We start from the raw sequence: 457,552 nt of genomic DNA, 5'->3' as shown, positions 1-457,552 counted from the left end.
TTCTGGCGATACATACCCACCAGCCGCAAGGATCATGATTTCGCCAAGATCGGTGTAATCCGACCCTTTCGCCTGATCCCCGAGCACGCCCATCAGCTGCTGTTGCGCGGCCCGTGCGGCGGCCAGATTGCCAAGCCGTGCTTCATTGTCCACCAGCAATCGCAGCCCTGTGGCATCGTCGGGATTTTGCGCCAGCGCTTCGCGCAATTTTTCCACCAGTTCGGCGTGGGCCGGATCGACTTCGACAGGAAGGGGAGGCGATGTGGCCTCGGCGCTCAACTGGTCGGGACGGTTTTCCCGTGCCTGTTGTGCTGCTTCGATCCGCGCCTGAAGCGGCATGTCAGGCATTCCGGGACGCCCGATTTCAAGGTACAGCCAGACCGATCCCGCCAAGGCCAGCCCGATCAGGCCGAGCGGCAGCGCCGCCGGCCCCCGTTCGGAATTGCCGTCCGGCGTTCCGGATTGCACCCGACGGTCGGCAGCCAGCAACCGGCGTGCGACTTCCGTGCGCGCGGCCTCGGCTTCGGCAGGGGCGAGCACCCCGCGGGCAAGATCCCGCTCGACCTCTGCCAGTTGATCCTTGTAAACCCCGATATCCCGCGCGCCTGCGGTTGCCACAGTTCCGCGCCGTGTCAGGATCACGCGCCCCATTGGCACAGCCACCAAGACAATAACCCCAGCAGTTACAAGCCAGAACATGAGCGTGCATCCTTTCACAAATTACCTGCCCCGAATACCTTGCAGACCGCCCAAGCACAAATCATTAAGCTGCGAGATCATGGCGCAGGGCAGCGAAAATGCCGGATTGTCGGAAAATCGGTGTCACATGTCGCAGGTAAAATCCTGCAAATGTGCTAAAACAGCAAAACCGGAGGAAAGGGCCTCTCTCGTCAGGCCCCAAGCCCCCGCCACCTGACCGGAGTTCACCCTATGAGACGCTATTCAGCCTTTGCTATCGCCCGTGAAGCCGCCCGATACCATTCGGGCTGGGAGCGGGCATGGGCCTCACCAGAGCCCAAGAGCGAATATGACGTGATCATTGTCGGCGCGGGCGGGCATGGTCTGGCTACAGCTTATTATCTGGGCAAGAACTTCGGCATCACCAATGTGGCAATCATCGAAAAGGGCTGGCTTGGCGGAGGCAACACGGGGCGGAACACTACGATTATCCGCTCGAACTATTTGCAGGACCCTTCGGCGGCGATCTATGAAAAGGCCCGCTCGCTTTATGAAACCATGTCGCAGGACCTGAACTATAACGTGATGTTCAGCCCGCGCGGTGTGATGATGCTGGCGCAGACCGAACATGAAATCCGCGGATACCAGCGCACCGCTCACGCCAATGCACTGCAAGGCGTCGCAACTGAATTTATCGGTCCTGAAAAGGTTAAAGAACTTTGTCCGATCATCGAACTCAAAGGGCCGCGTTATCCGGTGCTCGGCGCACTCTGGCAGCCGCGCGGCGGTACAGCACGGCACGATGCTGTGGCTTGGGGCTATGCACGCGCCTGTTCGGATATGGGAATGCACATCATCCAGAAATGTGAAGTCACGGGCGTGCATCGGGAAAACGGCAAGGTCACGGGCGTTGAAACCACCAAGGGCCGGATCGGTTGTAAGAAACTCGGCATGGTGGTTGCGGGCAACGCCAGTGCGCTGGCCGATATGGCCGGTTTCCGCATTCCGCTGGAATCCGTCGCGCTGCAAGCCTTGGTGTCCGAGCCCATTAAACCCTGTATGGATGTGGTGATCATGGCGAATACCGTGCACGGTTACATGTCCCAGTCCGACAAAGGCGAAATGGTTATCGGCGGCGGCACAGACGGGTTCAACAACTACACACAGCGCGGCAGCTTCCATCACATCGAGGAAACCGTCCGCGCGCTGGTGGAAACCTTCCCGATGATTTCACGCCTTAAAATGCTGCGCCAGTGGGGCGGGATTGTAGATGTGACGGGGGACCGCTCTCCGATCATCGGTAAAACGCCCCTTGGCAACACGTTCATAAACTGCGGCTGGGGCACCGGCGGGTTCAAGGCTATTCCCGGTTCCGGCTGGGCTTTCGCAGAAACCATCGCCAAGGGCGAGCCGGGGGAACTGGCCGCGCCCTTTGGCATGGACCGCTTCATTGAGGGCCGCTTCATCGACGAAAGCGTCGCAGCAGGGGTGGCGCACTAATGGATAAGCAACCCAACGCAGCCGCTGCCCGCGCACAATCCACGTCCATTCGTAAAGGAGTGACTCCATGCTGATCCTGACCTGCCCGAATTGCGGCATTGCTGCGGACGAGACCGAACTGTCTGCGGGGGGCGAAGCGCATCTGACCCGTTTTGGCGCCGGATCCTCTGACGCGGATTTTGAGAACTACCTGTTTATGCGCAAGAACGCGCGGGGCGTGCATTTTGAACGCTGGCGTCACAGTTACGGCTGCGGCAAGTGGTTCCATGCCGCCCGTTGCACGACCACTCTGGAAGTTTTCGGTACCTATCCGGCCCAAACCACAGAGCCACCGGCTGAACTGATCGAAAAGATCAAACAGAAATGCCCTGACTTTGAAGGATTCAGCAAATGAGCCTTCTTCTGGCCCTCAATATCCCCGCCGGAGGCTTCTGCCCCCGCAACACTCGCGAGGTTCGAACATGAGCACACGTTTGCAAAACCACGGCCGTCTGATTGATCGCAGCATGCGACTGGAGTTCAACTGGAACGGCAAGCGGCTGAACGGCTTCAAGGGGGACACTCTTGCCTCGGCACTCCTTGCCAATGGTGAAATGCTGGTCGGGCGGTCGTTCAAATACCACCGGCCACGGGGCATTGTGGCTTCCGGCCCCGAAGAACCAAACGCATTGGTCGGCTTGGGGCAGGGCGGCAAATACGAACCCAACCAGCGGGCCACCACCACCGAACTGTTCAACGGTCTGACAGCGAAATCCCAGAACCACTGGCCGAGCCTTGAATTTGATGTGGGCGGCGTGAACCGCGTGATGACCCGCTTTTTCCCCGCCGGTTTTTATTACAAGACCTTCATGGCGCCGTCTTTCGCATGGAAACATGTGTTTGAGCCTGTGATCCGTAAAGCCGCCGGTCTTGGCGCGGCCCCCGATCCCGAGGAGCGGGATGCGGACCGTTATGAATACTTCTACGCCCATTGCGATGTGCTGGTGATTGGCGGCGGGATTGCAGGGCTGGCCGCCGCCCTTCAAGCGGGGAAATCCGGTGCCAAAGTTCTGCTGCTGGAGCAGGAAAACCACTTTGGCGGCCGTGCCCCTGTGGACGGTGTGACGATTGAAGGCAAGCCGGCACAGGACTGGATCGACGCGACGGTTGCAGCACTGGACAGCATGGAAAACGTAACCATCCGCACCCGCACGATGGGGGCAGGGGTCTATGACCACGGCTATGCGCTCGGCTACGAGCGTCTGACCGATCACGCGCCCGAAATTGCAGGGCCGCGCCATCGTCTGTGGCGGATCCGTGCCAAGCGCATTCTGACCGCAACCGGCGCGATCGAGCGTCCGCTGTCCTTTGCGGGCAACGATGTGCCCGGCGTGATGCTGGCAGGTGCCGTGCGCGATTACATGATCAACCACGGCGTATCTGTCGGGGATGGTGTGGTGGTTGCCACCAACAACGACGACGCCTATCGCACCGCCATCGCGCTGAAAGAGGCGGGACTTGACGTGCCTGCGGTGATCGACGCCCGCAGCACGGCGACCGGCCCGCTGGTTGAAAAAGCCCGCGCAATGGGTATCCGCGTTGAAACCGGAACCGCGATTTCCTCGGTCTATGGCAATAAGAAAGTCACCTCGGTTGGACTGTGCAAGCAGTCGGGCGAGGGCACTAAAACAGACGAGCTGGACTGTGATGCGGTTGCCATGTCCGGCGGCTGGTCTCCGGTGGTGCATCTGTGGTCCCATTGCGGCGGCAAGCTGAACTGGGACAGCGAAATGGCCATGTTCCGGCCCGATCCTTCCCGCCCGCCATTGGGTGCAGACGGGGAAGGGTTTGTTCTGGTCGCTGGTACCGCCAACGGCCATCTCGACGCCGCTGCTGCCATTGCTGACGGTCACGCCGTTGGGGCGCAGGCCGCATCAGAGGCCGGTTTTGACGCCAAAGACGATGCCGCACCCCTGGCCGAGTCCGAGGCCGAAGGCCCGATCCTTGCGGTCTGGTCCATGCCTCAGGGTCAGAACAAGAAACTGCAAATGAAAACCTTCCTTGACTATCAGAACGACGTGAAAGTGTCGGATGTGCGCCTGGCGGCACAGGAAGGCTATGAAAGCGTTGAACACACGAAGCGTTACACCACGCTTGGCATGGCGACCGATCAGGGGAAACTTTCTAACATCAACGGTCTGGCGGTTCTGGCGGACAGTCTGAACGCGGAAATTCCGCAGGTGGGTACCACAACCTTCCGTCCGCCCTATCACCCGATTTCGATGGGCGCTATCGCAGGCGAGGCCCGCGGTGGTCTGTTCAAAGTGTTGCGGCGCACGCCGATGCACGACTGGACTGACAGCAACGGCGGTGTCTGGGAACCTGTGGCGGACTGGCGCCGGCCCTATTGCTACCAGCAAGCAGGCGAGAGCGTGAAAGAAGCGGTAAACCGCGAAATCCTGCAAACCCGCAACAGCGTGTCGATCCTAGATGCCTCGACCCTTGGCAAGATCATCGTCAAAGGGCCGGACGCGGGCAAGTTCCTCGACATGCTTTACACCAACATGATGAGCACGCTCAAAGTTGGCCGCTGCCGCTATGGTCTGATGTGTTCGGAAAACGGGTTCCTGTCTGATGACGGTGTTGTCGCGCGGTTGGATGAGGATACTTTCCTGTGTCACACCACATCCGGCGGGTCGGATCGCATCCACGCATGGATGGAAGAATGGCTGCAAACGGAATGGTGGGACTGGAAGGTCTACACCGCCAATGTGACCGAGCAATATGCGCAGATCGGTATCGTCGGCCCCAACGCCCGCAAGGTGTTGGAGAAGATGGGCACCGATATGGACCTGAGCGCCGAAGCGCTGCCGTTCATGGCCTTTGCTGACGGGGAAATCGCGGGCATCAAGGCACGGCCCTACCGGATTTCCTTCTCGGGAGAGTTGTCCTACGAGGTCGCCGTTCCCGCTGCACAAGGACAGGCGTTCTGGGATGCTGCCCTTGCCGCTGGCAAGGAATTCGGCATCACCCCATATGGCACCGAAGCCCTACACGTGATGCGGGCAGAGAAAGGCTTCATCATGATCGGGGATGAAACTGACGGTACTGTTATTCCGCAGGATCTGGGGCTGAACTGGGCGATTTCCAAAAAGAAGGAAGACTTCCTTGGCAAACGCGCCCAACAGCGTCCCCATATGGTGGACCCGAAACGCTGGCGACTGGTGGGGCTTGAAACCGAAGATCCCTCGGTAGTGATCCCGGACGGCGCTTATGCGGTGGATGGCACCACGCGGGCCAACGGGGTGAAGAACATGATCGGGCGGATTACATCGACCTATTATTCCCCGACACTGAAGCGGTCCATCGCGATGGGGCTGGTCGAGGACGGGCCTGAACGCATGGGCGACACGATCATGTTTGCCCGCACCGACGGCACCACCATAAACGCCAAAATCGTCGATCCGGTATTTCTGGACAAAGAAGGAGCACGGCAGAATGTCTGATGCAGTCAGTGTTGTAAACGGCGCCTCTTTTGATGGCGCGGTGCAGGTCAAGGACGCAGGTCTGGTCGGGATGGTCACGCTGCGTGGTGATTTCACATCCGATAGCCTTGCAAAAGCAGTGAAATCAGCCGTCGGGTTGGCACTACCTGAGGCCAGACAGGTGAAGCAGGGGGCAAAAGGCGGTGTCGCGTGGATGTCACCGGACGAACTGTTGCTGTTCTGCGAATATGACACCGCAGATGCTCTGGTCGCGAAACTGAACAAGGCGCTGGCCGGAGAGCATTTTCTGGCGGTGAACGTCTCGGACGCGCGGGCCAGCTTTACCCTGAAAGGGGCGGGCGTGCGCGAGGTCATAGCCAAGGGCAGCCCTGCCGATCTGTCGCCGGAGGCTTTCAGGCAAGGTGAAATCCGCCGTTCGCGTCTGGGTCAGGTGGCGGTTGCTTTCTGGCTGTCCGGTCCGGACACGATGGAACTGGTCTGCTTCCGCAGTGTTGGCAGTTTTGTTTATGACTGGCTTTGCGTTGCGGCAGAGAAAGGCACTTTGCCAGAGTATTTCAACGCCGGTTAGACGAACTTACTTTTTCCGGTCGGGGGCGGCTGCTGCGGAAATTAAGGTCCGCACAGCCGCCCCGTCCGATTTTGGGCCGAAAATAAGGCAAACTGCCTTAATGTTCTAAGTGTCCATTATTCAACAATAAATCATAAAATTTACGCGCGTTAAGTTTGTGAAAGTTGATGCGTCAACCTTATTAATACCTTCAAATTGGTTCAATTGCTCCCTAGTTCAGCCCGATTCCCAAGCGACAACAGGTTTCAGAAAACGAAACCAAAGCTCTAGCCGGTCGCAGTCCGGTAAAAGGAGAGAAACCATGTTGAAACTTTGTAAGATCGTTGGCCTTTTCGCTCTGGCAGCCACAACGTCCGCCTGTGTTTCCAATCCCTCTTCGCGTAATGCGACGATAGAGGCACCACGTCCGGTCTCCGCTGTTGCGGCCTCGCAAACTCAACTCGGCTTTTTCCCCGAACCTCTGGCAACAACGGTTGCCGCTGCTCCGGCGGTGGTTCCCGCACTGACTTCGCCCTACAAGATTGTGGACGTGCAGGTTCAGGTTCCCGATTATCTGGTTGTCTCCGAAGCTGATGTATATTTGCCCAAGGCGGATATCGTCTGGCGTGAAGACCCGCTGGGCAACCGTTACGAACAGGTAGAGGCCATTATAGAGGATGCGCTGCGCAAAGGCACGGCCCCGCTGAATGGCGAGAAAGAGGTTATTCTGGCTGCACGGGTTGGTATGTTCCATGCTTTGACGGAAAAAACCCGCAATTCCATCGGCGGCAAACACAACGTCCAGTTCGAATATGTATTGCTGGATGCGAAGACCCGCCAGCCGGTGACGATGGTTCAAAAGGTCGATGCCTCGCTTAAAGCCTACGGTGGCAGCCGCGCCTACCGCGCCATGCGTGAGGGCCAGACCCAGAAAGTGCGGATCACCAATCACGTGGCGGGTATTGTGCAAACAGCACTGACCAAGGGCTCTGACGCCTGATAAAAAGAACGATTTCATTTAAAGCGGCCCCTTGGGGGCCGTTTTTCATTTCCTCTTGGCCGTAAAGGGCGCTAGGAGGCAGGTATGACAGATAACCGACCAGAACTCCGCTTTCGCCCCAATAAATCCCCGCAACGCATTCGCCACGGCTTTCCCTGGGCCTATGACAATGAGGTCGTCACCGACCGCCGCACCAAAAAGATTGCCCCCGGCACGATTGTTGATCTGCTGGACAACGAGCGGAACTTTGTTGCGCAGGCGGCGTTTCATCCCGATTCCAAGATCGCTGCACGGGTGCTTGAACGGGACCGCGCTGTTCAGATTGATGCCAAATGGCTGGAGGCCAAGCTGCGCTTTGCGCGCGATCACCGTGACCGGATGTTCGACACGCCGTTTTACCGGCTCATCCATGCCGAGGCAGATGGGCTGCCCGGTCTGATCATTGACCGGTTTGGCGATGTGTTTGCGGTGCAACCGAATGCGGCGTGGATCGAAAACCTGCTGCCCGCGCTGCAAAATGCGCTGAAGGCAGTGTTCGATGCGCCGGTTATCATCAAGAACGCCAGCGGTCGTGCGCGGGGGCTGGAAGGGCTTTCCGAAGAGACTGTTGTGATGGAGGGATCGGTTGACGGACCGATCCCTGTGCAAATGAACGGGGCCACCTATATGGCGGACGTTTTGGGCGGGCAGAAAACCGGATTGTTCTATGATCAGCGCCCGAACCATGCCTTCGCTGCAAAGCTGGCCAAGGGCGGTGATGTTCTAGATGTGTTTTCCCATGTGGGCGGATTTTCCCTTGCGGCACTTGCAGGAGGGGCGACCCGCGCCACCGCAGTAGACGGCTCGGCGGCGGCGCTGGAACTGGCAACAAAAGGGGCGGCGGCCTCGGGGTATGAAGCGGCGTTCGACACGATCAAAGGTGATGCCTTTGAGGTAATGACCAAACTGGCTGACGAGGGGCGCAGCTTTGATGTGGTGGTTTGTGACCCACCGGCCTTTGCTCCGGCGAAACCGGCGCTTCAGGCCGGGTTGCGGGCCTATGAAAAAGTCGCGCGTATGGGGGCGGCACTGGTGCGGCCGGGCAGCTATCTGGTGCTGTGTTCCTGTTCCCATGCGGCAGACCTTTCGTCTTTCCGTCAGGCCAGCCTGCGCGGTGTCGGTAAGGGCGGCCGCACAGGACAGATCGTTTACACCGGATTTGCCGGAGAGGATCACCCTGTTCACCCGCAACTGGCTGAAACGGCCTATCTGAAGTCGATATTCCTGCGACTGGAATGACACAACGTGTTCTGATCGACGCCTGCGTGCTTTATCCCTCTGTTCTGCGGGCACTGGTTCTGGGCTGCGCTAAACAGGGGGCGTTTGTGCCGCTGTGGTCGGAACGTATTCTCGAAGAATGGCGACGCGCGGCCCATAAGAATGAAATCGGGCCGATGGCAGACACCGAGATCGCGCTGCTGCGGGCGGATTGGCGCGGGGCAGAGGTGGATGTCTCTGGCGTGCCGCTGGAAGACCTGCACCTGCCCGATGAAAACGACCGCCATGTGCTGGCGGCGGCGATTGCGGGGCAGGCGGATGAATTGCTGACCGCCAACACGGGCGATTTTCCCACGCGGGTGCTGGCGCGTCATGCTATCTTGCGCCGCCATCCGGACGAATTCCTGTTGGAACTGGCGCTTGGGGATGCTGCGATGATGTGCAAGGTGATCGACCGCGTCCACGCCGATGCCGAAGCGATGAAAGGCGAACGGGTCAACCGGCGCAAAATGTTGCAACGCTGCGGTTTGCCCCGTCTTGCAAAATGGGACGGGGCAGGGACGGCCGGTTAATCTGCAGCCGGCGGTGTTTCTGCGTCAACTTCTGTTTCAGTATCTTCGGCGGCTGGTGCTGCTGGCACACCGCCTGCTGCCTCGGCCTCTTCCTGTGTGGCCTGTTTGCCGTTGGCCCAGAAACCGTCATATTCCTCGCCGGTGGCATAGACCATCTTGCCGCTGCCCTGCCGCTGGCCGTTCTTGAACGTGCCGGTGTAGACATCGCCGTTGGCATAAGTCGCAACACCGGCGCCGTTAATCTCGCCGTTGTCCCAGTTGCCGACATAGCTGAACCCGTCTGGCAGGGTGATCTTGCCACGGCCCTGACGTTTGCCGTCTACATAGGCGCCTTCATAGATGGATCCATCCTTGAACACGGCGCGGCCTTCTCCCTGCCGGACACCTTCAACCCACTCCCCTTCATAGGAATGGCCGTCTGCATAGGTGATTTTTCCGGTGCCGTGGTTCTTGGCGTTTTTCAACTCTCCCACATAAACGGTACCGTTCACATCGCGCACGGTGCCGGTGCCCTCAATACGGCCTTCAACCCACTGGCCTTCGTACGACGAGCCGTTGGCATAGACGATCTTGCCTTCGCCGTGGGGCAGGCCCTTGGCGAATTCGCCTGTGTAAACCGCACCGTCGCTATAGGTCAGTGATCCCTGACCTGACATCTGGCCTGCTTCCCAGTTGCCGCTGTATTCATAGCCGTCCTGTCCGGTGAACTTACCGTCACCCTGACGCTGGTCGTTAACGAAATTGCCAACAAAGATATCGCCGTTGGCGTAGGTGATCTTGCCTGCGCCGTTGCGCTTGCCCTGTTCCATCTGGCCTTCATACACATCGCCGTTGGCCTGTTTGAGAACGCCCGTGCCTTCGATCTGTCCGTTCTTCCATTCCCCGTCATAGGTCAGGCCGTCCGGCATGGTCAGAAGGCCGTTGCCTTCGCGCATACCTTCAACCACATCCCCCTGATATGTCGCGCCGTCATGATAGGTGATCAGAGCCTTGCCGGTTTTCTTGCCGTCCTGCCAGTCCCCTTCATAGCGATAGCCGTTCGGGCTTGTCATCGTGCCCTTGCCATCGTGCTGGGCCTGAGAAAATTCGCCCTCATAAACCACGCCATTGGCGTATTTCGCTACGCCGGTGCCTTCGATTTTACCGTTGACCCAGTCGCCTTCATAGGTGCCACCGTCAGCAAAAGTGATCTTGCCTTCGCCTTCGGGCTTGCCTGCCACAAACGTCCCCTCGTAAACCGAACCGTTGGGGAATTTCGCCGTGCCTTGCCCCTGAATCTCTCCTTCGACCCATTCACCGGAATATTCGTAACCATTGGGCAGGCGATAGGTGCCGGTGCCGTGTTGCTTGCCGTCCTTAAAGGTGCCTTCATAGACCCCGCCGGTATCATATTGTTTGGTCACAACCTGCGCTGTGGCCTGTGCAAAACCCGCTGTCGGGGCGGTGGCCAGCAGGGCTGCAACAAGAAGGGTGCGGGGAAGCGGCATGGGTTTGGTCAAATTCTCTTCGCCGGCGCGGGGCCGGGCTCCCTAATGATTGGTCAATCGGTTTGCGCCCAACGTTAAGGCTTTGGAAAATTCATGACAAGGGTTCTTGCGTCTTGTGCTTTGTGGTTCAAATAGGTCTAACAAGGCAAAAGATAATCAGAAATGGTGGGCACCATGACAGAGAAACTGCGTCTGACGCTTGCACAGCTTAACCCCACGGTCGGGGATCTGACCGGAAACATGGCCAAAGCGCAAGAGGCCCATGCTGCCGCTGCCAAAGCAGGGGCGGACATGCTTGTGCTGCCCGAGATGTTCATCACCGGTTATCAGACGCAGGATCTGGTGATGCGTCCGGCCTTTGCGCTGGATGCGATGGAGCATGTGGCGATGCTCGCAAAAGCCTGTGATACTGGGCCTGCGATCGGTGTGGGCGCGCCATTGCTGGAAGACGACTTGCTGTTCAATGCCTATTACATTTTGCGCGGCGGAGAGATCATCGCCACCCTGCGCAAGCATGAACTGCCCAACACCCACGTCTTTGACGAAGTGCGCCAGTTCAGTTCCGGCCCGATTGCCGGCCCCTACAGTCTGGGTAATGTGCGTATCGGCACCCCGATCTGTGAAGACGCGTGGCATCCGGATGTGCCCGAGGCGCTGGCGGAATCCGGTGCGGAAATTCTGGTGGTGCCCAACGGTTCGCCCTATTACCGCAACAAATACGACCGGCGGTTTTCTGCCATGGTGTCCCGTGTAATCGAGAACGACCTGCCGCTGGTCTATCTGAACATGGTGGGCGGTCAGGACGATCAGGTGTTTGACGGTGGTTCTTTTGTGCTTAACCGTGGGGGCAAACTGGCGCTGCAAATGCCCCTGTTCGACGAGGCGATCGCCCATGTGGACTTTGAAAAAGGTCCGGAGGGCTGGGAGGCTCTTGACGGTGAGAAAATCGTGCCTGTGGACGAATGGGAGCAGGACTACCGCGTGATGACGCAAGGCCTGCGTGATTACATGGGCAAGACCGGTTTCAAAAAGGTGCTGCTGGGGCTGTCCGGCGGGATCGATTCCGCCATTGTTGCAACGATTGCGGTGGATGCGCTGGGGGCAGAGAACGTGCGCTGCGTGATGCTGCCGTCCGAATACACAGCACAGGACAGTCTTGACGATGCCGCCGAACTGGCCGCCAATCTGGGGGTGAAGCTGGACACCATTCCGATCAAGGCCGCCCGTGGTGCTGTGACCGAAACACTGGCACCGTTCTTTGAGGGGTTGGAGCCGGATGTGACCGAAGAAAACATCCAGTCCCGCCTGCGGGGCCTGCTGTTGATGTCCCTGTCCAACAAGTTCGGTGAAATGTTGCTGACCACCGGCAATAAATCCGAAGTGGCAGTGGGCTATGCCACCATCTACGGCGATATGGCGGGGGGCTATAACCCGATTAAAGACCTCTATAAAATGCGGGTGTTTGAAAGCTGCCGCTGGCGCAATGCCAACCACCGCGACTGGATGATGGGGCCGGAAGGTGCGGTCATTCCGGTGAACATCATCGAAAAGCCACCGAGCGCCGAACTGCGCGAGGATCAGAAGGATTCCGACAGCCTGCCGGAATACGAAGAACTTGACGCAATTCTGGAGTTGCTGGTGGATCAGGATCTGTCGGTGGCAGAGATTGTCTCGCTCGGGTTCGACCGCGCTGTGGTCAAGCGGATCGAGCATCTGGTGTATATCTCTGAATACAAGCGCTTTCAGTCTGCCCCCGGTCCACGCCTTACCCACCGCGCCTTCTGGATGGACCGGCGCTATCCGATTGTGAACCGTTGGCGTGATAACAGCGGGGCGGAGACCTAGCGCTCCGCGCGGGGATATTTATCGAAAATGGTTTGTGTCGCGGCTGGTTATTTCCAGTAGGGCGCGCGCCAGCCTGCGGCAACAGCTTCGGCTTCGTCACAGAACCAGCGTTCACCTTTAGAGAGGCTGATCTTGGTGCGGTTGTACCAAGGCGACCACGGCGCGTGGTAAATTTTCCCCTTGGCTGAAATGTTGCCTTTAATGGCGCAGCCGTCCGGGGCTTTTTGGGCTGCCACCTCCCAGCGGGCCGCGCGATAGTCCCACGGTGTTTGGGACTCTGCCTGCCAGATGCCGAGCCTGCGGGCCTTTGCACGATCCTGCACAGCTTCATATTCGTCCGAAAATTTCAGAAAGGCCCAAGCCATGCCTTGTGCCACCATTTCGCGGGCGAGATCGGTTGAACCGGCATAACAGCGTGCAACGATGCGGCCATAACCGTCGGTGGCAAGTTCCTGACAGGTCACGGTTTTTCCACGGGTCAGCGCAAAGAGACGTTCCGTTGCAGCAGTGCCGCAGGCCCAGTCCTTCCCGCTGCCGGCCTTGCATTTCTGCCCGGCTTCGGGGGCGTCGATACCGTTGATCCGGTAACGGATGCCCCCCAGATCCAGCGTATCACCGTCTACAATGCGCAATGTATCCGCAGCCACCGGCGCACTCAGGCAGGCCAGTGCGATCAGCACTCTTATCATGGTCAACTCCTCGGTCCTCTCCCGTGGTCTAGCTGAACAGAAGGGGAACTTTAACCTTTTCTTTACACATTCGTTAACGGCCTTCGCCCTTGGCCTTTGGGGATTGGCGCTGTATGAGGGGCGCAGAATTCTTCCGAAGGTAAAAGCCAGATGACTGTCACCCGTTTTGCCCCGTCCCCGACCGGTTTCCTGCACGTTGGAAACCTGCGTACCGCGCTGTTCAATTATCTGATCGCCCGCAAGCAGGGGGGGCAGTTTATCCTGCGCCTTGATGATACGGATCCCGAACGTTCCACGCAGGAATATGCGGATGGTATTCAGGAGGATCTGGAATGGCTCGGCCTGACATGGGACCGGATGGAACGCCAGTCCGACCGTCTGGATCGCTATAACGCGGCTGCGGACGAGTTGCGTGCTGCGGGCCGGTTTTACGAGTGTTTCGAGACGCCTGTTGAACTGGATCTGAAGCGCAAGAAACAGTTGAACATGGGCAAGCCGCCTGTGTATGACCGTGCGGCCCTGTCGCTCAGCGAAGCAGAAAAAGACGCATTGCGGGCAGAGCGTAGCGGCCACTGGCGGTTCAAACTGGATCAGGAACGGATTGAATGGACGGACGGCATTCTGGGCGACTTGTCCATTGATGCGGCCTCTGTGTCCGATCCGGTGCTGATCCGTGGCGACGGGCAGTTCTTGTACACGCTGGCGTCTGTCTGTGACGATGTGGATTTCGGCATCACCCACGTGGTGCGCGGCTCTGATCACGTGACCAACACGGCAACGCAAATCCAGATTATCGAGGCGCTGGGCGGAACTGTTCCGGCCTTTGCCCACCACTCGCTGTTAACAGGTCCGCAAGGCGAGGCGCTGTCCAAACGGCTTGGCACACTGGCGCTGCGGGATCTGCGCGCACAGGGGATTGAACCGATGGCGCTGCTTTCACTTATGGCGCGGCTTGGTGCGAATGAACCAGTGGAGCTGCGCAGTTCCATGGAAGAGCTGATCGAAGGCTTTGACCTTTCGCAATTCGGTTCTGCGCCGACGAAATTCGATGTGGCGGATTTGGGACCGATGACGGCCAAAGCGGTGGCAGCACTCCCTTATGGTGAAATGGAACAGACTCTCGCCGATCTGGGTGTGCCAGCGGATATCGCGCCCGCTTTCTGGGAGGTTGCCCGTGAAAACGTGGCCACCCGTGCCGGTATCGCAGACTGGTGGGCGCTGTGCCGTGACGGAGCAGAGCCGCTGGTTGATGCAGAGGATGCGGATTTTGTCGCCACGGCGAAAGACCTGCTGCCTGCGCAGCCCTGGGACGGGGACAGCTGGAAAAGTTGGACGACAGCTGTGAAAGAAGCCACGGGTCGCAAGGGGCGGGGGTTGTTTATGCCACTGCGCAAGGCGCTGACTGGGATGGAACACGGGCCGGACATGTCCAAACTGATGCCGCTGCTGCAAAAGCACCGGCTCTGATCTTTTGTGCCCGACCGGCCTGTTCAGGGGTCAGGTCGGGGCGACAATCCTTGCACCCACCATATTGATATGATCATCGACCAGCGCGGTTTCCGTGTCTGACAGAAGTCCTGCGCGGGGGTAAAGCGGCGTTGCGCGGTCGTTCAGGATCGGAGTGTCCCAGCCGCTGGTAGAGCGGAAGAAATCCCGTACGCCATCCGTGCCGAACACCTGATGAAAACCCTGCACAACGCAATCAAGATAGCTGAGCAGGATGGGTTGATTCAGGTTTTCAAGGGACACAGCGGCTGCGCTGGCCTTGTACATCGCCACACCGCTAAGCGGTTCCACATCTAGCACCAGACGGTCATAGGCCGCTTCTCGCAGGTCGAGCGCCTCCCAGCCGATATCGCCAACATCTGCCACCAGTCCGGAAATGGACGACAGCGGATCAGGTGTCACGCTTAGAAAGGCCACGTCCCGCTGGGATGATTGCACCCAATGCCGCCGCCAGCCTTTCAGCGTGGTCGGGCGCAGGTTCTGATAATTATGGGTGCCCGCATTGACGAGCGATCCGTATCCGAAAAAACTGCCGGTCATTAAATCACCACGCCACCGGCGCGCGGCCGCCTTGGGATTTGGCCGTGTTGATGGTCTGGATGGTTCGCGCAACTTGCGACATTCTCTGGGTGGAAGGCGGGTGCGTTGCCAGCAAAGCCGAAGAGCCACGGGTGCGTTCGAAGGTACGCGCGCCTATGGCCGCATTATAGCCGGCGCGATCCGCGATATGGGCCGCAATGGTATCCGCTTCCAGTTCGAATTTCTTGGAATAGCTGCGCCCGCCAATCGCGCCGCCGATGTCCACGCCAACCCGCGCATCGCCACCCCCAACGGCAACCAGAATACCGCCAAGCACGGCACCGGCAAGCTGGTTGGCCTGTGTCTGTTCGATGTGGCGCGCAATCTGGTGGCCCGCTTCATGGCCAAACACAAAAGCGATCTCGTGGTCGTTTCGGAAACTGCGCAACATGTTGACATTGAATGTGATGATCGGGCGTCCGTCCGCGCCAATTGTCTGATAGGCATTGGCCGGTTGGCTGGGATCAGTGTTTACCTTGACCTGAAAATCGCAAAAGCCCCGCGGCTTGTTGGCATGGAAGGACCGGCAGACGGATTCTGCTACGGGTTCGACGCGCGCTGCGACGCGGTAGTAATCGCTGACGCTCGATTGTGTGTCGCGCATGGCAACTGGCGCTGCGCTTTGTTGGGGGACAGGATCTGTCGTCGAGGTACAGGCAGCCAGTAGGGCTGTAGTGGCGGCGGCGATCAGTTTGCGCATGAATTCCTCTGTCAGATTCGCCAAAGGCGTTGGCTGGCTTGCGGGCCTTTGGTTTTAATACGTAATCCCCTGCTGCGGGGCAACTGTTGTGTCGGACACTCTGCCGGGTCGGGGCGTCCGGAAACGGGGTAAGTGCCTATAATTTAGTCATCTATCTCGGCCTTTAAACAATTCAAGCGCAAGTTCCGCTCGATCCGGATTTTTAGGCGTTTGCGGGAAATTCGCCATAGGGAATCGCGCGAAGTTTCGCTAATCTGCACGCACAATCCCCACCAACGGGGAGCAATTAGGGAGGAAACCATGAAAAATGGTCTTAAAACACTCGCGCTGAGCGCGCTGGCAGCAAGCATCGCATCCGAAGGATTTGCGGAAGAGTGGAATGTTTCTGTCTGGGGCAAACGCCGCGCCTTTACCGAGCATGTTGAAAAGCTGGCTGAACTGGTTGCAGAGAAAACCAATGGCGAGTTCACCATGAACGTATCCTATGGTGGCCTGTCCAAGAACCGTGAAAACCTTGACGGTATTTCTATTGGCGCGTTCGAGATGGCGCAATTCTGTGCCGGTTATCACCGCGACAAGAACCGCACCATTACCGTTCTGGAACTGCCGTTCATCGGTGTGTCCAATCTGGACGAAGAAGTTGCTGTAAGCCATGCGGTTTATGCCCATCCGGCAGTGCAGGAAGAAATGGCACAGTGGAACGCCAAGCTGCTTATGACTTCGCCAATGCCGCAATATAACATCGTGGGCACAGGCGAGCCTCGTACCACTCTGGCCGATTTCGAAGGTATGCGGGTCCGCGCAACCGGCGGGCTGGGTAAAGCGTTCGAAGCGGTGGGCGCTGTGCCGACCTCGGTAACATCTGCCGAAGCCTATCAGGCAATGGAATCCGGTGTCGTTGATACTGTGGCTTTCGCCCAGCATGCGCATCTCTCCTTTGGTACGATCAATCAGGCGACTTGGTGGACAGCCAACCTGAACCCGGGCACAGTGAACTGCCCGATCGTGGTGAACATCGACGCTTATGAGGGGCTGTCTGACGAACACCGTGAGGCGCTCGACAGTTCGGTGGATGAATCCATTGCCCATTACCTTGAAAACTATGGCAAACTTCTTGCCAAATGGGATGAGGTTTTGGCCGAAAAGAACGTCGAGAAGGTCATGATCCCTGAAGAGGAACTGGCAGCATTCCGCGCCAAGGCGGCTGATCCGATCCGTGCAGAATGGATTGCCGACATGGAAGCCCAAAACCTGCCGGGCCAGGAGCTTTATGACCTCGTTGTCGAAACACTGGAAAAAAAGCGCGCCGGTAACTAAGCACGCTTTCTAGCTAATTTCACGGCCGTCCCCTGTTAAGGGGGCGGCCATTTTCAACTCTGGAGGAGGTCTCATATGGCGTCTTCGGCATCCGTTCTCAAGGACGATAGCCTTTTAAGCCGGTTGGACAGTATTCTGCTGCCAATCGAACGGTTTTGTGCATTGATCAGCGGGATTGCGGTGTTCTCACTGATGTTTCTTGCTGCCTATTCCGTAGTCGGGCGGAAGTTTTTCAACAGCCCGCTCTCCGGATACGTGGATTATATCGAGGCTGCCATGCCGCTGATCGCGATCATGGGCGTGTCCTATGTGCAGCGAGACGGCACCCACATCCGCATGGATATTGTGGTGGCTGCACTGAAGGGGCGGGCGCTCTGGCTGGTGGAGTTCCTGACCGTTGTCATCATGCTGGTGCTGATGGTGGCTCTGGTCTGGGGGGCGTGGGCCCATTTCGACCGCAGTTTCGATTTGACCAAGCCTCTGTGGAGCCGTGACAGTTCGATTGATATCGGCCTTCCGATCTGGCCGAGCAAGCTGATCGTGCCGGTGGCCTTTGCGGTACTATGCGTTCGGTTGGTTTTACAGGCGGTCGGGTATGGCCGCGCCTTTATACTGGGGTTGGAACACCCTGTGGCAGTGCCTCTGGTAATGTCAGTTGAAGAACAGGCCCGCGCGGAAGCGGCCCAATTGGAAGGGCATGACTGATGGATAATATTACCATAGGCCTCTGGACCACAGGGGGGATGCTGGTTCTCGTTGTGCTCGGGATGCGGGTGGCTTTTGCCGCTGCACTTGCAGGCTTTGTGGGGCTGGTCTGGTTGCGCTGGAACGGATACGACTATGATCCGGCCCGCTTTGGAAAGGCCTTGCAGGTTAGCGTGAAGATCGCAGGGCAGGTGCCCCATTCCAAGGTCAGTTCCCAGGTCCTGAGCCTGATCCCTGTCTTTATTCTGATCGGTTATCTGGCCTATTACGCCAAACTCACCACAGCCCTGTTCGAAGCGGCAAAGCGCTGGATTGCATGGGTGCCGGGTGGTCTGGCTGTGGCCACGGTCTTTGCGACCGCCGGGTTTGCGGCAGTGTCCGGTGCTTCTGTGGCGACGGCTGCGGTGTTTGCGCGGATCGCCATCCCCGAGATGCTGAAGATCGGCTATAACAAGCAGTTCGCCGCCGGAGTGGTTGCGGCGGGGGGGACACTGGCCTCTTTGATTCCGCCTTCTGCCATTCTGGTGATCTATGCGATTATTGTTGAACAGGATGTGGGCAAACTGTTGCTGGCAGGTTTCGTGCCGGGGGTGTTTTCAGCCGTTGTCTACGCTGTGCTGATCATCGGTATCGCGGTCGGTTTCAAATCCGTAGGACCGCCGGTGCGCGGCTTTACATGGGGCCAGCGTTTTGCTTCCTTGCCAGCCGCCATGCCGATCGTGCTGGTGGTCGTGATCATCATTTTCTTCGTCTATAACCCCTTTGGCGAGGCTTGGGGCACGCCGACCGAGGGTGGTGCCGTGGGTGCCTTCATCGTCTTCCTGATGGCGCTGTTCCGTGGGATGCGCCTGTCGGAACTGAAAGACGCGCTGCTGGAAACGGCCAAGCTGACGGTGATGATCTTTACCATCATCTGGGGCGTGCTGATCTATGTTCGCTTTCTTGGTTTTGCCAAGCTGCCGGATGCGTTCTCGGACTGGATCACCTCTCTGGACCAATCGCCGATGCTGACGCTGGTGCTGATCCTGCTGGCCTATGCCGTTCTGGGTATGTTCATGGACGCAATCGGGATGCTGCTGCTGACCCTGCCGATCACCTATCCGGCGGTTATGGCGCTGAACGGGGGAGAGATGGTCTCGGCGGCGGATAGTGCCTTTGGTATGTCCGGCACTATGTGTGGCATCTGGTTCGGGATACTGGTGGTGAAAATGGCGGAGTTCTGCCTGATAACGCCGCCCATCGGCCTGAACTGTTTCGTCGTTGCCGGTGTGCGGGACGACCTGACAGTGCAGGACGTGTTTAAAGGCGTGACACCCTTTTTCATCGCCGACGGCGTGACCATCGCGCTGCTGGTGGCCTTCCCGGCTATCGTGCTGTGGCTACCGTCACTGGCATAAAATGAAAAGGGCGGGGATTTCCCCGCCCTTTTCAGTGTAACGCTTCAGACGAAATCAAAGTTATCCTGCGTGATCTCGTCCGGATCAATACGGTGCAGAGTAATTTCCGTTCCGCTTGAAAGGCTGATTTTGGTGTCTTTGCCGGCCTTCTCGATCAGCAGATCGTCAAAAGTTGTATCGGACATTTGCAGTATGTCTGTGTCTGCAGAGAAGTAAACGATAACGTCCGACCCTTCGTCCAGATCGCCGTTGTAAACAAACGTGGAGCGTTCGGCCGTGCTGAGAATTTCATCGTCGCCTGTGCCGCCTTCTACAGTCGCTTCTGTGCCGTAAACATTGAAATAGTCATTTCCGGCGCCGCCAAAGGCGTGGTTCTGGCCACTGCTATAAAAGCTGTAGATGTCGTCATTGCCTTCGCCGCCGAACAATGTATCGCTTCCCCTGCCGCCATAAAGATCGTCATTACCACTGCCACCAAAAAGCGTGTTGTCGCCCCAGTCTGCGGACAGGAAATCTTTTCCGTCACCACCCGATATGCGATCGTCGCCACCGCCTCCGTAGATCCTGTCCCGTCCGCTGCTGCCTTCAATCGTATCATCCTCTACGGTGCCATAGGTCGTTAACCGTTCGAAATCTGCTGCGCTGATGTCATCCGGATTAATCCCCACCAGCCGGATCTGTCCGCCTTTAGGGAGGGTGATAAGCGTATCTTCTCCATCCGCTTCGATGACCATTTCGGACATGGCCAGCTTGTATCGTGCAGCGACAGAAAGCAGATCTTCACCCGAGGTGAAATCCGTAATGGTCACGTCGTCGGTCTTTTTGCGGATCAAAAAGCTGTCAGCGCCCGCACCACCCGTTATCGTGGTTGGGGCGTCGTCCATCGAGAAGGTATCGTCGCCACGGCCACCGAAAAGCGTGTTGGAACCGCCCAGACTGTAGATGAAATCCTTGCCTGCTCCGCCGTAGACTTCGACCTCATCGCCCCGTGCGGCGATTGTATCGTGGCCTTTTCCGCCGTGGATCTGGACCAGACCCTTGCTCCAGAGATGCATGTAGAAATGGTCGTTTCCCGCGCCGCCGTACAGATAACTCTCATCCGTGGCTTCATACGGGGTGGCCGTGATGTAATCGTTGCCCTGTCCGCCGTAGACTTCACTACTGCCTTTGCCTGCGTAAATTTCATCGTCCCCCTTGCGTCCGAAAATCGTGTCGTCGCCGGCTTTTGCCTTGATCACGTTCTTGCGGTAGTTTCCAGACAGCGTGTCGGAGTCCTCCGTGCCGGTGATCCGTTTCGCAGGGCGTTCAGTGGTTTCGGCTGCAGGTTCCAATAAGGGGTTTGTCAAAAGGGGTGGGATAGCCATTTCTTCCTCCGGCATCTCAAAATTACTAAATGCAAATACGACCCGAATCAGAATAATGACCGGTCGTTAAGGGAAGTTTAGCCCGCGCAGCGCTATCTTACGACACGTTGTAAAACCAGATGCCCGACTTCCTTGCTGATCGACTGGTGGCTTTGCCAGACGGTTCCTGCGCTATCTACCCAATAGCTGTTCTGGAAGGCCCGCTTTTTATTGCCGCAAAGTTCAGTGTACTCGCGTGTGCGGTGGTTCTGCCCGAATATGGTAATCGTTTCGTCTGCCTCTTTCGGAGCGAGGGCGCAATTGTAGTTGTAATCAGCAAGAACGCCTTCGCCGGTCAGGCTACGTTGGGTGCGGGTGTACGTCTTGGGAAATGTGCCCCGGAACATGGCGGCCGGCGTGATCGAAAGCTGCTGTCCGATGAGATCCACCTGCAACCCGCGCGTGGCGGTCACGATGCCGGATTGAAGGGTCACTGTGGACTGATCGCTGCCCATATAAGTGCGATAGCGCCCGTTCACGGCTAGTTCTACGGCGGGTTGTGTCACGCCGAAACGGGGCACAGTCATGTATACAACGGGCCGTCCGAGCGCAGCCATTTGCGCACGGGTGACTTGCGGGGCTTTCTGATCGCCGTCAGCGGTTTCCACTGCGCCTTTCTGCAGACGGGCCTTTGCCATACCTATGGCGATGCCACCAATGCCGGGCTGTGTGTTATGCTCGGAACTGCAGGCCGTGATTAAGAAGGACAGTCCTGCAACGGCCATCCATATGCGCTTGGGTTTGAACTTTGTCATCAACGCCAGAACCGCGCCCAACCTGCTTCCAGTCCCGGACGCTGGTATTCGCTGACTGTTTCAAACAGGCGGTTGTTGACGTTCAAACGAGCACCGCCATCGCGGGCCTGCGTGTTCATGTCAATCGCGTAGGTTTTCCGGTTGGGTGTGCCGATCCCCCAGCTAAGCGGAATGCTCATGCGCAGCCCTTTGGTAAAGCTGCCCTCTCCGTAATCCGCCGGAGAGGCATCCGTGACAGTGGCATAGGCGCCGATGGTCCAGCCATTGGCAAAGACACGGTCCACGGACAGGGTCGCGCCCCAGTCACCGGCCAGGTAACGGCCAACGTCAAGCTGTGCATCCAGTCCGGGAGTCACGCTCCAGTATGCAGACAGATGTCCCGTCACCACATCATAGTCCTGAAAGCCGAATAGCTGGTCGAAATCCCGCTGCTTGGCATAGTTCACTTCCGCCCCGAGGCCCCAGTTCTGGTTTGCCGGTTTCCACAAGAGCTCTGTCGAAACACCGCCGAACATCGGTTCAAGATACCCGACTGAAACCCGCCCGAAGAAATCGGGTGCGGGCTTGAACATCAGGTCTGCTGTCAGGGATTCCAGCGCGGTCTTGCCTTCGCGCTTGTAAAGTGCGCGATCCGTGCGCACCCGTGGCAGGCCTGACGGGGGCGGGGTTTCATCCTGCTGGTTGCCAAACACCCGCTGTGTTACCGACCCCGAGAAGGAGAAACCCGGTGCAATGTAGTAATCCGCGCTGGCCCGCAGTCCGGCGCTGGCCCGCAATGGTCCGGAGCCGTCAAACAGGGACAGAGACACAAAAGGCGCGATAGTCCAGCGGAAATCGGGGTAAAGGTCCGGAGCGAAAACGCTGCCGGCGGGCAAAGACTCCGCACTGCGGATCACGGCCCGATCGAGCATCTTTTCCGTACCCATCACATCATTTTCAAGCCGTTCGAGATCCGACCGGCGGATGACGACGCTGGATGCAGGCACGCCGTTGACCACGGGGGTTATGACAAATTCTTCCACCGAATGGGGGAGAACAAATGCCATGGCACGGGCCGCCCGACCAATGGCCTGCGCGCTGGAATTAAACGTGTCGTTGCGCAAGCGTAACTCGGCAGAACGGCCGTTCACCGCCACAGCCTCTACCGCGAGTCCCTGTTCTTTCAGGACAGTGGCAAATTTCTGCTGCGCGGTGACATTATAATCCGGAACGTTCGCCCAATCTGTGCCGGTAGAATAATTTACCGGACGGGCAATAACGGGTAGGGGGGCGCGTTCGCGTGTTCCCACTGCCGGTGGACGTTTGGGGTTGATTGCTGTGGAGAAGCGCAAGGCGACTTCGGAGCCGTGCAGATAATACAGGCCAAAGCTCAGATTATCGCGCCGTTTGAACTCCATCCCGAAGTTGAACGGGCTTTTGCGCTCGATTGCGCCGGATGCAACTTCGCGGGTGTATTCATCCGAAGAATATTCCGCTTTAAGGGTCAGCCCCTTGACGGGTGTGGTCCATGCAAGCCCGCCAAATACGCCAACATCACCGTCAAACCATTGTTTGGTAATGGGAACGCCGCCTTGCGGATTGGCGCCGACCCGAACGGTGGAACTGTTGCTCAGCCGGCCCCATCCCAGCCCCGCGGTCAGGCGGAGCTTCGGATGTACCGCTTTGGTCGCCACAAGGTATTCTGCGCCATAAGCGCCTTGTCCCATGAAATCGCGCAGGCCGATGGCCACACCGGGCAGCGTATCGGATTCTTCAAGCAACTGGAATTGCAAGTCGAAGGAGCGGTCGTTGTCCTCTCCGGCGATGGTCCAGTCATTCAGTTCGGAATAGCGGAAAGAGGCAGACAACCGTTTGGTAAGCTGAAAGGACAGAGTTACCTTGCGGTCCGACGCGGACCCGGAAATTGTACCCGTAACCTGTCCGTCCGGCTGGGGCTCGGCACTTGGCATGTCGATCAGACCGGAATTGCCATAAAGGTTGAGGGAAGGCGCTTGCTGTGCGCCCGCCATGCCAGCCGTCATTGCGAGCACGGATATCCCGCCAAACGCCGCCTTTACCAGTTTCGCCATCTCCAGCCCCCGACTAACACTTTTTAAAGTCTTTTATGTCTTTTGGCATATACCCTGTGAAACCGAAAGTCTTTCGCAGCGGTTTGACATGAATAATACCTCTGAATCCTGTTGTTTGACGGGTTTTGCGCCGGATTGCGGATCCTGTGTTCAGACCGCGTGAAAATAACAGCCCTTTTGAAACGGTTGCGTTCAGGCTAGGGCATCGCGCATCCGGTCGTGCTCTTTGTTTTTCCGCCGGCCCAAAGCTGTGCGGATCACGTTCCGACAGTACAAAAAAGCTTAAGAGAATTCTTCCCATGCGAGAGTTGACTCTTTTCTTCGAGCTTCCTAAATAGTGCTCTGTTAGCACTCACGGGAGGCGAGTGCTAATACCTTGTTGGCCTCCCGAGAAATGAAAACCAAGAGTTAAGGAGCACTCTCCATGGCACTCAAACCTTTGCACGACCGTGTACTGGTTCGTCGGCTTGAAGGCGACGAAAAAACCGCAGGCGGTCTGATCATTCCGGATTCTGCAAAAGAGAAACCGGCTGAGGGCGAAATCATCGCTCTGGGCGAAGGCGCGCGCAAAGATAGCGGCGAACTGATCCCAATGGCTGTAAGCGTTGGCGATAAAGTGTTGTTCGGTAAATGGTCCGGCACAGAAGTATCCGTCGACGGCGAAGAGCTGTTGATGATGAAAGAATCCGACATCCTCGGCATTCTTTCCTAAACCGAACCGAAGTACGAATAGGAGCAAGCTACAATGGCTGCAAAAGACGTAAAATTCGGCACCGACGCACGGAACCGCATGCTGGAAGGCGTGAATGTTCTGGCCGATGCCGTTAAGGTAACGCTGGGCCCCAAAGGCCGTAACGTTGTTCTCGACAAATCCTTTGGCGCACCGCGCATCACCAAAGACGGTGTATCCGTTGCCAAAGAAATCGAACTTGAAGGCAAGTTTGAAAACATGGGCGCGCAAATGGTCAAGGAAGTTGCTTCCCGGACCAACGACACAGCAGGCGACGGTACAACAACCGCGACTGTTCTGGCCCAAGCCATCGTAAAAGAAGGCATGAAATCGGTTGCCGCTGGCATGAACCCGATGGACCTGAAACGCGGCATCGACACAGCTGTTGAAAACGTGGTTTCTGCGATCAAAGCCATGGCGCGTCCGGTTAACGACAGTGCAGAAGTTGCACAGGTCGGCACCATTTCCGCAAACGGCGAAAAAGCAATCGGCGAGCAAATCGCTGATGCGATGCAGCGCGTTGGCAACGAAGGTGTTATCACCGTTGAAGAAAACAAAGGTCTGGAAACAGAAACCGATGTTGTTGAAGGCATGCAGTTCGACCGCGGTTACCTGTCCCCTTACTTTGTGACCAACCCTGAAAAGATGACAACAGAGCTGGATGACGCACTGATCCTGTTGCACGAGAAGAAACTGTCTTCCCTGCAGCCAATGGTGCCTCTGCTGGAAACTGTTATCCAGTCCGGCAAACCGCTTGTTATCATTGCTGAAGACGTTGAAGGCGAAGCCCTGGCGACCCTGGTTGTGAACAAACTGCGCGGCGGTCTGAAAATCGCAGCGGTTAAAGCACCTGGCTTCGGCGACCGTCGTAAAGCCATGCTGCAAGACATCGCTGTTCTGACCGGTGGTCAGGTGATCTCCGAAGATCTGGGCATGAAGCTGGAAAACGTTGGTATGGAAATGCTTGGTACTGCCAAGAAAATCCAGATCACCAAAGATGAAACAACAATCATCGACGGTTCCGGCGAAAAAGCAGAGATCGAAGCACGTGTTGCACAGATCCGCGGCCAGATCGAAGAAACAACTTCCGACTACGATCGTGAAAAACTGCAAGAGCGTCTGGCCAAACTGGCTGGTGGTGTTGCTGTTATCCGCGTTGGCGGTTCCACAGAAGTTGAAGTTAAAGAACGCAAAGACCGCGTTGACGATGCACTGAACGCGACCCGCGCTGCGGTTCAAGAAGGTGTTGTTGTCGGTGGTGGTGTTGCTCTGGTTCAGGCTGTTAAAGGTCTGGTTGGCATGGAAGGCGCAAACGCTGACCAAACAGCCGGTATCTCCATCGTTCGCCGCGCACTGGAAGCACCTCTGCGTCAAATCGCTGAAAACGCTGGTGTTGACGGTGCAGTCGTTGCCGGCAAGGTTCGCGAAAGCGACGACAAGAACTTCGGCTTCAACGCGCAAACCGAAGAATATGGCGACATGTTCAAATTCGGCGTGATTGACCCAGCCAAAGTTGTACGGACCGCTCTGGAAGACGCTGCTTCCATCGCTGGCCTGCTGATCACAACAGAAGCTATGGTTGCTGACAAACCATCCAAAGACGGTGGTGCCGGTGGCGGCATGCCAGACATGGGCGGAATGGGCGGCATGGGCGGCATGATGTAAGAACCGGCTTTGGCCCTAGGGCCAAAACGGTTCCTCCTGACACGGGTTGGCGGCAACGCCAAGACCTGACAGGGCCACCCAAACCGACGTTTAGTCAATAGAACGGCCCCGCAGGACACTGCGGGGCCGTTTTGCATTTATGCGACATTTTCCGGTAATTTGCTTGTGTTTAAAACTATTGGTTGAGTTGTTTCGATCTCGGAAATAGCACAAAGTTGCGGCGGGAGAATTGCCATGATTGACGCAAAAGACCTTTTCATAAGACCGGACAGTGATCCGAATACCTTGCTTCAGCTTGGGCTGATTTTTGCTTTCGTGCTCGTTGTCAGCCTAGGGGGGTCGTACCTGAAGGGGCTGGCCAAACGCAAAAAGCGTGCCAATTACAGCAATTCTCACAGGAAACTCTACGTTCCCAAACCCGTGGCTGACGACGCTCGGGAAACGGATATTGCCGATCCGGCAAACCAGATGAGATTTGTTGCTAAGGTCGGTTTCATCCGCCAGCCTTTGCTGAACCGAGAGGAACAGCCGCTGTTGTCCCTTTTGGAGAAGACCGTCCGGGAACTCGATCAGGGGTATCGCGTGATGGCACAAACCAGTTTGGGTGAGGTGCTAAAGCCGAAGCCGGGGACCGGTTCGGCGCGCGATAGGCACATGGCCTTTAAGTCGATAAATAGCAAACGGCTCGATTTCGCGATTTTTGATACAGCTGGCAGACTGATGGCAGCAGTCGAGTATCAAGGGTCGGGGCATTATCACGAAACCAGTTTCATGCGTGACGCGGTAAAGCGGGAGGCCTTGCGTAAAGCGGGTGTTACCATGATTGAGGTGCCCAATGCCTATTCCCCAGCTGTAGTGGAGCAACAAATTGTTGCGGTCCTGCAAGGAACAAGGTCTGAGCCTTAGGCCGGTGCGCTGACGTTTTCGTCATTGCTACAGTTAGCGATTGCGCCGGGGGCTGACGACTGGTTCAAACCACCCATGCACTTGTTCCTCCTTACCGTCCTCACCATGATTGCATTTGCCGCCAATTCGGTTCTGAACCGGATGGGGCTGGCGGGCGGCCTGATTGATCCGGCCGGTTTCGCGCTGGTGCGTGTTGGCAGCGGGGCAGCGGTTCTGACTTTGTTAGTGGCTTTGCGGCAGGGACGGCTCGGGGGATTTCTTGCGCCTGCGAAGCCTTGGGCCGTGATCGGGCTGGCGGCCTATATGCTCGGGTTTTCTTTTGCTTATGTTGCTCTTGATGCAGGGACGGGGGCGCTGATCCTGTTTGGCGGTGTGCAGATTACAATGTTTGCTGGCGCGGTCCTGTCGGGCAGGGCGCCTGTGCCATTTCAATGGCTTGGGGCCGGCATTGCCTTTGGCGGGCTGGCCTATTTGCTGGCGCCTTCTGCCGGCGCGCCTGATATGGTCAGCGCGGGCCTGATGGGGATCGCTGCTGTAGGTTGGGGAATCTATTCTCTGATCGGACAGAAAACGTCTGATCCTCTGGGCGCGACTGCGGCGAATTTTGTTCTGGCCTTGCCCTTCGCCTTTGCGGCGCTTTTGCTGGTGCCCGCGCTACACTTTACCTATTCCGGTGTTTTGCTCGCCGTTCTGTCGGGGGCTGTAACTTCGGCACTTGGCTATGCTCTCTGGTATCGGGTGCTGCCTCTACTGGCCACGGCAACAGCAGCGGTGGCGCAACTGAGTGTCCCGGTGATTGCGGCTCTGGGCGGTGCGGTGCTGCTAGGGGAGCCATTCACTCTGGAATTCGTCATTTCCTCCGCGCTGGTGCTTGGAGGTATTGGTGTCTCTGTTCTTGCAGTAAACCGCCGGTAAATACGCCGGATTCTTGACAAATCCGCTATCGCTCCGTTTATGCTAACCCATGAGAGCGCTCTTGTTCACTGTCTGGATTATCGGAATGGCCACATTCATTGCCCCTGCCGCGCGTGCTGGCGAATGTGTGATCCTGTTGCACGGGCTGGCGCGAAGTGCGACGTCTATGTTGCTGATGGAATGGCGGTTAAAGCGGGCTGGGTATGAAGTTGTTAACCTCGATTATCCCAGCAAGGATGCCACGATAGAGGAATTGGCCAGCAGCGCCATTCCCGAAGCGTTGCACAAATGTCGCGCTGCGCAGAAAGTGCATTTTGTAACCCATTCCATGGGCGGAATTCTCTTGCGGTATTACATGGGGCATGTGTCCCAACCTCCGGCCCGTCTGGGCCGCACGGTTATGCTGGCACCGCCCAACAAGGGCACCGAGGTCGTGGACCAGATGAATGACGTGCCGGGGTTTGAATTCTGGAACGGTGTCGCGGGACTACAGCTTGGCACGGGGCCGGACAGCCTTCCGGTAAAGCTCGGTCCTGTCCGTTTTCCGGTGGGAATTATTGCCGGCGACCAAACGATGAATCCGCTGCTTTCGTCCCTGATTGACGGGCCGAATGACGGCAAGGTCAGCGTGGAAAGCACCAAAGTAGAGGGAATGGCGGATCACATTGTCCTGCACGTGACCCACACATTCATGATGAACAACCCGAAGGTTTATGAACAGGTTGAGTATTTCCTGAAGTACGGCGCGTTCAAGCGGGACCAGTAATTTTATTCACATGCCCCATTTTGCGGCCCGGCTTGGCTTCGGCCTTACCGTAAAGATGCAGACCGACGCTGGAATCCTGTGACAGGGTCGTCACGTCGTTCACCTCGTCGCCGATCAGGTTTGTCATCACCACATTGGAGTGCCGCTTGCCATCACCCAAAGGCCAGCCTGCAACAGCGCGGATATGTTGCTCGAACTGGTCGATGACACAACCGTTCTGGGTCCAGTGGCCGGAGTTGTGCACCCGCGGGGCGATCTCGTTCACGATCAATCCTGCAGGTGTCACAAACAGTTCCACGCCCATAACCCCCACATAGTCCAGCGCGTTGAGGATTTGTCCCGTCAGGATAATCGCATCCGTGTGCTGGCTACGGTTCAGTTTGGCGGGCAGGGTGGTTGTGTGCAGTATGCCGTCGCGGTGGACGTTTTCGCCGGGATCGAAACAGGTCACCGCGCCATCTTGGGCCCGTGCCCCAATGACCGACACTTCATGGCTGAAATCAACAAAACCTTCAAGAACTGAGGGTGTTTCACCCAGTTCCTGCCATGCAGATGTTGGATTTGTGCTTTCTTTTAACCGCACCTGTCCCTTTCCGTCATATCCGAAGCGGCGGGTTTTCAGGATTGATGGCACACCGATTTTTTCCACCGCGGCTTTCAGGTCTTCGGCAGTCTCCACATTTGCATAAGGCGCGCATTTCAGGCCCAGAGAGGTTAGAAAGTCCTTTTCCACAATCCGGTCTTGGGAGGTGGCTAGTGCGCGTCGGTTCGGCAGGACGGGGCGAATTGTTTCCAGAATATCCAGTGCCTCGGCAGGGATGTTCTCGAACTCGTAAGTTATGACATCGACCGATTGCGCAAAGCTGCGCAGGGACTCTGCATCTTCGTAGGGGGCGGTGGTCACGCGATCTGCAACCTGTCCGGCGGGAGGATTGGCACCCGGTTCAAAGATGTGGGTTTTGAAGCCCAGACGGGAGGCCGCAACCGAGAGCATACGCCCCAATTGTCCGCCGCCCAGAATGCCGATTGTCGCGCCGGTTTGCAGGGGATTAGTCATCTACGGGTTCTTCCGGAATAGAGGCGCTGAGTGCTGCACGCCAGTCGTCAAGTTTCTGTGCCAGATCAGCGTCGGAATTGGCCAGTATTGCCGCCGCCATAAGACCGGCATTCGCAGCCCCCGCAGGGCCGATTGCCATTGTCCCAACCGGAAAGCCTTTGGGCATCTGAACGATGGAATACAGGCTGTCTACACCTGACAGCGCTTTGGTTTGAACGGGTACACCCAGCACTGGAACGCGGGTTTTGGAAGAAACCATTCCCGGCAAATGGGCGGCACCACCAGCGCCGGCAATAATGACTTGCAGACCCCGATCTGCCGCGGTTTTTCCATAGGTCCACAGACGGTCGGGGGTTCGATGGGCCGAAACGATTTTACTTTCGTAAGAAACGCCTAATTCATCCAGTATATCGGCTGCATGTTTCATTGTGGGCCAGTCCGACTGGCTGCCCATGATGATCCCGACTTTAACCTGTGTCATCCGGTAATTCCGCCTGTTTGGTAATGAAGGCCGCACTATAGGTAAAATGTTGGTTTAGGCAATAATGTCAGGGGTAATTTCATCTTCCAGACGCCGGATTTCGTCCTTGAGCGCCAGTTTCTGGCGCTTCAGCCGCTGTAGTGTAAGGGCGTCCGCGTGGCCATTGTCGTGCAATGCGTGGATGGCTTCGTCCAGATCCCTGTGTTCCTGCCGTCGGGTTTCCAGTTTGACGCGAAGCACCTCTGTGCGATCCATCTGCGGTGAAGCTGTCATAGAAGTCCTGAAATTTATGTCCCGAGCATTCATCTTAACGTGATCTGAAAGGGCTTAACAACCAATCGTTTCAATAAGTTCTTGAGAATCCGGCGGGGCCACCCCATATTCCTTTAAGGGTCGCCGCTTTTGGGGCTCTGAAAAAGTCGCTTAACCGTAAAGGGCTTACTGTATGACAAAGATCTCTTTTGCCTCGCATCCGTTTTTGCTCGGGTTCGAACAACTCGACCGCTTGGTCGAGCGCACCGCGAAATCGGGCAACGAAGGCTATCCCCCTTATAATATTGAACAAAGTGCGGATGATTCCTATCGCATCACTTTGGCCGTTGCCGGTTTTCGTGAAGAGGATCTGGCGATCACTCTGGAAAACGCGCAATTGGTTATTCGCGGGCGTCAGGTGGATGACAGTGAGGGACGCGTGTTCCTGCACCGCGGAATCGCGGCGCGCCAGTTCCAGCGCTCCTTTGTGCTGGCAGAAGGCGTAGAAGTCGCTGGCGCGTCGATGGAGAACGGGCTGTTGCATGTGGATTTGCGCCGTTCGGTTCCCGAAACGGTGGTTCAAACCATCGAAATCAATAACAAGTAGGAGGCACGATCATGGACGTTAAATTTAATTTCCCATTCAAATTCGATGCCCGCACGGTTTATGTGCGGCCGGTAGAGTTTTCGGATCTGCCCGAAGATCTGCGGCGGCAGTTGAACGGGGATGAGCATATCTATGCCATTCACTCTGAAAACGGGGAACGTTTGGCGCTGGCCAAAGATCGTGACATCGCCTTCGCACTGGCCCGTACCAACGAGTTTGAACCCGTAAGTGTTCACTAAGGTGAAGTGTTTTCGAAACCGTTAAGCAGAAAGATCAAAGCGGGTGCCGGCCCGCTTTGGTCATTTTGTTCTGTTTGATGCACGCGCCTCTACCGGTCTGGCCTGAAACCGGTTGGCTGGCTTTCCGAAATACTGGCTTTCGGACCGGCCTTCACTTGCTTTGGCGCTGTTAGGGTGGAGGGGGGCCGGTTTTGGAATGCCTGTTAAAAGCTGGTGGAAACCAGCCTTGAAACGGATAAGGCGCTCTCTCCATCCGATGTTTGATTTGTTTTTTTGCTTTGGTGCTGGAAATTCCTTGCGCACCGGGGGGAATGCAGGACGGCTTTTGGCTTGACCGGCCGCAGGGGCTTTGGTCAGGCCGGATGGAACTGGCATACTCTTAACTCCGATATTCATAACAAAGGGCGCTACATGCCCCTGACTTTAGGTAAAGTTACGGGTGGATTGTGTCGAAACTTTGAATAAATCGGTCAGGCTTTAAGGAATTTTCAGGCAATTTGCAGAGACAAAAAACCCGGCTCAGTGGCCGGGTTTTTCGAATTTTTGATCTTTGGATCAGGCGGCGATCAGCCCCATGCTTTCCAGCTTCAGCAGAACCTGATGGGCGCAGTTGTCCACATCTGTGTTCTCTGTTTCGATCCGCAGCTCAGGGTTTTCCGGAACGTCATAAGGATCTGAAATCCCTGTGAATTCCTTGATTTTGCCTTCGCGCGCTAGTTTGTACAGGCCCTTGCGGTCACGGCGTTCGCATTCCTCGATAGAGGTTGCAACATGGACTTCAATAAAGGCACCGAACTGTTCGATTTCCTCGCGAACCGCACGGCGGGTGGTCGCATAAGGCGCGATGGGCGCACAGATCGCGATACCACCGTTTTTGGTGATCTCGGAGGCCACGTAGCCGATGCGACGGATGTTCAGATCGCGGTGCTCTTTAGAAAAGCCGAGTTCCGAAGACAGGTTTTTACGAACCAGATCACCATCCAGCAGGGTTGTCGGACGACCGCCCATTTCCATCAGTTTCACCATCAGAGCGTTGGCGATTGTGGATTTGCCGGAACCGGAGAAACCGGTGAAGAACACGGTAAAGCCCTGTTTCGCCCGTGGTGGACGGGTGCGGCGCAGTTCTGTCACAACAGCAGGGAAGGAGAACCATTCAGGGATTTCCAGACCTTCGGACAGACGGCGGCGCAATTCTGTGCCGGAGATGTTCAGGATGGTCACGTCATCCTTATCTTCGATTTCATCCGCAGGTTCGTATTGTGCGCGGTCCTGCACGTAAACCATGTGTTTGAAATCGACCATTTTGATGCCCATTTCTTCTTCATGGGTGCGGAAGAGTTCCTGCGCATCGTAAGGACCGTAGAAATCCTCGCCCTGGCTGTTGTTGCCCGGGCCTGCGTGGTCGCGGCCAACGATGAAGTGGGTGCAGCCGTGGTTTTTGCGGATCAGACCGTGCCAGACAGCCTCACGCGGGCCGGCCATGCGCATGGCAAGGTTCAGCAGCGACATGGAGGTTGTCGATGCGGGGTATTGATCCAGAACAGCCTCGTAGCAGCGCACGCGGGTGAAGTGATCGATGTCGCCCGGCTTTGTCAGGCCGACAACAGGATGGATCAGCAGGTTGGCCTGTGCCTCTTTTGCGGCGCGGAAGGTCAGTTCCTGATGGGCGCGGTGCAGCGGGTTACGTGTCTGGAACGCAACCACTTTGCGCCAGCCCATTTTGCGGAAATAGGCGCGCAATTCGTTCGGGGTGTTGCGACGGGCGCGGAAGTCGTAGTGCATCGGTTGCTGGATGCCGATGATCGGGCCGCCAAGGTAGAATTCACCGGCAGTGTTGTGCAGGTAGTTTACGGCAGGGTGGGCCAGATCGTCCGCACCGAAGACTTTTTCAGCTTCGCGCGCTTTGTCTGGTGCCCAGTTGTCTGTCACAGACATCACCGCGAGAATAACGCCTTCAGGGTCGCGCAGCGCAATATCCTGACCGATTTCAACGGATTCAGCAAAGGATTTTGGAACGTCGAGCGTGATTGGCATTGGCCAGAGAGATCCGTCTGCCAGACGCATGTTTTCAACAACGCCCTCGTAATCTTCTTGCGACAGGAAGCCCTTAAGCGGGTTGAAGCCGCCGTTCATCAGCAGTTCCAGATCGCAAACCTGACGGGCTGTCAGATCCCAAGACGGCAGTTGCGCCGCTTCGAATTTCATCTTTTCGGCACTGTCGTGAGAGACGTAAAGCTCCGAAATAGGGGCGAGATTGTTTTCCATCATTATAGTCCTGTGTTTAAGTGGAACCAGATTAGAGGTGGTTCCGGTCAATTCGGCATGCAGCGCGTCATATTCCGCGAATTTACGTGCCAGAAATCTGTCAGTGAGCCGGATTTTCTCCGCCTCACCCCTTGAGGTAAGCGTGTAGGTGAACCGCTGGCGCTTGTCCGGTCCGTTGCGGTCGCTGATCCTGACCAGCTGGGCTTCGGTTGCGGATTTCAACAGTGCATTCAGGCGCCCCAAAGACACCCCGATCCCAGCGGCAAGTGCGCGCTGCGAGGCGTCGGAAGAACGATCAATCTGGCGTAAAAGCCGGAAGAGCTGATCTTCTTCATCGTGATTGGGTTTTGCGCTTTGCAATTTCCGTTCCTGCGAATCAAAGTATGTTCACGCGTGAACGCATCGCATAAATGGCGTTATAGACAAAGTGTTTTTTGCGAGTTCGGGTGGATAAAGCGAAATGTGACTCAGGTGCCACAGGGAAAACGGATGAAATAAAAAAGCCCTGACGGTGTGCGTCAGGGCTTATCGTTCTCAGGTTTAAAGCGGCTTTACTCGTTTTCTGCCAGAAAACGTTCCGCCTCAAGTGCTGCCATACAGCCCATTCCTGCGCTGGTCACAGCCTGACGGTACTGGTGGTCGGTCAGATCGCCTGCCGCGAACACGCCGGGAATGGATGTCGCAGTGCTGTCCGGCTTGGTTTTCACATAGCCGCCCATATGGGTTTCCAACTGATCTACAACCAGCTCGCTGGCTGGGGCGTGACCGATGGCGACAAAGACACCTTTACAAGGGATCTCGGTAATCTCACCGGTTTTTGTGTGTTTGACCTTCACGCCTTCTACGCCAAGGGGATCTTCGGTGCCGATAACTTCTTCCAACTCGTGGAACCAGAGGGGTTCGATCTTGGGGTTCTTTTCCAGACGGTCGATCAGGATTTTCTCTGCCCGCAGTTCATCGCGGCGGTGGATCAGGGTAACCTTGCTGGCAAAGTTTGTCAGGAACAGGGCTTCTTCAACAGCCGTGTTGCCGCCACCGATCACCACGATTTCCTGTCCGCGGTAAAAGAAGCCGTCACAGGTGGCACAGGCCGAGACGCCAAAGCCCTTGAATTTTTCCTCTGTTGGCAGGCCGAGCCATTTTGCACGTGCGCCAGTGGCGAGAATAACTGCATCTGCTGTATAGGTTGTACCGCTGTCACCTTTCGCTGTGAAAGGGCGGTTGGACAGGTCAAGATCGGTGATGATGTCGCCTACGATTTCACAGCCCATGGCTTTGGCGTGGGCTTCCATACGGATCATCAGATCGGGGCCCTGAACTTCGGTATCGCCGGGCCAGTTTTCCACTTCGGTGGTGGTGGTGAGCTGTCCGCCCGGCTCAATACCTTGTACCAACAGGGGCTCGACCATAGCGCGGGCACCATATACGCCGGCGGTATAGCCGGCAGGGCCGGAGCCGATGATCAACAGGCGGGTGTGGCGGGTCTCTGACATGGGGGAATCTCCGGTCGGTCTTTTGGGTTTTGCCTTATATAAGGACGCAGGGGGCGAAGGGAAAGCAGGGGATTGTCACGCTGTTGCGATTACCTGAAGACTGGGGTAGGTGGCGGCCACGGAAATAATATTGCGCAGCTGCGAAATATTATTGCGCAGCAGATGCGTTCTGCGTAATTTGCCGCGACGGCTGTGGAGATATTATGCCTACAATCAAACTTGATCCCATTGATCGCAAAATTCTGGCCGAGTTGCAGAATGACGGACGCATGACAAATGTGGAACTGGCCAAACGGGTCGGTATTTCCGCGCCACCCTGTCTGCGCCGTGTTCGCACACTGGAAGAAAGCGGCTTCATACGCGGCTATCACGCCGAGGTGGACGAGCGGGTATTAGGGTTCGAAGTCAAGGTCTTCGCTATGGTTGGGCTGCATTCCCAAGCGGAAGTGGACCTGAGCGCATTTGAAGCCCAGTGCCGCGAATGGCCACTGGTGCGAGAGTGTCACATGCTGAACGGGGAAACCGATTTCATCCTGAAATGCGTGGCACCGGACCTGACGACGTTCCAGACCTTTCTGACGAACCATCTGACCGCCGCTGAAAACGTGGCGAGTGTAAAAACCTCGCTGGTGATCCGTGGTGCAAAAGACGAACCGGGGGTGCCGTTCAGCATTCTGGAAGCCCGCTCGGTTGACGATTGAAGCACCGGTTTTCAGAAATCCGACATTTCAAATAAAAAAGCCCCCGCCACTAGGGCAGGGGTTACTTTCAGGGGGGACGTGCACCGTCGTCCTGAGGGAATTCTCCGGCGGTTTACCCGCGTTTAGCTGGCTGCTTTCAGCTTTTCTTTTTTGGACATTTCAGCTGATTCTTTAAGAACCCATTTCATCCAGCGATTGTTCTTTTTCATCTGTCTTACTCCAAGAGAGTTATTGTTTCGTTAAGACAGTTCTACCGCCGGATTGCGCCGTAAACTGTTCCGGATAAAGGTTGTTTTGTGAAACCTGCCGGAATGCGCGGGTAGAATGTGGCAGCGGTCCGGTTTCCGCCAACACATTGACTCTTAACGGATTTGAGTGGTTCAAACGGAAGACGCAGAATTCAAATGTGGCCGAATGCGACGCGTATTCGTCACATTGTTTCGCAAATGGCTACAATATGATGGCCGAGATCAACCGCCCGTAATCCGCTTCCTTGCGATGGGTGGTGCGCCGGTAGGAAAAGAACCTGTTTTCGTCCAGATAGGTGCAATGTCCGATCCAATGCGCCTCTGCCAGTCCTGTTTCACGCAACTGGTGCAGGCAGAAACCGGGCAGATCAAAGAGATAGCGGTCCTCTGTTCCGTTTGTGAAAAAACGGGTGAAGTCGGGGTCTTCATCCATGAACTGTTCAAAAAATTCAGGGCCGACCTCGTAATTGCGCTGGCTGATACAGGGGCCGATGCTGGCCTTGATGTCTTCCCGCTTTGCACCCAGCTTCACCATCGCGTCCACTGTTTCGGAAATGACGCCGCCCACCGCGCCTTTCCAGCCGGAATGGGCAGCACCGATGACACCGGCGTTCGCGTCGGCAAAAAGGATCGGTGCGCAATCAGCAGCAAGAACCGACAGGCCCACACCCTTTTCCGCAGTAACAAGTGCATCTGCTTCAGGGCGTTCGGTGGCGTTTTGCGCGGTCACCACATGGACTTTATCGGAATGGATCTGGTGAACCCCTGCCAGCATGTCATTCGTGGTGCCCATCGCTTTGGCAGCCATCTTTCGGTTCAGGCTCACAACCTCGCGCTGGTCGCTGGAGCCCAGACCGCAGTTCAAGCCGCTGAAGATGCCCGAAGAGGCGCCGCCGCGACGGGTGAAAAAACCGTGGCGGACCGGAGCCAGCGTGTCAGAAGTCAGAATTTCCAGTGTCATGCCTAAAACCCCGCCGGTGTTGTCCCGCCTTCCGGCAGGATTGCCATTACCTTGAATAACTCGCCCATTTCATCGGGATGCGTCAAGCGGTGATGGGCTGCGATATGGGTTTCCAGTTTTTCTCCGGTCAGCCGTCCGGCCAAGGCCTGTGCACGGGCAGTTATGCCCAACCGTTCCAGAAAGGCGCCCTGTGGAACAGGGCCGCAGACCTGCGCGTCGCGGACGGCGTCTTTCAGTGCGGAAAAGTTTACATGGGCAGTCAGATCTGCCTGACCGGGCATGCTGAGAGGATCTACCTTTTGATGGGCGCGCAATGCCTGCAATGTATCGCCTCCGCCCGATCCGCCATAGTCGCAGATCAGGGCGCAGCCGGATTGTTGCGCGATCACAGCAGCGATATCCTGTACTACGGCGTTCGCAGCAGGGCAAAGCTCGACAATAGTGCCGGCGGCGGCGTCTTTTGGCAGTTCTGTTGCAACCGCACCGGCGGGGCGGCGACCAAAGACAAGCTGCCCGTCCTGCGCGGCAATAACCTGTTCGTCCCAGCCGCCTTCCGTGGCGATAAACTGGTTAATCGGCAGACAGTCGAGAAATTCGTTTGCCATCAGAAACAGGGGCAGGGCGGGCAGGTCCGTGGTTGATGCGATCCACTTCGGATCAAATTCACCCAGACGCGCCTGTTGTTGGGCTTTCAGATGCGGGTTCACCTCGCACAGGTGTAATCTTGCGGCCTGATGAAACCCCGGAACGGATTTCGTCGCCCGCAGAATATCTTCCATCAACTGGCCTGATCCTGGGCCCAGTTCCGCTAGACAGAACGGATCGGGTGCGCCCTGATCCAGCCAGTTCTGTGCAAGGCACAGACCGATCATTTCGCCAAACATCTGGCTGATTTCCGGAGCGGTGATGAAATCCCCGCCACGTCCCAGCGGTTTGGCCTGCGTGTAATAGCCGTGATCGGGGTGGTAGAGACACTGGGTCATATATTCCGAAATGCTTAGCGTGCCGAGCCGCGCGATCTGGCGCAGCAGTATATCCTTCAGAGCAGTCATTTTCGGCGCACATAGATCAGCATGGCAATCCCGAAGGCGATCATCGGCAGGGAGAGAAGCTGCCCCATTGTCAGGCCGAAACTGTCAGGGTTCTGCCCGAAGCGCAGCACATGGCCCCAAGGATTGGAAAAATCGGTGAATTGGGAATCGCCCTGACGGAAAAATTCCACAACAAAACGCGACAGTCCGTAGCCCGCAAAGAACAGCGCGGTCAGGGCACCGGGCGTTTTCAGCCAGCCGCGCCGGTATGCGAGGTACCCGAGCAGGGCAAAAAGGACCACGCCTTCCAGCAGGGCTTCATACAGTTGTGAAGGATGGCGTGCGCAAACGCTTTCGGTCCAGCCGATCGGACAGTCCGGTGTGTTTGGAAAAACCACGCCCCAAGGCGCAGTAGTGGGGCGGCCCCAAAGTTCGCCGTTGATAAAGTTGGCAACCCGACCAAGCCCCAGACCGATAGGCACCCCGATCGCCAGAATATCGCCCAGCGAGAATAGGGGAATAAAGTGTTTTCGGGCATATATTAGGGCTGCGACGACGACACCGGCAAAACCGCCGTGGAAGGACATGCCGCCCTCCCAGACCCGCAGGATCATCGCCGGATCGTCCAGATAGGCGCCCTTGGAATAGAACAGCACATAGCCCAGACGCCCGCCCAAAATCACACCAATGATGGCCCATGTCAGGAAATCCTCGGTATGTTTGGGGGTCATGGGCGGGGTATTCCCCATCCAGAGATAATCCCGCCGCAGTGCACGATTTGCCCAGCCCCACGCCAGAAGGAATCCGGCAATATAGGCCAGCGCATACCAGCGGATCGCCAGCGTAAAGCCCATGATGTCGAAAGAAATAAGAACCGGATCAATGTCGGGAAAGGGGAGAGCTGCTATCATCGGAATGCCTTTTTTCCGGCCGCATCACGGGGCGAAGGGTCGCGTTCCGCTTTTGGGGCTTTGCTTTTGCCTGTTTCGACCCCATATAACGATGAAACACAGCAATGATAAGGGGGCCGCTATGCAGACCCGTAACAAACTGTTTGAAGATCTCAGTCAGGTGATGACAAACGCAATGGGCGTTGCACAAGGTGCGCGCACAGAGGCGGAAACGGCGATGAAAAGCTGGATGGACCGTTGGCTGGCCGACCGTGATTTTGTGAGCCGTGAGGAATTTGACGCCGTGCGTCTGATGGCACAAAAAGCCCGCGAAGAAAACGCGGCCCTTTCCGCACGTCTTGATGCGCTGGAAGGCAAGTCAAACAAAAAGCCTGCCGCCAAGAAGTAAGTGAGCTTCGGGCTGATTGCATTATCGGGTGCCTTCTCAGGCTCTCTTTTTTGACGATTGGCTCTCGACCTATGGATGGGGGCGTGGTTTTAAGGGTCAAGCGAAAGGCTTGATCCATGGATCTCTGGATTCTTATCAGTATTGGCGCAGCGTTCAGTCAGAACCTGCGCTTTATGTTGCAAAAACACCTGAAAGCCACGGGGCTGAGCACAGCAGGCGCGACATTTGCGCGGTTTCTCTTTGCTGCACCGCTTGCGGCAGTTTTGCTTTGGGGGCTCGCCACCGCCAATGGCTGGCAGCTTCCCTCTCTGTCCCCTCGATTCTTCTGGTTTGCAGGGATCGGTGGTGTGGCGCAAATCCTTGCCACAATGTGCGTCGTTGCGCTTTTTTCCCGTCGCAACTTTGCCGTTGGCATCACCTTCAAGAAAACCGAGACGATCCAGACTGCCTTGATTGGCATGATTGTTCTGGGGGAGGGTGTTTCCGGCGCTGGGCTTCTTGCAATCGTGATCGGGCTGGTTGGTGTGATCCTGCTGTCCGACCCGCCAGAGCAGCAGGGCAGAGGCGGGTGGCGCCGTTATTTCAACGGGGCCGCGGGTCTGGGGCTGGCGTCTGGTGCGCTGTTCGGGGTGTCTGCCATCGGCTATCGGGGGGCGTCCCTGTCTTTGGGCGACTCACATTTTCTGCTGCGCTCGGTCTTTACCCTTATGTGCGTGACGACCTTCCAGACCGTTATTATGTCCGCATGGCTGTCTCTGCGGGAAAAGGGTGAAATCGCCAAAGTATTGCATCACTGGCGGGTTACAGCGCTGGTTGGTCTGTCCGGTATGATCGGATCGCTTGGCTGGTTCACGGCTTTTACCCTGCAAAACGCGGCATATGTGAAGGCGGTCGGTCAGGTAGAACTGATCTTTTCCTTTCTTGCTTCAACCCTGTTCTTCAAAGAAACCACAACCCTGCGGGAATTGGCAGGTATCGTATTCGTGGTGCTGTCGATTCTGGTGCTCGTGCTGTTCCTGTAAAGGACTTGCCGCTAAATCATGCCCGCCGCCCTGAGTTCGGGGCGATAGCTGCGGGACACCGGTACATCTGTGCCATCGGACATGCGCAGCCATACCTTGCGGTCCCTTTTGATGACATCGGTGACTTCGTTGAAGTTTACCCAGTGGGAGCGGTGCACCTGAGAGCCGTCAAAACTTTCCAGCATCTGTGTCGCATCGGACAGCCGCATCAACAACAGTTTCGGTCCTTTTTCGGTGTGCACCTCGACATAGTGGTCGGCGCTCTGCATCCGGACCAATTTGCTGCCGGCGTCCGGCCCGAGCTTGCGCAGGATCAGCCGTGCAGCCTGTGTGCTGCCGCCGTGGGTGAACTGCTCTCGCACGATGTTACTGCCGCGGATTATGAAGAAGAAAACAGGCATCAGGAAGATACCGACCATCATGTTCAGGAGATACCAGCGCAGATCTGCACGGGAGAGAACACTGCCCGAAATATCCACCGCGATCAGTGCCAACCCGAGGCTTAACGCCCCGACGACAACACAGATTAGCGACAGTGCTGCGATTCGTTTGACAACAGGACTGTCGGGATACATCCGCGTCAGCGTCAGAAAACCCAGCCGGTACAAGGGGTAAACGATCAGAATACACATCAGGATGACGGCAATATTCTTGAGCGATACCGGAGATTGCGACGAAAGCATCGGCGGTAAAGCGTTCAATACGATCAGAACGGTGTAGAGGCAGCTGGCCAGCCACATAACAGCAGGCAGCGCATGCAGCACATTTCTGTCCCGACCGGAAAAAACGATGTGAATATTCATGGGTTTTCCCGTTTTATTGGGGGTTTTAGCGTCTTTCTTAGGATGGGAAAGGAATCTGGCGGAAATGTGTCGGTCGCAGGGCGGTGCTGTGTTCAGTCCGTGGCGGCCATTAGACGCTTCGCGAACGGTGCAGGTCAAAAAGCGGGTGTACATTTCACGAACCGCCAAATTGAAATTCGGAAAGAGGTGTGCATTTGGCGAAGAATATGTGTCATTTCGCGAATGGAGGCTAGAAAACAAAGGGTTTTAAGGCGATAACCATTCTCGACTTCAGGGCGCAAGCCGCCCACCTCCAGGTCAGTCAGGTGCACAGCACCGGTTGTGGTAAAAAGGCCCCGTTTCACTGACAGCGGCCACCTTACAACAACGCGCTTCGCTAAGGCAGCACGCTCGTCCCGTGCATCCGGTGCGAAACTGACGAAAAAAGACGCTCCCGGACATTGCCTCCTGGGAGCGTTTTTTTATGTCCGGTGGCGACTGGTTAAAACCCTCCGTCCAGCTTCGCTCCAAGTGGACGTTTTAGCCGCCTGCAGGCCAAAGAAAAGGCCCACGCGGCTCTGATACCGTGCGGGCCTGTATTATCGGCTGTGAGGGCGGTTCAAGCGGCTCTGTGACGGTCGTAGTAAAGTGCCTGCACATGCTCGGCCTCTGCGAAGAACAACCAGCGTGCGGCAAAGACGCCGGCCACATGCAGGACGATTGCCACAAGCGCGCTCAGATGGCCAGGTGCTGTCAGAACCAGCAGGGCGCAGGGCAGGAACCCCAGAAGCAGCAGGGCAATCACTCGCAGCTTCACAGCGTGCTTGCGACCCACCTCATATGCCATTTCGCGCAAAAGATAGTTGGTCCCGCTATGGGGGCTTTCCAGCAGCCGCACCTTCCCCAGATGCCCGAGACCCGTGGCCGCCTCGATCGTGCCTCCCGCCGCCGCCAGACGGGTGTCTCCGATGGTCCAATGGGCGTATTGCAAGATCATAAGCAGCACCATCAGACCAGCCGCCAGATAGACCTGACCGGACAACAGCGCACCGCCGGTCTGCGCATAGGCCAGAAACAGGAACGGCGTCAGCGGCTGGTTCCAGCGGGGCACTGTCTTTAACTGTCCGTAAATCATTGAGGTGCAATAAACAGAGATCAGGCTGAGAATCGAACCGATGATCCCCACAACCGGCAGACGGAGGTCGAGAAAAATCAGACAGGCGGCATAAATGCCCATGACGCATAACGACAGGACGGCAAACACGCCTTCACGGGACAGCCAGCTGCTGCGCCATTGAGTGAATGCCTTTAATGCGCGTTGCGGATTGCCAAGGTGGAAGGTGGATGCGACCAGCCCCCCCACCGCCAGCGCATAGGCGATGAAGAAGAAAATGAAGGCTGTCATGCCGGTCACATCGGGGACGTTTACCCCCAAAAAGGCCAGCAGACCAAAGCCGAGCCCTGACAGGGCCGTAAAGACAATAACAGAAGGTGCGGGATGCATCAGATGGCCTCCAGTGCTTTGTCGAGCCAGCCCAAAAGGCCCTTGGCAGATGTAGATGATGTGCCGGACGCGGTATTGCCGTTGCCCGAGGTGTCCAGAAACGGTGCGAGGATGTCGATGTCACCGTCTGTCTGTATATCCGCCTTCGGACGGGGGGGCAGGTAACGGTTCACCGGACTGGTGCCCTGTTCAGGGAACAATGGCACCGCACCTCGTTCTGCTGCCATGCGGGACACGTTGCTGTCGGGGTCTGCGTAATCCCCGAAATGGCGGGCATTTGCGGGGCAGGTACGTACGCAGGCCGGCTCTCGGTCGATCTCGGGCAGGTTCTCGTTGTAGATGCGGTCTACACAAAGGGTGCATTTCTTCATCACACCTTCAGCCGCATCCAGTTCCCGTGCGCCGTACGGACAGGCCCAAGCGCAGAGACCGCAGCCGATGCAATCGGATTCGTTTACCAGAACGATCCCGTCATCTGCGCGCTTGTAGCTCGCGCCAGTCGGACAGACTGTAACACAGGGCGCATCATCGCAGTGCAGACAGGATTTGGGGAAGTGGACGGTCTGGGCCGGTTTGTCAGCGGCTTTCACCTCAAACGTGTGAATGCGGTTCAGGAATGTGCCAACAGGTTCCGCGCCATATGCGTCCTGATCTGACAGAGGGGCGCCATAGTTTGACGTGTTCCATTCCTTGCAGTTGATCACGCAGGCATGACACCCGACGCAGATGTCCAGATCAATGGCTAGGCCCAGTTTCTTGTGGGTGGATTGGGGTAAGGTGGTCATTGTGAAACTCCAAGGGCGTTTGCAGCAAAGGCGGCAATCTCGTCGTTGAAACGGGCCGGATGCTCGGCAAAGGGCGCATGTCCGGTTTCGGAATAAAGAGACAGGGTGCAATCGGGCAGTGCTTCTGCCGCGGTTTTGCCGACGGAAGGCAAAACAATGTTGTCCTCTGCACCGTGGATCACCAATGCGGGTTTGGAAAACGCCTGCCAGATTGGCCGGCAATCCCAATCGCCTGCAAACAGGGCGCGGCGCACCAGCGCGGGTACCAGCATATTGGCCGCAACCAGCGTTGCGTAGCTGGCCCTGTCGAGCGGCTTGTAGGTACATTGTTCGACAAATTTCACAGTCGCAGGGATCAGCCGGTTCTGATCGGATGTGTACAGATCGCGGTTCAGCGCAGGGCTGCCTTCCCCCATCATCCACGGCTCGCGGTGTTTGCCGATGGCAATGATACCGCCCACAAGGACAATCGCGCTGATGGCATCCTGCCCGTGGGTGGCAAGATAGGAAGAAATCACCCGTGCGCCATAGGACCAGCCGATCAGGACCGGATTTTTCAGCCCAAGTTCGGTGATCACAGCATAGATGTCGTTGGCCCAGAGTGTTGCGTCGGTGTAGTCTTCCACCTCTGAAGGCGTATCCGACCCGCCATGCCCGCGCAGGTCGAGCGCGACGACGCGGAATTTTTCAGCCAGTGGCGCTTGGGCCTGCCAGCAGATGTTATGCTGCGCCCAGCCGTGGATAAACAACAGGGCAGGTGCGTCTTCGGGGCCCTGATCCGTGACATGGATCTTGCAGCCGCCCCCGCCGGAAACGTGGTGGGTGCGCATCAGAAGTCTTCTCCGTAACGGATGTTCTTTGGCCCTTGTCCCACGGGGGATTTTTGCGGCGCAATAGCGGGTTCGGATTGCAGATTGTCCGGGGTTGGCGCTTTGCGGATGTTCACCCGCAAATCGTACCACGCGGCCTGACCAGTGACCGGATCAGAGTTGGACCAGCGCAATCCGTCCCCTTTTGGTGGTAGAAGTTCGTGGATCAAGTGATTCAGAAGAAAGCCTTTTTTCGTTTCCGGCGCATCCTGATCCAGCGCCCAGGCGCCCTTGCGTTTGCCAATGGCGTTCCACGTCCAGACGGTTTTCGGGTTCAGCGCGTCCATGCGGACCACGGGGACCTGAATTTCCCCGTGATGGGATTTCAGATAGGCCCAGTCGCCTTCTTCAAACCCGTGCTGTTCCCAGATTTCGCCAGAGACATAGAGCGGATTGTGCCCGTGGATCTGGCGCAGCCATGCGTTTTGAGAGCCCCAGGAATGGTACATGGCCGCAGGACGCTGGGTCAGCGCGTGGATGGGATATTCCTCCCCGTCCACAAGGGCTTCTTCAAAGGGTTGCCACCATGTGGGCAGCGGGTCCATCGCCATTTTCAGCTGTTCACGCAGGTGGTCGGGCGGCTGCAATTCGCCTTTGCCCTCGGCTGCCAGCCGGAATTTCTGCATCTGCTCTACATAGATGTTGAACGTATAGGGTGAGGGCGCATCAAAGATGCCACGCTCTACCGCCCAGTCCTGATAGGCTTTGTTCCACGGTTTGTAGAACAACGCCTCTTCTGGGATGTGGTCCATGTAAAAGCCGCCGTTTTCAATGTAGCGGTCGATCTGATTGGGGTTTGGCGCACCCCGACCGGAGCCTGTTTCATCCTCACCCCGCCATCCGGCCAGAGGTCCGACACCGGGGCGGCGTTCGTGGTTGACGATGTAATCGGCGTAATCCTGATATTTGGCGGCGCCATCCTCGTTCACGAAACCGGGCAGTTTCATCTTTGCGCCAAGCTGGATGAGGGCAGACTGGAAGCCGCGCACATCGCGGTCCGGTTCCACCACGGGCCAGCGGATGCTGTCGCACATGGCCTCGGCTTCGGAAATCGGGCGATCCAGCAGGGAAATACAATCGTGCCGTTCAAGATAGGTGGTATCAGGCAGGATCAGGTCCGCAAAAGCCACCATTTCAGATGAATAGCTGTCGGAATAGATGATGCGCGGGATGACATATTCGCCGTCCTCGGTTTTGTCCGTCAACATATCCATCACGCCGCGGGAGTTCATCGAGGAGTTCCACGACATATTCGCCATATACATGAACAGCGTGTCGATTTTATAGGGATCGCCGGCATGGGCGTTGGAAATCACCATATGCATCATGCCGTGGGCGGACATGGGGTTTTCCCACGTAAACGCCTTGTCAATCCGCGCAGGAGTGCCATTCGCCTTGATCGCAAGGTCTTCGGGGCCTTGCGGAAAGCCCAGATGCGGGCCGTTCAGCGGGCTGTTGGCAACGGGTTTGGCGTGAGGGCGCGGATGGCCTGTGACGGGTTTGGGGTAGGGCGGCTTGAAGCGGAAACCGCCCGGAACCTCGACACTGCCCAGCAGGATCTGCAGCAGGTGCAGCGCGCGGCAGGTCTGGAAGCCGTTGGAATGGGCCGAAATGCCACGCATGGCGTGGAAGGCAACAGGGCGGCCGATCATTTCGTCGTGTTTTTCGCCACGGAAATCGGTCCACGGCTGGTTGATGACGATTTCTTCCTCAAAGGCGGTGCGGGCCAGTTCAGCGGCCAGACGCCGGATGGTGTCGGGTTTGACGCCTGTGCGCTCTGCCACGTTTTCCGGCGCGTAATCATCCACAAGATATTTCTCCGCCATCAACTGGAAGGCGGGGCGGTAAAGCGTACCTTTATGGGTGTAATTCGTCGCCAGTTCCGGCTTGACACCTTGCTGGTCAAAGGGCAGTGGTTCGCCGGTTGCGCGGTCCAACACTTGTGGTTTGCCGTCGTTATCGTAAAGGAACAGCCCGTGGTCGTCTGACTCCGGATCACAATTCACCAGATAGGGCGCGTTGGTGTAGCGGATCAGATACTCCAGATCCACCTTGCCCGCGGCCAGCAATTCGCGGATGAGAGACAGTATGAACAGCCCGTCCGTGCCCGGTGTGATGCCAACCCATTCATCCGCAATTGCATTATAGCCGGAACGCACGGGGTTCACGCCGACAATTTTGGCGCCCCGTTCCTTGAGGCGGGACAGGCCCAGTTTGATCGGGTTGGAATCGTGATCCTCTGCCACGCCAAAGATCATGAACATCTTGGCCCGTTCCCAATCGGGTTGGCCGAATTCCCAAAACGCGCCGCCCATCGTGTAGATTCCGGCAGCCGCCATATTGACGGAACAGAACCCGCCGTGGGCTGCGTAATTCGGAGTGCCAAACTGTTGCGCCCAATAGGATGTAAGGGACTGCGACTGGTCACGTCCTGTGAAGAACGCCAGTTTTTCGGGGTGTTTTTCCCGAAGCGGAGTCATCCAGTCCGATGCGATCTGGAAGGCTTCATCCCAGCTGATTTCCTCAAACTCGCCCGACCCGCGCGGGCCGACCCGTTTCATCGGCGCCTTCAGACGCGCGGGGGAGTAATGCTGCATGATCCCCGCGGAGCCTTTAGCACAGAGCACACCACGGTTGATCGGATGATCGCGGTTGCCCTCGATGTATTTCACCTTACCGTCCTGCATATGCACATTGATGCCGCAACGACAGGCGCACATGTAACAGGTGGTCTTGCGGATTTCGTCAGAAACCTTGGGGGAGGTATCCAGATCAGGTTGGATGTGTTTGTTCATTTTGTTCTCCGTTCCAAGTGTTATCCGGACTATTGTCCCGAAATTCCACCGGTTATTTGGAATAATATTTTGTCACATGCGGGTCAGAATGGCAGCCAGCGCAGCAGAGGCTAGTCTTGCGGCAGGCGGATCGGCGCGGGAGGTGAGCAGAACAGGAACCTTCGCCCCCATCACCACACCCGCAGCGCAGCCACCAGACAGGTAGACCAGAGATTTGAAAATGGCATTGCCCGAGACGATGTCCGGCACAACAAGGCAATCCGCCTGACCTGCCACGGGATCGTCGTGCAATCCTTTAATCTCGGCAGCTTCCGGTGACAGCACCAGATCGAGCGCCAGCGGGCCGGAAAAATCCGCATCCGCGATTTCGCCCTTGGCCCAGTCGCACAGCTCTGCTGCTTCCATAGACGACGGGACAGAAGGAATGGCGCTTTCGGTGGCGGAGAGGAAGGCCACTTTGGGCCGTTCTATCCCCCGAGCCTGCGCCAGCTTTACCACCGCCTGCACAGCAGACTGGCGGGTTTTGATGTCCGGTGTCACGTTCACTGCGGCATCCGAGATCAGCAATGGTGTGTCGTGGCCGGGCGGAGTGATGTGAAACACATGCACCAGCCGCTCTGTGGTGCGCAGTCCGCTATCCCGAGCCAGAACGCCCTTCATGAATTGGTCGGTATGCAGGTGCCCCTTCATCAGAACGTCTGCCTGATCCGCACCGCAGAGCGATGCAGCAACAGACGCGGCTTCGGCTTCTCCGGTGGTGTTGTGCAGATCATAGGCAGAAATATCCCAGGCGAGCGTGTCTGCCTCTGCGTGGATGGTGTCTGCTTCCCCAATGAAAACCGGCGTCATGATGCCAGCTTCTGTCGCCTCTTTCGCGGCCTGCATGGGCAGGGGCGCACCGGCGCGGGCGATAGCGACACGGGGCGGCGTGCCTTCGGCGGCTTGAGCGATCAGGGTCGGGGGACAATCGGGCGCTGTGCTGGACAGAAATGCTGAACGTTTGCGGGTCATCGGTTTCCTCGGAGCTTGGCATAACTATATCAGTTATAACCGGAATATCGCTTAGGGCCAGTTGTCTGCGCGGATATAGCCAAAATGCGAAAGGCCCCGTTTTTCGGGGCCTTTGCAAAAGTTTCGTAGCGGAGCAGGCGGGTTAACCGCGCCCTTTCCACGGGACCAGTTTGTTCTCTGCCATGCGCATCAAAACGTCGATGCCGTAGCCGATGACGCCGATGATGATAATCCCGATGATTACGATATCCGTCAGCGAGAATTTCGATGCGGCGATAATCATCTTGCCGGCACCTTTTTCGGCGGCAACCAGTTCGGCGGCCACAACCGTGCCCCAACAAACCCCCATCGCAACCCGTGCGCCGGTAAAGATTTCCGGCAAGGAGTTGGGCAGGATTACCTTGGTCAGCAACTGCCTGCGGGTCGCCCCGAGCGAGTAAGCTGCATGGACCTTGGAGATGTTCACACCAGACACACCCGCACGGGCTGCAATGGTCATAATCCAGAGCGCGGCAAGGAACAGCAGCGAGATTTTACCCTGCTCGCCGATGCCGAACCAGATGATAACGAGCGGGATCAGCGCCAGCGGCGGAACCGGACGCATGAATTCCACGATCGGATCGAACCAGCCTCGCAGCCAAGAGTTCAGCCCCATGGCAAAGCCAAGCGGGATACCGAACAGACAGCCAAGCGAGAAGCCGATCACAACGCGGATCAGGGACCAGAACACGTTCTCCCACAGACCTACACCCTGATAACCGTCTTTGTTCAGTGTGATGAAAGAAGACCAGACTTTTTCAGGTGGTGGCAGATAAAGTGCCTCCATAGTCAGACCGGTCGACGGGCGAACAGAGAGCGAGCCCTGTTTGGTGACAAAGATTTCACCCTTGCCGAAAGGCACAGTGGTTTCGCGGGTCACGGGGGTGCCGTTGATCTCGATCACTTCATAGCCGTCTTCGGAACCGCCTTCGTCATTGTTTTGCGCTTTGAGCACTTTAGTGCGGCGCTCTACAATCTGGACGAAGTCGTTCTTGGCAAAACCCTCGCCAAGGGGCAGGGCTTCCGGCTTGTCAGGGCGTTCTGCATCGGATCCGTAGACCTGTACAAAGACAGTCGCCGTGTCGGTGTCTCCTTGTGCGTTGCGGGCCGTGTATTCAAACTCGGTCTCACCAACAAAAGGGGGCGGCAGGACGGTTGGGATCAAAGACGATCCGGTGGCGATACACCACAGCAGGAAGATTGTCACAACAGCTGCGACAGATGCAAACCTGTTGGCTGTGACGGCACTCTCGTCGCCGAAGGTGACGGTTTTCAGGCTGGTATAACCCTTCGCCATACCGCGACCCTTGGAGTAAAGGCCGTACAAAAAGGACAGCGCCAGACTGACCAGCAAGAACACGGCCATGATCAGGGTGATACCCACCACCATGCGCAGGGTCGTTACGATAACGTCAAATACTTCCTGTATCATTATGCAGACTCCGTCCGGCCCATGATTTCTTCTTCCATATCCCAGATCATGGACAGGATCTCATCCCGCTTCGGTCCGAAATCGGGATGGCGTTTGACCTCTCGCAGGTCCGCACCAACGCCCATTTCGGCGAAAGGCAGGCGGTATTCCTTGTGCACGCGACCGGGGCGCGGGGCCATCACCAGCAGGCGTTCACCCAGCAGCAGGGCTTCTTCCACAGAGTGGGTGATCAGGATGATGGTCTTGCCGGTCTTTTTCCAGATATCCAGAACAAGGCTCTGCATCTTTTCCCGCGTCAGCGCATCAAGCGCGCCGAGGGGTTCATCCATAAGGATAATGTCAGGATCATTGGCAAGACAGCGGGCAAGGGCCACACGCTGCTGCATACCACCGGACATTTCGTAGATCATTTTTTCCGCGAAATCCTGCAATCCGACAATCCCGAGCAATTCTTTCACTTTGGCGTCGATTTCTGCTTGTGGTGTGCCTTTCATCTTCGGCCCGAAGCCGATGTTTTTGGCAACATTCATCCATTCAAACAAGGCTCCTTGCTGGAAAACCATGCCCCGCTCGCTGTGGGGGCCGGTGATGGCATGGCCATTCATCGACATTGCACCTGATGTTGGCGCGAGAAAGCCTGCGAGAATGTTGAGGAGGGTGGTTTTGCCACAGCCCGAAGGCCCGAGCACTGAGAGAAGTTCGCCTTCGTTTATCTGTAAATTGATGTTCTTGAGCGCTTCGACATTGCCACCGTTTGGCAATTCGAAGGTCATAGAAACGTCGTCGATGACCAGACCTGTCATTTAAATTCCATTCGTGAACAGAGGTGTGGGTAGCTGAAAACAACCGCGGCCGGCCGGGCCGGCCGCGGTTCACTTTACCATCTATTTGACGGAATTCTGAATTATTTCATCATCATTTTGTTGGCAGCTTCAAGATAGCTGGTGTTCACAACTGCGGAATAGTCGCTCAAGGCTTTGATTTTCCCGCCTTCTTCCAGCTTGGCAGCAGAGTCTGTCAGATACTCTGTTACAAACCCGCCCATCCATGCTTCGGACAGTTGTTCCTCGATGGTCGGGAAAGCGAACACGTCAATAACGGCTGTTGTGCCTTCCATATCCATGCCAGCTTCTTTCTGGATGGCTTCCATCATCGGTGCGCGGTCAGCGGCGTACATCGCGTTCATTTCGGCCGTGATCGCAAGGAACTGTGCCAGAATGTCAGGGTTTTCCTCACCAAAGGATGTCGGGATTGTGGTCAGATCGAAAACCTTGCCGACAACCTCTTCTTTTTCAGCACCGGAAAGAATGGTGTTGCCGTATTCTTTCATTGTGCGCAAGGAACCGCCCCAGCCGCAAGCCATGGCCAGATCGGTGTTCGGCTGGCTGAAGGCTGCTGCGGAATCAGAGGGTGCCATATCAACGATTGTCAGGTCGGATTCAGGAATGCCGAGATAGGCCATCTGCGCCAGAAAACCGGAGTGGGCGGCGGTACCCAGAGGCACAGCAACTTTCTTGCCTTTCAGCTCTTCCGCGGCGTTCTCTTTAGTGATTTCCAGTTCGGAGCGCACAACGCAGTTGTCGTTCTCGGAGTAAGACACAGCGATATCAACAGCTTGCAGGTCTTGACCGGCGGCTGTTGCAACCAGAAACGGTGTTACGCCTTGTGAAAAGGAAATGTGTACATCGCCGGATGCCATAGCTGCAGACATCGCTGTACCTGCGTCAAACGCGACCCATTTGACCGGAATTCCCATCTTTTCCGAATAAATCTTGTTGTGCTGTGCATATTGGTTCGGCGTCGGCCATTCCAGAAAGTAGGCAACAACCAGTTCGTCCAGCGCATAGGCGGCAGAACCCGTAGTAGCAGCCAGAGCAACAGCCATCGCTGTCAGTGTTTTTGTGAATTTCATAGATAGTCTCCCTGAGTGGCAGGGCCTTCATTGAGACCCCGCTCCGTTAGTGTAAGGCTCAACCGCGTATTAAAGCAGACAGAACTGCTGAAAAGTGGTCGCAATTTCCCAACTTAGGATAGCGCCAGTTCGCCTATTGGATGATTCCAATAAGAATATTGTCTCAAAACTGGACTGGTGTGCCTAGAGGTTTCTTATTGTTTTCGAAATGATGGAAATCCCTTTTGGGATCATGCGGCTGTCGATAGAGGAATAGGCCAGACGAAAGTGGTTTTTAGGTGCGTTCGCACCATCGAAAAAGGGCGCGCCGGGTTCGATCAGTACCCCTTCAGCCTTCAGCAGCTTTGCAAGATCAACCGTATCCACATGATCGGGTGCGCGCATCCAGAAGGATGACCCGCCGAAAGAAGCGCTGCCGGCAACGGTCAGTTCATGTTTCTCCAGCGCTTTGGCCATGACCTGACGCCGCTCGAAATACGCGTCTTTCATGCGGCGGATCAGGGCATCGTAATGGCCAAGAGCAAGGAAATTGGCCGTCGTGCGCTGCATATGGCCAGGGGGATGCCGCAACACGGTGGTGCGCAGGGCGCGCGCCTGCCGGATCAGCGGTTCAGAGCCGACGAGATAGCCCAGACGCAATCCTGGAAACAGGGATTTCGAAAAGCTGCCGATGTAGATTACACGTCCTTCGGTATCGAGCGATTTGAGCGCGGGGGAGGGTGCGTTCAGAAAGGACATCTCGAATTCATAGTCGTCTTCTACAACGATCATATCCTGCGCACTTGCCATTTTTAGCAAGGCATGGCGCCGGGCCATCGGCATCGTCGCGGCAGTTGGGGCGTGATGGCTTGGAGTTGTGAAAACAACGTCCGTATCGGTGGGAACCTGATCGGGTATCATCCCGTTTTCGTCAATATCTACGGGGGCCAGCGCACAATCGGTATGGCGCAGGATTTCACGTACACCCGGATAGCCCGGATTCTCAAAGGCTGCCTTGCGCCCTTTTCCCAGCAAAAGCTGTCCGACCATCCAGAGCGCATTCTGCGCGCCGACTGTCAGTAATATCTGGTCTCGGTTCGCCTGTATGCCCCGTCTTGTGAGCGTGTGTCTGGCGATGAAATCAATGAGTTGGGCATCATCTTCCTCGGCGTAATCCGAAGTCAGGCTGTCGAACTCTTTCTTGCCAAGTGCCTGATGGGCACACAGCCGCCAGTTGGAATGGCTGAACAGTCGCGGGTCGGCTTGACCGTAGATGAACGGATAGGGATAGGACTGCCAGTTGAAACACTTGGCCACCATAGGGGCGCCGGTGTAACAGCGCTGAAGGGCTGCGGACCAGTCCACTTTATCGGTGTGATCCGCGGTGGTGCCGTCAAAGGCCGAAGTGGGCGCGTCATCCGCCACAAAGTAGCCCGAACGGGACCGTGTCGCGAGATATCCATCCGCCACCAGTTCCTGATAGGACAGGGTCACAGTGATCCGCGAAATACCCAGATGTTTGGCCAGTTTGCGCGAAGACGGCAGCCTTTCGCCGGGAAGGAACCGGCGCGACAGAATGGCCGAGGCCACGATCTGGCGGATCTGGCTTTGAAGGCTGCCTTCAAAGGCGGGATCAAGAAAAAAGAGGTCTTCGGATAGGGCCATGGCGCAGCTTAGCTGGACCTAGCTGCGTGGTAAAGTGGACTTATCGCTTCGGATTAAAGTTTCAGGAATTGCGAGCGTTCGCCGTCATGGCTGAAGAACGGCACCGGATGGTCAGCGTCGGGCTGGTTCAGACGGTTTTGTACCTCTGCCAGAACCACTTCTGTGATGAAGGGCAGATCGAATTCGCGGGATTTGGCGAGCGGAATCCATTGCAGGTGGGACAGTTCGTCCTGCGCGCGGCCAAAATCATCCGGATCGTCCTGAATAAGTTCCGCACGTCCAAGAAAGAACCTTGCATCAAACCGGCGCGGGCGGCCCGGAGGCGTTATGGCGCGGAAAATAAATTCCAGCCCTGTAGGATCGGGCAGACAACCGGACTGAAAAAAGCTTTGCCAGTTGTCCGGTTGCGTGTGGGCCATTTCCGGTGCCAGATCGGAACACTGGCCGATGCGCTGTCCGGTTTCTTCCCACATCTCGCGAATGGCCGCTGCCAGCAGGGACGGGCCGAGTGTGGGGTCGGATTGCACTTTAAGCCGCTCCATACAGGCATTTTCAGCCGTATTGGACAGAGTGACTTCTGCGTCGGTGGGGTCAACCGCCCCACCGGGAAACACGAATTTATTGGGCATGAAGACGGCGGATTTGCCCCGCTGCCCCATCAGGACCTGTGGGCCTTCGTCACCGTCACGCACCAGAATAACGGTTGCTGCGTTCTTGATGGGGATGTCATTCATAGTCTGCGCCTGTCTTTATTGTTTGCGCATATATAACGCCCCCGCCCGCGGCCTTGTCCAGCTATTCCGCAGCGACTGGCGTAACGTCGCGACCAAAGCCATGCATCCGTTTTGCCCATTGCAAGCCAACGAAAACCCCTTTGATCCGTGGCAGCATGTAAAGGGCAAGCGCAACAAAAGCGACCATGAAGCCAACCGTAAGAACAAGCACGTTCGGGCGGAAGGTTTCAAAGACGTACATCATCAGCGGGGCCAGCAAATGGCCGCAGACCAGAATGGTGACATAGGCCGGCCCGTCGTCGGCACGGTGATGATGGAGCTCTTCGGAGCAGACCTCACAGGTATCACGCACAGTAAGATAGCCCTTCAGCAGCGGGCCGGTGCCACAGTTCGGGCATTTACGCCGCCACCCTCGTAACATGGCGGGCTTGGCCTCGCGCTCTGTTACTTGCGGATCAATGATATGGTCGTTGTTTTCCATCGGATACCTTTAGATCAATAGGATGATCATTATTTTCCATACGGTCAATTTAGGCCCATCGTTTCCAAAAAGAACTGGGACAAGCTGTCTTGCGGCGGGATGTCGCAAATTTCGGGCTTTGTAATTTTTTTCAGAATGTTGCGACGGAACCGGCGGCGCTCTTGCGTATCAGACCCGACACAACACGGTCACACTGAAAACTTAACGAAGGAAAACACGATGAGAAATCCTGTAAAATTTGGCCTCATGGGCGCTACAGCCTTGATGATCGCGCTTTCGGCAACAACTCCGACAATGGCGAAACCCCGTGGCGGGATGCAGTTCGATCAACTGGACACAAACAGCGACGGATTCGTTGACAAGGCGGAATTGATCGCAGCCCGCGATGCCCGCTTTGATGCAATGGACGCCGACAAGGACGGCGCTGTTACCAAAGAGGAAGCCGAAGCACACCGCAAGGCAATGCGCGAGGAAATGAAAGCTCAACACGCCAAGGACGGTAAAGAGAAGAAGGAAGCCGGCAAAGAGCGTAAGGAACGCGGTGAGAAACGCGCAGATCGCGGCCAGATGTTCGAAAAGATGGATACGGACAACAATGGTTCCTTGTCCAAGGAAGAGTTCGAGGCAGCGCAAAAGCATCACGGTAAGAGAGACGGCCGCAAAGCCCATCGCGGTGATCGCATGATGGCTAAGATGGATGCCAACAAGGATGGCAAGATCACCCGTGACGAGCTTGGAACCGATATGGCTGATCGCATGATCAAGCATCTGGATACAGATGGCGATGGCAAGATCTCCAAAGCCGAAGCAGAAGCCGGTCGCGGTAAAAAGCACGGTCGCGGCGAATAAGCCCTACCAAAGGAATGTCCGGACCAGTCGGTCCGGGCATTGCCCCACTACAGTGATAAAGGGTATGCCGGTGCACGATGATGCCACTTGATACCAATGACGATATCAGCGACGACGCGCTTATGGTTCTGTTTGCGAATGGCGATGGGCAGGCGGCTTCCGTGCTGGCCTACCGCCATACGGGTCGGGTGCTTGCGCTTGCCTTGCGCATGCTGGGTGATCAGGCAGAGGCGGAAGATGTTGCGCAGGAGGCCTTGATGCGCCTGTGGAAAATCGCGCCGGACTGGCGGCAGGGGGAGGCGAAAGTTTCTACTTGGCTTTATCGCGTGGCCAGCAACCTTTGCACGGACCGTCTGCGCAAGCATTCGGGCAAACGGGCGACAGAGGACATCGACAATGTTGCTGAACCCCAGGATGACTCTCCCTCGATCGAGGCGGATCTGATCGCGCGGGAACGGGCAGATGCCCTTCAGGCTGCACTTCAAACCTTGCCGACGCGCCAGCGCAAGGCGGTAAGTCTGCGGTTCCTTCAGGAACTGGCGAACCCCGAAGTGGCAGAAATTATGGAAATCTCTGTGGAAGCGGTTGAAAGCCTGCTGTCACGGGGCAAACGCGGGCTGGCACAGGCGCTTGAGGCGCAACGAATGGAACTGGGATTGGATACATAGATGGCACATTCAGATAAAGGCCCGAACGAAGAGATGTTGGATATGTTCTTTGATGCGTCAAAGGCGCAGGAGCCCGTGCCCGGTTCGGATTTAATGGCACGGATTCTGGCGGATGCCTCCCAGGTTCAGGCTGGTTTTAAACACGCAACCGTTGCTACAGCCGCTACGGCACCTGCCCGGGTGACAGAGAATATCCTGACACGGATATTTGCAGTAATGGGCGGCTGGGCTGGTGCCTCTGCACTGACAGCTTCGATTTGTATCGGGGTGCTTTACGGGGCCACCGCGCCTGACACGGTCCGCAGCTATTTGCCAACCATGAGTGAACAAACGGCGGAACTGGATTACAGCTACTTGGGACTTCTGGACGAAACCGTCGCAGATCTGGAAGGGTAAAGAGAATGACACAAAAGACTGAGATCAAGAAAACCCGAAATTGGGGAAAGATTGCCTTGATCGGTTCACTTGCCTTGAATCTTCTGGTTGTCGGGCTGGTCGTGGGTGCCTTTGGCCGTTTTGAAGCGCCGCCAAGCGGTCGGGCAAGCATGGGTCTTGGCAGTTTCATAAAAGCCCTGCCAGAGGCAGAGCAGGATATGGTGCGCGCTGCATCTGGTCTGCGGCGTGAAGATCGCAAAAAGACCATGGATGCCTTTCGCGCCTCCAAAGATGCTCTGGAAGAGGCACTGCTAGCGCAACCTTTTTCCGAGGAAGCGGCGCGTGCGGCTGTCAGCGCCCATCATAATATTGCACTGGAGCACGGAGCCCGACTTCAAAACGCGCTTGTAAAAGCCGTGGCAGACATGACGCCGCAAGAACATGAAGCCTATGTGGAACGGGTGCGCCAGGAACAGGAAAAGCGCGCTCAACGTAAGCAGAAACGCTAACTTTAAGGCCGATCGGGGACGGTCAGGCGGCCTGATCCCCGAAAATCACACGGTTCCGTCCCGAATGTTTGGCCTGATAGAGCGCGCGATCCGCGAATTCGAGTACTTCCATTGGCTCACGGCATCCGCTTGCCGTTGAAGTGCTCACCCCGATGCTGGCGGAGACAGAGATCCGGTTTTCCCTATCATCAGAAAAAGGCGTGCGGCAGATCGCGCGCCGCAGTCGGTCGGCAATCTCTTGAAGGGTTTCCAGCGGCGTGTCCTTAAGGATAATCAGAAACTCTTCCCCCCCGTATCGGCAAAGAAGATCGGCGCTTCGAATGTTGCGCGACAGGCGTTTGGCCGCTTCCTGTAACACATGGTCTCCGGCCAGATGGCCGTAAGAGTCATTGACGTGCTTGAAACGGTCAAGATCCAGAATCATCGCCGTGACAGATGTCTGTGAACGGACGAGTTGCTGACTGAGGTATTGCAGCCCGTAACGCCGGTTATAAAGCCCTGTCAGCGGATCGGTTAAGGCGGATTTCAGATGGTTCGCAACTGCCCTTTCCGTTCGGTAGGACATTTGTTTTTGCCAGATCATCCGGCGCAGGGTTGTTGCAAAACAGGACGGGCCGGCGTTGGCCGAGATGAATTCCTGCGCGCCCAGTTCCAGCGATCGAGCAGCATTCGGGCTGTTGGTGTCACAGGAATAAAGGATGGAGGTGCCCCTGTCAGGATTGCGCTTGCGCAGATCACAGATGGTTTGAAACGCCTTTGTGCGTCCGAGGCTGGCCTCGTCCACAATCGTAACATCGGCAGGGGAAGGGTTGATGCCCTCAATTGGCGCCCCGATAATATTCAACATGGGGAAGTGGCGGTTCAGGAGGGCTGAAACCTTTTGCTCAAATGGGGTATCAAAGAGTTTCAGGGCGCAAGAAACATCAAGGCTAACAGCGCGAACGAACAGCGGTGGATAAATGGCCGAGGGTTCTGCAAAGCCCATCTGCGTGATGGTCGTCTGACGGGCGATCAGCGAATCGAGTTTTTCCTTCCCGCGGATCAGCATGTTGATCCGCGCAGCCATTAGCCATCGGGGCGTCGAATAGGCCATAACATCATCCGCCAGACAGTCATGCGCCGCGTCCCAAACCGACGTATCTGCGCTGTCATGCAGAAACATAACCGGTATATGGGCCGTTTTCTGCGATTGCGTCAGACGTGTGATGTTTTCAAAGCCAGCGGTCCTTTCCGAGGCATAGGAAAGCAGCACCAGATCAGGCGGTGCAAAGCGCAGGCTCTGAGTCAGCTCGGCCCCGTCAGATGCCAGCGCCACTTCAAAAAAATCCCGGGTTAGCTGGGATTTCAGCATCATCCGGTTGGTGACCTGCGGGTCGAGAAGAAGTATCCGTCCGGGCATGTGCGCAGTCCTGCGGGAAGTGTACAATGGGATGTAACAGACAAAGTTAGCAAATACGGTGCCAAGCGCGGGGCGCGCAGCTGTATTGCTGACAGTTAACCCGAATAGTGTTAACGAAACCTTTCTGAAGTTTGAAAAAATTGAATCGGATTTAAACGAAATGAAGCAGGAGCAGGCGGAAATCATTGCATTACAGGCGCTTGCCTGGATCGTTTCAGAGGATGACCTGCGGGACGTCTTCCTCGGGGCAAGCGGCGCGAGTGTCGATGATCTGCGTAGCAGAGCAGCGGACCCCGATTTTCAGGGGGCCGTTCTGGGCTTTCTGTTAATGGACGACGCCTGGATCACCGGATTTTGTGATGCCCACGGCCTGTCCTATGAAACCCCCTATGCCGCGCAGCAATCACTTCCCGGACAGGCGGAGGTTCACTGGACCTGAAAACTTCCTACAGGTCGATTTCCAGCACGCCCCCCGGTTTTGCCGCACGAGACTGGCACAGGATCAGGGCGTTTTCGCGCTGGGCGTTGGACAGGACAAAATCGCGGTGTTCGACTTCGCCTGAAACGATGCCGCATTTGCACACGCCACAGATCCCGTCAGAGCATTTCACGTCAATGTTTACACCTGCTTCCAGCAACACATCTGTCGGGCTGCGGTCCGCCGGAATTTCAAAACTGCGCCCCGATTTTGCAAGCTTCAGAGTAAAGGGGTGATTTTCGTATTCGGGCAGTTCTGGTACCGAGAAATATTCCAGATGGCGGTTTTCTTCGGGGAAGCCATTAGCCTCGGCGGTGTCCATGACAGATTGCATGTAGACATCCGGCCCGCAAGTATAGACGTGGGCATCGGGTGCATAGGTCAGGATTGCTGAAAGGTCAGCACGGCTGCCTTTGTTGGAATAGTGACAGAAAACCCTGTCAGACCACGGTTGTTCAGCCAGAATTTGTGCGAATGCTGCATCTTCCTCGCGCGAGCAGGAATAGTGTAGCTGAAAATTTCGCCCCAGCGCATGCAGCCTGTGGGCCATAGCTACCATCGGGGTGATGCCGATTCCGCCACCCATCAGATAGGTCATGCTGGCATCTTCCACCAGGGGAAAATGGTTGATGGGTTTGGAGATAAACACCATGCGGCCTTCTTCAAATATCCGCGACATCAGTTTGGAGCCGCCACGGCCTGCATCCTCTCGCAGGACCGCGATCTGGTATTTCGAGCGGTCTGCCGGATCGTGGGACATGGAATATTGCCGGAAGAACTCCGGCGCGACGACGACGTCAATATGGGCACCGGCGGTGGATTCGGGCATTGGACTGCCGTCAGGGTTGGAAAACTCGTAAAGCGTGACACTGTCGGTCAGATGTTCGACTTTGGAGAGTTTCACCCGCATGACAGGGGCATCATCAGGATTCTGGTTCACATAGGTGTGCTCGGTCGGGATGCCAGCGGCGCGGCGGCGTTTATGCTCCGCTGCCGGTATCATGTCCTGATAGGCCTTGATCGCGGCTTCGCGGTCCATCGGGAAAGGCCAGGGATAGGGCGGGGGCAGCAGGTTCGCGGGGTAAACCGCGAGTGTTTGATCCTCGTATTTCAGGTCCAGATCGGTTGAAAGCCCGCGTAGGTTGGTTTCCTTGACGGGGGTCGTGTAGGGGCCTTCATCCACCATTTCCAAATCCCACCACCAGCGTTTGGTCGGGTTGATCCGGCCATTTCCGGCCATGTCATCCAGCTTGGCCAAAGCCTTAGCCGCTTTGGGCAGTTTCATCGCGGCCCAGCGGAACGGGGCTTCGGCAAACAGTCCTTCCAGATTCCACGGACAGGTTTTCATGCAGCGGCCACACATTGCGCCGCCTGCTGTGGTGATCCGGTAGGTGGTGCATTTCTGGCTATCCGACTTCCAGATTTCATAGCCGTTGAACATCAGTTTCGGTCCGGCGGTAATCGCGCCTGACGGGCATTCGCGGGCGCATTTATTGCAGCTTTCGCAGAAGTTTTGCAGGCCGAAGTCAATCGGCTTGTCATGGGTCATCGGCATGTTGGTCGTCACCGTGCCGGATTTCAGACGCGGGCCGAGGAACGGGTTCAGGATCACCTCGCCGATGCGGGAAACCTCGCCAAGACCGGACAGTAACATCAACGGCGGTTGCACAACTTCAGAGCCCATTACGGTGTGGACGTTGGCGGTGTAGCCGAGGTTACGGATCTGCTGGCCCAAAACACCGCCAAGAAGGGAAAACCGCAGATAGGCGCGCATGGATTGGGCGCAAGCGATCCAGTCATCGCCTGAAGCGCCCTCCATCGTTTCATGGCCCTGATCGATCACGATTGAAATGGCGTTGGAGTGATAGGGTGTCAGCTCTGCTCCGGTGGCGTCATGGGAATAGTAGCACCAGTCCGGACAGGCAGAGAGCCCGACAGCATCACAGCCAAGGAAATACGCTGTCGCCTTTAGGTTAGCAGCGTTTCGGTCCGGATCGGATACGCTCGGGTGGATTTGGTCGGCCTTGCCGCCATCCTGCAACAGAACGAATGCGCCAAGGGCAGGGCGAAAAGCAAAGGCTGACGCGGATTTGCGCACGTAATTGCCGTTTTTTGCGGCCTCTTGGGTGTTGGGCCCGAGGTCTCCGAAAAGGCTGCGGGCAAACATATCGGCCCGCTTTGGTACCCGCGCCACATTCGGCGCGTCGATATAGGTGGTCGGATCGTCTACGCGTTTAAGCTTTTCATAAGGATGGGGGCCGTCCGCGAAATTGCGTTTGGCAAAGGGATCGCGGGTGCGTTCGGATTTGGCGTGTTTTCCGGTACCGAACTTATAAGAATAGAGCGGTGGTTGCGCATCCGACAGTGCCTGATCTGGCGCCAGTTCCAACGTGGTTGTCACTACGGCCAGCCCGAAGCGGGTGCCAAGGATCGGGTTGCAGGCCACTCCGTCCTGAATGGTGGCCAGTCCGCCTGCAACAGCGGCACGGGACAGGTCCAGATCAGAGGCGGAACCGGAATGGGCACGGGCGTCATACCCGAGCGTGCGGATGTAAGAGGCCAGCACTGATGCGGTTTCTGCGGCGCGCAGGGCAGCACGGTGGACCTGCGCGTTTTGTATCCAGTCGGTGCCCGTCTCGCCCGCTTCCGGATCGCGGGGATATTCAAACAGGAAGGTAATGGCATGGGTGTGATGGGTGCAGGTGGTGGGCGGCGCCTTCATGGATTCGCGCAGGCCCGCGAGGATCATGTCGATACCGGAGGCGAGCGTTTTGACCTGTTTGGTACGCAGGGTTTCGGCCAGACGGTCCACATCGGGGTTGGAAAAAGGGGTGCCCAGCCACATTTCGGGCGTGATCAGACTGGTACCCACCATCGAGGCATCACAGTAATAACCGAAGGCTTTCAGGTGGTTGGCCCGCTCTTGCAGATCGTCGGGAATCGTGGCGATTTCTTTTTTGACCATCCCGTCGCGAATGGCGTCCAGCATCGCCTGATACTCCCCCATCGCATTGATAACAGAGGTCGGATCGGGATCGCGGAACAGCACCTGTGCTGTCGGTTCGAGCCGGTCCAGTTCAGGCAGGTCGGGGCGGCGGCGCAGACGCTCCAGCGGGTAGGGGCCAAGGTGAACAGGGCGGTCTTTGTAGGAGAAAAGTTTGGTCATGGATTAAACCCCTGAAGCGGTGGAAGCTGCGGAAGCGGTCAGTTTTTGGAGCAATTCGGTAAGCGTGGCCTGTTCTTCGACGGAAAGGCATTCTTCAACGTGGTCCCGCTGTTTTTGGGCGAACGGTAAGGAAAGGGCGAGGCTGTGCTTTCCTTTAGCCGTCAGTTCAACAGTGGTGGTACGTTTGTCTGTGGTGCCGGAGACGCGGCGCAACAGCCCGTTTTTTTCCATCTGTTTCAACGTGCGAGAGGTCGCTGGTCGAATGATCCCGATATAATCGGCAATTCCGGAAGGTGTTGTGATGCCCTGTTCTCCGACTGCGATCAGTACGCACCACATCTGGCGGGTGAGCCCGATTTGGGAGAGGTCGGCATCAAAAGACGCGTTGTTGCTGCGGGCGGCGATGGTCAGGCGATACCCGAGACCATCGTGAAGATCGAAAGGCTTTGACATGGTTAACGTTGTTAATCAAATTTCAACGTGAGTCAATCCGAAACATTTCGTGGCTGGAATGCAGGGCAAAGAGCCTTTAGGGCTGGCGGGGAAGAATGGACAACACGGACAACAGGTTATGACGATCAAGGGATTGGTTTTTGACAAGGACGGCACGCTGTTTCACTACGGCGCGACCTGGACGATTTGGTGTGACAACGTTCTGGAAGACCTGTCTGCCGGTGATCCGGTCAAGAAGAAAGAACTGGCCGATGCGGTCGGGTTTGACCTGCGCGACAACAGCTTCCTGCCTGGCAGCCTGATCGTTAACGCTTCGGCGGGAGAGATCATCGGCGTCTGGGCCAGCCTGCTGCCGGATTTCAGCCCGCAAGATGTGGATGCGGTGGCGGTCAAACATCTGGGCAGTTTGCCCTCTGTGCCCGTCTGCGACCTCAAGGCTTTGTTCACCGGTCTGCGGGCTCAGGGTATCAAGCTCGGGCTGGTGACCAACGATTACGAAGAGGGTGCCTATATGCAATTGCAGCAGGAAGGGATTGCGGAACTGTTTGATTTTGTCGCCGGATTTGACAGCGGCCACGGGGTGAAACCTGCCGCCGGTCCCTTGCTGGCCTTTGGTGTCGCGACGGGCCTGTCGATGCAGCAAGTTGCGATGGTCGGGGATTCCACCCATGATCTGGGGGCGGGACGCGCGGCCAACGTTGCCATGACCATTGGTGTGTTGACCGGTCCGGCAGAGAGCGATGATATTGCACATCTGGCGGATGTGGTTCTGCAGGACATTTCGGGCATCGCAGCAGTCTTGCGGTAAGGCTCAACCGGGCTGGTGTGTTTCAACAACCATCCGGCCTTTGCGATCCGCTGAAGGTTTCAGGCCGAATTCGGCCTGATACAGCCGCGACAGGTGGGAAGGGCTGGGAAATCCCGTCATCAATGCGATTTCAAGGATCGACAGGTTCGTATGCCAGAGCAACTGGCGCACTTTTTCCAGACGCAGCTTGCGATAGTACCGCGCAGGAGAGGTGTCGAGGTAGCGGGCAAACAACCGTTCCAGAGAGCGCACGGTCTTGCCTGCGGTTTTGGCAATGACGGGGATGGGGAGGGGTGTTTCCATATTGGCTATCATCGCTGCAATAGCCTGCTGCATCGGTTTTGGCAGGGTGTCGTACTGATGAAGGGAATAAGGGCGCTGCCCGACGGAGGCTCCTCTGATCCGGTCTATCTGGTACTGGTTACCTACGGCATTTGCCACACCGGTTCCGCTGTGGCTGGCAATGATATGCAGCGCAATATCCATGGAAGACAACCCGCCAGAACCTGTCCAGCGGTCCCGATCCATAACGTAGAGGTTTGGCGAGACGACGAGCTCGGGAAACTCCTCGTTAAAGGCTGGCTGGTTCTCCCAGTGGAGGGTGAACTGGTAGCCGTCCAGAAATCCGGCACGGGCCAGCATGAAGCTGCCGATACACAGGGCGCCGAAAACGTCGGACTGGCGGGAAAACCGTTGTAATGCTGTGTTGAGTGTTGCCCGCTGGGGAGGATCTGCTTCCATTCCGGCGCAGACAAAGAAATAATCGAAGCGTATTGTATTCCTGATGGACTGGGTCGGCGTCACGGATAAACCGTCAGAGGCCGCCACCGGAGCATCGTCGAGCGATACGAAATCCCATATATAGGTTTCCTGCCCCAATTCCCTGTTGGCCGAGCGGAAAGGCCCCGTCATTGCTGTTATGCACAATGAGGAAAACTGGTCGATTAGCAGAAGTCCTATGCGGATTTGATCGTTTCGGGCGTGTAAGGTATGGGGCATGTGCAGGCTCTATGGGATGCTTTTCCTCCAGCTAATGCCGGATTCCGGCAGAAGTCTCGCCGGATTCGACAGCAAATGTCGTAAACCTGACGCAGAAAACGACAACCCGCTGCCAGTGTGAAGCTGAACACCCCTCGATCGGGCTTATCAGCACTGGAGACCGTCATGGCTGCAAGGATCAGAAGCGGAGGACGCGCGGGGAACACGCGCAGGACGTCCACGCGTGCCATAGAACAGATGCCATGGCGGATCGTGCGCAACCGCGACCGCCCCACAGAACCCCTGGATGCGGCGGGCGTGGACGCAATCCACAACGGGGCCATGCATATTCTGTCTCGTATCGGGATAAAGATGCTGAATCCCGAAGCGCTTGACATTCTGGCGCGGGCAGGGTGCAGGGTGGAAGGGCAAACCGTCTTTATGGAAGAGGATTTTGTGATGGCACGGGTGGCACAGGCACCGGCGTCCTTTACAATCACCCCGCGCAACCCGGACCGAAAAGTCGAAATCGGCGGCGACTGTCTGACCTTTGTCAATGTCTCGTCTCCGCCCAATTATTGGGATCTGGAAACCGGCAAGAAGACCGGCGATTTTCAAAGCTTTCGCAACCTGATGAAGCTCACCGGCTATTTCAATTGCATTCATGTCGCCGGCGGCTATCCGGTAGAGCCGGTGGATATTCACGCCTCTGTGCGGCATCTTGATTGCCTTCAGGAAAAGCTGCTGCTGACGGATAAAGTGGTGCATGCCTATTCCCTTGGAAGGGAGCGGGTAGAAGATGTGATGGAGATGGTCCGTATCGCAGGCGGGTTGAGCCATGCGGAATTTGATGCTGCACCGCGAATGTATACGAACATCAATTCGGTTTCTCCGCTGGTGCATGATTTTCCGATGCTTGACGGGGCGATGCGCATGGCGCGGCGCGGCCAGCCGGTGGTGGTAACACCTTTTACACTGGCAGGCGCAATGGCCCCTGTAACCATGTCTGGTGCCGTTGCGCTCAGCATTGCCGAAGGACTGGCGGCGATCGTTTTGTTGCAGATTATCAATCCGGGTACGCCGGTGGCCATAGGGACGTTTACTTCCAATGTAGATATGAAATCCGGCGCGCCTGCCTTTGGTACACCTGAATACATGCGGGCTACACAGATGACGGGGCAGATGGGGCGGTTTTACGGCTTGCCGATCCGCTCCAGCGGGGTTTGTACGGCGAATGTACCGGACGGGCAGGCAATGTGGGAGACGTCCAATAGTCTCTGGGCGGCGGTGCAATCCGGTTCCAATTTTGTCTATCACGCCGCTGGCTGGCTGGAAGGGGGGCTGATCGCCAGCCCCGAGAAGTTCATTATGGATTGCGAAGTGCTTCAGATGATCCAGCGGTATATGGAGCCGGTCATTACAGATACCGGCCCCGCGGAGATCGCGCTTGATGCAATCGCAGAAGTCGGGCCGCAAGGCCATTACTTCGGGGTGCAGCACACGCAGGAACGTTATGAAACCGCGTTTTACAGCCCGATTGCCAGCGACTGGCGTAATTACGAGGCTTGGTCGCTCGCAGGGCAGGAGTGGACGGTCGCGCGCGCACACCGGATCTATAAAGACATTTTGAAAGAGTACACACCGCCGCCATTGGATGATGCAATCAAGGTTGAACTGGCTGCTTTTGTTGCCCGCAGAAAAGAAGAAGGCGGGGCGCCGACTGATTTCTAGGTGGATACCTAAAATGCAACTTATAATACCCGCCACGTCCGGTAGGATCGAAAGGAAACGTTAAGAGTCTCCCTTGCATTATCGTAGCTCAAGAAAGCGGGTGTACTAATGCATGGCACAATTAACTGCGGCTTGCAGGTCTATATTTGCGAAATTTTCGGACCGGATATCTGGGAAGAAACCTGTTCTTTGGCGGGCCTGTCGGGGTTTGGTTTCGAAACGATGCTCAACTATGACGATGCACTCACGGAAAGACTTGTTAATGCTCTGACCCGTGTGTTGGGGCGCGAACGTGCGGATCTGCTTGAAGATTTTGGCACATTCGTTGTGTCCGAGGAACGGCTGGAACCGGTGCGCAAACTGTTGCGATTAGGCGGGGAAAGTTATGTCGAATTCCTACAGTCCCTTGAAGATGTACACGACCGCGCGAAAATTGCCCTGCCGGATCTGGATGTGCCGCGGTTCGAACTGGAAAGCCATAGCGCGGGCCGGTTCACAGTTCATTATCGATTTGAAAAACTGGGGTTCGGGGCTGTCTTTTTGGGGCTGCTTCGGGGGATGGCAGACGATTACGGTGCGTTGATTCTGATCGATCACGTACCGGAAACCTTGAACGAATGGGATCGTGACCGGTTCGAAATATCGGTGATGCAACTGCCGGTGCCGGATGCCGTCCACGACCCGACTGCGATAAGCATATGAGTTTGGCGCCCTTAATGCAGCCTTTGAAAGAAACGGCAACTAGCGGCCTGCAGAGTTATTCAGGTCTTCAGTCCGTGTTTGATACGGTCCTGCCGTTTCATATGGTTTCAGATCCGAACGGAACGGTTCAGCACGCGGGACCAAGCCTTCTGAAACTTTTTTCGAACAGGCAGGTGATCGGCGCTGACGTTTTCGACTTGTTCAAAGTCCGTCGTCCGGCTGGAATTTGCGATGTGTCCGGTCTTCTGGATGCAGAAGGAGAACGGCTGACGCTTTCAGTTCCCGATCTTGGTCGCGCAAAATTGAAAGCGGTTGCTGTCGGTCTTGGGCAGGGTGCGCTGCTGATCGATCTCTCGCTCGGGGCTGGCGTGCTTGATATCGTCAGTCGCTGCAACCTTACGAACAAGGATTTCTCACCAGCAGACCCAACCCTGGATATGATTTACATGATGGAAGTTCAGTCGTTCGTCTACCAGCAGCATAAAGCCCAAAGTCAGAAATTGCAGGGCGCACGTGTGCTTGCAGAAGAAGAAGCTTCTACAGATGCCCTGACAGGTCTTGCGAACCGCCGTGCACTGGAAAGTCATATGACGCGCCTGCTCCGTCGCAAGAAGGGCAAGGGGTTTGTACTGATGCAAATCGATTTGGACCATTTTAAAGCTGTGAATGACACGTACGGCCACGCGGCAGGGGATATGGTGCTTCAGGCTACGGCGGACAAGTTGCGAAAGCGTATGCGGGCAACCGATCTTGTCGCGCGACTGGGGGGGGATGAATTTGTGATCATCATGACCGAGTGTGAAACTGTGGAAACAGTCCGATCCATTGCTGGGAGGGTGATAGACGACCTGAAACAACCTGTCCGCTTCGAAGGCGTGACCTGCCGCGTCGGTGCGAGTGTTGGCGCAACTGTTGTTCCTGCCGGTTCGCGCCGGACAGCCGGAGATATTCTGGCGACCGCTGATCAGGCTCTCTACACCTCCAAGGGTCGCGGTCGCGGTATGGTACACGTTCAGTAAAGCGATGCCTCATTACCGTCACATTCCTAGCCAAACGGGGAAAGAATCGGGGGGCGACGTTGGGGAAACTGCTTCAAATATCCACCGGAAACGGGTGCTTCCAGCCCGAAATGAGGCCCAAATGGGGCGTATCGGGCAAGTGAAACGCAGTGTTTCCAAGGGGTGTATAATCGGAGAGAACCTTCACTTTCGTCAAAGCTCAGCGAGTGTAAACGGGATTTTTCGAGGTAGGAAACCAAGGGGAAGGTCCAGGTTTCAGTGTCTTCTATCCATTTGATTTCAATATATACTTCTGATTTCCGTTATGATCTTTCGTATAGGAAATTACAGTATTTATCGGAAGGTTATGCTGCCGCTGCGCCGTTTCCTTTTGCAGCGTTCTGGCCCCTCAATTTCCCAGATTTTGTCCAAAATTGCCGTAATTCGGGGGCAAGCCAATGAAATGTGGAAGAATTTTGTTCACTGGAAACCGAATTTTTGGTAATTTCAATTCACCGCTTCTTTGGCGGGATTGTACAGACAGACGGTTCTCTGGTTCCTTTCGGACCGTCGCTTAAAAGAGTGTGAGAGTAAAAAGATGAAACCTATCAAACCAAGCGCCATACCCTCTAATCGCCGTTTTGTGCTGGCAGACAAGCTACGCCCGCAAATCTGGCACGAACGTCAGAAAACCGAATCCGATTTCGGAGCGCCAACCCCTGCAACTCGCCGGTTTGACGGCCGCGACGAGGGAATGACCCCCGATCCCGAATTGCAAAGCGCCATTAAAGATGTGCTGGCAGGTTTCAACGCCTGAAATGACAATGGCGCAGATTTCAGGTTAGCCCTGACGCCATAGATGATTATGTTTCGCCCGGAACGCGCGCAGTCACACTCGTGCAGCAGTTCCGGGCTTTTTATTTTTGCAATATATGCTTTGGCAGGCCGTTAACCGCGTTAAGCGTTCTGACTTGCCGCTTTGAAGATTTCGCTCAACTGCGTGGCCAGCGTCATGGGGTTGAACGGCTTTGAGATGATTTCCAAAGCATCGGTCGTTTCCAGCAACCGGCTAGAGGCCTCGGAGGATTGTGCTGTCATGAATACGGCAGGGGTATTCGCGAACTCCGGTATCTTGCGGATGTGCGCCAGAACTTCATCGCCCGTCATATTCGGCATCATCTGATCCAAAAGGATCAGATCCGGTTTGAATTTGCGGATATTCTCAAGGGCTTCGCTGCCTTCGAGGTACTGATCAAGCTCCATCCCACCGACGACCTCTAGGGCCATCTTGGTGATTTCCTGAATATCTTCGTCATCTTCGACGTGTAAAACACGTTTCAATTCAGTCATTGCTGCGATCCGTCTAAAAGATTTTGATGCAGCGATTCAGTTGGAAATGCAAGCAGAAGTTGTGCGTGTAGCAAAATTGCAACCAATTATGTTAATTTCAGGTGGATTGAGGTGTCTCGGGAAAATAACCTTAGCGTGCAAAATGAATGTGCGTAAAACTTAAAGAAAAAAAATAGGCGCATGTTTTCATGATGGGTATGAAAAATAGTGTCCGTGCAGTTAAGAAAACAAGTTTTCTGCAGGCGGCATTTCTTTTGATCGGTTTCGGTGGCATCATATATGCCAACGAAGTTAATAATCTGCAAACTGAAAAAGCAGAATTGCGTTCTGAAATGAACGACGTGGCAGATGATATGCGCCGCGAGATCGAATCCCAGTTTGGCAAGGCTGTTCTTTTGGCACAGGCGATTGGCGTTGCGATTGAAATAGAACCCGAAACTTTCGGTCAGGCGCGTCTATCTATGATTGCTGAAAAGCTTACGGACCACGATACAAGTGTCATCAATATCGCTGTGGCGCCCGATCTGGTTGTTGAATATGTCCATCCGGTGGAGAAGAACGCCTCTGTTATCGGGTTGAATTACCGCGAAAATGGTGCCCAGTTCGCTGCGGCCCTACAGGCGTTTATGTCCGATGAACCTGTTCTTGCCGGACCATTGGAGCTTATCCAGGGTGGGACAGGTTTCATCCTGAGAAACTCGATTGAGATGACCCAAGCTGCCGATGCAAGTCAGAGTAATTGGGGTATTATTTCAATCGTTCTCGACAAAGACAAATTTGTTCAAACGTTACACTTAGGCAGGGTCGATGCTTCCGTTCCCCATATTATGGCCATTCGCCGTGTGAACGATGATGGCAGTAACCGCGTGACTTACGATCCGATTGACGGAGATCAGGCGATTTTCGACAAAGGCGCCGTTGTCGTTGATGTTCCTGTACCGTCAGGGATGTGGCAGATTGCGGCACAGCCACCGGCAGGCTGGCCACTGGTGTCCCAGAAGTTTTTTCGGAACGTTCTCTATTTCGGTATAGCCTTTGGCAGTATCGTTGCTGTCTTCTACCTGATTGCCAAATTGCGCAGCGGACGCAAGGTTGTCGAAGTCAGGATGCGTAACGCCTTAGAAGCCTGCGATCAGGGGTTTGCCCTTTACGATCCGCAGGATCGACTGATCCTCTGCAATTCTCGTTACATGAGCGACAATAGTCTGAGCGCTGCACTGCTGGCAAAGAAACCCACTTTTGAAGAGTTGATTCGAATCGCGATTTCAGAAAATCGCTTTACGGACGACGCGGTTAAGGACGAAGCATGGATTCAGGAACGGGTCCGGATGCGCCAACAGCCGACTGCCGTGCAACATGCACGCTATCCCGGAGGACGTTGGCTGAAAGTGAATACCAAACGGCTCGATGACGGCTGTTTAATCGTATTCACCATGGACGTTACAGAAATTATCAAGGCCAAAGAAGCGGCCGAGGTTTCTGAAATTGCCAAAACCCGCTTTATGGATGCAGTGAGCCACGAACTGAAAACGCCTCTGAGTATCCTTTTGGGATATAACGCATTTTTAGAAAATCCGACGCATCTTAAATCTGTTGTTGCGTTGCGAGAGCAGGCGCTGGCAGACGAATTGCAGCATGTCAGTGCTGTCACCGAAGAAGTGCAATCTCATGCCCAACGTATTTCCGCCGCTGGAGAGCATCTGCATACCCTGATTAACAAACTTCTGGAGTTCACCCAGAAGAGCAAAGACGTATGTACCGGTCAGGGCAAGGACTTCAGAGCCGGACAGTTGGTTGGCCCGATTGCAGAACGGTTCCGGAATGAAGCCTCCGGCAAAGGTCTGGAATTCTCCGTTGTCATTGAAGAGACCAATATTCACGCTGATCCGGTCTATGTGGATCGCTCTCTCAGCCGGATGATCGAAAATGCGATCCGGACCACAGAGAGAGGGTCTGTAAAGATTTCTGTCCATCCCGAGGGAGACGAGGTGATCATCAAAGTGCGTGATACCGGTGCCCAGGTCCTGACTTTGATGGATGGAGCCCAGTCAAACGCTGAAAGTTTCCAGTCGGATCTGGTGAACTTTATCAAAGGGGATGACCCGGATTCCGATTTGCCGAACCCCGAAAGCATGGGTGCGCGCATCACAGTCGAAATTGACAGGGATATTGGCAAGCTGGTCACATTGGTTTTGTCCCGTACTGAAGTGCAAAACCCTGCACCTATAGAAGAACGAAAGGTCGCTTGAAGGTTTAGTGTGTAACAGGAGCAACAATCTTAAATGTTTTGCACGAGATTCCGATTGTTTCCCTATTTATGACAATATCACGACGTAGCTTCTTTTGTTAACAGGACACGCGCTCTCTTCTGGGGGGAGGGGAGCACGCAGGAGGATGGAGCCGAATGAGCGTTTCAGATTACAACAAAAAGGCGAAAGCCGGAAATTTTGTAGTTGCCGTGGCGGTACTCGTCTGCGGTATAGCTTTCGTTCTTTACCGCGTCGGGTTGCTGTCCAAAATGGTCTCGCTCAACGATATGGCCACCGCGCTTGGCGTGGTTGTTGTTGTATTGCTCTTTGGTCTGGTGGTTGCCTATCAGTGGCACATCAACGCGCAGCGTCGCGAGATTATGGACCGCGACCGTGAAATCTCTTTTGTGCAGTCCGCTATGGATATGCACAGCGTCGTTACCGTTACGGACGAGAATGCGACCATTCTGTCCGTGAACGACAAGTTCCTGAAAGAATTCGGCTACACCAAATACGAGGCCATCGGGAAAAAGATGGATTTGATTCATGCCAATCTTGGCGATGAATCGGTGTTTGAAGACATTCTGAAGGCCACGAAAGAAGGGCGCAGTTGGGAAGGGCGCCATCCTGCCCGGACGAAATCCGGCGAGATCCGTTATTACCGCGCAACCATCGTGCCGCAATTTGATGATAAGGGCGTGCATGTGGGAAATGTTTCCATCCGGCACGACATCACTGATTTGCGCAAGGCGGAAGAAACAAAACGTACCAACGCAATCCTAAGTAAACTGCATGACGAAGTTTACATCTTCGATTCCGAAACGCTGGACATCGTATATATGAACGAACGGGCTTTGGAGCGGTGTGAATGGACGGCTGAAGAAAGCCTGACAAAGCGGGTGCTGGATACAGAGGCAGGGTTTAACGAAATGGCCTTCCGCGCCCATACCCAACCTTTGATGGACGGTAGCAAGAGCTCGGTGGTGATCGCGGTGAAGCAGGCCAAGGGGTATGTAGAGGTTCACACCAGCCTTTTGGAACAGCTTGACGGGACAACCGTGTTTGTTTCCGTCGCGCGGGACATCACGGATCGGATGGCGATTGATAAGGCCAAGATGTCTTCGGTTTCTGTGGTCAGCCACGAATTGCGCACGCCGATTACTTCTATCAAAGGATCACTGCAACTGCTTGAAGCACAGGCTTCAACGACCTTGAACGACAGTTCGAAATCGCTAGTCTCGATAGCCCTGCGCAATTGTGACCGGCTGATGTTTATTGTGAACGACATTCTCGATATGGAAAAAATCCATTCCGGGAAAATGGAATACAACCGTCAGGCAAATAGCCTGAACGGGTTGTTGGAAGAATCCATTGAGGTCAACAAAGGGTATGGCGACCAGCACGGCGTCAAATTCAACTACGTGCCAAGCACGGACGAGGCCCTAGCCAATTGCGACCATGACCGGATGATTCAGGTGATGTCGAACCTGATGTCGAACGCGGTGAAATTCTCGCCCGAAGGCAGTACTGTGGAGATTGCCCTGCACGATAACGTAAAGAACTGGTGTATCTCTGTGGCCGACGAAGGGCCGGGAATCAAACCCGAAGACCAGACCCGCCTGTTCGAGAGTTTCTCGCAGGCAAAACCGGCTGATGGTAAAAAACGGGTGGGTACGGGGCTCGGGCTCGCTATTACGAAGAAGATTGTGCAGCATCACGGCGGGACACTGGGGCTGAAAAGCGAGGTGGGGAAAGGGACGACATTTTATGTCTACCTTCCCAAGCTGGAGCAGATGGCAGCCTGATAAAACAGGCTGTGCCTGCAAGGCACGTAATCCCGCCGGATAAACCGGACTACATAAATTATGTGAGATCGCGATGGTGTGCGGCCGATCTATCCCCGCCCATGCGGGGCTGGCGGCCCTGTCCCGTATATCGGTGCGATGTGAAAAGGGGGAGGGTGGTACCAGCGCCCCGGCTCGAACGGGGGGCCTCTTGATCCACAATCAAGCGCTCTAACCTACTGAGCTACGCCGGCACTGGGGCTGCGTTTAAACTTAGCTTGAAGGAATTGCAAGACTGATCTGGCTTGAAAATGCATTGAATTTCAGATAGCGCCAGATCAATCATCAGGAGTGTGACATGGGTATCAATACAGAACGCGATATAGAGGCCAATTTGCAGATCGGACCAACCACAGACGGGATGGTGCGTCTGTTTATCGAGGGCGACGGGGTGGAGATTCCGCTCGATTTCGATCCCGAAGAGGCACTGGAAATCGCCGAAGAAATCAAGGCAGCGGCGGCTCAGGCGGCTGCGGTTTCGAAATAACAGAATCGGGGCGGGCGCGGGTCCGCCCCGTTCTTTTCAATCCACAGATTGACACTGCGCGGGCGAGGGGATCAAACTCCGGCGCATGAAGTATCCGCCACAACACCCCGCCCCCGATGACGCTGCTGCAAGGCGTGCGATTCCCCCTACTGTTTGCTATCCGGTCGACAGCCTGCCGCGCCCTGATATGGCGCTTTATGCTGCGGCAAGGACCGGCATGAAGAAGGTGGACGAGCTGTTGGTCCCTGCAAGGGATGCCCGCTGCTGGAGCCTGCCGGCGGGCCATTTCTGCCGCATTGTCAGCGTTGAGGGGCCGCAGGTCGGAGATCTGAACCTCTGGCACCGCGACGACCTGTCAGAGCGGTTTTTCTCTGGTAAAACCCGTGCCTTACACGGGACCCATGTCTCAACCGGGGACCGGCTCTGGTCTACAATCCCGACAGTGCGTCCGCTGGCAACGGTGACGGATGATACGCTCGACTGGTATGGATGGGACGAATATGGCGGATCGGTGCATGATGTGATCGGAACCCGTTGTGACCCTTACACCAACCATACCCTGAACGGGGTGGATTACCACTACTGCTGCCATTCCAATCTCAGCCGCGCCCTGTCAGATTATGCGCAACTGCCGGTGCAAGAGGCAGAACTGCTGGTCCACGATGTGTGCAACGTTTTCATGGCCACAGGGTTCATGCCCGACACCAAGCAATACTACATGAAGGCCAGCCCCGTCCGTCCCGGCGACTATTTCGAGTTTTTTGCAGAAACCGATCTGATCGGCGGTCTGTCGGCCTGCCCGGGCGGAGATTGTTCGGCCCAGCATTCAAGCGACACGGCGGCCTGTTATCCCCTGAAAGTAGAGGTGTACAAACCCGCAGAAGGGGCGCTGGAGGGCTGGGCACCTGCACCGCGCAACGGCTATTCACGCAGTCACGGGCGTTAGAAACGACAAAGGCTCCTTTGGAAAAGGGAGCCTCCGGCGGGAGTATTATTGGAACATTGAAGAGGGGCGGAGTTATTCTGCGGCCACTGCTTTGCTGTCCAGAAGGGCGACGATGTCCATCATGATTGTGTTCAGTTCAAAGTCTTTCGGGGTGTAGACTTTGGCCACGCCGAGCGCGCGCAGGTGGTTGGCGTCGTCTTCGGGGATGATGCCGCCCACGATGAGCGGTACGTCAGAGAGTCCCGCCAGTTTCATGCGTTTGAGCACATCCTCGATCAGCGGCACATGGGAACCGGAGAGGATCGACAGGCCGATCACATGGGCTTGTTCTTCCAGCGCGGCATTGACGATTTGTTCCGGTGTCAAGCGGATGCCTTCATAGGTGATGTCCATGCCGCAGTCCCGTGCACGCACGGCAATCTGTTCGGCGCCATTGGAGTGGCCGTCCAGTCCGGGTTTGCCGACAACAAACTTCAGGCGACGGCCGAGTTTGTCCGATACAGCGTCAACCGCCTCGCGGATTTGGTCCAGCCCTTCGGTCTGGTTAGAGACGGATTTGCCAACGCCGGTAGGGGCGCGGTATTCGCCAAAGACCGCGCGGATGGCGCTGCCCCATTCACCGGTTGTAACGCCTGCTTTGGCGGCAGCGATAGAGGCGGGCATAATGTTGCTGCCGTCTTGTGCGGCGCGGCGCAGATCGTCCAGCGCGGCTTTGACCGCGCCTTCGTCCCGATCCGCCCGCCATTGTTCCAGACGGGAAATCTGGTCGGCTTCGGCGGCTTTGTCCACCACCATGATCGCGCCGTCACCCGCTGTCAGCGGGCTGTCTGCCCCTTCGGTGTATTTGTTCACGCCGATAACAGTTGTATCGCCGGTTTCGATGCGCCCCAGTCGGGCGGAATTGGAGTCCACCAGACGGCCTTTCATATATTCGATCGCTGCGACCGCGCCGCCCATGCCGTCGATCTGGGCCAGCTCGTCCCGTGCGCCCTGTTTCAGGGCTTCAACCTTGCGATCCACCGCGGGGTTGCCGTCAAACAGGTCGTCATATTCCAGCAGGTCGGTTTCAAAGGCGAGGATTTGTTGCATCCGCAGGGACCATTGCTGGTCCCAGGGGCGGGGCAGGCCGAGCGCTTCGTTCCATGCGGGCAGTTGCACCGCACGAGCGCGGGCGTTTTTCGACAGGGTCACGGCCAGCATTTCGATCAGGATGCGGTAGACGTTGTTTTCGGGTTGTTGTTCTGTCAGGCCAAGCGAGTTGACCTGCACGCCATAGCGGAAGCGGCGCATTTTCGGGTCGGTGACGCCGTAGCGCTTTTCGCAGATTTCATCCCAGAGATCGACGAAAGCGCGCATTTTACACATCTCGGTGACAAAACGGATGCCGGCATTCACAAAGAAGGAAATACGCCCCACAACTGTAGCAAAATCCTCGGCAGGGACTTTGCCGCGTACATCATCCAGTACGGCCGTGGCAGTGGCCAGCGCGAAGGCGAGTTCCTGTTCCGGCGTCGCGCCTGCTTCTTGCAGGTGGTAGGAACAGACGTTCATCGGGTTCCATTTGGGGACATTGGTATAGCAGTAGGCTGCCACATCGGTGATCATCCGCAGGGAAGGTTTGGGCGGGCAGACATAGGTGCCCCGCGAAAGGTATTCCTTGATGATGTCGTTCTGAACCGTGCCCTGCAGCTTTTTGACATCCGCACCCTGTTCCTCGGCCACGGCGATATAAAGCGCCAGCAGCCAGGGTGCTGTGGCGTTGATCGTCATGGACGTGTTCATCTTTTCCAGCGGAATATCGTCGAAAAGAGCACGCATGTCGCCAAGGTGGGCCACCGGCACACCGACCTTGCCCACTTCGCCACGGGCCAGTTCGTGATCACTGTCATAGCCTGTCTGTGTTGGCAGATCGAAGGCCACAGAAAGGCCGGTTTGGCCTTTTGCAAGGTTGCCACGATACAGTGCGTTGCTGTCTTTGGCGGTGGAGTGGCCCGCATAGGTGCGGAAGAGCCATGGGCGGTCAGGTGTGTGTGTCATTTGATGCGACTCCGATCTGTGCTGCGCCGCAGCATAAGTTATAAAATTACCCGATTGCAAGCATCTGTATAATATTCGTGCGCAGAAAATTTCAAGTCGCGACGTGGCGATAGGGGCGGACTGTGCGCAACAGTCCGTTGCATCAGCTGTTACAGCGTAGAAGTAACAATTGGCGGAACGGGCAATTCGGTTTACATCTGTGCGGAATGTTTGAAACAGTTGAAATACAGGTCTGGGTCGTCTGGGTCGCGGGGTTGCTGGCACTGGCGGGGTTGCTGGACCGTATCCTTATGCCATCGGTGCGCTGGTACCTGCGCCGCCGTTTCAATCGTGCAATCGAACAGCTGAACACCAGACTGCAATTGCAAATCCAGCCTTTCAAGCTGACACAGCGGCAGGTGATGGTGGATCGTCTGGCCCATGACCCGCAAGTGATGGAGGCGGTGTTGGAGCATTCCAATGATGAAGGCATTCCCTATCATGTGGCCGCTGACATGGCGATGCGCTACGCCCGCGAGATCGTGCCGTCCTTTTCGGCCTTTGCCTATTTCGGCTTTGGCATCCGCTTTGCCCGTTGGTTGAGCCGCGCGCTCTATCGGGTGCGGCTCGGCTATGTGGATGAAACCGCGCTGCAAAACATGGACCCGAATGCGACGGTGGTGTTTGTGATGAACCACCGCTCTAACATGGATTATGTGATTGTCACCTTTCTGGCGGCGTCCCGTTCCGCGCTGTCTTATGCCGTGGGCGAATGGGCGCGGGTCTGGCCATTAAAGCAGTTGATTCGCTCCACAGGGGCCTATTTCATCCGGCGCAAATCGCGCAATCTGCTCTACCGGCGGGTTTTGTCCCGTTATGTGCAGATGGCCACAGCCGCAGGGGTCACACAGGCCGTTTTTCCAGAGGGCAGCCTGTCGCGGGACGGCAGCTTGCGTCCGGCCAAGCTCGGCTTGTTGAATTATATCGTGTCTGATTTTGACCCTGATCAGGAGCGGGACGTGGTGTTTGTTCCGGTGGGTGTCAATTATGACCGCGTGTTGGAAGATCGCGTGCTGCTGGCGGCGAACCGTGGGGAAAAGACAGGCGTTTTTTTCAAGCTCTGGACGTTTGTGCATTTCGTTGTGCGTCATTTGTGGCTGCGCCTGACAGGGCGGTTTTATAAATTCGGGTATGCCAGCGTCAGTTTTGGCGTGCCGTTGTCGCTTAAGGCGTTTCTGGCGGGAAAGGAAACGGTCAGTCACGAAAGGATGACCGCTGATCTGGGCAAAGCCCTGATGCATCAGGTCGGGCAGGTGATTCCGGTGCTGCCGGTGTCTCTGGTATCGACCGTGTTGCTGGAGCAGGGAGAAACCTCGCTGGATGCGGCAGAGGTGCAAAGGCTTGCAGAGGCTGAACTCGACCGGTTGATTGCCAATGGCGCTCATATGCATATCCCGCGCAAGCGTCTGGACTATGCGGTGGAGGTCGGGCTACGAATGCTGGTGCTGCGCCGTGCTCTTGTAGAGAAAGACGGGCGGTTTGTGCTTCAGCCCGAGCAACTGGACGTTGTGCGCTATTACGCCAATGCCATTGCCCATTTGCGCTGAGCGCAGGGGTGCAATGCACCCGTTGCTAGTGACAGGTGCCAATCGCACCGCTATAAGCGCCGCGAACACCCCAATTTTGCATGGAAATGATGAAAATGATCCAAGTTTTTGGCCATACGGCCCCCGATACAGACGCAACCGGTTCCGCAATCGTATGGGCCTGGTACCTGAACGAGATCAAAGGCCAGAGCGCCGCTGCCAAATTGCTGGGCACGCCAAACACCGAAGCTGCGTTTGTTCTGAAGCGCTGGGGTTTCGAGCAACCGGAAATTATTTCTGATGTGGCTGAAGGCGACGATGTGGTGATTGTTGACACCAACAACCCGGCCGAACTGCCAGCTTCTATCAATGATGCAAACATTCTTGAGATCATCGACCACCACCTGCTGGTAGGCGGGATCAAGACCAAAGGTCCGATCAACATCACCGTGCGCCCGCTGGCCTGTACAGCAACCATCATGGCAGACCTGATGGGCGAGGATCTGGCCAAGGCGCCGGATGCGATCAAAGGCGTTATGCTGTCCTGCATCATCTCTGACACGCTGGAATTCCGCTCCCCGACCACAACGGAAACAGATGTGGCGCGAGCGAAATCTCTTGCTGCGGAACTGGGCGTCGACATCTCGGAATATGCTGCCGAAATGTTTGCGGCGAAATCCGATGTTTCTGCGTTTTCTGACGCGGAACTGCTGCGTATGGACTCCAAAAAATACGAAGTCGGCGGCAAGGAGTTCCGTGTGTCCGTTCTGGAAACCACCACGCCTGCAATCGTTCTGGACCGCAAGGCAAGCCTGATGGACAGCATGACCGCTGTAGCGACCGAAGATGGTGTCGATCAGGTTCTGCTGTTCGTCGTGGACATTCTGAACGAAGAATCCACGCTGCTGGTGTCCAACGATCTGGTAAAAACTGTTGCTGAGAAATCCTTCGGGGTGACTGTTTCTGGCGACACAGTGATCCTGCCGGGCGTGGTCAGCCGCAAGAAACAAATCATTCCGCAACTGGCTGTCTGAAGCCGGTTACAGCGTTGACGTTACGGGAAGGGGGGCTTGGCCCCCCTTTTTTCATGCGCGTATGACTGCGGAAAAGAGGTAAAATCGGTGAAAAATCGGCCGCGCAATTAAATTTCGCAAAAATAATCATTTTTTTATGATTATTGCTCTTGCGATTTTTGCTGCATCGCGGCATTGATCGTGTCAACGTAACAGTGAACTGACTCGTTACAGGAATTGCCTAACGCAGGAGAGTAAATCATGGCACCACTCGACGCCGGATATGAAGCCCCCGAAAAAGACCTCTATGAAGTCGGGGAAATTCCTCCCTTGGGTCACGTGCCCAAAGAAATGTATGCTTGGACGATCCGCCGCGAACGTCACGGCGAGCCGGACAAGTCCTTTAAGGTTGAGGTGGTTGAAACACCCAAGCTGGACAGTAACGAGGTTCTGGTCTTCGTTATGGCAGCGGGTGTGAACTACAACGGTGTCTGGGCCGGTCTGGGTATTCCGATCAGCCCGTTTGATGTACACGGCGAAGATTACCACATCGCAGGTTCGGACGCTTCCGGCATCATCTGGGCTGTTGGTGAGAAGGTAAAACGCTGGAAAGTGGGCGACGAAGTTGTCATCCATTGTAATCAGGATGACGGTGACGATGAGGAATGTAACGGCGGCGATCCGATGTATTCCGATAGCCAGCGCATCTGGGGTTACGAAACTCCGGACGGGTCTTTCGGACAGTTCACACGGGTTCAGGCTCAACAGCTTATGCCCCGTCCACAGCACCTGACTTGGGAAGAAAGTGCGTGTTACACGCTGACGCTGGCCACAGCCTACCGCATGTTGTTCGGTCACCGTCCCCATACGCTGAAACCCGGTCAGAACGTTCTGGTTTGGGGCGCTTCGGGTGGTCTGGGCAGCTTTGCGATCCAGTTGATCAACACGGCAGGGGCCAACGCCATCGGTGTGATCTCGGACGAAGACAAACGCGAGTTTGTGATGTCCCTTGGCGCCAAAGGCGTGATCAACCGCAAGGATTTCAATTGCTGGGGACAATTGCCAGAGGTGAATTCCGAAGAGTACAAGACCTGGTTCTCCGAAGTGCGCAAGTTCGGTAAGGCGATCTGGGATATCACCGGCAAGGGCAACAACGTCGATATGGTGTTCGAACATCCCGGCGAATCCACATTCCCCGTTTCGACCTTCGTTTGTAAGAAGGGCGGCATGGTTGTGATCTGTGCGGGGACGACCGGCTACAACCTGACGATGGATGCGCGTTATGTCTGGATGCACCAGAAACGTGTTCAGGGGTCCCACTTTGCCCATCTGAAACAGGCGGCTGCAGCGAACAAGCTGATGATGGAGCGTCGTCTTGATCCGTGCATGTCCGAGGTGTTCCCGTGGGATGAAATCCCTGAGGCCCATATCAAGATGCGTAAGAACGAGCATAAACCGGGCAACATGGCCGTATTGGTAAGCGCCACACAAACCGGTCTGCGCACTTTCGAAGACACGCTGGAGGCCAGCAAGTCCAAGTTCTGAGCCTTCCAATAACAAGATCTAAGCCCGCGATCCGCCACCGGATTGCGGGCTTTTTGCGTTCGGAGAGCATGAGCCGGATGGCTGAAAAATGTTTAATTCCGGTGGTGTAGTTGCAACCCACTCGCTATTTCCGGTGAGTTTACCTTTGCGCTTTGCTCACGCAGAATGATTCTTGGAATAGTTGCATTAATTCACTGTTAACCTTTGTAAACGAGACTTGTTATGTCACAGGAATGGATCATTTCAGTCCTCAAAGACCTGAAGACTTTTGCGAGCCAGAACGGTTTGGGCCGGTTGGCCGAACAGTTGGACGATACCATCTATGTTGCTGTGGCGGAGACAACAACAAAGGCCCGCAATATCGCGGCGGCGGAGGGTGATGCAAAATCAGATCGAAACATTTCTCGAACGCGTGGAACATTGTAAATCGCTTGTGGAACTTAATGCAGTAGTCGCAGGTCTGAGGGACATTTTTCAGGTAAATCACGTAGTCTATCATTCGGTTAACAGTACGGGGGAGCCTTACGCTTTGGCGACCTATGACCAGCAATGGGCCGAATATTATGAAAGCGAAGCGCTTTATCGGGTCGATCCTGTGGTTCTCGGAGCGTTCCAAAGGTTTCATCCCTACAATTGGAAATCGCTGGACTGGGAGAAGAAAACGGCCCGCCAGTTTTTTCAGGAAGCGCAGGACGGCGGGGTCGGCAATCAAGGCGTGTCGGTTCCGGTGCGCGGTCCCAATGGCGAGTTCGCGCTGTTTTCCATCAGCCATACCTGTTCGGATGAGGCTTGGGCCCGTTTCCTAAGTGCTCATATGCCGAATTTTTTGCTCATCGGTCATTATATCCACGCCAGTATTCGTGCATTGGAGTTCCCTGAAACCGTGGGCAGCTACGTGGTTCTGTCACCGCGCGAAACCGATGCGCTGCGCTTGCTCGGGGCGGGATTGAACCGCGGACGCGCAGCGGAGCAGCTGAAAATTTCCGAACACACATTGCGGGTTTATATTGAATCTGCGCGGTCCAAGCTGAATGCCTCAAACACGACCCATGCAGTGGCAAAGGCATTGGCGCAAGGGTTGATTAATATTTAGTATCATGGGGTTACGGCGTGATCCTCTCGTTGACAAAACCTTACCGTCCAGCACGGTGATCAGTTGTTAACCAAAATTACCGAAGTCTGGGCACAGTTCATCTTGAAATCAGGATCGTCTGTACCTTGCCCTTCGCACAGGAAAACCGGCGGTCATTTGTCCGGAGTTTTTCCATGCTGCGCTATCTCTACGCCGATGAAATTTCTGATTACCCGTTGTTGCAGGACACCATGTTCCGTGATCGGAAAACCCAGTTTGTGGATCGCCTTGGCTGGGATCTGACGATTGACCGGCGGGGCTGGGAGCAGGACGCCTACGATCAGATGAATCCGCTTTATGCGATCTGGCAATTGCCCGATGGCAGCCATGGCGGGTCCATGCGGGTGCTGCCAACGACGGGGCCTTGTATGATTAACGATCATTTTTGCGATGTGACCGGCGGGGCTATTACCAGTCCTTTAATCTGGGAGAGCACCCGGTTTTGTCTTTCGCCCCGGTCTTTGGAGAAGGCGGGGCGGGTTTCAGCCGCGATTATGCTTGCCGGTTGTGAGATTGGCCTTGGCTTCCATTTGGGCCACGCCGTTGGTGTGTTTGATGCGCGGATAGCGCGGATTTATCGCCGTTTGGGCTGGTCTCCGGAGATTTTGGGATCACAGGGGCAGGGGCGCAAACGGGTGTCCGTTGGACTGTGGGAGTTTTCCCCGCAGGTTCGGGATCGGCTGTGTTCTGCCGCCGGTATTACAGCGGTGCAGTCTAGGGATTGGTTCGCCGCAGCCTTTCATCACGAAAGTTGCGGCCAGCCGAGTAGTATACCGGGCCAAGTTTCAGCACAGTTGCCCTAAAAAGCCGTTCAGTCCCGCTGGGCGTTGCGCTATGTTAGCGCGAAACAAGACCGGACCCGAGGCCATGCAGTTTTCCGAAGATCAAGCCAGTGCCTATGATGCTGTAGCCGAAGTATTGAAAGCCTCCGGCGTAGATCTGGAAAACGGGATGCTTATCCCTGAAACCACCGGAAAACAGCAGACGCTTGCGTTGCTGGGTAAAGCCGGGTCCGGCAAGACCATGCTTCTCGCGAAACTTGCCGACGCGCTGACAGATGCCGGTGTGGATACGATCAGTGGCGATTACGAAGGCCGCGCCCGCAAGGAACGGCGTACTCTTGCCATTCTGGCCCCGACCAACAAGGCTGCGAGCGTGCTGCGCAACCGCGGTGTTGCAGCGACGACTATCCACCGGATCCTCTACACTCCGATGTATGATCCGGAATATGAAAAAATTGCCGAATGGCTCGCCGGTAATGCGGAAAAGCCCGAGATCGAAGGTCTGAGCGATCTGGCACTGGAGCGTGCGGCGCAATTTTATGAGAGCAACAAATCCATTCCCGGTGCCTTGGCAGTAGCAGGGCTGCGCGGGTCCGATTTTATCGTCGGCTGGAAGCGCCGCGAAGACCCGCTGGATGTGGGGTTTGTGGACGAAGCCTCGATGCTCGACGACAAACAGCTTGGGGATTTGCAGGAAATCTTTTCCACACTCATTCTTTTCGGCGATCCCGCCCAGCTTGCCCCTGTGGGGCAATCGGGCAGTATGGCATTCGACGATCTGCCGGAGCCCCGCAAACTGTATTTGAACCGTGTGCACCGTCAGGCGGATGACAATCCTATTCTTGATCTGGCCCATGCCCTTAGTGATCCGGCACTGGAATTTTCCCAGTTCGAGCGGATGATCGAAGAGGCCGCACGCAAGGACGACAGGGTGATCGTCTCCCCCCGTGTGGACGCCTCCGCTATGGCGCGGGCACCGGTTCTGGTTTGGCGGAATGCCACCCGCATCCGGCTGATCCATGCCTTCCGGAATGCATTCGGGGCACCGGCAGAAATGCTTTTGCCCGGAGAGCCGTTGATTTGTGACGGGCTGGAACTGCCGATGAAACACCGCAAGAAGCGGATTGATCTGGAGGCCCGTGGCCTGATCAAGGGTGCGCAGGCGGTGTATCTGGGGGAGGGGCGCAAGCCCGGCTTTTCACGGCTGCATGTGATCGGCGCAGAGGACCCGCAGGTTTCGGCGGCGACGATCATCAAGATTGAATTGCCCGATCAGGAAGAACCCTTCATCCCCTCTGCCGCGCGGATGGGGGCCGCCTTTGTTCACGGAGCCGCCTGTACCATCCATAAGGCGCAAGGCTCTCAATGGGGAGATGTGCAGGTGTTTGCGCCGGACATTTACGCTGCAAGCCGTGCAGGGCGCACAGAGGCAGGGATCGCCTTGTGGAAACGACTGGCCTATGTGGCGATCACGCGGGCGGAGCACCGGTTGCACTGGGTGACACGGTATATGCTGGCCAAGCCGACCGCGCCTTTGGGCGTTGACGATCTGCGTCGCATCGCGGCCCCTGTTCTGGAACTGGAAGAACAGCCCGCTGCGCCAGAATAGAGACGCTTCAGGGGCGCTGCCCCTGAGACCCCGGGATATTTACAGCCAGAAGAAGCCGGATAGCCGTTTAAAAGACGATGTTCATCATCACGAGCGATACGATCAGGAACAGTACGGTCATGATCCCGCCCGTGCGCATGAAATCCACCACGCGATAGCCTGCCGGACCCATAATCAGGGCGTTGACCTGATGGGTCGGGATCAGGAAAGAGTTCGAAGTGGAAATTGCAACGGTCATGGCAAATATGGCGGGATCGCCGCCCGAAGCCATCGCAATTGAAACTGCAAGAGGCACCAGTAGGACCGTTGCGCCGACGTTGGACATGATCAGCGTGAAGATGGTCGCGAGAATGGCAACGCCGGCCTGCAACGACCAGACCGGCCAGCCGTCCAGCACCGAGAGCACGCCTTGCGCGATCCATTCCGCTGTTCCTGTCATTTGCACGGCCTGCCCGAGCGGTATCAGGGAGGCGAGCAGAAAGACGGTGTTCCAGCCGACCGCGTTATACGCCTCGTCCATGTTGATCACGCGGGTGACAATCATACCCACGGCACCTGTCAGAAGGCAGAGGGACAGGCGCATATCGGTAAACAGGATCAGACTGAGCGATATAATAAAGAAGAGGATCGCCCAGCCAACCTTTTGCGGGCGCAGTTCTTCTTGCGGGAAGTCGGTTGTAACAACAACAAAGTCCCGCCCTTTCTTGATCCGCACCAGATTTTCCCAGAGTACGTGTACCACCAGCGTGTCTCCGGCGCGCAGCGGGACCATGCCGATACGGGTGGCTTCGTGGTCTTCATGTTCCACATGGCTCATGGTGTCGCCACCGCGGTGAATCGCCAGCATGGACATGCCATAAGTCTTGCGCAGCGCCAGTTCCTGTGCGGTTTTTCCGATTACCTGACTGTCCGGCGGCACAACGATTTCGGCGACACCGCTTTTCGTCGGGGCAAATTCTTCGGCGAAAATATCGAGGTTGGGCTTGATTTCCAGCCCGTAGATATCGGCCATTTCCTCTATCACCTTGCGGCGGCCAAGGATGGCCAGACGACAGGGTGTTGTAATTTCGGTAGTGACGAGTGGCGCGACCCAGCGGTGGCCCTGAAAATAGCTTCCGATGATGTAACAGTGGTGGACTTCCATCAGATCGGCAAAGGTTTCCCCAAGCAGAATGTTACCTTCGGGAACTTCGACTTCGACAATATCTGCCTTCAGACCGTAAAGCCGTTTCAGATAGGCATTCATTGTCTGGCCGGAGGTACCATCCCCTTTTGATGTGGTGCCCGGCAGGACCCAGCGGCCAAACAACACGAAATAGAAAATCCCCGTCAGGACCAGCGCCAGACCAATCGGTGTGACGGAAAATAATGTGAAGTGCTCCATGCGGGCATCCGCGGGCAGATCGAGGTTTGCTGTGTCAATCAGATCGTTCAACAGGATCAGCGGCGAGGAGCCGACCAAAGTCATTGTGCCGCCCAGAATTGCGCAAAATCCCATGGGCATCAGCAGGCGGGACATTGAAATATTCGTGCGCGAGGAAATCCGCGAAACCACTGGCAGGAAAAGCGCAGCGGCGCCAACGTTCTGCATGAAACTGGAAATAAAGCCGACAGTGGCTGACACAATCGGAATGATGCGGCGTTCGCTGGTGCCGCCATACTTCAGAATGGTAGAGGCGACCGTGGACATCAGTCCGGTTTTGTCCAGCCCTGCGCCAAGGATCATCACGGCAATAATCGAAATAACCGCATTGGAGGCAAAGCCGTCGAACAGGTGGTTTATTTCTATCAGACCGCCCAGTCCGGGGAGGTAGCTGAGCGCACCGAGCAACACCATCACGATGACCGCCGCCACGTCCACCCGAACAATTTCGGTTACAAACAGCATGACAGTAAAGCCGAGCAGGGCCAGCACAACTATAATCTCGGAGGTCAGGGTGATCGCGTCCACGGGCGTGTAACCTTTTATCGTTCAGGTCCTTAACGGTATACGCGCGCAGAGCGCTTCGGGCAACCGGCCAGTTGGCAGGTTTCTAAGGCTTTTATTGGACTTATGCGGAGTTATTCATCCGTGTAGCGGAAGTGCGCGGCCCCTGGATCGCCTAGACAAAATCGCCGGCCTGCGCCAGAACTGAGGCACTTCAGACAGACATAGGGCAAATTTCATATGACCAAGACGATTGTAATAACAGGTGCAGGTAGCGGTATTGGCAAAGCGACTGCGCAGACGTTTCTGGCGGCCGGTTGGAACGTCGGTTTGATCGGCAGGCGGGTGGAGCCGCTGAAACAAGTGGCAGAGGGGCAGGATGCAGCGCTCGCGGTTCCATGTGATGTAACGGATGAATCTCAGGTGGAAGCGGCGTTTGACCGGATTGCGGAACGGTTCGGCCGGATAGATACGTTGTTCAACAACGCGGGAACCGGTGTTCCGGCTGCGCATATTGACGAGATGGACGTTTCTGCATGGCGCAATTGTGTCGATATCAACCTGACAGGCAGCTTCCTGTGCGCCCGCGCGGCCTGGCGGATCATGCGGGCACAATCCCCGCAAGGCGGGCGGATCATCAACAACGGCTCTATTTCCGCAACCACGCCCCGTCCGGGATCGGCGGCCTACACGGCGACAAAACATGCCATCAGCGGATTGACGAAAACGCTGGCGCTGGACGGGCGCTCGGTAAATATCACCTGCGGGCAGATCGACATTGGCAATGCCTTCACCGAACTGGTGACGCGAATGATTGACGGGACGGTACAGGCGGACGGTTCGATGCGCCCCGAACCCACAATGGATGTGCAACATGTGGCGGACGCCGTGTTGCACATGGCCGGACTGCCGCCGGAAGCCAACGTCCTGTCGATGACCGTCATGGCAAGCAATATGCCCTTTGTCGGACGTGGCTAAAGGATTTTGCGCATAACCAGAGCGGCGGATTTGCTACCGTTCACACCGTTGTAGTAATCTTTCCGGTAGGACAGTTCGGTAAAGCCTGCGGCTTTGTAGAGGACAATTGCGGGATGGTTGTCTGCGACGACCTCCAGGAAAACTTCCTCGCATCCGTCAGATTGCAACGTGGCTAGAAGCTCTGAGAGGAGAGCGCGGGCCTTGCCCTGACGACGGGCGTCGGGATGGACAGCAATGGTCAGCAATTCGGCCTCGGGTCCGGCGCGGCGGGTGATCGCAAATCCGAGATCGAGAGTCTTCACAAGACAAAGAGGAGAAGCGCAGAGTTCTCTGAACTCTGTCGCGGACCACGGGCGGGGCTGCGTGAAGCAGGCCGCATGGATTTCTGCCATTTGCTCTGGCGTCACGGCAGAATGCGCGGCGGCTGTTCAGAGGGCAGCGCCGCATCCGGTGCACGCACATAGAGCGGCGCAGGGCGGGGCTGCTCTGTGGTGCGGCGTAACTGCACGAGCGCGCCTGTATTGCGGATCATATCTTCGGCACTGATCTGTGTGAGGTGTTCAAGGTCCAGCGGGCTGTCAGATAGAAAAGGCTTTTCACGCGACAAACCCGTCATTTCGACAAGTTCCACATCCGAAAGGGCGACGCCGTTGTCAAAATGCTGGCGATACACACGGTTCTGGCGGGCATCGACAACAGCCGTAGTTGGCCCTGCGCTCCCATAGGCGATTGCGTCTAGGCGCGGAATTCCAATGGCGGGCACTTGCAGGGACAGTGACAACCCGCGGGCTGCTGCAACGGAGATACGGATTCCGGTAAAATTGCCCGGTCCCACGCCAACGCCAATCGTGTGAATATCCGGCCAGTTGTAGCCCGCAGATTTCAGCAGATCCTCAAGCATGGGCAGTAAGTGCTCTGCCTGTCCTTTGGACATCGGATCGACGCGGCTGCAAAGCATGTTCGGCCCTTGAAACAGGACAGCCGCGCAATGCGCGGCTGCTGTATCAAAGGCCAGAGTGAGCGGTTCAGGCGGCAACGGGGCGTACCTCGGTCACTTCGGGGATATAGTGGCGCAGCAGGTTTTCGATGCCCATTTTCAGGGTGATGGTCGAAGACGGGCAGCCTGCGCAGGCGCCTTGCATATGCAGGTAGACGATACCGCGGTCAAAACCGTGGAACGTAATGTCGCCACCATCCTGTGCCACAGCAGGACGTACACGTGTGTCCAGCAGATCCTTGATCTGTTGCACGATCTCACCGTCTTCGCCGGTGTGTTCCTTGTGGCCAGTGTTTTCCGCATCCGCGCCCATGACAGGCTGGCCGGATTGATAGTGTTCCATAATAACGCCAAGAATGGCGGGCTTTACATGGTTCCACTCGGTTTTATCGTCTTTGGTTACAGTGACAAAATCAGGGCCGAAGAAAACCCCGGTGACGCCCTGCACACCAAAAATGCGCTGCGCCAGAGGCGAGGCCTGTGCCGCGTCTTCTGTCGGGAAATCGGCTGTGCCGGTGGAGAGTACCGCCTGACCCGGCAGGAATTTCAACGTGGCCGGATTCGGGGTGCTTTCGGTCTGGATAAACATGTCTTTTACATCCTTTTGGAAGGTTGCCCTAGATATGCGCTTCCATCGGCGCACTGTCAAGATTTAGAATTATTCTAAAGAGGCAGCGATCTGGCGAAAAACCGCTAAATTGCTTTGTGTGACAGCGCCGTCGCCGTCACGGAAATTGGTGTCTCCGGCATTTACGGCGATCACCACCTGACGCGCCGTATCGACAAAGATATACTGGCCATAGATGCCGATGGCATAAAATTCCCCGTCTGCTGCCTGCGCGGGGCGCCACCACTGATAGCCGTAACCTTGCGCACCTTGGGGGGTGATGGCGGTTTCGGGCGTTGGGGGCGGGGCGGATTGTGCGGTGGAGGCTTTAACCCATTCGGGGGACACGATTTGTTTGCCGTTGAGCTGGCCGGCTTGTGCGAACATCTGGCCGAACCGCGCGTAATCCCGTGTTGTCATATTCAGTCCGCCGAGCACGAAGGGCTCTCCCAGACTGTCCGTCAGAAAGTACGGCGTTTGTTCCAGACCCATCGGTTGGAACAGCAGTTCGGACACTAGCGCGTTTGTGCCTTTGCCGGATACGGCCCGCATCACCATTCCGATCACATGGGTGTCGATGGACACGTAATTGTTGTAGGTGCCGGGCGCATATTGCTGTTGTGTCAGACCGGCGGCAAAAGCGTCCATAGACCCGCCGACTGCCAACAGACGCCCCATGCGGTTAATGTCCGAATGATAGTCGAGGTAATCCTCGTTAAAGGCGACACCGCTGGCCATGTTCAACACGTTGCGAATGCTGGCCTGCGCATAGGCGGAGTTTTGAAGGTCCGGGACCAGCGATCCGATTTTAGTGTCGAGATCCGGCATCATGCCGCGATCAACCATCACACCGAAGGTTGCGGAGAGTATGCTTTTGCACATGGACCATGAAATCCGCCGGTCCTGCGCGGTGGTGCCGTTTAAATATTCCTCATGAACAACAGCTCCGTTTTTCAGGACAACCATCGCCGTGATGTTCCGTTCCTGATGCCATGTGTTCAGATCGATACGGCGCCCTTTGTGGGTGAAGCTTTGTGCAATCGGGCGCGGGGCTTCGGGCAGGGGGCTTGGCGCTTGCGGTGTGACTTTTGCGTCCTGATGGAAGAATAGCGCCTGCATGTTGCCAAAGTTTGCAACAATGTTCTGAGGGGCGAACAGACTGCCGGTGCGGGCCACACGCCGGATACCGTGAACATCGCCCCTAAGCAGCAGGCGGCCAAGGATTCTGGCGGTATCGGCATAACGGGCGTAATCTGGCATGGGATGCTTTCAGGAAAATTTGTCTTTCAGCTTTTGCAACGGGCTGCGGGTGTCCTCGGCCGGTGCTACTTCCGGTTCTTTTGGTTTGGCTGTGGCTTTGTCAGGCTTCGGGGCTGTGGTTGATGATCGCGGCGGGGCCACGCGCAGGGCTACAGCGTTCATGAACCGGCCAGAGTCTCCGGTCGCAAGATCTGGCGCGCCGTCAGACATTCCGCGCAGCAGATCGTCGATCCAGTTTTCGTCGGATTTGGGAAAGTCGTGCAGAACATACCCTGCCACTGCTTCCTTTCGGCCCGGATGGCCGATGCCGATGCGCACCCGCGCATAAGCTTCGCCGACGTGTTGATGGATTGAGCGCAACCCGTTGTGGCCCGCATGACCGCCACCCTGTTTCACACGGCATTTGCCGGGTGCAAGGTCCAGTTCATCGTGAAAAACGGTCAGGTCTTCAACGGTGGCTTTGTAAAAGCGCAACGCCTCGCCCACGGATTGGCCCGACAGGTTCATGAAGGTTTCGGGCTTTAACAGGATCACCTTTTCGCTGCCCAAACGCCCTTCGGACACTTTGCCCTGAAACTTGCTGCGCCACGGGGCGAAACCGTGATCCGAAGCAATACGGTCCAGCGCCATGAAACCGATGTTGTGCCGGTTGTTCGCGTATTTCGATCCGGGATTTCCAAGGCCGACAAAGATTTGCATGTGGGGTGTCCTTTGGCACTGCGTCGATTCGCAGGCTTTATAGCGGCTATCCTTCCCAGATGCCAAAAGCGCAAAGAAAAACCCCGCGCGTTCGTCTGAACACGCGGGGTTTAAGAAAAATTGCCGGAAGGGCTTATTCTTCTGCGGCGTCTTCTGCTGGTGCGTCTTCTGCGTCGTCGCCGGAATCTTCATCGGAAGCTTTCAGGCTGGAAGGTGCAGAGATGTTCGCGATCACGAAGTCACGGTCTGTGATCATCGGGCGCGAGCCTTCTGGCAGTGTGACGTCGGAAATGTGAACGATGTCGCCAACGTCCAGATCCGCCAGATCGATTTCGATCGCGTCAGGGATGTTGCCCGCTGTCACTTTCAGTTCGATCTCGTTACGTACAACGGTCAGAACGCCGCCACGCTTCAGGCCAACAGAAGTTTCTTCGTTGATGAAGGTTACAGGTACGAACAGGTTCACACGGGATGTGCGACGCAGGCGCATCAGGTCGAGGTGAACAGGCAGGTCTTTTACAACATCGCGCTGTACGTTACGGCAGATCACACGAACGTCTTCCTGACCTTCAACCTTGAGGTTGAAAAGTGTGGAAAGGAAACGGCCGGCTTTCAGCTGCTTCAGAAGCTCGTTGAATTTTACGTTGATTGCGATCGGCTCTTCGCCGCCGCCGTAGACAACACCTGGGACAAGTCCGTCGCGACGGGCTTGACGGGCGGCCCCCTTGCCGGTCCCCGTACGTGGTGTGGCGATGATGTTTGGCATCTCGGCCATGATAATTCTCCAATATGTAAAGGCGGCAATCCTCCAAGGGTGTAAGTGCCGCGTGAAGCCGCTCCATTAGGGGGGAAATGGCAAAAAGGCAAGACTGAATCTGGAACCTGGTGCGGAGGAGGATGCCGCATGGTGTTTGCAACTGTGGCCCTGCGGGGTGGTTTATGTATGGGTCTCAAGGGACGTGCAACATAAAGGCAGCGGTGGGCTTGGCGTTTGCCTGTGGGTTTGCGTTATTTAACTTGCTGAAACATTGGGGCGATTTGGATCAACATACTGCCTATATGAAGCTTCTTAAATGAAGCTTCATACATGACGCTTCATATTTGCAGGGTCATAAGGAAAAAGGCGCAGTCATGCAGGGCAGCGGATTGAAAACCACCCGTTTACTTTTGTGTCCGGCTACTTCTTTCATCACAGACAGAAAAACCACCCGCTGCTGTGCAAGCGGGTGGTTCAGCGGGTTGCCGGTTGGTCTTTGCCTATTCCCACTCGCCGCGGAAATCTTTTGGAATCAGAAGGTTGTCCCGCCCCATATTGTTCAGGTCCCGTTCCCCGCAGAGCGCCATTGTCGTGTCGAGCTCTTTGTGGATCACCTCCAGCGCGGTTTTCACACCTTCGCGCCCCATCGCGCCAAGTCCGTGCACGAAGGACCGGCCGATCATCGTACCCTTGGCCCCCAGCGAAATTGCCTTCAGTACGTCCTGACCGGAGCGGATGCCCCCGTCCATATGCACCTCGATCTGATCTCCTACAGCGTCAACAATATCCGGCAACATCCGTATAGAGGACATCGCCCCGTCAAGCTGTCGCCCGCCGTGGTTTGACACGATTAACGCGTCGGCACCGACTTCGACCGCTTTTTTGGCGTCTTCCACGTCAAGGATACCCTTCAGGATCAGGGGTCCGCCCCAGCGTTCCTTGATCCATGCCACATCGTTCCAGTCCAGCGTCGGGTCAAACTGTTCTGCTGTCCATGCCGACAGGTTTGACATGTCGTCCACGCCTTGCACATGGCCGATGATATTGCGGAAGCTGCGCCGCTTGGTGTTGAGCATGTTATAAGCCCAACGCGGTTTGGTCGCGATGTTCAGGATGTTGGGCAGTGTCAGACGGGGCGGGGCGGAGAGGCCGTTCTTGATGTCCTTGTGGCGCTGCCCGAGAATTTGCAGATCATAGGTCAGGACCAGCGCCGAGCAGTTTGCCGCCTTGGCGCGGTCGATCAGGCGGTTGATGAAATCACGGTCCCGCATCACGTAAAGCTGGAACCAGAAAGGTTTTGTTGTTTTCTCGGCCACATCTTCGATGGAACAGATCGACATGGTGGACAGGGTAAAGGGAACGCCGAACTCTTCTGCTGCCTGCGCGGCATGGATTTCCCCGTCAGGGTGTTGCATGCCAAGCATTCCAATCGGGGCCAGTGCGACCGGCATGGCATATTCCTGCCCGAGCATGGACATCCGCGTGTTGCGGTTTGTCATGTCCACGGCCACTTTCTGACGCAGGCGCAGGCGCGAGAAGTCGTCAACATTGTCCCGAAAGGTCTGCTCGCTCCAACTGCCGCTTTCCGCATAGTCATAGAACATGCGCGGTGTGCGTTGCTTGTGCAGGGCTTTCAAATCGTAAATGTTGGTAATGGGTGCCATGGCTGACCTCTCTTCGGGAATTTCCGGTAGAATAGGATCAAGGCGACGAAAGGCTCAAGTGGGGATGTGGCCGGATTGGTCAAACGGATTGACCAGAATGTGCGAATCCTGCCCTACGTTACGTCGGTAGGTGCGGATTATCGTTTCCTGCGTAACAGACGCCCGACGATATAGGATGTGCGCGGCACATATTTGTAACGTGTTCTGGTGTCGCTGGTTGGGCGGGCGTACATCCGCGCCAGACCGAAGACGACCAGAAAGACATGGGCACCGGAAATGAACAGGAACAGGGCCGACGGGCCGAATCCTGTAATCAGCGCGGTTGCGACCACAGGGCTGAGGATGGCGCCGACGGCATAGATGAACATCAGGGAGGCGTTCACCTCTACGATGTTCTCGGGCTTGGCAAAGTCATTTGCGTGGGCGGCAGACACGGAAAAGATCGGAAAGGTCATGATACCGAACAGGGCGGCCATAACATAGACAGAGCCGATGGTTTCGGGCCTAACGAAAGAGAAGCCCACGCAGACTACGACAGAGGCCACCGAAAGGCCGATCAGAACATGTCGCCGGTCAAACTTGTCCGCCAGATAGCCCGCCGGAAACTGTGCCACCGCACCGCCGATCAGAACTGTAGCCAGAAACGAACCGATCTGCTGGGCGGTCAGGCCAATTTCCTGCCCGTAAATCGGGGATACCATCCGGAATGCGGCGGATGTGGTGCCCGCTACCATGACGCCTGCCGCGCCAAGCGGGGAGAGAATCGCGGTGCGGATTGGGTGCAATCTGGGGGCGACAGGAACTTTGGGCTGTTCGATACGGGACAGCGTCAACGGGAACAAACAGGCGCAGCACAGGATCGCCAGCAGATTGTAGGATACATAGGAGCCCGGTTCCAGAACCCCGATCATCAATTGCGCCAGCGAAGACGCGCCGATGTCCACCACGCGGTAGGTCGCCATAACACGGCCCCGCGTCTGGTTGGTCAGCTTGGCCTGCATCCAGGCCTCGATCACGGTGTAGCAGCCTGCAACACACAGTCCGGTCATGATCCGCATGATGGCCCAGGCCGTAGGATCCGGCATCAGGGGATGGGCGATGGCACCAATGGCTCCGAAGGCGGCGAAAGCTGCAAAGGCGCGGGTATGGCCAACCGATCCCATCAAACGGGGAGACCACCAGCAACCGACGAAGAATCCCAGAAAATGCGCCGAGCCCAGTATACCGATTTCGTTGTTGGAAAACCCGAGCTTGTGTCCTGACAGGGCATCAAGCGGGCCAATCGCGCCGGAGGATAACTGGAGGAAGGTAATCGACAGGAACAGGGCCGCAAAGGAAATCAGCAAACGCATAAGAAGTTTTTAACCTCGTTTCCCTGCAGCTTGGCCCGTCCCTGTCGCAAAACCTGTTGTGTTCCCGACAGGGAACTGCCGTTTTTGCCGGATTTGGACCCGCGTCAGAATTTGTCGGGCTGAAAGGCGCGGGCCATGTGGTCCAGCACCGCATTCACGAATTTGGATTCGCGTCCCTCTGGGAAGAAGGCTTTGGTCACGTCTACATATTCCGAAATCACCACTTTAGGAGGGGTCGCTTCGCTGACGAGTTCGGCACCCGCAGCGCGGAACAGCGCCCGTAAGGTCGGGTCAATCCGTTTCAGTGGCCATTTCTCTACCAGAGCCTGATCGGTGTGCTGATCGATCTTGGCCTGATTGCTGACAGCAGCCAGCAACAGCCGTTCAAAAAAGCTGGCGTTGCCCTCCAACCATTCGTGTTCTTCTTCTTGCGCACCAAAGCGATGGTTCAGAAATTCTTCACGTACGGTTTCCGCGTCCGTATCAGAAGCTTCCATCTGGAACAGGGCCTGCACCAGATACATCCGAGTGGCGGATTTTATTTGTCGTTTGTCAGCGGGTTTCATGCTGTTTTTGTGTCCTTGTTTTCGCCCGCCATCAAGATGTTCTCGGACGCGGGTTTGAACCCGATACCTTTGGTTTTTTTCAAAAAGCGCTGTGACAGGGCAATCAGATGAAGCGCGGCCTCGGCTGCGCCGCCGCCCTTGTTCTGGCCTGTGCTGTCGGCGCGGACTTCTGCTTGTGTGCGGTTCTCAACTGTCAGGATGCCGTTGCCGATGCAATAGCCGTCCAGTCCCAGCAGGCTGATTGCACGGCTGGAATCGTTGCAAACTGTGTCATAATGGGTGGTTTCACCGCGGATGACGCAGCCAAGCGCCACAAAGCCGTCGAATTCGTTGGACCGGCCAGCAAGCCGGATGGCCGTCGGAATTTCCAGTGCGCCCGGAACTTCGGCCAGTTCATATGTTGCCCCTGCTGCACTTATCGCGGCCTTGGCGCCGTCCACCAGATTGTCGGCGATGTCCTTATAGTAAGGCGACACCACGATCAGCAGATGAGGCGCGTCCCCGTCGAATTTCGGGCTGGGCAGGACGTAATGGGTTTCGGAACCGGCCATGGATCAAGCTTTCTTAATGGGGCGTGTGCCCACAATGTTCAGGTCATAGGCTTCCAGACCTATCACTTTGGGCATGGGAGAATTGGTCAGCAGGATGAAATCCCGCAATCCCAGAGAGGAGAGGATCTGCGAGCCAAGCCCAGTATAGCGCAATTGGCGCGGTGTCGAGTCCTCGTCCAGTTGCAATTTGGCCTCAAGGTCGCGGAACAGCATGACAACGCCGCGCCCTTCCTCTGCAATGGTTTCCATCGCGCGGGCCAGTTCACCGGCAGGGGCGGGGCCAAGGCCCAGAAGGTCCTCTAGCGGGTTCATCGCGTGGGTGCGCACCAACACCGGTTCGGGGGTGGTGATGTCGCCTTTCACAAGGACAACATGTTCCGTGTCATTGGTCTTGTCTGTGAAAATCCGCAGGTTCCAGTCGCCACCGTAGCTGGAGGTGACGTTCCGGTTGGCGGTTTCGCTGACCAGATTGTCATAGCGCAGGCGATAGGCGATCAGGTCGGAAATCGTACCGATCTTAAGCCCGTGCAACTGCGCATAGGCCACCAGATCGGGCAGGCGGGCCATGGTGCCGTCGTCATTCATAATCTCGCAGATCACGCCCGACGGGTTCAATCCTGCCAGACGGGAGACATCCACGGCCGCTTCGGTGTGACCGGCGCGAACCAGAACGCCGCCTTCTCGGGCGCGCAACGGGAACACATGGCCGGGGGTGGCGATGTCCTGCGGGCCGCTGTTTTCGTCTATTGCCACAGCAATAGTCCTGGCGCGGTCATGGGCCGAGATTCCGGTCGTAACGCCTTCGCGCGCTTCGATAGACACAGTAAAAGCGGTTTCATGACGGGATGAATTGGCCGTCGCCATCATCGGCAGGCCCAAGGCGTTCAGCCGCTTGGATTCAAGGGACAGGCAGATCAGCCCGCGCCCGTGGGTCGCCATGAAGTTCACCGCTTCGGGCGTGGCCATTTGCGCAGGGATTACCAGATCGCCTTCGTTCTCGCGGTCCTCGTGGTCTACGAGGATAAACATCTTGCCCGCCTTGGCATCGGCAATGATGTCCTCGATCGGGGAAATCATGTCGCTGTAGGACTCTTCGGTCATTCTGTCACCTCAGGTCTGTGTCATTTCAGCCAGCCGCGCCACATAGCGGGCCAGTGTGTCGATTTCCAGATTGATCCGGGCCCCGAGCGCAACATCCCCCCAAGTGGTGTGTTGCTTGGTGTGGGGGATAAAGTTGATGTCGAAATCCGTATTGTTCACGCCGTTCACTGTCAGAGAGGTTCCGTTCAGAGCGACGGAGCCTTTGGGGGCAATAAAGCGTGCAAGATCACGGGGCGCGCGCAGGGTAACACGTGTGCTGTCGCCTTCGTCGTGGATCTCGATCACCTCGGCCAGACCGTCCACATGGCCCGATACGATGTGTCCGCCCAGTTCGTCACCCACTTTTAGCGCGCGCTCCAGATTGATCCGACGTCCTTCGGCCCAGCCACCAAGGTTTGTCTTGGAGACGGTTTCGGCGGAGATCTCTACGTCAAACCAGTTGCCTTGTGCGGATTTTCCCATCTCGATCACGGTCAGGCAGACGCCTTCACAGGCGATGGAGGCCCCCAGATCAATCGTGGCAGGATCGTAATTTGTTGTGATGCGGGCGCGCAGATCGCCCCGCTGTTCGAGTTCGGCAACCGTGCCGATATCCGTGATGATACCTGTGAACATGTTTTTCACCTGTTTTATGCTCCTTTGCACCTAGCTCTTGTGTACAAATTGAGCAAGTCCAAGTATGATTTTAGCAGGGTCGAACGGGAGGCCCGCAACAAATGGAAAATGGGGCTTTTTCCTAACGTGCTGTGCCGGACACATGTCCGGATTGTCCGTATTTTTCTTCGTGACATTTAGGGAAAATGCACAATATTAAGCTGACCAAGGGGCATCAGACCTAGTGTCTGCGGTAAGATAACGTTGCAGGAAAAGAAGAAATCCTTTTTGTTTTTACAGGGTCCGCACGGCCCGTTTTTCTATGACCTGAGCAAGGCAATTTCCCAATCCGGCGCAGATGTGACCAAGATCGGCTTTAATGAAGGTGATCGTTTCTTCTGGCGCAACCGCAAGACATTTGTGGCGTTTACCAAGCCCTACGAACAATGGCCCCAATTTGTCGAAAATTTTCTGAAGCAGGGGATCACCGATCTGGTGATCTACGGGGACACACGACCCTTGCACAAAGCCGCAGTGGAAGCGGCCAAGAAGCTCGGCATACAGGTCCACTGTTTTGAGGAAGGTTATCTGCGCCCCTATTGGGTCACCTATGAAAGGGGCGGCGTGAACGGGTTTTCCCGTTTGATGGATATGAGCGTGGACACCATGCGCGAAGCGCTCAGCCATGTGGATAATGACCAGCCTGAAGCGCCTGCACGCTGGGGCGACATGCGCCAGCATATCCTTCTAGGAGCAGTGTATCATTGGCACATCCTGTTCCGGAACCGCCGCTTCCGGAACTATAAAACCCATCGGGACAGTCCGGTGAGCCACGAGTTCTGGTTGCACTTCAAGCGCCTTGTCACCCGACCAGCCCATGCTTTCCGGCGCTGGCGTGCAACACAGGCGATCAAGCGCAACGGGTTTGTCTACCATCTGAGCCTGCTACAACTGAGCCATGACTCTTCTATCCGCAGTCACTCGGAATTCACCGGAATGGCTGAATTTATGCGCATCTGCGTTGAAGCTTTTGCCAAAAAGGCACCAAAGCACCACCATCTGGTGTTCAAGTCCCACCCGCTTGAAGATGACAGGCAGCCGCTGTCCAAAGTGGCGGACCAACTTGCGACGGAATTCGGTCTGACGGGGCGCATTCATTTTGTGCGCGGCGGCAAACTGGCAGAGCTGCTGGATTATGCCCGTTCTGTGGTGACGATCAATTCAACCGCCGCGCAACAGGCGCTCTGGCGCGGATTGCCGGTAAAGGCGCTCGGAGCAGGGGTTTTCTGCAAGCCCGAGTTCACTTCCGATCAGTCGCTGGAAGATTTTTTTGCAGCGCCGAAGAAACCGGACCTGACCGCATACCGAGATTACAGACAGTTTTTGCTAATGACTTCGCAGATTACAGGGGGGTATTATTCCCGTCGCGGACGTGTCCGGCTGGTGCGGCAGGTGGTTGACATGGTGCTGTCAGAACAGGACCCGTACGATGCGCTTGAAACTGACAGCGCGTCCCCTGTGCAACAGTTTCAGGTTGTCAAATAAGGCACATCCGGAAAGGGCTTTGATTTCCTTGGTATTTGTGCCACGCTAAAAGAAAAAAATGAGGCAGTTTTGACAAAAGGGGCAGAAACTTTGTCAAAAGTTAACAAACCTAAAGCCGGGTTAATGGCTCTCTTCGTTGTGGCGTTTGCCGTGTCCGCATGCGGTTTGCCGCGTCCCGGACCGAACAAACGTGAAATTTTTGCAGGCAGCGTCCAGCAAAAAGGCAACGCCTATATCGTTTCCGTAAATGACCGCGTGGTGCAGGCCACTGCAGATGCGCCGAACGCGGGATTTGATGCCGCTTTCCTGAACGCAGGCCGGATCGGCGCGGATACAATCCGGCGCGGTGACAAGCTTTTGCTGACGGTTTATGAAAATGTGGAAGAAGGGCTGTTTGGCACTGCTGGCGCGCCTTCTACACTGACAGAACTGCAAGTGGACCAAACCGGCCACATCTTTATCCCATATGCGGGCCGTATTCGTGCAGCTGGCAACACGCCCGAAGCGCTGCGCCAGATCATCACACGCAAGCTTGACGCGCAGACACCGGATCCGCAGTTCATCGTGACCCGCGCTGCCGGTGATGGCTCGACTGTTTCCATTGTAGGCGCTGGCGGGCAGGGGGTTTACCCGATTGAAGCCTCGACCAGCACGCTTTCTACGATGATTGCCGCCGCCGGCGGTGTTACGACCGATCCGGAGAATACCCGCGTTACGGTGATCCGCGGAGAGCACAAGGGTACAGTCTGGCTGGAAGACCTGTTCGCCAGCAACAAGCAGGACATTGCCCTGCGTCCCGGCGATCGAATTCTCATTCAGGAAGACACCCGCCGCTTTACCGCGCTTGGCGCTACCGGTTCACAGTCGCTGGTGGAATTCCCGCAGCCGACGATGAACGCGATTGAAGCCATTGCCTATATGGGCGGACTGAACAGCAATCTCGCTGACCCGACTGGTATCTTCATCTTCCGCGACGAGACACCGGAATATGCAAACCGTGTGCTGGGTCGGGACGATTTCACAACGCCGAAACGCTTTGCCTATGTTCTGGACCTGACGGAACCGACAGGTGTGTTTCTGGGACGGGACTTTGAAATTCGCGACGGAGATACGATCTACGTCACCGAGGCACCCTACGTGCAGTGGACCAAAACCCTGTCTGTCCTGACATCCAGCGCAGGTGCGGCAAACTCGCTGACTGCGGCGGCTGGTGGCTAACGCCACGCCGACACCGGTATGAAACAGAAAAGGCCCGCGATTATGCCTGAAAAGAGCACGCGGGCCTTTGGCTATTCTACAAGCTTTTTCCTGAACCGACCTCTGCGACGGGCGCTATTGGCAGCGGGTATTACGCCGCGGCTTGGCTTTCCACGCAAAACGGATGCGGTGCTCGTCTGGGGGCGTAAACCCGTGTCCCGCCGCGGGCTGGGGATAGCACAGTCCAGCGGCGCGCAGGTGGTCACAGTCGAAGACGGCTTTCTGCGGTCCCTGCGCACGGGGCGACAGGGGGAGCCACCCCGTTCACTGGTTGTGGACCACAAGGGAATTTATTTTGAAACCGCGGCCCAGAATGATCTGCGGGATATTTTTCGTGCCGGCCCTGTATTGTCAGATGAACAGAGGCGGGCGGCGCTGGCGGGGATTGCCTGTCTGCGGGACAATCACCTGTCCAAATACAACGACTTTCCCTTGGACCCGCCCGAATTGCCTGATCCTTTTGTGCTGGTCGTGGATCAGACCTTTGGGGATGCGTCCATCGCGGGGGCAGGGGCGGATCGGGACACGTTTGCGCACATGTTGCAAGCTGCACTTGATGAACATCCTGATGCTACAATTGTAATTAAGACCCACCCTGAGACCCGTGCCGGCCAACGTGGCGGGTATTTTGGAACAAAAGACCAGTCTGACAGGGTTGTTCTGATGGATGCGCCTGTTTCGCCATGGCACCTGATGGAGCAGGCGCGGGCGGTCTATTGCGTGTCATCCCAACTTGGGATGGAGGCGATTTTCGCAGGCCATCGCCCCGTCGTGTTCGGGAATGCCTTTTACTGCGGGATGGACCTGACCGAGGATCGGCATCCGCAAGTCAAATCTCTGGGACATCGCAGCGCAGCGCAGTTGTTTCACGGCGTTTATCAACTCTATTGCCGTTGGGTTGATCCGGTCTCGGGCAAGCCCACCGATTTTGCTACAACTGCCCGCCATCTATCCGCAGCGGCGGATTTCCGGCGTAAAAACAGCGGGTTTAAAGTGTTCGTGGGAATGCGTTTGTGGAAACGGAGTTTCTTGCGGCGCTATTTCCAACAGGACGGTCCGGCACCGGTATTCGAAGAGGATCCGGTCAAGGCGGCCCGACTGGCAGGGGATAAATCGGGCGCAGTTTATGTCTGGTCGGGCAAGGAAGCTGCTGTGCTTGCCAAGGCCTGCAAAGCGGCCGGTGTGCCGCTTGTCAGAGTGGAAGACGGCTTCCTGCGATCCAGCGGGCTTGGCGCGGCATTGGTTGAACCGGTATCGCTGGCCTTGGACGATCTTGGCATTTACTACGATCCGACCCGAGAAAGCCGCCTTGAAAAACTGATCGCGCAAAATGCTGATATATCTGCGGAAAATTCAGGTCGGGCGCGACAGCTGATGGATCGTGTTAACGCGCTTGGCTTGTCCAAATACAACCTTTCGGGGGATTCCGTGCCGCAGCTGCCCAAAGGGCGCCATTTGGTTCTGGTGCCCGGTCAGGTAGAGGACGACCAATCGATCCTGAAGGGGTGCACGGGGATTAAAACCAATCTTGGCCTTTTAACAGCGGCACGCAAAAGGTTTCCCGACAGCTTTATCATTTATAAACCCCATCCTGATGTAATGGCGGGGCTTCGTGACGGGGGCGCCGCGCTTAACCGCTTTACCGATTTGGCTGACCTGTTGGTAGAAAGGGCTGATATCGCCGCTTTGTTGGGGCAGGTGGACAGTGTGGCGACCATGACCTCTCTCACGGGGTTTGAGGCGCTGTTGCGGGGGAAGGATGTCGTGTGTTTCGGCGCGCCGTTCTATGCTGGCTGGGGGTTGACGGAAGATCTCGGGCAGGTTCCGGCGCGCCGCAAGGCTTCGGTTTCGCTTGAAGGGCTGGTTCATGCGGCCCTGATTGATTACCCGACCTACTGGGATCCGGCCGGCAGGGGGGCGCGGGGCAGGCATGTCTGCGCCGTGGAAACCATCCTGACCCGTTTTGCGGAGGGTGAGGCCAATACGCGGGGTGCGGGCGGAATCAGGCTGCTGGCAAAGCTTCAGGGGCTGTTTGCAAGCTATGCTTATCTGTGGCGATAGCCGGTTCGCAGCGATCAGGTCTTTTCCGGTGACCAGATCGACAGAATATCCGGCCCGAGCGTGGTGACGGATTTGCGGGTGAACCGTGGTGCATCCTTCAACGCATCCACTCCGAATGCGCCAAGATTGGGGCGCCCGTCTGCACCAATCGCTACCCCTGCGGAAAACAAGGCCAGTTCATCAACGACACCGGCTTGTAGAAACGACGCCGCAACCTGACCGCCGCCCTCGACGAAAAGGCGGGTGATACCCTGATTGGCAAGAGCTTCCAAAACGCCGGAAATGTCCAATTGGCCACCGGCCGTTGCGGCGCACGTCAGCGGGAACGCCCCGATGTCGCTCCATTTTTGGGCGGAATCAGCGGCGTTTGTGTGGCAAATCCAGAGCGGTATATCCCGCGCTGTACGGGCAAGGCGGCCGGTTGCCGGCAAAGAGAGCCTACTGTCAAGCACCACCCGAACCGGAGAGCGATGGGCCAACCCGAGATCGCGCACGGAAAGATCCGGATCGTCTTGTGCCACCGTGTTCCGCCCGACGAGAATGGCATCATGGCGCGCCCGCATCAGATGCACGGCCCGTCGCGCCATCGGACCTGTGATCCAGCGGCTGTCACCTGTTCGCGTCGCGATCCGCCCGTCCAGACTGCTGGCGAGTTTCAATGTCACACTTGGGCGGCTCTTTGTGATCCGGCTGAAAAAGCCGATATGGTCCGCATCAGCCTGTGCCTTGAGCACATTACGCGTTACTTCGATACCGGCCTTTTCAAGGATTTCGAAACCTTTCCCGCATACACGGGCATCAGGATCCTGCGTCGCGCAAACCACGCGGCGTATTCCAGCCTTTACCAGCGCGTCCGAACAAGGGCCGGTTTTACCGTGATGGGCACAAGGTTCGAGCGTGACATAGGCTGTTGCATTCCGTGCCTGCTCGCCCGCCTGCATGAGGGCGTGGACCTCTGCATGAGGGCGGCCTCCGGGTTGGGTCCAACCCCGCGCAATGACGCGGTTGTCCTTGACCAGCACGCAGCCGACAGCGGGGTTCGGCCAGACATTACCCAACCCCCGCTGGCCCAATGTAAGGGCCATCTGCATAAACCGTTCGTCCATGTGGTCTGCTGTCACTTTACCTCGTCCGGCGCGGTGGGAGGACGTAACTGCTGGACAAAATCTTCAAAGTCGTCGGCGGCTTGGAAGTTCTTGTAAACACTTGCGAAACGGACATATGCCACGGTGTCGATCCGCGCAAGCGTGTCCATTACAATCTCGCCAATCCGGTCCGAAGCAACATCGCTTTCGCCCATGCTCTCAAGGCGGCGCACAATGCCGGAAATCATTTGGTCGACCCTTTCCGGATCGACCGGGCGTTTTTGCATTGCCATGCGGATCGAACGTTCCAGCTTGTCCCGATCAAAATCCTCACGCTTGCCGTTTTTCTTTACGACGACGAGATCGCGCAGCTGCACCCGTTCGTAGGTGGTGAACCGGCCCCCGCAAGAAGGGCAAAACCGGCGGCGGCGGATAGCGACATGGTCTTCGGCAGGACGGCTGTCCTTTACCTGGGTGTCGGTATTCCCGCAAAAGGGACATCTCATAAACCTGTACCTCAATCTTGTTTTCTCTGACTATACCAATCTTCAACCGTTTGGGTAGAAAAAATCCGCACCCCCAAGATACAGTGCCACATTCGTTATCTTGTGTAGGCTTGGTTGACCGTGCTGATCGAATGGGGCTAATTTCGCGCGAATGAACGTTTGGGGCCTGATATGCTGGACAAATCGATTGAGTGGATTGGAAGACGGTCTTTCGGGCTGGTCCTGATACTGGCGCTTGTGGTCGCCGGAAATGTGCTGTGGCAGATATACCTCCATAAAACGACCCCGCTGCTGGCGTGGAAAGGGGGCGGTTTTGGCATGTATACGGAACCCCATGCCGAAGATCGGGGCGTCTGGTTGCGTCTGAAAGGGGCCGATGATGGTGAAGCGCTGGTCCAGCTCTGGCCGGAGACAGCCGAATACGCAAGCTGGCGTGACATGGCCGGTGTGCGCGGTGGGGCCTATCTCGACGGCTTGACCCGGAGCGCCGAACGGTTGCTGTTTTATCCCCGCGACAGTGTGAGCGATCCATTCATCACACGCCTTGCCCGTGTACGCTGGCCAGACACCCTAATTGACGGCGTTACGCCGAGTGACGGAAACGTTTTTGCGCCTTCCACAATTTCTGTGGAAGTTTACGAAAACCGCTACAACCAAGCAGAAACAATGGTGACGCGCAGTCTTGTCTATCGCCGTACTGGTGTGGAGGCAGGCCAATGACCCCGTTCCGCGAGCGCCCGATCCTGCAGCCTTTGTCCAGATTTGTGAGTGAAGAACACATCCGCACACTGCTGATCCTGTTCTCTGCTATCGTTTTCGTTTTCTTTACCACCAAGGAATACATTCCTTTTGCGGCGCGGCTGGTGGTGCCCTTCTTGCTGATCCTGTTGATGACAGCCGGAGAGGTGAAGCAGCGCGTGGTCCTTTTGTTTTGCGTTGTGCTCGGTCTGGGGCTTAATGTTTGGGCCAACTACTACGTGATTGCCAATCACGGCTTCATGATTACCTACATCGGCATTGCGTTGATGATTGCCTGTGCGTCCGGAGCGCAGGCTTCTGCAGTGATTGCGCGGGCAGCTGTCCTGTTGATCAGCATCCTGATGGGATTGGCGCTGATCCAGAAACTTGTCTCACCCCATTATATGAGCGGGGCGCTGGTTGGTGGCTATCTGGCAAACGGATATATGTTCAAAACCCTGATTTCCCTGTTCTATTCCAACTGGCCGGAAGTGGTTCAGCAAAACCTGCTGGCCCAGAAAGCCCTGTTGTCGATGCCGCCGGGGCAGGGGAATTCGGTGCCGCTAACCGTGCCGCCGTATCTGCAACTTCTGGCGATTATACTCACCTATGCGGCTCTGTTTTCTCAAATAGCGATCGAGGCCTGCGTGCTGTTGCGGGCGCGGCTGGGTATGTGGACCCATTACGCGGTGATGCTTTTCGTGTTGATTATCTATTCGACACGCAACGAAAATGTGTTTCTGTCGATGAACCTGATCTTGGGCTATGCGATGACGGATGAGCATACCAAGAAGGCGCGTTTGTGGTACGTGATGGGAATTGCCTATTTGTTAGTAATGGAAATGATGGGGTTACGCCCTGGTATCTTCGGATAGCTGAAAAGCCGTTGCTTTAGCAGGATAAATTCCCCATGCTTGCCCCATGCGCACTCTTCTGATCCTTTTGTTTCTGGCCGCTTGCGGCCGCCCGATGACGGACAGTGAAAAGGCGTTTGCAGCGCAGTTTCACGGGCCCGATCTGAATGTGTCCAGAGTGCGTCTGGTTGATAACGCGCCGGTGCGGTCCTACACGCTGCGCGCGCCCAAGCGACCGCGACTGACCTGCACAGAGCGGGTCTATCCGCCGCCAAAAACCGAGATTGTGACCGGCGCGCCATCGGCGGTGACCCTCTTTAACCGGATATTTGTGAACCCGGATTATTATCTGGAAAGCTACACGCCGGATTATCCGGACCGGCTCCACCTGTATCAGGCGATGTTTCTAGCGCACGAACTGACCCATGTCTGGCAGTGGCAAAACAGAAGGAAGACAGGCTATCACCCGCTCAAGGCGGCACAAGAGCATCAGACAAAAGCGGACCCGTATCTGATTGATCCGGACAGCGGCGGGGATTTCCTGTCTTACGGCTATGAACAGCAAGGGCGTATTGTAGAGGAGTATCTTTGCTGCTCGGTGCTGGACCCTACGGCGCCGCGCACGAGCCGCTTGCGCAAAATGCTAGCCCCGCATTTCCCGCTGCAAAAGCTGCCTGTCAGAGAAATCATCGTGGGATGGAAAGATGTGCAGGTGGAGGGGATTTGCCGGTAGGTAGCGTTTACAACATCTAATGCCGAAGACACATTCGCGCGAAGATAAATAGGACTTCAAAACAGGAACATAAAAAGTCTCTTTTTCAGACTGTATCAGATTAGGGGTGGCCGTTTTCCGACCACCCCAAATAACTGATTACTGATCCAGGAAACTCCGCAATTTGCGGCTGCGGCTTGGGTGCTTCAGTTTGCGCAGGGCTTTGGCTTCGATCTGGCGAATCCGTTCCCGTGTTACGCTGAACTGCTGGCCCACTTCTTCGAGTGTATGGTCGGTGTTCATCCCGATACCAAACCGCATACGCAGGACCCTTTCCTCACGCGGGGTGAGAGAGGCGAGAACCCGTGTCGTGGTTTCCTTCAGGTTGCCCTGAATAGCAGAATCCAGTGGCAGGATCGCGTTCTTATCCTCAATGAAATCACCAAGCTGGCTGTCTTCCTCATCCCCGATCGGGGTTTCCAGAGAGATTGGCTCTTTGGCGATTTTCATCACCTTGCGCACTTTCTCAAGCGGCATTTGCAGCTTTTCTGCCAGTTCTTCCGGTGTCGGTTCGCGCCCGATCTCGTGCAGCATCTGACGTCCGGTCCGAACCAGTTTGTTGATCGTTTCGATCATATGAACCGGAATACGGATGGTGCGGGCCTGATCCGCGATGGAACGGGTGATGGCCTGACGGATCCACCAAGTTGCATAGGTGGAGAATTTATAGCCGCGACGGTATTCGAATTTGTCCACCGCCTTCATCAGGCCGATGTTACCTTCCTGAATAAGATCAAGGAATTGCAAGCCACGGTTGGTATATTTCTTGGCGATGGAAATCACCAGACGCAGGTTTGCCTCGACCATTTCTTTCTTGGCGAGACGGGCTTCTTTTTCACCCTTTTGCACCTGATTCACGATCCGGCGGAATTCGGTGATGTCCACACCCACATATTGGCCCACTTGTGCCATTTCGTTGCGGATGTCTTCGGCCTTGTCGCGGAAGCGTTCGATGAACTGGCTCCAGCCGCGTCCGTCCCGTTCCGCGATATTGTCGAGCCACATCGGGTCCAGTTCCTGACCGCGATAGGCATCGATGAATTCACGACGGTTGATGCGGGATTGGTCGGCCAGTTTCACCATACCGGAGTCCAGCGACATAATCTTACGGTTGATGCCGTAAAGCTGGTCAATCAGGGCTTCGATACGGTTGTTATGCAGGTGCATCGCGTTAACTTGTTCCACCAGAGACGCGCGCAATTTTTGATACGCATTTTCTTCGGTCGCGGAATAGTTTTCGTCTTCGTTGAGCGTAGCCGAAATACGCACGTCCTGCATCGCTGCCAGGGCTTCGTAATCGTGGGCGATCTTTTCCAGCGTTTCCAGAACCTGCGGTTTCAGTGCGGCTTCCATCGCAGCCAGAGACATGTTTGCGGCTTCGTCTTCATCGTCGTCTTCGTCATCGGACTGGATCGGGTTGCCGTCAGCATCCACTTCCTGAGCCTTTTCCGAAGCGGAAGGGGAGGTCGGGGCACCCGGAGCAGCCGGTTTGAGGCCGGCAACAACGCTTTCCTCTCCGTCTTCTTCCATCGTGTTTCCGAAGGTCGTCTCAAGATCGATCACGTCGCGCAGCAGAATGTCTTCTTCAAGAAGTTCCTCGCGCCAGATGGTGATCGCCTGAAACGTCAGAGGGCTTTCGCACAGACCGGCAATCATGGTGTTGCGACCGGCTTCGATCCGTTTGGCGATAGCGATCTCGCCTTCGCGGCTCAGCAGTTCGACAGATCCCATTTCCCGCAGATACATGCGGACAGGGTCGTCGGTGCGATCCAGAGTTTCCTTGCCGGTTTCCGCCAGCGCGACTTCTTTGGCAGAGGTGTCAACGACGGCGACTTCCTTGGAGCTGTCGTCTTCGAGTTCTTCCTCTTCGATGATGTTGATGCCCATTTCGGACAGCATGGACATCACGTCTTCGATCTGTTCGGAGGAGACCTGATCCGGCGGCAGCACCTGGTTCAACTCGTCATAGGTGATGTAGCCGCGTGCACGGGCACCCGAGATCATCTTTTTGACCGCGGCTTGGCTCATGTCATTCATCGGGCCTGCGTTTTCAGGATCGTCGGTCTTTGCCGCGTCGTTGTCTTTCGCTGCCATGTTAGCCTCCAAAATATCATGTGCCGTTGGCCTTTGGCCTATTTCGGCTGGGTGTTCAACCGAATACGGCGAATCACTATGCTGGTTTCGAATCAATAGAACGAATCAATGATTCGCAATGGTTCTACTGCTTTTTCTTTACCCAAACCTGATCATCGATTAGTTTTTGTAACTGTTGTGACAAATTTTCCCGGTCTTCGGACTGTCCTGCACCCGGATTTATGCTGGCCTTGATTGCCTCGGCTCGGGCTTTGGAGGCTTGCTGGATGCGCCAGGTCAGTCCTTCATCGGCCAATCCTTCGAGATCTCGTTCGGCTTCCAGAAGCTCGGCTTCTGCGCCTTTGTTGGCAGCATGTTTGGCGAGCTCTTCGCTCAGGGTCAAAGCAATCAATTCGGGGTCCGTGTCAGGTTTCAGGTGCGGATGTATGCGCACGGGGGGCAGGGCGAGCAGATGGGTCATCGGATCAAAACCGAGCCGCTCTGTCATCGCCGAAATCAGATTCCCCGACGCATCCTCCCCAGATAGGTCCAAATGCAGGGATGCCAAGAGGGCCGATTGAATTTTAATCAGATCGGGGGTGGTGATCGGGCATTTTTCCAATGCAGTTTCCCGTTCAAGGGCAGCATCCGGATTGCGGATGGCCGCAGCGAGTATCATGGACTCGCGCAGGCGGGATGGCTCGAACGGTGAGTCCTGTTGCGCCAGTAACGATGTTTTGGTGCCGGCAGTGGCTGCTTGGGGCGGGCGGTAACCGAATTTCCCTTTGCCTTTACCACCTTTACCGAAGGCTGGCTGCCATGGCGTATCGGGGCGGTTTTTCGGAGCGAAGAGATCAGCCCGCAATTCTTTTATGGCGGCTGTGTAATGGCTACGTAAGGACTGGTCTTTAATGGTAGAGAGGGCCGCGCGAAGGCTCGCGTCAAGTGCTGCGCGGCGTTCGGGGCTGTCAAAGACCTTGCCCTCGATTTCCCGTTCCCACAGAAGCGTGACCATCGGTTGCGCCTTGTCGAGAAGGGCCTGCATGGCCCCGGGGCCGGAGGATTTGAGCAGATCGTCGGGATCCTGTCCTTCGGGCAGCACCACAAAGCGCAGGGACTTGCCTGCCTCCAGAAGCGGCAGGGCCAGATCAATCAGGCGGCGGGCAGCGCGAATGCCTGCCGTATCCCCGTCGAGCGCGATGACAGGCTCGGGGCACATGCGCCACATCAGTTGCAACTGTGGTTCGGTAATGGCAGTGCCAAGGGGGGCCACGGCGTGGTCGAACCCTGCCTGTGCCAGCGCGATCACGTCCATATAGCCTTCGGCCACGATCAGGCTTTGGGTTTTGCCTGCGGCTTCGCGGGCGGGACCGTGGTTGTAGAGGCTGCGTCCCTTGTCAAACAGCGGGGTTTCAGGGCTGTTAAGGTATTTCGCCCGCGCGTTTGGGTCCATCGCACGGCCACCAAAGGCGATGCAGCGGCCCCGTGCATCACGGATCGGGAAGATGATGCGGCCGCGAAAGCGATCAAAAGGGGTGCCGCCGTCATCCGGTTTGACGCAGAGCCCGGCCTCATCCAGATCAGCGGGGCTTATTCCCTTGCCGGTCAGATGCTGGAACAGGGAAGCGCGGGTATCGCTGGCAAAGCCGATCTCGAACCGTTCCTGAATCGCCAGTGGCATGCCGCGATTCTCCAGATACTCCCGCGCGGCGGTGGCCTGTCCGGTGTTAAGCTGCATCCGGTAGAATTGCAGCGCCTGTTCCATGATATCGGCCAGAACCGTGCGGCGGTCCGCCTTTTTCTGGGCCACCGGATCGCGCTTTGGCACCGGCATACCGGCTTCGCGGGCAAGGATTTCGACCGCCTCCATAAAGCCGACGTTTTCGGTTTCGCGCACAAAAGTCAGTGCATCCCCCTTGGCGTGACAGCCAAAGCAATAGTAAAAGCCCTTCCGGTCATCCACATGAAAGGATGCGGTTTTTTCCTGATGGAACGGGCAGGGGGACCAGTAATCCCCTTTGCCGATATTGGATTTCCGAGTGTCCCATGTAACTTTGCGGCCCACCACTTGTGCGATGGACAGTCGGGTGCGCAATTCGTCGAGAAAACCGTCGGGCAGGCTCATGGAGTTAATATGCTGTCGTTAAGAGGGCGCGGCAAGACGCGGGATTTGGATATTTGCACCAAAAAGAGGTTCATGGCCGGGAATCGATCTGAACGGTCTGGCGCAATTCTCCGGTTGTGCGATCATAGATCAGAATTGTGTCCTCCGCTGTAACAATCGCATACCAGTCACCGCCTTGAGTGAAGGCGGTTGCCTCGCTGCCGTCGGGCAGGGTGATGCTGTCTGGCAGGGCAGGGCCGCTGTTTGTCGAGAAACGCATGACAAGCACGGCGAAGATGGCTAGAAGCCCGAGGATCATGGTTGCGGTCAGGATCGTAACCAGCCTTCTCAGGAACCGCAAATTCGCGGGTTCCTCTATTTGGAAATCGTTTTGATCCATGTCTGACACGTTGCAAACCCTTGTTCTGATCCTTGGCGACACGCCGCCTGCCCGCCTTGATAAGGCACTGGCTGCGGTTGTTCCAGAGGAAGAGAGCCTCAGCCGGTCGAGGATCGGTAAATTGATTGAAGCGGGGGCAGTGTCCCGCGTGGCGGACGGTGTGCCGGTGACGGTGCTCAAGACGCAGGGTTTGCCCGGCGAAGAATGGCAAGTCGTGGTGCCGGCAGCGGAAACGCTGGAAACCGTGGCGCAGGATATACCGATTGATGTGGTTTATGAGGATGACCATCTGATCGTTGTGAACAAACCTGCGGGTATGGTGGTGCATCCGGCGCCGGGGTCCGAAGACGGAACGCTGGTAAATGCGCTGTTGCACCATTGTGCGGAGAGCCTGTCAGGGATCGGCGGGGCCAAACGGCCCGGAATCGTGCACCGGATCGACAAGGATACCAGCGGCATTCTGGTTGTCGCGAAAAGCGACGTGGCGCATCAGGGGTTGGCAGCGCAATTTGCCGATCACTCCATCAACCGGCGCTACACGGCGTTTTGCATCGGGGTGCCATCGGCGGCAGACCCGCGTTTGCGGGGGTTGCCGGGTGTTGCCTTTGAACAAGGTGGCGTCTTGCGTGTGGCAACAAATATTGAGCGGCACAAGACTGACAGAAAACGAATGGCGGTTGCCGCCAATTCGGGGCGCCATGCAATTACCCGTGCCTCCGTGATCGAGAGTTTTGCGGATCGTGCGGCGCGGGTGGAGTGCTGGCTGGAAACCGGCCGGACTCACCAGATCCGCGTGCATCTGTCCCACATCGGTCACGGGCTGATCGGTGATCCGGTTTATGGCACCCGCCGCAAAGTCAAAACGGCCGGGCTCGGGGCGGAGGATGTTGCTTTGATCAGCGGGTTTCCGCGACAGGCGCTCCATGCGGCGAAACTGGGGTTTGTTCATCCGGTAACAGAGAGCTACGTTGAATTTGAAGCAGAGCTGCCTGCGGACCTTCAAGCCCTTGATCGCGCATTGCGGGCATTGGACGAGACGACATCCGGGTAACGTATTCTTCACATTTACTTGAGGAATATTCTATATCCAACGAATGTGGTCGGGTTTGACGGCGCTCTGTCTTGAAAACTGCCTTGCGGGTGCCTAACTGTCCTGTGGTCCCGCCTGTTGCGGGCTGTCAAAGGAGCCGAATTCATGAGCTATTCCAATCTTCCAGCGCCAAGCCCTGAACAGGGATTGAGCCGTTATATGCAGGAAATCCGTAAGTTTCCGATGCTGGAGCCGGATGAGGAATACATGCTGGGCAAAGCCTGGATCGATCATGAAGATACCGAGGCGGCCCACAAGCTTGTCACCAGTCACTTACGGCTCGCCGCGAAGATCGCGATGGGCTACCGCGGTTACGGGTTGCCTACGGCCGAGGTGATTTCCGAGGCAAACGTGGGTTTGATGCAAGCTGTGAAACGGTTTGAGCCGGACAAGGGTTTTCGCTTGGCGACCTACGCCATGTGGTGGATCCGTGCCAGCATTCAGGAATACATCCTGCGCAGCTGGTCTCTGGTGAAAATGGGCACAACAAGTGCGCAAAAGAAGTTGTTCTTCAATCTGCGTAAGGCAAAGAACCGGATCGGTGCCTTGGAAGAGGGCGATTTGCGGCCCGAGAACGTCAAACGGATCGCGAACGACCTGAACGTGACCGAGGACGAAGTGATCTCTATGAACCGGCGCATGTCGGGGGGGGATGCCTCTCTTAATGCGCGGGTCGGCGGGGAAGAAGGCGACAGTGCTGCGGAATGGCAGGACTGGCTGGAAGACGAAACTGCGGATCAGGCAGACCGGTATGCCGAAAGCGACGAACTGAAGGCGCGACGGGCGTTGATGGTTGAAGCGATGGATGTGCTGAACGACCGCGAGAAAGATATCCTGATGCAACGCAAGTTGCAGGACAATCCGACCACGCTGGAAGATCTGAGTGTGGAGTACGGGGTCAGCCGCGAGCGTATCCGGCAGATCGAGGTCCGTGCTTTTGAAAAGCTTCAGGAAAAGATGCGCGACCTTGCCGTGGAAAAGGGCATGATGGTCGAAGCGGATTAAACCGTTCTGCCGTGCTGGCATAAAAAAACCTGCACAGGGCAGGGCGGCTTGTTCGGTTCTCTGGCAACGGTTCGGGAAAGCCTGTCGGGCAGTTTGCACCGCCCGACAGAGATTCGGCCTTAGCCGAAGAATTTGAAGTCTTTTGCGCCGAAATCGTCGATTGTCGTGTTCTCGATCAACACCAGAGCAGCGTCCAGTTCGATCTGAACATCGTCGCCGATTTGCGTCATCGCATCCTGAGCGGCTGAGAAGTCATCAAACATCTTGTAGAACTTCAGCTTGTCGGTGCGGTGCTCGAAATCGGTGATGGTGATATCAAACGTATCGGTGTGGAAATTGAACTTATCCTTACCGTTACCACCTGTAACAGAGTGCGTACCAGCGAGGATGTCGAATTTATCCTTGGCGCCACCACCGTCTGCTACGTTGGAACCGCGATAGAGCTGGATCGTGTCGCGACCTGTGCCGCCGTAGTAGAAATCGTCACCCCAGTCGTCCTGGATATTGTCGTTTCCGCTACCGCCGTAAACCACGTCATTGCCCTGGTTGCCGGACAGGTTGTCATTTCCGTCGCCGCCGTAGATTTCGTCGTCGCCGTCGATTCCTGCAATCCGGTCGCGGCCTTCGTCGCCGTAGATGGTGTCATTGCCTCTGGAGCCGACAACATCGTCGTTAAAGGTTGTGAGGTGAACCGCTTCAATACCGTTAAACGTGTCACCTGCGCCAACGCCGGAGGCAGAACCGGACGATGTGAACATGCTGAGCACAACGCGGGCTTCGGCGCTTTGATAGCTTACAGTATCGTAGCCTTCGCCGCCGATGTAGGTATCAGCGCCAGAACCAAAGATGAAGAGATCGTTGCCATCGCCGCCTTCGTAGTAGTCATCACCGGCGCTGCCGAGGAATGTATCGTCGTCCAGACCGCCATAGAGGCTGTCGTCCCCTCCGCCACCGTCAAGCAGATCGTTTCCGTCGTCGCCGTAGATGATGTCGATGTTGGCGCCACCGTAGATCTCGTCATTGCCGAGACCACCTTCGATGAAGTCGTCCCCGCCATCGCCGAGAATTACGTCCGCAGCGTTGCCGCCGGAAATCTCGTCAGCCTTCGCACCGCCTTCGATGTAATCGGCGCCAATGCCGCCTTCGATGATGTCTTCGCCGTCACCGCCGTAGATGGAATCGTTTCCGTCACCACCATCAAGATTGTCAGCACCGCCCAGACCTTCAATAATGTCGTCGCCGTTTGTACCTACAAGGGTATCCGCGCCGCTTGTTCCTGCAATAGTCATTTGTGTGTTCCTCGTCCTAGTTTCCACAAAAAGTGTTTGCTTCGGCCCTGATCACTGACTCACATCGACCGAATTGCGACGAGATTAACAAAGTATTTGTGGTGAAAATGAGATGCCCCGAAATCACCTTATTTGACGCGAGAGGCGCGGCATTTGAGGCTCATTTCAGCGTTTGACGCGTCAAAAAACAGAGATTTTGGCAATGATGCAACGGAATTTCGGTCCGTTTGAGGCAAATCTGGCGGGAATATGGCGCGGTTTTTCCGCTTTGCAAGTGCGCTTAAGTATATGTGGATACTATTGCGAGTAGATCCTCCGAATCTTTCGAGTAGATTTGCGCCACTTGGCGTTGGGCGGTGGCCATACGGAGAGGGGCCAGAGGCTTAAACGACAAACCGGCGCCACTTTGCAAGGGCGCCGGTTGTGTAATGGTAACGGATTATCAGTCTTCCATCGCTTCCAGTTCGTCGATCATCGAACTGATCAGTGAAAGGCCTTTGTCCCAGAATTTCGGGTCGCTGGCATCCAGTCCGAAGGGGGCCAGAAGCTCTTTGTGATGCTTCGATCCGCCGGCCCGCAGCATTTCGAAGTACTTCTCCTGAAAGCCGGGCTCTCCTTCCTCGTAAACCGCATAAAGTGCGTTCACCAGACCGTCGCCAAAAGCATAGGCATAGACGTAGAAAGGCGAGTGGATGAAATGGGGGATATAGGACCAGAAGGTCTCATAACCCTCCATGAAGTTGAACACAGGGCCGAGGCTTTCGCCCTGAACAGACATCCAGATATCGTTGATCTGGTCCGGCGTCAGTTCGCCTTCTGCGCGGGCGGCGTGTAGCTTACATTCAAAATCGTAGAACGCGATCTGGCGCACCACGGTGTTGATCATGTCTTCCACCTTGCCTGCAAGCAGACGTTTGCGTGCGGCCTGATCCGGTGCGGCGTCCAGCAGTTTGCGGAAGGTGAGCATTTCGCCGAAAACAGAAGCGGTTTCGGCCAGGGTCAGCGGGGTAGAGGACAGCATCTCTCCTTGTTCCGCTGCGAGAACCTGATGCACCCCGTGGCCGAGCTCATGGGCCAGCGTCATCACATCGCGCTGTTTGCCAAGGTAGTTCAGCATCACATAGGGATGGGCATCGGTCACTGTGGGGTGGGCAAAGGCGCCCGGTGCCTTGCCGGGTTTCACAGCGGCGTCGATCCAGCCCTGTGTAAAGAACGGTTCGGCCAGTTCCGCCATTTTCGGGGAAAAGGCGCTGTAGGCTTCGGTAACGGTTTTGCGCGCTTCGTCCCAGTGGATCGTGGCCTCATCCGAGCCGGGCAGGGGGGCGTTGCGGTCCCACATTTCCAGCTTTTCCAGCCCCATCCATTTCGCCTTGAGCGCATAGTAACGGTGCGAGAGTTTCGGATAGGCGGCTACGACCGCATCGCGCAGGGCCTGAACCACTTCGGGTTCCACATCATTGGCCAGATGGCGCGAGGCTTGCGGGGTTGGCAGCTTGCGCCAGCGGTCCTCTACCTCTTTTTCCTTGGCGAGCGTGTTGGTGATCCGCGCAAACAGGGTGATATTCTCGCCCAGCGTTTTTGCAAAAGCCTCTGCCGCTTTTTGACGGGTGGCGCGGTCATTGTCCGACAGCAGATTTGCGGTGGCTTCAAGGTTCAGCTTCTCACCGTCTACATCAAATTCCAGCGCGGCGCAGGTCTCGTCAAACAGGCGGTTCCAAGCCGTCGCGCCAACAACAGACTGGTCGTGGAGGAATTTTTCAAGCTCGTCGGACAGCTGATAGGGTTTCATCGCCCGCATCCGGTCCAGAACCGGTTTGTAACGGGCCAGATCGGCGTTTTCAGCCAGTAGACCGTTTAAAAAATCATCGGGGATGCGGTTCATTTCCAGCGAGAAGAACACCAGCGGTGTGGACAGATCGGTGATCTTGCCCTGCATGTCCGAAATAAACTTGGCGCGGTCCGGATCGGTTGTGACCTGATAATAACGCAGACCTGCAAAGGACATGATCCGGCCTGAAACGGACTGGATTTTTTCGTATCGCTGGATGCACTCCAGCATTTCAGCCGCAGTCAAACCAGCGAGTTTGCCTTCGTAATCTGCTGCAAAGGCGGTACATTCCTTGGTCAGAAAGTCCAGATCTTTGGCCAGCTCGGGGCTGTCCTCGCCGGGGTAAAGATGGGTCAGATCCCATTCCGGCAAATCCCCCAGCGTTGCGCCGCCGGTCGCGTCGCGGTGGTCTTTGGGCAGGTCGGGGGCAGTGGGTCTGAACATATAAGAGGCTCCGATAAAGATTTCGTTGCAAAAGACTTAGGGTGTCGGGCAGAGAAGTGAAAGGGGCGATGATAAAGCCGTGACCGCCTACATGGAAATTGCGGTGTCTTTGCCGTGTGTGAAGGGACGTGTGGCGTCCTGCATTTCCTTGATTGCGGCGATGGTTTGCGCGTTATCCGCCTGAAACGCTGCCAGATCGGGATAGGTGCGATACCCTGCAGCAAACTGCTGTTCTGCCTGCGGTACACTGTTGGCGGCCAATGGCAGATGAACGGCAAGGGCGGCGCGGGCTTTGCGCAAACGTGCCACGGCTTGCAGGGCGTCTGCGTAAGGGGTCGCGCCGTCCTTTACCGCTGCCAGCAGGTCACAGCCGTAGGTCCGGCAGATTTTCGGGCGGATGTCATAGACTGTGCAGGTGTCGCAAAAATAGGGGCAGGGCAGGCTGAACCCCCGTTCGTTTCGGGCAAAGCCTTCTTCCATGTCTGGCAGGATTTCTTCCCCTTCGGCCAGTCGCGCCTGAACAAAAAGGCTGCCGTCACAACAGGCGCCGCAAGCTTTGCAGAGGTCTTCGTCCCAGATTTCCGCCTCGGCCATGCCACCCCTCCTAATTGAACCGCGCTTACAGTTCTATGGTGTTTTGCGGGTTGGTCAAAGGCGTTTCGCGGGGTTCTTCCGGCTCTTCCTTCGGGGGAAGCGGGGTTTTGCGACGGATCAGAATATCGCCGTTTTCCAGCACCTCGGGGGCGTGATAGGTGCTCATCTCGCCCAAGCGCTCTGCAAGGTCTTCCATTGCAGGGCCGAGTTCGTCCAGTTTGGGCCCAAGCTCGTCCACCCAGCCCTTAAGCATGGATTGCGCATCATCGGAAAGCTGCTCGAACCGTTTGAACAGTTCAGAGGAGTCCTGCTCTTCCTGCGCGGCAACAGGGGTGGCCAAAGCGAGAACGAGTATCAAAGGGGCAAAGTGTTTCATGGACCTAATATAGGATCTTTTTGCAAAAAGTTCATCCCTTTGCGGTTAAATCCAGATCAATCGTTACCGGGAAATGGTCCGAGGCTGTCAAAAGGCCAGCGCAAAAGTCGCTGTCGCGGAAACATTCGGGCGTGTCGAACGGGTGCCAGATTTTCCAGCGGGGGGCTGCCCTGCGGCGCAGATCGGGAGAGATCATAATGTAATCGAGCAGGGCATTCAGATAGGTTTTGGTGGTGTGGTTGAAAAATCGAGCCGTGGTCGGGGCAGGGCTGCGCGGTGACAGTTTGGCCAGCGCATGGGGATCGTAAAGCATCCGGTCATCGGAGTTATTTGCGCCAAGAACGACCTCTACGCCGGATTGGCCAAACAGGCGTTCGTATTCGTCCAGTCCCGGACCGTCGTTGAAATCTCCCATCACCAAAAGGTCTTCTCCGGCTGAGAGGTGGTCCTCAACCCGTTGGCGCAACCAGATGCACTGGGCCAGTTGCTTGCGCCTGTTGGCAATGGAAATCCGCACCTCCTGTTGACGATTGCGCGCGCCGTGAGGGGCTTTGGATTTGGCGTGGACCCCGATAAACCGCAGCGGCGGCGCCCCTTCCGGAGAGACCAGCAGCTCCAAGGGTGGTTTGGAGAACGTCACCGTGTCGGGCTGGTTGTCCACATCAAGATCAATCTTGAACACGCCGTCAAAGCGGGGGGCTGTGCGCGATCCGTCGGGGCTGCTTTCGGCCCCTTGGGGATCGTGGATCACCTGCATTTTCGTAGGGTCGTACAGAAAGGCAATTTCCTGCTGGGTGTCGTTCTCAAAGCCGACGATCGCTGCGTTTTGGCGCAATCCGAAATGCTTTGCAAAATTTTCCAGCGCGGTTTTGGCGGATTGGGTGTTACCGGAATTGGGCGCTTCGATCACCATAATGCCGTCTGCGTCGAGCCTTTTGAAAACTGTGCCAAGGGCCGTGATCTGCTGGTTCTTGGTCACGTCATAGCGGCCTGACCAGCTGTCATCCTGTATCAGGTTGTTTTGCTGGTCGAACAGGCTGGCGAACCATTCGACGTTATAGGTGGCGATGCGCATCAGTGGATCCGCTGTTTCATGGGGCGTGCCGTTCTGACAGGGTTTCCCAAGCTTCATTCACCGCAATCATGTGTTTGGTGGCAAGGGTGATGGCCTCTTCGGGCAAGCCACGGGCCATCAGGCGGTCCGGATGGGTATCGCGTATTTTTGCACGCCATGCCTTGCGGATATCCGCCAGGGGTGTGTCCGGTGTCACACCGAGTACATCATAGGCGTCAGGGGCGGCATCGGGGACAAAGCGTTTGTGCAGGCTGTCAAAGCAACGGTCGCTCAGCCCGAAGATACGGGCGACCTCGCGGATGAATTCGCTTTCGGCGGGGTGGTACTGACCGTCCGCCATTGCGATGTAAAACAGGCCTTCCACAAGGTTTTCCAGCACGTCTTTTTCATCGCGGAACATGTTCGCGATGGTACGGGCATAGGATTCGTATCCGGCCACATCCTGACGGGCGAGATTGAACACGCGGGCGGCTTGGGGTTCGTCCTCTTTGGAGATTTGAAATACCTGCCGGAAGGCCGCGACCTCGTCCCGTGTAACCAGCCCGTCAGCCTTGGCCATCTTCGCCCCGAGCGCGATTACCGCAATGGTAAATGCGACAGAGCGTTCGGGGGGCGTGCGCAGCTTTTCCAGCACCTGTGTAAGGCTTTCGCCGTTGGCGAGCGCGGAAAGGGCCTCTGCGATGCGGGTCCAGATTGACATGGGCCGTCCTTATTCCAGCGTGTGCCTGTGTTGGTCACAGCAGCTTTTGCAGCAGGACCAGATCAAGCCATTTGCCGAACTTATACCCTGCCTCGGGCAGGGTTGCGACCGCTACAAAGCCGCAGGCGCTGTGAAAGCGGATTGCAGCAGGGTTGGCAGCACTGACACCGGCAAAGAGCGAGTGGATTTGCGCCGCGCGGGCGTGATCCTCAAGCGCTGTCATCAGCTTGCGTCCTGTACCTTTACCACGGGCGGCAGGGGCAAGGTTGATGGAATGTTCCATGGTATAGGCATATCCCGGCCCGCTTCGAAACGGGCCGTAACTGGCAAAGCCAAGCAGTTCTGCCCCGTCTACTGCCACCAGAAACGGCCAGTTGTTACTGGCAGATGTTTCCAGCAGTTCGGCGATACCCTCTGGCGTCTTTTCCTGCGTGGTAAAGGTGATCAGCGTGTCGCGGATGATCGGGTTCCAGATGGCGCAAATGGCGTCGGCGTCGGTCGGGGTGGCGGGGCGAATATTCATACAACGACGTTGCGCGCCTGTCAGGGTCTGTCAAGCGGGATGTCGCAAAAGGCGGGTCATTCAGCGGCAATATCGGGCGCAATATCCGGTGCGGTTTCGGAATAGATCTTCGCCTGTTTCCTTTCCCAGCCAAGCGTCCATGCCGCAGGGGGCGCCATGCGGGCGCGGCGGCGTTGCAGCAGCCAGCGGCTTTGGCCCTTGGTGTGACGGGGGGCCATATGCCAGCGGGTTTCAATACCTTGCGCGCCGCCGTCGCCGGGTGTCAGCAATAGCGGCAGGATTTTGATCTTGCCCAGTTCCGCCCCGCTTTGGGTGGCAAGATGCAGACGGCGGATCGGGGTCAGGGCAGGGGGTTTATCACATTCCGCGACCACCAGCGGGACGCAACCTGCCCGCAGGGTTTCTTCCATGCACCACAGGATGTCTTCGGCCCGCTTGGGGCGCACAAAGGTAATGCGTCCGGGATCGAGAAACCGCACGACCCCTTGGGGGTTCAGATCATCGGGATGCCAGTCGGGTTTGATCCACAGAATAGGGGCATCACTGCGGCTGGCGATCATCAAGGCAAGGCTGCGCCGTGACGGCCCGCAGAGTTCGTGGGCGCGGTCGTAAGGCAGGCTAATACCCTGTGCGATCTGGAGGGCGCTGGCGGGTTTCAAAGGTTTGCGAGTCAGAGTGTTCATAGAGTGCAGATTAACGTGTTCCTGATTTGTTCTCAATCCTTTTCCGCGTTGACAAGTCGGGAAATCCCTCCATGTTTCTGCGCAACTGATTAAAGGACAGCCCGAAATGCGTTACCGCCAACTTAGCACGACCGACCTGAAACTCAGCGAACTGGCTCTCGGGTCAATGACATGGGGCACCCAGAACACCGAAGCAGAAGGCCACGCCCAGATTGAACGTGCGCTGGAGCGGGGGGTGAACATCATCGACACCGCTGAAATGTATCCCACCAACCCGCTGTCAAAAGAGACCCAAGGCGACACAGAGCGCGTTATCGGAAGCTGGATTGCCGCGAACAAGGCGCGGCGCGGGGATTTTGTGCTAGCGACCAAAGTATCGGGAAGCGGCTATAAAAACGTGCGGGACGGGGCGCCGATCAGCCGCGAGACGATCCACACCGCGCTGGAAAACTCGCTGCGCAGCCTGCAAACGGATTATGTGGACATCTACCAGTTGCACTGGCCCAATCGCGGGTCGTACATGTTCCGCCAGAACTGGAACTATGACCCGACCGGGCAGGACCGCGCTGAAACCCTGCGCCACATGCAGGAGGTATTGGAGACCATCGGAGAGCTGGTAGAGCAAGGCAAAATCCGGCATTTCGGCCTGTCCAACGAAAGTGCATGGGGCTGTGCGCGTTGGGTGCGCATGGCCGAGGATATGGGCCTGCCGCGGGTGGTGTCTGTGCAGAACGAGTATTCCCTGATGTGCCGTCTGTTTGATACGGATATGGCCGAAATGGCCCATCAGGAACAGGTAGACCTGCTGTCCTTCTCGCCGCTGGCCGCCGGACTGCTGACAGGGAAATATCAGGGCGATGTTGTGCCGGAAAAATCCCGCCGCAGTTACGTAAACGATCTGGGCGGGCGGATCACGCCGCGCACATTGCCCACGGTGGCAGAATATCTGGCAGTGGCGCAGAAACACGGGTTGAACCCCGTGCAAATGGCGCTGGCATGGTGCCGCACGCGGCCCTTTATGGGATCGGCCATTTTCGGGGCGACCAGCATGGAGCAGCTTGATATTGCCCTTGGATCTGCTGACGTGGAATTGTCGGACGAGGTTCTGCAAGACCTTGATGCGGTGCATAAGGCCCATCCGATGCCTTACTGATATAACGCGTGGCAGCGGCTGGTGCTTCAACCCGCCTGCCGCGCCCGCCAGACGATGAACAGGCCGGAACAGACGATCAGGCCGGAGCCGAGCAGGATTGTCGGGCTGAGGCTTTCCCCGAACAGGATTACGCCAAGGGCCACGCCGAACAGAAGGCGGGTATAGCGGAACGGGGTCACGGCGGAAATCTCTCCGGTGCGCATGGCTTTCATCAGGAAGCTGTAGGCAAAGACGCCGGAAAATACGGCAGCGCCCAGCACCAGCCAGCCGGAGCGGTCGAGCCACACGAAGGGCTCCCCGCTCCAGAGGGCGAACAGGCTCCCGGCGACCACAACTGACAGGAACCCGTAGAGGCCAAGCAGGGCGGTGCTGATGCTGGCAGGTGCCGCGCGGCTGGCCAGATCGCGGCCCGCAAATCCCAGCATTCCGATCACCGCCAGCAGAGAGAGAGCCGAAAAGCTGTCACTGCCGGGCCGGATGATGACGATAACGCCGATCAGCCCGATCACAATGGCCGCCCAGCGCTTCCATCCGACGGTTTCCCCGAACACCAGCGCGGCGCAGGCTACAACCACCAGCGGCGTGGCTTGCAGGATCACGGTCGCCGCAGACAAAGGGGTGAGGGTAATCGCAAGGAAATAGAACAGCCGACCGGTGATCTCAAATCCGACGCGGATGCGCATGGGACGGGAGACCACGTCAGGGGTAAACAGCGGCGCGCCTCGCAGCAGAGTGAGGCTGGCGAACACCAGTGCGCCGCCCAGTCCGAAGAAAATCATCACCTGTCCGAGCGGCATGATCGCTCCGGCGGCCTTTATCAGGGCGTCTTCTATCGCAAACACGCCCATCGCTGCGATCATGAACAGCGTCCCGATCAGATTGGCGGACATTGAAACGGGGCGTGAAGTCATTGGATTTCCTGAACGAACCGGCAGAACCGCAACATGCCCCTGCGCTGGCGACAGTGGTGTCGTGTCGGGGCGATCTTGTCAATCGGGCGTTACGGAGGCTATCGTCTGCGCAAACGGCTTGGCGCGGTGCCAAAGGACTCTTTAAAAGCGCGAGAGAAAGCGGGGAGAGAGTTAAACCCGCAGCGCACGGCGATTTGTTGCAAAGGGTCGGGTGTATCGACGACCAGACGGCGGGCTTCGGCCAGCCGGAGCGCGCGAAAGGTCTGCCCCGGTCCACTGCCGGTTTCGGCGCGAAACAGCATTTCCAGCCGACGCACCGAAAGTCCGCAACGCCGCGCAATCTGGCTGACGGGGATCGGGTCTTCGAGATGTTCTTCCATGAGTTGCAAGGCGCGGGCTACCGGAGGAGAGCGGCGTTGCAGCCGCGAAACAGAGACCAGAGACTGCGGGTCGGAGCCGGCGTGGACGGGATCATAAAGAAAGGTGCGCATCACGCTTTCGGCAAGACTTCTGCCATGGTGGCTCTGGATCAGATGCAGCATCATGTCGATGCAGGGGCTGGCCCCGCCAGTGGTGATGAACTTTCCGGACTGGACGAACCGGTCGCGCACCACAGTAATTTCGGGAAAGGCGAGTTCTAGCTTTTCCAAATCTTCCCAATGGGTTGTGGCGCGGTGCCCACGTAAAACGCCACAGCGGGCAAGTATTTCGCCGCCCCCGTCAATGCCGCAGGTCAGCGGGGCGTTATGGATTGCAGGCAAAATGCGGCGTAAAACATCCGGCGTGCTTTGAGCCTTGATGTCAAATCCCGCAATAAGAGCCAGCATGTCCGGCGGGGGCAGGCGGTCTGCGGGATTGGCGGGAACAGTCAACCCCGTGGTCAGCTCTACCGGCGCATCAGTGACAGTGGCAATGTCCCATGTGTAAACCTGCCGCCCTGCCGCGCGGTTGGCAGCGCGCAGCGGATCCAGAACTGCGGCAAGGCAGAGCATATTGCTCTGGGGCATCACCAATGCGCGGCAATGGAAACTGCGCGGCGTGGGCTTCGGAATTTTTGCGGTTTTCATTAAGTTTGTTTCGTAAATTGTAAAGCGCAGCAACGCAAGGGGTGGGAGACTGCACAAAATACCGGAATTGGAGAGCGCCATGCCTTTGGAAATGAACACCGATGTCTTTATCACCTGTGCTGTTACAGGCGGTGGCGGCACACAGGACCGCAGCCCCCATGTGCCCCGTTCCCCCGAGCAGATCGCCGACAGCGCGATCGCCGCAGCCAGAGCCGGTGCGGCAGTGGTGCACTGCCATGTCCGTGATCCCGAAACCGGTGCGCCGCGCCGTGACGGGCATCTCTACCGCGAGGTGACAGAGCGCATCCGCGCTGCGGATGTGGATGTGGTGCTGAACCTGACCGCAGGCATGGGCGGGGATATCGTCTTTGGCGATGTGGAAAACCCGATGCAGATCAAGGAAGCGGGGACGGATATGGTCGGCGCGACAGAGCGTATGGCCCATATTCTGGACTGCCGCCCCGAAATCTGCACGCTGGATTGCGGTACGATGAACTTTGCCGAAGCCGATTACGTGATGACCAACACGCCGGGCATGTTGCGGGCCATGGGCCAGATGATGACGGATTGCGGCGTGAAGCCGGAAATCGAGGCTTTTGATACCGGCCATCTGTGGTTTGCCAAGCAACTGGTGAAAGAGGGTGTGTTGGACAGCCCGGCCCTTGTGCAACTGTGTATGGGGGTGCCTTGGGGCGCGCCGGACGATCTGAACACCTTCATGGCGATGGTGAATAACGTGCCGGATGACTGGAACTGGTCGGCTTTTGCGCTGGGCCGTCACCAGCAGCCTTTTGTCGCCGCCGCAGTTCTGGCTGGCGGTAATGTGCGGGTTGGACTGGAAGACAACCTGATGCTGGGCCGCGGCAATCTTGCTACCAATGAAATGTTGGTGGAAAACGCCGTTGGCATAATCGAGCGTATGGGCGCCAAAGTCATGGGGACGGAGGCCGTGCGCGAGAAGCTCGGCCTGACCAAACGGGATCCGGCGTAATCTTGCGGGTGCGGCAGCTTGCGCTTTGTGGGGCACTGCTCGGGGTGCTGGCCTCCTGTGATCGGGGGACCGCACCAGAGGGCGGGGCGATCCGTGACGATCGTGTGATGATGTCCGCGACCTCCCGCTATGACGCGGGGCGGTTTGCAGGGGACTGGGTTACGCGGGCCGATTTCGGCGGGGACTGGCGCATATCCGGTTTCTCGTTTGATGCAGGCCGCTGGGTAGAGGTGGGGGCCATTGACAGTTCTCGCCGCGCGGCGCGGGTGACACCCGATCAACCTGCTGTATTCACGCTGGCGTATGGTGGCCTGAACGGGGCAGAGCGTCAGATGGTGGTGCTTTGGGTGGACGAAGGGTTCCGCACGGCTGCGCTGTCCACGCGGGACGGGAGTGCAGCGTTCATCGTGGATCGAAAGGCTACAGGTGGTGCCGACCGGATCGCGGCGGCTGTGTCCGCTCTGGAGCATAACGGCTTTGACGTGGCGCGGTTGCGGGTGGAATGACCTATGGATCGGCGTATAATGCGGGGAAAGAGAAACCTTTCAAAATCCGAGGATTACCCATGAAAACGCCGCTTCTTATCGCCCTGGCGGGATTGACCGCTGCCTGTAACGGTCCCGTGTCGGACCAGAGCAACCATCAGTCGCTCGACTTTGAATATTGCCGCGAGATCGCACAGGAAACCATGCGGGCTGGCAATCTGAATTATAATCTTTGCCCGGGCTATATGCCAAACGGCGAAACGATCGAGCTTCCGTAGGTGCGCATTTAGCTAAACGCGCCGCTGCTGGAAGTTTGCCATAAAAAACACCGTCTTGCGGGACCAACCTGTAAGGCGCGTGACCCAGAAAAAAGTAACGATGTAGGTAAAACATGACAAAAGTAGCGGCGATTATCGGTGGTGGTGTGATTGGCGGGGCCTGGGCTGCGCGGTTTCTGCTGAACGGTTGGGATGTGCGGGTGTTTGACCCCGATCCCGAAGCCGAACGCAAGATTGGCGAGGTGTTGAACAATGCCCGCCGCGCCTTGCCGAGCCTGTCGGATCACACGATGCCACCTGAGGGTGCGATCAGCTTTCACGACACAATCGCGGAAGCGGTTGCAGGGGCGTGCTATATTCAGGAAAGCGTGCCGGAGCGGATGGACATCAAGCATCAGACGTTCACTGCAATCACTGCGGCCTGTGATAAGGAGGCCGTTATCGGGTCTTCCACGTCGAGTTTTACGCCGACAGAACTTTCGGGCGAGCAGCAGGACAAAAGCCGGATCATGGTCTGCCATCCGTTCAATCCTGTTTATCTGCTGCCATTGGTCGAAGTGGTTGGCGGCACTACGGCTGCACCGGAAGCGGTTGAAACCTGTATGGAAATCCTGACGTCAATCGGGATGAAGCCGCTGAAGATTGAAAAGGAAATCCTTGGCCATATTGCGGACCGCCTGCTGGAATCTGTCTGGCGCGAAGGGCTCTGGCTGGTCAATGACGGGGTGTGCACCACCGAAGTGCTGGATGATGCGATCCGTTACGGTTTTGGCCTGCGCTGGGCGCAGATGGGGTTGTTCGAAACCTACCGCATTGCCGGTGGTGAAGCAGGAATGCTGCATTTCATCAGCCAGTTTGGACCGACGATGGAATGGCCTCTGTCCCATTTGATGGATGTACCCGATCTGGACGATGCGCTGGTGAAAAAGATTGCGGATCAGTCAGATGCGCAATCGGGGATGTACTCCATCCGCGAATTGGAACGTATCCGCGACACCAACCTTGTGTCGATGATGCGGGCGCTTAAGGCGCAGAACTGGGGCGCGGGCGCTGTGCTGGCGAATTACGATGCAGAAAAGAAAGCCGCGCTGGGCGAGCCGGACCTGTCGGGGCTGGTGCGGACCGTATCGCGGACGGTGCCGTTAGACTGGCTGGATTACAACGGCCACATGAACGAAGCGCGGTATTTGCAGGCGTTCGGGGATGCCACCGACCGGATGATGGAAATTGTCGGTTGTGACGCGGAATATATCGCCTCGGGTGGGAGTTATTTCACCGCTGAAACCCACATCCGCCACATAGACGAGGTGAGCGCGGGGGCAGAGATCACCGTGGATACGCAAGTGGTGTTGGGTGCGGGCAAAAAAATGCACCTGTTCCACTTCATGCGGGCCAGCGACGGGCGTTTGCTGGCAACTGGGGAGCATATGCTGATCCATGTGTCCTTAGAGACGCGCAAGGCCGCACCGCCCGCGCCTCATATCGAGGAAAAGCTGGTAGCGATTGCCAAAGCGCATGAAGCCCTGCCGGTTCCTGAAGGCTTGGGACGGTTTGTCGGGCAGGGCCGCTAAAGGCGTTGTAGCCCGTTTGTAAGGACGAAACAGGGGGATTTCGCATCCCCCTGACCCCCGGCGGGATATTTGGTGAAAATGGAAGCAGGAGCGTTTGTGTCTAGCGAGACGATCTACAGAGTTGAGGAAGAAGCGGATGTGCGTATTCCGCTTTCGGATGGAATTACCCTGTCTGCACGCGTGTGGCGGCCAGTGGGCTGCGGGCCGGTTCCGGCCATTCTGGAGTATCTGCCCTATCGCAAACGGGACGGCACCGCGGCGCGGGATGCGCTGACGCACCCTTATATGGCGGCGCGGGGCTATATCTGTGTGCGGGTAGACATGCGGGGCTGCGGCGAAAGTGACGGATTGTTTGACGACGAATATTCCGAGCAGGAATTGTCTGACGGTGTGGAGGTTGTGAACTGGCTGGCGGCGCAGGACTGGTGTTCCGGTGCGGTCGGAATGATGGGCATTTCCTGGGGTGGTTTCAACGGGTTGCAGATCGCAGCGCTGGCGCCCGAGCCTTTGAAGGCTGTGGTAACGATCTGTTCGACTACGGACCGTTTTGCTGATGACATCCACTATAAGGGCGGTGTCATGTTGGGCGAAAATCCGGGGTGGGCCTCGACGGTGCTGTCGTGGTTTTCCACACCGCCTGATCCGGCGCTGGTAGGACAGAACTGGCGGGATATCTGGTTGGACCGGCTGGAGAACACGCCATTTCTGGCAGAGCGGTGGGTGGCCGAACAGGTTCGCTCGGCCTATTGGGCGCATGGTTCGGTTTGCGAAGATTACAGTGCGATCAAGGCTGCGGTCCTGACTGTAGGCGGCTGGCATGACGGGTATCGCAACACGATGGGGCATCTTGTGGATAACCTCTCTGCGCCGGTGAAGGGGATCGCGGGGCCATGGATTCATAAATACCCCCATTTCGCCGTGCCCGGTCCGCAGATTGATTTTCTTGGAGAGATGCTGCGGTGGTGGGATCACTGGCTGAAGGGGATAGACTGCGGCGTTGAAGCTGATCCGGCGTATCGTTGTTACGTGATGGACAGTGTTGCGCCGGAAACGTCGTTTACCCATCGGGCAGGCCGTTGGGTCGGGCTGGAACAGCCGCGCGGCGCGGGGCTGCGACGGTTTTACTTGAACGGAGCGGGGCTCGCCGATGAAGCAGGGTCGGTGTCCCGTGAGGTGGGTACCGATCTGGCCTGCGGGCGCGGCACGGGAGAGTATTTTCCCTTCGGGTTCGGCCCGGGTGAATTGCCCGACGACCAGAGTGCAGATGATGCGCTTTCCATGTGCTTTGACAGTGATCCGCTGGATCGTGGAATGGATATTGTCGGACGTGCGAGGGTCAAACTGGCGCTGTCAAGTGACGGTCCCCGTGCGCAGATTGCGGTGCGGTTGAACGATTTGCGCCCCGACGGCAGCTCTGCACTGATTGCCCACGGATTTCTGAACTTGCGGCAGCGGCAGGGTGCTGACAGGATGGTCGATATGCCTGTGGGCGAAACGGTTGAGGTTGAGGTTCTGCTGGATCAGATCGCCTATCACCTGCCTGAAGGGCACCGCCTGCGGATTGCGCTCTCGCCGTCCTATTTCCCGTTCATATGGCCCGAAGCCGAGCCGGTGACGTTTTCTGTCTCCGGCGGCTGTATTGAACTGCCGCATCTGGAGGGGGAGGGGGCTCCGGTTGCCTTCAAAGGACCAAAGACTGCTGCACCGTTGGAGTTGGAGCAACTGACGCCGCGCAATGAAAGCAAGGATATCCGGCTCGAAGGCACGCGGATCGTCCATGAAATTATCGGGGAAGACGGGGTCGTCCGCAATCCGGAAACGGGTCTGGAGACCCGCGAGAAAGTCCATGAAGTTTTCTCCGCCGAACGGTTTGATCCTGCCACGGCCTCTGCCTGCTTTACGTGGGAACGCAGTTACGGGCGCGGTGACTGGCGTGTTTTGATCAATTCGTTCTTACGGATGGAAAGCACCGGCGAGGACCTTGTTCTAACGGCGGATCTGCGCGCTTCGGAGGTTTTGCGGGATGGTGAGGTGGAGGTGTTTCAGCGGGACTGGCGCGTTTCGGTGCCGCGTTTGTAAAGAAAATTGACTGGACTGATGCGGGTGTTTTCGGGGAAGGTAATCTCCTCCTTTATCACTGGGCATTCTGTCTACCCGCGTGAAAGACGAAATTGTCGCGAAACGCACCCAAATGGTCGGGTGCGGTGTGCGATGCAGCGCCAATGGTGCAAAAGTGAACGGAGACAAGGGGTTAAAGTAAAGAAAAGCTTGCGTTCGGGGGGTGAACCACCGCACGCTCTGTGTCATAAGTTATAAAAAGAAGAATCTGCTAATCTAGGGAGAAGACATGATGAACAACGAACTTAAGCATCTGGCAGCACGGGTTGCGCGCAAAACAGTGTCCCGCCGGGATTTCCTGGGACGCGCGGGCGCCCTTGGTGTTTCCGCGGTTGCTGCGAACTCTTTGCTGGCTGATGCGGTCAGGGCGGCGGGTCCGAACAAGGGCGGCCATCTGGTGCAGGGGCTTGGCGGTGGTGAAAGCACCAACACGCTTGATCCCGCGCTGACAGCGTCCCAGGTGCCTTTCGCAAATTTGCGTCACTTTGGCGAAACACTGGTCGGTGTTTCCGAAACCGGTGAACTGACACCGCGACTGGCCGAAAACATTGAAGCCAGCGACGACGCCAAGGTCTGGAACTTCAAGATCCGCAAGGATGTTGAATTCCACAACGGCAAGACAATGGATGCCAACGACGTGATGCGGACTATGGAGCGTCACTCCAACGAGGATTCAAAATCCGGCGCGCTTGGCATTATGCAGGGCATCGAATCCATGAGTGTGGATGGTGATACTTTTGCTGTGACACTGAAAAGCCCGAACGCGGATCTGCCCTACCTGCTGGCGGACTATCACCTTGTGATCCAGCCTGATGGCGGCTTTGACAATCCGGGGGCTGGCATCGGGACCGGCCCTTACACTGTGGACGTGGACGAGCCGGGTGTGCGTCACGTATTCAAAAAGAACCCGAACTACTGGGGTGGGGATGTCGTGAATTACGACAGCGCCGAAGTTCTTGTGATCAACGATGCAACTGCACGGACAGCCGCGTTGCAATCCGGTCAGGTCCATATGATCAACCGTGTAGAACCCAAGGTTGCCAAGCTGATCGACCGTGCGCCTGGTGTTTCTATCAAGAACGTTGCGGGCCGTGGCCACTATGTGTTCATCATGCATTGTGACACAGCGCCGTTTGACAACAACGAACTGCGCATGGCGCTGAAATACGCGATCAACCGCGAGGAAATGGTGGATAAGATCCTGCGCGGCTATGGCACAATCGGGAACGATCTGCCGATCAATGCAGCCTATCCGCTGTTCGACGATACGATCCCGCAGCGCAAGCACGACATTGAAAAGGCCAAGGAGCATTACGCGAAATCCGGCCATGACGGATCGCCGATCATCCTGCGTGTTGCCGATGGTGCCTTCCCGGGTGCGGTCGACGCGGGTGCATTGTTTCAGGAAAGTGCACGTGCTGCCGGTATCCCGCTGGAAATCAAGCGCGAGCCGAACGACGGTTACTGGTCCGAAGTCTGGAACAAGCAGCCGTTCTGTGCGTCCTACTGGGGTGGACGCCCTGTACAGGACCAGATGTATTCCACAGCCTATCTGTCGACTGCTGACTGGAACGACACGCGCTTCAAGAACCCCGAGTTTGATGCCCTGCTGAATAAAGCCAAAGCAGAGCTGGACGAAGGCAAGCGCAAGGCGATCTACAGCGAAATGGCCCATATCCTGCGCGACAATGGCGGTTTGATCTGTCCGATGTTCAACGATTTTGTTGATGCGGTCAGCGATAAGGTTGCAGGCTACGTGCTTGATCCGAACGCAGAGCTGTCCAACGGCTTCGCACCTGTTCGTACCTGGTTTGCATAAGCAGGTTTGAACAGCTCATGCACCCCATTTTGAAACTTCTGGTTCAGCGCATCGCGCTGAGCCTTCTTTTGCTGCTCGCTGCTTCGGCAATGATCTTCATCGGTACCCAGATATTGCCCGGCGACGTGGCGCAATCCATTCTGGGACAATCCGCAACACCGGAATCCCTTGCAAACCTGCGCGCCGAGCTGGGTTTGAACGAACCGGCTCTGACCCGTTATTTCGACTGGTTGTTCGGAGCGCTTCAGGGGGATCTTGGGACGGCTTTGACCAATGGCAGGGATATTGCCGAAAGTCTTGGGACGCGTCTGAAGAACACCATGTTTCTGGCGTTTTGGGCGGCTGTGATTTCTGTGCCTCTGGCGATCTTTTTGGGGCTGCTGGCCGTGCGGTATCAGAACCGCTGGCCCGACAAGTTGATTTCAGCGGTAACGCTGACGTCTATTTCCATACCGGAATTTCTGATCGGTTACGTGTTGATGTATTTCATCTCGGTCAAACTCGGCTGGTTTACCTCTGTGTCCACCATTTATGATAGTATGTCCCTTGGTGAGAAACTGAGCGCGATTGCTTTGCCGGTGACAGTTCTGACCCTTGTGGTACTGGCCCATATGATGCGGATGACACGGGCAGCCATCCTGAACGTGATGCAATCCGCGTACATCGAAACAGCCGAACTGAAAGGTCTGTCGATGTTCAATATCATTCGCAAACACGCGTTCCCGAACGCTATTGCGCCGATTGTGAACGTCGTCATGCTGAACCTTGCCTACCTCGTTGTAGGGGTTGTGGTTGTAGAAGTGGTCTTTGTCTATCCGGGCATGGGGCAATATCTGGTGGATCACGTGTCCAAGCGGGACGTGCCAGTGGTGCAGGCCTGCGGTCTGATCTTTGCTGCGGTTTACATCGGCCTGAACATGGTCGCTGATATCGTGTCCATTTTGGCTAACCCAAGACTGAGGCATCCGAAATGAGAATTCCTATCAGTGCTATGATCGGTCTGTTTTTCACCGGTCTCTATTTCTTCATCGCTATTTTTGCCCCTTGGCTTGCGCCCTATGGCATGACCGAGGCTGTTGGCGATGTGTGGGAACCTGCAAGTTCGACCCACTGGCTCGGGACGGATAGTATTGGCCGTGATCTGCTGACACGCATGATCTACGGCGGGCGGACCACGATCTGGATCGCAACTGCGGCGACGATCCTGTCGTTTACGACCGGTTCCGTTCTTGGCCTGTTGGCCGCAACGATCGGGGGATGGGTGGATCAGCTTCTGTCCCGTCTGGTGGACCTGCTGATGTCAATCCCATCCCTGATTTTCGCGCTGGTTGTTCTTTCGGTGATGCCGGTCACGATTACCGTTCTGATCCTTGTGATGGGGCTTCTGGACAGCACACGGGTCTATCGTCTGGCCCGTGCAGTCGCTGTGGATATCAATGTGATGGACTATGTAGAGGCTGCAAAGCTGCGTGGTGAAGGACGTTCGTGGATCATCTTCCGTGAAATCCTGCCCAACGCCCTGTCGCCACTGGTGGCGGAAATGGGGCTGCGGTTTATCTTTATGGTGCTGTTTGTTTCGACGCTGTCGTTCCTCGGGCTCGGGGTGCAACCTCCGGCGGCTGATTGGGGCGGGATCGTGAAAGAAAACAAGGAGGGTATCGTCTACGGTATCCCTGCGGCACTGGTACCTGCGGTGGCAATTGCGACACTGGCTATTTCCGTGAACCTTGTGGCGGACTGGATTCTAAACCGAACCACCAGCCTGAAAGGAGGTCGCGGATGAGCGATGCTTTGCTAAAGGTACGTGACCTGAAAATTGGTGCGACGGTTTATCCGCCAAGCGGGAAACCCCATGATATCGAAATCGTGCATGGGGTCTCTTTCGAGCTGGAGAAGGGCAAAGTCCTTGGCCTGATCGGGGAATCCGGTGCGGGTAAGTCAACCATCGGCCTGTCGGCCATGGCCTATGGCCGCGGGGGGGTGAAGATCACCGGCGGTGAGGTCTGGGTGAACGGGCAGGATATTCTGAAGCAGGGTATCCGCGACCTGCGCCGTTTGCGCGGCGCGAATGTAACCTATGTCAGCCAATCCGCGGCAGCCTCTTTCAACCCTGCCAAGAAGATCATGGAGCAGGTAACAGAAGCGGCAATCCTTCAGGGCAAGTTTTCCCGAAAGGAAGCCGAAGAACGCGCTGTACATCTGTTTGACAAACTGGGCCTGCCCAATCCTGAAAAGATCGGCAACCGGTATCCCCATCAGGTTTCGGGCGGGCAGCTGCAACGCTGTATGACTGCTCTGGCCCTGTGCCCCGAGCCGGATCTGGTGGTGTTTGACGAACCGACAACTGCGCTTGATGTGACCACCCAGATTGACGTTTTGATGGCGATCAAGGCGGCGATCCGAGATACCGGCGTTGCGGCGCTGTATATCACCCATGATCTGGCGGTGGTTGCGCAGGTGTCTGACGACATCATGGTGCTGCGCATGGGGGAAACCGTGGAATACGGTCCTGTGGACCAGATCATCAACAACCCGCAGGAAGAATATACGCAGGCACTCGTCTCTGTGCGTTCCATTGATCACGAGGAAAAGCTGCCGACACCCGATCCGGTGCTGACGGTGAACCACGTGACTGCCCGGTACAGGGGCACGAATTTCGATGTGCTGCGTAATATCAGCGTAGATTTGCACGAAGGTCAGACGCTGGCTGTTGTCGGGGAAAGTGGCTCTGGCAAGTCCACGCTTGCGCGGGTGATTACCGGCCTTCTGCCGCCTGCAGAGGGCGAGATCAACTTCGCAGGTCGCGCACTCAGCCCGGCACTGGAACAGCGCAGCAAGGAAGATCTGCGAGAATTGCAGATGATCTACCAGATGGCCGATACAGCGATGAATCCGCGCCAGACGGTAGGAACGATCATCGGACGTCCGCTGGAGTTTTACTTCGGAATGCGAGGTGCCGAGAAGCGCAAGCGCATCAAGGAGTTGCTGGAAGAGATCGAGATGGGCGACGGCTTTATCGACCGTTATCCGGCAGAGCTTTCCGGCGGTCAAAAACAACGTGTCTGTATTGCGCGCGCATTGGCGGCCAAGCCCAAGCTGATCATTTGTGACGAAGTGACTTCCGCTCTCGACCCGCTGGTGGCGGACGGCATCCTGAAGCTGCTCTTGAACCTGCAAAAGATTGAGAACGTGGCTTATCTGTTCATCACCCACGATCTGGCCACAGTGCGGGCCATCGCGGACAGTATTGCGGTGATGTATCAGGGGAAGGTGGTGCGCTACGGGACAAAATCCGAAGTGCTTTCGCCGCCGTTTGACGATTACACTGATCTGTTACTGTCTTCCGTACCAGAGATGAAGCTTGGCTGGTTGGAAGAAGTCATTGCCCATCGCAAGATGGAAAGTGCGGGCAACTAGGCCTTGTCGGCTGCGATTTCCCGTTCGATAACGGCCTGCGTCTGCATAAAGCGGACGCAGGCCGGTTTTTTTTAATTATGCAGAAATCACAGTGAAAAGCTGGCCTTTGTGCTTTGGTGTTTCCACTTCATCCATAAGGGCAACTGCGTAGTCTTCTGCCGAGATTGCGCTGTTGCCTTGGCTGTCTGTCAGCAGGACACGCCCACCACTTCGGTATGCGCCGGTACGCTCCCCGGGCGCAATCAGCGATGGTGGGGCTATGACTGTAAAATCCAGCGCCGAAGCCGCCAGTTTTTCAGTCGCAGCGCGCATGGCTTTGGCCTCTTGGGTGTAAGGTTCTGGCACAACATCTGCGACGGGGTTTCCGTCTGGCAGGTCAAGGGAGCCGGCCCCGCCGACAAGCACCAGACGTTTGGTTCCGACAGCGCCTATCAGGGCGTCGATATAGGCGAGCGCTTCAACCATCGTGTCATCGCTGGATCGGGGGCTGACGGCGCTCACGACCACATCGGTTTTCGCCACTGCATCACGCAGTGCTTCGCTGTTGGCCAGATCAAGAGATAGTGGCGTAACCCGCGGGTCGTCATCTGCCGGCGCCGAACGGGAGGCGGCCAGTATTTCATGGTTACGAGAGCTGGCTTCAACTTTAATGCGTGTACCGATCATGCCGGTTGCACCCAGTAGCAGTATTTTCATTTTATTTCCTTCACAAGCTAGGTTACTGTTGGTAACTACTTACTTTTGGTAAGCGCCGGGTGGAATACGCACTCTTGCGTCTTATAGTTATCTGGAGGGAAGCGTATGTGTGCGAAGCGGGCACAGAACTATGATTGTCCGGTACGGGATGTGCTGGACCGCGTCGGTGATGCCTGGTCGGTTCTGGTCATTCTGGAACTGTCGAAGGGAAATGCGCGATTTAATGCGCTCTGCCGTGTAATCGGAGGAATTTCACCCCGTATGCTTTCGGTTACGTTGCGCCATCTGGAGCGGGACGGGCTGGTGGTACGCCGCGTAATGGACGTCAAGCCTCCGCAAGTAGATTACGGGCTGACAGATTTGGGCCATTCGTTGCACGGTGCAATTTCTGCGCTGTCCCGCTGGGCAGAGGAAAACCAACCTTCCATTCGAGACAGCCGTAGCGCCTTTGACGAGCGCGAAACCGCCGCGGCTTGACGGAAAACAGGCTTGCTTTCCCGCCCTGATCTGCGTTGGTGTAACGGACGAACAATGCGGGGAGACAGCGATGAACAACAAACTGCTACTGATTATTCTGGACGGCGTTCCTTGGCGCAACTGGGGCCGGTTGTTTGGCAATCTGGAAGGCCATGTTGACGCGGGCAATGCGCAAAAATGGAAGATGCGCTCTGTTCTGCCTTCGATTTCAGCAAGTTGTTATGCCTCGATCCATACTGGCGTTGTGCCCGCCGAGCATGGCTGTACCGGAAACGGGAATGTTTTCCGCCTGAAACATCCTGACGTGTTTTCGCAGGTGCGTCAGGCTGGCGGGGTAACGGGGGCCGTTGCCCATTCCTTCTGGTCCGAATTCTTCAACCGTTCGCCTTTTGATAATGTTCGGGACGTGGAATACGACGAGCCGGAAAGCGAAACGATCAACCACGGGCGCTTTCACACAATGACAGGCTATGGTCGTGCCAACCAGATGACGCCCTGTGATCTGGACCTGTTTGGCACGCTGACCAATCTGTGTATGCGGTTCGGGCTGGACTATGGAATGCTGCACACCTGTACGCTGGACAGTATGGGGCATCGCTACTTTCACGAAAGTGAAGAAATGGACGGTGCTTGTTTCATAATGGACGAGATGCTTGCGCCCTTCCTGCCAAGATGGCGGGCGGCGGGTTATGAGATCATTGTGACGGCAGATCACGGGCAGGACGAAAGGGGCCATCACGGGGGCCGATCCGCGCTGCAACAGGAATTTGCGCTGTATTACTTCGGGCAGGGGCAGGGGCCGTCTGCAGATACAGTACTGGAGCAGGTTCAACTCGCGCCTACGATCCTGACGCGGTTAGGGGCAGAAGTGCCTGAAACCATGAAAGCGAAGCCGTTTCTGACCTGACGGATAGGTAGCGTAAATCGCTGGTGACTGTGACGGCCGCCTTGAAAGGGTAGGGGCTGTTTTTAATGGGGAAAATTTATGGCACAATAATTGTGAAACTTCATTTAAGACGCTTCATACATGAAGCTTCATATATGACGCGTCTTGAATGAAGCTTCATATTTGCAGGGTGATCGGGCGGCGCGGCACCCCTATATATTGATTTTTACAGCAGCTTCGGGCAGGGCGCGATACCAGTCAAAAGCCTCCGGAAAGGCGGCTTCGTAGCCTGCACGATGAACGGAATAATCGGTTTCAGCAACGGCAGCGGATACATTCAGATGCGGCAGGGCGAAGTCTTCGCCGTAGATGTTGCGCAGCAGGGTTTCAAACGCGCCGAGGTTTTCGTATTTGTGAATGATGTCGACGGACTCTCCGCTGCGGTTGTCGATGCAGAACAGGTTGTCCAGAAATTCCATCGCCCAGCCGCTTTTGCCGGAAATGAAGTTGTTCAGAAATGTTTCGAAATCCAGATGCCCGACGTAGCGGGGATCACCTTTCAACTCCGGTCGGGCGCGGAATTTATACCAGCTGACGGCCTTGTTGAACGGCTCTCGTACCACGGTGATTGTGGTAAACCCTTTGGTGCGTAAGGGCTGCTCCATCCGCTTGTAACGGGTAAAATCCACATGTTTAAGTACCGGATTGCCATTCATCCGCGCCATGCCTTTGATCTGACCAAGAGCGCGTTCCATGGAGGTAGACGCAACCTTGCGATTGGAAAGAAACACCAGTTTGCGTTCGTAGTCGATCATCATGGTCGGGGGCCTGTTACTGACTGATCAATATGGCCAGTCCCGCTGCCGTAGCGCGTTCAGAGCGGCGATGACCCTGTCAAAGCTGTCCCGTGCCCGTTTGACGGTATGACGCCCGCGCAGGTAGCCGTGAATCAGACCTGTTTCATTGAACCAGACCACCTTGCAACCGGCGGCTGTCAGAGCATCGCGGTAGTCACGACAACCGTCTGTGATCGGGTCGCATTCCGCAGATATCAGAACTGTAGGGGGCAGATTCGAGAAATCGGTGTCCTGAAGCGGCACGGCTGTAGGATCATTTGTGGGTTTTGGCCCGTCATAGCGCACACCTTCATAGAACAGGATTTCATCCCGTGTCAGCATGGGCGCATTGGCGTGGGTCAGAAAGGACCCGGCATCAATGTCCCCGCCAAGACCCGGATAGATCAGAACCTGACCAATCAAACGCGGTTCGTTGCGCAGCCGGTGGCTGACCGTCGCACCGAGATTGCCACCGGCACTGTCACCAGCAAGGATGACCGTTCCTTCGCGGGTCGCCAGAATGTGTTTTGTCGCTGCAAGACAGTCGTCAAACATGGCAGGGTGTTTATGCTCCGGCGCCATCCTGTAATCCACCGAAACCACATCCATTCCGGTGCGCTCACAAATTTCGGCGCAGACATCGTCATGAGAGTCGAGCCCCCCGACCACAAAACCGCCGCCGTGGAAATACATCACGGTCGTTTCAGAACCGCCGCAAGTGTACTGGCGCGTTGGTATATGGCCGATCTTCTCGTCCGTTGCACTGACGCCATCCGGATAGCCGGTGAAGAAGGCACGGCACATGGTATCGTAGATTTCACGTTGCTGTTCGATGGAGCTTTCCACCGTATCCGGCGGATAATACTCGGCTGTTTTATTGATGAAATCCCAAGTTTCGGCGTCGATGTGCTTTGAATAATCCATGCCTCAACTTAGGACCGGTTGCAGAGCGCCGCAAGACTTTCCTAATGAATGGTTAACCTTGAAGCTTCATTTAAGAAGCTTCTTATATGAAGCTTCATATGTGCAGTATGTTAACCGTGTTTAGGTATTAATATCAGTATCTTGGAGTGTGGTAAAATCCGGCGTTCCCGAACATTTTAAGTCCCAATACAGGCCCCCCGCACCGGTCTCGGGTAAGGCAGCCTGCTGTGCACACCCCCAAGGTGACGTTAGGACGATCCTGTGCATTCTTTCTTAAAATTCGGGATGACCTTCGGAACTGCAAAATGTATGGTCGCGCCAAAATGAAAGACAGGTGCGAATATGGCGATTTCTCTGGCCGAAGGGCAAATGTTTAAAGGTTTGTTCGGGGATAGCGAACTTTCGGTGTTGTTTTCTGACAGCGCCGAGGTCCGCGCAATGTTGCTGGTTGAAGGGGCGCTCGCTTCGGCACAGGGCAAGCTTGGCACGATCCCGCAGGAAAGCGGAGAGATCATCAATCGCATGGCGCGTGAAGTGCTGATCGATCCCGGACATCTGGCCGCCGGTATTGCGCGGGACGGAGTGGTAGTGCCTGCGCTGGTTTCGACTTTTGCAACGGAAATGCAAGCCCCCGAGCACAGCGCCTATCTGCACAAGGGGGCGACCTCGCAAGATATTATAGATACAGCACTGGTCCTGCGTCTGCGTCGCGTGCTCGATATTCTGGACGCACGGCTTGTATCATTGCTGGATACGCTGGCGGCGCAGGCCGAAGCCTTTAAATCCATCCCTATGGGCGCGCGGACGCGCCATCAGATCGCCACGCCGACAGCACTCGGAGCGCGAATTGCAGGCTGGGGGGCGCCGTTTTTGCGCCACCGCCAGCGGCTTGCGGAACTGCGCCCTCGCGTGCTGGTGGTCTCGCTCGCCGGTGCATCGGGCAATCTCTCTGCATTTGAAGGGCGGGGGATGAAAACGGCGGATGCGCTTGCGGACGAGCTTGGTCTTGGTCGTGCGGACTTACCGTGGCATTCGGCGCGGGACGGAATTTGCGAACTGGCAAACTTGTGCGGATTGATCTGTGGATCGCTTGGCAAGATGGCGCAGGACCTTTTGCTGTCAGCACAGATCGGGGACGGCCTGCGAGCCGGTGCCGGTGGCGGATCCAGCACGATGCCACACAAAGCCAATCCGACCGGAGCAGAGGCGATGCTGGCACTGGCCCGGCAGGGGCAGGGGCTTGCCGCGCAGGTCGCAGGCGCGGCGTTTCACGCGCAGGAGCGGGACGGTGCCGCATGGTCGCAGGAATGGCTGTCCCTGCCGTCCCTGATTGTGGCCACGGGGGCAGCCCTGCGTCACGGAATCGCGCTGTCGGCATCCCTAAGCGTGGATCCGGACAGGCTGGCACGTGTATTTGAAGAGACAAACGGTCTGATGATGGCCGAAGCGGCGAGTTTTGCACTGGCGGAACACATGCCCCTTGCGGATGCCCGTGCGCTGACCAAATCGGCCTGTGCCAAAGCCGCTGAAACCGGCGAGCCCCTCCGCGCTGTCATGGCGCGCGAAACAGTTCTTCCGATTGACTGGGACCGTGTGTTTGACGCGCAAACCGCCCTTGGCGAATCCGCAGAGATTGTGGGACGGTTTTGTGCTTTGGTGGCGAAGCAGAAACCGGAAAACGCCTAAAACTCTGACAGTTTTTTCAACTTGTTCAACAGGTTGATCATCTGCGGTTTCCCGAAATGCTCTTCCAGATCTTCATAGATTTTCTGGGCTTCCGGCGCAATTTTGGCAATAACATCCTGGCCCGGACCGGCCAGATGAATGATCTGTTTGCGCCGGTCCGTGGGGTGCTGTTCACGGCGGATCATCTGGCGCTTTTCCAAAAGAGAGAGAATACGGGTCAGGCTCGGCGTGAGCACCATGCAGCGTTCCCCGAGTTCGGTGGGTTCTAACGGGCCGACTTCGTCCAGGATGCGCAGGACCCGCCATTGTTGCTCTGACAGGTCGTGTTTTATCAGGAAGGGCCGTATCCGGCACATCACGGCCTCTCGCGCGCGGAGCAGCATAATGGGGAGGGATTCATCTGTCTTGACGAAGAATTTGCTCATGTAGAGATGTGCCTGTCTGAAACTATCTAACAGGTTCACTATAGCTCCTGACCCCGCAATGGAAAGATTTGTTTCTCACACGGGGTCAGGTAAAAAGTTTACGCGGGCAAATGTATCCGGAAAGCCTCGCGGATCGCCGCATCGGTTTTCGGATCAAACCGCGCTTTGGACGGCTCGGCCAGAATTTCATTCTTGCGTTTGATGGCTTTCTGGATCAGGTCAGGCTTGCCCAGTTCCGCCCATTCCTTCGGAGAACTGCGGTCCCCGAGTGCAGGGTAGATGTATTCCGTCTGCATCAGCGACAAGGTCTGAGCCGACCCCAGATAATGCCCCGGACCTTCCAGACAGACCGAGCGGATGACATCGAGAGAGACGGTATCTTCGTTGACCTCGATCCCGCGGACGCAGCGCAGGGACTGGCCCAGAAGATCGTCCCCGATGATCAGGCTTTCAAGACAGAACCCAAGCAGGGAGGCGTGCATCCCGACGGATTCATAAACCATATTCAGACCGGCCAGCCCCGCCATGACGTTGGAATGGGCCTGTTCGTATCCGGCCTGCATATCGGGCATCTTTGCATCTGCTATCCCGGCCGCCGCACCGCCGGGCAAGCCGAGGAAGTGGTGCATCTGCGCGCAGGCCGCGGTCAGCAGGGCTTGCTCGCCGGAGCCGCCCGACATGGCGCCGGTGCGCAGGTCTGACACGAACGGCCATGTGCCAAAGACCGTGGGATGTCCCGGTGCCATAGCGTTGACATAGACCATACCGGCCAGACATTCCGCCACCGCCTGCACAATGGCGCCCGCGATCGGGGCGGGGGCGGTGGCCCCTGCCTGACCTGCTGAAAGCAACAGCACCGGCATTCCGCCGCGCACACAGTGTTCCATCACCTCACAGGATTCCGTTGCGAATTTCATCGGTGGAACGACGAAACAGTTGGAGTTTGAGATGAAGGGTCGGGCACGAAAGGCGTCCTCGCCTCCGGCTATTTCATAAATCAGCTCGAAGGCGCCCTTCATGAAGGAAGGCTCGGTGAATGAGGTGCCAACGTGTTTCGTCGTGCCCGAACAGCAGGCATAGATCGTGTTCAGGTCCATTTCATAATTGTCGGGAATGTCGCGACATACCATCGGGCGTTGCAGAAAGTGGACGTTGTCGAGCCGGTCGACAATCCGCGCCGCATCATAAAGATCCTGCACGGTGCATTCGCGGTAGTCGTTGTTTTCTACATCCACCAGATGCACTGCAGCGCCTGCGGTGCCGTAATGAACGCGGTTGCCCGACAGGATCATATCGTGTTTCGGATCGCGCCCGTGCAATGTGACAGTGCGGTTGGCTTTGGCGAGCATGTCTTCCACCAGCGCAGGGGGGAAGCGGATGCGCCCGTCATCGCCCAAAATGGCGCCAGCTTTGGTCAGGATTTCCACGCCCGAAGGCGGTGCGTCGGCAAAGCCGATCTGTTCCATCGCGTCGAGTGCGGCCTGATAAATGCGCTTTTCAGCGGCTTCGGAAAGGGGTTTGTATCTGCCACCTTCCATACCGGCGCGGACCGGACGGATGGCATCAGTAAGAGGGGCCGCGCGCAGGGCCTGACGTGCGGCGCGGCCTCCTGAACGACGGGATTGTGTATCTGACATAGGGTATTTGCCTTGAAAGCTTCGGATCGGGTTCTAGCGGCTGTATTCCCGTGGCGATCCTCGCGCCGCGCGACCGCGATCCGCACCTATGGTGCGTGAAATCAATGCTGTCATCCAATCAAGGTCGATCATGGCGGCAACTCTCCCGAACTGGTTCAAGCCTGCGCCGCAAAAAGCGGGCAGGCTTGTCTGTTCGCGTCAAAAACGTCGTTTTCGGGAGTTGGACGGGCTCGGGGAGAGCCCGCCTTGTGCCTTTAGGTCGAAGCTGCCAGTTCGGTAATCACGTCGTAGGCTGTCATCACGTCGTCGCGGGTACAATCGAACTGCCCGGCGGTGAACCGGATGACGTAGCGCCCGTCATGCAGGGTTTGGGTCAGATAGATGCGGCCGTCATCATTGATCCGCTGCAACAGATCTGCCGAAGCCGCGTCTGCGTCCTTGCCCTCGGGCGTGAACTGGAAGGTAAAGAGGGCGAGTCTGCTGTCTGTGGTGATTGTGAAGTCTGGATGCGCGCGCAGTTTGGATTCCAGCTCTTTCGTCCAGGCCACATGGTTGCGGATGCGGCTACGCAAGCCTTCCAGCCCGTAAGCGCGGATCAGGAACCAGAGCTTTAACGCACGGAAGCGACGGCCAAGCGGCACAGTCCATTCGTTGAAATTCGTGATCTCCTGCGCTTGGGGCGTTTCCAGATAGGAGGGGCGCAGGCCCATAGTGCGGCGCTGGATGTCCGCGTCCCGCAGGAACTGGATGGAACAGTCGAAGTTCGCGCCCAGCCATTTGTGAGGATTGAAAACGATGCTGTCGCAGTCTTCGGCGCCGGCCCAGAGCGGGCGGAATTCGGGACAGATCATGGCAGAACCGGCCCATGCAGCATCCAGATGGGTATAAAGATCTTCGGCCTTAGCGATTTTGATCAGCGGAGGCAGGTCATCACAGGCACCGATGGAAGTGCCGCCGGTGCACAGGACCAGCCCAGCAGGTACATGGCCGGCTGCACGGTCGGCCGAGATTGCAGCTTGCAACGCTTCCGGGTCCATTTGATAGTCCGCGTTGGTGGGGATCTTGACCAGATTTTCCTGACCGATACCTGCGACCCAGCAGGCTTTGTCTACAGAACTGTGTACCTGTGCAGAGCAGTAGATCCGAAGGCGGCCCTGACCGGACAGGCCCTGATCGTTACCGGTGAACCCGGTGGCCCGTTCCCGCATCGTCAGAACAGCAGAGAGTGTGGCGCTGCTGGCGCTGTCCTGAATGACGCCTTTGAACGGCTCTGGCAGCCCCATGGCCTGACGCAGCCAGTCGATCATGACTTCTTCGATTTCGGTGGCCGCCGGAGAAGTCTGCCAGAGCATGCATTGGGAGGCTATGGCATTGGTCAATTGCTCTGCAATCATGGAGGCAGGTGCGGCGTTCGACGGGAAATACGCGAAAAAGCGCGGATGTTGCCAATGGGTAATTCCATCCGGCACAATCCGTTCAAAATCCGCGATAATGGCTTCCATATCTGTCGCCTGTTCGGGCGGTGTGGCGGGAAGGCGTGCTGCGATTTCACCCGGCGCGGTTTGCGCGCGGACGGGTTTGTCCCGCAGCGTGGCGAAATGGTCTTCGATCCAGCGGGTCGCGCGGTTGGTCCATTTGGCGTAGTCGGAATATTTCATCGTGTCATCTCGCTAACGTGTTAAGTACATGCTAGCGGTTGGAAGGGAGGCTGGCAAGGGGGTGATTGTCCTGCCTGCGAATGTACGAACGCGGGGGCACGCGGTGTGTATCCCGATTAAGACCCTGCAAATATGAAGCGTCATAAATGAAGCTTCTTAAATGAAGCTTCAGCGTTAACCGGATTTTAGGTAAATCGCGGTTTTCTGTCCCTTGTGGCGTCCGGAGGCACTTTCGGATGCCCGCTGCATATGCACCTGCAAGATCCTTTCCTGATAAGGAGCCTCGAAGATGCTCGAATACCGGCGCGATAAGTTCGCCAAAACCTACGCTGCCTGCAACGGCGCCAACGTGCGGATTCGCCGCGGGAACAATCCGTTCCACTTCGGCTCGGCCTATACACGTTCAGCGGCCTGAAATGCGCTAACTACCGAGCATCCCGTCGATCTCGGAACCGTTTGCCGCATGGGACAGTGCACTGAAATCCCCGTCCTGCAGGAACGGTTTTGCGGCATCCAGAATCGCCTGATGGGTCACACGGGCCAGTGCGGAGCCGAGTGAAATCCGCGCGACGCCCATCTTGGCATAATCCGCACGGGTCAGCGCGGTATATTTCGGCCCTGAGGCCAATGCGTTGATCGGGGCAGGGATTTCGCGGCAGATCCGTGCAAGATCGGCAGTCTCCCGCGGGATCGGTGCATAAAGACAATCTGCTCCCGCTTCCACAAAAGCGTGCAGGCGGCGCAAGGCTTCTTCGATATCATACTGCCTGTTCAGGATGCCATCCGCGCGGGCTACCAGAACAAAATCATGGGGGAGAGCGCGGGCCGCGGCGGCAGCCGCCTTGATGCGTTCAACCGCCAGTTCAAAACCGTACGGGGTGGCATCGGGCAGGGCGGTATCTTCGATCGAACAGCCTGCCAGACCGGCTTCAGCCGCCATGCGTACCGTTTCGGCCACTGTTTCCGGCGCGCTGCCATAGCCGTTCTCCAGATCACCCGAAACCGGCAGGTTCGTAGCGGCCACAATATCCTGTGCATGGGACAGGGCCTCATCCCGCGTAACGCGCCCCATATCGGGCCGCCCGAGGGTAAAGGCATGACCGGCAGAGGTGGTTGCCAGCGCCTGCGCGCCGAGCGCTGCCAGCATTTTAGCGCTTCCCGCGTCCCATGCATTGGCCAGAATAAAAGGGTTTCCCGGCTGGTGGAGTGCGCGGAACGCGGCGCCGATGTCCTTTGTCATGTGAAACCCTCCCTGTTTTTTTAGTGGATCTGCGCGGCATCAACACCGCATTGTTCTGCGTAATCTGCCGGATCGAACCAGCGTCGGGATTGCGCGATCTTCAAATCCTCTGTCAGTGTCCATTCCTCCCAGCCGCTGATTTTGGCGAATTTCGCGTTGTCGGCGTGATGGCCGTAGAATGTCCATGTCACCACGGCATTATGCCCAGAAATACGGATGTCGTCGCACATCATATGCAGGTCCGCAAAGGTTTCGAACAGCTTGCGGGTTGCTCCTGAGATTGCCTCTGTCCCCTTTGCAACTGCACCGCCGTTTATCGATATCCCGCCCTCGGGTGTGAAATGGCCGGCAACAGCCGCGCCGTCGTGAGAGGTCCAAGCCTTGGCATAGCTGTTGGCGAGATCGACGATTTTGTCTTTATTCAGGGGCCGCATTTTTTTTCCTTTTTGAAGCTGGCCCAACCTAACAGGCCGCACGAGCAGCGTCTATGCGGCGGCAGCGCGTAATAGGGCATCGAATCTGTTCTTGCCTTCCGCGCGGGGCGCAGTATGGTCGCCCTATGAGAGACCAGAGCATTATCTGCTGCATTTGTATTATCCGCTGACAGTGTCAGGCGGGCGGCTTCTCTATTCCTAAAAGTGATTTGAAATGCTAGGTCCGCCGCAAGACTGCTCTGCGCGCGCAAGGACGACCTATGACGACGATCAAACTCTATAACACTAAAACCCGCAAAAAAGAGGTGTTCACGCCTCTCAAAGCCGATGACGTGCGGATGTATGTCTGCGGACCGACGGTCTATGACCGCGCCCATATCGGCAATGCGCGGCCGGTTATTGCGTTTGATGTGCTCTACCGCCTGCTGCAGCATGTATATGGCAAGGATCATGTGACCTATGCGCGGAACTTCACGGATGTGGATGACAAGATCAACGCCCGTGCAGCCGAAACAGGGCGCTCTATCCGCGAGATCACGGATGAGACCATCGGCTGGTATCTGGAGGATATGGGGGCGCTTGGCAATCTGGAACCGGATCACGCGCCACGGGCGACGGAATATATTCCTGAAATGATCACGATGATCGAAGGTCTGATCGACGCGGGGCATGCCTATGCGGCAGAAGGCCATGTGCTGTTCGCGGTGGAGTCTTACAAGAATTACGGCTCTTTGTCGGGACGTTCGGTGGATGACATGATCGCAGGGGCGCGGGTCGAAGTTGCGCCTTACAAGCGCAATCCGATGGATTTTGTGCTGTGGAAACCGTCCGATGCGGCAACGCCGGGATGGGAGAGTCCTTGGGGCTATGGCCGTCCGGGGTGGCATATTGAATGTTCGGCCATGTCGGACGCGCTGTTTGGCAAGCGGTTTGATATTCACGGCGGCGGGCTGGATCTGGCCTTTCCTCACCACGAGAACGAAAAGGCGCAAAGCTGTGCCTGCGGGTCGGAGGATGATTTTGCGCAGGTCTGGATGCACAATGAAATGTTGCAGGTGGAGGGCAAGAAAATGTCCAAATCCCTGGGCAATTTCTTTAGCGTGCGGGAACTGATTGATCAGGGCTATCCGGGCGAGGTAATCCGCTTTGTCTATCTGAGCACGCACTACCGCAAGCCGATGGACTGGACGGATAAAAAGGCGAAAGAGGCTGAAGCGACCTTGCGGAAGTGGTATGCGCAGGCAGCACAAGCTGTGGACAATGCAAAGCCGAACCAAACGGTTCTGGATGCTTTGGCGGATGATCTTAACACTGCGGGGGCGTTAGCCGAGATGCACCAGCTGTCCCATGCGGATGATGTAGCCTCTTTGAGGTGGGGCCTGTCGGTGCTTGGTCTTCTAAATGGCGAAATTCCGGACTGGGCCAGTGACCGCGATCCTTTGCTTGGCACGCTGGAGGCGAAAATGACCGTGTTGCGGTCGAAGGCGATGGAAACCAAGGATTTTGCAGAGGTGGACGCCCTGAAATCCGCATTGACCGAAGCAGGGGTCAGCGTGCGCATGTCAAAAGAGGGTGTCTCACTGGAACCGGCTGTGGGCTTTGACGCCTCTAAACTGGAAGGGCTGGTGTGATGAAGGTTTTTGCAACACAGGCCAGCGCAGACCTCGGGCGGCGCGAATGCGCCTCCCATGGGGGAGGTCGGCGCAGGCCGTGCGGTGCACGGCCAAGATTCAAGTATGAGGTGGCACTATGACTAAAGAGCGCCTTTACCTTTACGACACGACTTTGCGGGACGGGCAACAGACGCAAGGGGTGGATTTCACGGCTGAAGACAAAACCCGCATTGCCACGGCTCTCGACAGGCTCGGGATTGACTATGTCGAAGGCGGCTGGCCCGGTGCCAATCCCACGGACAGCGATTTCTTTGATGCGGCCCCCAAGCTTTCCACTTCGGTGTTTACTGCTTTCGGGATGACAAAACGCTCCGGCCGTTCTGCCGCGAATGACGAGGTTCTGGCAGCGGTGATGAACGCCAATACGCCTGCGGTGTGTCTGGTGGGAAAGACCCATGATTTCCATGTGACCAAGGCTTTGGGCATCTCGCTTGACGAAAACCTCGGCAATATTCGGGAAAGCATCAGCCATATTGTGGCGCTGGGGCGGGAAGCGCTGTTTGACTGCGAGCATTTCTTTGACGGGTATAAGGCAAACCCCGACTATACCATAGCGGCGGCGAAAGCGGCTTATGATGCAGGCGCGCGCTGGATTGTTCTGTGTGACACCAATGGTGGCGCCCTGCCGGATGAAGTGCGCAACGCTACCAAAGCTGTGATCGCAGCCGGTATTCCGGGGGATCATCTGGGAATTCACACCCATAACGACACGGAAATGGCTGTGGCCAATACGCTGGCGGCAGTGGATGCGGGGGCGCGCCAGATTCAGGGCACGCTGAACGGGTTGGGCGAACGCTGCGGCAATGCCAACCTGACAGCCCTGATCCCGACGTTGCTGTTGAAGGAGCCTTACGCCAGCCGGTTCGAAACCGGCGTTTCCGCTGCGGGGTTGAAGACTCTGACCCAGTTGAGCCGCATGCTGGACGATATTCTCAACCGTGTCTCCCATAAATGGGCTGCTTATGTGGGGGCGAGTGCTTTTGCCCACAAGGCGGGGCTTCACGCCAGTGCGATCCTGAAAGATCCGACAACCTATGAGCATGTGAATCCTGCGCTGGTGGGCAACCAGCGGATTATTCCCATGTCCAACCAAGCGGGCCAAAGCAACCTGCGCAAACGGCTGAAGGATGCGGGGATTGCCGCGCCGGAAGGGGCGCAGATGCTGGAAATCCTTGACGAGATCAAACGCCGCGAGGATCAGGGCTATGCCTATGACAGTGCGCAAGCCTCATTTGAAATCCTTGCCCGTCGGGTGCTTGGTATCCTGCCACGGTTTTTTGAAATCATGCGCTACCGTGTGACGGTAGAGCGGGCCAAGGCACCGGGGCAGGAGCGTAAGACACTCTCTGAAGCTGTGGTCGCAGTGAATATCGGCGGGCAGAAACACCTATCGGCCAGTGAGTCTATGGATGAAACAGGCAACGACCAAGGTCCGGTGAACGCCCTGTGGAGGGCGCTGGAGCGGGATCTCGGCCCCTATCAGGCGATCATTGACGATATGCATCTGGTGGATTTCAAGGTGCGGATCACCAATGGTGGCACCGAGGCTGTGACCCGTGTGGTGATCGATTCCGAGGATGGCGAAGGCCGCCGCTGGTCTACGGTCGGGGTGTCGGCCAATATTGTAGATGCAAGTTTCGAGGCGCTGGTGGATGCGATCAATTGGAAACTGCTGCGGGACGGTGCGGTGCCTGTTTAGGCTGCTGCTGCAAGGCGTGGGACAGAGGAGAAGTCTGGAATGGACGTGCTTTTGACGTTGGTGCGCTTAGCGCTGGTCTCGGCTGCGATTTACCTGCTGATTGCGGGTGGATTGATCCTGTCACAGCGGCCTTCGCCCGCGACGGGGGCGGGGCTCGATTTTGACAAATTGCAGGTTGGCGGCGATGCGGTAGAGCCTGTGCGATACACGGCGCGGGACGGGGCAGAACTGGCGGTGCGGGTGCATGGCCGGTCGGACGCAGAGGGCGGGCTTAACCCCTTGGTGGTGCTGGTACACGGCTCGGGCGCACATGGTGCCGCATACGACGGGCTGGCGGCAGAAGTGTCTGCGCTGACGGGCGCACAGGTGCTGGTGCCGGACCTTCGCGGACATGGCGTCAACCCGCCGCCCAATGGCGATGTGGCCTACATCGGGCAGTTGGAAGATGATCTGGCGGATCTGGTGGAAACCTATCGTCAGGACGGACAGAAACTGGTGTTGATCGGGCATTCCTCCGGCGGAGGACTGGTGGTGCGTTATGCCGGTGGACCGCATGGAGACACACTCGACGGGGCGGTTTTGTTCGCGCCTTATCTCAAATATAACGCGCCAACCATGCGGGAAAATTCCGGTGGTTGGGCGCAGGTGTTGACCCGCCGTGTGATTGGTCTGAGCATGTTGAACGCTGTGGGGATTACGGGGTTAAACGGGATGACAGCGATCACCTTCAACCTGCCGGAAGGGCCGCTGTCGGAAACCATGACAGGGGCGTACTCCTACCGTCTGAACACGTCTTATGCGCCCCGTTCCGATTACCTTGCGGATGTGGCGGCCCTGCCGGAGTTTCTGTTGATTGCAGGGGCACAGGATGAAGCCTTCAGAGCAGATCAATACGAAGCGGTGCTGTCGGGGGCCAATCCCAAGGGGCACTACCAGATATTGCAGGGGGTCGGGCATCTGGATGTGATCCGCCAGCCGGACGCCATTGCGAAAACCGCCGAATTTATCAGGAATATTAAATGAGCCTGCAAGACGACATTGCCAGTTGCGCACAGACCGTTCACTCGGGCGATCCGATGCGGTTTCTCTCTGCCATGACAGCCAGCGGTGCGGATCGGGATGCGCTTATGGTGCTTTACGCCTTCAACGTCGAAGTGTCCCGTGCGCCTTGGGTGACAGAAGAGCCGATGATTGCGGAAATGCGCCTGCAATGGTGGATTGATGCGGTGGAAGAGATTTTTACCGGCGCGACAGTGCGCAGACATCAGGTTGTGACGCCACTGGCAGAACTTGCGGCGCGAAAGCAACTGCCCCGCGCGCGATTTGATGCATTGATCGCCGCGCGGCGCTGGGACATTTATAAAGAGCCGCACGCAGATGATGCGGCGCTTTGGGCCTATTTGGCGGACACAGCGGGCGGTTTGATGGCGCTCGGCGTTCAGGCGGTCGACGGCGGGTCATTAGATGAAGAAACGCTGGAAGCGGCGCATCGTTATGGTACGGGCTGCGGCGCTGCGGCCCTGTTGGAAGCTGTGCCAGCGCTGGAGGCGTCAAACCGCTATCCTCTGGTGGACGGAACCGCGCAGGGCGTAACCGCGTTTGCTGCCACAGCGTTAGAGCAGTTAGAGGCGGCGCGGCGCGAGCTTAAGACCGTGGCGCGGCCGAAACGTGCGGCGCTTCGTTCCGGTTGGCTGGCGCACGGGGTCTTGCGTCAGGCGGTCCGTGAGCCGGTTTTGGTGGGGGCAGGAATGCTTGGCCGCTCGGATGCGGGGAAACGGCTGCGACTGATGGGACTGGCCGCAACCGGCGGGTTCTGAGTATTTAGGGAACATTGAAGCCTGTTTTAAGCTTCCTTGCGCTTAAACATGGCGAGCCAGACGAGCGCCCCGAACGCCAGCATCAGGAAGGGGATCATCGCAAGGTTCACGGCGTTCCAGCCCTGAATGACACTGCCGCCCGAGCAGTTCATCAAACCGCCAGATGCCAGCGACGCCACTGTGACCATACCAAAGACCAGAAAGTCGTTCATGCCCTGCGCTTTGCCCCGTTCTTCGGGGGTGTGAGAGGTGGCGAGCATGGCGGTGGCGCCAATAAAGCCGAAGTTCCAGCCGATGCCAAGCAGTGCGAGGGCGATGAAGAAGTTGCTGAGCTGGACGCCTGCCAGTGCCACAAGGCCGGCGCACATCAGGATAAACAGGCCGGTGCCCATGATCTTTTCGACGCCGAAACGGGCGATCAGGTGGCCGGTAAAGAAGCTTGGAGCGAACATGGCGAAGACGTGTGCAGTGACGATGTTGCCCGCATCCCCTTCTGTAAAGCCGCAGCCGACCACCGCGAGGGGGGTGGAGGTCATCACCAGATTCATCAGTGCATAGGAGACCATCGCACAGATGATTGCGGTCGCGATCCGCGGGTTTTTCAACAGTTCCATCCGGCTCCGGCCGCCGTAGGGTTGGTCTTTGTCCACCGTCACTGGCGAGGATTTGAGGAAGGGAAAGATCAGAAAACCGACGCAGTTGAGCGCGAAAGCTGCGGCATAAACACCAAGGAAAGGAATGGCCATCGCCTCAAAGCTGGCGGCACCCAGTTGCGGGCCGATCACGGCAGATAGCAAGCCTGCGGCCATGACGTATGAGATCGCTTTGGGCCGGTAATCATCCGAGGCCAGATCGGTTGCTGCGAAGCGGTAAAACCCGTGGGCGGACATGTAGATGCCGGTGAGATAGGAGCCTGCCAGCAGCCAAGCAAAGGAGCTGACGTAAATCGCATAGGCGCAGATCAGAGCGCCCGCGGCGCCGCCAGTGGCACCGAGCAGGAACCCTGCCGTCCGCCCGAAGCGTTGCATGAATTGGGACAGCCATGGTGCCGTAGTCATCGAGCCGAATACGATCATTGAAATCGGCAGGGTGGCAAAGCAGATATTGGAGGCAAGTTTCTGCCCTGCCAGCCCGGAAAACGTAAACAGGAGGGGCATTTGTGCGCCAAGAACCGCTTGTGCAATAATCAGGATGAGTACGTTGCGTTTGGCGAATGAGGTCATGGAATCTGTCATGGGCAAAGCGGTAGCTTGCTTTCAATAGGAAGCCAAGCAGATAGTTAACCTGTGGTGCAGTTTGCCTTAAGACGCAGCGCGATCAATGACATGGGCAAAGGAGCCCGAGATGGTTCCTGCGCGCAGGCCCATGGGGGGCAGGGCTGTGCCTTCCGCATCGGTTGCGCTGAACAGCGGGTCTCCTGTCGCTTTCAGGGTTGTGGCGTAGTGAAACTCATGGGCTTTGAGCGGGGAGTCCCACAGGCCGCCACAAGGCGACAGATTGCGATAGCCAAGGTGCAGTTTGCGGCTGGCAAAGCTGGTTTCCAGCCCGAGCAAGCCGGCCATGCGGTGACGGGTGCCCGAGGCATCAACCAACCCGTCACCAAGCACCATATAGCCGCCACACTCGCCATAGATCGCAGGGGATTTGCGCAAGCCGGTCATGAATCTGGTGTTGGCAGCCAGTTTTCCTGCATGGAGTTCCGGATAGCCGCCGGGCAGAAAGACCAGATCGCATTCTGGCGGGGCTTCATCGGCGAGGGGGGAGAAGAAAGAGAGTTCGGCACCCTGATTGCGCCAGTCCTGCAACAGATGGGGATAGGCAAAGGCAAAGGCGGTATCGGCGGCGACGGCGATCCGCTGGGCCGGTGGCGGCAGGCCGGTGGCGGTGGATTGCGGCATTTGCAGGGGGGCGGTCAGGTCCAGCAAGCTCTCCAGATCGATGGACCCTGCCACGACTGCTGCAGCCTGATCCAGAAAAACTTCGAGATCGGGGTGTTCCTCGGCCTGCACCAGCCCGAGGTGACGCGAAGGGGTTTGCAGGCTTCCCATCCGGTGGACCGCGCCGAGCACCGGTATGCCCAAAGGCGCGAGAGCAAGTCGCAACATCCGTTCATGGCGGGGGGAGCCGACTTTGTTCAGGATGATACCTGCAATGCCGACGTCGGGGTCCAGCGTGGCGAACCCTTTGGCTACGGCAGCGACAGATTGGGCCTGATGGGAGACATCGAGGATTAGCACAACCGGCAGGTTCAGGATGCGGGCAAGATCGGCCACGGCTCCTTTTCCGTCCGGCGGCGCACCGTCAAACAGGCCCATTGCCCCTTCAATCAGGAGCGTGTCAGGACCGGCGGCGAGGTTGCGTATGCGATCTGCTGTCATCGCCCATGCATCGAGATTGAGACAATCTGCACCGCTGGCGGCGGCGTGAAAGCGCGGGTCGATGTAATCGGGGCCGGATTTGGCCGAGCGGACAGCAACGCCCCGCTGTTTCAGCGCCCGCAGGATGCCCAAGGTGAGCGTGGTCTTGCCGCTGGCCGATCCGGGCGCGGACAGGATGAGACCGCCCATCAGGAAGCCTCGGCGGGGCGGCCTCTGCCTAGGGGATCGGTGTTGCGGGGCGCTTCGCCTTTGGCCATCGCCATCCAGTCGAGCGTCTGGCGCATCAGTACAGAGCGTCCGACGCAGATGATTGCAGGAGGCGTCAGGCCGGAGGCGGCGAGATCGTCAGTCAGTGTGCCAAGGGTGGATTCGAGCACCTGTTGTTCGGGCGTGGTGGCGTTTGTGACCACGGCGCAAGGCTCTGACGCGGGGCGACCAGCGGCGAGCAGTTCTGCGGCGATGGGGGCGATGTGTTTCATCCCCATGTAGATCACCAGCACCTGCGAGCCTTGGGAAATCGCCTGCCAGTTCAGTGACGAAGGCGTTTCACCGGACTGGTCATGTCCGGTCACAAACGTCACAGACTGGTTTACATCGCGGTGGGTGACAGGGATGCCGGCATAGGCGAGACCGCCGATACCGGCAGAAATACCCGGGATGATGCGGATCGGGACGCCGTTCTGGACAAGGGTCTGGCCTTCTTCGCCGCCACGTCCGAAGACAAAGGGATCGCCGCCTTTCAGACGCAACACGCGTTTGCCCGATTGGGCGAGTTCTACCAGACGCAGGGAAATGTCCCGCTGTTTGGCGGAGGGTTTGCCGCCCCGTTTGCCCGCATATTCCAACGTGGCGTCCGGTTTGGCCCAGTCGAGAATCCGTTGATCCACCAGTGCATCATAGACGATGACATCGGCCTGTTGCAGCGCGTTGAGCGCATGGAGTGTCAGCAGGCCCGGATCGCCCGGACCCGCGCCGCAGAGCCAGACCCAACCGGGGTCCAATGCGGGCCAGTCGCCCGTGGGAAGAGGAATCGATGTCATGTTCGGGTTATGGACCCGAAGGGCGTTGTCTCGCAAGGCGGGTTGCGACTGAAATAGCGGAAAATGCGAAATAGCGGGGTGGGACGAGTATTTGTGGAACATTGAAGCCGCGCGTTTAATCAATTGCAAAAGCTGGGGGCGGGTTTTACCTGTATCAGATGGCTCGTAAACCTGTATCCGAATTGCGCCGTGGCTGGACCACAGGTGCCTGTGCAACAGCCGCTGTAAAAGCGGCATTGTTGGCGCTGTGGGGGGACGGGTTTCCCAAGGAGATCGGTATTACCTTGCCGCGCGGCGAAACGCCGGTGTTTCCGCTGGCCCATCAGGAACAGGGGGACGGCTGGGCCGAGGTGGGCATTACGAAGGATGCGGGGGATGATCCGGATGTGACCCACGGTGCGCTCGTTATTGCACGGGTGTCTGCTTCGGATGGCGGCGTTGTTTTCAAAGCGGGTGAGGGGGTTGGCACTGTGACCAAGCCCGGATTGCCGATCGGGGTCGGAGAGCCTGCAATCAATCCGGTGCCGCGCCAGATGATGTGTGCAGAAGTGGAGGCGCTGGCGCGTAAATTCGGGCGGCGTGGTGATGTGGTGATCGAGGTTTCTATTCCGGGCGGGGCGGAAATTGCGCTGAAGACTTGGAACCCGAGGTTGGGCATCAAGGGTGGTTTGTCGATATTGGGGACGACCGGCGTGGTGCGGCCGTTTTCCTGTTCGGCTTGGATTGCGTCTATTCATCGCGGCGTCGATGTGGCCCGTGCGGGCGGGCAGAGCCATGTGGCGGGTTGTACCGGGGCAACGTCCGAGAGGGTGGTGCAGGCGCTTTACGGTTTACCGGATCATGCCATGCTCGACATGGGGGATTTCAGCGGCGGTTTGTTGAAATACCTGGCAAAGAATCCGGTGCCACGAATGACGATTGGCGGCGGTATCGGCAAGATTACCAAGCTGGCGCAGGGGGCGGTGGATTTGCATTCCTCCCGTTCGCAGGTGGATTTCGAGGCGCTGAATGTAGTGGCACAGCGGTTGGGGCTTCGGGATGTTTCAGGTGCGAATACGGCTTTGGAGGCGGTAACGATTGCGGGGCCAAAGCTTGCCGAGGAAATTGCACGACTGGCGCAACAGCAGGCGGTGGCGCAACTGCGCGGGGCGGATGTTATGATTGACGTTGTGGTGATTGATCGGGCCGGTGCCATATTGGGGCGGGCTGCATGAAGCGGGTGCTTGTGCTGGCAGGAACCTCTCAGGCGCGGGAGTTGATCGGGGTGATGCCTGTGGGCATCGAGGTGACGGCCTCTCTGGCGGGGGTGACACGAGAACCGGTTGATCTGGGTTGTGCGACTAGAGTTGGCGGCTTTGGCGGTGTTGACGGGCTGGTTGCGTATTTGCGGGCCGCGCGGATAGACGTTTTAATTGATGCCACCCATCCATTTGCCGCCCAGATGACGCGACAAGCGGCGGAGGCTGCGACAGTGGCCGGCGTGGCCCATGTCATCCTGCAACGGGAGGGTTGGACACCGGAAGCCGGAGATGACTGGCGGTTTGTGGATGAATTTGACGCGGTGGCGGGGATTATTCCGGAAGGCTGCACCGTGTTTCTGGGGACAGGGCGTCAGACGCTGGAACAATTTGCGAATATGACCGGACGACGGCTGCTGTGCCGTGTAATTGATCCGCCGCAGCGGGATTTTCCCTTCGCGGGCGGGCAGTTTGTAGTCGGGCGTCCCCCGTTTTCAATCGAAGAGGAAGTGGCGTTTTTCAAGGGGGAAGCGGTGGATTGGCTGGTGGTCAAGAATGCAGGGGGCGCGCGGTCGCGCAGCAAGCTGGATGCGGCGCGGCAGTTGGGTCTGCCAGTGGTGATGCAGCGCCGTCCCGCATTGCCCGATGCGCCAGTAGTGCGAAACGTTGGGGATTGTCTGACGTGGCTGGCGGATCAAGGGTGAGCATCGGGCGGATTATCGAGACGGACGCCGATGTGGCTGAAGGGGCTGCGTGGCTTGCCGCGAGGAATGAACGTTTCCGCGCGGCGCTGGAGCAGACCGGGCCGTTGCCGCTGCGCCGCAATGGTGACGGGTTCGAAGCCTTGTTAAGTGCTATAATCGGGCAGCAGGTGTCTACCGCTTCGGCCAGTGCGATCTGGACACGGCTGGAGGCGGCCGGATTGCACCAGAGGGACAGGGTTCTGGCAGCGAGTGATGCAGATATCCTTGGCTGTGGATTGTCACGTCCCAAGCTGAGATACACTCGTGCATTGGCGGAAAGTGAACTAGATTACAGTGCGTTGCGCGGTGTTGTTGATGCGGATGTGATTGCTGCATTGTGCCGGATCACGGGGATCGGGCGCTGGACGGCAGAGGTTTATGCGCTGACATCTCTGGGGCGCGCGGATGTTTTTCCGAGCGGTGATCTGGCCTTGCAGGAGGCGGCAAAACTGCTGTTTGATCTTGAAACGCGGCCGTCCGAAAAGGCAATGGCAGCGATGGCAACAGAGTGGTCGCCGTGGCGGGCGGTTGCGGCGCGGCTGTTGTGGGCGTATTACCGCGTGGCGAAGAAGAGAGAAGGAATACGATAATGGCGCTGTTGGAAAGCCACAGACGGGCTGCGAAATCCGGTGACACGAAATCACTGGTGATTTTTGTGCACGGCTACGGAGCGGATGGGAATGACCTGATTTCACTGGCCGATCCTTTGGCGGAACATATGCCGGATACGGTCTTTTATGCGCCGGATGCACCGAACCGCTGCAAGATGAACCCGATGGGGTTTGAATGGTTCCCGATCCCGCGCATGGATGGTTCTACAGAAGAAGCCGCGCGGGCCGGTATGGAAGAAGCGGTGGCGCTGCTGGGGGACTGGCTGGTTGAAACGATGAAAGCCGAAGGCGTGACTGCGGCGCAAACGGTTCTGGTGGGCTTTTCCCAAGGTACGATGATGAGCCTGCATGTGGGGCCGCGTTTGTCGGATAAACTGGCAGGGATTGTCGGATTTTCAGGACGGTTGCTGGCACCCGAAGCGATTGGCGAAGTGGTAAACAAACCGCCTGTACTGCTGGTTCACGGGGATATGGATGATGTGGTGCCGCCAAGTTCCATGCCCGAAGCGGCTGAGGCGCTGAGCGGGGCAGGGTTTGAGGTTTACACCCATGTGTCCAAAGGCACTGCGCATGGTATCGCGCCGGACGGTTTGGGGCTGGCCTTGCAGTTCATGATGGAAAAACTGAAGTCCTGAAGCAGGCCATACTAGGGCTAAAGCAAAGCCAACCGGCTGAAAATCCGGTTGGCTTTTGTGTCTTTAGCGTTTGAACAGGTTGTTCTGAGCTTCCTTACCGCGGTTGTCAGAGCGCAGTTCTGCGTAATGGGCGCGACCTTTTTGTACGCCTTCGCGATCGGCGCAGCGTGCCAGCCACGCGGCGAGGTTGGGTTTGTCTTCCAGAGTTTGTTCCTGACCTTCCCAAAGGCTTGCCCAGGGCCAGATTGCCATATCGGCAATCGAGAAACTGTCGCAGACGAAATCACGCCCTTCCAGGCGGCGGTCGAGCACTCCGTAAAGACGGGCAGTTTCTGCGCGGTAACGGTCTTTGGCGTAAGGAATGTCCTGTGGCGGGTCCATGTGGGGCGCGTATTTTATGAAGTGGTGGCATTGTCCGGCCATAGGGCCAACGCCGCCCATCTGCCACATCAGCCACTGGTCTACCTCGATGCGCTGGCGTTCGGTTTCGCCGCAGAACCTGCCGGTTTTGCGGGCCAGATATTGCAGGATCGCGCCGCTTTCAAAGATGGATATTGGCGAACCGTCCGGCCCGTCCGGATCGGTAATGGCCGGCATACGGTTGTTGGGGGCGATTTTCAGGAAATCCGGCGCGAACTGGTCGCCTTTGCCAATATTGATAAGGTGGGTGTTATAGGGCAGGCCGAATTCTTCCAAGGCGATGGAGATTTTCCATCCGTTCGGGGTGGGCCAGTAGTAAAGGTCTATCGGGTCTTGCATTAGGGTTCTCCTTTGGGGGCAGAGTGATATGCAGGACATTATCGTGCAAGAGAACATTCGTGCGAATTTCGGGAAAGCGGGCAGTTCGTCGGTTCACAATCCCGTGGTGCGGCGATTTTTTGCATTCTCCTAGTGTTGTTCAGCCATTGACCGGCTTTTGTCGCTGGCGTATGGAAAATCCGTGGCGATTTGTAACCGGATTGTGGGCCACGTTAATCTTTCCACTAAAAGGTCGAGGTCTAAGAAGTTGCACCCCGATCGTCGTTACGGTTGGGGTTTTTTCTTGGGCTGACCCCTTATGCAGCCCGCAAGAAGGATGATGTTGATGGACAACTGGAAGCCAAGCACCAAGGCAGTACATGCCGGAACGAAACGGTCCCAATTCGGGGAGCTTTCTGAAGCGATCTTTATGACGCAGGGGTTTTTGTACGACAGTGCAGAACAGGCAGAAGCGCGGTTTATCGAGGCGGGTGAAGAGGAATTCATCTACGCCCGTTATGGCAACCCGACTGTGGCCATGTTCGAAGAGCGGATGGCGGCGATTGAAGGGGCGGAAGACGCTTTCGCAACGGCGTCGGGCATGGCGGCGGTGAACGGGGCGCTGATGTCGCTGGTCAAGGCGGGCGATCATGTTGTGGCGGCCCGTGCGCTGTTCGGCTCCTGTCTGTTCATTGTCGAAGAAATCCTGCCGAAATTCGGTGTAGAAGTCACACTGGTGGATGGCACAGATCTGGACGCATGGCGCGAGGCGGTGCGGCCTGATACCAAAGTTTGTTTCCTTGAGGCGATTTCCAATCCGACGCTGGAAGTCATTGACATTGCAGGAGTAAGCGAGATTGCCCATGCTGCGGGTGCAGTTGTGGTGGTGGATAATGTATTCGCGACACCAGTGTTCCAGCGGTCATTGGAATTGGGTGCGGATGTGGTTGTCTATTCCGCGACAAAGCACATTGACGGGCAGGGGCGGTGTCTCGGGGGGATCGTTCTGGGCACGAAGGAGTTCGTACGCGGGCCTTTGCAGACCTATCTAAAACACACCGGCGCGGCGCTGAGTCCGTTTAACGCTTGGGTGATGCTGAAAGGGTTGGAAACCCTGGCGCTGCGCTGTGAGGCTCAGGCAGCAAATGCGACCTATCTGGCTGAAAAACTGGGCGGGCATGAAGCCCTTTCCAAGGTGATCTATCCTTTTGCAAAGGATCACCCGCAGCGGGAACTGGCACAAAAGCAGATGACGCGGGGCGGTACTGTGCTTTCGCTGGAACTGGCGGGAGGCAAGGAAGCTGCGTTCAAATTCCTGAATGCGCTGCAAATCGTGCGGATTTCCAACAATCTTGGCGATGCCAAAAGCATCATCACCCATCCGGCCACTACAACCCATCAGCGCCTCAGCGATGAGCAGCGGGCCGGGCTGGGTATTTCGGACGGATTGGTGCGGATATCCATCGGACTGGAAGACCGCGACGATCTTCTGGCAGACATGCTGGCGGCTTTGGCGGGGTAAATGTCGGTTTTCCGGAGACTTTGTCTGGAATTTCTGGCAAGGATGCGCATATAGACAGCATCTGCGGTTAAACCAAGGGGTGATCCATGAACGTTCATGACCCAGCTATTGAGACCGAAACCCTTTCCGAGGACAAGCGCAAGGCCCCGACGGAACAAGACGCACGCGAAGCTCTGGCAGTTTTGCGGCGCTGGGCGTCCGGCAACGAAGTAACAGCCTTCGCCAATCTGGCACCGGCGGAAGCTGCCGGTGCGCTGGCCCGCGGTGTCGGGGATGCTTATCCCGCGCTGTCAACGGTTTATCCTGAAAATCTGGTTGCCGACAAAGCCTATATTGCGGGTTTGCCGGATTTGCAGAACGGTCCGGCAAGCCTTATAAAAGGGGCAAAAACCGCGATCCAGCATGTGGGAATTTCCAATTTCCGTCTGCCGCTACGCTATTTGACCCGCGATAAAGGGGAGATGGTTCTTGAAACCTCTGTCACCGGGACGGTGTCTTTGGAGGAGAACAAGAAGGGCATAAACATGAGCCGTATCATGCGGTCTTTTTATGCCCATGCAGAGAGCGTGTTCAGCTTTGATGTGATTGACGCGGCCCTTGGGGACTACGTGAGCGATCTGGACAGTCTGGATGCACGCATCCAGATGCGCCTGTCTTTTCCGATGAAAAAGCAATCGCTGCGCTCTGGTCTGGAAGGGTATCAATATTACGATATCGCGCTGGAATCGACCTATCGCAATGGCACCAAGACGCGGATTTTGCATCTGGATTACGTGTATTCCTCTACTTGTCCCTGTTCGCTGGAATTGTCCGAACATGCACGTCGCACCCGCGGGCAACTGGCCACCCCCCATTCCCAACGTTCGGTCGCGCGGATTTCGGCAGAGGTTCTGCCCGGTGATGTGCTGTGGTTCGAGGATGTGGTTGCCTTGTGCAACAGTGCGGTCCCGACCGAGACACAAGTGATGGTCAAGCGCGAGGACGAGCAGGCTTTTGCAGAGATGAACGCTGCAAATCCGATCTTTGTGGAAGATGCCGTGCGCCTGTTTTACCGCGCTTTGGCAGAAGATGCCCGTATCGGGGATTTCCGCGTGGTGGCAAGCCATCAGGAGAGCCTGCACAGTCATGATGCGATTTCGGTATTGTGTCGGGGGGAAATGTTTGAATCCTCCACCCTTGATCCGCGCATGTTTGAAACCCTGATCCATCGCGGGTGACAGGGAAGCTCCGGGCGGGGGACAGGGGCATGCTGCCCCCGAGGCTGCGCCTCTCCCCCTGCGGATATTTAACGAAAATGGATAGACGTTCTTTGACCGCGAAACAGGTGGCGTTTTTGAAATGCGACAGATCGCTTGACAGTTTCCCTGCAGAGCGCCAAGCCTGCGTTTATGTTTGATTTTCGCCCTGCCGCTTATGTGATCGGCCTTTTATCTCTGGCCCTTGGATGCACCATGGTGTTTCCGATGCTGATCGACATTTTCGATGGCAGTCCGGAATGGTGGGTGTTCGGGTTGTCAGGCGTGCTGACAGCGCTTGCGGGGGGATCGCTGGCATTGGCCTGTGCGAACAGTTCCACCGGCGGGCTTTCGATCCAGCAGACATTTATTCTGACGACTGGTGTTTGGGTTGTGCTGCCTGTGTTCGGGGCGTTGCCGTTCTGGTTCGGCGCCACCGATGCCCGTCTGGTTGACGGTTTTTTTGAGGCGATGTCCGCGCTGACGACCACCGGTTCAACGGTGTTTGAAGGGCTTGGCGATTTACCACGCGGGATATTGTTGTGGCGCGGGATGATGCAGTGGTTCGGTGGCATCGGGATCATTGTTGTGGCGATGGTGTTCCTGCCCATGCTGCGGGTCGGGGGGATGCAGATATTCCGGTCCGAAGGGTTTGAAACCATGGGGAAAATCCTGCCCAAAGCGGCAGAGATTGCCCGTCAGATCGGTGTGATTTACGTGGTGCTGACGGTGGTTTGCTTTGCCTGCTACCTTGCGGTGGGCATGTCGGGGTTTGATGCGCTGGTGCATGCGTTTACGACCCTGTCTACGGGTGGATTTTCCACTGAAGACGCCTCTTTCGGGGCGTTTCAGGGGCCGGCGGAATATGTGGCGACGGTGTTTATGATGCTGGCGAGCCTGCCTTTTGTTCGCTACGTGCAACTGGTGGCAGGAACAGCCGTGCCGCTTTACCGTGACTCGCAAATACGGGCGTTTTTGATCCTGTTTGCGCTTTTGGTTGTGGTGCTGACGATTTACCAGCTGGTTCATAACCATGATGACCTCGAACGTTCTGTCCGTGAGGCATTGTTCAATGTGGCGTCGATCATTTCGGGCACGGGATACGCCAGCGTGAATTACCAGTCATGGGGACACTTTCCGATGATGCTGTTTTTCATGATGGGTCTGGTGGGGGGCTGCGCGGGGTCCACCTGTTGTTCAATCAAGGTGTTCCGCTACGAACTTCTGGTGAAAGCCATCATCGTGCAGATCAAGCGGCTGCATAATCCGCATGGCGTATTTGTATTGAAGTATAACCGCCGCTCTGTGCCGGATGAGGTTATTTCTTCTGTCATGGCATTCTTCATGTTGTTCCTTACCTCACTGGCAGTGTTGTCAGTGGCGTTGGGGATGACAGGTCTGGACAAGGTTACAGCCATTTCCGGCGCGGCAACGGCGTTGGCAAATGTCGGGCCCGGACTGGGGGATTATATCGGGCCGTCGGGCAACTTCAGCGAACTTAACGACATTGCAAAATGGCTTCTTGCCATTGGGATGCTGGTCGGGCGCTTGGAATTGATGGCGGTTTTTGTACTGTTTACGGCTAATTTCTGGAGAAACTGAATGAAACGACCTTTGGGCGCACAAATCTCGCATATGTTGAAAGATCGTGGGGTGGACACGATTTTCGGGATTCCGGGCGTGCATAATGTGGAAATGTACCGTGGCATCGAAGAGGCCGGTATCACCCATGTGCTGGCACGTCACGAGCAGGGCGCAGGGTTTATGGCGGACGGCTATGCGCGGGCTACAGGCAAGCCCGGTGTGGCTTATGTGATTACGGGGCCGGGGTTGTGCAATATCATGACACCCATGGGGCAGGCCTATAGCGATAGTGTGCCGATGCTGGTGATGTCCTCCTGTCTGGATGAGGTTGCCGCCAAGAAGGGGCAGTTGCACCAGATGAAAGACCAGAGGGCTGCGGCAGAGACTGTGTGCGACTGGTCTGAGGAGGCCAAGACAGCCGAGGCAGCTTATCAGCTTGTGGATCGTGCCTTTGGCGAGTTTGTAACCGCGCGGCCGCGGCCAAAGCATATTCAAGTTCCGATTGCGGTGCTGGGTGCGGAGGCAGAATATAGCGCGCCCAAGACAGTGACGCCTGCGCTGCCCACGGCTGGCGCGCCGCAGCTTGAAGCCATAGCCAAGGGGCTGGCGGCTGCGAAGCGGCCAGTGTTTGTATTTGGCGGCGGTGCGGCTCATGCGGCGGCAGAGGCCCGCGAAGTGCTGGCCAAGACGAAAGCTGCGTCTTTCACCAGCTTTGCGGGACGGGGTATTGCAGCGATTGATGATCCGTTGTGTTTCGGGGCAGGGCTGATCCAGCCGGAAAGCGCGCGTATTTTAGGGACTGCGGATTACGTGGTTGCTGTGGGCACAGAACTGGCAGAGGTGGATCTGTGGCGCGATGAACTGGGGCACAAGGGGACTTTTGTACGGGTGGATATTGATCCGCCGATGCTGGCGGATTTGATGGCAGCGCCGGATATGACGGTCCTGTCCGATGCCAAAGCGTTTCTGGCGGGGCTGGCGGAGCTGGTGCAGGGGGGCGAAACGGATTGGAACGCGGCAGAGGTGGCTGAAACGCGCAAGCGCTGGAAGGCAGAAATCAGTGCGGACCGGCCCGGCATTGTCGAGATTGCCGATGTTGTTGTGGACGCGCTGCCCGCTGGTACGCAGATCTTTTCCGATATGACGCAATTTGCCTATGTGTCCAAAGAGACCACCAGCATGGACGCGCCGGGGCGTTGGCATCACCCTTACGGTTTTGGAACGCTCGGTTATGCGCTGCCGGCAGCTATCGGGGGGAAGATTGGTGTGGGCGCCGCACCTGTGATCGCCATGGCCGGAGATTACGGCTTCCAGTACACCGTACAGGAACTGGGTGTGGCCGTGGAACTGGGGCTGAGCCTGCCGATTATCCTTTGGGACAACGGCAAGCTGAAGGAGATCGAGGATTGTATGGTGAACAGTCAGATCGCGCCCAATGCGGTTCAGGCGCTCAACCCAGATTTCTGCAAGCTGGCCGAGGCCTGGGGAGCATATTCTGCGGCACCTGAAAACCTTGATGCACTGCGCGCGGCAATTGTTAAGGCTTTTGAGGCGGGCGGGCCGACACTGATCTATGTGACGCCTGACATTTTGTAAGCCTTTCGCAATTCCCGAAGGCCGGTTTCCAATTCCGCTCCAGTTGGGGAAACGGGATTGTGCTGTGTCGGGAATTGCGGAACAAGCAGGGCGAGTGAAGAGAGGACATGCCACAATGGATGTGAACGACAAGATTGTCGCCGATATGGTGAAAAACAAGATCGAGTTCGTGACAACCGTGCCCTGCAAACAGCTGGCCGGAGTGATCGACGCGGTAGAGGAAAGCCCGGATATTTTCCATATCCCGTCCAACAAGGAAGATGAGGGCATGGGGCTTTGCGCAGGTGCGTTCATGGGCGGTAAGCGCCCTGCGATCATCATGCAAAACACCGCGATCGGGGTGACGATCAACACACTGGCCACCTTGATCCAGTATTACCGGATGCCTTTGCCGATGCTGATTTCCTATCGCGGGGAACTGCGCGAGCCTGTGGCTTGTCAGGTGGAAATGGCCGTGCATACCAAGGCGCTGTTGGCGCAGTTGAATATCCCGACCTACCACTTTCACAAGCAATCGGATGTGGAGGAACTGGATAACATCCTGCAATACACATTCATGTGCAACAAGCCGGTCGCGATCCTGACCGATGCGTCTTTCTGGGGAGGCTACGGGGACCAATGATCCGTTCTGAAGTATTGAAAACTCTGGTGCCGATGATTTCCGACGAGCTTGTCGTTTGCAATATCGGTATTCCCAGTCAGGAACTGCACGCACTTGATGATCAACCGAGCAATTTTTACATGCTGGGCACGATGGGGCTGGCGTCCTCAATCGGGCTGGGACTGGCACTTGCGCAGCCCAAGAAGGTGATTGCCATTGACGGGGACGGGTCGGTTCTGACCAATTTTGGTACCCTGCCAACGATTGCGAATAATGTGGCGGATAACTTTATCCTGCTGATCATTGATAACGGCAGCTACGGGTCCACCGGAGACCAGCCGACCTATGCAGGAAAGAAGACTTCGCTGGCGGCGGTCGCTACGGCCTGCGGGTGTGAGAACGTGGTAGAGTGCCGCGCCGAAGACACAGCCGCAGAAGTGCGCAAGGCGCTGGACGGGGATCAGATGACGATCATCGTGTCCAAATGTGAAAGCGGCAATGCCAAGAACCCGGTTATTACAATGGATCCTGTTGTGATCCGCGACCGTTTTATGAAGGCGGTTGCATCCTGAACCGCAAGGATCGGGGCGGTTTTACTGCCCCGACAGTATGGAAACTGGAAAGGCTCTGCTAATGGCAGGGCCTTTTTTTTGTTAAATTATTCTTATATTTTTCAATGGATTTCCGGTTTGAACGGGTTTTGACGTGTAAAAAAACACGATTGTCGGGAACTAAATCCGATCTCGCGGTGTTGTGACTGTATCGACAGGCTGTTACGGCATCGCGGTTGAAGAACGATACACAAGGTATTGTTCTGAAACAATAAGACGCGCTCCGGAATAGCGAGAAACGAATAACTATGGAGACGTATAATGCTTACGGCTAAAAATTTTCTGACCGGTTTGACTGCAGCAGCACTGTTGGGCGGCGCGTCCGCAGCGAGTGCTGAAACTGTATCGATCACAGCACAAGATCAGACCATTATTGATGACACTGTTGTTGCAGAGCGTGTGGTCGCTGAAGAAGACGGGTATCTGGTGCTTTACACTGTTAAAAACGACGGCAACGGTTTTGCAACAGTGGATCAGCCAGTGGGTTACACGCCTATCAGTGCTGGTGTGAACGAAAACGTTCTGGTTACACCGTCTCCTTCGATCCCGTCTGGTGATCGCATGGTTCTGATGCTGCATACTGATGCAACAGGCGACAAACCGGGCGAGTTCGAATTTATGGGCGACTCTTCCAAAGATGGCCCGTACCTGATTGACGGTTACGTCACAATGCTGGTGATCAAAGCCAAGTAAACGTCCGGCGCCCGACACCGCGAGCCGGATGACATAGCCCCCGCAGCCATAAGCTGCGGGGGCTTTTTGTTTGTTGATCAGACGAAAAATACCTCTTCGATTATCACAGGTTCGAAGATGTGGATCGGGACGGGCGTGTAGGTGATTGGTTCTGGCGTGCCATAGTCCGGTAACACAGATCCAATCGTGCCTTCGGTTTCAAGGAGCGTATCAACAAGGGTGATCGTCGCACCGTCCGACATAGTAAGTACAGTGTCGGCCCCGATTTCCGTCACATCTACCGGTGTCGACGAGAGGGAGAGGCTGTCTTCGGATGCGTCGAAGTCGTGGATAACATCATCGCCCGAATTGCTTGAGAATACAAAAGTATCGGCGCCAGCACCACCGTAGAGATTATCGTTCTCGTCTCCGCCAGTGATCACGTCCGCACCGTCGCCGCCATAAAGGAAGTCGTTGCCGGTGCCTCCGTCCAACGCATCATCACCTGCGTCGCCCCAGAGCTTGTCAGCGCTGTTGCCACCATCAAGATAGTCATCGCCTTCACCACCGTAGAGGCTGTCGGTGCCGCCTTCGTTGCCACCGTAAAGGGCGTCGCTGCCTGCGCCGCCGTAGAGGATATCCTTACCCTCGTCGCCGTTCAGGAGGTCGTCGCCGTCTTCGCCGTATAGCGTGTCATTGTCGAGGCCTCCGTGAAGTGCGTCATTGTCGAGGCCGCCGTAAATTTCATCTTCATCGCTGCCGCCGCTCAGGTCGTCTTCGCCAGCGCCGCCGTACAGACGGTCAGACAACTTGCCCCCATCCATCGTGTCGTTGCCTTCGTCACCGTACATCTTGTCGCGGCCGTTTTCACCGTAGGCCACGTCATCACCTGTACCGCCGTACATTACGTCCTGACCGGTTCCGCCATACATGATGTCCTGACCAGCATCGCCCCAGAGCTTGTCGCTGCTGTTCATGCCATGCAGGATGTCTTCGCCGTCACCGCCGTAAAGGCTGTCTGTACCGCCACGATTGCCGCCGAAGAGTTCGTCATTGTCGAGGCCGCCGTAGAGCTTGTCCTTGCCGTCATTGCCGTACAATGTGTCTTCGCCTTCGCCGCCGAAGATCGTATCGTCGCCATCTCCGAGGTCAAAGACATCGTCGCCGCCCATCAGGTAGGCTGTATCATCACCGGTCGGTGCATAGCTGTATTTGTCGGCGGATTTATCGCTTTGCAGAAGGGTGTTGGCATCGTCGCTGCCGTGAAAGATCCAGTCTTTCGTCAGTAAAAGCGACTCTAAGGCAGTGGTGTCCGCGCGAGAGAAATCGTCAGAAAATGCTGTGAAGTAATCAGCGGCGGGCATGTTGAGACCGGAGAGACCGGCAAGCTGGCTGCCACTGCCTGTGGAAATGGAGATGTCTGTCAGCGTGCCGCCTGTCAGTACGGTTTGGCCGTTTACTTCCCCGTAGGTAAAGCCGCTTCCGGAAAAAGCATAGGACAGACCGTCGTAGGTAAACTGGTAGAGGCTGGCGTCTTTCAGCGCCAATGGATCGTCATAGATGCCTGATGCAAGCAAGTTTAGTGTGTCAGGGAAACCGAAACTGGGGTCCGGACCATAATCAAATGTAAAAGTCATGTCTCATCTCTTCAAATAGCTGTGCCCTGACCGAAATTTCGGACAGGAACTGTTCGATTTTACCCCGACAATTTTATGAGAATCGTTCGGAATGTGTGGTGAGAAAGATTAAAACGGGGGATTCCGGCCAGAACGGGGCGGGACTATGGAACGAAAAAGAGCGAGTGTGGCGAAGGTTTGTTCGGCGGAATACCCTTGATGCAATTGACCCCAATGGCACGTTTCCATAAGGAAGGCGCAGGAATGAACAGCCCTGTGGGATAGGAATATGTCAGTGGTCGAGAAAAGCAAGCCGCGGTCTTTTCAAGAGATTATTTTGAGATTGCAAGCCTATTGGGCGGAGAAGGGCTGTGCCGTTGTTCAGCCATATGACATGGAAGTTGGCGCGGGAACATTCCATCCGGCCACCACTTTGCGCTCCCTTGGGAGCAACCCCTGGGCGGCGGCCTATGTGCAGCCTTCCCGCCGGCCAACTGACGGGCGTTACGGGGAAAACCCGAACCGTTTGCAGCATTACTACCAGTATCAGGTGTTGATCAAACCCAGCCCGCCGGATTTGCAGGAACTGTATCTCGGGTCATTGCAGGCGATTGGTGTGGATATGGATCTGCACGATATCCGCTTTGTGGAAGATGACTGGGAATCCCCGACGCTGGGGGCTTGGGGTCTGGGTTGGGAAGTCTGGTGTGACGGGATGGAAGTGTCCCAGTTCACCTATTTCCAACAGGTTGGCGGCCATGACTGCAAGCCGGTCTCGGGCGAGTTGACCTACGGGCTGGAACGGTTGGCGATGTATATTCTGGGTGTCGATCACGTGATGGACATGCCTTATAACGATCCTGACGCGCTGATCCCGCTGTCCTATGGCGATGTGTTCAAACAGACCGAACAGGAATACAGCCGCTGGAATTTCGATATTGCGGATACAGACGTGTTGCTGAAACATTTTGAGGATGCCGAAGCGGAGTGTCAGCGTATTCTGGATGCACCGGCGGATGATCCCAAGACCGGACGCAAGATCATTATGGCCCATCCTGCCTATGACCAGTGCATCAAGGCAAGCCATCTGTTCAACCTGTTGGACGCGCGCGGCGTAATTTCTGTCACCGAGCGGCAAGCCTACATCGGGCGGGTGCGGGCACTCGCCAAGGCCTGTGCTGACGCTTTCGTGCAAACAGAGGCAGGGGGCGCTGCGGCGTGAACGGCAAGCTGATGGTCGCAGGGATTGTAGGCGTCGCTTTGGCGATGGGGGCAGGGCTGTGGTACAGCCAGACCTATGCCTATTACGAACGGGTTGACGGTCTGGAGGAAGTTACCGCCTATGGCGATGCTTTTCCGGTGTCTGACTATCGCGGGATTACGGCGGACACGTCGCCGCTGAAACTGCGGGCCTGCTTCACTGTGGATTGGGATTATGTGCCCACTGATACTTATAAGGATGTCGCAACTCCATTGCAGGCGCCGGGCTGGTTTGACTGCTTTGATGCGCAATCCCTGACCGAAGACATTGCATCCGGCGCAGCTGTTGTGTTGCAGGCGGAGCGGAACCAGCCATTTGGTTTTTCCCGCTTCATTGCGCAATATCCTGATGGCCGGGCGTTTATGTGGCGCCAGATGAACGAATGCGGATTGGCCCAGTTCGAGGGCGAAGACCTGCCCGAAAGCTGCACTGAGGAAGAAGCTGCTGCAACAGCGCCTGTTGGAGAAAGTCGCAGTCTGGCAGCTGCACAGCCCGACGCGCCAGCGTCAGAAGCAGTTGTAGAACCGGTTGATCTGGTGATTGCGCTGACACCCGTTGGCGGCGGTGCGCCAGAAGATATTCTCCACGAGGCGGTAACGGCTTTGGGGGGTGGTGCGCAAAGCCTTTGGGCCTGTTTCCGCACGCCCATGTCAACGGCACTGCTGACCGAAACCTATGAAGTTCTGGACGCCATAGCTCCGGAGCAGCCGGACGCAGCCTTGCCGTGTTTTGATGCAGAGGCGGTAACTTCGGATGTGAATCGCGGGGATGCGGTTGCATTCCTTGGTGAAAAAGATGTCGTGCCCGGCGTGGATCGGGTTGTTGCAGTATATGAAGATGGTCGCGCCTTGGCGTGGAACCAGAAACGGACGAATTGATATGGCTGACCTGCTGTTAGAACTGTTTTCCGAAGAAATTCCGGCGCGGATGCAAAAGCGCGCCTCCGAGGATTTGAAAAAACTGGTGACGGATGGTCTGGTTGAGGCCGGTCTGACCTATGAGAGCGCGGGAGCTTTTGTTACGCCGCGCCGGTTGGCGCTGTCTGTGGTTGGGCTAACCGATCGATCTCCTGACCTGCGCGAAGAACGCAAGGGACCGCGGGTAGATGCACCGGAAAAGGCGATTGAAGGTTTTTGCCGCGGGACAGGGGTACCGCGTGACCAGCTTGAGGTTCGGGACGAGAAAAAAGGGCAGGTCTATTTTGCCCTGATCGAAAAGCCCGGACGGGGGGCAGCCGAGATTATTGCAGAAGTTGTGCCGGATGTGGTGCGCAACTTCCCGTGGCCGAAGTCCATGCGCTGGGGCAGTGGCCCTTTGCGTTGGGTGCGTCCGCTGCATTCGATCCTGTGTATCCTGCATGATGCGGAAGGGGCCGAAGTGGTGCCTTTTGACGTGGATGGGATTGCGGCTGGTAATACGACACGGGGCCATCGTTTCCACGCGCCCGAAGTGATCAAGGTCAACAGCTTTGACGATTACGCCGCCAAACTTGCGGCAGCAAATGTGGTGCTCGACAGTGCATCCCGTGCCGATACGATCTGGAATGATGCGACCAACGAGGCGTTTGCCCAAGGGTTGGAAGTGGTTGAAGATAAGGGTCTGCTGGCCGAGGTCGCAGGGCTGGTGGAATGGCCGGTTGTTCTGATGGGCGATATTGCCGAGGATTTCCTTGGCCTGCCGCCGGAGGTGTTGCAGACCTCTATGAAGGAGCATCAGAAGTTCTTTAGCGTTCGCAATCCGAAAACCGACCGGATCGAAAAATTCGTCACCGTGGCCAATCGTGAAACCGCTGACAATGGTGTGACGATCCTTGCGGGGAACCAGAAAGTGCTGTTTGCGCGGCTGTCGGATGCGAAATTCTTCTGGGAAAACGATCTGCGCATTGCCGAGACCGGCGGAGCGCAATGGGTTGAGAAGCTGCAAAATGTGACCTTCCACAACAAACTAGGATCACAGGCGGAGCGGATTGAGCGGATCGCTGCACTAGCGCGGGAGATTGCGCCCGTTGTGGGGGCGGATGCGGATGCGGCGGAAGAGGCTGCGCGGTTTGCCAAGGCGGATCTGTCTTCGGAGATGGTCTATGAATTCCCCGAATTGCAGGGCCTGATGGGGCGCTATTATGCGGCAGCGGCAGGCGAATCCGACGCGGTGGCTGCGGCAGCGCAAGAGCATTACTCTCCGCTGGGGCCAAGCGACGATGTGCCAAGTGCACCTGTGTCCGTGGCCGTGGCGCTGGCGGACAAGATCGACACGTTGACAGGGTTCTGGGCGATTGACGAGAAGCCGACAGGCAGCAAAGACCCGTTCGCACTGCGGCGCGCGGCACTGGGGGTGATCCGCTTGGTTCTGGAGAACGGGGTTCGGGTGAATGCCTTGGATTGGTTCTCTAAAGGGTATGAGGGTGTGGACGCAGCTGACCTGCTCTCCTTCTTCCACGACCGCCTTAAGGTCTATCTGCGGGACAAGGGCATCTCTCATGATGTGATTGATGCGTGTCTGGCGATGCCGAGTAATGACGACTTTACCTTGCTGGTGAAGCGGGCAGAGGCGTTGCAGGGGTTTGTGAAGTCTGACGATGGCACCAACCTGTTGCAAGGGTACAAGCGGGCGAATAATATTCTCAGCCAGGCCGAAGCCAAAGACGGGGTGGAATACTCCTACGGTGCAGACGTGAAATACGCTGACAGCGATGAGGAACGGGCCCTGTTTGCGGCGCTCGACACCGCAGAGGGCGCGATCACACCAGCAATGGAAGCCGAGGATTTCGGCGCTGCGATGACGGCTATGGCCGGCCTGCGCGGCCCGATCGACGGCTTTTTCGAGGCGGTTCAGGTTAACGCAGACAGCGAAGTTGTCCGGCGTAACCGTTTGAATTTGTTGAGCCGTATTCGAACCGTCATGGGGCAGGTCGCGGATTTCAGCAAGATTGAAGGCTAACGCCGGCAAGGCCCCGCATCCGGTGCGGGGCCTGTGCTTGTGGGCGTGTAAAGCCGCCTAAACGAGACCTTAAACCATTTGTTAAATCTTTGAAGGTAAAGGTATTTCCTGAAAGGGGGTACTTGCCTCGCTTTCGGTGTGGGCCTAGTGTTTGGGAAACCACTTCGGGAGCCTTTGATACATGGCGAATTTCGCTGATATTGCCGAGATTACCGGTACAGCCACATTACCGGCGGAACATTACGGGATTCGGGCGGAAATTCTTGGCAAGTTGATGGCGAAAGGCCTGCCTGTGCCGCGCGGGTTCGCGGTGTCCAAGGCTGCGGTGCATCGTCTTGCGCTTGGCAACGTGCCGGATCTGGGGCCGTTGAAGGAAATCCTGAAGCAGGGTGCGCTTTATTCGGTGCGGCGTAGTCCCGAACAGCGCAATTGGGGTGGCCCGCGTGCTATGCTGAATATCGGTATGTGTGATCGGACCCGCGATATTCTGGCGCGCGACATGGGAATTGAGCGGGCAAACGATCTCTATAGCCGGTTCATCCGCAGTTATTCCCAAAAAGTGGCGCGGCTGGACGAAGACGATCTTGAAGAGTTGGTGGAAGCGGAATTTACCAACAGCGGACGGGATTATGCCCGTCTGATCAAAGCGCTGCTGGAATTTTACGAAGACGAGTTGGACGAACCTTTTCCGCAGGATCCGGTGATCCAGATGCAACAGGTGCTGCGGGCGGTCGCACGGATGTGGGAAGGTACGACGGCACGGATTTTGCGGCAGGCGCGGGGCGCGCCAATGGATGCAGGGCTTGGCCTGATCGTTCAGGATATGGTGCCCGGGTCCGGAACGGGCGAATGCGGTGTGGGCAGTGCCCAGTTCACTGCACTGGCAACCGGCATGGAAGGCACCCATGGTCGCTATCTGAGCGAAAGTCAGGGGCATGATTCTGTCACTGGGCGGGGAGGCGAACTGTTTTTGGGGCGGGATGCCCGTGGCCCTTCTATGGAAGATGTTGTGCCGGAGGTTTTTGCGCAATTGAAAGACCTGACTGCGCAGGCACGGGATATCTTGCGGGACGAAGTGCTGATCCAGTTCTCGGTTCAGGATGGTAAGGTTTGGGTGCTTGACGCGCGTCCGGCGGAACGCTCGGGGCGGGCAGAGGTGGAAATTGCCGTGCAACTGGCCAACGACGGTCTGCAGAGCAAGGAAGCTGCGCTTCTGTCGGTCACGCCCGGATCGCTGACAGAGATGCTGCACCGGCACATTGATCCCAAGGCGCGCTACGAGGTGCTGACGCAGGGGATCGCGGCCAGTCCCGGTGCGAACTGCGGAAAGGTTGTCTTTAGTGCAGAGGCTGCACAGGCCAGTGCGGCACGGGATGAAAACTGTATTCTGGTGCGCACTGAAACCCTGCCGGAAGATATTCGGGGAATGCATTCGGCGCAGGGGATTTTGACGGCACGGGGCGGGATTACCAGCCATGCGGCTGTCATTGCGCGCGGGCTGGGGCTGCCCTGTATTGTCGGGGCGAGCGACATAGACATTGATCTGCGTCGCAAACGGTTTGCTTTGCCGGACGGACGGAAGTTTGCGGAAGGCGATATGATCACGCTGGACGGCGCAACAGGCGAAGTTATTGCCGGTGCGCCGGATCTGATCGAACCGGACCTGAGTGGTGCGTTCAACACCTTGCTGGATTGGACGGACGAGTTTCGCAAGCTCGGGGTTCGGGCGAACGCGGACACGCCTTCGGATGCACGGCTGGCGCAGACTTTTCGGGTGGACGGAATCGGATTGTGTCGCACGGAGCATATGTTCTTTGAACCGGGCCGTTTAACAGCCATGCGCGAAATGATTTTTGCCGATCAGGATCGAGACCGTCAGGCAGCGCTCGACCGGTTGCTTCCGATGCAGCGGGCCGATTTTGTGGAACTGTTCGAAACAATGGTGGGGCTGCCGGTGTGTATTCGCCTGCTTGATCCGCCCCTGCACGAGTTTTTGCCCCAGAGCCCGCAGGAGATCCGGAGCCTTGCCGAGGCGATGGACCTGCCACTGGCCAAGGTTCTCGGGCGGGCGGAAGATTTGAAGCAGTATAACCCGATGCTGGGCCTGCGCGGTGTGCGATTGGGCCTTACAGTGCCGGGTATCTATGACATGCAGTCCCGCGCGATTTTTGAGGCGGCGGCACAGGTACAGCAGAAATTCGGCACCCAGATCAAGCCGGAGATCATGATACCGCTGGTTTCTGCCAATAAAGAGGTTGAGATCGTAAAAGGCCGCGTGGATATCGTTGCTTCAGAAGTGCAGATGGCTACCGGTCAGAGACTGGAATATTCGGTGGGCGTGATGGTGGAAACCCCCCGCGCTGCGCTGAAAGCGGGCCAGATTGCGCAATATGCAGAGTTTTTGAGTTTCGGGACCAACGATCTGACGCAGATGACCTATGGGTTGAGCCGCGATGACGCCGGACGATTTATGCGGGCCTATGTCAATCGCGGTGTGTTTGCCGAAGATCCGTTCCATTCCATCGATGAAGACGGTGTGGGGGAGTTGCTGAAGATCGCTGTAACCCGTGCGAAGGAGGCAAGAGGGGATATCGGACTGGGGCTTTGCGGCGAGCATGGAGGTGATCCGGCATCGGTTGCATTCTGTCACAGGCTCGGGCTCGAGTATGTTTCCTGTTCTCCCTACCGTGCGCCTGTGGCTCGTCTGTCCGCAGCGCAGACGGCTATTCTTGAGCGGGAATAGCCCTTAGCACAGAGTACGGGACCGGCTGGAATCGGCTGGGTTTCTAAAAGTCTGTGCAAATGTGGAATTTTCGACTATACGACGCCTTAAGTTTTATGTGGAAAATAAGGAACCGCACGGTTTGGGATCTGCCTCCGGACGGGTGCGGCGTATGTGTGCGCTATGAAAATGCTGTCAAAATTCAAGAACGGACTTTGTCCGGCCATCGCGATTTTTGCATTGGCTATAGGGACTTCGGGGCAGATTGCCTCTGCTGATGTCGGAATTAAACCGGTGAATGATATCCTGGCCCAGGAGCGGCGCCAGTTGGAAGCACTGGGAACGAATCGGGCGAAGAAAATTGCCGGTGTCGGCGGTAATTCCCTTATCCGTATCGCGAGTTTGTCCCGCCCGAAAGAGAAAACTGAAGCGGCTGACACTTCGGTTGTCACAAATTTCAAACAGCTTCAGCAGATGCCTAAAGCCACCGGCGGTGCGGAGTGGGCCTGCCTGACGGAAGCACTGTATTTCGAAGCTCGCGGTGAAAGTTTTAAGGGGATTGCGGCGGTTGCTGAAGTGATCGTGAACCGCAAAAACTCCAAGCGGTTTCCAAATACAGTTTGCGGTGTGATCAATCAGGGTGTCGGTGGTAAACCGGGTTGCCAGTTTTCCTACAAGTGTGACGGCCACGCGGAAGTTTACCGCGAAAAAGGCGCATACGCGCGCGTAGCGAAGATTGCCAAGTTGATGCTGGAAGGGCGCCTTGCGAAAGTGACTGGCGGTGCATTGTTCTATCACACCAAAGCGGTGAAGCCGCGCTGGTCTCGCAAGTTCCGGCGCACGGCATCCGTTGGTGCGCATTTCTTCTATCATCCGAGCTGATCTGCTAACCAGCCGGTTCGTTTATGTCAGTTTGAGAATGCCCCGAAAGGGGCATTTTTCGTTTCATGCGTCTCTGCCTTTGTGAGGGTAGAACGCGGGACACTCTGATCCGGTTCCATTTAATTAACCTGTTTAGAAACACTATTGGTTGTCTTGCTGCCGCCCCACAGGTAAATGCCTAGGGTATCTTGGGTGAGGGTTCTGCATGACAAACGAAACATCACTGGCGTTTGACACGGTTGAGGCGCGTTCGCGTGCGACGGCGCATGACGCACCGCTGGACCGGATTTCGGTGCGGGATTTTACAACTTCGGTCGAAATCGGCGCGTTTCAGTCGGAACGGGACGTGGAACAGCGCATCCGTTTTAATGTCGTTCTCGAGGTTGCACGTCACGGTGCAGCCGACACGGATGATGTGGATCAGGTCCTGTCTTATGACACGATCACCGAAGCTATTGCAGCAGAACTGGCGGCAGAGCGTTTGAACCTGCTGGAGACACTGGCGGAGCGCATTGCGGAGCGCATCTTGTCCCATGCTAAGGCAGAGCGCGTGTTTGTGCGTATCGAAAAGCTTGACCGGATACCGGGATCTCTGGGGGTTGAGATCGTGCGGCGAAAATCCGGACATCCTTCCGGTCCGGGAACTGATCTTGAAAATCTGAAGCCGTTGGTCGTTTTGTTGCCAAATGAAATTCTGGCGCCGGCGCGGGGCGCTGAATGGATTGATGCGGTTGCAGATCATGAACGTCCGGCGATCCTCTGTCTTGAACCTGTGCAGACTGGCTTTGCGGCCACGGGGCGAAAGTCGGTCGATCAGAGGTTGCGTCTTCTGGCAATAGAACAGAATGCGTGGATGCTGGCTGGGCGCGATCCGCGATGTGTGGTCGTGTCGAGCCGGACAGAGCTGGATTGGGCTATTAAAAACGGCCAGCTTTCGGTCTGGGCTCCATCAAAAATGGTTTTGGACGCCGTTGATTGCGGATTGACCGCAGACAGTGATGCCGAAGATCTGGCCCGCTGGATTGCCGGTGAACTTGGGGCTGACGGGCTGAGTGTTGCGGGCAGCGGCGCGCTGACAACACCGGACGCACTGTAGATCTTACGGGAAGGGAAACTCGCGATGCGGTTCGATCCAATAGCTCATGAGCGCAGTTTGCTGGCACTTTTGATTGCGGTGGTCATGTTGGGGCCGTTCGCGGTGGATGCCTATCTGCCGGCTTTCGGGTTGATCGCGCGGGATCTGGCGACCTCGGAAGCGATGGTGCAATATTCAATCGGCTCTTATCTTCTTGGCACAGCACTCGGTCCGGTGATTTCCGGTCCAGTATCCGATACAATCGGGCGACGTCCGGTTCTGGTTTGGGGGCTGGCAGGGTTTGGCGTGTTTTCCGTAGGCTGCGCCGTCGTTAACAGCGCGGAAATGCTGGTCGTCTTCCGGTTCTTACAAGCCATAACGGGCAGTGCGTCGCTTCTGGCGGGGCGGGCTTTGCTGGCGGATTTGTATTCCGGTGACCGGCTGTCACAGCGCCAGTCCGCTATCATGATGGTCATGGTGATCGCACCAATGCTGGCACCTGTACTTGGCGGATGGGTTGCAGAATGGTGGGGCTGGCGCTGGATATTCTGGGGACTGGCCGCCGGATCGGTCGCCGCATTCATCGCAAGTTTTCTGAAACTGCCCGAAACGCTGGCAGCATCGGACCGTCAGTCTCTGCATCCTGGAAAGGTTTTGACAGGCTACTTGGGAATTATGAAGAACCCTGTGGCGATGATGTATGTTGCAGCATTGTCGTCCATATCGGGGCTGTTTTTCGTTTACGTTTCAGCAACACCTTTTCTTTACGTTGAAACCTACGGAATGTCGGTTTCGGGTTATGCGTGGCTTTTTGCGGCAGGGGCTGCTTTGGCCGGTGGGGCGAATTTCGTAAACATCTATCTTGTCGGGCGGATCGGCTATCGGGAGGCGCTGCTTTGGCAGGGGCTGATTGCAATGGCCTGCGGCGTGTTGATGTTTTGCGGTACCTTCGGGGTGTTTGACCGCTGGGCGGTTTATGCTGCAGGGCTGATTATCATGCCATTGCTTCACGTGATCGGTTCAAACGCGCTGACAGGTGTGATGGATCAGTTTGATGCGCGAAAAGGAATTGCATCCGCCTTTGCTATGTCATCCCGTTTCGGGGTCGGTATGATCGGTGTGGCTGTTGTTGGAGTTTTCCACGGTGCGGTCGAATTGCGCTACGGCTTGATTTTCTTTGTATTTGCTGCTTTTGCAGGGATAAGCGCACAAATGGCCGTGCGTTGGGACAAAAGCAGGTAGTGCGAGTGGATTTGGATGTAACGATCAGAGAAATGCGCGGGCTGGATCAGAATGTCTGGCTTGGCATGTATCGAAAGCTCTGGCCCAAGTTTTCAGATGAGGCCCTGTTGGCGGAAATCGGCCGTATCAACAAATCCTCGAAACGCTCTGCCTTTCTGGCAGAGGCGGACGGGCAGGCTGTCGGGTTTGCAGAGTACGGGCTGCGGGACTACGCAAATGGCTGCAACTCCCAGCCGGTTCCTTTTTTAGAGGGCGTTTGGGTTGAAGATGCCTATCGCGGTCAGGGGATCGCGCGGGCATTGATCGAATTCCTGTTGATGCGTGCCAAGCGTGCAGGATTTGTCGAATTCGGGTCTGATGTTGAATTGTCGAATTATTCTTCCCAGTTGATGCACGAACGGTTGGGTTTCGAGCAGACGGAGAAGGTGATCTATTACCGGAAGGTACTGGAGCCATGAGCACTTCTGTATATTATCGGCCAATCGTTCAGACAGACCGGCATCGGCCAAGCGGTGCGCTCACACTGGCCGGGGGCTGGAGTTGGTTCACTCATGTGGAACGTCTGTCCCGTGATGCAGAACCAGAGGTCGTTCCTGCTGCGATGGTCCCCGAACCTGAACTGCGCAACTTTGTATCCCCGCGCAGGCTGAAATGCGGCCTGTCAATGGATGTCCCCCGGATCATGGGTATTCTGAACACAACGCCGGACAGTTTTTCTGATGGTGGTGTGCACAACCGGTTCGAGGATGCGGTGTCGCGCGGGTTCGAGATGGCCGAAAGCGGGGCGGATATTTTTGACATCGGCGGCGAAAGTACCCGCCCCGGCGCGGCTTTCGTGCCGGTGGAAGAAGAGATCGAGCGGACCGTTCCTGTCATCAAAGCCCTGAGGGCGGGCGGGTTTGATCTGCCTGTATCTATTGATACCCGCAAATCCGAAGTCGCTGATGCGGCGCTGACAGCTGGCGCGTCCATGTTCAATGATGTTACGGCATTTTGCTATGATCCTGACAGCGCGGCTGTGGCGGCGCGTCATGGCGTTTCGGTCTGTCTGATGCATGCGCAGGGCGATCCCAAGACCATGCAGGATGACCCGCAATATAGTGACGTTCTGCTGGACGTGTACGACCATCTGGCAGAGCGGGTGGCCTATGCCGAGCGCCATGGCATTCCGCGGGGGCAAATTGTGGTGGACGTCGGTATCGGCTTTGGCAAGACCATTGAGCACAATCTGGCGCTGATCCGTGGCATGTCCCTGTTTCACGGGCTTGGTTGTGCGCTTTTACTGGGTGTTTCGCGCAAACGTTTCATTGGCGTGATCGGAAATGCGCCGGAAGCCGCCGATCGGGGGCCGGGATCGGTTGCGCTGGGGCTTGAGGCCCTGCGTCAAGGTGTGCAGATATTACGTGTACATGACATTAAGGCGACAAAGCAGGCGATCTCTTTGTGGCAGGCAACGCTGTAAAGGCGTGAGGGAGGGCAAATGACACGGAAACTTTTCGGCACAGACGGGGTGCGCGGACGCGCCAACAGTTACCCGATGACTGCGGATATGGCGTTGAAGCTCGGTGCGGCTGCGGGGCGCTATTTCCGCAGGGACCAGAAAGAACACCGTGTTGTGATTGGCAAGGATACACGACGCTCCAGCTACATGTTTGAATATGCGATGACAGGTGGATTTACCTCGACCGGCATGAATGTTTTCCTGCTTGGTCCGGTTCCGACACCTGCTGTGGGCATGTTGACGCGGTCCATGCGGGCAGATGTTGGCGTGATGATTTCGGCATCCCACAATCCCCATCATGACAACGGAATCAAGTTTTTCGGGCCGGACGGGTACAAACTTTCGGACGCAGCAGAGGCGGAAATCGAAGAGATGGTCATGGGCGAGGTCGATCTGGCGCGCCCCGAAAACATCGGTAATGCCAAGCGGATCGACGATGCATTGGGCCGCTATATGGAGTTTGCCAAGACTGCATTTCCCCGCCAGCGTTTGCTGGAAGGTTTGAAAGTGGTGGTGGATTGCGCCAATGGTGCGGCCTATAAAGCGGCTCCTATGGTGTTGTGGGAGCTGGGCGCCGAGGTTATCCCGGTTGGCGTTTCTCCCAACGGATTCAATATCAACGAAGGATGCGGATCAACCCATCCCGACACAGCGGCACAGGCGGTGGTGGCCAATGGCGCTGATGTGGGGATTTGTCTTGATGGGGATGCAGATCGTGTCATGCTAATTGACGAAAAAGGCAGGGTGGCTGACGGTGATCAGATTATGGGGCTGATTGCACAGCAGTGGTCGGCGTCAGGTCGTTTGGCCCATGACACGCTGGTTGCGACTGTGATGTCGAATATGGGATTGGAAAAGCACCTTGAAGGGCGCGGAATGACTATGCTGCGGACCAATGTGGGCGATCGTTACGTAGTTGAGGCAATGCGCAAAGGTGGCTTCAACCTTGGCGGAGAGCAATCGGGCCATATCGTGATGCGGGATTATGTAACCACCGGCGATGGTTTGATTGCTGCGCTTCAGTTCCTTGGAGCATTGGTGCAGAGCGGGAAAACCGCGAGCATGCTGTCCCGTGTGTTTGAGCCTTATCCGCAACTGCTGGAAAATGTGCGCTACGGAGACGGGCCAGACCCCTTGGAAAATGCGGCCGTGCAGCAGGCGATTTCAGAGGGAGAGGCGGCGTTGGCCTCTTCCGGTCGGCTGTTGATCCGCAAATCCGGCACCGAGCCTTTGGTGCGGGTGATGGGCGAATGTGAGGATGCGGGTCTGTTGAAGCAGGTTGTGGGGGACATTTCAGCGGCGGTGCGTGCTGCGGCCTGAAGAAGGTTTATGCGGGCTTGCAAGTTGAAACGGCGCCTCGCGGGGCGCCGTTTGTTTTTGGATATTTGAACCAAAAAGAGGCTTCCGGTTGCCCTTATTTGAGGGCACGCCAGCCGATGTCCTTGCGGTGGAAGCCTTCGGGCCAATCAATCTGGTCAATCATGGCATAAGCACGGTCGCGGGCCTCTTGTAAGGTGTCGCCTCTTGCAGTGACGTTCAACACACGGCCGCCGGTGGCGAGGGTGTTGTCGCCATCCTGTTTGGTGCCTGCGTGGAAGACTTGTGCTTTGGAACTGGGTTCGATTGTGTTCAGGCCGTTGATTTGCGTGTTCTTCTCGTAAGCCCCCGGGTACCCTTTTGCGGCGAGCACCACTGTAAGCGCATGGTCATCGGCCCAATTCAGGCTGACTTGTTCGAGGCGCTGCTCGGCGCAGGCGATGAGGACGTCGAGGGCTTGAGCGCCAAGGCGCATCATAATGACCTGACATTCCGGATCGCCAAAGCGGGCGTTGTATTCCACTAGGCGGGGTTGGTCGTCCTTGATCATGAACCCTGCGTAGAGCACGCCCTCATAGGGTGTGCCGCGGATCGCCATTTCATCAATGGTTGGCTGGATGATTTCCTCAATCGCCTTTTTCTGGAGCGCTTCGGTTAGGACCGGTGCCGGGGAATAGGCGCCCATGCCGCCTGTGTTCGGGCCTTCGTCGTTGTCGTAGGCGCGTTTGTGGTCTTGCGCAGTGCCGATGGGCAGGATCGAGGTGCCATCAGAGAGGACAAAAAAGGAGGCTTCTTCGCCTTCCATAAATTCTTCTACCACGACTTCTGCACCCGCTTCGCCAAAGGAGCCGTCGAACATATCGTCTACGGCGGCAAGGGCGTCTTCCAGTGTCATGGCGACAACTACGCCTTTACCGGCGGCGAGCCCGTCGGCTTTTACGACAATCGGGGCGCCCTGTTCCTTGATGTATGCCTTCGCGGCTTCTGCGTCGGTGAAGTGGCCGTAAGCAGCGGTTGGTGCGCCGGAAGCATCGCATATGGATTTGGTGAAGGCTTTGGAGGATTCAAGTTGTGCTGCGGCAGCCGAAGGACCGAAGGTGAGGATGTCCGCCGCGCGCAGCGCGTCAGCGACACCTGCTGCAAGGGGCGCTTCGGGGCCGATGATGCAAAAGTCGATATCGTGGGTTTTGCAAAAGGATACTACGGTTGGCCCGTCCAGAATGTCGAGGTCCATGCAGGTGGCGACAGAGGCCATACCAGCATTTCCGGGTGCGCAGATCAGGTGGTCGCACTTCGGGTTCTGTTTCACAGCCCATGCTATGGAATGTTCCCGTCCGCCGCTGCCCAAAATAAGAATGTTCATGGCTGCTCTCCGCTCTTGCCCCCAAGGTTGGGGTTCTTTTATGTTCGGGCGATGCGAACCGCAAGAGAAGCAATCCATGTCTGACCTTATTGATGATCCTGAACCGGGACAAAATGCACCGGAATTCAGTGTGTCCGAGATTTCTGGGGCGGTGAAGCGTACGATTGAGGGGCGTTTTTCCCATGTGCGGGTGCGCGGAGAAATCGGACGGGTGAATCGCTATGGGTCGGGGCATATTTATTATGACCTCAAGGACGATGGTGCTGTGCTGAACGCGGTGACGTGGAAAGGGCAGGCGGGGCGGCTTTCGGTGCAACCCGAAGAAGGCATGGAAGTCGTCGCGGTGGGCAAGCTGACCAGCTTTCCCAAACAGTCAAAATACCAGATGAACGTGATGGAATTGCGCGTCGCAGGTGTGGGCGCGTTGATGGCCATGCTGGAGAAACGCAAGAAGGTGCTGGCGGCGGAAGGCCTGTTTGACAGTGCCCGAAAGCAGCCGATTCCCTATTTGCCCGGTGTAATCGGTGTGGTGACATCGCCTTCCGGCGCAGTGATCCGCGATATTCTGCACCGGCTTCGCGACAGGTTTCCGCGCAAGGTTCTGATCTGGCCGGTGGCAGTGCAGGGGGATCGCTGCGCGCCCGAGGTAGCTGCCGCGATTGAGGGGTTTAACCGGATGGCGCCCGGCGGGGCGATGCCGCGCCCTGATTTGCTGATTGTTGCGCGGGGTGGTGGATCTATTGAGGATCTCTGGGGTTTTAACGAGGAAATCGTCGTTCGCGCGGCGGCGGCCTCTGACATTCCGCTGATCTCGGCTGTGGGGCATGAAACCGATACGACACTGATCGACTTCGCCTCGGACCAGCGGGCACCAACGCCAACGGCCGCGGCAGAACTGGCAGTCCCTGTTCGCGCAGAGTTGATGGCGTGGCTGGCCTCTATGGAGGAACGGCGGGTGCGGGCGCTGAGCGACGGGCTGGCGCGGCGGCAGCAGCGGTTGCGGGATCTGTCACGGGCCTTGCCCAATCCGGCGGATCTGGTGGCAATGCAGGCACAGCGTCTTGACCTGATGGGAAGCCGGTTGCCGCGGGCACTTCAGGCCGTGACCGAGCGGGGGCGGGCACGTTTGGTGGAGCAAGGTGCCGGATTGCGTCCGCAGGTGCTGCAACGGGCAGTCGAGACCAAGCGGGAACGGCTGGAAAATATTGAGAGGCGGTTTGTGCGGGCCGTGCAAACGCAGGGTCGTGACTGGCGTAGTCGGTTGGACGGGTTGGAACGGTTGCGCGAGACACTCGGCTATCAAGCCACGCTGGAACGTGGCTATGCGGTAGTGCGCGACGGGACTGGCGGGCTGGTGTCCGATGCTGCGATGGCGGCTGGTCACGGGCGGCTGGAGATCCAGTTCCGGGACGGAGTTGTTCCTGTTGCGCCTGACGGGGGCGTACCTGCACAGGCATCTGCGAAACCGGCCAAGCGTAAGGCCGCGCCGAAGAAAGACAGTTCTGATAGCGGTGGACAACAGGGCAGTTTGTTCTGATTTCTCAGGCGCCGACGGCGGGGCCTTTGCAGTCCAGCGGCGTTTTGTCGATGTTATATAGATGTATGTCGAACTCTGCGCTTTCGCCTTCAGCGCGGGCGGAATATTGGCCGGACCGTTCGATGAAGTGCCAGCATTGCGGATCACGTTCGGTGCCGTAGTCAAAACAGATCAAGTCGTTCTTGGCAAACCACTCTCCGTCAAGACATTCCTTTGCGCCATTCATCCAGAGCGAGCGGCGGCGGGTGTAGAATTGCTCCGCCCCGAAAAAGCGGCCATTGCGTTCGAAATAAAGGGTATTGCCTGTAGTGAGGGCTTCAAATTCCTGTGGCGTGACAATTGTTTCGCTACTGGCCTGAGCCGATACGGAGCCTGTCAGTGCGGCAACGATCGGGGCGGTGAAGATGAGTGTTCTAAGCATGACGTCCACGGCTGATGAGATGTTGGCCGAGCCTATGCGCAATTTGCAGAGCTTTGCAATCAGGTCGGAGTGTCAGGTGTTTTTTCGGTGGCGCATCGCCCACTCGGCGACTTTCGGATTCATGATACGGCGCCAACGGATCGGGTTGAGTGCGATAATCGACATGATTCCGGGACTGTAGGGGAGTTGTGGGGCCGTTTCTTCGGAGTGATTGGCAAGTTCGGTATAGGGGCGGGCCGGTTTGGCATGGTGGTCCGAGTGCAAGGGCGCATTGAGTGTTAGATTACGAGTAAACCAGTGGGGCGCGTTCCAGCTGTGATGGGGGGCGATTGGCATGAGCCGACCGTCTTCGCCCTCGCTGCGGGTCAGGCCATAGTGCTGTACATAGTCGGTTAACAGCAGGCCACCTTGTGCCATGAGTGCGAGACCGAGATAGGTGAGCAATCCGGTCCAGCCCCCTGCAAGCGTAGCGAGTAAAAGGAAAAGGATGCCGCCAGCAATATAGGTGAAATAGGGGTTGGAAGTGTCAATGCGCCGGCTTTCGGCGGGTAGGCCGCGACGGGTGTTTTCCGCACTGAGGCCGGCGCGGAAGGAACCGCGCCAAGCGCGACGGTAAAATGAATAGAAGCTTTCGTTGTAACGGGCGGTGTTCGGGTCAAACCGCGTTGCGACATACGGGTGATGAACCAGACGGTGCGCCGAGGTGTGGTGACCAAACAGATGCGAGATGAAGATCCACTTCCCAAACTGGAAAGGCAGGCGCTGACGGCGATGGATCAACTCGTGTCCGGTGGCGTTCGAAACGGTCGCGAAATAGAGCCCGAAAGCAAAAAACAGGGGGAGTTTGGTTGTCAGCGGATCGGACTTGATTGCCAGAGCATAGATTGCGAGTGCCAGCAGAACGAAATGGCAGCAGGCGAGTATCACAGGGAGAATATCAGCCAAAGCGCGCTCAACAGGGCTGTCGGGACGGTTTTCAAACAGGCTGTCGATCAGGTGGTTCACTCCGGCAAGCAGAAACAGCGGGAGGAGGGGCCAAAGACCGCCGCGCTGGGCAGCAATCCCCAACAGGACGGTCGGCAGGAGGGTCACTAGAGCGAATGCGCTGAGGTGTCTGGTCATGAGTATATTTCGTTAGGATGTATCTGGGATCATAAAACGCTTCTGGCCAGACACAAGTTTCAGGCGGACCAGAGCGTTATTCCCTTGAAACCTGTCGCTTTTCGGTTTCGCATCAGATGGAATATCGGCTTAGAGTGGCGGCAGAGCGAAGGAGACACGATAATGGCTTTAGACGAGCGTAAGGGCGTTTGGAAATCCGGCAAGGGCAAAGGCCGTCATACGCCGAAAGGCCGTCAGGTTCAGGATGAAGCGCTGGATGAGGTGCGGGCCCTGTTGGGGGACCGTCCCCGTCGCCGTGATCTACTGATCGAGCACATGCATCTGGTGCAGGATACTTATGGGTGTCTTTCTGCTGCGCATCTGGCTGCTCTGGCCGAAGAAATGAAACTTTCGCAGTCGGAAGTTTACGAAGTTGCAACCTTTTACGCTCATTTTGATGTGGTCAAGGAAGGGGAGCAGGCACCACCGGATCTGACGATACGCGTGTGCGATTCCCTGTCTTGCGAGTTGGCCGGATCGCAGGAATTGCTGACAGCACTTGCGCGTAAGTATGCCAGCGGAATGGATGTACGTGTCTTGCGTGCGCCTTGCATGGGGCGGTGTGATACTGCTCCCGTACTGGAGCTTGGGCATAATCATATCGACAACGCCAGCGTGGAAAAGGTGGAAGCCGCGATCAAGAACGGGGAGACCCACGCACGGGTGCCGGAGTACGAGCAATATGAAGCCTATTGTGCGGACGGAGGCTATCAGACGCTTGCAGCGCTGCGCGATGGAAGCAAGACGCCGGATGAGTTGCAAGAAGAGGTTCTGCAAAGCGGTTTGCGGGGGATGGGGGGCGCAGGTTTCCCGTCTGGTAAGAAATGGTCGTTTGTGCGGATGAACGACGGACCGCGTTATCTGGCTGTTAACGGGGATGAGGGCGAACCGGGCACATTCAAGGACCGCTACTTTCTGGAACGCGAACCCCATGTGTTTCTGGAAGGTATGCTGATCGCGGCCTGGGCTGTTGATGCGGATACATGCTTTATCTACATGCGGGACGAGTATCCGGCGGTTCTGGAGATCCTGCGCCGTGAGATTGCTGTACTGGAAGCGGCCGGTCTGGTTCCGGCGGGCTATATTGATCTGCGTCGCGGGGCAGGTGCCTATATCTGCGGTGAGGAAAGTGCGATGATCGAGAGCATCGAGGGCAAGCGCGGGATGCCGCGCCATCGCCCGCCTTTTGTTGCCTCGGTAGGTGTGTTTAACCGTCCGACATTGGTACATAACGTCGAAACACTGTACTGGATCGCAAAGGTAGCCCGTTCCGGTCCGGGAATTTTCGGGGATCACGGTGTGAACGGGCGCAAAGGGATGCGCAGTTATTCGGTGTCAGGCCGGGTGCGCAATCCGGGCGTTAAGATTGCACCGGCGGGAACGACAATCCGCAGCCTGATAGAAGACTACTGCGGTGGGATGCAGGAAGGGCACGCATTTAAGGCCTATCAACCGGGGGGACCGTCTTCGGGGCTTTTACCGGCCAGTCTTGACGATATTCCGCTGGATTTTGACACATTGCAGGAACATGGGACCTTTATCGGTTCTGCCGCCGTAGTGGTGCTGAGCGATCAGGACAGTGCGCGGGGAGCGGCCCTTAACATGCTGAAATTCTTCGAGGATGAAAGCTGCGGGCAGTGTACACCGTGCCGGGTGGGTTGTGAAAAGGCGGTGAAGCTGATGCAAAACGATCAATGGGATCAGGGACTTTTGGAGGAATTGTCTGTGGCAATGGTAGATGCGTCTATCTGTGGACTCGGTCAGGCTGCGCCGAATCCGATCCGCTCGGTCATGAAACATTTCCCAGACGAGGTGTGACGGAAGTCTTGCCTTTTGACTTGCTGAATACCGGAGCGAGCCGCGAAGCTGTGGGCGTTGCTTTGGCTTTCTTCGCGCTTGGCAGCATTTGCGCTGTGATTTACTGGGTTGGCTATTGTTTCCGCGCGTCGGGCGCGGCGCGCTCTTTCATCAAGACAGTCAGTGTTGCGAGCCTAGCATTCGCAGCATGGATTGCGGGTGGGGAATGGAGCCTGATTGCTGCACTTTCTTTCTGTGCGCTGGGCGATTATGCGCTGTCGCGTAACAGTGACCGGCTTTTCCTGGCCGGGGTTGGGGCTTTTGCTGTCGGTCATCTGTTCTATATTGGCACGTTTCTATCTCACCCTGCGGCAGACTCTGCACGGCTTGCATCTGCCCCTCGTGTGGCGGTTTTGATTGGTTTGGCTGTTTTAGGGGGTAGTATGTCGGTGCTGCTATACCGGAAAGCCTACGAACTGCGGTCGGCGGTGGTTGCATATGTGCCGGTTATCATCGCGATGGGCGGTGCGGCACTGGTGCTGCCGTTCAACGGTGTTCTGGCACTGGCCCTGTGCGGCGCGTTTGTATTTATGTTGTCCGACCTAATCCTTTCACTGGAATTATTTGTGATTCCCGAAGGAAGCGTTGGGCTTCGTCTGACTCCTTTTGCGGTTTGGGGGACCTATTGGTGCGCGCAAGCAATGCTTTTTGCAGGATTGCTTGCCGGGTCGGCAGGCTGAATGCTTGCGCTGATTCCCCGAACGGCTCTGAAACCTTACGAAAAAACTGTTACAACGAGGGGGATCGGATGGATGGCAGCCAAGAAATCCGAACTTATTGTCTCTTTAATGGATTGCGAATTCGGGAAAAATCGGGTTTTCTGCGCTATCTGACGTGTGCCTGTGCGTATATTGGAAAACATTTGCCAACAGGGTAACTTATGGTATAGCGCGGCACGAGTTAACCGGTGAACGGGGGCCTTTGGGCTTCGTGATCATCTTTTGAGGTGCCTGCTTGCGGGCCAAAGGCGAAGGCAGAGCTTTCGCGCAATATGAGGATAGAAAACATGAGCGACATCGCAGATCGCGTGAGAAAAATCGTTGTCGAGCACCTGAGCGTTGACGAAGACAAAGTTGTTGAGGGTGCATCCTTCATCGACGATCTGGGCGCAGACAGCCTTGATACGGTTGAACTGGTTATGGCCTTCGAAGAGGAATTCGGCATCGAAATCCCTGACGACGCGGCTGAAACCATCCAGTCTTTCGGCGATGCAGTGAAGTTCATCAAAGAAGCTTCCTAAGACTTCCGGTCTTACACCACAGAGTTTTGAAACGCGGTCCCCTTCGGGCCGCGTTTTGCGTTTTGGACTTAAAACGTCGGTGGCGTGTTAGGGGAAATGGCAACTGTCAGCTATTGTGATTCTAGTAGATCACGAAGCGGGGAGGCTGTGCCATGATCATATATCCAACAATCGAGTTAAAAGACGGGAAATGTGTCAGCCTGACACGGGGCCGTCTGGAAGAAGCTGCTGTCTGGCATGTGGATCCATTAAGTGTGGCAAAAAGTTTTGCCGAGGCTGGTGCGTCGTGGATGCAAGTTACGGATTTCAATGCGATTGAGGGCGGTTCGGAGAATGTCGAACTGGTCGAGGAGATCATTCGCACAGTCGGTATTCCGGTGCAGGTTGCAGGCGGGATGCGCAGTGTGGAATCTGCGGTGCGGTGGATTGACAAAGGTGCGGGGCGCATTGTGATCGGTACGGCGGCAGTAAAGCAACCGGCTTTGGTGCAGCAACTGGCACGGGCCTTTCCCGACCAGATTATTGTGGCGGTGGACTGCTGGCGCGGGCGCGTTCTGACAGACGGCTGGCGGGAAGAAAGCATGTTTGCGCCGATTCCGTTCCTGCGCAGTTATTCCGATGCACCACTGGCCGGTTTTCTTGTGACCGATGTTGATGCCGATGTCGAAGATATTGAGGTTGGGGCTTCTGAAATTTCGGTTTTGGCTGCAAGCACGCGTCACCCTGTGATTGCCAGCGGGCTGGTGCGCACGCTTGATGATGTCTCTATGTTGAAATACGCGGGCCATTGTGACGGCGTGATCATCGGGCGGGCGCTGTTCAACAAAACCGTCGATTTGCGCAAGGCTCTGGAAATTGCCGTTCCCGAGGTGGAAGAGATCGCCAGCTTTGTCTGACGGTATAGTGCCAAACGTATGATTGAGATTTGAAGCCGCCAATTACTTGCCCAGAGTGGCGCAAGGCTGTAGAGAGGCTTGGAAGTAAATAACCAAGATACGAGGGCTAGTATGCGTCGGGTTGTTGTCACAGGTTTGGGTATGGTTTCGCCGCTGGCATGCGGTGTTGAAGAAACATGGAAGCGTTTGCTGGCGGGTGACAGCGCTGCGGGTACAATTACGCGGTTTGATGCGGATCATCTGGCGACGAATTACGCCTGTGAAATCCCGCGCGGGGATGGCTCTGACGGGACATTCAATCCGGATGACTGGATGGAGCCGAAAGAGCAGCGTAAAGTAGACGACTTTATCCTCTATGGCATCGCGGCGGCGACACAGGCTGTTGAGGATAGCGGCTGGACCCCGAAAGAGGAAGAAGACTTCCACCGGACCGGTGTTCTGATCGGCTCGGGGATTGGTGGTCTGGATTCCATTGCAAAGACTGCGATCACTCTGAAAGAAAAGGGACCGCGCCGCGTGTCACCTTTCTTTATTCCGGGGGCTCTTATCAATCTGGTTTCCGGTCAGGTTTCCATCAAATACGGCTTTAAAGGCCCGAACCATTCGGTTGTGACAGCCTGTTCCACAGGGGCTCATGCGATTGGCGATGCGGCGAGGATCATTGCGCTTGATGATGCGGACGTTATGATTGCCGGTGGTGCGGAAGGCGCGATCTGTGAAATTGGCATGGCGGGCTTTAACGCCTGTAAGGCGCTGAGCACGAAACGCCGTGACGACCCGAAATCTGCGAGCAGACCTTATGATGCAGACCGTGACGGTTTCGTCATGGGCGAAGGTGCCGGTATCGTGGTTCTGGAAGAATACGAGCACGCCAAGGCCCGTGGTGCAAAGATTTATGCCGAAGTTCTCGGTTACGGGATGTCAGGTGATGCCTATCACATCACCGCGCCGTCCGAAGACGGTGACGGCGGCTTCCGTGCCATGAAAGCGGCGCTGAAGCGGGCTGGCCTGGAGCCGGATGACGTGGACTACATCAACGCACACGGCACATCCACGATGGCTGACACGATCGAGTTGGGCGCGGTGGAGCGTTTGCTTGGTGATCATGCCAAGGATGCAACAATGTCGTCGACCAAATCGTCGATCGGGCATCTTTTGGGTGCAGCCGGTGCGGTTGAGGCAATCTTCTGTATCCTCGCACTGCGGGACCAGATTGCACCACCTACGATCAATCTGGACAATCCTGCTGTGGACAGCAAAATCGACCTTGCGCCGAATTCCGCGCGTAAACGGGAGATTGAAGTCGCGTTGTCGAACTCTTTCGGGTTTGGTGGTACGAACGCTTGCCTGATTATGGGGCGCGCTTCCTGAGCGCCCCTGAACGGGTTTCGGTAAGATATTTGCCGCACCGGTGACAGCATCGGCGGCACAGCGGAAAGCGCAAAGATGGCACGGCATATTGCGGCGAACTTCGTCAACCTTTTGATTGTGCTGCTGGTGGTTGCCGGCGGTTTGTTCTTCTGGGCCAAGGCGGAGTTTACCCGCCCCGGACCGTTGCAGAACTCAATTTACATCGAGGTGCCGCGCGGTGGTACGGTCAGCCGGCTGTCCAAGAATTTGGAAGAGCAGGGCGCTGTTACATACGGGCTGATTATGCGGGTTGCATCGGATTACAACGGGCAGGCCAGCCAGTTGAAGTTCGGGAACTACGAAATTCCGGCACGTGCTTCGATGGCGGATATTCTGGACATTGTCACCAAGGGCGGGGCGGGTTCTTTCCGCTTCCTTGCCAATTATCGTATTGGTATCCGTGGTGCGAAAATGACCCTGTCCGAACGGGAACCCGGCACTGGGAAGACCGAGGAACTGGCTGAATTCGATGAAGGTGCAGAACTGCCGGAACCTTATGCCAAGCTGGTCGAGGAAAAAACGCCGATTGTTTACCGGATTACTGTGGCGGAAGGTACTACCAGCTGGCAGATTGTTGAAAGCCTGAAACAGGCGGATTTCCTTGGTGGCACGTTCGAGAATGTACCCCCGGAAGGAATGCTCTCTCCGAACACTTATGAGGTGCGGCGCGGTACGCTTGTAGAAGATGTGATCGAGCAGATGTATCAGGCTCAGGAACGTATTCTCGCGGAAGAGTGGGAGAACCGTGCAGAGGGTCTGCCGTTTGATACGCCCGAAGCCGCTTTGACGCTTGCTTCTATCATCGAGAAGGAAACCGGCGTTGCAGAGGAACGGGCCGAGGTTGCGGCGGTGTTTGTAAACCGTTTGAACAAGGGTATGAAACTGCAAATGGATTCCACCGTCGAGTATGGCATCACCAATGGTGAGGGTTTTCTGGAGCGGGGCCTGCGGCGGAGTGAGCTGTCAAAGAAGACGCCTTATAACACCTATATCATTGAGGGGCTGCCGCCTGGCCCGATCGGAAATCCCGGACGGGATGCGATTCACGCGACCCTGCATCCAAACGAAAGCAACAATTTGTTCTTCGTGGCTGACGGCACGGGTGGACATGCCTTTGCCGAAACTCTGGTCGAGCATAACGCAAATGTTGCCAAATGGCGTAAGATTGAAGCTGAGAAGCGGCGGCAAAGCAACGGCGGGTGACGACCTGCGTTCTGTGCGAAAAGGTTTGTTTTCAGTTGGTTAGGCGATGCGTTGCGCCTTTGGTGTTGCGTGGGACGAGCGGGTTTGATTGACTTTGCGACCGCGCACCGGTATACCTTTGGACAAGATGGAAGAAGTGGGTAACGACCCGGGCAGAATATGCCTAGGGTCGTTTTTCGTTTCTGTCGTCGCGGTGACGGCACCGGTAGGAACCCTTATACATGACAAATATTGAAGACGTGGACGTGCAAGCGTTGCCGCTGCTTTTGCGTGACGCGCGGGCAGCTGTGGCTGATCTGCGCAAGCGTATTATTCGCGATTTGTCCGAGAGGTCTCCTCATGCCGAACCTATCTCAACTGCGCAGTTATTGACCCTAGTACGGGAATACAGTGCCGCAGTTTTGCATGTAACGTCGCTTGAGGCCCACATTGAAAAACACAGCAGCGCCATCCGCGGTGTCGTCCAAGGAGACGCCGTCAACCTTAACGATGCAAGACGGGAAGTCCTTGACCGACTTGCTCGGTTCCGCGACCGAAGCGGAGATTGAAGATTTTCTCTCAGGTCTTAGCGATCAAACGTTGATGGCCTTGCCTTATCTGTTCGATTTCTGGGCCTTGCCCCACCAGCGGGAGCCAAAAGGCGATTGGGCCAGTTGGGTGATCATGGGGGGGCGTGGTGCGGGGAAGACCCGTGCTGGCGCGGAATGGGTGCGCCAGCAGGTTGAGGGTGCAGAGCCGTTTGATACAGGACGATACCGCCGCGTTGCGCTGGTGGGGGAGACAATGGATCAGGTCCGTGAAGTGATGGTGTTTGGCGAAAGCGGCATCATGGCTTGTAGCCCGCCAGATCGCAAACCGGAGTGGCAGGGATCCCGCCGCGTGTTGGTCTGGCCGAACGGGGCCGAGGCCTGGGCAATGTCTGCGAGCAGTCCGGAGAGTTTGCGGGGTCCGCAATTTGACTGCGCTTGGGCAGATGAGTTGGGCAAATGGCGGCGGGGGAGGGATTGCTGGGACATGCTGCAATTTGCGCTCCGGTTGGGGGATAAACCCCGTACGCTTGTGACAACGACACCGCGCAACATCGGAGTGTTAAAGGAGATACTGAAGGCAAAGGACACGGTGGTGACCCATGCTCCTACAGAGGCAAATAAAGCCAACCTCGCCCCCGGGTTTTTAAGGAAGGTTTACACGGATTACAGCGGTACGCGTTTGGGACGGCAGGAACTGGATGGCAGGATGCTGGAAGATGCGGAAGGCGCATTGTGGCCGATGGAGCGACTGGAGGAGTTGCGGCGGGCCGAAGTGCCGGAGCTGGACCGGATTGTGGTTGCGGTTGATCCGCCGGCGTCTGGCAAGTCCACATCTGATGCCTGCGGGATTGTAGTTGCTGGAATGCAGATGATAGGCGCGGGCCCGCAGGACTGGCGGGCGTGGGTGCTGGAGGATGCGAGCATTCGGGGCGCGAGCCCTGCAAAGTGGGCTGCACAGGTAATAGAGGCTGTGCGCAGTTGGCAGGCTGACCGTGTTGTCGCCGAGGTTAATCAGGGCGGCGATATGGTCGAGAGCGTTTTGCGCCAGCAAGATCCGCTGCTTGCCTACCGCGGTGTCCATGCTTCCCGCGGTAAAGCGGTCAGGGCGGAACCTGTGGCGGCGCTTTACGAGCAGGGCCGCGTGTTTCACGCGCCCGGATTGCAGGCGTTAGAGGCACAGATGGGGGATATGACGCTGCTGGGATACGAGGGCAAAGGATCGCCGGATCGGGTGGATGCGCTGGTCTGGGCTTTGACAGATTTGATGATAGATCCGGCTGCGAAATTCAAGAGACCACAGATACGCCGCCTGTAATACGTCTCGTAACGCGCTGTTTTGTATGAAATTTAGGAGTGATAACAGATGGTACTGCAATTTTTGCGCAGTGCGTCCCAAAGGGATGTGCCGGAAGAAAAAAGCTCGGCCGCGGGACCGGTGATCGCGTTTCATGGATCGGGGCGGCCCGCCTGGTCTGCGCGGGACGTGGGGAGTTTGACGCGCAGCGGGTTTCTGGCAAATCCTGTCGGATTCCGTTGCGTGAAGATGATTGCCGAGGCAGCGGCAGCGGTACCATTGATCGTGGGCGGGTCGGAAACCCGGTTTGAGGTGCATCCGTTAATCGACCTGCTAGCGCGGCCCAACGGGCTTCAGGGGGGCGCGGATCTGCTGGAAAGTTTTTACGGGCAGTTCCTGTTGTCCGGCGACGGATATCTTGAGGCGGCGGGGAGCGGCACAGATGGTGGTCCGGCCGAGATTTATGTGCTCCGCTCCGACCGGATGAAGGTGGTTCCCGGCGCTGACGGGTGGCCGGAAGCTTATGAATATTCGGTCGGTTCCCGCAAGGTTCGCTTTGACATGGGGGCGGAGCTTCCGCCGGTTTGTCATGTGCGGGCGTTCCATCCTCTGGATGATCATTATGGCTTGTCCCCGATACAGGCGGCAGCGACGGCACTGGATGTTCACAATGCGGCCTGCCGGTGGTCCAAGGCGCTGCTGGACAATGCGGCGCGGCCCAGTGGTGCGATTGTGTACCGCGGGGTGGATGGACAGGGAAGTTTGCAGGCGGACCAGTATGACCGGCTGGTTGAGGAAATCGAGGCAAATCATCAGGGTGCGCGCAATGCGGGGCGTCCGATGTTGCTGGAAGGCGGGTTGGACTGGAAACCGATGGGGTTTTCGCCTTCGGATATGGAGTTCCAAAAAACGAAGGAAAGTGCGGCGCGTGAGGTGGCTTTGGCCTTTGGCGTGCCGCCTATGCTGCTGGGGCTGCCCGGAGATGCGACTTATGCGAATTATGCAGAAGCGAACCGCGCGTTTTACCGTCTGACGGTTTTGCCGCTGGTGCAGAAGCTGGCGGCGGCTTTGTCGGCGTGGCTGCCTGCATTTTACGGTGAAGCGATACGGCTGTCGGCGGATCTGGATGGTATCCCCGCGCTCGCGATAGAGCGGGAGGCGCAGTGGCGCCGCGTGGCCGAGGCAGGTTTTCTGACCGATCGGGAAAAGCGGAGGCTGTTGGGCTTGCCGGCAGAACCGGATGAGTAGGGGCGTCGGGTCGCGTTATCTGTACGAACCTTTCGAGGCGGCTGCGAAGCTGGAAACACATCGTCAGGTAACGGATGAACGATGGATCGCACTGGAGCGGCGGCTTGAGATGATCGAGAGCGCCCTGGATCGGCTGGAGCGGCGAATCTGGTTAGCGGTTTACGGCGTGGTCGGGTTCGTTCTGACACGTGGGATTCTGGTGCTTCTGGATGTGACGCAGCAGGTTTGATGCCCTCTGGCATCGCAATTTAGAGGAAACGGAATGGGATATGCGGAAAGCGCCTTGGCGCTGGAGAGGAAGTTTTGCCGGTTTAAGGACGGGATCGATGTTTCGGGAGACTGTGAGATATCGGGCTATGCGTCGGTTTTCGGGGCTTCGGACCAGAGCGGCGACGTGGTGCAAAAAGGGGCTTACGGGCGCAGCCTGAAAACGATGGCGCAGGACGGGCGGCGGGTGAAAATGCTTTGGCAGCACGATCCGGCCAAGCCGATCGGCGTCTGGCAGGAGGTGCGGGAGGATACCAAGGGCCTGTTTGTGAAGGGGCGCATTCTGGCGGATGTGCAGGCGGGTTCCGAAGCTTTGTCGTTAATCAAGGCTGGAGCAATTGAAGGGCTTTCCATCGGGTATCGAACTGTTCGGTCGGAAAAATCAAGCAAGGGCAACAGGTTATTGTGTGAACTTGATCTGTGGGAGGTGTCGCTGGTGACTTTCCCGATGTTGCCCGAAGCGCGGATTGGCGCTGGTGCAAAAGAGGATGAAACCCTGGCTGAAGAACTGGTTGCCACGCTTGCCGCTGCAAAGGCACGGCTGTCCGGGTGACGGGTTTCTGCGTCTCCGGAGATAACCCAAAATTTTAACCACAGCACAGGATTGATCATGAGCATATCGACTACCGCGGCGCCGCGAGGCGTGAAAGAGGCCAAGTCCATGCCTTCGCTTCAGGTGAAGGCTGCGATGGAAGATTTTCTACAGGACGTAACCAAAGTGAATAGCGATTTGAAAGACCGACTTCAGGAACAGGAAAAGAGATTGAACATGCTGGAACGCAAGAACACTGGCGCGCGGCGCCCTGTATTGTCCGCTGTGAGCGAGGTTGAGGTGCCACACAAGAAGGCATTTGCAGCCTATCTGCGCAGCGGTGACGACGATGCAATGAGGGCATTGAATATGGAAGAAAAGGCGTTGTCGACAGCGGTTTCCGGCGATGGGGGCTATCTGGTTGATCCCCAGACTGCGGATCAGATTGCCGGTGTGCTACATGCGACCGCCTCTATCCGCTCGATTGCTAATGTAGTGGCGGTGGAATCCACGGCCTATGACGTGCTGGTGGATCACACCGAGCTTGGGGCGGGATGGGCTACCGAGGCCGGGGCCGCATCCGAGACTGCAACGCCGCAGGTTGAGCGGATTTCGATCCCGCTGCATGAACTTTCAGCTTTGCCCAAAGCTTCCCAGCGGTTGCTGGATGACAGTGCCTTTGACGTGGAAGGTTGGCTGGCGTCGCGGATTGCCGACAAATTCTCCCGCGCGGAAGGGGTGGCTTTTGTGTCCGGTGACGGTGTGGACAAGCCGACGGGTTTTCTGACCTATACCACAGTGGCAAACGACAGTTGGAGTTGGGGTGATCTTGGCTATGTGGCAACAGGAGCTGACGGAGACTTTGCAGCGGTCGACCCTGCGGATGCGATTGTGGATCTGGTTTATTCGCTGGGCGCGCGCTATCGCGCGAATGCGACCTTTGTGATGAATTCCAAGACAGCGGGTGCCGTGCGCAAGATGAAGGACGCGGACGGGCGGTTCTTGTGGTCCGACGGATTGGCTGCGGGGGAGCCTGCACGCCTTATGGGATATGCGGTGCTGGTGGCCGAGGATATGCCGGACATTTCCAGCGGCGCAAATGCCATTGCATTTGGCGACTTTGCGGCTGGCTATACTGTGGCAGAGCGGCCGGATCTGCGGATTCTGCGCGATCCGTTTAGCGCCAAACCTCATGTATTGTTCTACGCCACGAAACGTGTTGGCGGGGATGTCAGCGATTTCGCGGCAATCAAACTGCTGAAATTCGCCGTTTCTTAATCAAAAGCAGGAGTCCCTTTCAGGGATGGGGCAACGGGGTTCGCTGCGTTGCTTCTGGTGTGCTGCGGGTCGGTTCTGCTGTCCTCCGTCCAGCCGGCCCGCACGCACCGCATTTATCAATTTGATCCGTATTGGGAGAATACGCTTATGATTTTGACTGAACTTTCAAGCGTTCCGAGCGGATCGCTGCCTCTGGCTTTGCTGAAGGAGCATTTGCGTTTGGGGACAGGGTTTTCCAGTGAAGCGGAGCAGGACGATCTGTTGGAAGCCTATTTGCGCGCAGCGATTAGCGCGGTGGAGGGGCGGACAGGTTTGGTGCTGCTTGAAAAGTCCTTCAATTGGGCGCTGACGGGGTGGCGGCACTATGACAGGCAGGTTTTACCGGTTCGTCCTGTGCAATCGCTGGATGCTCTGACGCTGGTGGACAGGGAGGGTGCCGAGACGGTGATGCCGCCAGAATCCTATCATTTGGAAAAAGATAGTCAGAACCCTGCTTTGGTCGCGGTTGGGCTGGCGCTGGCAGTTATTCCGGAGGCGGGTCGCGCAGAGGTATCTTTTACCGCCGGTTATGGGGCTTCGTGGAGCGATATACCGCCAGATCTGGCGCGCGCTGTTCTGATGCTGGCGGCGGAATTCTACGAACACAGAGCGAGCCGTGAGGAAGGGCGTTTGCCTCCGGCGATCCTGTCGCTTTTGGAGCGGTTCAGAAAAGTACGCTTGCTGGGAGGGAGCTGATGGTGCGGAGTGTGGAGTTGAACCGGAAGTTGACGCTGGAACGGCGGCAGCGGGTTTCCGATGGTGCTGGCGGGTTCGAGCGGGACTGGGTGGCCTTGGGAGAGGTCTGGGCCGATGTGCAGATGCGCAGTGTGCGGGTGACTGAGGTTTCTGCGGGCACAACCGCTTTAGAGCGGCACAGGATAATAGTGCGCGGCGCACCACAGGGCGATCCGCAGCGCCCTATGCCGGGACAACGCTTTGTTGAAGGAAGCCGCGTTTACGGAATTGAATCGGTAACAGAGCATGACACTGCGGGATTATATCTGCTGTGTTGGACCCGTGAGGAGGTGCTTACGTGACCTATGCGGTTTCTCATGCACTTCAGCAGGGGGTCTATCTGGCTTTGAAGGCGGATGCGACTTTGACGGGGCTGGTTGGTAGCGATGTTTTTGACGCACCGCCAAGCGGGGCGATACCGGACCTTTATGTCCTGATCGGGGACGAACAGGCGCGGGACCGCTCCAGTGGTTCGGCAGGTGCGGCGGTGCATGATCTGGACATACGCGTGGTGTCTTCGGCGGCCGGGTTTGCCGGGGCTAAGCAGGTGGCAGGAGCGGTGTGCGATGCGGTGATCGGGGCGCAGATTGCCCTGACTCGGGGGCGGTTGGTGTCGCTTTCCTTTCGAACGGCGCGTGCATTGCGGGACGGCAGCCCCGAGCAGCGGCAGATCCGTCTGAAATTTCGCGCGTTTGTAGAAGACGACTGACCGGCAGCGGACCGGTTTCAGAAATAAGATCACAGGATTTAGGAGAGAGTAATGGCGGCACAGAACGGGAAAGATCTGTTGATCAAGGTGGATATGGACAATGCGGGAACGTTTGAGACGCTGGCAGGGCTGCGTGCCTCTCGTATTTCGTTCAACACGGAAACAGTGGATGTGACAGCGCTCGACAGCACAGGGGGGTGGCGGGAATTATTGTCGGGGGGCGGTGTCAAAACTGCGAGCATTAGCGGATCGGGGGTGTTTCGGGATGAAAACACAGACGAACGGGCGCGGCAGATCTTTTTTGACGGGCAGATCCCCGATTTTCAGGTGGTAATTCCTGATTTCGGCATCGTCGAAGGGGCATTCCAGATCACGTCACTGGAGTATGCGGGACAGTTTGACGGCGAGGCGACCTATGAAATGGCCTTCGCGTCGGCAGGTGCGCTGGCGTTTTCTGTGATTTGATGGCGAACCCTTATCGCGGCGAGGTGTCGCTGACAGTGGATGGCGTCGAGCGTGTGATGCGGCTGAGCCTCGGCGCGCTGGCGGCGCTTGAAACACGTCTCGGGACTGACGGGCTGTTACCGGTGATTGAACGGTTTGAACGGGGTGCTTTCAAGACAGATGATCTGGTCGCATTGCTTTGGGCTGGTTTGACGGGTGGAGGCTGGGAAGGAAGCGAGGCTGATTTGAAACAGGCGGAGATTGCGGGGGGTGCGATCGAGGCAGCGCGGGCTGCTGGAGTGTTGCTGCGGCTGACTTTCACGTTGCCGGAGGGGGCGGATGATTGACTGGGCCGGTTTAATGGCGCTGGGGCTGGGGCAGTTGCGCCTGTTGCCGGATCAGTTTTGGGCGCTGACGCCTGTGGAGCTGCTGATGATGGCAGGGGTGTCGCCCGGTGGCACGCCGGGTCTGAGCCGCGATCGGTTGAATGCGCTCTGCGCCCAGTTTCCTGACATCTAATTTCAACTTAGAGGACCAAGCATGAGTGACTATGGACCTGATCTGGAGACGCTGGAAAGCCAGCTTGAGTCTCTGGAAGGCAATATCTCTGTGACTGCGCGAATGTCGGCTGTGTTCCAGCAGGAGTTGCGCGGCATGCAGACGAGTATCTCGCTGGCGGAGAGGGAGGCGCGGGGGTTGTCCGGGACTTTGTCCAAGGGGCTGCGAGGGGCCTTCGGAGATGTGATCCTTGAGGGGGCGAAGTTTTCTGATGTGCTGGAGACTCTGGCACAGAGGATGATCCGCAGCACGTTCAACCAAGCGATGTCGCCGGTCACGGATGCGATAGGCGGCGCATTGAGCGGCGGCGTTAATTCGATCCTTGGCAGTATATTTCCAAGTGCGAAGGGGAATGTCTTTTCCGGGGGACGGGCAACTGCTTTCGCCAAGGGGGGGATCGTGGGCGGGCCGACAATGTTTCCCATGCGGGGCGGAATGGGATTGATGGGTGAGGCAGGACCGGAAGCCATCATGCCGTTGCGCCGCGGCGCGGACGGGCGGCTCGGCGTTGAGGGTGGCGGAGGCGGGAACGCGGTTAATATCACGATGAATATCACAACACCGGACGCAGAGAGCTTCACACGATCGCAGACTCAAGTGGCGGCAGGGATCAGTCGGGCCATCGCCCGTGGGAACCGGAACCAGTAGGGGATGCATATCATGAACTTTCATGAAGTCAGATTTCCAACGGGCTTGTCATTCGGGTCAAGCGGCGGGCCGGAGCGGCGCACCGAGATTGTGACGCTGAACAGCGGCTATGAAGAGCGTAACAGCCCCTGGGCCCATGCGCGACGGCGTTACGATGCAGGAGTTGCCATGCGTTCTACCGATGATCTGGAGACTGTGATCGCGTTTTTCGAGGCACGGCGCGGCCGGTTGTACGGGTTTCGCTGGAAGGACTGGACGGATTTCAAAAGCTGTCTGGCCTCTCGGGAGCCAACATTCGAAGATCAGGAGATCGCAGTGGGCGACAGTGTGACTGTGCAAATTCCCCTGTGTAAGTCCTATCGGTCAGGAGAGACCACATACTGCCGCGCTATTTCCAAGCCTGTTGAAGGAACTGTTTCCATCGGGATCGGCGGCGCCGAAGTTTTTGAAGGAGAGCATTTCGATGTGGACTATACGACGGGGGTCATCAGTTTTTATGAGGCGCCCCCCGAGGCGGCCCTCGTGACGGCAGGGTTTACGTTTGATGTGCCAGTGCGGTTTGACACCGACCGACTGGAAATGAGCATGGCGAGCTTTGCAGCCGGATCTGTGCCCAGTGTGCCAGTGGTAGAGGTACGTGTCTGATGCGTAGGATTGGTGAAGCAATGCAGGCGCATCTCAACAGTGGTGCAACAACGCTGTGCCGCGCTTGGGTGGTGCGGCGTACGGACGGAATGGTTTACGGATTTACGGATCACGACAGCGATTTGCTGGTCGAAGGCGTGCTGTGCGAAGCGGCATCCGGTATGGATGCAAGTGCGGTGGAAAGTTCTACCGGACTGGCGGTGGATAATTCGCAAGCTGTAGGGGCGCTGAGCTCGCTTGGCATCAATGATCTCGATATCGAGACAGGACGGTTTGACGGGGCCGAAGTCTTTCACTGGTTGGTCAACTGGAAGCGGCCAGAACAAACAATTCTGCAATTTCGCGGCACAATCGGAGAGGTGCGGCGGGGAAAAGGGGCTTTTGAAGCGGAGCTGCGCGGGTTGAGCGAAGCTTTAAACAAACCCGTGGGACGGACTTATCTGCGCCAGTGTGACCGGATTGTCGGGGACGGTAAATGCGGTGTGGACCTGTTTGCCGACGGGTTCGTGGCCGAAGATGTCGTAGATACCTCTAAGGGGCGGCGTGTAGTCGAGTTGAAGCATCTAAGCGCGTATGAGGAAGACTGGTTCGCACAGGGGCGGGTCACTTGGTTAAGCGGGCCGAATGAGGGAGCAGACGGTCTGGTTAAAGTGGACTACCGGCGGGGACCGGTGCACGTGGTCGAACTGTGGGAAGAGACCCGCTTTCCGATCGGGAATGGAGACCGGATTCGTTTGCACGCAGGATGCGACAAGCAGGCGGGCACCTGTCGGGAAAAATTTGGTAATTTCCTTAATTATCGCGGGTTTCCCCATATGCCCGGAGAAGATTTCAGTCTGACCTATCCCATTGCCGGGCGTCCGATGGACGGCGCACGGCGCGCTTAGATGACTCCGGAAATGCGCGAAGAGATCCTTGATGTGGCGCGAGGTTGGATTGGTACGCCTTATCGCCACCAATGCAGTGTAAAGGGGCATGGTGCGGATTGTCTGGGGCTGTTGCGCGGGGTCTGGCGCGAGGTATTTGGGGCGGAGCCCGAGGCGGTGCCAACCTATACGCCAGATTGGTCGGAGGCTTCCGGAGAGGAGCGACTGTGGCGTGCCGCGCGGCGGTATCTGGTGGCGGTGCCGGTCTGTCTGCCATGTTTCGGTGACGTGGTGTTGTTCCGTATGCGGCGGCAGGCCGTGGCGAAACATGTAGGGATCTTGAGCAGGTCGTCCGGTGGCCTTTCTACACTTGTGCACGCTTACAGCGGAAAAGGTGTTGTCGAGACGCCTTTGACCGAGGCTTGGATCCGCCGGATCGTAGCGCAATTCGAATTTCCCGAGAGGAGGGCCTAATGGCGACGATACTTTTATCTGCGGCGGGTGCTGCAATCGGCGGTACCTTTGGGGGAACTGTGCTGGGCCTGACAGGGGCGGCAATTGGCAAGGCGGTCGGGGCGAGCTTTGGCGGCATGATCGACCAGAAAATTCTGGGTAGCGGCAGTCTGGTCGTCGAGACCGGCCGTCTGGAAAGTTTCCGTCTTCAGGGGGTGAGCGAGGGCGCGGCGGTGCCTCGGGTGATGGGGCGCGCACGGATTGCAGGGCAACTGATTTGGGCAAGCCGGTTCGAAGAACATATCAACACGCAAACCTCGGGCGGGGGCAAGGGTACTGGTGGTGCGCGGGTTACAACCAAGTCCTATTCTTATACGGTGAATGTGGCATTTGCGCTGGGCGAAGGGATCGTCGACAAGATCGGGCGGATTTGGGCGGACGGGCAGGAAATCAGCCGCGACGGATTGGCGATTGCGTTCTATCCCGGAGATGAGACTCAGGTGCCCGATCCGACGATCTCTGCGATAGAGGGGTTGGAGAATGCGCCAAGTTATCGGGGCACGGCCTATATCGTTTTCGAAGATCTTGATCTCGGGCCGTTTGGCAACCGGATTCCCCAATTCAATTTCGAAGTGTTCCGGAAGGCGCAGCCCGAACATAGCACACTGGACGACCCGTCGCGGGATATTACCGGTGTCTGTCTGATCCCCGGAACCGGTGAGTATTCTCTGGCGGTGACGCCGGTAGAATATCCGGGCGATTTCGGCGAAGGCAAATTTGCGAATGTGAACTCTCCGCGCGGGAATACCGACTTAGTGCACGCGCTGGATGATCTTCGAGAGGACGTGCCGAATATTGCTTCTGTATCTCTTGTTGTGAGCTGGTTTGGCGATGACCTGCGTTGTGGGTCTTGTCGTCTGACCCCCCGTGTGGAGCAGACCGAGGTAGATGGTACGCCGATTCCTTGGGTTGTGTCGGGTGTGACGCGTGCCTCCGCCGGTTTGGTAAGCTTTGACGGCGGACGGCCTGCCTATGGGGGAACCCCTGCAGACGGGGCGGTTCTGGAGGCGATAGAATACATGAAAGAGGCGGGGCAGAGTGTTGTTTTCTATCCGTTTATCCTGATGGATATTCAGGAAGGTAACGGGTTGCCTGATCCGTATAGCGACAACCCCGACCAGCCTGTTATGCCGTGGCGGGGGCGGATTACGACGGCTAAGGCGGCAGGTTTGGTCGGGACCAGTGACAAAACACCGGCAGCGGCGGCGGAAGTTGCGGATTTCTTCGGTATGGCCTCAGTAACAGATTTTTCAGTCGTCGACGGGGAGGTGCTTTATAGTGGTCCGGCGGAGTGGAGCTATCGCCGGTTTATTTTGCACTACGCCCATTTGTGCCTTGCCGCGGGCGGGGTGGAGGCCTTCAATATCGGGTCGGAAATGAGGGGGCTGACGCGTATTCGGGACGGAGTGGACAGTTTTCCGGCTGTTCTTGCCTTGCAGCAGCTTGCAAGCGATGTGCGGACGGTTTTGGGGCCAGATGTCAAAATCGGGTACGCGGCGGATTGGTCTGAGTATTTTGGCTATCATCCGTCGGATGGATCGGGGGATGTGTTGTTCCATCTCGATCCGCTGTGGGCACAAGCAGAAATCGACTACATCGGGATCGACAATTACATGCCGCTCTCAGACTGGCGGGACAGTTTGGGGCATCTCGATGAGGGGGAAGGTTCGGTCTATTCTGTGGACTACCTGCGCAAGAATGTAGCGGGTGGTGAGGGATTTGACTGGTATTATGCGGATGCTGCAGGGCGGGATGCGCAGGACCGTATTCCGATCACGGATGACGCATACGGGGAGCCTTGGGTGTTTCGTTACAAGGATCTGGTGAGTTGGTGGAGCAAAGAGCATTACAACCGTCTGGGCGGGGTCCGGCAGAGTGTTCCGACACAGTGGCAGCGCAAATCCAAACCGATCCGCTTTACCGAGTTGGGATGTCCCGCAGTCGATAAGGGAGCGAACCAGCCAAATGTGTTCTTTGACCCTAAATCATCGGAATCTGCCCTGCCGTACTATTCTGATGGTTCCGTTGATACCCTGATGCAGGCGCAGTATCTGCGGGCGACTTACGCACACTGGCTGGAGCCTGACAATAATCCGGTTTCGGACGTGTATTTCGCGCCGATGGTGGACATTGCGAACAGTCATGTCTGGGCATGGGATGCGCGGCCCTGGCCGGATTTTCCGAACCGGCTTGATGTGTGGAGCGACGGGGAAAACTACGGGCGGGGACATTGGATCACGGGGCGGTTCTCGGACCAGTCTCTTGGGGCAATTGTATCGGAAATTTGTGACATTTCGGGTTTGCGGGACATTGATGTCTCAGAGCTTTACGGTTCGACCATCGGCTTTGCCCTGACCTCGGTTGAGTCAGGGCGTCAGAGCTTGCAACCCCTTATGCTGGCGTTTGATTTTTCCTGTGCGGAAACAGACGGCAAGCTGGTTTTCAAGAACCGGAGCGAGCAGATTGCATTCACGGCAGTGCCTGCGGATCTGGCCGTCGCGGAGTCCATCCCCGTTGTTGCGAAAACCCGCGCGCCGGCGGCAGAAACCGTCGGGCGTGTTCGGGTATCATTTTGGGACGAAACACGGGATTACCAGACTGCAACATCCGGGTTTGCCCTTTCCGACGACGAAAGCCAGGCCACGTCCCATGTGTCGCTGCCATTGGTTCTGCGGCCCGGTACAGGGGTGAATCTGGCGAGCAGATGGCTTGTGTCGGCGAGGGTCGCGCAGGATGAGGTGAAGCTTTCTTTCCCGCCGAGCGTGCAGGGGCTGGTTGCTGGCGATGTTTTCAAGCTTGATGACGGAGGGACTGCTGCGACCTATCGGATCGAAAGGATTTTCGAACAGGGCGCACGGGAGGCAGAGGCCGTGCGGGTCGAGCAATCGGTTTACAAACAGAAAGACGCAAGTTCGACGATCGGGACGGTTTCTGCGCTGCAACCGGTACGGGGTGTTGTCGTGCGCTTTCTTGATCTGCCAGTGCTTGAGGCAGATCAAGAAAGTACCGCCCCTTACGTGGTGGCTTCAGGGGCACCCTGGCCGGAAAGTGTGGCGGTGTTCAAGTCGGCGGAGGATGATGGTTACGTACTGGATACCATAATCGAGAGGCCCGCAAAGATAGGTAAGACGATGACGAATCTCTTTCGCGGGCCTGTTGGCCTTTGGGATGAGGCAAATACAGTTCGGGTGCGGATTTCCAGCGGAAGTCTGGACGGGCGCAGTGCGCTGGACGTTTTGAACGGTTCGAACGGTGTCGCTATCGGGACCGGTGCGGCGGCTGGCTGGGAAGTGTTTCAGTATCGCGAGGCTGAACTTCAATCCGATGGCAGTTACATTCTGCGGGGATTGTTGCGGGGGCAGTTGGGGAGTGACGCCGACATGCCCGATGTCTGGCCGGAAAGTTCCGAACTGGTGTTTCTGGATCGAATTCCCGATCGCCTGCGTCTCAATGAAGGGGATCGCGGGATCGAAAAATACTATCGCAGTGGGCCTGCTGGTAAACCTGTAGGCGATCCAACATATAACACTCGAACAGAAAGCTTTGATCTGGTGGCGTTGCGCCCGCTGTCTCCTGTGCATTTGCGCAGCCTGCGCGACGAGGAGGATTCAATTCAAATCAGCTGGGTCCGGCGCACGCGGATTGACGGGGACAGTTGGGAAGGGCTGGAGGTGCCTTTGGGCGAGGGAGCGGAACTTTACCGTGTTGATGTGATTGACGGCGCCGAGGTGCTGCGGAGCGAGATGGTCGGGACGCAGGGGTGGAGTTACTCTGCGACGATGCGTGCGGAAGATGGTGCCGCTGGCGCAGTGGATGTCAGGGTTTCGCAGGTTTCGGAGAAATTTGGTCCCGGGGCGGTTTCGGAATTAACTATACAAATTTAACTGCTTGGATTGGCTTATGCGGGCTGTGCTCCATCAGGACATCGTAGCGTTGGCCTGTCGTCTGCGCTTCCTTCCAGCGGCAGTGCGCAAACTGGCGGCCGGTCAAATCGTGGCCTGGACTGCTTACGCGGATTGCTATCGCTTGCAAACGGGCCGTGCTCATCCGCTTTTTGGAAACGGAACACTGCAATCGTTCTGCCAGTCCCTGCCCAAAGCGCAAGAAGGGCGTCTAGACGACCCTGATTACGCGGATTGCCTGATCCGCGCTTTAAATGCAGTCCGGGCGTTTCGGAAAGGAGCCGGTAATAAGGGATGATATGGCAGTTCGACGGGCTCCCAGCCTTAACACCCGTTCTTGTGATGATGCCCATCACAAATCCAAAATTGTAATTGACCGGATTGTCGCGTAGGTCTGGGGTAACCAGCTTTTATGCGAGATCAGAAAATGACACAGAATGCCCAGAAAATCGCGGAACTGGATCCGGTTTGGTCCCGTATCCGCACCGATGCAGCGCAAATGGTCGAAGAAGAACCCATTCTCGGCGGGCTTGTCCATTCCGGCGTGTTGCACCACAACTCCCTTGAAAAAGTTCTCAGTTATCGCATGGCGTTGAAAATTTCATCCGATGAAATGCCAACGCAAATTCTGCGTGAACTGATAGACGAGGCCTACGCCAGCGATCCCACCTTAGGTGATGCGGCGCGGGCTGATCTGACAGCCGTATTTGAACGGGACCCCGCCTGCCATCGCCTGATCCAGCCGATCCTTTTCTTCAAAGGTTTTCAGGCGGTTCAGGTGTATCGTGTGGCCCATTGGTTGTGGACGAACAACCGAAAGGGGATGGCCCAGTTTTTCCAGATGCGCTCTTCCGAAGTGTTCGGTGTAGATATTCACCCGGGCGCAGTTGTGGGGCGCGGGATTATGATCGACCACGCCCATTCGATTGTTATCGGTGAAACCGCTGTTGTTGGAGACAACGTTTCCATGCTGCACTCCGTGACACTTGGCGGCACGGGTAAAGCTGACGGAGACCGGCATCCCAAGATTGAAAACGGCGTGTTGATCGGGGCCGGGGCCAAGGTGCTCGGGAATATCCGCATCGGGTATTGCAGCCGGATAGCGGCGGGCTCGGTTGTCTTGCAGGAAATTCCGCCCTGCAAGACCGTGGCGGGCGTTCCGGCCAAGATTGTTGGCGAAGCAGGTTGCTCGCAGCCTTCGCAATCTATGGATCAGCTGCTGAATTACCAGTAGAGCTTCGATCTATAAGTTTTTGAAAGAATAAGTTTTTGGTGAGCGCTCCCGATGGTCGGGGGCGTTTAGTGCTTTATTCCGTCAAAATCGCTGTGGGACACCAGACCGAATTCTTCTGCCGTGGCCTTGGCTACAATAGGCGAGTCGAGATCCAGTTTGCGCTGGTAGAGTTTGACCGCGATCTTGGTTTCTTCATCCATCCACCCGGATAAGGCTCCGGAATAAAACCCCCGTGCTTTGAGTGCCCGCTGCAGGCTTTGCACAAAATTTTCTGTGTATTTATGGGGGCACACTGCCGGAAACCATTGTTCGCTTCGCGGTGTCACGATCCGCTGCATGGTCATGGTTTTAAAGGTGGCCTTGCGAATGACAGTGGTTTCACCGGTTTCCAGATCAACCGCCAGACGCGCAGGTTTGAGCGGAATTTTCTCTGTTACCGTTTCAATGACTGCCGGCGTGAATTCGTGTCCGAAGCAATCGGTCGGTCCGGCATTTTCCGGAAGCATCGCATGGTCGGGATGAGTTAGTTTGGAGACGATTTGCCCGCCTTGCGCGATTGTTGCACCGGTCAGCAAGGCCAGTGCGGTCATGGAAAGGATGTGCCTGTATCGTGCCATCTGCGGCCTCGTTTTTGGTGAAAGTTAGTCAGACCGGCCACTAAAACAAGCGTTTTGTGATTCATCCCCCGTTTTGAGCGGTTTTTGTTGCGGTGATGTCGTTGGGACCGGACAGCCTGTCCAGCAAACCCGAGATATCCTCGATATGCTGGGCAATCACATGCACCACTTGTCCATCTCTCTGGATTCTGCCGGTCACGCGCAAAAGGCGACCGGCAACCACTGCGCGGCGGAAGCGTTGATAGACATTCTGCCAGACAATCACATTGCAAATTCCCGTTTCATCCTCAAGGGTTATGAAAATAACGCCTTTCGCTGTGCCAGGTCTCTGACGCACGAGAACCAGCCCGGCCACACAGATCAAAGCGCCCTGTGGCGGTTCTCCCAGTCGGGCGTGGGGCAAAGCGTAGGGCGGACGGGGCCAGTGTGCGAAATCCTGCATGAGAACAAACATAGAACACATTTGCGAATTATACAATAAACCTGACTATTCAGGTGAAAAGCACTGGCCCTCATTTTTCGCACTGTTACAAAAGGCAGCGAAAGACTCTGACCAGCCAAGGGACCGATAGCATGGCCAAGATCACATATGTTGAACACAACGGGACGAAACATGAAGTGGAGGTCGCAAACGGCCTGACCGTTATGGAAGGTGCACGTGATAACAACATTCCGGGCATCGAAGCGGATTGCGGCGGGGCCTGTGCATGTTCGACCTGTCATGTCTACGTTGACGGTGCTTGGACTGACAAGCTGCCACCCAAGGATGCGATGGAAGAAGACATGCTCGATTTCGCTTGGGAACCGGACGCAGAACGCTCCCGTCTGACCTGCCAGTTGAAGGTGACTGACGATCTGGACGGTCTGGTTGTCCAGATGCCAGAGAAGCAGATTTGATTCTGCGGACGACAGTTATTGCAATGGCCGCCCTTTTGGGCGGCCTTCCTGCTTTTGGTCAGGACCACAGCCTTCCTGCAGAAAAATATTGCCAAGGCGGAACAGCGGAATGTTTTGCAGGTACCAACGCCAGTTATCTTGACCCGACCTCCCGCTATCCCCATGGGGTTCTCGGGGATGACATGGAATGGGGTAGCCTTCTGGTGCAAACGGGCGAGGCGGAGAACAGCTACAAGATCGAGCTGCGTTCAGAGATTTTTGAAGATACCGTCCCCCGCCTTGCCGATTTTGACGGTGACGGAGTTCCCGAAGTTGTCGTCGTCCAGTCCCACCCGCAAAAGGGCGCGCAGCTTGCGATTTACGGAACTGACGGCAAGCGTGCCGCTACACCTTACATAGGTACGCGTTTCCGCTGGCTCGCACCTGCTGGGATCGCGGATTTTGATGGAGACGGGACGCTCGATGTGGCTTACGTCGACCGCCCGCATCTTTACAAAGCACTGCGGATCTGGAGCTATCGGGCAGGCGCACTGGAAGAAATCGCAGTGGTTCCCGATGTGACAAACCACAGAATCGGAGAGACTGAGATTGATGGAGGCCTGCGCTACTGTGATGGCCGGCCGGAAATGATTCTCTCGGATGCGAGCCGGACCACCGTCGTTTCAGTTTATTCCGAAGCAGGCCGGTTTAAAAAAGACACGCTCGGCCCGTATTCTTCTGAAGCCATAGAATCCGCCCTGTCGCGCTGTTAAACCATCCGCCGGAACCGCACCTGACTGATCGCAAGCCCCATTAGGATCAAGGCGAGCGCCCAGACAAAGCGGCCGGGCAGGGGTTCTCCTAACAGGAGCACTCCGAAGACAACCGCCCAGACCGGCACCTGATAATTTACCAAAGACAGAAAGCTCGGTCCGGCTGAATTGATCACTGTAACCAAAACGATTGTTGCCAAAGCGGTCGGGAACAGACCCAAATAGACCACGCCCCAGATTGCCTCCCTTGCGGGGGCATCCGGTATGCCCTCTACCAAGAGCGCCAGTGGCACCATGACCCCGCTTGCGAGCAGGAGAGCGCCGGCTGCAAATCCCATATTGGAGACAGGCGGACACAGGCGGGTGATGATAGAGCCGATGGCATAGCAACAGGCTGCGCCGACACAGGCCAGACGCGCAACGCCTTCCAGATCATTTCCGGAAAGGTCGAAGGCATCAAATCCGATCAGCACAATCGTACCGGCAAACCCGATAAAAAATCCGATCGTCTTGCGCAGGTTTGTCTGCTCTCCCGGTATCAGCATAAACGCCAGTGGCAAAACCAGTAGCGGCACAACCGCCATTGTGATTCCCGCAAAGCCCGAAGAAACATGCAACTGGCCCCAGCTCAGCAAGGTGAAGGGAATGGCGTTTGAAAACAGTGCCATGCCCAAGCAATGCATCCAGATTCGTTTGCTGTTCGGACCTGACCATGCAGGCAACCGCCGCCCCAGCGCATGGATCATGACTGTTAGCGCTACCGCGCCAAGTGCAATCCGGAGAGCGGCAACCGTGAAGGGACCAAACCCCGTCAGGGCGTATTTTGAGCCCATAAACGAAGCCCCCCAGATCATCCCAAGCAAGATCAAAAGGGTCCAGTTCAACAAGCCGCGGTTGTGCTGGGCAGTCATGGTAAAATCCTCCGGTGGAGATTACCCTTAACGCCCTAATCCAGCCAGTGCACCCGTTTTCACCATCCCTTTACAGACGGCTTCAATGTTCGCGAAATACTCACTGCAACCAGCGCAGCGGGACAATCGCCATTGGGCTAAATCCCTGCTGCAGCAAGCTATCGAGACAACTTTTTTGACAGGAAATCTACAAATACCCTGATTTTAGGGGCCAGATTGCGTTTCTCGGCGTAAATCACAGCCACATCCGCATGGGGTTGCACGTATTCCGGCAAGACGCGCACTAATCTGCCAGTCTCCAGATCCTTATCGACGATGAATGTTGACAGTCGCGAGATGCCCAGACCTTTCAGGGTCGCGCGGTAGATCACATCTGCGGAGTTGCCAAAGAAATTTCCGGTCACTTCGATCTTTTGCGGTCCGTCCGGCCCGATCATTTCCCACGTATTTCGTCGCCTGATTTTTGTAACTTGCAGGCAGTTGTGCTGGGCCAGTTCTTCCAGCGTTTCCGGCATCCCGTGCTTGTCCAGATATTCAGGCGCGGCGCAAATAACCCGCTCGTTCGTGAAAATGCGTCGTGCAATCACGTTCGGATTATCCATCTGCTCGGCAAAGCGCACAGCCGCATCAAGGTCTTCTGCTTCAATATCTGCACTGCGGTCGGACAGTTCCAGCTGCAGGGACACTTCGGGATAGAGGTCCAGAAACTCCGGCATCAGGGGAATCAGGCGGGCTTTGCCGAAAGCAACCGAACTGATGACCTTCAGCAATCCGCGCGGTTGTCCTTCAGCTTCATCAACTTCTTCGGTAGCATCGCGTACCAAAGCTGCAATTTCCGCGCATTTTGCGTAGAAATCCCGGCCTGTGTCTGTCAGCAGGATTCCATCTTTGGTGCGGTGCAGTAACCGCGTGTGCATCCGGTCTTCCAGCTGGCTGATCTGTTTGCTGACCGAAGAGGGCGTCCGCCCCAAGCTGCGCGCAGCCCCTGAAAAGCTGCCGCTGTCGACAACTTTTGCAAAAACCACCATTAATCCTGCCGTATCCATGTCTCTTGACCTGTTTCCAAAATGGCAAACCCGTTGTGACAATAACTAGTGTTGTTTTGACGGATGTCCCGCGATATTACTGCATTGCAGCAGAGATTTCTGCGGCGCAGCATAGAGTGAAGGCACCAAACTTCGCAACGCTGAAAATGAATGCAGAATACAAACGCATCTACCTCCTCCCAGATGTTGTTTGTTCTAAGTGGCCCTCCCGTATCCTCCTCCCACGGGAGGGCTATTTTTATTTTCTCCAGAAATCAAGCAACGCACTGCTCTGGCTGATTGCGATTCCCCCAAGTACCAGACCCATACCCGAATACATCGACAGGGTGATTGTTTCTCCTAGCAGCAGTACCCCGAAGATCACCGACCAGACTGGCACCATATAGCTGGTCAGGCTCATGAAAACCGACCCGGCGGATTTGATGATACGGACCCGCATCACAGCGCCCACTGCCGTCGGGATCAGGGCCGCGTAGAGAAGTGCATATCCGGCTGGTGACGCAAGACTTGCCGGTGCGCCTTCCAAGGTTATTGCAATCGGGACCAGTAAGACGGTTCCGACCCAAAGGGTGGCTGCTGCAAAGGCAAGCTGTGGCATCGGCGGACTGCGCCGCGTGATGATAGAACCGACGGCATATGTGGCGGCCGTTCCCACGCAGGCCAGCTGCCCCCAAGTTTCCAGATCTCGGCCTGTAGAAGACAGAGCCTTCGGCCCCATTAAAACTGCCAGACCTATAAAACCGACAATGAAGCCGGCAATCCGTCTCGGCCCGATGCCTTCCTCTTTGGAAAAGATTGCGGCAAGCGGCAGGATCAACAGCGGGACAGCGCCCATGGAAATTCCGGCAAAGGCAGAGGGGACATATTGTTGGCCGAACGCCAAAAGCGCCATGCCTGCCGCAACCGATGTCATCCCGAATGCGCATATGAACAGCCAGCTCCGCAAGCCCTTGATCTGGTGCATCCCCTGACCCGTCATCGCGCCCAAGATGGTGATCGCCAGTGCTGCAATCCCCACACGGCCCGAGGCAACCCACCACGGACCAAATCCGTCAAGCGCGAGCTTGGTGGACAGGAAAGCACCGCCCCAGATTGCACCAAGGGCGATGATGGAAATCCAGTTCACTAGGCCGGGATTTTGCGGGGAAGGGGGCATCTGCTCTCTTTAAAAATTTCAGTTAAAATATGGTAAAGATGAAAGAAAGAAAGGGCACCGCCTGCGATGCCCTTCCTTTAATCGTCAAACACGTAAATCCCGTGTTTAGTTTTTAGCTTTATCAACCATTTTACCAGCAGAGATCCAAGGCATCATGCCGCGCAGGGTTTCGCCCACTTTTTCGATCTGGTGTTCGTCGTTGATGCGACGTGTCGCCTTGAAGGACGGTTGACCAACAGCGTTTTCCAGCATGAAGTCGCGAACGAACTTGCCTGTTTGGATGTCTGTCAGAACGTCTTTCATGCGCTGCTTTGTTTCAGCGTATGGCAGGATGCGTGGACCGGAAACATACTCGCCATACTCCGCAGTGTTGGAGATAGAGTAGTTCATGTTGGCGATGCCGCCTTCATAGATCAGGTCAACGATCAGCTTGGTTTCGTGCAGACACTCGAAATAGGCCATTTCCGGCTCGTATCCGGCTTCAACCAGTGTTTCAAAGCCCATACGGATCAGTTCAACGATACCGCCGCACAGAACTGCTTGCTCACCAAAGAGGTCTGTTTCGCATTCTTCGCGGAAGTTGGTTTCGATGATGCCGGAGCGTCCGCCACCGATGGCGGAACAATAGGACAGGCCGATTTCCAGCGCTTTGCCGGATGCGTTCTGGTCAACAGCCACCAGACAGGGAACACCGCCGCCTTTGGTGAATTCGCCGCGAACTGTGTGGCCCGGACCTTTTGGCGCCATCATGATCACGTCAACACCGGGTTTTGGCTCGATCAGGCCGAAATGCACGTTCAGACCGTGGGCAAAAGCAATCGCTGCGCCGTCTTTCAGGTTGTCGTGAACGTATTCCTTGTATGTTTCAGCCTGCAATTCATCGGGCATTGTGAACATGATCAGGTCGCACCAAGCCGCAGCTTCGGCAATACCCATAACCTTCAGGCCTTCGCCTTCGGCTTTCGCGGCAGAGGCAGAGCCTTCGCGCAGCGCAACAACAACATTCTTCGCACCGGAATCCCGCAGGTTCAGCGCGTGGGCGTGACCTTGGGAGCCATAGCCCAGAATGGCGACTTTCATGTCCTTGATCAGGTTGATGTCGCAATCGCGATCGTAATATACACGCATGATTTTCTCCTCAAACAGCGGTTCTGGGTGCAGAATAGGCATAATTGCGCAAAACGGGGTTCGATTTTGCGGAATAACAGACGTTTTTGGTAATTGTTATTCTGGAGATCTGTCTGTAATGAATTTTTCATGCAGAATGTAGACGATACCGACAGAAAACTGCTGCGACTTATGCAGCATGACCCCGCCGCAAGCACGGCGCAACTGGCTGAACAGGCCGGATTGACCACGGCGTCCTGCTGGCGGCGGATCGAGCGGCTGGAAACAGCGGGCGTTATTCTTGGCCGCGACATCCGCATTGACCCCAAGGCGCTAGGTTACGAAGTCGAGGTTTCCTTGCGGATCACACTCGACAAAACCCAAAGCAATGCCTTTGACGTCTTTATCGCAGAAGCCCGTAAAATCCCCGAAGTGAACGAAATCCAGACCTTTCTGGGCCGTGTAGACGTGCGTCTGAACGTGCTGGCGCGGGATATGGCCCATTATCAGGATATTTACCGCACGCATCTTCTGGCCTTGCCCCATATCGCGGATATCGAGGCTTTGATGCTGATTTCCAACCTCAAGAATTCGGATATCCTGCCGCTATGATGGATCTGGATGATACCGACCGTGCCATTCTGCGCACGCTTCAAAAAGACGGTTCGCTCAATGCGGCGGCTGTGGCCAAGCGGGTCGGCCTGTCCCAACCGGCCTGCTGGCGCCGGATTCGCAAGCTGGAAGACAATGGTGTCATCATAGGCCGCAGCATCCGCCTGAATCAGGAAGCGTTGGGGTTTGGCGTCACCGTTTTTCTAGGCATCAAACTCGCCACACGAGGCCGCGTGAGCGTGGAAGACTTTGAAAGGGCCGTTACCGCCATTCCCGAAGTGCAGGTGGTGCAGCATGTTCTGGGGCTCTATGACTACCGGCTAAAGGTGGTCGCCCGTGACATTGCGGATTTTGAAAGGGTGTTGCGCCGTCGGATTATGACATTGCCGGGGGCCGGGGCAGTGGATTCCAATGTCTTGTTAAGCGAGGAAACAAGCCCGCTACTGCTTTAACCTTTGGCGATCAGGTAAATTTGCACAATGCCGTTCGCGCCGGTTTCCTCGTGACTGGCCACCAGTTTGTGGCCCTGTTCAGCGCAGAAATGGGGCATGTCGATCACAGCCGCGGGATCATCCGCCCGCACCCTAAGGACCTGCCCCGATTGCAACGCCAGCAGGCGTTTGCGCGCCTTCAGGACGGGCAGGGGGCAGAGCAATCCGGTTGCGTCAACTTCGGCATCAAAGGTCATAACCGCCAGATAATCCGCTTTGTTGCAAAAGTCCACGCAAGCGTGATCAAATGATTGATGACGCAAGCCTGCCGTTCGCGTAGAGCAGGGGTATGTTTGGTATTGATGTCATAGACGCAGCCCTGCTGCCCTCGCTTCTCGTCGCGCTGCTGGCCGGTGTGATTTCCTTTCTCAGCCCCTGCGTCCTGCCGATTGTTCCGCCCTACATCGCTTATATGGGCGGAATTTCCATGGCGGATATGACCGAAGGCACCAAATCACGCCGCCCTGTCATTACGGCTGCAATTTTCTTTGCCCTTGGCCTGTCCACCGTCTTTATCTTCCTTGGCTTTACGTCATCCTTGCTGGGGCAGATGTTTTTGCAGAACCAGCGGGCTTTTGGCATCGTGGCCGGTGCCGTTATCATCCTGTTCGGTCTGCATTTCATCGGATTGATCCGCCTGCCGTTCCTCTATCGGGAGGCACGGATTGATGCGGGGGATCAGGGCGGCAGCGCGTTTGGCGCCTATATCCTTGGCCTGGCCTTCGCCTTTGGCTGGACACCCTGCATCGGCCCGATCCTCGGGGCGATCCTGTCGGTCGCCGCGCAAGACGGCTCTATCGCGCGGGGCACCACGCTGATGGCTTTCTATGCGCTTGGTCTTGGCCTGCCGTTTATCCTTGCTGCCATCTACATTAACCGCGCTGTTGTGATTATGAACCGGTTCAAACGTCATATGGCTTTGATCGAAAAGATTATGGGCGCTTTGTTAATCGGTGTCGGTCTGATGCTTGTCTTTGATCTCTTCTCGGTGTTTTCTTACTGGCTGCTTGAAACCTTCCCCGCTTTGGCACGCATCGGATAAATGCCTTATTATTGCTGGATTTTCCGACTATAGTAGGCAGACTTCCGTCGTGATTTAGCAGTATCAGGTTTTCAAAATGCCCGAAGAGGCACAGCACAGCGTCCGGACACGCCAGTTATTCTATATCCCCGGCTACGATCCCGTGCCGCCTCGCCGCTATCGCGAGCTTTACCGCAAGGAAGGCGCAGAGCAGGCAGCAATATCCGGCTATTCCCTTGAAATGAAGCCCAAGTCCAAGGGAGCCAAGAATTTCGGCTGGGGGATCAGCGCAGAAATCGACGGGCAGAAAACGGAAACACAAGCGGAGATTCTTTTCTGGGCGGACATCGTCCAAAGCTCGATGGACCAGAATATTCCCCGAACCTATCTGCTGCTGCTGTCAACTGCATGGGAGTATATCGGCTCCGGTGCCTTGTTTGGTCTTATGAAACTGCGGATCGGTCCCGTTTTGGCCGCGCTGTACCCTGTGGCGATGCTGTTGGTGCAACTGCTGCTGGCGCTGGCTCTGGGGGGCGCGGCCTTTTACCTGTCAGCGCTTTATCTGCATTGGGGGGCTGGCGTGGTGCTGGGCGCGGCGATCGTTTGTGGTGTTCTGGTCTGGTTCAAACGTAAGGATGCGAAGCTTTTCGCCTATTACCTGATGCACGATTACGGCTACTCCGCCCGCTATAAAGGGGAAAACCCGCCAGAGCTAGAGGCGCGGATGGCCGAATTTACCGACCGGATTGCACAGGCTATGCGGTCTGACGTGGATGAAGTCCTCGTGGTCGGCCATTCCTCCGGTGCGCACCTTGCGGTCAGCATCCTTGCGGATCTGCTGCGTCAGGGCAGGGTGCCTGCCAATGGTCCGTGCCTCGGCTTGCTGACATTGGGGCAGGTGATCCCGATGGTCAGCTTCCTGCGAAACGCATCGCGGTTACGGGCCGATCTGAATTACCTCTGCCAGCAAAACCGCCTGTCATGGGTGGATGTCTCTGCCCCCGGTGACGGGGCGACCTTTGCGCTCTGCGATCCGGTGGCCGTGTCAGGCGTGGCCCCTGAAACCGGCCAGTTGCACCCTTTGGTCCTTTCAGCGGCCTTCACGCAAACCCTGTCAGAGGCCAAACGAAAAGAGCTCCACCGCCGTTTTTTCCGCCTTCACTTCCAGTATCTCTGTGCCTTCGATCTGCCCAAAGATTACGACTATTTCAAAATCACCGCAGGACCGCAGTTTCTGGGGGACCGTTTTGCCCATCGCAGTCATTCGCCCTCGCGCATTGCCCGTGCCGTGAACCCCCACACAAGCCAGTCTACATGACCGATTACACCCCCCCGAAACCCGCATCGCGGCCCGAAAAAGTCTCGCTTTGGCAGCATATCCAACTGTTCCGGAAAGATATTTTCGCCAGCCAGCCCGAACGGCTCTACCGTGCATGGATGGCAGAATTTCGCATGCCATTCTTTCGCAGCTATTTCGTGAACCAGCCGGAACTGGTGAAAACCGTGCTGAACGAACGTCCCGACGATTTCCCGAAATCGGAGATCATTCGCGGTGCGCTTTACTCGCTTTTGGGGGATGGGGTTTTTGTCTCGAACGGAGAGAAGTGGAAGCGTCAACGGCGTATCATCGACCCTGCTTTCGAAGGGGGGCGGCTTCGCGATGTGTTCCCTTCGATGCGGGATGCGGGCCATGACGCGGTGGCGCGTCTGACGCCGCTTGCAACTGGTGCTCCGGTAGAGGTTGAAGCGCAGACTTCCAAGCTGGCGGCCGATGTTATATTCCGCACCCTGTTTTCCATCCCGATCACCGACGATGACGCCAGCAGTGTGTTTGAAAACTTCCGCGATTATCAACGCACCCAGCCCCTGATGAATGTGGCGAGCTTTTTTAAGATGCCTCGCTGGATGCCCGCTTTCCAGCGCAGCAGCACCAAGGAAACCAGCGCAAAGATCCGCGCTCTGCTGACCAAGCTCACGGACGAGCGCACAGCCCAGATTGCCGCTGGCACGGCTCCTGAAGATCTGGCCACCAAGATCATGACCACCGCCGACCCCCTGACGGGCGAGAAATTCAGCGGCGCGGAAATGGTGGATCAGGTGGCGATCTTCTTTCTCGCAGGGCATGAAACCTCCGCCTCGGCGCTGGCGTGGACGCTTTACCTGCTGGCAATGGACGCAGATGCCCAAGATCGCGTCGCAGCCGAGGCCAGAGCGGCCAGTGCAGAGGGTGATTTCACCTTCAAGAACCTGTCAAAAATGCCCTTCACCCGCAACGTCTTCCGCGAAGCGCTGCGGCTTTATCCCCCTGTGCCCATGATGGTGCGAGAGAACCTAAGACCAGAGACCTTTCGCAAGCGCAGTATCAAGGTTGGCAGCCAGATCGTGATTTCCCCGTGGCATCTGGGCCGCCATCAGCGGTTCTGGGACAAGCCGGATGTGTTCGATCCGGACCGTTGGGATAGGCCGGAAACCAAAACCCCTGCGCGCGAGGCATACATCCCGTTTTCATCGGGGCCTCGGGTCTGTACCGGTGCTGGGTTTGCTATGGTCGAAGGGGTGTTACTGCTGGCGATGCTGGTCAAATCTTTCCGGTTCGATCCTGTCGCGGGCAAAATTCCCGTGCCTGCCGCTCATCTGACCGTTCGCGCGCAGGACGGCATTCACCTTAGTCTAACGCGCCGTGATCCCGGTACCAGCGGAACACAAACAGGCGGATAGCTGAAGCCAGACCGCAGTCTATCCCCCGCTCGGCATCAATCCGCGCCGCCAGCGCGTTGAGCGCAACGCCCTCTGACTGTGCAATGGCACGAAACCCGTCCCAGAACTCCTGCTCCAGCGAAACGCTGGTGCGGTGACCTTTCAATGACAGGGAGTGTTTGCGCGGGCGGTCATACGCCATCACGCAGCAAGGATCTGTTTGAGCCTGCTTGGCAACAGGGGCCGTGCGCTTGGACCATAAAGCAGCGGATGCTCTGAAAGTTCCGGCATGATCTCGAAGATTCCGGCCCGTCCTTCCGGTGTCAGGGACATCAAGCCGTTGGGGCAGGGATAGAAGCTCTCTGCGGGAATGCCATCGGCGAAAACGATTTGGTGCTCGTCAAACAACAGATGAATGTAGCGGGTGTCCTTCGGGGCAGGGTCCAGCAGGATCGTGCTGTCGCTTGCCAGAACCGAAGCGGGGGCAAGGATGCCTCCCGATCCGAAAACTTTGGTGATTTCGGGTGTTTCCAGCACCATCCGGTGCTTCTGGGATACGCGGATGTCATTTGACGGCAAACCCGGCCCAAAGGCGTCGCGGCGGATCAGTACGGGGCAGAGGTGCGGTGCAGCGTCGATGCGCGCGCGGGAAACGTCACGCGACCCGATCCAGCGAACCGGTTGCAAACCGTTGTCCACGGTGTGGACCAGATCCCCGACTTGCAGGTGTTCTATCGGGAGATCGCCAAAGGCTGTCAGTATCCGGCAGCCCTGTGTAAAGCAGACCATACCGTCTGCCGCAAAAGCAGCTGTTTCACTGCTCTTTGATATCTCGCAAATCGCCTCGCCCCGTGCGACGTAGCCTTTGGTCAGTATTATGCGGGGCGGGCTGGGCTTGCCATCCTGCCGTCGGAGTTCAGCAAATTCCACCCGTCGCTGGTCACGGCGGTCCGGATTGACGGTGCCGCCCCAGACGAAACCCTGATCCGCGCCACAAATGCGGTAGTCCACACCTTCGATCTGGCAACCAGCTTGCGGAGCAACGGAATTCAAAAAAGTATCGGAGGCAACGGAAAGGTGTCCGGTGCCTTGTTTCAAGATTGTGCAATCAAGGTCCGCCCCGGGGCGACCCAGAGTTTCGTAAAACGTGATGTTCACATCACACCTGTCTGTTCGGGATGCCGTCCCCGCCTCGTCGCGGGGACGTTATCGCCTGCCTCATGTCTGCCCAGCTTTTGCCGGATCGTTTTATGAACCCATCCTGCGCCAAGGCAGGGAAGTGTTCAATTCTGTAAATTCCTTATCGCATGTGTTTTCACCGGATAGAGTCTTTCTGGTCACATAGCGAACTGATTGGAGTCGTTAAGTAATTCACCGTCAGTGGCGGCTAGGCCGCCACCGCTGCGGCGCATAAACGCACGGGTTTCCTGTACCTTCAGACTAAGCCGCGCTGTGGGGCCGTAATCTGTAGGAGTGGTCTCCAGTTCGGGAAAGATTTCAAAGAGTTCAGTGCGGGCTTCATCGTCGATTGTATCAATCGCGTGGTGGCCCGGATGGAAGCTTTCGCTTGGTGTTCCATTGGCAAAAATGACTTCATGGCGGTCAAACAGGATATGGATGTAGTCCGTCTCGCGCATGCCGTAGTCCACCGTTATGGAGCTGTCGTTCAGCAAACCTTTAGCGGGCAGCAGCATTTCGGTTTCGCCAAAATCAAGCGTAGCCCGTTCGGAACGCACAAGCATCCGGTGTTGCGGCGATACCCACAAATCCCGTGTCGGCTGGCCCGGGCCGAAGGCGTCTTTCCGGATGCGGATCGGGCGCAGTTCGGGGTAGGCTTGCAAACGTGCGCCGGTCATTCTTTTACGGCCGATCCAGCGGATGGCCTGCAAACCGTTGTCGGCTGTGATTACCAGATCGCCCACCTGAAGATCCTGTACCTGAACCTGCCCGCGCGGGGTGGTAATCAATGCCCCCGGCGTGAAGCAGATGATGGACGGAATGGAGCTATAGGGAACGTCGGTGTTGCCGTTATAAAGCGAGACGTTGTAGAGCCACGTATTCTTCGTGAACTCGGGACCGGACAGTTGGACGACGCGATCCACATTATCGTCAACCCCGTCGTTTTTTGCGGTCAGATAAGCAAAGGTGACTGGCTCGTATGAACCGTTGACCCTGATATAGGCCGAGAAAATTTCGACGTTGTCGCCGGTAGAAGAATAGTCTGGCCAAGCGGAAGACGTGAAATCTTCACCGTCGATGGAAAATTGCACACCGGTATCGTCAGCGCCGGACTGTAGGAATCCGTCGTTGTCTTCAACAACAGCTGTTCCGCTCTTTTTCAGCCGCAGACTGCTGCTGTTTAACGGATCGCCGTTAACCTCAAAAAAGGTAAAATATGCCAATTTACCTGCCCGATACCCTTGGGCAGATAGACTCCCACCTTATGCTGGTGATGTAATCTGCTGCCCGCCTCTTCCCTTAACGCTTCTCTTGCGGAAGCTTGGGTTGTTCTAAAAACCTTAATGCAACTGCTGGGGTTGCACAAGAATTAAACCGCCAAGGGTCCGTTAACATTACTTGAATCGGCATAAATGCCATTGACCTGAGGGCATTCCTTGCATCTGGAACGGGCGGCTCCACCATGGGTGGCTGTGCTGCGGACAGTCTATCCGGAGGCGGCTATCCCGTAGGCGATTGCCTTATGCCTGTGGGCTGCCCGATACGCAAAGGCCGCACTTTTGATAGCGAATTCGTCCCGTAATACACCTGTCCCTAACCAGTCGGCACAGGAAGGAGCGGATCGCTCGCTGTCTGTATTTGGAAAGTCCTGCGCTTCACTGCTGTCGTCCGGGTGTTTTCCACTGGCAGTCCGGCCCGTGTATTTTGATGCTAAACTATAAGGAAATTTCATCGCTCACCCTGTTCTGACTGTTTCTCACCTTGGTCGTAACAGAGTTTTGCTGTGGATCGCGTTAATGCGCAAATTGATAGTAATTCGGTTTTTATTAAAAGAGCCGCCACTGCACGGGGCAGGGCGGCTCCTGATGTTCGCGGAGTGATCAGCCTTACTTGGGGCCGATCATATCCGCAGGTTGGACCACTTCGTCAAAGCGTTCTGCGGTCACAAAGCCGAGCTTCACAGCCTCTTCCTTCAGTGTCGTGCGGTTCTTGTGCGCAGTTTTGGCAACGGTTGTCGCGTTGTCATACCCGATCTCAGGTGCCAGTGCAGTAACCAGCATCAGGCTTTCCCACATCAGGTTTGAAATCCGCTCTTCGTCCGCTTCGATACCGTCGACACAGTTGTCGGTGAAGGCCACGGCTGCATCGCCCAGAAGCTGCATGGATTGCAAAACGTTATAGGCCATCATCGGCTTGTAGACGTTCAGTTCAAAGTGGCCTTGGGAGCCGGCAAAGCCGACGGCTGCGTCATTCCCGAAGACGTGGGCGCAAACCTGTGTCAGGGCTTCGCACTGGGTAGGGTTCACCTTGCCGGGCATGATGCTCGAACCCGGCTCGTTTTCGGGCAGCATCAGCTCGCCCAGACCACAGCGGGGGCCGGAACCAAGCAAACGGATGTCGTTGGCAATCTTGAACAGAGAGGCCGCAACAACCTTCAGCGCACCGGACATTTCCACATGGGCGTCATGGGCGGCGAGCGCTTCGAATTTGTTCGGGGCGGTGACAAAAGGCAGACCTGTGATCTCGGCCATATTTTTGGCAACCATCTCACCCCAGCCTTTGGGCGTGTTCAGTCCGGTGCCCACGGCGGTGCCGCCTTGGGCCAGCGGATAGATGTTTTCCAGCGCGTGCTTTACCCGTTTGATGCCCTGTTCCACCTGATAGGCATAGCCGCCGAATTCCTGTCCCAGAGTCAGGGGCGTTGCATCCTGCGTGTGGGTGCGGCCGATCTTGATGATGTCCTTGAAGGCTTCGGATTTTGCAGCCAGAGCGGCGTGCAGCTTCTCCAGACCGGGGATCAGCACGTCATGGGCTGTCATCGCAGCAGAGATGTGCATGGCAGTCGGGAAAGTGTCGTTGGATGACTGCCCCATGTTGCAGTGGTCGTTGGGGTGGACGGGTGTCTTGCTGCCCAGCTCACCGCCCAGAATTTCGATCGCACGGTTAGAAACAACTTCGTTTGCGTTCATGTTGGACTGTGTGCCTGAACCTGTCTGCCAGACCACCAGCGGGAAGTGATCATCGAGCTTGCCTTCTACCACTTCACCGGCGGCTTCGATCATCGCGTCGGCCAGTTCGGCGGGAATCTTGCCCAGTTCCTTGTTCGCCTGCGCACAGGCTTTCTTGATCACACCAAGGGCACGAACCACAGCAACCGGCTGTTTTTCCCAGCCAATCGGGAAGTTCTTCAGGCTGCGCTGGGTCTGTGCGCCCCAGTATTTGTCGGAAGGAACTTCCAACGGGCCAAAACTGTCTGTTTCTGTGCGGGTGTCGCTCATGATGCGCTCCTGTGTGAAAAAACTCGCTTCCATATACTGGGCGGGATGGTTCTTGCCAACGTCCAAAAGTCATACCAATGTGCAGCGATGAACAGCTATTACGATCTGGGCGCACATAGTCGCGCCATCACAACATCTTCCGATCAGGCGCAGCTCTGGTTCGATCGGGGACTGAACTGGACCTACGGGTTTAACCACAACGAAGCGATTGCCTGTTTTCAAAAGGCGCTGGAGTCCGATCCGGATTGCATTATGGCCCATTGGGGCATCTGCTATGCAATCGGACCGAACTATAATTATACTTGGCCGGATTATCCCTACACGGAAAAACAAAATGCGGTCGAAATGTTCAACCGGCATTATGCGGCTGCTTTAGCCGGGGTAGAGAAGGCGACACCTGAAGAACAAGCCTTGGTGCGCGCACTGGCGGCACGCAATATCGAACAGGCCGAGATAGAGGATTTCCAACCCTATACAGAAGCCTACGCAGAGGCCATGCGCGGGGTTTACCAGCAGTTTCCGACGGATCTTGATATTTGCGCCCTCACGGCCGAGGCCTTGATGGGGCGTACCCCTTGGATGCTCTGGAATTTGCAAACAGGTGCTCCCGCAGAGAACGCCAGCACGGCGGAAGCCATGACCTTAATGGAAACCGCCTTTGCCAATGATCCTGCGGCCATGGTTCATCCGGGGCTTTTGCATATGTACATTCACCTCATGGAAATGTCCCCCCACCCCGAGAAGGCTCTCAAAGCGGGGGATGCTCTTACCGGCCTCGTTCCGGATGCTGGGCACCTTCAACATATGGCAACCCATATTGATGTGCTTTGCGGGGAATACAGCAATGTTGTGGCGCGCAACCGGCGGGCGTGGCAGGCGGATCAGAAGTATCTGGCGGAACACGGGCCGTTTACCTTCTACACCACGTATATGTGTCACAATCTGCACTTCCAGCTTTATGGTGCCATGTTTCTCGGCCAGATCGGCCCTGCACTGGAAGCAGCGGACCATTTGGAAAACCTGCTGACACCTGAAGTCATCGAACCGGCGGCGGACTGGATAGAGAGCTATTTCCCGATGCGCTTGCATGCGCTGATCCGCTTTGGCCAGTGGGATGCGATCAAAGCCTATAACCCGCCCGAAGATGCAGAACTTTTTGCCTTCACACATGCGGTTTCGGCCTATGCCAAAGCGGTGGCCTGTGCTGCTAGTGGCGATGTGGCGGGCGCAGAACAGCACCGCGCGGCGTTTTATCCGGCCAAAGCCGCCGTGCCGGAAACGCGGGTGCTGTTTAACAACCTGTGTTCGGACATTCTGAACATCGGCACTGAAATGCTGGAAGGGGAGCTGGCCTACCGGAAAGGGGAGTATGATACGGCCTTTGCCCATTTGCGCCGCTCGGTTGAGCTGGATGACAATCTGCCGTATGAAGAACCGTGGGGATGGATGCAGCCCAGTCGCCATGCGCTCGGGGCGCTGCTGCTGGAGCAGGGTAGGGTAGAAGAAGCCGAAGCCGTCTATCGCGCCGATCTGGGGCTGGATGGCAAACTCGCGCGGGCCTGCCAGAACCCCGACAACGTCTGGGCGCTGCACGGGTTGCATGAATGTCTGATGAAAACCGGACAAGTGGCCGAGGCCCGTTTGATCAAGCAGCGGCTCGACATCGCAAACGCCCGCGCAGACCGCCCGATCCGTGCGTCCTGTTTCTGCCGGTTGGAACATTGAGAGAATTGCACAAAAAAGGGGCCAAGTGGCCCCTTTATGACTTAAAAGAAGTTAGCGTTACTGTTTTCGGAAACTGTCGAGTGACACGATTTCAGCTTCGCCTTTTGGCGGTTCATCAGTGTCGTCCTCGTCTTCCTCAATAACGATCATCGGGCTTTCGGGCACATCGTCGAATTCGTCTTCTTCGTCATCCTCATGGGTTTCAAAGCGCAGGCCGAATTCAACCGACGGGTCCACAAAAGTGCGGATCGCGTCAAATGGAATAACAAGTGGTTCGGGCTGGTCACCGAAATTCAGCGTCACGGCAAAACGGTCGTCACTCACTACGAGATTGTCAAACCAGTGCTGCATAACCACGGTCATGTCTTCAGGATAGCGTTCACGCAGCCAGTCCGCGATGTCGACACCGGGGTGGTTTGTATCAAAAGTGATGAAGAAATGGTGCTCCCCGGGGAGGTGCCCAGCTTTGGAAATGTCGATCAACAACTCTCGCATCAGGCCCCGCATGGCGCGGTGCATCAACTGGCCGTATGGAATGGTATCTGTCATTAGGTCTGCCAAGCGGTTTTTAGGGTCTTTTCCTTACAATAGCTGGTTCAGCCACTATGGAAAGTCCAACTTGGTGAAGAAATGCACCCGCGTGCGAAAAAACTGTTCTGTTGCCGCAGAAGAGAACACTTTGCGTGGGGGTAAAGTGCAGGCTTCTGTTGCCAGGTGCCTGCGGACCCCGCCTAGGCTGCAAAGCCTAGGACTAAGTTTTCAGTATTCCGCACTGCTTACGCAGCGAGGGCAACTGGAGCTCTGTTGTCATTTGCAACTAGCTTAAATGTACCGATAACGGTGGTAACTCACCGAGTAAAAGCTAACATCTTTAGACGTCCGTCGATCCTGTTTCGACCCCGTACCCCCTGCAAAGACAGGTGTTTTGGTGGAGTCGCCGGGTACCGCCCCCGGGTCCGATCCGTTTATTACATGCGCGTTTATCACCATAGTCCCGCAAGCGGAACATCCCTGATATAGGGCGGCTCTGGTGGTGTTTCAAGAGGTTTCACCGGATGCTTCGGGCAAAGGGGCGCGGTTCTGGTGTTCTTCAAGCCAGTCAAGGAAATCTGCCGCGCTCCGGTTCATGGCGGTTTCAAAGGCCGCGTGTCGCTTCACCAGTGCGGTCCCGAGCGCGGTGAGCCTGCTGCCACTTTTGTTGCCGCCCCGTTCGGTGATCAAAAGCGGGCTGTCGAACATCCGTTGGGTGGTTTCGATCAGGAACAGAGCACGGCGATAGCCGAGCCCCATTTCTTTGGCGGCAGCGCTGATCGAGCCTGTTTCTGCAATGCGGCGCAGCAGTTCGATCTTGCCTGCGCCGATCATGTCGTTGCGTACAAGAACCTTGGCCCTTAACTGGGGCGTGTTTGCAATACGTTCGGCGCGGCGGTTGTTTTTCTTGATGCTCATTTGTCTTCTGGCTTGCGTGTGGACCGCGTAGGGGCTACCGCTTGACCATTATGCTAAGTTTAGCACAATGGATTCTAGAGCGGAGGCACACCATGCGTATTTCCAAATTTCTTGGCAGTCTTGCGGCCTTTGCCCTTGCTGGCAACCTCGTTCTGGCCGACCCGGCGCGGGTTTTGGTGCAATCGACCACATCGACGGAAAATTCGGGGCTTTATGCTTATCTGCTGCCCTTGTTCGAAGCAGAAACCGGATTGCGGGTGGATGTCGTTTCGGTCGGTACCGGTCAGGCGATCAAAAATGCAAGGAACGGCGATGCAGATGTGTTGCTGGTCCATGCCAAAGCTGCGGAAGAGGCTTTTGTGGCGGAAGGCTACGGGGTGCAACGCTTTGATTTGATGTACAACGATTTCGTATTGGTGGGGCCTGCGTCCGACCCAGATGCGTTGCGCTCTGCCAAGACCCTGACCGAAGTGCTTGTGCAAATTGCCGGCAGTGGCACGCCGTTCTTTTCCCGTGGGGATGACAGTGGCACCCACAAAAAAGAACGCAGCCTTTGGGCCGGTGCTGGTGTGGATGTGGAAACTGAAACGGGGCAATGGTACCGTGAAACTGGGGCAGGCATGGGGGCGACCCTGCGCATTGCGGTGGAATCAGAGGGATATACCCTTACAGATCGCGCAACATGGATCGCCTTCGCCGGAAAGGATCAACACGAGATCCTCTTTGCGGGAGACGCGTCGTTATTTAATCAATACGGCATCATTGCAGTTAATCCTGAACGCCATCCGCATGTGAATGCAAATGGAGCACAACAGTTCATCGGCTGGATGCTCTCAAAGGAAGGCCAGTCGCTGATCGGGGCTTACACACGGGACGGACAGCAGTTGTTTTTTCCGAACGGTGAGAAAGAAACCGGAACGCACTGACACCTGAGAGCGGCTTTGGAGTATTTAGCGAACATTGAAGGCGGATTATCCGTCTTCTCTGGTTTCAGACCCTCGGGCGAGCTGTTTGTTAACTTCGCGGATTAGCTTGCGGCGGATTTTTTCGGGATAATCGGAAAAGCCGAAGGCGGGCAGGACGAAGGCGTTCGGGCCAGCGATGACGTTCTTGCGGTAGTATTCTGTAAGCTGCGCTGTCTCCCCTTCGATGGAAAGGCCGTTAATCACGTAGCCTGCCGCGGCAAGGATTTCCTTGATTTCTTCAGGGGGCGCGCCTTCGTTCGACGTTCCGTCACCGGAAACATCAATGACACGGCGGGTGCAATCCGCGACCGGGGCAAAGCGGTTTGCGGTAAAAATAAGCGCCTCACCGATACCGGTTGAAAAGTTGCGCCACTGGCGGGGGACTGTTTCGACGGCTCTTGCAAAATGCTCTACATCGGACGGGGAGGCCAGCCGCTGCCAGTCTACCACAACAGTTTGCCGCGAACTACCGGACCAGAGCACTACCATCACGGCGGCTTCTTCGGCAATCAGGGCATCGGCCACCAGTCCGTCCCGAAGGGCAGCGGCGAGCCCGCCCATTTGCAGATCATATTCCCGATCATCGACAGAGCCGGATACATCCACCGCCAGAGCCAGCGCGATGCCGCAGGCCTGCGCCATCGAAGCAACCGGCCACATCAGGGCGATCAGCGTTATCGCGTGTAAATGGTGGCGGACTGTTTCCATCAGCGCCCCTTTAAAGTTCGGGGCCAGTTTAGCCTGCATTCCGCTTTCCGGCAAATCCGTCGGTCAGAAAGTGGATTTGAACCCGATGTTCATCCGCAAATCCTTGGTCGAATAGATCGGAACGGTGGAATTTGTCTTACTCGCGCTGAGATTTAAGGTAGGGGCGAAGCCGTAATAATTTACTTTTGGAAAGAGCAGCGATACCGCAGCGCGGGCCCGTTCGTCCACCCGCTCGACACCGGCGATACGCAGGCGCGGGTATTCTGTGCGCTCTGCCGAAAGAGAGAAGGACGGAACCACATCCACCGGCAGCGGTGGCGGGGTATAGGTGACCTGACCACCTGTAATACGGCTTTCCACCAGATTGGATTGGGAGGACGTGTCGCGCACATAAATTCCGTAACCGACCCGCGCGCGGTTTTTGAACCTGTGCTGCATTTCAACGTTGAGGCTGGCAATGTTTGCAGTGGAGATCGCCGCATCAAGTCGGTTCTGACGCTCCAGTTCCAGCGAGCCGCGCAGTCTTGTGGTTTTGGAGATGTTATAATCCTGACCGGCTCCGACCCGAATGTAGTTGGACAGGGGGCTGCCGCCGTACCAGCTCCGCCCGAGAGCAAGATCAAAGCGGGTCGCGCCGAAACCCGGTGTCTGACCGCTGTCGGGATAGAGCGTTATTCCGGCCTGAACCTCTACGGCCGCATAGGAGAAATCCGATCCGGTTTTGCCGGACCCGAGTGCTTTGGAGGCACTTGAAAGTTTGTAAGTGGTGCCGGTTGCACTGAACCCGAGCCGCAGAAGCGTCGTATCGTTCAGCGCCTTGTTATAACGCGTAGTCATCCCGAGCCGGAAACCCGTGCCCGAATGGGGCTGGCCTGATGCAGGCACGCGGAAGGGCAGGCCGCCAATCACCAGTGCATCGTTGGTCGATCCGTTGTTGATGTTGGAAGAGGGAAAAACAGAGAAAGACAGTGCCGTTGCCAGCGGTTTGCTGCGACGCACAAAGTTGAAATCCCGCTTGGCCAGCCGCCGCGCCTGCGCATCCGGAGCATTTTGTGCCGCGCGGCGTAGCCAGAATTGCGCGCGCAGCTTGGCCCCGTCTGCAAAATAGCTTTTTGCGACCAGATGGGCGGCGTTAAACCTGTGTTCGGGCGTTTGGGCAAGGGACCAGGCTTTCAGCGCCGCGCCTTTCGCGGCTTTGGGTTGTTGCAGGCTGCGCAGGGCTTCGCCGCGCAGCAGGTTTGCCTCGAAACTGTCGGGATCACGCTTGTTCAGGGCGTATGCGACTTGCAGGGTGATATGGGGGCGGTTCTGCTGAAGGGACCGCCACGCAAAGGCGCGGGCCTCTTCGGGGGACATGGAAAGGGGGGCGGCAAAACCGACGGAAACGGCCAACCCGAGGCTGACCGTTCCAAGTGTAGCAAGTCTGGTAAGTAAACGCCGCATCCCCCGCGCGGTCCCTTACAATCAGCGTTCGACAGCCGTGAAAACGCCCAACTCGCGGGTCTCATCCCGCTCCAGGATCAGATAACCCGCCGTTTCATCTGCCGTATCACCGCCAAGAATGCCGGAATAGGTACCTTCGGAGGTTACTTCATCATTGGTTTGGGAAACCGAACCGTTGAAGACACCAGAACTGCGGTCGATCGATGTATTGGCCAGCGTAATATCGGTTCCGGCATCCATCCCCAGACCGTCTTCTGTCACGCGGCGCTTGGTGATGCTTCCGCGGATGGTATCGTCGGAAAAATCTGCTTCCAATGCAGCATCGCCAACAATGACATCCATACCGCCGCTCTCCTCGCTTGTGCGGGTGCCGAGGTATTCACCTTCGTAGAAGGCGCGCTGGTTTTCTGTCGGCAGGGTCGTGGTGCCGGTGCGTGTATAAGCAGCACCGCTGTAACCGTGGCCTTTGTATTCGCCGCTGTTCACAACGACGACGGATACGGCACCGCTATCGGTTTCGCGGGTATAGGCGGTGTAATCGTCAAAGCCGCGTTTGCTGGAGTAGGCGCGATAGGCGCTTTCATCACGGCTGGCCGTGCGGTCAAGGCGGCTTTCGAACACCTCGTCATCGAATGGAATATTCTCAACGATGATCTGGTCCGCTTCGCTGTCATATTCCAGACGCGTTGCCTGATTATCACCTTCCAGCAGGATGTGGGCTGGTCCGGTATCGATGACAACTTCTTCTTCGGTGCCACCATCGGTTCCGTCGGTGCCGCCGGTATCATCAGAGCCGCTGTCAGTTGAACCACCACATGCGGATAAGAACACAGCCACGGACGCTGCTGCTGCCAATGAGAATCTCATTTTCAATTCCTGCTTTTTTTTGTTTTTGAACTGCCTCGTTGCCACCACTAACCGGAAAGCTGCGGATTCTGTCAATCTTTTCAAACTCTCAGGCAGTGAACCTGTTGCAAAACTATCGCGGGCCGTGACTTTGGAATTTTCCGCAGATTCCGCCACATATCGAGTTTATTGAAGCGGATCTTCTAGATATAGTGGCCAGCGAGTCAGGAACACAGGAACACAGCAGATGCCAATTACCGCGGAACAGCAGGCCGAAATCAGCGAGCAACGGGCGCAATCCGCGCCGACCCGACGTGTTGTTGCACCGGGAATGGAGCAGCATCTTTATACTGCCCAGCCGGTTCTGGACCACGGATTTGTCCGCGTAATTGATTATATGGGCGATGATGCAGCGATTACACAGGCGGCGCGCGTGTCCTACGGTAAGGGCACGAAAGCGGTCCAGAATGACGAAGGTCTGATCCGGTATCTGATGCGGCACTGGCACTCCACACCGTTTGAGATGTGCGAGATCAAGCTGCACGTCAAACTGCCGGTGTTTGTGGCGCGTCAGTGGATCCGCCATCGCACCGCGAATGTGAATGAATATTCCGCCCGATATTCGATTCTGGACCGTGAATTTTACATTCCTGCAGAAGAACACCTCGCCAAACAGAGCGTGATCAACAATCAGGGGCGCGGTGAGACACTGACGGGTGAAGATGCGCAGCGGGTGCTTGAGATGCTCAAGGCAGACAGTGCTCGGGCCTATGACCATTACGCCACCATGATCGACGAGGGCGAAGATGGCAACGGCATCGCGCTGGCCCGTGAACTTGCGCGGATGAACCTGCCTGCCAATATTTATACCCAATGGTACTGGAAGGTGGACCTGCACAACCTGTTCCATTTCCTGCGTCTGCGGGCAGATTCCCACGCCCAGTATGAAATCCGCGTCTATGCCGAAGAAATCTGCCGTCTGGTGGCGGATTGGGTGCCCTACGCCTACAAAGCCTTTGAGGATTACCGTCTGGGTGGCGCACAACTGTCCCAACCAGCGGTCGAGGCACTGCGCAAGATGCTGAAAGGCGAAAAGGTAGAAGCCGCAGATGTGGGCATGAGCGCACGGGAATGGCGCGAATTTATGGATATTGTCAGCTAGGCGGTTTCTAAAACGAGAGTGTAGCGCGGGGCCGGACTGCCGGTGAGCATGGCGCTATGTTTAAGTGAGGCTTCCGAAGAAATGTTCGGGAGTCTTCTGCGTAGTAGGTCGGCGCAGCGGGACGGAGTTGTCGCCGGTATGGCTATATTGAAAGATTGCTTTTGCATTGCTCCTCCCCAAAAGTGGCCATTTTTGACGTTGAGCAAAAGACATTAGTTCTATCCTGACTGTTCAGTCGGCATTGTGTTGGACTCTAATACTTGACTACGGTCCTTGAGTTTTCCATGCTGTTCTCCATTAATACTTTTAAACAGGATTTCATCCATGCCTTTGCCTCTGTTCGCCATTGCAATCCCAGTTCTGCATTCGTCCGGAGCATGGATCGCTTCCACTGGTGCTGCTGGATACATCGCGGGTACTTTGTCCAGCACTTGGATCGGCGCATTTGTTCTGGGGAATGGCACTCTGCTAAGCAGCTTAGGTCTTGTATCTGCCGCAGGCATCTTCGGAGCTACTGGCGGCCTAGCAGCAGTAACTTCCAGTGCCGCGCTGTCAGTTGGATCTGCATTGACTGCGGTCGGCCTAGGCGGAGTTGCAAGCTCACTCGGAATCGCACCTGTTGCAACTTTTCTAGGCCTCACCCCAGTCGGATGGGCCTTGGCAGGAACCACCGTGGCAATTACTTCCACTCTAGGCTTCTATTTCACCCGCAAAACAATGCGACGGATTAACGAAGAGCGTGAGAAAGGCTGCCTTGAGCCCATCTCGATAACCCAGATCGTGAAGGAAGTCCGTCTTCTTGAAGCACAGTCATTGAAAGCCATTCTCATGCGGTTGTCCCTTGAAATGGACTCCGTTCAACTTTCCGATGATGAAAAAGACGTATCAATTGATGGTCAAGTTTTTTCGGTTCACCGATTGAAATATGTAGTCAATGCGGATGGCTCTGAGGAGCTAGTTTTTGTCACAAGGATTGGACGCAAGAGAACAATATTTTTGATAAAAGCGGCGTCTGAACCTGGTGGTCAGCCAGCTTAACGAAATGCCTGGTTGCTAACAAAATGTGCAAGAAACTTCGTCTTGGCATATCCGCAAATCAGTTTATTTAACGTTGTCGGGTACCCGTTCAAAAAATAAACGGTTTTATAAGATTTCGTCCTCCATCTGTTAGTTTACATTAATCAAATTTTAGAAATTCGCTAAAATGCCCCCGAACCGGACAGCGCTTCTTGCATTAAAGCGCTCTATTGCACCGTGAAGTGCAAATGGACGGGCCTTCGCGTCCTTGCTTTATGACGAATCCCGTTCGGCTCGGCCAAGTTCCAAACCGGACATTGCGTTTGTGTTATGCGTAACCTGCATGACTGCACTGCAATAATCCACAGTTGTTCCTACACTGTTGCGGACCGATAGTCATACCATGATGACCTTTGGTTCCAGTCTCAGGCGCTATCTTCGCGTTCTTTGCCTTTGGCTGCTGGCGTTTGCGCTGGCGGGTAGCTTTGGCGCGGGTGATGGATGGGACGACACGTCTCGCGCAACACTTTTAGAGCGTATTGATACGCCTGACCGCATCGCCTCTCAGGGCAGCAGACAGGCTGTGCTGGCGCTGGCGGGGGATGAGGTGCAGGGCGGGGATGATCCCTTGTCCGGCGCAGTTGTGCTGGCAGCTTTGGACCCTGCGCAGGGCGTGCGGCTCGCCGTAACAAGCAGCAATGGTGCTTTGCGCGACAAGCGGTTCTACCTGCGCACACCGATCCGCGCGCCGCCCTTTACTGTGTAATCGCCCCTTTATGGGGATCGCAGCCGGACAGATAAAACCTCCGGCGCAAATTGATCACACAGACGAAAGAAATCTAATGAAAGACAATAGTCGGACGCACATCATTGCGTCCTGGATCCTGAGCATCGTGATGATGGCTCTGCTGGTCGCACTTGGCCAGCTCGCGCTTGATCTGCTTTAAGCTGAGCGCACCACATACAGGCGGTGGCGGCTGTCTTGCGGCCACCGTCTAAGGCGCGATCATCCAGTGTCCGTTCGGCCAGAAGGCATGGAAAGCGAAGGCAAACATCACGTCATGCACCACGTCACTTCCTTGCGCATCGCGTACACGGATGCTGCCGACGTCCCTGCCGCGGGCGATCTCTCCGGTGTCCAGCGCCGAGGCCTGGCCAGATTCCCAGCTAATTCGGACTCCGGCTTCGTTGATGCCACCTGATTCACGCACGCGGGCGACCGGCCAGGCCCTGTCACCAACCCGTACCACCCGCGCCACAGGGGAAATTCCGTGGGGTGGCATTTCTCCGTTATACAGGAACGGGCGGGCGGAACTGTCATACCCCTGATAAGGATTGCGCCCGTAAGGGCGGCGTTGCGCGGGCGCTTTCATGACAAGACCCGAGTCCTGATTGCGTGTTTTGAACTGGTTCCAACTTTCCATCCAGCCCGGAATCATCGCAAGTTCGGTGCCCGTCAGATCCCCGACAATGGCAATACCAACGGCCTGCTGCCACCAGCTTTCGGTTTCCCGATCGAACATCACCATATCCGAATTGCGCAGCTTGCCCGAAACCCCGAAGGTCAGCACGCCATGCTTTGTCCGCCGGTCGAATGTCACGCCGGAATTGCACAGGGGGCAAAAGGTTACCGCAACCGGCACACCGCCAATGGTGTCATTCACAATCTCGTGCCAGATAAGATACCGGATCGGATAGGCCCTTTCGCTTTCTCCTGAAATCGCAACCGTCATTACAGGTTCATTCGGTTGAAGTTCGGTTTCCAAGGTAGCTTTGTGAAACTCCGGCGCATTTATGGCGGGAATACCATCCCTTGGCGGTCCACCGGACTGGATCTCCCCCCAGTTTTCTATATTTTTCTTGCTGAAATCGGTTTCAGGCCATTCGCGGTTCCAAGACGTCGGGTCGGACAGCACGGGCGTTGCAGCCAGTACAACCGTGGCAACCAGTGACAAAACTCTGTGCATGTTTCTACTCCCCCCAGAATATGCAGACGTTTCCAGCATGCCCGCGAGGGAAAGCTCTGCATAGGTCTGCCACGGGATTGTGAGAATGCGGCATCCGGTTTTCACCTGCAAATTGCAGAGATGCTTTATACAAGGGCACAAAAAAAACTGGTTGAAAGAGCCGGATTTTTCTCAATTTTACCCTTGCAGCCCGAAAGCTGTGGCGCTAAATACAGCCTCAGTTGGGACGTGGCCTAGTGGTAGGGCAACGCTTTTTGGTAGCGCAGATCGTAGGTTCGAATCCTACCGTCCCAGCCAACTTCTTAATCTCGCATGATCGTTTCTTAGGCAGTAAGTGAATTTCGCTTGGGCCTATTTATGTATATCGTCGCTTGCGACAGTGATGCTTGTTGAGCCTCTCCGGTCACTAGTCTAGCGTAACGCGCAATCCGAAGTCCAAAGAGAACCTTTCATCTATGTCCGAGACCACCGAAACGGCTGCCAGCCCAAAAGATGCCAAAGTCTACAGCACAGTTCAGGAAATACCCGAAGGCACTGCCGGACTGGTTGAAGGACAATACGTCTGGAAGGGCGAAGACCGGTCCCGCGTTTTCATTTTCTTCTGTGGCGCGGTCAGTGGCAAGATGATCCCGCTTTCGCCGATTTTTCAACGTTGGAAGTGGGTTCACAAGTTTTCCCATTCCGTTGTCATCGCCCATGACCCGCTCATCAAAAGCAGCGGAAAGCTGCAGCTGGCTTGGTACACCGGGACCAATAACGGCGCGGATTTTGACGAAATTGTTTCCGTTCCCCTGCGGTTGGCACGCAGTCTTACAGACGGAGAGGTTTGCGCCTTTGGCAGTTCAGGAGGCGGTTTTGCGGCCCTGATGGCAACGGTGCGCAACCATGTGGACAGTACGCTTGCGATTAATCCGCAAACAAATGTGCTGCGGTACCACCCCCATATGCGCGAAACCTTTCTTCGCACCTATTTGGAAGAACCAAAGAGCTTGCAGCAGTCCGATTATGAAAGGCTTTCCATCAGTGGTTCGCTTTGGCGGTATTATGACCGGTGCAGGACACAGGTTGTTGTAAACACACATGATTCCCTGCACTATAATTCACACGTCCTGCCGTTGAGCCGTGCTGTAGCGCAGCAGAATCTCAACAGCTTTTCGTTCGACACTTACGACGACAAGAAAAACGGGCATAACCCGCCATCCATGAACCGCACGCTCTGGCTGATCAACCGCTGGTGGCCCAAAGCAATTGCCGGACCATACAGAAAAGAGGTGCAAGGCATGAAATCTCTTAAAACACTGAAAGATCCCGGCGCTGTCTAATGGGGCGGATTAGAGCAGTGCCATTTCGTTATTCGATTGCAAGTGCAGAGAGTTGGCTGGGACGGTAGGATTCGAACCTACGATCTGCGCTACCAAAAAGCGTTGCCCTACCACTAGGCCACGTCCCAACTGGGGCGCTGTTTAACCGTAACCTTGCCGGTCTGCAAAGGGTAATTTGCGAAAAAGCACCACTTGTTTTGAACGGGGCTGCTGGATAAGGCAGGGCATGGAAAAATTTGACGTTTGTATCGTAGGGGCGGGCGCAGCAGGGCTGATGTGCGCGATTGAATCGGGTCGCCGCGGCCGGTCTGTGGTTTTGCTGGATCACAGCAAGGCGCCGGCGGAGAAGATCCGCATTTCCGGCGGCGGGCGCTGTAATTTCACGAATCTGGACATCCGGCCCGAACGGTTTCTGTCGAATAATCCGCATTTCGCAAAATCCGCGCTCAGCCGCTATACGCAGTTCGATTTTATAGACAAGGTCGCCAGCCACAATATTCCCTATCACGAGAAAACGCTCGGCCAGTTGTTCTGTGATGTTTCCGCCAAAGACATCATATCGATGCTTCTGGAAGAGGCGCGTCAGGCAGGGGTGGTGTTGCGCCTGAATACCTCGGTGGCTGACCTTTCCGAAGGGGAGGGATTTAAGCTCGGAACTTCAGGTGGGGGTATCGTAGCGGAATCACTGGTAATTGCCACAGGCGGGAAATCGATTCCCAAGATGGGTGCTACAGGCTGGGGCTATCAGATTGCCCGCCAGTTTGACCTGCCTGTTGTGGAAACCCGACCCGGCCTTGTGCCGCTTACCTTTGCAGAGCAGGACCTGCAGCAGACAAAACCGCTCGCGGGGGTGTCCGTGCAGGCAAGGGTGAGTACACCGCAGATCGGATTTGACGAAGGGCTGCTATTTACTCATCGCGGCCTTTCCGGCCCTTCCATTCTACAAATTTCCTCTTACTGGCGGGAAGGGGACGGGATTTTCATCGATCTTGCCGCTGGCGAAAACACTTTGGAGACCCTTCGAAGCGCGCGCAGCCATAAGGGGCGTGTATCGCCGGCCAAAGCGTTGGCGCAAATCGTACCTTCACGACTGGCGGAGCAAATTCTCAAAGATGTGCCGTTGAAGGGGAATCTGGCGGATCAGAGCGATGCAAGCCTGCAATTGCTACATGAACGTGTACACCGCTGGGCGGTAAAACCGGTGGGATCAGAGGGGTATCGCACGGCAGAAGTCACCCTTGGCGGCGTGGATACTTCGGCGCTGGACGCCAAAACCATGGCGGTGCGAAAACGTCCCAACCTGTTCTTTATCGGGGAAGTGGTGGATGTAACCGGCTGGCTTGGCGGGTATAACTTCCAGTGGGCATGGTCGTCGGGCTGGGCGGCAGGGCAGGTGGCTTAGGCGTTCACTCCTCAGGCGCCTGACGTGTCAGCAGGTCGTTGTCCTGTCGGGCATCCCGTTCTTCGTTCACGATGTCATCCAGCGCCTCGTCCGCGCTGACATCTTTCAGGTCTACCTGCTCGGGCGTCTTGCCCGCTGCCGGTTTGGCCTTGCCCTGCGTTTGGTTGTTCGACGCTGCGGTGGAGCTTCCAGCGCTCTGCGAAACCAAGCGATAAGTCGGTTCCGGCATTTCCACACCGGCCTCTTCCAGCGCGGTTTTGATCACTTCGATCGCCTCGCCTCTGGCCAGTACGAGCGAGCTGTCCTGTTGGTTCACCCAGCCCGCACAGCGCAAAGTGATCGTGCTGTCACCCAAGCCTTCGACCCAGACACCTGGTGCTGGGGCTTCAATCACAAAGGGCAGGCTTTGCAAGGCGTTCAGGGCAATCTGGCGGGCTTCTGTCAGGTCAGTGTCTCCGGCAACACCGAAATCAATCACAAAGCGCCGTTCCGCATTGCGCGAGTAGTTCACGATCCGGCTTTTGAACACGGTAGAGTTGGGAATGCGTATGTGATTGCCGTCAAACGACAAAAGGATGGTGGCGCGGCTGGTCAGGCGGATCACCATGCCTTCATCGCCGTTGATTTCGATGCTGTCATTCGGGCGGAAGGGTTGGCGGATTGACAGCATGATGGATGCGATGAAGTTTTCAACCGTGTCGCGCACCGCAAAACCGATGGCCAGACCGATGATCCCTGCTGCGCCCAGAATTGTGGACAGCAGGGCGGTGGCGTTCAGAATGTCGAGCGCCACGACAAGTCCGGCAATTAGAAAGACCAGCCGGATTATCTGGCGATAGATGTCCGCTATGAACATATTCGGTGCGAGCCGGTCCCAAGGCTGCTTCATTCGCGCCAGAAGAATCCCGAGCGCGGCAACAATGGCAAATGCAGTCAGTGCAACCATCAACAGAGGCAGGTAGGCGATACTACGCTGCATCCGGTCGCTGAACCGCTCCATCAGGGGATCGAGCCGTTCCATCAGGTCGGTGCTTTCGATCACGCGGTTTTCCACCGCAACAACCCCTTCAACGCGGTTGACCAATTCCCCGACCGCCGTAACAGAGGCCGCATCCAGCGTGGTTCCACGCAGCAAAACGATCCCGTTGCTCACACTGACAGTGACGTTGGAGTAAACTTCGAGCTCTTCCAGAATATCGCGGATACGTGTCGCAATCGCGGCATCGGTTGCGGCGTTGTCTTCTACCGCGATTTGTCCGGCCGGTTGATCGGATTCTGCCGTCTGGGCGGAAGCAGGTACCGCGACATTCAACGCAAACAAAAACGGGAGCAGCAAGAAAAGGCGCATCTGGAGTCTCTTTAACCAATATGTTTAAGAAAACCTTGCATATCGGGCGCAAAAGTCAAACCAACGGATGCAAAAAAAGGCCGCCGGAAACGACAGGCGGCCTTAAATTCCGGTTGTGTAACGATCAGATCGTCTGGTCGTAGTCGCCAACGGCCGGTTCGGTACGGATAACCGCGTCCAGATCGGCAAAGATCGCGCGCATTTCCGCGTCGCTTTCGGGGCTTTCACAGACAACCACGAGATTCGGGGTGTTGGAAGAAGCCCGTACCAGACCCCAAGCGCCGTTTTCCAGCATTACGCGGGCACCGTTTACTGTCACAACATTTATGATCTTGCGTCCGCCAAGGCTGCCACCTTCGTCAGACATTGCGACCAGCTTTTGCACCAACCGGTCCAGAACATCGTATTTTTCCGTGTCGGAACAATAAGGAGACATGGTCGGTGTAGCATAGGTCACGGGCAGGGCACGGCGCAGGTCCGCCATGGACATATCGGGGTTGCGATCCAGCAGCTTGCACATTTCCACCGCCACGCGCATGCCGCAGTCATACCCGCGACCCACAGGTTCGGCGAGGAAATAGTGGCCGGATTTTTCAAAACCTGCCAGCGCGCCGAGTTCCTTGACCCGCCGCTTCATGTGGCTGTGGCCGGTTTTCCAATAATCTGCCTTTGCGCCGTGCTTTTTCAGCTCCGGATCGCTGGCGAAAAGGCCGGTGGATTTCACATCGGCCACGAAAGTCGAACCGGGGTAGAGCTTAGACAGGTCGCGGGCCATGATAACGCCCACTTTGTCGGCAAAGATTTCCTCGCCCTCATTGTCCACAACACCACAACGATCGCCGTCACCGTCAAAGCCAAGCGCCAGATCGGCGCCGCTTTCTTTAACCGAAGCCGCCATATCGTGCAGCATTTCCATCGCTTCGGGGTTCGGGTTGTAGTTGGGGAAGGTGTAATCCAGCGCATTGTGCGAGGGGACGACCTCTACGCCGATGCGTTCCAGAATCATCGGTGCAAAAGCGCTGGCAGTGCCGTTGCCGGTTGCGCAGACAACGCGCAGTTTGCGGGTCATTTTGAAATCGCCGCACAGATCGTCGATATAGGCTTCGCGCACGCCGTCCACAAATTCGTAAGATCCGCCTTCACGGGCCACTTGTTCGCCGTTCAACACGATTTCGCGCAGGCGTCCCATTTCGTCAGGGCCATGGGTCAGTGGACGTTGGAAACCCATCTTCACACCGGTCCAGCCATTCGGATTGTGACTGGCCGTGACCATTGCTACGGCGGGTGCGTCCAGATGGAACTGGCTGAAATAAGCCATAGGGGACAGGGCAGGGCCGATGTCTCGCACGCGGATACCGGCCCGCATCAGGCCCAGCATCAGCGCGTTTTTGATTGTCAGGGAATAGTCGCGGTAATCGTTGCCAACGGCGATAACAGGTTCGATCCCTGCCTCGTACATCTGGGTGCCAAGACCCATGCCAAGGGCCGTAATACCAGGCAGGTTAATGTCGTCGGGGTATTTCCAGCGGGCGTCATATTCGCGAAAACCCGTTGGGGTAATCATCGGGTCGCGCAGGAATTCCCACGTGTTCTGGGCCACTGTTGCCGCAGGTTTCGTCATGGAAAAGGCTCCATTATTGGTTGGTGTTTACAGTCGGAAAGGATCGGATTTGGCAAGCCGGTCAAAGGCCATCAGGCTTTCAAGCACTGCGCTCATGCGGCTTAGGGGAATCATATTCGGCCCGTCAGAAGGGGCATTGTCCGGGTCTTCATGGGTTTCGATGAACACGCCGGCAATCCCCGTGCTGACCGCGCAACGGGCCATGAGTGGTGCAAATTCACGCTGGCCACCGCTGGAACCGCCCTGACCGCCGGGTTGTTGCACCGAATGGGTTGCGTCCATGATGACGGGATGTCCGGTCGCTGCCATCTGTGGCAGGCTGCGCATGTCCGCGACAAGGGTGTTATACCCGAAAGAGGTTCCCCGTTCGCAGGCCATTACACGTGTGTTGCCGGTGCTGCTGACTTTTTCCAACACATTCGGCATTTCCCAAGGGCTCAGGAACTGGCCCTTTTTCACATTGATCGCAGCCCCCGTATTTCCCGCAGCCAGCAAAAGATCGGTCTGGCGGCACAAAAAGGCAGGGATTTGCAGCACGTCCACAACTTCGGCCACGGGGGCGCATTGGTCGGGCAAATGCACATCGGTGATGACAGGGCAGCCGAGCTTGGATTTCACATCAGCCATGACTTGCAGTCCTGCGTCGATCCCAAGGCCGCGTTTCCCGCTGAGCGAGGTGCGGTTGGCCTTGTCAAAAGAGCCTTTGAAGATGAAACCGGCACCAACAGCAGCACAGACCTGCGCCATTTCCGTGGCAATCATGAGCGCGTGTTCACTGCTTTCCAGCTGGCACGGTCCGGCAATCACCACCAAAGGCCGGTCGTTGCCGACGGTGACGTTTCCGATGTCAAAACTTTGCATTTATGTCGTTACCTGTTCTCTCAGGATGCTGACTGTCAGGGACAGCATCAGATAAATTCCGGCAAACACGATGAGAGCCAGAAGGGTGTTTTCAAAGGCACGGGGGTAAGTTGCCTTGTCCGGCGTCACCGGAGACACCCCGCGCGAGATGTAGCGGGTCTGGCGGCTTGCCTCAACCCGCGCGCTTTCAAGGTTTTGTAACGCGGCGGCGACCAGTTGCTGGCGCACGACCAGCTTGCTTTGGGCTTTATTCAGCTCTGCGTTGATGTTTACCAGAGAGTCATTATTTCCGATCCCTTGGGAGACTTCATTGCGCTTTTCATCCACTTTTCCCTGCAAAAGCGTGATTTCATCCTCAAGAACGCGCACTTTTGTGACATTCGGGCGGGTGTTCGCTTTCAGGCGGGCCAGTTCAAGCTGTTTGGCAGTCAACTGGCTTTCAAGTTCTCCGATCTGTCCCATGATCAGTGCGTTTTCACCGGCGGTATCAAGGGTTGCGGTCTGGCGTTGTAGGCGGGCTACTTCGTCATAGGCTTCTTCCATTTTGGCTTCGGCCTCTTCATAGATTTCCCGCGCTCCGGTCATCTGGTCGCCGCGCAGTCGGGCGGTCAACTGGTCGACCTGTTCCTCGGCATATCCGATCAACGCCTGTGAAATTGCCTTGGAGGCTTCCGGAGAGGGGGCAACCACCTCCATTTTGATCACGCCTTCGGTCGGATCAAAGCCGATAATCACCCGTTTTTTGTAGACCTTGTACGCGTCTTCATTGGTTGCATCCGCTTCAAGCCGTTGTAACACGTCGATGTTTTCGTCCTGAAACAACTGGCGAAAGCCCGGATCTTCATCAAGGCGCAGCATCGCATCGCGAGAGGTCAGATAGCCCTGCACGGTGATACTATCGGTGACGGTTTCGAGCGGAGAGCCGGAGAACAGGCCGGATGCCCCTGTGGCACCGGGTGCATCCGCGCTCTGGATCACGAATTCGGTGTAAGTAGCGTACATCGGTGTCGCCACTTTATAAAAGTAGTAACCGGCAAGAAGGGTGGGCAGAAAGACATAACAGGCAAGCTTGATGAACAGAATGCCCAACCGTTTGCGGCGGCGCTTGACCAGATCCCGCTGAATCTTGCGTACTTCCTGTTCGCGGCTGTCATCGTCAATCACCTGCGGCTTGTGATCCGAAACTGCCGATTTGCGCACGGTCGCGGGCAGGGCAACGCCCGGTCCGGGTTCGTCGGCCCCTTCAACAGGCGTAAGCACATTGGCGATATCCTGACGGCCGAAGGGATCAATCCCCTGACGGCGCAACAGGCGCACCGCATCCAGATCCGAAGTGGGAGACAGGTTGTTCCGCTGGGCCAGGCGCCGGGCAATCCGCAACTGACGGCCTGTCAGGTTCTCTTTCTTGATCTGTTCGATTTCCTCACGCGCGGTGAGTTCCCGCGCGCCGGCTGCATTCACAACCTGCTGGTTATCCTGTCTGTCGAAATCTGCGTCATCCGAAGACATATGGTGGCGTTCCACTGCTGCCTGCCGCTGATGACGCATCTGAACATGTTGTTGTGACGCAGCGCTGTCCGTCCCTTCAGCGGATGTGTTTGAAGGTTCACTACCGTTTGGCTGGCTGCCGCCGCGCAAAATCCGAAAGTTCTTTGGGCTATTGGGCATAGTTGTAAACCTGTTTTGCCTCTTCCAAGGAGTCATACATTGTCAGTCGGCCATTGCGCAGGACCGCCGCGCTCTGGCAGAATTTTTCCAGAATATCGGTTTGGTGCGACACAATCACGACAGTGGCCTTTTGCAAGCGTTCCCGCAGCACCGAACCGGCCTTGCGGTTGAACTCTGCGTCGGTGGAAGACGGCATGCCTTCGTCAATCAAGTAGATATCAAATTCCAGCGCCAGCAACAACGACATCATGAAGCGGGCGCGCATCCCTTTTGAATAAGTCGCGATTGGCATTTCAAAGTATTCTTCCAAGCCACAGATATAACGGCAGAAACTTTCGATGTAATCCGGATCAAGACCGTAGAGTCGGGCGATGTAACGGGAGTTCTCTACCGCGTTGAGCTTGGGCAATACGCCCCCCATATAACCGAGCGGGAAGGAAATCCGCGAAGAACGCAGGATTTCCCCTTCATCGGGTTTCTCCAGACCGGACATCATATTGATAAGCGTGGTTTTACCCGTGCCATTGGGCGCGAGAATGCCCACAGAACCGCCGAGGTTAATGCGGAAGGACGCCTGGTCCAGAATGACCTTGCGTTGCGTGCCTGTCCAGAAGGACTTGCTGACATTTCTAAACTCAATCATCCGGGGATGCCCCTGGCTACCTCAATCGAACTGCGTTTTACACGCTTCTTCGGGCATTTTTGTGACCGGAGTGCAAATGCCCGCCGTTCGGTTGCCCGTTTAAGGCAATATGCCTGTTAGTGTTGTGGGAATGCAATAAAATATGGTTAATTATTTCCAGTTAGGGAGCGGATCGTTGCCGAAACACTGGCCGTACGGTCAGGTTTGCAGATGAAAACGGGTTCATCTGACGCCGCAACTTCCCTGCTGGTTGTATATCTGTGTGGTTGAGGTGCGCTAAAATAGCCTATCTCTCCGTTCCGATTGCGGTTTTCCTAATCTCTCCCTGTTGATATAACCGCACGAAGAATTACAGCGGGGAGACTGAACACTGATGCGAACAATTTTGTCTGCTTTGGCGCTGTTCGGCCTGTGGCTGCTTATGTCGGGGATCTACAAGCCTTTGGTTGTAGGGCTTGGCGCGGCTTCTGCGGTATTTGCGGTATATATGGTGCGCCGGATGGATCGCGTGGATCAGGATCATCTGAAGATCCCTTTGAATCCGTTTCACTTTATCGCCTATGGAATCTGGTTGCTGTGGGAGGTTGTGAAATCGAACGTCACCGTGACGAAGTTGATTCTCGCCCCGCATCTGAACCTGCGCCAACATTTGTTCCGCGTGCCCAATACGCAAAAATCGGAACTGGCCGAAGTGATATTTGCCAATTCGATCACACTGACACCGGGCACGATCACAGTGGAAACCGAAGGCGATGCCTTCTGGGTCCATGCGGTCAGCTATGACGAGGGCGACCACGAGGCTTTGGCCGATATGGACCGGCGGGTCACATCAATTGAAACGGGGGCAGCATGATGTTTCTGGTGGCAGCCGTTGCGCTGTTTGTCACGATGGTTCTAATTCTCGTACGGCTTTATGCGGGTCCGATTGTTTATGACAGGGTTCTTGCCGTGAACTCCTTCGGAACAGCAACCGTGCTGTTCATTGCCGTGCTCGGGTTTCTGACAGGCCGCCCTGATTTCCTCGACATTGCGCTTTTGTATGCGTTGATCAACTTTGTCGGCACGATCGCTGTGTTGAAGTTCTTCCGCTATCGTGCGCTCGGGGATATTCCACAGATGCCGGCCCATCCGGGCGAGGAGCGTTAATCATGGATATTCCGGCACTTATTATAGAAATCCTGTCATGGGCCAGCATTGTTACCGGCAGCTTTCTGATGGTCGTCAGCGGTATCGGCATGTTGCGGTTTCCTGATTTCTGGTCCCGCACCCATGCGGCTTCGGTCGGGGATAGCGGCGGGATGATCCTGCTGATCCTTGGCATGTGCCTGCAAAGCGGGCTGACCCTGATCACGGTCAAACTGATCATTATGGGAATTTTCCTGATCATCACCGGCCCAACGGCGACCCACGCGGTGGCCAATGCTGCGCTGGTGACCGGATGGCGTCCGAAAACAGCAGAGGATCTGGAGCCCGAGCAAGGCGTACCATATTCCGATCTGCCCGAACCGACGGTGCGTGGCCAATGACCGAGACCATTGTAAACTTCATCCTGTTTTCCATGTTGGTGATCACCGCCTTTGCCATTGTGCGGCAAGACCGGCTGTTTACGGTTGTAATGCTGGCAAGCGTTTTTTCCCTGCTGACAGCCATGCTGTTTATCGCTCTGGATGCGGTGGATGTGGCCTTCACAGAAGCTGCCGTGGGGGCGGGGATCTCCACCGTGTTGATGCTTGGCACCATCGCCTTGACGGCACGGGGTGCAAAGCCTGCATCACGCCCGCAAACGCTGCCTTTGCTGGTTGTGCTGGTGACAGGGGCGGGGCTGGTTTACGGCACGCTCGACATGCCGAATTTCGGTGATCCGAATGCGCCGGCAAGCGTGCATCTGTCGCCACACTACCTGACCAACTCCATTGAAGAAATCGACGTGCCCAACGTGGTCACAAGCATCCTTGCAAGCTATCGGGGCTTTGACACATTGGGTGAAACTGCCGTGGTCTTTGCCGCCGGTATCGGTGTGCTGATGATCCTTTCGGGCTTGCGCCACCGCCGCCGTAAGGACGAGGAAGAGGAAGAAGACGCATGAAAGAGCACCATCTGATCCTGCGTGTCGTTACCAAATCACTGGTCGGCACCATCATCCTTTTTGCCTTTTACGTACAGTTCCACGGGGATTTTTCGCCCGGTGGCGGCTTTCAGGCAGGTGTGATTATGGCTGTGGCCTTCATTCTCTATGGCATCGTTTTCGGCCTTCACGAAGTCCAGCGCGTCCTTCCGGCGTGGGTGGTCCACAAACTGGTGGCGCTCGGGGTGCTTGTTTATGCGGGCACGGGCATCTGGAACATGTTTCTGGGCTATGAATTCCTGCATTACGGCAGCTTCACACCCGATCACATGTCCCACGGACAACACAGCGGCATTCTTTATGTAGAGGCCGGAGTTGGCATCACTGTGACCGGCGTCATGGTGGCAATTTATTACGCTTTTGCCGGACGCACGCCGCGTCTTGGCAATGATGACTGGTAGGGCGCAATGACACTGGAATTCTTTATCGGCCATATCAACTACTGGCTGTTCATCGTCCTGATGATGACCGGATTTTACATCGTTGTCTCTGCGGGCAATCTGGTGAAAAAGGTCGTCGGTCTGAACATCTTTCAGGTGGCGGTTTTCATGCTTTACATCTCTATCGGTAAGGTCACCGGCGGCACTGCGCCGATTTTCCCGACCGACCGGATGGGCAAGATCAAGGCAGACCCTGAAATTGTCTACTCCAACCCTTTGCCCCACGTTCTGATCCTCACAGCCATTGTTGTGGGAATTGCGACCACATCGCTGGCGCTGGCACTGATCGTGCGTATCCGCGAAGCCTATAACACCATTGAAGAGGACGACATTCTGGAGATCGACGCCAGAACCGCCCGCGCTGAAAACATCATCCACGGAGAAGCGATGGGGGGGCGTGCGTAATGGCAACTGCTTCCGAAACGCCGCATATCGCACTGACGCTACGGGACCATCTGCCGATCCTGCAAGTCCTGATCCCGCTGTGTACCGCACCGCTGATCGTGCTGCTGGGGGACCGCCGCGTGGCATGGGGCCTTGCCTTCCTTGCTGCAATGTTGTCGCTGGTTGTGTCCTTCCTTTTGATGATGCAGGTTATGGACGGCAGCTTCATCAGCTATCACCTTGGCGGATGGGCGCCGCCAATCGGGATCGAATACCGGATTGATGCGGCGAATGCCTTTGTGCTGCTGCTGATCTCGTTGACGGCCACATTGGTGCTGCCCTTTGCCCTGCGCTCTGTCGCGGATGAGATTCCGGCCCGCAGCCACACGCTGTTTTATGCCTGTTTTACGTTGGTGCTGACCGGCCTGCTTGGTGTTGTGGCCACCGGCGATGCCTTTAACGTCTTTGTTTTCCTCGAGATTTCGTCTCTGGCCACCTATGTGTTAGTCTCCCAGGGACTGTACCGCGACAAACGGGCGCTGAGTGCGGCTTATGACTATCTGATCATGGGCACCATTGGCGCGACCTTCTTTGTGATCGGCATCGGCTTTCTCTACATGACCACCGGCACGCTGAACATGGCCGACATGGCAGAGCGTCTGGTCGGGCAGGGGGACAACCGCACGGTTCAGGCGGCCTTTGCCTTTATCGTCGTGGGAATGGGGCTGAAGGTAGCGATCTACCCGCTCCACCTGTGGTTGCCTGCGGCCTACAACTATGCACCTTCCGCTGTGACCGTGTTTCTGGCGGCGACGTCCACCAAAGCGGCTGTCTACGTGCTGTTGCGGTTCATGTTCTCGGTGTTCCAGCCGGAGTTCGTCTTTGACACCAACCTCTTGTTGTGGATCCTCGCGCCGTTCGCATTGCTGGCGATGTTTGCAGCCAGCCTGATTGCGGTGTTCCAGACCAATTTCAAACGGATGCTGGCCTATAGTTCTATCGCGCAGATCGGTTACATGCTGCTTGGGATCTCGCTGTTCTCTGTCACAGGGTTAAGCGCGACAATGGTACACCTGTTCAACCACGGCATCACCAAAGCGGCGCTGTTTATGGCTGTTGGTGCGCTGGTGCTGCGGTCCGGTAATACCTTTTACGACCGGATTGAAGGCATGGGACGGGTGATGCCGCTGACCGGTGCCGCGGTTGTGCTGGGCGGTTTGTCCCTGATTGGTGTACCCGGTACGGCCGGTTTCATCTCCAAATGGGTGCTGGTGCAAGCCGCGTTCGAGGCGGGGCTGTGGTGGATCGCCTTGCTGATCGTGGCTTCATCGCTGCTGGCGGTGATCTACATGTGGCGTGTGGTAGAGATTCTCTATCTGCACACCCCACACCCGGAAGCGATCCACAAGGAAGCGCCCCTGAGCATGGTCATCCCGATGTGGATCGCAGCAGGGGCCTGTGTGTGGTTCGGGATCGACACCAGCCTGACGATGGGCGCTGCCAATACAGCGGCAATCGGATTGATGGGCGGTACCGATGGTATGGCGCTTACGCCCACGGTGGGCGGACTTCTTGGAAACGGGCATTAGGGTAGGAACATGGACACGAACACGCTCATCTTTCTGGCCTTGCTGCTGCCTGTGCTGGCAATGTTTGGCAATATGGCCTTTGCCAAACAGGACAACCTGCGTGACGGGTTTACCTTTGTCTGCGCTATCCTGACCTTTGGCGCGGTACTGGGGGTTCTGGGCAATCTGGGCAACAGCACCTCCGAAGAAATCGTTCTGGTGGAAATGCTGCCGGGCCTGCAAATCGCGCTACAGGTCGAGCCGCTTGGCCTGATGTTTGCGCTGGTGGCCTCCGGCCTGTGGATCGTGACCCACATTTACGGCCTTGGCTACATGCGCGGCAACAAAGAGAAACACCACGCCCGTTTCTTCGCCTGTTTTTCGGCGGCGATTTCTGCGGCGATCGGGATCGCCTTTTCTGCGAACCTGTTGACGCTTTTCCTGTTTTACGAGGTTCTGACCGTTTCCACTTATCCGCTGGTCGCCCACAAGGGTACGCCGGAAGCGATCCGTGGTGCGCGCACTTATCTTGGCGTGCTGATCGGCACCTCTATCGCGCTGTTCCTGACGGCAATCATCTGGACCTACACGCTGGCCGGAACGTTGGACTTTGTGCCCGGCGGCATCCTGCAAGGCAAGGTCGAAGGACTGCTTGTGCCGATCCTGCTGGGTCTGTTTGCCTTTGGTATCGGTAAGGCCGCGTTGATGCCCTTCCACCGCTGGCTGCCTGCGGCGATGGTGGCTCCGACCCCGGTTTCGGCACTGCTGCATGCTGTGGCGGTTGTGAAGGCTGGTGTGTTCACCATGCTGAAAGTGGGCGTATACACTTTCGGGATCGACTTTCTGGCTGATACGGGGGCGTCCGACTGGTTGATGTGGATTGCCGCCTATACCATTCTGGCGAGCTCTATCGTGGCTTACCAGCAGGACAACCTGAAGCGACGGCTGGCTTATTCTACGGTGTCCCAGCTCAGCTATGTGACACTTGGTCTGGCGCTGGCAACGCAGATGGGGGTTATGGGCGGTGCGCTTCAGATTGCCATGCACGCGATGGGCAAGATCACCCTGTTCATGTGTGCCGGTGCAATCTATGTGGCCACCCACAAAAGCAACATCAGCCAGATGAAGGGCTTGGGGCGCAGTATGCCGTTCACCTATTTCGCCTTTCTGATCGGTGCGCTGTCCATCATCGGCTTGCCGCCCCTTGGCGGAAGCTGGTCTAAATGGCTGCTGATGGTCGGGGCAGCGGATGCGGATCACAAGATCATGATCGGCGTGTTGATGGCCTCTTCCCTGCTAAGCCTGAGCTATCTGCTGCCGGTTGTGGCGCAAGGCTTCTTCAGTACTTCGCCTGACAATCCCTATAACGGGGTCAAGGAAGCACCGGCTTTCTGTTACATCCCCCCCGTCTTCACGGCCATCGGTTGTGTGATCCTGTTCTTGTATGCAGGCACATTGGTGGAATTCCTCACGCCCATGCTTGGAGTACCCCAATGAGCAAACACAAAGACTTTGAGACAGACGTCCCGCGGGAAGACGAGACCGATTTGACCTATTCCAAACGTCTGGAACAGGAAGGCCAGCGCGAGATTTATATTCGCAAGGCCTTGCGCGCCCATTTCGACATGGACATTGGCGAGGTTATCGAGACCTGCGCCGGTCTGAACCGTGCACGCGGGTACGAACTCAACGTGTTGCGCTCCCGCTTTCCGGCGCTGAGCGAGGCCCGTTTCGCCTATAAAATCGCCCAGACCCTGACCATCCCGAAGGACGAGGCACGCGGCTGGGCCAAGAAGATCATTGCCGCAGAGGACAGAGGGTAACTATGTCTGATCAAAAGCAAACCGAACCTGCGTCCCCGCACGTTGCACGCGACGGGACAGGCCAAATGTCCCACAACAGGGCGGATGATGTTGCAGGCTATCCTGCCTTAGGCCGCATGTTCACAGCGCTGGCCGATCCGAAAATGGCCAAGACACTGTTTTACACCTTGGTTGTCCTGTGTGCGGTCCTGTTTCTTGCGGATTTTTTCTATCACAAACATACCTACGTCTCGGTTGAGAACATCCCCGGTTTTTACGCGTTGTACGGAATATTGATGACAGCCGGGGCTGTACTGCTTGCCAAATTCTGCGGAGGGTGGGTCCGTCGGCCCGAAACTTACTACGCCCCGAACGATGTAGATGGCGAATCCTACCCTCAAGACGAACAGGACGAGGAGCGCCACAATGGTTGAAGCCTTCCCTATTGCTTTTCTGTTCTTCGCCGGTGCTGCCCTTCTGGCGCTGCTGCCCAAAGGGGCCTTGCGGGCAGGGGTGCTTCTGGCGGTGCCGTTGGTTGCGCTATATCTGATCTGGAACCTGCCTGAGGGCAATCTGTTCTCCGCCCAACTATTGAACGTTGAACTGGAATTGATGCGGGTGGACCGTCTGTCCCGCATCTTTGCGATCATTTTCTGCGTCGCGGCCTTTCTGGCAAATCTGTATGCACTGCACGTGAAAGATACAGTGCAGCAGGTGGCCGCTCTGGCCTATTCCGGTTCCGCCATCGGCGCGGTCTTTGCCGGTGATCTGATCGCGTTGTTCCTGTTCTGGGAAGGCACGGCGATTACTTCGGTCTTTCTGATCTGGGCGCGCCGAACAGAAGGGGCGCTTGCAACGGGGATGCGCTATCTGATCATTCAGGTTTCATCAGGTGTGATGCTACTGGCCGGTACCGTACTGATCTGGCAAGAAACCGGTTCCTTCACCTTTGAAGCAATGAATCCTGGTAGTCTGGGCACATGGCTTCTCCTCGGGTCTTTCGGGATAAAAGCGGCTTTCCCTCTGATGGGGAACTGGCTGAGCGATGCCTATCCTGCGGCTACTGTAACAGGCACGGTTATCCTGTCGGCCTTCACCACAAAACTGGCCATATATGCACTGGCGCGGGGATTTCCGGGCACGGAACTGCTGATCTATGTAGGTGCGGTCATGACCCTGCTGCCGACGCTCTACGCCATACTTGAAAACGATCTGCGCCGCGTGCTGGCCTATTCCTTGAACATCCAGCTTGGCTTTATGGTGGTAGGTGTCGGCATCGGGACAGAGCTGTCTTTGAACGGCACTGTAGCCCACGCTTTTGCGGGTATTCTATACAAGGCGCTGCTGTTCATGGGCGTCGGGGCCGTGCTGTACCGGACCGGAACCGCCAAAGCGTCTGAACTTGGCGGACTGCACAAAACCATGCCGCTGACGTTAATTTTCTGCGCTATCGGCGCCATGTCGATCGCCGCATTCCCGTGGCTTTCCGGTTTCATCTCCAAATCGCTGATCCTCTCGGCTGCGGCCTACAAGGGATATTACATCATCTGGGGGGTGCTGTTGTTTGCCTCGGCGGTGACTTTGCACCACTCCGGTCTGAAGATCCTGCACAATGTCTTCTTTGGTCGCGATAGCGGTTTGCGCCCGAAAGAAGCGCCTGTGCAGATGTTGCTGGCGATGGGGATGACTGCTGCCCTTTGTATCGCGCTCGGGATTTTCCCTACGATGCTCTATGATCTGCTGCCCTTCGCTGTGGATTACGCGCCTTACACGCTGACCCATATTGTGACCCAGTTCCAGTTGTTGTTTTTCGCGCTTCTGTCCTACGTACTTCTGGTTAAATCAGGGCTCTATCCGTCCATGACGCGGAGTGTGTATCTCGATACCGACTGGAGCTATCGCCGCATGGCACCGGCGGTGATCGGTTACGCCGCACTGATGATCGGACGGATGTGGACCGGCGTGACCCGTTTTGCGCTGCGTCAGTTAACCGATGTAGCGACCGGCCTTTACAAAACCCACGGACCGGAAGGGCGTATCGCACGCGTTTGGCCGACAGGGTCAATGGTGTTGTGGGTGGCGGTGCTGCTGGCGGCAGCTTTGCTGGTGAACTTCCTCTGAAGCGCAACAGCATATAAGTTAAATGGAAACGGGGCGGATCAATCCGCCCCGTTTTCTAATCAGGTCCAGGCGGACCAGAGAAGTCCTGCCATCAAAGAACCGGTGAAACCAAACGCGATGTAGGCCGTAAACACCCGAGGCTTCACAATCGCCCAGACCGCGATAGCGGCTGGAATGCAACTGACTGATCCGGCCATCATGAAGCTCATAGCAGCGCCCTGGCTCATGCCTTGGTCGATCAGACCACCGACCAGCGGAGCAGCGGCATACCCGTTGAGATAGGCAGGCCCACCCACCAGTGCACCAAGCAGGGTAGGCCCAAACCCGTCGCCGCCAAGGATATTGGCAATCCATTCAGCTGGCACATAACGGACCATAACAGCCTCTACCGTATAGGCGAGCGTCAACCACTTTAGCAGAAACACAAGGTTATGGGTCGCGGTGGTTTTAAACTGGTTCAGACGTTCGGAATCCTGCCAGAAACCCCAGACCGGTTTGCCTGTGAACGGATTTGCGCCGCATCCGCAACCGCCCCCTTGGGCGTCGGGGCGCAAGGGATCGGTGAAGAGAGCAGTGCGGCTGAATGCCATCACAACAAATCCCCCGAACAGGCCAAAGCAAACGGCCGCAATTGTTTTGGCGATGGCAAAATCCACCCCCAGTGCAGCACTGGTAATGATGAACATCGGCGGGTCCATGATCGGCGAGGACAGCCAGAAAGCCATTACCGCGGCCAAAGGCACGCCCATTGCCAGAAGGGCCGCCACGAAGGGAATAACCTCACACGAACAGAACGGAGCAATCCCGCCCACGAGTGCGGCCAGAACCACCATACGTGCAGGGCTTCCTTTGAAGGCTTCAGCAACGATGCCCTCGGCCCCTGTGGCTTTGAGGTAGGCTACCATAAATACTGCGAACAAAATAAACGGGGCGGTGCCCAGTACAGAAGACAGGGTATCCTGCCCAACACCAAGCAGGTCGCGGGGCACCATCACCGCCACCGCCAGAAAGATGATAGCAATTGCAATCCAGGCGTTATCCGGCTTGTAGCGCTGCCAGAAATCAGGATTTGTGGTCGACTCGGTCATATCAACGGTCCTCTAGGTGCTGGTCATGTGCATCCGGGTGATTTGCATCCGCACAGCAGTTTTTCAGAATGAAATTCGAAAGAGAGCGGGTCATGTCATAAGCTACAGACGAACAGATTACGCTGCGCCCCTGTTTGGCCTGTTCCACCAGCCCCGCGTGCACAAGAAACCGCAGATGGTGGTTCAGGGTTGATCCCGGAACGCCGGTGCGTTTGCCCAATTCCCCCATCGAAAGCCCGTTGGGGCCGGCACGAACGAGTGTTTGCAATACGCCAAGGCGCTGTTCCGATCCAAGTGCTGCGAAAGCCTGCGCCGCATCTTCGATACTAATGTCTTTTTCGATTCCATGTGTCATATCGCTATATTTCTAGATTTATGGAAATTAATCAAGAAACATTTCGATAAATCTGGAAATGTACTGGAAACACCTTACCTTTGCCTCTCGTCAAAACCCTGATACATGGCCTGGGATGCATACTTTTACGGACCATATCCGCAATATTCGCGCCTGCCGCCTGTGTGCAGAGCGGTTTGCGGTCACTAAGACCGCCCACAGGCCGCGCCCCGTGGTCTGGTTGTCGCAAACCGCACGAATTATGGTTGTGGGACAGGCGCCGGGCGCGCGGGTTCATGCTTCGGGCCGTCCATTTACCGATGCCTCCGGCGACCGCTTGCGCCAGTGGATGGGGGTGGACAGCGCCACATTCTACGATCAGGACAAGGTTGCGATCTTTCCTATGGCTTTCTGCTTTCCCGGATATGATGCCAAGGGTTCCGACCTGCCGCCGCCGAAAATCTGCGCAGACCACTGGCGGGCGGATACGCTGGCCTTGATGCCGCAGGTGCGCCTTACCCTGCTTGTCGGTGGGTATGCACAAAAGTGGCATTTGGGCGCAAAATCCATGTCGGAAACGGTTGCGAACTGGCAGAAATACGATCCGTACATTATCCCGTTGCCTCATCCGAGCTGGCGCAATACCAGTTGGCTTAAAAAGAACCCCTGGTTTGAAACCGACCTAATCCCACACTTGCGCCACCGCGTAACGGAGCTTTTATGACCCTTCTTGATACCGCCCATGCTGCTATGGAAGCTGCGCCGGATGATACAGCAAAACGCATGGCCTTTTACGAACGTGTTGCCGACAGCGAATTGTTTCTCGTGCTGGAAACCGAACCTGTGGACGATCGCGTCACGCCCGCAGTTTTCGAAGTCGAGGGCGCGCGATATGCATTGGTGTTTGACAGTGAAGACCGAATGGGGGAATTCACCCAATCCGTAACACCGTTTCTGGCTATGGCGGGCCGCCAGATCGCAGCCTTGCTGGCAGGGCAGGGTATAGGGCTCGGGGTGAACCTTGCCGTTGCACCTTCTTCGATGCTTCTGCCCGATACTGCAGTGGACTGGCTGAACGAAACGCTCGGTACCGCGCCGGAAGCGCAAGAGGCAACACCAAGTGCCATCTTTCCGCCCGGCACACTGCCGGAAACACTTGTTACAGCGCTTGATACCAAACTGGCGACAATGGCCGGACTGGCCAAATTCGCCTATCTTGCGCAGATCGAATATGAAAACCGTCCGCGCAGCCATGTGATGGCGTTCATAGACGCCATCCCCGAAGCGCAAAGCGCGATTGCTGCTGCCATTTCCGAGGCGCTGACCTTTTCAGGGATCGAAGCCGGATCGCTTGATGTTGTGTTCCTGAGTGCGCAAAACCCGCTCAGCGGCGCTCTTGCCAAACACGGTCTGCGGTTTGATTTGCCGGAGCCGGAACAGCCCAAAACCCGAACGATCGAAGCGCCCGGTTCTAACCCTGATAAACCACCGATCCTGCGATAGAGCAGGAGCCTCCGGCGGGAGTATTTCGGGAACATTGAAAGCGCTCTTTTCTGGAAAATATCCTCAGGGGGTGCGGGGGCAGAATGCCCCCGACTCTGCCCTAGTATTTGAGCGCAGGGTCGATCAGGTAAAGCGCTTCCTGACCCTGCTCGACCCGCGCGATGTTTTCTGCGACCACATCGGCTGCGGTTACGGCACGGGTTTCCGAAGCCACATGGGGTGTGACGAGAACGTTCGGATGGTGCCAGTAAGGGTGTTGCTCTGGCAGGGGTTCGGTATGGAACACATCCAGCGTGGCCCCTGAAATCTTGCCTTTGTCTAGCGCTGCAAGCAGTGCATCGTCGTTGATCAACTGGCCACGGCCGGGATTGATTATCGCTGCTCCGTCCTTCATCTGCGCAATTGTGTCTGCATTGATCAGCCCCTCGGTTGCGGGGGTGTTGGGCAAGAGTGTGACGATGATATCCGCTTCGGCAAGGGTGTTTTTGAGCCCGTCCTCGCCCGCATAACAAGTAAAAGGTGCCCCTTCTTTTTGTGTCCGGCTCCAGCCGATCACTTTAAAGCCGTAGTCGTGGGCCACTCTGGCACAGGCCATACCAAGTGCACCAATGCCAAGGATAGCGACCGTGCGGTCCGCGGGCAGGGGCGGGGCCCAATCCATCAGCCATTCTCCCGGTTTGGCATTGGCGAAACGGTCCACTTCCAGATGGTGACGCATGATATGGCCGAAGACGTAGTCTACCATGCCCTGTGTCATTCCCGGATCGACCATACGGGCCATCGGCTGAGTAAGGGTTTCGTTTTTAAGCAACCTGTCAGGCCCGGCCCAGAGGCTCTGGATCAGTTTCAGATTTGTATAGACGCTAAGATCGTCATCATCACGTGCCGGAGCATAGACCAGATAGTCAATCGTTTCAGGGGCATCTGTGTGATCTATCAGTTTAACATCCAACCCTTTTCTGGCAAAAGCGGATTCCAGCGGGGTGCGGTACACGGGCCATTGTGCGGCACGTGCCGAAAAGAGAACGTTGATCATGAGAGGGCCTTATCTTGGTCGGTGGACATGTGCGCTTTGTACCAGTCCGAAAGCGATCAGCAAGACCATCATGGCCGATCCCCCGTAACTGACCAACGGGAGTGGAACGCCCACCACGGGGGCAAGCCCCATAACCATGGACATATTCACGGCGAAATAGAAGAAGAAGGTGGTGCCAACCCCGATTGTCACCAGTGAACCGAACCTGTCCCTGTTCGACAGGGCCGAGACATAACAGAAAATCAGGATCAACCCGTAAAGTGCGAGCAAGACGATGCCGCCGACGAACCCGAATTCCTCTCCCAAGGTGGTGAAGATGAAGTCAGTGTGTTTTTCCGGCAGGAAGTTCAGCCTTTGCTGCGTTCCTTGCATAAACCCGCGTCCGGTCAGCCCGCCGGACCCCAATGCAATTTTCGACTGGGTAATGTGATAGCCCGAGCCGAGGGGATCGGAGGAAGGGTCAAGGAAGGTTTCAATCCGTTTGTACTGATAGTCTTTCAGCATCTGGTATTCGGTATCTTTGGAGGCAAAAACACCCGTGACCAGCAGCACGATGGACAGGATTGCAATACCAAAATACCAGAAGCTGACACCGGCAATGAACATGACAATCGCGCCGCCGGCCATGATCAGCAGTGCTGTGCCAAGGTCGGGCTGGCCGAGCACCAGAAAGGTCGGAAGCAGGATCAGCAGGATCGGCAGGGCGACCCAGAAGGGGCGGGAAACCCGTCGCTCGTCTAGCCAGTCGTAATAGAGCGCGAGCACCATCACCACAGCCACTTTCATCAGTTCGGACGGTTGCAATGTCATGAACTTCAAGTCGATCCAGCGCTGCGCCCCGCCACGGGTTTCCCCGATGTAGGGGACTGCAACCAGCAAAGCGATCCCGAAGATGTAGGCGAAAGCACTGATTTCGCGCCAGAAATTGATCGGGATGAAGGCCATGAAGATCATGACCCCCATTCCGAGCGCAAAGCGGATAATCTGGGGTTGGGCCCAGCGTTCGATATCCCCGCCAGACACGGAATAGAGCATCAGAAAACCGGTACAGGCCACGGCTGTCAGCAACAGGGCAAGCGGCCAGTTAAAGTAGAGCACTTTGGACAGGCCGGTGGGGATCGTGCGGATATTCTGTTCGAGATAGCTCATGCTTTGTCGTCAGGCCTTTCCCGTCCGGCGCGCACATCCGTGGGCAACGAGCGGTAGTCCATATCCTCGGAGAGTTCGAGAGCTTCGAGCATGATATCCCGTGCGATCGGGGCGGCAACTGCCGAACCGCCGCCGCCGTGTTCTACTACAACAGAAATTGAAAAACGCGGATTGTCGGCAGGGGCATAGGCCACAAACAACGCATGATCGCGCCGTTCCCACGGCAGATCGCTGTTCCGGATGACACCGCGGGCGCGTTCTTCCTTGGTGATAAAGCGGACCTGGCTGGTGCCGGTTTTCCCCGCCATATCCCAGCCTTCCTTACGGATGCGGGACCCGCCTGCCGTGCCGCCGCGCTCGTTCACAACGCCGTACATGCCTTTGCGGACCGCGTTGAGATGGGCCGGATCAATGTCCAGAGGTTCGCGTCCCTTGACGGGGTGGGGCCTGTTGTCGATTGCGTTGACCAGTCGTGGAGAGATTTTGGTGCCCGAGGCGATGCGCGCTGTCATCACGGCAAGCTGCATGGGGGAGGCAAGCACAAATCCCTGTCCGATCGATGCGTTCAGCGTGTCACCGATCACCCAATCCGCATCCCTGCGGCGTTTCTTCCAGTCTTTTGTGGGTGCCAGTCCTTCGCGTACGGCGGGCAGTTCCAGTTCGTGCTCTACACCAATTCCCAGTTCCTTGGCCATCGCCGAGATATTTTCGATCCCGACCTCCTGACTGATTTCGTAATAGTAGACGTCGCAGGATTCCTTAAGACTGTCGTGCAGGTTTACCTTGCCGTGCCCGCCGCGCCGCCAGCAGTGGAACCGGCGGTTGTGTAGTTCCAGAAAACCGCCGCAATAGACTTTGTCGTCGGGCTTCACAAATCCGCCTTTGAGTGCGGCGAGGGCTGTGACCATTTTGAAGGTAGAGCCGGGGGGGTAAGTGCCCGTTACAGCCTTGTTCAGCATTGGCTTGTAAATATCGGTGTTGAGCGCATTCCAGTCGGTTGTGGAAATTCCGCGTACAAATTTGTTGGGGTCAAAGCTCGGTGCGGAGGCCATCGCGACGATATCACCGTTGCGCACATCCATCACGACGGCCGCAGCGCTTTCCTTGCCAAGCCGTTCCATTGTGTAACGTTGCAGCCGGTTGTCGATGGTCAGCTGTACATTTGCACCGGGCTGGCTTTCCTCGCGGCCCAGAACACGCATCACACGCCCGATAGAGTTCACTTCAATCCGCTTCACGCCGGATTTGCCCCGTAAGGGTTTTTCGATGCGCCGCTCGATACCGTTCTTACCGATCTGGAAACGGGGGATCAGCAGCAGGGGGTCATCGTCATCTGTCTGGCTGAGATCGTAGTCGGAAACTGGCCCCACGAAGCCGAGAATATGTGCAAAATCATCAGCTTGCGGATAGATCCTGTAGTGGCCCAGTTCCGGCGTGATGCCGGGCAAGGCCGGGGCGTTCGCGCTGACAGCGGCGATGTGTTCCCAGTCAAGATCCTCTGCCACAGTCACTGGCACAAAGCCGCGCCGCTTGCTCATTTCCTGCAGCGCGCTGGTGATATCTTCCTCGCTGATCGGGATGATGGTAGCGAGGCGGCGCAAAACAGTCTCCGGATCTCCGGACTGTTCGCGCACCATATCGATTTTGTAGTTGGGTTCATTATAGGCAAGGGGTTTGCCCAAGCGATCGAACACCAGACCCCGAACAGGGGGGATAAGGCGGATGTTGACGCGGTTCTCTTCGGCGAGAAGGCGGAAGGACTGGTTCTGCTCTACCGCGATCCGGCGCATCTGAACCCCAAGCGTACCGATAATGCCCGCCTGCAACCCTGCGAGCAGGATCGTGCGGCGGGTCAGCATCTGGCGTAAACGACCGGGTTTTACTGGACGTTTCATAGTCTTTTCCCCCAAGCATCCAGCTCTCCGGGACGGGGACGCTGGAAGCCGAAACCGAATTTCATGACACCTACAATAACAGGATAGAGCGCGATGGTGAAAACCATTAGATAAAGTTGCTCTACAAATCTTGGTGTATGGGTCAGGGTTAAAAGAAGGATAATCTGTTGCAGGATGGTGATGATCACAAAAATTGTCCCGATCCAGAGCCATTCCAGCCCGAAACTGTATTCGCGGAATGCCTGAATATTAGAGCGCACAACTTCGGAACCGAGCACAGTCAAAAGCGTGAACAGACCAAGGGGGGCAAGGGTTAGTATGTCACGGAAGAAGAAGACCAGAAATATGGCCCACACGGGGGCCCATTCAGGTTTGCGCACGACGTAAGCCATTGTGATGCAATAGATAATGTCAGGGCCGGGCAGGTCGCCCGCGCTCAGATCGAAGGGGACGATGGACCACAGGATAATGGCGAAACCAACCCCGAGATACAGTGCACGGCGCGCGTATAGCTGAACCAGCGAGACGTCATCCATCGTTGCCTGCATTCACCTGCCCGGGCAGGGTTGGGCCGACAAGACGGCCTGGTTCAGAGATCGGTGCCGCGGGCAGATGGCGGATCACCCGCAGGAATTCGAGACGGCGGTAATCCGCCGCCAGCTTCACCCGCAGTCGCCCGTCACCGCTTAGGAACACGGTTCCTGCCAGCAGACCGGGTGGGAAGACGCCTCCATCTCCGGTCGTCACAACCCTGTCACCCGCACGGACCTGATCGACCCCGTCGATGAACTCAAGCGGCGGCAGAGGGGTGTTGTCTCCTGCAAGGATAGCCTTCTGGCCCGAAGGTGTGACCTCTACCGGAATGCGGCTGGAACTGTCAGTCAGGAACAATACGCGGGAAGAGTTTTTACCCACACCAGAAATCCGCCCGACAAGCCCCAGACCGTCCATCGCGGCCCAGCCGTCCACAACCCCGTCATGCCGCCCGATGTTGATGAGTGCACTCTGGCGGAATGGGCTGCCGCTGTCAGTCAGCACTACGCCTGTGGTGTAGGTCAGTTTGGGGTTTAGTTTGACGTTGTTGAGATCCAGCAGTTTTGCGTTTTTCTGTTCCAACTGGATGGCGGCCTCTTTCCAGGCTTTCATCTGTTGTAATTCGCGGCGAAGTTCCTGATTTTGCTGGTAAATGCGCGAATATGCCTGAAAGTCGGAGACCATGTTGGACATATGGGCGACAGGGGCGAACACCCATTCCAGATTTGGCACCACCCGATCAATCATCGCCATGCGGAACCGTTCGGCGCGGGGATTGTCGATACGCCAGATCAGAAAAATCGCGACCAGAAAAACCAGAAGGACAGAGATCAGCACGCGCCTTACGACGCGGCGAAAATAGACCTCGCTGTCATTTTGATGTGCCATTTACATCCGTCACAGGCATTAACTGTCGAAATCAATAACATGAAGCAGTTGTTTTTCATATTCCAGCGATTTGCCGGTACCAAGAGCCACACAGTTCAGGCTCTCGTCAGCGACAGAGATCGCCAGTCCTGTCTGTTCGCGCAAGGCAAGATCCAGTTCCCCCAGCAGCGCACCGCCACCGGTCAGCATCACGCCACGGTCTACAATATCTGCGGCCAGATCGGGCGGGGTGCTTTCCAACGCCGTCATCACGGCTTCGCAAATCTGCTGCACCGGTTCGGCCAGGGCATCGGCAACCTGTGCCTGCGTAATCTCGGTTTCCTTGGGCACACCGTTCAACAGGTCGCGCCCGCGAATTTCCAACGATGTACCGCGCCCGTCTTCGGGCATGCGGGCGGTGCCGATGGTGGTCTTGATCCGCTCTGCGGTGCTTTCCCCGATCAACAGGTTCTGCTGGCGGCGCAGATAACTGATGATGGCTTCGTCCATCCGGTCCCCGCCGACGCGCACGGAACGGGCGTAAACGATGTCACCAAGCGACAGAACCGCAACCTCGGTGGTACCGCCACCGATATCCACAACCATACTGCCGGTCGGGTCGGTGATTGGCATACCGGCCCCGATAGCGGCGGCAATCGGTTCTGCGATCAGTCCGGCCTTGCGGGCACCGGCAGAAAGAACCGACTGACGGATTGCGCGTTTTTCAACTGGCGTTGCACCGAAGGGAACACAAACAATCACGCGCGGCTTGGTCAGGGTAGAGCGTTTGTGCACCTTACGGATGAAGTGTTTGATCATCTCTTCGGCCACGTCAAAATCAGCGATCACACCGTCGCGCATCGGACGGATCGCCTCGATCGAACCCGGCGTGCGGCCCAGCATCAGCTTGGCATCTTCCCCAACGGCCAGAACCCGTTTGACGCCGTCCTTGATGTGATAGGCGACAACTGAAGGTTCGTTCAGAACGATGCCCTTACCTTTGACATAGACCAGCGTATTCGCTGTTCCCAAATCGATTGCCATATCAACGGAAAATAAACCCTGGAGTTTTCCATACATGCGTTGCCGCCTTTGCTTGCACGAATTGGTACCGTGGAAAAACACGGTGCAGAAGGCCTGTTTATAGCGAGGTCTGCCGCGCGGGGTAAAGGTGGGGCTGGAGAAAAATAGGCGTTATCGCGCCAAGAATAGGGGGGACTTGCCCATTCTTTCACTTAATACTTGCACATAACGAACAACGGGCAAATTTTTGCAACTCGCCCGTTGTTTTTCCAAGAATCAGGCTGTCGCCGCCGGAGCAGTTTTTTCACGACGTACCAGCAGTTTGTTCAAAGCGTTGACATAGGCCCGTGCGCTGGCCACGACAGTGTCGGTATCAGCGGATTGACCCACGACAATCTTGCCGGCTTCTTCCATGCGAACAGAAACAGTTGCCTGCGCATCAGTCCCCTCTGTCACAGCATGTACGTTGTAGAGTTGCAGCTTGGCGCTGTGCGGGAACAGCTGTTTGACGGCGTTGAAGGAGGCGTCAACCGGTCCGTCCCCTGTGGCAGAAACGCTGTGATCCACCCCGTCGATTGTCAGCGTCAGGTCTGCCTGCTGCGGCCCTTCGGTGCCACAGACAACCCGCAGGGATTTCACCTGTACGCGATCATTGGCGGCATTGGTGCCTTCGTCATTCATCAGCGCGAGCAGGTCGTCGTCATAGACTTCCTTCTTGCGGTCAGCCAGAGCCTTGAACCGGACGAACACGTCTTTCAACTGGTTGTCGCCCAATTCATACCCGAGGTCTTTGAGTTTGGAGCGCAGTGCAGCACGACCCGAATGTTTGCCCATCACGATATTTGTTTCGGACAGACCCACGTCTTCGGGACGCATGATCTCAAACGTTTCGGCGTTCTTCAACATACCGTCCTGGTGGATGCCGCTTTCATGGGCGAAAGCGTTCTTGCCGACGATGGCCTTGTTGTATTGCACCTGAAAACCGCTGACGGTGGCGACACGGCGGCTGATGTTCATGATCTTGGTGGTGTCGATATCGGTACGGAACGGCATGATGTCGTTGCGGACTTTCAACGCCATGACCACTTCTTCAAGTGCAGTATTGCCGGCCCGTTCGCCCAATCCGTTGATGGTACATTCGATCTGGCGGGCACCAGCCTCTACCGCAGCCAGAGAGTTCGCAGTCGCCATGCCCAGATCGTTATGGCAGTGGGTGGCAAAGATGATGTCGTCTGCACCGGGCACCTTTTCCAGCAACATACGGATCAGTTCGGCGCTTTCCCGTGGCGCGGTATAGCCCACTGTATCGGGAATGTTGATCGTGGTTGCACCCGCTTTGATCGCAACTTCGACGACGCGGCAGAGATAGTCATCTTCCGTGCGGGTCGCATCCATCGGGGACCACTGGATATTGTCACACAGGTTGCGCGCATGGGTCACGGTCTGGTGGATCCGCTCTACCATTTCATCCTGATTGAGGTTCGGAATGGCGCGGTGCAAAGGGGAGGTGCCGATGAAAGTGTGGATACGGGGCTGTTTTGCGTGTTTGACCGCTTCCCAGCACCGGTCAATGTCGCGGGTGTCTGCGCGGGACAGACCGCAGATCACGGCGTTTTGGGAACGGGCGGCGATTTCGCTGACTGCTTTGAAATCGCCTTCACTGGCAATCGGAAAACCGGCTTCAATAATGTCTACGCCCATTTCGTCGAGCAATTGGGCAATTTCCAGCTTTTCGTCATGGCTCATCGTAGCGCCGGGGGATTGTTCACCGTCACGCAACGTGGTGTCAAAAATCAAGACGCGGTCTTGTTTCGCTGTATCGGTCATTTCTGTATCTCTTTAATTTTACTTAGCTTTTCGGGTTCATTCCAGCGCGGATTTCACTCTCCCCTGAGCGCACGCGCCGGACCCCGACACGCTCAGAGGCGGCTAAGTAGTAGAAGCGCAGCAGCAGTCGCACCAAAAGCGGTGGCAATATTAGGGATATGTGTCTGCGTAATCATGCTGCCTTTATACGCAAGTTTCATCCCGTGAAAAGTAAAAAACGCGCCCGGATTGCGGGCGCGTTAAGATTTTGATCGTAGCAGTTTTGCGGTGTCAGGCTATTTCGATATCATCGCGGAAATCGGAGAAGCTGCCGATCCCTTCCACAACCAAACGGTCTCCGCTCCCGAAATCGAAAATCAGCGCGTCCTTGCGCTCGTCGACCATTTTGGAAAGATCACGGATGGTCAGGCCACCTTTGACAAGGGATTTGGAGAACTCGACGATGTCTTTGTCATCCTCGAAATCCTTGATGGTGTCTCTGTCACTGGCAAAGACAAAGGTATCCTTGCCGCCGCCGCCTTTCATAACGTCATTGCCTTTACCGCCGTTCAGCAGGTCGTTTCCGCCTCCGCCAAACAGGGAGTCATTTTCGTTGCCGCCTTTCAGCACGTCATTGCCGCCACCACCGTCAAGACGGTCATCTCCACCGTCGCCGTTCAACGCATCCTTGCCACCATTGCCCTTGAGGTTGTCATTCCCGTCGCCGCCGAACATTTTGTCGTTGCCACCCTGACCGACCAATGCGTCGTCGCCGTCGTCGCCATAAAGTTTATCGGCACCGCCGCCACCTTTGAGCGTGTCATTGTCGTCACCGCCATAAAGGCTGTCCGCGCCGCCGCCGCCTAACAACTGATCGTCGCCGCCTTCACCGAACACTTCATCATTCTTGCCGCCCGAGGAAATCTTTTCCCCGTCGTCCGTCCCTGTGAGTGTTTGTGCTGTGGAATTGGCATAGTTAACGGTCTTGAAGATTTTGCCGAACACGCCGGTCCCGTCTCCGTCGCCGGTTTCGGATTCCCAAACCAGCGCCACATTTCCGTTTTTAAGCGTGGTAATCGCCGAATCCCGCTGGTCGCCTTTGGTGGTCTCGTTCACGGTTTCAATGTCACCAAGGCGAATGCCTTTTGAATCAAAGCGGGCCATTTTGACAGCATCCCCTTTGCCGTCGCCGCCCTCATCCGTCCATGTAATGACAAACCCACCGTCTTTCAGCGCAGTGATCTCTTGCTCTGTCTGGTCGGTCTTGCTGTCTCCATGGGCTGCAATGCGGCCCCCACGGGGGGTACCATCGGCGTTAAAGACCTGAAAGAAAACGTCAAAATGCCAGTCCGCTTCATTCTCGCTGCTTTCGTCCTGTTCAATCCATGTAACCGCAATTCCCCCATCAGAGAGAACGACAATCCGTGGCTTCAGTGCGGTCCCGTTCAGGCCGGAGGTTTCTTCCAGTACAAAACGTTCTTCCAGCGACAGGGGAAGCCCCTGTGTATCGTTGCGTCCCATGAACTGGAACTGGATCACACCGTCCAGTCCGACAAGGTCGGAATGCATGGAGGATGCCACAACAACAGTGTCATCATCTACCTGCGCCACATCACCGAAAGAAGTGTGCGCCCTTGGAAACACATCATCTTTTACCGTGCGCAAAGACCACTGGCCATTATTCGGCACAACAGATGGGATGTAGGCAGTATATTCGCTTACATCCAGCCCCGAAAAATTACGGAAGGTTTCATTAACGCGGTAGACGGTGATGAACTGGTCGCCGCCAACAGAGATTACCCGTGGCTCCAATCCTTCCTGACCTTCCTGATCGGGATCGAACCGTCCGTAACGAACGCGGTCTTCGTTGTAGTAGAAGCCGTCCTCGCTCTCGAATCCGAAGGTCTTGGAACGGGTGCGGATATTCTCTGCAATGCCGCCGGAAATCGGTGTTTCATCCCGATTTACGGTGACAAACCAGATATTGTCGGTTTGCCAGACCCATGATCCGTTACCGTCTTCATTGAACGCCACGTCGACGTTCTCCTGATCGCCCTCCGTGACCGTATTTATCCGGAATTCGGAGCCGAGTGTGTTTCCACCGGCATGGAAGTTTTGTGCGTAAACGCCAAGTCCGCTCCCGTCCTGTCCTTCACTTTCCCAGACCACCTGAAACCCGCCGGTCTTTGGATTTGCGTCTATGCTCGGATCTTCCTGCGTGTCATCTGTGTAGGTATTCACCAGAAATTCGAACGCAACGTCCTTAAAGGCAGAGCCCATAATATTTCCCCTTTAAACTTATTGAACTAAATTTGACCGCAAATGGTCGACTTGAAATAAAGTTAAACAGTGCTGCGATTTGGGAATTCTGTCAATCAATCTGTGGTTGGATCGTTGTGTGGATATGCAATTTGAGAGAGGGGCGCGGCCGTACAGGCCTTGCGTGGCACGATAAGTGTTTATGCTCTGGCGGTTTTTTCCTGTTGCAGGCCCGGAATGTGGATCGTGCCTGAATTTTGAATGCCTGCGTTGTTTGCGGGATTCAATATAGGAGAGGGGGCGCTGAACCGCTTCGCTGTCGTCTCGAACTCTTCCGGGCGGACAGCGCGTCTTTTGCGGGAAGCAATAATCCCTAAAAAGCGTTCCGCTTGTAACACATCCAGTTTGAAGAAATCCGGTTGCATTCCGGCGTTCATCACCCGTTTGAAATCAGGGTCATGGCGTGTGGTTACGCCAAAAGGCCAATTTGAAAACTTCCGCTTGGAACACCGCATGACCGCACGGATCTTGATTTCCTTGTGCATTCTGTGCCGGACAATCCGTTCCATTGTGGCATCGACATCGCCGGTCTCTCCCTCCAGTATCTGAAAGATCCGCTGCTTGCCGATATACAAATAGCTTGTGATACCTGCCTCGATATTGCGCCGGACACATTTTTTTTGCAGCGTCAGAAGGGCCAGCGGCCCGAACCGCCCCGCGATCCGGCTCTCATAGTGCAACCGTTTCAACATTTTTCACCCTTTTCTGCTGCGACCTTGTTTTCAGGGCAGAATAGGGACGGGAGTGTAAAATAATGGTAAACAGCTGAAGGTTACTGCCAGCGGCTTTCCAGTTTTTCGATCGCCGCAATACGTTCGGATGTTTTGGGATGGCTCATCAACCACGCAAGCGGTTGGCCGCTGTTGCCTGCAAGCGCATCCAGTTTGGTAAACAGGGATTTTTGCGCAGCGATGCCGATTCCGGACTTGGTTAAAAGTGCTGCCGCATATGCATCCGCTTCATATTCGTCCTGTCGCGATAAACGCGCCGCGAGGAGCCCGGACAGCATCCCTGCCAGCAAGACACCCAACCCCGGAATGAGCCGGCCCAACACCATGCCAAGCGCAACACGAATTGCGTTCTGTCCCGAAAAATCGATCATCCGCCGCCGCGAATGGCCAAGTGCCACATGCCCGAGTTCGTGCGCAATGACACTGGCGATTTCCTCGGCGCTGACTTCTCCGTTCTGATACTTCCGGTAGAAACCGCGTGTGATGAAAATACGCCCATCCGGCGCAGCCAGTCCGTTTACCGGCTCGATCTCGTAGATATGAACTTTCACCTGCGCCAGATCCAGAGAATCTGCCATTCGGGCGCAAAGTTTGCGCAGCACCGGGTCGGCCAGTTCTGTAGACTTGGCGTCCAGCTCGGATTGTGTGCGCCAGATAGAAAATCTGTAGTAAACAAATCCGTACAGCAGGGCGAGGAGGATCGGGGTCAGTTTAAGCATATGTTAGGATATGGGAACTCCACCGGGGAAGACCAGCCCTTTGCAAAAAGGATTTGAAGTAACGGGAAAAAATTCCCTGTTGCACCTTTGAAAAACGAAAAACTGCCCCTGTCCGCGAGCGCAGACAGGGGCAGCGTGTTTAGGTTATGTCATTCCAGACAGTGTCAGCAATCAGGCAATGTCAAAGACGAAGTCTGATGCATCAATATCGCTGGCGTGGGTGGATTTCAGCAAGGCAAACGCATCGCCGTCGTGGGACAGGATTGTCTTGCCCCCAACTTGGGTTACTTCGATGTCAGCGAAGGTCAACATCGTGTCATTCAACACCATGATTTTATCTACGCCATCTTCATAATCCTGCACGACATCGCGCGCGTGATCCGGATGGAAGACATCAAAGACAAAGGTATCTGCACCGTCGCCGCCTTCAAGTTTGTCCTTGTCGGCGCCACCATCAAGCATGTCATCGCCTTTGCCGCCGTCCAGCTTGTCCTTGCCTTTGTTGCCTTTCAGGTAATCGTCGCCGCCAAAGCCACGAATGTCATCTTTACCGGCTTTACCTTTAAGCATGTTGTCAGCGCTGTTGCCGAAAATATCATCGTCAAAAGCTGTGCCGACAGCGTTTTCGATCAATGTATCGGCGGCACCTTTAATACCGTCTTCAAACGCGGCAATAATATCCGAACTGTCAGAGCTCAGCGGTACAACCGCACCAAAGCCGAAGGCATCGACGAGATCCTGATAATCGGATGTTACACCAGAGGTGACAGCAAATACCGGAACGATCCCTGCATCCAGCAGCGCGGCTTTCACCATTTCAATGGTGGGATAATCCTCACCGGTGCCATCACCGCCCGGTCCGTCAAGGATCGTGTCACCATTGTTCGGCGTATCCGGATTGTCACCAGCAAAGTGCGGAACCGCATCAGTGGTCATCACAACAACCTTGAGCGAAGAAGAACTCCAGCCAACTTCCGCAGTGCGCAAGGCAACCTGCAACAGACCTGTCATCTGGGATTCCGGGCCATCATTACCGCTCCCTGTGGAAAGACCTGTTACAGCTGCTTTCCACGCGTCTGTGTCGCTGGTCAGGCTGAGCTCGGTTTTATACTCGTGATCGCCGGAGGATCCGAAAGGAGACGTCGGTTTGTCGATAAAGGAGGTCAAGCCCAGCCGGACATCATCCGCCAATCCGCTGACCGAGGTGATCAGGTCGTCCACAAGGCTGTTCACAGTTGAAAGGTCATCGGAGAACGATCCGGATAGATCCTGCAAGAGCACCAGTTCCAGCGGACGTTCAGAATCCTTGAGACCGGAAATTTCGATTACGCGGTCGTCCACGTAGGAAAGTGCGCCGGGCGAAAGATCGATGTCAGCCCCTGTGATGCCGCCTGCGAAATTCAGTGTGTCGATGCCGGAGGTGTCGGTTACAATCGACCAGTCACCCGCAAATCCGTTTACAAAGTACTTGTCGTCACCGGCACCGCCAAATACCTGATCATCACCGGCTGTCATGACAATCTTGTCATTACCGTCACCGCCAAACATCACATCGTCACCGATCCCGCCGATCACAACATCATCGCCGGCGCCTGCATCAAGTGTGTCATCTCCGTTTAGCCCGGCAAGAAGGTCGTTCCCCTCCAAACCTTGAATAAAGTCGGAAAACAGCCCGCCAACCAAGCCATCGTCTTCTTCTGTACCAATAAAGTCTGCCATTTTACTTTTCTCCCGTTAGAGTATTTGTGTTGCCTCCCGATCAGAGCAAATGACGGGAAACGATTAAATAATTTGAGGCAAATGCCCCCCTCCAGGCCTTAATAAACAGGTCGAAATTTCCTGTTTGCGGCCTTGACCCTAGGTTAGGTTTGAAACGGGGACGGAACAAGAATTTAACCGGAAAAGAGTGATAAGCCTCACTAAATTAGAGTCGTTTTCACGGTGTTGAATAGAAACTGCTCGACTTTAACGATATCTTCACGGAAGAGCGCTACATAGGGTGGAGTTGCGGCCGCTGGACGCCGGATCAGGGCGCTGGAAAATGCGTAGAGCGCAAAACCAAAGACTTTGGCGCTATAGTTCTTTCGCGCCGTTCCTTTTGGGGACGGTTTGGTCCAAAAGCCCGCGTTCGTTCAGCCACGGATGCAGGGCAACTGCGCGGCGCAGATAAATCTGGCCGAGAGCAGGCCGTCCGTTGCGGATGTGAATCAGCGCTATGCCCGACAGGGCCCCGAAATGGGCGGGTTCCAGTTCCAGACTGCGGGTCAACAGGTCCAATGCTTTGACGTCCCGTTTTTGCAGGAAATAGGCGAATGCCAGTTGGTTGAAACCTTCACTATAATCCGGGCAATAGCGAACCAGACGTGTCAGGATGTCCTCTGCCTGAAGCGTATCCCCGTAACGGATCGCATTTACTCCGGTGTTGAGCATTTCCTGTGAGATTTCATCCGGCGCAATATGCCAGAACTGCCAGAGCGCGTTGGCCGCCTGCCGCGCCTCTTCGAAAGTGCCGGCTTCGGCAAGTTCCCCCAGAAGCTGCGTGCGTTCCGCAGCCCGGTCCGGCAGGGCAGGGCAATCTGCTGCGACCGGCCCGGCCAGTAAAAACGCGCTTATCAGGGTTCGCAACATCATGAAAACAGGCTGACCCTGCGACGTATGTCTGTCAAGCGATGGGCTTTCCGCTCACCCGAATGTGTCCGGACTGGCCGACAATATGGTCCTACCGTCCCAGTTCCTTCATCGCGGATTCAATGCCCTTCAAGGTCATTGGGTACATGCGATCATTAAAGATTTCCTTAAGGATCATGGTGGAATGGGTGTACTGCCAGTATTGCTCTTTCACAGGATTGATCCAGACCGATCCGGGCCATTGTTCTTGCGCACGTTCGAGCCAGACTTTTCCCGGTTCCTCGTTCCAATGCTCGTTCGCACCCCCCTTATACATGATTTCATAAGGGCTCATTGCGGCGTCGCCGACAAAAATACATTTGTAATCCGACCCGTAAGTCCGCAACACGTCCCAAGTGGGGGTCTGTTCGGTCCAGCGCCGTGCATTGTCCTTCCACACACCTTCGTACAAACAGTTATGAAAATAGAAGTATTCCATGTGTTTGAATTCGGTTTTCGCAGCGGAAAACAGTTCTTCGATGAGTTTGATATAGCTGTCCATTGAACCACCGACATCAAGGAACAACAGAACCTTAACTGCATTGCGCCGTTCGGGACGGGTAATCACATCGAGATAACCGTTCTCAGCGGTGGAGCGGATTGTGCCGTTCAGGTCCAGTTCGTCTTCCGCGCCGGCACGGGCCCATTTGCGCAACCGTTTTAACGCAACTTTAATGTTGCGCGTGCCAAGCTCTACGGAATCGTCGAGGTTTTTGAAATCACGCTTGTCCCATACTTTCGTCGCCTTTTTGTGGCGGCTTTCCTTCTGGCCAATGCGAACGCCTTCAGGATTGTACCCATAGGCCCCAAAGGGGGATGTACCGGCTGTGCCGATCCATTTGTTACCGCCCTGATGACGCTTTTCCTGTTCTTTCAGGCGCTCTTTCAGGGTTTCCATCAGCTTTTCGAACCCGCCAAGACTTTCGATTTCCGCCATTTCTTCGGGGCTGAGATGTTTCTCCGCCAGTTTGGTCAACCAGTCGTCAGGAACGTCAACCGCGTTCAGAATGTCATCGACCGACAGGTTTTCCATACCCTTGAAAACTTCTGCGAAAACCAGATCGAACTTGTCCAGATTCCGTTCGTCCTTCACCATCGTGGCACGGGCAAGGAAATAAAAACCCTCGACATCATAGAGCACGAGTCCGGTTTTCATCGCTTCAAGAAACGCCAGATACTCCCGCAGGGAAACAGGGATTTTTGCAGCGCGCAGGGCTTCGAAGAATCGTAAGAACATTTACACCCACCCCATCCAGTCCACCATGACCGTTGCAAACAGGGCGAGGAGGAAGAAAATAATGCCGTGTATGACGCTGTACTGCAGTTTATCCGCGGTTTTGCCGCCGAATTTGCGCGCGCGATACCACCCGATGATGGCGCCGATCAGGAAGGCTGGAATTGTAAACATTGTTTAACTTTCTTTCTGGGGCAGGCGGGGCGGCAGGTTAGCGATGATTTCGAGACGTTTTCTGATCTCGCCTGGCGGATGGATGCCGTACTGGCCCCATGCAATGGCCTCGTCGCGCAGGGCGGTGGCTTCTTCCGTGCGACCTGCAAGTTTATAGATTTCCGATTTCATCGCCAGAAGACTGAACATCAGCCGGCCGTTCTGCGCGGTTTTGGCGGCGACCAGCCCACTTTCAATGAACTGCAAAGCCTGACGGAACTCGCCACTGGACATGGCAAGCGATGCCATCTGCAATCCGGCTTGAGCCGTGTGGATATCATATGGGCCGAAGATTTTGGAGAAGTTTGCATAGGCACGGGCGTAATCGGCGGCGGCTTCAACACCGTTGGCCGAGGCGTTCACGCGGGCCCGTGCATAATAACTGAACCCGAGCCGGTGGTCTGTCATTCCCAACTGCTGTGCAATTCGCACGGCATCCGATGCCGCTTCAATCCGTGTCTTTTCAGAGGCGTCCGGGCCCAGTGCAAGCTCGATCTTGCGCATCCACGAACCGGGTGTTTCCTGAATCTGGCGGGGGGCCAGTCCGGCACCTTCGGGATTTACCCGTGCAAGAATGCGGGGCAGCACTGCCGCCACTTCATGTTTGGCCATGCCCGATTTGAGTTCCGGCGCATACATGGCACGCAGGATCATCATGTCGTAGGGCGTTAAAACGATGTGAAAATTATCGTCGTTAAAAACAGAATCCGGCAGCCGGTAAAGATCGTTCAATGGTCCGATCGCCTGCGCCAGTTCTTCGTGCAGGCAATCGCGCGCGTCTTGCGGGGAAATATCGCGGGGCATGAAAACCGCTGCCCTGCTGCGGACTTCCAAGGAAGTCCAGTCGGCACGCCGGTTAAAGCGGTTCTTCCTGAATTCTGCCCAACTGCTCATGCGGGGAACCACGATGCAGGCCGCAGTCGGTGCCGCGCGGCGCAACTGCCGCTTGGAGACCATTTCGATGACGATATTTGCCGCAGATGCAGTTTGAACGCGGGAAATCGGGATACTTGCTTCAGTGCGAAGCCGCTTGATCAACTGGTCCAGATCCTGCCCGACGACATCGCTCTGCGCGTTGACCAGCGCAACCGTGATCGGCCCTTCAAAGCGGGACAGCCGCGAGAGATCCTGACCGCTTTCAAGTGCAAAAGTCAGATCAAGAAATTCTTCGAAAACATCTACATTGGAGCGTGCCACGCCGGATTTAGGGGGCGGTGCCTGAAAGGTTTTCATACCCGACAGTTGTATCGCCGGATCAGAGCGTTTGCTGACAACATCCGCCATAGGACCCGCACAGGCAGAGAGGGTCATTGCCGTCAATCCGAAGGCTGCGTCGCGCCAGAAGTTCATATCTGGTACTTCACAAAGGGGGCCAGTGTGGCCACGCCGTCATAAAGCTTTCGCGCCACAGCATTATCTTCGGCTGTCAGCCACCAGACCTGCGGGCAATCGTGTGCCTTTGCATGGGCGACGACTGCGTCGATCATCGCCTTTCCTGCACCGGTGCCGCGAATTTCAGGACGAACATAAAGATCGTTTAGATAAATCCGGTTTTCCGGTCCCCAGAAATGGCTGTGGTAGAGAAAGTTCACAATGCCCACGATCCCGTGACCGGGTGTTTCGGCCACCATGGAAAACATGCCTTCATCAGGGTCGAGAATGCGTTTCCACGTTCCGGCATAGACGTCTTCATCGCGGCTCGTTTCGTAAAAGGCGAGATAGTCCTTCCACAAGGCGCGCCAGTCGGCTTCATCCGCAGGTGTCACATAGCGAACGGTCGTTGTCATCTATTGCCCCGCGCCATAAAGGCGAGCCGCTCGAAAAGATGCACGTCCTGCTCGTTTTTCAGCAGCGCACCGTGCAGGCGGGGCAAGGCATCCTTGCCGTCCCGTTTCATGTCAGCAGGGTCGAGATCTTCCACCAGCAGGAGTTTCAGCCAGTCCAGCACTTCCGATGTGCTCGGCTTTTTCTTCAGACCCGGTGTTTCGCGGATGTCGTAAAACTGGGTCAGTGCTTCTGCGACCAGTTCAGGTTTGATTCCCGGAAAGTGAACTTCGACGATTTGCTTCAAAGTCTCCATTTCGGGGAAACGAATATAGTGGAAGAAACAGCGACGCAGAAAGGCGTCAGGCAGTTCTTTTTCATTGTTCGAAGTGATAATCACAATCGGGCGTTTTTTCGCCTTGATCGTTTCGCCGGTCTCGTAGACGTAGAATTCCATCTTGTCGAGTTCCTGCAACAGATCGTTGGGGAATTCGATATCGGCTTTGTCGATTTCATCGATCAGCAGTACCAGACGGTCGCCGGCTTCAAATGCTTCCCAAAGCTTGCCTTTCTTGATGTAGTTCTTCACATCATGGACACGTTCCTCGCCAAGCTGGCTGTCGCGCAGGCGGCTGACGGCATCATATTCATAAAGGCCTTGCTGGGCTTTGGTGGTGGATTTGATGTTCCATTCCAGCAGCGGCAGTCCGAGTGATTTTGCAACCTGAATCGCCAGTTCGGTTTTACCGGTCCCCGGTTCCCCCTTGACCAGCAAAGGGCGTTCGAGCGCGATAGCTGCGTTGACCGCCACGGTCAGATCATCGGTGGAAACATACTGTTGCGTGCCTTCAAACTTCATTTTTTTGCTTTTCCCTGATAGCTTGAGGGCAATCTAGTATTCCCGTCACAATGCTGCAACCTAAGAAGGAAGTGGGGTGACAATACGTTACGACTCGGATATTGGATGCGCAAACGTTGGGTGAGAACGTCATGGCACTACATAGTGAATTTATTAGGGAGAAGAGAATGAAAGCTGAAGTCATTCTTGATGCCGACTACCGTCCAGTCGACAGCGAACCATTTATGAACGAGCGTCAAACCGAATATTTCCGGCGCAAATTGCTGGCTTGGAAGGCGGATCTTCTGTCTGACAGCAAAGACACCATCGAAGGCATGCAGGAAGGCGCACGGAACATTCCGGACGTTGCTGACCGTGCCTCCGAAGAAACCGACCGTGCGCTGGAATTGCGTACGCGGGACCGCCAGCGCAAGCTGGTTGCCAAGATCGACAGCGCCCTGCGCCGGATCGAGGACGGGTCTTACGGGTATTGCGACGAAACAGGGGAGCCGATTTCCCTGAAACGTCTGGATGCACGTCCGATCGCAACCTTGTCCCTTGCCGCACAGGAACGGCACGAGCGGAAGGAAAAGGTTCATCGGGACGATTGATCACCGATAAATCCTAAGAAATGATAAAGCCGGTGCAATTTGCACCGGCTTTTTTGCTTCAGGTTGGATCAGGGCCGGTTACAGCAAGCGTGTCGCATCCTTGCGGGCGAACGCTTTCATACCCGCACCGTAATCGTTCATAAACTGACGCACCCGTTCGGGATCATGCTTGGACAGGCTGCGCAGCCACCAGCTTACGGATTTCTGGATAAACCACTCGGGATCGTTCACATAGCCCGCTGCCCAGCCGAGAATACGTTCCCGCTGCGCCAGTTCTTCCGGTTTGGGGTGCGTGGATTTGGTCCAGGGTAGGGTGATCACCATTGCCGCTCGGCGCACCCAGAGGTTTTCATCCTGCGTCCAGCTTTCGACCGTATCAAGCCGCCCATCGTCCAGAAATAGCCGTCTGGCACCCGCGCCACAGGCGTGATCCGCAATAGCCCAAGCGTCAAACATCGGGACCCAGCGACAGATTTCGTCCCAGACCGCCTGATCCGGTTTGATCCGTGCCTGCGTCAGCAGTTTGGCCGCGCCAATGCGGGCTTCATGGATGTTGCTGTCCCAAAGGTAGGCTGCGATCTCAATGCGTTGCGCAATATCCGTTTCCTTGCGCCAGTCTTTGTAAAGCGCATCAAGTTGCGGGTTGGAAACGCCCAGATATGGGCGCTCCACCTTGTGGTAGGCAGCCATCTCCGCCGCCTTTTGCGGATCTTCCAGTGCCTTGATGTCTTGCAGCGCCTGTTCGGGGGTCATTCCACCGTCACCGATTTGGCCAGATTGCGCGGCTGGTCCACGTCCGTGCCCTTATAAACAGCAGTGTGATAGGCCAGCAATTGCGCCGGAACCGCATATACAATCGGCGCAAACATCGGATGCACGGTTGGCATAACAATAGTCTGCCATGCGCCTTCTCCGGCTTCTTTTGCGCCTTGGGCGTCGGTCACCAGAATGATCTTGCCACCCCGTGCCATCACCTCCTGCATGTTGGACACGGTTTTGTCGAACAGGTCGTCCCGCGGGGCCATAACCACCACCGGCATATGTTCATCGACAAGCGCGATGGGGCCGTGTTTAAGCTCTCCGCTTGCATAACCTTCTGCGTGGATATAACTGATTTCCTTCAGTTTTAACGCGCCTTCAAGGGCCAGCGGGAACATGGCGCCACGCCCCAGAAACAGGGCGTCGCGGGAATGGACAAGCTGTGCACAGGTCGCCTTGATCGCTGCTTCCTGTTCCAGTGCGAGGTTCATAACGCCGGGCAAACCATGCAGGGCCGCGACCAGTTCGGCTTCCTGTGACGCGTCGATCTTACCCCGCTGTCGTGCCGCCTGAATGGCCAGTGCTGCCAATACGGTCAACTGACAGGTGAAGGCTTTGGTCGAGGCCACGCCGATTTCCACGCCTGCCAGAATAGGCAGGGATACGTCTGCCTCGCGAGAGATGGAGCTTTCCGGCACATTAACGACTGCAACTGTTTTATCGACATTTTCGCTACAATAGCGCAGGGCGGCCAAAGTGTCGGCCGTTTCACCGGACTGGCTGACAAAAAAGGCGAAAGAGTTCTGGCTGAGCGGCGGCTCACGGTAGCGGAATTCCGATGCGATATCCAACTCGACAGGGAGACGGGCAATCTGTTCAAACCAGTATTTTGCTACGTTACAGGCCAGATAGGCCGTACCGCAGGCCACCATGGTGATTTTCTCGATGCTGGTGAAATCAAGGTCTGCGCCGGGCAGTTGGATGGATTTCCCGTCCGCTGCGGCGTAGTGTTTGACGGCTTCTGCAAGAACGCTTGGCTGTTCGGCAATTTCCTTGGCCATGAAGTGTTTGTAGACGCCTTTGTCGGCACTGATCGCACCGTGGGAAATCTCGCGCATTTCGCGATTTGCACGGGCACCGGAGGCATCTGTGATCTGTGCACCGGCGCGGGTGACGACGGCAAAATCGCCTTCTTCGAGATAGGTCACCTTATTGGTCATCGGGGCGAGTGCGAGCGCATCGGACCCCACAAACATTTCCCCGTCCCCGTGGCCAATTGCCAGAGGAGAGCCTTTGCGTGCGGCAATCAGAAGATCATCCTGCCCGTCAAACAGGAAACACAGTGCATAGGCGCCTTCAAGCCGAGCCACGGTCTTGCGGGCGGCCTCAATCGGATCAAGCCCTAGTTTCAAGAGGCTTTCGCACAGCTTTACAACGGTTTCCGTGTCAGTTTCAGTTTCAAACCCGATACCCTGCGCTGACAGTTCCTCGCGCAGTTCGCGAAAGTTTTCGATAATTCCATTGTGGACGACCGCCACGTCTCCGGCTTTGTGCGGGTGGGCGTTCTGAACGTTGGGCGCACCATGTGTCGCCCACCGGGTGTGGCCGATGCCGGCTTTACCCTTGATCGGCTCGTGTACCAGAAGGTCCGAGAGGTTAACCAGTTTGCCAACCGCGCGGCGGCGTTCCAGTTTACCATCCTGCACGGTCGCAATGCCCGCGCTGTCATAACCGCGATATTCCAGACGGCGCAGCCCGTCTACGAGAATAGGGGCGGCTTCGTGATTGCCAAGGATGCCTACAATACCACACATCTTATTTGTCCTTTGACTGGGCAGCTTTGGCTGCACGGAGCTTGTTCATCAATCGAAGCGCCAGACCGGTTTTGTTCACCTGTTTCGCACGGGCAATCGCAAGATCACCGTCACCGGCATCCTGTGTCACAACCGAACCGGAGGCTGTCATTGCATCATCACCGATAGTTACGGGCGCGACCAGTGCTGTGTTAGAGCCGATAAAGGCACGTGCACCGATAATTGTCTTGTGTTTGAAAACACCGTCATAATTGCAGGTAATCGTCCCCGCACCGATGTTGGCATCCTGGCCTATTTCCGCATCGCCCACATAGGACAGATGGTTGATCTTGGCGCCGGTGCCCACAAGTGCTGCTTTCACTTCGACAAAGTTGCCGACTTTTGCGCCACCGCCGATTTCGGCACCGGGGCGCAGGCGGGCATAAGGGCCGATGACCGCTGCTTCGCTGACGTGACAGCCTTCCAGATGGGAAAAGGCACGGATATGGGCGCCGCTTTCCACTGTCACATCTGGGCCGAACACTACATTCTGCTCGATCACCACGTCGCGCCCGACGTAGGTGTCATAGGCAAAATGTACCGTTTCAGGGGCGGGCAATGTGGTGCCGTTTTCCATTGCTTCCAACCGCGCACGGGTCTGGAAGGTGGCTTCAGCTGCGGCCAGATCAACGCGGGAGTTCACGCCCAGGGTTTCCGCTTCCGGGCAGGTGATGGCTGCGCAGGGCAAACCCTTGCTCCGCGCCAGCCCTACCAGATCGGTCAGGTAGTATTCTTCGCTTTTGTTTTTGTTATCAACGGCTTCGATCAGGTCAAACATTGTGGCACGATCCGCGCAGATCACACCGGAGTTGCACAAAGTGATCGCCAGTTGCTCGGGGCTGGCGTCCTTGGCCTCGACAATCCGCTCCAGTCCACCCTCGGCGTTCAGCACAAGACGTCCGTATTTGGCAGGCTCTGCGGCCTCAAAGCCGAGCACAACAATACCCGCACCGGACTGGCGGGCCGAAAGTATGTCTTGCAGGGTTTCTTCACGAATGAAGGGTGTGTCGCCGTAAAGGACCACGACATCCCCGTCAAAATCGGCCAGCACATCGCGCGCCTGTTTGACGGCGTGGGCAGTGCCAAGCTGTTCTTCCTGCGTCACTATCAGGGCATTTTCGTCGTAATCCGTTGCTGCCTTGGCCACCGCAGCACCGCCGTGTCCGGTAACAACGACGATGCGGTCTGCCTCAATCGACTGCGCCGCACGCATGGCATGCACCAGCAGGGGCGCATGGGCCACTTTGTGCAGGACTTTGGGAAGATCCGATTTCATGCGGCTGCCTTGTCCGGCTGCCAGAATTACCACTGCTACAGGCATGTTGCCCCCTCGGAATTTTTCTGTTCCATGTCACCTAGCCTAAAAGCCGGGCCACAAAAAGGGGGCGTTGCTCAAGAAAACTTTCATTGCGTTACAAGCTGTGGCATGTGGGCGGAAAGGGGAATGATATGAAGTCTGTTATTTTCGATCTGGACGGGACGCTGGCGGATACCAGCGGTGATCTGATTGCTGCGGCAAATGCCTGTTTTGACGGGTTGGGGCACGGTCTGCTGCTGGACCCGAAAACGGATATGCTGACGGCCTTTCACGGTGGGCGTGCTATGTTGCGGCTCGGGTTTTCGCGACTTGAGCAGCCTTGGGATGAAAGCATGGTTGATGCGCAATATGACGAACTGCTGCGTCACTACGGAGAAAATATCGCCGTGCATACAAGGCTTTACCCTAATGTTGAGCAGGCTTTGGAAGAACTGAAGTCCCGCGGCTATCTGCTGGGTGTTTGCACCAACAAACCCGAAGCCTTGGCCGAGACCCTTATGGCACAACTCGGCGTGCGTTCCATGTTCGGCGCCTTGCTCGGGGCGGATACCTTGCCGGTGCGCAAGCCCGATCCAGACCATCTGTGGGAAACCATCCGCCGCGTGGGGGGCGATCTGAAGCGTTCAGTGCTGATCGGCGATACCGACAACGACCGCTCTGCCGCGCGCAACGCGAATGTGCCAAGCGTCTTGGTGACTTTCGGTCCTTCGGGTCACGGGGTTGCAGAAATGGAGCCGGAGGCCCTGTTGCACCATTATGATGATCTGCCTGATCTGGTTGACCGTCTGGTGCAATGAGGGGCGGGCGGTTTCACAATTCCCGAAGGCCGGTTTGCATTGCACCTGATCAAGCCGCAAGCCATTGATCTTTAGTGGCTGATCCTGTTGTTTGTGCCCATCAACCAGAGGCGCCAACATGTCCCAGATTTTCACCGGAAATTTTACCCAGCAGGAACCGCTTCCCGAAGCGTCGATCGAGGCCGCTGTACGTGTCATGCGCCACGGGCGTTTGCACAGGTACAACCTCGCAGAAGACGAAAAGGGCGAAACCGCGCTGTTGGAAGAAGAGTTTGCTGCCTTTACTGGGGCGAAATACTGTCTGGCCGTGGCGTCCGGCGGCTATGCGCTTGCGGCAGCGTTGCGGGCAGCCGGGGCGAAGGCCGGAGATGCGGTTCTGACCAACGCATTCACTCTGGCCCCTGTGCCGGGCGCCATTGCCAATGCGGGCTGCACGCCTGTGTTTGTGGAAGTAACGGCCAATCTGGTCATGGATCTGGACGACTTGGAAGCGAAAATTGCCGATTCTGGCGCGCGCTTCCTGATGCTCAGCCACATGCGAGGACATATCGTTGATATGGATGCTTTGATGGCGATCTGCGACGGGGCCGGTGTGCAGGTGATCGAGGATTGCGCCCATACGATGGGGGCGGCGTGGAACGGGGTGCCAAGCGGTCGTCACGGCGTGGCGGGGTGTTATTCCACTCAAACCTTCAAACACCTGAACTCGGGCGAGGGCGGTTTTATGGTGACGGATGATGTGGAACTTGCGGCCCGTGCGATCATGCTGTCGGGCTCTTATATGCTCTACGAGCGGCACACCGCCGGTCCCCCCGCCGAGGTTTTCGAGCAGATCAGGCTGGAGACACCCAATTGTTCGGGGCGGATGGATAACCTGCGCGCCGCGATCCTTCGGCCCCAGTTGCGCAATCTGCCCGATCAATGCGCGGCGTGGAATGCCCGCTATCAACGGGTCGAGTCGGGTCTGGCCAACACCCCCGGCGTCACTGTGATAGAACGGCCCGAAGCGGAATCTTATGTGATGTCTTCTTTCCAGTTTCTTTGTCCCGATTTCTCTGCCTCGCAGATGATTGCCTTGCAACAGCGTACGGCAGCGCGGGGGGTGGAATTGAAATGGTTCGGCGCGGATCAGCCGGTCGGCTTCACCTCGCGCCATGACAGCTGGCAGTATGTTACAGCGCAATCCCTGCCACAGACCGACCGGATTCTCGCCGGATTGATGGATATGCGCCTGCCGCTGACCTTCTCGCTTCAGGACTGTGACCTGATCGCGCAGATCATCCGCGAGGAAGTCGGCATCCTGCATCAAGCGGGCTAGCCTGACCGCCCTGACAATACCTTTCCGAAACCCGCCTCTTTTTGGGTCAAATATCCAAACCCGTCTCCGCCACCGGCAGGGGGCTTTCAGGTCATTCTATTCTGTCTGGACAAAAGGGTCTCCCGCTTCTATTGTGTGAACAAGTGTTCAATTAAATGTCGGCGAGAAAGCCGGCCAACGATCTGGGAGTTCGTATGTTCACCTCTTCAATGAATTTCGCCTGTGGCGAGGAAATCGAAGCCCTGCGCGATATGGTGCACCGCTGGGCGCAGGAACGGGTTGCCCCGATGGCCGCCGAAATCGACCAGAAGAATATGTTTCCGGCAGAGCTGTGGAAGGAAATGGGCGATCTGGGATTGCTGGGTATTACCGTAAAGGAAGAATACGGCGGCGTTGATATGGGCTATCTGGCGCACACGATTGCGGTAGAAGAAATCGCGCGGGCGTCTGCCAGTGTATCCCTGTCTTATGGTGCCCATTCCAATCTTTGTGTGAACCAGATCCATCTGAACGGCACCGAGGAGCAGAAGAAGAAATACCTGCCCGGTCTGATCTCTGGCGAACATGTGGGCGCATTGGCCATGTCCGAAGCGGGGGCAGGCTCTGACGTTGTGTCCATGAAACTGAAGGCGGAAAAGAAGAACGGGTATTACACGCTGAACGGCACGAAATACTGGATCACCAACGGGCCGGATGCGGACACATTGGTGGTTTATGCGAAAACCGATCCCGATGCCGGCCCGCGCGGTATGACCGCTTTTCTGATCGAAAAGGACATGAAAGGTTTCTCCACCAGCGCCCATTTTGACAAGCTGGGGATGCGCGGATCAAACACGGCCGAACTGGTGTTTGATGATGTGGAAGTACCGTTTGAAAATGTACTGGGCGAAGAGGGCAAGGGCGTCAATGTTCTGATGTCGGGCCTTGATTACGAACGGGTGGTTCTGTCGGGCATCGGGGTCGGGACCATGCATGCGGTGCTGGACCACATCATGCCCTATATGGTGGAGCGCAAGCAGTTCGGGCAAAGCATTGGCAACTTCCAACTGATGCAGGGCAAGATCGCGGATATTTACGCGGCGATGAACTCTGCGCGGGCCTATGTCTATGCGGTGGCGGCTGCCTGTGATCGAGGCGAAGTGACCCGTCAGGATGCAGCGGCTTGTGTGCTCTATGCTTCTGAAAAAGCGATGGAAGTTGCGACCCAAGGGGTGCAGGCGATGGGCGGGGCAGGCTTTTTGAATGACAGCCCGCTCAGCCGGATCATGCGCGATGCCAAACTGATGGAAATCGGCGCAGGCACTTCGGAAATCCGCCGGATGCTGTGCGGGCGCGAGTTGATGAAACTGCAGGAAGCCTGATGCAGGCGGCGCGGGTCATAGCTGTAAGCCTCTTATGCGTGGTGGCCTCGCAGGCCGTTGCAGAAGATGCAGCCGTGCAGGCACGCGCCATCACCTGCCTGACGGGAATGGAGCAGGGCGAATCGTCATGGCCGGAATGCCGGAGCCTGCTGTTCCAGCCCTGTGCCGGCTTTGTCGTCGGGGCGGAAGAGCATCTGACCTGTCTTGCAGAACAAAAAGCAGGCTGGCAAACCCGTTTGGACACAACCACCCTGACCTTGAACGACCGTCTGACAGCCGAAGGGTCCGGGCAGTTGACCGATCTGCTGGGCCAGTGGTTTGGCTATGTTGGCAATAAATGCAACGCGGTCGCGCAGGAAAAGGCCGACATCAGTGCAGACGCGGCACGGCTGGGCTGCGAGATCAGCGAATTTGCAGGACTCTCGACCGAGTTTGACAGTTGCTTGCAAGGCAAATCGCTCTCGCCCTACTGTATCCTACAGGAGTAGCGCAATGTCCGGTAAACCGCCAAGCATCAGGAATATGCACGAGGCCATTGATCATGTCATCGCCCAGCAGCGCGCCTATGAGGAAAAACGCCCGACCCGTTTAGGCAAGGGAACCGAATGGGCAACATCGCTGGTAGGGCCGGTCATCGGGCGGTTTGTCAAACCGGAATGGGTGCGTGCGGCTGTGGATGCCTCTGATGCCTCTGCCGGTTTTACACTGCCTTTGATGGAACACGACACAAGCGATCCTGCCGCCTGCGAAGCGGCTGCAATCCGCGTTCAGGGATGGGCGCAGGGGCTGAATGCCTCTTCCGGTTTTGCGGCGGGTGTCTGGGGGGCGGCTGGTCTTGCGGTGGATGTACCGGCCACGCTGGTACTGGCGGCACGCACGGTGCGTGCCACCGGAGCGGCCTATGGATTTAGCGATGACAGTGAAGACGAACGCGCCTTCCGGCTGATGGTGTTGGAGGTGGCCAGCAGTGGTGCCTCTGAAAACCGTGACGAAACCTTACAGCGGATCAACAAGGCGGCGAAAATGCTGTCCGATCCTGCTGTGCGCAAGGCTGTTGACAGCTCGCTTGACTGGGTGGGCGCGAAAGTCGTGGACCGGATTGCCCGTCAGCTTGGCGTCTCCCTTGTGGGGCGCAAGGCAGGGCAGGTGGTGCCCGTGGTCGGCGGGCTGGTGGGTGCAACCGTCAATGCAAGTTTTCAAACCGACGTGGCCCGTGCGGCCCGTTATGCCTATTCGCTGCGCTGGATGATGGAGCGTAAACTCCTGCCAGCGCCGCAAGATAACAGTAAGGACACCGTATAATGGATGCCAAGGAAACCCATCTGGCGCTGCTGGATCAGATTACACAGGCCGCTCAAGCCGCTGCGCTTGGTGGCGGCGAGAAAAGCCGCGAACGGCACGTGTCCCGCGGCAAGATGCTGCCTCGGGAGCGGGTGGCCAATCTGCTTGATCCCGGTTCGCCGTTTCTGGAGATCGGGGCCACGGCTGCGCACAATATGTATGACGGCGCCGCACCCTGTGCCGGAGTTATCGCCGGTGTCGGGCAGGTGCAGGGCCGTCAGGTCATGGTGGTGTGCAACGATGCAACTGTCAAAGGCGGCACCTATTACCCGATGACGGTGAAGAAACACCTGCGCGCACAGGAAATAGCCGAAGAAAATCACCTGCCGTGTGTTTATCTCGTGGACAGTGGCGGGGCGAACCTGCCCAATCAGGACGAAGTCTTTCCGGATCGCGACCATTTCGGGCGTATCTTCTTCAATCAGGCCAATATGTCCGCCAAAGGTATCGCACAAATCGCGGTTGTGATGGGGTCTTGCACCGCAGGCGGGGCCTATGTGCCTGCCATGTCGGATGTCTCGATCATCGTTAAGGAACAGGGCACAATCTTTCTGGCCGGTCCACCACTGGTTAAAGCGGCCACTGGCGAGGTGATCAGCGCCGAGGAACTGGGCGGCGGTGATGTGCATACGCGCCTGTCCGGTGTGGCGGATTATCTGGCGGATGATGATGCCCATGCGCTCGCCCTTGCCCGTCAGGCGGTAGGAGCCTTGGCCCCGCCGGTGAAGGCGGCGCTGGCCCTGAAACCGGCTGTGGCCCCGCAGTTTGATCCCGAAACCGTTCTGGATGTGGTGCCAGCCGATCTGAAGACCCCCTATGACATCCGCGATGTGATTGCGCGGATTGTGGACGGGTCTGTGTTTGATGAATTCAAAGCCCGTTTCGGCACGACCCTGATCTGCGGTTTCGCCCATATTGAGGGCATGCCCTGCGGGATCATCGCCAACAACGGCATCCTGTTTTCCGAATCTGCGCAAAAGGGTGCGCATTTCGTGGAGCTGTGTTCGCAGCGCAAGGTGCCGCTGATTTTCTTGCAGAATATTACCGGCTTTATGGTGGGGAAAAAGGCCGAATCCGAAGGTATCGCGCGGCACGGCGCCAAACTGGTGACAGCTGTTGCGACGACCTCTGTGCCCAAAATCACGATGGTGGTTGGCGGCTCTTTCGGGGCGGGGAACTACGGCATGGCAGGGCGGGCCTATTCGCCGCGGTTCATGTGGTCCTGGCCCAACAGCCGGATTTCCGTGATGGGCGGCGAACAGGCCGCAGGCGTGCTGGCCACCGTCAAACGGGACGGAATGGAGCGGCGCGGCGAAAGCTGGAGCGAGGAAGAGGAAGCCGCGTTCAAAAAGCCGACCCTTGATATGTTTGAGGAACAAAGCCACCCGCTCTATGCCTCGGCGCGGTTGTGGGACGACGGGGTGATCGACCCGCGCAAATCCCGTGATGTGCTGGCGCTGTCCCTGCGGGCCTGTCTCGACAAACCCATTGAGGACACCCGCTTTGGCGTTTTCCGCATGTAAGTGCATGCCGTGAACAATTGCGCGGGGGCTGCCCCGCACCGAACAGAAAAACGCCTGCGCGCGATGCTGCGGGCACACACCGGAGAGATGTCGGGATGTTTAACAAAATACTCATTGCCAATCGGGGCGAGATTGCCTGCCGTGTGATGGAAACCTGTCGCAAGATGGGCGTGGCCACTGTTGCGGTTTATTCCGATGCGGATGCTACTGCCCGCCATGTGGCGATGGCGGATGAAGCGGTGCGGCTGGGGCCTGCCCCTGTGGCGCAAAGCTATCTGCGCGGGGATGCGATCATTCAGGCGGCCCTTGATACAGGCGCACAGGCAATCCATCCCGGATATGGTTTCCTGTCCGAAAACCCCGATTTTGCACAGAAACTGGCGGATGCAGGACTGGTGTTCATCGGGCCAAGTGCGGATGCCATCCGCGCGATGGGGCTGAAAGATGCGGCCAAGGCCCTGATGGAAGAAGCAGGCGTGCCGGTGGTTCCGGGCTATCACGGGGACAATCAGGACGACGGTTTCCTCGCAGAACAGGCCGAAGCCATCGGTTATCCGGTGCTGATCAAAGCAGTCGCGGGTGGCGGCGGCAAGGGGATGCGCTTGGTGGAAGAGGCCAAGAATTTTGCCGCAGAATTGTCCTCGGCCCGTTCCGAGGCGGCCACGGCCTTTGGCAATTCGGATGTTCTGGTAGAGAAATTTGTGCAGAACCCCCGCCACATCGAAATTCAGGTCTTTGGTGACAGTCACGGCAATGCGGTGCATCTGTTCGAGCGGGATTGCTCGCTTCAGCGCCGCCACCAGAAGGTGATAGAGGAAGCTCCGGCACCCGACATGCCCGAAGCCGTGCGCGAAGCAATGGGTGCGGCGGCGGTGCGGGCCGCCAAAGCGATTGGCTATTCTGGTGCGGGGACCATCGAATTTATCGTGGACGGTTCCGGTCCGCTGCGCGAAGATGGGTTCTGGTTCATGGAAATGAACACCCGCCTGCAGGTGGAACACCCTGTGACCGAGGCGATCACCGGACAGGATCTGGTGGAATGGCAGTTGCGGGTGGCCAGTGGTGAACCGCTGCCCAAATCGCAAGAAGATCTTTCGATTAACGGTTGGGCGTTTGAGGCGCGGATCTACGCCGAAGACGCCGCACGGGGATTCCTGCCTTCCATTGGCACGCTGTCCCATCTGGCGTTTCCGGCGACGGCGCGGGCAGATACCGGCGTGCGGGCAGGGGATGCGATTACACCCCATTACGACCCGATGATTGCTAAACTGGTGGTGCATGGGGCAACCCGTGCGCAGGCGCTCGGCAAGCTGGAACAGGCGCTGGCGCGGACCGAAGTGGCGGGCTGTGTTACTAACCTTGCGTTTCTGGGGGCGCTGACCCGGCACGAAGATTTCGCTGCGGGGCGGGTGGATACCGGTCTGATTGCACGGGATCAGGAATCGCTGGTGGCAGAGGAAGATCCGACACCGCAGATGTGGGCCTTGGCTGCGGTCAAAGCGGCCGGTCTGGATCTGGCCACACCGCAAAAAGGCTTCACCCTGTGGGAGCCGCTGGCGCGGACTGTGCCGCTTGATCACAAGGCAGGGTCGCAGGATGTGGTTCTGCGGGCCTTGGGAGAAGGCAAGGTGCATTGCACTGTTGGCGAGGAAAGCTTTGAGGTCGCGACACGGGATGTCTGGCGCATTGACGGCGTGAAACCGGATTACCGCGCTGTGGCCCATGCGGGCGGCGTCAGCCTGTTCGGGGCGCAGACCCATCACTTTGCCCTGCGCAACCTGCTGGATCGCGGCGCGAGCGATGAACAGGGGGCGGGTACCATTCTCGCGCCCATGCCCGGCACCGTCAAAGAGGTCATGGTCGCGGCGGGTGATACCGTTTCAAAGGGCGATACACTGGCGATTCTGGAAGCCATGAAGATGGAACACCGCATGACCGCGCCTTTTGACGGGGTGATAGCGGAAGTGCCGGTTTCGGCGGGGGGACAGGTGACAGATGGCGCCCTGCTGATCCGCATGGAAGATCCGGAGGAGGCCGACGCCGCATGAGCAAACGCGCAGAGATATTCGAGGTCGGCCCCCGCGACGGGTTGCAGAATGAAAAGACCATGATAGCCACCGCCGATAAGGTGAAGCTGGTGGATATGCTGTCCGCCTGCGGGTTCCGGCGTATCGAAGTGGCGAGCTTTGTGTCCCCCAAATGGGTGCCGCAAATGGCCGACAGCGCCGATGTGCTGGCGGGCATTTCCCGCGCAGACGGGTGCAGCTATGCCGCGTTAACGCCGAACATGCGCGGCTTTGAAGGCGCCGTTGCCGCCCGCGCCGATGAAATCGCCATCTTTGCCTCTGCCTCTGAAGGGTTCAGTCAGGCCAATATCAACTGTTCTGTGGCGGAAAGTATCGAACGTTTCGTGCCAGTGGCAGAAGCGGCGAAAGCGTCTGGCCTTCCGGTGCGCGGCTATATTTCCTGCGTGACCAACTGTCCCTTCGACGGCCCCACAGCGCCGGAAAAGGTGGCAGAGGTCGCCCGTCTGCTGCGGGATCTGGGCTGTTACGAGATCAGTCTCGGGGACACGATCGGGCAGGCGACTCCGGAAACGATAACGGCAATGCTACAGGCGGTGCTGACAGAGGTTCCTGCCGAAAAGCTCGCCGGACATTATCATGACACCGCAGGGCGGGCGTTAGAGAATATCCGCGCCTCTTTGGCGTTAGGTGTCACAGTATTTGATGCCTCTGCCGGCGGTTTGGGCGGCTGCCCCTATGCGCCCGGCGCATCGGGAAATGTGGCGACGGAATCGGTGGCTGCGATGCTGGCGGACGCCGGATATGACACCGGCCTTGATCTTGATGCTCTGGCCAAAGCGGCTGAATTTGCCCGAACCCTGAGGACTTAACGTGTTTGAAACGATTTCCCTGAATACAGATTCCCGTGGTGTGGCGACGCTGACACTGGCACGGGCAGATAAACATAACGCGATGAACGCGCAGATGATCCGCGAACTGACGCAGGCGGCGGCGCAGATTGCACAGGATGGCGATATTCGCGTTGTCGTACTGGCCGCAGAAGGCCGCAGTTTCTGCGCAGGCGGTGATCTGGGCTGGATGAAGGAACAAATGGCGGCCACTGCCGAACAACGGGCGGCGGGGGCGCGGGAACTGGCCGGAATGCTCGGTGCGCTGAACACCCTGCCCAAACCGCTGATCGGTCGGGTTCAGGGGCAGGCATTTGGCGGGGGCATCGGAATGATGTCAGTCTGTGACATAGCAATCGGCGTGCCGGATGTGAAATTCGGTTTGACCGAAACGCGGCTGGGTCTGATTCCGGCAACGATTTCGCCCTATGTGATCAAACGCATGGGGGAACCGATGGCGCGGCGGGTGATGATGTCGGCGCGATTGTTTGACAGCGCCGAAGCACAGGAGCTCGGCCTGCTGGCCCGTGTAGTGGATGTTGACGCGTTGGATGATGCGGTAGAGGCCGAGGTTAAACCCTATCTGTCTGTGGCGCCTCGCGCTGTGGAGAAAACCAAACGCCTGATCCGCGGGCAGGGTGGTGGAATCACTGAAGCTCAGGTGGAGGACAGCATCAAAGCGTTGGTGGAGGCTTGGGAAGATTCCGAGGCATCGGATGGAATCAATGCCTTTTTTGCCAAAGAGAAAGCGCCTTGGGCCGGTTGATCCGGTTCCGGTGCATCCAAGTCCGGTTTGGGTTTCACCTTTCAGGCGCGCCGCCCTGTGCTGCTTCCAGAATTTCCAGATCGGCCAGCCAATTGTCCGGTAACGCGCCGGCGTAGAGATCACGCATATAGGTGTATTGGTGCGCCAGCCTGTGTATGATCCTGGTTCGTAATTCGGGGCTAAGAGGCATTTTAACCGAAACATTGCGGGACCGGTCGAATTCTGCGGGGAGAGGTGTAATCCCGAGAAAGTGACACAACCTGTCAATGGCGTCCTGCGTAAACAGGTCTTCGTAAAAGGCAAAATGCAGGTTCTCGGCAGGAAATACCGCCCGAAGGTTGCGCATCGCGCTTACGTAATCATAGCGTTCGCGGTAAAGCGGTTTGTCAAATACCCCGTCTATCTTAGCCTCAAGCTCTTCGAGTGTTTCGAACTTTTCGGAAAACCGCATTTGGGACCAAAGCCGGTCTGCCGGATTGCGCAGCAAGAATATGATTTTGGTGGTAGGATACTCGCGCCGGATCAGTTCCAGTTCGTCCCTGTCCAATGCACAATATGCCGGCGTAATCTCTCCGAAAACCTGTTCGTCCTTTACACGGCGGCGAAAGAAACGCCGGTAAGCGCCGACGTCACGGCCCATTTTTATCCGATCGCGCAGCGCCACAGCGGCCTTGGCAGGGCGGTTGGGATCGGCCGCCAGTTCGGACTCCCGCGCTTTCAGTTTCTTGCGAAACATGGATATCGGCCAGTTGTCTTCGCGCAAACGCGTGCCCCAGAAGTGCATTTCCTTGATCGGGGAAAAAAACACTTCGGGATGATCCCGCAGATAGAATGACAGCCACGTGGTGCCGGCCTTTTGCGCGCCGACACCCAGAAAAAAGGTGCGGCCTTTCAGAATTGCGAGTTTTTCGGCCAAATTGGGGCTCTTTTCCTGCTGGAGACTTGCAAAAAAGGCTACGCAATCGCCAAGATGGGGACAAGCCAAATTCATTCCGTCCCCGTATGGCTACGCAAGTAGCGGAACATTCGGCACTTTCTTTGGGTTCAGGCCGCAATTCCGGCGGACCCTTGGTTGACCTTGGTTCGGGGCAGGGATAGTTAAACGATGCCGACAACCAGATTTGCGCGAAGGAGTCGCCTATGGAAGACCTGCTCAGAGAATACCTGCCGATTTTGGTGTTTCTGGGGATAGCTGCGGGCCTTGGACTCGTGCTTATCCTTGCTGCGGTTATTATTGCCATCCGTAACCCTGATGCCGAAAAGACTTCGGCCTATGAATGCGGGTTCAATGCATTTGACGATGCGCGGATGAAGTTCGACATCCGGTTCTATCTGGTGTCCATCCTGTTTATCATTTTCGATCTGGAAGTTGCCTTCCTTTTCCCATGGGCCGCCTCCTTCAAGGATGTTGGCGTATTGGGATTCTGGTCGATGATGGTGTTCCTGGGCGTTCTGACAATCGGCTTTGCGTATGAGTGGAAAAAAGGAGCACTGGAATGGGAGTGAGCACAACTGCCAACACCGCTGGTGTGGATAAAGAGGTCGTTACCCGCGCCCTGAACGAAGAATTGCAGGACAAGGGTTTCCTGCTGACTTCGACTGATGACATCATTAACTGGGCGCGCACCGGTTCGTTGCACTGGATGACCTTTGGTCTGGCTTGCTGCGCGGTTGAGATGATGCACACCGCCATGCCCCGCTATGATATGGAACGTTTTGGCACTGCGCCCCGCGCGTCCCCCCGCCAGTCCGACCTTATGATCGTTGCCGGAACGCTGACCAACAAAATGGCGCCTGCGCTGCGTAAGGTGTATGACCAGATGCCGGAACCCCGCTATGTGATCTCTATGGGGTCCTGTGCGAATGGTGGCGGTTACTATCACTACAGCTATTCCGTTGTGCGCGGCTGTGACCGGATCGTTCCGGTTGACGTGTACGTACCGGGCTGCCCGCCGTCTGCCGAGGCACTGCTTTACGGCATCCTGCAATTGCAACGCAAAATCCGCCGCACCGGCACAATCGTTCGCTAAGCTGCGAAAGGAAGACGCTCTTATGACAGAGGCTCTTACAGAACTGGGCACTGTACTGGCTGCCGGCCGCAGCGATGCAGTGCTGGACACCGAAGTGACCAAAACCGGCGAACTGGTGGTGCATGTATCATCCGCTTCCCTGCCGGATTTCGTGGAATACATCAAAACCGAAAGCAACGCGCGGTTTTCAACGCTGGTGGATATCACTGCGGTTGACTATCCTGGACGCGACAAACGGTTCGAGGTGGTTTACCATTTCCTCTCCATGTACACGAACCAGCGTATCCGCGTGAAGGCAGCAGTCCATGTGGACGAAGTGGTGCCTTCCATCACGTCGGTTCACCCCTCCGCCGACTGGTTCGAGCGGGAAGTGTTCGATATGTACGGGATCATGTTCTCGGGGCATCCGGACCTGCGCCGCCTGCTGACCGATTACGGTTTCCGCGGTTATCCGCTCCGTAAGGATTTTCCGACAACCGGCTATACCGAACTGCGTTACGACGAAGTGGAAAAGCGGGTTGTCTACGAACCGGTGAGCCTTGTTCAGGAATACCGCCAGTTCGATTTCATGTCGCCGTGGGAAGGTGCGGAATACATCCTGCCCGGTGACGAGAAGAAAGAAGAGGCTGCAAAATGATGGACGGCACCTTTAACGACGCACAGGTGGGCGAGCAGCGCATCCGTAACTTCAACATCAACTTCGGTCCGCAGCACCCTGCGGCACACGGCGTTCTGCGCCTTGTACTGGAACTGGACGGCGAGATCGTCGAACGTTGCGATCCGCACGTCGGTCTGTTGCACCGCGGCACCGAAAAGCTGATGGAAAGCCGCACCTATCTGCAAAACCTGCCGTATTTTGACCGGCTGGATTATGTGGCGCCAATGAATCAGGAACACGCCTGGTGTCTGGCGATTGAAAAGCTGACAGGGGTCGAAGTGCCCCGCCGTGCCAGCTTGATCCGCGTGCTTTTCTCTGAAATCGGTCGTATCCTTAACCACCTGATGAACGTCACCACTCAGGCGATGGACGTAGGCGCGCTGACACCGCCACTCTGGGGGTTTGAAGAACGCGAAAAGCTGATGATCTTTTATGAACGGGCTTGCGGTGCGCGTCTGCACGCTGCCTATTTCCGTCCGGGCGGGGTGCATCAGGATCTGCCACAAGACCTGATCGATGACATCGGTGCTTGGGCTACGGCCTTTCCTGCGATCCTGAAAGACATCGAAAACCTGCTGACAGAAAACCGCATCTTCAAACAGCGCAACGTTGATATTGCTGTGGTGAGCGAGCAGGAAGCGCTCGACTGGGGCTTCTCCGGTGTGATGGTGCGCGGCTCTGGCATGGCGTGGGATTTGCGCCGTGCGCAGCCTTATGAGTGCTATGACGAGATGGATTTCCAGATTCCGGTTGGCACCATCGGCGACTGCTATGACCGTTACCTCTGCCGGATGCAGGAGATGCTGGAAAGTATCAAAATCATCCACCAGTGTATCGACAAGCTGAACGCCGAAGGGCCGGGGGATGTACTGGCACGGGGCAAGATCACGCCGCCCAAACGGGCCGAGATGAAAACCTCGATGGAAGCTCTGATCCACCACTTCAAGCTTTACACCGAAGGGTTCCATGTGCCCGAGGGCGAGGTTTACGCCTGTGTCGAGGCCCCCAAGGGCGAGTTCGGTGTCTTCCTTGTGTCGGACGGCAGCAACAAACCTTACAAAGCCAAGATCCGCGCGCCGGGATACCTGCATCTTGCGGCGATGGATCATATCGCCAAGGGCCATCAACTTGCTGATGTTGCGGCCATTATCGGAACACTTGATATCGTTTTCGGAGAGATTGACCGCTAATGCTACGCCGTCTGCACCACGAACAACCCGACAGTTTTGCCTTCACGCCCCTGAACCAGAAATGGGCAGAAGCGCAGATGACCAAATTTCCCGAAGGCCGTCAGGCCAGCGCCGTGATCCCGCTGTTGTGGCGGGTTCAGGAGCAAGAGGGCTGGATTTCCCGCCCCGCGCTTGAAACCGTTGCTGACATGCTGGGCATGGCCTACATCCGCGTTTTGGAAGTGGCCACTTTCTACTTTATGTTCCAACTGCAACCCGTTGGTTCTGTTGCGCATATTCAGGTTTGCGGCACAACTTCCTGCATGATCTGCGGCGCAGAAGACCTGATCGGCGTCTGCAAGGAAAAGATTGCAGCGCAGCCCCATGTGATCTCTGCCGACGGCAAGTTCAGCTGGGAAGAAGTGGAATGTCTGGGTGCCTGCGCCAACGCGCCGATGGTCCAGATCGGCAAGGACTTCTACGAAGATCTGACAACCGAACGTTTCGCCGAAATCATCGAGGAATTTGCGGCAGGCAAAGTGCCAACACCGGGGCCGCAGAACGGTCGCTACGCGGCAGAGCCTTTGGGCGGTGCAACGGTTCTCAAGGATTACGAAGCCGGTCGTGCAGAGCACAATGCCTCTGCCGCGCTGGCAACGGGTATCGGTGACACTGTAAAGCGCATTCAGGGGGACGAAGTTCCGATCCTGACGCCGTGGCTGAACAGTGGCAAAAAGAAAGCCACCTCCGGCAAGGCAAAACCAGCGCCCAAAGACGGGGTGTCGGCAACGCCGAAACACACCGCCAGCGCACCTGAGGGAGCCGCTAAAACCGAAGCGGAAGCCGCGCAGAGCAAAGGCAAGCCCAAGGTGACTACAGCGGCGAAAGCAGCCGAAAAAGAAGCCCCCGCTGTGACCAGTGATTCCGGAGTGGCAGAGGTCGCGGAGAAAAAGCCGCGCACTTTGAAGGCCCCCCGCAAGGCAGGGGCCGACGATCTGAAACTGATCAAAGGTGTCGGGCCGAAGCTTGAAGGTGTTCTGAACGAGATGGGCTTTTATCATTTCGACCAGATTGCAAAATGGGGTCCGGAAGAGGTGGCTTGGGTCGATGCCCGTCTGAAGTTCAAAGGCCGCATCGTCAGGGATAACTGGATTGCAAAAGCCGACGAACTTGCCAAAAACAAAGGCAAGGGCTCTGACAGTTAATTGTCAGGGTTCAAACGGGTTAAGCCTGACCGTCAGGGCGGGTGTGGCAAAGTCTTCCGGCTTTGCTAATATGAAAGGAAGACCGATTGGCCAGAAACCATCCTGATCCGGCGTCCGCGCAAATACGGATCGCATCTATCGTCATAATCGTGACGATGGTGATATGGATGGGGGCCAGTTGGATAGGCGGGATGATCGGACTGCCGACACGCTTTGCGTTTCTGTTCGATTTCGCCGCTTTGGCCGCGTTCTTCTGGGCGCTGGTTGTTTTGTATCAAGCCTGGCGCAAACGCCAGAACATGAAGGATTAGACGATGCTCGCTGATCAGGACCGCATCTTTACAAATATTTACGGTATGCACGAGCGCACGCTCAAGGGCGCCCAGCAGCGTGGCCATTGGGATGGCACGGCCAATATCATTAAGAAAGGCCGCGACTGGATCATCGACGAGATGAAGAAATCTGGCCTGCGCGGACGGGGCGGTGCGGGCTTTCCGACCGGCCTGAAATGGTCTTTCATGCCAAAGGAAAGCGACGGTCGTCCGTCTTATCTGGTTATTAACGCTGACGAATCCGAACCGGGCACCTGTAAAGACCGCGAGATCATGCGCCATGATCCCCACACGCTGATCGAAGGGGCGCTGATCGCCAGTTTCGCTATGAATGCGAATACCTGCTACATCTACATCCGCGGTGAATTCATCCGCGAACGGGAAGCCCTGCAAAACGCCATCGACGAAGCTTATGATGCAGGCCTGCTTGGCAAGAACGCGGCGAAATCCGGCTGGGATTTCGATCTGTTCCTCTCCCACGGGGCGGGTGCCTATATCTGCGGTGAAGAAACAGCACTGCTTGAAAGCCTTGAAGGTAAAAAAGGCATGCCGCGCATGAAGCCGCCTTTCCCTGCTGGGGCTGGTCTGTACGGTTGCCCGACTACAGTTAACAACGTCGAATCCATCGCTGTGGTGCCAACAATCCTGCGCCGTGGTGCGGAGTGGTTTACCGGCTTTGGCCGCCCGAACAATGCGGGTACCAAACTGTTTGCCTTCTCGGGTCATGTGAACAACCCCTGTGTTGTCGAAGATGCGATGTCCACACCGCTGCGCGAGCTGATCGATCGTCACTGTGGTGGCGTTCGTGGTGGCTGGGATAACCTTAAGGCGGTAATTCCGGGCGGTGCGTCCGTGCCTCTGCTGCCCAAAGACATGTGCGACGAAGCGATCATGGATTTTGACTGGCTGCGCGAACAGCGTTCGGGTCTCGGAACGGCTGCTGTGATCGTGATGGACCAGAACACCGATGTGATCAAAGCGATCTGGCGTCTGTCTGCATTCTACAAGCACGAATCCTGTGGTCAGTGTACACCATGCCGCGAAGGCACCGGCTGGATGATGCGGGTCATGGACCGTCTGGTCAAAGGCGAGGCAGAGGTTGAGGAAATCGACATGCTGCTGGATGTGACCAAACAGGTCGAGGGGCACACGATCTGTGCTCTTGGCGATGCGGCGGCCTGGCCAATTCAAGGTCTGATCCGTCACTTCCGCGATGAAATCGAAGACCGGATCAAGCACAAACGCACCGGTCGCGTCAGCGCTGTTGCTGCTGAATAATTACGACCCTTTCAAAAACGCGCTCCGGCTTTCGGGGCGCGTTTTCTGTTTTGGCGAAGGCAATATTTCGCCCCTGTAACACGCTGTGAACCGCGTGTTATTGCATAACACGGTGATCACCCCATTTATTCCTCCTGAGCATTGACCCGATCCATCGGGCAAGACAGGAGAATTATATGCGCATTCTACTTACAGCCGCACTGACCGGTTTGATGGCGACCACAGCCATGGCGAATCCCCCCTTGCGGGAGGTGAAAGAGATCAACGACGGTCTGCTTTATGTAGGGCTGGCCGATGAGATCCGCAAAAATTGTGACAGTATTTCCGGCCGCATCTTCAAGGGGATAGGCCGCTTGCGTGCGATTCACAAACAGGCGCAGGATATGGGGTATTCCAAAGAGGAAATTGAAACCTTCGTTGACAGCCGTGCAGAGAAGAACCGACTGAAAGCACGTGGCCGTGCCTATCTTAAGGCCAACGGAGCAAGCCTTGAGAACAAACAGTCGATGTGTGCGCTGGGTCGCAAGGAGATCGCCAAGGGGAGCGCGATTGGCTCTTTGTTGTACGAAAATTAACTAAGTAAAAAACTCAGGTATTTATCTGTTTTCGCAAGGGTTTCCGTTTCAGGGCCGCTTTGGCTTTGAAATGGAACTTTGTGACTTTTTTACCCCCAAATTTGCTTTTCTTTGGTTGAGGCCCGCGCCAAGCTGCGGTATCTGGCAGTACGGCGGTGTTAGACCGCTGTTACTCAAAAGTAAGCCCAGAGCGCGGCGCGCTCGATTTGGGAGGCGGCATGACCGATTTGCGCAAAATCATCATCGACGATACCGAAGTAGAAGTGGATGGCGCAATGACGCTGATCCAGGCCTGTGAAGTAGCTGGCGTCGAAATTCCCCGGTTTTGTTATCACGAAAGACTGACCATCGCTGGCAACTGCCGCATGTGTCTTGTCGAAGTTGTCGGCGGTCCGCCCAAACCTGCGGCTTCTTGCGCGATGCAGGTTCGCGATCTGCGCCCCGGACCGGAAGGCCAGCCGCCTGTGGTGAAGACCAAATCACCAATGGTTAAAAAGGCCCGCGAAGGGGTCATGGAATTTTTGCTGATCAACCATCCGCTTGATTGCCCGATCTGTGATCAGGGTGGCGAGTGCGATTTGCAGGATCAGGCAATGGCTTACGGGGTGGATTTCTCCCGTTTCCGAGAAGCCAAACGCGCTGTGGACGATCTGGATCTGGGGCCGCTTGTGGATACCCAGATGACCCGCTGCATTTCCTGCACCCGCTGCGTGCGGTTCACCAGCGAAGTTGCCGGTATCACCCAGATGGGCCAGACAGGTCGTGGTGAGGATGCGGAAATCACCAGCTATCTGAACCAGACGCTCGATTCGGAATTGCAGGGCAATATCATTGATCTGTGTCCGGTTGGTGCGCTGACGTCCAAGCCTTACGCCTTTACCGCCCGTCCTTGGGAATTGAAGAAAACAGAAACCATCGACGTGATGGACGCGCTTGGCTCTAACATCCGTGTGGATACCAAGGGTCGCGAAGTGATGCGTATCCTGCCGCGCAACCATGACGGTGTGAACGAAGAATGGCTGTCCGACAAATCCCGCTTTATCTGGGATGGTCTGCGGCGCCAGCGACTGGACCGCCCCTATGTCCGTGTTGATGGCAAGTTGAAACCGGCCAGCTGGGACGAAGCCTTTGCGGCGATCAAAACCGCTGTCGACGGGAAATCCGTTGCCGGTCTGATTGGTGATCTGGTCAGCGCTGAAGCTGCTTTTGCCTTGAAATCCCTGATCACTGCCATGGGCGGTGAAGTGGATTGCCGCGTTGATGGTGCGAAATTGCCTGCGGGCAACCGCTCTGGCTATGTCGGTACGGGCACAATCGAAGATATCGACAGTGCCGAGATGATCCAACTGATCGGCACCAACCCGCGGGCCGAAGCACCTGTGCTGAACGCGCGTCTGCGCAAGGCATGGATGCGCGGCGCGGACATTGGTCTGGTGGGTGAAGCCATTGATCTAACCTATGATTATGCGCATGCTGGTACAGATGTTTCCGATCTGTCGGGGCTTCTAGACGGCGATCACGCCGGCGTTCAGGACAAAGCGTCCATGGTTATCATCGGGCAGGGTGCCTTGCAGGGTGACAACGGCGCGGATGTTCTGGCGGCTGCTATGGCGCTGGCCGAGAAAACAAATTCCAAATTCATGGTACTGCACACAGCCGCAGGGCGCGTCGGCGCGATGGATCTGGGCTGCACAAGCGAAGAAGGGCCGGAAGCGCTCGTTTCCCGTGCGGAAGTGGTGTTCAACCTTGGCGTTGACGAGACCGAAATCGCTGGGGGTCCGTTTGTGATCTATCAGGGCAGCCACGGCGATCGCGGAGCGCACCGCGCTGATGTGATCCTGCCGGGTGCGGCTTACACCGAAGAAAGCGGTATCTTTGTAAACACCGAAGGACGGCCTCAGATGGCATTCCGTGCAGGGTTCGCGCCGGGCGATGCCCGCGAAAACTGGGCAATCCTGCGGGCGCTGTCCGGTGAACTTGGTCATACGCTGCCTTTTGACAGTCTCACAGCTTTGCGGGCCGCCATGTTCGGCGAAGTTCCCCATCTCGGGGCGATCGATCAGGTGCCGGAAAACGAATGGCAGGCTGTTTCGGGTAAGGCTCTTGGGAAAGGTGCTCTCGCCTATGCGATTTCAGAGCACTACCAGACCAACCCGATTGCCCGTGCCAGTCAGGTAATGGCAGAGCTGTCCGCAAATGCAGCGGCGCGGCGTGCTGGCAAGCTGGCGGCGGAGTAACCGGTGAAAGCGGCACTGCTCATATCCACTTGCGCGGCGCTGGCCGCCTGCACAGCCGGAGAGACTTCGGATGTAGAGAGTGGTATCGTGCCGGAATACGGGACTGTCCAAACCAAATTGCTGGAAGGCGATCTGGTCAGTTTTGACGTAAACATGCGCGGTGCAAGTTCGGACGAGGATGTTTTGGCCTTCACCGATTGTGTCGCGGCGCAATATGCGTTGATCCGCGGCAGCGGTTTCGCGCGGAGGGTGCGCAATGACGTGGAACGTCATCGCGGCAACTGGATCGGGCAGGGGGTTTACACCCTTTCTTCGGCCTACCCGGGCGGGCGCTACGTAATAGATGCAGAAGTTACGGCAGCAGACTGCCGTGCTAACAACATTCCGATGGTTTAAGAGGCGGATTATGGACGGATTTTTTGCAACCAACCTTGGCACACTGGTGATTGTGATCGGCCAGTGTCTGTTGGTCACGGCTTTCGTGATGATCAGCCTGCTGTTTCTGGTTTACGGCGACCGTAAAGTCTGGGGCGCTGTGCAGATGCGGCGCGGCCCGAACGTGGTTGGCCCTTGGGGGCTGCTGCAAACTGTGGCGGACGCCGCGAAATACATCTTCAAAGAAGTGCTGATCCCTGACGGGGCCGATAAGACGGTCTTCCTGCTGGCACCACTGGCCTCATTCATTCTCGCCCTCATAGCTTGGGCGGTTATTCCGTTTTCCGAAGATATGGTTCTGGCAAACCTGAACGTTGCCGTTCTGTATATCTTTGCTATCGGTTCGCTGGAAGTTTACGGCGTTATCATGGGCGGTTGGGCATCCAACTCCAAATACCCGTTCCTCGGCTCCCTGCGCTCTGCTGCTCAGATGATCTCTTACGAGGTGTCTATCGGTTTCATCATCGTTGGTATCATCATTTCCACCGGCTCACTCAGCCTTGTGGACATTGTAAAGGCACAAGAAGGCAACTGGGGTCTGTTCAACTGGTACTGGCTGCCACACTTCCCGATGGTCTTCCTGTTTTTCATCAGTGCACTTGCAGAAACCAACCGCCCGCCGTTCGACCTTCCCGAAGCGGAATCCGAACTGGTTGCCGGTTATCAGGTTGAATATTCCTCGACTCCGTTCCTGCTGTTCATGGCCGGTGAATATATCGCCATCTGGCTGATGTGCGCGCTGACTTCCATCTTCTTCTTCGGCGGCTGGCTGTCCCCGATCCCGGGTCTTCCGGACGGTGCGCTGTGGCTGGTGCTGAAGATGTCTTTCTTCTTCTTCCTCTTCGCGATGGTGAAGGCTGTGGTTCCACGCTACCGCTACGACCAGTTGATGCGCATCGGCTGGAAAGTCTTCCTGCCAATGTCCCTGATCTGGGTTGTGGTTGTGTCGATCCTTGCATTTACCGACGGGGATGATCGTAATCTCGGCGGCCTGTGGGCACGCTGGCAAGTGGAGGCGTCAAACTAATGGCTTTTGACTACGCACGCGCAACCAAATATTTCCTTCTTCAGGATTTCTTTGTCGGCATGAAACTGGGTCTGAAGTATTTCTTTGGCCCCAAGGCGACCCTGAACTACCCCCATGAAAAAGGCCCGCTTAGCCCGCGGTTCCGTGGAGAACACGCACTGCGCCGCTACCCGAACGGGGAAGAGCGCTGCATCGCCTGTAAATTGTGCGAAGCGATCTGCCCTGCACAGGCGATCACCATTGACGCGGAACCCCGCGAGGACGGTTCCCGCCGGACCACCCGTTATGACATCGACATGACGAAGTGCATTTACTGCGGTTTCTGTCAGGAAGCCTGTCCGGTTGATGCGATTGTCGAAGGCCCGAACTTCGAATTCGCCACGGAAACCCGCGAGGAACTGTTCTACGACAAGGCAAAACTGCTTTCGAACGGGGACCGCTGGGAAGCCGAAATTGCACGAAATATCGAAATGGATGCACCGTACCGATGACCGACAAGCCAGGCATTGATACCTATCCTAAAGGAGCAGCCCTGCTGTTCCCGAGCGGGGGGGCGGTATGAACGACTTAAACAAGATGTTTGAGGGTTTTCTCAAGCAGAGCCAGCAAATGGCGGACCAGATGGGCAAGGAGTTTGCGAAAACCCAGTCCCAGTGGTTTGACGCCACCAAGGACATGATGCCGGAAGGTGTCGCTGCGATGATGCAGGATCTGGTCGGGGAAGGCCTTGATGCCAAGACCCGCGCGCTTGCAACCATCGCCGGACTGACGGCAAAAGGCGCCGAGGACACTGTGGTACTGACCACAGCAATCAATCTGGCCCTGTCTGCGGGTGCCTCGAAACGAGAAATAACAGAAACAATCCTGCAAATGACCAGCGTTGGCGCTGTGACAGGCGCACAAAAAGCAATCATGGTGGCTATGTCCGCCTTTGCCATGGATGGAGCGAAAACATGAGCGTCACTGCGATGGCATTCTATCTCTTTGCGATAACCGGCGTCGGGGGTTCCCTGATGGTGGTCCTTTCGCGCAATCCGGTGCACTCGGTGCTCTGGCTCATTCTTGCGTTTTTCAGCGCGGCAGGTCTGTTCATCCTCATGGGCGCGGAATTTGTCGCCATGCTGCTGGCGATTGTTTATGTGGGCGCGGTTGCGGTTCTCTTCCTGTTTGTTGTGATGATGCTGGATGTGGACTTTGCGGAACTGCGTGGCGGTATCCAGCGCTTTATGCCACTTGGTTTGTTGATCGGCCTGATCCTTCTAATCGAGCTTGGTCTGGTTTACGGCCACTGGAACATGGCGGAAAACGCGGATGCGCTGTTGCAGTCGCCAACCCCCGAACTGTCCGAAGCCCATAACACGCTGGCGCTCGGCCAGTTGATCTACACCGATTACATCTACCTGTTTCAGGCATCCGGCCTGATCCTGCTGGTGGCGATGATCGGGGCCATCGTGCTGACACTGCGCCACCGCGTGGATGTAAAGCGCCAGAACGTTGTGCAGCAGATGCACCGCGATCCGGCCAAAGCGATGCAGCTTAAAGACGTTAAATCAGGGCAGGGGTTGTGATGACTGTTGCCTGTACCAGAACCGGAGCATTGTGATGATTACGCTTGAACACTACCTCACAGTTGCCGCGATGATGTTTGTAATCGGCATCTTCGGCATCTTCCTGAACCGGAAGAACGTGATCGTCATTTTGATGTCCATCGAATTGATCCTGCTGTCGGTCAATATCAACCTCGTCGCCTTTTCCACCCATCTGGGGGATTTGGTCGGCCAGATTTTCACGCTGTTCGTGCTTACCGTGGCCGCAGCAGAGGCCGCGATCGGCCTTGCAATTCTAGTATGTTTCTTCCGGAACCGCGGCACAATCGCGGTGGAAGATGTGAATGTGATGAAGGGGTAGAACGTACCAATGGAAACCATTCTCCTCTTTGCCCCTCTGGTGGGCGCGCTGATCTGCGGCTTTGGCTGGCGGGTATTGGGCGAAACGGCGGCAACTTACGTGTCTACCGGTTTGCTGATGCTGGCGGCGGTTCTGTCCTGGATCATCTTCTTTAGTTATGATGCCCATGACGGTGTTCAAGTCACACCAATCTTCCGCTTTATCGAAAGCGGCACGCTGTCTACCGACTGGTCCATCCGGATCGACCGACTGACAGCAATCATGCTGGTTGTGATCAACACGGTGTCCGCACTGGTTCATATGTACTCGCTCGGCTATATGGCCCATGACGAGAACTTCAAAGAAGGCGAGAGCTATCGCCCCCGCTTCTTTGCTTACCTGTCCTTCTTTACATTTGCGATGCTGATGCTGGTGACAGCAGACAACCTGCTGCAGATGTTCTTTGGCTGGGAAGGTGTGGGCGTTGCCTCTTACCTGCTGATCGGTTTCTATTTCCGCAAGCCAAGCGCGAATGCGGCAAACATCAAGGCGTTTGTCGTAAACCGCGTCGGGGATTTCGGGTTCCTGTTGGGGATCTTCGGACTGTACTACCTGTCTGACAGCATCAACTTTTCGGAAATCCTTGATCCGGAAAACGCGCACCACATTGCGGAACAGTCGATCCGCTTCCTGAGCTGGGACGTGAATGCACTAGAGATCATTACCTTCCTGCTGTTTGTCGGTGCGATGGGTAAATCGGCACAACTGCTGTTGCACACCTGGTTGCCGGACGCGATGGAAGGCCCGACACCTGTGTCCGCGCTGATCCACGCCGCGACGATGGTTACAGCGGGTGTGTTCATGGTCTGCCGTATGTCCCCCCTGATGGAATATGCGACCTTCACACCGAACTTCATCGTGTTCATCGGTGCCACGACAGCTTTCTTTGCGGCAACTGTCGGCCTGGTCCAGAACGATATCAAACGGGTTATCGCCTATTCCACCTGTTCACAGCTTGGCTATATGTTTGTGGCTGCAGGTGTCGGTGCCTATCCGGTTGCCATGTTCCACCTGTTTACACACGCTTTCTTTAAGGCGATGCTGTTCCTTGGTGCGGGTTCCGTGATCCACGCGATGCACCACGAGCAGGACATGCGGAACTACGGCAACCTGCGCAAAAAGATCCCCTACACCTTCTGGGCGATGATGATCGGTACGCTGGCCATCACCGGCGTAGGTATTCCGCTGACACACATCGGCTTTGCCGGCTTCCTGTCAAAAGATGCCATCATCGAAAGCGCTTTTGCGGGCGGGACCGGCGTTGCAACCTATGCCTTCATCATGCTGGTAATCGCTGCCTGTTTCACAAGCTTCTATTCCTGGCGGCTGATCTTCCTCACCTTCTATGGCGAGGAACGTGGAGACCACCACACCCACGAACACGCCCACGAGAGCCCGATGGTTATGGTTATCCCTCTCGCGGTTCTGGCGCTTGGAGCGATCTTTGCGGGGATGCTGTGGTATGACGATTTCTTCGGCCACCATGTAGAAGAATGGTTTGAATACGCGGTATACATGAACCACGACACGAATTCGGTCATCCATGATGCCCATGACGTGCCGAAGTGGGTCAAAGTCAGCCCGTTCGTTGCCATGCTGCTCGGCTTTATCGTGTCCTGGATGTTCTACATCAAGAACACTTCACTGCCCAAGAAGCTGGCTGCGCAACAGCACATCCTTTACCAGTTCCTGCTGAACAAATGGTATTTCGACGAGATTTACGACGTGATCTTCGTGCGTCCCGCGAAATGGCTTGGCACCTTCCTCTGGAAGAAAGGCGACGGGGCTGTGATTGACGGCGGTCTCAACGGTCTGGCCATGGGCATCGTGCCCTGGTTCACCAAACTGGCGGGTCGGGCACAATCCGGCTACCTGTTCCACTATGCCTTCGCGATGTTCGTCGGACTGGCTGCACTTATTACATGGTTTGCGATCGGCGGAGGCGCACACTGATGGACAATCTTCTATCTATTGTAACCTTCCTGCCCATGCTGGCAGCCCTCATCCTCGCGGTTTTCCTGCGGGGCACGGATGAGGCCGCACAGCGCAATGCCAAGATATTGGCATTGGTGGCGACACTGGCAACCTTTGTGATCTCTATTGCGATCTACACAGAGTTTGATCCCTCCAACACCGGCTTCCAACTGGTTGAGGAATACGAATGGTTTGGCGGTTTGACCTACAAACTGGGCGTTGACGGGATTTCGGTTCTCTTTGTCCTGCTGACCACCTTCCTGATGCCGGTTGTGATCGGTGCCTGTTGGAGCGTGAACGAGCGGGTCAAGGAATACATGATCCTGTTCCTGATCCTTGAGACCCTGATGATCGCCGTGTTCTGTGCGCTTGATCTGGTGTTGTTCTATGTGGTGTTCGAAGCCGGTCTGATCCCGATGTTCCTGATCATTGGTATCTGGGGGGGGCAGAACAAAGTCTATGCGGCGTTCAAGTTCTTCCTTTATACGCTGTTCGGTTCGGTTTTGATGCTGGTTGCCATGCTCGCCATGTGGTGGGATGCGGGCACCACAGATATTCCGACCCTGCTGAACCACGAGTTCTCCTCCGAGGCGTTCTCCCTGATGGGCTTCCAGATTGTCGGCGGTCTGCAAACCATGCTGTTCCTTGCCTTCTTTGCCAGCTTTGCGGTGAAGATGCCGATGTGGCCGGTGCACACATGGTTGCCTGACGCACACGTTCAGGCGCCAACGGCCGGTTCTGTGGTTCTGGCGGCGATCCTGCTGAAGATGGGGGGCTACGGCTTCCTCCGGTTCAGTCTGCCGATGTTCCCTGTTGCAAGTGAACTTCTGGCTACATTCGTTATGTCCCTGTCGGTGATTGCGATTATCTACACGTCTTTGGTGGCGATGATGCAGCAGGACATGAAAAAGCTGATTGCCTATTCTTCGGTCGCGCACATGGGTTTTGTGACCATGGGTATCTTTGCGATGAACCAGCAAGGCCTTGACGGTGCGATCTTCCAGATGATCAGCCACGGCTTTATCTCTGGCGCATTGTTCCTGTCTGTTGGCGTGATCTACGACCGGATGCACACCCGCGAGATCGACGCCTATGGCGGACTGGTCGTGCGGATGCCGGCCTATGCACTGGTCTTTATGTTCTTCACCATGGCCAACGTCGGCCTGCCAGGCACTTCCGGTTTTGTCGGGGAATTCCTGACCCTTTCGGCTGCTTTCCAGGTTAACACTTGGATTGCCTTCCTTGCCACGACCGGCGTGATCCTCTCTGCGGGCTATGCACTGTGGCTTTACCGCCGCGTGGTCTTCGGGGATCTGATCAAGGAAAGCCTGAAAACCATAACCGACATGAACACCCGCGAACGTCTGATGATGGTACCGCTGGTGGTGATGACTCTCTTGCTCGGGGTTTACCCTGCGCTGGTGCTCGATCTGATCGGCCCATCTGTCACACATCTTGTCGAAAACGTCCAATCTGCACTGCCTGAAACCGTTTCTGCGGTTGCCAGTGCGCCCAGCCACTAACGAAAGCGCAATTAGATGATTTCCAGCGATCTGAATATTGTTCTGCCAGAACTGATCCTTGCAGCCTTCGCCATGTTGGCGCTGATGTTCGGGGTCTACACCAAAAAGGACGAGACCGCGCCCGTGATCACCTGGGCTACGGCAGGGGTGATGATTGTGCTCGGCCTGTGGATTGCCTTCTCTCCGATGGCGAACCGCGATGCCTTTAACGGGGCGTTCGTTGACGATGGTTTTTCGCGCTTTGCCAAGGTTCTGATGCTTTGGGCCAGCGCAATCATGCTGCTGCTGAGCCAGGACTACCTGCGCCGCAACGATATGTTCAAATTTGAATACCCGATCCTGATCGCGCTTGCGACTTTGGGTATGATGATGATGGTTTCTGCCGGTGACCTGATGTCCCTCTATATGGGGCTGGAGTTGCAATCCCTTGCGCTCTACGTCATCGCGGCTTTCCGTCGTGACAGTCTGAAATCCACAGAGGCGGGTCTGAAGTACTTCGTTCTCGGGGCGTTGTCCTCCGGTATGCTGCTTTACGGTGCCTCCTTTGTTTACGGTTACACTGGCACGACAAATTTTGCCGGTATCGCCTCCACCATCCAAGCGGGTGAGCATCTGGAGCTTGGACTTGTCTTTGGTCTTGTGTTCCTTTGTGTCGGTCTGGCGTTCAAGATTTCCGCTGCACCGTTCCACATGTGGACACCGGATGTTTATGAAGGCTCGCCCACGCCGGTCACAGCCTTCTTTGCGACCGCACCGAAAGTTGCGGCAGGTGGTCTGTTTGCCCGTGTCATGTTTGACGCTTTTGACGGTGCGCAGGCGGACTGGACACAGATCGTGGCCTTCCTGTCGCTGGTGTCCATGTTCCTTGGCGCTGTCGCTGCGATCGGTCAGACCAATATCAAACGCCTGATGGCCTATTCTTCCATCTCTCACATGGGGTTCGCGTTGATGGGGCTGGCGGCTGGCACGGAAGCTGGCGTCAAAGCACTTCTGATCTATCTTGCGATCTATGTGGTGATGAACATCGGGACATTCGCCTTTATCCTGAACATGGAAAAGGACGGTCGTCCGGTCACAGACATCCGCAGCCTCGGCCAGTATTCCAAACAGGCACCGGGTCGTGCGGCTGCACTGACAGTGCTGCTGTTCTCGCTCGCCGGTATTCCGCCAATGGTCGGCTTCATCGGTAAGCTGTATGTGCTCCGTGCTGCAGTTGGCGCTGATATGGCATGGCTTGCTATCGGCGGTGCGATTGCATCGGTGATCGGTGTGTTCTACTACCTGCGGATCATCTACTACATGTACTTCGGCGAAGAGACAGACGGCCTGGATGGTAAGATGCCGGGTCTGCATTTTGTTGCCCTGATGGGGGCGGCTGCCCTGATGTTGATCGGGATCATCAATCCCTTCGGTCTGGAAAACTATGCCGCTCTGGCCGCGCAATCCTTGCTGAACTGATGCAAGGCTGGCCGGAGGGCACAGGAAAATTCGTCTTTGACACCATCGACAGCACGATGGCCGAAGCACGCCGGCAAGCCCCCGCAACAGCGGGGGCGGCTTGGTTTTTGTCCTATGAACAAACTGCCGGATCCGGCAGGCGGGGGCGTCCCTGGTCAAGCCAGAAGGGCAATTTTGCGGCTTCACTTCTGATCCGCCCTGAGGCAACGCCAGACAAACTGGCCCTGCGCAGTTTCGTGGCAGCTCTTGCGCTGTATGACGCGCTGGTTGAATGCACCGGACGCACGGAACCCTTTCAACTTAAATGGCCGAATGATGTTTTGCTGAACGGGGGGAAACTGGCAGGTATCTTGTTGGAAACCATTGCCGAAGGTCCCGACCGGTATGCGCTTGTGATCGGGATCGGGGTCAATCTGGCCAGCCGGCCCGAGACCGACAAGCTGGAAACCCGTGCTCTGACACCAAAGTCGCTGAAACACGATATGGGTATTAACATCAAGCCCGAGACCTTTCTTGACGCACTGGCTGTTGCCTATGCGGAGTGGGAAACTAGGTTACAGACCTACGGCTTTGCCCCGATCCGCGAGGCATGGCTGGCACGGGCAGCGAATATTGGCAAACCTGTCACTGCCCGTTTTTCGGATCAGGTGATTGAGGGAATTTTCAAGACGGTGGACGAGACAGGTGCGCTTATACTACAAGCAGCCGACAGGCAGCACGTGATCACGGCTGCCGATATTTCTCTTTAAGGATCGAATATGCTGTTAGCCATCGACGTAGGTAATACAAATACCGTCTTTGCAATTCATGACGGAACCACGTTCCTATCGGAATGGCGCTGTGCTACCGAACAGGCCCGTACTGCCGACCAATATTATGTCTGGCTGCGTAACTTGATGTTGCTGAACGGGATCTCACCGGAGATCGACCGGGTGGTGATTTCCTCTGTTGTGCCTCAGGTGGTGTTCAACCTGCGGGTCCTGAGCGACAAATACTTTGAATGCCGCCCCATCGTAGTGGGCAAGCCAGAGGTTGATCTGGGTGTTCCCGTCCGCGTGGACGCAGGCACACTGGTCGGAGCCGATCGCCTTGTGAATACGGTAGGGGCGTATGACCGTTATGGCGGCGACCTGATTGTTGTAGACTTCGGAACGGCCACCACATTTGATGTTGTGGATCAGGACGGGGCCTATATTGGCGGGGTAATCTCGCCCGGCGTGAACCTATCCATCAAAGCGCTGCACGAAGCCGCTGCCGCGCTGCCCCATATCGATGTGACCATGCCCGAGAACGTAATCGGCACCAACACGCTCGTCTGTATGCAGGCTGGTGTGTTCTGGGGCTATATCGGCCTGATTGAAGGCGTATGTAAGAAAATCCGCGAAGAGCATCCCCGTCCGATGAGAGTTATCGGGACAGGGGGGCTGGCGGGCCTGTTTGAACGGGGCACCGACCTTTTTGACAGTATTGACGGTGACCTAACCATGCACGGGCTCGTCCTGATTGCAGATAAAAACCGAGGCGAATAAATGAGTAAATCCGAACGTTTGATCTTCCTGCCGCTGGGTGGCGCAGGAGAGATCGGTATGAATATGTATCTTTACGGTTACGGCCCGAAAGGGAAGGAACGCTACATTCTTGTGGATGTGGGCGTAACCTTCCCGACGATGGACGGCACACCGGGTGTGGACCTGATCATGGCGGATACTGCCTATATCGAGGCGCGCGCCGACCGGCTGGAAGCCATCTTTATTACCCACGCCCACGAAGACCACATCGGCGCCTTGGGGTTGCTTTACGGTCGCTTGGGCGTGCCGGTTTACACCCGCAAATTCACCGGTGCTGTGGCACGTGCGAAAATGGAAGAGCACGGTCAAGACATCGACCGGATTGAAGTCATCGGCAGCTTTCCCGAAATGGTCGAACTTGGCCCGTTCAAGGTTGGCTTTATGCCGGTTGCCCACTCCATTCCCGAAGCTTCAGGTCTGGTGATTGATACGCCAAAGGGCCGGATCGTTCACACGGGCGATTTCAAGCTCGACCCCGATCCGATTGTAGGCGAGGCTTATAATCCTGCGCTGTACCGCGAGATTGCCAAGGATGGTGTTCAGGCGCTGGTCTGTGACAGTACCAACGTATTCTCGCCGCTGGCCGGACGCTCCGAAGCGGGTCTGGGCGGCAATATCACCCAGATGATGAAAGAGGCGACCGGTATGGTTGTCGCCACGACCTTTGCCTCTAACGTCGCCCGTCTGAAAACACTGGCACAGGCTGGTGTAGATTCGGGCCGTTCGGTTGTGGTGCTGGGGCGGGCGATGAAAAAGATGCTTGGCTATGCGAATTTCGCGGGGCTGATCGACAATTTCCCGCCGACCATCGATATTGAAGACGCCCGCGATATTCCGCGCGAAAACCTGATGCTTCTGGTTACTGGCAGTCAGGGCGAACGCCGCGCGGCTTCGGCGCAACTGGCCAACGGCAAATACCTTGGTATGGAACTGCGGGAAGGTGATACCTTCCTGTTTTCCTCCAAAACCATTCCCGGAAACGAAATCGGCGTTGGCAGGATCGTCAACAGTTTCAGCGAGATGGGCGTGAAAGTCATCGACGATGACAGCGGTCTTTATCACGTCTCCGGCCATGCGAACCGGCCCGATCTGGAAGAAATCCACAACATTTTCAAACCGAAGATGCTGGTGCCAATGCACGGTGAACACCGTCACCTACGAGAGCACGCTGAACTGGCCGAAGCGAAAGGCATCAGTGCCGTCATTGCTGCAAACGGTGCGATGGTTGATCTGGGGGGCGATGCGCCAAAGATCGTGGAAAATATCGAAACCGGCCGCCTGTATCTGGACGGTAAGTGTCTGATCGGTGCCTTTGACGGCGTTGTGCTGGAACGGATGCGTATGGCGATGCGCGGTACGGTTGTTGTCAGCCTGCTACTGGAAGACAACCAGCAGATTGGCGAAAGCTGGGCCGAGGTTCTGGGACTGCCAGAAACCCCGTCCAACAGTCCGTCCTTGCAAGAGGTTCTGGAACGCGAGATCGACGGGGAACTGTCTGCTGCGAAACGTAACCTGCTTGCGAGCGACGAACAGTTGGAAAAGCTGGTTCTGCGCACAGTCTCTCGTGTTTGCAAGGATCTTACCGGGAAGAAACCTGTGGCCAAAGTTCTGATCAACCGGCTGGTTGACTAGGGCCTAACGCCAAGAGCAAAGAAAAGGGCGTTCCGGATGACCGGAACGCCTTTTTTTTGTTTTATCTTTGTTAAGCCGAATACAACGGCCACTTGCAGCGCAGCGTCTTATTTTGTTTCTTCGCTTGCCGGTGCTTCTTCGGTTGCTGGCGTTTCGTCAGCCACGGGTTCGGAAGCTGCCTTTTTGTCTTCCACAGGAGCGTCTTCTGTCTTTGGCTCGGACGGTTCTGCCGGCATTTCCGCAGGTGCTTCCGTTACCTCTACAGTTTCTTCCTTGGGCGCAGTTTTCTTCGTAGCTTTCTTGCGAGGCGCACGCTTTTTCTTCTCTGCCACAGGTTTTTCTTCCGCCGGTTGGGCTTCAGCGACCTGATCCGTGATCGTTTCTTCCTCAACCGGTTGAGGCTCTTCGGATTTCTTAGGCTTTGTCCGTTTGATGTCGAAAGAACGCATCAAGAAGGCAGGGACGTGATCCCCCATGCCCACCACCTGATTTTTCGGTTCGGAGCGACCGCGTCTTTGTTGGTCTGATTTCTGGCTGCCATTGCCAGCGCTTTTCTCGTTCCGGCTGCGGGAATTCCGGTTGGCGTCAGATTTCTGCGTGGTGTTGTCTTTTGCAGGCTGGGTTTCTGCTTTTTGCGGCTTCGCAGCTGGCTTTTCATCCTGCGTATCGGGTTTGCGGCGGGATTTACTTCCACCGGAAAGGGCAGGTTGCTCCATCCGGTCGATTTTCTTCTCCACCAGTTCCTCGATTTTTTCGAGGTATTTTTCTTCGAACGGGGCGCAAATTGTGATGGCTTTCCCATCGCGGCCCGCACGGCCCGTCCGCCCGATCCGGTGGACATAGTCCTCGGAATGGATTGGCACATCAAAGTTAACGACATGGCTTACGGCTGGAACATCAAGACCACGCGCGGCAACATCCGAAGCCACAAGCAGTTTCAGATCACCGTTGCGAAAGGCTTCCAGTGTTTTGGTCCGAACGCTCTGATCCAGATCCCCGTGAATTGCGCCTGCATCAAAACCGTGTTTTTTCAGAGACTTCATCACAATATCCACATTGGACTTGCGATTGCAGAAGATGATGCCGTTATCCACCGCATCGCCTTCGGCTTTTAGAATCTCCCGCAGAACCTCGCGCTTTTCCTTGGCTTCGCTAGTGCGGTTGGAAGGCGTGAACATACAGATTTTCTGGGTGATGTTTTCACCCGTTGTGGCCTGACGGGCCACTTCGACACGTTCGGGATTTTGCAGGAATTCCTGCGTGATCCGTGTGATTTCCGGTGCCATTGTTGCTGAGAAGAACAGCGTCTGGCGGGTAAAGGGTGTCAGCTTGAAGATACGTTCGATATCGGGAATGAACCCCATGTCGAGCATCCGGTCTGCTTCGTCCACAACCATGATCTGAACACCGTTCAGCATCAGCTTGCCCCGTTCGAAATGGTCGAGCAAACGGCCCGGAGTGGCGATCAGCACATCAACGCCACGGTCGATCTTCTGGTCCTGATCCTTGAAGCTGACGCCGCCAATCAGAAGCGCCATCGTCAGTTTCAGGTGTTTTGCATAGACTTCAAAGTTCTCTGCAACCTGTGCGGCCAGTTCCCGCGTGGGGCAGAGCACCAGAGAGCGGGGCATGCGCGCCCGCGCGCGCCCTTTGGCGAGCTTTGTAATCATTGGCAGGGTGAAGCTGGCAGTCTTGCCTGTGCCTGTCTGGGCGATGCCCAGTACGTCACGGCCTTGCAGGGCAAGCGGAATTGCAGCAGCTTGGATTGGGGTCGGGGAAACATACCCGGCCTCATCAATGGCCTTCAGGACCTTAGGGTCCAGGTCCAGATCGGAAAATTTTATCATTCGAGCCTTATCGTTACGGCGTTGATTCATACCGCAAAGTTGGCTGCGGCTGGGGCCCCGTATTGGGCCCGTTCCTCTGCGCACTGACATAAATGTTTTTACAGAGGAGTCAACGCGGCGGGCTGGTTTCGCAACAATAAGCCCGAAATGCGCGGTCTGTTGCTGCAAAATTGACAATAAAATCCCCAAATCCGTGACTTTCCGCACCAAGCTGACAGTGGCAGGCTATTTCCGCAAACGGGAGTTAGTAGTATAGTAGGTGCAATTCAATAAAATTTTTATTTATCCAGAGGAAATACCATGCGACTGATGTCCGGCAGTTGGGGCAAAACCTATGCCTCTTTGATCAGCGATTTTCCCAAGACTTATGCCTCGCTGAATATCGACAAGAAATTCACTGACAGTTTGAAAGATCACAAACGGGTGGTCGAAAATTTAAAAAAGGCCGACAAACTGATTAACGGGTTTGCTATGGCGCGGGACGGTAACAGGGAACCATTTCTGGAACCCTACACAGGGGCGGTTGCGGTATGTAAATCCAGTCACAAGGCTTTCGCGGCAAAGCTGAAAGCCAGCTATAATAAATACAAACCCAAGGCAAAAATTGTTCAAAAGACCTTCGATGCTTCCTACAACGCACTGGTTAAAGATTTGCAAACACTGGTGGATCAGGCGGACAGCCAGATCAAGGGAATGAAACAGGAAATCAAAGGGGATGAGATGAAGGCGGAAAAATCCGCCAAGGCCATTATCGATTTGCAAGGGAAAGAGGACAAACACTATCAGGCTTTTTTCAATTGGAAGAAACAACTGGAAAAGAAGCCTGACATCAAGAAGTGGAACGCCGAATTCGAAAAGATGATCAAGCCCTTGGACAAGACCTATGGGGCGGCTTCGCTCTGGGCCAAGAACAACAAAAAACTCAAGAATAAGGAATTTCTTAAGGCTTATAAGTCATTAAAGCCCTTACTTGGTCAATTTAAAGTCAAGGAAGATGCAGATGAAGAAGCGTTGAGAGAGAAAATGGACCTCTACCATAATCCTGTGATCGATTGTTCGCGGGAACTCGGAAAGATGGAAATCAAAGACGACAAAAAGCCGAAAATCTCTGTCTGATAAAGACGAGTTGAAGCAATAGAGCGGAGGTGGCGGGTAGGGTGCCGGTATGAACACGGGCTGGTCCAGCCCGTATTCACTACTGTTTAAACGATTGTTTAAACGACCAGCATTTCTTTGGTGCTGGTCAGTTTCAGATCGGGATAGTCCCGCTCCACCCGGTCAATGTCCCATTGCAGACGGGTCATAAAGACGGGATCGCCATCGTGGTCAAATGCGATGTGGCCCTTGTTCACGTTGATAAACCCGTCCACCTTGTCTTTCGGGCCATTCAGCCATCGGGCGGAGGTAAACTGGGTCGGCTCGAAACGGACGGGAATACCATATTCCAGTTCGATCCGGCTGGCGAGCACTTCGAATTGCAAGGCTCCGACAACCCCGACGATCCAGCCTGCGCCAATGGCCGGTTTGAACAGTTTAGCTGCCCCTTCCTCTGCAAACTGGTTCAGCGCCTTGTCGAGATGTTTGGCTTTCATCGGATCGGTGGCCCGAACGGATTGCAGCAACTCGGGCGCAAAAGAGGGAATACCTGCAAAATGAAGGGCTTCGCCTTCGGTCAATGCATCGCCAATGCGCAACTGTCCGTGGTTCGGGATGCCGATGATATCACCCGCCCAAGCCTCTTCGGCCAGCTCGCGGTCGGACGCCAGAAACAGCATCGGAGAGGCAATCGCCATCGGTTTTTTGGTCCGCACATGGGTCAGCTTCATGCCCCGTTTGAAATGGCCCGAACACAGACGCACAAAAGCGATCCGGTCGCGGTGTTTGGGGTCCATATTGGCCTGAACCTTGAACACAAAGCCGGAAACCTTCTTTTCATCCGGTGAGACCTGCCGTTCGGCGGCAGGGCGCACTTGGGGTTTGGGCCCGAAGGTGCCGATGCCGTCCATCAGTTCCTGCACGCCAAAAGAATTGATCGCAGAGCCGAACCAAATCGGCGTCATTGTCCCGTCCAGAAATGCCTGATGGTCCAGTTCCGGCAGCAATTCGCGGGCCATCTCGATTTCTTCGAGCAGCTTTTCCAGAAGGTGTGCGGGGACGTGTTCTGCCAGTTTTGGATCGTCCAGACCGCTGATCTTGATCGAATCCGAAACCACGTTCCGGTCGGCGCGATCCATCAGTTCCAAGCGGTCGTTCAACAGGTCGTAACAGCCCATAAACTCTCGTCCGACACCAATGGGCCAGCTTGCGGGGCTCACGTCAATTGCCAGATTTTCCTGAATTTCGTCAATGATGTCAAAAGTTTCGCGGCTTTCACGGTCCATCTTGTTACAGAAGGTCAGGATCGGCATGTCGCGCATACGACAGACTTCAAACAGCTTTTGCGTCTGGCTTTCGACCCCTTTAGCCCCGTCGATTACCATAATAGCGGCGTCCACTGCGGTGAGCGTCCGGTAAGTATCTTCGGAAAAGTCGGAGTGGCCGGGGGTGTCCACCAGATTGAACCAGTAGTCGCGGAACTCGAAGGACATGGCCGAAGCGGACACCGAAATCCCGCGGTCTTTCTCCATCTGCATGAAGTCAGAACGGGTGCGGCGGGCTTCACCCTTGGCGCGCACCTGTCCGGCCATCTGGATCGCACCACCATAAAGCAGAAATTTTTCCGTCAGCGTGGTTTTACCCGCATCGGGATGCGAGATGATTGCGAAGGTGCGGCGACGGTCGATTTCCGGCGGCAACACGGGCTGGTTTGAGGTGCGATCTAACATGCGTGTGCGTATAGTTAAGCTTTGCAGGCGTGGCAAGAAAACAGCGTTGGGGCAGTGGCATTTATGCAGGATTAGTCTGCTTTCCGGCGAAGGGTACGCCGCGGCGAGGGCCTGTTAACTGAATTTGGCTAAAGTTTAATAAGCTGCACGATAAAGGAGACGCCCCTTGACCACGAAAGCCCAGGACACCGCACATGCAAATCTTGTTTACGAACTGAAGCGATTGCAAAGTGATTTCCAACAGCATTGGGTTAAGGGATCGTTACCACAGGGATGGAATGAAATTCCGCTGTTGCATCCTGTCGCGCCGGAAAAATCGGAAATCACGCTAAGTCTGGATGATGACATGCTCAAATGGTTTCGTAAATTCGGAACAGGGTTTGAGGCGCGGATCAACTCCATCCTGCGGATTTACTGGCACGCGTTGCAATCCGGATTGGTAAAATCCCACTGGGATGCAGAGGCAGCGGGGCCAAAGGACTATTCCCTGATCGAGGATATGTTGAAACTGAAGCTGAAGGATTTGCGCAGTGGCGAAAACGGACAGACGGAGGAAGCTGCAGATCTGGCGGAGGAGGTGGAACGTAGTCTCGCCGTGATCCGGAAGGCTCACGATGGCGGGGCTATATAATACCCTTTTCCTGTAGAAAGGTCTTGTGACTGCGCGATACCGGAACAGATACACCGTCCGACATCACAAGTGATACTTTCTGGCCGTCGCGTTCCACGTCGATGATCTCTGAGAAACGTACCCAGTGAGAACGGTGAACCTTAGCTCCGTTTGCGGGGTTGAGCTCGGCGACTGCGTCTCCAAACCTCATGTAGAGCATGTGAATACCAGTGTCGGTGTGCGCCTCTATGTAGTGATCGTTCATCGCCAGCCGGATGAGATAGCTGCCGCCGTTCGGACCGAGCCTGCGCAAGAACGTACACTCGCCCGAGATGTTTTCCGGCTCCGCGGCGGGCTCTCCGGATTCTTCGGGGGCCGCTGATGTTTCGGGCGCGACTACCGTTTCAGGGCGCTGGAGGTGATTTTCACGCGTCTTGACCGTGCTACCGCTTATCCAGATACAGGCGTGTACGAACAAATCCACCGCGGCCACCAGAAATAGCACCACCATCGGATGGGGCATCACGTCACGGGGATAAAACAGGCTCGAAAATTCCCAGCTTACAAAAGAAAATGGCAGCGCAAATACAGGCAGGTTCAGCAAGGTTCGCTGCCAGTAAGGAAGATGTCTAAACGCCAGATTCGTCCACACAGACACCAGACATCCGTAGGTGGTCGAGGTCAGAACGATTGCGCCCCAGAAATACAAACGAAATACAAAGGTGTCCTGCCGGTAGGTGTCAAACGGCCCGATCAGGGTGCAGATTATGGTAGCACCAATCATGATTATGAGCGTTGCCGGATGGGAAACACGGCGCTGCGCAGCGAAAAACACCCGTTTAAGAAAGTGTAAAGAGAGTGGGTTTTCACGAAAAACGGTCATGCGCTTGTAAACTCGAATTCAATTTATTGTGGCACGTAATCATTGAGGTGATTTGGGATACGCGTATCTGAAAAGGCCCTGATTTCAGGCTAATACATTGTAATATTGTGGAGAAAACAAAGTATGGCAAGGGATACAACTTTGAATTGTATTATCCTCTGGCTAATCTCCAGCCCGATCCATTCACGAAACAACCCATGCAATTCACGTAAACGGCGTTGTTTTCACCCTTTAGACCGTCAAGAAGGGAATACCCGAAGCGGTGTCGTGCTCGGGGGCGTTGGCCGAAGTTTCTGGTGTCGCGTAAAGAGTACTACGGCCAACGCCATGAGCGGCGTGGCATACAATCCAGCCCGATATTACTGCAGATCCTCAAGAACCCGATGACCGGGTGAAACCTCCCGATAGCGGGAGGGTGGGGGGATGTAGTCCACCGGAAAAATCGGGCTCGGAATAGGTTTGAAATTCAGTTCCTTGTCAATCTGGCGGTCGTTTGGATCGGGGCGCGGCACTGCGGACAGCAGGGTGCGTGTATAATCGTGCTGCGGATTTTCAAAGATTGCGGCACGCGGGCCGATTTCAACGATGCGCCCCAAATACATAACCGCAACCTGATGGGAAACCCTCTCGACCACGGCCATATCGTGGCTGATGAACAGATAGGACAGCTCCAGTTCTGACTGAAGCTCCATCATCAGGTTCAGAACCTGAGCCTGCACCGAAACATCAAGCGCGGAGACCGCCTCGTCTGCTACGATCAGCTTGGGGTTCAGCGCAAGGGCGCGGGCAATGGCAACGCGCTGGCGCTGACCGCCGGAAAATTCGTGGGGGTAGCGGTCAAGGAAGGTTTCGTTCAGCCCGCAACGGTCAAACAACTGCCGCGCCCGTTCGCGCATTTCGCCTTTTTTCCCAATGCCATAGTTGATCATCGGTTCGATTACCTGATCCACGACCTTGCGGGTCGGGTTGAGCGAGGCAAAAGGATCCTGAAAAATCATTTGCATATTGCGCCGTGCCTCATGGAGGTCGGCCCCGTTCATATCCAGAATGTTCACCCCGTTGATAATGACTTCCCCGCTCAGAGGTTCTTCAAGGCGTAATACAGACCGTCCCGCCGAGGATTTTCCGCAGCCGCTTTCCCCGACCAAAGACAGGGTTTCGCCCCGTTTCAGGGTGAAGGAAACATCTTCAACCGCGTGCACGTTGGCCACGGTACGGCGTAACAGTCCACCCTTCACCGGATAACGGGTGATCAGGTTTTTGACCTCAAGCAGAGTTTCTGTGCCGGCAATAATCGGTTTGGGCGGCTCGGCGCGGGTTTCGCCCATAATCGCCATCGGTTCGGGATTGGGCTTGCCTGCCATTTCACCCAGTTTCGGTACAGCAGCCAGCAGCGCGCGGGTGTATTCCTCTTTGGGATTGTTAAAGATTTCGGCTACAGGGCCTTCTTCGACCAGATTGCCACGGAACATCACCACAACGCGGTCCGCCATTTGCGCGACGACCGCCATGTCATGGGTGATGAACAGGACCGCCGTGCCGGTTTCTTCCTTCAACCGGTTGATAAGCGAGAGAATCTCGGCCTGAATTGTTACATCCAGCGCAGTGGTCGGCTCGTCCGCGATCAGCAGGCGTGGCTCACAGGCCAGTGCCATGGCAATCATCACACGCTGGCGCATCCCGCCGGATAATTCGTGGGGGTATTGCGTCAAGCGCCTTTCCGGTTCGGGGATGCGCACACGTTTCAACAGTTCCAGAGCGCGGGCCTCGGCCGCGTCACGGGACATTTTTTTATGCACCCGCAAGCCTTCGGTTAATTGCCGTCCCACTGTGAAAACCGGATTGAGCGAGGTCATCGGCTCCTGAAAGATCATCCCGATCTGGTTGCCCCGAATCGTGCGCATCAAATCGGCATCCGCTTCGGTCAGATCATTAACAGTGCCGTCAGCAGCCGTGAAATTCAGTTTGCCAGAAGCGATCTTGCCGCCACCGTATTCAATCAGGCGCATCAGCGACAGGGAAGAGACGGACTTGCCGGAGCCGCTTTCGCCGACCACACAAACGGTTTCCCCCGGATTAATGTGAAAGCTCACATCCTCAACCCCGACGACAACGCCGGAGTTTGTATCAAACTCCACCCGCAGATTTTCAAAGGAAACGAGTGGTTGACCGTCGGGCATGAAAGACTCCTGAATTTTCTTGAAGGAAACCTTGCGGCGGGCAGGGGCGTCCTGTCAATAAATTCGGTGGTTCAAATGCGCCGGTCAGGGTTTTTGCCCCCGGAGTGGGTAAAAACCGGTCAGAACAGCAAAGGCACCTTGCGCCCTGTCGAGCGGCTGGCCCGGATCTGTTGTGCGAGCCTGCGCACTCTGTCGATCCGTTCGGGATCTGCCGGATGGCGGCTGGTTCGCTCGGACGATTTGGGCAGCCGGTTCAAAAGTGTGATGGCATCGTCTGGGGTATACCCCGCCTCCATCATCAAAATGGTTCCGTTACGATCGGCTTCGAATTCAAACTGTTTGGTATAAGAGGCCAGAGCCTGTTGCGCCCCGCTGCGGGCTGCCTGATTGACGTCGCGGCCCTCTGCTTTGGCGGTTTTAGCACTGTTCATTGCTCCGCGCAGCACTTCTTCCTGTCCACGGGTGATGTGGCGGGCGATCTGGTGGGACATTTCGTGGGCCATGACCAAGGCAAACTCGTCGTCAGTTTTCAAAAACTTTACCATGGCATGGTTGAAGATGATCACCGGCCGCCCCGAGCCGTCCCGTGTAAACTTGGCGTCAGGCGGATTGCCGCGATCAAGCGCAACCACGAACTGAAAGGCACAGCGCGCAGCTTCCTGTTCGGGATGGGCGTTTTGACATGCCCGCTTTGCCACGGGGAGCAAACGTTTGTGCACGCGGGCAAAGCGGATGAGCCCTTCGCTCAGCAACACGTTTCGTTGCACGGGCACGCTGGACGCGGCTTGGGTTGTAGAACGGGGCGGTGCAGGATGCTCTCCATCGGTGCAGGCCGCAAGAAACACCAGTCCGCTCAGGCTGAGGCCTGCTAACAAGGTATGAAACAAACGGGGCATCGGGCTTTCACTTTACCGGAATTTCGGGGAACTGGCGGTGTTATTTGGCACAATGCAGTGCACTGCAAGCGCGCGTTGGTTTGCCTGTCAATAAGAGCGACGGACCGCCGATCAAAGAAAGCGGAACTGCTGGCGATCGCGTAGCCTGTGATTGTGTTACCGCGCCAGTCTTCGTAGTTTGTGACCAACGCGAAATGAGGAGATTCGAAGATGGATTTGGGAATTAAAGGAAAACGCGCGATTGTCTGCGCTGCCTCCAAGGGTTTGGGTTTCGGTTGTGCCGAGGCGCTGGCAGAGGCCGGAGTTGATCTGGTGATCAACGCCCGATCCGAAGGTCCGTTGCAAGAAGCAGCGGAAAAGCTGCGGGCGCACGGGGTGGAAGTGACAGCGGTCGCCGCGGACATCAGCACCGAAGAGGGCCGCGCGGCGGTTCTGAAGGCGGCGGGAGAGGTGGATATTCTGGTCAACAACGCAGGTGGGCCGCCACCCGGTATGTGGAGCGATTGGGATCGTGAGGATTTCATTAAGGCACTGGATTCCAACATGTTGGCGCCTATTGCGATGATGAAAGCCTGTTTGCCTGCTATGATGGACAAGGGCTGGGGACGTGTGGTGAATATTACATCCCAATCCGTTAAGGCCCCTATTGCTGTTCTGGGGTTGTCCAACTCTGCCCGCGCGGGGCTGACAGGCTATGTTGCGGGAACCTCCCGTCAGGTGGCGCCGAAAGGTGTGACCATCAACAACCTGCAACCCGGTATCCACGCGACAGATCGTGCGGTGTCGCTCGACAACGGGGTGGCGAGCCAGCAGGGGATCAGCGCCGAGGAAGCCAAGGCCCAACGCTGCGAAACCATTCCGGCCCGCCGTTATGGAACGGCAGCGGAATTTGGTGCAACCTGTGCGTTTCTCTGTTCCCAGCACGCCGGGTTTATCGTCGGCCAGAACATCCTGCTCGACGGGGGCGCGGTAAATTCCACCATGTAAGCCGGAATGTGCTGTCATGTTCTGGCAGCAGCGCTGGTTAATATGAAGATCCGGCTGCGTGCTGCGCGGCCGGATTTTGAGTATTTGGGGAACATTGAAGCGGGAACGGGAATGGCAGAGACGCGGTTCAGTTTGAAGGATGCTTTATTCAACAAGGAAAAAGTAGCCTATCTTGGAGATTTATTTGCGCGGGCAGATGGCGGGTTTGACAAGGCCGGTTTCGAGCGGGATGTCATGGTTGCTTTACCGGAACTGGAACTGAAGCAAAGAATTGATCACATTGCCGAGGTTCTTACCTTCTATCTTCCGGCAGAGTTTGAATCGGCGGCGGCATTGATCGAGCGCGCACTTCCGCCCGAGCTTGATCCGATGAAAACCGACGATGACTTTGGCGATTTCATATTCGCACCCTTGGGAGCGTTTGTTGCGAAAAAGGGGATAGACAAGCCGGAACGCGCGCTTGTCACACTTGCTGCATTAACCAAACGTTTTTCGATGGAATACGCGATACGGGATTTCCTGAACGCCCACGAAGCGCTTGTCATGCAGGTCATGCAGGATTGGATGCAGGACGGAAATTACCATTTGCGCCGGTTGGTGAGCGAGGGGACGCGGCCGCGTTTGCCATGGGGCCGCAAGATTGCTTTGAATTATCTCGCGCCGATTGAGTTATTGGACCGGCTCTATAGCGACCCCACGCGATACGTGACGCGATCGGTGGCTAACCATCTCAATGATATCGCAAAAATTGACGCAGAGCTGGTGGTGTCGCGCCTTGCACGCTGGCGCGCCGAGGGTAAGCAATCGGCAAAAGAGATGGACTGGATGACACGTCACGCCCTGCGCGGGCTGGTCAAGCAGGGGCATCGGGGCGCTTTGGAACTGTTGGGTTACCAGATTGCACCGCCAATCAACCAACCGGAGGTGCGGGTCAGAACGCCGGAAGTCGCCATTGGGGATGCGCTGGAGTTTGACGTGCATTTGAAGGCAGAAGCGGACGCGGTGCTGTTGGTCGATTACGTCTTGGAGTTCCTAAAGGCTGATGGCAGCCATCGGGCCAAAGTCTTCAAGCTGAAGCAGGTGTCTTTGAAAGCAGGTCAATCCGTCACTGTCAGCAAGAAGCACAGGTTGCGCGGCGATGCGACGACTTACAGGCTTTATCCCGGTATTCAGCGGCTGAAACTGCAAATAAACGGTGTGATATGCGGGACCGGAGAATTCAATCTGACGCAGGCTTGAACCAAAGTGGCCTTGCTGTAGCGGCTTAGCGCTGTTATCTGACAAAATTCAGTGGTTAATCACAGCGGAGTGCCCTTTGGCCGTCCAAGATCCCCCCCGAATTCCTCCGCGTCTGGAGTTACAGAATATCACCCGCCGTTTCGGTGGACAGCAGGCTGTCGCAGATGTGTCCCTGACACTCGACGCGGGAGAGGTGATTTGCCTGCTTGGTCCGTCCGGATGCGGTAAGTCCACAACGTTGCGTATTGCCGCCGGGGTGGATCGGCAGAGCAGTGGCACAGTGTTGATTGACGGAGAAGTGGTTTCGGATGACCGTCATCATCAGGAGCCGGAGAACCGCTCTATCGGGTTGATGTTTCAGGATTTTGCGCTGTTTCCCCATCTGGACGTAGCAGGCAACGTAGGCTTCGGCTTGCGTGGGGCGAAGGCAGAAAAAGAGCGGCGTATCAACGACTTGTTGGATCGTGTTGATCTTGCGGGGTACAACCGGAAATACCCGCACGAATTGTCAGGCGGTGAGCAGCAGCGCGTGGCACTGGCCCGTGCACTTGCCCCCAAACCCCGTGTTCTGTTGATGGACGAGCCGTTTTCCGGTCTGGACGACCGACTGCGCGATGATGTGCGCGATGCGACGCTGGAATTGTTGAAAGACGAAGGTTCAGCGGTCCTGCTGGTGACCCATGAACCGGTTGAAGCGATGCGCATGGCTGACAAGATTGCCCTGATGCGGGACGGGCAGGTGGTGCAGATGGGCGCACCCTACAACATCTATAATGCGCCTGTGGACAAGGCCGCAGCGGCGTTCTTCTCTGATATCAACGTCGTATCAGGGGTTGTGAAAAATGCGCTGACCAATACGCCGTTTGGCCAGTTTCTGGTGCCGGGGAGCCACGACGGGGATGAAGTCGAAATCATCATCCGTCCGCAACACCTGCGGCTTGATTTCGATCGGGACGGGCGTGGACCCAATCCGACCACCAAAGAGGGCACACCGGCACGGGGGATTGTCAGCCGGGCACGGTATCTGGGGCATTACTCGCTGGTGGAATTCACGATGGATTACGACGGATCGCAACTACAGGTCACTGTTCCCGGTGTGTTTCTGCCAGAACGGGGCCGTCCCTTGTGGTTGTCGATGCGGCGCGACCGGTGTTTCGTGTTTCCCAAAACCTGACGGCGCGATCCTGTCGCTGTCAAGCCGCCGTGATAGAAACGTGAGAAGTGACAGGCTTTGATGGCAAAAGCGTGAAAGCGTTTTGAACTGTGATTTTTGTCACTTTTTTACGCATTTCAAACAGGTTTACCTCGGGGCATTCACTTGTCTTCGGAGGCTATCGTGCCCGAGTATTTCAACCTGCTTCCAATGATTGATGGAATGTCTACCCTCTCGCTTGTGTGCAACGGCATCGGTGTGGTTGGCTTCATGATTTACATGACGAACTACACTCTGGTGACTTTTCAGCGGATCGACAGCCGTGGTGTTTTATTCTTTTGCCTCAATACACTGGCTGCAAGTTGCGTTCTGATTTCACTAAGCCAGAATTTCAATCTCGCTTCGGCCATGATCCAGATCGTCTGGATCTGTCTCGGAAGTATTGCGATCCGGAAACGGATCGTAAAGCGGCGCCGGACGCCGGATCATCCCTTTCAAAAACCCCTGTTCCCAGCAAGCGCACCCCAAAGTGGCGCGATCTGATAGAAGATTTGGGGAAAATCCCCGTGATCGGGGGTGTTTGGGGGTTTGAAACACCCGGTGAAACCCCATAAATGTGTGTGGTACTGCACTGACGCGAAAGGGATCGCGTCGCACTCGGAGACAAAAAATGCTACCTACACCAATGTTCATTCAAAACATCGGCCTTCCCGGCCTCCTGCTGATCGCCGTTGTCGTGCTGGTCCTGTTCGGGCGTGGCAAGATTTCCAACCTGATGGGCGAAGTGGGCAAAGGCATCACATCGTTCAAAAAAGGCGTGGCTGAAGGCAAGGAAGAACTGGAATCTGCTTCTTCCGAAGACGCCAAAGATGTGACACCTGAAAAAGACAAACCTTCAGTCTAACAAGCGCGGAGCGCCTGCATGTTTGATATTGGCATGGCTGAAATGATCGTGATCGGCGTGGTTGCGCTGATCGTGGTCGGGCCAAAAGACCTGCCGCAAATGTTCCGCAAAGTCGGTCAGTTTGTGGGTAAGGCACGGGGTATGGCCCGTGACTTCCAGCGCGCTATGGAACAGGCGGCGGATGGCACGGGGGTGAATGAAATCGCCTCTGATCTTAAAAGCGTCACTTCAATGAAAAACCTCGGTCTGGATGATGCGACCAAGTCTTTTCAGGACTATCAGAAGAATTTCGAGCCCGAGAAGGTTGACGCCGCAGCTGAAAAGGCCCGCCGTGAGGCGGCTGTAGCAGAGGCGAACAAGGCGGCAACGAAATGGCCGCCCGAGTCTGCGCCGGAAGTGGAGAATTCCGAAGTGGTCGGAGAACCGGTTCAGTCGGCGGCTCCGGCCAAGGTAAAAGCGCCCGCAAAGAAAGCGCCGGCGAAAAAGCCCGCTGCCAAGAAGCCTGCCGCGAAAAAGCCTGCTGCCCCTAAAAAAACGGCAGCGAAGAAGCCTGCAGCCAAGAGCACGACTGCGGCGAAAGCTCCGGCAAAGTCTGCGGCTGCGAAGTCCGGCACGGCAAAGGCCAATGCAACAAAAACAACCGCTGCAGCAAAGAAGACTGCATCCAAGACAACCAGTAAGGCGGCCGGGACCAAATCATGAGCACGGATGAAATTGAAGACAGCTCGGCCCCATTGATCGAGCATCTGGCAGAGTTGCGCAACCGGCTGATTTATTGCGTTTACGCGCTGCTTGCCGGCGTGATGATTACCTTTTACTTCGCCGATCCGCTGCTGGATTTTCTGGTGCGGCCCTTGGCGAAAATCCTGATTGAATACGGTCAGGACCCGACGCTGATTTTCACCTCGCCTCAAGAGAAATTCTTTGCCTTCTTCCGCATTTCCTTTCTGGGGGGCTTTATGCTGGCGTTTCCGGTGGTGGGCTATCAGCTCTGGCGATTCGTGGCACCGGGGCTCTACAAGAACGAGAAGGGCGCCTTTCTTCCCTTCATGATCGCCTCGCCATTGTTGTTCCTGCTTGGTGCGGCATTTGCCCATTACATCGTGACACCGCTGGCGATGCGGTTTTTTGTGGGATTTGCAGACATCATACCGGCCCTTGCGGATGCCGTGGCGGGCGATGATGCGGATGTTATGGCGCAGGACCCGTCACAAATCAAAACCGTCATCTTGCCGTCTATCAAGGAAAGCCTTGATATTACGCTTAAATTCATCTTCGCCTTTGGGATCTGCTTCCAGTTGCCCGTGCTGTTGACCCTGATGGGCATGGCCGGTCTGGTCAGTTCTGCGGGTTTGCGTTCGGTGCGCAAATATGCGGTTGTGGGTATTCTTGTCCTCGCCGCGGTTGTGACGCCGCCGGATGTCATTACCCAGATGATCCTGTTCGTCGTGGTTTACATGCTTTACGAGATTTCGATCTGGCTGGTCATCATGGTCGAGCGCAAGCAGGAAGAACGCCTGCGTGAAGACGGAATGGCCGAAGATGGCACAATGGAACGACACCCCGAAGACATGGAATAAGTTATGAGTGAGTTAGACGCGCTGACCCGCATTGCCGAAGCACTGGAGCGGATCAGCCCGCGCCCGATGCCGGCACCTGATTTTTCGCAGGCGGATGCTTTTGTCTGGCACGTTGGGCCAGACCGGCTGGAACCGGTCGCTAAGGTGAACAGGGTGGAGATCGGTCTACTGGTGGGGATCGACCGTTCCCGTGACATTCTGATGGAAAATACGCTGCAATTCGCCCGTGGCCTTCCTGCGAACAACGTCCTGTTGTGGGGCGCGCGGGGCATGGGGAAATCGTCTCTGGTTAAGGCGGCCCATGCAGAGGCAAACCGGCAGGTGGGCGGTTTGAAGCTGGTGGAAGTCCAGCGCGAGGATCTGCCGTCAATCGGCCGTCTGCTGAATGTTTTGAGGGCTGCATCGGAGCGGTTTCTGCTGTTTTGTGATGACCTGAGCTTTGGTCATGATGACGCCCATTATAAATCGCTCAAGGCGGTGCTTGACGGCGGAATAGAAGGACGCCCCGAGAATGTGGCCTTTTATGCCACTTCGAACCGGCGCCACCTGATGCCGCGTGACATGATTGAAAACGAACGTTCCACCGCGATCAATCCGTCCGAGGCAGTTGAGGAAAAAGTCTCCCTGTCGGACCGTTTCGGGCTGTGGCTCGGCTTTCATCCCTGTGATCAGGACCAGTATCTTGCCATGATCCGGGGCTATTGCGATGAATATGGCATCGAGATTCCAGACGAAGAGCTGCGCGCTGAAGCGATCGAGTGGCAGCAGACGCGGGGCAATCGCTCCGGTCGGGTGGCATGGCAATATGTGGTCGATCTGGCAGCGCGGCGGGGCGTGCAGCTAAGCTGACTGTTCGACGCAATCTGCGTCCGTATTTAAGATAAACACGTTTGGGCGGGCAACCAGACCACGGTTTATTCTGTTGCCCAAACAGTTTTGGGGGAGGGCGTCTTAGGCCGCAGCAGTGAAGGCATTCCCCTTGTAACCGCTGTCCTCGATCTGCGCGCCTGCCTTTTCTACAATAAGGCTGTCCGGTATGGTGACAGAGAATTTCGTGCCCGTACCGACTTCGCTTTCGACCCTGATGTCCCCACCATGGGCAATCGAGAGCTTCTTGCTGATCGATAGACCAAGACCTGTTCCACCTTCCTTGCGGTTGTCAGAGGATTCCAGTTGGGTGAAAGCCTGAAATATCAATTGCAGATCTTTTTCCGGTATGCCGCAACCGTTGTCTTCCACCTCGAACCGGAAGCCAGTGCCTTGTTGTTTGGCGCGGATCGTGATTTTCGAAGCCTGTGAGAATTTCAGCGCATTGCCAATCAGGTTGATCAGAATCTGCTGACAGCGGCTGCGATCGGCCCGAACTGTCATGTTGTCCCACTCAGTCTCAAGCACCGCGTTTTTCTCGCTCGCAAGGCCTTTGAACTGGTCTTCGACTTCCACAAGAACATCACGGGGGGCGAAAGTGGTTTTGTCCAGCTTGATGTCGTTCAGCTCGATGCTGGTGTAATCGAGGATTTCGTTAATAATCGTCAGAAGGTGCTTGCCGGCAACTTTCACCCTTTTCCCGTAAAGCTGTGCCTGATCCCCGACAGTATTGAAATGGGTTTCGGTGATCGGTTCGCCGGGCTTCAGCTTGCTGGTGGTTTTTTCTTTAATACCAGACAGGATACTGGCGTAGCCGATGATGATCGTCAGGGGGGTGCGTAGTTCGTGGCTGAGAACGCTCATGAATTCGGATTTCGCGCGGCTTGCGCTTTCGGCTTCATCCCGTGCCTTGCGGAGCTCCTCGATGCTTTCCATTCTGGTGCGGTTCTCGATGAAATAGGTGAACAGACCGCCCAAAACGATCAGGGTTGCTGTGCCAGCAATCACAAAGGCGATCAGTTTGAATTCGCCGGGGTTGGTGTATTCCGCCGAGAATTCGATAGGAATCAACTGAAACGCGGCCATGCCGGTGAAATGCAGCGCAATGATTGCGAGACTGAGCGCACCAGTCATTAGTTCTGTGCTGCGTTTGCGTTGTTTGCTGCCAAGGAACAAGGCCAGTGTGGACAGCAATACCGAAAGGATGACTGAAGTGATCAGATAGGACTGGTCCCATGCTATGATCCCGTCGACACGGTAGGCGATCATGCCTGTGTAGTGCATGGCAGAAACGGACAATCCGAATATTGTCCCGCCAATCATCGTAGTGGCTTTGGTTTTGAACATACCGGCGATCAGGATACCAATCGTACAGCCAAAGATCGCAATCATCAGAGAAGCGAAGGTCAGTTGCAGGTTAAAGTTGACTGGCGCGTGTGGCTGATAGGCTAGAATCGCAATGAAATGTGTGCACCAAATTGCGATGCCCGCTGTAGTGGCAGCTACAAAATACCAAATAACAGCCTGTGCTTTTGGTCGTGCCAGGGCATGTCTATACAAGCTTGCAACAACCCAGCTACCGAAGGTGCATAATAAGGCCGCAAGGAGCACCAGTGCGATATCGTGTTCGGAATGCATTGAATGTAATACGGTTAACATATGGTAGCTTTCTTGGCGGTCTTTGTGCGAGATATGCTAAATAAATGAGGCCTAACTACGACCCAAGAGGGGAAAACTTGCCGCTATTCAGCCGGTGTTCGTTGCAGGTAGAGCACAACTTTTGAGGCTGTTTTTGTTTGCGCACAAGTTGACTGGGATTGCTTGCCCGGAATTTGGGCAAATTGCATTGCTCCGGTCGCGCAAGGCTTCCACCTTGGGCGATCTTCCAAATGTTGAAAGGCACCCGGAATTCCGATGGGTTAGGTCGAAATATAAACCAGATACCCTGCGTAACAGGCGTAGGAGCCGAACAGCAGTGTCCCGATATAGCGGCGCAGAGCGAAAAAGCGGATACAGGCCAGCAGGATCAGCGTCATTCCGATCAGAACTGCCATATCGACCCAGAGCACAGTGGAGTACTCAAACGGGCGGATCAGGCCGGATATGCCAAGAATACCGAGTACGTTGAAAATCTGGCTGCCAGCTATGTTGCCAAGGATCAGATTGGGCCGTTTGATCCGCGCCGCCGCGATACAGGAAGACACCTCCGGAAGGCTGCCCCCCGCCGCAATTACGGTTGCACCGATAACGGCTTCGGAAATCCCCATGCTTTGGGACAGGGATACCGCGAATTGCACGGCCAGATCGGAAAAGAACGCCATAGAGATAGCACCACCGACCACAAAGACCAGCGCGAGCCAGAGCGGGGCGCCCGCGTCGATTTCCTCATCGTCAGAGCCGTCAGCGTTCTTGATCGAACTGTACATGTAATAGGCGAAAGCGGCCAGAATCAGCACGGAATACAGCAGGCTGAAACGGGAGGATACCATTCCGTTGCTGGTCAGGATGGTATTTGCAAGCAAGGCAAGAGTACCAAGCAGACCGACGAAGATACTTGTCATATATTCAGGTCTGGCCCGATCAAAGCTGAGCATGAAACCGGCAAGACCAACGCCCAAACCAATGTTCACAATGTTGGATCCGACGATGTTGGAGATCACAATGTCCCCGGCGCCTTCCAGTACCGCAGAAACGTTAATAGCGACTTCGGGGGCCGAGGTGCCGATGGCCACGATGACCGAACCGACAAGAAATTCCGGAACCGACAGGCGGTGTGCAATGGACACTGCGCCTTTTACGAAAAATCCGGCAGACACCACAACAACGGCGAGACACAGGGGAAGGGCCGCCAGCAAGAAAATCATTGATTGGCCCAAGGTTTACCCCACTCTTGTTATTCAGGCATTTCCGAATGAGGTAGTGTCCCCGCTTGCAGTGTGCAAGGGGGGACACGAAAAGAAGTGTCTAAAATTCCGTCTTCTTGAGTGAGGGGGCTGTCAGTTACATGAAGTCGTTACTTGAAACATCGGCAATACTGACGCCGAGCAGGTCAATATAATGGGAAGCGCTGCTAGTGACAGCCGCTCTTACACCGCCGGCAATGCTGCTTAGAGACAGATCCGAGAAGGACAATGACCCGGTCAGGTCGACAATATCGATTGTGTCCTCAAAGTGCAGAATCTTGTCCTGACCACCGTCGACGGAGAAGGCAAAAATATCAGCTCCGCTGCCGCCGTCGTAAACGTCATTTCCTCTGAGTCCGTTCAGCAGGTCGTCGCCGGCGCCACCGATAATGGTGTTATCTTCCTCGTTCGATCCGATTAGATAGTCCTTGTAACCTGAACCTTTGATGTTTTCGATATCATAATAGAGATCGCCTGCCGCCTCGCCACTGGTTCCGGTTCCGTTCCAAAGCTTGACTGTGACGCCGGACGAGGCCGAACTGAAGTCGACAGTGTCACGGCCGCTGCCTCCGACTATTATGTCACTGCCGGTGCCCCCGACAAGCGTGTCATCACCACTGCCGCCAAAGAGTTCATCGTCGCCGGACAGTCCGTTGATGAAGTCTCGGCCAGCGCCGCCGTCCAGTGTATCACCCAAGGGTTGGCTACCGATCAGCACGTCATTATGGTTTGATCCGACAACACCTTCGATACTGTCCAGAACATCACCCGCGGCATCGCCGCCGCTGCCAGTCCCGTTCCACAGTTTGACCGTCACCGCCGCAGCGCTGCCGGTGTACATTGCGAAATCTATGCCACTGCCGCCATACAGATTATCTGCGCCGGCACCGCCTTCCAGATCGTCGTCACCGCTCAAGCCGAAAATGTTGTCTGTTCCGGCATTGCCTTTCAGGAAGTTTGCTACGCCGTTGGAACCGAGCAGATAGTCGTTGCCGCTGCCCCCGAATGCATTTTCGATGTTCGTAAGCGAGTCACCACCCGCGCCGGTTCCAGCCCAGAGCCGAACGGTGATGTTGCCGGTCATTGCACTGTAGTCCACAGTGTCTTCACCCGCTCCGCCGTCGATCGTATCGCTTCCCAGTCCCCCGATAATCGTATCGTTGCCGTAACCGCCGCCCATATAATCGTTACCGCCCAGTCCGTCGATATAGTCGTTTCCATTACCTCCGCTTAAGGAGTCGCCTTGGCTGTTACTGCCGATCAGGGCATCATTGTAATTGGATCCGATTACGCCTTCGATGCCCGATAGTGTATCGCCTTCGGCGTGACCAAGGCTGCCGGTGCCGTTCCAAAGCCGGATAATGACGCGGGATGTGCTGTCGGAATAATCGGCCGTATCATTCCCGCCATCCCCTTCCAGAGTATCTGCGCCTGCGCCACCGTTCAGGGTGTCGTCGCCGGTCAGGCCTTTTAGAAGGTCATCAGACGCGCCGCCAAACAGGGCATTGTCGACAGCATTTGCGCCGATCAGATAGTCTTTATGGGCGGATCCGGTCGCGTTCTCGATCGCGTCGTAGGTATCGCCGTCGGCGTCGCCATTTAGTCCCGTGCCATTCCAGAATTTTACTGTAACGCCTGAACTGCTTCCGGAATAGTCAATGTGGTCTGTATCCGTGAATCCATTAAATTCTTCGGCGCCGGTGTTGCCAATGAAGTGATCGTTCCCGGTCCCGCCGTAGAAAGCTCCGCCGCCGGACAGGCCGTTGATGTAGTCATCGCCACCGTTCCCGAATAATTTATTTGAGATCCCTGCCGCGCCGATCAAAACATCTCTGAGACCCGATCCGAGGATACCTTCGATGCCGTCCAGTATATCGCCTTCTGCATCACCGCCGGTTCCGGTTCCGTTCCAAAGCCGGATTGTGACACCTGCAGATGACATGACATAATCGGCATAATCGAAATCAGCGCCACCAAAAAGCATGTCTGCGTCTGCACCGCCGGTGAGGTAATCATTGTGGTTTCCTCCATAGAGGTGATCTGTACCAGAGCCACCATAAAGGTCATCCCATCCGTCGTTTCCGAAAATGGTGTTGGAGACTGCATTTCCATATACTTCGTCGATATCGCTACCACCGTGATAATTTTCCAAGACAGTTCCGCGCGCAATTACGATATTCCCGTCGTACCCGCCTACGTTGGAGAAGATTTCGGACTCCATATAAAATTTGTTATAAGTCGCGCTCAGCGACGCATCGAAGCTGTCAGTGCCACCGGTGTCAAACAGGGTTTGCATGATGGGATTGCCGCTTTGGCTTAGCCCGCTTGTGGCGAACGGGGTATTGGAGCCGTCTAGGTCATAAGTGGTGTCGCCTGCGTTGTGAACCGGTGTCGCGGTGCCGTAAAGGTTCTGGATCGCGACGATATCGGCAATACCGGGCATAACGATATATGTTTTATCTGCATTCACGTCCAGATTTTCAGTTTGGTCGAAGTAGGACATGACTGTCGATTGCCAACTGTCGTTAAGGTAGTGATTTGAAGCACCATCAAGGGAATAAATTGCGCTGCCGTTGTAGTTGCCTGCGTGCCCGAGACCGAGAACATGGCCGATCTCATGTATGTAGGTTTGGAAACCGTATCCCCCGACTGCCGTTCCGTAGTATGATATCCAATTGTCGGAAATGTTGACCAGCGAGCTGGTGGTTGTCTGGCCGGTTGCAGAATATGTTGCATAGGCTGTGCGGCTGCCGTCACTGGGATCACGATCCTGCGTAAAGACGATATCGGCTGCTCCGCCCGAAGCGCTGAAAACAAGTCCCGAAACATCCGACCAAACCTCCATCGCAGCAAGGGCAAGCGCCTGCCCATCTGCATTCAACGCGGCGATGTTGTAGGTGATAACAACGTCCGAAGAGATGTCGAATGCGTGCGTATCCCGATTTGTGCTCTGCCAGAAACCTTTTGTTAAATGATCAGCGATATCATCAGTTGTGAAGTTGGCGTCCTTGATCTCGACTTCGTAACTGCCCGTGTAACTGCCAAAATAATCGGAAATCGAGACGTAGTAATCACCAGTGGTGGTTGCCGTAAACATCAGGCCGGAATTCGTGTAGCCAATGTTGTCGGTATCGTCGATCAGCGTTCCTGCGCCGTTTAGCAAATTTACGTGGGGGACTAGTGCGTTCGGGTTATAAGGAGTGCCCGTTGGTGTCTGACCGACAACCGAAACAGTCTGACCCTCTTCAAGGAAAACCCGGATGTAATCCACGTCTCCGACATAGTCGATAGAACCTTGGAACGTGTCACCAAAAGTTAAGGTATATGGTGTTCCATTATGATCTGGTGCATCCCCGAATAAAGTTTCGTTGATTATAGCCATTTTATCTATCCTGTTGCTGGCAGCGCCGTGGCCAAAAAATATTACAGACTACGAAGCGGCAATGAGTAAATGAACTCTATAACTTTAAGTGTCATTGGACGGGCTGACATCTCCAATCCGAATAGGTTAGCTGCGGAATCGATTCGCGTCCACTGTCACAGCGGTTCACTCAGGCAACAAACGGATTGCATGGCCAGCGGCTGATAGGGTGTAGAGGAGGGGGAGGAAGAAGAACCGGCGAAGAAGACTTGAAGTTTGGGTAATTCCATTTCTTTAGAGCTTAAGTTTCACCCGTTCCGCAAGTTTTCGCTCTGTATGCAACGGTATACTATCGACTTCACCGGATCTATCGGCTATGGAGCAGCGAGCAACATTCGAGAGGTTTCCAATGTCAGATATTATCTACACCAAAGTGGACGAAGCACCGGAACTGGCTTCCGCATCCTTCCTGCCTATCATCCAGAAATTTGCCGCGGCTGCGGGTGTTTCTGTTGGCACCAAGGATATCAGCCTTGCAGGTCGTATTCTGGCGACCTTCCCAGAGCATCTGAAAGAGGACCAGCGCCAGTCCGACGATCTGGCCGAACTGGGCCGACTGGTGAAAACAGCAGAAGCCAACGTCATCAAGCTGCCCAACATCTCGGCCTCAGTGCCCCAGTTGGTTGCCGCAGTAAAAGAGCTTCAGGCCCAAGGTTACGCGCTGCCGGATTATCCGGAGTCACCCGAAACCGACGCGGAAAAAGAGATCCGCGCGAAATACGACACGCTGAAAGGCTCGGCTGTGAACCCTGTTCTGCGGGAAGGCAACTCCGACCGCCGCGCAGCCAAAGCTGTGAAAAGCTTTGCCCAGAACAACCCGCACCGCATGGGGGAGTGGACCGCAGACAGCAAGACCCGCGTGGCCTCCATGTCCGGCGGTGATTTCTTCTCTAACGAAGTATCCGCGACACTCGACAAGGAAACCGGCGCGAAAATCGTTCTGGAAACCGCCAGCGGCGAAACTGTGCTGAAGGACGGTCTGTCCTATCCGGCCGGAACCGTGGTTGACGCAACCTTCATGAGCGCGGCGAAACTGGATGCTTTCCTTGCCGAAGAGATCGAGAAGACCAAGGCAGAAGGCACGCTGTTTTCCCTGCATATGAAAGCTACGATGATGAAGGTTTCCGACCCGATCATCTTTGGCCACGCAGTCAAAGCCTATCTGGCCCCTGTGTTTGAAAAGCACGGCGATGCGCTGAAAGAACTGGGTGTGAACCCGAATTCCGGTCTGGGTGCGTTGATGGCAAATGTTGCTGGCAATGACGAGATCATGGACGACATCAAAGCCTGCATGGACTCCCGTCCGCCAATGTACATGGTCGATTCCGACAAGGGCATCACCAACCTGCATGTGCCCTCCGATGTGATCATCGACGCCTCCATGCCTGCGCTGATCCGTGCAGGTGGCAAGGGCTGGGGTCCGGATGGTAAGGAAGCGGATGCGAACTGTGTAATCCCGGACAATTCCTACGCCCCTGTCTATGACGAAGCGATCAACTTCTTCAAAGCCAACGGCAAGCTGAACCCTGCAACTGCGGGTACTGTGCAAAACATCGGTCTGATGGCACAAAAAGCAGAAGAATACGGTTCCCACCCGACCACATTTGAGCTGGCCGAGTCCGGAACAGTGAAGATGATCCTTGACGATGGCACCGTTCTGCACAGCCACAAGGTTGAGGCCGGTGACATCTGGCGCTCTGCCTCTGCGCGCAAGGCCCCGATCGAAGACTGGGTCAATCTGGCAATCGACCGTCAGAAGGCCGAGGGTTGCCGCGCGATTTTCTGGCTTGATGAAAACCGCGCCCATGACGCTGAACTGATCGCTTATGTGAAGCCGATCCTTGAAGCCAAAGGCGTTGCCGACAAGTTCGAAATCATGGCTCCGCGCGAAGCGACCCGCGCCAGCCTTGAAACCATCACTAAGGGTGAAAACACGATTGCCATCACCGGCAACGTGCTGCGGGACTATCTGACAGACCTGTTCCCGATCCTTGAACTGGCGACTTCGGCCAAGATGCTGTCCATCGTAAAGCTGATGAACGGCGGCGGTCTGTTTGAAACGGGCGCTGGTGGTTCTGCCCCGAAACACGTGCAACAGTTGATGGAAGAAAACCACCTGCGCTGGGATTCCTTGGGCGAATTCTGTGCCTTGGGCGAAAGCCTGACCTTCCTTGCGGATGCACGGGACAACGCGAAAGCGCGTGTTCTGGGTGAAGCCGTCGATGCAGCGACCCAAGGAATTCTGGACAACGACCGGTCGCCTTCGCGCAAAGTGGGTGAGCCTGACAACCGCGACAGCCACTATTGGTTTGCCCGTTACTGGGCCGAAGCACTGGCGGCACAAGGGGACGATGCAGAGCTGGCCTCCCATTTTGCACCGATCGCAGAAGCGCTGGCGGAAAACGAAGAGAAGATCGTGTCCGAACTGGCTGCGGCACAGGGGAAAGCCGTTGATCTGGGTGGGTATTTCCACACAGATGACGCAAAAACCGCTGCTGTGATGCGCCCGTCCGAAACGCTGAACAGCATCATCGGCTGAAACGCCCGTAAGCTGTAGACCTTCAAACCGCCCGTGGTAAAACTTCGGGCGGTTTTTCTTTGCCTGCGGTTTTTACTGGCTTGCGGCGCGGGCCGGCATATATCCGCTACATGAACAAAGAATTTATGACCCATGTCAGCGCCTTGGCCCTGACCAAAGCCGCTGACGGGTTGATCAATCCGAAACTGGTACTCGCGTGGTTGCTGAACGCCCTTGGCGCACCCGGCTATCTGATCGGGTTTCTGGTTCCGGTACGGGAATCCGGCTCGTTGTTTCCACAACTGCTGTTCGCGCGCATGCTGGAGCGGCGGAGCCAGCGCAAGTATTTCTGGGCAGGCGGGGCTGCGGTTCAGGGAATCGCAGCCTTTGGAATGGCGGCCGCAGCCGCGTTTCTGGACGGCGCAGCGGCGGGGTGGACGATCCTGCTCTGCCTTGCGGTCTTGGCCGTGGCGCGGTCTGTCTGTTCGGCCAGCTTTAAGGATATTCTCGCCCGCACTGTGGAAAAGGGGCGTCGGGGCAGGGTGTCTGGACTGGCGGGAACCCTGTCGGCGGTGGTGGTGCTGCTCTTTGCCCTTTTGCTCAGCTTTAACATCCTGCCACGGGACCCCGTTGTGATCGCCATTGCCATTGCGCTGGCCGGAATATTGTGGCTGCTGGCCTCGTTTATCTTTACCACGCTTGACGAACCGGAGGCCGAAACGTCAGACGATGCAGAACAGTCATTGAAGGGGCTGTCCAAACCGCTGCGCGAAGACGGCGAGTTCCGCACCTATATCGCCACCCGCGCACTGCTGATTTCAACCGCGCTCGCGCCGCCATTCCTGATCATGCTCGGCGGCGGCGAGAGCGAGAACGGTTTTGGCAATCTTGGCCTGTTGATCCTCGCATCGTCTATTGCGTCTATCGTGTCCTCTTATCTGTGGAGCACATTCGCAGATTACTCCAGCCGAAAGACCTTGATGGTTGCAGGCGGCGTGTCCGCTGTGATCTTTGCGCTGGCAGCAGTCGGGGGAGCGTTCGGGGCAGGCGGCGGCTGGTTGATTGCGGTTTATGTTTTCTTCGCCCAGATCGCCTATCAAGGGGCAAGGGCGGGGCGCAAAACCCATCTGACGGATATGGACAGCCACGACCGCAAGCCGGTTTACACCGCGCTGTCCAACACGATGATCGGCATGCTGCTGCTGGCAGGCGGAATTTTCGGCGTCATCGCAGACGCCGCCGGACCGCAACTGGTACTGGGGATAATGGCAGTGTTGAGTGGTACGGCGGTGTTAGTCGGAAGCCGGTTGTCCGAGGTTCAGCAGGAGGAATAGTAATTCCTCCCACACGCCTTACCGCATCACAAAAGGGTTCGCCATTGGCGCATCAGAGGTGTTGATCCAAGTGGTTTTGGTGCGGGTGTAATCATGGATCGCATCCACGCCTGCTTCGCGTCCATAGCCTGAATGGTTGTATCCGCCAAAGGGCGCAATGGGGGACACGGCGCGGTAGGTGTTGACCCAGCAAATCCCTGCTTTCAATCTGTCCGACACCCTGTGCGCGCGGGCGAGACTGCGGGTGAACACCCCCGAACCCAGCCCGTAGGGGGTGCTGTTGGCCAGCGCAATGGCTTCCTCTTCGGTATCAAAGGGCAACAGCGACATGACAGGGCCGAAAAGTTCGGTGTTGAGCGTGGCGATGCTGTGATCCGCGCATTCCACCAGCGTCGGTGCCATATAGTTGCCAGCACGCGCTAGCGGTGCGCCGCCAAAGTGGATTTTCGCCCCCTGTTCCCGCGCCTTGGCGAGCGTCGAGACGATCCGCTCGATCTGGGAATGGGTGCATAACGGCCCCACATGTGTGGCAGGCTCCAGCGGATCACCGACTGTTATGCCAGCGCTGGCTGTTGCGATGCGCTCGATCAGATCATCCAGCACAGACCTCTGTATCAGCCCCCGCGATCCGGCAACACAGCTTTGCCCCGAGGCGCCGAAATTCCCCGCGATCAACCCGTTTGCGGCACTGTCGAGATCCGCATCCTCAAACACAAGGATCGGGGATTTGCCGCCCAGTTCGAGAGAGGTTACAGCAAAATTTTCAGCAGAGTTGCGCACCACATGGCGTGCGGTATCAGGCCCGCCAGTAAAGGCGATCCGGTCCACATCCGGATGACGGGTCAGCGGAATGGCGCAGTTTTCTGCGTCTCCGGTAATCACGGATACCACACCTGCCGGAAAACCGGCCTGATCCACCAGTTTGGCAAATTCCAGCATCGGCGCCGGCGCGATTTCCGAGGCTTTCAGCACCACCGAACAGCCCGCCGCCAATGCGGGACCAAGTTTCGTTGCGGTTAGAAACATCTGCGCATTCCACGGCACCACGGCCACCACCACACCGATGGGTTCACGGCGGGTAAAGACGTGCATATCGGGCTTGTCGATGGGCAGAACCGCGCCCTCGATCTTATCCGCCAGCCCCCCGTAATAGCGATAGTAATCCCCGACATAGCCGGTCTGGCTGGCGGTTTCGGCCAGCAGCTTGCCACTGTCGGTGGTTTCGATCCGCCCCAGTTTTTCTGCGTTCTGTTCGATCAGATCCGCCAGCCGGTGCAGCAGTTTGCCCCTTTGGGTCTGGGTCATGTCGCGCCACGCAGGATCGTCCAGCACACGGCGGGCGGCCTTGATCGCGCGGTCCACATCCTGCGGTGCGGCGCAGGCAAAGCTGGACCAGTCCTCTCCGGTGGCGGGGTTGGCAGAGCGCAGAACCTGCCCGTCATGTCCTTCGCAAAAGGCGCCATCAATATAAAGCTGGAAGTGGGGGAGATCAGTCATTTTAATCCTCAGACAAAAGCGGGCATTACATCGTCGATAAACCGTGCGAGCGAGTCCCGCTTGCGGCTGAAGTCCATGCCGCTGTCCACCCAGAAGGCGTATTCGTCATAGCCCAGATCCTCATAGCGTTTGATCCGGTCGATCACTTCCTGCGCAGTGCCGATGGTCAGGTCACGGCGCATGTTTTCAGGGGACATCATGGCATTCGCGGCCATTTCATCCTCTGACAGGGTTTCGATCAACCCCTGATGCACGGGGCGCTGGTTTTTGAACCATGCACCGAAGTAATTGTAAAACCGGGACAGCTCTTTCGCGGCAAGCGCGGTGTCGGTGTCATCGGCGGCTACATAAGTGTGATGCAGCAGCATGATCTTTGGGCGGCGACCATCATAAGCGCTACAGGCTTCGTTAAACTTTTCCATCAGGCTTTCGATTTCGCCAATGCCCTGCCAGAGCGGCGTGACTTGAATGTTAAAGCCGTTTTCCACGCCGAAACTGTGGCTGTTAATATCCCGCGCCGCGATCCAGATCGGCGGTCCGTTTTCCTGAAGCGGTTTCGGGGCAGAGGTGGTGGACGGGAACCGGTAATACTCTCCTTCATGGGCGCAATCCCCCTCCCAGAGCGGGCGCAGCAGGGGCGCGGTTTCGCGCATTCTCTGTCCGGCTTCCCAAGCGTCCAGCCCGGGGTGAAGCCTTTCGTATTCATAGGAATAAGCTCCGCGCGCGATTCCAAGTTCTATACGACCGTCGGTAATCAGATCGGCGGCGGCGGCCTCTCCGGCCAGTTTGATCGGATGCCAGAAGGGGGCAACCACGGTACCGGTGCCAAGACGAAGGTTCTTGGTGTGATGGCTCAGGTCAACAAGGGTCAGGAAGGGGTTGGGTGCGATGGTGAAATCCATGCCGTGATGCTCGCCCGTCCAGATCGCCCGCATGCCGCCGTCATCGGCCATTTTGGCCAGCGAGATCAATTCGTCCCGCAGGCTGCGGTGGCTCTGCTCCGGTGTGATCCGTTCCATATGGGCAAACAGTGAAAATTCCATCGGATGTGTCCTTTGCGTAGCGGCTTATTGCGCGGCGATTTGTGGTGCGAAGTTGAGATAGCGGCCCCCGCCATAGCCAAGGCCAAGCGTATCGCTCTGGCTGAATGCCAGCACCTGACCAATCAGAATGCTGTGGTCGCCCATCGGGATCGACTGGTGGGTTTGGCAGGAAAACTGCGCAGCGGCGTTTTCGATCAGAGGCAGACCGTGTTTATCAACGGTGTGGTCGACCTGCGCAAAGCGGTCTCCCTTGTAGCGGGCAAAAATATCCGCGATGTCATCCTGCCCCTGTGCCAGCACGTTAACCGCGAAATGGGTGCAATCCGCGAACGTTGCATAGTTTGACAGAAACTTGCCCGGACAGACCAGCAACAGCGGCGGGTCGAGCGATACAGAGGAGAAAGAGTTTGCGGTGAACCCCACGGGTGTTCCGTCGGCCCGCCGCGCCGTCACCACCGTGACGCCGGTCGGATAACTGCCAAAAGCCACGCGTAGTTCTTTGGGGTCGATGGTGTGCATCAGCAGGTCTCCTTCAAAAATCCGGTTAAGATCCGGTTCACTTCCGGCCCGTGGGTCATTGGGGCCATATGGGCCGCGTCGGTCAGGATTTCGGCCCGTCCTTGCGGTGCAAGTGCCGCCATCTGTTCAGACATGGCGGGGGTCGAATTCGGCTCTCGCCCGCCCGTCAGGAACAAGGCGGGGCAGTGCAGGGTTTGCAGATCGCTATCCTGTGGCCCGTCTTCCTGTGCAAAGACGCGGTAGGCATCTTGGTAACCTCGCGGATCGGCGCTGCGCAGCCAGTTTTCACAAGCGCTGCGTTCCTCTGAAGGTGCAGGACCGAACCAGCGGTCAAGCGGTGCAGCAGGGTCGGCAATGTTAACACCGTCCAGACTGTCCGCGCGAGCAAGGACCGCAGCGCGGGCGTTCGGGCTACGGCGGTAAATCCCGTTGAGCGCAGCGACCCCCGAAATTTTCGCACGATGCCGGATCGCCAGATCAAGCGCGATCATCGCGCCGAAGGAATGGCCGATCACTATGGCCGGTTCATCGATAACCTCTGCAATCCGCTCGGAATAGGCCGCAAGCGCGGGCGGGGAGGTAAAGGGCTGGCTCTCGCCATGTCCGGGCATATCCACCGCCACAACGCGGTAATCTTTTGCCAGCGCGTCAATTTGTGCGCTCCAGGCCTCTGCCCGCAGGCCCACGCCGTGGATCAGAACCACAAGTGGTCCGTTTCCCGCAGTGACCGCCGCCAGAGCGCCTGTTTTAGACCGCGGCCGGATTGTCCAGATCATGTCCCAAATCCTTCAGATCCTGATAGCGATCACCGATCCGGTGATGCGGTCGCCCGTTCATGGCCGCCCCCAGCACCACAACGATTTCATCGTCGCGCGGGGCATCGGGAATGGCGAACTGGATGGTCAGGTAGTGGGACCGGCGGCCCGCGTCGTTCTTGTCCATCAGCGGCACCGTAATTGGCGCATTGGCCCCGCCACGGGTGTTGGTGAAAGCCAGATAGGATTTTGCACCAACGGCCTCGCGGTAGTGGTTACCGAACCGCAAAGTGTGGATCAGGCCGGAGGCGTGTTCGATCTCGCCGTTCAGACCGACAACTGCCGCTTTGCCATAAGCTTCGATATTCTCTCCGGACCCTGCCAGCGCGATCATCCGCTCCGTCATCAATTCGCCCAGAACAGGCCCGTAGGCCATGATCTCGGGCTTGAGATCTTCGACATAGCGTCCCGCCCAGGGGTTTTTCACAACAGCCGCCACAGCGAACATGCGCCACGGGGTCTTGGCGGGTTTGAAGCCTTCAATCAGGACTTCTTCATCAAATGTGACGATCTTTCGGATTTCCGGTTGCATGGTGTATTCCTTCACAGCGTTGCACAGATCATTGTCCGGACAGGAAAATTTGACAAACGAAGGATTTGCAGGCTTAGGTATTAGTCTTACTAATGGATAGATTGACCATGGCTAAATCCCTGCCGCCGCTCACGTGGTTTCGTGCCTTTGAAGCGGCCGCCCGACATCTGAGCTTTACCGCTGCTGCCGAAGAAATCGGCATGACCCAATCCGCTGTCAGCCAGCAGGTGAAATCACTGGAAAGCAGGCTTGGCGTTGCATTGTTCATCCGGCAGGCGCGGGGGCTGATGATCACTGATGACGGTCGAAAGCTGATGCCGCAGGTGACATCTGCGCTAGAGACTCTGGGGGCTGCTGCGCGGTCTTTTGAAACCGGATCGACGCAGAACCTGCTGACCATTGCGAGTTCTGTAACAGTCGCGCAATGGTTTATCGCCCCACGGCTGGCCAGTTTCACCGCACGTCACCCCGAAATCCGGTTCCGGTTTCTCAGCACGATCTGGCCGGATGATTTCAACACCATTCGCGCCGATGTGGAAATTCCGTTCGGATCGCACAAACAGTTTGGGCAGGGCGCGGTTTTGCTGGAGCCGAGCGGTCTGGTGGCAATGAAATCTCCGGAACTGGCTGGCGAATTGGAAGATCTTCCCCTGATCGAAGCTGTGGGAACCTCTTCGGGTTGGAAAAACTGGCAGACACCGGACATGGCCGAACTGGTCCCGCAAATCTATGTGGATTCCTTCGGGGCGGCGCTGAATATGGCGGCGCATGGCAACGGGGTGGCGCTGGTTAGCGAAGTGTTGTCCTATCCGGCACTTGCGTCGGGCGCACTGGTTCTGGCCCATTCCCGTGTGGCCCCTTCGCAGGAAGGTTATTTCCTGCGGGCAGACGAACATAATCCAACGGCTAGGATGTTTCGAGACTGGATACTGGAGCAAGGGGAAGGTGCCATGATTCCGGTTTGATTCGGCGACGAGGTTCCGCCACAGCGCGTGTGCGGGCAGAAGATTGTGCAAGGGAATCCACAAAGGCGTCGCTGCGGATCGAATCGGAAACGTCACGACAATGGCGCGGTGCCGGTGTTGATGTGTCTGGCGGAACTGGATGGCGTTGCGGTGGCGGTCGCGCCGCTGGTATGCCTTAAAATCATAAGATTGTTTAAGAAAAATAGCAGATAGTCCGCCATCAGGTAGACAATAAGGGAACGGGTCGGTTTTACCCGTAAGCCACTCAAAACGCTAACATTTGTAAGAAGGTTTTGGTGGAGCCTAGGAGGATCGAACTCCTGACCTCTTCGCTGCCAGCGAAGCGCTCTCCCAGCTGAGCTAAGGCCCCGATGCGTACTCTTCAGTGCGCCTGTGGTGTTTAGGAAAACCCGCTTGCAGGTGCAAGCGGAAAATCCATTTTTTTTCAGCTATCGTCATCCGAAGATGCAACATCCGCAATTTCTTCCAGCGGAACGGTCTCGTCGTCGTCATCTTCGAGCACGTCATCGCCCAGATCCACATCCACGTCGTCGTCATCGTCGAGTACGTCGAGATCATCAGAATCATCAGCCTCGGTGGCTTTCTTGATTGCGGACTTGTCTTCTTTGTCAGCCATAGTCGTTTTCGACTTGTCGGACTCAAAGTGGGACAGAGGATATTCTTTCCCGGTATAGGGGCTGACGACCGGGTCTTTGCCGAGATCGTAGAAACGCTTGCCGGTTTCAGGGCAAACGCGTTTCACTCCCCATTCTTCTTTTGCCATTGGATAACCCCTTGGTACACTGTTTATGCGAGTATCGCAGCCAACTGCCATAGAGCAAGAGGGTTGTCAAAGGCTGAATGGGATTTTTGCGAAGCCAGCGCTTTTGGCCCCGCTTTTGGATTGCCTCTGGCACCGGTGCCGCTAAGGATACCCCCATGCCGGAGAGTTTTGAAATCGGGGCGCCGCCCATTGCTGTAGTGTTGAAGAAATCCGCGCGGGCGCGGCGGTTTTCGCTGCGCATTTCCAACGTGGACGGAACGGTCAGCCTGACCATGCCAAAGCGCGCGGCGAAGCGGGACGCGCTGGCCTTCGCGGCGGCGCAAGAAGGCTGGATGCGCAAGCATCTCGACAAGCAGCCCGACCGGATCACGCCGGTGTTTGGCGGGACGATCCTGATCGACGGGGTGCCTGTCGTTTTGCTGCACGGGCAGGGGCGCCGCGTGGAGTTTACTAAAGAGGGCTTGGTGGTCCCCGGGTCGCAAGAGCAATTGGCGGGCAAGTTGCGCGCCTATCTCAAGGCTCTGGCACGGGACCGGCTGACACATGCCTCGGAACGCTACGCTGCACAGGTCGGGCGCAAGATTTCCCGGATCACCCTGCGGGATACCCGATCGCGATGGGGGTCGTGCACCAGTGATGGCAATCTTATGTATTCGTGGCGGCTGATCATGGCTCCGCGTGCGGTTCAGGATTACGTGGCGGCCCATGAAGTGTGCCATTTGCTGGAGATGAACCATTCGGCGGCCTATTGGGCGCATGTGGCAGCCATATTTCCGGACTATCAGGCCCAGAGACAATGGCTGAGGGACAACGGGGCACAGTTGCACCGTGTTGTTCTGTAACGGGCGGACAACTGTTTTTTCGGTAACAAGGCTTATTCGCGGCCGCTAAAATCAGGCCTCAAAGGTTCCGCGCCTCAGGCTGTTCGGTCATTGACAATCGCCGGAAATGTGATCACAAAATCCGCATGAGCAAATCAGATCGCCCCACCGAAATAACAACCCCGACTCACGAGCGGGTGTTCCGCGCCTTGCGCAGCGAAATTATGCACGGAGAGATCACGCCGGGGCAGGCGATCACCATTCGGGGTATCGCTGAAACCTATGGTGTTTCCATGACCCCCGCGCGGGAGGCGGTGCGCCGTCTGACTGCCGAAGGCGCATTGTCCCTGTCCAAGACCGGCCGCGTTTCGGCGCCTCAACTCAGCACCGAACGGATCGAAGAGCTGGCATCCATCCGCGCGTTGTTGGAACCGGAACTGGCCGCGCGTGCGCAGCCACGGGCGCATCTGGCGTTGATTGAACGGCTTCAGAACATCAACACAACCATCGAACAGATGATCGTCAAGAAAGACGCGGTGGGTTATATCCGCAGCAATCTGGAATTTCACCGCACACTTTATCTGCGGGCGCAGGCTCCGGCGATGCTGGCGATGGTAGAGACGGTCTGGTTGCAGCTCGGCCCGACAATGAGCGCCCTTTACGCCCGTTTGCAGAGACCCAACGCCGCCGGACACCATCGCACTGCGATCGCAGCATTGCGGGCAGGAGATGAACCGGGGCTGAAGCTGGCTATTCGGGCCGATGTGACCCAAGGTCTGCGGATGTTGGGCAGCTGACGCCTAGAAGAACACTGAAACCAGCAGGTTCAATGCCGACAGGCCCAGCAGCAGATTGATGACTTTGGTAAACCCTGCATTGCCAATCCGCTCGAACACGCGCAGCCCGATTGTAGCAGCGATCAGGGTTAACGGGATTACGAACAGGGCGGTGTAAAAGAACTGTTTGTCCAGAAAACCCCAATAGCCGAACAGGCACAGCGAAAACAAAGCCATCGACAGGTTGAAAGCCTGAAAAACCCCGCGCTTTTCCTGTTTGGTCCAGCCGAACAGCCCGGCCCAGATGGTCGTGACAACACCGGACAGCGCAGAAATGCCCCCGAATATTCCTGACAGAATACCAATGGGAAAGTGGAACCGTTCGCCCCGTCGTGGCAGGGTAATGCGGTTTTGCAGCACCAGAACAAACAGCAGGTTCAGACAGATCAGGAGGGCCACACCTGCTTTGAACTGGGGCAGCGGCACATGGGGCAGCATGGCGATGCCGAAAGGCACACCGATCAGACCGCCCAGTGTCAGGGGCAGCACGCGTCTTACCTCGATCATGCGCCAGATCCGCGGCATGGTCAGCAACTGGCCACAGGCCATGCAGGTGGCCATCAGGGGCACGACAGTTGTGGGGGGAAGAACGATCAGCCAGAAACCGGCGGACATCAAGGCAAAGCCGAACCCTGTCAGACCGTTCACAAAACCGCCGACGAGCGCGCCGGCGGCCAGAAGAGATAATTCCACTACCCGTTACGCGTGGATTGCGCCGTCGCCGCAGGCGAGTGCAGCTTCGCGCACCGCTTCAGAGAAGGTGGGGTGGGCGTGGCAGGTCAGCGCCACATCCTGTGCAGAGGCACCGAATTCCATCGCCACACAGATTTCATGGATCAGATCACCGGCAGACGGGCCGATCAGGTGACACCCCAGAATCCGGTCTGTCTTTTTGTCCACCAGAAGTTTTACAAAACCGTCGCCCTGATGCACTGCCTTGGCGCGGCCGTTGCCCATGAAGGGGAATTTGCCGACCTTGTAGTCAACGCCTTCGTCTTTCAGTTGCTCTTCGGTTTTGCCAACAGAAGCCACTTCGGGTGTGGTGTAGATCACACCCGGAATCACGCCGTAATTCACGTGACCGTGCTTACCTGCGATCTGTTCTGCCACGGCCATGCCTTCGTCTTCGGCTTTATGGGCGAGCATCGGACCTTCAATAACGTCCCCAATGGCGTAGACACCGTCAATGTTGGTGCCCCAGGTATCGTTGGTTTTGATCTGGCCCCGTTCGGTCATCTCGCCGCCAAGTTCGGTAAAGCCCAGACCGTCGGTGAAGGGTTTGCGCCCTGTGGCAACCAGAACCACGTCGGCATCAATCGTAACAGATTCGCCTTTTTTGCGGGTCTCGTAGGTCAGTTTGGCTTTGGTCTTGGTGGTTTCGACGCTCTGAACTGCGGCCCCCAGAACAAAGTTCAGACCCTGTTTCTTCAGCACCCGTTGCAGCGCCTTGCCGGTTTCCTTGTCCATGCCGGGCGTGATGTGATCGAGGTATTCGATCACGGTCACTTCAGTACCAAGACGGGAGTAGACAGAGCCGAGTTCCAGCCCGATCACGCCGGCACCGATTACAGCCATGGTTTTTGGAACTTTGGGCAGTTCCAACGCACCTGTGGAGGTCACGACGACTTTCTCGTCAACCTCGACACCTTTCAGTGCAGACGGTTCGGAACCTGTGGCAATAACGATGTTTTTCGCCTTATGCACTTCGCCATCAACGGATACCTCGCCCTTGCCGGTGATCTTGCCCCAGCCGCGCAGGTAGTCGACCTTGTTTTTCTTGAACAGGAACTCAACGCCACTGGTGTTTTGCGCAATGGTCTCGTCTTTATAGGCCAGCATCTGTTTGAAATCGACAGAAGGGCTTTTGCCTTTCAGACCCATTTTCGCGAAGTTGTGCTCTGCCTCGTGCAGCATGTGCGACGCGTGCAGCAAGGCTTTGGACGGGATACAGCCCACGTTCAGACAGGTGCCGCCAAGGGCGCCACGGCCTTCGACACAGGCGGTTTTCAGGCCGAGTTGCGCACAGCGGATCGCACAGACATAGCCGCCCGGGCCACCACCGATGATGATTACGTCATAGTCTGCCATGATAGGTCTCCTTTTAGGTGTCAGTCGCCCAATACGGCCAGTTTGCCGTCCGGGGTTTGATAGGTTGCGATGATCGCGGGGGTTGCCGCAGGGATCACCTTAATTCGGTCGTCTACAAGGCCAAGGGCACGGTAGAGCGATGTAAGTTCGTCCGCCAGCGGAGTGCGGATTTCAAGCCGGTGCAGGGCAAAGCCTTGATTGTCCATGCTCTCGCTTACATGGGGGCCTTCGGGCCATTGCAACAGCACCGGAACCACCCCTTGGGCGTTCAGTTTTCCATCGGGGCGCAGCGCGATTTTCCAGCGCAGGTCGCCTCGTGCAGCGGTAACGGAGTCGCCAAGATCAAAACCGTGTTCACGGAAGATAGCCATGTCCCGTTCGATATCATCAGTACGGAGCAAATAGGTCTGGACCCGCGGCCCGCCCATCAGCGCAGCGCGGGTGGTTGTCGCGTCCAGATCGAAAAGGCGTGGCGTTTCCGGTTCATCCTGTTCGGGATCAGGGGCGATGATCTCCAGATAGGTACCCCCGCCGGTGGCGGTCAGCGCGTTATGGGTGCCGCGACCGGGATGGGCACCGCCGAACGGCACTGTCACGCCGCTCCGCGCCATTACATAGTCAACGCCTTCGGACAGGGTGGCTGCCGCCAGCGCAATATGGTCGAGCGCAATCATACCAGTGCAGCCAGCAGCATAAAGACAGTTGCAAGGAACCCGACAAACCAGATGATCGAACGACCCGGCGCAAGGCCGTAGTAATAGGCCGGAATGTAGAGAATACGAGCGCCGAGATAGACCCAGGCGCAAATCGCGGTAAAGCCGGTAGACTGCTCGCCAAGGGTAACGACCACAACGGCGATGGTAAACAGGATCAGGCCTTCGAAATGGTTGTTAAAGGCGCGGAACAGGCGGCCCGGCTTTTCGGACAGCAATTCCTGCACAGGTTTGCCCAGTCGGGACGGATCGCGCGGCGACATGGTTTTGCCCGGTCCAACATCCAGATTGGCGGAAATCGACATCAGCGCGAATTGCACCACTTGCAGCAGGGCCGCGTAGGTCAGGACTGTGATCTCAGTGGTCATCTTGCATCTTCCTTACCGGCGCCAATGAGGAGAGCGGCGGGCCGCAGTGCAGCCCGCCGAATTGGTTAAAGATCCATCAACAGGCGACGGGGATCTTCAAGGGCTTCTTTAACCCGAACAAGGAAGGTCACAGCCCCTTTGCCATCCACGATGCGGTGATCGTAGGACAGGGCCAGATACATCATCGGACGGATCACAACTTCGCCGTTGATCGCCATCGGACGGTCCTGAATTTTGTGCATCCCCAGAATACCCGATTGCGGCGGGTTCAAAATGGGCGAGGACATCAGAGAGCCGTACACGCCACCGTTGGAGATGGTGAAGCTGCCGCCCTGCATATCTGCCATAGACAGTTTGCCGTCACGGGCCAGACCACCCAGACGGGCGATTTCCTTTTCGATTTCGGCGAAAGACATGCTGTCCGCATCCTTAACCACCGGAACCACCAGTCCTGTTGGTGTGCCCGCAGCGATCCCCATGTTCACGTAGTTTTTGTAAACAATATCTGTACCGTCGATTTCGGCGTTCACCTCGGGCACTTCTTTCAGCGCGTGGTTACAGGCTTTGGTGAAGAAGGACATGAAGCCGAGCTTCACACCGTGTTTCTTCAGGAACAGGTCTTTGTATTCATTGCGCAGGGCCATCACCTCGGTCATGTCCACCTCATTGTAGGTGGTCAGCATGGCGGCGGTGTTCTGGCTGTCTTTCAGACGACGCGCGATGGTCTGGCGCAGGCGGGTCATCTTCACCCGTTCCTCGCGTCCGGCCTGATCCGCAGCGACAGGAGCCGACGCAGCAGCCCGTGGGGGTGTAGCAGCCGCCGGTTTGGACGCACCGCCAGAGGCTTCGGCCTTCAGCACGTCTTCTTTCATGATCCGGCCGTCACGGCCTGTGCCGGTGACCTGATCCGCTGTCAGACCTTTTTCTGCCATCAGTTTTTCAGCGGAAGGCGCGTTTTTCATCCCGTCGCTGGTCACTTGTGGAGAAGCCGTTGCAGCAACTGCTTGAGGTTCGGATTTGGCCGCACCGTTTCCGGCCCCTTCCGAGATCAACGCCAGTTTTGCGCCTGCTTCAACCGTAACACCGTCACCGGCGTAGATTTTGGTCAGGATACCGGCAGCAGGGGCCGGAACCTCGACAGACACCTTGTCGGTTTCCAGTTCACAGAGCATTTCATCCGCAGCGACTTCGTCGCCTTCGGCTTTGAACCATGTGGCAACGGTGGCTTCGGTTACGCTTTCACCAAGAGCCGGGACCATAACAGGAACTTCTGCGCCGCCCTCAGCCGGTTTGGCTGTGTTGTCTGCGGGTTGCGCGCTCTCTTTCGCCTCGGCAGATGTGTCTGCCTTGGCAGGCGCCTCTGTCGCTTCGCCGCCTTCGCTGATAACGGCAAGCAGTGCGTCCACGCCAACGGTTTCGCCTTCGGCAGCAACGATTTCGCCCAAAGTGCCAGCCACGGGGGAAGGCACTTCGACGGTAACTTTATCTGTTTCCAGCTCGCACAGCATTTCATCCACGGCAACACTGTCACCGGGTTGTTTGAACCATGTGGCGATTGTCGCTTCGGTTACGCTTTCGCCTAGTGTCGGTACTCTTACCTCGGCCATGATCAGTGTCCTTCCAATGTCAGCGCTTCATTCACCAGCGCTTGTTGTTCTGCTTTATGTTGGCTTGCCAGACCTGTTGCCGGAGACGCCGAAGCGTTGCGGCCCACGTAGGACGGGCGGGTGTTCTTATGTTCGATGCGGGTCAGAACCCATTCGATGTTCGGCTCTACAAAGGACCAGGCCCCCTGGTTCTTGGGTTCTTCCTGACACCAGACAAAATCTGCATCGGGGAAGCGTTGCAGCTCTGTCACCATAGAGTGGGCCGGGAACGGGTAAAACTGTTCCAGACGCAGCAGGTAGATGTCATCAATGCCCCGTTTGTCCCGCTCTTCCAGCAGGTCATAATAAACCTTGCCGGAACACAGAACGACCCGTTTGATCTTTGCGTCATCTACCAGTTTCGTCTCCGAATTACCGTATTGCGCATCATCCCAGAGCACACGGTGGAAGCTGGAGCCTTCAGCCATTTCTTCCAGAGTGGAGACTGCAAGCTTGTGGCGTAGCAGGGATTTGGGTGTCATCAAAATCAGCGGCTTCCGGTAAGTCCTGTGCATCTGGCGGCGCAGGATGTGGAAGTAGTTCGCAGGTGTTGTACAGTTCGCAACAATCCAGTTGTCCCCGCCACACATGGTTAGAAAGCGTTCCAGACGGGCAGAGGAGTGCTCCGGTCCTTGTCCCTCATAGCCGTGGGGCAGGAGGCAGACCAGACCGGACATCCGCAGCCATTTGCTTTCGCCCGAGGAGATGAATTGGTCGAACATGATCTGCGCGCCGTTGGCGAAATCGCCGAACTGCGCTTCCCAAAGCGTCAGGGCATTTGGTTCGGCAAGGGTGTAGCCGTATTCATAGCCGAGTACGGCGTATTCCGACAGCATGGAGTCAATGACTTCATATTTTGCCTGTTTGTCCGCAATGTGATTCAGCGGCAGATACCGTTCTTCGGTTTTCTGGTCGATGATACCGGAGTGCCGCTGGCTAAACGTGCCGCGGGTAGAATCCTGCCCCGAAAGTCGCACGGGATAGCCTTCGCGCAGCAAGGTGCCAAAGGCCAGCGCCTCGGCTGTGGCCCAGTCGATGTTCTTGCCGGTGGCGAACATCTCTTTCTTGGCTTCCAGCAGACGGGACACGGTGCGGTGTACGTTGAACCCGTCGGGCAGGGTGGTTAGCGCCTCGCCAACTTTGCGCAGGGAGTCTTCGTCCACCGATGTGGCCCCGCGCTGGTAATCCTCGCCCCGTTTGTCCAGATGGGACCAGCGCCCGTCCAGCCAGTCGGCCTTGTTGGGTTTATAGGTTTTACCGGCTTCGAACTCCTCGTTCAGATAGGCCTGAAACGCTGCCTTCTGGTCTTCGATTTCGCCTTCGGGGATCAGACCGTCCTTAACCAGACGCTCTGTGTAAACTGCCAGAGTGGTTTTGTGCTTCTTGATCTGGGTGTACATTTCAGGGTTGGTGAACATGGGCTCGTCGCCCTCGTTGTGCCCGAAACGACGGTAGCAGATGATGTCAATCACCACATCCTTGTTGAACTTCTGGCGGAACTCGATCGCGACTTTGGCGGCGTGAACCACAGCTTCCGGATCGTCGCCGTTCACGTGGAAGATCGGCGCTTCCACCATCAGGGCAATATCGGTGCAATAGGGGCTGGAGCGCGAATTGTGCGGCGCCGTGGTAAAGCCGATCTGGTTGTTCACCACGATATGGATCGTGCCGCCGGTCTTGTGACCTTTCAGACCGGACAGGCCGAAGCATTCCGCAACCACACCTTGCCCTGCAAAGGCCGCATCGCCGTGCAGCAGGATTGGGAGAACCTTGGTGCGCTCTGTATCGTTAAGCTGTTCCTGTTTGGCGCGGGCCTTGCCCAGAACCACAGGGTTTACCGCTTCAAGGTGGGACGGGTTAGCCGTCAGCGACAAGTGAACCGAATTTCCGTCGAATTCCCGGTCAGAGGACGCGCCGAGATGGTATTTCACATCGCCCGAGCCATCCACGCTTTCGGGTTTGAAGCTGCCGCCCTGAAATTCGTTGAAAATCGCGCGGAAGGGTTTTTGCATAACGTTGGACAGAACGTTCAGACGGCCACGGTGGGGCATCCCGATAATGATGTCCTGAACGCCAAGCGCACCGCCCCGTTTGATGATCTGCTCCATCGCAGGGATCAGGCTCTCGCCGCCATCCAGACCGAACCGTTTGGTGCCGGTGTATTTCACATGCAGGAATTTCTCGAAACCTTCAGCCTCGACCATCTTTTGCAGGATGGCACGACGGCCTTCTTTGGTGAAATGGATTTCCTTGCCAAATCCTTCAATCCGCTCTTTCAGCCAGCTTGCCTGTTCCGCATCGGAAATATGCATGTATTGCAGCGCGAAAGTGCCACAATAAGTGCGTTTCACAATCTCGAGGATTTCCCGCATGGTGGCTGTCTCAAGCCCCAGAACGTTATCAAGGAAGATCGGGCGGTCCATGTCTGCTTCAGTAAAGCCGTAGTTTTCCGGCTTCAGTTCGGGCAGGTCGCCGGTCTTGCGCATGTTTAGCGGGTCAAGATCAGCCGCCAGATGGCCAACAATCCGGTAAGCGCGGATCAGCATCAGTGCGCGAACAGAATCCAGTACTGCCTGACGCACTTGTGTCTCGGAAATAGCCACGCCCTGTTCAGCAGCTTTTTCAGTGATTTTCTTCTCGGCATTCGCACTCGGGTCTACTCCCCATTGACCGTCCAGTGCTGCTGTCAACTCGTCATTGGGCTGGGGAGGCCAGTCGCTACGGGCCCAGCTTGGACCGGCGGCTTCCGCCTGCACATCCTTGGCCGGATCGTCCATTGAACGGAAAAACTCGGCCCATGCTGCATCCACCGCAGCGGGATCTTTGGTAAACCGCGCATAAAGCTGTTCGATATATTCAGCGTTATGTCCCTGCAAAAAACTCTCAGCGTTAAACTGGTCGTTGGAAGGAAGTTCGGTCATGGTGTGTGGTCCTTTGCGGGATAGCTCAGGGAGGTTGAGAAGATTGCGGAGGCCGGAATATTGGTTTTCAAGCCTGATTTCAGTGTTTCGCTGTCCAGAAAGACGATCTGTACAGAAGAGGGTGCTCCGTTTTCAGCGGAATTCATCGTCGGCACGCGGGCGTACCCTTTGGAATAAGCTAGGGGCGAATGGTCATTGCGCAAGGGGGCGGTGGTGGTCTCGCTCAAGGCGAAGTCGCAGGTGAGGTTGATTTCCATCAAGGACGTTTTCAGCCACGAAACAAGCACCAGTTCGGTATCGCGTCCAACCCTTCGGGTCAGAATGCGGGTCTGGGCATTCGGCAGGTCTTTCTTGCGAAAATAGCCCTTTGCAGTGTTTCGTTTCAGATCCAGCACGTAAGACTGGGAACGCCCGCCGCTGTCACCCGCAAAATACTGCGGCATCCCGATCCAGGCCAGCGCCTCGATCACGGGTTTGCTTTGCTTTTCCACAACGCTCCAGCCGTCAGCCCCCAAAGCTGTCTCAAGCTCGGCTATGGTCTGAACAGGGGTGGTGCAGGCTGCCGCGTCAAAAGCATGGGCCGCAGAGGCACATGCTGCAAAAAGCGAGGCACACAAGGCGCGACAGGCGCGCCTTGTCAGTTTAGAGCCGCCAGTCAGGAATATGTGCGCAACTTCCGCGCAACCTTCAGGGCGGCGGGGCATCAGCCGATAGCCTTGAGAACAGCTTCACCGAGTCCGGCAGGGCTGTCAGCAACAACGATTCCAGCAGATTTCATCGCTTCGATCTTGTCTTCCGCGCCACCGACGCCGCCTGCAACTATCGCACCGGCATGGCCCATGCGACGGCCCGGAGGCGCTGTGCGGCCCGCGATGAAACCGGCGCAAGGCTTGGAACGGCCCTTCTTGGCTTCGTCTTTCAGGAATTGCGCAGCTTCTTCTTCGGCGGAACCGCCGATTTCACCCAGCATGATGATGGAATGGGTGTCAGGGTCCGCAAGGAACATTTCCAGACAGTCGATATGCTCGGTGCCTTTGATCGGATCACCACCGATACCGATGGCCGTGGACTGGCCGAGACCGGCAGCAGATGTCTGGCCAACGGCCTCATATGTCAGCGTACCGGAGCGGGAAACGATGCCCACTGAACCCGGCTTGTGGATGTGGCCCGGCATGATGCCAATTTTACATTCGCCCGGTGTAATAACGCCCGGGCAGTTCGGACCGATCAGCAGGGATTTGGAGCCTTCAAGCGCCCGTTTCACCTTCATCATGTCCAATACCGGAATACCTTCGGTGATGCAGACGATCAGTTCCATTTCCGCATCAATCGCTTCCAGAATGGAATCCGCAGCAAAGGGCGGGGGTACGTAGATCACGGAAGCATTGGCTTCGGTCTTGGCTTTGGCTTCATGGACAGAGTTGAAAACCGGCATGTTCAGGTGGGTTTGCCCGCCTTTGCCCGGTGTGACACCGCCAACCATCTGCGTGCCATATTCAATCGCCTGCTCGGAGTGGAAAGTCCCCTGAGAGCCGGTAATGCCCTGACATATAACTTTGGTGTTCTTGTTTACGAGTACGGCCATAGTGTTTGTTCCTTGGTAATTTAGGGTAGGGCGGGGTTCACCCCGCCGGAAAGCGCTGGCGGGGTGAACCCCGCCCTACATTAGCCTTTGACCTCTTTAACGATCTTCTGTGCAGCATCGCCCAGATCGTCGGCAGCAATCACGGCAAGGCCGCTCTCGTTGATGATCTTCTTGCCTTCTTCCACATTCGTGCCTTCCAGACGCACAACCAGTGGAACCTGAAGGCCGACTTCTTTCACAGCAGCAACAACGCCCTCTGCGATCACATCGCAGCGCATGATGCCACCGAAGATGTTGACGAGAATGCCTTTGACGTTCGGGTCAGAAGTGATGATCTTGAAGGCTTCGGTCACTTTTTCGGTTGTCGCACCGCCACCCACATCAAGGAAGTTGGCAGGCTCTGCACCGTAGAGTTTGATGATGTCCATAGTAGCCATCGCCAGACCGGCACCGTTCACCATACAACCGATTTCACCGTCCAGAGCGATGTAGTTCAGGTCGAATTTGGAAGCGGCCAGTTCTTTGGGGTCTTCTTCGGTCTCATCCCGCAATGCCAGAATATCCTTCTGACGGTACAGAGCGTTGCCATCAAAACCCATTTTCGCGTCGAGACATTTCAGGTCGCCCTTGTCGGTCACGATCAGCGGGTTGATTTCGAGCATTTCCATGTCACGCTCAACGAACATTTTGTAAAGCGTGGAGATCAGTTGAACACATTGTTTGATCTGTGCGCCTTCAAGGCCCAGAGCAAAGGCCACGCGGCGGCCGTGGAATGCGGACAGGCCGGACGCCGGATCAACCGAGAATGTCACGATCTTTTCAGGAGTGTTCGCGGCCACTTCTTCAATGTCCATGCCGCCTTCGGTAGAGGCAACAAAGGAAACGCGGCTGGATACGCGATCAACCAGCAGGGCGAGGTACAGCTCTTTTTCGATGCCGGAACCGTCTTCGATATAGATGCGGTTGACCTGCTTGCCTGCCGGACCTGTCTGATGGGTCACAAGCGTGCGGCCCAGCATCTTGCGGGCTTCTTCGGCGGCTTCTTCTACGGATTTGGTCAGACGCACACCGCCTTTTTCACCGGCAGATTCTTCTTTGAAAGAACCTTTCCCGCGTCCACCGGCGTGGATCTGGGCCTTGACCACCCAAAGCGGGCCGTCCAGCTCTCCTGCGGCGGTCTTGGCATCCTCGGCGCGCAGAACCACGCGGCCGTCAGATACCGGAGCACCGTATTCTTTCAAAAGTTGCTTGGCTTGATATTCGTGAATGTTCATGCGAGCTGTCCCTTAGGCAAAGAATTCACCCGTTGGTCGCACATCCCGCATTGCGTTTGAAGGGAAAAAGCAGAATTTTCCGCTTATAGGCGCAAATACGCTAATTTGTGATCACACGTCAAAATTATGTGATCACAAAGCTCCGGACGCAATTGGCGCGCTGTTTGATTCGAAGGCCAGCCGCGTGGGCGCAGCGCCCCCGGAACCTTTGATTCCAAGGGCGGATATCCCGATTCAGCCCCCCATCAGGCGAGGTCGTCGACAAGGTCCATCTTGGTCATGCCCATAACAACAACCTTGTTTCCGTTGTTGAAATCAAAGATCACGTCCCCATCCACCTCATCGGCATATTTATCCATGAAGGCTGCGATGCTGGTGGGGTCGCCTTTCTTGTCCTCGTAAAGATCGTGGTCGAAGAACAGCGTGTCAACGTCATCCTGAAAATCTGTAATGGTCAGGCGGTCGTTGAAATCCGTGTCAAAGTAGAAATTGTCTTCGCCGCCACCGCCGCTGACTGTGTCATTGCCTTTGCCGCTGTGGATGTCGTCCTTGCCGGCACCACCGAAGATCAGGTCGTTCGCGCCGAAAGTTTCAATGTAATCACGCCCTGCGCCGCCATAAACTGTGGCTCCGCCGGATTCATCCCAGATAAAGTCATCCCCTGCGCCGCCGTAATAATGGTTCACTCCTATACCGAAGCCTTCCATATTATCCTTGCCCTTGCCGCCGTAGAGACTGTTGTTGCCATCATCCACCGACATGCGGTCTGCGCCGCCCCCGCCGTAGATTTCGTCATTGCCGGCAAACCCTGCAATGCTGTTCTTTCCCCCGTCGCCAGTCAGGTGGTCGTGGGAATGGGTTCCCGAAAGGTTTTCGATGTTGTTGAAACTGTCTCCGTCAGCGGCACCGGCATTTTTGGCGTCATCCTTAAGAGAGGCGGTAACACCGGTTTTGCTGAGTTCATACGATACTGTGTCCTTGCCCTTGCCGCCAAAATACTGGTCCGCACCGGTGCCCCCGTAAAACACATCGGCACCGTTCTGTCCGTAGAGCAAGTCATCGCCGTCTCCGCCTTTCAACTGGTCGTCGCCACTGCCACCGAACAACCGGTCGTTACCTGCACGCCCGTCCAGAAAATCGCCTCGCTTGCCACCTTTCAGCAGGTCGCCTCCGTCGTCGCCGTAAAGATAATCCGACGCGTTGCCGCCGAAAATCTTGTCGTTACCTTTGCCGCCATAGGCCTGCATCTCGAATGCGCCGCCAAACAGCTCCGTTTCAAGGTAGATCTTGTCACCGCCGCCGCCGCCATAGGCCACGCCGTTCCCTTCTTGAATATAAAGCTTGTCGCGCCCGCCACCGCCGTAAAGCTCGCTTTGTTCGGGGCCGCCAAACAGGGAATCCTTGCCTGCTCCTCCGAAAAGCTGGTCCGTGCCGAACATAGTGGCATAACCGGACGCCCCGCCGTAAAGATGGTCAGCCCCTTTGCCACCGTAAAGGAAATCCTGCCCGTCGCCGCCAAAAAGGGTGTCGTTGCCATCTTCGCCGTCAATCAGGTCCGAACCGCCAAGGGCGTTGACCGTGTCGTCTCCGGCGCCAAGACGGTAGCTGTCGTCACCCTCCGTTCCGGTAATGTTATCATCTTCGGTGACGGCAACATGATCGGTGAAACGGGTGAAACTGAAAGACTGGTTCGCTGCAAGATCGCCGGACAGGATCGGGCTTTCTCCGGTCAGGGTTGAAACGAAACTGCGAAGTTCCGCAGTGGATTCTATCTCCACCGGATCACCTGCAATATTGATGAACACAAACTCTGTCCGTGAAAGGTGGATCAGCATGACGTCGGATTCATTGCCGTCGCCCCAGGTGAGGCGTCCGACGTCAATGTCATAAAAGTCATCTATGCCGTTGAAGATCTCACCGTCGATAACAACCTGCTGGGGCACTGTTTTGAGTTTGACCGCAGGCAGGCCTTTCGGGTCGTCGTCAAAATGCTGGTAGCTCAGGGTTTCCCCGATGTGATTGAAAGTCATGGAGACACTGGAATTCTTGTTAACCAGTGTCAGGACGTCTTTTTTGTCAGTTGCTCTGAAAGCGTTAAAGCTATGCGTGGTCATAGTCACCTCCGAATTTTGACAGGGAGGGTAACGGAGCAGCCAAGTCATTTCAAGTTTTGCGGTGCCGGAAAACCGGTGTCGAACGGCCGGGATCTAATCTTTTTGAAATAACCGTTCCGACGGATGTCGTAAGGTTTACAGGCTTTTATTCGGCTAACATAACCACCGGCGCAAATTTATTACCTGCGCCGGTGGTGATTGTTTTTAGGGGCGGGAGCCTGTTGGTCCCTACACCTTATTTCCGCACGATGCGACCGTCTGTGTAAGGTTTGTAAGGGGCGTTTTCGGCCAGATATTCTGCCAGTACATCCGCGACATCCGGCCCGTAATCGTAGGCATTTTCAGCGTCACGGAACATGCTGTACCCGTCACCACCGCCACGAACGTAGTTGTTTGATACAAGACCGTAGGTCGCAGCCGGATCAATCGGCTCGAACCCGTCGCCTTTGGCGACCATCACTTCGGTGATCCGGCCTTCACCCGCAGGTTTGGATGGATCCCAAGTGAATTTCAGACCGGCCACCTGCGGGAAGCGGCCTTTGACCTCTTCCACCTGACTGACCCCGTTTTCAAGAGCGTCGATCACAGTTTGCCCGCTGACCTGAAAGGTGGACAGGGTGTTCTGGAACGGTAGCACGCTCAGAACTTCGCCCATGGTGACTTCACCTGCATCAAGAGAGGCACGCAGACCGCCGGAATTGGCGATAGAGATGTCGATTCCCTGATCCTTCACCCGCGCAAGCATGGCATCAGCCACCAGATTACCCATCTGGCATTCCTCTATCCGGCAGACTTCGCGGTTGCCTTCAACGGATTCGGCGGTTTCAGCGACCACCTTGTTGCGGATTTCATCCAGGGGAACGGCCGCTTCGGCAATCCGCGCCTTGGTATCGGCGTCTTCGGCAACTTGTCCGTCAACGATGACGGGTTCACCCTCGGCCGAAACAATCTCGCCTGCGTCGTTAAAGGTGACGTTCAATTCGCCCAGAAACTTGCCATAGGCATAGGCCTGAACAATCGCTGTATTGCCGACCATCGTGGGGTAGGGGCCTTGTGCCCGTTCGTTTGTGTTGCTGAGCAATGTATTGGTGTGGCCACCGACAATCACGTCCACGCCTGTGGTTTCTGCGGCAACTTTCTGGTCTACCATATAGCCGGAGTGGGACAGGACGATGATTTTGTTCACTCCCATTTCCGTCATTTTATCGACTTCGCCCTGCACGGCGTCCACCGGATCGGTGAAAGTGATATTCGGACCCGGGCTTGCCAGTTCGTGGGTGTCATGGGGTGTCAGGCCGATCAGGCCGAGCTTTTCGCCGCCCCGCTCAATCACGGTGGATTTGGCCAGTTTATCCTTCAGCAGTTCCTCGCGGGAAACATCGGCATTGGACATCAGAACCGGAAAATTGACGGCATCCATGAACCCGCGCAGCACTTCGGGGCCGTCATCAAATTCGTGGTTGCCAACAGTCATCCCGTCATAGCCGAGCTTATTCATCATCTCGGCGGCAAGTTTGCCTTTATAGTACGTGTAAAAAAGCGAGCCCTGAAACTGGTCGCCGCCGTCGACAAGGATGGAATTGTTGGACCGCGCGCGGGCATCGGCGATAGCTGTGACCAGTCGGGCAGAACCGCCAAAGCATTTGCCCTCGTCGTTATCTTCGGCAGAGCAACCGCTGTCGTATTTGCTGATCGGCTCGAAACGGGAGTGGAAGTCGTTTGTGTGCAGGATTGTAAGGGAATAATCCGCAGCCGCCGCTGACGCGCTAAGCGCAAGGGCGGATATAGTGGTGAGAAGTTTGGCAGACATTAAGCAGCTCCTAAAGATCAAGCGGGGTGCCGGCAGACGAAGGCAGGGCCTGAGTCCGGGCGGTGAAAGTCGATAAACACAAGGTTGAGTGTTCCGCTTGCCCCCTGTTCTGTCAAGGTTTCCCTAGGTGCAGGCGCGAATTCCGCCTTTTCACGCCGCGCTGCTTGGGGTAGCTACACAAAAGAGTATTTTAGCAACCAAAACGGAAAGCAGGCAGCCGTGCGGATAATGATTACCAATGACGACGGAATTTCCGCGCCCGGACTGATGGCGTTGCATGAAATTGCCAGTGCTATCGCGGGGGAGGAAAACGTCTGGACTGTTGCCCCCGCCTTTGAACAATCCGGTGTCGGCCATTGTATTTCCTATACCAAGCCAATGCTCCTGACCGAACTCGACCCGCGTCGCTTTGCGGTGGACGGTTCACCGGCGGATTGTGTGCTCGCCGGACTGTTCGAGGTGATGAAGGACAATCCCCCCGATCTGATCCTTTCAGGGGTGAACCGCGGCAACAACGCGGCAGAAAATACCCTTTATTCCGGAACAGTCGGTGCTGTGATCGAGGCGGCGATGCATCAGGTGAAATCCATTGCACTGTCCCAGTATTTCGGCCCTGACAATCGGGATCTTGATGATCCGTTTGAGGCCGCACGGGCCAGCGGAGAAGAGGTTGTGCGCCGTTTGTACGAAGAAGCCCCGTGGCATGACGGTCCTTACGAGCTGTTCTATAACGTGAATTTTCCGCCCTGTTCGGGCGCACAGGTGCAGGGCACCAAAGCCGTGACACAGGGCTGGCGGGCGGATACAGAGTTCACAATTGACCCGCACACCATCAACAACCGCCGCTTTCTGTTTATTCAAGGCGGGCCACAGGACCAGCCGACCGAACCGGGGAGCGATGTGCATGCGAATCTGCAAAACTTCGTTTCGGTTACGCCAATGCGGGCCGACCTGACCGCCCATCAGTCCATGGCGCAGTTGCAAAAGGTCTTTGCCTGATGGTCGATGCGCAATCCATGATGCAATATATGTTCGCCCTGCGCGCAGCCGGTGTCACGGACAAGCGCATTCTGAACGCTATGGAGAAAGTGCCGCGCCATCTGTTTGTGCAAGGCCACTTCCAGCCCCGCGCCTATGAGGATATGGCCCTGCCGATTGCCAGCGGCCAGACAATCAGCCAGCCTTCGGTGGTTGGTAAAATGACCAAGGCGCTTGATGTGGGGCCACGGGACAAGGTGCTCGAAATCGGGACCGGATCGGGCTATCAGGCTGCAATCCTTTCTCATCTTGCACGCCGTGTGTATACCATCGAACGGCATCGCGGGCTTGCCCGCGGGGCGCAGCGGGTTCTGGACGAGTTGCGGCTCGTAAATGTTATCGTGATGACAGGGGACGGATCGCTCGGGCTGGAGGATCAGGCGCCCTTTGACCGTATCCTTCTGACGGCCGCGGCAGAAGACCCGCCTGCAAACCTCTTGGCGCAATTGCGTGTCGGGGGTATTATGGTATTACCCGTCGGGCAAACGGATGCGGTTCAACATCTGATTAAGGTGGAAAAGCTGGAAAACGGCTTTGAATACACGGAATTAGAAGCGGTGCGATTTGTGCCGCTGGTAGAGGGGATCTCTCCGGATCCCTAAGAAAATAGCCTGAAATTGGGCAAACGATTGAGGTGAGCGGTATGACGAAGGGTATGACAGGACTTCGCAAAAGTGCAATTCTACTGACAGGCGGCGCAATTTTGCTGATGGGATGCGATACGGGGCCGGGCAGTCTGAAGGACAGGCTGGACCGCAAGCCGACCGCCAGTAACGCAGTGGTGGAATCCGCACCACGCCCCAAACCGGACAGTCGCGGGCTGATCACCTATCCCCATTATCAGGTCATCGTAGCAAAACGCGGTGACACGATGAACGATGTTGCGAGTCGTATCGGTATGAGCGGTGCCGAACTGGCCCGTTACAACGGTCTGGACCCGAATTACATGCCCCGTTCGGGCGAGGTTCTGGCCCTGCCCAAAGGCGTTGTCATTCCGGTCGGCTCGACTGCGGCTGCTTCCGCAAACACCAGTGGTGTTGCCACCGGAACCAACAGCATCGAAGCCATTGCCTCAACAGCGATCGGGCGTGCCGGAAACCAGCAAACCGCCGCAGTACAACAGGGGCCCGAGCCGATCCGCCATGTGGTAGAGCAGGGCGAAACCGCCTATTCCATTGCGCGGCTTTATCGCGTGTCTGTATCCTCTCTGGCCAGCTGGAACGGTCTTGGCAAGGATCTTGCTGTTCGCACAGGCCAGCGTCTGTTAATTCCGGTTGTGGAAGACGGCACACCTGCCCGCCAGACACAGGAAATTGCGGCTGTGGAACCGGCACCGGGGCAGGGTTCCGTAACTCCGATCCCGCCAAGCGCGGTTGAACCATTGCCCGAACCTGTCGAAGAAGCCGTCATCCCCGAAAGCCCCAACCTTGCCGCCGACCGGACCCCAGCGGGCGCGTCGCGCAAGTTGCTGAAGCCGGTGTCAGGAGAAATCCTGCGCGGGTATTCCAATAAACCGGGCGGGAACGAGGGGCTGGATATTGCGGCCGATAAGGGCACGGCTGTGAAAGCCGCTGAGAACGGCGAGGTCGCGTTAGTGTCTTCTGCGGGTGGCAATTCGAAGATCGTTCTCGTGCGGCACCCTGACAACCTTTACACCGTCTATTCCAACCTGTCGGATGTGTCCGTCAGCAAAGGCCAGAGCGTCAGCCGGGGTCAGTCTTTGGGTAAGGTCGCCGGCGGTTCTCCGGGCTTCGTGCACTTTGAAATCCGTCGCGGGACCGAAAGTGTTGATCCGACACCCTACCTGTAAGTCGCTTCAAATTTGGCGATTAACGCACTGTAAAAAAATAAAAAACCCCGCCGTTCTGGCGGGGTTTTGTTTTTCGAGTGCCGCTGTGCAGGTTCGGCGTTAAGCCATAACCCCGTCGGCGGTGATCATGGTTTTGCCACCCAGCCACGGATGCAGCGCTTCTGGCAGCCTGACAGATCCGTCTTCCTGCTGGCCGTTCTCAAGCACCGCAATCAGACAACGGCCCACAGCCAGACCGGAGCCGTTCAGCGTGTGCACAAATTCCGGTTTCTTCTCGCCTGTACGCTTGAAACGGGCGTTCATGCGGCGGGCCTGAAAATCCCCGCAGACAGAGCAAGAGCTGATTTCGCGGTAGGTGTCCTGACCGGGCAGCCAGACTTCGATGTCGTGGGTCTTGCGGGCGCCAAAGCCGATATCACCCGTACACAGCACAACCGTGCGGTAGGGCAGTTCCAGACGTTCCAGAATGCCTTCAGCGCATTTGGTCATCCGGTCCAGTTCGGAGAGGCTGTCCTCGGGGCGGGTGACGCTGACCATCTCGACTTTTTCGAACTGGTGCTGGCGCAACATGCCAGACGTATCCCGACCCGCTGATCCGGCTTCGGAGCGGAAACACAGTGAATGGGCCGTATACCGGCGGGGCAAAGATGCCTCGTCCATCATCTCGCCAGCGGCAAGATTTGTCAGCGTGACCTCGGATGTCGGGATCAGCCACCAGCCGTTTGTGGTTTGATAGCTGTCCTCGGCAAATTTCGGCAACTGGCCGGTGCCCATCATGGCATCGTCGCGCACCAGAACCGGCGTGTTGACTTCGGTCAGGCCGTTTTCGCTGGTGTGGGTGTCGATCATGAACTGCGCCAGTGCACGGTGCACACGCGCTACGGCACCGGACATCACAACAAAGCGCGAACCGGACAGTTTTGCCGCCATTTCAAAATCCATTCCACCCTGGACTGCGGCCAGTTCAAAATGCTCTTTCGGTTTGAAATCAAACGATTTCGGCGTGCCCCACTTGCGCAGTTCCACATTGTCGTTTTCATCCGCGCCAAGAGGTACATCGTCATGGGGCAGGTTTGGAATAGTCGCAAGAAGGTCCTGCAAGCGCAAGTCCTCGGCCTTGGCTTCTTCTTCCAGCGTCGCGATTTCAGCCTTTTTATCCGCCACAAGCGCGCGCAGACGTTCAAATTCCGCTTCGTCGCCCTTGGCTTTGGCCGCGCCGACCTGTTTGCTGGCCGCATTGCGATCCGCCAGAGCAGTCTCTGCAGCTGTAATCTTGGCGCGGCGGGATTCGTCAATGGCGAGGATTTGGGATGACATCGGCGCCAATCCACGTTTCGCCAGTGCGGCATCAAACCCTTCGGGGTTATCACGGATCAGTCGAATATCATGCATCGTCCTTAAGCCTTTCAAAGTAACGGAGTCGTTGATGATGGCGGGATATAGGAAACCGGCGCCAAGGTTAAGAGGGTTTGTGGAAGTGAGGCTGCGGTGTTGCAGGCACAGCTTTCACTCAGCTTGTTATTCATTAACCGGGTGTTAACCGCTTTGCGCCAAGTTTGGGACATGCGCAACTTTTACTACATCGTAGGAATTATGCTCGCCCTATCGGGCTGCGATACGCCATTGGTCGGATTTGACTATGAGCAGAGCAACCGCCTGAACGTGGGGGAGAACCGGTTTCTAGTCTATTACAACGACGATGAAGCTCAGGCCCTGAGGTTGAACAACCAGTCGATGCGGGGGCTGAAGCGGGCGGTGGCTGATGGCATTACGGCGATCGAAACCGTGACCGGATGCTCCGTTAAGGCGCTGCTTCCGAAATCCGATACGGTATTAACCCGTGCCAGTTTGCGATGTTGATCCTGCCAATTAAGGGGAATTATCCTGTGTTTAGAGTGATTAATCTATTCTGTCTGATCCTATACCTGTCCGCCTGCGTCGGGCGCGATCTTGAGATCACGGCCAAATTTGATCCGCGCGAAGCGGCATTCGTCAAAAACGGCGGTTCTGCAAAACTGTCAGGTCAGGCGTTTATGCGACAGAACGGCGGCGGAGTTGTAACTTGTGCGGGGGAGGAGGTGAATCTTTTCCCTGCCACAAAATATGCAACCGAACGGTTTGCCAAGATATACGGCGATGTTTCGGGCGGGCGGATCAACGTGTTTCAAGGGGTGTCGCTGAAGGGCGTTCCGCCGGAATATCTTCAGTACAGGCGCGTTGCCACATGCGATGCGGAAGGGGATTTCGAATTCACGGGAATTGCGCCGGGCACCTACTACGTGCAGTCGCGCGTGCTCTGGATGGTTCCCAACAGCTATTTCCCCGAAGGTGGATCGGTGGCCAAACGCATAACCCTGCGCTCCGGTCAACGCTTGAGGGTGCTTTTGAACTGACGCAATTGCAGGGCAGGCGGGTCAGGTCATCCCCGCCTGTTTCTTTACATTGCGCCAGAGACTGAAAAACGCTTCCGAGGGGAGCACTTTATCTGTCCAGGTTTCAGAACGGGGTGTCAGAATATTGGCGGGCAATATTGTGGACCCGTCGCCGACTGTGCCGGCCAGTTGCTGTTCGTCTAGATGTTTGGCATCGGTAAAGTCGGTGTTTTTCACGGCGGCAAAGCTGAGTTCTGTGGCCGAAAAATTCGCGTTCTGGAATTTCGCGAGCGACAGTTGCGAGCCGTGCAGGATCGCCCAGTCGAGCCATGCGTTCGACAGGCTGGCGCCGGAAAGCCAGGCTTCTGTCAGGTTTGCCTTGAACAGATCGGCCCGTTCCAGAGAAGCATTCTTCAGCCGTGCGCCCCGCAGGTTTGCCACACAAAGGCTGGCTCCGTTCAGGCTTGCATCGTCCATAATGGCATTGGCCAGATGCGCATTGGACCAGTCGATCCGGTCCAGATGAACCCCGCGCAGGTCGAGCACGTATTTCTCGGATTCTTCCAGCGCTATCGCATCTTCAGAGCGACGCCCCAGAATGGTGGCAGCGGCCTGAATATCTGCACGCGGCACCGCATAGGTCAGGCAGGCGGCTTTATCACTGGCGTCGAGTTCGGTGAGTTTGATTTTCAGACGGCGGGCTGCGTCGATCTCTTTCTGGCGCGTTGCTTCGGCGTCAATATGGGGGGCGTTTGCGTTTTCCCGGATATAGGCACAGATGGTTTCAGTAATGGGGATATGGTCACGCGGGCTGTCCTTGCCGATCCGCTCCAGCAGGTAGAGCGCCCCCATCCGGACCTCCAAATTCGGTTCGGACTGCTGTTTGTTATCCCGCCAGACCACCCGTTCGGCCCCCAGCTTTTCCACCGCTTGGGAAATGCGGTCTGTCAGATAGCTTTCTTCGTTCGCACGGGTGCGCCGTTCAGCGTGAAAGGCATTCATGATTAACAGCGGCATCGACAAAAGGCCGACAAGCGAGGCGATCATCCCGACAATCGCCAGCACATGCCAGCGCATGGATTCCACACCGATGGCCTCACTAAAGGAGATTGCCAGCATCCAGATCGAGAAGAAAACCAGAAAAATAAGCGAAACCCAGATCGGAGAAACCAGAATCGACATCCATCCGATCACGCGCAACAGGGGTTTTTCCGTGCGTTTAAAAAAATTAAAGCGCTGCCGCCAGCCGCGCCACAATTTGTATCGCAGGATCAGGATGAGTAGAAGAACCGTCGCCGCAATGGCCCAAGGAACCGTTTCCGGTGTGAGCGCGGTCGGAATCGTAATAGCGGGTAAATCGAGCACGAACCCGCGTTCCGTTGTTTCCATGGACTGTCCCCCCGACAGGTGCACAAGGCGTTTTGGATAAAAGTTACAGTAGTATAGCGGTTAGATTGCGCCGGATTTATTGTGTTATCAACTTATTTGACGCAAACTTGCCCTCGGGCAAGGGTGCAAATTCAATGATCGTTTCCGTTTGCGAAACGAAGCCCGCAGGCGGCGCGGGATTTCTGTGATCCGGGGAAACGAGCATGTCGCCGGAAGTTCACAAAACCGTGGCAGGTAGCGGATTGAGGGCGAATTGCACGATTCGATCCATTTTGTCGCTGCATTTGCCCTTGTCAGCGGCCTTGCTATCCCCCATCTGAAGTTCTAGGTTCCACGCGGAAATTCGGTGGCTGAACGGGCTGCCCGCTACAAAGGATAAAAATATGTTTGCAAGTCCTGCTTATGCACAGGCAGCCGGTGGTGGTTTGGGGGGAATCGGGGGCTTTGTGCCACTGATTCTGATCTTCGGCATCATGTATTTTCTGATGATCCGTCCTCAGCAAAAGAAGCTGAAGGAACACCGCGCCATGGTCGAGGCTCTGCGCAAGGGTGATCAGGTTGTCACCGCAGGTGGCCTGATCGGCAAAGTGACCAAGGTCAAAGAAGACAACGAAGTCGAAGTTGAACTGGCCACAGGCGTCAAGGTTCGTGTGGTTCAGTCCACCATCCAGACCGTTCTGAGCAAGACAGAGCCGACAACCTAAACATTCCTGAATGCGCATCGGCCTCCGGTGCGCATTTTTGGCTATAATAACAAGAACAAGGGCAGAGCATGCTTCAATTCCCCCTTTGGAAAAAGATAGTGATCTGGGGCATTTGTGCCCTTGGAATTCTGTTGGCCAGTCCGAACCTGCAATATACGCAGGTGGAACAGTACAACGACGCCACAGCCGCTTTGGAAGCGGGGGCCGAAGCAACGCCGGAACTTACGGCCAAGGCCGAACAGTGGCCCTCTTTCCTGCCGTCCTCTCTTGTGAATCTGGGTCTTGACCTGCGGGGCGGGGCGCATTTGCTGGCAGAAGTGCAACTGGGCGAAGTTTATGCTGCCCGTATGGACGACCTGTGGCCGTCTGTTCGGGATGCCTTGCGTGAGAAGCGCAATGAAATCGGTACTATCCGCCGCGTAGATAGCCCCGAAGACGAGCTTCATGTGCGTATTTCCAAGCCCGAAGCGATCAGTTCTGCGGTTACAACCATTCGTGCTCTGGCCCAGCCTGTTGTTTCGCTGACAAGTGCGGGACAAACAGATATCGAGGTCAGTTCCAACGGGGCCGACATTATCGTGCGTCTGTCTGAGGCTGAAAAACTGGCCACCGACCAGCGTACGCTGGAACAAACGCTAGAAATCATCCGCCGCCGCGTGGATGAGGCCGGTACGCGCGAACCGACGATCCAGCGTCAGGGTACAGACCGCGTTCTTATTCAGGTGCCCGGCATCGGTTCCGCAGAAGAACTGAAAGACCTGATCGGCACAACTGCGAAACTGACATTCCATGCTGTGGTCGGCCGGACCTCGGACCAGAATGCCCGTGTCCAATCCCGCCAGATTATGCTGCCGGCCGAAGACGAGCCGGGCATCTACTATATCATGGAAAAGACTCCGGTAATTACCGGAGAACAACTGGTGGATGCGCAAGCCGCCTTTGACCAGAACAATCAGGCGGCTGTGAGTTTTCGTTTGAACCCGTCAGGGGGGCGGATCTTCGGGGAATACACGGCCAATAACATCGGTACGCCTTTTGCGATCGTTCTGGATGGCGGCGTTGTTTCCGCACCAACCATCCGCAGCCATATTCCGGGCGGTTCCGGCATCATCACCGGCCAATTCAGCGTTGAAGAAACTGCCAAGCTGGCGATCCAGCTGCGGGCGGGGGCCTTGCCTGCCAAAGTAACCTATCTTGAAGAGCGGACGATCGGTCCGGAACTGGGGCAGGACAGTATTGATGCGGGCCGGATCGCCTGTATCGTAGCCTTTGCCGCCGTTCTGATCTTCATGGGGCTAAGCTATGGCACTTTCGGCCTGTTTGCCAATGTGGCGCTGATTATTAACGTGGCCTTGATCTTTGGCCTGCTGAGCGCGATTGGCGCAACCCTGACGTTGCCCGGTATCGCGGGGATCGTGCTGACCATCGGTATGGCGGTGGACGCCAATGTGCTGGTGTTTGAGCGTATCCGAGAGGAACTTAAATCAGCGAAAGGTCCGGCGCGTGCGATTGAACTGGGCTATGAGCGGGCGTTCTCGGCCATTGTGGATGCGAATATCACCACACTGATTGCCGCCGTGATCCTGTTCGTCATGGGGTCCGGTCCGGTGCGCGGCTTTGCGATTACACTTGGCTTTGGCATCGTCACCTCTGTCTTCACGGCAATCTGGGTAACGCGGCTGCTAATCTCCACCTGGATGCAATACCGTCGTCCAAAGACAATCGAAGTTTGAAGGAGCAAGAGACATGCGTTTGAAACTGGTTCCCGAAAACACCAATATCAACTTCTTTGGTATCACTTACATCACTGTCGGCCTTTCCGCTCTTGCGATGGTTGCTTCTGTCGTTCTGTTCCTGACGATGGGGCTGAACTACGGCATCGACTTCAAGGGCGGTACGACCATCCGGACCGATAGTGAGGTAACTGTAGATGTAGGGGCGTACCGCGATGCGCTTACGCCGCTGAACCTTGGTGATATTTCCATCACCGAAGTCACAGACCCGACCCGCCCCGATCTGAATGTGGCGCAAATCCGCATTCAGGCACAGGACGGTGCGCAGGCGATCACCAACGAGACTATTCAGGCAGTCAAAGCTGCTCTGACCGAGGCAGATAGCACGATAACCTTTCCTTCGGTAGAAAGTGTCGGGCCAAAGGTTTCGGGAGAGCTGGTCTGGACGGCGGTCGAGGCTGTGGTTCTGGCGGTTCTGGCCGTGCTGTTTTACATCTGGCTGCGGTTCGAGTGGCAGTTCTCCGTAGGGGCTGTTCTGGCGCTGATCCACGACGTGACGCTGACGATCGGTGTGTTCAGCCTGCTTCAGATCAAGTTTGATCTGGCCATTATTGCCGCGCTGCTGACGATTGTGGGCTATTCATTGAACGATACCGTGGTTGTGTTTGACCGCGTGCGGGAAAACCTGCGCAAGTTCAAGACGACGCCGCTGCAAGAGGTTCTGAACCTGTCCATCAACGAGACCCTCAGCCGGACGGTCATGACTTCTGTGACCACCCTGATTGCGTTGATTTCCCTGTTTGTGCTGGGCGGCGATGTGATCCGAGGCTTCGTTTTCGCGATGATCTGGGGTGTTCTGGTGGGGACTTATTCGTCGGTGTTTGTGGCCTCTAGTGTGTTGCTTCGCCTTGGTGTGACACGGGACAAATCCAAACCGGATAATACGTCTGGCAACCAGTTCGCCAATATCGACGCCTGACGTGCAAACCCTGACAGAGCTCGTGCAGCTTCCCGGTTTGTGGTGGCTGCTTCTCGGGGCTGCCATTGCCGGTGTGGTGCGCGGGTTTACCGGGTTTGGCACCGCAATGGTCTATCTGCCTTTTGCCGGTGCTGTAGTCAGTCCGGTGACAGCCCTTGTTTCGCTGTTGTCGATGGATATTTTCGGTCCGCTTCCCATGGTGCCAAGTGCATTGCGCAAGGGGCATCCCCGTGATGTGGCTTTGCTGGGGGTGGGGTTGGTTCTGATGCTGCCAGTGGGCCTGTACTTTCTGGTGCGGATGGAGGCGGACACCTACCGTTATGTGGTGTCGATCAGCACGCTGATCTGCGTTCTCGTTCTTTTGTCCGGCGTGCGCTACACAGGCCGCCTGACCAAGCCGGTGATTGCAATTACCGGAGGGATTGGCGGCTTCCTTGGTGGCGTCGCCGGATTGCCGGGGCCGCCGGTCACGGTGCTGTATATGGCCAGCCGTTTGCCTGCCGAAACCGTGCGCGCCAATTTAATCCTGTATCTTCTTTTGGCCGACCTCGCGATTTTTCCGGTGCTGGGATTGCAGGGGGTGCTTGGTTGGGACGCGATCTTCATCGGCTTTCTAGCCCTGCTGCCTTATATGGCTGGAACGGCTGTCGGTGCGGCCCTGTTTGATCCTGCCCGCGAAAACCTGTATCGAGCAGCAGCCTTTATTGTAATTACCGTTTCGGCCCTGATGGGGCTGCCGGTCTGGGGGTAGAGCCCCCGCCAAACAGGAGACAGTCTATGAAATTTACCGAAGTTACCTTTGACGGACAGCCCCCTGTAGACGCTTATGGTCCGGGCTTTTTTCGGGTAGAGAACCAGCCCCGCGATGGTGCCCTTTTGTTGAGCGCGAAGGGAATTACGGGCTGGGGTGGTCTGGAAGACCCTGCGCCCCTGCTGGCCCTTGCAGACAGTTACGACATTCTTTTTGTGGGTACAGGCGCGGATATTGCACCCTTGCCGGCAACCCTGAGAGAAACGCTGGAAGAAGCCGGTGTCGCCGCAGAAGTCATGTCCAGCCCGAGCGCCTGTCGTACCTATAATATTCTGCTGTCCGAAGGCCGCCGCGTGGCCATCGCAGCTTTACCTGTCTGAGCTTGCAATAGGGCTTGGCTTTATACAACGGGGCGCTAGGTTGTTGGGTATGAAAAGTGTTTTACACCTGACCTGTTGCGCCGCGTTCCTTCTGGCTTCTCCACTCGGAGCACAAACGTATAACTGTGTGCTCAAGGATGGCAGGAACAGTGGTTGGACGCCTGATAGACTGGTGTTCGAGATCGTCGAAGGGGCTAAGACGGCACGGACCTACGACCCGATCACCTATTCGATCAAAAGAGAGTTGGCCGAGGCCAAAGTCGCCACCGCTAATTCGGTACGCGTATCACTGGGATGGAAATCCGGACGCTACCAAAATCCCAACGCCCGCCCCAGCAGGGATTTTGCAGGCACCGGAGCGCTGCCAATTACCTTCCACGCAACCTTGTTGCGCGGTGGGAACAAGATTCTTCTGCGCGCCAGCCCGGGTGGTCTGAACACCTTCTTTTCCGCGAAAGGCGCCTGTGTTGAAACGAGCGCACGACTGGAGCAATTGATTGATCCCTAGGGCCTTTTTAAGGTGCGTAAAGATGCGCGTTGAAAACTTTGAACCCGCCGTGCGATGCAAATGCCGGAATTGGTTTGCAAAACAATTTCAACGCACTAGAGATAGTCAAAACACGGCTTTTACCGGCAGGTGAAGCGCGATATAGTTACCCCAACGCCGAAGGACTGCTTTGGCATGAATAAACAGAAAGAGGATACCATGGCTTTTGAACTTCCCGATCTTCCCTATGCGCACGATGCTCTGGCAGACGCCGGCATGTCCAAGGAAACACTGGAGTACCACCACGACCTGCACCACAAAGCCTATGTGGACAACGGCAACAAGCTGATCGCCGGAACCGAGTGGGAGGGCAAGTCCCTCGAAGACATCATCACCGGTACTTATGATGCGTCTTCTGTTGCCCAAAACGGCATTTTCAACAACATCAGCCAGCTTTGGAACCACAACCAGTTCTGGGAAATGATGGGTCCGGGCGAAAGCAAGATGCCTTCCGAACTGGAAGCCGCCCTGAAAGACAGCTTCGGTTCTGTAGACAAATTCAAAGAAGAATTTTCTGCCGCTGGTGCGGGTCAGTTCGGCTCCGGCTGGGCTTGGCTTGTTAAGGACAAAGACGGCGGTCTGAAGGTGACGAAAACCGAAAACGGTGTGAACCCGCTGTGCTTTGGTCAGACTGCACTTTTGGGCTGTGACGTGTGGGAACACTCCTACTACATCGACTTCCGCAACAAACGTCCGGCTTACCTGTCGAACTTCCTCGACAAACTGGTAAACTGGGAAAACGTCGCAAGCCGCATGTAAGCAGCAGGGCGCATCCCTGCGCCATGACAGGTTTTAAAGGCCCGCTTCCGTTTCTTCGGAGGCGGGTTTTTTCGTGCAACCTTGTGCCGCCGTGCGCGTTGGTTTTGAGAACCAGCAAAACACAGGAGGATCACATGGCTGAACTTAAGAACGGGACTTGGGTACTTATCGCGGACGGTGAGAAGGCGTTGTTTCTGGAAAACCAGACAGATGGTGAAGATCCCCATTTGCAGGTCGTGCGCAAGGAAGAACAGGATAACCCGCCCCACCGCGAGCAAGCCGCCAACCGTCCGGGCCGGATGCCGGATGTCGGCCATGGGCAGCGGTCTGCGCTTGATGATACAGATTTCCACGAGTTGGAAAAAGAACGCTTCGCCGCGCAACTGGCCGATATGTTGTATAAACGGGCCCATAAGGGGCGTTTCAAGCATCTTGTGCTTGTAGCTGCGCCCAATATCCTTGGCGAATTGCGTAGCCAGATCCATTCGGAAGTGTCAGACAAAGTGATCGGTGAAATTGCGAAAACCCTCACCAATCATCCACTGGACGAGATTGAAGACATCGTTAAGAAAGAGTTGGCTGCCTGACACGTGTAGCCGGAAACAGACTACGGCGCGGGGACACCCGCGCCGTATCTATGCGTTCACTCTTCAGCAGGCGACAAACGGTTCAGGACGGCCTCAACCGTGTCGTCCACTACAAACAACTGTTTCAGGCTGGCGTCGGCAAAGCCTTTTTCGATTGTGTGATCTACCAGTGTCAAAAGCGGGTCCCAATAACCGTCTACGTTCACCAGAATGATCGGTTTGGCGTGCAGTTTCAGCTGCGCCCAGGTCAGTACCTCAAAAAACTCGTCCAGTGATCCGGCCCCGCCCGGCAGAACCACGATCGCATCAGAATTTTTGAACATCACCTTTTTGCGTTCGTGCATGGTTTCTGTGACAACAAAGGACGACAGATCCCGTTTGCCAACCTCCCAGTTCAACAGGTGTTCCGGGATGACGCCGAAGGTTTCGCCGCCCGCCTTTTGTGCCGCTGTGGCCACAGCCCCCATCAGGCCGACGTCGCCAGCGCCATAAACAAGACGCATGTTCCGTTCCGCCAGTCCGGTGCCAAGGTCGATGGCCGCCTGTTTATAGGCCGGATCGGCCCCGAAACGGGAACCGCAGAAGACGCAGACAGAGAGGTTTTGGGTATTTAGGGGCATTGGAGTCTCTTTGTTATTGGCATTTTGAGATTGGGTTTCCATAGTGTATCACGGTCCTGAGCCGGTTAAACGGCAAAACGCTGCCCCGAGAAGACTAAGATTTATGTCCAAGCTGCCTTCCATTTCCGTCCCGATCCAGATTGCCATCGCGGGTGTGACGCTCGCCATAATAATGGCCTTGATGGTACTTCTTCGGGATCCGCTGCCCCCGGAACTGGTTCCCACACGGGAAGAAGCGGCCACGCAAGAGACGGCTCCCCAACCTGCGAAAGAGCAAGACACAATGGTTGCTTCTGGCACCACTGCGGAAAGCGAAGCGACCGAACCGGCCATGCCGCTTGGCGCAGAGATGGACGGAGCGACTGAAGAACCTGCCGATTTCGGCTTTGTGGGGGAGGAGACCGTCAAGGTCGAGGAAGCGGTCGAAACTGCCGGCCTAGCTGCTGAAGACAGCAATACAGCTTCTGCCATAACGCGGGAGCCTGCGGCAACAGACAGCGTGCCCGCTTTGTCAGAAGCTGAAGCTATAGCAGAAAGCGGGGGGGCAGAGGCACCAGTAATTGACTTACCAGCGACGGAACCTGCGCCGGTGACACAGGAAACGGCTGAAAACCTCGACACCTCTGATGGGGAAGATACCCCTGTTACAGCCGTTGGCAGTGAAGCCGTTGGTCCTGTGGACGAAACCGATACGTCAGCGCTGGAAGACACCACCGAGACCCGTTTGCAAGGTGATGTTGCGGAACCGGAAGAAACGCTTTCGACAGATGTGACAGAAAATGTATCCGATCCCGGTGTTGTACCTGAAGTGCTACCTGACGCGGCGCAGCCTGATCCAACCGTTATCGCACCGAGATTCGATCTGGTGCGGGTTGATAATAGCGGTGCCACCGTCATCGCGGGACAAGCAGCCCCCGGTGCAGAGGTACAGGTGACGCTGGGAAATGCCCCGCTGGAAACCGTGCGAGCGGACCAGAGCGGCTCTTTCGTGGCCATTGTACAGTTGCCAGCGGGTGACAATCCGCAGACCATGGGGCTAGAGGAAATGCGCGACGGGGATGTGGTATCCACCTCTCCGCAAACGGTGCTAGTGGTGCCCCCGCAACCGGATACGCCAGAAACCTCTCCGACCATTGTCGTTGCAGATACACAAGGGGCCGCCGTGATCCAGCCGGGCCAACCGGTGGTGCCCGAAGAACTGTCTGACGATCCGCTGAGCCTTGATACCATTTCTTACGATCAGGGCGGCGCGGTGGTGCTCGCAGGGCGCGGTAGCGGGGAACAGTTCGTGCGCGTCTACGTTGACAACCAGCCTGTGCAGACTGAACCCGTGTTACAGGATGGCAACTGGCGTGTGGTCTTGCCTGCGGTGGATGAGGGTGTCCACACGTTGAGGGTGGATCAGATCAGCAAGGCAGGGGATGTGCTGTCCCGTGTTGAAAGCCCCTTCAAGCGGGAGGCACCGGCGGAGCTGGCCGCCGCCGCGCGTCACGCGCCGGAAAAATCCACCGTAGTGGTACAGCCGGGCCATACGCTTTGGGCGCTGGCCGAGACCCGCTACGGAGACGGGGTGAAATACGTCCAGATTTTCCGCGCCAACCGGGACCGGATCAGGGACGCGGATTTGATCTATCCCGGACAGGTGTTTGACCTGCCGGAGGGGGGCGCGCCAAATTAAGCGTCGCCTGCTCTGGTCAATTCTGTCGCTGCGAACTATCTAGAAGCCTTCACGAGAAGGCTTCCCCATGCGAAAATCCACTATCACAACCTCTGACATCGATCGCAAAAGCGGGATGCGCACGATCCGTAAGGTGATGCCGTACCTGTGGCCGAGCGACAAACCGGAGATCAAGACGCGTGTCATCGCTGCCCTTGTGGTGCTGGTCATTGCTCGTTTGATCGCCGTTGTAACGCCGTTCTTTTACAAGGCTGCGGTGGACGCACTGGCGCCAGTTGCCGAGGAAACACCACCGGCGATGATGTTGGCTATGGGCGCTGTCGGTTTGACTGTGGCCTATGGCGGGCTGCGTCTGCTTGCTGTGGGTTTCAACCAGTTGCGGGATGCGATCTTTGCCCGTGTGGGGCAGCGGGCGCTGCGCAAGCTGGCACTGGAAACCTTCGAACACATGCACGCGCTCTCGCTGCGTTATCACATTACCCGCAAGACCGGAGGGCTGAGCCGGATTATCGAACGGGGTGTTAAAGGCGTAGACTTCCTGCTGCGCTTTTTACTGTTTTCCATTGGTCCGCTGGTACTGGAACTGGTCCTGATCGGTGCAATCCTGTTTGTGGTCTTTGATGTCTGGTATCTGGCTGTCGTGGTTGTAACGATCTGGCTTTACATCTGGTTCACCTTCAAAGTGACCGAGTGGCGGGTGAAAATCCGCAAGGAAATGAACGATCAAGATACAGACGCCAACCAGAAGGCGATCGACAGTCTGCTGAATTTCGAAACGGTGAAATACTTCGGCGCGGAAAAGCGCGAGGCGGCCCGTTACGACGAAAGCATGAAGAATTACGAGTCCGCGGCGCTGAAGACCAGCTACTCTTTATCCTTTCTGAACTTCGGCCAGTCTTTCTTTATCTCGACCGGACTGGTGATCGTCATGGTCATGGCCGCAATCGGGGTGCAGAACGGGCAGATGACAGTGGGCGATTTCGTCATGGTTAACGCCTATATGATCCAGATCACCATGCCGCTGAACTTCCTTGGCACGGTTTACCGTGAAATCCGTCAAGCACTGGTGGATATGGGCGAGATGTTCGATCTGCTGGAGCAACCTTCGGAAGTGACAGACAAGCCTGACGCGAAGAAGCTGAATGTCACGGGCGGTGAAATCCGCTTTGAAGGGGTGGATTTCGGCTATAACGGTGAACGGCAAATTCTCAAATCGCTCGATCTGGTGGTGAAACCCGGTCAGACGGTTGCGGTTGTCGGGCCGTCCGGTTCAGGCAAATCCACCATCGGGCGGCTGTTGTTCCGGTTTTACGATGTGAACGGCGGTTCGATCAAGATTGACGGACAGGACTTGCGGGATGTGACACAGGACAGCCTGCATGATGCGCTTGGAATTGTGCCGCAAGATACGGTGCTGTTCAACGATACCATCGGCTATAACATTGCCTACGGGCGGGAAGGGGCCACCCGGGAAGATGTGATTGCAGCGGCCAAGGCTGCCAAAATCCATGACTTTGTGGAATCCCTGCACGAAGGTTATGACACAGCGGTCGGGGAACGGGGGCTAAAGCTGTCGGGCGGTGAGAAACAAAGGGTCGGTATCGCACGGACCTTGCTCAAGAACCCGCCAATCCTGCTGCTGGATGAGGCCACTTCGGCGCTGGATACCGAAACCGAGCGGGACATTCAGGAAAGCCTGCGGGCTATGGGGCAGGGCCGTTCGGTGATCACAATCGCGCACCGTCTTTCCACTGTGGTGGACGCAGACCGGATTATGGTGCTGGAGAAAGGCGAAGTTGTGGAGCAAGGCACCCACGATGAACTGGTGGCACAAGCGGGCCGTTACTACAGCATGTGGCAGCGCCAACTCTCCGAACAGGACGAGGAAGGCAGCGCAGTCGCTTAAGACAAGCAATTGCGACCCAAACAAAAGCCCCCGCAGGAGCAAATGCTCTGGCGGGGGCTTTTTCGTTTCTGCGAAAGCCTGATTACTCGGCTGCTTTCAGGGGCGGTTTGGGGCTGGCGGATAGCTCTGTCACAGGGGCAGGGCCTTCCACCGCTTCATCCCAGTGGATTTCCCCAGCACTGGCGTGACGCGCCTGTTTGCGCTGCCTGCGGTCCCGTGCGATGCGTGTGCCCCGTCCGCCAAGCAGCGTACCAGCCAGTGCGCCGGCGCTATAGGCTCCGGTCGTAAACCAGACCCGCAGCGCTAGCATGGAAGGCGTGAACACCAGCGTCAGCACCGTCGCAATGCCAAGCCCGAAGACCACAGCGGTGGCAAGTTGCTTCCACCACAACGCGGTTGGTGCATCTATGGAATAGCCGCCGTTGTAAAAGTCGATGGACAGGCCGAACATCATCGGTGCCAGACCTGCCATCGTTGTGATGGTGGTCAGCAGAACAGGGCGGATGCGGTCCTCGGCCGTGCGCACAATCGCCTGTAGGCGCGGCATGTATTCGGCGTATTCCTGATAGGTGTCGATCAGAACAATGTTGTTGTTCACCACGATCCCCGCCAGCGCCACAATCCCTGTACCGGTCATGATAATCGAGAACGTTTGGTCCATCACCAACATCCCGATCAACACTCCGGCAGTAGACAGAACTACTGCCAACAGCACGAGAATGGAGTTGTAGACCGAATTGAACTGCGCCAGCAGAATAACAAACATCAGACCGAGCGCACCGGCGAAAGCCTTGCCAAGAAACGCTTCGGATTCCGCCTGATCCTGCTGGTCGCCCTGCCATGACCATTCCACACTTGGCGGCAGCGGGGCGTCTTGCTCCAGCCATTTTGTCATCGCTTCAATTGCCACATTGCCGTTGAGCGGCTTCGCACCTTCCGTGTCTGCCGGTACAAACTCTCCTTCCGCATCCACAAACAACCCGCTTTCCACGTCTGCCTTGATGTCAAAGTAGCGTTTGGTGTCAAAACGGTCGATCTGTCCCAGTTTGTCCACCGGCGTGCGGGTGATGAAATTGCTGAGCGGGATCAACCCCGAAGCGGTCCGCACCCGCAGCGTGTCAATGGTAGACAGCAACCGGTCGCTTTCAGGTAGCCGCACGCGGATTTCGATTTCGTCGTCCGAACTGTCCACGCGCATGGTGTCGAGCATCAGCCCACGGGTGACAAGCTGGACCATGGCGCCAACGGACAGCACATCCGCGCCGTAACGTCCGGCCTGTTCCACATCCACGTCGATCTGCCAGTCGATACCGGGCAGGGGGCGGGTGTCCTCGATTTTGATCAGTCCCGCGGTATTGTCGAACTTGCGCCGCACTGTATCCGCTGCCGCCTGCAAGTCTTCCCAGTTGTCCCCCGTCACCCGCAGGTTCAGCGGTTTGCCGGATGCAGGGCCCATGGCGGCTTCGGAAATTTCCGCCTGAATGCCCGGTACGGTTTTCAGGCGCTCGTTGATCTGGTCAAGAATATCATTGCCCGAACCACGGGGCCGCTCTGTCCATTTTACCAGTTCGATCTGTACCTGTCCGATACTGTCTGTCGGGGCAATCGCGCCGCCTGTGTTCTGGTTCAGGCCACCTTCACCGGCGAAAGCGAAGAGGCTTTCGACACCTTCGACCTGCATGATTTCGGCTTCAACCTGACGGACCAGACTGTCCTTTTCCTCAAGGCTGAGGTTGCCCCGTGCCCGTACATAGGCAATGGCCCGTTCAGGTTCGGTTTCCACAAAGAATTCAACGCCTTTCGAGTGTGTGCCAAAGTAACCAAAGACAGAAATAACAAAGAAAATGGTTGCACCGATTGTGACCAAAGGCATCACCGGATTGCCCGCGATCAAATTTATGACCCAGCCAAAGACAGAGCGCTTGTAGCCGGCTTTTATTTTCTTTTTCTTTTGCCGGGGGCCAAGCGATCCGCCCGTCGCAGCCAGAGCCAGACAGCCGAACAGTACGGCAACAACCGCACCGGCCATTTCGCCCCTTAACAGCATCAGCACGCCGTTGAACAGGATCACCGCGCTTAGCGTCATCATGACCAAACGAAAGGCCCAGTGAACTTTGGCCCGCAACCACGAGGATATCCGCCCGAGAATGGCCGAAATCCGCCCCGCAACACCGCCCACAACAGGCAGATAAACCAGCGCCACCAGCAGGGAAGCGGACAGAACAAAGATCAATGTGACAGGCAGGTTACCCATAAATTCGCCCGGAACACCCGGCCAGAACAGCATGGGCAGAAATGCGCAAAGCGTGGTGGCGGTGGAGGACACAATCGGCCAGAACATCCGTTTCGCCGCCGCCGTATAGGCCCGCATCGGCCCGACACCGCGGTTTATTTCCTTGTCGGCGTATTCAACAACAACGATAGCCCCGTCTACCAGCATCCCGACCGCAAGGATCAGGCCGAACATGACGATGTTGGAAATCGAGATCCCCGCCACGGCCATAATCGCAAAAGACAACAAGAAGGACGTAGGAATGGCAAAGCCCACCAGCAGAGCGGAACGGACGCCAAGCGCGGCCAGAACCACGATCATCACCAGTGCCACAGCGGTCAGGACCGAAGCCTCTAGCTGGCTGACCATATCTGCAACATTGGTGCTTTCGTCCATCGAGTAGCTGACGGTGATGCTGTCGCGCAGTTCCTGTGGCCATTCGTCTTGCGTGGCCTTTACGGTATCACGCACCAGTTGCACCGCGTTGATCAGGTTGGTGCCCTTGCGTTTGACCACTTGTAGCGCCACGGTGGTTTGGCCGTTATAGCGCGCTGTGCCCACCTGATCCTCAAAGGTCAGACGGATATCTGCGAGATCCCCCAGCGTGATGACCCGATCTCCGTTTACTTTAACCGGAAGATTGTAAACATCCTGTGGTTCATCAAATGCGGAGGGGATTTTGACCGAAAATGCACCGTTTGCGGTTTCGACCTCACCCGCAGCAATCAGCTGGTTGTTGTTGGTGACAACATTAATCAACTCGCCAGCGGTGACGTTATAGGCTTCCAGTTTCAGCGGGTCGATCAGCACCTCCAGCATTTCGTCCCGATGCCCTGCAAGACCTGCCTCCAATACAGGTGTCAGAGCCTCAACCTTGTCCTGCAAGTCTTTGACAACACGCAGCAAAGTTCGTTCTGGAATGGCCCCTGACAGGGAAACCACCAGTACCGGAAACTCCGAGAAGTTGATCTCGTTAATTGTGGGCTGGTCCGCATCTTCGGGGAACTCTGCCTGTGCCTGATTAACCTTGTCCCGCACATCGGCGATGGTGGCGGATTTATCCCAGCCGAATTCAAACTCCAGCGCTACGCCGCCGTAGTTTTCAGCCGCTGTGCCGGAGATTTTCTTTAAACCGTCCAGATCCCGCAGTTTGCTTTCTAGCGGTTTGACCAACAGTTTCTCGCTATCCTCTGCCGAGATACCGGGAAACTGGACCGAAACGAACAACGCCGGAATGTCGATGTCCGGCTCGCCTTCCTTGGGCAGGTTCACATAAGAAAACGTCCCCGCACCAAGCGACAGTGCAATCAGCGCGAAAATCATCCGCGCGCGGGCGGAAGCCCAGTCGACGATGCCGATCATGACGCGTCCTTCTGATAGGTCACTGTTACGGGCCGACCGCTCACAACGTATTCCTGTCCGACGATGATCACTTCAGCGTGCTCTGGCAAGCCACCGACCCAAACTCCGTCGGGACTTTCGTTGAGGATCGTGACCTGTGTAAATTCAGCCGTTTCTCCGTCGACGATCCGCACCCCTAACTGTCCCTGATCGTTCAGGGTCAGGGCGGATTGTGGCAACAGGTGGCCGGTTTCCCCGTGCAGGGCAATATAGATTTCAGCAGTTGACCCGTCACGGATCGACAGATCTTCATTGGGGACTGTCACTTCGACACGGAAGGTGCGGGTAAGCGGATCAGCGCTGCGGGAGATGAAGGTCAGCTTGCCCTGAACCTCTTGTCCGCCAATTAACCGTGCGCCGGCTGGGCCGCCCACAGAAATACGCTGCACCTGCTGCTCGGTGGCATAACCCACCAGTTTGATAGGATTGAGCGCGATTACCCGTGCACAGGTGCCGCCGGTTTGCAGCAAAGCGCCGAATTCCGCCGTATCGGATTCCAGCAAGCCGGAGAACGGCGCGTGGATTTCAAGTTGTTCCAATTCTTTTTTGGCTCGTTCGACCACAGCCTGGGCTGCTTGCAGGGCCGCCACACGGGAAATTGCGGTGGTTTCCGAGGCATAGCCTTTTTGTACCAGACTGGCGGAAACGTTGTTGTTGGCCTGCGCTTCGGCCAGCCGCGCTTCGGCCTCTGCAAGTGTTGCTTCACGGGTGCCCGGATCAAGTTTGCACAGCAGCTCTCCCTCACCGACAAGTGTTCCTGCGCGCAGGGGCGGTGAAATCACTTGTCCGCTGGTCTCGGCCTTTACGTCCAGCAAGCGGAAAGCAGCCGTTTGCCCGCGCAAGACGATACCCCGGGCTACCGGCTGGGATTCGGATTTCAATACCAGCACAGAGACCGGTGGTTTGTCCTCAATGCGCTGGTCGGCAGTTTCTTCGACAGGAGGCTCTGTCTCCGCACCGGCAAAGGCCAGTAAGGCATCCCGCTCCAGGATAAGCATGTATGTGAAGGCGCAGACGAGCGCGGCTGTCAGCAACGGGGTAAAGCGCATGTAGAAACCTCTTTGCATCGCGGCACCCATTGCGCAGCGATTGGCGTAAATAAGCAGTGCTCTCTGAATAGGCGGGGTAACCCTTGCTGACAAGGCAAGGATGTGCGTCAAACGGCTGTTTCTTGGTCCTGACGGGGCTGTTGTTGCAAATGCGCCTTGGCAAACTTGCATGCTTCGCAGTATTGTCCGCCCGAATTCGGGTCAGGAGACAACTGTGAGCGATAGCGATTCCTTTATTGAAGAAGTCACCGAGGAAGTTCGGCGCGACCAATTGTATAAATACGTGCGCAAATACGGCTGGATAGCCGTTGTGCTTGTGGTTGGCGCCGTCGGCGTGACAGGTTTTCTGGAATGGCAAAAAGCCAGCCTTGCGTCTGATGCACAGGCCCGTGGCGATCAGTTCGCCGCCGCTCTGGATGCCGAAGACCCTGCTGCGCGCGCTGATGCGCTGGCTGCGCTGACAGACGAAGCGGGTCCGGCCGCAGTCATCGTGCAGTTGCGCCGTGCTGCCGAACTGGCAGAGGCCGGTGACGTGGATGGGGCTGTTGCCGCCTATGATGCCGTTGCCACGAGCGATGCAGGACCGGTTTACACCGAACTTGCGCGGCTGAAATCCGTAATCCTGCAAGGTGCAGAAATGGATGCTTCAGCCCGCGCAGCCGAACTGGAAACACTGGCTGCGCCGGGGGCGATCTATCGTCCGCTGGCACTGGAACAGCAGGCAATTTCCGCTTTGGCCGCCGATGACAACGACACGGCAATCGCGCTCTATTCCGAATTGGTGCAGGATAGCGAGGCTACAGACGCGTTGCGAAACCGGGCATCTCAGGTGCTGGTGGCTTTGGGAGCGGAAATTCCGGCATTGTCCCAATTGCTTTCCGAGTAAAAAACGGCACAATTATAGTTACAACAGGATCAATGAAAGATCGGGGCCGAGCAAGTGGTAAGCAGTCGTAAATTAACAGCAACAAGCAAAATCGGACGTGCCCTGACGGTATCTCTGTTGCTTGGAACCGCGCTCGTGGCTTGTTCCCAACAGGAACCACCCCTGCCAGGGGAGCGTCTTGACCTGCGTGAACCGTTCCTTCCCGAAGGTGCAGAAGCCGAAACTGTGCGCGTCGACAAACTCGCACTACAGTCGCCAGCGGTTAACAGTGAATGGACCCATCGCAATGGCTCTGCCCAGCATCTGATCCGCCATCCTGCTCTCGGGCGTAGCCTGTCGCGGGTTTGGAGTGTCGGAATCGGCGCAGGCAACAGCCGCAAGAATGCCATCACGGCGAGTCCTGTCGTTGGCGGCGGTCGCGTGTATACAATGGATTCAGCCGGTTCCTTACAAGCTTTCAGTCTGACCGGCCAACCCCTGTGGTCCCGCGATCTTACCCCCCCGAACGAGAAAAAAGGCGAAGTGTCCGGTGGTGGTGTGGTTTATGCCAACGGTCTGCTGGCGGTTACGACTGGCCATGGCGAAGTTATTCTGGCGGATGCGACCTCAGGTGATATCCGTTGGCGTCACCAAATGACCGGCGCCATATCCAGTGATCCGCTGATCGTGAACGATGTGGTTGTGGCCGTTGCACGCAACAACGTGGCAATCGGACTGGATATTTCAAACGGGCGCCTGCTCTGGCAACAGATCAGTCCGGGCGACACCTCCGGCATCGCCGGGGCAGGGGCTCCTGCTGCTTCCGGTAAACTGGCGGTTCTGCCCTTCGCATCGGGTGAAATCGTGGGCGCAGTGACCAGCAACGGGCTGCGGGCATGGACAGCAACTGTTACCGGAAGCAATAAGGGGCAGGCCCGTAATCTTGTTTCCGACATTTCCGGTGATCCGGTGATCGACGGCACAACACTTTATGTTGCAAACCAGTCCGGTCGTCTTGCGGCCCTTGACCGTCGCTCAGGCGACAGGCTCTGGACTGCAAAAGACGGCTCCTATTCTCCGGTCTGGCCAGCGGGTGGCGCAATCTTCATGATTACCGACAGGTTTGCGGTCAAACGCTTGAATGCTTCGGACGGAACCGAGGTATGGTCTGCGGAACTCCCTGATTTCAAACAGGAACGGGACCGCCGCAAGAGAGCAACCTATGCCTATTTCGGGCCGGTTCTGGCGGGCGGACAGCTTTGGGTCGCGGGGAGCGACGGGCTGTTGCGCAGCTACAATCCGGTGGATGGTGCGCTGACCGGAACTGTAGAAATTCCCGGTGGTGCGGCCTCCCAACCGGCTGTTGCAGGCGGCAAATTCTACATCTTCTCGGCCAATGGCCAGTTGCACGCCTATCAATAAGCCTTTCCAAGAGGGTTGTGATCCGTTAGAGCGCGGTTTCAACCCATACACAGGTTTCTAGTTATGTCTTTTACGCTGGCCATAGTCGGGCGTCCCAACGTTGGTAAATCCACCCTGTTCAACCGTCTGGTTGGACGCAAACTCGCGCTGGTTGACGACCAGCCGGGGGTCACCCGCGACTTGCGCGAGGGCGATGCCCGCCTTGGCCCGCTGCGCTTCACGGTGATCGACACTGCTGGTCTGGAAGAAGCCACCGACGAAAGCCTGCAAGGGCGGATGCGGATGCTGACCGAACGGGCTGTCGAAATGGCCGACATCTGTCTGTTCATGATGGATGCCCGTGCTGGTGTTATGCCTGCGGATCAGGTGTTCGCCGAAATCCTGCGCAAGAAATCCGCGCGGGTGATCCTTGCGGCGAACAAGGCCGAAGGCAAAGCCGGTGAAACCGGTTATTACGATGCGTTTTCCCTTGGTCTTGGCGAACCTGTGCAGTTGTCTGCCGAACACGGCGAAGGCATGGACGATCTGCTGCGGATGCTGGAACCGCTGGCCAAGGAATTTGAAGACCGCCAGATCGAACCGGAAACCGATGTGGATGTCTCTGACGAGCATGAGGATTTCGAGGATGAGGATGTGGAAATCACCTATTCCGCCTCCAAACCCCTGCAAATCGCTGTCGTCGGCCGCCCGAACGCGGGTAAATCCACGCTGATCAACAAAATTCTCGGTCAGGACAAACTGCTGACCGGTCCCGAAGCGGGCATCACCCGCGATGCGATTTCAACCAATGCCAACTGGGACGGTATTCCGTTCCGGATCTGGGATACAGCTGGTATGCGCAAGCGGGCCAAAGTGCAGGAAAAGCTGGAAAAGCTATCCGTCTCCGATGGTTTGCGCGCGGTCAAATTTTCGGAAGTCGTGGTTGTTCTGCTTGATGTAGACATCCCGTTTGAACAGCAGGACCTGCGTATCGCCGATCTTGCTGAACGGGAAGGCCGCGCTGTTGTGGTTGCGGTGAACAAATGGGATCTGGAAGACGACAAACAGGCCAAACTGAAGGAACTGCGCGAAAGCTTCACCCGTCTGCTGCCCCAATTGCGCGGCGCACCGATGGTGACGGTTTCTGCACGCACCGGCAAGGGGCTGGATCGTCTGCACGCCGCAATCCTGAGCGCGCATAGAGTTTGGAACCGCAGGATCAGTACTGCACGCCTGAACCGCTGGCTGACTGGCATGCTAGAGGCGCATCCGCCGCCCGCACCGGGCGGTCGCCGCATCCGCCTGCGCTACATGACACAGGTTAAGACCAGACCGCCGAGCTTTGTGATTATGTGTTCGCATCCCGATCTGGTGCCTGAAAGCTATAACCGATATCTTATCAACGGTTTGCGGGCTGATCTTAATATGCCGGGAACGCCCATCCGTCTGTTCATGCGCAGCCAGTCGGACAAGAATCCGTATCGGGACAAGAAAGAAAAGAAAGTGACCAAGCTGAACAAGCACACCGAAGGTCGCTATCGCAAAGAGGCTGGACGGGGCGTCAAACCCAAGTCCTAAACCGGCTTCTTCTGGGTGAAAATATCCCCGCCGGAGGCTTCCGAACTCTCGGGCTCCGGCGGGATCAGTTGGCAGGCTCTGCCATGTCCTCGGGCAGTAGCGCCATAAACTCTTCGCGTAGTGCCAGCGCACGAGCCGTTCCGGTGCCTCCGGCCAGCAGGTTGTCATGCTCGAACGGATCGCTGCGGTGATCGTAAAGCTCTTCCGAACCGTCCCAGTAGAAAATATAGCGATGTGTACGGCTGCGCAGGGATAGCGCGGTTTGTGCCAGCCCCTCCTTGCTCTGCTGCGTCCAGACCGACCCTGCATACCCGCGCATCGCCGCAGTTTCACCTCTCAGCAGCGGCAGCAGGTTCTGACCGGAAAACTGCGGCACAGGAGGCTGCCCCGCCACCGCCATCAGCGTCGGGGCAATATCAATCAGCGACACCGGCTCGTCGTAGCGTCCTGCTGCAATCTCCGGTCCGGCGATCATCAAGGGCACCCGCAGGGCACGCTCCCAAAGGGTGAATTTGTGAAAGGCCAGCTTTTCGCCCAATTGGTAGCCGTGATCGGACCACAACAGCAGGGTTGTATTCTCCCACAGACCCGTTTCGTCCATATGGTCCAGTACACGTCCAAGCAGGTAATCCGCATAGGCGACAGAGGCGAGATAGGCTTTAAGAAAATCCTGATACTCACCCGTGCGGCTGACGATGCGGCGGAACTGCGCACGGCTGTTGGCATAGGCTTTGCCAGCGGCGGAAAGTCCTGATTGGGGCGCTTCTGCCGTTGGGTTAAAGCTGTTCTGTCCCAGCCCCGGTGGATTGGCCACTGTGTCGGGCAACATATCAAAAAACCGCTGCGGCACCACGAAGGGCAGGTGCGGGCGGTAGAGCCCCAAGGCCCAGAACTGCCCCTGGCTGCCGCGCTTCATCTGCGCAATCATCGCGCCGGTGTTTGCATCGTCGTACAGATCATCGCCATCGGGAATGGCCCCGAAGTCTATGGAGGGGCCGAACTTGCCGGTTTTCGCAAGGCGGCTGATTGGCGGGAAGAGTTCGGAATTGCTTTGGGGGAAACTGTCCCAATCTTCATAATCGAACTGGGGTTTGTTGACATGGAATACCTTTCCAAGCCCGTGAGTTTCAAACCCCGCCGTGCGCATCCGTCCGATCAAAGAGAGCCGTTTGCCCTTTGGGTAATGGTGATGCCACTTGTGCTTATTCTCATAAACGCCTGTTTCCCAAGGGTTTTGCCCGAACAGCGCTGCGGTTCTTGCGGGGGAGCACGCAGGCGCCGGACTATAGGCCTTAGTGAAAACGGCGGCGCGTTTTGCCAGCCGTGACAGGTTCGGCGTTATCGCATCCGGATGCCCGCCAAGGGGTTCGATCCAGTCGTTCAAATCCTCGATCGAGAACAGCAGGATATTCTGGTGCGGCTTATCCACGAGATTATCCACGATGGGCGGTCTGGGAAACGGGGATGGCAAAATCCTCGGGCAGCATCAACTGGTGGGCCTCACGCACAGCGGCAAGTTCGGGGTCCTTGGCCGCAGTGGGATCGGCCAGCAGGTTCACATGCTCAAACGGGTCGCTGCGATGGTCGTAAAGCTCCTCTCCGCCATCCCAGTAGAGGATATAGCGATGGCTGCGGGATCGCACCGACATCGCCAGTTTCGGGCTGTCGGTCTTGAACTCGCGCCCCCAGACCGCAACGGCATTGCCCCGCATGTTTGCATTGGTATGGTCCATAACAGGAGAAAGATCCTGCCCTTCAAACTGCTCCGGCAGGGGCAGCCCTGCGCGGGCAAACAGGGTGGGGGCGATGTCACACAGGGAGACGGGTTCGTGTACGTCACCCGCTTCAATTCCGGCCCCTGCGAACATCAACGGAACGCGCAAGGCCCGCTCCCAAAGCGTGAACTTGCGGAAGGCCAGTTTCTCGCCCAATTGCCAACCGTGATCGGACCAGAGCACCACCAGCGTATCATCCCACAGATTACAGGCATCCATCCGGTCAAGCACCTTGCCCAGCAATTCATCCGCGTAATTGATTGAGGCGAGATAGGCTTTCAGCAGGTCTTTATACTCGTTGTTGCGGCCCAATATCCGGCGCAACATGGCGGAATCATTGGCGATCATCTTGCCTGAATCCGGCAGCGGATCGTGCAGCGAGGTGTTGGCCGGATCAAACCGGTTCAGACCTAACCCCGGCGGATCGGTGATAACCTCCGGGAAGCGGTCGAAATACTTCTGCTGCACCAGAAACGGCAGGTGCGGCCGATACAGTCCCAGCGCCCAGAACTGTCCCGTTGCTTGGGGTTGCAGCCGTTCTACGAGCCAGTCGGTGTTGTGGTCGTCATATTGCAGGTGCCCTTCTTCCAAAGGGCCGAAATCCGTATAAATCCCCACCTTACCGGATTTCCGGGTCTTGCTGACCGGATCAAAGCCTTCAATCTGGATGTCGTTGTAACTGGTCCAGTCGCTGTGGTCGAAATGCTTTGGTGCTACGTGGAAAACCTTCCCTGCGCCGTGGGTTTCGAAACCGGCATCGCGGAACCGCCCGACAAGCGAACTCCGCGTGCCCGGTTCGAAGAAGTCGTGCCATTTGTGGTTGTTGGCATAGACACCGGTAGACCACGGATGCCGCCCAAACAGGGTAGAGGTGCGGCTGGGCGAACAGGCAGGCGCTTCGGCATAGGCGTTCTGGAAGACCTGCGCACGGGCGGCAAGACGGGTCAGATTCGGGGTGATCGTGTCCGGATGGCCGCCCAGCGGCTCTACCCAGTCGTTCAAATCCTCGATCGAAAGGAAGAGGATATTTTTAACTTTTGATGTGCTCACGACCTTGCCTGCGGACTGTTTTTTCACAGTCTGCTGGAAACCGGCTCGAAAGGGAAGAGGGTTTGCCCCCGCGTTGCAGCCGGTCGGTTCAGTTGACGTGGATCAGAGCAGACTGACGAGCCTTGCGGCTTCTGTGGCGCAGGGTGTCAGCGCATCACGGTCTTCGCCCGGATAAAAGCGCGCCCGTGTGGCTGTTGGCATTGGGGCAGGTTCAAAACCGATGACCTTGCGGCCCCGCGATGCGCCCTCGGCCGCCCAACTGTCAAACAGGGCCTTTTGTGCGGCTTTGGATGCCCCATAGGCCGCGAAAAATTTCTCTCCGGCGCGGGGATCAACACAATGAACAGCGGTCCCTTTGCGGGCCTCCAGCAGGGGATCAACGTTCACGATCAGCTGCTGCGCCATTCGCACGTTGGTATTGAAGGTATTGTCCCAGTCTTTTTGCGCGGCGTGGTTCGCTGGCGACAGGGGCGGCGCGTGGTTGATGCAATGCACCCAGAGATCCAGACCGGCCCAGCGTTCGTGAATGGAGATACACAGGCGTTTGACAGCCTCTTCATCCTTCACGTCCAGAGGAACAAGCGTGCTTGTGCCGCCCTTTGCCTGAATGCGATCATCCAGTTCTTCCAGCGCGCCTGTGGTGCGCGCCAGTGCGATGACATGGTGCCCCTTCGCAGCCAGAGCTTCAGCCGTAGCAGCGCCCAGCCCGCGCGATGCGCCGGTAACAAGAGAAATAGCTTGGGTCACGTCTTACTCCGCCGCTTTCATAAGAAAGCCGTTTTCAATCTGGTCTACGGGCTTGATCGGATACTCTCCGCTGAAACAAGCATCGCAATAGGCCGGCGAATCCTTGTCCCGTCCGGTTTCAACGCCGCATGCACGATAAAGCCCGTCCAGAGTGACAAATTTCAGCGACGCCACGCCGAGATGATGGCGCATTTCCTCTTCGCTCATGGTCGCGGCCAGCAGTTTTTCCCGTTGCGGTGTGTCTACCCCGTAAAAGCAGGGCCAAGCAGTAGGGGGCGAGGCAATGCGGAAGTGGACTTCGGCAGCACCTGCATCCAGAATCATTTCCTTGATCTTGCGCGACGTGGTGCCCCGAACAACCGAGTCATCGACCAGAATGACCCGTTTGCCCTTTATCAGGGCGCGGTTCACGTTCAGCTTCAGACGTACACCCATATTGCGGATCTGCTCTGTCGGTTCAATAAAGGTGCGGCCCATATACTGGTTGCGCACGATCCCCATTGCATAGGGAATACCGCTTTCCTGAGAATAGCCGATGGCCGCAGGTGTGCCGGAATCCGGTACAGGACAGACCAGATCGGCTTCGACCGGTGATTCCTTGGCAAGTTCGACACCGATGCGGCGACGGGTCTCGTAAACGGACTGGCCGCCAAGGATGCTGTCAGGACGGGAGAAATAAACGTGCTCGAAGATACAGGGGCGTGATTTGGCCTTCTCGAAAGGATAGGAACTCTCGATGCCATTGGCAGAGGCGATGATCATTTCGCCCGGTTCCACTTCGCGGATGAATTCCGCCCCTATGATGTCAAGCGCACAGGTCTCGGACGACAGTACCCAACCGTCTGCAAGTTTTCCAAGCACCAGCGGACGCACACCCAGTGCATCACGCACACCGATCAGTTTGGTGCGGGTTTGTGCAATAACCGAAAACGCCCCTTCAACACGGCGCAGTGCGTCTTTCAGACGTTCGGGCAGCGTGGATTGGTAGGAGCGTGCGATCAGGTGGATGATACATTCGCTGTCAGAGGAGGACTGGAAGATCGATCCGCGCGAGATCAGTTCCTTGCGCAGGGAATCCGCATTGGTCAGGTTGCCATTATGGGCGATTGCGCAACCGCCAAGGGAAAACTCCCCAAAGAAGGGCTGCACATCGCGGATCGCGGTTTGGCCTTTGGAACCGGATGTGGAGTAGCGCACGTGCCCGATGGAATTCGATCCGGGCAGGGTTTCCATCAGGGATGCTTTGGTAAAGTTGTCGCGCACATAACCGAAGCGGCGGGCGCTGTTGAAGCCGTGTTCGGGATCGTACGCAACGATACCGCCAGCTTCCTGCCCGCGATGTTGCAGGGCGTGCAGCCCGAGGGCGACAAAATTAGCAGCGTCTTGAACGCCGATCACGCCGAATACGCCACACTCCTCTTTCAGTTTGTCGTCGTCAAAAGGATGGGAGAGAAACGGCTTGGTCTGACTCAGCATGGGGAGATTCCGAGATTGGCAGCAGGTAGGCAGGGTATAACCTGCAAGCCGCGTAACGTCTATGGCTGAGTGTTCATCAAATTGTCATACCTAATGTCGCAGTACCGGCCGGCCTGACAAAAGAAAACGCGCGCCGGAATATCCAAAGCGCGCGTTTAAAAACTGGGTGTCAGAACCGGAAAAACCGGCCCTGTTTTCAGGTTTCAGAGCTTTCGTCTGTCGCTGGCGGTGTGGTGATTCCGGTATCGGACGGGCCATCGGAAACACCACCACAGGTGCCAACAAAGGCTTCGTAACGGTCTTGCAGCCATGTTGGAACTTCGGTGGGGAGCATTTCGGCCAGACGCGCCTGACTGTCAGAGAGCACCGCGCGGGATTTGCTGTTTTCCACGATTTCAAGGCGGTCGCCCGCTGGGAAGATATTGTCATAGAGGATGAAGGCAATCAGGACCAGCAACAGCCCCCGTGCAACGCCAAAGAGGAAACCGATGCCCTGATCGACACCGCCGATAGCAGACTGCTGCACCATGCCCGAAAACAGCGGCGTAAAGATCGACACCACAATCAGTGCCACTGCAAAAATGATCGCAAAGGCAACAATCAGGGACAGCACACATGATCCGCCGATAATGTCGGAGACAACGGGAATTTCCTTAACCAGAGGTTCCACCTGCGGTGTGAGGACATAGGCCACCACAGCGGCGATGATCCAACCTGCAATGGACAGGACTTCGCGAACAAAGCCGCGGGAATAGGCCAGAATGGCCGAAATTAGAACAACAACAGCAACGCCGCCGTCTACCAGTGTGAAACCTTCCATGGTATCCTCTTCTTCAGGCCTCTATGTCGCCAAAGCAATCGGCGATAAATGTAGCCACATCATTCACTTTTTTTAACGTCATGCCAGATGTGCTGGCAAGTTTCATGCGGGATGGCGCAAACGCGCCACTAAAGCCGAGTTTGACCGCTTCCTTCAGGCGGGCCTCGGCCTGAGAGATCGGGCGCAATCCACCCGAGAGGCTGATTTCGCCAAAAATAACCAGATCGGCCGGAAGGCTGGTGTCCTGACGGGCCGATATCAGCGCTGCTGCAACGGCAAGATCGGCAGCTGGTTCGCTGATGCGCATTCCGCCAGCCACGTTGAGATATACGTCCATCCCCGCAAAGGACAATCCTGCGCGGGATTCCAGCACCGCCAAAATCATCGACAGGCGGCCACTGTCCCAGCCCACAACGGTGCGCCGCGCATTGGCCAGAGCGGATTGTGCCACAAGTGCCTGAATTTCCACCAGCAACGGCCGAGTGCCTTCGATACCGGCAAACACCACCGAACCGGGGGCCGGTTTTTCGCGATCGGACAGAAACAGCGCTGAAGGGTTGGTGACTTCTTCCAGACCGGCACCGGTCATCTGGAACACCCCGATTTCATCTGCCGGACCAAAGCGGTTTTTTACAGCGCGCAGGATGCGGAACTGGTGGCCCCGTTCGCCTTCAAAATAGAGGACGGTATCGACCATATGTTCCACAACGCGGGGACCGGCAATCTGTCCCTCTTTGGTGACATGACCTACAAGGATCACCGCAACGCCGCGGCTCTTGGCAAATGTAGTCAGTTCATGGGCAACAGCGCGGACCTGCGAAACAGACCCAGGAGCGCTGTCAATATGATCGGCCCACATGGTCTGGATCGAGTCTATCACCACAAGATCGGGTTTTTCCGCTTCCAGTGTGGTCAGGATATCCCGCAGGTTGGTTTCAGAGGCCAGTTGCACCGGCGCCTTGGTCAGGCCCAGCCTTTGGGCCCGCATGCGGATCTGGCTGGCGGCTTCCTCGCCCGAGACGTAGATCGCCTTTTTGCCTGTCATGGCGAACCGTGCGGTGGCCTGTAGCAGGAGGGTGGACTTACCGATCCCGGGATCGCCGCCCACAAGAATAGCAGAGGCCGGAACAAGCCCGCCACCCAGCACACGGTCCAGTTCCTCTATGCCACAATGGGCGCGGGGGAGTGGGGCGTCTTTGGTGGTAAGGTCGGAAAGTTCGATCCGGCGGCCTTTGGTGGCGCCGATGGTTTTGCCTTTCGGACCGGCGGCCAGAGGTGCCTGTTCCTGAATGGAATTCCATTCACCGCAAGCATCACAGCGCCCCGCCCATTTCTTATGGGAGGCACCACAGGCAGAGCAGGAAAAAGCGAGAGATTGTTTGGCCATAGGCGCAGATAGGCCAAAGCGGGTGGCAGGATCAAGCTCTTTGATCGGGGACCGGCGTTTTGTCGATCAGGGTAATGGCGTAAGAGCCGAGCACGCAGGCGGTGAACAGGTACAAGCCCCAACCCGTTTCCAGACGGCCAACGCCAATTCCTTTCGCGGCAACGATATAGATTGCGATCAGGAAAACATCAGCCATGGCCAGACGGCCAAGCGTTGTCAGGACAGGTTTGAGGCGGCGCGACATCAGGTTGAACTGGATCAAGGCGGTCCCGATCACCTTGGCCAGCGGCGCTACGAGCGCGAGGAAAGTGACCAGAAGCGCGATGAACACGTCCTTTTCCCAAAGCGCCTGAAGACCGGAAATGACACTGATTTCATCAAGCGCAAAGAACGGCAGCAATCCCGCCCTCAGCAGCGGTGCAAACCATGCGACGGGGAAGAGGATCAGAAGGCAGAGGTTGGCGGCTTTGAGCATCGGGGCCACAGGGGGCTGGGAAAGGGTGAGTATTTTAGGAACATTGAAGCGGTTTAGCGCACGGCCTCTATCGGGCCTTCGGCGCGGGCGTTGATGAACTGGTCGAGATAGGGATCGCCGCTGTTGTCCATATCGGCCACGGGGCCGGTCCACTGAACCACCCCTTCGTGGAGCATGGCGACTTTATCTGCGATGGCGCGGACCGAGGACATATCATGGGTGATGGTCATGGCGGTTGCGCCCATTTCCACGACGATCTCGCGGATCAGCTCGTTAATTACGCCGGACATGATCGGGTCGAGTCCGGTGGTGGGTTCGTCAAAGAAAATAATATCGGGTTCCGCTGCAATCGCGCGGGCCAGACCCACGCGTTTTTGCATGCCGCCCGAAAGTTCGGCAGGAAACTGGTCTGCCACTTCGGGTTTCAGCCCGACACGGCGCAGTTTTTCGATGGCCACATCGCGCGCGTCCTTCTTTGACAGCTTGCCCTTGCCGCGCAGCAGGCGGAAGGCGACGTTCTGCCAGACCGAAAGGCTGTCAAACAGCGCACCGCCCTGAAACAACATGCCGAACTGGGCCAGAAACGCATCGCGGTCGCCCTCGGTTGTATCTGCGCCATTCACAAGGATCTGGCCGCTGTCCGGTTGCACCAGACCAAGCACGGATTTCAGCGCAACCGATTTTCCTGTGCCCGATCCGCCGATGATCACCATGCTTTCGCCCTGTTCTATGGTGAGGTTAACACCGCGCAGGACATGGTTGTTTCCAAAGGATTTTTTGACGTTGATAAGCTGTATCATGAGGTGAAGAATATCTCTGTCAGGAGGTAGTTGGCGGCAAGGATCAGCACGCTGGCGCTGACCACGGCGTTGGTTGTGGCGCGGCCGACACCCTGTGCACCGCGGCCCGAGTTATAGCCGTGATAGCAGCCCATCAGCGCCACGATGAACCCGAAAGCAGCGGCTTTGACCAGACCGGAAAAAATGTCTTCAAATTCCAGAAAGCTCCAGGTGTTGTTGATATAGGTCGCGGCGTTGAAACCGAGTCGCTGTGTGCCCACCAGAAATCCGCCCATTATGCCGATGACATCGCCAATGAAAGCAAGGATCGGCATGGCGATTGTGGCGGCGAGCACGCGTGGCACCACCAGATATTTCATCGGATTGGTGGACAGAGTGGTCAGCGCGTCGATCTGTTCGGTCACACGCATCGTGCCAAGTTCAGCGGCAATAGAGGACGAGACCCGCCCCGCAACCATCAAGCCGCTCAGCACGGGGCCGAGTTCACGCACCATGGCGATTGCAACAACGGAAGGCACCACAGCCTCGGCGCTGAAACGGGCGCCACCCGAGTAAATCTGCAAGGCCAGAGCGCCGCCGGTGAACAGGGCGGTAAGCCCGACAACCGGCAGGGAGAAATAACCGATATTCAACAACTGCCGGCCAAATTCCGCCAGATAGAACGGCGGGCGCAGCAGGTGGCTGACGGTCAGAACGGCAAACAGGGCAATGCGGCCAATAGCGGCGCATAGCCCGAGCACAGACCGCCCGATGCTGCCCAGAAAGGCGTCAAGGAATGTAAGTGCCTGCATAATCTACCCTTTTTTGCGGTGTTAACCGGAGTCAGGCCGCTAAGCCAGCCGGTTTCGCGATTCCGAGACGCTGTTTCACCCCTTGTAGACGCGATTGTAACGCGCGCCAAGGGAGGTGAGGATTTCATAGCCGATGGTGCCAGCGGCATCTGCGAGATGATCCACGGTCTGGATATCGTTCAACAGGTCAAGATGATCGGGAACTGTGTCAAGCTCTGTAACATCAACGGTGATCAGATCCATCGACACGCGGCCGATCAGCGGGCAGGGGGTGTCGCCGGCGTAAAGGTTCAGATTGCCGTTGCCGATGGCGCGGATCAGCCCGTCCGCATAGCCAGAAGCAATCGTGGCGACCTTGCTGTCACGCGTTGCCGTCCAGTTCGCGCCGTAGCCTACGGTTTCGCCTTTGATAACGTTGCGGGTTTGAATGACGGGGATCGACAGGCCGACCACCGCTTTGGCATCACTGAAAGGTTCGCCGCCGTACAACCCGACACCTGGTCGGTTCAGGTCGAAATGGTAGTCGGCCCCAAGCAGAGTGCCGCCGGTTGCCGACAGAGATCGACGGGCGGTCAATCCTTCTGTCATTTCCCGAAAACACTCCAGTTGGGCCTTGTTCTGCGGATGATCCGGTTCATCGGCGCAGGCCAGATGGGACATGACCAGTTTCGGTCCCGCCGTTGCGATCTGCTCTCTCAGGCTGGCAAATTCTGCAGGTTCCATGCCAAGCCGGTTCATCCCTGAATCAAGCTGGATGCCGAATGCCTGTCCGTTGGGAAGAAACTCTTTAACCTGTTCAGGAGAGTTCAGAAGCGGGATCAGATTGTAGTTCTTTAGTAGGGCTGCATCATCGCCGCAACAGCCTGAAAACACGTAGATTTCGGCCTCTTTTCCGACAGAGTTCCGAACCGCGATCCCTTCTTCGGCCACAGCCACGAAAAAGGTTTTTACCCCGCCTTTGGCCAGTGCAGCGGAAACACGTCCTGCATCCAAACCATATCCGTCGGCTTTTACCACAGCCGCAGTTTCAACCGAAGCTGCCGAACAGGCGTCCAGTGCGCGCCAGTTTTCTACGAGATTGTTCAGATCGATTGTAAGTGTCGCTACAGCCATGACGTGTTCCTTCTGTCTTGAATTGTAGGGACACCAGAGCTTTGCAGAGGTCAAGTGGATTTATCGGCGCAGGCACATGGGTGAAAAGTGGATCGGGGACGCCCCGATCCTCAGTTTCAGTATTCTTCGTCGCGGTTGCCCTGCCATGGTTTGGCCAGATCGCTGAAACGGGTAAAGCGACCTTCGAACGCCAGATCGACCGAACCGATGGGGCCGTGACGTTGTTTGCCGATGATCACTTCGGCCTTGCCCATCAATTCTTCCATTTCGGCCTGCCATGTCATCATTTTTTCGGCTTCGTGTTCGGCCGGTTTTTCCCGTTCCTTATAGTATTCGCCACGATACACGAACATAACACAGTCCGCATCCTGCTCGATCGAGCCGGATTCCCGAAGGTCCGAGAGTTGGGGGCGTTTATCATCGCGGCTTTCCACCTGACGGGACAGCTGGGACAGCGCAATGACGGGGATGTCCAGTTCCTTGGCGATGGCTTTCATGCCCTGCGTGATCTCGGACACCTCGTTCACGCGGCTGTCCTTGGCTGTGGCAGGGCGCACAAGTTGCAGATAGTCGATAATCAGAACGTCCAGCCCGTGGGTCCGTTTCAGACGGCGGGCGCGGGCGGCAAGCTGGGAGATCGGCAGCGCGGCGGTGTCATCAATAAACAGCGGGCAGTTTTCAAGGCTTTTCGCAGCTTCCACAAACCGGCGGAATTCCTCTTCGGTCATATCACCGGCGCGGATTTTGTGAGATTCCACCTCGGATGCTTCGGAGAGAATACGGGCCGCGAGCTGTTCGGCGGACATCTCGAGAGAGTAGAACCCGACGACACCGCCTTCAACCGCGCCTTCTTTACCGTCCGGCAGGATACCCTTCTTGTAGGCCTTGGCGATATTATAGGCGATGTTTGTTGCAAGCGATGTTTTCCCCATGGAAGGGCGCCCTGCAAGGATCAGAAGGTCGGATTTATGCAACCCGCCGAGCTTGCTATCCATGTCGCGCAGACCGGTGGAAATCCCGGCAAGCCCGCCGTCCCGCTGATAGGCTGTGTTGGCCACATTCACCGCTTCGGTCACGGCCTTCAGGAAAGACTGGAAGCCGCTGTCTACGCTGCCTTGTTCCCCAAGCGCGTAAAGCCGTTGCTCGGCGGCGACGATTTGCTCTTTCGGTTCGTCATCAACGCTCATGGCAGTGGCTTTGGCGCTGATTTCCTCACCAATGGCGATCAGGTCACGGCGGATGGCCATGTCATAGATCATCTGCGCGTAATCCCGCGCGGCAAAGATCGACATGGATGCCCCTGCAAGGCGTACAAGATAGGCCGGACCACCCAGTTCGGCCAGCCCGGGATCATCTTCCAGAAATGCCTTGATCGTAACGGGGGAGGCGAGCGCGTTCTTCTGGATGCGCCGCGCGATAACCTCAAAGATGCGCCCGTGCACGGGATCGAAAAAATGGGTTTCATTTACCAGCGAAGCGACCCGGTCATAGACTTCGTTGTTCACAAGCAACGCCCCGAGCAGCGCCTGTTCCGCTTCGATTGAATGGGGTAGCGGGGTCGATTTTTCGCCTGAGTCAGGGGTCGGGCCGGGGTCCGGTATTGCTGCGATTCCGCTCATCTCGTCCTCTTTTTCTGATTGCCTGTAATGTGGTTTATCGGGCGGCAAATGGCAATCTGCAAAACGCTGTGGACAGCCTGTGGATAAGCCCGAAAAACCGTTGGAACGGCAGGGTTAAGCGAAGTTCTTCAGAACCGAAAAAAATTCGGGTTTAAAATGGTATAACACAAAATATAGTGGAAAACTTTTGCATCAATACAATTCATGCTAGGTTTCTCTTGTGAGGACGCGAATCGGGTGTGGATTGTCTGCGTGCAAATCCTCGTCTCGGTGATGCGTAAGCTGATCCGATTTTTGTGCGCCGGCCACCCAACATTGCTAATTTCGGTTAGACTCGGACTGTCGTTCTCTTAACTGCCTCATGACTGTCCTTCCCTCCGAGGTCGGCGGTCATTCATCAGGTGCACTTACCCGGCTGCTTTGGCAGCCGGGTTTTTTGTGTCAGGCTCAGGATGCGGACCAGTAAAGCGGAAAACCCGGATCAAACAGGGTGACAGGGCCTTCACCGGTTTCGATGGTTTTGGGATAGCTGACCGGAGAGTCCTGCTTGGTCAAAGTCAACGTCGCCTCGTTCACCGGCAGTTTGTAATAGGCCGGACCGTTGAGTGAGGCAAAAGCCTCCAGATTATCGAGCCGGTTTTCTTCTTCGAACACATGGGCAAGGCAGGCCATCGTGTTGGTGGCAGAAAACACGCCTGCACAGCCGCAATCGCAGAGTTTGTTCGGGTCGGTGTGAGGGGCGGAATCAGTACCAAGGAAGAACCGTTCGTCGCCGGAGGTAGCAGCGCGGCGCAGGGCAAGGCGGTGTTCTTCGCGTTTGGCCACGGGCAAGCAGTAGTAATGGGGTTTGATGCCCCCCACCAGCAGGTGGTTCCGGTTGATGATCAGGTGATGAGTGGTGATGGTACCGGCCAGATTTTCTTCTGCCTCGCTGATGTAATCAATCCCGTCACTGGTGGTCACATGCTCCATCACCACCCGCAGTTCCGGCAGGCGGCGGCGCAGAGGATCAAGTTTCGTGTCGATGAACACAGCCTCGCGGTCGAAAATATCCACATCCGCATCGGTGACTTCGCCGTGAACACACATGGGCACGCCGATCTCGGCCATTTTTTCCAGCACCGGCATCGCCTTGTTGATGTCTTTCACACCGGAGGCCGAATTTGTGGTGGCACCGGCGGGGTATAGTTTGACCGCGTGGATCAGACCGTCTGCAAAGGCGGCAGCCACATCATTTGGATCGGTGGTTTCTGTCAGATACAACGTCATCAGCGGCTGGAAGTCGCTGCCTGCAGGCAGGGCGCTAAGGATGCGCTCCTTATAGGCAGCGGCGTCTTTTGCGGTGACCACAGGGGGCACCAGATTCGGCATGACGATCGCACGGGCAAAATCGCGCGCGGTTTCGGGCAGAACGCCGCGCAACATATCCCCGTCGCGTAAATGCAGGTGCCAGTCGTCGGGGCGGCGGATGGTAAGGCTGGTCATGCGAGAATGCTCCTGTGTTGTTGCCTGCTGATACAAAACTCAACGGCGGGTGGGCAAGGAGTTTCGGGCGGTCGCGTTTTGATGCAGCGGGTCGGGTGAGTATTTTTGGAACATTGAAGGGTGTGAAAATGACGTAATGTCGGCATGTTTTGGCTTGTCTCGCCGCGCAGGGCTTGCTAGCGATTGCGTATTCTCAGGGCGGGGTGCAATTCCCCACCGGCGGTTACAGCCCGCGAGCCTGTCACAGGGCAGATACCGGTGAAATTCCGGAGCCGACGGTATAGTCCGGATGGAAGAGAATGGAGCTTTGTTCCCCTTTTGGGGGGGGCAGAGGTCTGAACGCTCTGGGTCTTGTCTTGTTGAAGGAAAGGATCAGAGCAATGACAAAACCCGCTAAAATAGCTTTTATCAAAGCCCGCTGGCATGCGGATATCGTAGACCGCGCTTACGAGGGATTTCTGGCAGAGATGCCGGATGCAGAAGTAAAACCCTTCGATGTGCCCGGTGCATTTGAGATGCCGTTTCTGGCCAAAAAACTGGCCGAGACAGGCGAATTTGATGCTGTCGTTGCAGCAGCACTGGTTGTGGACGGAGGTATCTACCGTCACGATTTCGTCGCCGCAGCGGTTGTGGATGGCCTGATGCGGGCCCAGATGGATACGGGTGTGCCGGTGTTTTCGGTCAGCCTTACACCCCATCACTATCAGGAAACAGCCGAGCACGAGGCGTTTTACAAAGCCCATTTCGTTAAAAAAGGTGCCGAGGCTGCAAGTGCGGTCAAATCGGTTCTGGCGATGTAAACCTTGCCAACGGGCGGCGCGCCTATTTGCGCGCTGCCTCCATAGCGGGGACCAGTCTTTCGCGGATTATGCGTTGCGTTACCGGACCGGCAGCGCGCATCAGGATGGTTCCGTCTGCGTCCAGCAGGAAAGTCTCCGGCACTCCGTAAACCCCCCATTCCAGTGCTGCGCGTCCGTCAACGGACGAAGTGCCCACATAGGGGTTTCCCAGTTCTTCAAGAAAGGCCAGCGCATTGGCGGGGTTGTCTTTGTAGTTCAGCCCGATCACCGGCATGCCGTTTGCGGCGAGTTCGGTCAGGTTCGGGTGTTCCACGCGGCAGGGGCCGCACCAGCTTGCCCAGAAGTTTACCAGCTTGAAGTCGCCGCTGCGCAGCATCTCTTCTGTTGCAGGGGGTAAATCGCCAAGCGCTTCGACTTGCAAGGGCGGGGCCTGTCTGCCGATCATTGTGGACGGCAGAGCATCCGGGTCGGTGCGGTTCAGCCCCAGCAGGAACGTTGCAGCAATAGAGAGGAAAAGCACGGGCGGCAGCACCACCCACGGAGAAATGCGGCTCATTTACGGGTCTTTCGTTCTGCGTCTTCCAGTATTTTACGCGCCTTTGCGGACTGGCGCAGGCTGATCACCACCAGCCCCCCCAGCAGCAGCAGTGCGATGGCATATGCCGAGAGCACATCGCTGGCGTATTTACCAAGATCGGGGATCATCTCGAGGCCTCCCTTGCGAGCACAGCGCGACTGCGCCGCAGTCGGATGTGCATCCGTGTGCGCAGCAATACCAGCGTTACAAACAGGGTGATAAAGCCGACAATGCAGACGAGCAGCGGGTAGTAATAACTGCCGTCAATCGGGCTTTCTTTGGTGGCGGTTAGCGTGGCGCCCTGATGCAGTCCCTGATTCCACAGGTTCACCGCATAGCGTGACAAAAGCGCGAAGACCGATCCGACCATGCACAGGATCGATGTCAGATCCGCGGCGGTGTCGTCATCTTCTACCGCCTGCCACAGGGCGAGATAGCCGAGATAAAACACAAAGAGGATCATGAAAGAAGTCAGTCGCGGATCCCACGCCCAGTAGGTGCCCCACATGGGTTTGCCCCAGATCGCACCGGTAAACAGGGCAATCAGCGTCATGGTGATGCCAATCGGCGCGGCAGCGCGGGCCGCCAGTGCCGAGACATGATGGCGGCGCACCAACCAGACCAGAGACGCCACCAGCATCATCAGCCAGATGTTAATCGCCATCAGTGCTGCTGGGACATGCAGGAAGATAATCTTGACGGTGGAGCCCTGTTTGAAATCATCTGCTGTGAAGAAAAATCCCCAGATCAGGCCCGTCAGCAGAAGGGCAGCCGAGAGCACGGTTGCAAACGGCAGGATGCGGCCCGAGAGAGCCATGAATTTAACCGGATTTGCATATTCCCAGAGCGACATAAGCGCTTATGTAACGGGTTTTCTCGACCCCGCCAATGGACATCGGGTCACAGGTTCGTAACTGTGTTTCGCTGGCTCAATCGGGACTGTGGGATCAACGCAAATTCGCCCGCAGCGCCATAGCGGCGGCAATCGGAATCAGGGCCAGCGTCAGCAAGGTCAGCCCGCCAAGCAGCGCCAGTGAGGCGACAGGGTTCTGGCCGCTCACCGCCCGTGTGACCACCTGCGCCCCGAGAATCAGCGTGGGGATATAAAGCGGCAGCACCAGCAGGGACAACAAAAGCCCGCCGCGCTTGATGCCGACTGTGATCGCTGCACCGAAGGTTCCAATGAACGACAGCGAAACCGTGCCCACTGCAAGGCTTGTCACGAGCCAGATATATCCCTCTGCGGGCAATCCCAGCAGATAGCCGAGTGGCGCGCTGGCCAGTGTCAGGGGCAGGCCGGTGGTGATCCAGTGGGCGGCGGCTTTGGCGCTGACCAGACCTGTCAGAGGGATCGGGGAGGTGGCGAGCGCCTCAAGCGTGCCATCTTCTGCGTCCAGCTGGAACACGCGGTCCAGTGACAGCAGGCAGGCCAACAATGCGCCGATCCACAAGATGCCGGGTGCAATGCGGGCTAGTACTGCACGGTCCGGTCCCACGCCGAAGGGGACAAACATAACAAGGATCAGGAAGAAGGCCAGTGCCAGACCGAATCCGCCGCCAGAGCGGACGGCTAGAAGGATGTCACGTCTGCATAGCGCCAGCATCAGTAGGACCCTTGCAAAAAGGGGTCGTCACTGGTTGTCGAACCATTGCCGGTCGGAGCTGCGAAATCCGCAACATTCAGGGTTTGCGCGCGCGGAAGGTCAAGGTCCAGATGGGTTGAGATAATGGCAATGCCACCGCTGCTGCAATGATCCGTCAGAATAGCGGTGAATCGGGCCACGTGATCCGCATCAAGGGCCGTCGTCGGTTCGTCCAGCAACCAGATCATGCGACCTGACACATGCAACCGCGCCAGGCCGAGACGGCGCTTCTGACCGGCAGACAGTGTGGCGGCAGGTCGTTCGGCCAGTTCGTCCAGATCAAAGCGTGTCAGTGTATCTTTCGGCGCGTTCTGATAGATACCCTGCCAGAAAGCCAAATTTTCCCTGACACTCAGTTGTGGCTTCACGGCGTCCAGATGGCCTGTATAGACAATGGCTTCGGGCGGCGCGGAAAGCCTGCCCTCCGGTGAGGGGCTCAATCCCGCAAGGGTCCGCAATAGAGTGGTTTTTCCGGCACCGTTCGGGCCGCGCAGGATCAGGCAATCACCAGCGTCGAGCGAAAAGGAGACCCCTTTCAGCACGCATCTTTGCCCGCGCAGGCAGTCTAGATCGGTGACTGTCATCATAGGCGAAGCCTTACGGGATTTGTTTGCGGTGGGGAAGGGACCAATGGGCGCAGGTTAAAGCAGGCCCCATTTGCGGAAGAGCCAGACCAGCAGTCCGCCCATGGCCACAAGACCTATTGTAACCAGAGCAAAGGCGCTGGGGTTTTCCGTGCCCGGAATGCCGCCGACGTTAATGCCAAGCAAGCCGGTGATCAGTCCGAGCGGCAGGAATATTGCCGCGACCGAGGACAGGATAAACATCTGGTGGTTCATGGTTTCAGAGCGTTTATCGAGTATCTGGTCATGCACAACCTGCGCACGGTCGCGGATGGCGTCGAGTTCTTCGGACAGAAGGGTAATGCGTTCAGTGGCTTCCCGCAGGCGAGCCAGATCGGCATCGGACAACCAGGTGAAATCTTCTATCAATAGGGTGGTCAGGGCATCCCGTTGCGGCATCATATAGCGGCGCAGGGTAATGGCCGTGCGCCGGATTTCCCCGAGATTGCCGCGGTCGGGCAGGGTGCCATCCTCCAGCAGCGTTTCTTCTATTCCGTCAAGCTGCTCGTTCAGTTCGGATACGGTCGGCTCGGCGCGGTCTGCCAGTCGCTGTGTCAGCCGCCCGAGGAAATCGCCCGGACTATGGGCTGTCAGTCCGTTGGTGGCATTGTCCTGTATATCCTCAAGCGCGCGCAGGCGGCGCTGCGCAAAGCTGATGACGCGGTGTTCGCTTACCCAGAGCCGGATCGAAACCATATCCTCTGCCCGCGCGCCTTCGTTCAGATTGACGCCCCGCAGGATTACCACAGCTTCATTGCCATGGGGGGTGCAGCGGGGGCGGGTATCTTCTGCGGTAATGGCGGCTTCGATAATGGGTGGCAGTCCGGCCTGTTCGAGCCAGGGCGCGGTAGCCGCGTCGCTGCGCACCAGATGCACCCAGAGAAAACCGGTTTCTGGTACGGATTTGGTCTCTGCCAAATCGACAGGCACAGCCCCGCCGCTGCCGTCAAACAGAAAAGCGCAACTGGTATGGGGGGCGGGGTGTTTGGGTCCTGTCGTCATCGGGCGAGTTTGCCCTGCAATCGGTAGGCTGTCATCCGAAAAAGCATGTTTTGCACAAGCCGTTTTCCTGTCCGTTCCGTGCCGGTCCGCACATAGCGGCAACGCAGTTTAGCCTTTATAAACTTGTGTAAATTTATCGGGTAATAGGGATCGGCGATTTATTGTGCACAATTGTATACCGACACCCTTGCAGGACTCAGTAAAATGGTGCATTGACGGGCCAGCCAGTTCTATTCATCCAGTTTCGGAGGACCAATATGACCGTATCCGTCGGCAACGATACCAGCAAAACCCGCAAAACCCTCAGTGTTGATGGCGTTTCTGTGGACTATTATTCGATTCCCGCGGCACAAGAAGCCGGTCTCGGGGATTTCACCAAGCTTCCAGCAGCATTGAAGGTTGTTCTGGAAAACATGCTGCGCTTTGAGGATGACGGTCGCACGGTTTCCGTGGACGACATCAAGGCATTTGCCAAATGGGGCGCGAACGGCGGTAAGAACCCTCGTGAGATCGCATACCGTCCGGCCCGTGTTCTGATGCAGGACTTTACAGGTGTTCCGGCTGTTGTGGATCTGGCTGCAATGCGCGACGGGATTGTGGCACTGGGCGGCGATGCCGAGCAGATCAACCCGTTGAACCCTGTTGATCTGGTCATTGACCACTCTGTGATGATTGACGAATTCGGCAACCCGAGGGCGTTCCAGATGAACGTGGACCGCGAGTACGAACGCAACATGGAACGCTACACATTCCTGAAATGGGGTCAAAGCGCCTTTGACAACTTCCGCGTTGTGCCACCGGGCACAGGTATCTGTCACCAGGTAAACCTCGAGTATCTGTCCCAGACAGTTTGGACAGACAAGGACCAGAACGGCGTTGAAGTTGCTTATCCGGACACGCTGGTTGGTACAGACAGCCACACCACCATGGTTAACGGTGCTGCTGTTCTGGGTTGGGGCGTTGGCGGCATCGAGGCCGAAGCAGCCATGCTCGGCCAGCCTATTTCCATGCTGATCCCTGAAGTGATCGGCTTTGAACTGACCGGCGCGATGGTTGAAGGCACAACAGGTACCGACCTTGTTCTCAAGGTTGTGGAAATGCTGCGCGAAAAAGGCGTGGTTGGCAAATTCGTGGAATTCTACGGTTCGGGTCTCGACAAACTACCACTGGCTGACCGTGCGACAATCGCCAACATGGCACCGGAATACGGCGCGACCTGCGGTTTCTTCCCGATCGACGCTGAAACCCTGCGCTACCTGCGCACAACAGGCCGCGACGAGGCCCGCATCAAGCTGGTTGAAGCCTATGCCAAGGAAAACGGCATGTGGCGCGACGAAAACTATGCGCCTGTTTACACGGACACGCTTTCTTTGGATATGGGAACAATCGTTCCTGCGATCTCCGGCCCGAAACGTCCGCAGGATTACATTGCACTGAACAAGGCGAGCAAGACTTTCTCTGAATATGTGAAGGGCGAGCGGACTGCAAAAGACACCAGCGAGCGGGCGGAAGTCCGTTGGGAAGGTGAGGGCGGACAGCCAGAACCGCGCGAGATTCCGGGCGATGAAGGCCATCACCAGCGCGGCTATGTTGCCACCGAAGACGGCAACTACCAACTGCACGACGGTTCCATCGTTATTGCCTCGATCACATCCTGTACCAACACATCCAACCCTTATGTGATGATCGGTGCCGGTCTGGTGGCGCGTAAGGCCCGTGAAAAAGGCCTGACCCGCAAGCCTTGGGTGAAAACATCGCTCGCACCGGGCAGCCAGGTGGTTTCGGCCTATCTGGAAGCCGCCAATCTGCAAGAAGATCTGGATGCCATCGGCTTTAACCTCGTGGGATACGGCTGTACGACCTGTATCGGCAACTCCGGTCCGCTTGAGCCTGAAATCTCCAAGGCCATCAACGATTATGATCTGATCGCCACGTCGATCCTGTCGGGCAACCGGAACTTTGAAGGGCGGATCAGCCCTGATGTGCGCGCCAACTATCTGGCCTCTCCTCCACTGGTTGTTGCCTACTCTCTGGTGGGTGACATGAATGTGGACATCACCACAGAAGTTCTGGGTCAGGACAAAGACGGCAATGACGTCTACCTAAAGGACATCTGGCCTTCCACACAGGAAGTTGCAGAACTGGTAGAGCAAACGGTGACACGCGAAGCCTTCCTTGAGAAATACGCTTCCGTATTCGAAGGTGACGAAAAGTGGCAGGGCGTGGAAACCACGGACAGCCTGACTTACGACTGGCCAGCGTCCTCCACCTACGTGCGCAACCCGCCGTATTTCCAAGGCATGTCCAAAGAGCCTGCGTCCGAGATCAGCAGCATCGAAGGGGCTAAGGTTCTGGCGTTGTTGGGTGATATGATCACCACCGACCACATCTCCCCTGCGGGTTCGTTCAAACAGTCCACACCGGCTGGTCAGTATCTGACAGACCATCAGGTGCCTGTGCGTGAATTCAACTCTTATGGCTCCCGTCGCGGGAACCACGAAGTGATGATGCGCGGCACTTTTGCCAACATCCGTATCAAAAACGAGATGCTGGACGGTGTTGAAGGCGGTTACACCAAAGGTGTCGATGGCGAACAAACCTCGATCTATGATGCGGCGATGGCCCATCAGGCCAACGGCACGCCGCTGGTGATCTTTGGCGGTGTTCAATACGGTGCCGGTTCCAGCCGTGACTGGGCGGCCAAAGGTACTGCGCTTCTTGGTGTGAAAGCTGTGATCGCCGAGAGCTTCGAGCGTATTCACCGCTCTAACTTGGTAGGGATGGGTGTTGTTCCGTTCGAATTCACTGGCGACGACACACGTAAATCACTTGGCCTGACCGGTGAGGAAACCGTTTCGATCAAAGGTCTGGAAACCGTGAAGCCTCTGCAAGAGGTTCTGTGCTCCATCACCTACCCGAACGGCGATGTGAAAGAGATTACACTGAAGTGCCGGATCGATACCGAAGTAGAAATCGACTACATCAAAAACGGTGGTGTTCTGCACTATGTTCTGCGCAATCTGGCAAAAACAGCCTGATTTCACTGACAAAGAATAAATGAAAAAGGCGCCCTCTGCGGCGCCTTTTTTGTGTTTCGGGGACGGGATTTGGATATTTGAACCAAAAAGAGCCGTGGCTTAGGACAAGACGGCGCGGCAGAGTTCTGGGCCGGAGAAGTATGTCTGACCACCGGCGCTGGCGCTGCGGACCAGTTCCACAAGTCTGGCGTTGACGGGCGCGAACTGGCCGGTTTCTGTCGCCAGATCGACAATTTCGCCGTTGATCGTGTCAATTTCCGTGGGTTTGCCAGCCGCCAGATCCTGCGCCATAGAGGTTTGTGATTGCGGATCGAGTTTTTGCAGACGCAGGGCAACAGTGTTGAACAGCCAGTCCGGAGCGCGCAACATCCGGACGATCTGACGTGCAGGCAGGGGGCCGGATTTTGCATGAACAACTTGCGCACCTTCGTAAACATCGAGTGCTTCTTGCAGGGCCGCAGCGTACACCAGTCGGTAGGGACGTTCGCGCAATTGGTGGTAAAGGGACTTGCCGGACAGCGCGTTTACCGGATTGTTCAGGTTGAGCAAAAGCTTCCCGTATTGCACCGCGCGAATGTCATCGCTCAGACGGATCTCCGGCGCGTTTGTGCCAAGGCTTGCGACCAGTTGTTCGGTTGCGGCGGTGCGTTCCAGAACAACCTCACCGACAGAGGAGCGCCGCAGAGTGGTTTCGCTGCTCCAGACCACGTTAAAGGGAACCATTCCAGCCGAAATACGCCAGTCGGGTAGTGCTGTTTCAAGCCTTCGGGCAGGGGCGATGCCGTTGAGCAGGCACAGAACAGGCGTCTCTGGCGTGCTGTGTTCGCGGATTTGAGTAATAGCTGCATTCAGCGCCGTTGCTTTGACCGTCACCACAATAAGGCCGGCCTTTGCCAGACACAGAGGATCTGTTGTGATCCTGGGGTTCTCGGACAGTTTTGCGCTGCTTAAACGGGGGCCGGATTCAATCTCGAAACCCGTTTTGGAAAGCGCCAGCAGCCTGTCCCGTCCGAGCAGGGTGACAGGCATTCCGGCACCGGCCCATTGCGCGCCCAGATAGCAGCCGATGGCGCCAGCGCCGAAAATTACCACAGGATGTTGGGTGGAGATCATGCCATCAGTCCAATGTTACGCCGGGTTTCCCTTACCCTAAGGCTGTTGCGACTTGCATCAATAGGGTGGGTTCAGGTTTGTAACATTATCCTCTCGAAACCTTTATTGGCAAAAGCCCGAAAAGAACGGTTATAAACGGGTTAACACTCATTGATGCGAGCACAGTACATGCGCAGATTTCTGGCCGCTTTGGCCATTTCCACAACCGGTTTTATTCAGACGGCACAAGCAGGTGACTCTGTGGTTGTGGTCGAGCTTTATACCTCTCAGGGGTGTTCTTCCTGTCCGGAGGCGGACGAAATTCTGTCCGAGATTTCGGAGCGGGAAAATGTGCTCGCGCTTGGTTTGCACGTGGACTACTGGGATTACCTCGGTTGGCAGGATCATCTGGCTCAGCCCGAATTTGCTGTGCGGCAGGCGGCATTCAACGCAAAAATGGACAGCAAGTACCGGCTTGTGACGCCACAGATGATCTTTAACGGGCGGGATTATGTGGCCGGTGCAAAACGCCAGAAGATTCTCGACTACGTCGAAATGCTTTCTGCCGAACCGGAGCGCGCGAATATCGTTCTTTCACGGGATAACGGGGCGCTCAAGATCGTTTTGACACCGGTGAAGGGACAGTCCGTCCCGTCCGATGTACATGTGATTTCTTACGAACCGAGCGTCAAGGTGAAGATCAAACACGGTGAGAATGCAGGCCGCATGGTGGATTATGTGAATACTGTGACGGGTTGGGCGACGATCGGCCAGTGGGATGGTGATTCTCCAATGAGCCTGACCCATCCGGTAGAAGCATCTGCCCATTACGCTGTTGTTGTGCAGTCCGAGAACCTTGGTCCTGTGCTTGCAGCACGGCAGCTTGACTGAGCCTTTCGGTCCCTACGACGGGTTCGCGTTTTTCGAGCCGAAACTTTCCCGATACCAGACGTAGACGCCAGCAAAGACGATGACTGCGCCGCCGATAACCGTTGCGCGGTCCGGTACCTCTGCAAAGAACATATAGGCCCAGAACGCATTGAACAGCAGCGTGAGATAGCCAAAGGGCGCGAGATACGAGGCTTCGGTGATCGTGAAGGCGCGGATCAGGAACAAGTGGCCAATGCCGCCCACAACCCCCATCATCGACATGCGGGCAACATCCGGCAATGACGGAGTTGACCATACGAAGGGGACGATGAAACAACTGGCAATGCAGCCGATCAGGGCAGTGTAAAGAAAACTGGTCCAGGGGCTTTCTTCCTGCCCCAGAAATCGGGTGGAGATAGCGTATCCGCTGAAGCAAGCGGCGGCCAGTGCGGGCAGAAGGGCAACCGGCGAGAACACATCCGAGCCGGGACGGATGATAATCATTGCTCCGACAAGACCGACGAATACCCCGATCCAGCGGCGCGGTCCGACCTTTTCCTTCAACACGAAATACCCCGCAATTGTCAGGAAAAGAGGCGAGATTTCAAAAATCGCTGTAGCCGAGGCCATTTCCATAAAAGCCAGAGACGTGAAAAACGACATGGTTGCGCCAAACAGGAAGGCGGAGCGTATGATTTGCAGCATCAGGTGATCCGTGCGCAGCAACCGCCGCAAATGGGGCGAAAGCACTATGAATGCTATAACGGTCTGCGATGTATAACGGGCCCAGACGACCTCTAGCGGGTGGTGGCGCTGCGAGAGCGATTTAGCGATAGTGTCCATGATGGAAAATAAAAAGATGGTCAGGATGAACATCAGCGCACCCCTGGCCAGCGGACCGAGCCCGCTCCAGTACCGGTTGAACCTTGCCATTACGGGTGCCGCGCGGTGGCAACACCGATCATGGCATCGCGGCTGACCAATTCGGCCAGAGCAGCTTCGTCCAGCCCTTCTGTCCCTTCAGGACGGGCAGGCACCACGAGATAGCGCATATCGGCGGTGCTGTCATGTACGCGCACCTGTGTCGATTCCGGCAGTTCCAGCCCGAATTCCGCCAGAACCTTGCGCGGCGTCTTTACAACGCGGGAGCGATAGGCCCGTTGTTTGTACCAGTCCGGCGGCAACCCGAGAAGGTTGCGGGGATAGCAGGAACACAGCGTACAGACGACAACATTGTGCGTGCGGGCTGTATTCTCCACGGCGATGAGTTTCAATACGCCGGGTTCAATCCCCAGTTCGCGGATCGCTTCTGTTCCGTTTTCCAGTAACCGTGCCTTGAAGGACGGGTCTACCCAAGCCCGTGCCACGACCTTCGCCCCGTCCGCAGGTGAGCGACGGTCCATCTGTTCGACGGTTTCTGTAATCTCTGCCGCGGTGACGATACCCTTCTCCACCAACAGTTCACGCATGGCAATTTCCATGGCCTGCCAGCGGGTTAGCTTGTGATCCTGATCTGGTCTATAGGGATGCCCTGACGGGCTGAGCCCGTCGGTATCATGGGAATGGTCGTGGTGGTCATGGGGCATTTATCGGATCCAACCAGTGTTCGTAAATTTCAGCTTCAAGAATATCGGCAGGGTTTTCCGCTTCCGCTCCCCAAAGTTCGCCCATCGTAAAGCGAACCCGCAACAGGCGTCGGCGGCTGGCCTCATGCCCGTAGGCGAGCTCTTCAGGGTTGCCAAAGGGACCAAGTTCACGTTCGATCTCACCGGTTTTGCCGCGCAGGTACATCGGCGCGCGGACATGGCCGGGGGGATGCCAGTTTTTCACGCGAACCTTCTGCGGCAGTCCCATCATTCACCCGATCCGGCACATTCGCCGTAGGTTTCACCGCGGGCCTGTACCTGTTCCATGCGTTCGGCCAGCTCGGCTATGGTGTAAACACCGGCTTCCAGCAGATTCTGGTTTACCGATTGCACCCAGCGCTCGTAGTAGGACATTGTTTCAAAGGCTTCTTCGCCCATATCCTCCAGCACGCGGCGCAATCCGTCCACGGTGAAATAGCCCTTTCCGGAGGTCAGAACCTGCAAGGCATCCACCCGCTTTTCCCAAAGCGCGAAATCATGCTCCTCGCGTTTGATCTCTCCGGCGGGCTGGCCGCCCATATCGTGCCAACGGTGAATTTTGTCAGTTTCCATAAGGTGACGTTAGGGGAGTTGGATTGCAGGAGCAAGGCACGTAACGTAGGGTAAATTCAGAACGGGAGATGACATGACAGCGGACCAACCATTGGCCTATATCCCGCGCATTCGCGCCTATTATCAAGCGCTTGGCTATGGCGCACCTTACGAATGGGCGGCGTATGATACTGTGCCTTTTTCTCCTTTGGTCAAACCCCTTGGTGCGGCACGGATCGGAATTGTCACTACGGCAGCACCGTTTAAAGCGGGGGCGGGTGAACAGGGCGCAGGCGCACCCTATAACGGGGCTGCAAAGTATTTTGAGCCCTTTGCTGCGCCGGTAAATCCCGAACCCGTATTGGGGATTTCCCATATCGCTTATGATCGCGTGCATACATCCGCTGCGGATCAGCGAAGTTATTTTCCGTTACAGGCGATGCAAAAGCTGGCTGCCGCCGGATACATCGGGGCTGTTGCAGAGCGGTTTTACGGGCTACCCACCAACCGGTCCCAGTCGCGCACGCGGGAAGATGCGGCGAAGCTGGTCGCATTCGCGAAGGACGACGCGCTGGACGGGGTGGTGCTGGTGCCCAATTGTCCGGTGTGCCATCAGTCGGTGTCTATTGCGGCCCATGCTCTGGAGGCTGCGGGTATTTCTACGGTGGTGATGGGGTGTGCACGGGATATTGTTGAACGGGTTGGCGTTCCGCGGCTGTTGTTCAGCAATTTCCCCTTGGGCAACGCTGCAGGTTTACCCGACGATCCAAAGGCGCAACTGGAAACAGCGCGTCTGGCGGTTACTATGCTGGAAGAGGCTGCTGCACCGCGAACCACGATGCAATCGCCGGTTTTGTGGTCCGGTGCACCCGACTGGCAAAAGGACTACTCCAACCCCGACCTGCTGAGTTCAGAGGAAATTGCCGCGAAACGGGCGGAATTTGATAGGGTGAAAGCGCAGGCAAAAGCTGTAAAGGCCCAATAAAAAAGGCGCCCGGAGGCGCCTTTCAATCTCTGTTGTCTCCGAAAATAGGAGCTGCCGCTTATTTGCTGACGGGGCCGATCATCATAATCATCTGACGACCTTCCATCTTGGGCATGTTTTCCACTTTGCCGGCCTCGGCTTCGGTTACAGCATCTGCAACACGGTGCAGGAGTTCCGCGCCCAAACGCTGGTGCGCCATCTCACGACCGCGAAAGCGCAGGGTGATCTTTACCTTGTCGCCATTGCCCAGAAACTTGAAAACATTACGCATTTTCACGTCAAAGTCGTTGCTATCCGTATTGGGCCGGAATTTGACTTCTTTGACTTCAATGATTTTCTGCTTCTTGCGGGCTTCGGACTCGCGCTTTTGCTGTTCGTACTTGAACTTGCCGAAATCCATAATCTTACAGACAGGTGGCTTGGCATTTGGCGAGATCTCAACCAGATCCAAACCGGCTTGTGCGGCCAGTTCTCTTCCGCGCGCAGGCGTGACAACGCCGACGTTTTCGCCTTCTGCTCCGATAAGACGGATTTCGTTGGTTGTAATGCGTTCATTGACGCGGGGGCCGGTGTCGCGCTGTGGTGGCGCGTGATGAGGTCTGCGGGCTATCGGTTTCTAGTCCTTTGTAGCTTTAAAATGTGCTTATTATGTAGCCCTGCACCGCGAAAGGTTCAACCTCCCATTTCTGTTCGGACCGGAAAACGCAAGGCATCGCCTGAAATTCCAATTAGGTCTTGCAAGCTCTGTCCAAATCCCCAAGCTGAGAAGCGCACTATTGCCACTGCGGATTTGGGAGTGGCTTGTTAAAAGACCAAGGGATGGAAATGAAAAAGATTGCTGGATTTATCGCGCTCGGGCTGATCGTGCTGATCGCTGTGTGGGGCTTCGTAGACAAGACCTCGCGGGATCGTCAGGCTGTATTTGACGCCGCAAAAAATGAAGCCGAAACAGCGCAAGTGGCTGCTCAGACTGCTGCTCAGGCGCAGGCAGATGCCGTGGCGCGGGCCGAAACTGCGGGTGCTGCGGTGGAAACGGCCCAGCAAAACGTGACCGACAAGGAAGCAGCAGTCAAAGCTGCTCAGGACGCCGTTGCAGCAGCGGAGGAAGCCGTCGCGGCAGCCGAGGCAGCCCTTCCGGAGGCCGAAACTCTGGTGGAAAAGGCTGCGCAAGCGGCCCAAATTGCCCGTGACGCCGTTCAGGAAAAGTCTCTGGATGGACCAAAAGCAACGCTTGAAGGGGCCAAAGCGGCCTACGCCAAGGCACAAGATGACATCCTCGACGCCCAAAAGGCACTGGATCAGGCCGAATCTGACGGTCAGAACGAAGTCGCACAAGAAGCCGTAGCCGAACGGGAACTGAACAGCGCGACTGCCGCGGTTGAAGCCTCTGCCGGTTCTGCGCGCAATGCACGTGACGTTGCCGAACAGGCGGAAGCCAATGCCGAGGCTGCGGAAGGAAAACTGACTGAACTGGAAGGGCAGGCTGGTGCATCCGGCAGTGAAGGCAACCAACCGGTTTTAGACGAAACCCTTCTGGACCAGACCCGCAAGGCGGCCGAAACAGCGCGCGAGGCTGCACGGGCCACGCAGGAAGCATTGGACGCTGCTGAAACCAAGGCTCAAAGCGATCAGGCACAGGCAGATTCTGCCCGGGAACGTCTTGAGACTGCGACAGAAGCTGCGGCATCTTTCAAGAATGCGATCGCCGAAGCACAAGCCGCTCTCGACGATGCGGAAGCGGCAGCAGAACAGCGCCGCGCGGAGTTGGCACAAGCGGAATCCGAGTACGAGACCGCAGCCTTGCTGGTCAGCGACGCCGAAGCGGCAGCCGGTGATGCTTCCAACGCGCAGGCACAGGCAGAGGCTGCGCTTCAGACTGCGCGTGAGTCCATCGAGAATGCCAAGGCCAGCTTGGATCAGGCCAAGGCAGAACTGGACGCAGCAATGCAAGCAGAAACCGAGGCGAGATCCGCTGTAGAAGCAGCACAGACCGAGGCTGCCAATGCTCAGGAAGAAGCAGCCGAAGCCGCAGAACAGACAACTGCGCGTCAGTCTGCCGCCGACGAGGCCCAGAGCCGTTTCGAGGCGCTTCAATAGCCTAGAATGCAGTGTATCCTTTTTAGGATAAAGAATTACTTAAATGAAAAGCGGCGGCAGTTTTGCCGCCGCTCTTGGTTTCAGCGCTTTTCAGCCTATATGCCTTTCCACCAATAACTTAGCCCTTGCCGTTGAAGTTCTTTCCACGCAGATGCGGGGATGGTTCAACAATCATGAAGAAATGGAAAAATACCGTGAAGAACATATTAATCATTGGTGGTGTAATCGTTGTGGCTGCGGGCGGATTCCTGATCTGGTCCCAGAACCAGCCAGCGGAAACCGTCGATGTGACTGTCACGACTGTTCCTGAAACGCCTGCGGCGGATACTGCCGAAGTGGAAGCAGAGGCCTCTGCTGCGGTGGATGCAGAAACCGAAGCTGATGTAGCGGAAACCGCGGAAACTCTGGAAGAAACTGCGCAGGATGCAGTTCAGGAAATTCAGGACACAGCTTCTGCAACGATCGACGCTGTTACCGAAGCCGCTTCGGATGCCGTTGCAGATGTCGTGGAAACGACGGAGCAGGCTGTTGACGCCGCTCCGGAGGCTGCTGCGGCGGCTGTAGAGGCTGTACAGGACACTGCATCAGCGGCTGCAGAGGGCGTAGCCGATATGGCCGGTACGGCTATGGAAAGCCTGAGCGAAACCGCAAATTCTGCAATGGAAGCGGCGAGCGATGCAATGGAAGAGGCGCAGAGCACCGGCGTTGAAGCGCAAGCCGAGGCTGATGCAGCGGTGAAAATCCAAACCGAAGAAGAGAACGAAACCAGCAACTGATTTCGTAAGCGCATAGATGGAAGAAGGGGTCGGTTTCCGGCCCCTTTTTTGTGCAGTACAGTTCAGGGAATCATCACCGATTTACGCTCGTAGCGGTTCTCATCCGTAGTTTCGTCGTCATAGGTAATCCGTACCGTTACAGATTGAACCGAACCTAAGGGAAAACCGGTGTATATCTTCTGGTCTTCTGCCAGCACATTCGGGTTGGGCAGGTCTTCATCGCAGATACCAAGAGGCCAGACGTTAAAGGTTTCTTCATCGTTCAGGCTGTAGCTTATCTGTGTCAGCCCGCATCGCCAGGACAGAAGATGTGTAAAATATAGCAAATCCTGCTCTCCGTACTCGCGAAGCGCGATCCAGTTTCCCTTGGTCGCGGTCAGGATGGGTTTGATCTGGGCAGCAGTTACAAACTTGGTTTGCGCCAAAGCCGGATGAGGGAGTGTCACCGCCAGAACGGGCGACAAGCACAATAACACGATTGTACCCGCGATTTTGGCGCGGTTGTTTCGTCCAGTCTCACCGCTTGAAAGGATTGGAGGGAAAACAAAGTTTTTGCGCATAACAGGACCTCTCTATACTGAAATTCTGCGTTTCCAGACCGGATTTGCAAGAAATTTCGCCCGACGGGTTTGACTCCATTCCATTTTTTGCCCCGATTGGCTATAGGTCGGCAAAACAAGAACGGGCAGTGGCAGTGGCACAGGACTATAACGTTTATGCAATCGTACAGGGAGGACGGCTCGAATACGAAGCGGTTCTTTTCATCGCTTCGTTTTTTAACCGGAATCCTAATTTTACCGGACGCCTGATCCTCGGTGAACCGCAGCCTTCGGAGCGCTGGGACTATGATCCGCGCATACAAAACCCGCAGGTGCGTCGCCTTTTGCAGGATCTTGGCGCTGAAATCGTTCCCTTCCAGAACGGCGTTTTCGGCAGCCGCTACCCGAACGGAAACAAAATCATTGGTTTAACGGCCTTGCCGGACAACGAACCTTTTGTGTTCTTTGACACGGATACCATTTTCACCGGCCGGCTGAATACAGTTCCGTTTGATTTCAATCGGCCAACCGCATCCATGAAACGGGAAAATACATGGCCGGAGGTGGATCTTTACGGGCCGGGTTATGGAGAGATGTGGAAGTCTCTCTACGATAAATTCGATCTGGACTATGCCAGTTCACTGGACCTGTCGCAGCCCGATGAATACTGGAAACGTTATCTCTATTTTAATGCGGGGTGGTTTTTCTACAAAGACCCCGCCGAATTCGCCACCTATTTCACCCATTATGCGAGCGAGATTGAAAGGGATCCACCCTGGCAAATCGAGACACAACAGCTCTATCCGTGGCTGGACCAGATCGCGCTGCCATTGGTGATCCACAAACTGGGCGGGGCACGGGATACAATCCCTTCCGGCCTGCTGGACGGATCGGTGAGCTGGCATTACCGCTACCTGCCGCTGCTCTATGCAACAGCACCTGACGAGACGGTAGAGGTGTTGGAAAAAGTGCTTGCCCCGAACCCGATCAAGAAGGTGGTGAAGGCACACGAACCTTTCCGCCGGCTTGTGTTCCAAGGGAAGGGGCAAAAGCTGCGGGATATGTTCGACAGGGATAACCTGCCGCGAAAAGAACAGGCGATCCGGCAGCGGATCAAGAAAGCGAATATGTGGTACCGATAGGGCGGGCAGTGCCCGCCGCTTTCGGGATTACTTGGAGCGGGACTGCTTTTCCACAATACCGGAAGTGCCTTCACGCCGTTCCAGCTCTTTGTAGACGTCCTCAAGCTTTACGTCGTGCGCGGAAAGCATCACCAACAGGTGGAACAACACATCAGCGGCTTCCTCGGTCAGCTTTGATCTGTCGCCTTTCACCGCTTCAATAATGGCTTCTACGGCTTCTTCGCCAAATTTTTCGGCGCATTTTTCCGGGCCGCGGGCAAACAGCTTTGCCGCGTAGGATTTTTTGTCGTCAGCCCCTTTGCGGGACTCAATGGTGCGGGCCAGCCGCGTTAGTACATTTGCCATGTTATCAGAGCCTTACCGGTATTCCTGCGGCCTGCATGTGCTGCTTGGCCTCTTGAATTGTGAAGTCGCCAAAGTGGAAGATTGATGCGGCAAGGACGGCCGACGCGCCGCCTTCCTTCACGCCATCCACCAGATGGTCGAGCGTGCCGACACCGCCAGAGGCGATTACGGGTATGGCAACGGCGTCTGAAATCGCGCGGGTCAGGGGCAGATTGAAACCGGCGCGCGTGCCATCGCGGTCCATACTTGTGAGCAGGATTTCTCCGGCACCTTTTGCTGCCATATCCCTCGCGAACTCTACCGCGTCAATTCCGGTCCCTTTGCGCCCGCCGTGTGTGAAAATTTCCCATTTTCCGGGCGAGACCGTTTTCGCATCAATCGCCACAACGATACATTGTGATCCGAAACGGTTTGCCGATTGGGCCACCACATCAGGATCGGCAACAGCGGCGGAATTAAAGGAAACCTTATCCGCGCCCGCCAGCAAAAGGTTGCGCACATCATCGGGCGAACGCACACCACCGCCGATGGTCAGCGGCATGAAGCATTGTTCCGCAGTGCGCCGCGCCACATCAAACATGGTGCCACGGTTTTCGACCGTTGCCGCGATGTCCAGAAAACACAACTCGTCCGCGCCAGCCGCGTCATAGGCTTTCGCAGATTCTACAGGGTCGCCTGCGTCTATCAGGTCCACGAAGTTCACGCCTTTCACAACGCGACCGTCTTTTACATCAAGGCAGGGAATAATTCGGGTTTTAAGCATTTCGTTTCTTCAACCAGTCAAGCGCATACATAGTACAGCCGCCGAGTAAAATCCATGCGACAAGGAAGGCCCAGTTCGACATAAAACCGACCGGTGTGGCGGTGTCGTACAACCAGCTGTAGTCGCGTCCCCAAGCGGTGCAATGGGTTATGGTGCCATCGTTATAGGCGCAGCTTCCGATCATATCCGCAATTACCGCAAATATGGTGGTACAAAGAAACACCATCAGCGGCAGGGTATAGAGAATGACGAGGATCTGTTTCAGTTTCATGCCTTCAGAAGTGCCGCGGCATCGGCCACGTTGATTTGTCCGTCATAAAGCGCACGGCCGGAGATGGCGCCGTCCAGTGGCGCCCCGCAATCCTTGAGCGCCTGAAGGTCAGCCATAGAAGATACACCACCCGACGCAATCACAGGGATGGAAACCGCGCGGGCCAGATCGGCAGTAGCTTCGACATTCGGGCCTTGCATCGCGCCGTCGCGGTTAATGTCGGTGTAGATGATCGCGGCAACGCCGGCGTCTTCAAACTGGCGGGCCAGATCGGTCACGTTGATTGTGGTTTCCTCGGCCCAGCCGCGGGTTGCGACCATACCGTTGCGCGCATCAATGCCAACGGCCACATGACCGGGGAACGCTCTGGCCGCTTCGCGCACAAGATCGGGATTCTCCACCGCAACGGTGCCAAGGATGACCCGCTGCAACCCTTTGGACAGCCAGCCTTCGATGGTGGCCATGTCGCGAATACCGCCGCCAAGCTGGGCAGGGACTATAACGGACTTCAGGATGTCCTCCACAGGGCGGGCATTCACCGGTTCCCCTGCAAAAGCCCCGTTAAGATCCACCAGATGCAGCCAGTCACAGCCCTGATCCACAAAGGCCTGTGCTTGTGCGGCCGGATCATCATTAAACACGGTCGCCTGATCCATCTCGCCTTTGTAAAGACGCACGCAGGCGCCATCTTTAAGGTCAATCGCAGGGTATAGAATCATGGTGTCGCCCGAAGTTTTGTCTTTCCGCTTTCCTCTAGCCCCATAGGCGCCGAATTGCAAAGGTCCGCTTTCCCTTGGGTTTTGCTTGACCGGCGGCAGCGCTCTGCGCAGGATCAAAAAAACAGGGAGGATACTATGAAAAAACTGGCAATAATCGCAGTACTGGCGAGCCTGTCGGCTCCGGCTTATGCGGATGATATCTATGGCACATGGCGCACGATTGCGGATGACAACGGAAACTCGGGTCATATCAAGATCAGTTCCTGCGGCAGCAAGATCTGCGGTGTTCTGGTCAATTCCTTTGACAGCAACGGCAAGGCGTTCAAGTCGGAAAACCAGGGACGCAAGCTGATCTGGGATATGGAAAACAAAGGTGGCGGAAACTATGGCGGCGGCAAGGTTTATTCGCCTGACCGCGACAAGACCTATTCCGGCAAACTGGTGCTAAGCGGGAACAGCCTGAACGTCAAAGGCTGCGTGCTTGGCGTGTGCCGCAGCGGCGGATCATGGGCGAGGGTGAAGTAGCCAAAAGCCTGAACTGAAATGGACCCCAGTTAAGGGTTCCATTTCAGAAAGTTTCCGATCAGGCGCAATCCGGTCGCCTGACTTTTTTCAGGATGGAACTGGGTGCCGATGATATTGTCACGCCCCACGGCTGCGATGATGCCGCCTCCGTAATCCACTGTCGCCACGATGTCGGCGGGGTTTTCGGGAACCAGATGGTAGGAATGCACGAAATAGACGTGATCGCCTGCTGTAATACCTTCAAACACAGGGTGATCCGGTGACTGGTTCAGGCTGTTCCAGCCCATGTGCGGGATTTTCAACGCCGGATCGTTCGGTGTCAGGGCGACCACTTCGCCCTTGATCCAGTCAAAGCCCGTGTGGTTGCCATGTTCGCGGCCCCAAGTGGCCATCATCTGCATCCCAACGCAGATTCCCAAAAACGGATTGCCCGCTTTGACCTTTTCTTCGATCGCGCCGAACAGCCCGTCAATCGCGCCAAGTTCCTGACGGCAATCGGCAAAAGCACCAACACCCGGAAGAACTACCCGATCCGCACGGCGCACCTGTTCGGGGTCGTCTGTTACGATGATGTCACCACCGCCTACTTCAGCCGCCATCCGCTGGAAGCTCTTTTCTGCAGAGCGCAGGTTGCCGGAGTTATAATCAACAATTGCGGTAATCATTCGGACAGGGTGCCTTTGGTTGACGGGATCGCATCAGATTTGCGCGGGTCGGTTTCAAGCGCTGCACGCAGGGCCTGCGCGACCGATTTGAAAGCGGCTTCCACGATGTGGTGGCTGTTAAACCCGTCAAGCGCTTCAACATGCAGGGTAATGCCTCCCTGCATGGCAAATGCAGTAAAGAATTCGCGCACCAGTTCGGTGTCAAAACTGCCGATTTTCGCGGTAGGCAGATCGACTTTCCAGACCAGATAGGGCCGTCCCGACAGATCAAGGGCAGCACGTACCAATGCGTCATCCATCGGCAGCAGGCAGGAGCCATAGCGCCGGATGCCCCGTTTGTCGCCCACAGCCTCGGCCAGAGCCTTGCCCAGCGCCAGCCCCACATCTTCGACGGTGTGGTGGTCGTCAATGTGCAGATCGCCCTTGGCCCGCACCTTCATATCAATCAACGCGTGGCGGGACAGTTGATCCAGCATATGATCGAAAAAGCCGACGCCGGTTTCATTGTCGTAAATGCCGGTCCCATCGAGGTTGATTTCAACCGTAATGGCGGTTTCGGCGGTGTTTCGTGTCAGGGTCGCTGTGCGCATGGGGCAGGGCCTTTGCTGGTGTTTGGCTGCGTTATAGGCTGGCTGTGCAACTGTTCCAAGGGGGAAGATGGATCAACGCGCAGCGCGGTGTCCGATGTTGCAGTCGGATCGGATTTCTGTGTTACTCGGGGCTGAAGGGGAACAGATGCCTGCGATAATCGGACAGCAATGGCACAAGACGGGATTTATCCTGTTCCGACAGGTTGCGGCGTTGCTGGGCCAGATGTGCCGCAGCGCCTTCTGCCTTTGCTTGCGCAGCAAGCTCTGCCCAAAGTGCCGCACGAAGGGGATCAGAAGCAGCCAGTCCGGAGCCGCTTGCGTAGGATTTGGAAAGATGCAATTGCGCGGCCGGATGGCCCCTGCCTGCGGCGCGTTTCAGAAATTCCACGCCGCGCAAGGTATCAACAGGATGCCCGAGACCCAACATATATATGCGCCCCAAAAGGAACTCGGCTTCTGCATTCCCCGATTGCGCGGCAGGGGTAAGAAGCGCGACTGTTCTGGTAAATTGTCCCCGCTGGAACGCATCGCGCGCCATTTGCATTTCAGCAAGCGCGGGGGCCGCAAGAAAGCAGGCGGCAATGGCAAGTTTGCGCATCGGTTTATCCTTTGCTGTGCAGGGCTGTTCGCAGGGGTAGCACAGGCGCAGGAGTTGCCCAAGCCTTTGGTGGCGGGTGATTTCGCGACTTTCAGCGAGCAGGAAGTTGCTCTTGGTCGTGCGCTCTTCTTTGATCCGGTGTTATCCGGCAACCGGAACATAAGCTGCGCGACCTGTCACAATCCTGCCTATGGCGGGAGCGATGGTCTTGCGCTCGGGATCGGGGCAGGGGGAACAGGGCAGGGAACAGACCGCCAGATGGGACAGGCGTTGCAACGTCAGGCCCGTAACGCTCCGGCGCTCTGGGATTTGGGGGCACATCAGGTGCGGAGGTTGTTCCATGACGGTCGGGTCGAGCAACAAGGGGCAGTGATCCGTTCCCCTGCAGGGGAACATTTGCCGGAAGGGTTAAAAAGCCTGCTGGCGGCGCAGGTACTGTTTCCGCTTATCGCACATACCGAAATGGCCGGCCCTCCTGAAAGCAATGAAATCGCCGCGGCTGTTCTAAAGGGGGCGCCCGACGCTTGGGGCGCCATTGCAAAGCGGGTTGGTGCGGTCGCAAGCTATCGGCAACTGGCAGGCCAAGCCGAGATCGACATAGCAGGAATCGCAAACGCTCTGGCGGCCTATATTTCCACCACTTTCCGCACCAACGGATCGGATTTTGACCGGTATCTTGCGGGGGAGCGTTCTGCGTTGGATGCGGACCAGCGTGCGGGCATGGCCCTGTTCTACGGGGCGGCACAGTGCAGCCAATGCCACAGTGGCCCGTTACTGTCGGATCAGGCGTTCCATAATCTTGCGGTGCCGCCCCTTGGGCCGGGTCGTACCCGCCGCTTTGATCCCGTAGCGCGGGATACAGGGCGTCTGGCGGTCACTGATCGCATTGAGGACAGTTACCGGTTTCGCACACCGTTCTTGCGCAATGTCGCGCAGACAGCGCCCTATGGCCACAATGGCGTTTTTCCGACATTAAACGCTGTAATCCGGCATCATATGAATCCCCTTGAAAGCCTGGACTCCTTTTCAGTGCCCGAAGGCATCGGCCACTATGTGGATGCTACAGAATTGCGCCGCAGGCGCGCAGCATTCGAAGCCTATCCGCCAAAAGCGCAGGTGCCCACCACACTGAGCCAAAGGCAGGTGGAGCAACTCATCCGCTTTTTGAACAGTCTGTCCGCACCGCAGTAGCTGCCAAATCTGCACCGGAAAACGCTTTTTGGTCCTCTTCTCTCTAAGGTAGTTGTTGGGGCGGAAATATTCAACCTCCCGTATATTGAGCGGGGGAAACTTTCCTGCTACGGTAACGTTAACGTTGTTTGTCCCTTTATTATTCAACATTGGCCAGACTGGCATGATTGACCCACATTTCGCGATGATCGCCTTTGCCTATGTCGTTGACAAAAACTCTGTAAAAGCCGGAGCGAAGGCGCTTGGGCTGTCGGAAAGTAAAGCTTCTGATCTTATCGCAAACCTTGAAGACCACCTCGGCAAACAACTGTTGATCCAGCGGGCCCGTTCGTTCGATCTGACGGCGGAGGGACACAGGATATATCAGGCTGCGCGGGAAATGTTGGAGATTGGCACCGAAGGCCTTCAGTCCCTGACCAGCGAACGCAGTTCCCGTGCACAGGTGTTGCGTCTGGATATGCCGGTGTTCCTGTCGGGCGGTATCCTGCGTGAAGTTGTGCAGGATTTCCTCCTTGCGCATCCGATAGTCAGCATCGAACTGAACTTCGAGCCGGATACCTCTGAAAAAGGACTTGAACTGTTCGATTTGGTCGTATCCTCGGACAGTCCGACGAGCGACGATATCAGTTTTCGTAAAATTGAAGGAACCGGAGCCGCCTTTTATGCCGCGCCGGATCTGGCGGAACGGGTAAAAGCCACCCCGCTCTGCGACATACCTGCAAAAATCCCGATCCTGCTTGGAACCGATTATTCCGCTTCTGATTGGGCAAAACTGTTTTACCGTGGCTCGGGCAGCGTGTTTCCGGCGATTTCCTACCGGATAAAATGCGATGATATCGGGCTGGTTCATAATTTGTGCCGGTCCGGTGCAGGGCTTGCTATCCTGCCAAAATCACGGATCGGAGCCGATCTGGTAAGTGGGCGGCTGGTGCAGGTATTAGAAGATTTGCCAGTCCGACAGCTTGAATTCTTTGCCCAATGGCGGAAAAACAACGTCAGGCTGCCGTTAATCCAAACCTTTCTGGATCATGTCGACGACAGGTTGAACCGGATGCGCGCGGAAATCTCTTACCGTTCAAAACCATGATTATAATATAAAAGGGCTTGTCCAAATCCACATGCTGTCCTTAATGGTGCCATGGTAGATACCCCTGGAAAATTATCGCTCTGGGCGATCGAAGTTTTTATTGCGGCTGTGGAAGAAGGCTCTGTGTCTAATGCGGCCAAACGTCTTTCGGCGAGCATTTCTTCCGTCTCGCAACAGTTAACCAATTTGGAAACCGCACTCGGGGCGAGCCTGCTGGATCGCAGTACGCGGCCCCAACAACTAACCCCTGCGGGCGGGCTCTTTTTAAAACGGGCCCAAAGTATTCTCTCGGAAGCCAATCAGGCCAAAGCAGAGCTTGCGGTTTACAACTTTTCCCAGATGAGCCGTTTGCGCTTGGGGCTGATTGAGGATTTTGACGCAGAAGTCACACCCGCCCTGATGGAGCAGCTTGCCGGAGCGCTGAAAGGGTGCCAGTTCCTGCTGGAAAGTGCGAGCAGTTATACCCTTACAGATGCCTTGGATTCCCGCGCTCTGGATCTTGTGGTGGTTGCGGACCTCAACATTGCCGAGAAATGGATGCAGGTGCACAGCCTGATGCAGGAACCTTTTGTTGCTGTTGCTCCCAAAGGCTATGTGGATCAGGCCAAGCCTGTATTCGAACAGTTGGAAAAACTGCCATTCGTGCGCTATTCCTCCCGTCAGATGATGGGGCGCCAGATCGAAGCCCATTTGTCCCGCCAGCGGATCAATCTGCCAAACCGGTTTGAATTCGGCAGCTATCATGCGATCCTTTCGATGGTTGCAAGCGGGCGTAGCTGGTCGGTGACAACGCCCTTGGGTTATATGAGCGCGCAACGCTTTCACGGCGCGCTTGATGTGATGCCGTTGCCGTTCAAGGCGTTGACCCGCAGCATTTCACTGATTGCGCGTCAGGGTGAAATGGACAGTATCGCCGGAGATGTCGCAGCCTTGATGCGCCCGCTGATCCGCAAGAAGCTGATGGAACCCTGTTTGCAGAAATTTCCGTGGATGGGGCCGGATTTTCGCGTGGAGTAACCGCGCAGGAGGAACCACATGTGTGGCCGCTTTGCCCTGACCCTTCCCACGGATGCTGTCGCTGGCTGGTTCGGCGCGACAGAAATCACTGCTCAGTGGGAGCAACCGCGCTATAACATCTGCCCCACTCAGGATATCCCGGTGGCTGTGCTCCACGAAGGTGCACGCCATCTGGTGCCAATGCGTTGGGGATTTTTGCCAAAATGGTACAAAACTCCAAGTGACGGCCCACTACTGATCAACGCCCGAGCGGAGACCATTGCCGAGAAGCCTGCTTTTCGCGAAGCGGTACGCAGCCGTCGCTGTCTTATTCCGGCTGACGGGTTTTACGAATGGCACCGCGAGAAGGGCAAAGGCAAGGAACCCTGGTATATCTATGCGTCAGAAGATCCGCTGATGGCCTTTGCCGGTATCTGGCAGGTCTGGACAGGAGCAGATGGCCAGCGCTCCGTTACTTGCGCGATGGTCACAACCCAAGCGGGTGCGGACATTGCCGAAGTCCACCACCGTGAACCGGTTACTGTGAAACCGGAAAACTTCGGTCTCTGGCTCGGAGAGGAAGGCAAAGGCGCTGCCACATTAATGCAGTCTGCCGATCCGTCCTATTTCGCCCGTCACCGCGTCGGGCTTGAGGTGAATTCAGGTCGCGTCGAAGGTCCGCAACTGCGGGAGCCATTGGCTGATTGAACCCGCTGCAAACATGTGTAACCTGTTCTGACAACCTATTTGTGTGCAGGTGCGCCGATGCGATCCAAACCCTATGACATGCCGCCGCTCACCATGTTGCGTGCGTTCGAGGCAGCCTCACGTCGCGGTGCCTTCAACGAGGCTGCGGCCGAGTTGAACGTTACGCCGGGTGCCGTCAGTCATCAGGTCAAGGCTTTGGAAAAATGGCTGGGACTGGCCTTGTTTACACGCGGGCACCGGTCTGTGACCCTCACGGATGACGGCGAGAGGCTGTTTGCCGTGCTCAGCCACAGTTTTCGTGACATAGCGGCCATAACGGCCTCGCTGCGCAATCAGGCGGATACACCGAAGGTAGAGATTGCGACGACCACGGCGGTTTCGTCTCTCTGGCTCACACCGCGGATCATTTCGTTCTGGCGGGAATACGAAAGCATTCAGATCAACCAACAGATCTCGGACCGTTTGTTGCAAAGGCCGATCCACGCGGATTTGGCAATCGAATACCGTCTGGTGCCGCCAAGGGAACCGGAACACACACGTTTATTCGGGGATGAACTGGTGCCGGTTTGCACACCGGCTCTGGCGGAACGGCTGCAGGGTGCAAGCCTTGAAGAACTCGCCAGAGAACCGCTGATCAACATGGACGCCCGCAACGAGAACTGGACCACATGGGCCGTGTGGTTTGATATGATGAAATATCACGGCCCCATCGCGCCTGCACGTCGGGTAAACAACTACTCCATCGCTATTCAACTGGCTCAGGAAGGGGCGGGGCTGGCGCTCGGCTGGCGCAAGCTGACAGCACCGCTTTTGGAACAGGGGGCGCTGGTGCCCTTGGATGAACATAGCTGCGCGGCTCCGGGGGCATATTACCTGATCGCAGCCAACCCCGACATGCCCGAAGCTACAAGAACCCTGTACGATTGGATGTGCGCACGTCACGTGAGCTGATTTCATCTCAAAAACAAGTTTCTCGATATTGGCACTTCGACTTTTTCACAATCATAGTCGACAGCAGGAAACCATATTGGGACGGGTGACAGGATGACAATCGCTCTTTCGGATTTGAATGCAGTAACGCAAGACGTCGCATTGGCACGCGGGCTGCCAAACGCCCATTACACAGATCAGGATGTCTTTGATCAGGAACGGAAATCTGTACTGTTCGATAATTGGTCCGGTATCGGATTTGCCAAGGATGTGCCCCGTTCCGGCGATGCCAAACCCGTTGACTTCCTCGGCGTGCCGCTGCTGATCCTGCGGGATCACGAAGGGCGGGTCCGTGTTTACCAGAACACCTGCCGCCATCGCGGCATGATCCTGATCGACAAACCTGCCAACATCCGCGGTACAATCCGCTGCCCCTATCACAGCTGGTGCTACGGGTTGGACGGCCGCCTGCGTTCCACCCCGCATGTGGGCGGGCCGGGGCAGAATGTTCACGAAGACATCAAGCGGGATGAATTGGGCCTGATCGAAATCAGCAGTTATGTTTGGCTTGACGTTGTTTATGTGAATGTATCGGGCAAAGCCGCTCCGTTTGAGGAGGTCCACAAAGACCTGATGGCGCGCTGGTCTATGTTTGAAAAGCCGCTGTATCATGCGGGGGACGACAGTTCTTTTCGTCTGGAAGTTTCCTGCAACTGGAAGCTTGCGGTAGAGAATTACTGCGAAAGCTACCACCTGCCTTGGGTTCACCCCGGATTGAACAGTTACTCGCGGCTGGAGGATCACTACAACATCACCAAAGCGGATCGTTACGCGGGGCAGGGCACACTGGTGTACCGTCAGCTTGCAGGCGATAACGAAACGGTCTTTCCGGACTTCGAAGGACTCGGGTCAGAATGGGACACGGGCGCGGAATATGTCAGCGTGTTTCCCAACGTGTTGCTGGGGGTTCACCGTGACCATTACTTCGCCATTTTGCTCGAACCCGTTTCTCTCGATAAAACCCGCGAGCATGTCGAAATATTCTACGCCCAACCGGAAGCGACTTCTCCGCAGTTCGCGCCCCTGCGTGAAAAGAATACTGCGCAGTGGAAAGAGGTTTTTAAGGAAGACATATTCGTAGTGGAAGGCATGCAAAAGGGACGGCACGCCCCGTTTTTTGACGGCGGTAAATTCTCGCCTGTGATGGACGGGCCGACCCACCTGTTCCACAAGTGGGTGGCAGATGCGCTAATCGGCGCAACGGTCGAGGCTGAAAAGTGACTCCGCTCGATCAGGCTCTGCTTGCGGCACATAACGCAAAGGACAACAGCGCTCTGGTGCGGCTTTATCGCCAAGCCGGAAAAGCTGCACTGGCGGAAGATGAAACACGGGGCTGCTTTTACCTGACCCATGCATATATCTACGCGCTCGAAGCAGGACTCGCGGAAGCGCAAGAGCTTCACTCCACGTTAAAATCATTCGGGCGTGAAAGCTGAAATCACCTTCAATGTTCCCGAAATACTCAATTTCCACCGCGCCGAATTTCCCAGGAGCCCGCAAATGAAATCTCACGCACAAGCTGTTGTTATCGGAGGCGGTCTGGTGGGCTGCTCTATCCTGTATCACCTCGCCAAACTGGGTTGGAAGGATGTGGTTCTGCTTGAACGGGACGAACTCACCTCCGGTTCCACATGGCACGCAGCGGCGAACCTGCACGGGCTGCATGACAACAATAATATCTCGAAAATCCAGTATTATACGATGAACCTTTACAAGGAACTGGAGCGGGAAACCGGACAGGGCTGTGGTGTGTTTCAGCCCGGTTCCATCTATCTGGCCCAAACCGAAGCGCGCGAACACCAACTGCGTTTGCAGGAATCCAAGGCACGGTATTTCGGTGAGAAATTCTACGAACTTACCCCTGATCAGGCTCTTGAAAAGAACCCGCTGCTAAACCTCGACGGGGTGCGCTGCATCATGTTTGAAGAGGACGGCGGCAATGTGGACCCGTCCGGTGTGACACAGGCCTATGCCGCTGGCGCGCGTCAGATGGGGGCGGAGATTTACCGCTTCTGTCCCGCAACGGCAACACGGCCGCAGCCTGACGGTAGTTGGATCGTAGAGACGCCCAAAGGCAATATCCACACGCAGTTGGTGGTGAATGTGGGCGGGCTCTGGGCGCGGGAAGTGGCGGCAATGGCAGGCGTCAACCTGCCGCTACAACCGACTGAACACCAGTATCTTGTCACGGAAACCATCCCCGAAATTGCCGCAATGAACACGCGTCTGCCTTCGGTGGCGGATCGGGACGGGGAATATTACATGCGTCAGGAAGGCAACGGCCTGCTGATCGGCGCCTACGAGAAACACCTTAAATTCTGGGCCGAAGACGGGACTCCGCAAGATTTCGGGCATGAGCTGTTTGACGGAGACCTCGACCGGATTATGGAAAATCTGGAGCGGGCAATGGAGCGGGTTCCGGTGGCAGCCACAGCCGGAATCAAACGGGTCATAAACGGGCCGATGATCTGGTCCCCCGACAGCGCCGCGCTTTACGGGCCGGTGCCCGAACTCAGGAACTATTTCTGCTGCTGCGGCATCATTCCGGGCTTTAGCCAGTCCGGTGGTCTGGGGCTGATGACGGCGCAATGGATCGTAGAGGGAGAGCCGGAATTTGACATGTTCCCTTGGGACCTCAGCCGTTTTGGTCCTTGGGCGGATCGCAAGTTCACGATGGAGAAAGTGGCAGACCAATACGCCAACCGCTTTGCCATCCATTTCCCCTATGAGGAACGGCAGGCGGGACGCGAAACGCGGTTGCGCCCGCTTTATCAACGTCAAAAGGAAATGGGGGCGGTGCACGGGTTGAACTACGGCTGGGAGCATCCGCTCTGGTATGCCGGAGAGGGGGAGACAGGGCGCGAAAGCTATGGCTTTACCCGTCAGGACTGGTTCGAGCCTGTCGGGCGGGAATGCCGTGCCGTGCGGGAACATGTCGGTGTGATTGATATATCAAATTTCGGAAAATACGAGATCACCGGCGCGGGTGCTGCCGACTGGTTGAACCGTGTGGTGGCGAACCACGTCCCGACAGAGGTTGGCCGCTCCTGCCTGACACCGATGCTGGGCCTTCGGGGCGGGATCGCGGGGGATTTCACCATCACTAAACTGGCCGAAGATCACTTTTTTATGGTCGGCACTGGCATGGCCGAACGTTATCACCAGCGCTATTTCCAGATGGTACCGCTGCCGGATACCGTGAAGTTTTCCATCGTGACCGAAGCCTATTGCGGTGTAAACGTTGCGGGGCCGAAATCCCGCGAATTGCTGGCACGTCTGACACAGGAAGACCTGTCAAACACCAGCTGGCCGTTCATGCGCTCCCGCCGCTTTACCATTGCCGGAATCGAGGCGATCGGGATCAGGGTGTCTTTCACGGGAGATCTGGGCTGGGAAATCTATGTGGCAGAGGCGGATCAGATAAAACTCTGGGATGCGTTGTTTGATTCAGGGCTGGATCTTGGCGTGGTGCCGGTGGGCAGCCGCTCGCTTGGCGCTTTGAGGATCGAAAAAGGCTACGGCTCGTGGAGCCGCGAATATTCGCCGGAGTACTGGCCGCAGGAAGTAGGCTTCGAGCGGTTGGTGAAGATGGACAAACCGGAATTTCTGGGCCGTGACGCTTATGCTGCGATCATGGACAAGCCGCCACGGGAGATACTGGTCAGTTTGCGGATAGATACGCAGGACGCTGACAGTTCAGGCGGGGAGCCGATTTTCCTGCCGGACGGAACCCCTGTAGGGCGCATCACCTCAGGGGCTTACGGCTATACCGTTGATGCCTCCTGTGCGCTCGCTTTCATCAACACGGCCCACGCGGCAGCGGGAACCGCGCTGGATGTGGCGGTGTTGGGCCGTCCCCACCGCGCGGTCATTCTGGCAGAGCCACCGTTTGATCCTGCGGGCCATCGTTTGCGCAGCTAGGGCGGGGTCGGATATTTGAACCAAAAAGAGCCGGGGCGTCACAGCCCCAGCCGGTCCCGCAGCGCATACCATGACATAGCGAGCACAAGGTTCGGGTAGCGCAGGGCGCGTCCGCCCGGAAAAGGGAAAGTCGGAACGCGGGACATGACATCAAAATCTTCGGCCTGTCCGGCAATTGCCGCCGCTGTGATCCGGCCCGCCAGCGTGGCGAGCGCGACGCCGTGGCCGGAATACCCCGAAGCGGTCAGGATATTCGGTGCGATCCTTCCGAAATAGGGCATCCGGTTCACGGTGATCCCTAGCGTGCCGCCCCATGCGTAATCGAGTTTCACGTCTTTGAGTTGCGGGTAGATTTCCAGCAAGGGCTTGCGCACCAGCGCGCGGATGTCCTTGGGAAAGCGGTAGCTGTAGGTCTCCCCTCCGCCAAACAACAATCGGTGGTCAGCGGAGCGGCGATAGTAATTCACCACAAATTTGCTGTCTGCAATCGCCACATCCTGCGAAATCAGCGCCTCTGCACCATCCTGCCCGAGCGGTTCTGTCGCCACGATGAAATTGTTAATCGGCATCACACGCGCAGCAGTTTTTTCATGTAATCCGCCAAGGTAACCGTTGCACGCCACCACAAGATGTTTGGCGTTGATCTTACCCTGTGCCGTCGTAACGATGACCGGGTCGCCTTGTTCGATGCCCGTGACTTCGGATCGTTCGAAAATGGTTACACCTGCCTTTTGTGCTGCACCGGCCAGTCCCAGCGCAAAGTTTAGCGGGTGAATATGGGCCGCGCCCATATCAAGCGTACCACCATGATAAACTTCGGTACCAAGCAGATCGCAAGCAGCCGCACGGTCCAGCGGCGTGATGTCCGTGTAACCGTAAGTTTTCGCAAGGTGTTCTGCATAGGCGTGTTCGTGGGGAACATCGGCGGCTTTCCAGTCCACATGGGCCACGCCGGGTTTGTGGGCGCAATCTATGCCATGGGTTTCGGAAAGGGATTTAACCAGTGCTTTGGCCTCTTGGGATAGGGACCACAGATGGCGGGCATCATCCGGCCCGACCATTTTTTCAAGATCCATCTGGTCCCGGCGCTGGCCGGAACCGACCTGACCACCGTTACGCCCCGAGGCCCCCCAACCGACCCGTTGCGCCTCCAGCAGGGAAACGCGAAAGCCCCGTTCAGCCAGATGCAGCGCGGTTGACAATCCGGTGAACCCGCCGCCGATGACGCAGACATCCGCATTGTGGTCCCCTTCCAGTATCGGGAAGGGGGGCAGGGTATTCGCGGTTGCTGCGTACCAGCTTTGGGGGTAGGCGCCGGCCGTGTCATTGGCGTGGAGAAGGTTCAAAGCCATCAGACGTTCATCAACAGGTGTTCCCGTTCCCACGGGCTGATGACCTCCTGAAACTCGTCGTACTCCTTGTTTTTTGCAGCTGTGTAGACGGCAGTGAACTCCGGTCCCATCATTTCAGCCAGTTCGTCATTTTCGGAGAGCAGGGTCAGGGCTTCATACATGGTGGGCGGGATGTCGCGATCCGCGTCATAAGCCTCGCCCAAAGCTGCGATCCTCGGTTCAAGCTTGTTTTTCATGCCCAGAAAGCCGCAGGCCAGAGATGCGGCGAGCCCGATGTAGGGATTGCAATCCATGCCAGCCACGCGGTTTTCAACCCGACGGGATTCCGGTGACGAGATTGGAACACGAATACCAGTCGTGCGGTTGTTCTCGGCCCATTCCAGATTGATCGGCGCCGAGAAATTCGCCACGTAGCGGCGGTAGCTGTTTACATAAGGCGCGATAAAGGGGGTGGCGGCGGGCAGGTGGGTTTGCAGGCCGGCGATGAAGTGACCGAAAGCGGGTGTCGCCTGATCTTGGGCATCGTTGAAGATGTTCTTGCCAGTTTCTTTATCCAGAACGGAATGATGGATATGCATGGCCGAACCGGGCTGGTCGCCCATCGGTTTGGCCATGAAAGTTGCATAGCAATCGTGGCGCAAGGCGGCCTCTTTGATCAGCCGTTTAAAGTAAAATACTTCATCGGCGAGCTTTATCGGATGGCCGTGCTTCAGGTTGATTTCAACCTGACCTGCACCGCCTTCCTGTATGATCGTATCAATTTCAAATCCCTGTTCTTCGGCAAAGTCGTAAATATCATCGATCACGGGGCCGTATTCGTCCACGGCAGACATGGAATAGGCTTGCATGGAGGCGGCAGGCCGTCCGGTGCGGCCGAGTTTCGGCACGACAGGCTGGTTCGGATCCGTGTTGCGGGCGACAAGATAGAACTCCATCTCCGGTGCGACCACGGGTTCCCAGCCTTCGGCCTCGTAATAGGACAACACACGGCGCAGCACATTGCGCGGCACCAGAGGCATGGGCGCGCCGTGGACATCCGTTACGTTGTGAATGATCTGCAGCGTCACATCGCCGGTCCACGGCGCCGCCGTTGCCGAAGAGAAATCCGGCGAGAGCACCATATCCCCTTCGGTATACTGGTTTTCGATGTTTTCGATATCGACGTAAGACCCTGTTACGGTTTGATAAAAAATACTGTCGGGCAGATACATCGGATCCAGCCGACCGAATTTGCGCGCGGGCATGCATTTGCCGCGGCTGATGCCGGTGGTGTCCGAGATAATACACTCCACCTCTTCAAGACGGCGGTTGGCGATATAGTCCTGAGCAGCCTGCGGGATCTTTTCGATCCATTTCAAACTATCATCCATGAGCCATGGCTCCTTTAAGAATTGCAGTAAAGAGATCGGCCATTTCCGTTTGGGATACAGGCATTCTGGTGCTTTCAATTGCAGCGAGCCGCTGGGGTTCGGGCACAACTCCGACCGCCCGCGTCATCGCCAGCCCTTCGACAAAGCCTGCCTTGAATTCGGGGTGGGGCTGGATGGTGTAGATGTGATCCCCGATTGTAAGCGCTGCATGTCTACAGAACTCTGTGCTTGCCACTGTCACAGCTTCGGGAGGCGGTGTTGTCACCTGATCCTGATGCCATGCAAACAGGGGCAGGGTGCGTCCGTCGCTCATCGGGTAATCAACGCGCCCTACAGACCAGCCGCCGCTGAATTTTTCGACCTTGCCGCCCAAAGCTTGGGCAATGATCTGATGGCCGAAGCAAACGCCGATCAGTGGCCGCTTTGCCTTGTGCAGCGTGCGGATCAGTGATTCGAGCGGGGGAATCCAGGGGTGGTCTTCATAAGCGCCGAACTTCGAACCGGTGATGATCCAGCCATCACATTCGTCAATGTTCTCGGGAAATCGGCTTTCAATTACATCATAGGTTTGAAAGTCAAAGCCGCGGTCTGCCAACATGGTCTGAAACATTTCACCGTATTCGCCGTGCTCGGCCACAAGCTGTTCGGGGGATCTGCCAGTCTGCAGAATACCGATTTTCATAATTCACCTGTAAGAGTTGTTTGGCCACAGCTTGCACAGAGTGGCAGGGGCAGGCAAGCGGATAGAACAGCGCTGCGGGCACACTTGCCAATCGGGCGGTGGTGCCTTACCCCTTTGACCAGCAAATTATATATAATAGCAGGAAGTGACATCATGACCGCGCAAGCGCCAAGCCTGAAGGCAAAAGACAAACCGGATTTGGGGTCGTTTCAGTGGGAGGACGCGCTGCTGCTGGAATCCCAACTGAACGAAGAAGAGCGGATGATCCGCGATGCAGCCAAATCCTATGCGACAGAAAAGCTCGCCCCGCGCGCGATCGAGGCTTTCGCAAAAGAAACTACGGACCCTGAAATCTTCCGTGAAATGGGCGAGATGGGCTTGCTGGGCACGACTATCCCCGAGGAATACGGCGGGATTGGCGCGGGTTATGTAACCTATGGTCTGGTCGCGCGAGAGGTAGAGCGGATCGATTCCGGTTACCGCTCCATGATGTCGGTGCAATCCTCTTTGGTGATGTACCCGATCTATGCCTATGGTTCGGAAGAACAGCGCAAGAAGTATCTACCCAAACTGGCCAGTGGTGAATCCATCGGTTGTTTCGGTTTGACAGAACCGGATGCCGGTTCTGATCCGGGCGGAATGAAAACACGCGCCGAAAAGGTGCAGGGCGGGTATGTGCTGAACGGCACCAAGATGTGGATCTCCAACGCGCCGATTGCGGATGTCTTTGTGGTTTGGGCCAAATCGGACGAACACGGCGGTAAAATTCGCGGCTTTGTGCTGGAGAAAGGCATGAAGGGGCTGTCTGCACCCAAGATCGAAGGCAAGATGTCCCTGCGTGCGTCGATCACAGGTGAAATTGTGATGGACGGTGTCGAAGTGCCGGACGATGCGCTTTTGCCGAATGTTGAAGGTCTCAAGGGGCCGTTTGGCTGTCTGAACCGTGCCCGTTACGGAATCGCGTGGGGCGCAATGGGGGCGGCGGAGTTCTGCTGGCATGCAGCGCGGCAATACGGGCTGGACCGCAAGCAGTTCAACAAACCGCTGGCGCAAACCCAATTGTTCCAGAAAAAGCTGGCGGATATGCAGACCGAAATCACACTTGGCCTGCAAGCTGCCTTGCAAGTGGGGCGCCTGATGGATGCCGCAAATGCAGCGCCGGAGATGATTTCCATCATCAAGCGCAACAACTGCGGCAAGGCGCTTGATATTGCGCGGATGGCGCGGGACATGCACGGTGGTAACGGAATTTCGCAGGAGTTTCAGGTGATCCGACACATGATGAACCTTGAAACGGTTAACACCTATGAAGGCACCCACGACGTGCACGCGCTGATCCTTGGCCGTGCGCAAACCGGCCTTCAAGCGTTCTTTTAACAAGCCTTAAAACAAATCCGGCCCTGACGATCAGCAAATCGCAGGGCCGGATTTATCAGGCTGAAACAGGCACAAAGCCAGCAGCCGCAAGTTTTAGAAATTTTAGCCATTATCGAGCGACGCAATCACCCTTTGGCGGGCCAACCCGCTGTCGCGGTCGTTCACACCCAGCAGGTTTACCACCAGACGCAGGAAACCGTCCTCTTCATGGTCCCGCTGCCCGTCTGCCATAGCCACACGCCAAAGCGCCTCTACCACGCCGATACGTTCCTCGTATGGGACGGCATTCTTGACGATCTTGGTAAAGCGCACGGTGTCAGGTGCTTGGGACTCCAGCCGCTCTGCATCTGCTTTCAACTGCTCGGCCGCTTCCAGACCAAGTTGGTAACGATCCTGTAGCACATCCAGAATCATCTGGTGCTCTGCCGGATCATAATGGTCGTCTGCACGGGCAATCCGCACAAGCAAGGTGGCCAAAGCAGCACGTGCGTCTTCGGGTTGAAGATCGGCACGGGCATCAGGAACGGTGAAGAGGTCTATCAGAGCTTGAAACATGCTTTACAATTAGGGGCAGCATTGCGTGCGGGCAAGAGAAAAGGCGCCGGGATTTTCCCCGGCGCGTTCACTTACATGTCAATCACATCGACGACGATATGGGTGTCGGCGATAAGTTTGCTTCCATCGTAGGCTTCCAGAATGATATCAAATTCCGCTTCGGTGAAACCTGAAGTGGCATAACCTTGCATTCCTGGTGTGTCCGGATCCGCATCGATGAAATGGTTGACGAAGCCAAAGGCAAAATTTTGCGAATTCTGCGCGACATTTCCATTGCCACCATCGTCTGCGATCGTGGGGGTGCCGTCCTGATCCACCCAGATAAATCCGGTGGCGTTCGGAAAGCTGGTTGGCTCCATTGTCAGGACGCGGAAGTCTGTGCCTTCGGTTACATCCGTGTCTATTTTTAAAACAAATGTGAAATCCGACAGGTCGGTGGTTTCCCCGTTCAGACCGGTAATTGCCGAATACTGAAAGCTCCACGCAGCGCGTCCTGCGTGATTGCCGGAAGATCCGTTTGCAGTAGACTGGCCGCCAGTGTTCACCTCGAAGCGGATGGCACCGTCATTGTCGACAGAGGCAGCGTCTACTGCCGGACCCTGACGGTAACGGATGCCTAACCCAAGTTCGACACCGCTGTCTTCCTGTCGTGTGACGACAAAATCCGATCCGGGGATGCCGCTCCCGACCAGCATGTTGCCAGTCCCGGTTAAACCGGACGAATCCAAAGTGGTATCCAGTGAAGTGAATGTTCCGAGGTCCAGATTGTAAATTACATCATCTGTGCTATCCCCCGGCGTTCCGCCGTCGAACAACAGTGTTTCGACTTTCTTGAATTCGAACACATCGCCGGTTTCATCGGTTAGAATGATCTTCTTTTTACCCTTGGTTTCCAAAGAAAAGTCGGAAATGCTCCCTCCGATGACGGCCAGATCAAGTCCACCTTTGTCATCATATTTTGTGTAAGGATCATTTGCTTGGATGATGTCGTCTAGTTTTGATAGTTTAATTTTTTCAAGCTTAGGTGATTTTGCCATTATGCCCTCCCAACGATAATTGGCTAAAGACATAGCGTAACATAAATTGTTGACGTTAGGTAAGCTTTCTCAATTCAACCGTGGGGGTAAAATCCGGTGGAAACCGCTTGAAAAAAAAGCGGCGCAAGGCTTGGGGCCCTGCGCCGCAAATTTTGAAATTTGTCGCTCCTGCCGCGGAGCTATACCAGCCGGGACTGTTCTACCGCGGCTTTGATGAAGTCACGGAACAGCGGGTGGGGCTCGAACGGCTTGCTTTTCAGTTCGGGGTGGAACTGGACGCCGATGTACCACGGATGATCTTTGAACTCGACGATTTCTGGCAGGCGGCCGTCCGGGCTCATACCGGAGAATTCCAGACCGTATTTTTCAAGGTCGTCGCGATATTTTATATCCACTTCATAGCGGTGGCGATGGCGTTCTGAAATCGCGGTAGCGCCATAAATTTTGGCGACTTGCGATCCTTCGTTCAAAGTGGCGTTATAGGCGCCCAGACGCATGGTGCCGCCTTTATCGTCATCTGCGTCCCGCTGGATCGTGCGGTTGCCTTCCACCCATTCTTTCAGGTGATAGACCACAGGCGTAAAGCGTTTCTTGCCGGCTTCGTGGTCAAATTCTTCAGAGCCCGCATCCTTCAGCCCTGCCAGATTGCGCGCTGCCTCGATCACGGCCATTTGCATGCCAAGACAGATGCCGAGGTAGGGCACCTTACGTGTGCGGGCGAATTCAGCCGCTTTGATCTTGCCTTCCGTGCCCCGTTCGCCAAAACCGCCGGGCACCAGAATAGCGTTGAAACCTTCCAGATAGGGCGCAGGGTCCTGTGTATCGAACAGTTCCGCATCGACCCATTCAATCTTGACCTTCACACGGTTGTGCATGCCGCCGTGTACCAGTGCCTCTGCAATGGATTTATAGGCGTCTTCCAACTGGGTGTATTTCCCGACAATTGCCACGCGCACGGTCCCGTCGGGGTTGTGTACGCGGTCGGACACGTCCTTCCAGGTGGCGAGTTTCGGTTTCGGGGCAGGGGTAATGCCGAAGGCATCCAGAACAGCCTGATCCAGACCTTCTTTGTGATAGGCCAGTGGCGCATCATAGATCGAGCCGAGATCATAGGCAGCGATCACGGATTCAGGACGCACGTTACAGAACAGCGCCAGTTTTTCACGTTCCTTATCGGGAATCGGGTGTTCGGAGCGACACACAAGCACATCCGGCGCAATCCCGATGGATTGCAGTTCCTTCACACTGTGCTGTGTCGGTTTGGTTTTCAACTCACCGCTGGCTGCCAGATACGGCAGCAGGGTCAGGTGCATGTAGATGCAGTTGTTGCGCGGACGCTGGTGGCCGAACTGGCGGATGGCTTCAAAAAAGGGCAGGCCTTCGATGTCACCCACGGTGCCGCCAATTTCACACAGCATGAAATCGACTTCATCATCGCCGATTTCAAGGAATTCCTTAATCTGGTTGGTCACGTGAGGCACCACCTGAATGGTTTTACCCAGATAATCACCGCGCCGTTCCTTTTCCAGAACGGTTGAATAAATCCGACCGGAAGACACGGAATCGGTTTTGCGGGCTGCCACACCGGTAAAACGTTCGTAATGGCCAAGGTCCAGATCAGTTTCCGCACCGTCGTCGGTCACAAAAACCTCGCCGTGTTCAAACGGGGACATGGTGCCCGGATCGACGTTCAGGTAGGGGTCCAGTTTGCGCAGACGCACCGAGTAGCCGCGGGCTTGCAGCAAGGCACCCAATGCCGCAGAGGCCAGACCTTTGCCAAGGGATGAAACCACGCCACCGGTGATGAAAATATAACGCGCCATAGACTGGAAAGCTCCCGTGTCAGAAAAAAACTAGTGGGCCGATAACCTGTTCAGCCCCGCTACTCACGGGGTTTAAGGATAACGGGATTCGGGGTGGCAAAGCAAGACCTGCCACTTTGATTCATGTTTGATTTTAGGGTGTTTTGCCCATGATCTTGTGGAGCACGGGCATAGATCAACTATTTATAGGGTCAGTCTTCCGCTTTAGGCGGTGTGGCCGGACCATCTGTTGCCGAAGGAGGCAGCAGGTTGCCGCCAAGCGGTGTCGTGCTGTCTTCGGACTGGGAGACAGCAGGCGCTGTCAGATCGCCGTTCAGCAGCGAATTGTTCCCGTCTTCGCGGGCTGCGATGATTGTCAGGGCAAGGCTGGCAGCCATGAAACCGGCGCCCAAAATCCAGGTGAATTTGGCTGCGGGTGTTGCTGGCGGGCGTCCTGACATGTTGCCGCCACCGCCGCCAATGCCAAGTCCACCACCCTCGGAGCGCTGCATCAGCACGGTCACAATCAGGCTCAGGGCCAGAATAAGAAGGATAACAAGGACGATGTTCTGCATGTGCGGTCTCGGATTTTGTGCCTGTGGGCCGGATCGGCCGGCTTCGGGGGGTGTCTAACGGATTGTGCTGGGGGTGTCTATTGGGAAGTGCCCCCCTCTGGCGATGATTTGCACATGGGCGTCAGGGCGCGATGGTTCAACCGTCAGGGCGCAATCGGGTTGTGGTGCCGATCATGGTTGCCACATGTTTTTTACCGTTTGGCCCGTGGGTATAAATTTCCGCCGCCGAAGTGCACAGATTCCGCCCGAAGCGGATGACGCGCCCGACGGCTGTAATCGTGTCACCCACTGCGGGTGAGAGAAGGTTGATCTTCATTTCGACGGTTAGAACCCGTTCTTCCGCGCCCATAAGGGATAAAGTGGCATAACCCGCAGCGCTGTCACCGACCGTCCAGAGCAAACCGGCATGGGCAAAGCCGTCCTGCTGGGAGGTTTGTGGCCCGATCGGCGCGGTTATTGTAACCGTTCCGGCAGAAACCTCTGTCAGTTCGGCGTTCAGTGTTTCCATCATGCCCTGTTTTGCAAAGGAACGAGCAACATCAATTTTATAGTCGGGGTTGAGCGGGCTGTGATCTGTCATGCCGGATTTGAAGCAGTTTTTTCAACTAACAGCAACCTGTGACGTTTTTGGTGTTTCAGCCGCTTCGTTGGGTCGTTATACGGGGTAGGGTTTTTTAGACATCAAGAGGCAGCCAAAATGGCCAATGTAGTAGTTGTCGGCGCACAATGGGGTGACGAAGGCAAAGGGAAGATTGTTGACTGGTTGTCAGAGCGTGCGGACATCATCGCACGGTTTCAGGGCGGCCATAATGCCGGCCACACTCTGGTCATCGACGGCAAGGTATACAAACTGAACGCGCTGCCCTCCGGTGTGGTGCGCGGTGGAAAACTGTCGGTAATCGGTAACGGCGTGGTGCTTGATCCTTGGCATCTGGTTCAGGAAATTGCCAAGATTCGGGAGCAGGGCGTGGAAATCTCCCCCGAATCCCTGATGATTGCGGAAAATACGCCATTGATCCTGCCAATTCACGGCGAACTGGATCGCGCACGGGAAGAAGCGGCTTCCAAGGGGACCAAGATTGGCACCACAGGGCGCGGCATCGGTCCGGCTTATGAAGATAAAGTAGGCCGCCGGTCTGTTCGTGTTGCCGATCTGGCAGACGAGGCGACCCTGATTGCACGTGTTGACCGTGCGTTGCAGCACCATGATCCGCTGCGCAAAGGGCTTGGCATCGAGCCTGTGGACCGCGACGGGCTGATCGCGCAACTGCGCGAGATTGCCAAGGAAATCCTGCCATATGCAGCACCCGTCTGGAAAGTGCTGAACGAAGAGCGCAAGGCAGGCAAGCGAATCCTGTTTGAAGGCGCGCAAGGCGCGTTGCTCGACATTGATTTCGGTACCTACCCGTTTGTGACCTCGTCTAACGTGATTGCAGGGCAGGCGGCGACCGGTGTGGGCATCGGGCCGGGGTCCATTGATTATGTCCTTGGCATCGTTAAAGCCTATACCACCCGCGTGGGCGAAGGCCCGTTCCCGACCGAACTGCAAGATGCAGACGGTCAACGTCTGGGGGAGCGGGGCCACGAATTTGGTACTGTTACAGGTCGTCAGCGCCGCTGCGGCTGGTTTGACGCTGCACTGGTCCGTCAAACTTGCGCAACTTCGGGTGTTACAGGGATCTCCCTGACCAAACTCGACGTTCTGGACGGTTTTGATACGTTGAAAATCTGTGTGGCTTACGATCTGGATGGCAAACGTCTGGACTATCTGCCAACGGCTGCGGACCAGCAGGCCCGTTGCACACCGATCTACGAAGAAATGCCCGGATGGTCCCAAAGCACCGAAGGAGCGCGGTCCTGGGCCGATCTGCCCGCCGAGGCGATCAAATACGTGCGTCGCGTGGAAGAGCTGATCGGTTGTCCGGTTGCCATGCTCTCTACCTCACCCGAGCGGGAAGACACGATCCTCGTGACTGACCCGTTTGCTGACTAAGGAACGTTTGAATGGCATTGTCCTATAAGGCGCGCCGGCGCTGGTCTTTGGTTCTGTTGCTTGTGTGGTTGCCGATTTATTGCGTTATCGCTGTGACAGTGATGAACGCAATCCCGAGGTTTCCCATGCTGGTGGAACTGCTGATCTACATCGTGCTTGGCGTGGCCTGGGCTTTGCCCTTCAAATTCGTTTTCAAAGGTGTGGGCAAGGAAGATCCGGATCAGCAATGATCCGGCGCCCGCCCGCGCCAATCAGGAAAATCTCTGGAATTTTCCGAACATCGTCACATCTTTGTTACAAAAGATTCATATAGCGGTCGCGTTTGCGGGAATCGCCGCTTTCGTGGAGGACTCTCATGGTCAAATCAGCTCGCCCTAACAAGACACTCGACCGGGATCTCGGTAGCCGTGTCTTGTTGGAAAATGCCAACTATGCCATTCGCAAACCACTGGTGGCCCCCGCATTGGGCGGGGTGTTCATTGTGGTTGCGATCCTGCTGACCAGTCTGGCGTTCGGATGGGCAGGCAATGGCCTGATTATCGCGCTGGCCGCCGGTCTCGGGGCTTATATGGCGCTGAACATCGGCGCCAATGACGTGGCCAACAACGTTGGCCCTGCTGTGGGGGCCAATGCGCTGTCTATGGGCGGTGCGCTGATTATCGCTGCCATTTTCGAAAGCGCGGGTGCGTTGCTGGCTGGTGGTGATGTGGTCGGCACGATCTCCAAGGGAATTATCGATCCTACTGCTGTTTCGGAACCACGCATCTTTATCTGGGCAATGATGTCAGCGCTGATCGCATCTGCTGTCTGGGTGAACCTTGCCACCTGGGTCGGTGCGCCGGTTTCGACCACCCACTCGGTTGTGGGTGGGGTGATGGGCGCAGGGATTGCTGCGGCTGGCTTTGCCGCAGTTAACTGGCCGAAAATGAGCCAGATCGCCGCAAGCTGGGTGATTTCGCCCGTGCTGGGCGGTGTCATTGCAGCCCTGTTCCTGTGGTTGATCAAATCCCAAGTGTCCGATCAAAAGGACAAGATAACCGCAGCCCGCCGATGGGTGCCGATTTTGATCGCGATTATGGCAGGGGCTTTTGCCACTTACCTTTCGGTGAAGGGGCTGAAAAAAATCGTCGCGATTGATTTGCAATACGCGCTTCTGATTGGCGCTGTATCGGCGGTTCTGTTCTATTTCATCTCTCATCCGATGATCCGCAAACAGTCCGAAGGCAAAGAGAACTCAAAGGATACTGTACGCAACCTGTTCACCTTGCCGCTGATTTGTGCGGCGGCTTTGCTGTCCTTTGCCCACGGTGCGAATGATGTTGCCAACGCCATCGGTCCTCTTGCTGCTATTGTGCACACGGCCGAGGCTTCGGAAGTGGTTGCCAAAGTGTCGATCCCGTTCTGGGTGATGATTGTGGGGGCGTTCGGCCTGTCGTTCGGCCTGCTGCTGTTCGGTCCGAAACTGATCCGCATGGTGGGCCAGCAGATTACCAAGCTGAACCCGTTGCGCGCGTATTGTGTGGCGCTTTCCGCAGCGATCACAGTGATCGTGGCAAGCTGGCTTGGCTTGCCTGTATCCTCTACCCATATCGCTGTAGGTGCGGTTTTCGGCGTAGGTTTCTTCCGTGAAGCCCATTGGCGTGTGACCCACAACAAAGAGGTGGTAAAGGAAGTTGTCGAGACCGAAGCGGGCAAGGCGGACAAGAAAAAGCGCAAACACCGCAAACTGGTGCGCCGGTCCCACTTCCTGACCATCATCGCGGCTTGGGTGATCACCGTACCTGCAGCCTCAATCCTGTCCGGTGTCGTGTTCCTGTTGCTGAACGCCGTCGCGGGCTAGGACGTTTTAGGGTTATTCAGAAAGGCCTGTCCCGCGAAGGACGGGCCTTTTTTCTATGGGTGTTGTAGGTAACAGAGGCAGCGTTCCAGAATCGCAGGCGGTGCTGCATTGGGAACGCACACCTTTATAAGGAGTTCGACATGAACGACAGGACCGGAACGGAAGGGGCACACCAGTCGATTACACCGTACTTCACGGTGGTTGGCGCGGATCGACTGATAGAGTTTCTGACAACCGCGTTCGGAGCGATTGTGACGAAAGAAAGCAGATACGATGATGGCAGTCTCCAGCATGCAAGGCTGCGAATAGGCAATTCGCTTGTCATGTTGAATGAAAGTACAGACATCTATCCGGCCAATACATCGCAAATGCATCTATACGTGGACAACACAGATCAAGCATTTGAGCGGGCATTAGATGCCGGGGCTGAATGTCTAATGGAACCGAATATGCGACCACACGGGGAGCGGATGGCCGGTGTTACGGATCCTTGTGGAAATATTTGGTGGATAGCCACACCGAGACAGGGGAGCAGTGACTCAGAGTAAATAACATAGTGCACAGGGGGGAGTTATCTTTGAACCCGATCGCCCAGCACCTTCTTCCCGTAATTGAAAAAGGCTGCCCCGTAAGGAGCAGCCCTTCGTTTCATCCGCCTAGCCGGCGTTTAAGCGAAAACTTCGCCCAGTGCCTTGTCCATAGCGCCTGTGATTTCGTCGATGTCGTCTTTCGTCGAAATCAGGGCAGGTGACAGGCAGAGTGTGTTGTTCAGGCCGGGCAGGGAGCGGTTGGTCATGCCGATGATCACCCCTTGCGCCATACAGTTAGCGACAACGGCCGCGACTTTCTTTTCGTCCATCGGTTCCTTGCTGTCGCGATCTGCTACCAGTTCGGCACCAAGGAACAGGCCCTTGCCGCGCACTTCGCCGATGACTTTATGCTTGTCCATCAGTTCGCCCAGCTTGCCCAAACAATATTCGCCCGTGTCGATAGTGTTTTGCAGCAGGTTTTCTTCTTCGATGATCTTCATGTTCTCGATCGCGGCTGCCGGACCGGAAGCACATCCGCCAAAGGTAGAAACATCGCGGAAGTAGTTCAGCGGATCGTCCACATTGTCTTTGAAGTTGTTGAACACTTCCTCTGTTGTCACCAGACAGGAAATCGCCGCATAGCCCGATGCCACGCCTTTTGCCATAGAAACGAAATCCGGCTGGATGCCGTAGTGCTGGTATCCGAACCAAGTACCGGTCCGGCCTACGCCGCAAACGACTTCGTCAATGTGCAGCAGGATTTCGTATTTCTTGCAAAGCGCCTGAATGCCTTCCCAATATCCTTTGGGTGGAACGATAACACCGCCACCTGCAGTGATCGGTTCCAGACAGATGGCACCGATTGTATCGGGGCCTTCGCGCAGGATCACTTCTTCTGTGGCTTTGACACAAGCCTCGCCGTATTGCTCGGCTGTGACGCCGTGCTGGTTGCGGTATTCCAGACAGTGGGGCACTTCTACGAAACCGGGTGTGAAGGGGCCGTATTGAGCGTTACGTTCCGGCTGACCGCCAGCGGACAGGCAGGCAATCGTCGTACCGTGGTAATCCCGTTCGCGGTAAAGGATTTTGTACTTCTTGCCGCCATGTTTGGAATGGGCGATCTGGCGCACCATTTTGAAAGCTTTCTCGTTCGCTTCCGAACCGGAGTTGGCATAATACACACGCTTCATGCCGGGCATCTTGTCGATCAGCATCTTGGAGAAGATAGACCCGGGGATAGACCCGGCAGTTTGGGCGAAATAGTTCATTTTGACCAACTGGTCGCGCACCGCATTGGCGATCCGTTCGCGGCCGTAGCCGACATTGACGGTCCAGACACCACCGGAGACAGCGTCAAGGTGCTCCTTGCCGCGGGCATCCCAAACACGGTTGCCCTTACCCTCTACAATGATCTTGGGGTCGATGGTTTCAAAAGGCTTGTGCTGGATCAGGTGGTGCCACACGTGGGCACGGTCTGTCTCAATAATTTCTTCGATGTCGTTGGTGGTTATCGCATCCATGACGGGCACCTTTCTGGGTCTGTAAGAGGGGGTCACTTGGGGCGTACCCTGCGTGATTATCTGACAATAGGAAAGGGGCAAAATGCGCCTGTTTCATAGGGCCAGAGTTTTCACCGGATAGCGCCAGATTGACCCGTCCGGTCATTGCCGGTTCAGTTCATATCCAAAGCACGCTGGCGCAGGATTTCAAACGGGATGGTCTCTAACGTATTGATATGCGTGGATTCCAATACAACATGAGGCGCAGCATCAAAAGCGTCGGCCTGAACCCAACGGTCAGCGCACAAACACCAGCGGTCCCCCGGTTTCAATCCCTGAAAGCCGTATTCGGGGCGGGGGGTAGACAGGTCGTTTCCTCTGGATTTGGAAAAGGCGAGAAACGCCTCCGTCATCAGGCAACACACCGTATGTTTACCATGATCGGCCGGTCCGGTATTGCAGCAACCGTCCCTGTAAAAGCCGGTCATCGGGTCTGTGGAGCAAGGCTTCAGTGCCTCTCCGAGTACGTTCAGGCTTTGGTCCATTCCGGTCTTCGTCACGAGTTTTGTCCCTTTTGCGTGTCAGTATTGATAGGACGCGCAAAAGGGATTTGTCACGGAAAATCAAAGGGCGGCCTGTTATGGCCTTAATAGGTTACGCGCGTTTCAATCGCGTTTTCCAACATGACATAAGCCCAGGATGATTCACCGTCCCGGGTGCGGATTTCGCCGAGCTGCTGTCGTGCGCCTTCCATATTGCCGTCTGCCACAAATCCTTGACCCATATAGCTGCGGGCGAGGATGTAATCGGGATCAATTTCCAAGGCCCGTTGGTAATAAATCAGCGCGGTTTGCAAATCGCCGAGCTTGCGATGGGAAAAACCCAGATAGTTCAGCACACGGGGGTCATCCTTTTCCCGAACAAGCGACAAAAGCCGGATCGCGTCTTCATACTGGCCGTCATAGGCCATGCTGCGCGCGTTGATATAAAGAAGTTCATCGGGGAACATGCCCCGTTCAGCCTCAACACATTTTTCGGTTTTCGGGTCGAGTACCATACCCTTCTTTTTGCAAGCGGCTTCAGTTGGCGTAGAACTGCTGTTGCCATCGCCGGCAGCCAGTGCAGCAGTGGCAATGGACAGGCCGAGCAGGCCGGAGCCGATGGTTGCAATGATCTTCATAGTAAAACTCCCAAAGGTTTCGGAAAGAGAATTGGTTGGATAATTCCCCCGAGCTTAGCCGAAAAAATCAACTGCGATAGCATCAAAACGTAAAAGTGACCGGATCGGAAAAGGAAGCGGATCGGAAAAGGAAGCGGATCGGAAAAACAGTGATCTTTGGCATTTCTATCCGGTCTGTTCTCGCCGTACCTTGGGGGTAACGCAACGAACCGGAAGGGTTTTGTTATGTTTAGATTGTTTCTTGCAGGGCTGGTTGCAGCCCTGATCACACTCCAGATAACAACGGCAGCTGCGCAGGGCGCGCGTACCCGCGCCCTTGGTGAAGACCCGCCGCTCACTCGCAACCAACCGAAATCTGCGGCCAGCCACTACAGCGAAGCGGAACTGGCGCGGCAGGCAAAGGCGTTTCAGCGCACCATGGCGGAAGGGATCGTCGCGGGGGCAGCGGTCGGGTTGCTGGCGGATATGTTGAGCAGCAACGATAACAATTCCGGCGTGCAGATCGGCATTGGATCGGGTGCGCTGGCGGGCAGCTATGTTGCGCGGCTTCAGCAGAAATACCGCCGCAAGGAACTGCGGCTGGAACGGATACGCGACGATGTAAACCGCGCCAATCAGGAACTTGCAGCCTCAATCGCGACAATGCAGGCGGTCGTAGCCTTTCAACAAAGCGAGTTGGACACGCTGCGGGCTTCGGGTGCGAAAAAGCGGCAGATACGCAAGGAGCTGAAACAGGCCAAGGCCAATCTCAATAACATGAGCAAGGCAATCAAGGGAGCGCAGAAATGGGAAAAGGAATTCAAATCAACCCGTTCGCTGCGCTTGGTCAAAGGGCAGGCAACCGGAATCGATAACGAAATCGCGCTGCTGTCGCAAAGGATTGCCGCGATGAAATCTGTGGCTAATCAGATGAAAGGTGTGACCAAGTCATGACTGTATCCAACCTGTTCACAATGGCAGCGGCTGCACTGATCCTCGCCGGATGTGTCACCTCCGAAGATCCCGGCGATGGCGGTTTCTTTAACGGTGTGGCCGGAGCCAGCAACGGCACCTATGACCGACGGGTCGCCACCCGTCAGGCAGAGGTGGATCGCGCACAGGCAGAAAACGCGCGATTAACGGCCGAACTTGCCCGGTTGCGGGGCGAACACAGCCGCGCCAAATCCGACCTGATTGCAGCCCGCAGCAAGGCACAAGCCGCAGGCGTGAAACTGTCCCCAACCCAAGAGGGGCAGGTGGCTGCTGCACTGCGGTCTGATCCGGCGCGGGTGGAAAGCCTGAGCAAGGCAATTGCGGATGCCCGTCGCCTGAGCGAAACCATCTCGAGGATGGCGGGATAGGGCACCCTGCCACGAACCGGACAAAAGAAAAGGCCCGCTGGTTAAAGCGGGCCTTTCAAATTTGTTCTGAACTGAAAAACAGTCGGGAAGATTAAGCTTTTGGCTCTTCTTCTTCGCCGGTTGCCTCTTCTTCGGCAGCCGGAACATTGTCTTCCAGATCGTCGAGCGCAGCACCGCCGATATCGTCGAACAGTTCGGCGATTTCGAATTCTGCTTCCGCTTCTGCTTCTGCTTCCAGTTCCTGAATGGATTTACCGGAGGCTTGCAGTTCGGCTTCTTCGGCAGAACGGGCAACGTTGATTTCGATGGAACATTCGACTTCAGGGTGCAGAACCACTTTCATGGTGTGTACGCCCAGTTCCTTGATCGGAGCTTCAAGAACCATCTGTTTCTTGTCGACTGTGAAGCCGGCTTCGGTAGCAGCAGTTGCTGCGTCCCGTGTGGAAACAGAACCGTAAAGCGAGCCGGAATCGGATGCGGAGCGAATCACAACGAACTGTTGTCCGTCCAGTTTCGCAGCCACTGCTTCGGCTTCTTTTTTGGTTTCGAGGTTTTGTGCTTCAAGTTGGGCTTTGCGGTTTTCAAAGCTTTCCATGTTGCCTTTGGTGGCGCGCAGCGCCTTGCCTTGGGCCAGCAGGAAGTTACGGGCGTAACCTTGCTTTACGGAAACTACATCACCCATTTGGCCCAGTTTGGCCACACGTTCGAGAAGGATAACATCCATGGATTTTCTCCTTACTTCACAGCATAGGGCAGCAGGGCCAGAAACCGTGCGCGTTTGATGGCTTTAGCCAGCTCGCGTTGTTTCTTGGCAGAGACTGCGGTGATACGGGACGGAACGATCTTGCCGCGCTCGGAAATGTAGCGTTGCAGAAGTTTCGTATCTTTGTAGTCGATCTTCGGCGCATTGTCGCCAGAGAACGGGCAAGATTTGCGACGACGGAAAAATGGTTTGTTAGCCATGATTTAGCGTCCTTTCTTAACGTTCGCGGCGACGTTCGTCGCGGGAGTTTTTAGCTTGGATTACAACGGATGGGCCTTCTTCGTGCTCATCAACTTTGATGGTCAGAACGCGCATTACGTCATCGTGCAAACGCATCAGGCGTTCCATCTCTGCAACAGCCGGCGCAGGGGCGTCTGTTCTCAGGAAGGCATAGTGGCCCTTGCGGTTTTTGTTGATTTTGTAGGCCATAGTCTTCAGGCCCCAGTATTCGTTCTCGACAACTTTACCACCGTTGTCTGTCAGAACGGCGCCGAAATGCTCGATCAGGCTTTCGGCCTGCGCGTTGGAAAGATCCTGACGCGCAATAAATGTGTGCTCGTAGAGCGCCATTTTATCACCATATGTAAGCGTGCTTCAAAACCGGGTTAATCTTCCGCCCCCCGGTACGAGAGGCATCCGCGTGAACGTAAATCTGCGGAAGATGGGGCGGGTATAGCGAAGCCTGAGGTGAATGCAAGCTGTAAGCGTCCGACAGGGGGATTTGCCGGTTAATCGGGCCTGTGTGTTGAAGTTTCTTGTCCCCAACCTTAACAGGCACTAAAAATACGTGAAGCAAAAAAGAGGCACCAATGACAAGAGCATTTGTATTTCCGGGCCAGGGCGCCCAGACCATCGGTATGGGTAAGGCGTTTGCGGACACTTATCCGGCGGCGAAAGCTGTATTTGATGAAGTGGACGAAGCCCTGGGCGAGAGCCTGTCCGGTCTGATCTGGGAAGGTGACATTGAAACCCTGACCCTGACGCAAAATGCACAACCCGCGTTGATGGCCACATCTCTGGCGGCGATGGCGGCTCTGGAAGCCGAAGGCGTTTCGGTCACGGCGGCGTCTTATGTTGCGGGGCACAGTCTCGGGGAATATTCAGCACTTTGTGCTGCAGGCTCGATTTCGTTGGCTGATACTGCTCGCCTGCTGCGCATCCGTGGCGAGGCGATGCAAAAGGCGGTTCCCGTGGGCGTTGGCGCCATGGCGGCGCTGCTGGGACTGGATTTCGCCACTGCCACCGAAGTTGCTGAAGAAGCCGCACAAGGCGAGGTCTGTCAGGCGGCCAATGACAATGATCCCTCTCAAGTGGTTGTGTCCGGCCATAAAGCTGCAGTCGAGCGGGCATTGGTGATTGCCAAGGAAAAAGGCGCAAAACGGGCGATGCTGCTGCCGGTTTCTGCACCGTTTCACTGCGCATTGATGCAACCCGCCGCAGACCGGATGGCCGAAGCGCTGGCCGAAGTGACCATTAACGCCCCCGCTGTGCCCCTGATTGCAAATGTACGGGCCGAAGCTGTCTCCGATGCCGCCACGATCCGCGATCTGCTGGTAGAGCAGGTGACAGGCTCCGTGCGCTGGCGTGAAAGCATGGGTTATGCTGCGGCGCAGGGTGTGAGCGAAATCTATGAAATCGGTGCCGGTAAGGCGCTGTCGGGTATGATCCGCCGGATTGCCCGCGAAATTGAATGTGTGGCCGTGAACGACCCTGACGGGGCCAAAGCCGCAGCAGAAAAGATTGGATAATCGAATGTTTGATTTGACAGGAAAATGCGCACTGGTCACAGGCGCATCGGGCGGTATTGGCGGAGCGATTGCAACCGCATTGCACGGACAGGGCGCGACTGTGGCCCTTTCCGGAACCCGCGTTGGTCCGCTGGAAGAACTGGCTGCAAAACTGGGTGATCGTGCTTTTGTCACCCCGTGTAATCTGGGTGACGCAGAGGCCGTGACCGCGCTGGCGGGGCAGGCGTCCGAGGCTATGGGCGGTTTGCATATCCTTGTGAACAACGCTGGCATCACACGGGACAACCTGTTCATGCGGATGAAGGACGAGGACTGGCAGGACGTGATCGACGTGAACCTCACCTCTACCATGCGTCTGATGAAATCGGTCATGCGTCCGATGATGAAACAGAAATGGGGCCGAGTGATCAACATCACTTCGATTGTGGGTGTGACGGGCAACGCGGGGCAGGTGAACTATGCGGCCAGTAAGGCGGGCATGATCGGCATGACCAAATCCTATGCACAGGAAATCGCATCCCGCGGGATTACCGCCAACTGCGTGGCTCCGGGCTTTATTGAAACCGCGATGACAGCCGAACTGGGTGATTCAGTGAAAGAGGGAATGCTGTCTTCGATCCCGATGGGGCGTATGGGTGATGCGGGGGAGATCGCTTCGGCGGTCGCTTATCTGGCATCCGAGGAGGCCAGCTATGTCACCGGCCAGACCCTGCATGTCAACGGCGGCATGGCGATGATCTAAACCGGATAAGGCGCCCTGATCACTTAGGGCGCCCTATCTTTAAGGCTTCGCGCGTTTTGCCAGCAGGCTCTTATGCATCTTGCTGGCATCGCGTCCCTTTTGGACCTGTGCCATCATCTTCTTTTCCAACTGACGCAAACTGGTCTTGATCTTTATTGCCTCACCCTCGGTTTTCCGCAGGGTTTTGCTCATATAATTTACAGACTTTTGCGCGTTATCAATTTTGGCCTTCAGCACTTCGACTTTAGAGCGCACTTCGGCCACTTCCTTTGCGTCTCCGTGGATTACCACAGCCTTCAAAGCCAATGACGCCGCGCCAAAACCAGTTGCGGCACGTTCCATCTTTTTGGCTACTGATGCGATCTTCATGCCGTCCAGTGCAGTGGTGGTTCCATCTTCGGCAATATCGCTTTTGGACCCGAAAATCGCGTCGGAAGACAACACAATCAGTCCTGTCGCCGCCAGTTTATGCACCATGCTCATGGCCCGAAGCGGTGGAATAACCATGGTCGCAACAGACCAGCAAATCGAAATGCCGTTCTTGACATAAGTGTGCCACTCCTCTTTTTCAGCCTTTTTCAAATCTTTCTTGAGGGCTTCAATTTCCGTCAACAGTTCGCTGGCACGTAGTTTCATCATCTCGCGCATTTTTAACAATTGCTGCAAGCCGCTTGAAACCTTCAGAATGAAATCCGCCCCGAGCACCGCGGTCCAGCGATCATTCTCGGCTTCTAATTCGGCAATTGTCTGGCAGTAATTGTCATATAGCGTGTCGAGCTTCTTGCCGCTTTTGGCCTTTTTACTCCAAACCGCGTTCATTTCTTGCATGAAAGCTTTGTAAGCTTTCTCGCAACTGGCTTTGTTCTTTGCGTACTCCGACACTCCTTTCGTGGAAATCGGAATCGCGATGCTTTTAATTTTCGACAGGTTTTGCGACAAAATACCTATCGCGGTATCTTTGTCTTTATTTATTATTCTCAAAGCTTTGTTAAAGTTGTCGGACGCATAACTTTCGATGATTGCGCTGTCTTTGCTGGCAGCCATTGGGTCCACCTTTCCGTGCGAGGGAAATAAATAGCTTAATGAAAAAACAAGGAATTGCGTTGATCCTATGCCTTGCGTCTGGTTTGCACAATTTATTTCTAGGCTAATGGGGAAAGGTGTCAGTTCTTATAGACCGCGCAGGCGCAATTGAATTTGCGCAGGCGGTTGCACAATTGCTGGGCCGCCCCGCGCGAGGGGGCGCCAAGGCGTGCCACGAAATAGGGTTTTCGGCCGCGCACCTGTGGTTTTTTGCGTATGTAGTCCGGCTTTTGGCTGCCGATTTCCGCGTCACAGGCGTGGGAGTTACGTTCAAAGCTGCTCGCGGCTTTGGCCTGTGTGGAACCGGCGGCAAGCTGGACGCCCCAGGGCGGCAGGCTTGGGACAGGGCGCAGGGATTTCAGCTTGCTGACGCGGCTTGTTCGGGTCAGAGCAAGACAGGCGGGCAGGAAAGGCTGGTCCTTCACCAGCGCCATATCGAGCTCCTTCGGCGGTGTGTCGCGCCAGTCCTGCGCGCTTTGGCCGGTGATGATGCGCACATAGTCTTCGGTTTCTTGGGCCAGCCCGCCGCTTCCTGCGATAAATTCCGCTGCCCGTCTCTCGCCTCCGTTATAGGCGACTGCGGCCAGCCCTGCGTTGCCAAATCGGGCGATCAGCTCTGCAAGGTAATGGGCCGAATGATCCAGCGCCTCTGCGGGATTGTAGCTGGCGCCAAGACCGCGCAGTTTGGCTGTGGCGGGCATGAACTGGGCCACGCCTTCCGCCCCCGCAGGGGACAGGGCGTAAGGATCAAACCGGCTCTCCTGCCAGATCAGTCGGGCGAAAAAGCCTGTGTCCAGCTTGTGAAGACCTGCAGCATCGCGGATCGCCTGACAGGTGTCATAGGCAATGAAGTCGTTCCGGATACACCAGATTTCACCCCAGCGGCCTCTATTACATTGCCGGTCTGGTGGTTCGGCAAATGCCGGAGAAGCCAGCAGGAAAAGAATGAAAATCAGGCGCATAATGGGAAATATATCGCTATGGGCGGGCAGGGCACGTTAAAATCGGGCTTTAAAAATCCTCTGTCGGGCGTTAGGTGCAATAAAGCATCCTGCATGTGAAATCACTTCTATCAAGAGCAACCGTCATATGTCCTTTTTCAAGAAACTCAAAGACCGCATGTTCAAATCTTCTTCCAAGATTGAAGAGGGGCTTGACGCGATCGTAGAGGATGGCGGGACCACCGATACAGAGACCGGAGAGGCAGAACTGGCCCGTCAGGCCGAAGCCGAAGCCGCTGCGGCACGGGAAGCGCAAGAGGCGCAGGCGGCTGCTGCGCGGGAACTGGCTGAACAGGAAGAAGCAGCGCGTGAAGCAGAGGCAGCTGCAGCAGCGGCGCGAGCCGAGCGGGAAGAAGCTGCACGGCGTCATGCGGAACAGCTGGAAGCAGAAGCTCGGGAAAATGCACGACTTGATGCCGAGAGCCGCGTCAAGGCAGAGCAGGAGGCAGAAGACACCGCCCGCAAGGCTGCCGAAGCAACCGAGGCTGCGCGACTGGCGCGGATTGAGGCCGAAGAACAGGCCCGCCTTGAGAGGGAAGCAGAGGCCGAAGAGCGCCGCCGCGCAGAGCAGGCCGCAGCCGAAGCCGAAACAGCCCGTCAGGCAGCTGCACAGGCAGAGGCAGCCAAAGCGGCGCAAGAGGCTGATGCCGCAAAGCCAGGCCTTCTGGGGCGTTTGTTCGGCGGACGGACCGCGGAAAAGACAGTCGTGCGCCGTGCGCTTGACGATGCCATGCTGGAAAGCATCGAGGATTTGTTGATTACAGCCGATATGGGCGTTGAAACCGCTATGCGGGTCTCCGCCAATCTGGCCGAAGGGCGCATGGGCAAGAAGCTGTCCACCGCAGAGCTGAAAGCGCTGCTGGCCAGCGAAGTGGCGCGGATCATGGAACCTGTGGCCCGCCCGATGCCCCTTTACACCAAACGCCCGCAGGTGGTTCTGGTGGTCGGGGTCAACGGCTCTGGCAAGACGACGACAATCGGCAAACTGGCCAGCCAGTTCAAAGCGGCTGGCAAGACGGTGGTGATTGCCGCTGGTGACACATTCCGCGCTGCCGCCGTGGAACAGTTACAGGTCTGGGGAGAACGGGCCGGCGTTCCGGTTCTGACTGCGCCCGAAGGGTCCGATCCGGCGTCGCTGGCGTTTGACGCCATGACCAAGGCGGAACAGGACGGGGCAGACCTGTTGATGATCGACACGGCGGGGCGGTTGCAGAACCGTCAGGATCTGATGGAAGAACTGGCCAAAATCGTTCGGGTGATCCGCAAGAAAGACCCAGAGGCGCCCCACAACACGTTATTGGTGCTGGATGCGACCACAGGGCAGAACGCGCTGTCACAGGTGGAAATTTTCCAGAAGATCGCAGATGTTTCGGGGCTGGTCATGACCAAGCTGGACGGCACCGCCAAGGGCGGCGTACTGGTGGCGCTGGCGGACCGGTTCGGGCTGCCGATCCATGCAATTGGGCTGGGGGAGCAGATCGACGATCTGGCGCCCTTTGACCCCGAGGAATTTGCCCGCGCGCTAACAGGTCTGGAGTAGGGCGCCTGCCGCTTGGCGGGCGCTAGGCCGGTTCCGCTTCGTCCTCATCATCGTCCCTTGCGTCTTCGATTTTCTTCTTGGGTCGCTCTGCCACGCGGTTCACAATCCACAGGATGATCAGGGCGATCACCGTCGCTACAAGGGCAAGCGGGATACGTCCGGTGCCACAGCTTAGCCCGACTGCCCCTACAAGCCACATGCTGGCCCCTGTGGTTAGACCGTGAACTTTACCTCCTGAAATGATGATCGAACCGGCAGCGAGAAAGGCTACACCGGATGTAATCGCGCTGATCAGTTTGATCGGGTCCGCCTTGATCCGTTCCTGATCCTCTGTATCCAGCGCAATCAGGTCGAGCGCGACGATTGCAAACAGGCAGGACGCAACGGAAATCATCATATGGGTGCGTAAACCGGCGGCGCGGGCGTTGTGTTCCCGTTCCCAACCGATAATACCACCCATAAGAGTAGCTGCGAACATACGGAATATGACGATACCCAGTGGCACAACCGATCCGTTGATCTGGAACTCGTCGACGAGGGCTGAATACATGTTAGATCCTGAAATTGCAGGCCGGATATGACCGAGTGGTTACTAGAAGTAGACGGAACCCAGTTCGGGCGCAATCTTGCGCTGGCACTGGCGGTACTGGCTGCAGTTCTTCATGCTGTGTTTGGTGCACTGCAAAAAGGCAAACTTGATCCCTGGCTGGCGCGGGGCGCGATTGATGTAAGTTACAGTGTAATGGCATTGCCGGTTATCCTGTTTCTGGTGCCTTGGCCCGAACCACATGTGTGGCCCTTGCTGTTCGGGGCGATGGGTATCCATCTAGTGTATAAATTCTTTCAGGCCATGGCTTACGCGCGCGGCAGCTACACTGTGGTCTATCCGGTCGTGCGGGGCATGGGGCCACTGGTGACGATGTTGTTTGTGGGCGTTCTGTTTCAGGACCGCTTTCACGAAAGCTATAATCTGGTGCAATGGTCCGGGGTGATCCTGCTGTCCTCTGCCATCTTTCTGCTGGCGGGGATCAACCTGATGCAGGGCGGTATTGACCGGCGCACGATGGGGATGGGGCTGTTTTATGCGGTGCTGACAGGCTTTGGCGTGGCGGCCTATACCACTTGGGATGCTTACGGGGTGCGTGCCACGCTCAATCCGTTTACCTTTATCTTCTGGCTGTTCTTTCTGGACGGTTTGGTGTTCCCTTGGATCGCAGTCTACCGATACCGGAAAATGGCTGTACAACCCTCGGTGCGGTCAATGGCGGTGCGGGGTGTCATCGGTGGATTAGTGGCCTTCGCAAGCTTTGGCTCTATCATGTTTGCAACGCGGCTGGATAAAGTGGGCGAGGTCGCTGTGCTGCGGGAAACCTCTGTGGTGTTCGCTGCTTTGATCGGCTGGCTGTTCCTGCACGAGAAAGTCGGTCTTTTGCGCGCAACCCTGATGGTAGCCATTGCAGCCGGTGCAGTTTTGGTAGAGTTTAGCGGCTAAACCACAAGAAACGACAGTTTAGAGGCAAATTTTCATGAGCGAGAAATCAGTCAACCCGATGGTGAAACTCGGGCTGGAGCTTGGACCGGTTGTCCTGTTCTTTGTGGCCTATACACGGATCAAGGACCGCGAGTTTGAAATCTTCGGTCAAAGCTATGAGGGCTTTATCATCGCAACGGCGGCCTTTATTCCCGTTCTTCTGGTATCGACCGGATTGTTGTGGTGGCTGACGGGCAAACTGTCGCGGATGCAGTTGATGACGGCGGTTCTGGTGGTTGTTTTTGGCGGCATGTCGATCTGGTTCAATGACGACCGCTTCTTCAAGATGAAACCGACGATTATCTACCTGCTGTTTGGTGGCCTGCTCGGGATCGGCCTGTTGCAGGGCAAATCCTATCTGCGCACTGTGATGGATGAAATGGTGCCCATGACACACGAGGGCTGGATGATCCTGACCAAACGGGTCTGCGCGTTTTTTCTGTCCCTTGCGCTGGCGAACGAACTGGTCTGGCGGTTCATGTCTACCGACGCATGGGTGAATTTCAAAACCTTCGGGCTGACCGCGCTTGTGTTCGTTTTCTTTATCGTTCAGGGGCCTCTGTTCGCCCGTTACAGCACCGAAGAAGATAAATCCGGAACTTAGTGATCGGTCATAAGCCTGTTACCTGCTGAATATAGAGGGTTGTTCTAGGAAAGCATCTATATATAGTTTTCCTTACGGTGACGGGCGGGATGCCCCGCTCTGATGCCAATCAACGCAACAGAGCAGGGATGCGTGACGCTAATGACTTCCGAGTTTACACAAGAGTTCATACGAAATCCGGCTGGCCTGCGGGAGAACCCCGCGCTTGTCCTGAATGCGGATTTCAGACCACTAAGCTATTTTCCCCTTTCCGTCTGGCGCTGGCAGGAGGCTGTGAAAGCGGCCTACCTTGACCGTGTTACAATCGTTGCCGAGTACGAGCGCACGGTGCATTCGCCCTCGGTCGAGATCCGGATTCCTTCGGTGATTGTCCTGAAGGATTATGTCAAACCGGCCCAGACCACCGCTTTTACCCGCTTTAACCTGTTCTTGCGGGATGAATTTACCTGCCAGTACTGTGGTTCGCGCGGGGATATGACCTTTGATCACGTCGTGCCCCGATCCCGTGGCGGCAAGACGACATGGCAGAATGTGGTGGCATCCTGCGGGCCGTGCAACCTGCGCAAGGGCGCGCGGTCCTTGCGGCAGGCAAACATGAAACTGCGCCGCACCCCGATGCAGCCTTCGGCCAACCAGCTTTTGAACGCTGGGCGCAAGTTTCCTCCGAACCACCTGCACGAAAGCTGGATGGATTTTCTCTACTGGGATGCCGAACTGGAAGCCTGAGCCGCAGGGTTCCTTGGAGTGTTAACGGGTTTTGGGCTGAAATGCCGCCGCCAGCCAGATCAGCGTCAGGCCAAGTGAGATAACACCGTTCCAGCCTGCCATGGACAGGCCGAACAACTCCCACGGGATTTCGTCACAGCGTACCATCGGTGCTTCGAGAATCTGGTTCAGCAGATCCTTCACCGCCAGATCGCCGACCGGACCGGATGTGCAGGTCGTCGGGCCTTCCCACCATTTCCACTCCACTCCGGCGTGATAAAATCCGATGGCAGATGTGGTGAAGGCCGCAGCCGCGCCGAACAGGGCCAGTATCCGGTGCGGGAACAGGGCCGCCACCAGACCGATCAGAACCGCCACCGCATGGGGCCAGCGCTGGTTGATACAAAGTTTGCACGGCGCAAGATCACCGATGTGCTGAAATCCGAAAGCCGCTGCCAGCATCAGTGCGGAGCCAAGGGCTGCCAGTAATATAAGTCTCTGTTGCATCAGAAGTATTTCACCGCCCAGAATCCGAGAACCAGAAGTATCAGAAACACAGTGAACACCAAGGCAAGGCGGCGTTCAATGAAATCACGGATGGGTGCGCCGAAGTGCCACAAAAGAGTCGCCACGATGAAGAATCGTATACCGCGCGCGATCAGGGACCAGAACAGGAAGGACCAAAAGGGCAGGTCTGTTGCGCCCGACGTGATCGTTATGACCTTGTAGGGGAACGGCGTGATGCCCGCGAACAGAACCGCCCAGTGGCCCTGTTCGTTAAAGCGCGTTTTGAACGTCTCGAAAGCTTCGGCCTTGTGGTAGAAATCAAGAATCGGGCGGCCGATGGCGTCAAACAACTCTGCCCCGATGTAATAGCCAAAGGCGCCCCCCAGAACGGATGACACTGTACAGACCGCCGCAATCATGAAGGCGCGGGTCGGGGCTGCAAGGATCAGCGGGATCAGCAGTACATCGGGCGGGATCGGAAAAACCGAGCTTTCCACAAAGGCGATAATTGCCAGCGCCGCCAGCGCCCAGCGGGATTGGGCCAGAGACAGAATCCACTCGTAAAATCTGCGTAACACTGCAAGCGCCTCTCGTTTTTTGTTTCTCATGCCCCGTAGTCCGGTACGGGTCAAGCCTTGCGCCCCGACGCGGCTGCGCTAGTTTCAATAAAAATCACGTTTTCGGGAGTGCTGAGATGAAATGGAGAGGCCGGCAGGGAAGCCGTAACATAGAGGACCGCCGTCGCTCCGGCGGGGTTCGGGCTGCGGGCGGCATCGGGGGCTTCGGTCTGCTTGCTGTGCTGGCCATCGGATACTTTCTCGGGGTGGATGTGACGCCATTCCTCAATCCCGGCGGCAGTCAGATCACCAACGGTCGTAGCGTGGAACTGACACCGCAAGACGAACAGGCGGCAGAATTTGTCTCGGTGACGCTGGCGGATACGGAAACCGTATGGGCCGAAATTTTCGAACAGCAGCTGAATGCTACTTATCGCCCGGCCACGATGGTTCTATTCAAAGGCGCGACCCAATCCCCCTGTGGCGGTGCAAATGGTGCTTCGGGTCCGTTTTACTGCCCCACAGACCGGAAAGCCTATCTCGACACGGATTTCTTCACCACATTGTCCCGCAGGCTAGGCGCGTCGGGGGATTTTGCCGCTGCCTATGTTGTCGCCCATGAAATCGCCCATCACGTGCAAAACGAGCTGGGCATTCTGGCCGAAGCGAACAAGGCACGCTCGCGGATGGGGCAGGCGGAGAGCAACCGCGTGTCCGTGATGATCGAACTGCAAGCGGACTGTTTTTCCGGCATATGGGCGCGCTATGCACAGGACCGGCTTGGCACGCTGGAACGGGGCGATCTGGGAGAGGCGCTGAATGCGGCCCGCCAGATCGGAGACGACACACTGCAACGCAACGCCGGCCAGCGCCCGAACCCCCACAGTTTTACGCACGGCACATCCGCACAGCGCCAGAACTGGTTCCAACGCGGTTTTGAAACCGCCGACATCCGGCAATGCGACACCTTCGGCGCCTCTGCGCTATAAGAGCCGGAAAAACCCGATTTTTCCGTTGACGCGGATAATCGGGAAGGCTAAATCAGCCAAGCGTTGCCCGAGTGGCGGAATTGGTAGACGCAGGGGATTCAAAATCCCCCGCCGCAAGGTTTGCCGGTTCGAGTCCGGCCTCGGGTACCACTTGAAATCATTGAGAAATTCCCCTTACGGGGCGCTCTTCAGATTTCTCACCAAAAAAAGTTTCCCACTTTCAGTGTTCCTGCTTTTGATCGTTAGTGTGTGTTCAAAGCTCATTTAATCCCACGGGTAGTTTGAAGGCATTTTCAGGGGGCTCCACAAGGGGCAGATGTTCAGACAAAGTGACCTATCGTGCGACTCGGCTAGTGTTTGCATTCGAACAATTTCTGTCATCCTGATGAGGGCAAAAGCACAGGAACCTCGCGAAGGGCTTCTTTGACGACTGCCTCGAGATCGTCAGCTTGAAAGAGTGTCTTGAGTGGGGTCACTATAAACCGTTTTAGATCGTTCTCGGTCCTGAGCGAAAAGAGCGGAAGAGCAAAAAAATGGCCATAGTCCTGCCTGTCTTTTTCATCCCGATAAGCCCAGAGTCCATGTCCGCGATGGTGAAGATTGTCAGCTTCTGACGGCTCGAAATCCTCCGGCCCCCAATAATCATTTAACTTATGCCAGCCGACGAAAAGACTGGCTTGTTCGAGCCATGGCCAATTTGGAAGTGGGGGTAGTAGCGACCCTTTCCCACACAAACGAACAACATAGGTTATTGTTCCAAGCCGAGGTGACCCTTTTCCTTTGCCCCGGACTTCACCGTTAGCTGAATAGATAGGTGTAATCCAATCATTGCCTGAATTATCGTCTGCATGACTAGAATCTTTCATCTCACCGCCCAAGAATGTTTCTTCAGCGAGGAGATCCCAGATGCTTTCCATAAGGGCGTCGAGATCAAGAGCTGCTTGCATCAAATTTTCAGCCGATTGGAAAAGAATCTTACCATTCTCAACTGCCTTGTCCGTATCCATATCCTTCATACCCCTCGCTTAAATGTGTATTGAACTGTTTCGACTTTGTTCGGCCATGGCTCTAGCCATGGCCGATGGCCTGGCTTTCTGAAGCTATACGAAACCTTTTTTGCTTTTCTGGGTATCGGCAAGCCATTGAAAATGCGTCCCATATCCGTCTCTTGAAGAAAGGCCTGCATTGTTTTGCCCCAAAGGCTTAGAGCACTGCTTTTTTGGTCCTGCCAATTCTGAAGATCACCAGATACGTCTCGCCAAGTGCGTCGAAAGCAGGGCGTGCCACTAATATTCTCTCCTACTCCCGCTTCACCCAGCAAGACAACAGCACTGACATTTTCAGCGCCTACTGCTTCAACCTGCTGCTCGAGTTGTCTTTTTGAAAGAGGGGCGTGCCATTTGACCTCGACGATTGTCGTCTTATCCGCTGACCTCAGCAAAACGTCGGGCTCAACGTGACGCCGTCCTTCTAGACTGGTAAGTCGCGGCCAGAGCTCTGTCCCTATGTCGCAATTTTTCGAGAGGCCAGTAGTATTAAAGGCATCGCGTCCCAAGAGTATTTCGATGGCCTTGCACCGATCTTTTGGGGACAACAGTCCGATCGAACCGAACACGGCAGATGTCACCATATCTTCTTGTGGTCTTCGCTTGCCGATAAAGTTCTTCTCGCTCCCAGAGCCGAAAAGCCAATGTGCTTTTCGTCGTGCAACTGCTTCCATCATCGCTCTGTATCTCCGGACCTTTTCCCGAGATAGTGCCCGAAAGCCAAAGAGGACTCCATCGTTATTCTTTGCATGCTTGTTGCCAAAAATGTGAAATTTCGGAAATCTTTTAGAAGGTTCGTTTGTGGCGCCAATTTAAGACCGGACATTCGAGGCGATTGCTGCAGCGGGAAAATTCTGCCTCGAAGCAAGTGTCTGCTGCGCAATGCATAGAATTCAGTTGGACGGTTCGCGAAACTTTGGAAAGGCGGTTTATTGCGCAAAGCTGCCTAATGAAAGAAGAGCAACTCTCTTTTGGTTGGAACGATTTTGACCTTCATCGAGACGCGTCAATAGTCGGGCATAAGCGCCTCAGGATTATTTTCCCACTTTCACATTACGTTCACCATAAGTCAGTGGGAATCTTTCCATTTAAGTTACTGAAATAAAATTAGTTATACTGGTTTCAAAATCCCCCGCCGCAAGGTTTGCCGGTTCGAGTCCGGCCTCGGGTACCAGCTATTGCCGCTGATGTAGTTACTTTTTGCCGTTAACGTGGCCCTGACGGAAGTATAAAGCGCAGTGGGTAGCTAATCTGCGGCGCTCATTCTACTGAGCTACCCCCCGAAATTCGGACAGTGACGCAAGCTACGATTTGCAGTCTGCTGATCTT

At 56.5% G+C, this 457,552-nt stretch carries 443 protein-coding genes, 5 tRNA genes, 1 other RNA gene, 1 pseudogene and 2 riboswitches (1 of these 452 cut by a window edge); of the genes and pseudogenes, 240 read left to right on the top strand and 210 right to left on the bottom strand.

The genetic code is table 11. The annotated features are described in order from the left end of the window. A protein-coding gene (gene ccmI, locus C0U40_RS08085) for a c-type cytochrome biogenesis protein CcmI (protein ID WP_101655243.1) crosses the window boundary here: on the bottom strand, nt 1-699 show its 5' portion. Its footprint begins 507 nt before the window's first position; only the first 699 of its 1,206 coding nucleotides appear in the window; its start codon is at nt 697-699; the stop codon falls past the left edge of the window. Between the two features lie 231 nt (nt 700-930). Here ccmI and C0U40_RS08080 point away from each other — a divergent pair, with 231 nt between their 5' ends. The 7 genes from C0U40_RS08080 to C0U40_RS08050 all read left to right on the top strand — a co-directional run bounded on the left by C0U40_RS08080 (nt 931) and on the right by C0U40_RS08050 (nt 9,039). Next, the gene (locus C0U40_RS08080) at nt 931-2,178 is read left to right on the top strand and encodes a sarcosine oxidase subunit beta family protein (protein ID WP_101655242.1); all 1,248 of its coding nucleotides are present in this window, start codon (nt 931-933) and stop codon (nt 2,176-2,178) included. A 67-nt stretch (nt 2,179-2,245) separates the two neighbouring features. Further along, nucleotides 2,246-2,572 (top strand): sarcosine oxidase subunit delta, encoded by a 327-nt coding sequence (locus C0U40_RS08075; RefSeq protein WP_101655241.1) that lies wholly within the window; start codon nt 2,246-2,248, stop codon nt 2,570-2,572. Between the two features lie 67 nt (nt 2,573-2,639). Continuing rightward, nucleotides 2,640-5,663, top strand: a complete 3,024-nt coding sequence (locus C0U40_RS08070) for a sarcosine oxidase subunit alpha family protein (protein ID WP_101655240.1) — start codon at nt 2,640-2,642, stop codon at nt 5,661-5,663. Then, nucleotides 5,656-6,231, top strand: coding sequence for a sarcosine oxidase subunit gamma (locus C0U40_RS08065; RefSeq protein WP_101655239.1), 576 nt, complete (start codon nt 5,656-5,658; stop codon nt 6,229-6,231). Before C0U40_RS08070 ends, C0U40_RS08065 begins: the two co-directional genes overlap by 8 nt. 301 nt (nt 6,232-6,532) lie before the next feature. Beyond that, entirely contained in the window at nt 6,533-7,210 is a 678-nt protein-coding gene (locus tag C0U40_RS08060; RefSeq protein WP_101655238.1) for a DUF6778 family protein, read from the top strand. An 84-nt stretch (nt 7,211-7,294) separates the two neighbouring features. Next, entirely contained in the window at nt 7,295-8,488 is a 1,194-nt protein-coding gene (locus tag C0U40_RS08055) for an RSP_2647 family RNA methyltransferase (protein WP_101655237.1), read from the top strand. After that, entirely contained in the window at nt 8,485-9,039 is a 555-nt protein-coding gene (locus tag C0U40_RS08050; RefSeq protein ID WP_101655236.1) for an RSP_2648 family PIN domain-containing protein, read from the top strand. Before C0U40_RS08055 ends, C0U40_RS08050 begins: the two co-directional genes overlap by 4 nt. Here C0U40_RS08050 and C0U40_RS08045 read toward each other — a convergent pair. After that, on the bottom strand, nt 9,036-10,526 hold the full coding sequence (locus tag C0U40_RS08045) for an MORN repeat-containing protein (protein WP_101655235.1): 1,491 nt from the start codon (nt 10,524-10,526) through the stop codon (nt 9,036-9,038). The two genes, C0U40_RS08050 and C0U40_RS08045, sit on opposite strands and share 4 nt — an antisense overlap. Before the next feature lie 174 nt (nt 10,527-10,700). Between C0U40_RS08045 and C0U40_RS08040 the strand changes: the two genes are divergently transcribed. After that, on the top strand, nt 10,701-12,371 hold the full coding sequence (locus C0U40_RS08040; protein WP_101655435.1) for an NAD+ synthase: 1,671 nt from the start codon (nt 10,701-10,703) through the stop codon (nt 12,369-12,371). 47 nt (nt 12,372-12,418) lie between these two features. Here the strand turns inward: C0U40_RS08040 and C0U40_RS08035 are convergent, their stop codons facing one another. Next, a complete protein-coding gene (locus C0U40_RS08035; RefSeq protein WP_101655234.1) occupies nt 12,419-13,060 on the bottom strand; it encodes a thermonuclease family protein in 642 nt (213 codons plus the stop codon). Nucleotides 13,061-13,210: 150 nt separating this feature from the next. Between C0U40_RS08035 and gltX the strand changes: the two genes are divergently transcribed. Then, nucleotides 13,211-14,527, top strand: a complete 1,317-nt coding sequence (gene gltX / locus C0U40_RS08030) for a glutamate--tRNA ligase (RefSeq protein WP_101655233.1) — start codon at nt 13,211-13,213, stop codon at nt 14,525-14,527. 30 nt (nt 14,528-14,557) lie between these two features. Here gltX and C0U40_RS08025 read toward each other — a convergent pair whose 3' ends face one another. Together C0U40_RS08025 and C0U40_RS08020 are read right to left on the bottom strand one after the other, a co-directional pair. Next, a complete protein-coding gene (locus C0U40_RS08025) occupies nt 14,558-15,106 on the bottom strand; it encodes a gamma-glutamylcyclotransferase family protein (protein ID WP_101655232.1) in 549 nt (182 codons plus the stop codon). A gap of 4 nt (nt 15,107-15,110) precedes the next feature. Continuing rightward, nucleotides 15,111-15,845 carry a M48 family metalloprotease gene (locus tag C0U40_RS08020; RefSeq protein WP_145991912.1) on the bottom strand — a complete coding sequence of 245 codons (735 nt, stop codon included), beginning with the start codon at nt 15,843-15,845 and terminating at the stop codon, nt 15,111-15,113. A gap of 300 nt (nt 15,846-16,145) precedes the next feature. Between C0U40_RS08020 and C0U40_RS08015 the strand changes: the two genes are divergently transcribed. From C0U40_RS08015 to C0U40_RS08005, 3 genes are all read left to right on the top strand, one after another. Beyond that, entirely contained in the window at nt 16,146-17,162 is a 1,017-nt protein-coding gene (locus C0U40_RS08015; protein WP_101655230.1) for a C4-dicarboxylate TRAP transporter substrate-binding protein, read from the top strand. A gap of 75 nt (nt 17,163-17,237) precedes the next feature. Then, a complete protein-coding gene (locus C0U40_RS08010; RefSeq protein ID WP_101655229.1) occupies nt 17,238-17,867 on the top strand; it encodes a TRAP transporter small permease subunit in 630 nt (209 codons plus the stop codon). Beyond that, on the top strand, nt 17,867-19,264 hold the full coding sequence (locus tag C0U40_RS08005; protein ID WP_101655228.1) for a TRAP transporter large permease: 1,398 nt from the start codon (nt 17,867-17,869) through the stop codon (nt 19,262-19,264). The genes C0U40_RS08010 and C0U40_RS08005 overlap by 1 nt, the downstream gene beginning before the upstream one ends. Before the next feature lie 44 nt (nt 19,265-19,308). Here C0U40_RS08005 and C0U40_RS08000 read toward each other — a convergent pair whose 3' ends face one another. The 3 genes from C0U40_RS08000 to C0U40_RS07990 form a co-directional block, all read right to left on the bottom strand. Beyond that, on the bottom strand, nt 19,309-20,628 hold the full coding sequence (locus C0U40_RS08000; RefSeq protein WP_101655227.1) for a calcium-binding protein: 1,320 nt from the start codon (nt 20,626-20,628) through the stop codon (nt 19,309-19,311). A gap of 92 nt (nt 20,629-20,720) precedes the next feature. Further along, complete coding sequence (locus tag C0U40_RS07995) at nt 20,721-21,422, bottom strand: YjbF family lipoprotein (protein WP_145991910.1); 702 nt, start codon at nt 21,420-21,422, stop codon at nt 20,721-20,723. Next, a complete protein-coding gene (locus C0U40_RS07990; RefSeq protein WP_101655225.1) occupies nt 21,422-23,491 on the bottom strand; it encodes a YjbH domain-containing protein in 2,070 nt (689 codons plus the stop codon). The genes C0U40_RS07995 and C0U40_RS07990 overlap by 1 nt, the downstream gene beginning before the upstream one ends. Before the next feature lie 424 nt (nt 23,492-23,915). Here C0U40_RS07990 and C0U40_RS07980 point away from each other — a divergent pair, with 424 nt between their 5' ends. The 5 genes from C0U40_RS07980 (at nt 23,916) to C0U40_RS07960 (ending at nt 28,473) form a co-directional block, all read left to right on the top strand. Next, nucleotides 23,916-24,203, top strand: a complete 288-nt coding sequence (locus C0U40_RS07980; RefSeq protein WP_069300851.1) for a co-chaperone GroES — start codon at nt 23,916-23,918, stop codon at nt 24,201-24,203. A 33-nt stretch (nt 24,204-24,236) separates the two neighbouring features. Continuing rightward, nucleotides 24,237-25,886, top strand: coding sequence for a chaperonin GroEL (gene groL / locus C0U40_RS07975; protein WP_101655223.1), 1,650 nt, complete (start codon nt 24,237-24,239; stop codon nt 25,884-25,886). 234 nt (nt 25,887-26,120) lie between these two features. Next, nucleotides 26,121-26,792, top strand: a complete 672-nt coding sequence (locus C0U40_RS07970) for a DUF2726 domain-containing protein (protein WP_101655222.1) — start codon at nt 26,121-26,123, stop codon at nt 26,790-26,792. Between the two features lie 75 nt (nt 26,793-26,867). Continuing rightward, entirely contained in the window at nt 26,868-27,707 is an 840-nt protein-coding gene (locus C0U40_RS07965; protein WP_101655221.1) for a DMT family transporter, read from the top strand. 85 nt (nt 27,708-27,792) lie between these two features. Then, entirely contained in the window at nt 27,793-28,473 is a 681-nt protein-coding gene (locus C0U40_RS07960) for an esterase/lipase family protein (RefSeq protein WP_101655220.1), read from the top strand. Here the strand turns inward: C0U40_RS07960 and C0U40_RS07955 are convergent. Genes C0U40_RS07955 through C0U40_RS07945 form a run of 3 tightly spaced genes read right to left on the bottom strand, consistent with a single transcriptional unit; the run spans nt 28,457 to nt 30,284 of the window. After that, nucleotides 28,457-29,530, bottom strand: a complete 1,074-nt coding sequence (locus tag C0U40_RS07955) for a 5-(carboxyamino)imidazole ribonucleotide synthase (protein ID WP_101655219.1) — start codon at nt 29,528-29,530, stop codon at nt 28,457-28,459. The two genes, C0U40_RS07960 and C0U40_RS07955, sit on opposite strands and share 17 nt — an antisense overlap. Next, complete coding sequence (gene purE, locus C0U40_RS07950) at nt 29,523-30,011, bottom strand: 5-(carboxyamino)imidazole ribonucleotide mutase (RefSeq protein WP_101655218.1); 489 nt, start codon at nt 30,009-30,011, stop codon at nt 29,523-29,525. Before purE ends, C0U40_RS07955 begins: the two co-directional genes overlap by 8 nt. Before the next feature lie 54 nt (nt 30,012-30,065). Beyond that, nucleotides 30,066-30,284, bottom strand: a complete 219-nt coding sequence (locus tag C0U40_RS07945) for a YdcH family protein (RefSeq protein WP_101655217.1) — start codon at nt 30,282-30,284, stop codon at nt 30,066-30,068. A gap of 172 nt (nt 30,285-30,456) precedes the next feature. Here C0U40_RS07945 and C0U40_RS07940 point away from each other — a divergent pair, with 172 nt between their 5' ends. Together C0U40_RS07940 and C0U40_RS07935 are read left to right on the top strand one after the other, a co-directional pair. Next, a complete protein-coding gene (locus tag C0U40_RS07940; RefSeq protein WP_101655216.1) occupies nt 30,457-30,870 on the top strand; it encodes an Hsp20 family protein in 414 nt (137 codons plus the stop codon). 11 nt (nt 30,871-30,881) lie between these two features. After that, complete coding sequence (locus tag C0U40_RS07935) at nt 30,882-31,109, top strand: DUF1150 family protein (RefSeq protein ID WP_101655215.1); 228 nt, start codon at nt 30,882-30,884, stop codon at nt 31,107-31,109. Between the two features lie 555 nt (nt 31,110-31,664). Here the strand turns inward: C0U40_RS07935 and C0U40_RS07930 are convergent. Both C0U40_RS07930 and trxB read right to left on the bottom strand, forming a co-directional pair. After that, the gene (locus C0U40_RS07930) at nt 31,665-33,734 is read right to left on the bottom strand and encodes a bifunctional sulfate adenylyltransferase/adenylylsulfate kinase (protein WP_101655214.1); all 2,070 of its coding nucleotides are present in this window, start codon (nt 33,732-33,734) and stop codon (nt 31,665-31,667) included. 191 nt (nt 33,735-33,925) lie between these two features. After that, a complete protein-coding gene (trxB, locus tag C0U40_RS07925; RefSeq protein WP_101655213.1) occupies nt 33,926-34,867 on the bottom strand; it encodes a thioredoxin-disulfide reductase in 942 nt (313 codons plus the stop codon). Between the two features lie 203 nt (nt 34,868-35,070). On the opposite strand from trxB, the gene C0U40_RS07920 reads away from it, so the two are divergent. Beyond that, nucleotides 35,071-35,568 (top strand): Lrp/AsnC family transcriptional regulator, encoded by a 498-nt coding sequence (locus tag C0U40_RS07920; protein WP_069300861.1) that lies wholly within the window; start codon nt 35,071-35,073, stop codon nt 35,566-35,568. A 450-nt stretch (nt 35,569-36,018) separates the two neighbouring features. Here C0U40_RS07920 and pgeF read toward each other — a convergent pair whose 3' ends face one another. From pgeF to lgt, 3 genes are read right to left on the bottom strand one after another with little or no spacing between them, the layout of a single operon-like run. After that, on the bottom strand, nt 36,019-36,777 hold the full coding sequence (pgeF, locus tag C0U40_RS07915) for a peptidoglycan editing factor PgeF (RefSeq protein ID WP_101655212.1): 759 nt from the start codon (nt 36,775-36,777) through the stop codon (nt 36,019-36,021). A 2-nt stretch (nt 36,778-36,779) separates the two neighbouring features. Further along, complete coding sequence (locus C0U40_RS07910) at nt 36,780-37,829, bottom strand: class I SAM-dependent methyltransferase (protein WP_101655211.1); 1,050 nt, start codon at nt 37,827-37,829, stop codon at nt 36,780-36,782. Next, nucleotides 37,826-38,719 carry a prolipoprotein diacylglyceryl transferase gene (lgt, locus tag C0U40_RS07905; RefSeq protein WP_101655210.1) on the bottom strand — a complete coding sequence of 298 codons (894 nt, stop codon included), beginning with the start codon at nt 38,717-38,719 and terminating at the stop codon, nt 37,826-37,828. The genes C0U40_RS07910 and lgt overlap by 4 nt, the downstream gene beginning before the upstream one ends. A 121-nt stretch (nt 38,720-38,840) precedes the next feature. On the opposite strand from lgt, the gene C0U40_RS07900 reads away from it, so the two are divergent. Then, complete coding sequence (locus C0U40_RS07900) at nt 38,841-39,107, top strand: accessory factor UbiK family protein (protein WP_101655209.1); 267 nt, start codon at nt 38,841-38,843, stop codon at nt 39,105-39,107. A 116-nt stretch (nt 39,108-39,223) separates the two neighbouring features. Beyond that, entirely contained in the window at nt 39,224-40,129 is a 906-nt protein-coding gene (locus tag C0U40_RS07895; protein ID WP_101655208.1) for a DMT family transporter, read from the top strand. An 11-nt stretch (nt 40,130-40,140) separates the two neighbouring features. Here the strand turns inward: C0U40_RS07895 and C0U40_RS07890 are convergent, their stop codons facing one another. From C0U40_RS07890 to C0U40_RS07835, 12 genes and pseudogenes are all read right to left on the bottom strand, one after another. Next, entirely contained in the window at nt 40,141-40,932 is a 792-nt protein-coding gene (locus tag C0U40_RS07890; RefSeq protein WP_180957655.1) for a LytTR family DNA-binding domain-containing protein, read from the bottom strand. Between the two features lie 598 nt (nt 40,933-41,530). Further along, complete coding sequence (locus C0U40_RS07885) at nt 41,531-42,415, bottom strand: dimethyl sulfoxide reductase anchor subunit family protein (RefSeq protein WP_101655206.1); 885 nt, start codon at nt 42,413-42,415, stop codon at nt 41,531-41,533. After that, entirely contained in the window at nt 42,415-43,200 is a 786-nt protein-coding gene (locus C0U40_RS07880) for a 4Fe-4S dicluster domain-containing protein (RefSeq protein WP_101655205.1), read from the bottom strand. Before C0U40_RS07880 ends, C0U40_RS07885 begins: the two co-directional genes overlap by 1 nt. Further along, nucleotides 43,197-44,030 carry an alpha/beta fold hydrolase gene (locus C0U40_RS07875; RefSeq protein WP_101655204.1) on the bottom strand — a complete coding sequence of 278 codons (834 nt, stop codon included), beginning with the start codon at nt 44,028-44,030 and terminating at the stop codon, nt 43,197-43,199. The genes C0U40_RS07880 and C0U40_RS07875 overlap by 4 nt, the downstream gene beginning before the upstream one ends. Then, nucleotides 44,030-46,864, bottom strand: a complete 2,835-nt coding sequence (locus tag C0U40_RS07870; protein WP_101655203.1) for a molybdopterin oxidoreductase family protein — start codon at nt 46,862-46,864, stop codon at nt 44,030-44,032. Before C0U40_RS07870 ends, C0U40_RS07875 begins: the two co-directional genes overlap by 1 nt. 72 nt (nt 46,865-46,936) lie before the next feature. Further along, a pseudogene (locus C0U40_RS07865) lies at nt 46,937-47,878 on the bottom strand (bifunctional enoyl-CoA hydratase/phosphate acetyltransferase); the annotation flags it as partial. Nucleotides 47,879-48,017: 139 nt separating this feature from the next. After that, on the bottom strand, nt 48,018-49,346 hold the full coding sequence (locus tag C0U40_RS07860) for an ABC transporter permease (protein ID WP_101655201.1): 1,329 nt from the start codon (nt 49,344-49,346) through the stop codon (nt 48,018-48,020). Continuing rightward, complete coding sequence (locus C0U40_RS07855; RefSeq protein ID WP_101655200.1) at nt 49,346-50,149, bottom strand: taurine ABC transporter ATP-binding protein; 804 nt, start codon at nt 50,147-50,149, stop codon at nt 49,346-49,348. Before C0U40_RS07855 ends, C0U40_RS07860 begins: the two co-directional genes overlap by 1 nt. A 101-nt stretch (nt 50,150-50,250) precedes the next feature. Beyond that, nucleotides 50,251-51,258, bottom strand: coding sequence for a taurine ABC transporter substrate-binding protein (locus tag C0U40_RS07850; RefSeq protein ID WP_101655199.1), 1,008 nt, complete (start codon nt 51,256-51,258; stop codon nt 50,251-50,253). A gap of 183 nt (nt 51,259-51,441) precedes the next feature. After that, on the bottom strand, nt 51,442-52,902 hold the full coding sequence (locus C0U40_RS07845) for a PLP-dependent aminotransferase family protein (RefSeq protein ID WP_101655198.1): 1,461 nt from the start codon (nt 52,900-52,902) through the stop codon (nt 51,442-51,444). 53 nt (nt 52,903-52,955) lie between these two features. Further along, nucleotides 52,956-53,636 carry an NUDIX hydrolase gene (locus C0U40_RS07840; RefSeq protein WP_101655197.1) on the bottom strand — a complete coding sequence of 227 codons (681 nt, stop codon included), beginning with the start codon at nt 53,634-53,636 and terminating at the stop codon, nt 52,956-52,958. Nucleotides 53,637-53,697: 61 nt separating this feature from the next. Continuing rightward, nucleotides 53,698-54,117 (bottom strand): DUF983 domain-containing protein, encoded by a 420-nt coding sequence (locus C0U40_RS07835; protein ID WP_101655196.1) that lies wholly within the window; start codon nt 54,115-54,117, stop codon nt 53,698-53,700. Between the two features lie 219 nt (nt 54,118-54,336). Here C0U40_RS07835 and C0U40_RS07830 point away from each other — a divergent pair, with 219 nt between their 5' ends. From C0U40_RS07830 to C0U40_RS07815, 4 genes are all read left to right on the top strand, one after another. Beyond that, nucleotides 54,337-54,966: an EF-hand domain-containing protein gene (locus C0U40_RS07830; RefSeq protein WP_180957654.1), complete on the top strand. Its 630-nt coding sequence runs from the start codon at nt 54,337-54,339 to the stop codon at nt 54,964-54,966. 80 nt (nt 54,967-55,046) lie between these two features. Further along, entirely contained in the window at nt 55,047-55,634 is a 588-nt protein-coding gene (locus C0U40_RS07825) for an RNA polymerase sigma factor (RefSeq protein ID WP_101655434.1), read from the top strand. Further along, complete coding sequence (locus C0U40_RS07820) at nt 55,635-56,030, top strand: hypothetical protein (RefSeq protein ID WP_101655194.1); 396 nt, start codon at nt 55,635-55,637, stop codon at nt 56,028-56,030. A gap of 5 nt (nt 56,031-56,035) precedes the next feature. Beyond that, the gene (locus tag C0U40_RS07815; RefSeq protein ID WP_101655193.1) at nt 56,036-56,518 is read left to right on the top strand and encodes a periplasmic heavy metal sensor; all 483 of its coding nucleotides are present in this window, start codon (nt 56,036-56,038) and stop codon (nt 56,516-56,518) included. A gap of 22 nt (nt 56,519-56,540) precedes the next feature. On the opposite strand, the gene C0U40_RS07810 is transcribed toward C0U40_RS07815, so the two are convergent. Then, a complete protein-coding gene (locus tag C0U40_RS07810) occupies nt 56,541-57,917 on the bottom strand; it encodes a diguanylate cyclase (protein WP_180957652.1) in 1,377 nt (458 codons plus the stop codon). Nucleotides 57,918-58,077: 160 nt separating this feature from the next. Between C0U40_RS07810 and C0U40_RS07805 the strand changes: the two genes are divergently transcribed. Next, nucleotides 58,078-58,356, top strand: coding sequence for a DUF3572 domain-containing protein (locus tag C0U40_RS07805; RefSeq protein WP_101655191.1), 279 nt, complete (start codon nt 58,078-58,080; stop codon nt 58,354-58,356). Between the two features lie 7 nt (nt 58,357-58,363). On the opposite strand, the gene C0U40_RS07800 is transcribed toward C0U40_RS07805, so the two are convergent. Next, the gene (locus C0U40_RS07800) at nt 58,364-61,561 is read right to left on the bottom strand and encodes a 2Fe-2S iron-sulfur cluster-binding protein (protein ID WP_101655190.1); all 3,198 of its coding nucleotides are present in this window, start codon (nt 61,559-61,561) and stop codon (nt 58,364-58,366) included. Nucleotides 61,562-61,564: 3 nt separating this feature from the next. Further along, nucleotides 61,565-62,014 (bottom strand): MarR family winged helix-turn-helix transcriptional regulator, encoded by a 450-nt coding sequence (locus tag C0U40_RS07795; RefSeq protein ID WP_101655189.1) that lies wholly within the window; start codon nt 62,012-62,014, stop codon nt 61,565-61,567. 118 nt (nt 62,015-62,132) lie between these two features. On the opposite strand from C0U40_RS07795, the gene C0U40_RS07790 reads away from it, so the two are divergent. Beyond that, complete coding sequence (locus C0U40_RS07790; protein ID WP_180957651.1) at nt 62,133-62,822, top strand: HAD family hydrolase; 690 nt, start codon at nt 62,133-62,135, stop codon at nt 62,820-62,822. A 3-nt stretch (nt 62,823-62,825) separates the two neighbouring features. Here the strand turns inward: C0U40_RS07790 and C0U40_RS07785 are convergent, their stop codons facing one another. Further along, the gene (locus C0U40_RS07785; protein ID WP_101655187.1) at nt 62,826-63,821 is read right to left on the bottom strand and encodes a GlxA family transcriptional regulator; all 996 of its coding nucleotides are present in this window, start codon (nt 63,819-63,821) and stop codon (nt 62,826-62,828) included. 165 nt (nt 63,822-63,986) lie between these two features. Between C0U40_RS07785 and C0U40_RS07780 the strand changes: the two genes are divergently transcribed. The 4 genes from C0U40_RS07780 to C0U40_RS07765 all read left to right on the top strand — a co-directional run bounded on the left by C0U40_RS07780 (nt 63,987) and on the right by C0U40_RS07765 (nt 68,048). After that, complete coding sequence (locus C0U40_RS07780; protein ID WP_101655186.1) at nt 63,987-65,531, top strand: trimethylamine methyltransferase family protein; 1,545 nt, start codon at nt 63,987-63,989, stop codon at nt 65,529-65,531. Nucleotides 65,532-65,639: 108 nt separating this feature from the next. Further along, nucleotides 65,640-66,233, top strand: coding sequence for a heme NO-binding domain-containing protein (locus C0U40_RS07775; protein WP_101655185.1), 594 nt, complete (start codon nt 65,640-65,642; stop codon nt 66,231-66,233). A 74-nt stretch (nt 66,234-66,307) separates the two neighbouring features. Next, complete coding sequence (locus C0U40_RS07770) at nt 66,308-67,252, top strand: diguanylate cyclase domain-containing protein (RefSeq protein ID WP_180957650.1); 945 nt, start codon at nt 66,308-66,310, stop codon at nt 67,250-67,252. Between the two features lie 577 nt (nt 67,253-67,829). Continuing rightward, nucleotides 67,830-68,048, top strand: a complete 219-nt coding sequence (locus tag C0U40_RS07765; protein ID WP_101655183.1) for a hypothetical protein — start codon at nt 67,830-67,832, stop codon at nt 68,046-68,048. Nucleotides 68,049-68,188: 140 nt separating this feature from the next. On the opposite strand, the gene C0U40_RS07760 is transcribed toward C0U40_RS07765, so the two are convergent. Next, the gene (locus C0U40_RS07760; RefSeq protein ID WP_101655182.1) at nt 68,189-68,581 is read right to left on the bottom strand and encodes a response regulator; all 393 of its coding nucleotides are present in this window, start codon (nt 68,579-68,581) and stop codon (nt 68,189-68,191) included. Nucleotides 68,582-68,769: 188 nt separating this feature from the next. Here C0U40_RS07760 and C0U40_RS07755 point away from each other — a divergent pair, with 188 nt between their 5' ends. Continuing rightward, complete coding sequence (locus C0U40_RS07755) at nt 68,770-70,830, top strand: PAS-domain containing protein (RefSeq protein WP_101655181.1); 2,061 nt, start codon at nt 68,770-68,772, stop codon at nt 70,828-70,830. Nucleotides 70,831-70,985: 155 nt separating this feature from the next. Continuing rightward, nucleotides 70,986-72,635 carry a PAS domain-containing sensor histidine kinase gene (locus tag C0U40_RS07750; RefSeq protein ID WP_101655180.1) on the top strand — a complete coding sequence of 550 codons (1,650 nt, stop codon included), beginning with the start codon at nt 70,986-70,988 and terminating at the stop codon, nt 72,633-72,635. A gap of 156 nt (nt 72,636-72,791) precedes the next feature. Here the strand turns inward: C0U40_RS07750 and C0U40_RS07745 are convergent. Next, nucleotides 72,792-72,868 (bottom strand) — tRNA-His (locus tag C0U40_RS07745). Nucleotides 72,869-72,972: 104 nt separating this feature from the next. Between C0U40_RS07745 and C0U40_RS07740 the strand changes: the two genes are divergently transcribed. Further along, a complete protein-coding gene (locus C0U40_RS07740; RefSeq protein WP_101655179.1) occupies nt 72,973-73,161 on the top strand; it encodes a DUF6324 family protein in 189 nt (62 codons plus the stop codon). Nucleotides 73,162-73,246: 85 nt separating this feature from the next. Then, complete coding sequence (locus C0U40_RS07735) at nt 73,247-74,107, top strand: urea carboxylase-associated family protein (RefSeq protein ID WP_101655178.1); 861 nt, start codon at nt 73,247-73,249, stop codon at nt 74,105-74,107. A 72-nt stretch (nt 74,108-74,179) separates the two neighbouring features. Here C0U40_RS07735 and C0U40_RS07730 read toward each other — a convergent pair whose 3' ends face one another. Next, nucleotides 74,180-76,144 (bottom strand): protein meaA, encoded by a 1,965-nt coding sequence (locus C0U40_RS07730; protein WP_101655177.1) that lies wholly within the window; start codon nt 76,142-76,144, stop codon nt 74,180-74,182. Nucleotides 76,145-76,350: 206 nt separating this feature from the next. On the opposite strand from C0U40_RS07730, the gene C0U40_RS07725 reads away from it, so the two are divergent. The 7 genes from C0U40_RS07725 (at nt 76,351) to C0U40_RS07700 (ending at nt 83,790) form a co-directional block, all read left to right on the top strand. After that, a complete protein-coding gene (locus C0U40_RS07725; RefSeq protein WP_101655176.1) occupies nt 76,351-77,730 on the top strand; it encodes a 1-acyl-sn-glycerol-3-phosphate acyltransferase in 1,380 nt (459 codons plus the stop codon). Between the two features lie 95 nt (nt 77,731-77,825). After that, a complete protein-coding gene (locus tag C0U40_RS07720) occupies nt 77,826-78,743 on the top strand; it encodes a manganese-dependent inorganic pyrophosphatase (RefSeq protein WP_101655433.1) in 918 nt (305 codons plus the stop codon). A gap of 240 nt (nt 78,744-78,983) precedes the next feature. Then, nucleotides 78,984-80,267, top strand: coding sequence for a crotonyl-CoA carboxylase/reductase (ccrA, locus tag C0U40_RS07715; RefSeq protein WP_101655175.1), 1,284 nt, complete (start codon nt 78,984-78,986; stop codon nt 80,265-80,267). 222 nt (nt 80,268-80,489) lie between these two features. Further along, nucleotides 80,490-80,693, top strand: coding sequence for a hypothetical protein (locus tag C0U40_RS20185; protein WP_180957649.1), 204 nt, complete (start codon nt 80,490-80,492; stop codon nt 80,691-80,693). Continuing rightward, nucleotides 80,647-81,360, top strand: a complete 714-nt coding sequence (locus tag C0U40_RS07710; RefSeq protein ID WP_101655174.1) for a helix-turn-helix transcriptional regulator — start codon at nt 80,647-80,649, stop codon at nt 81,358-81,360. Before C0U40_RS20185 ends, C0U40_RS07710 begins: the two co-directional genes overlap by 47 nt. A gap of 173 nt (nt 81,361-81,533) precedes the next feature. After that, nucleotides 81,534-82,202: an acyl-homoserine-lactone synthase gene (locus C0U40_RS07705; RefSeq protein ID WP_101655173.1), complete on the top strand. Its 669-nt coding sequence runs from the start codon at nt 81,534-81,536 to the stop codon at nt 82,200-82,202. A gap of 31 nt (nt 82,203-82,233) precedes the next feature. After that, on the top strand, nt 82,234-83,790 hold the full coding sequence (locus tag C0U40_RS07700; protein WP_286134849.1) for an ATP-dependent DNA helicase: 1,557 nt from the start codon (nt 82,234-82,236) through the stop codon (nt 83,788-83,790). Between the two features lie 67 nt (nt 83,791-83,857). Here the strand turns inward: C0U40_RS07700 and C0U40_RS07695 are convergent, their stop codons facing one another. After that, entirely contained in the window at nt 83,858-85,741 is a 1,884-nt protein-coding gene (locus C0U40_RS07695) for an SLC13 family permease (protein WP_101655171.1), read from the bottom strand. A gap of 216 nt (nt 85,742-85,957) precedes the next feature. Between C0U40_RS07695 and C0U40_RS07690 the strand changes: the two genes are divergently transcribed. Further along, a complete protein-coding gene (locus tag C0U40_RS07690) occupies nt 85,958-86,695 on the top strand; it encodes an SDR family oxidoreductase (RefSeq protein WP_101655170.1) in 738 nt (245 codons plus the stop codon). Here the strand turns inward: C0U40_RS07690 and C0U40_RS07685 are convergent. The 12 genes from C0U40_RS07685 to C0U40_RS07630 all read right to left on the bottom strand — a co-directional run bounded on the left by C0U40_RS07685 (nt 86,692) and on the right by C0U40_RS07630 (nt 96,864). Further along, nucleotides 86,692-87,087, bottom strand: coding sequence for a GNAT family N-acetyltransferase (locus C0U40_RS07685; RefSeq protein WP_286134848.1), 396 nt, complete (start codon nt 87,085-87,087; stop codon nt 86,692-86,694). The genes C0U40_RS07690 and C0U40_RS07685 overlap by 4 nt on opposite strands. A gap of 11 nt (nt 87,088-87,098) precedes the next feature. Further along, entirely contained in the window at nt 87,099-87,731 is a 633-nt protein-coding gene (tsaB, locus tag C0U40_RS07680) for a tRNA (adenosine(37)-N6)-threonylcarbamoyltransferase complex dimerization subunit type 1 TsaB (RefSeq protein WP_286134847.1), read from the bottom strand. Beyond that, nucleotides 87,721-88,281: a NifU family protein gene (locus C0U40_RS07675; RefSeq protein WP_101655168.1), complete on the bottom strand. Its 561-nt coding sequence runs from the start codon at nt 88,279-88,281 to the stop codon at nt 87,721-87,723. The genes tsaB and C0U40_RS07675 overlap by 11 nt, the downstream gene beginning before the upstream one ends. Nucleotides 88,282-88,350: 69 nt before the next feature. After that, entirely contained in the window at nt 88,351-89,559 is a 1,209-nt protein-coding gene (locus C0U40_RS07670; RefSeq protein ID WP_101655167.1) for a serine hydrolase domain-containing protein, read from the bottom strand. 9 nt (nt 89,560-89,568) lie between these two features. Further along, complete coding sequence (pth, locus tag C0U40_RS07665; protein WP_101655166.1) at nt 89,569-90,258, bottom strand: aminoacyl-tRNA hydrolase; 690 nt, start codon at nt 90,256-90,258, stop codon at nt 89,569-89,571. A gap of 133 nt (nt 90,259-90,391) precedes the next feature. Next, nucleotides 90,392-91,033: a 50S ribosomal protein L25/general stress protein Ctc gene (locus tag C0U40_RS07660; protein WP_435673788.1), complete on the bottom strand. Its 642-nt coding sequence runs from the start codon at nt 91,031-91,033 to the stop codon at nt 90,392-90,394. A gap of 482 nt (nt 91,034-91,515) precedes the next feature. Further along, a complete protein-coding gene (locus C0U40_RS07655) occupies nt 91,516-92,679 on the bottom strand; it encodes an alpha-hydroxy acid oxidase (RefSeq protein WP_101655164.1) in 1,164 nt (387 codons plus the stop codon). A gap of 137 nt (nt 92,680-92,816) precedes the next feature. Then, nucleotides 92,817-94,031 carry an MFS transporter gene (locus tag C0U40_RS07650; protein WP_101655163.1) on the bottom strand — a complete coding sequence of 405 codons (1,215 nt, stop codon included), beginning with the start codon at nt 94,029-94,031 and terminating at the stop codon, nt 92,817-92,819. A gap of 104 nt (nt 94,032-94,135) precedes the next feature. Next, nucleotides 94,136-94,597 (bottom strand): transcription antitermination factor NusB, encoded by a 462-nt coding sequence (gene nusB, locus C0U40_RS07645; protein WP_101655162.1) that lies wholly within the window; start codon nt 94,595-94,597, stop codon nt 94,136-94,138. Further along, complete coding sequence (locus C0U40_RS07640) at nt 94,594-95,148, bottom strand: 6,7-dimethyl-8-ribityllumazine synthase (RefSeq protein ID WP_101655161.1); 555 nt, start codon at nt 95,146-95,148, stop codon at nt 94,594-94,596. The genes nusB and C0U40_RS07640 overlap by 4 nt, the downstream gene beginning before the upstream one ends. A 3-nt stretch (nt 95,149-95,151) precedes the next feature. Then, the gene (gene ribB / locus C0U40_RS07635; RefSeq protein ID WP_101655160.1) at nt 95,152-96,249 is read right to left on the bottom strand and encodes a 3,4-dihydroxy-2-butanone-4-phosphate synthase; all 1,098 of its coding nucleotides are present in this window, start codon (nt 96,247-96,249) and stop codon (nt 95,152-95,154) included. A 9-nt stretch (nt 96,250-96,258) separates the two neighbouring features. Further along, nucleotides 96,259-96,864 (bottom strand): riboflavin synthase, encoded by a 606-nt coding sequence (locus C0U40_RS07630; protein WP_101655431.1) that lies wholly within the window; start codon nt 96,862-96,864, stop codon nt 96,259-96,261. A 267-nt stretch (nt 96,865-97,131) separates the two neighbouring features. Here C0U40_RS07630 and C0U40_RS07625 point away from each other — a divergent pair, with 267 nt between their 5' ends. The 3 genes from C0U40_RS07625 (at nt 97,132) to C0U40_RS07615 (ending at nt 101,706) form a co-directional block, all read left to right on the top strand. Beyond that, entirely contained in the window at nt 97,132-98,388 is a 1,257-nt protein-coding gene (locus tag C0U40_RS07625) for a capsule biosynthesis protein (RefSeq protein WP_286134845.1), read from the top strand. 123 nt (nt 98,389-98,511) lie between these two features. Then, nucleotides 98,512-99,606, top strand: coding sequence for a polysaccharide biosynthesis/export family protein (locus C0U40_RS07620; RefSeq protein WP_101655158.1), 1,095 nt, complete (start codon nt 98,512-98,514; stop codon nt 99,604-99,606). 42 nt (nt 99,607-99,648) lie between these two features. Continuing rightward, a complete protein-coding gene (locus C0U40_RS07615; RefSeq protein WP_286134844.1) occupies nt 99,649-101,706 on the top strand; it encodes a capsular polysaccharide biosynthesis protein in 2,058 nt (685 codons plus the stop codon). Nucleotides 101,707-101,720: 14 nt separating this feature from the next. Here the strand turns inward: C0U40_RS07615 and ribD are convergent, their stop codons facing one another. Then, nucleotides 101,721-102,812 (bottom strand): bifunctional diaminohydroxyphosphoribosylaminopyrimidine deaminase/5-amino-6-(5-phosphoribosylamino)uracil reductase RibD, encoded by a 1,092-nt coding sequence (gene ribD / locus C0U40_RS07610; protein WP_101655430.1) that lies wholly within the window; start codon nt 102,810-102,812, stop codon nt 101,721-101,723. An 11-nt stretch (nt 102,813-102,823) separates the two neighbouring features. Continuing rightward, nucleotides 102,824-103,297 carry a transcriptional regulator NrdR gene (gene nrdR, locus C0U40_RS07605; RefSeq protein ID WP_069299564.1) on the bottom strand — a complete coding sequence of 158 codons (474 nt, stop codon included), beginning with the start codon at nt 103,295-103,297 and terminating at the stop codon, nt 102,824-102,826. A 171-nt stretch (nt 103,298-103,468) separates the two neighbouring features. Between nrdR and C0U40_RS07600 the strand changes: the two genes are divergently transcribed. Genes C0U40_RS07600 through C0U40_RS07590 form a run of 3 tightly spaced genes read left to right on the top strand, consistent with a single transcriptional unit; the run spans nt 103,469 to nt 105,622 of the window. After that, nucleotides 103,469-104,017 (top strand): hypothetical protein, encoded by a 549-nt coding sequence (locus tag C0U40_RS07600; RefSeq protein WP_101655156.1) that lies wholly within the window; start codon nt 103,469-103,471, stop codon nt 104,015-104,017. After that, nucleotides 104,014-104,910: a hypothetical protein gene (locus C0U40_RS07595; RefSeq protein ID WP_101655155.1), complete on the top strand. Its 897-nt coding sequence runs from the start codon at nt 104,014-104,016 to the stop codon at nt 104,908-104,910. Before C0U40_RS07600 ends, C0U40_RS07595 begins: the two co-directional genes overlap by 4 nt. 46 nt (nt 104,911-104,956) lie before the next feature. Further along, nucleotides 104,957-105,622, top strand: coding sequence for a hypothetical protein (locus tag C0U40_RS07590; protein ID WP_101655154.1), 666 nt, complete (start codon nt 104,957-104,959; stop codon nt 105,620-105,622). Nucleotides 105,623-105,760: 138 nt separating this feature from the next. On the opposite strand, the gene rpoD is transcribed toward C0U40_RS07590, so the two are convergent. From rpoD to C0U40_RS07575, 3 genes are all read right to left on the bottom strand, one after another. Further along, entirely contained in the window at nt 105,761-107,755 is a 1,995-nt protein-coding gene (rpoD, locus tag C0U40_RS07585) for an RNA polymerase sigma factor RpoD (protein WP_101655153.1), read from the bottom strand. A 124-nt stretch (nt 107,756-107,879) separates the two neighbouring features. Then, on the bottom strand, nt 107,880-109,859 hold the full coding sequence (gene dnaG / locus C0U40_RS07580; RefSeq protein WP_101655152.1) for a DNA primase: 1,980 nt from the start codon (nt 109,857-109,859) through the stop codon (nt 107,880-107,882). Between the two features lie 70 nt (nt 109,860-109,929). Then, complete coding sequence (locus tag C0U40_RS07575; protein WP_101655151.1) at nt 109,930-110,238, bottom strand: DUF6476 family protein; 309 nt, start codon at nt 110,236-110,238, stop codon at nt 109,930-109,932. On the opposite strand from C0U40_RS07575, the gene C0U40_RS07570 reads away from it, so the two are divergent. Together C0U40_RS07570 and rpoH are read left to right on the top strand one after the other, a co-directional pair. Then, nucleotides 110,237-111,289, top strand: a complete 1,053-nt coding sequence (locus C0U40_RS07570; protein ID WP_101655150.1) for an RluA family pseudouridine synthase — start codon at nt 110,237-110,239, stop codon at nt 111,287-111,289. The two genes, C0U40_RS07575 and C0U40_RS07570, sit on opposite strands and share 2 nt — an antisense overlap. Nucleotides 111,290-111,433: 144 nt before the next feature. Continuing rightward, nucleotides 111,434-112,333 carry an RNA polymerase sigma factor RpoH gene (gene rpoH, locus C0U40_RS07565; RefSeq protein ID WP_101655149.1) on the top strand — a complete coding sequence of 300 codons (900 nt, stop codon included), beginning with the start codon at nt 111,434-111,436 and terminating at the stop codon, nt 112,331-112,333. 119 nt (nt 112,334-112,452) lie between these two features. Here rpoH and C0U40_RS07560 read toward each other — a convergent pair whose 3' ends face one another. The 8 genes from C0U40_RS07560 to C0U40_RS07525 form a co-directional block, all read right to left on the bottom strand. Beyond that, entirely contained in the window at nt 112,453-113,622 is a 1,170-nt protein-coding gene (locus tag C0U40_RS07560; RefSeq protein ID WP_101655148.1) for a calcium-binding protein, read from the bottom strand. Nucleotides 113,623-114,064: 442 nt separating this feature from the next. Further along, entirely contained in the window at nt 114,065-115,894 is a 1,830-nt protein-coding gene (locus C0U40_RS07555; protein WP_101655147.1) for a M3 family oligoendopeptidase, read from the bottom strand. 87 nt (nt 115,895-115,981) lie between these two features. After that, entirely contained in the window at nt 115,982-116,488 is a 507-nt protein-coding gene (locus C0U40_RS07550; protein ID WP_101655146.1) for a YkgJ family cysteine cluster protein, read from the bottom strand. A gap of 25 nt (nt 116,489-116,513) precedes the next feature. After that, on the bottom strand, nt 116,514-116,864 hold the full coding sequence (locus tag C0U40_RS07545) for a hypothetical protein (RefSeq protein WP_101655145.1): 351 nt from the start codon (nt 116,862-116,864) through the stop codon (nt 116,514-116,516). A gap of 31 nt (nt 116,865-116,895) precedes the next feature. Then, nucleotides 116,896-117,996 (bottom strand): endonuclease/exonuclease/phosphatase family protein, encoded by a 1,101-nt coding sequence (locus C0U40_RS07540; protein ID WP_353616036.1) that lies wholly within the window; start codon nt 117,994-117,996, stop codon nt 116,896-116,898. After that, nucleotides 117,956-118,639, bottom strand: a complete 684-nt coding sequence (locus tag C0U40_RS07535; RefSeq protein ID WP_101655143.1) for a molecular chaperone DjiA — start codon at nt 118,637-118,639, stop codon at nt 117,956-117,958. Before C0U40_RS07535 ends, C0U40_RS07540 begins: the two co-directional genes overlap by 41 nt. Nucleotides 118,640-118,673: 34 nt before the next feature. Then, nucleotides 118,674-119,162, bottom strand: coding sequence for a GNAT family N-acetyltransferase (locus C0U40_RS07530; protein ID WP_101655142.1), 489 nt, complete (start codon nt 119,160-119,162; stop codon nt 118,674-118,676). 56 nt (nt 119,163-119,218) lie between these two features. After that, on the bottom strand, nt 119,219-119,845 hold the full coding sequence (locus C0U40_RS07525) for an ImuA family protein (RefSeq protein WP_101655141.1): 627 nt from the start codon (nt 119,843-119,845) through the stop codon (nt 119,219-119,221). Nucleotides 119,846-119,951: 106 nt separating this feature from the next. Between C0U40_RS07525 and C0U40_RS07520 the strand changes: the two genes are divergently transcribed. Next, nucleotides 119,952-120,998, top strand: coding sequence for an aldo/keto reductase (locus tag C0U40_RS07520; RefSeq protein ID WP_101655140.1), 1,047 nt, complete (start codon nt 119,952-119,954; stop codon nt 120,996-120,998). Nucleotides 120,999-121,024: 26 nt separating this feature from the next. Here C0U40_RS07520 and C0U40_RS07515 read toward each other — a convergent pair whose 3' ends face one another. Then, nucleotides 121,025-121,909: a DMT family transporter gene (locus C0U40_RS07515; protein ID WP_101655139.1), complete on the bottom strand. Its 885-nt coding sequence runs from the start codon at nt 121,907-121,909 to the stop codon at nt 121,025-121,027. A 98-nt stretch (nt 121,910-122,007) separates the two neighbouring features. Further along, complete coding sequence (locus C0U40_RS07510) at nt 122,008-122,976, bottom strand: GlxA family transcriptional regulator (protein WP_180957648.1); 969 nt, start codon at nt 122,974-122,976, stop codon at nt 122,008-122,010. Between the two features lie 79 nt (nt 122,977-123,055). On the opposite strand from C0U40_RS07510, the gene C0U40_RS07505 reads away from it, so the two are divergent. From C0U40_RS07505 to C0U40_RS07465, 9 genes are all read left to right on the top strand, one after another. Further along, nucleotides 123,056-123,967 carry a 3-keto-5-aminohexanoate cleavage protein gene (locus C0U40_RS07505; RefSeq protein ID WP_101655137.1) on the top strand — a complete coding sequence of 304 codons (912 nt, stop codon included), beginning with the start codon at nt 123,056-123,058 and terminating at the stop codon, nt 123,965-123,967. A gap of 2 nt (nt 123,968-123,969) precedes the next feature. Continuing rightward, entirely contained in the window at nt 123,970-124,473 is a 504-nt protein-coding gene (locus tag C0U40_RS07500; RefSeq protein WP_101655136.1) for a hypothetical protein, read from the top strand. 59 nt (nt 124,474-124,532) lie between these two features. After that, nucleotides 124,533-124,730, top strand: a complete 198-nt coding sequence (locus C0U40_RS07495) for a hypothetical protein (RefSeq protein WP_101655135.1) — start codon at nt 124,533-124,535, stop codon at nt 124,728-124,730. Nucleotides 124,731-124,843: 113 nt separating this feature from the next. Continuing rightward, entirely contained in the window at nt 124,844-126,301 is a 1,458-nt protein-coding gene (locus C0U40_RS07490) for a carnitine 3-dehydrogenase (protein ID WP_101655134.1), read from the top strand. Between the two features lie 96 nt (nt 126,302-126,397). Continuing rightward, nucleotides 126,398-128,380, top strand: coding sequence for a CocE/NonD family hydrolase (locus C0U40_RS07485; RefSeq protein ID WP_286134843.1), 1,983 nt, complete (start codon nt 126,398-126,400; stop codon nt 128,378-128,380). Nucleotides 128,381-128,651: 271 nt separating this feature from the next. After that, complete coding sequence (locus tag C0U40_RS07480) at nt 128,652-130,238, top strand: ABC transporter substrate-binding protein (protein ID WP_101655429.1); 1,587 nt, start codon at nt 128,652-128,654, stop codon at nt 130,236-130,238. Between the two features lie 17 nt (nt 130,239-130,255). Next, the gene (locus C0U40_RS07475; RefSeq protein ID WP_101655132.1) at nt 130,256-131,212 is read left to right on the top strand and encodes an ABC transporter permease; all 957 of its coding nucleotides are present in this window, start codon (nt 130,256-130,258) and stop codon (nt 131,210-131,212) included. Then, on the top strand, nt 131,209-132,021 hold the full coding sequence (locus tag C0U40_RS07470; RefSeq protein ID WP_101655131.1) for an ABC transporter permease: 813 nt from the start codon (nt 131,209-131,211) through the stop codon (nt 132,019-132,021). Before C0U40_RS07475 ends, C0U40_RS07470 begins: the two co-directional genes overlap by 4 nt. Beyond that, nucleotides 132,018-133,655 (top strand): ABC transporter ATP-binding protein, encoded by a 1,638-nt coding sequence (locus C0U40_RS07465; RefSeq protein WP_101655130.1) that lies wholly within the window; start codon nt 132,018-132,020, stop codon nt 133,653-133,655. The genes C0U40_RS07470 and C0U40_RS07465 overlap by 4 nt, the downstream gene beginning before the upstream one ends. Before the next feature lie 75 nt (nt 133,656-133,730). Here the strand turns inward: C0U40_RS07465 and C0U40_RS07460 are convergent, their stop codons facing one another. Then, the gene (locus tag C0U40_RS07460) at nt 133,731-134,351 is read right to left on the bottom strand and encodes an NAD(P)-dependent oxidoreductase (RefSeq protein WP_101655129.1); all 621 of its coding nucleotides are present in this window, start codon (nt 134,349-134,351) and stop codon (nt 133,731-133,733) included. A gap of 105 nt (nt 134,352-134,456) precedes the next feature. Here C0U40_RS07460 and C0U40_RS07455 point away from each other — a divergent pair, with 105 nt between their 5' ends. Continuing rightward, on the top strand, nt 134,457-134,828 hold the full coding sequence (locus C0U40_RS07455; protein WP_101655128.1) for a winged helix-turn-helix transcriptional regulator: 372 nt from the start codon (nt 134,457-134,459) through the stop codon (nt 134,826-134,828). A 70-nt stretch (nt 134,829-134,898) separates the two neighbouring features. Then, nucleotides 134,899-135,735 carry an alkaline phosphatase family protein gene (locus tag C0U40_RS07450; RefSeq protein ID WP_101655127.1) on the top strand — a complete coding sequence of 279 codons (837 nt, stop codon included), beginning with the start codon at nt 134,899-134,901 and terminating at the stop codon, nt 135,733-135,735. A 191-nt stretch (nt 135,736-135,926) separates the two neighbouring features. On the opposite strand, the gene C0U40_RS07445 is transcribed toward C0U40_RS07450, so the two are convergent. Both C0U40_RS07445 and C0U40_RS07440 read right to left on the bottom strand, forming a co-directional pair. After that, nucleotides 135,927-136,532 carry a sulfotransferase family 2 domain-containing protein gene (locus C0U40_RS07445; protein WP_101655126.1) on the bottom strand — a complete coding sequence of 202 codons (606 nt, stop codon included), beginning with the start codon at nt 136,530-136,532 and terminating at the stop codon, nt 135,927-135,929. Nucleotides 136,533-136,556: 24 nt separating this feature from the next. Beyond that, a complete protein-coding gene (locus C0U40_RS07440; protein ID WP_101655125.1) occupies nt 136,557-137,474 on the bottom strand; it encodes an alpha/beta hydrolase in 918 nt (305 codons plus the stop codon). Nucleotides 137,475-137,816: 342 nt separating this feature from the next. Between C0U40_RS07440 and C0U40_RS07435 the strand changes: the two genes are divergently transcribed. Further along, nucleotides 137,817-139,160, top strand: a complete 1,344-nt coding sequence (locus C0U40_RS07435) for a lyase family protein (RefSeq protein ID WP_101655124.1) — start codon at nt 137,817-137,819, stop codon at nt 139,158-139,160. On the opposite strand, the gene hpaR is transcribed toward C0U40_RS07435, so the two are convergent. From hpaR to C0U40_RS07420, 3 genes are all read right to left on the bottom strand, one after another. Then, a complete protein-coding gene (gene hpaR, locus C0U40_RS07430; protein WP_101655123.1) occupies nt 139,157-139,585 on the bottom strand; it encodes a homoprotocatechuate degradation operon regulator HpaR in 429 nt (142 codons plus the stop codon). The genes C0U40_RS07435 and hpaR overlap by 4 nt on opposite strands. A gap of 98 nt (nt 139,586-139,683) precedes the next feature. After that, nucleotides 139,684-141,222 carry a trimethylamine methyltransferase family protein gene (locus C0U40_RS07425; RefSeq protein WP_101655122.1) on the bottom strand — a complete coding sequence of 513 codons (1,539 nt, stop codon included), beginning with the start codon at nt 141,220-141,222 and terminating at the stop codon, nt 139,684-139,686. Between the two features lie 254 nt (nt 141,223-141,476). Further along, nucleotides 141,477-142,880 carry a pyridoxal phosphate-dependent decarboxylase family protein gene (locus tag C0U40_RS07420; protein WP_101655121.1) on the bottom strand — a complete coding sequence of 468 codons (1,404 nt, stop codon included), beginning with the start codon at nt 142,878-142,880 and terminating at the stop codon, nt 141,477-141,479. A gap of 289 nt (nt 142,881-143,169) precedes the next feature. Here C0U40_RS07420 and C0U40_RS20300 point away from each other — a divergent pair, with 289 nt between their 5' ends. Next, nucleotides 143,170-143,295 carry a hypothetical protein gene (locus C0U40_RS20300; protein ID WP_286134841.1) on the top strand — a complete coding sequence of 42 codons (126 nt, stop codon included), beginning with the start codon at nt 143,170-143,172 and terminating at the stop codon, nt 143,293-143,295. Nucleotides 143,296-143,301: 6 nt separating this feature from the next. Here the strand turns inward: C0U40_RS20300 and C0U40_RS07415 are convergent, their stop codons facing one another. Both C0U40_RS07415 and C0U40_RS07410 read right to left on the bottom strand, forming a co-directional pair. Then, entirely contained in the window at nt 143,302-144,120 is an 819-nt protein-coding gene (locus C0U40_RS07415; protein ID WP_101655120.1) for an isocitrate lyase/PEP mutase family protein, read from the bottom strand. Between the two features lie 20 nt (nt 144,121-144,140). Beyond that, nucleotides 144,141-144,554, bottom strand: coding sequence for a nuclear transport factor 2 family protein (locus C0U40_RS07410; protein ID WP_101655119.1), 414 nt, complete (start codon nt 144,552-144,554; stop codon nt 144,141-144,143). A 260-nt stretch (nt 144,555-144,814) separates the two neighbouring features. On the opposite strand from C0U40_RS07410, the gene cysS reads away from it, so the two are divergent. The 4 genes from cysS (at nt 144,815) to C0U40_RS07390 (ending at nt 149,743) form a co-directional block, all read left to right on the top strand. Beyond that, the gene (gene cysS / locus C0U40_RS07405; protein ID WP_101655118.1) at nt 144,815-146,185 is read left to right on the top strand and encodes a cysteine--tRNA ligase; all 1,371 of its coding nucleotides are present in this window, start codon (nt 144,815-144,817) and stop codon (nt 146,183-146,185) included. Between the two features lie 118 nt (nt 146,186-146,303). Continuing rightward, nucleotides 146,304-147,926 carry a citramalate synthase gene (cimA, locus tag C0U40_RS07400; RefSeq protein ID WP_101655117.1) on the top strand — a complete coding sequence of 541 codons (1,623 nt, stop codon included), beginning with the start codon at nt 146,304-146,306 and terminating at the stop codon, nt 147,924-147,926. Between the two features lie 39 nt (nt 147,927-147,965). Continuing rightward, a complete protein-coding gene (locus C0U40_RS07395; RefSeq protein ID WP_101655116.1) occupies nt 147,966-148,949 on the top strand; it encodes an alpha/beta hydrolase in 984 nt (327 codons plus the stop codon). Continuing rightward, nucleotides 148,946-149,743 carry a phytoene/squalene synthase family protein gene (locus tag C0U40_RS07390; RefSeq protein WP_101655115.1) on the top strand — a complete coding sequence of 266 codons (798 nt, stop codon included), beginning with the start codon at nt 148,946-148,948 and terminating at the stop codon, nt 149,741-149,743. The genes C0U40_RS07395 and C0U40_RS07390 overlap by 4 nt, the downstream gene beginning before the upstream one ends. 26 nt (nt 149,744-149,769) lie before the next feature. On the opposite strand, the gene C0U40_RS07385 is transcribed toward C0U40_RS07390, so the two are convergent. The 3 genes from C0U40_RS07385 to cobA form a co-directional block, all read right to left on the bottom strand. Then, entirely contained in the window at nt 149,770-150,978 is a 1,209-nt protein-coding gene (locus tag C0U40_RS07385) for an MFS transporter (protein WP_101655114.1), read from the bottom strand. Between the two features lie 66 nt (nt 150,979-151,044). Continuing rightward, nucleotides 151,045-152,310 carry a cobyrinate a,c-diamide synthase gene (locus C0U40_RS07380; RefSeq protein ID WP_101655113.1) on the bottom strand — a complete coding sequence of 422 codons (1,266 nt, stop codon included), beginning with the start codon at nt 152,308-152,310 and terminating at the stop codon, nt 151,045-151,047. Then, on the bottom strand, nt 152,310-153,161 hold the full coding sequence (gene cobA, locus C0U40_RS07375) for a uroporphyrinogen-III C-methyltransferase (protein WP_101655112.1): 852 nt from the start codon (nt 153,159-153,161) through the stop codon (nt 152,310-152,312). Before cobA ends, C0U40_RS07380 begins: the two co-directional genes overlap by 1 nt. 158 nt (nt 153,162-153,319) lie before the next feature. Here cobA and C0U40_RS07370 point away from each other — a divergent pair, with 158 nt between their 5' ends. From C0U40_RS07370 to C0U40_RS07355, 4 genes are read left to right on the top strand one after another with little or no spacing between them, the layout of a single operon-like run. Then, nucleotides 153,320-154,375 (top strand): cobalt-precorrin-5B (C(1))-methyltransferase, encoded by a 1,056-nt coding sequence (locus tag C0U40_RS07370; RefSeq protein ID WP_101655111.1) that lies wholly within the window; start codon nt 153,320-153,322, stop codon nt 154,373-154,375. Next, on the top strand, nt 154,372-155,103 hold the full coding sequence (locus tag C0U40_RS07365) for a cobalt-precorrin-6A reductase (RefSeq protein WP_101655110.1): 732 nt from the start codon (nt 154,372-154,374) through the stop codon (nt 155,101-155,103). The genes C0U40_RS07370 and C0U40_RS07365 overlap by 4 nt, the downstream gene beginning before the upstream one ends. Beyond that, entirely contained in the window at nt 155,100-155,732 is a 633-nt protein-coding gene (locus tag C0U40_RS07360) for a DNA-3-methyladenine glycosylase family protein (protein WP_101655109.1), read from the top strand. The genes C0U40_RS07365 and C0U40_RS07360 overlap by 4 nt, the downstream gene beginning before the upstream one ends. Next, the gene (locus tag C0U40_RS07355; RefSeq protein ID WP_101655428.1) at nt 155,729-156,388 is read left to right on the top strand and encodes an alpha/beta hydrolase; all 660 of its coding nucleotides are present in this window, start codon (nt 155,729-155,731) and stop codon (nt 156,386-156,388) included. Before C0U40_RS07360 ends, C0U40_RS07355 begins: the two co-directional genes overlap by 4 nt. Nucleotides 156,389-156,451: 63 nt before the next feature. Here the strand turns inward: C0U40_RS07355 and C0U40_RS07350 are convergent, their stop codons facing one another. Continuing rightward, entirely contained in the window at nt 156,452-157,147 is a 696-nt protein-coding gene (locus C0U40_RS07350; RefSeq protein WP_101655108.1) for a glutathione S-transferase N-terminal domain-containing protein, read from the bottom strand. Nucleotides 157,148-157,318: 171 nt separating this feature from the next. Then, a riboswitch (SAM riboswitch) is annotated at nt 157,319-157,395 on the top strand. Between the two features lie 77 nt (nt 157,396-157,472). Between C0U40_RS07350 and metZ the strand changes: the two genes are divergently transcribed. The 7 genes from metZ to C0U40_RS07315 all read left to right on the top strand — a co-directional run bounded on the left by metZ (nt 157,473) and on the right by C0U40_RS07315 (nt 164,968). After that, nucleotides 157,473-158,648 carry an O-succinylhomoserine sulfhydrylase gene (gene metZ, locus C0U40_RS07345; protein WP_101655107.1) on the top strand — a complete coding sequence of 392 codons (1,176 nt, stop codon included), beginning with the start codon at nt 157,473-157,475 and terminating at the stop codon, nt 158,646-158,648. A gap of 86 nt (nt 158,649-158,734) precedes the next feature. Next, nucleotides 158,735-159,865 carry a GTP cyclohydrolase FolE2 gene (gene folE2, locus C0U40_RS07340; protein ID WP_101655106.1) on the top strand — a complete coding sequence of 377 codons (1,131 nt, stop codon included), beginning with the start codon at nt 158,735-158,737 and terminating at the stop codon, nt 159,863-159,865. 171 nt (nt 159,866-160,036) lie between these two features. Beyond that, complete coding sequence (locus tag C0U40_RS07335; protein ID WP_101655427.1) at nt 160,037-161,485, top strand: TrkH family potassium uptake protein; 1,449 nt, start codon at nt 160,037-160,039, stop codon at nt 161,483-161,485. Then, a complete protein-coding gene (locus tag C0U40_RS07330) occupies nt 161,486-163,063 on the top strand; it encodes a 5-guanidino-2-oxopentanoate decarboxylase (protein WP_101655105.1) in 1,578 nt (525 codons plus the stop codon). It begins immediately after the preceding gene. A gap of 115 nt (nt 163,064-163,178) precedes the next feature. Beyond that, complete coding sequence (gene comD, locus C0U40_RS07325; RefSeq protein WP_101655104.1) at nt 163,179-163,685, top strand: sulfopyruvate decarboxylase subunit alpha; 507 nt, start codon at nt 163,179-163,181, stop codon at nt 163,683-163,685. Next, nucleotides 163,682-164,236 (top strand): sulfopyruvate decarboxylase subunit beta, encoded by a 555-nt coding sequence (gene comE, locus C0U40_RS07320; protein WP_101655103.1) that lies wholly within the window; start codon nt 163,682-163,684, stop codon nt 164,234-164,236. The genes comD and comE overlap by 4 nt, the downstream gene beginning before the upstream one ends. A gap of 300 nt (nt 164,237-164,536) precedes the next feature. Further along, complete coding sequence (locus tag C0U40_RS07315; protein ID WP_101655102.1) at nt 164,537-164,968, top strand: DUF7282 domain-containing protein; 432 nt, start codon at nt 164,537-164,539, stop codon at nt 164,966-164,968. 77 nt (nt 164,969-165,045) lie between these two features. Here the strand turns inward: C0U40_RS07315 and C0U40_RS07310 are convergent, their stop codons facing one another. Next, the gene (locus C0U40_RS07310) at nt 165,046-166,584 is read right to left on the bottom strand and encodes a calcium-binding protein (RefSeq protein WP_101655101.1); all 1,539 of its coding nucleotides are present in this window, start codon (nt 166,582-166,584) and stop codon (nt 165,046-165,048) included. A 268-nt stretch (nt 166,585-166,852) separates the two neighbouring features. Here C0U40_RS07310 and C0U40_RS07305 point away from each other — a divergent pair, with 268 nt between their 5' ends. The 10 genes from C0U40_RS07305 (at nt 166,853) to glmM (ending at nt 179,503) form a co-directional block, all read left to right on the top strand. Next, a complete protein-coding gene (locus C0U40_RS07305) occupies nt 166,853-167,785 on the top strand; it encodes a glycine--tRNA ligase subunit alpha (protein WP_101655100.1) in 933 nt (310 codons plus the stop codon). Next, nucleotides 167,782-168,702, top strand: coding sequence for a DUF6446 family protein (locus tag C0U40_RS07300; RefSeq protein ID WP_101655099.1), 921 nt, complete (start codon nt 167,782-167,784; stop codon nt 168,700-168,702). The genes C0U40_RS07305 and C0U40_RS07300 overlap by 4 nt, the downstream gene beginning before the upstream one ends. Before the next feature lies 1 nt (nt 168,703). Then, nucleotides 168,704-170,761 carry a glycine--tRNA ligase subunit beta gene (gene glyS / locus C0U40_RS07295; RefSeq protein ID WP_101655098.1) on the top strand — a complete coding sequence of 686 codons (2,058 nt, stop codon included), beginning with the start codon at nt 168,704-168,706 and terminating at the stop codon, nt 170,759-170,761. A gap of 181 nt (nt 170,762-170,942) precedes the next feature. Next, complete coding sequence (locus C0U40_RS07290; RefSeq protein WP_101655097.1) at nt 170,943-173,504, top strand: putative PEP-binding protein; 2,562 nt, start codon at nt 170,943-170,945, stop codon at nt 173,502-173,504. A gap of 162 nt (nt 173,505-173,666) precedes the next feature. Then, nucleotides 173,667-174,365 carry a cell wall hydrolase gene (locus C0U40_RS07285; RefSeq protein WP_286134839.1) on the top strand — a complete coding sequence of 233 codons (699 nt, stop codon included), beginning with the start codon at nt 173,667-173,669 and terminating at the stop codon, nt 174,363-174,365. 205 nt (nt 174,366-174,570) lie between these two features. Next, nucleotides 174,571-175,461 carry a dihydroneopterin aldolase gene (locus C0U40_RS07280; protein WP_101655096.1) on the top strand — a complete coding sequence of 297 codons (891 nt, stop codon included), beginning with the start codon at nt 174,571-174,573 and terminating at the stop codon, nt 175,459-175,461. A gap of 24 nt (nt 175,462-175,485) precedes the next feature. Next, nucleotides 175,486-176,682, top strand: a complete 1,197-nt coding sequence (locus tag C0U40_RS07275) for a multidrug effflux MFS transporter (protein ID WP_101655095.1) — start codon at nt 175,486-175,488, stop codon at nt 176,680-176,682. A gap of 5 nt (nt 176,683-176,687) precedes the next feature. Then, nucleotides 176,688-177,140 carry a GNAT family N-acetyltransferase gene (locus C0U40_RS07270; protein ID WP_101655094.1) on the top strand — a complete coding sequence of 151 codons (453 nt, stop codon included), beginning with the start codon at nt 176,688-176,690 and terminating at the stop codon, nt 177,138-177,140. Further along, on the top strand, nt 177,137-178,144 hold the full coding sequence (gene folP / locus C0U40_RS07265) for a dihydropteroate synthase (RefSeq protein WP_101655093.1): 1,008 nt from the start codon (nt 177,137-177,139) through the stop codon (nt 178,142-178,144). The genes C0U40_RS07270 and folP overlap by 4 nt, the downstream gene beginning before the upstream one ends. Before the next feature lie 18 nt (nt 178,145-178,162). Next, on the top strand, nt 178,163-179,503 hold the full coding sequence (glmM, locus tag C0U40_RS07260) for a phosphoglucosamine mutase (RefSeq protein WP_101655092.1): 1,341 nt from the start codon (nt 178,163-178,165) through the stop codon (nt 179,501-179,503). 94 nt (nt 179,504-179,597) lie between these two features. On the opposite strand, the gene purD is transcribed toward glmM, so the two are convergent. Continuing rightward, nucleotides 179,598-180,863, bottom strand: coding sequence for a phosphoribosylamine--glycine ligase (gene purD / locus C0U40_RS07255; protein ID WP_101655091.1), 1,266 nt, complete (start codon nt 180,861-180,863; stop codon nt 179,598-179,600). Between the two features lie 76 nt (nt 180,864-180,939). Here purD and xseA point away from each other — a divergent pair, with 76 nt between their 5' ends. Continuing rightward, a complete protein-coding gene (gene xseA / locus C0U40_RS07250; RefSeq protein ID WP_101655090.1) occupies nt 180,940-182,400 on the top strand; it encodes an exodeoxyribonuclease VII large subunit in 1,461 nt (486 codons plus the stop codon). Between the two features lie 4 nt (nt 182,401-182,404). Here the strand turns inward: xseA and C0U40_RS07245 are convergent, their stop codons facing one another. Further along, nucleotides 182,405-182,821, bottom strand: coding sequence for a hypothetical protein (locus C0U40_RS07245; protein ID WP_101655089.1), 417 nt, complete (start codon nt 182,819-182,821; stop codon nt 182,405-182,407). 72 nt (nt 182,822-182,893) lie between these two features. After that, on the bottom strand, nt 182,894-183,943 hold the full coding sequence (locus tag C0U40_RS07240) for an alkane 1-monooxygenase (RefSeq protein WP_101655088.1): 1,050 nt from the start codon (nt 183,941-183,943) through the stop codon (nt 182,894-182,896). Between the two features lie 162 nt (nt 183,944-184,105). On the opposite strand from C0U40_RS07240, the gene C0U40_RS07235 reads away from it, so the two are divergent. From C0U40_RS07235 to cysE, 25 genes are all read left to right on the top strand, one after another. Further along, nucleotides 184,106-185,800 (top strand): NAD(P)H-dependent oxidoreductase subunit E, encoded by a 1,695-nt coding sequence (locus C0U40_RS07235; RefSeq protein WP_101655087.1) that lies wholly within the window; start codon nt 184,106-184,108, stop codon nt 185,798-185,800. Beyond that, nucleotides 185,797-186,519 (top strand): lysoplasmalogenase, encoded by a 723-nt coding sequence (locus C0U40_RS07230; protein ID WP_180957663.1) that lies wholly within the window; start codon nt 185,797-185,799, stop codon nt 186,517-186,519. The genes C0U40_RS07235 and C0U40_RS07230 overlap by 4 nt, the downstream gene beginning before the upstream one ends. Before the next feature lie 326 nt (nt 186,520-186,845). Further along, entirely contained in the window at nt 186,846-187,079 is a 234-nt protein-coding gene (locus C0U40_RS07225; RefSeq protein WP_069299629.1) for an acyl carrier protein, read from the top strand. Nucleotides 187,080-187,231: 152 nt separating this feature from the next. Beyond that, complete coding sequence (locus tag C0U40_RS07220; protein WP_101655086.1) at nt 187,232-187,975, top strand: HisA/HisF-related TIM barrel protein; 744 nt, start codon at nt 187,232-187,234, stop codon at nt 187,973-187,975. A 111-nt stretch (nt 187,976-188,086) separates the two neighbouring features. Then, entirely contained in the window at nt 188,087-189,346 is a 1,260-nt protein-coding gene (gene fabF / locus C0U40_RS07215) for a beta-ketoacyl-ACP synthase II (protein WP_101655085.1), read from the top strand. A 75-nt stretch (nt 189,347-189,421) separates the two neighbouring features. Continuing rightward, nucleotides 189,422-190,588 carry an endolytic transglycosylase MltG gene (gene mltG / locus C0U40_RS07210; RefSeq protein ID WP_101655084.1) on the top strand — a complete coding sequence of 389 codons (1,167 nt, stop codon included), beginning with the start codon at nt 189,422-189,424 and terminating at the stop codon, nt 190,586-190,588. A 221-nt stretch (nt 190,589-190,809) separates the two neighbouring features. After that, nucleotides 190,810-191,136 (top strand): hypothetical protein, encoded by a 327-nt coding sequence (locus tag C0U40_RS20085; protein ID WP_145991905.1) that lies wholly within the window; start codon nt 190,810-190,812, stop codon nt 191,134-191,136. Continuing rightward, nucleotides 191,078-192,433: a DNA-packaging protein gene (locus tag C0U40_RS07205; protein WP_286134838.1), complete on the top strand. Its 1,356-nt coding sequence runs from the start codon at nt 191,078-191,080 to the stop codon at nt 192,431-192,433. The genes C0U40_RS20085 and C0U40_RS07205 overlap by 59 nt, the downstream gene beginning before the upstream one ends. A 48-nt stretch (nt 192,434-192,481) precedes the next feature. Next, entirely contained in the window at nt 192,482-193,660 is a 1,179-nt protein-coding gene (locus C0U40_RS07200) for a phage portal protein (protein WP_101655083.1), read from the top strand. After that, the gene (locus C0U40_RS07195; protein ID WP_101655082.1) at nt 193,653-193,889 is read left to right on the top strand and encodes a GTA head formation protein, RCAP_rcc01685 family; all 237 of its coding nucleotides are present in this window, start codon (nt 193,653-193,655) and stop codon (nt 193,887-193,889) included. The genes C0U40_RS07200 and C0U40_RS07195 overlap by 8 nt, the downstream gene beginning before the upstream one ends. Before the next feature lie 33 nt (nt 193,890-193,922). Beyond that, the gene (locus C0U40_RS07190) at nt 193,923-194,480 is read left to right on the top strand and encodes an HK97 family phage prohead protease (RefSeq protein WP_101655081.1); all 558 of its coding nucleotides are present in this window, start codon (nt 193,923-193,925) and stop codon (nt 194,478-194,480) included. Between the two features lie 57 nt (nt 194,481-194,537). After that, nucleotides 194,538-195,737, top strand: coding sequence for a phage major capsid protein (locus C0U40_RS07185; protein WP_101655080.1), 1,200 nt, complete (start codon nt 194,538-194,540; stop codon nt 195,735-195,737). A gap of 147 nt (nt 195,738-195,884) precedes the next feature. After that, nucleotides 195,885-196,472: a head-tail connector protein gene (locus tag C0U40_RS07180; protein ID WP_101655423.1), complete on the top strand. Its 588-nt coding sequence runs from the start codon at nt 195,885-195,887 to the stop codon at nt 196,470-196,472. After that, entirely contained in the window at nt 196,472-196,813 is a 342-nt protein-coding gene (locus C0U40_RS07175) for a head-tail adaptor protein (protein WP_101655079.1), read from the top strand. The genes C0U40_RS07180 and C0U40_RS07175 overlap by 1 nt, the downstream gene beginning before the upstream one ends. Then, nucleotides 196,810-197,220: a DUF3168 domain-containing protein gene (locus tag C0U40_RS07170; RefSeq protein WP_101655078.1), complete on the top strand. Its 411-nt coding sequence runs from the start codon at nt 196,810-196,812 to the stop codon at nt 197,218-197,220. The genes C0U40_RS07175 and C0U40_RS07170 overlap by 4 nt, the downstream gene beginning before the upstream one ends. A 51-nt stretch (nt 197,221-197,271) precedes the next feature. Next, entirely contained in the window at nt 197,272-197,685 is a 414-nt protein-coding gene (locus C0U40_RS07165) for a phage major tail protein, TP901-1 family (protein ID WP_101655077.1), read from the top strand. Further along, complete coding sequence (locus tag C0U40_RS07160) at nt 197,685-198,011, top strand: gene transfer agent family protein (RefSeq protein WP_101655076.1); 327 nt, start codon at nt 197,685-197,687, stop codon at nt 198,009-198,011. The genes C0U40_RS07165 and C0U40_RS07160 overlap by 1 nt, the downstream gene beginning before the upstream one ends. Next, entirely contained in the window at nt 198,004-198,183 is a 180-nt protein-coding gene (locus C0U40_RS07155) for a rcc01693 family protein (RefSeq protein WP_101655075.1), read from the top strand. The genes C0U40_RS07160 and C0U40_RS07155 overlap by 8 nt, the downstream gene beginning before the upstream one ends. A gap of 21 nt (nt 198,184-198,204) precedes the next feature. Continuing rightward, nucleotides 198,205-198,870, top strand: coding sequence for a phage tail tape measure protein (locus C0U40_RS07150; protein WP_101655074.1), 666 nt, complete (start codon nt 198,205-198,207; stop codon nt 198,868-198,870). A 12-nt stretch (nt 198,871-198,882) separates the two neighbouring features. Beyond that, entirely contained in the window at nt 198,883-199,515 is a 633-nt protein-coding gene (locus C0U40_RS07145; protein ID WP_101655422.1) for a DUF2460 domain-containing protein, read from the top strand. Further along, complete coding sequence (locus C0U40_RS07140; protein ID WP_101655073.1) at nt 199,515-200,402, top strand: DUF2163 domain-containing protein; 888 nt, start codon at nt 199,515-199,517, stop codon at nt 200,400-200,402. Before C0U40_RS07145 ends, C0U40_RS07140 begins: the two co-directional genes overlap by 1 nt. Further along, nucleotides 200,403-200,855, top strand: coding sequence for an NlpC/P60 family protein (locus C0U40_RS07135; RefSeq protein WP_286134834.1), 453 nt, complete (start codon nt 200,403-200,405; stop codon nt 200,853-200,855). It begins immediately after the preceding gene. Further along, on the top strand, nt 200,855-204,778 hold the full coding sequence (locus tag C0U40_RS07130; protein ID WP_101655072.1) for a baseplate multidomain protein megatron: 3,924 nt from the start codon (nt 200,855-200,857) through the stop codon (nt 204,776-204,778). The genes C0U40_RS07135 and C0U40_RS07130 overlap by 1 nt, the downstream gene beginning before the upstream one ends. A 16-nt stretch (nt 204,779-204,794) precedes the next feature. Continuing rightward, nucleotides 204,795-205,094, top strand: coding sequence for a DUF7742 family protein (locus tag C0U40_RS20460; RefSeq protein WP_101655071.1), 300 nt, complete (start codon nt 204,795-204,797; stop codon nt 205,092-205,094). 129 nt (nt 205,095-205,223) lie between these two features. Beyond that, entirely contained in the window at nt 205,224-206,030 is an 807-nt protein-coding gene (gene cysE, locus C0U40_RS07120; RefSeq protein ID WP_101655420.1) for a serine O-acetyltransferase, read from the top strand. Between the two features lie 65 nt (nt 206,031-206,095). Here the strand turns inward: cysE and C0U40_RS07115 are convergent, their stop codons facing one another. Both C0U40_RS07115 and C0U40_RS07110 read right to left on the bottom strand, forming a co-directional pair. Continuing rightward, nucleotides 206,096-206,647, bottom strand: coding sequence for a peptidoglycan-binding domain-containing protein (locus tag C0U40_RS07115; RefSeq protein WP_101655070.1), 552 nt, complete (start codon nt 206,645-206,647; stop codon nt 206,096-206,098). Between the two features lie 61 nt (nt 206,648-206,708). Then, entirely contained in the window at nt 206,709-207,101 is a 393-nt protein-coding gene (locus C0U40_RS07110; RefSeq protein WP_101655069.1) for an OB-fold nucleic acid binding domain-containing protein, read from the bottom strand. Nucleotides 207,102-207,220: 119 nt separating this feature from the next. On the opposite strand from C0U40_RS07110, the gene C0U40_RS07105 reads away from it, so the two are divergent. Both C0U40_RS07105 and C0U40_RS07100 read left to right on the top strand, forming a co-directional pair. After that, entirely contained in the window at nt 207,221-207,544 is a 324-nt protein-coding gene (locus C0U40_RS07105; RefSeq protein ID WP_101655068.1) for a 2Fe-2S iron-sulfur cluster-binding protein, read from the top strand. Beyond that, nucleotides 207,541-208,296 carry an FG-GAP repeat domain-containing protein gene (locus C0U40_RS07100; RefSeq protein ID WP_101655067.1) on the top strand — a complete coding sequence of 252 codons (756 nt, stop codon included), beginning with the start codon at nt 207,541-207,543 and terminating at the stop codon, nt 208,294-208,296. Before C0U40_RS07105 ends, C0U40_RS07100 begins: the two co-directional genes overlap by 4 nt. On the opposite strand, the gene C0U40_RS07095 is transcribed toward C0U40_RS07100, so the two are convergent. The 4 genes from C0U40_RS07095 to ilvC all read right to left on the bottom strand — a co-directional run bounded on the left by C0U40_RS07095 (nt 208,293) and on the right by ilvC (nt 212,537). Continuing rightward, a complete protein-coding gene (locus tag C0U40_RS07095) occupies nt 208,293-209,207 on the bottom strand; it encodes a DMT family transporter (protein ID WP_101655066.1) in 915 nt (304 codons plus the stop codon). The genes C0U40_RS07100 and C0U40_RS07095 overlap by 4 nt on opposite strands. A gap of 158 nt (nt 209,208-209,365) precedes the next feature. After that, entirely contained in the window at nt 209,366-210,253 is an 888-nt protein-coding gene (locus C0U40_RS07090) for a LysR family transcriptional regulator (RefSeq protein ID WP_101655065.1), read from the bottom strand. Nucleotides 210,254-210,491: 238 nt separating this feature from the next. Beyond that, nucleotides 210,492-211,409 carry a DMT family transporter gene (locus C0U40_RS07085; protein WP_101655064.1) on the bottom strand — a complete coding sequence of 306 codons (918 nt, stop codon included), beginning with the start codon at nt 211,407-211,409 and terminating at the stop codon, nt 210,492-210,494. A 105-nt stretch (nt 211,410-211,514) separates the two neighbouring features. Next, nucleotides 211,515-212,537, bottom strand: a complete 1,023-nt coding sequence (ilvC, locus tag C0U40_RS07080; RefSeq protein WP_101655419.1) for a ketol-acid reductoisomerase — start codon at nt 212,535-212,537, stop codon at nt 211,515-211,517. A gap of 129 nt (nt 212,538-212,666) precedes the next feature. Between ilvC and C0U40_RS07075 the strand changes: the two genes are divergently transcribed. Together C0U40_RS07075 and C0U40_RS07070 are read left to right on the top strand one after the other, a co-directional pair. After that, nucleotides 212,667-213,128, top strand: a complete 462-nt coding sequence (locus C0U40_RS07075) for an Lrp/AsnC family transcriptional regulator (protein WP_101655063.1) — start codon at nt 212,667-212,669, stop codon at nt 213,126-213,128. Then, nucleotides 213,125-213,580 (top strand): Lrp/AsnC family transcriptional regulator, encoded by a 456-nt coding sequence (locus C0U40_RS07070; RefSeq protein WP_101655062.1) that lies wholly within the window; start codon nt 213,125-213,127, stop codon nt 213,578-213,580. Before C0U40_RS07075 ends, C0U40_RS07070 begins: the two co-directional genes overlap by 4 nt. Here C0U40_RS07070 and C0U40_RS07065 read toward each other — a convergent pair. Continuing rightward, entirely contained in the window at nt 213,577-213,816 is a 240-nt protein-coding gene (locus C0U40_RS07065) for a sulfurtransferase TusA family protein (protein WP_101655418.1), read from the bottom strand. The genes C0U40_RS07070 and C0U40_RS07065 overlap by 4 nt on opposite strands. 92 nt (nt 213,817-213,908) lie before the next feature. On the opposite strand from C0U40_RS07065, the gene C0U40_RS07060 reads away from it, so the two are divergent. The 3 genes from C0U40_RS07060 to C0U40_RS07050 all read left to right on the top strand — a co-directional run bounded on the left by C0U40_RS07060 (nt 213,909) and on the right by C0U40_RS07050 (nt 217,358). Then, nucleotides 213,909-214,661 (top strand): cytochrome c biogenesis CcdA family protein, encoded by a 753-nt coding sequence (locus tag C0U40_RS07060; protein ID WP_101655061.1) that lies wholly within the window; start codon nt 213,909-213,911, stop codon nt 214,659-214,661. Between the two features lie 76 nt (nt 214,662-214,737). Next, the gene (locus C0U40_RS07055) at nt 214,738-215,958 is read left to right on the top strand and encodes a hypothetical protein (protein WP_101655060.1); all 1,221 of its coding nucleotides are present in this window, start codon (nt 214,738-214,740) and stop codon (nt 215,956-215,958) included. Beyond that, entirely contained in the window at nt 215,955-217,358 is a 1,404-nt protein-coding gene (locus C0U40_RS07050) for a cytochrome P450 (RefSeq protein ID WP_101655059.1), read from the top strand. The genes C0U40_RS07055 and C0U40_RS07050 overlap by 4 nt, the downstream gene beginning before the upstream one ends. On the opposite strand, the gene C0U40_RS07045 is transcribed toward C0U40_RS07050, so the two are convergent. The 4 genes from C0U40_RS07045 to fumC form a co-directional block, all read right to left on the bottom strand. After that, complete coding sequence (locus tag C0U40_RS07045; RefSeq protein WP_101655058.1) at nt 217,306-217,539, bottom strand: ribbon-helix-helix domain-containing protein; 234 nt, start codon at nt 217,537-217,539, stop codon at nt 217,306-217,308. The two genes, C0U40_RS07050 and C0U40_RS07045, sit on opposite strands and share 53 nt — an antisense overlap. Further along, nucleotides 217,539-218,495 (bottom strand): Hint domain-containing protein, encoded by a 957-nt coding sequence (locus C0U40_RS07040; RefSeq protein WP_101655057.1) that lies wholly within the window; start codon nt 218,493-218,495, stop codon nt 217,539-217,541. The genes C0U40_RS07045 and C0U40_RS07040 overlap by 1 nt, the downstream gene beginning before the upstream one ends. A gap of 179 nt (nt 218,496-218,674) precedes the next feature. Continuing rightward, entirely contained in the window at nt 218,675-219,739 is a 1,065-nt protein-coding gene (locus C0U40_RS07035) for a Hint domain-containing protein (protein WP_101655056.1), read from the bottom strand. A gap of 663 nt (nt 219,740-220,402) precedes the next feature. After that, nucleotides 220,403-221,794, bottom strand: a complete 1,392-nt coding sequence (gene fumC / locus C0U40_RS07030) for a class II fumarate hydratase (RefSeq protein ID WP_101655055.1) — start codon at nt 221,792-221,794, stop codon at nt 220,403-220,405. Nucleotides 221,795-221,881: 87 nt separating this feature from the next. Between fumC and C0U40_RS07025 the strand changes: the two genes are divergently transcribed. Further along, complete coding sequence (locus tag C0U40_RS07025) at nt 221,882-223,519, top strand: tetratricopeptide repeat protein (protein WP_101655417.1); 1,638 nt, start codon at nt 221,882-221,884, stop codon at nt 223,517-223,519. 57 nt (nt 223,520-223,576) lie between these two features. Here the strand turns inward: C0U40_RS07025 and C0U40_RS07020 are convergent, their stop codons facing one another. From C0U40_RS07020 to C0U40_RS07010, 3 genes are all read right to left on the bottom strand, one after another. Then, the gene (locus tag C0U40_RS07020) at nt 223,577-224,068 is read right to left on the bottom strand and encodes an SspB family protein (RefSeq protein WP_101655054.1); all 492 of its coding nucleotides are present in this window, start codon (nt 224,066-224,068) and stop codon (nt 223,577-223,579) included. A gap of 144 nt (nt 224,069-224,212) precedes the next feature. Then, nucleotides 224,213-224,565: a transfer-messenger RNA gene (gene ssrA / locus C0U40_RS07015) on the bottom strand. Then, the gene (locus tag C0U40_RS07010; protein WP_180957646.1) at nt 224,558-224,968 is read right to left on the bottom strand and encodes a winged helix-turn-helix domain-containing protein; all 411 of its coding nucleotides are present in this window, start codon (nt 224,966-224,968) and stop codon (nt 224,558-224,560) included. Before C0U40_RS07010 ends, ssrA begins: the two co-directional genes overlap by 8 nt. 92 nt (nt 224,969-225,060) lie before the next feature. Here C0U40_RS07010 and C0U40_RS07005 point away from each other — a divergent pair, with 92 nt between their 5' ends. Beyond that, entirely contained in the window at nt 225,061-225,894 is an 834-nt protein-coding gene (locus C0U40_RS07005; RefSeq protein ID WP_101655053.1) for a substrate-binding domain-containing protein, read from the top strand. A gap of 45 nt (nt 225,895-225,939) precedes the next feature. Here the strand turns inward: C0U40_RS07005 and C0U40_RS07000 are convergent, their stop codons facing one another. Genes C0U40_RS07000 through C0U40_RS06990 form a run of 3 tightly spaced genes read right to left on the bottom strand, consistent with a single transcriptional unit; the run spans nt 225,940 to nt 228,951 of the window. Beyond that, nucleotides 225,940-226,680: a DUF1194 domain-containing protein gene (locus C0U40_RS07000; RefSeq protein WP_286134829.1), complete on the bottom strand. Its 741-nt coding sequence runs from the start codon at nt 226,678-226,680 to the stop codon at nt 225,940-225,942. Nucleotides 226,681-226,704: 24 nt separating this feature from the next. Then, a complete protein-coding gene (locus C0U40_RS06995; protein WP_101655052.1) occupies nt 226,705-228,084 on the bottom strand; it encodes a surface lipoprotein assembly modifier in 1,380 nt (459 codons plus the stop codon). A 21-nt stretch (nt 228,085-228,105) separates the two neighbouring features. Next, complete coding sequence (locus C0U40_RS06990; RefSeq protein WP_145991904.1) at nt 228,106-228,951, bottom strand: hypothetical protein; 846 nt, start codon at nt 228,949-228,951, stop codon at nt 228,106-228,108. 226 nt (nt 228,952-229,177) lie between these two features. On the opposite strand from C0U40_RS06990, the gene thyX reads away from it, so the two are divergent. The 3 genes from thyX (at nt 229,178) to C0U40_RS06975 (ending at nt 231,875) form a co-directional block, all read left to right on the top strand. Beyond that, nucleotides 229,178-230,092, top strand: coding sequence for an FAD-dependent thymidylate synthase (gene thyX / locus C0U40_RS06985; protein WP_101655050.1), 915 nt, complete (start codon nt 229,178-229,180; stop codon nt 230,090-230,092). A 324-nt stretch (nt 230,093-230,416) separates the two neighbouring features. Further along, a complete protein-coding gene (locus C0U40_RS06980; RefSeq protein ID WP_101655049.1) occupies nt 230,417-231,130 on the top strand; it encodes a hypothetical protein in 714 nt (237 codons plus the stop codon). 382 nt (nt 231,131-231,512) lie between these two features. Next, nucleotides 231,513-231,875 (top strand): hypothetical protein, encoded by a 363-nt coding sequence (locus C0U40_RS06975; protein ID WP_101655048.1) that lies wholly within the window; start codon nt 231,513-231,515, stop codon nt 231,873-231,875. 229 nt (nt 231,876-232,104) lie between these two features. On the opposite strand, the gene C0U40_RS06970 is transcribed toward C0U40_RS06975, so the two are convergent. Continuing rightward, nucleotides 232,105-233,076 (bottom strand): DUF3179 domain-containing protein, encoded by a 972-nt coding sequence (locus C0U40_RS06970; RefSeq protein WP_101655047.1) that lies wholly within the window; start codon nt 233,074-233,076, stop codon nt 232,105-232,107. Between the two features lie 222 nt (nt 233,077-233,298). Here C0U40_RS06970 and C0U40_RS06965 point away from each other — a divergent pair. Beyond that, nucleotides 233,299-233,373 (top strand) — tRNA-Gln (locus tag C0U40_RS06965). A gap of 158 nt (nt 233,374-233,531) precedes the next feature. Beyond that, a complete protein-coding gene (locus C0U40_RS06960; RefSeq protein ID WP_101655046.1) occupies nt 233,532-234,398 on the top strand; it encodes a hypothetical protein in 867 nt (288 codons plus the stop codon). Between the two features lie 53 nt (nt 234,399-234,451). Here C0U40_RS06960 and C0U40_RS06955 read toward each other — a convergent pair. Beyond that, nucleotides 234,452-234,526, bottom strand: a tRNA-Gln gene (locus C0U40_RS06955). A gap of 98 nt (nt 234,527-234,624) precedes the next feature. On the opposite strand from C0U40_RS06955, the gene C0U40_RS06950 reads away from it, so the two are divergent. Next, on the top strand, nt 234,625-235,800 hold the full coding sequence (locus C0U40_RS06950) for an NAD(P)/FAD-dependent oxidoreductase (protein ID WP_101655045.1): 1,176 nt from the start codon (nt 234,625-234,627) through the stop codon (nt 235,798-235,800). A 4-nt stretch (nt 235,801-235,804) separates the two neighbouring features. Here the strand turns inward: C0U40_RS06950 and C0U40_RS06945 are convergent, their stop codons facing one another. The 5 genes from C0U40_RS06945 to C0U40_RS06925 form a co-directional block, all read right to left on the bottom strand. Further along, nucleotides 235,805-237,148 carry a mechanosensitive ion channel family protein gene (locus tag C0U40_RS06945; protein ID WP_101655044.1) on the bottom strand — a complete coding sequence of 448 codons (1,344 nt, stop codon included), beginning with the start codon at nt 237,146-237,148 and terminating at the stop codon, nt 235,805-235,807. 124 nt (nt 237,149-237,272) lie between these two features. Further along, the gene (locus C0U40_RS06940; RefSeq protein ID WP_101655043.1) at nt 237,273-238,769 is read right to left on the bottom strand and encodes a phosphomannomutase/phosphoglucomutase; all 1,497 of its coding nucleotides are present in this window, start codon (nt 238,767-238,769) and stop codon (nt 237,273-237,275) included. Nucleotides 238,770-238,796: 27 nt separating this feature from the next. After that, nucleotides 238,797-239,630 carry a 3-deoxy-8-phosphooctulonate synthase gene (gene kdsA, locus C0U40_RS06935; RefSeq protein WP_101655042.1) on the bottom strand — a complete coding sequence of 278 codons (834 nt, stop codon included), beginning with the start codon at nt 239,628-239,630 and terminating at the stop codon, nt 238,797-238,799. Further along, a complete protein-coding gene (locus C0U40_RS06930; RefSeq protein WP_101655041.1) occupies nt 239,631-241,298 on the bottom strand; it encodes a capsule biosynthesis protein in 1,668 nt (555 codons plus the stop codon). It lies immediately after the preceding gene. Then, nucleotides 241,288-241,941, bottom strand: coding sequence for an ABC transporter ATP-binding protein (locus C0U40_RS06925; protein ID WP_101655040.1), 654 nt, complete (start codon nt 241,939-241,941; stop codon nt 241,288-241,290). Before C0U40_RS06925 ends, C0U40_RS06930 begins: the two co-directional genes overlap by 11 nt. A 373-nt stretch (nt 241,942-242,314) precedes the next feature. Between C0U40_RS06925 and C0U40_RS06920 the strand changes: the two genes are divergently transcribed. Genes C0U40_RS06920 through C0U40_RS06870 form a run of 11 tightly spaced genes read left to right on the top strand, consistent with a single transcriptional unit; the run spans nt 242,315 to nt 250,381 of the window. Continuing rightward, nucleotides 242,315-242,794, top strand: coding sequence for a Na+/H+ antiporter subunit E (locus C0U40_RS06920; protein ID WP_286134826.1), 480 nt, complete (start codon nt 242,315-242,317; stop codon nt 242,792-242,794). Further along, on the top strand, nt 242,791-243,087 hold the full coding sequence (locus tag C0U40_RS06915) for a monovalent cation/H+ antiporter complex subunit F (RefSeq protein ID WP_229678534.1): 297 nt from the start codon (nt 242,791-242,793) through the stop codon (nt 243,085-243,087). Before C0U40_RS06920 ends, C0U40_RS06915 begins: the two co-directional genes overlap by 4 nt. Nucleotides 243,088-243,089: 2 nt before the next feature. Continuing rightward, entirely contained in the window at nt 243,090-243,467 is a 378-nt protein-coding gene (gene mnhG / locus C0U40_RS06910) for a monovalent cation/H(+) antiporter subunit G (RefSeq protein ID WP_101655038.1), read from the top strand. Then, the gene (locus C0U40_RS06905; RefSeq protein ID WP_101655037.1) at nt 243,464-244,027 is read left to right on the top strand and encodes a DUF4040 domain-containing protein; all 564 of its coding nucleotides are present in this window, start codon (nt 243,464-243,466) and stop codon (nt 244,025-244,027) included. Before mnhG ends, C0U40_RS06905 begins: the two co-directional genes overlap by 4 nt. Further along, complete coding sequence (locus tag C0U40_RS06900) at nt 244,024-244,467, top strand: Na(+)/H(+) antiporter subunit B (RefSeq protein ID WP_101655036.1); 444 nt, start codon at nt 244,024-244,026, stop codon at nt 244,465-244,467. The genes C0U40_RS06905 and C0U40_RS06900 overlap by 4 nt, the downstream gene beginning before the upstream one ends. A 6-nt stretch (nt 244,468-244,473) precedes the next feature. Beyond that, complete coding sequence (locus tag C0U40_RS06895; protein ID WP_101655035.1) at nt 244,474-244,911, top strand: cation:proton antiporter subunit C; 438 nt, start codon at nt 244,474-244,476, stop codon at nt 244,909-244,911. Next, complete coding sequence (locus C0U40_RS06890) at nt 244,911-246,479, top strand: monovalent cation/H+ antiporter subunit D family protein (RefSeq protein ID WP_101655034.1); 1,569 nt, start codon at nt 244,911-244,913, stop codon at nt 246,477-246,479. The genes C0U40_RS06895 and C0U40_RS06890 overlap by 1 nt, the downstream gene beginning before the upstream one ends. A 9-nt stretch (nt 246,480-246,488) precedes the next feature. Further along, complete coding sequence (locus C0U40_RS06885; RefSeq protein ID WP_101655033.1) at nt 246,489-247,955, top strand: proton-conducting transporter transmembrane domain-containing protein; 1,467 nt, start codon at nt 246,489-246,491, stop codon at nt 247,953-247,955. Then, complete coding sequence (locus C0U40_RS06880) at nt 247,952-248,281, top strand: hypothetical protein (RefSeq protein WP_101655032.1); 330 nt, start codon at nt 247,952-247,954, stop codon at nt 248,279-248,281. The genes C0U40_RS06885 and C0U40_RS06880 overlap by 4 nt, the downstream gene beginning before the upstream one ends. 2 nt (nt 248,282-248,283) lie before the next feature. Further along, on the top strand, nt 248,284-248,694 hold the full coding sequence (locus tag C0U40_RS06875; RefSeq protein ID WP_101655031.1) for a hypothetical protein: 411 nt from the start codon (nt 248,284-248,286) through the stop codon (nt 248,692-248,694). Next, nucleotides 248,687-250,381, top strand: coding sequence for a Na(+)/H(+) antiporter subunit D (locus tag C0U40_RS06870; protein WP_101655030.1), 1,695 nt, complete (start codon nt 248,687-248,689; stop codon nt 250,379-250,381). The genes C0U40_RS06875 and C0U40_RS06870 overlap by 8 nt, the downstream gene beginning before the upstream one ends. A 59-nt stretch (nt 250,382-250,440) precedes the next feature. Here the strand turns inward: C0U40_RS06870 and C0U40_RS06865 are convergent, their stop codons facing one another. Beyond that, complete coding sequence (locus C0U40_RS06865; RefSeq protein ID WP_101655029.1) at nt 250,441-251,469, bottom strand: permease; 1,029 nt, start codon at nt 251,467-251,469, stop codon at nt 250,441-250,443. Nucleotide 251,470: 1 nt separating this feature from the next. Further along, complete coding sequence (locus C0U40_RS06860; protein ID WP_101655028.1) at nt 251,471-251,824, bottom strand: ArsR/SmtB family transcription factor; 354 nt, start codon at nt 251,822-251,824, stop codon at nt 251,471-251,473. 115 nt (nt 251,825-251,939) lie between these two features. On the opposite strand from C0U40_RS06860, the gene C0U40_RS06855 reads away from it, so the two are divergent. Beyond that, nucleotides 251,940-252,527: a uracil-DNA glycosylase family protein gene (locus C0U40_RS06855; protein ID WP_101655414.1), complete on the top strand. Its 588-nt coding sequence runs from the start codon at nt 251,940-251,942 to the stop codon at nt 252,525-252,527. Beyond that, on the top strand, nt 252,524-253,306 hold the full coding sequence (locus C0U40_RS06850) for an SseB family protein (protein WP_101655027.1): 783 nt from the start codon (nt 252,524-252,526) through the stop codon (nt 253,304-253,306). The genes C0U40_RS06855 and C0U40_RS06850 overlap by 4 nt, the downstream gene beginning before the upstream one ends. Nucleotides 253,307-253,406: 100 nt before the next feature. On the opposite strand, the gene C0U40_RS06845 is transcribed toward C0U40_RS06850, so the two are convergent. The 17 genes from C0U40_RS06845 to C0U40_RS06770 form a co-directional block, all read right to left on the bottom strand. Continuing rightward, the gene (locus C0U40_RS06845) at nt 253,407-254,342 is read right to left on the bottom strand and encodes a 2-hydroxyacid dehydrogenase (protein ID WP_101655026.1); all 936 of its coding nucleotides are present in this window, start codon (nt 254,340-254,342) and stop codon (nt 253,407-253,409) included. 9 nt (nt 254,343-254,351) lie between these two features. Next, on the bottom strand, nt 254,352-255,491 hold the full coding sequence (gene rodA / locus C0U40_RS06840) for a rod shape-determining protein RodA (protein WP_101655025.1): 1,140 nt from the start codon (nt 255,489-255,491) through the stop codon (nt 254,352-254,354). Beyond that, a complete protein-coding gene (mrdA, locus tag C0U40_RS06835) occupies nt 255,488-257,386 on the bottom strand; it encodes a penicillin-binding protein 2 (RefSeq protein ID WP_101655024.1) in 1,899 nt (632 codons plus the stop codon). Before mrdA ends, rodA begins: the two co-directional genes overlap by 4 nt. Further along, complete coding sequence (locus C0U40_RS06830) at nt 257,383-257,934, bottom strand: hypothetical protein (protein ID WP_145991903.1); 552 nt, start codon at nt 257,932-257,934, stop codon at nt 257,383-257,385. Before C0U40_RS06830 ends, mrdA begins: the two co-directional genes overlap by 4 nt. Then, complete coding sequence (gene mreC / locus C0U40_RS06825) at nt 257,915-258,808, bottom strand: rod shape-determining protein MreC (RefSeq protein ID WP_101655022.1); 894 nt, start codon at nt 258,806-258,808, stop codon at nt 257,915-257,917. The genes C0U40_RS06830 and mreC overlap by 20 nt, the downstream gene beginning before the upstream one ends. Before the next feature lie 18 nt (nt 258,809-258,826). Continuing rightward, a complete protein-coding gene (locus C0U40_RS06820; RefSeq protein WP_069299694.1) occupies nt 258,827-259,867 on the bottom strand; it encodes a rod shape-determining protein in 1,041 nt (346 codons plus the stop codon). Nucleotides 259,868-260,086: 219 nt separating this feature from the next. Continuing rightward, complete coding sequence (locus C0U40_RS06815; protein WP_101655021.1) at nt 260,087-261,637, bottom strand: 2-isopropylmalate synthase; 1,551 nt, start codon at nt 261,635-261,637, stop codon at nt 260,087-260,089. Between the two features lie 270 nt (nt 261,638-261,907). Further along, on the bottom strand, nt 261,908-263,896 hold the full coding sequence (locus tag C0U40_RS20080; RefSeq protein WP_145991902.1) for a calcium-binding protein: 1,989 nt from the start codon (nt 263,894-263,896) through the stop codon (nt 261,908-261,910). Between the two features lie 179 nt (nt 263,897-264,075). After that, complete coding sequence (locus tag C0U40_RS06805) at nt 264,076-264,627, bottom strand: BLUF domain-containing protein (protein WP_101655020.1); 552 nt, start codon at nt 264,625-264,627, stop codon at nt 264,076-264,078. 80 nt (nt 264,628-264,707) lie between these two features. Continuing rightward, nucleotides 264,708-265,385, bottom strand: a complete 678-nt coding sequence (locus C0U40_RS06800) for a M48 family metalloprotease (protein WP_101655019.1) — start codon at nt 265,383-265,385, stop codon at nt 264,708-264,710. Between the two features lie 171 nt (nt 265,386-265,556). Then, nucleotides 265,557-267,104, bottom strand: coding sequence for a M10 family metallopeptidase C-terminal domain-containing protein (locus C0U40_RS06795; RefSeq protein WP_101655018.1), 1,548 nt, complete (start codon nt 267,102-267,104; stop codon nt 265,557-265,559). 354 nt (nt 267,105-267,458) lie between these two features. After that, entirely contained in the window at nt 267,459-268,016 is a 558-nt protein-coding gene (locus C0U40_RS06790) for a hypothetical protein (protein ID WP_101655017.1), read from the bottom strand. An 88-nt stretch (nt 268,017-268,104) separates the two neighbouring features. Further along, complete coding sequence (locus C0U40_RS06785; RefSeq protein WP_101655016.1) at nt 268,105-269,289, bottom strand: vWA domain-containing protein; 1,185 nt, start codon at nt 269,287-269,289, stop codon at nt 268,105-268,107. Continuing rightward, nucleotides 269,290-269,460, bottom strand: coding sequence for a hypothetical protein (locus C0U40_RS20180; RefSeq protein ID WP_180957645.1), 171 nt, complete (start codon nt 269,458-269,460; stop codon nt 269,290-269,292). Between the two features lie 3 nt (nt 269,461-269,463). Further along, nucleotides 269,464-270,849 carry a DUF2927 domain-containing protein gene (locus tag C0U40_RS06780; protein ID WP_101655015.1) on the bottom strand — a complete coding sequence of 462 codons (1,386 nt, stop codon included), beginning with the start codon at nt 270,847-270,849 and terminating at the stop codon, nt 269,464-269,466. Then, the gene (locus C0U40_RS06775) at nt 270,846-271,286 is read right to left on the bottom strand and encodes a GNAT family N-acetyltransferase (RefSeq protein ID WP_101655014.1); all 441 of its coding nucleotides are present in this window, start codon (nt 271,284-271,286) and stop codon (nt 270,846-270,848) included. The genes C0U40_RS06780 and C0U40_RS06775 overlap by 4 nt, the downstream gene beginning before the upstream one ends. Further along, nucleotides 271,283-272,122, bottom strand: a complete 840-nt coding sequence (locus tag C0U40_RS06770) for an AAA family ATPase (protein WP_101655013.1) — start codon at nt 272,120-272,122, stop codon at nt 271,283-271,285. The genes C0U40_RS06775 and C0U40_RS06770 overlap by 4 nt, the downstream gene beginning before the upstream one ends. 167 nt (nt 272,123-272,289) lie before the next feature. Between C0U40_RS06770 and dksA the strand changes: the two genes are divergently transcribed. Then, a complete protein-coding gene (gene dksA, locus C0U40_RS06765; protein ID WP_101655012.1) occupies nt 272,290-272,712 on the top strand; it encodes an RNA polymerase-binding protein DksA in 423 nt (140 codons plus the stop codon). Nucleotides 272,713-272,790: 78 nt separating this feature from the next. Here dksA and C0U40_RS06760 read toward each other — a convergent pair whose 3' ends face one another. From C0U40_RS06760 to glmU, 3 genes are read right to left on the bottom strand one after another with little or no spacing between them, the layout of a single operon-like run. Beyond that, nucleotides 272,791-273,465: a DNA alkylation repair protein gene (locus tag C0U40_RS06760; RefSeq protein WP_101655011.1), complete on the bottom strand. Its 675-nt coding sequence runs from the start codon at nt 273,463-273,465 to the stop codon at nt 272,791-272,793. After that, a complete protein-coding gene (gene glmS / locus C0U40_RS06755; protein ID WP_101655010.1) occupies nt 273,462-275,285 on the bottom strand; it encodes a glutamine--fructose-6-phosphate transaminase (isomerizing) in 1,824 nt (607 codons plus the stop codon). The genes C0U40_RS06760 and glmS overlap by 4 nt, the downstream gene beginning before the upstream one ends. 1 nt (nt 275,286) lies before the next feature. Beyond that, a complete protein-coding gene (gene glmU / locus C0U40_RS06750) occupies nt 275,287-276,645 on the bottom strand; it encodes a bifunctional UDP-N-acetylglucosamine diphosphorylase/glucosamine-1-phosphate N-acetyltransferase GlmU (protein WP_101655009.1) in 1,359 nt (452 codons plus the stop codon). Nucleotides 276,646-276,773: 128 nt separating this feature from the next. On the opposite strand from glmU, the gene C0U40_RS06745 reads away from it, so the two are divergent. From C0U40_RS06745 to C0U40_RS06710, 9 genes are all read left to right on the top strand, one after another. Further along, a complete protein-coding gene (locus C0U40_RS06745; protein ID WP_101655008.1) occupies nt 276,774-277,439 on the top strand; it encodes an HAD hydrolase-like protein in 666 nt (221 codons plus the stop codon). 118 nt (nt 277,440-277,557) lie between these two features. After that, complete coding sequence (locus C0U40_RS06740) at nt 277,558-278,757, top strand: DegT/DnrJ/EryC1/StrS family aminotransferase (protein ID WP_101655007.1); 1,200 nt, start codon at nt 277,558-277,560, stop codon at nt 278,755-278,757. 194 nt (nt 278,758-278,951) lie between these two features. After that, nucleotides 278,952-280,118, top strand: coding sequence for an acyl-CoA dehydrogenase family protein (locus C0U40_RS06735; RefSeq protein WP_101655006.1), 1,167 nt, complete (start codon nt 278,952-278,954; stop codon nt 280,116-280,118). Next, nucleotides 280,118-280,606 carry a hypothetical protein gene (locus C0U40_RS20175; protein WP_180957644.1) on the top strand — a complete coding sequence of 163 codons (489 nt, stop codon included), beginning with the start codon at nt 280,118-280,120 and terminating at the stop codon, nt 280,604-280,606. Before C0U40_RS06735 ends, C0U40_RS20175 begins: the two co-directional genes overlap by 1 nt. Nucleotides 280,607-280,610: 4 nt before the next feature. Continuing rightward, complete coding sequence (locus C0U40_RS06730) at nt 280,611-281,420, top strand: EcsC family protein (protein WP_180957643.1); 810 nt, start codon at nt 280,611-280,613, stop codon at nt 281,418-281,420. Continuing rightward, entirely contained in the window at nt 281,420-282,982 is a 1,563-nt protein-coding gene (locus C0U40_RS06725; protein WP_101655004.1) for a carboxyl transferase domain-containing protein, read from the top strand. The genes C0U40_RS06730 and C0U40_RS06725 overlap by 1 nt, the downstream gene beginning before the upstream one ends. Before the next feature lie 95 nt (nt 282,983-283,077). Next, complete coding sequence (locus C0U40_RS06720) at nt 283,078-285,030, top strand: acetyl-CoA carboxylase biotin carboxylase subunit (RefSeq protein ID WP_101655003.1); 1,953 nt, start codon at nt 283,078-283,080, stop codon at nt 285,028-285,030. Beyond that, on the top strand, nt 285,027-285,878 hold the full coding sequence (locus tag C0U40_RS06715; protein ID WP_101655002.1) for a hydroxymethylglutaryl-CoA lyase: 852 nt from the start codon (nt 285,027-285,029) through the stop codon (nt 285,876-285,878). Before C0U40_RS06720 ends, C0U40_RS06715 begins: the two co-directional genes overlap by 4 nt. A 1-nt stretch (nt 285,879) precedes the next feature. Continuing rightward, nucleotides 285,880-286,662 (top strand): crotonase/enoyl-CoA hydratase family protein, encoded by a 783-nt coding sequence (locus C0U40_RS06710; RefSeq protein WP_101655001.1) that lies wholly within the window; start codon nt 285,880-285,882, stop codon nt 286,660-286,662. A gap of 34 nt (nt 286,663-286,696) precedes the next feature. On the opposite strand, the gene C0U40_RS06705 is transcribed toward C0U40_RS06710, so the two are convergent. Continuing rightward, entirely contained in the window at nt 286,697-287,578 is an 882-nt protein-coding gene (locus C0U40_RS06705; RefSeq protein ID WP_180957642.1) for a sulfotransferase, read from the bottom strand. A 224-nt stretch (nt 287,579-287,802) separates the two neighbouring features. On the opposite strand from C0U40_RS06705, the gene C0U40_RS06700 reads away from it, so the two are divergent. From C0U40_RS06700 to C0U40_RS06600, 21 genes are all read left to right on the top strand, one after another. Next, nucleotides 287,803-288,168: an NADH-quinone oxidoreductase subunit A gene (locus tag C0U40_RS06700; protein WP_069299716.1), complete on the top strand. Its 366-nt coding sequence runs from the start codon at nt 287,803-287,805 to the stop codon at nt 288,166-288,168. Continuing rightward, nucleotides 288,159-288,692, top strand: coding sequence for a NuoB/complex I 20 kDa subunit family protein (locus C0U40_RS06695; RefSeq protein WP_069299717.1), 534 nt, complete (start codon nt 288,159-288,161; stop codon nt 288,690-288,692). Before C0U40_RS06700 ends, C0U40_RS06695 begins: the two co-directional genes overlap by 10 nt. A gap of 22 nt (nt 288,693-288,714) precedes the next feature. Next, nucleotides 288,715-289,329, top strand: a complete 615-nt coding sequence (locus C0U40_RS06690; protein WP_101654999.1) for an NADH-quinone oxidoreductase subunit C — start codon at nt 288,715-288,717, stop codon at nt 289,327-289,329. Then, on the top strand, nt 289,329-290,540 hold the full coding sequence (locus C0U40_RS06685) for an NADH-quinone oxidoreductase subunit D (protein ID WP_180957659.1): 1,212 nt from the start codon (nt 289,329-289,331) through the stop codon (nt 290,538-290,540). The genes C0U40_RS06690 and C0U40_RS06685 overlap by 1 nt, the downstream gene beginning before the upstream one ends. Beyond that, nucleotides 290,540-291,724 carry an NADH-quinone oxidoreductase subunit E gene (locus C0U40_RS06680; protein ID WP_101654997.1) on the top strand — a complete coding sequence of 395 codons (1,185 nt, stop codon included), beginning with the start codon at nt 290,540-290,542 and terminating at the stop codon, nt 291,722-291,724. The genes C0U40_RS06685 and C0U40_RS06680 overlap by 1 nt, the downstream gene beginning before the upstream one ends. Nucleotides 291,725-291,810: 86 nt before the next feature. Next, on the top strand, nt 291,811-292,035 hold the full coding sequence (locus C0U40_RS06675) for a DUF5337 family protein (protein ID WP_101654996.1): 225 nt from the start codon (nt 291,811-291,813) through the stop codon (nt 292,033-292,035). Between the two features lie 3 nt (nt 292,036-292,038). Beyond that, nucleotides 292,039-293,334 (top strand): NADH-quinone oxidoreductase subunit NuoF, encoded by a 1,296-nt coding sequence (nuoF, locus tag C0U40_RS06670; RefSeq protein WP_101654995.1) that lies wholly within the window; start codon nt 292,039-292,041, stop codon nt 293,332-293,334. Between the two features lie 176 nt (nt 293,335-293,510). Further along, nucleotides 293,511-293,909, top strand: a complete 399-nt coding sequence (locus C0U40_RS06665) for a DUF5333 domain-containing protein (RefSeq protein WP_101654994.1) — start codon at nt 293,511-293,513, stop codon at nt 293,907-293,909. A gap of 218 nt (nt 293,910-294,127) precedes the next feature. Further along, a complete protein-coding gene (gene nuoG, locus C0U40_RS06660) occupies nt 294,128-296,146 on the top strand; it encodes an NADH-quinone oxidoreductase subunit NuoG (RefSeq protein ID WP_101654993.1) in 2,019 nt (672 codons plus the stop codon). Between the two features lie 3 nt (nt 296,147-296,149). After that, nucleotides 296,150-296,542, top strand: a complete 393-nt coding sequence (locus C0U40_RS06655) for a hypothetical protein (protein ID WP_101654992.1) — start codon at nt 296,150-296,152, stop codon at nt 296,540-296,542. 10 nt (nt 296,543-296,552) lie between these two features. Then, nucleotides 296,553-297,608: an NADH-quinone oxidoreductase subunit NuoH gene (gene nuoH, locus C0U40_RS06650; protein ID WP_101654991.1), complete on the top strand. Its 1,056-nt coding sequence runs from the start codon at nt 296,553-296,555 to the stop codon at nt 297,606-297,608. Next, the gene (gene nuoI / locus C0U40_RS06645; protein ID WP_069299725.1) at nt 297,608-298,099 is read left to right on the top strand and encodes an NADH-quinone oxidoreductase subunit NuoI; all 492 of its coding nucleotides are present in this window, start codon (nt 297,608-297,610) and stop codon (nt 298,097-298,099) included. The genes nuoH and nuoI overlap by 1 nt, the downstream gene beginning before the upstream one ends. A 67-nt stretch (nt 298,100-298,166) precedes the next feature. Next, a complete protein-coding gene (locus tag C0U40_RS06640) occupies nt 298,167-298,565 on the top strand; it encodes a carboxymuconolactone decarboxylase family protein (RefSeq protein WP_101654990.1) in 399 nt (132 codons plus the stop codon). Continuing rightward, a complete protein-coding gene (locus C0U40_RS06635; protein WP_101654989.1) occupies nt 298,562-299,176 on the top strand; it encodes an NADH-quinone oxidoreductase subunit J in 615 nt (204 codons plus the stop codon). The genes C0U40_RS06640 and C0U40_RS06635 overlap by 4 nt, the downstream gene beginning before the upstream one ends. A 34-nt stretch (nt 299,177-299,210) precedes the next feature. After that, nucleotides 299,211-299,516: an NADH-quinone oxidoreductase subunit NuoK gene (gene nuoK / locus C0U40_RS06630; protein WP_069299728.1), complete on the top strand. Its 306-nt coding sequence runs from the start codon at nt 299,211-299,213 to the stop codon at nt 299,514-299,516. A gap of 9 nt (nt 299,517-299,525) precedes the next feature. Continuing rightward, nucleotides 299,526-301,508, top strand: a complete 1,983-nt coding sequence (gene nuoL, locus C0U40_RS06625; protein ID WP_101654988.1) for an NADH-quinone oxidoreductase subunit L — start codon at nt 299,526-299,528, stop codon at nt 301,506-301,508. Continuing rightward, nucleotides 301,508-303,052 carry an NADH-quinone oxidoreductase subunit M gene (locus C0U40_RS06620; RefSeq protein ID WP_101654987.1) on the top strand — a complete coding sequence of 515 codons (1,545 nt, stop codon included), beginning with the start codon at nt 301,508-301,510 and terminating at the stop codon, nt 303,050-303,052. The genes nuoL and C0U40_RS06620 overlap by 1 nt, the downstream gene beginning before the upstream one ends. A gap of 15 nt (nt 303,053-303,067) precedes the next feature. Beyond that, on the top strand, nt 303,068-304,510 hold the full coding sequence (gene nuoN, locus C0U40_RS06615) for an NADH-quinone oxidoreductase subunit NuoN (RefSeq protein WP_101654986.1): 1,443 nt from the start codon (nt 303,068-303,070) through the stop codon (nt 304,508-304,510). After that, the gene (locus tag C0U40_RS06610) at nt 304,510-305,259 is read left to right on the top strand and encodes a biotin--[acetyl-CoA-carboxylase] ligase (protein WP_180957641.1); all 750 of its coding nucleotides are present in this window, start codon (nt 304,510-304,512) and stop codon (nt 305,257-305,259) included. The genes nuoN and C0U40_RS06610 overlap by 1 nt, the downstream gene beginning before the upstream one ends. Before the next feature lie 9 nt (nt 305,260-305,268). Next, nucleotides 305,269-306,039 (top strand): type III pantothenate kinase, encoded by a 771-nt coding sequence (locus C0U40_RS06605; RefSeq protein WP_101654984.1) that lies wholly within the window; start codon nt 305,269-305,271, stop codon nt 306,037-306,039. Further along, entirely contained in the window at nt 306,040-307,710 is a 1,671-nt protein-coding gene (locus C0U40_RS06600; protein ID WP_101654983.1) for a ribonuclease J, read from the top strand. A 107-nt stretch (nt 307,711-307,817) separates the two neighbouring features. On the opposite strand, the gene C0U40_RS06595 is transcribed toward C0U40_RS06600, so the two are convergent. Beyond that, entirely contained in the window at nt 307,818-309,557 is a 1,740-nt protein-coding gene (locus C0U40_RS06595) for a DEAD/DEAH box helicase (protein ID WP_101654982.1), read from the bottom strand. 405 nt (nt 309,558-309,962) lie between these two features. Here C0U40_RS06595 and C0U40_RS06590 point away from each other — a divergent pair, with 405 nt between their 5' ends. Then, complete coding sequence (locus C0U40_RS06590) at nt 309,963-310,673, top strand: hypothetical protein (protein WP_145991901.1); 711 nt, start codon at nt 309,963-309,965, stop codon at nt 310,671-310,673. 98 nt (nt 310,674-310,771) lie between these two features. Here the strand turns inward: C0U40_RS06590 and C0U40_RS06585 are convergent, their stop codons facing one another. Beyond that, nucleotides 310,772-312,382, bottom strand: a complete 1,611-nt coding sequence (locus C0U40_RS06585; protein ID WP_101654980.1) for a peptide chain release factor 3 — start codon at nt 312,380-312,382, stop codon at nt 310,772-310,774. A 166-nt stretch (nt 312,383-312,548) separates the two neighbouring features. Here C0U40_RS06585 and C0U40_RS06580 point away from each other — a divergent pair, with 166 nt between their 5' ends. Beyond that, complete coding sequence (locus tag C0U40_RS06580) at nt 312,549-313,013, top strand: BrnA antitoxin family protein (RefSeq protein ID WP_101654979.1); 465 nt, start codon at nt 312,549-312,551, stop codon at nt 313,011-313,013. Here C0U40_RS06580 and C0U40_RS06575 read toward each other — a convergent pair. From C0U40_RS06575 to C0U40_RS06565, 3 genes are all read right to left on the bottom strand, one after another. Then, the gene (locus tag C0U40_RS06575; RefSeq protein WP_180957640.1) at nt 313,006-313,776 is read right to left on the bottom strand and encodes a LytTR family DNA-binding domain-containing protein; all 771 of its coding nucleotides are present in this window, start codon (nt 313,774-313,776) and stop codon (nt 313,006-313,008) included. The two genes, C0U40_RS06580 and C0U40_RS06575, sit on opposite strands and share 8 nt — an antisense overlap. A 458-nt stretch (nt 313,777-314,234) precedes the next feature. Next, nucleotides 314,235-316,055 carry an ABC transporter ATP-binding protein gene (locus C0U40_RS06570; protein ID WP_101654977.1) on the bottom strand — a complete coding sequence of 607 codons (1,821 nt, stop codon included), beginning with the start codon at nt 316,053-316,055 and terminating at the stop codon, nt 314,235-314,237. 119 nt (nt 316,056-316,174) lie between these two features. Continuing rightward, entirely contained in the window at nt 316,175-316,951 is a 777-nt protein-coding gene (locus C0U40_RS06565) for a M48 family metalloprotease (RefSeq protein WP_101654976.1), read from the bottom strand. A gap of 210 nt (nt 316,952-317,161) precedes the next feature. Here C0U40_RS06565 and C0U40_RS06560 point away from each other — a divergent pair, with 210 nt between their 5' ends. The 8 genes from C0U40_RS06560 (at nt 317,162) to C0U40_RS06525 (ending at nt 323,663) form a co-directional block, all read left to right on the top strand. Continuing rightward, nucleotides 317,162-317,938: an SDR family oxidoreductase gene (locus tag C0U40_RS06560; protein ID WP_101654975.1), complete on the top strand. Its 777-nt coding sequence runs from the start codon at nt 317,162-317,164 to the stop codon at nt 317,936-317,938. A 111-nt stretch (nt 317,939-318,049) separates the two neighbouring features. Further along, the gene (locus C0U40_RS06555) at nt 318,050-319,177 is read left to right on the top strand and encodes a hypothetical protein (RefSeq protein WP_101655412.1); all 1,128 of its coding nucleotides are present in this window, start codon (nt 318,050-318,052) and stop codon (nt 319,175-319,177) included. 76 nt (nt 319,178-319,253) lie between these two features. Then, the gene (locus C0U40_RS06550) at nt 319,254-320,351 is read left to right on the top strand and encodes an ABC transporter ATP-binding protein (RefSeq protein ID WP_101654974.1); all 1,098 of its coding nucleotides are present in this window, start codon (nt 319,254-319,256) and stop codon (nt 320,349-320,351) included. A 162-nt stretch (nt 320,352-320,513) separates the two neighbouring features. Continuing rightward, nucleotides 320,514-320,873 (top strand): CBU_0592 family membrane protein, encoded by a 360-nt coding sequence (locus C0U40_RS06545; RefSeq protein WP_145991900.1) that lies wholly within the window; start codon nt 320,514-320,516, stop codon nt 320,871-320,873. Nucleotides 320,874-321,000: 127 nt separating this feature from the next. Further along, nucleotides 321,001-321,234 (top strand): twin-arginine translocase TatA/TatE family subunit, encoded by a 234-nt coding sequence (locus C0U40_RS06540; protein WP_286134822.1) that lies wholly within the window; start codon nt 321,001-321,003, stop codon nt 321,232-321,234. An 18-nt stretch (nt 321,235-321,252) separates the two neighbouring features. Continuing rightward, complete coding sequence (tatB, locus tag C0U40_RS06535) at nt 321,253-321,936, top strand: Sec-independent protein translocase protein TatB (protein WP_101654971.1); 684 nt, start codon at nt 321,253-321,255, stop codon at nt 321,934-321,936. After that, a complete protein-coding gene (gene tatC, locus C0U40_RS06530; RefSeq protein WP_101654970.1) occupies nt 321,933-322,814 on the top strand; it encodes a twin-arginine translocase subunit TatC in 882 nt (293 codons plus the stop codon). The genes tatB and tatC overlap by 4 nt, the downstream gene beginning before the upstream one ends. 3 nt (nt 322,815-322,817) lie before the next feature. Beyond that, nucleotides 322,818-323,663, top strand: coding sequence for an ATP-binding protein (locus tag C0U40_RS06525; protein ID WP_101654969.1), 846 nt, complete (start codon nt 322,818-322,820; stop codon nt 323,661-323,663). Between the two features lie 102 nt (nt 323,664-323,765). On the opposite strand, the gene C0U40_RS06520 is transcribed toward C0U40_RS06525, so the two are convergent. The 3 genes from C0U40_RS06520 to C0U40_RS06510 form a co-directional block, all read right to left on the bottom strand. Further along, entirely contained in the window at nt 323,766-325,319 is a 1,554-nt protein-coding gene (locus C0U40_RS06520) for an ATP-binding protein (RefSeq protein ID WP_286134871.1), read from the bottom strand. 281 nt (nt 325,320-325,600) lie between these two features. Beyond that, complete coding sequence (locus tag C0U40_RS06515) at nt 325,601-326,545, bottom strand: sodium:calcium antiporter (protein WP_101654967.1); 945 nt, start codon at nt 326,543-326,545, stop codon at nt 325,601-325,603. Nucleotides 326,546-326,681: 136 nt separating this feature from the next. After that, complete coding sequence (locus tag C0U40_RS06510) at nt 326,682-329,966, bottom strand: M10 family metallopeptidase (protein ID WP_101654966.1); 3,285 nt, start codon at nt 329,964-329,966, stop codon at nt 326,682-326,684. Nucleotides 329,967-330,354: 388 nt separating this feature from the next. Here C0U40_RS06510 and C0U40_RS06505 point away from each other — a divergent pair, with 388 nt between their 5' ends. Both C0U40_RS06505 and C0U40_RS06500 read left to right on the top strand, forming a co-directional pair. Next, nucleotides 330,355-332,544 carry an NADP-dependent isocitrate dehydrogenase gene (locus C0U40_RS06505; RefSeq protein WP_101654965.1) on the top strand — a complete coding sequence of 730 codons (2,190 nt, stop codon included), beginning with the start codon at nt 330,355-330,357 and terminating at the stop codon, nt 332,542-332,544. A 110-nt stretch (nt 332,545-332,654) separates the two neighbouring features. Beyond that, nucleotides 332,655-333,857, top strand: a complete 1,203-nt coding sequence (locus tag C0U40_RS06500) for an MFS transporter (RefSeq protein ID WP_101654964.1) — start codon at nt 332,655-332,657, stop codon at nt 333,855-333,857. A gap of 18 nt (nt 333,858-333,875) precedes the next feature. Here C0U40_RS06500 and C0U40_RS06495 read toward each other — a convergent pair whose 3' ends face one another. The 5 genes from C0U40_RS06495 to C0U40_RS06475 are packed head-to-tail and all read right to left on the bottom strand — an operon-like array spanning nt 333,876 to nt 338,263. After that, on the bottom strand, nt 333,876-335,354 hold the full coding sequence (locus C0U40_RS06495; protein ID WP_101654963.1) for an aldehyde dehydrogenase: 1,479 nt from the start codon (nt 335,352-335,354) through the stop codon (nt 333,876-333,878). Nucleotides 335,355-335,362: 8 nt separating this feature from the next. Then, nucleotides 335,363-336,397 (bottom strand): LLM class flavin-dependent oxidoreductase, encoded by a 1,035-nt coding sequence (locus C0U40_RS06490; RefSeq protein WP_101654962.1) that lies wholly within the window; start codon nt 336,395-336,397, stop codon nt 335,363-335,365. Between the two features lie 24 nt (nt 336,398-336,421). Further along, nucleotides 336,422-336,916, bottom strand: a complete 495-nt coding sequence (locus tag C0U40_RS06485) for a flavin reductase family protein (protein WP_101654961.1) — start codon at nt 336,914-336,916, stop codon at nt 336,422-336,424. Then, nucleotides 336,916-337,692: an alpha/beta fold hydrolase gene (locus C0U40_RS06480; RefSeq protein ID WP_101654960.1), complete on the bottom strand. Its 777-nt coding sequence runs from the start codon at nt 337,690-337,692 to the stop codon at nt 336,916-336,918. The genes C0U40_RS06485 and C0U40_RS06480 overlap by 1 nt, the downstream gene beginning before the upstream one ends. Next, nucleotides 337,664-338,263, bottom strand: coding sequence for an amino acid synthesis family protein (locus tag C0U40_RS06475; RefSeq protein ID WP_101654959.1), 600 nt, complete (start codon nt 338,261-338,263; stop codon nt 337,664-337,666). Before C0U40_RS06475 ends, C0U40_RS06480 begins: the two co-directional genes overlap by 29 nt. A 107-nt stretch (nt 338,264-338,370) precedes the next feature. Here C0U40_RS06475 and C0U40_RS06470 point away from each other — a divergent pair, with 107 nt between their 5' ends. Beyond that, nucleotides 338,371-339,228, top strand: a complete 858-nt coding sequence (locus C0U40_RS06470; protein WP_101654958.1) for a LysR family transcriptional regulator — start codon at nt 338,371-338,373, stop codon at nt 339,226-339,228. Nucleotides 339,229-339,522: 294 nt separating this feature from the next. Here the strand turns inward: C0U40_RS06470 and C0U40_RS06465 are convergent. Next, nucleotides 339,523-339,598: transfer RNA gene (locus C0U40_RS06465), tRNA-Ala, on the bottom strand. A 75-nt stretch (nt 339,599-339,673) separates the two neighbouring features. Continuing rightward, complete coding sequence (locus tag C0U40_RS06460) at nt 339,674-340,012, bottom strand: TIGR02300 family protein (protein WP_101654957.1); 339 nt, start codon at nt 340,010-340,012, stop codon at nt 339,674-339,676. Nucleotides 340,013-340,167: 155 nt separating this feature from the next. On the opposite strand from C0U40_RS06460, the gene C0U40_RS06455 reads away from it, so the two are divergent. Both C0U40_RS06455 and C0U40_RS06450 read left to right on the top strand, forming a co-directional pair. Continuing rightward, nucleotides 340,168-340,854 carry a M48 family metallopeptidase gene (locus tag C0U40_RS06455; protein ID WP_101654956.1) on the top strand — a complete coding sequence of 229 codons (687 nt, stop codon included), beginning with the start codon at nt 340,168-340,170 and terminating at the stop codon, nt 340,852-340,854. 125 nt (nt 340,855-340,979) lie between these two features. Continuing rightward, entirely contained in the window at nt 340,980-341,630 is a 651-nt protein-coding gene (locus tag C0U40_RS06450) for a GntR family transcriptional regulator (protein ID WP_101654955.1), read from the top strand. Nucleotides 341,631-341,633: 3 nt separating this feature from the next. Here C0U40_RS06450 and C0U40_RS06445 read toward each other — a convergent pair whose 3' ends face one another. From C0U40_RS06445 to C0U40_RS06395, 11 genes are all read right to left on the bottom strand, one after another. Next, nucleotides 341,634-342,362 (bottom strand): sulfite exporter TauE/SafE family protein, encoded by a 729-nt coding sequence (locus tag C0U40_RS06445; RefSeq protein ID WP_101654954.1) that lies wholly within the window; start codon nt 342,360-342,362, stop codon nt 341,634-341,636. 6 nt (nt 342,363-342,368) lie between these two features. Further along, nucleotides 342,369-343,757, bottom strand: coding sequence for a dihydrolipoyl dehydrogenase (gene lpdA, locus C0U40_RS06440; RefSeq protein WP_101654953.1), 1,389 nt, complete (start codon nt 343,755-343,757; stop codon nt 342,369-342,371). 20 nt (nt 343,758-343,777) lie between these two features. Further along, nucleotides 343,778-344,431 (bottom strand): VOC family protein, encoded by a 654-nt coding sequence (locus tag C0U40_RS06435; protein WP_101654952.1) that lies wholly within the window; start codon nt 344,429-344,431, stop codon nt 343,778-343,780. After that, nucleotides 344,428-344,838, bottom strand: a complete 411-nt coding sequence (locus C0U40_RS06430; RefSeq protein ID WP_101654951.1) for an MAPEG family protein — start codon at nt 344,836-344,838, stop codon at nt 344,428-344,430. Before C0U40_RS06430 ends, C0U40_RS06435 begins: the two co-directional genes overlap by 4 nt. Before the next feature lie 65 nt (nt 344,839-344,903). Next, the gene (odhB, locus tag C0U40_RS06425; protein ID WP_101654950.1) at nt 344,904-346,448 is read right to left on the bottom strand and encodes a 2-oxoglutarate dehydrogenase complex dihydrolipoyllysine-residue succinyltransferase; all 1,545 of its coding nucleotides are present in this window, start codon (nt 346,446-346,448) and stop codon (nt 344,904-344,906) included. After that, on the bottom strand, nt 346,448-349,405 hold the full coding sequence (locus C0U40_RS06420; RefSeq protein WP_101654949.1) for a 2-oxoglutarate dehydrogenase E1 component: 2,958 nt from the start codon (nt 349,403-349,405) through the stop codon (nt 346,448-346,450). The genes odhB and C0U40_RS06420 overlap by 1 nt, the downstream gene beginning before the upstream one ends. Then, nucleotides 349,402-350,109, bottom strand: coding sequence for a hypothetical protein (locus tag C0U40_RS06415; RefSeq protein ID WP_101654948.1), 708 nt, complete (start codon nt 350,107-350,109; stop codon nt 349,402-349,404). The genes C0U40_RS06420 and C0U40_RS06415 overlap by 4 nt, the downstream gene beginning before the upstream one ends. Next, nucleotides 350,109-350,990 (bottom strand): succinate--CoA ligase subunit alpha, encoded by an 882-nt coding sequence (gene sucD, locus C0U40_RS06410; protein WP_101654947.1) that lies wholly within the window; start codon nt 350,988-350,990, stop codon nt 350,109-350,111. Before sucD ends, C0U40_RS06415 begins: the two co-directional genes overlap by 1 nt. 80 nt (nt 350,991-351,070) lie before the next feature. Then, nucleotides 351,071-352,264 (bottom strand): ADP-forming succinate--CoA ligase subunit beta, encoded by a 1,194-nt coding sequence (gene sucC, locus C0U40_RS06405; RefSeq protein WP_101654946.1) that lies wholly within the window; start codon nt 352,262-352,264, stop codon nt 351,071-351,073. Nucleotides 352,265-352,509: 245 nt separating this feature from the next. Then, the gene (locus tag C0U40_RS06400) at nt 352,510-354,378 is read right to left on the bottom strand and encodes a calcium-binding protein (protein WP_180957639.1); all 1,869 of its coding nucleotides are present in this window, start codon (nt 354,376-354,378) and stop codon (nt 352,510-352,512) included. Nucleotides 354,379-354,613: 235 nt separating this feature from the next. Further along, a complete protein-coding gene (locus tag C0U40_RS06395; protein WP_101654944.1) occupies nt 354,614-356,188 on the bottom strand; it encodes a bifunctional metallophosphatase/5'-nucleotidase in 1,575 nt (524 codons plus the stop codon). Nucleotides 356,189-356,407: 219 nt separating this feature from the next. On the opposite strand from C0U40_RS06395, the gene surE reads away from it, so the two are divergent. From surE to C0U40_RS06380, 3 genes are read left to right on the top strand one after another with little or no spacing between them, the layout of a single operon-like run. Further along, nucleotides 356,408-357,187: a 5'/3'-nucleotidase SurE gene (gene surE / locus C0U40_RS06390; RefSeq protein WP_101654943.1), complete on the top strand. Its 780-nt coding sequence runs from the start codon at nt 356,408-356,410 to the stop codon at nt 357,185-357,187. After that, complete coding sequence (locus tag C0U40_RS06385; RefSeq protein WP_101654942.1) at nt 357,187-357,828, top strand: protein-L-isoaspartate(D-aspartate) O-methyltransferase; 642 nt, start codon at nt 357,187-357,189, stop codon at nt 357,826-357,828. Before surE ends, C0U40_RS06385 begins: the two co-directional genes overlap by 1 nt. 41 nt (nt 357,829-357,869) lie before the next feature. Beyond that, the gene (locus C0U40_RS06380) at nt 357,870-359,036 is read left to right on the top strand and encodes a peptidoglycan DD-metalloendopeptidase family protein (RefSeq protein WP_286134819.1); all 1,167 of its coding nucleotides are present in this window, start codon (nt 357,870-357,872) and stop codon (nt 359,034-359,036) included. Between the two features lie 99 nt (nt 359,037-359,135). On the opposite strand, the gene serS is transcribed toward C0U40_RS06380, so the two are convergent. Beyond that, nucleotides 359,136-360,428 (bottom strand): serine--tRNA ligase, encoded by a 1,293-nt coding sequence (serS, locus tag C0U40_RS06375; protein ID WP_101654941.1) that lies wholly within the window; start codon nt 360,426-360,428, stop codon nt 359,136-359,138. A gap of 171 nt (nt 360,429-360,599) precedes the next feature. Between serS and C0U40_RS06370 the strand changes: the two genes are divergently transcribed. Next, nucleotides 360,600-360,896, top strand: a complete 297-nt coding sequence (locus C0U40_RS06370; RefSeq protein WP_145991899.1) for a hypothetical protein — start codon at nt 360,600-360,602, stop codon at nt 360,894-360,896. Nucleotides 360,897-360,931: 35 nt separating this feature from the next. Further along, nucleotides 360,932-361,429, top strand: coding sequence for a hypothetical protein (locus C0U40_RS06365; RefSeq protein ID WP_145991898.1), 498 nt, complete (start codon nt 360,932-360,934; stop codon nt 361,427-361,429). A 21-nt stretch (nt 361,430-361,450) separates the two neighbouring features. Here the strand turns inward: C0U40_RS06365 and C0U40_RS06360 are convergent, their stop codons facing one another. Continuing rightward, the gene (locus C0U40_RS06360; RefSeq protein ID WP_101654938.1) at nt 361,451-362,797 is read right to left on the bottom strand and encodes a pentapeptide repeat-containing protein; all 1,347 of its coding nucleotides are present in this window, start codon (nt 362,795-362,797) and stop codon (nt 361,451-361,453) included. 383 nt (nt 362,798-363,180) lie between these two features. On the opposite strand from C0U40_RS06360, the gene yajC reads away from it, so the two are divergent. The 8 genes from yajC (at nt 363,181) to C0U40_RS06320 (ending at nt 369,237) form a co-directional block, all read left to right on the top strand. Further along, nucleotides 363,181-363,501, top strand: coding sequence for a preprotein translocase subunit YajC (gene yajC / locus C0U40_RS06355; RefSeq protein WP_069299780.1), 321 nt, complete (start codon nt 363,181-363,183; stop codon nt 363,499-363,501). Between the two features lie 68 nt (nt 363,502-363,569). Further along, nucleotides 363,570-365,234, top strand: coding sequence for a protein translocase subunit SecD (secD, locus tag C0U40_RS06350; protein ID WP_101654937.1), 1,665 nt, complete (start codon nt 363,570-363,572; stop codon nt 365,232-365,234). Between the two features lie 13 nt (nt 365,235-365,247). Continuing rightward, nucleotides 365,248-366,213: a protein translocase subunit SecF gene (gene secF / locus C0U40_RS06345; RefSeq protein ID WP_101654936.1), complete on the top strand. Its 966-nt coding sequence runs from the start codon at nt 365,248-365,250 to the stop codon at nt 366,211-366,213. A 1-nt stretch (nt 366,214) separates the two neighbouring features. After that, the gene (locus C0U40_RS06340; RefSeq protein WP_180957638.1) at nt 366,215-366,964 is read left to right on the top strand and encodes a sulfite exporter TauE/SafE family protein; all 750 of its coding nucleotides are present in this window, start codon (nt 366,215-366,217) and stop codon (nt 366,962-366,964) included. Nucleotides 366,965-366,990: 26 nt separating this feature from the next. Then, the gene (locus C0U40_RS06335) at nt 366,991-367,344 is read left to right on the top strand and encodes an Mth938-like domain-containing protein (protein ID WP_101654934.1); all 354 of its coding nucleotides are present in this window, start codon (nt 366,991-366,993) and stop codon (nt 367,342-367,344) included. 172 nt (nt 367,345-367,516) lie between these two features. Further along, nucleotides 367,517-367,852: a hypothetical protein gene (locus tag C0U40_RS06330; RefSeq protein ID WP_101654933.1), complete on the top strand. Its 336-nt coding sequence runs from the start codon at nt 367,517-367,519 to the stop codon at nt 367,850-367,852. A 198-nt stretch (nt 367,853-368,050) separates the two neighbouring features. Beyond that, on the top strand, nt 368,051-368,650 hold the full coding sequence (locus C0U40_RS06325; protein ID WP_101655410.1) for a superoxide dismutase: 600 nt from the start codon (nt 368,051-368,053) through the stop codon (nt 368,648-368,650). A 134-nt stretch (nt 368,651-368,784) separates the two neighbouring features. Further along, a complete protein-coding gene (locus C0U40_RS06320) occupies nt 368,785-369,237 on the top strand; it encodes a host attachment family protein (protein WP_101654932.1) in 453 nt (150 codons plus the stop codon). 56 nt (nt 369,238-369,293) lie between these two features. Here the strand turns inward: C0U40_RS06320 and C0U40_RS06315 are convergent, their stop codons facing one another. Continuing rightward, on the bottom strand, nt 369,294-369,857 hold the full coding sequence (locus C0U40_RS06315; RefSeq protein ID WP_101655409.1) for a TIGR00730 family Rossman fold protein: 564 nt from the start codon (nt 369,855-369,857) through the stop codon (nt 369,294-369,296). 103 nt (nt 369,858-369,960) lie between these two features. Between C0U40_RS06315 and C0U40_RS06310 the strand changes: the two genes are divergently transcribed. After that, on the top strand, nt 369,961-371,535 hold the full coding sequence (locus tag C0U40_RS06310; protein WP_101654931.1) for a LysM peptidoglycan-binding domain-containing protein: 1,575 nt from the start codon (nt 369,961-369,963) through the stop codon (nt 371,533-371,535). Nucleotides 371,536-371,602: 67 nt separating this feature from the next. Continuing rightward, on the top strand, nt 371,603-373,441 hold the full coding sequence (locus tag C0U40_RS06305; RefSeq protein WP_101654930.1) for an ABCB family ABC transporter ATP-binding protein/permease: 1,839 nt from the start codon (nt 371,603-371,605) through the stop codon (nt 373,439-373,441). A gap of 82 nt (nt 373,442-373,523) precedes the next feature. Here C0U40_RS06305 and C0U40_RS06300 read toward each other — a convergent pair whose 3' ends face one another. After that, nucleotides 373,524-377,075 carry an efflux RND transporter permease subunit gene (locus C0U40_RS06300; protein WP_101654929.1) on the bottom strand — a complete coding sequence of 1,184 codons (3,552 nt, stop codon included), beginning with the start codon at nt 377,073-377,075 and terminating at the stop codon, nt 373,524-373,526. After that, a complete protein-coding gene (locus tag C0U40_RS06295) occupies nt 377,072-378,163 on the bottom strand; it encodes an efflux RND transporter periplasmic adaptor subunit (protein ID WP_101654928.1) in 1,092 nt (363 codons plus the stop codon). Before C0U40_RS06295 ends, C0U40_RS06300 begins: the two co-directional genes overlap by 4 nt. Nucleotides 378,164-378,377: 214 nt before the next feature. On the opposite strand from C0U40_RS06295, the gene C0U40_RS06290 reads away from it, so the two are divergent. From C0U40_RS06290 to der, 3 genes are all read left to right on the top strand, one after another. Then, the gene (locus C0U40_RS06290; protein ID WP_101655408.1) at nt 378,378-379,049 is read left to right on the top strand and encodes a tetratricopeptide repeat protein; all 672 of its coding nucleotides are present in this window, start codon (nt 378,378-378,380) and stop codon (nt 379,047-379,049) included. Between the two features lie 135 nt (nt 379,050-379,184). After that, complete coding sequence (locus C0U40_RS06285) at nt 379,185-380,450, top strand: PQQ-binding-like beta-propeller repeat protein (RefSeq protein ID WP_145991896.1); 1,266 nt, start codon at nt 379,185-379,187, stop codon at nt 380,448-380,450. Between the two features lie 63 nt (nt 380,451-380,513). After that, nucleotides 380,514-382,007 (top strand): ribosome biogenesis GTPase Der, encoded by a 1,494-nt coding sequence (gene der / locus C0U40_RS06280; protein WP_101654926.1) that lies wholly within the window; start codon nt 380,514-380,516, stop codon nt 382,005-382,007. A 64-nt stretch (nt 382,008-382,071) separates the two neighbouring features. Here the strand turns inward: der and C0U40_RS06275 are convergent, their stop codons facing one another. From C0U40_RS06275 to pyrC, 12 genes are all read right to left on the bottom strand, one after another. After that, nucleotides 382,072-383,436 (bottom strand): sulfatase, encoded by a 1,365-nt coding sequence (locus C0U40_RS06275; protein WP_180957637.1) that lies wholly within the window; start codon nt 383,434-383,436, stop codon nt 382,072-382,074. A 4-nt stretch (nt 383,437-383,440) separates the two neighbouring features. After that, nucleotides 383,441-384,832 (bottom strand): sulfatase, encoded by a 1,392-nt coding sequence (locus tag C0U40_RS06270; RefSeq protein WP_180957636.1) that lies wholly within the window; start codon nt 384,830-384,832, stop codon nt 383,441-383,443. A 102-nt stretch (nt 384,833-384,934) separates the two neighbouring features. Then, on the bottom strand, nt 384,935-385,579 hold the full coding sequence (locus tag C0U40_RS06265; protein WP_101654923.1) for an SDR family NAD(P)-dependent oxidoreductase: 645 nt from the start codon (nt 385,577-385,579) through the stop codon (nt 384,935-384,937). Between the two features lie 3 nt (nt 385,580-385,582). After that, entirely contained in the window at nt 385,583-387,055 is a 1,473-nt protein-coding gene (gene purF / locus C0U40_RS06260) for an amidophosphoribosyltransferase (protein WP_101654922.1), read from the bottom strand. A gap of 196 nt (nt 387,056-387,251) precedes the next feature. Further along, entirely contained in the window at nt 387,252-387,875 is a 624-nt protein-coding gene (locus C0U40_RS06255; RefSeq protein ID WP_101654921.1) for a CvpA family protein, read from the bottom strand. A gap of 13 nt (nt 387,876-387,888) precedes the next feature. Beyond that, nucleotides 387,889-389,262 (bottom strand): DNA repair protein RadA, encoded by a 1,374-nt coding sequence (radA, locus tag C0U40_RS06250; RefSeq protein WP_101654920.1) that lies wholly within the window; start codon nt 389,260-389,262, stop codon nt 387,889-387,891. 31 nt (nt 389,263-389,293) lie between these two features. Beyond that, nucleotides 389,294-389,737 (bottom strand): paraquat-inducible protein A, encoded by a 444-nt coding sequence (locus C0U40_RS06245; RefSeq protein WP_101654919.1) that lies wholly within the window; start codon nt 389,735-389,737, stop codon nt 389,294-389,296. A gap of 53 nt (nt 389,738-389,790) precedes the next feature. Then, entirely contained in the window at nt 389,791-390,537 is a 747-nt protein-coding gene (locus tag C0U40_RS06240) for an ABC transporter ATP-binding protein (RefSeq protein WP_101654918.1), read from the bottom strand. Continuing rightward, a complete protein-coding gene (locus C0U40_RS06235; RefSeq protein WP_101654917.1) occupies nt 390,534-391,328 on the bottom strand; it encodes an MlaE family ABC transporter permease in 795 nt (264 codons plus the stop codon). The genes C0U40_RS06240 and C0U40_RS06235 overlap by 4 nt, the downstream gene beginning before the upstream one ends. A 75-nt stretch (nt 391,329-391,403) precedes the next feature. Then, nucleotides 391,404-392,441: an alanine racemase gene (gene alr / locus C0U40_RS06230; RefSeq protein WP_101654916.1), complete on the bottom strand. Its 1,038-nt coding sequence runs from the start codon at nt 392,439-392,441 to the stop codon at nt 391,404-391,406. A gap of 116 nt (nt 392,442-392,557) precedes the next feature. Then, complete coding sequence (locus C0U40_RS06225; RefSeq protein WP_101654915.1) at nt 392,558-394,060, bottom strand: replicative DNA helicase; 1,503 nt, start codon at nt 394,058-394,060, stop codon at nt 392,558-392,560. A gap of 447 nt (nt 394,061-394,507) precedes the next feature. Next, nucleotides 394,508-395,545: a dihydroorotase gene (gene pyrC / locus C0U40_RS06220; RefSeq protein WP_101654914.1), complete on the bottom strand. Its 1,038-nt coding sequence runs from the start codon at nt 395,543-395,545 to the stop codon at nt 394,508-394,510. Nucleotides 395,546-395,730: 185 nt separating this feature from the next. Beyond that, nucleotides 395,731-395,850: riboswitch (FMN riboswitch) on the top strand. 75 nt (nt 395,851-395,925) lie between these two features. On the opposite strand from pyrC, the gene C0U40_RS06215 reads away from it, so the two are divergent. Beyond that, on the top strand, nt 395,926-396,345 hold the full coding sequence (locus C0U40_RS06215; protein ID WP_101654913.1) for a 6,7-dimethyl-8-ribityllumazine synthase: 420 nt from the start codon (nt 395,926-395,928) through the stop codon (nt 396,343-396,345). A gap of 22 nt (nt 396,346-396,367) precedes the next feature. On the opposite strand, the gene C0U40_RS06210 is transcribed toward C0U40_RS06215, so the two are convergent. The 6 genes from C0U40_RS06210 to C0U40_RS06185 all read right to left on the bottom strand — a co-directional run bounded on the left by C0U40_RS06210 (nt 396,368) and on the right by C0U40_RS06185 (nt 400,190). After that, complete coding sequence (locus C0U40_RS06210) at nt 396,368-396,901, bottom strand: DsbE family thiol:disulfide interchange protein (RefSeq protein WP_101654912.1); 534 nt, start codon at nt 396,899-396,901, stop codon at nt 396,368-396,370. Beyond that, on the bottom strand, nt 396,898-397,050 hold the full coding sequence (gene ccmD, locus C0U40_RS06205) for a heme exporter protein CcmD (RefSeq protein WP_101654911.1): 153 nt from the start codon (nt 397,048-397,050) through the stop codon (nt 396,898-396,900). Before ccmD ends, C0U40_RS06210 begins: the two co-directional genes overlap by 4 nt. Next, entirely contained in the window at nt 397,047-397,775 is a 729-nt protein-coding gene (locus tag C0U40_RS06200; RefSeq protein WP_101654910.1) for a heme ABC transporter permease, read from the bottom strand. The genes ccmD and C0U40_RS06200 overlap by 4 nt, the downstream gene beginning before the upstream one ends. A gap of 94 nt (nt 397,776-397,869) precedes the next feature. Continuing rightward, nucleotides 397,870-398,526, bottom strand: a complete 657-nt coding sequence (ccmB, locus tag C0U40_RS06195; protein ID WP_101654909.1) for a heme exporter protein CcmB — start codon at nt 398,524-398,526, stop codon at nt 397,870-397,872. After that, entirely contained in the window at nt 398,526-399,152 is a 627-nt protein-coding gene (ccmA, locus tag C0U40_RS06190) for a heme ABC exporter ATP-binding protein CcmA (RefSeq protein ID WP_101654908.1), read from the bottom strand. Before ccmA ends, ccmB begins: the two co-directional genes overlap by 1 nt. 54 nt (nt 399,153-399,206) lie before the next feature. After that, nucleotides 399,207-400,190, bottom strand: coding sequence for a zinc transporter ZntB (locus C0U40_RS06185; RefSeq protein ID WP_101654907.1), 984 nt, complete (start codon nt 400,188-400,190; stop codon nt 399,207-399,209). A gap of 257 nt (nt 400,191-400,447) precedes the next feature. Here C0U40_RS06185 and acnA point away from each other — a divergent pair, with 257 nt between their 5' ends. Then, on the top strand, nt 400,448-403,228 hold the full coding sequence (gene acnA / locus C0U40_RS06180) for an aconitate hydratase AcnA (RefSeq protein WP_101654906.1): 2,781 nt from the start codon (nt 400,448-400,450) through the stop codon (nt 403,226-403,228). Nucleotides 403,229-403,327: 99 nt separating this feature from the next. Here the strand turns inward: acnA and C0U40_RS06175 are convergent, their stop codons facing one another. Next, complete coding sequence (locus C0U40_RS06175; RefSeq protein ID WP_101654905.1) at nt 403,328-404,341, bottom strand: 2-dehydropantoate 2-reductase; 1,014 nt, start codon at nt 404,339-404,341, stop codon at nt 403,328-403,330. Nucleotides 404,342-404,509: 168 nt separating this feature from the next. Here C0U40_RS06175 and C0U40_RS06170 point away from each other — a divergent pair, with 168 nt between their 5' ends. Then, entirely contained in the window at nt 404,510-405,211 is a 702-nt protein-coding gene (locus C0U40_RS06170; protein ID WP_180957635.1) for a DUF1223 domain-containing protein, read from the top strand. Between the two features lie 12 nt (nt 405,212-405,223). Here C0U40_RS06170 and C0U40_RS06165 read toward each other — a convergent pair whose 3' ends face one another. The 4 genes from C0U40_RS06165 to C0U40_RS06150 are packed head-to-tail and all read right to left on the bottom strand — an operon-like array spanning nt 405,224 to nt 407,388. Next, nucleotides 405,224-406,123: a DMT family transporter gene (locus tag C0U40_RS06165; protein WP_101654903.1), complete on the bottom strand. Its 900-nt coding sequence runs from the start codon at nt 406,121-406,123 to the stop codon at nt 405,224-405,226. Beyond that, on the bottom strand, nt 406,123-406,776 hold the full coding sequence (gene nthA, locus C0U40_RS06160; RefSeq protein ID WP_101654902.1) for a nitrile hydratase subunit alpha: 654 nt from the start codon (nt 406,774-406,776) through the stop codon (nt 406,123-406,125). The genes C0U40_RS06165 and nthA overlap by 1 nt, the downstream gene beginning before the upstream one ends. Continuing rightward, nucleotides 406,766-407,047 carry an SH3-like domain-containing protein gene (locus C0U40_RS06155; protein WP_101654901.1) on the bottom strand — a complete coding sequence of 94 codons (282 nt, stop codon included), beginning with the start codon at nt 407,045-407,047 and terminating at the stop codon, nt 406,766-406,768. The genes nthA and C0U40_RS06155 overlap by 11 nt, the downstream gene beginning before the upstream one ends. Beyond that, on the bottom strand, nt 407,044-407,388 hold the full coding sequence (locus C0U40_RS06150) for an SH3-like domain-containing protein (RefSeq protein ID WP_286134815.1): 345 nt from the start codon (nt 407,386-407,388) through the stop codon (nt 407,044-407,046). Before C0U40_RS06150 ends, C0U40_RS06155 begins: the two co-directional genes overlap by 4 nt. Before the next feature lie 73 nt (nt 407,389-407,461). On the opposite strand from C0U40_RS06150, the gene C0U40_RS06145 reads away from it, so the two are divergent. Next, a complete protein-coding gene (locus tag C0U40_RS06145) occupies nt 407,462-408,352 on the top strand; it encodes a glycine reductase (RefSeq protein WP_101654900.1) in 891 nt (296 codons plus the stop codon). 58 nt (nt 408,353-408,410) lie between these two features. Here the strand turns inward: C0U40_RS06145 and infC are convergent, their stop codons facing one another. Then, nucleotides 408,411-408,962, bottom strand: a complete 552-nt coding sequence (gene infC, locus C0U40_RS06140; RefSeq protein WP_101654899.1) for a translation initiation factor IF-3 — start codon at nt 408,960-408,962, stop codon at nt 408,411-408,413. A gap of 215 nt (nt 408,963-409,177) precedes the next feature. Here infC and C0U40_RS06135 point away from each other — a divergent pair, with 215 nt between their 5' ends. Next, nucleotides 409,178-410,449, top strand: coding sequence for a hypothetical protein (locus tag C0U40_RS06135; RefSeq protein WP_145991894.1), 1,272 nt, complete (start codon nt 409,178-409,180; stop codon nt 410,447-410,449). 194 nt (nt 410,450-410,643) lie between these two features. Further along, nucleotides 410,644-411,225: a hypothetical protein gene (locus C0U40_RS06130; protein ID WP_145991893.1), complete on the top strand. Its 582-nt coding sequence runs from the start codon at nt 410,644-410,646 to the stop codon at nt 411,223-411,225. Nucleotides 411,226-411,287: 62 nt separating this feature from the next. Here C0U40_RS06130 and C0U40_RS06125 read toward each other — a convergent pair whose 3' ends face one another. Next, a complete protein-coding gene (locus C0U40_RS06125) occupies nt 411,288-411,785 on the bottom strand; it encodes a hypothetical protein (RefSeq protein WP_101654896.1) in 498 nt (165 codons plus the stop codon). Between the two features lie 128 nt (nt 411,786-411,913). On the opposite strand from C0U40_RS06125, the gene C0U40_RS06120 reads away from it, so the two are divergent. Continuing rightward, a complete protein-coding gene (locus C0U40_RS06120) occupies nt 411,914-412,906 on the top strand; it encodes a hypothetical protein (RefSeq protein WP_180957634.1) in 993 nt (330 codons plus the stop codon). Between the two features lie 27 nt (nt 412,907-412,933). Here C0U40_RS06120 and C0U40_RS06115 read toward each other — a convergent pair whose 3' ends face one another. Genes C0U40_RS06115 through hisA form a run of 4 tightly spaced genes read right to left on the bottom strand, consistent with a single transcriptional unit; the run spans nt 412,934 to nt 415,004 of the window. Next, nucleotides 412,934-413,251, bottom strand: a complete 318-nt coding sequence (locus C0U40_RS06115; protein WP_101654895.1) for a phosphoribosyl-ATP diphosphatase — start codon at nt 413,249-413,251, stop codon at nt 412,934-412,936. Nucleotides 413,252-413,255: 4 nt separating this feature from the next. After that, nucleotides 413,256-414,014 carry an imidazole glycerol phosphate synthase subunit HisF gene (hisF, locus tag C0U40_RS06110; protein WP_101654894.1) on the bottom strand — a complete coding sequence of 253 codons (759 nt, stop codon included), beginning with the start codon at nt 414,012-414,014 and terminating at the stop codon, nt 413,256-413,258. Next, nucleotides 414,007-414,285, bottom strand: coding sequence for a hypothetical protein (locus C0U40_RS06105; RefSeq protein ID WP_101654893.1), 279 nt, complete (start codon nt 414,283-414,285; stop codon nt 414,007-414,009). Before C0U40_RS06105 ends, hisF begins: the two co-directional genes overlap by 8 nt. Next, nucleotides 414,282-415,004: a 1-(5-phosphoribosyl)-5-[(5-phosphoribosylamino)methylideneamino]imidazole-4-carboxamide isomerase gene (hisA, locus tag C0U40_RS06100; RefSeq protein WP_101654892.1), complete on the bottom strand. Its 723-nt coding sequence runs from the start codon at nt 415,002-415,004 to the stop codon at nt 414,282-414,284. The genes C0U40_RS06105 and hisA overlap by 4 nt, the downstream gene beginning before the upstream one ends. Nucleotides 415,005-415,139: 135 nt before the next feature. Here hisA and C0U40_RS06095 point away from each other — a divergent pair, with 135 nt between their 5' ends. Further along, the gene (locus C0U40_RS06095) at nt 415,140-415,529 is read left to right on the top strand and encodes a DUF2147 domain-containing protein (protein ID WP_101654891.1); all 390 of its coding nucleotides are present in this window, start codon (nt 415,140-415,142) and stop codon (nt 415,527-415,529) included. A 29-nt stretch (nt 415,530-415,558) separates the two neighbouring features. Here C0U40_RS06095 and hisH read toward each other — a convergent pair whose 3' ends face one another. The 3 genes from hisH to C0U40_RS20295 all read right to left on the bottom strand — a co-directional run bounded on the left by hisH (nt 415,559) and on the right by C0U40_RS20295 (nt 417,382). Beyond that, entirely contained in the window at nt 415,559-416,194 is a 636-nt protein-coding gene (gene hisH / locus C0U40_RS06090) for an imidazole glycerol phosphate synthase subunit HisH (RefSeq protein ID WP_101654890.1), read from the bottom strand. Next, the gene (hisB, locus tag C0U40_RS06085; RefSeq protein WP_101654889.1) at nt 416,191-416,784 is read right to left on the bottom strand and encodes an imidazoleglycerol-phosphate dehydratase HisB; all 594 of its coding nucleotides are present in this window, start codon (nt 416,782-416,784) and stop codon (nt 416,191-416,193) included. The genes hisH and hisB overlap by 4 nt, the downstream gene beginning before the upstream one ends. Nucleotides 416,785-416,905: 121 nt before the next feature. Beyond that, complete coding sequence (locus C0U40_RS20295; protein ID WP_101655405.1) at nt 416,906-417,382, bottom strand: tetratricopeptide repeat protein; 477 nt, start codon at nt 417,380-417,382, stop codon at nt 416,906-416,908. 54 nt (nt 417,383-417,436) lie between these two features. On the opposite strand from C0U40_RS20295, the gene C0U40_RS06075 reads away from it, so the two are divergent. The 8 genes from C0U40_RS06075 to C0U40_RS06040 all read left to right on the top strand — a co-directional run bounded on the left by C0U40_RS06075 (nt 417,437) and on the right by C0U40_RS06040 (nt 426,275). Next, nucleotides 417,437-418,573: a cytochrome-c peroxidase gene (locus tag C0U40_RS06075; RefSeq protein WP_286134813.1), complete on the top strand. Its 1,137-nt coding sequence runs from the start codon at nt 417,437-417,439 to the stop codon at nt 418,571-418,573. 163 nt (nt 418,574-418,736) lie between these two features. Beyond that, a complete protein-coding gene (locus tag C0U40_RS06070) occupies nt 418,737-419,660 on the top strand; it encodes a LysR family transcriptional regulator (RefSeq protein ID WP_101654888.1) in 924 nt (307 codons plus the stop codon). 51 nt (nt 419,661-419,711) lie between these two features. Next, a complete protein-coding gene (locus C0U40_RS06065) occupies nt 419,712-420,677 on the top strand; it encodes a LysR family transcriptional regulator (RefSeq protein ID WP_101654887.1) in 966 nt (321 codons plus the stop codon). Between the two features lie 18 nt (nt 420,678-420,695). Continuing rightward, nucleotides 420,696-421,364, top strand: coding sequence for an SOS response-associated peptidase (locus C0U40_RS06060; RefSeq protein ID WP_101654886.1), 669 nt, complete (start codon nt 420,696-420,698; stop codon nt 421,362-421,364). Nucleotides 421,365-421,421: 57 nt separating this feature from the next. Further along, entirely contained in the window at nt 421,422-422,315 is an 894-nt protein-coding gene (locus C0U40_RS06055; RefSeq protein ID WP_101654885.1) for a LysR substrate-binding domain-containing protein, read from the top strand. Nucleotides 422,316-422,408: 93 nt separating this feature from the next. Further along, the gene (locus C0U40_RS06050; RefSeq protein WP_101654884.1) at nt 422,409-423,575 is read left to right on the top strand and encodes an aromatic ring-hydroxylating oxygenase subunit alpha; all 1,167 of its coding nucleotides are present in this window, start codon (nt 422,409-422,411) and stop codon (nt 423,573-423,575) included. Next, the gene (locus C0U40_RS06045; RefSeq protein WP_101654883.1) at nt 423,572-423,790 is read left to right on the top strand and encodes a hypothetical protein; all 219 of its coding nucleotides are present in this window, start codon (nt 423,572-423,574) and stop codon (nt 423,788-423,790) included. The genes C0U40_RS06050 and C0U40_RS06045 overlap by 4 nt, the downstream gene beginning before the upstream one ends. A gap of 64 nt (nt 423,791-423,854) precedes the next feature. After that, a complete protein-coding gene (locus C0U40_RS06040; RefSeq protein WP_101654882.1) occupies nt 423,855-426,275 on the top strand; it encodes a GcvT family protein in 2,421 nt (806 codons plus the stop codon). Nucleotides 426,276-426,313: 38 nt separating this feature from the next. Here C0U40_RS06040 and C0U40_RS06035 read toward each other — a convergent pair whose 3' ends face one another. From C0U40_RS06035 to C0U40_RS06025, 3 genes are read right to left on the bottom strand one after another with little or no spacing between them, the layout of a single operon-like run. Beyond that, complete coding sequence (locus C0U40_RS06035; protein WP_180957632.1) at nt 426,314-427,627, bottom strand: NAD(P)/FAD-dependent oxidoreductase; 1,314 nt, start codon at nt 427,625-427,627, stop codon at nt 426,314-426,316. Further along, nucleotides 427,627-428,997 carry a glutamine synthetase family protein gene (locus tag C0U40_RS06030; protein ID WP_101654881.1) on the bottom strand — a complete coding sequence of 457 codons (1,371 nt, stop codon included), beginning with the start codon at nt 428,995-428,997 and terminating at the stop codon, nt 427,627-427,629. Before C0U40_RS06030 ends, C0U40_RS06035 begins: the two co-directional genes overlap by 1 nt. Continuing rightward, the gene (locus C0U40_RS06025; RefSeq protein ID WP_101654880.1) at nt 428,990-429,679 is read right to left on the bottom strand and encodes a type 1 glutamine amidotransferase; all 690 of its coding nucleotides are present in this window, start codon (nt 429,677-429,679) and stop codon (nt 428,990-428,992) included. The genes C0U40_RS06030 and C0U40_RS06025 overlap by 8 nt, the downstream gene beginning before the upstream one ends. A gap of 153 nt (nt 429,680-429,832) precedes the next feature. Between C0U40_RS06025 and C0U40_RS06020 the strand changes: the two genes are divergently transcribed. After that, a complete protein-coding gene (locus C0U40_RS06020; RefSeq protein ID WP_101654879.1) occupies nt 429,833-431,056 on the top strand; it encodes an acyl-CoA dehydrogenase in 1,224 nt (407 codons plus the stop codon). 102 nt (nt 431,057-431,158) lie between these two features. On the opposite strand, the gene C0U40_RS06015 is transcribed toward C0U40_RS06020, so the two are convergent. The 5 genes from C0U40_RS06015 to C0U40_RS05995 form a co-directional block, all read right to left on the bottom strand. Continuing rightward, nucleotides 431,159-431,611, bottom strand: a complete 453-nt coding sequence (locus C0U40_RS06015) for a TerB family tellurite resistance protein (protein WP_101654878.1) — start codon at nt 431,609-431,611, stop codon at nt 431,159-431,161. A gap of 71 nt (nt 431,612-431,682) precedes the next feature. Next, entirely contained in the window at nt 431,683-432,648 is a 966-nt protein-coding gene (locus tag C0U40_RS06010; protein ID WP_101654877.1) for a hypothetical protein, read from the bottom strand. Nucleotides 432,649-432,827: 179 nt separating this feature from the next. Next, the gene (locus C0U40_RS06005) at nt 432,828-434,471 is read right to left on the bottom strand and encodes a CTP synthase (RefSeq protein ID WP_101654876.1); all 1,644 of its coding nucleotides are present in this window, start codon (nt 434,469-434,471) and stop codon (nt 432,828-432,830) included. Nucleotides 434,472-434,662: 191 nt separating this feature from the next. Further along, a complete protein-coding gene (gene secG / locus C0U40_RS06000; protein WP_101654875.1) occupies nt 434,663-435,025 on the bottom strand; it encodes a preprotein translocase subunit SecG in 363 nt (120 codons plus the stop codon). A gap of 136 nt (nt 435,026-435,161) precedes the next feature. After that, entirely contained in the window at nt 435,162-435,605 is a 444-nt protein-coding gene (locus C0U40_RS05995) for a PaaI family thioesterase (protein ID WP_101654874.1), read from the bottom strand. A 117-nt stretch (nt 435,606-435,722) separates the two neighbouring features. On the opposite strand from C0U40_RS05995, the gene C0U40_RS05990 reads away from it, so the two are divergent. The 4 genes from C0U40_RS05990 (at nt 435,723) to C0U40_RS05975 (ending at nt 439,406) form a co-directional block, all read left to right on the top strand. Beyond that, nucleotides 435,723-437,018 (top strand): adenylosuccinate synthase, encoded by a 1,296-nt coding sequence (locus tag C0U40_RS05990; RefSeq protein ID WP_101654873.1) that lies wholly within the window; start codon nt 435,723-435,725, stop codon nt 437,016-437,018. Between the two features lie 11 nt (nt 437,019-437,029). Then, on the top strand, nt 437,030-437,248 hold the full coding sequence (locus C0U40_RS05985) for a DUF2842 domain-containing protein (RefSeq protein ID WP_101654872.1): 219 nt from the start codon (nt 437,030-437,032) through the stop codon (nt 437,246-437,248). A gap of 125 nt (nt 437,249-437,373) precedes the next feature. Then, a complete protein-coding gene (locus C0U40_RS05980) occupies nt 437,374-438,858 on the top strand; it encodes an inorganic phosphate transporter (protein WP_101654871.1) in 1,485 nt (494 codons plus the stop codon). A 140-nt stretch (nt 438,859-438,998) separates the two neighbouring features. Next, nucleotides 438,999-439,406: a VOC family protein gene (locus C0U40_RS05975; RefSeq protein ID WP_101654870.1), complete on the top strand. Its 408-nt coding sequence runs from the start codon at nt 438,999-439,001 to the stop codon at nt 439,404-439,406. Between the two features lie 119 nt (nt 439,407-439,525). Here the strand turns inward: C0U40_RS05975 and C0U40_RS05970 are convergent, their stop codons facing one another. The 3 genes from C0U40_RS05970 to C0U40_RS05960 all read right to left on the bottom strand — a co-directional run bounded on the left by C0U40_RS05970 (nt 439,526) and on the right by C0U40_RS05960 (nt 442,067). Beyond that, nucleotides 439,526-440,908 carry an aminotransferase family protein gene (locus tag C0U40_RS05970; RefSeq protein ID WP_101654869.1) on the bottom strand — a complete coding sequence of 461 codons (1,383 nt, stop codon included), beginning with the start codon at nt 440,906-440,908 and terminating at the stop codon, nt 439,526-439,528. Nucleotides 440,909-441,060: 152 nt separating this feature from the next. Beyond that, on the bottom strand, nt 441,061-441,432 hold the full coding sequence (locus C0U40_RS05965) for a DUF2237 family protein (RefSeq protein WP_101654868.1): 372 nt from the start codon (nt 441,430-441,432) through the stop codon (nt 441,061-441,063). A gap of 101 nt (nt 441,433-441,533) precedes the next feature. Next, nucleotides 441,534-442,067, bottom strand: a complete 534-nt coding sequence (locus C0U40_RS05960) for a tetratricopeptide repeat protein (RefSeq protein WP_101654867.1) — start codon at nt 442,065-442,067, stop codon at nt 441,534-441,536. 225 nt (nt 442,068-442,292) lie between these two features. Here C0U40_RS05960 and C0U40_RS05955 point away from each other — a divergent pair, with 225 nt between their 5' ends. Both C0U40_RS05955 and C0U40_RS05950 read left to right on the top strand, forming a co-directional pair. Then, complete coding sequence (locus tag C0U40_RS05955; protein WP_101654866.1) at nt 442,293-443,000, top strand: hypothetical protein; 708 nt, start codon at nt 442,293-442,295, stop codon at nt 442,998-443,000. After that, nucleotides 442,997-443,407: a hypothetical protein gene (locus C0U40_RS05950; RefSeq protein WP_101654865.1), complete on the top strand. Its 411-nt coding sequence runs from the start codon at nt 442,997-442,999 to the stop codon at nt 443,405-443,407. Before C0U40_RS05955 ends, C0U40_RS05950 begins: the two co-directional genes overlap by 4 nt. 91 nt (nt 443,408-443,498) lie before the next feature. On the opposite strand, the gene rplI is transcribed toward C0U40_RS05950, so the two are convergent. Genes rplI through rpsF form a run of 3 tightly spaced genes read right to left on the bottom strand, consistent with a single transcriptional unit; the run spans nt 443,499 to nt 444,740 of the window. After that, nucleotides 443,499-444,131: a 50S ribosomal protein L9 gene (gene rplI, locus C0U40_RS05945; RefSeq protein ID WP_101654864.1), complete on the bottom strand. Its 633-nt coding sequence runs from the start codon at nt 444,129-444,131 to the stop codon at nt 443,499-443,501. Nucleotides 444,132-444,142: 11 nt separating this feature from the next. Further along, complete coding sequence (gene rpsR, locus C0U40_RS05940; protein WP_069299854.1) at nt 444,143-444,370, bottom strand: 30S ribosomal protein S18; 228 nt, start codon at nt 444,368-444,370, stop codon at nt 444,143-444,145. Nucleotides 444,371-444,386: 16 nt separating this feature from the next. Next, entirely contained in the window at nt 444,387-444,740 is a 354-nt protein-coding gene (gene rpsF, locus C0U40_RS05935) for a 30S ribosomal protein S6 (RefSeq protein WP_101654863.1), read from the bottom strand. 239 nt (nt 444,741-444,979) lie between these two features. On the opposite strand from rpsF, the gene fabD reads away from it, so the two are divergent. Both fabD and fabG read left to right on the top strand, forming a co-directional pair. Further along, entirely contained in the window at nt 444,980-445,918 is a 939-nt protein-coding gene (gene fabD, locus C0U40_RS05930) for an ACP S-malonyltransferase (RefSeq protein WP_101654862.1), read from the top strand. Between the two features lie 4 nt (nt 445,919-445,922). Continuing rightward, nucleotides 445,923-446,660: a 3-oxoacyl-[acyl-carrier-protein] reductase gene (fabG, locus tag C0U40_RS05925; protein WP_101654861.1), complete on the top strand. Its 738-nt coding sequence runs from the start codon at nt 445,923-445,925 to the stop codon at nt 446,658-446,660. 39 nt (nt 446,661-446,699) lie between these two features. Here fabG and C0U40_RS05920 read toward each other — a convergent pair whose 3' ends face one another. Both C0U40_RS05920 and C0U40_RS05915 read right to left on the bottom strand, forming a co-directional pair. Beyond that, the gene (locus tag C0U40_RS05920; protein ID WP_101654860.1) at nt 446,700-447,704 is read right to left on the bottom strand and encodes a hypothetical protein; all 1,005 of its coding nucleotides are present in this window, start codon (nt 447,702-447,704) and stop codon (nt 446,700-446,702) included. 119 nt (nt 447,705-447,823) lie between these two features. Next, nucleotides 447,824-448,705 carry a lytic transglycosylase domain-containing protein gene (locus tag C0U40_RS05915; protein WP_101654859.1) on the bottom strand — a complete coding sequence of 294 codons (882 nt, stop codon included), beginning with the start codon at nt 448,703-448,705 and terminating at the stop codon, nt 447,824-447,826. A 127-nt stretch (nt 448,706-448,832) separates the two neighbouring features. Between C0U40_RS05915 and ftsY the strand changes: the two genes are divergently transcribed. After that, a complete protein-coding gene (ftsY, locus tag C0U40_RS05910; protein WP_101654858.1) occupies nt 448,833-450,284 on the top strand; it encodes a signal recognition particle-docking protein FtsY in 1,452 nt (483 codons plus the stop codon). Nucleotides 450,285-450,306: 22 nt separating this feature from the next. Here ftsY and C0U40_RS05905 read toward each other — a convergent pair whose 3' ends face one another. Further along, complete coding sequence (locus tag C0U40_RS05905) at nt 450,307-450,834, bottom strand: MgtC/SapB family protein (protein ID WP_101654857.1); 528 nt, start codon at nt 450,832-450,834, stop codon at nt 450,307-450,309. Between the two features lie 27 nt (nt 450,835-450,861). On the opposite strand from C0U40_RS05905, the gene C0U40_RS05900 reads away from it, so the two are divergent. The 3 genes from C0U40_RS05900 (at nt 450,862) to C0U40_RS05890 (ending at nt 453,145) form a co-directional block, all read left to right on the top strand. Beyond that, the gene (locus C0U40_RS05900) at nt 450,862-451,776 is read left to right on the top strand and encodes an EamA family transporter (protein WP_101654856.1); all 915 of its coding nucleotides are present in this window, start codon (nt 450,862-450,864) and stop codon (nt 451,774-451,776) included. Nucleotides 451,777-451,810: 34 nt separating this feature from the next. Continuing rightward, nucleotides 451,811-452,419: a septation protein IspZ gene (gene ispZ, locus C0U40_RS05895; protein WP_101654855.1), complete on the top strand. Its 609-nt coding sequence runs from the start codon at nt 451,811-451,813 to the stop codon at nt 452,417-452,419. Between the two features lie 141 nt (nt 452,420-452,560). After that, complete coding sequence (locus C0U40_RS05890; protein WP_101654854.1) at nt 452,561-453,145, top strand: HNH endonuclease; 585 nt, start codon at nt 452,561-452,563, stop codon at nt 453,143-453,145. A 21-nt stretch (nt 453,146-453,166) separates the two neighbouring features. Here the strand turns inward: C0U40_RS05890 and C0U40_RS05885 are convergent, their stop codons facing one another. Beyond that, nucleotides 453,167-453,631: a disulfide bond formation protein B gene (locus C0U40_RS05885; RefSeq protein WP_101654853.1), complete on the bottom strand. Its 465-nt coding sequence runs from the start codon at nt 453,629-453,631 to the stop codon at nt 453,167-453,169. Then, the gene (locus C0U40_RS05880) at nt 453,631-454,209 is read right to left on the bottom strand and encodes a YqaA family protein (RefSeq protein ID WP_101655402.1); all 579 of its coding nucleotides are present in this window, start codon (nt 454,207-454,209) and stop codon (nt 453,631-453,633) included. Before C0U40_RS05880 ends, C0U40_RS05885 begins: the two co-directional genes overlap by 1 nt. Nucleotides 454,210-454,325: 116 nt before the next feature. On the opposite strand from C0U40_RS05880, the gene ypfJ reads away from it, so the two are divergent. Both ypfJ and C0U40_RS05870 read left to right on the top strand, forming a co-directional pair. Next, nucleotides 454,326-455,177, top strand: a complete 852-nt coding sequence (gene ypfJ, locus C0U40_RS05875) for a KPN_02809 family neutral zinc metallopeptidase (RefSeq protein WP_101654852.1) — start codon at nt 454,326-454,328, stop codon at nt 455,175-455,177. Nucleotides 455,178-455,242: 65 nt separating this feature from the next. Then, a tRNA-Leu gene (locus C0U40_RS05870) sits at nt 455,243-455,327 on the top strand. A 227-nt stretch (nt 455,328-455,554) separates the two neighbouring features. On the opposite strand, the gene C0U40_RS05865 is transcribed toward C0U40_RS05870, so the two are convergent. Further along, nucleotides 455,555-456,193, bottom strand: coding sequence for a hypothetical protein (locus tag C0U40_RS05865; protein WP_145991892.1), 639 nt, complete (start codon nt 456,191-456,193; stop codon nt 455,555-455,557). After that, nucleotides 456,190-456,900 (bottom strand): hypothetical protein, encoded by a 711-nt coding sequence (locus tag C0U40_RS05860; protein ID WP_101654850.1) that lies wholly within the window; start codon nt 456,898-456,900, stop codon nt 456,190-456,192. Before C0U40_RS05860 ends, C0U40_RS05865 begins: the two co-directional genes overlap by 4 nt. Nucleotides 456,901-457,552 lie beyond the last annotated feature (652 nt).

The sequence above is a fragment of the Neptunicoccus cionae genome (genome assembly GCF_002860325.1).
Lineage (GTDB): Bacteria > Pseudomonadota > Alphaproteobacteria > Rhodobacterales > Rhodobacteraceae > Amylibacter > Amylibacter lutimaris.
This window is presented reverse-complemented; position numbering and strand designations above follow the sequence as displayed.

Coding starts and splice junctions, on each gene's coding strand:
- C0U40_RS08080 (WP_101655242.1), top strand. CDS start 931: ATGAGACGCTATTCAGCCTTTGCTATCGCCCGTGAAGCCGCCCGATAC.
- C0U40_RS08075 (WP_101655241.1), top strand. CDS start 2,246: ATGCTGATCCTGACCTGCCCGAATTGCGGCATTGCTGCGGACGAGACC.
- C0U40_RS08070 (WP_101655240.1), top strand. CDS start 2,640: ATGAGCACACGTTTGCAAAACCACGGCCGTCTGATTGATCGCAGCATG.
- C0U40_RS08065 (WP_101655239.1), top strand. CDS start 5,656: ATGTCTGATGCAGTCAGTGTTGTAAACGGCGCCTCTTTTGATGGCGCG.
- C0U40_RS08060 (WP_101655238.1), top strand. CDS start 6,533: ATGTTGAAACTTTGTAAGATCGTTGGCCTTTTCGCTCTGGCAGCCACA.
- C0U40_RS08055 (WP_101655237.1), top strand. CDS start 7,295: ATGACAGATAACCGACCAGAACTCCGCTTTCGCCCCAATAAATCCCCG.
- C0U40_RS08050 (WP_101655236.1), top strand. CDS start 8,485: ATGACACAACGTGTTCTGATCGACGCCTGCGTGCTTTATCCCTCTGTT.
- C0U40_RS08045 (WP_101655235.1), bottom strand. CDS start 10,526: ATGCCGCTTCCCCGCACCCTTCTTGTTGCAGCCCTGCTGGCCACCGCC.
- C0U40_RS08040 (WP_101655435.1), top strand. CDS start 10,701: ATGACAGAGAAACTGCGTCTGACGCTTGCACAGCTTAACCCCACGGTC.
- C0U40_RS08035 (WP_101655234.1), bottom strand. CDS start 13,060: ATGATAAGAGTGCTGATCGCACTGGCCTGCCTGAGTGCGCCGGTGGCT.
- gltX (WP_101655233.1), top strand. CDS start 13,211: ATGACTGTCACCCGTTTTGCCCCGTCCCCGACCGGTTTCCTGCACGTT.
- C0U40_RS08025 (WP_101655232.1), bottom strand. CDS start 15,106: ATGACCGGCAGTTTTTTCGGATACGGATCGCTCGTCAATGCGGGCACC.
- C0U40_RS08020 (WP_145991912.1), bottom strand. CDS start 15,845: ATGCGCAAACTGATCGCCGCCGCCACTACAGCCCTACTGGCTGCCTGT.
- C0U40_RS08015 (WP_101655230.1), top strand. CDS start 16,146: ATGAAAAATGGTCTTAAAACACTCGCGCTGAGCGCGCTGGCAGCAAGC.
- C0U40_RS08010 (WP_101655229.1), top strand. CDS start 17,238: ATGGCGTCTTCGGCATCCGTTCTCAAGGACGATAGCCTTTTAAGCCGG.
- C0U40_RS08005 (WP_101655228.1), top strand. CDS start 17,867: ATGGATAATATTACCATAGGCCTCTGGACCACAGGGGGGATGCTGGTT.
- C0U40_RS08000 (WP_101655227.1), bottom strand. CDS start 20,628: ATGGCTATCCCACCCCTTTTGACAAACCCCTTATTGGAACCTGCAGCC.
- C0U40_RS07995 (WP_145991910.1), bottom strand. CDS start 21,422: ATGACAAAGTTCAAACCCAAGCGCATATGGATGGCCGTTGCAGGACTG.
- C0U40_RS07990 (WP_101655225.1), bottom strand. CDS start 23,491: ATGGCGAAACTGGTAAAGGCGGCGTTTGGCGGGATATCCGTGCTCGCA.
- C0U40_RS07980 (WP_069300851.1), top strand. CDS start 23,916: ATGGCACTCAAACCTTTGCACGACCGTGTACTGGTTCGTCGGCTTGAA.
- groL (WP_101655223.1), top strand. CDS start 24,237: ATGGCTGCAAAAGACGTAAAATTCGGCACCGACGCACGGAACCGCATG.
- C0U40_RS07970 (WP_101655222.1), top strand. CDS start 26,121: ATGATTGACGCAAAAGACCTTTTCATAAGACCGGACAGTGATCCGAAT.
- C0U40_RS07965 (WP_101655221.1), top strand. CDS start 26,868: ATGCACTTGTTCCTCCTTACCGTCCTCACCATGATTGCATTTGCCGCC.
- C0U40_RS07960 (WP_101655220.1), top strand. CDS start 27,793: ATGGCCACATTCATTGCCCCTGCCGCGCGTGCTGGCGAATGTGTGATC.
- C0U40_RS07955 (WP_101655219.1), bottom strand. CDS start 29,530: ATGACTAATCCCCTGCAAACCGGCGCGACAATCGGCATTCTGGGCGGC.
- purE (WP_101655218.1), bottom strand. CDS start 30,011: ATGACACAGGTTAAAGTCGGGATCATCATGGGCAGCCAGTCGGACTGG.
- C0U40_RS07945 (WP_101655217.1), bottom strand. CDS start 30,284: ATGACAGCTTCACCGCAGATGGATCGCACAGAGGTGCTTCGCGTCAAA.
- C0U40_RS07940 (WP_101655216.1), top strand. CDS start 30,457: ATGACAAAGATCTCTTTTGCCTCGCATCCGTTTTTGCTCGGGTTCGAA.
- C0U40_RS07935 (WP_101655215.1), top strand. CDS start 30,882: ATGGACGTTAAATTTAATTTCCCATTCAAATTCGATGCCCGCACGGTT.
- trxB (WP_101655213.1), bottom strand. CDS start 34,867: ATGTCAGAGACCCGCCACACCCGCCTGTTGATCATCGGCTCCGGCCCT.
- C0U40_RS07920 (WP_069300861.1), top strand. CDS start 35,071: ATGCCTACAATCAAACTTGATCCCATTGATCGCAAAATTCTGGCCGAG.
- pgeF (WP_101655212.1), bottom strand. CDS start 36,777: ATGACACTGGAAATTCTGACTTCTGACACGCTGGCTCCGGTCCGCCAC.
- C0U40_RS07910 (WP_101655211.1), bottom strand. CDS start 37,829: ATGACTGCTCTGAAGGATATACTGCTGCGCCAGATCGCGCGGCTCGGC.
- lgt (WP_101655210.1), bottom strand. CDS start 38,719: ATGATAGCAGCTCTCCCCTTTCCCGACATTGATCCGGTTCTTATTTCT.
- C0U40_RS07900 (WP_101655209.1), top strand. CDS start 38,841: ATGCAGACCCGTAACAAACTGTTTGAAGATCTCAGTCAGGTGATGACA.
- C0U40_RS07895 (WP_101655208.1), top strand. CDS start 39,224: ATGGATCTCTGGATTCTTATCAGTATTGGCGCAGCGTTCAGTCAGAAC.
- C0U40_RS07890 (WP_180957655.1), bottom strand. CDS start 40,932: ATGAATATTCACATCGTTTTTTCCGGTCGGGACAGAAATGTGCTGCAT.
- C0U40_RS07885 (WP_101655206.1), bottom strand. CDS start 42,415: ATGCATCCCGCACCTTCTGTTATTGTCTTTACGGCCCTGTCAGGGCTC.
- C0U40_RS07880 (WP_101655205.1), bottom strand. CDS start 43,200: ATGACCACCTTACCCCAATCCACCCACAAGAAACTGGGCCTAGCCATT.
- C0U40_RS07875 (WP_101655204.1), bottom strand. CDS start 44,030: ATGCGCACCCACCACGTTTCCGGCGGGGGCGGCTGCAAGATCCATGTC.
- C0U40_RS07870 (WP_101655203.1), bottom strand. CDS start 46,864: ATGAACAAACACATCCAACCTGATCTGGATACCTCCCCCAAGGTTTCT.
- C0U40_RS07860 (WP_101655201.1), bottom strand. CDS start 49,346: ATGATACAGGAAGTATTTGACGTTATCGTAACGACCCTGCGCATGGTG.
- C0U40_RS07855 (WP_101655200.1), bottom strand. CDS start 50,149: ATGACAGGTCTGGTCATCGACGACGTTTCTATGACCTTCGAATTGCCA.
- C0U40_RS07850 (WP_101655199.1), bottom strand. CDS start 51,258: ATGAAATTCACAAAAACACTGACAGCGATGGCTGTTGCTCTGGCTGCT.
- C0U40_RS07845 (WP_101655198.1), bottom strand. CDS start 52,902: ATGGCCCTATCCGAAGACCTCTTTTTTCTTGATCCCGCCTTTGAAGGC.
- C0U40_RS07840 (WP_101655197.1), bottom strand. CDS start 53,636: ATGAATGACATCCCCATCAAGAACGCAGCAACCGTTATTCTGGTGCGT.
- C0U40_RS07835 (WP_101655196.1), bottom strand. CDS start 54,117: ATGGAAAACAACGACCATATCATTGATCCGCAAGTAACAGAGCGCGAG.
- C0U40_RS07830 (WP_180957654.1), top strand. CDS start 54,337: ATGAGAAATCCTGTAAAATTTGGCCTCATGGGCGCTACAGCCTTGATG.
- C0U40_RS07825 (WP_101655434.1), top strand. CDS start 55,047: ATGCCACTTGATACCAATGACGATATCAGCGACGACGCGCTTATGGTT.
- C0U40_RS07820 (WP_101655194.1), top strand. CDS start 55,635: ATGGCACATTCAGATAAAGGCCCGAACGAAGAGATGTTGGATATGTTC.
- C0U40_RS07815 (WP_101655193.1), top strand. CDS start 56,036: ATGACACAAAAGACTGAGATCAAGAAAACCCGAAATTGGGGAAAGATT.
- C0U40_RS07810 (WP_180957652.1), bottom strand. CDS start 57,917: ATGCCCGGACGGATACTTCTTCTCGACCCGCAGGTCACCAACCGGATG.
- C0U40_RS07805 (WP_101655191.1), top strand. CDS start 58,078: ATGAAGCAGGAGCAGGCGGAAATCATTGCATTACAGGCGCTTGCCTGG.
- C0U40_RS07800 (WP_101655190.1), bottom strand. CDS start 61,561: ATGACCAAACTTTTCTCCTACAAAGACCGCCCTGTTCACCTTGGCCCC.
- C0U40_RS07795 (WP_101655189.1), bottom strand. CDS start 62,014: ATGTCAAAGCCTTTCGATCTTCACGATGGTCTCGGGTATCGCCTGACC.
- C0U40_RS07790 (WP_180957651.1), top strand. CDS start 62,133: ATGACGATCAAGGGATTGGTTTTTGACAAGGACGGCACGCTGTTTCAC.
- C0U40_RS07785 (WP_101655187.1), bottom strand. CDS start 63,821: ATGCCCCATACCTTACACGCCCGAAACGATCAAATCCGCATAGGACTT.
- C0U40_RS07780 (WP_101655186.1), top strand. CDS start 63,987: ATGGCTGCAAGGATCAGAAGCGGAGGACGCGCGGGGAACACGCGCAGG.
- C0U40_RS07775 (WP_101655185.1), top strand. CDS start 65,640: ATGCATGGCACAATTAACTGCGGCTTGCAGGTCTATATTTGCGAAATT.
- C0U40_RS07765 (WP_101655183.1), top strand. CDS start 67,830: ATGAAACCTATCAAACCAAGCGCCATACCCTCTAATCGCCGTTTTGTG.
- C0U40_RS07760 (WP_101655182.1), bottom strand. CDS start 68,581: ATGACTGAATTGAAACGTGTTTTACACGTCGAAGATGACGAAGATATT.
- C0U40_RS07755 (WP_101655181.1), top strand. CDS start 68,770: ATGATGGGTATGAAAAATAGTGTCCGTGCAGTTAAGAAAACAAGTTTT.
- C0U40_RS07750 (WP_101655180.1), top strand. CDS start 70,986: ATGAGCGTTTCAGATTACAACAAAAAGGCGAAAGCCGGAAATTTTGTA.
- C0U40_RS07740 (WP_101655179.1), top strand. CDS start 72,973: ATGGGTATCAATACAGAACGCGATATAGAGGCCAATTTGCAGATCGGA.
- C0U40_RS07735 (WP_101655178.1), top strand. CDS start 73,247: ATGAAGTATCCGCCACAACACCCCGCCCCCGATGACGCTGCTGCAAGG.
- C0U40_RS07730 (WP_101655177.1), bottom strand. CDS start 76,144: ATGACACACACACCTGACCGCCCATGGCTCTTCCGCACCTATGCGGGC.
- C0U40_RS07725 (WP_101655176.1), top strand. CDS start 76,351: ATGTTTGAAACAGTTGAAATACAGGTCTGGGTCGTCTGGGTCGCGGGG.
- C0U40_RS07720 (WP_101655433.1), top strand. CDS start 77,826: ATGATCCAAGTTTTTGGCCATACGGCCCCCGATACAGACGCAACCGGT.
- ccrA (WP_101655175.1), top strand. CDS start 78,984: ATGGCACCACTCGACGCCGGATATGAAGCCCCCGAAAAAGACCTCTAT.
- C0U40_RS20185 (WP_180957649.1), top strand. CDS start 80,490: ATGTCACAGGAATGGATCATTTCAGTCCTCAAAGACCTGAAGACTTTT.
- C0U40_RS07710 (WP_101655174.1), top strand. CDS start 80,647: ATGCAAAATCAGATCGAAACATTTCTCGAACGCGTGGAACATTGTAAA.
- C0U40_RS07705 (WP_101655173.1), top strand. CDS start 81,534: ATGCTGCGCTATCTCTACGCCGATGAAATTTCTGATTACCCGTTGTTG.
- C0U40_RS07700 (WP_286134849.1), top strand. CDS start 82,234: ATGTTAGCGCGAAACAAGACCGGACCCGAGGCCATGCAGTTTTCCGAA.
- C0U40_RS07690 (WP_101655170.1), top strand. CDS start 85,958: ATGACCAAGACGATTGTAATAACAGGTGCAGGTAGCGGTATTGGCAAA.
- C0U40_RS07685 (WP_286134848.1), bottom strand. CDS start 87,087: ATGGCAGAAATCCATGCGGCCTGCTTCACGCAGCCCCGCCCGTGGTCC.
- C0U40_RS07675 (WP_101655168.1), bottom strand. CDS start 88,281: ATGTTTATCCAGACCGAAAGCACCCCGAATCCGGCCACGTTGAAATTC.
- C0U40_RS07670 (WP_101655167.1), bottom strand. CDS start 89,559: ATGCCAGATTACGCCCGTTATGCCGATACCGCCAGAATCCTTGGCCGC.
- pth (WP_101655166.1), bottom strand. CDS start 90,258: ATGCAAATCTTTGTCGGCCTTGGAAATCCCGGATCGAAATACGCGAAC.
- C0U40_RS07660 (WP_435673788.1), bottom strand. CDS start 91,033: ATGGCCGAGATGCCAAACATCATCGCCACACCACGTACGGGGACCGGC.
- C0U40_RS07655 (WP_101655164.1), bottom strand. CDS start 92,679: ATGGCACCCATTACCAACATTTACGATTTGAAAGCCCTGCACAAGCAA.
- C0U40_RS07650 (WP_101655163.1), bottom strand. CDS start 94,031: ATGCGTTTGCTGATTTCCTTTGCGGCCCTGTTCCTGTCGATTACCTTC.
- nusB (WP_101655162.1), bottom strand. CDS start 94,597: ATGAAACCCGCTGACAAACGACAAATAAAATCCGCCACTCGGATGTAT.
- C0U40_RS07640 (WP_101655161.1), bottom strand. CDS start 95,148: ATGGCCGGTTCCGAAACCCATTACGTCCTGCCCAGCCCGAAATTCGAC.
- ribB (WP_101655160.1), bottom strand. CDS start 96,249: ATGACCGAAGAGTCCTACAGCGACATGATTTCCCCGATCGAGGACATC.
- C0U40_RS07630 (WP_101655431.1), bottom strand. CDS start 96,864: ATGTTCACAGGTATCATCACGGATATCGGCACGGTTGCCGAACTCGAA.
- C0U40_RS07620 (WP_101655158.1), top strand. CDS start 98,512: ATGGCTCTCTTCGTTGTGGCGTTTGCCGTGTCCGCATGCGGTTTGCCG.
- C0U40_RS07615 (WP_286134844.1), top strand. CDS start 99,649: ATGCCTGAAAAGAGCACGCGGGCCTTTGGCTATTCTACAAGCTTTTTC.
- ribD (WP_101655430.1), bottom strand. CDS start 102,812: ATGGACGAACGGTTTATGCAGATGGCCCTTACATTGGGCCAGCGGGGG.
- nrdR (WP_069299564.1), bottom strand. CDS start 103,297: ATGAGATGTCCCTTTTGCGGGAATACCGACACCCAGGTAAAGGACAGC.
- C0U40_RS07600 (WP_101655156.1), top strand. CDS start 103,469: ATGCTGGACAAATCGATTGAGTGGATTGGAAGACGGTCTTTCGGGCTG.
- C0U40_RS07595 (WP_101655155.1), top strand. CDS start 104,014: ATGACCCCGTTCCGCGAGCGCCCGATCCTGCAGCCTTTGTCCAGATTT.
- C0U40_RS07590 (WP_101655154.1), top strand. CDS start 104,957: ATGCGCACTCTTCTGATCCTTTTGTTTCTGGCCGCTTGCGGCCGCCCG.
- rpoD (WP_101655153.1), bottom strand. CDS start 107,755: ATGGCAGCGAAAGACAACGACGCGGCAAAGACCGACGATCCTGAAAAC.
- dnaG (WP_101655152.1), bottom strand. CDS start 109,859: ATGAGCCTGCCCGACGGTTTTCTCGACGAATTGCGCACCCGACTGTCC.
- C0U40_RS07570 (WP_101655150.1), top strand. CDS start 110,237: ATGTCTGACACGTTGCAAACCCTTGTTCTGATCCTTGGCGACACGCCG.
- C0U40_RS07575 (WP_101655151.1), bottom strand. CDS start 110,238: ATGGATCAAAACGATTTCCAAATAGAGGAACCCGCGAATTTGCGGTTC.
- rpoH (WP_101655149.1), top strand. CDS start 111,434: ATGAGCTATTCCAATCTTCCAGCGCCAAGCCCTGAACAGGGATTGAGC.
- C0U40_RS07560 (WP_101655148.1), bottom strand. CDS start 113,622: ATGACTATTGCAGGAACAAGCGGCGCGGATACCCTTGTAGGTACAAAC.
- C0U40_RS07555 (WP_101655147.1), bottom strand. CDS start 115,894: ATGTTCAGACCCACTGCCCCCGACCTGCCCAAAGACCACCGCGACGCG.
- C0U40_RS07550 (WP_101655146.1), bottom strand. CDS start 116,488: ATGGCCGAGGCGGAAATCTGGGACGAAGACCTCTGCAAAGCTTGCGGC.
- C0U40_RS07545 (WP_101655145.1), bottom strand. CDS start 116,864: ATGAAACACTTTGCCCCTTTGATACTCGTTCTCGCTTTGGCCACCCCT.
- C0U40_RS07540 (WP_353616036.1), bottom strand. CDS start 117,996: ATGAAGCTTGGGAAACCCTGTCAGAACGGCACGCCCCATGAAACAGCG.
- C0U40_RS07535 (WP_101655143.1), bottom strand. CDS start 118,639: ATGTCAATCTGGACCCGCATCGCAGAGGCCCTTTCCGCGCTCGCCAAC.
- C0U40_RS07530 (WP_101655142.1), bottom strand. CDS start 119,162: ATGAATATTCGCCCCGCCACCCCGACCGACGCCGACGCCATTTGCGCC.
- C0U40_RS07525 (WP_101655141.1), bottom strand. CDS start 119,845: ATGAACACTCTGACTCGCAAACCTTTGAAACCCGCCAGCGCCCTCCAG.
- C0U40_RS07520 (WP_101655140.1), top strand. CDS start 119,952: ATGCGTTACCGCCAACTTAGCACGACCGACCTGAAACTCAGCGAACTG.
- C0U40_RS07515 (WP_101655139.1), bottom strand. CDS start 121,909: ATGACTTCACGCCCCGTTTCAATGTCCGCCAATCTGATCGGGACGCTG.
- C0U40_RS07510 (WP_180957648.1), bottom strand. CDS start 122,976: ATGAAAACCGCAAAAATTCCGAAGCCCACGCCGCGCAGTTTCCATTGC.
- C0U40_RS07505 (WP_101655137.1), top strand. CDS start 123,056: ATGCCTTTGGAAATGAACACCGATGTCTTTATCACCTGTGCTGTTACA.
- C0U40_RS07495 (WP_101655135.1), top strand. CDS start 124,533: ATGAAAACGCCGCTTCTTATCGCCCTGGCGGGATTGACCGCTGCCTGT.
- C0U40_RS07490 (WP_101655134.1), top strand. CDS start 124,844: ATGACAAAAGTAGCGGCGATTATCGGTGGTGGTGTGATTGGCGGGGCC.
- C0U40_RS07480 (WP_101655429.1), top strand. CDS start 128,652: ATGAACAACGAACTTAAGCATCTGGCAGCACGGGTTGCGCGCAAAACA.
- C0U40_RS07475 (WP_101655132.1), top strand. CDS start 130,256: ATGCACCCCATTTTGAAACTTCTGGTTCAGCGCATCGCGCTGAGCCTT.
- C0U40_RS07470 (WP_101655131.1), top strand. CDS start 131,209: ATGAGAATTCCTATCAGTGCTATGATCGGTCTGTTTTTCACCGGTCTC.
- C0U40_RS07465 (WP_101655130.1), top strand. CDS start 132,018: ATGAGCGATGCTTTGCTAAAGGTACGTGACCTGAAAATTGGTGCGACG.
- C0U40_RS07460 (WP_101655129.1), bottom strand. CDS start 134,351: ATGAAAATACTGCTACTGGGTGCAACCGGCATGATCGGTACACGCATT.
- C0U40_RS07455 (WP_101655128.1), top strand. CDS start 134,457: ATGTGTGCGAAGCGGGCACAGAACTATGATTGTCCGGTACGGGATGTG.
- C0U40_RS07450 (WP_101655127.1), top strand. CDS start 134,899: ATGAACAACAAACTGCTACTGATTATTCTGGACGGCGTTCCTTGGCGC.
- C0U40_RS07445 (WP_101655126.1), bottom strand. CDS start 136,532: ATGATGATCGACTACGAACGCAAACTGGTGTTTCTTTCCAATCGCAAG.
- C0U40_RS07440 (WP_101655125.1), bottom strand. CDS start 137,474: ATGGATTATTCAAAGCACATCGACGCCGAAACTTGGGATTTCATCAAT.
- C0U40_RS07435 (WP_101655124.1), top strand. CDS start 137,817: ATGGCGATTTCTCTGGCCGAAGGGCAAATGTTTAAAGGTTTGTTCGGG.
- hpaR (WP_101655123.1), bottom strand. CDS start 139,585: ATGAGCAAATTCTTCGTCAAGACAGATGAATCCCTCCCCATTATGCTG.
- C0U40_RS07425 (WP_101655122.1), bottom strand. CDS start 141,222: ATGTCAGATACACAATCCCGTCGTTCAGGAGGCCGCGCCGCACGTCAG.
- C0U40_RS07420 (WP_101655121.1), bottom strand. CDS start 142,880: ATGAAATATTCCGACTACGCCAAATGGACCAACCGCGCGACCCGCTGG.
- C0U40_RS20300 (WP_286134841.1), top strand. CDS start 143,170: ATGCTCGAATACCGGCGCGATAAGTTCGCCAAAACCTACGCTGCCTGC.
- C0U40_RS07415 (WP_101655120.1), bottom strand. CDS start 144,120: ATGACAAAGGACATCGGCGCCGCGTTCCGCGCACTCCACCAGCCGGGA.
- C0U40_RS07410 (WP_101655119.1), bottom strand. CDS start 144,554: ATGCGGCCCCTGAATAAAGACAAAATCGTCGATCTCGCCAACAGCTAT.
- cysS (WP_101655118.1), top strand. CDS start 144,815: ATGACGACGATCAAACTCTATAACACTAAAACCCGCAAAAAAGAGGTG.
- cimA (WP_101655117.1), top strand. CDS start 146,304: ATGACTAAAGAGCGCCTTTACCTTTACGACACGACTTTGCGGGACGGG.
- C0U40_RS07395 (WP_101655116.1), top strand. CDS start 147,966: ATGGACGTGCTTTTGACGTTGGTGCGCTTAGCGCTGGTCTCGGCTGCG.
- C0U40_RS07390 (WP_101655115.1), top strand. CDS start 148,946: ATGAGCCTGCAAGACGACATTGCCAGTTGCGCACAGACCGTTCACTCG.
- C0U40_RS07385 (WP_101655114.1), bottom strand. CDS start 150,978: ATGACAGATTCCATGACCTCATTCGCCAAACGCAACGTACTCATCCTG.
- C0U40_RS07380 (WP_101655113.1), bottom strand. CDS start 152,310: ATGGGCGGTCTCATCCTGTCCGCGCCCGGATCGGCCAGCGGCAAGACC.
- cobA (WP_101655112.1), bottom strand. CDS start 153,161: ATGACATCGATTCCTCTTCCCACGGGCGACTGGCCCGCATTGGACCCC.
- C0U40_RS07370 (WP_101655111.1), top strand. CDS start 153,320: ATGGCTCGTAAACCTGTATCCGAATTGCGCCGTGGCTGGACCACAGGT.
- C0U40_RS07365 (WP_101655110.1), top strand. CDS start 154,372: ATGAAGCGGGTGCTTGTGCTGGCAGGAACCTCTCAGGCGCGGGAGTTG.
- C0U40_RS07350 (WP_101655108.1), bottom strand. CDS start 157,147: ATGCAAGACCCGATAGACCTTTACTACTGGCCCACCCCGAACGGATGG.
- metZ (WP_101655107.1), top strand. CDS start 157,473: ATGGACAACTGGAAGCCAAGCACCAAGGCAGTACATGCCGGAACGAAA.
- folE2 (WP_101655106.1), top strand. CDS start 158,735: ATGAACGTTCATGACCCAGCTATTGAGACCGAAACCCTTTCCGAGGAC.
- C0U40_RS07335 (WP_101655427.1), top strand. CDS start 160,037: ATGTTTGATTTTCGCCCTGCCGCTTATGTGATCGGCCTTTTATCTCTG.
- C0U40_RS07330 (WP_101655105.1), top strand. CDS start 161,486: ATGAAACGACCTTTGGGCGCACAAATCTCGCATATGTTGAAAGATCGT.
- comD (WP_101655104.1), top strand. CDS start 163,179: ATGGATGTGAACGACAAGATTGTCGCCGATATGGTGAAAAACAAGATC.
- comE (WP_101655103.1), top strand. CDS start 163,682: ATGATCCGTTCTGAAGTATTGAAAACTCTGGTGCCGATGATTTCCGAC.
- C0U40_RS07315 (WP_101655102.1), top strand. CDS start 164,537: ATGCTTACGGCTAAAAATTTTCTGACCGGTTTGACTGCAGCAGCACTG.
- C0U40_RS07310 (WP_101655101.1), bottom strand. CDS start 166,584: ATGACTTTTACATTTGATTATGGTCCGGACCCCAGTTTCGGTTTCCCT.
- C0U40_RS07305 (WP_101655100.1), top strand. CDS start 166,853: ATGTCAGTGGTCGAGAAAAGCAAGCCGCGGTCTTTTCAAGAGATTATT.
- glyS (WP_101655098.1), top strand. CDS start 168,704: ATGGCTGACCTGCTGTTAGAACTGTTTTCCGAAGAAATTCCGGCGCGG.
- C0U40_RS07290 (WP_101655097.1), top strand. CDS start 170,943: ATGGCGAATTTCGCTGATATTGCCGAGATTACCGGTACAGCCACATTA.
- C0U40_RS07285 (WP_286134839.1), top strand. CDS start 173,667: ATGAAAATGCTGTCAAAATTCAAGAACGGACTTTGTCCGGCCATCGCG.
- C0U40_RS07280 (WP_101655096.1), top strand. CDS start 174,571: ATGACAAACGAAACATCACTGGCGTTTGACACGGTTGAGGCGCGTTCG.
- C0U40_RS07275 (WP_101655095.1), top strand. CDS start 175,486: ATGCGGTTCGATCCAATAGCTCATGAGCGCAGTTTGCTGGCACTTTTG.
- folP (WP_101655093.1), top strand. CDS start 177,137: ATGAGCACTTCTGTATATTATCGGCCAATCGTTCAGACAGACCGGCAT.
- glmM (WP_101655092.1), top strand. CDS start 178,163: ATGACACGGAAACTTTTCGGCACAGACGGGGTGCGCGGACGCGCCAAC.
- purD (WP_101655091.1), bottom strand. CDS start 180,863: ATGAACATTCTTATTTTGGGCAGCGGCGGACGGGAACATTCCATAGCA.
- xseA (WP_101655090.1), top strand. CDS start 180,940: ATGTCTGACCTTATTGATGATCCTGAACCGGGACAAAATGCACCGGAA.
- C0U40_RS07245 (WP_101655089.1), bottom strand. CDS start 182,821: ATGCTTAGAACACTCATCTTCACCGCCCCGATCGTTGCCGCACTGACA.
- C0U40_RS07240 (WP_101655088.1), bottom strand. CDS start 183,943: ATGACCAGACACCTCAGCGCATTCGCTCTAGTGACCCTCCTGCCGACC.
- C0U40_RS07235 (WP_101655087.1), top strand. CDS start 184,106: ATGGCTTTAGACGAGCGTAAGGGCGTTTGGAAATCCGGCAAGGGCAAA.
- C0U40_RS07225 (WP_069299629.1), top strand. CDS start 186,846: ATGAGCGACATCGCAGATCGCGTGAGAAAAATCGTTGTCGAGCACCTG.
- C0U40_RS07220 (WP_101655086.1), top strand. CDS start 187,232: ATGATCATATATCCAACAATCGAGTTAAAAGACGGGAAATGTGTCAGC.
- fabF (WP_101655085.1), top strand. CDS start 188,087: ATGCGTCGGGTTGTTGTCACAGGTTTGGGTATGGTTTCGCCGCTGGCA.
- mltG (WP_101655084.1), top strand. CDS start 189,422: ATGGCACGGCATATTGCGGCGAACTTCGTCAACCTTTTGATTGTGCTG.
- C0U40_RS20085 (WP_145991905.1), top strand. CDS start 190,810: ATGACAAATATTGAAGACGTGGACGTGCAAGCGTTGCCGCTGCTTTTG.
- C0U40_RS07205 (WP_286134838.1), top strand. CDS start 191,078: ATGCAAGACGGGAAGTCCTTGACCGACTTGCTCGGTTCCGCGACCGAA.
- C0U40_RS07200 (WP_101655083.1), top strand. CDS start 192,482: ATGGTACTGCAATTTTTGCGCAGTGCGTCCCAAAGGGATGTGCCGGAA.
- C0U40_RS07195 (WP_101655082.1), top strand. CDS start 193,653: ATGAGTAGGGGCGTCGGGTCGCGTTATCTGTACGAACCTTTCGAGGCG.
- C0U40_RS07190 (WP_101655081.1), top strand. CDS start 193,923: ATGGGATATGCGGAAAGCGCCTTGGCGCTGGAGAGGAAGTTTTGCCGG.
- C0U40_RS07185 (WP_101655080.1), top strand. CDS start 194,538: ATGAGCATATCGACTACCGCGGCGCCGCGAGGCGTGAAAGAGGCCAAG.
- C0U40_RS07180 (WP_101655423.1), top strand. CDS start 195,885: ATGATTTTGACTGAACTTTCAAGCGTTCCGAGCGGATCGCTGCCTCTG.
- C0U40_RS07175 (WP_101655079.1), top strand. CDS start 196,472: ATGGTGCGGAGTGTGGAGTTGAACCGGAAGTTGACGCTGGAACGGCGG.
- C0U40_RS07165 (WP_101655077.1), top strand. CDS start 197,272: ATGGCGGCACAGAACGGGAAAGATCTGTTGATCAAGGTGGATATGGAC.
- C0U40_RS07160 (WP_101655076.1), top strand. CDS start 197,685: ATGGCGAACCCTTATCGCGGCGAGGTGTCGCTGACAGTGGATGGCGTC.
- C0U40_RS07155 (WP_101655075.1), top strand. CDS start 198,004: ATGATTGACTGGGCCGGTTTAATGGCGCTGGGGCTGGGGCAGTTGCGC.
- C0U40_RS07150 (WP_101655074.1), top strand. CDS start 198,205: ATGAGTGACTATGGACCTGATCTGGAGACGCTGGAAAGCCAGCTTGAG.
- C0U40_RS07145 (WP_101655422.1), top strand. CDS start 198,883: ATGAACTTTCATGAAGTCAGATTTCCAACGGGCTTGTCATTCGGGTCA.
- C0U40_RS07140 (WP_101655073.1), top strand. CDS start 199,515: ATGCGTAGGATTGGTGAAGCAATGCAGGCGCATCTCAACAGTGGTGCA.
- C0U40_RS07135 (WP_286134834.1), top strand. CDS start 200,403: ATGACTCCGGAAATGCGCGAAGAGATCCTTGATGTGGCGCGAGGTTGG.
- C0U40_RS07130 (WP_101655072.1), top strand. CDS start 200,855: ATGGCGACGATACTTTTATCTGCGGCGGGTGCTGCAATCGGCGGTACC.
- C0U40_RS20460 (WP_101655071.1), top strand. CDS start 204,795: ATGCGGGCTGTGCTCCATCAGGACATCGTAGCGTTGGCCTGTCGTCTG.
- cysE (WP_101655420.1), top strand. CDS start 205,224: ATGACACAGAATGCCCAGAAAATCGCGGAACTGGATCCGGTTTGGTCC.
- C0U40_RS07115 (WP_101655070.1), bottom strand. CDS start 206,647: ATGGCACGATACAGGCACATCCTTTCCATGACCGCACTGGCCTTGCTG.
- C0U40_RS07110 (WP_101655069.1), bottom strand. CDS start 207,101: ATGTTTGTTCTCATGCAGGATTTCGCACACTGGCCCCGTCCGCCCTAC.
- C0U40_RS07105 (WP_101655068.1), top strand. CDS start 207,221: ATGGCCAAGATCACATATGTTGAACACAACGGGACGAAACATGAAGTG.
- C0U40_RS07095 (WP_101655066.1), bottom strand. CDS start 209,207: ATGACTGCCCAGCACAACCGCGGCTTGTTGAACTGGACCCTTTTGATC.
- C0U40_RS07090 (WP_101655065.1), bottom strand. CDS start 210,253: ATGGATACGGCAGGATTAATGGTGGTTTTTGCAAAAGTTGTCGACAGC.
- C0U40_RS07085 (WP_101655064.1), bottom strand. CDS start 211,409: ATGCCCCCTTCCCCGCAAAATCCCGGCCTAGTGAACTGGATTTCCATC.
- ilvC (WP_101655419.1), bottom strand. CDS start 212,537: ATGCGTGTATATTACGATCGCGATTGCGACATCAACCTGATCAAGGAC.
- C0U40_RS07075 (WP_101655063.1), top strand. CDS start 212,667: ATGCAGAATGTAGACGATACCGACAGAAAACTGCTGCGACTTATGCAG.
- C0U40_RS07070 (WP_101655062.1), top strand. CDS start 213,125: ATGATGGATCTGGATGATACCGACCGTGCCATTCTGCGCACGCTTCAA.
- C0U40_RS07065 (WP_101655418.1), bottom strand. CDS start 213,816: ATGACCTTTGATGCCGAAGTTGACGCAACCGGATTGCTCTGCCCCCTG.
- C0U40_RS07060 (WP_101655061.1), top strand. CDS start 213,909: ATGTTTGGTATTGATGTCATAGACGCAGCCCTGCTGCCCTCGCTTCTC.
- C0U40_RS07055 (WP_101655060.1), top strand. CDS start 214,738: ATGCCCGAAGAGGCACAGCACAGCGTCCGGACACGCCAGTTATTCTAT.
- C0U40_RS07050 (WP_101655059.1), top strand. CDS start 215,955: ATGACCGATTACACCCCCCCGAAACCCGCATCGCGGCCCGAAAAAGTC.
- C0U40_RS07045 (WP_101655058.1), bottom strand. CDS start 217,539: ATGGCGTATGACCGCCCGCGCAAACACTCCCTGTCATTGAAAGGTCAC.
- fumC (WP_101655055.1), bottom strand. CDS start 221,794: ATGAGCGACACCCGCACAGAAACAGACAGTTTTGGCCCGTTGGAAGTT.
- C0U40_RS07025 (WP_101655417.1), top strand. CDS start 221,882: ATGAACAGCTATTACGATCTGGGCGCACATAGTCGCGCCATCACAACA.
- C0U40_RS07020 (WP_101655054.1), bottom strand. CDS start 224,068: ATGACAGATACCATTCCATACGGCCAGTTGATGCACCGCGCCATGCGG.
- C0U40_RS07010 (WP_180957646.1), bottom strand. CDS start 224,968: ATGAGCATCAAGAAAAACAACCGCCGCGCCGAACGTATTGCAAACACG.
- C0U40_RS07005 (WP_101655053.1), top strand. CDS start 225,061: ATGCGTATTTCCAAATTTCTTGGCAGTCTTGCGGCCTTTGCCCTTGCT.
- C0U40_RS07000 (WP_286134829.1), bottom strand. CDS start 226,680: ATGCAGGCTAAACTGGCCCCGAACTTTAAAGGGGCGCTGATGGAAACA.
- C0U40_RS06995 (WP_101655052.1), bottom strand. CDS start 228,084: ATGCGGCGTTTACTTACCAGACTTGCTACACTTGGAACGGTCAGCCTC.
- C0U40_RS06990 (WP_145991904.1), bottom strand. CDS start 228,951: ATGAGATTCTCATTGGCAGCAGCAGCGTCCGTGGCTGTGTTCTTATCC.
- thyX (WP_101655050.1), top strand. CDS start 229,178: ATGCCAATTACCGCGGAACAGCAGGCCGAAATCAGCGAGCAACGGGCG.
- C0U40_RS06980 (WP_101655049.1), top strand. CDS start 230,417: ATGCCTTTGCCTCTGTTCGCCATTGCAATCCCAGTTCTGCATTCGTCC.
- C0U40_RS06975 (WP_101655048.1), top strand. CDS start 231,513: ATGATGACCTTTGGTTCCAGTCTCAGGCGCTATCTTCGCGTTCTTTGC.
- C0U40_RS06970 (WP_101655047.1), bottom strand. CDS start 233,076: ATGCACAGAGTTTTGTCACTGGTTGCCACGGTTGTACTGGCTGCAACG.
- C0U40_RS06960 (WP_101655046.1), top strand. CDS start 233,532: ATGTCCGAGACCACCGAAACGGCTGCCAGCCCAAAAGATGCCAAAGTC.
- C0U40_RS06950 (WP_101655045.1), top strand. CDS start 234,625: ATGGAAAAATTTGACGTTTGTATCGTAGGGGCGGGCGCAGCAGGGCTG.
- C0U40_RS06945 (WP_101655044.1), bottom strand. CDS start 237,148: ATGCGCCTTTTCTTGCTGCTCCCGTTTTTGTTTGCGTTGAATGTCGCG.
- C0U40_RS06940 (WP_101655043.1), bottom strand. CDS start 238,769: ATGACGAAACCTGCGGCAACAGTGGCCCAGAACACGTGGGAATTCCTG.
- kdsA (WP_101655042.1), bottom strand. CDS start 239,630: ATGCAAAGTTTTGACATCGGAAACGTCACCGTCGGCAACGACCGGCCT.
- C0U40_RS06930 (WP_101655041.1), bottom strand. CDS start 241,298: ATGCCCAATAGCCCAAAGAACTTTCGGATTTTGCGCGGCGGCAGCCAG.
- C0U40_RS06925 (WP_101655040.1), bottom strand. CDS start 241,941: ATGATTGAGTTTAGAAATGTCAGCAAGTCCTTCTGGACAGGCACGCAA.
- C0U40_RS06920 (WP_286134826.1), top strand. CDS start 242,315: ATGCGAACAATTTTGTCTGCTTTGGCGCTGTTCGGCCTGTGGCTGCTT.
- C0U40_RS06915 (WP_229678534.1), top strand. CDS start 242,791: ATGATGTTTCTGGTGGCAGCCGTTGCGCTGTTTGTCACGATGGTTCTA.
- mnhG (WP_101655038.1), top strand. CDS start 243,090: ATGGATATTCCGGCACTTATTATAGAAATCCTGTCATGGGCCAGCATT.
- C0U40_RS06905 (WP_101655037.1), top strand. CDS start 243,464: ATGACCGAGACCATTGTAAACTTCATCCTGTTTTCCATGTTGGTGATC.
- C0U40_RS06900 (WP_101655036.1), top strand. CDS start 244,024: ATGAAAGAGCACCATCTGATCCTGCGTGTCGTTACCAAATCACTGGTC.
- C0U40_RS06895 (WP_101655035.1), top strand. CDS start 244,474: ATGACACTGGAATTCTTTATCGGCCATATCAACTACTGGCTGTTCATC.
- C0U40_RS06890 (WP_101655034.1), top strand. CDS start 244,911: ATGGCAACTGCTTCCGAAACGCCGCATATCGCACTGACGCTACGGGAC.
- C0U40_RS06885 (WP_101655033.1), top strand. CDS start 246,489: ATGGACACGAACACGCTCATCTTTCTGGCCTTGCTGCTGCCTGTGCTG.
- C0U40_RS06880 (WP_101655032.1), top strand. CDS start 247,952: ATGAGCAAACACAAAGACTTTGAGACAGACGTCCCGCGGGAAGACGAG.
- C0U40_RS06875 (WP_101655031.1), top strand. CDS start 248,284: ATGTCTGATCAAAAGCAAACCGAACCTGCGTCCCCGCACGTTGCACGC.
- C0U40_RS06870 (WP_101655030.1), top strand. CDS start 248,687: ATGGTTGAAGCCTTCCCTATTGCTTTTCTGTTCTTCGCCGGTGCTGCC.
- C0U40_RS06865 (WP_101655029.1), bottom strand. CDS start 251,469: ATGACCGAGTCGACCACAAATCCTGATTTCTGGCAGCGCTACAAGCCG.
- C0U40_RS06860 (WP_101655028.1), bottom strand. CDS start 251,824: ATGACACATGGAATCGAAAAAGACATTAGTATCGAAGATGCGGCGCAG.
- C0U40_RS06855 (WP_101655414.1), top strand. CDS start 251,940: ATGCATACTTTTACGGACCATATCCGCAATATTCGCGCCTGCCGCCTG.
- C0U40_RS06850 (WP_101655027.1), top strand. CDS start 252,524: ATGACCCTTCTTGATACCGCCCATGCTGCTATGGAAGCTGCGCCGGAT.
- C0U40_RS06845 (WP_101655026.1), bottom strand. CDS start 254,342: ATGATCAACGTTCTCTTTTCGGCACGTGCCGCACAATGGCCCGTGTAC.
- rodA (WP_101655025.1), bottom strand. CDS start 255,491: ATGAGCTATCTCGAACAGAATATCCGCACGATCCCCACCGGCCTGTCC.
- mrdA (WP_101655024.1), bottom strand. CDS start 257,386: ATGAAACGTCCAGTAAAACCCGGTCGTTTACGCCAGATGCTGACCCGC.
- C0U40_RS06830 (WP_145991903.1), bottom strand. CDS start 257,934: ATGCAGGCAACGATGGATGACGTCTCGCTGGTTCAGCTATACGCGCGC.
- mreC (WP_101655022.1), bottom strand. CDS start 258,808: ATGGCACATCAAAATGACAGCGAGGTCTATTTTCGCCGCGTCGTAAGG.
- C0U40_RS06820 (WP_069299694.1), bottom strand. CDS start 259,867: ATGTATGGAAAACTCCAGGGTTTATTTTCCGTTGATATGGCAATCGAT.
- C0U40_RS06815 (WP_101655021.1), bottom strand. CDS start 261,637: ATGACCGATACAGCGAAACAAGACCGCGTCTTGATTTTTGACACCACG.
- C0U40_RS20080 (WP_145991902.1), bottom strand. CDS start 263,896: ATGGGCTCTGCCTTTAAGGACGTTGCGTTCGAATTTCTGGTGAATACC.
- C0U40_RS06805 (WP_101655020.1), bottom strand. CDS start 264,627: ATGTTGAAACGGTTGCACTATGAGAGCCGGATCGCGGGGCGGTTCGGG.
- C0U40_RS06800 (WP_101655019.1), bottom strand. CDS start 265,385: ATGCTTAAACTGACCCCGATCCTCCTCGCCCTGCTGTACGGATTTGTT.
- C0U40_RS06795 (WP_101655018.1), bottom strand. CDS start 267,104: ATGGCAGACTTTATTGGTACAGAAGAAGACGATGGCTTGGTTGGCGGG.
- C0U40_RS06790 (WP_101655017.1), bottom strand. CDS start 268,016: ATGATGTTGCGAACCCTGATAAGCGCGTTTTTACTGGCCGGGCCGGTC.
- C0U40_RS06785 (WP_101655016.1), bottom strand. CDS start 269,289: ATGTTCTTACGATTCTTCGAAGCCCTGCGCGCTGCAAAAATCCCTGTT.
- C0U40_RS20180 (WP_180957645.1), bottom strand. CDS start 269,460: ATGTTTACAATTCCAGCCTTCCTGATCGGCGCCATCATCGGGTGGTAT.
- C0U40_RS06780 (WP_101655015.1), bottom strand. CDS start 270,849: ATGAACTTCTGGCGCGACGCAGCCTTCGGATTGACGGCAATGACCCTC.
- C0U40_RS06775 (WP_101655014.1), bottom strand. CDS start 271,286: ATGACAACGACCGTTCGCTATGTGACACCTGCGGATGAAGCCGACTGG.
- C0U40_RS06770 (WP_101655013.1), bottom strand. CDS start 272,122: ATGAAGTTTGAAGGCACGCAACAGTATGTTTCCACCGATGATCTGACC.
- dksA (WP_101655012.1), top strand. CDS start 272,290: ATGAAAGCTGAAGTCATTCTTGATGCCGACTACCGTCCAGTCGACAGC.
- C0U40_RS06760 (WP_101655011.1), bottom strand. CDS start 273,465: ATGACCCCCGAACAGGCGCTGCAAGACATCAAGGCACTGGAAGATCCG.
- glmS (WP_101655010.1), bottom strand. CDS start 275,285: ATGTGTGGTATTGTAGGCATCCTTGGCAATCACGAAGCCGCCCCTATT.
- glmU (WP_101655009.1), bottom strand. CDS start 276,645: ATGCCTGTAGCAGTGGTAATTCTGGCAGCCGGACAAGGCAGCCGCATG.
- C0U40_RS06745 (WP_101655008.1), top strand. CDS start 276,774: ATGAAGTCTGTTATTTTCGATCTGGACGGGACGCTGGCGGATACCAGC.
- C0U40_RS06740 (WP_101655007.1), top strand. CDS start 277,558: ATGTCCCAGATTTTCACCGGAAATTTTACCCAGCAGGAACCGCTTCCC.
- C0U40_RS06735 (WP_101655006.1), top strand. CDS start 278,952: ATGTTCACCTCTTCAATGAATTTCGCCTGTGGCGAGGAAATCGAAGCC.
- C0U40_RS20175 (WP_180957644.1), top strand. CDS start 280,118: ATGCAGGCGGCGCGGGTCATAGCTGTAAGCCTCTTATGCGTGGTGGCC.
- C0U40_RS06730 (WP_180957643.1), top strand. CDS start 280,611: ATGTCCGGTAAACCGCCAAGCATCAGGAATATGCACGAGGCCATTGAT.
- C0U40_RS06725 (WP_101655004.1), top strand. CDS start 281,420: ATGGATGCCAAGGAAACCCATCTGGCGCTGCTGGATCAGATTACACAG.
- C0U40_RS06720 (WP_101655003.1), top strand. CDS start 283,078: ATGTTTAACAAAATACTCATTGCCAATCGGGGCGAGATTGCCTGCCGT.
- C0U40_RS06715 (WP_101655002.1), top strand. CDS start 285,027: ATGAGCAAACGCGCAGAGATATTCGAGGTCGGCCCCCGCGACGGGTTG.
- C0U40_RS06700 (WP_069299716.1), top strand. CDS start 287,803: ATGGAAGACCTGCTCAGAGAATACCTGCCGATTTTGGTGTTTCTGGGG.
- C0U40_RS06695 (WP_069299717.1), top strand. CDS start 288,159: ATGGGAGTGAGCACAACTGCCAACACCGCTGGTGTGGATAAAGAGGTC.
- C0U40_RS06690 (WP_101654999.1), top strand. CDS start 288,715: ATGACAGAGGCTCTTACAGAACTGGGCACTGTACTGGCTGCCGGCCGC.
- C0U40_RS06685 (WP_180957659.1), top strand. CDS start 289,329: ATGGACGGCACCTTTAACGACGCACAGGTGGGCGAGCAGCGCATCCGT.
- C0U40_RS06680 (WP_101654997.1), top strand. CDS start 290,540: ATGCTACGCCGTCTGCACCACGAACAACCCGACAGTTTTGCCTTCACG.
- nuoF (WP_101654995.1), top strand. CDS start 292,039: ATGCTCGCTGATCAGGACCGCATCTTTACAAATATTTACGGTATGCAC.
- C0U40_RS06665 (WP_101654994.1), top strand. CDS start 293,511: ATGCGCATTCTACTTACAGCCGCACTGACCGGTTTGATGGCGACCACA.
- nuoG (WP_101654993.1), top strand. CDS start 294,128: ATGACCGATTTGCGCAAAATCATCATCGACGATACCGAAGTAGAAGTG.
- nuoH (WP_101654991.1), top strand. CDS start 296,553: ATGGACGGATTTTTTGCAACCAACCTTGGCACACTGGTGATTGTGATC.
- nuoI (WP_069299725.1), top strand. CDS start 297,608: ATGGCTTTTGACTACGCACGCGCAACCAAATATTTCCTTCTTCAGGAT.
- C0U40_RS06640 (WP_101654990.1), top strand. CDS start 298,167: ATGAACGACTTAAACAAGATGTTTGAGGGTTTTCTCAAGCAGAGCCAG.
- C0U40_RS06635 (WP_101654989.1), top strand. CDS start 298,562: ATGAGCGTCACTGCGATGGCATTCTATCTCTTTGCGATAACCGGCGTC.
- nuoK (WP_069299728.1), top strand. CDS start 299,211: ATGATTACGCTTGAACACTACCTCACAGTTGCCGCGATGATGTTTGTA.
- nuoL (WP_101654988.1), top strand. CDS start 299,526: ATGGAAACCATTCTCCTCTTTGCCCCTCTGGTGGGCGCGCTGATCTGC.
- C0U40_RS06620 (WP_101654987.1), top strand. CDS start 301,508: ATGGACAATCTTCTATCTATTGTAACCTTCCTGCCCATGCTGGCAGCC.
- nuoN (WP_101654986.1), top strand. CDS start 303,068: ATGATTTCCAGCGATCTGAATATTGTTCTGCCAGAACTGATCCTTGCA.
- C0U40_RS06610 (WP_180957641.1), top strand. CDS start 304,510: ATGCAAGGCTGGCCGGAGGGCACAGGAAAATTCGTCTTTGACACCATC.
- C0U40_RS06605 (WP_101654984.1), top strand. CDS start 305,269: ATGCTGTTAGCCATCGACGTAGGTAATACAAATACCGTCTTTGCAATT.
- C0U40_RS06600 (WP_101654983.1), top strand. CDS start 306,040: ATGAGTAAATCCGAACGTTTGATCTTCCTGCCGCTGGGTGGCGCAGGA.
- C0U40_RS06595 (WP_101654982.1), bottom strand. CDS start 309,557: ATGATAAAATTTTCCGATCTGGACCTGGACCCTAAGGTCCTGAAGGCC.
- C0U40_RS06585 (WP_101654980.1), bottom strand. CDS start 312,382: ATGTTAGATCGCACCTCAAACCAGCCCGTGTTGCCGCCGGAAATCGAC.
- C0U40_RS06575 (WP_180957640.1), bottom strand. CDS start 313,776: ATGATTGGTGCTACCATAATCTGCACCCTGATCGGGCCGTTTGACACC.
- C0U40_RS06570 (WP_101654977.1), bottom strand. CDS start 316,055: ATGCCCGACGGTCAACCACTCGTTTCCTTTGAAAATCTGCGGGTGGAG.
- C0U40_RS06565 (WP_101654976.1), bottom strand. CDS start 316,951: ATGCCCCGTTTGTTTCATACCTTGTTAGCAGGCCTCAGCCTGAGCGGA.
- C0U40_RS06560 (WP_101654975.1), top strand. CDS start 317,162: ATGGATTTGGGAATTAAAGGAAAACGCGCGATTGTCTGCGCTGCCTCC.
- C0U40_RS06555 (WP_101655412.1), top strand. CDS start 318,050: ATGGCAGAGACGCGGTTCAGTTTGAAGGATGCTTTATTCAACAAGGAA.
- C0U40_RS06540 (WP_286134822.1), top strand. CDS start 321,001: ATGCTACCTACACCAATGTTCATTCAAAACATCGGCCTTCCCGGCCTC.
- tatB (WP_101654971.1), top strand. CDS start 321,253: ATGTTTGATATTGGCATGGCTGAAATGATCGTGATCGGCGTGGTTGCG.
- tatC (WP_101654970.1), top strand. CDS start 321,933: ATGAGCACGGATGAAATTGAAGACAGCTCGGCCCCATTGATCGAGCAT.
- C0U40_RS06525 (WP_101654969.1), top strand. CDS start 322,818: ATGAGTGAGTTAGACGCGCTGACCCGCATTGCCGAAGCACTGGAGCGG.
- C0U40_RS06520 (WP_286134871.1), bottom strand. CDS start 325,319: ATGCATTCCGAACACGATATCGCACTGGTGCTCCTTGCGGCCTTATTA.
- C0U40_RS06515 (WP_101654967.1), bottom strand. CDS start 326,545: ATGATTTTCTTGCTGGCGGCCCTTCCCCTGTGTCTCGCCGTTGTTGTG.
- C0U40_RS06510 (WP_101654966.1), bottom strand. CDS start 329,966: ATGGCTATAATCAACGAAACTTTATTCGGGGATGCACCAGATCATAAT.
- C0U40_RS06505 (WP_101654965.1), top strand. CDS start 330,355: ATGTCAGATATTATCTACACCAAAGTGGACGAAGCACCGGAACTGGCT.
- C0U40_RS06500 (WP_101654964.1), top strand. CDS start 332,655: ATGAACAAAGAATTTATGACCCATGTCAGCGCCTTGGCCCTGACCAAA.
- C0U40_RS06495 (WP_101654963.1), bottom strand. CDS start 335,354: ATGACTGATCTCCCCCACTTCCAGCTTTATATTGATGGCGCCTTTTGC.
- C0U40_RS06490 (WP_101654962.1), bottom strand. CDS start 336,397: ATGGAATTTTCACTGTTTGCCCATATGGAACGGATCACACCGGAGCAG.
- C0U40_RS06485 (WP_101654961.1), bottom strand. CDS start 336,916: ATGCACACCATCGACCCCAAAGAACTACGCGTGGCTTTTGGCAGTTAT.
- C0U40_RS06480 (WP_101654960.1), bottom strand. CDS start 337,692: ATGATCTGGACAATCCGGCCGCGGTCTAAAACAGGCGCTCTGGCGGCG.
- C0U40_RS06475 (WP_101654959.1), bottom strand. CDS start 338,263: ATGCAACCGGAAATCCGAAAGATCGTCACATTTGATGAAGAAGTCCTG.
- C0U40_RS06470 (WP_101654958.1), top strand. CDS start 338,371: ATGGCTAAATCCCTGCCGCCGCTCACGTGGTTTCGTGCCTTTGAAGCG.
- C0U40_RS06460 (WP_101654957.1), bottom strand. CDS start 340,012: ATGGCAAAAGAAGAATGGGGAGTGAAACGCGTTTGCCCTGAAACCGGC.
- C0U40_RS06455 (WP_101654956.1), top strand. CDS start 340,168: ATGCCGGAGAGTTTTGAAATCGGGGCGCCGCCCATTGCTGTAGTGTTG.
- C0U40_RS06450 (WP_101654955.1), top strand. CDS start 340,980: ATGAGCAAATCAGATCGCCCCACCGAAATAACAACCCCGACTCACGAG.
- lpdA (WP_101654953.1), bottom strand. CDS start 343,757: ATGGCAGACTATGACGTAATCATCATCGGTGGTGGCCCGGGCGGCTAT.
- C0U40_RS06435 (WP_101654952.1), bottom strand. CDS start 344,431: ATGATTGCGCTCGACCATATTGCGCTGGCGGCAGCCACCCTGTCCGAA.
- C0U40_RS06430 (WP_101654951.1), bottom strand. CDS start 344,838: ATGACCACTGAGATCACAGTCCTGACCTACGCGGCCCTGCTGCAAGTG.
- C0U40_RS06420 (WP_101654949.1), bottom strand. CDS start 349,405: ATGACCGAACTTCCTTCCAACGACCAGTTTAACGCTGAGAGTTTTTTG.
- C0U40_RS06415 (WP_101654948.1), bottom strand. CDS start 350,109: ATGCCCCGCCGCCCTGAAGGTTGCGCGGAAGTTGCGCACATATTCCTG.
- sucD (WP_101654947.1), bottom strand. CDS start 350,990: ATGGCCGTACTCGTAAACAAGAACACCAAAGTTATATGTCAGGGCATT.
- sucC (WP_101654946.1), bottom strand. CDS start 352,264: ATGAACATTCACGAATATCAAGCCAAGCAACTTTTGAAAGAATACGGT.
- C0U40_RS06400 (WP_180957639.1), bottom strand. CDS start 354,378: ATGACCACGCATAGCTTTAACGCTTTCAGAGCAACTGACAAAAAAGAC.
- C0U40_RS06395 (WP_101654944.1), bottom strand. CDS start 356,188: ATGTCTGCCAAACTTCTCACCACTATATCCGCCCTTGCGCTTAGCGCG.
- C0U40_RS06385 (WP_101654942.1), top strand. CDS start 357,187: ATGGTCGATGCGCAATCCATGATGCAATATATGTTCGCCCTGCGCGCA.
- C0U40_RS06380 (WP_286134819.1), top strand. CDS start 357,870: ATGACGAAGGGTATGACAGGACTTCGCAAAAGTGCAATTCTACTGACA.
- serS (WP_101654941.1), bottom strand. CDS start 360,428: ATGCATGATATTCGACTGATCCGTGATAACCCCGAAGGGTTTGATGCC.
- C0U40_RS06370 (WP_145991899.1), top strand. CDS start 360,600: ATGCGCAACTTTTACTACATCGTAGGAATTATGCTCGCCCTATCGGGC.
- C0U40_RS06360 (WP_101654938.1), bottom strand. CDS start 362,797: ATGGAAACAACGGAACGCGGGTTCGTGCTCGATTTACCCGCTATTACG.
- yajC (WP_069299780.1), top strand. CDS start 363,181: ATGTTTGCAAGTCCTGCTTATGCACAGGCAGCCGGTGGTGGTTTGGGG.
- secD (WP_101654937.1), top strand. CDS start 363,570: ATGCTTCAATTCCCCCTTTGGAAAAAGATAGTGATCTGGGGCATTTGT.
- secF (WP_101654936.1), top strand. CDS start 365,248: ATGCGTTTGAAACTGGTTCCCGAAAACACCAATATCAACTTCTTTGGT.
- C0U40_RS06335 (WP_101654934.1), top strand. CDS start 366,991: ATGAAATTTACCGAAGTTACCTTTGACGGACAGCCCCCTGTAGACGCT.
- C0U40_RS06325 (WP_101655410.1), top strand. CDS start 368,051: ATGGCTTTTGAACTTCCCGATCTTCCCTATGCGCACGATGCTCTGGCA.
- C0U40_RS06320 (WP_101654932.1), top strand. CDS start 368,785: ATGGCTGAACTTAAGAACGGGACTTGGGTACTTATCGCGGACGGTGAG.
- C0U40_RS06315 (WP_101655409.1), bottom strand. CDS start 369,857: ATGCCCCTAAATACCCAAAACCTCTCTGTCTGCGTCTTCTGCGGTTCC.
- C0U40_RS06310 (WP_101654931.1), top strand. CDS start 369,961: ATGTCCAAGCTGCCTTCCATTTCCGTCCCGATCCAGATTGCCATCGCG.
- C0U40_RS06305 (WP_101654930.1), top strand. CDS start 371,603: ATGCGAAAATCCACTATCACAACCTCTGACATCGATCGCAAAAGCGGG.
- C0U40_RS06300 (WP_101654929.1), bottom strand. CDS start 377,075: ATGATCGGCATCGTCGACTGGGCTTCCGCCCGCGCGCGGATGATTTTC.
- C0U40_RS06295 (WP_101654928.1), bottom strand. CDS start 378,163: ATGCGCTTTACCCCGTTGCTGACAGCCGCGCTCGTCTGCGCCTTCACA.
- der (WP_101654926.1), top strand. CDS start 380,514: ATGTCTTTTACGCTGGCCATAGTCGGGCGTCCCAACGTTGGTAAATCC.
- purF (WP_101654922.1), bottom strand. CDS start 387,055: ATGCTGAGTCAGACCAAGCCGTTTCTCTCCCATCCTTTTGACGACGAC.
- C0U40_RS06255 (WP_101654921.1), bottom strand. CDS start 387,875: ATGGAAGGTTTCACACTGGTAGACGGCGGCGTTGCTGTTGTTGTTCTA.
- radA (WP_101654920.1), bottom strand. CDS start 389,262: ATGGCCAAACAATCTCTCGCTTTTTCCTGCTCTGCCTGTGGTGCCTCC.
- C0U40_RS06245 (WP_101654919.1), bottom strand. CDS start 389,737: ATGCTCAAAGCCGCCAACCTCTGCCTTCTGATCCTCTTCCCCGTCGCA.
- C0U40_RS06240 (WP_101654918.1), bottom strand. CDS start 390,537: ATGATACAGCTTATCAACGTCAAAAAATCCTTTGGAAACAACCATGTC.
- C0U40_RS06235 (WP_101654917.1), bottom strand. CDS start 391,328: ATGCAGGCACTTACATTCCTTGACGCCTTTCTGGGCAGCATCGGGCGG.
- alr (WP_101654916.1), bottom strand. CDS start 392,441: ATGGCTGTAGCGACACTTACAATCGATCTGAACAATCTCGTAGAAAAC.
- C0U40_RS06225 (WP_101654915.1), bottom strand. CDS start 394,060: ATGAGCGGAATCGCAGCAATACCGGACCCCGGCCCGACCCCTGACTCA.
- pyrC (WP_101654914.1), bottom strand. CDS start 395,545: ATGACCAGCCTTACCATCCGCCGCCCCGACGACTGGCACCTGCATTTA.
- C0U40_RS06215 (WP_101654913.1), top strand. CDS start 395,926: ATGACAAAACCCGCTAAAATAGCTTTTATCAAAGCCCGCTGGCATGCG.
- C0U40_RS06210 (WP_101654912.1), bottom strand. CDS start 396,901: ATGAGCCGCATTTCTCCGTGGGTGGTGCTGCCGCCCGTGCTTTTCCTC.
- ccmD (WP_101654911.1), bottom strand. CDS start 397,050: ATGATCCCCGATCTTGGTAAATACGCCAGCGATGTGCTCTCGGCATAT.
- C0U40_RS06200 (WP_101654910.1), bottom strand. CDS start 397,775: ATGTCGCTCTGGGAATATGCAAATCCGGTTAAATTCATGGCTCTCTCG.
- ccmB (WP_101654909.1), bottom strand. CDS start 398,526: ATGCTGGCGCTATGCAGACGTGACATCCTTCTAGCCGTCCGCTCTGGC.
- ccmA (WP_101654908.1), bottom strand. CDS start 399,152: ATGATGACAGTCACCGATCTAGACTGCCTGCGCGGGCAAAGATGCGTG.
- C0U40_RS06185 (WP_101654907.1), bottom strand. CDS start 400,190: ATGACGACAGGACCCAAACACCCCGCCCCCCATACCAGTTGCGCTTTT.
- acnA (WP_101654906.1), top strand. CDS start 400,448: ATGACCGTATCCGTCGGCAACGATACCAGCAAAACCCGCAAAACCCTC.
- C0U40_RS06175 (WP_101654905.1), bottom strand. CDS start 404,341: ATGATCTCCACCCAACATCCTGTGGTAATTTTCGGCGCTGGCGCCATC.
- C0U40_RS06170 (WP_180957635.1), top strand. CDS start 404,510: ATGCGCAGATTTCTGGCCGCTTTGGCCATTTCCACAACCGGTTTTATT.
- C0U40_RS06165 (WP_101654903.1), bottom strand. CDS start 406,123: ATGGCAAGGTTCAACCGGTACTGGAGCGGGCTCGGTCCGCTGGCCAGG.
- nthA (WP_101654902.1), bottom strand. CDS start 406,776: ATGCCCCATGACCACCACGACCATTCCCATGATACCGACGGGCTCAGC.
- C0U40_RS06155 (WP_101654901.1), bottom strand. CDS start 407,047: ATGATGGGACTGCCGCAGAAGGTTCGCGTGAAAAACTGGCATCCCCCC.
- C0U40_RS06150 (WP_286134815.1), bottom strand. CDS start 407,388: ATGGAAACTGACAAAATTCACCGTTGGCACGATATGGGCGGCCAGCCC.
- C0U40_RS06145 (WP_101654900.1), top strand. CDS start 407,462: ATGACAGCGGACCAACCATTGGCCTATATCCCGCGCATTCGCGCCTAT.
- C0U40_RS06135 (WP_145991894.1), top strand. CDS start 409,178: ATGAAAAAGATTGCTGGATTTATCGCGCTCGGGCTGATCGTGCTGATC.
- C0U40_RS06125 (WP_101654896.1), bottom strand. CDS start 411,785: ATGCGCAAAAACTTTGTTTTCCCTCCAATCCTTTCAAGCGGTGAGACT.
- C0U40_RS06115 (WP_101654895.1), bottom strand. CDS start 413,251: ATGGCAAATGTACTAACGCGGCTGGCCCGCACCATTGAGTCCCGCAAA.
- hisF (WP_101654894.1), bottom strand. CDS start 414,014: ATGCTTAAAACCCGAATTATTCCCTGCCTTGATGTAAAAGACGGTCGC.
- C0U40_RS06105 (WP_101654893.1), bottom strand. CDS start 414,285: ATGAAACTGAAACAGATCCTCGTCATTCTCTATACCCTGCCGCTGATG.
- hisA (WP_101654892.1), bottom strand. CDS start 415,004: ATGATTCTATACCCTGCGATTGACCTTAAAGATGGCGCCTGCGTGCGT.
- C0U40_RS06095 (WP_101654891.1), top strand. CDS start 415,140: ATGAAAAAACTGGCAATAATCGCAGTACTGGCGAGCCTGTCGGCTCCG.
- hisH (WP_101654890.1), bottom strand. CDS start 416,194: ATGATTACCGCAATTGTTGATTATAACTCCGGCAACCTGCGCTCTGCA.
- hisB (WP_101654889.1), bottom strand. CDS start 416,784: ATGCGCACAGCGACCCTGACACGAAACACCGCCGAAACCGCCATTACG.
- C0U40_RS20295 (WP_101655405.1), bottom strand. CDS start 417,382: ATGCGCAAACTTGCCATTGCCGCCTGCTTTCTTGCGGCCCCCGCGCTT.
- C0U40_RS06070 (WP_101654888.1), top strand. CDS start 418,737: ATGATTGACCCACATTTCGCGATGATCGCCTTTGCCTATGTCGTTGAC.
- C0U40_RS06065 (WP_101654887.1), top strand. CDS start 419,712: ATGGTAGATACCCCTGGAAAATTATCGCTCTGGGCGATCGAAGTTTTT.
- C0U40_RS06060 (WP_101654886.1), top strand. CDS start 420,696: ATGTGTGGCCGCTTTGCCCTGACCCTTCCCACGGATGCTGTCGCTGGC.
- C0U40_RS06055 (WP_101654885.1), top strand. CDS start 421,422: ATGCGATCCAAACCCTATGACATGCCGCCGCTCACCATGTTGCGTGCG.
- C0U40_RS06050 (WP_101654884.1), top strand. CDS start 422,409: ATGACAATCGCTCTTTCGGATTTGAATGCAGTAACGCAAGACGTCGCA.
- C0U40_RS06040 (WP_101654882.1), top strand. CDS start 423,855: ATGAAATCTCACGCACAAGCTGTTGTTATCGGAGGCGGTCTGGTGGGC.
- C0U40_RS06035 (WP_180957632.1), bottom strand. CDS start 427,627: ATGGCTTTGAACCTTCTCCACGCCAATGACACGGCCGGCGCCTACCCC.
- C0U40_RS06030 (WP_101654881.1), bottom strand. CDS start 428,997: ATGGATGATAGTTTGAAATGGATCGAAAAGATCCCGCAGGCTGCTCAG.
- C0U40_RS06025 (WP_101654880.1), bottom strand. CDS start 429,679: ATGAAAATCGGTATTCTGCAGACTGGCAGATCCCCCGAACAGCTTGTG.
- C0U40_RS06020 (WP_101654879.1), top strand. CDS start 429,833: ATGACCGCGCAAGCGCCAAGCCTGAAGGCAAAAGACAAACCGGATTTG.
- C0U40_RS06015 (WP_101654878.1), bottom strand. CDS start 431,611: ATGTTTCAAGCTCTGATAGACCTCTTCACCGTTCCTGATGCCCGTGCC.
- C0U40_RS06010 (WP_101654877.1), bottom strand. CDS start 432,648: ATGGCAAAATCACCTAAGCTTGAAAAAATTAAACTATCAAAACTAGAC.
- C0U40_RS06005 (WP_101654876.1), bottom strand. CDS start 434,471: ATGGCGCGTTATATTTTCATCACCGGTGGCGTGGTTTCATCCCTTGGC.
- secG (WP_101654875.1), bottom strand. CDS start 435,025: ATGCAGAACATCGTCCTTGTTATCCTTCTTATTCTGGCCCTGAGCCTG.
- C0U40_RS05995 (WP_101654874.1), bottom strand. CDS start 435,605: ATGACAGATCACAGCCCGCTCAACCCCGACTATAAAATTGATGTTGCT.
- C0U40_RS05990 (WP_101654873.1), top strand. CDS start 435,723: ATGGCCAATGTAGTAGTTGTCGGCGCACAATGGGGTGACGAAGGCAAA.
- C0U40_RS05985 (WP_101654872.1), top strand. CDS start 437,030: ATGGCATTGTCCTATAAGGCGCGCCGGCGCTGGTCTTTGGTTCTGTTG.
- C0U40_RS05980 (WP_101654871.1), top strand. CDS start 437,374: ATGGTCAAATCAGCTCGCCCTAACAAGACACTCGACCGGGATCTCGGT.
- C0U40_RS05975 (WP_101654870.1), top strand. CDS start 438,999: ATGAACGACAGGACCGGAACGGAAGGGGCACACCAGTCGATTACACCG.
- C0U40_RS05970 (WP_101654869.1), bottom strand. CDS start 440,908: ATGGATGCGATAACCACCAACGACATCGAAGAAATTATTGAGACAGAC.
- C0U40_RS05965 (WP_101654868.1), bottom strand. CDS start 441,432: ATGGACCAAAGCCTGAACGTACTCGGAGAGGCACTGAAGCCTTGCTCC.
- C0U40_RS05960 (WP_101654867.1), bottom strand. CDS start 442,067: ATGAAGATCATTGCAACCATCGGCTCCGGCCTGCTCGGCCTGTCCATT.
- C0U40_RS05955 (WP_101654866.1), top strand. CDS start 442,293: ATGTTTAGATTGTTTCTTGCAGGGCTGGTTGCAGCCCTGATCACACTC.
- C0U40_RS05950 (WP_101654865.1), top strand. CDS start 442,997: ATGACTGTATCCAACCTGTTCACAATGGCAGCGGCTGCACTGATCCTC.
- rplI (WP_101654864.1), bottom strand. CDS start 444,131: ATGGATGTTATCCTTCTCGAACGTGTGGCCAAACTGGGCCAAATGGGT.
- rpsR (WP_069299854.1), bottom strand. CDS start 444,370: ATGGCTAACAAACCATTTTTCCGTCGTCGCAAATCTTGCCCGTTCTCT.
- rpsF (WP_101654863.1), bottom strand. CDS start 444,740: ATGGCGCTCTACGAGCACACATTTATTGCGCGTCAGGATCTTTCCAAC.
- fabD (WP_101654862.1), top strand. CDS start 444,980: ATGACAAGAGCATTTGTATTTCCGGGCCAGGGCGCCCAGACCATCGGT.
- fabG (WP_101654861.1), top strand. CDS start 445,923: ATGTTTGATTTGACAGGAAAATGCGCACTGGTCACAGGCGCATCGGGC.
- C0U40_RS05920 (WP_101654860.1), bottom strand. CDS start 447,704: ATGGCTGCCAGCAAAGACAGCGCAATCATCGAAAGTTATGCGTCCGAC.
- C0U40_RS05915 (WP_101654859.1), bottom strand. CDS start 448,705: ATGCGCCTGATTTTCATTCTTTTCCTGCTGGCTTCTCCGGCATTTGCC.
- ftsY (WP_101654858.1), top strand. CDS start 448,833: ATGTCCTTTTTCAAGAAACTCAAAGACCGCATGTTCAAATCTTCTTCC.
- C0U40_RS05905 (WP_101654857.1), bottom strand. CDS start 450,834: ATGTATTCAGCCCTCGTCGACGAGTTCCAGATCAACGGATCGGTTGTG.
- C0U40_RS05900 (WP_101654856.1), top strand. CDS start 450,862: ATGACCGAGTGGTTACTAGAAGTAGACGGAACCCAGTTCGGGCGCAAT.
- ispZ (WP_101654855.1), top strand. CDS start 451,811: ATGAGCGAGAAATCAGTCAACCCGATGGTGAAACTCGGGCTGGAGCTT.
- C0U40_RS05890 (WP_101654854.1), top strand. CDS start 452,561: ATGACTTCCGAGTTTACACAAGAGTTCATACGAAATCCGGCTGGCCTG.
- C0U40_RS05885 (WP_101654853.1), bottom strand. CDS start 453,631: ATGCAACAGAGACTTATATTACTGGCAGCCCTTGGCTCCGCACTGATG.
- ypfJ (WP_101654852.1), top strand. CDS start 454,326: ATGAAATGGAGAGGCCGGCAGGGAAGCCGTAACATAGAGGACCGCCGT.
- C0U40_RS05865 (WP_145991892.1), bottom strand. CDS start 456,193: ATGAAGGATATGGATACGGACAAGGCAGTTGAGAATGGTAAGATTCTT.
- C0U40_RS05860 (WP_101654850.1), bottom strand. CDS start 456,900: ATGATGGAAGCAGTTGCACGACGAAAAGCACATTGGCTTTTCGGCTCT.